The sequence below is a fragment of the Sulfurospirillum cavolei genome, assembly GCF_001548055.1.
Classification (GTDB): Bacteria; Campylobacterota; Campylobacteria; order Campylobacterales; family Sulfurospirillaceae; genus Sulfurospirillum.
Map to the genome: position 1 here is coordinate 1,955,318 of NZ_AP014724.1, position 461,373 is coordinate 2,416,690.

Here is a 461,373-nt window from a genome sequence, read left to right on the forward strand (position 1 = left end):
GATCGTCATAATTGTGGTTGGCGTCTGCATTTTTAACCATTTGAGAGGTTAAACTCGCATGACACGAAATACAATTCTCCTGAACTCTCTTCGCACCGTCGTCACTAATCTTGATCGCATTTTTGTACGTATTGAACGTAAACGCTACGCTATGGTTATACCCGTCACGTGCTTTGGCGATATACTTATTCACGATGTTGTCGTGCGGTAAGTGACAATCGATACATCCGGCCCTCCCAGCATGTGAACTGTGTTGCCATGTCGCGTATTGCGTGTTCATGACGTGACAGTTGATACAGGCTTTGGGATCGCTGGAGAGATACGACAACGCTTTAGACGCATGTACCATATAGGCAAAAAAGCCGATGGCGACGACGAAAGCTAAAAGTGCCGCGTACTTTAGGAAATTACTCTTTTTCACATTTCCTCCTTTGATATTCTATGTCGCTTCGTATCGAAACATCAGCGACAACGCCTTATTCGACCCAAATACAAGATATAACGCTTTCTTGTATCCAAAGACTTACAACCTCCTATTATTAATTTATTATTAAACAAACAATATAGTAAAAGTTATAGGGTTATTGTATAAAGAAAGCCGATAAAAAACCTTGGCCTATGTCAATAAAATGCTAAGGGAGTATTGAAAAAAGTTATAGCATTTCTTGAAGTCTGTCCCTATTTACGATGCGAATATGATGCTCGTCGCCGACTTCGATCAATCCCGAAGCTTTGAATTTAGAAAGCGTACGTGAGAGGGTTTCGGGAGTGAGGTTGAGAATAGAAGCCACTTGGGTATTTTTAAGCGTTTTAAACAGTTCTTCGTTTTCCAAAAGAAATTTGGCGACCTTCGCCTCGGCGGTCAAAATAACCTCTTTTTGGATCACGTCGATCAAGATTTTATGCTTGGCGATCAGCGATTTGATGATTTCAAAGGAGATGTCGGGATTTTTGAAAAAATCTTTTTCCAATGCTTTGTAGTCGATGCGAAGCACTTCGCTATCGCTCATAAACTCCGCGGTCGCGGGATAAGGAATAGTTTCAAAATGCGCCAATTCCGCCACCAAGCCTCCGGGATAAAACTGATGCAAAAAGATCTGCTGACCTTTATGGTTGGTTTTATACACTTTAAGCGTACCTTGAAGCAATACGTGAAGGTATACGGGCTCGTCGCCCTCGTAAAAAAGAATCTCTTTGGCACGATACTTTTTAACCGAAGAGATTTTTTTCAGTTTTTCAAGTTGGGTATCGCTCAGATGCGAAAAAATAGCAATATCTCGAAGTCTATCCATTAGTGCGTCCTTCGGTTAAGATTGAACCTATCGTAACCAAATAAGAATTAGAAATTCTTGATAGTATCCAAAATGACTTTGAAATGACTTTGAAACGTTATAATTATTCTAAGAGAATACGAGGATCAAACGTGAAGAAAAAAATCTTTGAATTGCAGATTCTTTATGTTGAAGATGATCTGATTGTTAGAGATAATACCGCCGATACCTTAAGTTATTTTTTCAAAAATATCACACTTGCCCAAAACGGGAAAGAAGCACTAGAGCACTTGCAGCGTTTTCAACCCGATGTGTTAATTACCGATTATGTGATGCCTTATATGAATGGGTATACGCTTATTGTTGAAGCGCGCAAGCTTTACCCGAAATTGATCGCTTTTATTACCAGCAGTTACACCGATCAAGATAAACTACTCAAATGCATTCCTTTAGGAATTAGCGACTATGTTATCAAGCCTCTTGATTATCATAAACTTTCCAAAGTGGTTCAAATGATCTGGCTACACTAAATGATACACAGAGATGATAGAATTTCTGTAAATCATAAAGAGGATAAACGTATGTCAGGGAGAGTACAAAGATATACCCAAGAATTTAAAGATTCAGCGATACAGTTGGCATTAAACAGTGAGAAATCTGCGATGGTAATTGCCAAAGAGTTGGGGATGAGTGAGAAGACTTTATATGCATGGTTACGTCAATATCGTCAGAAGCATCATTTGGAATCTCCAATGATTGTACGTTCTTCAATCAACCATCATGCCAAAGAGAGCGTGGAAGAAGAGAACAAGCGCTTGCGTAAAGAGAATGCCCGTTTAAAGATGGAAAGAGATATCTTAAAAAAGGCAGCGGCGTTCTTCGCAAACGAAGCTCATTGAAGTACGCCTGGATCAAAGAGCATTGCAACGAATTCAATGTTGCATCAATGTGTCATATATTAGAGGTATCAAGGAACTGTTATTATCGATGGCTTCGTATTGAAAAACAAGAAGATACTTTTTTAAATACGATGATCAAGGATATTTTTCTTGGAACCTATCAAACCTATGGCACGCGTCGTCTAAAAAAAAGACTTGAGCAACTCTATGGCTTGATCGTTTCTCGTAGACGAATTGCAAGGATTATGAAAAAATTAGGACTCAGTTGTCGCAATAAACGTCGTTTTAGAGTGCTTACCACCAATTCCAATCATACGTATGCCATTGCCCCTAATCGAATACAACAAGACTTTTATACATCAACGCCCGATCAAATGTATGTGGGCGATATCACCTATATTCCGACACAAGAAGGGTGGCTGTATTTAGCGGTTGTAATTGATTTATATTCGAGAAGAGTCATCGGGTGGTCTATGGATACACATATGAGTTCCATGCTTGTCAATGATGCTTTATTTATGGCACTTAAAAAGCGTAATCCTCCTCATGGTGTTATCTGGCATACCGATCGCGGCAGTCAATATGCTTCTGATGCTCACAAAGCCTTACTTAAGGAATATGGCATCGTTCAGAGTATGAGTGCTAAGGGAAACTGTTACGATAATGCTGTTGCTGAGAGTTTTTTTCACTCGCTAAAAACCGAACTGACACATCACATGAAATTTGAAACAAGGAGCCAAGCCAATCAAGCAATATTTGAATATATTGAAGTGTTTTACAATAGACAGAGGTTACACTCAAGTAATGGCTATTTATCTCCGGTAGATTTTGAAAATAGATACTTGTTACAAAACAACATCAGTGCTTAGACATTTTCTTTTCTGTGTATCATAAACTGTTGACAGATCAGTTTTAGCGGGCGGAACAAAATCCTACGACTTTAGGCTTGATTTAAGAGTCGTTTGGCAGGCTATTTGTAAAAACCATCCGCGTGCCGATGAAGTTCAATATCCGCTTTGGCAAGGTCTTGCAACCAAAGATGCCAAAATGAGTAAAGAAGACCTAACACAAAGAGTCAATGAGTGTTTAGGGCTTAACAAACCGGAAGCTGAGCGTTCCGACAAACAAAAAGAAAATCTTAAAACCATTGTTAACGTCATAAAAATCCCTGAAAAAAGTATTCAAGGGCATCTCGCTTGGGCGACACAACATTTTCAAGATATTGTTTTCAATCGATTAGACGGACGTAACCCGTTCGGAAATGAACATGTCAAGTATGTCGGTTCATCCAACGATGAAGAACTCAATAAAAAAGTACTTCGTTATAAGGCTGACCCAACCGCTGTTGCCGATTTTGGTCGAGATACGAATCCAACCGGAGATATTGCACTTCCTATCATTACGATGCGTGGGATCAACGATCCTATAGCCTTTGTCGAACTTGCCGATACGTGGGAAGAAACGGTTACAAAAGCAGGACATTCTAGCACGATGGTACAACTCTATACGAACGACAAAGAGCACAGTTATCTTAGTGATGCACAATATATTGCGGCAATGAATGCTCTTGTGGCATGGGTTGAAACGGGTAAAAAACCGTCACCCCTTGAAATATCACAAAAATGCGGTATGCTTGATTCCAAATGGCATCCGAAAACAGATTGCCGCATGATGCCCGAATATAAACCGTTGCCTCTTTCAAGTCGCGTACCGACACGCTAAAGATTTTTCTCAGAAGAGCATGATAGGTGCTCTTCTGAATTCTCGTCGAGAAATGGCATGAATATGAATACTTTCCTTTGGTTGATAGTTTTTGTAAATATCGTACTAATATCGTGGTCAGCGTTGATTATAAATTTTATCGATAAACATCGTCGATAAACGGTTTCGGCTATCATCCTTTTCCTTAATTACAGATACTTTAATCCCACATAAGATAAAATAACCTATTCCTTAAATCTTGTTCATTCATCTAGCGCTAACGCTTGATAAAATAAAGATTTGCAAGAGTCATCAATCAAAAAGGTTTGAAGAACATGAGCGAGAGCAAAGATTTTTTACGCGTCAAAGTTGAAGAGGATTTAAAATCCGGTAAGTATCAAGAAGTGACGACACGGTTTCCTCCCGAGCCCAACGGATTTCCACACATCGGACACGCGAAGTCTATTGGTATCAATTTTGGCATTGCGCGCGATTATCACGGAAAGTGTAACCTTCGTATGGACGACACCAACCCAACCACTGAGGACATGCGCTACGTCGAAGCGCTCAAAGATGCGGTCACATGGCTTGGGTTTTCATGGGCAGGTGAAGTGCGTTTTGCCTCAGACTATTTTCCCAAAATCTACGACTATGCCGTGCAACTGGTGAAAATGGGCAAAGCCTACGTCGATAGCCTAGATGAAGAAGCGATCCGCGAATACCGTGGAAGTGTTACCGAAGCTGGTCGCCGAAGCGTGTATGCAAATCGTAGCATCGAAGAAAACCTAGACCTATTGGAGCGCATGAAAAAAGGCGAATTTAAAGATGGCGAGCATGTTTTGCGTGCGAAGATCGACATGAGTGCCGCCAATATGAAAATGCGCGACCCACTTTTATACCGTATCCGCCACGCGCACCATTTTAGAACAGGCGATGAGTGGTGCATCTACCCGATGTACGACTTTGCGCACTGTTTATCAGACTACATCGAGGGTGTGACGCACTCCATCTGTACGCTCGAATTTGAGAACAACCGCGACATTTACGACTGGGTTTTAGACGCGCTCGATCTCACCCCGCCTCGTCCGTACCAACACGAATTTGCTCGCCTTGGCATGAACTACACGGTCATGAGCAAACGTAAACTCTTAGAACTGGTCAATGGAAATTACGTCAACGGCTGGGACGACCCACGTTTGCCTACTATCGCCGGCTACAAGCGAAGAGGCTATACGCCAGAAGCCATCAACAATTTTTGTGAGCAAATCGGTATCGCCAAAGCCAATTCTACCGTCGATGTGGCACAGCTAGAATTTTGCATCAGGGATGACCTCAACCCCAAAGTACCGCGCGTCATGTGTGTGCTAGACCCGCTTAAAGTCGTCATCGAAAACTACGAGGGCGAAGAAGAGATCGATGCATCGTATTACCCGCACGATGTACCAAAAGTTGGCTCGCGCACACTTCCTTTTTCACGCGAAATTTACATCGAAAGGGACGATTTTTCAGAAAATCCGATTGAGGGCTATTACCGCTTAACGCCCCATCAACCCGTGCGCCTAAAGCATGCCTACATTCTTACATGTAAAGAGGTCATCAAAGATAAAAACGGAAAGATCGTTGAGATCAAAGCCGTGTACCACCCCGACTCCAAAAGCGGCACCGATATGAGTGGTATTAAAACCAAAAGCGCGATTCATTGGGTGAGTGCCAAACATGCTAAAAAAGCCGAAGTGCGACTGTATGAGCGTCTGTACAAAGTCGATGCACCGGAGGGATTGGACGATCTTAATCCTGATTCTTTACATGTCATCAAAAATGCCCTTATCGAACCTGCGGTCATCACCGAAAAACCGGACGTGCGTTTTCAGTTTGAACGCCAAGGCTATTTTTACGCCGACCCGATCGATTATACCGACGAAAAACCTGTCTTCAATAAGATCGTAGGGCTCAAAGACTCGTGGGCAAAAAAGAGTGAAACCGCAAAATCTGCCCCCAAAACAGAGAGCAAAAAAGCACATGTTGAAGGCGATGTCGCCCCGATGAGTGACGAGGAAAAAGCACGTTTTGAAGCGTACATGAAAAGCGGGCTTAACAATGAGATCGCTAAAACCTTGGCGCGCGATGCTGAACTGTCACATTTTTACGAAGCAACGCTTTTACATGTAAAGAGTCCAACCAGCATCGCCAACATCGTAGCCAACGATGTTGCACGCGAACTTAAACGCGAGGTTGAGCTGAAATTTGGTGCCAAAGAAGTCGCCGAATTGGTTTCGATGATGGACGAAGGGGTGATCTCCAGTAAGATCGCAAAACAGATCTTTGAAACGATGGCACAAACAGGCGAAAATCCGACTCACATCGTCGAAACACAAGGGCTTAAACAGATCAGTGACCCTGCTCTTTTAAAACCGTTGATCGACGAGGTGATCGCTAAAAACCCCGATAATGTCACCAAATACAAAGCGGGCAATACCAACCTTTTTGGCTTTTTTGTAGGGCAGGTACTTAAAAACAGTGGCGGAAAAGCCAACCCAAGCGTAGTGAATACCCTCGTGGGCGAGGCATTGAAATAATGTACCGATGGTCATTTTCTCCGATGCGTGACCTAAGCCTTAACGATCTTCGTATGGCACTGTTAAATTTTATCGCCGCCAAGCAAGCCAACGAGCCTTTTATCGTGCGCGTTGACGATGCCGATAAAGGACATGGCGTTGAAGATAAAGAGCACGATACTTTGGATATGTTGGCACTCTTTGGTATTTCGTACGCACAGTTGTACTACCAAAGCCGCAATTTCAAATACCACCTCCAGTTTGCCTCCACACTGTTGGATCAACACAAAGCCTTTATCTGTTTTTGTCCCGAAAACAAAACCCCTTACGACGGTACATGTGAAAACTTAAGCTCCGAAGAGGTTTTAAATAACCCCAATCCGTTTGTCCTTCGCATGAAAAAACGGACAAAAGACGAAGATAGCTTCGTCATCATGAAAACAGACAAATACCCCACGCCACTTTTTGCCCGTGCGTGCGACGATATGCTCCAAGGCGTTACGACGATTATCGACGAAGAAGCCCACCGAAGCAACGCGCCTCAAGAGGAGTGGATTCGCAAAAGCTTAGGGTACGATCAAGCGATGCACTACGCGTACGTTCCGGCGTTTCAAGACGCAAAGCAGAGCGTGCAAGGACTTTTAGACGAAGGTTTCATACCCGAAGCGATCGCCAATTACCTGCTGATGCCAAACCGTATCCTTACGTTGGAAGCCATGATCGCGACATTTGATCCGCAAAGTGATCTTCTTACTTCGTTCGAAATGGAGACGCTGCGTGCGATCAACCGTGAACATATTCAAAAACTAGACGATTCTCAACATGTTAAAAAATATCCGAAGGAGATTCTCAAATGATCGTATTATCTACTCTCGTTGAAGCGTTAGCCTCCTTATTGCATACCGTCATCAACATCTATATTTGGATCGTGATTATCGCGGCATTGCTTTCGTTTGTCAGACCCGATCCGTACAATCCGATCGTTCAAGTCTTGTACCGCTTGACGAACCCCGTTTACGCATTGATTCGCCGTTACGTTCCGACCTTGATCGGAGGTATCGATTTAGCACCGCTTATCGTCATTTTAGCGTTACAATTCATCGACTTATTTGCCGTAAAACTCTTATTCGCGCTTGCCAATGCTTTATAGATTCGTACTAAGCCTTTGCTTTTGCTTGCCGCTTTTGGCAAGCGATCCCGTGACGTTGGCCTTTTTTCAAGATAAGCCTCGAAGTCTCGCGAAAGATTTTTACATCTACGAATACCTGCAACGTCCCGAAACAACGCCGCAAGAAGCCAAAGCGTTGTTTGGCGCGGTGCATACGATGAATATGCGTTTTTTTCATCTTTTTGCCAAAAAGATGGACAATCCGACCTACAAGAAAATCTCTAAATGCGTCGATTTGGACGTCAACGCCCTTTTAAAAGAGGATAACGAATGCTTTAACATCGGCATTACGCTCAACAAAATCAGTGCTTTAGCGAAAACGCAATTGCCGATTATTCTTTCCAAACTCTCGGCAAAAAGCACGTTGATTCCCATTGTTAAACTGATGCAAAGCGACGACGTTTACGCCGAGGCACTCAAAAATCCCGACGCTTTTTTAACGCTTTTCAACGGCAGCATCTCCGCGTATAAAGACGGTATTTTCGACCAAACGTCGTTGGATTCGGCTTACCTTAGTGCCCTTTCAAACAATCCGAAATTTAACGCTTTTGCGATGAGCATCGTGCAAAACGACAAACTCGATACGCTCCGAGAGTCGCTTCTTCACTTCAAGCCTTCCTTACATGTCAAGTCCAAAACGCTCTTTTATTTAGGTCTCAACGCACTCCGATACGCGCAAATCGATCAAGCGATGCTCTTTTTTGAACAAAGTATCGAGAGTGCTTCCAAACAAGAAGAGAAAGATAAAGCGCTTTTTTGGCAATACCTTGCGTCCAAAAACGCCAACACCTTGCAACGCCTCGCCCAAAGTCGCGACGTCAATATCTACTCGCTTTATGCGCGCGAAACGTTGGAACTTCCCTTCCCTGAAATCGTTTCGCCCGTTTTTGAAGGCTCACATCCGAGCTTTGACGTGAGCGATCCTTTTGCATGGCCGCGTGTCATGAACCGCGTTTATACGATGAAAAGCGAAGAGGTACAAAACCTAGCCCAGAGCTTTCGTTACGCCGATACGTTGCCGCATTACGTTTATTTGATGGAGCGCGTCACGCATTACGCTAAAAACTACTATCCGATTCCCTACCCTGAAGAGATCTCCGGCTATTCGACGCACCGCCAAGCCTTGATGTTGGCGATCGCCAGACAAGAGAGCCGTTTTATCCCCTCGGTGGTTTCGACCTCTTACGCGCTGGGTATGATGCAGTTTATGCCTTTTGTCGCACGCGACATTGCCGCAAAAGAGAAGATAGAAGATTTTGATATTAAAGCGATGTTTCATCCGCATATCGCCTATTTGTTCGGCAATATTCACCTCAATTTCTTGGAAAAGAGTCTTTACCATCCGCTCTTCGTCGCATATGCCTACAACGGCGGTATCGGCTTTACGAAGCGTCATTTACTAGGAGGAGCGTTTAAGGAAGGAGCGTATGAACCTTTTTGGAGTTTGGAGACGATGCAAAACGAAGAGAGCCGCGAATACGGCAAAAAAGTGCTCGCGAACTACGTTGTTTATCGCGAGCTTTTGGGAGAGAGCGTTTCGATTAAAAATCTTTTTGAAACGTTGCTGATACCCTCTGTGACCGATCGTTTTCGAAACTAATTTCCATTTTGATCGTTTCGGTTTTCGGAGCCTCGACCAACACGTACTTCGTCCACCCATTGGACGACGGTACGAGTTTTAACAAAAGATCGCCTTGTTCTAAGGGCGTCACGGAAAGTGCCTTTTGCCCGTTAATTTTAAAATTTTGCAACATAATCGGCAGAGTCGGTCCATCGCCGGTCGCCAAATAGGTTCCGACGATAAATTTTTCGCTCTCTTGGCTCACGTCTTCGTGCGTTAAAGGATTTAAATACGTGACCGTCACGAATGTTTTAGAGGTTGCGGAGTTGACGATTTCCAACTTTTTCGAGTTGGTCATACTGTAATCGAGAACTTTTTCATTTTCGGCATCCACGAGTTTGGATGCACAGCCGAACATCGAGAAACTTATTAAGGCGATTCCCATAAAACGATAAACTCTGTGCTGCATCAATTTAGACTCAATTTTTATTTGATATAATAAAACGTTTTTTTAAAAAGTCATCATAACATAAAAAGCAGGAAAAAATGAAGTCTTTAGCCGTGGCATTCACCGGACCCTCCGATAGTGGGAAAACAACGCTCATTTTAAAAGTGGCGGCACTTTTAAAACGCGATTATACGCTCGCCATCGTCAAAAACGATCCAAGCGACAAAGCACACTTCGACGTCGAGGGAAAGGACAGTTGGAAATTTTCGCAAACGGGAGCGGAGGTCGTCGTCACATCTCCGACGCGCACGACGCTTTTTTCAAAACGCCACAAAACGTTAGACGACATTATCGCAATGCTCGGCAATTTCGATTTTTTACTCGTCGAAGGGCTTAAAACGTTGCCGCTACCGCGCATCGCCGTTTTTCGAGGAAAACTCAATGAAAGTTACTTTGACTGTTCCGACGCCATCGCCGTCGATGAAACCGTCAACCTCAACGATTATACGCTCCCCTCGACGATTACGATACTGGATTTAAACAACCCCGAGCAAGTCGTTGCTTGGATTATGCAAAACGCTAAAAAGGTACGATAACATGACAGAAATTTACGAAGCGATTAAACGCTCCGCCGCACGCATCAAAGAAGCCATCGCATTTGACGATACGGGATACTCCGAAAATATCAATTCAACGGGCGATACGCAGTTGAAACTGGACATCAAAAGCGATCTGATCATTGAAGAGGAGTTTGCAAAAGTCGCTTGCATCAAAGAGATCGTCAGCGAAGAAAAAGAGGGAAAAACCCCTTTACATGGAGACGGAATTTACAGCATCGGATACGATCCGTTAGATGGTTCGAGCCTTATCGACGTCAATTTAAGCGTAGGCTCCATTTTCGGTATTTACGAAGGCGGTTTTGCGGGTAAAAACCTCAAAGCGGCAGTTTACGTCGTCTACGGACCGCGCGTCGAATTGGTCATTGCGCACGAAAACGTTACGCTTTACCGCTTGAACCAAAAAGGCGAATTCGTTTTGATCAAAGAGATCAAACTGGGAGCTAAAGGCAAACTCAACGCACCGGGTGCGACGCAAATGGGATGGGAGCCGCGCCATAAAGCCCTTATCGACGCGATTTTCGCAGACGGCTATCGCTTGCGTTACTCCGGCGGTATGGTTCCGGACTTGCACCAAATCTTGCTTAAAGGCGGCGGATTGTTCTCGTATCCCGCCACCAGCGACGTACCCAAAGGCAAGCTTCGTATGATTTTCGAAGTGTTTCCGTTTGCTTTCGTTTACGAGAAAGCCGGCGGTGCCGCGATCGACGGGAAAATGCGTCTGTTAGACCTCACGCCTTCACATCCGCACGATACGACGCCATGCTTTTTCGGCTCTCAAACGGAAATAGAACGCGTTAAGCAGTGCTATGCAAAGTGACGTAAGCGATATTTTTGAACAGACGCTTCAAGAGAAAAAAAGCGAACTTCAAGCATGTCAAAATGCCCAAAACGTTTTGACATGTAGCGACTGCGACAAAATGTTCGAATGCGAAATCCGCAAAGCCTACGTCAAAGCGGTTTACGAGAGTATGTCCAAAGGTCAAGGCGGCGGATTTGAGTTTTGAGTTTATAGTGTTGACACGTTTTGAAAGCAAAGCTTTAAAAACTACGTTAACATCGGGCAATTCTTAGCGAAATGCCCGCGCACCTTCGGTGCTCTAAGTCTTTGCAAAATATTTTTTGTAAAATGCTAATCAATTTTTAACTAGGAAAAACGATGTCCCAAAAAGCTTATATTACCACCCCTATTTATTACGTCAACGACGTACCGCATATCGGACATGCATACACGACGATTATCGCCGACACGATGGCGCGCTATTATCGTTTGAAGGGCTATGAAACGTTCTTTTTAACCGGAACCGACGAACACGGTCAAAAAATCGAAGAAGCCGCCAAAGCGCGCAACAAAACGCCTCAGGCCTATGCCGACGAAATCAGCGGAAAATTCCGCGCTTTATGGGATAGCTTTGAAATTAGCTACGATAAATTTATCCGCACTACCGATGCCGAGCACAAAGCGGGCGTTCAAAAAGCGTTTGAAGTGATGTTCGCAAACGGCGACATCTACAAAGGCGAGTATGAGGGTCACTACTGTGTCAGTTGTGAGACGTTCTTTACCGACACGCAACTGGTCGATGAAGACAAATGCCCTGACTGCGGCAAGCTCACACGCTTGGTCAAAGAGGAGAGCTACTTTTTTAAACTCTCCAAATACCAAGAAGACCTCATCCAATGGTACAACAACGACGAAAAATGCGTCCTTCCCAAAGGCAAAAAAAACGAAGTCATCAGCTTCGTAAAACAAGGTTTGCGCGATCTTTCCATTACGCGTACGAGTTTTGACTGGGGCATCAAACTTCCCTCCTCCATGAACGATAGCAAACACGTGATGTACGTTTGGCTGGATGCGCTCTTAAACTACGTCACCGCCTTAGGATACGGTAACGACGAAAAGAATATGCACTTTTGGCCCGCAACCGTTCAATTGGTCGGAAAAGATATTTTGCGCTTCCATGCGATCTATTGGCCGGCATTTTTAATGAGCTTAGGGCTTGCTTTACCCAAACATGTCGCCGCACACGGTTGGTGGACGCGCAACGGCGAGAAGATGAGCAAAAGTAAAGGTAACGTCGTCAATCCCAAAGAGGTCGCCGACGCATACGGATTGGAAAATTTCCGCTATTTTATGCTTCGCGAAGTGCCCTTCGGACAAGACGGCGATTTTAGCCAAAAAGCCTTAATGGATCGTATCAACTCCGACCTCGGAAACGAACTGGGCAATCTTTTAAACCGTATCATCGGTATGAGCGGCAAATACAGCGAAGGCATCGTTACGTCCAAAGACGTCGAAACCTTTCATACGGCAGAACTTAAAGCGGTTGACGAGATTTTAAACAACGTCGAAGTCTATTTGCAAGAGATGCAAACCAACCGCTATTTGGAAGAGCTTTGGAAAACCCTCAGTATCGCGAACCAAGCTATTACGATCCACGAACCGTGGGTTAAAATCAAAGAAGGCAAAATCGACCAAGCTTTAGCACTCGTCGCGCTGGTATCCAATATTTTGGCACGCGTGAGCATTTTATTGCATCCGATTATGCCTAAAACGACAATGACGATCGCCCGTGCGCTCGGTTTTGAAATTACGACGGCCGCATACGACCGTTTTGTGCTTCGCAAAGACTTTTTAGACACGTTTACCATCGAAAAAGTACCGCCTTTATTCCCGCGCATTGAAGAAGAGTTGATGGCGCAACCCACGCCACCTGCCCTCGAAGCGACGCCGACACCGGTAAAAAATGCCAAAAAAGAACATAAAGCCGAGTCGATCATTACGATTGATCAATTTTTTGAGACTTCGCTCAAAATCGGAACAATCTTGGAAGCTAGTGTTGTAGAAGGTAGCGATCGACTCTTAAAACTTACCGTCGACGTCGGAGAAAATGAACCGCGCCAAATCGTTGCGGGCATTCGAGAATACTATACGCCAGAATCGCTTATCAACACCCAAGTGTGCGTCGTCGCCAATCTCAAACCGGCAACGATCAAAGGCTTGCTCAGCCAAGGAATGCTTTTAGCGGCTAAAGACAAAGAGGGACTCTGCCTGATTCGCCCTGAAAAACCGCGCGCAAACGGCGCATCCGTTGGATGAAAATAAAAAATTTCGTCCGCATCGTCGACGGTAGGCTTCGAACCGAACCGCCCGTCGATGCTTTTGCTTCGATTCAATTTGAGCTTTCACGCCTGATGTCGGGCGATCTTTTTATCGATACCCAAGCTTCCAGACAAACGCTGCATGCCGCTATCGACAAAGGTGCTTATGCCGTGCTAAGCACGCTTTCTTACGTCGATGAAGACACCGAATGCGCATGGATCGAAGTCGATAGTATCGAAACGACGCTGGTACGATTGTTGCGTTACCTCATCAACGAAAAGCATCTGCGTCTTTTTTTGTTTTCGCCGATCCAAGCCTCTTTGTTCGAGTATCTGCATACGCCTAAACAGTTAAAACGGCTCAAAGGCGATCTTCTCTTCATCGCACGAACGATCTTACAAGCTAAAGAGGAGGACGCTTTTTATATGAGCGACGATGGCCTCGCCTTTAAAATCGCACCCGATATTCTACATGTCCAAACCGCACTATCGCCTTTCGTACCGGTGAACGCTAAAGGTATTTTTTTAAGCTCGTTTCACTATCGCGAACGTTACCTACACGAACAAAAATTGCCGGCGCATTACGTCGAAGAGTGCTTATCGCTTCTGTCTTTTTGCGACGAACACTCTTTGGCGTACGCCGTGGAACAACTCACGTTTTGCGAGCATTTTTACCCGCAGTTTGTGACACCTTCGCTTGCAAAAAAAGAGTTCGGAATGAGCGATCGTGCTTTGATTTTCGAGCCTGATGTCTCTTTGGTGCCCAAGCATCTTGCCTACCTTGCCCATTGCGTCGATCCTTCGACGACCGTGCTCTGCCTTCCGGAAATAAGCGATTTTACGCTTCCGACCGACATGTTTAGGACGCTCCGTTTTAAAACGTATGCAAAACTAAAAGAGACACTGGCATGCATGCGTTTTTCGTACGCTTTGATTTCAGGCGACAAAGAGTCTTTTGAACCGTTTTACACAACGGCGATGACACGACAACCGACCCTCTTTTAAAGGAGTTTTTTATGGTGTTAAGTATCGATAACGACGAAGCTATAACGCTTCCGGAAGCCCTATTGGAACGTATTTGCGCGGAGCACACCGACAAAGAGGTCGAGTTGGTTATCGTCGATGCAAAAAGCATGCATGCGCTCAATCTCGAACACCGAAACGTCGATAAAACCACCGATGTGCTAAGCTTCCCCATCGATGATTTTCCCCATGCGCCACTGGGTTCTATCGTGATTAACTACGAACTTGCTTTTCAAAAAGCTGCCGAACTCGGGCATGAAAAAGAAGAAGAAATCGCGCTTTTATTCATTCACGGCTTATTACATCTCTTGGGATTTGACCATGAAACCGATCACGGAGAGATGCGCAAAAAAGAAGAGGAGTGGATTTTTCATTATGCGCTTCCCAAAAGTTTGATCGTCCGTACGGAAGAAGCTTAAATGCTTCACATCGGTATCGTTATTTTTCCTGAGGTCGAGGAACTTGATTTTGTTGCACCGTTTGAAGTGTTAAGCTATATCAACAAGATTCAACAAAACAGCACGCGCGTTTTACTCATTGCTCCGAGCTTAGAGCCGATAGAAGCTTTTAACGGTCTTAAAATTATCCCGCACGAAAGCTACGAAACGGCACCGTCGCTTGATATTTTAATTTTTCCCGGAGGGAAAGGTCGCATACGTTGGATGAAAGATGCGCCGACACTTGCCTTTTTACATCGACAGTACTCCTCTCTTTCCTACCTTGCTTCCGTATGCACGGGCGCTTTTTTTCTTGCCGAAGCGGGTCTGCTACGAGGGAAAAAAGCGACAACCCATGCTAAGGCTTTTAACGAACTGGCCGATTACGGCGTTCAGGTCGTCTCTTCCAAAATCGTTCGTGAAGGAAAAATCATCAGTGCCGGAGGCGTTAGTTCGGGATTGGAACTTGGATTTTATCTTTTAAAAGAGCTTTTCGGTACACAAGCGGCACGAGAGGTTGCGGAAAATATCGAATATTCCGTCGATATCGACGCTTTGTAAACGATCGAATTATTTTTTAGACTCTTTGGGTTTTTCCGGTAGCGTGATATAACCCATTTCATAAAGTTTATCGTATATCTTAGAAGCAATCGGCCCGCCCTCGCTTCCGCCGTGCCCTCCGTGTTCGACCAAAACGGTTACGACGTATTGTGGATTTTCGTAAGGACCGTACGTTGTGAGCCATGCATGTGAACGTTGGTAATACTCCATGTCCTCTTCGCGCATTCGCTTTTTCTCGGTTTGAGAGATCCCTACGACTTGCGCCGTACCCGTTTTAGCGGCGATTTTAAACGGAGCCGTCAAGCGTAAGTGGTTTAATCCCGTTCCGCCTTGAACGTTAGCGACTTCGTACATACCTTCGCGCGTTACTTTTAAAAAGCGTTTTTCGTTTTCGCTAACAATCGTAGGATCGACCGGAAAATCAATGGTCGTATCGTTGACTTTGCGTAAAAAATGCGGCGTAACGCCGTTACCCGTCGCTAAAAATGCGGTATATTTGGCAATTTGAACCGGCGTCACCAAAAAGTATCCCTGCCCAATCGACGTAATCAGCGTCTCTCCTTGAGACCAACCTCTCCCGTAACGCTCTTTTTTCCATTCGCGACTCGGTACCGTACCCGTAAACTCACGAGGAAGATCGATGCCCGTTTTAGCGGCAAAGCCGATTTTGGATAAAAACGGTGCAATATTATCGATACCGACTTTAAGGCTTGTTTTATAAAAGTAGTCGTCGCAACTTTGTCGGATCGCTTTTACGTAAGAGATCATGCCGTGCCCCTCTTTTTTCCAATCACGGAAAATACGACCGCCAAGTTCCATCGCTCCGGTCGACTCGATCATTGTCGAGGGGGTAATAATCCCCGTATTAAGCATCGCCATTCCTACACCCATTTTAACGATAGAACCGGGAGGATAAAGCCCGTTCACAAGCTTATTGGTAAAAGGATGATTCAAATCGTTTGCTAGTAACGACCACTCTTCTTGCGAAATACCGTTGACGAATTTATTGAGATCGTATTCGGGAAAACTCGCTGCGGCTAAAATAGCACCGTTTTGGACGTTCATAACAACCACGGCACCGCTATCGTCTCCAAAAAGCGTCGTAATATATTGTTGTAATTCCAAATCAAGACTGAGTACCAAATCGTTGCTGGTCGGCAAGGTTTTGCTCACGACTTCAATCTCTTGATTAAAGGCCGTTACTTTGGTTCTTTTCTCGCCTTTAACCCCTTGCAATACGGCATTGTAATACTTTTCGATGCCCGTTTTTCCGGAAAATCCTACTAGCTTTGCGGTAGCGTCTTCCGCCACGTCTTGGGTATTGGCGCGACCGACGTAACCGATGACATGTGAGGCTAAATTGCCGTAAGGATAATGACGTTTGGAAGCAATTTGAATCCTGAGATTTTCATGTTGGGCAATGCGTGCGAAATGCGGGATTAGCTTGTCGTACGGAATAAAAGGAATCACGTCGACGTAATCGTGGTTATACGCCGAGTCGGTTCGCAAATACTCTTTCGTCATCTCTTTAACGCTAGAATCGGTCAATAAAGAAGCCAAAAACGCTATCTCTTCATCTAAGACGTTACGTTGCGACTTTAAACTCAACCGCGGTTTAATACCGATCGAAAAACCTAAACGATTGACGGAGAGAGGTTTGAGATTGCGATCTAAAATAACACCTCTAAGCGGAGCCAATTCATCGACTTTAACGGCATTTTGTTTTGCGATCTCTTCGTAATAAGCATTTGATTTGATGCTGATGTAATAAACGCGTACCAATAAAGCTGTCCAAACAATGAAAAAGAGGCCTAAAACTATTTTGATTCTCACCGTGACACCCTAAAAAGCATAAACGAAAGTAACGAATCCAGCGCAATAGAGTAAAAATAGTAATTGGAAAAATAAGGGAACGTCTCGTTATCCAAATACGCTAAAAAACAATTCAGCAAATAGTGCCCGAGATACGCAACGATCACGTAGCTTGCCAAAATACAATTATCACATGTAATCAAAGTTTGAATTTTTAACAATGCAAAGCGGTACACTAAAATAAATAAAACGACATACGAGAAGAGGTAAAAACCCTTGCTCGCATCGTAAAAACAAAGATATACGAAGCCCAACGCAATGTTGGCGGCTTTGACTTCACGGTGTTCAAATTCCAAGATCAAATATGCAAAAACGACGCCGACGAACGTCGGTATCCACGGATACAGCGAAGACATAATTTGGCATAAAACCAAAATGCCCGTAAGTCCGATAAAGGTTAAATATGTTTGATGAGTGCGATTTCGTCGCATATCGGAAAATGCTTGCATTTAATACAATCCGCCCATATTTTATGAGAGGGAAGTGCTTCTTTGGGGATTTCACTAAATCCGAGCGTTTCAAAGAATCCCTTTTGATAGGTTAGCGTAAAGACTTTTTTCACTCCTAAAAATTCGCCTTCTGTTAATAAATTTTCAATAATACCCCGACCGATACCTTTTCCCCGATACCCTTCTTTAACGATAAGACTGCGAATTTCCGCTAGATCGGGCGCATGAAAATGAAGTGCCCCGAAACCGATGATTTCATCGTCTTCTTTGGCTAAAATGTACGAACGTATATTGGTCGACATCTCATCCGCACTGCGAAAGAGGATAATGCCTTTTTCGACTTCTAAGCGCACGACCTCTTGCATCAAAGCAATATCGCTGAGCTTTGCTTTTGTGTAACGTATCATAATTGTGCTCCGAAAACCACGTTAAAAATCTGTGCCAAGAGTTGTTCAATCCCTTTCTTTCGACTGCTAGAGACCAATAAAGCATCCGGATAGTGTTTTTTGATCACGCTGATTTCGCTTTGCGTAAGCTTATCGGCTTTCGTAAAAATGCGTAAAATCGTTTGATCGGGACGAACGACGTCGTGCAAATAGTCGTGTACGGCTTTGTCGTTTTCCAAAAAAGGGTGTCTTGCATCTACGAGATGAAGAAACAATCGAATCGAAACGCGTTTTTTTAAGTATTCCGTCAGATTTTTTTGCCACTCGTCTTTCATGCTGTGCGATACCCTCGCATAACCGAAACCGGGTAAATCGACCCATTGAAGCGTAAAAGCCGTTTCGTCCTGCGTCAACGTGACGTGAAAAAAGTTAATCAGCCTTGTTTTTCCGGGGGTGGAAGAACTTTTGGCCAAATCTTTTCGATTGCTAAGCGCATTAATTAAAGAGCTTTTACCGACATTACTACGTCCGATAAACGCCACTTCGCTAATGCCCTCGGGCGTGCTTTCATCCAGTTTGGAAGCCGACTTTACAAAGCGGGCTTCTTTGACGTGGATCACTGTTTTTTATCCTCGACCTTAAAGATAAACTTCACAGGAGCACTTCCTTTTCCGTCCACTTCGTAATGACCGCTGATCTGATCGACGCGAATCAATTCGCCGTAGACTTTTTTATCGGTATCGATTTCATGTAAGAACGCCTTTTTTTCTAATGTGTAAAGGCTTTTATTAGGATCGTACGTCATCTTGTCGGCTTCACCGTAATAGTGCTTTTCTTTCATCATCATATTGCCCTTCGCGTCGCCCGTAGCAACATAAAGGATCGGCTGCTTTTTCTCGTCGAAATGGATCGTAATCTTTTTCGCCGTGAGCTTATCGCCCTCTTTAATGACGGTTACGTTTCCTTCAAAAATACTGATTCGTTTGGCTTCGTCCGCAAAAAATTTATCGGCGGTCACCTGTACTTCTGCGGCAACAAGCATCGAACAAACACATGTTGCGAGGATGATCAAAAATTTCATTTGCCTTTTCTCTCCACTTGTTGAATCACGGAATGAATACTGTTTGCAGCAATTGTGCCCTCTTTCATCTGATAAACAAATGAAAGACCGTTCGTACGGCTTCGTTCTTGAGAAAAAATAAAGGGTTTTTCACTGCGTAAAACTTCCGTATTTAGATCGTAAAAAATATCTTCACCTTCTAGTGCAACGCCGTCGCTACGAACGTAATGCGAATTGCTCATACAGTGAATCACTTTATCGCGAACCAAAGCTTTATCGGTCGTTAAAACGCCTCTAAGTCCTTTGTCGGTTCGATGTTCGGCCGTGACGGTTTGAAGCTCGTCAAAATCTTTAAAACGCATAACGCGCGTCGAATTCACGATACTTTCGATACCGTTATCCTTAATCTGATAATTTTGAGCATGAATCAGTTCGATTTCGGGAATCTGATTGCCGTTGAGATCAACGATGCGTAAGGTGTAAGGCTCTTTGATAATTAAAAAAACGCTCATGCCTAAAAAGAGGAGTGCTCCGTAGACGAATAATCTTACAACCAAGGGTTTACGAATGCCTCGCTCAAATTTTCCGATGCTACGACATAATCGATCATCTCACGTACCGCACCGTGACCTCCGTTGCGAGATAAAACGACGCTGACCTCTTGTTTGACCGAAGGAAGCGCATCGTTGGGCGCAAACGAAAGAGCCACCGAACGCAAGAGTGCTAAGTCGTTAAGATCGTCGCCGATAGCGGCAACATTTTCAAAAGAGAGATTTTCGGCACGAAGAATCTCTTCTAAAACCGCTTTTTTGTTTTTCACGTTCTGATACAAATAACTGATGCCGAGCTCTTTTGCACGGCGTTCCACGACACGTGAACCGCGTCCGGTAATAATCGCGCTCTTTTTCCCGAGTTTCATCCATGCGACAATTCCAAATCCGTCTTTGACGTTAAAAACTTTAAATTCTTCCTGATCGCCGTTACCGTACATAATTCCGCCGTCCGTCAAACAACCGTCGACGTCAAACACTAAAAGTTCAATCACAAAACGCCCTTTGTACTTGGAATACCCGCACGTTCGTTTTTAACCAAAGCGCGTCTCAGAGCGACCGCAAATGCTTTAAACGCCGCTTCCAAAAGATGGTGCTTGTTTCTGCCGCGTCGTGCGATAATGTGCGCACTCAAAGCGGCATTTTGCACAACGGCTCTAAAAAATTCTTCGGCTAGTTCGACGTCGAAATCACCGACTTTTCCTTCCGCTTCTATTTCGTAAACCAAATAAGCGCGATTGCTCAAGTCCAAATCGCATTCAACCGCCGCTTCGTCCATAACGACGACGGCATTGCCGTACCGTTCAACTTTTTCAATCGGATAGATCGCGGCTTTAAGTGCTTGCCCTAAAACGATTCCCGTATCCTCGACGCTATGATGAAAATCGATATGCGTATCGCCTTGACATGTAAGGGTTAAATCGATTTGAGCATGCTTCGAAAATGCTTCCAACATATGGTCGAAAAAGCCGATACCCGTTGAGATAGAAGATTGTCCGCTTCCTTCTAAATTGAGCTCGACGCGAATCTTCGTCTCTTTCGTAATGCGTTCTACGGTTTTTATCATGTTATTCCCTTACGATAAATGAGCCTTTAAATTGCCCTTTTGCAATAAAATCGGAGGCTTCCGCTTCACTCCCGAAACCTTTCAACCAGACGCGATAAATCGGCTGATTTTCAAACGTTCCTTCTTTCACGACCGCATTGTAGCGATTATTAACATTCATATTGCTTTGAGCAAACCGTGCGGCACCCTCTTTGCTTCTAAACGCGCCGATTTGAATCAAATAATCGCTCTCTACGACACTTTCTTTAGGTGCACCCGCCGGTGCAACGACGCCGGCGAAGCCGATGACTTCCAATCCAACAGGCCCCGTACCGTTGGCAACGAGTTCCAACCTCGAAGCCGCCGTATAGGAAAGATCGATGATACGCGTTCCCACAAAAGGCCCTCGATCGTTGACGCGCACGACAATACTTTTATTGTTTTTAAGGTTGGTCACTTTGAGCATCGTGTTCATCGGAAGGGTTTTATGCGCGGCGGTTAAATCGTACATGTTATACACTTCGCCGTTTGAGGTTTTTTTGCCGTGAAAATCTTTGCCGTACCAGCTTGCCACGCCGCTGAAATAATCCCCGACGCTGACCATCGTCGGATAGTAGGTTTTCCCGTCGATCGTATAAGGTCGCATCGTGGCACGGTGCATTGCGGGGGAGTTGTTAATGGAAGCCGCTTCTTCGCTAGAACCGCTTGCTCCTCGGGGCGTATGTACATACGAACTCCGGGAAGAGCATCCCGTGAAACACGAAATGCACGCAAGAATAAGAAGGCTAAAGGCACTAACGTTTCGGAATAACAATACTCTCTCCCGCTTTTACCCAAGCTTCTTTTTTATGATTCGCTTTTAAAAGCGTATCGAGGGAAATATCGTATTTTTTAGAAATACTCTCCATAGAGTCACCCGCTTTCGCGATGTAAACCGCTTCTTGCATCAAAGACGTAGACGCTTTCGGAGCTCCTAAAGGAACGATGAGTTCGGTTTTCGGTTTGAGTGCGGCACTTTTTAAGCCGTTGAGTTCGATCAGTTTTTGCGATGCGGTACCGTATTTTTGTGCGATTTTATCTAACGAATCGCCCTTTTGGGCAACGTAAAGAGCATACTTTTGAGGTTCTTTCGTCGTATCGAAATTTTGCGTAAAGGCAACTTGACGATCTTGCGGAATGTAAACGTAACTTTCGGTATTCACGGGCGGCGTAAAAGCGTGCTTCAGATGCGGATTGTAAGCTTTAAGCTCGTTCATCGAGATGCTCATACTTTCCGCAATATCTTTAAGCGACGTACCGCCTTTAACGCTCACTTTAACAAACGTAGCGTTGTTGGCGCGATTGAGAAGATACTCCGAACCGTTATCGAGCATCACGTCGGTACTGTTAGAGATATAGCTCATCATCAAAATTTTACGAATATAAAGTCGGCTCTCTTTGGGTAAATATTTCTTATGCTCGTCCAATAAAACGTTAATATCGTCCGTTCCCGCTTTTTCAATGGCTTTGGAAACCGTTCCCTCACCGCAATTGTACGCTAATGCGGCCAGATACCATTTGCCGAACATGGCATGTAAGTTTTTCAAATAAGCAATAGCGGCTTCGGTCGATTTAACCGGATCGCGCCTGTAATCGACAAAACTATCGTTGGTTAAACGGTAAAGTTTGGCCGTTGCAGGAATAAATTGCCAGATACCCGAAGCTCTTGCTGAGGAAGAAGAGTAAGGATTGAAACTCGATTCCGTCATTGCAAGGTATAAAAATTCGGAAGGAACGCTCGCTTCTTGCATCATTTTTTGCAAAATCGGAATAAATTTATCGCCGTTTTCAAGCGTTTTGAGAAAGTGTTTGGTTTTATACGTCTCGGCATCTTCTTTCATGGAGATAAAAATAGAATCTTTTAAAAAAGTGTTGGGAAGATCGAAATTTTTAAGAGCGGTTAGTTGTTGTTGGTAGTCGGTGTTATCGGTGCTTAAGAAAGCATGCAGGCTCTGAAAGATTAAAAAAAGGGCTACGATAACCTTGTACATGCCTCTCCTTTTCGTGTCGTTTTTGCTTGATGTTATCTTTAGATTGTATCAAACTTTATCTTTTCTAAAGCTTTAAAGAGAAAAAGAGCATTTTTTGTGGTTAAATCGTGTATATCCGTAACACTCATCTCTAAAACCTCCGCCATCTTCTCGGCAACGAATCGCGTGTAAAAAGGCTCGTTTCTCTGCCCTCGAAAAGGCACCGGCGTTAGGTAAGGAGCGTCGGTTTCGATCAAAAGCTTATCTTTTGGAATTAACGGTAAAACTTCAACAAGGCTCTTGGCATTTTTAAACGTTAAGACGCCGCCGATACCGAAATAAAACCCGTGATCGGCTAAATCGAGCAAATGTTTGGAGGCATTGTAGCAATGCAAAATACCGCCGATAACACCCGCATCTTCTTCCAATAAAATACGTTTGCTATCGTCGTTTGCGTCGCGTATGTGTACGATGAGGGGTTTTTGGAGCTCTTTTGCCAAACGCACGTGACATCGAAAAATCTCTTTTTGTCGCTCTTTTTCCTGTACCATCGCTTCCGCTTCTTCGGGTAAGCGAAAATAGTCCAATCCGCACTCGCCTATCGCAATGCATTTTTCATCTTCTAAAAAGCGGCGCAAAACGGTTTCGTCGTATTGATCATGATGGTATGGATGCACGCCCGCCGCAAAAAAAATATGTTCGTAGCGATGTGCCAGAGTTTGGGCGCGCTCAAGATCATGGAGATCCGCTCCCGGAATAACGATGCCTTTCACGCCACCTTTGCTGGCCCGTAAAACGACTTCATCCAAATCGTCCGCAAATTGCGTATCGTCCAAATGGCAATGGGTATCGATGATCATTAAGCGACTTCCACGCGATTGCGCCCGTTTTGTTTGGCTTTATAAAGCGCTTGATCGGCTAAATGCACGATCTCTTCGAGGGAACCGACGTCGTTAAACGTCACGCCGATCGAAACGCTGACATGTAAAGATTTTGTTTCCGGTACGCTGATCGCTAAATGCGATACGACATCGGTAAATTTAACAAAATAGGCTAACGCTTTTTTGGGGTCGCACTGTTTGAGCACGACGCAAAACTCATCGCCGCCGAAGCGCGAAATAAAAGCATTATCGCAAAAATGGTTTTTCAGCTGTTCGGACAAGGCAACAATCACGGCGTCGCCGATGCGGTGCCCTAAAGTATCATTGATTTGTTTGAACTGATCGATGTCGATCAATCCCAGAGCAAAAGGTTCGCTGTGCTCTTTCGCCTCTTTAAAATAGTGTTGCATCTGCTCAAAGAAAAAACGCCTGTTTGCCAAACCGCTCAGAAAATCGCTTTGCGCCATAGCTTTAATCGTAGCGATATATTCCAGTGCGTCCAGCGAATTGTCGATACGACATGTAATCTCTTCTTGACTAAAAGGCTTATTGATAAAATCGTTCGCGCCGATTTTTAAAAAATGCGCCGAAATCAATTCCGCGTTGCTAGCGGTCATCGCAATAATGGACAGTTCGTTTTTCGAATAACGTTTGCGTACCTCTTTCGTTAATTCCACGCCGTCGATAACGGGCATTAAATAGTCCGTCAAAATCAGTTTAATATCCGGATTGTCTTCTAAAAACGCCAAAGCTTCTTCGCCGTGTGCCGCCACAAGCACTTTAAACATATGCCGTTGTAAAAAATCTTTAATTTGTGCACGAGCAACAATCGAATCGTCGACGACAAGCACTTTAACATCGCGATTTTTATGCAGGCGTTCGATCAACGAAAAAATATAATTCACGTCGTCGATATTGCCTTTATGAACGTAATCGATAACCTCTTTTTTTAAGATTTTTTCGCGCGTCTCGTGATCCATTGAACCGGTCAGGACGATGGAAGGAATCTTATGGCTTAAAATCATATCGACCACTTCACCCTCCGGTGCATCGGGCAGATTCAAATCCAAAAGAGCCACGAAGTAGTCTTTTTCTTTTTCAACCAATGCTAACGCTTCTTCGTAGCTATACGCGGCATCGATGTCAAAATCAAGGCTGGATTGCATTTTTTTAACGATCAGTTTTGAGAGTGCTTTATTGTCTTCGACGATGAGTATTTTTTCACGCGACATTCAAAATCCTAATTGAGGGCATTAACGTTCGTTGGATTTTTGATTGTAACATAAAAGCATTGGGAGTTTTCTAAAAGAAGGCGACGGCGGAAGATTCCGCCGTCTCAAAAGGCTAATTTACGGAACCATCCATGTTAAAATATACGCTTGCGCCATCGTCATAATACCCATGACCACGACTAGCACCAAGCTGTGCTTAACCGTAAATCGGAAGAGATCGGACTCTTTTCCGACAATACCGGCAGACGCACATGCGATGGAAATCGATTGCGGAGAAATCATCTTGCCGCAGACGCCGCCCGTGGTATTCGCCGCAACCATTAAGGTCTCGTTTAAGCCCAATTGGTGTGCGGTAGATTGTTGCAAGCCGCAGAAAAGCGCATTGGAAGAGGTGTCCGACCCGGTAAGGAAAACACCCAACCATCCCAAAATCGGAGAAAAGAACGGGAATAAGAAGCCCGTATTCGCCAATACCAACGCCATCGTCGTCGACATACCCGAATAGTTCATCACAAACGCAAACCCTAAAACCATACCGATCGACAAGATAGCCCATTTCAACTCAAAAAGGGTTTCGCCCATCGTTTTTACCGCCGTTTTCATATCGACGCGCAAAATAAACATCGAGATAATTGCGGCAAAGAAAATGGCCGTTCCGGTTGCCGAAATCGGGTTAAACGTATAAATTACGGGGAATGCCGTCGGTTTAGCGACAATCGGTGCCATTTTAAAGATCGCGTTGCTGATAGAACTAAATTCAAAGTTGAAAATCGTCCCCGCCATAATCGCACCTTTGGCAAAATAGGCTTTAAACGCGTTGGTCGTCCAAATCGTAACCATAATCGAAAGAATGATAAACGGAGACCATGCTTTTAAAACTTCCCCACCCGTATGTGCTTTTTGCGTCTCACGTTCCAATTCGGCGGATACGTGACCTTTTAAGATATTTTTAGGTTTCCAAAATTTGAGGAAAACGGTCGTAGCAATGATAGAAATGATCGCCGATGTAACGTCCGGTAACTCAGGTCCGATAAAGTTTGACGTCGCGTATTGCGAAAACGCAAAACTTCCGCCGGCAACAAGTGCCGCAGGCCACACTTCTTTTACGCCCTTAAAACCGTCCATCATCGCTACGATCCATAACGGAATAATGATCGAAAGAAACGGCAATTGACGTCCAGCCATCGCGCCGACCAAAAACGGATCGATACCGGTGACTTTACCCGCAACTAAGATGGGAATACCCAAGGCACCAAACGCGACAGGAGCGGTATTGGCGATCAAACAAAGACCGGCGGCGTAAAGCGGAGCAAATCCGAGACCGACCAAAATTGCCGCCGTAATCGCGACCGGAGCGCCAAAACCGGCGGCACCTTCCAAAAAGGCTCCGAAAGAAAAACCGATCAAAATAACTTGAATACGCTGATCTTCCGTAATGGAAATGATAGAGTTACGTATAATGCCGAATTGCCCGCTTTTAACCGTTAATTTGTACAAGAAAACGGAAGCGACGATAATCCAAGCAATCGGCCACAATCCGAACAAAAACCCGTATGCGGCGGATGAAACCACCATACCCGTAGGCATTCCGAAAGCAACAACGGCAACGATCATCGACAATGCCAACGTAATCGTCGCAGCCAAATGCCCTTTCATTCGAAAAACGGCCAACGCCATAAAGAAAAACACAATCGGAATTAACGCCACGAGTGCCGATAACCCTAAACTTCCACCGATAGGTGCATAAACTTGTTGCCAAGTTTGCATACGTACCTCCTTTTGAATGTAAACTCTACACGCAGAGTAAAAGAACGGTATGATATTCGTATGATTTTAGAAGAATAAAAAAAGAAGCACTGAAAAAGTTGTTACGATTTTGCACTTTCAAGAAGGGTTTTAGCAAACTGTTTTGCCTCATCGGTAACATGTTCGCCGCTGACCATGCGGGCAAGTTCTTCCATTCGCTCTTCGCCTTGCAGTTCTCTTACCGAGCTGGTCGATCCTTGCTTCGCAACCAAGAAGTGTTGATCGGCACGTGAAGAGAGTTGCGGCTGATGCGAAATCGCAAAAATTTGGTACCGCGTACACAGTTGCTTTAAGACGTTGGCAACGCTCATAGACTCCTTTCCGCTCAAATTGGCGTCGATCTCGTCCAAGATTAAAACACCTCCGCCGGAGAGTAGAAACGTGTTTTGCACCGCTAAAAACGCCAACCGCAAACGGTTGTATTCACCCGAACTGATTTTCTTCAAATCCACTTTGCCCAAAGCGATTTGAACGACGTCGCAACCGTATTCGCTTAAAGTTCCCTCTTGCATGTTTACGCTTAAAGGCGGCATGTAAAGTTGGGATAAATAGGCGTTCAAATGTTCTTGCAACGCGCTTACATGTAAGCGTCTTTTGTGAGATAAAACCTGCGCCGAAGCCGTGACATCGCTTTCGTATTTGGCAAGAGCTTTTTCCAAGCGGCTTTTTTCAAACGCTATATTTTCGTAACGCGCCAACTCTTCTTGGCGTTTTGTGCGGTGTTCTAACGCGCCTTCGATCGAACCGTAGCGTTTTTTCAATTGGGAAATTTTTTCGATGCGATCGAGTAAATTTTCGACGTCGATCTCTTCCAAGGCTTCTAGAGTGTCGCTTTGTTTTTCAAAAATCAAACGCAATTCGTTAATACACGCATCGAAAAACGCGGCGTCCGCTTCCATAAGATGCAGTGCTTCGTAAACGCTTGATTCTAAAGCAAAGATTTCAGAGGCTTTTTGCATCGCCTGTTCGATTTTTTCTTTTTTAGAAAGCGACTTCTTAAACGAAAGCAATTCTTCGTCTTCACCGATTTTAGGCGACACTTCATCGATTTTAGTAATTTCGAAACGAGCAAATTCTTTTAGATCTTCAATTTTTTTCTCTTCGGCTTCCACGCTTTCAAGCTCGTTTTTTAAGGTAATGTACTCTTGAAAAAGCGTTTGAAAATGCGCCACGTTTTGAAGGTGCGTTGCTTCATGCGAAGCGCAAACGCCGTCTAAAAGTTCGATTAAGCGTTTCGTGTCGAATTCGCTACTGTCTTTAACGCCCAAAGAACTTAAAAACGTACGCGAAATGTCTGAAAGAGCTTTTTTGGAAACGCTTTGTGCATTGATGAAATAGCGCGCACTTTTGGCTTTCAAAAATTTAAACACGTTGGGACTTTCTTCTTCAAAACCGAACGCTTCCAAACCGAGCTTTTGAGTAATCGTCGCTTCGATAACGTCGGCTTGTGCTTCGCCATAACCGAATACGCTCAGCATCCCTTGCATTAAAACCGATTTACCCGCGCCGCTAGGCCCCGTAAAAACGATCAAGCCGTTTTGAAACTCGAGCTCGCACGCCTCAAACGAAAGATGGTTTTTTAACAACAATCGCTCTATCACATGTGCCCCCAACGTAACTTCTTTTTCAACACGTCAAAATAGTCATGCTCCAAACGGTGAATCAACCGTGCACCCTTTTTGGCGATCTTAACGCTGATGCGATCAAAATCGTTCATACTATACGTCTCCTGCCCGTCGATAACGACGACCGTATCGTCTTCGCTCTCTAACGAAATTTCAAAATCAACCGGCAAAACCAAAGGACGTTGCGTAAGCGAATGCGGGCAAATCGGCGTTAAAATCAAAGCTTCGGTCAACGGATAGAGCAACGGACCTCCGGCGGAAAGGTTGTATGCGGTCGAACCGGTCGGCGTCGAGACGATAACGCCGTCGCCGTAATAGGTGTTAAATAAATGCCCGTCGACGTAAGCGCGTACGGTACTCATGTGAGAGATTTTGGAACGCGACACGACAACGTCGTTAAACGCAACCGCTTTTTGGATATGCCCTTTGGCGTGTAGGGAGACTTCCAACATCATACGCGTATCGATACGGTAATTTCCGGTAAAAAGTCCTTCGATAAAAGGGCTAATCTCTTCGGTTTGAATATCCGTCAAAAAGCCCAGTTGTCCGGCGTAAATGCCTAACACGGGCTTGTGATACGCAAAGCTACGACGACACAACGAAATTAGCGTACCGTCTCCACCGAGCGAAATGAGAAAATCGCTTCGAGCGCACATCGTATCAAAAGGCGTTCCTTCCAATCCGAGCGTTTGCGCGCTCACTTCGTCGATCAGTAACGAAACACCTCGTCGGTGCAATGCCCCGCGAATTTCGTCGACGAAAATACGAAGCGACGCGTCATTAGGTTTGCTTGTCAGTCCGACGCACGTAATAGCCGATAAAAGTTGATTGTGTTGTGTTATCTTCATGGAAACTCATTCTACCTTGTATTTTATTAATCATCGATTATGTTATAATTCGCGCCAAATATCACTAGGAGAAAACATGAAAACCTTACTGTTTTTTATGGGTATGATGCTCTTGCTTTTGAGCGGTTGTACGTATAAAAATGAAGCTTTGAACCTCGAATCGTATAAAGCCGAGTACAAAGGCCCTGTTAGCAAAGAGAAAAAAACGGTCTATGTCAGACTCGTTAAAGACCTTCGAGCCGATAAAAAAGTCATCGGTTACGTCGAACAAAAAGGCGACACTTTAACCCAATTTTACAGCAACGTCAACTTTGAAGATCGCTATAAAGAAGGTCTTGGCTACGCGTTGAACCTTGCGGGTTTCAACACCGACGCTTCCGCACAAGCGGCATCTTTGGTCGCGGAAATTTATCTTAAAAATATCCAACTCGTTTATAACGACAAAAATTTCGATGCGAATTTATACGGCGAAATTGAAATCGAAGTTATCGTAAGACGCGGTGACGAAGTGATCACGCAAAACTTTAAACAAAAAGGGAGCAAATGGATCGCGCCTTCGTACAACTCTAAAGACTTGGAGCCCTTTTTATACGGTCTCTTTTCCGATAGTATCGATCAAATCGTAACGCGCTTAACACGGATGTAACGGTAGGAAATTTTCCTACCAACTGCTGATAGAGACGCGATTTCGTCCGTATTTTTTTGCTAAATAAAGGGCTTGATCGGTCTCTTCAAGTAGTGCTTCTTTATCTAAAATCACATGACTCAAGGCGCAAACACCTAAACTAATCGTCGCTTGTACAACCTCTTGTGTCGTCTCGACGGTTGCCATCACGGTTTTTTCAACTTTCTCGCGTAATCTCTCCGCCAAAAGCGACGCCTCTTTTTTATCGGTATTGGGCGTAATAATGACGATTTCCTCACCGCCGTAGCGAGCTACAACGTCGCTATCGCGTACGGTTTCCATGATAATATTCGACAGGTTTTTCAATACTTCGTCTCCGACCGTGTGCCCGTAAACGTCGTTGATTTTTTTAAAATAATCCACATCGACGAGAATCAGGCTCAAAGGAAGTTTATAACGCTTGGAAAGAGCGACTTCTTCGGAGAGACGTTGATCGAAGTAGCGTCTATTTTTAAGCCTTGTTAAACCGTCGGTAATGCTTTCTTGCTGCAAAAGAGCCAAATGTTTCATATCGTTCGCGGTATAAAGTGCCAACTGTCCGACTAAAAAGGCAAACGTACCACCTAAGAAAAGCACCAAAGCGATCATAACCGAGATAAACGAAGAGGTGTCTTTGTGTACCCAAAGATCGTATCCTAAAACCAGATAGCCGATTAAAAAAGAGAGAATCAAAACACTCAAAGTTTTCCACTGACGAATCAGCTTTTGATCCGTCAAATCTAAAATTAACTGATTAATAGGTCGAAGAGATCGTATTAAAAAGAAAGCTCCTACGGCTAAAAGCGTTAGCTCTAGGCAAATCATTACATTGTTCATGCTACCCCGAATCCTCACAAATTAAAAACCATATGCTCAAGGATTGTACCACAAAAAAGAGTAATCGCCTCTAAAATAAACTAAAGACAAGTTACTTTTAGCTATACTAAGAGCTTTAAAAAACGACCTATGTTAGGAAGAAAAATTGAGAAGTCATTATTGTACGGATTTAGATGTCGCCAATATCGGCGAAATCGTAGAAGTTTGCGGATGGGCCAACAGTAATAGAGATCACGGAGGCGTTATATTTATCGACCTTCGCGATAAATCGGGATTGGTACAATTGGTGTGCGACCCTGCCGACAGCGTTCGCGCTCACGACATTGCCGCACGCGTCAGAGACGAGTTTGTGCTCAAAGCAAAAGGTAAAGTACGCGCCAGAGGCGAAGGGCTTGAAAATCCACGCCTTAAAACGGGCAAAATCGAAATCGTCGTCGATGAATTAATCATCGAAAATGTGAGCGAAACCGTTCCGTTTGTTATCGGCGACAACAACGTCGGAGAAGACGTACGTCTGAAATACCGCTACCTCGACTTGCGCAATCCTAAAGCGTATGAGATTTTCAAACTCCGAAGCAAGGCAACCGTTGCGGTACGTAATTCGTTAGATGCTCAAGGCTTTTTGGAAGTCGAAACACCGATTTTGACCAAATCGACGCCGGAGGGTGCGCGCGATTATCTTGTACCCAGTCGCGTTCACAACGGTGAATTTTACGCACTCCCGCAATCTCCCCAACTTTTTAAACAATTATTGATGTGTGCGGGATTTGATCGTTATTTTCAAGTCGCCAAATGTTTCCGCGACGAAGATTTACGCGCAGATCGCCAACCCGAATTTACCCAAATCGACATCGAAATGAGCTTTTGTACGCAAGAAGACGTTATGCGCGTGACGGAGAACCTTCTCAAAGACGTCTTTCATGCTTGCGGATACGAGATTTCCATTCCGTTTAACCGCATTCGCTACAAAGAAGCGATGGAGCGATACGGTTCCGACAAGCCCGATCTTCGTTACGATCTCTCCATGATCGACGTCATCGATATTTTTGCACGATGCAAAAACGAAATTTTCAGTTCTATCGCTAAAGACACGAAGAAGAACCGTATCAAAGCACTTAAAGTTCCAAACGGCGATACCATCTTTTCCAAACGACAAATGCAAGGATTTGAAGAGTACGTGAAAAAATTCGGCGCGCAAGGCTTGGGTTATTTTCAGATGAAAGAAGACGGACTCAAAGGACCTTTAACGAAGTTTTTCGATGAAGCGGATCTTCAAGCGATTGTCGACGCGGCAGACTTACATGTAGGGGATGCGATCTTCTTCGGTGCCGGCGATAAAAAAGTCGTACTCGATTATATGGGTCGATTCCGTATTTTTCTTGCCGAACAAATGGGCATTATTCCTAAAGATACGTTTGAATTCGTTTGGGTCGTCGATTTTGAGATGTTCGAAGTTGAAAACGGTCAAGCCAAAGCCTTACACCACCCTTTTACGATGCCAAAAGACATCGATAATACGCCGATCGACGAAATGGAATCCATCGCATACGACGTTGTTCTAAACGGCGTGGAACTCGGAGGCGGAAGTATTAGGATTCATAAAAAAGAGATTCAACAAAAAGTCTTTAATCTTTTGGGTATCAGCGACGAAGAGGCGCACGAGAAGTTTGAATTTTTACTCGACGCGCTCAAATTTGGAGCACCGCCTCACGGCGGCTTAGCGATCGGTCTTGATCGTATGATGATGTTGATTACGCGAAGCGAGAGTATTCGCGACGTTATCGCATTCCCGAAAACACAAAAAGCCCAATGCCTTCTAACGCGTGCTCCAAGTGCGGTTGAAAACGATCAATTGCGCGACTTGGGTATTCGCCTTCGTGAAAAAATCAAATAAAGGAGATGTGCCAGTGAAGAGACTGTTTTTAATTATCGGAGCTCCCGGAAGCGGCAAAACGACCGATGCAAGCCTTATCGCCGAAAAGAATAGCGAGAGTATTGCGCATTATTCCACGGGAGAACTTCTCCGCGACGAAGTGGCAAAAGGAAGCGAGCTTGGAAAAACCATCGACGCTTTTGTCAGTGCGGGCAATCTTGTTCCGCTCGATATCGTCATTAACACTATCGTCGGCGCGATTAAAAATAGCCCGAAAGACGTTATCTTAATCGACGGTTTCCCGCGTTCGGACGAACAAATGAAAGCACTTGACGCTATTTTGGCAAAAGAGACGACGGTGAAACTTGTCAATGTTATCGAAGTTGAAGTCAGCGAACAAGTCGCATGCGATCGCGTTTTAGGGCGTGCACGCGGTGCAGACGACAACGTGCAAGTCTTTCAAAACCGAATGAAAGTATATACCGAGCCTTTAGCCGGTATTCAAGCTTTTTACGGTGCTAAAAATCTGTTACATACGATTAACGGCGAACGTACGATCGAAGAGATCGTCAACGAAATGGAAAACTTCGTTAAAAGCCGTATCTAAAATGCTTCGTTTCTACTCTGTGATCATCGGTACCGAGTTACTGAATGCTCGCAGAGTAGACAAACACTTCACCTTTATCAATCAAGAATTACGTAACCGAGGACTTCTTCACTATGCTAGCTTCGTCATTCGTGACGAAGAATCATTGATTCGCAATTGTTTCGAGACTGTTTTACGCGATACCAAGAGCGTTCTTTTTTGTTTTGGTGGTATCGGTGCGACGCCTGATGATTTAACGCGTTCTATTGCCGCAGAAGTCTTTACGCAAGAGCCATTATGCTTACATGTCAAAGCAAAAGAATGTATCGAAAAGCAGTTCAAAGAAGAGGCGTATCCGCATCGTATCGCTATGGCGATGCTTCCAAAAGGGGCTGAACTTCTACACAACGTCGTCAATAACGTACCGGGTTTTTCACTCTCTCACCGCTTCTTTTTCACTCCTGGATTTCCATCAATGGCATGGCCGATGGTGCAAGAAGCTCTCAATACCCATTTCCCGCATCAGCCGCAACCTTATAGCGAAACGTTTATCGTCGAAGCCGCCGAAAATGATTTAATCGACATAATGCAAGCCCTACCGCCGGAGTTAGATTTCTCTTCGCTACCGCGATTTGTCGGTGAAAAACGTATCGTAGAAATCTATCTTGCACACGCAAATCAAGCCCTTGTTCAACAGTGGTCGGACTATTTTCAACGCGAAGCTGTACAAAGAGGTAAAGTCGTCACGGATTGTTCGCATAATAGCGATCAATACCGTTGCTAATACCTTCCACTAAGTGCTTTTGGTACTGAGGATTGAACATGTTATCGCATTCGTCAGGATTGCTGATATAGCCTAATTCTATCAACACGGAAGGCATCGTCGCTCCGACCAAAACCCAAAACGGTGCTTCTCTGACGCCGCCGTCTTCGACACTGTATTTTTTTCGAACGCTTTTTAACATTCCCGATTGCACATCGATCGCAACTTTATTGGATAAAATGATCTTTTCGCGATTGAGAACGTTCAAAAACGTCTCTTTCGAATAAAAGTCCATCTCTTCCATATCCGATTGGTTCTCCAAAGCGGCAACGTTTTTAGATCGCTCGGAACGATCGGGGGAGAGGAAAAACGTTTCTAACCCTTTCATCGAGAGTTTTTTTGCCTCGTTCGGCGCGGCATTGGCATGCAGCGAAATAAACAAATCGGCATTTTTATCGTTCGCGACTTTCGTACGATCTCGAAGGTTGATAAACTCGTCGCTTTGACGTGTAAAATAGATTTTATATCCGCGGGATTTGAGCTCTTGGCCTAATTGCAGTGCCATATCTAAAACCAGATGTTTTTCCATACGTTGCTTATAGCCGATAGCACCCGCATCTTTACCGCCGTGCCCCGCATCAATGACAATTGTTTTATTGCGTTTGTTGGTTTTAGCCGTTGTTTTACTCGCTAAAGGCTCCGTCGTCGTTACCGTCGGTGCTTTTTGAGGCGTTTCTTTTTCCTTCACGTTTGCGCTAGGGTTTTTTTGCGAAGGTAAAGGCGTCGCTTCGGCACTTTTGCTTGTCGGTGGAGGCGTTATCTTTTTTTGCGTCAAAATCGGTTGTTTTCCAAGCGAAAAAATCAACTGATTGGAAAGCACGCTCACGTAAGTTTCAAGCGATTGATCGACGTCTAAAACAATACGAATCGTATCGTCGCTAAACTGGCTAATTTTTAATCCTTGTAGCGTTGAAGGCGTTTTGATCGCAATTGGAGCATTGAGGACGACTCCCGGAACATCGATGATTTTTTTATAGGTAGGCGATGTTTTAAGTACAAAGACCTTGATGCTCTTTTCCGCTACTTCCTCCCCGAATTCGAGTACGATTTCATCGTTATCGCTGTTGACATGTTGTAAAACGTTTTTACCGCGATAGGTTTTGGGTAACGAAGAGACATGCGTCGTTGATGCAAAAGAGGGTTTACTCTCCGGCTCGCTTTTAAAAGAGCTTGCCGATTTCGGCGAGGCAGTTTCTACTTTAGGCGATTCGCCGACCAAACTCTCTTCTGCCGCCGGAGGAGGAGGCGTCGGTTTGGAAGATTTTGACGTCGTCGTAGCGGAAGAAGTGTTTTTCGTCTCTTTTCCCATCGTCGCAAGTTCGGACTCGTACTTTGAAGCGTCGAGTTTGAGAATCTTGGCCGTTTTGATCAAACGCTCCAATGTCTCTTTTTTCAATGCATTATCCCCTGAGATAATCGCTTGAATGTAAACAGCCTTGAGTCCGTGAAAAACCCTTAAAAGTTCGTCGTTTCCGGTTTGCTGATTGATCTTTGAGTCATAACTTTCCAACTGTTGCATGTAATTGGGTGCTGCGTAAAGCGTTACACACGTCAACAGAAAAAAGAAAAAAGTTTTAATGTGTTTCCCCATACACCAACTTTGCCATAAGCTCTTTGACGCTGATAATTTCATGCAGTTTGTAACCGTTTGCTCCGGTAAAGAAAAGTCCCGTCTCTTTTTTACCCGCGTATGCATCGAACAAACGATCGGCAATACAATACCCGACCGCCTTGGCTTCTTGACCGCGATGGCACGGGCTCACGCAATTGCTAACGCAACGAATCGCAGGTCCTTCTCTTTTCTCTACCATTTGAATCAAATTACTTCGAATACCGCGCGCAGGATACCCGACGGGAGATTTAAAGAGTTGAATATCTTCTTGGCGTGCATCTACCAGCATCTCTTTAAAAACCAAATCGGCATCACACTCATGCGTACCGATAAAGCGTGTTCCCATCTGAACGCCGCTTGCTCCCAAATCCATCATTTTTTGAATATCGTCGTGATCCCAAATACCGCCTGCGGCAATCAACGGAAAATCGCCCCATGCTTTAATCTCTTCTAGAATCGGAGCAATTAAATTTTCCAATTGGTACTCTTCCATAGCGCATTGCTCATAGGTAAAGCCTTGATGTCCTCCGCTAAGCGGCCCTTCGACGATGATAGCGTCGGGAAGGCGATTGTAACGTTGCGTCCAACGTTTACAGATAATTTTAAGTGCTTTAGCCGAAGAGACGATAGGAATTAAAGCGACATCGGGATAATCTGCAGTAAATTCCGGTAAATTGGTCGGAAGCCCTGCCCCCGTAATAATCATATTTGCTCCGGCTTCACAGGCGTCTTTTACCACGCGATCATAATCGTTAATCGCATACAAAATATTGACCGCCAACGCTTTCTCGCCGCAAATTTTACGGGCATTGCGAATAATGGCACTCAAGCCCTCTTTGGAATAAAAATTTTCGGTATCAAACGGACGCGCATTGATCGTTTTCTTAGTGTACGCCGTATTTTCGTAATACCCCGTACCGATGGAGCTAATCACACCCAAGCCCCCTTCGGCGCTCACGCTTCCGGCTAACTTATCCCAGCTGATTCCCAACCCCATACCGCCTTGAACGATAGGATATTGTAAGGTATATTTGCCGATTGTAAGAGGTTGAAATGCCATCACTGCACCTTTAATTTTACAAATTTACGCTTTCCTACCTGTACGACGTATTCACCGCTGGCGAGTTGAAGTTGCTCGTCTTCGACACGGGCTTGATCGAGTTTGATTGCCCCTTGCTTAATGTCGCGTCTGGCTTGTGACGTCGAAGTTTCGAGTCCGCAGTCGACAAGGGCTTTCGCAATCCATATCGGCGATTCGTTACATGTAAACGTTTCGATATCCTCCGGAATCTCGTGTTGTGCGTGAACGCGGTTAAACGACTCCAAAGCCGCTTGCGCCGCATCGCACCCGTGATAACGCGTGACAATCTCTTGCGCTAAAGCCTCTTTAGCATGTTTGGGATGAACCGAACCATCTAAAACTCCCGCTTTTAATTGCGCGATTTCTTCAAGCGTTTTCGTACTCAAAAGCTCATAATAACGCCACATTAACGTATCGCTAATGCTAAGCATTTTTCCGAACATATCCGAAGGCTCGTCCGTAACGCCGATGTAATTCCCTAAAGATTTACTCATTTTATTGACACCGTCCAAGCCCTCTAAAAGAGGCATCATAATTACGGCTTGCTCTTTTCCGATGTTGTAAGCGCGTTGCAAATGGCGTCCCATCAAAAGATTGAACTTTTGATCGGTTCCGCCCATTTCGATGTCGCATTTCATCGCAACGCTGTCGTAACCTTGCAATAAAGGGTATAAAAATTCGCTAATCGAAATCGGTGCTTGCGATTTGTAACGTTTTTCAAAATCTTCGCGCTCTAGCATACGTGCTACGTTAAACGTCGTCGTCAATTCCACAAGTCCTGCCGAACCTAACGCTTCGATCCATTTCGAGTTAAACATAACGTTGGTTTTTTCGGGATCTAAAATCTTAAAAACTTGTTCTTTATACGTTTGAGCATTCGCAAGAACGACTTCACGCGTCAATTTTTTACGTGTTTCGTTTTTACCGGTCGGATCACCGATCATGCCCGTAAAATCGCCGATTAGAAATTGAATCGTCGCGCCGAATTTTTGAAGTAGTGCCATTTTCTGTAAAAGGACGGTATGCCCTAAATGCAAATCCGGAGCTGTCGGATCAAAGCCGACTTTAACCAAGAATCGTTCGCCTTTTTCAAAATAATTTTTAACTAAGCTAACCACGCGCTCTTCATCAATAATCTCGCTGATTCCTCGTTTAATCTCGTTGAGCGCATTTTCTACGTGATGATTCATACTTTTCCTTCTTCGTTATTTATAAGCGTCGTTGACCGAAACAAACTCGATAACGCGATACTTTCCTCTTAAATTATCGCGTACGGTACCGACGTTTTTATCGGGCAGCTCTAAGATCATTTCAAAATAATCCGCATGCCCTTCGTCTTCGCTTTTTCCAAGCTCGATGGTGACTAAGTTAATCTGCATTTTAGCCAAATAAGCTAAAAAGGCGGCTAAAGAGCCTTTTTTGTTTTCGAGGCTGACGATCAGTTTATAGCGATCGGGGGCTTCGCGCGTCCATTTCACAAAAACCATCGGCTCGTTGTCTTCCATCAAGCCGGCGGCACGTTCGCACAATTTATGGTGTACGAAAACATCGTTTCCGCGTTTAAAGCCTAAAATATCGTCTCCGCGTTTAGGATGGCAACAGTAATCAAAATAGACGTTTGAAATATGATGATTGGAATAAATCACGATATTTTCAAACTTCTGTTTACGGATATGGTAGCGATCTTTTTTCAAAAGCGGAAACAACAGCGTATCTTGTAACGCATACAGTTTCAACGTATTGGCAACGTCTTGGAGAAAAATCGAATCGGTCGCAATCTTAAAAATTTTCTTCGTTGCATGCTCTTGTTCGACCCATGCTTCGACCTTGTTTTCCGTAACCCCGAAGACGTTGGAGAGAATTTTAATCGCCGCTTTATGGTTAATTTCTTTGATTTTTTGTCGACAATTGGCTTGTATCGTGCTTTTGGCTTTGCCCGTTTTAACGCTATTGATCCAACTGCAACGAAATTTCGGTTCACTCGAAGTCACGATACGAACGATATCCCCGTTTTTTAGTTCGGTTAAAAGAGGAACCTTTTGTTTATTGACGTACGCTTCATCGGCGTACGTACCGACTTCCGTGTGAACTTCATACGCAAAATCCAAGACCGTAGCACCCCTCGGTAAGGTAAAGATATCGCCCTTGGGCGAAAAAACGGCAATATCTTCGCTGTAAAGGTTATCTTTTGCGATGGCATAAAAGTCCTCGATATTGTCGATCTCTTCGTTTTGATTGTTCAGTTCGTTTAGCCAGTCGAGTTTTGGGTTAAGCCCGCCCGATTTATATTTCCAATGTGCCGCAACGCCGTATTCGGCCGTTTTGTTCATATCGTACGTTCTAATTTGCGATTCAACGATCGATTTGTCGTCGAAAACGGTCGTATGAATCGTTTGGTAACCGTTCTCTTTGGGAATAGCGATATAATCTTTAAATCGTGAAATCAACGGTTTAAAATGTTGATGAACGATGCCTAAGGCACGGTAACAATCGATTGGCGTTCGCACGATAATACGAATTGCCAAAAGATCGAGCACTTCTTCGATCGTTACGCCTTTTCGTTGCATTTTCAAGTAAATAGAGTAATAATGCTTAACGCGTTTTTGAATCGTAAAGTCGCTTTCGATAAAGCCCTCTTGAAGCATATGATTTTTAATTTTAGAAATAAAATGGTTCAAGCGGAGTTGGAGTTGCTGTCCGTGCTCTTTAATGTAACCGTCGATTTTAGCGTATTCGTTAGGCATCACGTAATAAAAGCTCAGATCTTCCAAAAGGTTTTTAATCGACGAAATACCCAAACGATGCGCAATCGGCGCATAAACGACCAAAGTCTCTTCGGCGATACGTCGTTGTTTTAACGGATCAAGTGCGCCGAGCGTTAACATGTTATGCAAACGATCGCACAATTTAACGACCAAAACCCGCACGTCCCGAATCGAAGCAATCAACATTTTGCGAAACGTTAGAGCCGATGCAATCATTTTTTCATTGGAAGACGAAGGGATCAACTCCACGTCACGAATTTCGACGATTTTCGTCAAGCCGTCGACGAGATGGCGAACTTCTTCGCCAAACATCGCTTTGACGTCCTCGGTCGAACATGAGGTGTCTTCTACGACATCGTGTAAAAGCCCTGCGACGATCATCGATTCGTCACCGCCGAGATAGGCAACGAATACACATACTAAAATAGGATGAATCACATATTCTTCGCCGCTTTTACGGTATTGACCTTTGTGCTTTTCTATCGTAAACGCAACGGCTTTTTCGATATCGGGCGTCGGCTTGATGTACTTGTACAACAGCTCTATCGCGGGATCGGCGGCCTTACACTCTTTAACGATTTCAATTAACTCTTCCAAAAGAGATTTACCTCACTTACGATTAGTCGATAATCGCATCTAATTTAACTTTCCCCTCGGCAATTTCCATAAGGGCGATGTCCGTAAATTTTTGCTTATTTTTATCCGCTTTGATTAAAGGTTCGGCACCGTTAGCCAATTGATCGGCTCTTTTTGCCGTTAATAAAACCAGCTTATAGCGATCTTGTCCTACGAACTGTAAGGCTTTTGCCGTAATCTCTTCCATTCTTTGCATTCGTTTTCCTTGGTATTAATTTATTTTTGATTGTTTCGCACGATAGAGCAATTGTCTAAATTGCCTTCGATAATTTTAAGCAAATTGCCTTTCTCAAACATATTGCACACCACGATCGGTAAGTGGTTATCTTTAGCAAGCGCGATCGACGTATCGTCCATGACTTTAATGCTATCGTCCATAGCGCGGTCATAGGTTAATTCGTGTAGTTTTTGGGCATCGAGAAATTTTTTAGGATCCTTATCGTATACGCCGTCGACTTTGGTCGCTTTAATAATCATATCTGCCCCGATTTCGATAGCACGCAACGTTGCCGCCGTATCGGTCGTAAAAAACGGATTGCCCGTACCCGCCGCAAAAATGACAATACGTTCTTTTTCGAAATGGCGCTGAGCACGTCTGACGATAAACGTTTCACAAATCGCTTCCATTTTAATCGCGCTTTGAACGCGTACTTCCATGCCGACATGTTCTAACGCCTCTTGCATCGCAACGCTGTTGATGACGGTTGCAAGCATCCCCATATAATCGCCGCTCGTGCGTTTAATGATGCCGTCTTTTGCGGCACTCACGCCGCGAATGATATTTCCCCCGCCGATTACGATACCGACTTCAATATTGTGCGTGACCAGTGATTTGATTTCGTCGGCAATAAATTTTAAAATAGACGTATCGATCCCAAACCCGTTATCTCCGGAAAGTGCTTCTCCGGAAAACTTAACTAAAACCCTTTTTCTCTTCTGCATCGTGTGTAAACCTTTCTTTTCTAAGCATAGAAAATTTGTTCATTTTAGCAAAAAAGAGCTAGAAGCCTTCTTAAACGTTATTTGGCACCGATGAGTTCCAATGGATCGATGTGGAAATTTTTCTGCGTAACTTCGAACGTTAAGTCGTTATCAACCCGACCGATAATATAGCCTTTTTTGATTTTTTGTCCGACTTCGATCGTCGGAGCGATTTTCGATAAATGGGCATAAATGGTATGAATATCGTCGCCGTTTTCAATGATAACGACTTTTTCCATCGAAGCGGTATCTTTTGCGAAAATCACCTTACCGTTTAAAACACTTTTGACCGTCGCATCGGGCGTATTGGAGCTTAACACGACCGATTCGTTAAAAATTTTAATCTTATAAATCGGATCGACGTAATCGCCGAAGCGTCGTTTGACACTAAAACTATCTAAAGGCGCAATGGTCTTTTCTCCGACGTATTTCTTAACGTTACTGTTTTGATACGACGATCCGATTTGCTTAATGCCCGTATCGCCGACGGCAGCGGTTTGCGGTGCCTTATCGCGTTTGGCGGCGGCATTTTTCTCGGCTAATCGTTGATTCTCTTCTTGAACTTGAATAATTTTGAGTTTTTCCAGGGTCGCACGCAATTCGTCACGCTCTTTTTGAATATCGTCTAGCTGTTTTTTATAGTCTTCTTTCTTTGCGTTCAAAGCGACGATAGAACTTTCACGTTTTTTTTCCAAAGCGACCAATTCGTCTTTTTTACTTTTTGCGCTTTGAATTTCACCGTGAATCGTTTTAATCTCTTGGCTTTGCGAATAAATTTGATCGTTGATGAGTTTGTAATCGCTCGCAAGTTTACTAAACTCTTTACGCATAATCGTATCCATTTTCTGCAAAACTTCATCCACCAATATACCGTCTTCGTTATCAAGATAATCGCTATCGGAAACTAAATAAAACGAAAAATCTTCGGCAATGATTTTAATAATTTTCTGTTCCAAATCTTTCTTTAAAGAGGAGAGCTGTTGCGTATCTTTAGTCAGCTTATCAAGGTATTCGTACTTGCGCTGAACCGCTTCTTGCGACTCGCTGATATTTTGGCTTAAATCGGCGATTTTGTCCTTAATCTTCTCGATATTTTTTTCTTCGTTCATAATATCGTTAGCAATGTCTTGAAGCTTTCCGTGAAGCTGCTTTTCCGTTTGCATCTTTTCTTCAAGCGTTTTCGATTTCTCGGTAATCTTTTGCGTCGTGTTCGGTGCGCCGATGCATGCTAAAGGAAGAACGAGAGCAAGAACGATGGAACAAAGTCTCATACACGTCCTATCTTGCGCGCGACGATACTGACCGCAATCAGAGCAAATACGAACGACGCTCCCACCAAAACCGACCCTTCGTACAGCCAGTTAAATGACGGTAAAACAACGTCGAGTTCCGCGGCATAGGCTTGGGCAAGCGGAAGTCTGGGAACGATGTCGTAAAACGCACAAACGCAAAGTGCACTTAAAAGCGTATCGACAAGCGTCATACGATACAACATGGCACTTTTCATAAAAAAAGACGCTCCAAAAAGCGCCATAATCGCCATACGCCGTTGATGTTCGTAAATCCAAATACGGATCTGCTTTAAGATCAATAAAACGGCGATACATGCAACAAAAAAGGTAAAAATATAGACCATCGCCTGAAGCAATAAAAACATCTTAAACATTTTTTCATGCGTTTTTGCAAAAGTCTCTACACGCGAAATAGTCGTAATAGACGAGAGCTTTTGCTTAATCGTTTCGATGCGTTTTTTATCGGGTAAGCTCCCGAGTTTTAACGAGTAAAATTTGGGGAGAGCTACTTGAAGTAAGGCAAGATTTTTGGATGACATCTCATTTTTCAATCGGTCTAAAATCTTTTTACTGCTAATTTCCGAAATCGACTCAATCTCCGGAATCTGTTTTTGCAACTCTTCTTCTTTCAATTCGGAGGACGAAACGACGACAATAGCATAATCGTTGACGATTTTAGAAGCATAATCGTTGACGATACTTTTAATAACGTTCGTAAATTGAAACGAAAAAAGCAGAACAAAGCTTGAGATAAAAATGGAAAAATGGCTGCTAATTGACTTCATGTAAAACGCCGCCTTCTAAAAAGTAGTGTTTATAGTCAATCCCCAAAGTTGAAGGAATATTGTGCGTTACCACGACAACCGTCGTACCTAAATGCTCTTTGGCACCTTTTAATAAATTCCAAATGACTTCACTGGAGTAGCTATCCAGATTTCCGGTCGGCTCATCCGCCAAAATTAAAATCGGATTGTGCGCTAAGGCGCGCGCCATTGCAACGCGTTGTTGCTCCCCGCCGCTCAACTCGTAGGGATATTTATTAATTTTATGCAGCAATTTGACATGTTTGAGCAATTTATGTGCTTGTTTAATGCAAACGCTTTTGGAAAATCCTCCGATAATCAAAGGAAGCATCACGTTTTGTTCCACCGTCCATTCGTCGATCAGTTTATAATCTTGAAAAACGACACCTAAATACCGTCTTAAAAGATTGAGCTTCGAACTGCCGATATTTCTAAAATCGACGCCGCACACGTTCAACTCGCCGTGATTGGGTAAAAGTTCGCCGTAAAGCGATTTGATAATCGTCGATTTTCCGCTACCGCTTTTACCGGTAATAAAAACAAATTCTTGCGCTTTAATCGCCATATTGGCATCGGTAATAACGGGCTCGTCGCGTTCATAACCGATGTTTAACCCGCTTGCTTTAATGACGTATTCCATGGAACCACTCTTCAATTAAGGTATGTGCGGCACGATTGCTTTTCGTATCCAACACCCGCTCGGGTAAATAACGCATTGTAGCGTGATCGATAAAAATATAGCACTTTTCGTTCCGCTCGTTCGCACCGAACGAAAGACGTATCAATCCGCTGTGCTCGTCGATTGTAAATAGTTCTTCGAAATGAACAAAAAAGCCTTCGCCTCTTCGTAAAATTTCTTCGAATGCCTCACGCACTTTGGCAAAATCGACATGAAAATCAAATGCCAATCTACCGATGCGCTCTTTGTCGGGAGAAGCTTGTTCGTTACGCAAAATCACGTCGTAAATGTCTTTATCCATTTTGCGCCAACGATCTTCGTACTTGCTCGTAATTTCCAAAGCCGCATTTTTTTTAACGTGAACATCCGCACGCGAAAGGTGCATCATCTGTTCAAACACAAAAGAAAAATAAGCGTCGCTGTCCGTTCGAAGCTCCAACGTAGCATTGACATGTAAGACGCGAAGTGCCTCTTCGATAAAGGCTGCGGAAAAAACACGCCGATGCGGTTTTTTATCCCAAGGGACGGGAAAATGCACGAAAATACGCCCGACACTGTTCGAAGACAAAAACTCCATAAACTGTCTCGCATCATAATCAATGACGAAAATATTATCTATCGATTGCAATTCGCATTGCTTCAAAACCTGCTCGATAGAGGGCTTGTGAATCTCCAATCCGATAAACTGTACGTGCGGATTTTTTTTGGCTTGATGCAGTAAATGCCTTCCGCTTCCAAATCCGATCTCAACCCAAATCTCTTTTTGCGTATCGAAAGCATCGGCAAAAAAATCGATCTCTTTGAGATACGCCGAACATCTCACGTCTAAAAACTTTTTCGGTTCGATGTTGGAATGACTAACATGTGCATCGCTCGCATCTCGAAAATCGATCAACGCTTTTTGTAAAAAAGAGGCTTGCGTCGGACGGGTAACTTTATCGCCTTTCACTAAAAAACCACTTGCTTCTTTAGGCAAAACGCGGAGCATGAACGTTTCACCGCGGCATGTCGCTAGCACCAAAACGTTGCCCTTTTGGGACCTCGCTTGCCAATGAAACGTCGTATCGTGATAGGTACACGGGTAGTGCAAAGGCTTTAACGATCGGGTATGAAAATTCGGCATATCCTCGTTTAATCCTTCGGTATCGTAACGACGACGGCATCGGACGGATTAGAAGCGATACCGTATTTGTCGATGGCGATAATATGGTAAACGTATTCAACGCCGGTAGAGACTTCCATATCTTGATAATTAGGTTCAAAGATACCCGTAAAGTTTTGTTTTCGCGTCTCTCCGTTTAATTTATACTCTTTAATAATCGTATATTTGACCGTATTTCGATCCCCTACCCATGAAAGGCGAACGCTTCTTCCGTCATATTTGACCGCATTAGCAACCGGTGCGGCAAGAGAAGGCATCGTCATGCCCGCAATCGGGCTCTCTTGTTGCTTAGATTCTAACCCGTCTTTATCGACGGCAACGACTTTATAGTAATAAATTTTGCCGTTTTCGTTAACGTAGTCTTCAAACTCCGTGTTGGTCGTTTTACCGTAGTAGCTGTACAACAACGACGTTGTAGGGGAACGGTAAATTTTATAATGGGTAAAGTCGCTCGTCGTCGAAGGGTTCCATGTTAAAATAACTTTTTTAGGAAGATCGCTCGTTGCGCGTAGTCCCGTAATCATATCGGGAAGAGCTTTGGTTTGCGCCTCTACGACTTCGCTGGGTCTAGAAACAACGTCGTCAAACGTCTTGACTCTCACACGGTAACGATAGACGTAATTATCGCGTAAGCCTTTATCCATGTATTCGGCGTTCAAGCGGCCTTTCACTTTACCGACCTCTTCCCAATCTGTTGATTTGAACTCGTTACGCTCGATAATATAAGACTCGACGTTTTCGGAGGCATGCGGTCTCCAAATAAGCTTCACGCGGCTTGGAAGCGCACCGATAGCTTTAACGTAAGAAACCGGCTCGATTCCGCCTATAGTCGGCGTTTTCGCAACGGCGGCCGTCGTCGTTACCACGGCAATTGCACTCAGTTCCGATTCGTGTTTGTCGGAGGAATAAGTACTGATACGATAAGCGTACGTCGTATTGGGTGCTAATTTCGTATCGACGTAATGGGAAACGTATTTGTCTTTAATCGTTGCGATTTTTTTCAACGAATTCCCTTCGACGCGATACAAATAGTATCCTTCTACTTGATCGTCGTAAAGGGGAGTCCATTCAAATCCGACTTCCGTAGAACCCGGAAGCGTTCGAAGAGCGTCAACGCGTGCCAAAGAGGCATCGACGACCGGCTCTTTAGGTGTTTCAAGCGTTTTTTCGCATCCAGTGATCATGAGAGCTAAAGCAACTAACGATGCCGTCCAAAGTGATTTTTTCATTAATCTCGTCCTTCATGAAATGATCTGTTAAATATGCGTTCATATCGTCCCATAACGGTGCTTGAATCGACACGGGTTGTCCGCTACGAGGGTGTATGAGATAGACACAATACGCATGGAGCATAATTCTAGGGATTGTACCATTTTGGCTCTTAAAGCCGTATAAACTATCCCCTAAAATATGGCGCGAAAGCGCGCTTAAATGCACGCGAATTTGGTGTGTTCGTCCCGTAAAAAGCTTGGCGGCGATCAATTCGCACTTAGCATTTTTGGAAAGAGCAAGCTTGGCAAACGCACTTTTAGCATAACGTCCTTCTTTCAGCACACCCATTTTTAGGCGATGGTTTAAATGACGTCCGATCGGAAGTTCGACAATCGTGTTTTCTTTGAGCGGAACATCGATTAAAGCGATATAGTAGCGTCCCATGCTTTTATCTTCCAACTGCGACGCCAATGCGACGTGCGCTTCGTTATTTTTGGCGACGACCAAAGCACCGCTGGTCTCCTTATCAATGCGATGCACGATACCGTGACGCTCTTCGCCGCTAATGCTGGAGAGTGAGATACCTTTATGTTTTAACCAATCGACCAACGTGGCTTCTTTGACGCTCGGTGCTCCGTGAACCGTTAAAAACGGCGGTTTATTGACGACCAAAATATCGTCGTCTTCGTATAAAATCGGTACTTCAAAATCAACGGGATACTCAGGTGCGCTAGGCGTCGCTTCGATAAAATCGTACTCGATCGTATCGCCTACATGTACTTTTAAACCGCTCTTAAAAACGCGCACCCCGTTCAGAGTAACGCCGACGGTTTTAATAAGCTTTTCCACTTGATTCCGAGGGAGATTCAATACTTCGCTCATGACGGCATCTAAACGTCCCGCATTTTGACATGTTTGTTTCATGATCGGCTACTTTCAACTATTTTTGCTATACTTTTAAAAACGTTCCAAAGGGATTGTGTGTTTCAAATCGATAGGCGCATCTTAACACATTTTGATTTTTTAATTCCTATTTTGGTTTTACCCATTATCGTTCTTTCATACTATCTGGTCTCCGAAGCCAACGACATGTTAGCTACGAAACAGATCGTCTACTACGGTGTCGGGTTCGCGACTTTTTTGGTTTTTTTTATCATTCCGATTAAAAAAATCGAGTGGGTCATCCCTTTTTTTTACTGGATTACGATTTTTCTCCTCTTAAGCGTCGATTTCTTCGGCGTCGCCAAATTGGGGGCCAGACGATGGCTTGAAATTCCCTTTGTCCACTTTACGATTCAACCGTCCGAAATTTTTAAACCCGCCTTTATCTTAATGCTTGCCTATCTTATCAAAAACAATCCGCCCGACGAAAAAGGCTACGGTTGGAAATCTTTTTTTAAACTCAGCTTCTATATCATCCTTCCGTTTCTTTTGATCGCCAAAGAACCCGACTTGGGTACGGCGATGATTTTACTTTTGCTCGGATACGGAACACTCTTCGTCATCGGCGTTCACAGAAAAATCTGGATCACGCTAGCCATCGTCGTGGGACTTAGCAGTCCCGTTTTGTACAACCATCTCCACGATTATCAGAAACAACGTATTTCGGATTTTCTTTCCGAACAACCAAGCTATCACGTCAAACAATCCATTATTGCCATCGGTTCGGGAGGATTGACGGGCAAAGAGCGTAGCGAAGCGACGCAAACGCATTACAAGTTTTTACCGATTGCAACAAGTGATTTTATTTTCGCGTATACGGTTGAGAGGCTTGGATTTTGGGGTGCTTTCGGACTCATTTCATGTTACGCGCTTTTGGTATTTCATTTGACGACGCTCAATTTTATGCTCAAAGAAGACCACTTCGCACAAGTGATTACGAGCGGTATCGCTTTGCTCATTTTCTTTTACATGAGCATTAATATCGCAATGACGATCGGCTTAGCACCGGTGGTCGGCGTTCCGCTTCCGTTTTACAGTTATGGAGGCAGTAGTTTTATTACGTTTTTTGCGCTTTTCGGTATTTTAGAAAACCTTTTGGCGTTTCGTTTCGATCCAACGTACCGATCCATTCGATACTCGCTCTAGTCCCCTATTTTAGGGTTATACCGAAGAGTTTTTAGCTTTATTTAACAATAAAAAGAGTAGAATCTCAACTCTTTAAATTCGGGTCCTTAGCTCAGTTGGTTAGAGCATCCCGCTCATAACGGGATGGTCGAGTGTTCGAGCCACTCAGGACCCACCATATCCGATCGAACATCCGGTTTTCAACCGAACCATAAAGGGCACATGATGAAAAAAATCGTATTAACGTTGGCACTTCTCTCCCAAGTAGCACTTTTTGCGGGCTTTTTGGACGATCTCATCGGCAAAGATAAAGCTTTTTTGGAAGCAAACGGCTTTAAATGTACCGAATTTTCATGCGTAACAAAAGATCAAAACTACTTCAACATCAAGCTTCTCGACAACGCCGTAGAGTATGTCGAGGTTTACAGTAACGAAAAAGACGAAGTCTACAAAGTCGCATTTTACCTTTACCAAAACGATAAGCTTAAAAATAAAGAGCTTGACGATGCTTTTTTCAAAGCTTTACAAAAAATCAACGAAAAATCAAAGTGGACGTATGAGTTAAACAAAATCAGCGATAAATTCGGCAACGAGGCCTTGATTACAATGACGGATACCAAACGAGCCAATGCTTTTGTCGCCGCAATGCGCGATACGTACATGGAAAGCATGAAACAATTTAGCGATAAAAAGTAGCCTTCTCGCTTGCAGAAGACTCCTTTTTCCGAGCTTTTCTCTTCTTGTTTTTTCCGTCAATGCAATGACTCGTGTTTTTTACAAGAATGTGATACAATACATTTCTAACGACAAATTATTGAGAGAATAGAAACGTATATGCAAGTAATCATCGCGGGAGCCGGAAGAGTCGGCTACAACATTGCTAAACACCTGATGCACAATAACAGCGTAACCGTTATCGATCAAAACGAATACGCCATTCACAATATCCAAGAAAATCTAGACGTTTTAGGTATTTGCGGAAATATCGAAAATCCGCATACGTATCTTGGAATCAATCCTCAAGTCGATCTTTTTATCGCCGTAACCGATTCGGACGAAGTGAACCTCCTTTCCTCGTTAATTATCGATAATATCGCGACGGTTAAACGTAAAATTATCCGTTTAAAAAATACGTTTTTCGCCAGCGACCAAGTCAAAGCTAAACTCAATATTAACGAAACGATCGTACCCTCTTTCGAAGCGGCACAACCGTTTAAATATTTAGTCGATTTTTCACATGCGCACAACGCCAAAGCGTTTAAAGAGACGAAAGCATTGTTAATTTCGATACGCTTGAAAGAAGATTTCACGCCGCGCATGATCTCAACGTTTATCGGTGAAATCAGCGGTGAAGTCGCCGTGGCAGGAATCGAGCGGCAAAAAAATTTCTTTGTTCCCAAACCCGTCGAAACGCTTCTTCCGAACGACTTAGTCTATTTTTTTGCCTTCCCCAACGCCATTCTTTCAATTCGAACGACCGTATGCGACTATAACGAAAATGCGACGCCGATCAAAAATTGCGTGATATTCGGAGCCGATGCTTTGGGTGTGGAAATTGCCAAAGTATTGCTCAAAAAAGGTATCGACGTTCAAATTATGGATAAAAATATCGAACTTTGCCGCAAAGCCAATATCGAACTCAAAAACAAAGCCACTGTTTTGAAGACGACTTACGATGCCGATCATATTAACACGACGCGTTTTGATACCGACATGTTTATCGCAGCAACCAAAAACGACGAATACAATATCACGAAATGCATCGAAGCAAAACAACGAGGCATTAAAAAAATCATCGGTATCAATAACGATATTGCCTACTCATCACTCATGAGAAATCTGAATATCGAAGTCGTACGCGGTGAAAAAATCAACGCGTATTACTCTATTTTGGAACGTATTCAAGCCAACGACGTATTCAATCAAAAAAAATTCTGCGGCGGAGAGGGTGCGGTGTTGCTACGTAAAATTGAAGCAACCTCTTCGTTAATTTCCGAGAAAGTGCCGCTTCCCGATCGCGTGGACGATAAAGGGCATTTTATTATTTTGAGAGATAACGATATTTTTGAGTATCGCCTTGCCGGAGCTTTCCAAAAAGAGGATATCGTCGTCGCATTTACCAAAGAGTGTGATTTTGAAGTCGTAGCCAAATGGTTCCAACAAAACCTCGCGTATTGAGTGTTCGATGAGCATAACAAGCGTTTTAAAATTTGTCTCCGCCGTCGGCTTGGTCGTCTTTTTCCTGTTTCTCATTCCGCCTTTGATCGGTTTTTTCTATCGTGAAGACGTCTTTATTTATGCTCTTTCGATGTTTTCGCTCTTTATCATCAATCTTTCCGTTTTTTTAATCCTCAAAAATAACCCGATGCATTTGGGCATTAAAGAGAGTATCGTTTCGGTTAATTTTATCTGGATTTTACTCGGTATCGGCGGTGCTATTCCTTTAGTTTTGTACAGCAAAATCGATCCGGCAGGTGCTTTTTTCGAAGCGATCAGCGGTTTTACGACAACGGGTGCTAGCGTTTATACCGACGTGGAAATTCTTCCAAAATCAATCCTATTTCATCGAAGCCTGATGCATTGGATCGGAGGTATCGGAATTATCGTGATGGGTGTGGGGCTTTTACCGCTCATTAATCCCAGCGGATCGCTCTCCTTATTTAAAGCCGAATCCACAGGAATTTCAATCGATAAAATCACGCCGAAGATTAAAGATACGGCTAAACGCATTTGGGGTGTTTATATTCTTTTTACCGCTCTCAATTTTGCCTTATTGATGCTCTTCGGTATGAACTGGTTTGATGCAATCAATCATGCGTTTGCGACGATTTCAACGGGTGGTTTTTCGACAAAAAATAGTTCCATAGGAGCTTTTAGCGACGGTGTTATTTGGACGACGACTTTTTTTATGATCATTTCGGGTATTAACTTTTTGGCGCATATACGATTTTTCAGCGGTGAAAAATTTGCATTTAACACGGAAGAAATTAAGTGGTATATTGCACTCATACTTTTTTTGTCGATTGTGATGGCCGTTGAACATAATCACAACTCCCAAGACTCACTTTATTATTCGCTAATGCATGCAAGCTTTACCGTCTCAACGCTTGCTTCTACGACGGGATTTGCTTCTTTAGACTATGAAAAATGGGGGCAATTTGCGATGATGATCGCCATCGTTTCCATGCTGATGAGTGCCAATGCCGGATCGACTGCCGGCGGTATCAAAATCATACGCTATATCCTCTTTTTTAAAAATATCGGATTGGAGATCAAACGTTCGATTCAACCCGATGTCATTACCTCGATTTTTGTTGACGGTAAACAGATTAAAAGCTCTATCATTAACTCGATTTTCGGCTTCTTTGCCCTTTTTATTTTAACGGCATTTTTAACAACGATGTATTTGTTTGCGCGAGGATTTGACTTTTTAACGGCATTTAGCACCTCTATCGCTATGCTCGGCAATATTGGACCTGGGCTCAATCTTACGGGTCCATCGCAAAATTACGCCTTTTTTTCATGGTACGATAAAATCGTTTTATCGTTCGTGATGATTATCGGAAGACTTGAGTGCTACACCGTTTTTATGATGCTAGGGCGTACTTTCTGGAAGAAATTTTAAGCACTTTATCTTTGGGTTAATGCAAATCGGAGTATAATTCGTCAAATTTTATTTTGGTTATTCGATGCATTCTTGTCTTTTCTCGTGTGAATTTTTTTTAGTGCGTTTCTCCCAACGAATTCGATTGAGTCACGCTATCAACGCTTTTAGGTAAAAAGTCTCTCATCATGCTTTCTTATACGTTTAAAAAAACTTCGATTCTTATCAAACGGACTTTCCATAAAAGTCGTATTTTACAAATAGCCCTCATCACGGTTTTATGGTTTATTGCGCAAGAAATATCGCTTTTAACCCGTATGCCGATTCCCGGAGGCGTTATCGGATTGGTCTTGGTACTTGCATTGTTGTATTTCGATCTTTTAAGCATTCGCTCTTTAGCACTCGGAGCGGAATGGTTTTTAGCCGAAATGCTGCTTTTTTTTATTCCTGCGGTTCCTGCCGTTCTCAACCACCAAGAGTTCTTCGGCTGGACGGGATTAAAAATACTCGCGATTATTATTGTCGGAACGATGATCGTCATTATCGGAACGGCGATCGTCGTCGATTTTAGTTTTTATAAACTGGAAAAACAACCTCAACCCGAGAACAAACAATGAATTTTGAACTTTTTTTACATTATCGCCCTTGGTTAATGGCGGCAGAAGTCACGCTCATATGGTCGTTTGTCACCATCGGGCTTTATTGGCTTTCCAAACGTTTCCATCGTCGTTATAAAAAGTGGTGGACGACGCCGATCATTATTACGCCGATTTTGCTCATCGTCATTACGCTTTTATCGCATACCAATTATAACGTCTATATTCGAGGCACCCACTGGCTGATGGCTCTTTTAGGTCCGGCAACGGTTGCGTTTGCGATACCGATCTATCGAAGAAGAAATATCATCGTTTTATATTGGAAAACGCTTAGTATCGGCGTCGTTTTCGGCTCAATCCTCTCAATCGCTTCGGCATGGTTTTTAGCATCGGCGGTAGGAATTGACGACACGATACGCCTAAGCTTGCTTCCACGCTCTATCAGTACGCCTTTTGCGATGGTGATTTCAGGAGAGATCGGCGGCGTTCCGGAACTAACGGCTCTTTTTGTTATTTTAACGGGAATTTTCGGTGCGTCGTTTGGACAATTGGCACTTTATTGGCTACCGCTCAAATCCAAACTCTCCATGGGAGCTTCGTTTGGCTTAGCCGCACATGTTGCGGGTTCAAGTAAGGCTTACGAACTGGATAACGAAGTCGGAACCATCGCCGCATTGGTCATGGTTTTAACCGGTATTTTTAATGTCTTGATCGCGCCCCTACTCGAAGCCGTTTTAAGCTAACTTATGGGCGTAACGCTTTAAGCGTTTTTTGAATCGCCGCTAACAGGAAATCGATCTCTTTTTTTGTATGCGTAAAATGAATGGAGATACGTAACCAACCCGGTTTTTCTTCAAAGCTTTGACCGTCGCTCAAGTGGAGCAAATCGTGTCCGTAAGGTCCGGCACAAGAGCATCCGGCTCGGGTTTGAATCCCAAAATGCTCGGAGAGATATTGGGAAATCGCATAGGGATTAATGCCTTCAAAATTCAGTGAAAAAATCGGTAATTTCTCTTGCGAATACTTACAATAAAGTTTGACTCCCTCAATTGCTCTTAAACGTGAACCGAAATAAAACTTTAACTCCTCTTCGATCGCGTGAATCTTGGCAAGTCCAATTTCATTGCGCAGATTGTATGCTAGCGAAGCTTTAATCAATTGTAAAATCGCCGGTGTTCCCGCATCTTCGATCACTTCGATATCGCTTAGAAAATCATGCGAAACGCGTGAAACGTACGCGACCGTTCCGCCTCCGGCAAAAGTCGGCACGGTTTCGGTACAGAGCTCCTTTTTCATGACCAAAAGGCCGCAAGAGCCCACGCCACCTAAAAGTTTATGCGGCGAGAGAAACAAGGCGTCGTAGTAGTCGCAATCGATATTAACGTACGGTGAAGCCGCCGCCGCATCCAAGCAAACGATGCCTTTATAGCGTTTGACGAGCGTATATATCGTGCGATAATCGCTCATAATACCCGTCACGTTGGAAGCCACCGAAAACGAAGCGATAATCTCGCGTTTTTTGTGGCGTTCCAACTGTGCTTCGAGGTATTCGATATCGATCTTTTCGTCTGCATCGAGGGGAATGCGTATGACTTCGCACACGCCTTCGCGGAAGCTAAGTTCATTGGAGTGATGTTCGTACGGGCCGACAAACACGACGGGAAGATTTTTCGGCTTTGTTCCGTATCGTTTTAAGGTACGCGGAGGTATATAAAGTCCCATCAGCTCTTGAAATTTTTTGATTGCTCCGGTCGCACCCGTTCCGCATGGAAAGAGGTAAAATCGTTCATCGATTGCCAACGCTTTTTTCAAATCGCTTCTGGCTTTGGCATAATACTCGGCGGTTTTAAGAGCACTTGAAGAGACTTCCGAGTGGGTATTGGCATAGGTTTTAAGGATTTCTTGCATCTTTTGTTCAATCGGTTTATACGCTTGCCCCGATGCGGTGTAATCAAAATAGAGAATATGTTTATCGCAAATAATATTTTTACGTATCGCTTGCACGGCTTTTTCCAAAACTTTTTTGGGTATTATAGCGTTTAAAATCTCTATGCATCTTAATGGATCGGACGAAATGATAGACGAAACCCTACTCAATAGCCTAAGTGCGAAAGAAAAAGAGCTTTTTAAACAAGGCTTGGAAGACCTCATCAACCAAACGTACGTTATCGAAGAGGAGTATAAAAAGCTCGGCGATTCCTACAATGCGTTACAAGAGATGATTTTACAAATTATCGAAGTACAACCCAACGCTTTATGGGTTTTCGATCAAAACGGTACGCTCTTTTTGCAAAACAGCGAAGCTAAAAACGTGGAACATCTGTTGGAGAAATTTAGCGATCTACATGTCAGCGAGGAGATCGAATCTGAGGGGAAAAACTACCTGATCAAAAGCGTGCGTCAAGGCGATAAAAAAATTATCACGGCAACGGATATTACGGAAGGAAAACGTCAAGAGCGTTTGGTTTCCATGGGGCAAGTCGCCGCCCACCTCTCCCATGAGATCCGAAATCCGATAGGTTCTGTCTCCTTGCTTGCCTCGACCTTGCTTAAAAAAGTCGATCCGAGCGTAAAACCGCTGGTTAGTGAAATCAAAAAAGCGATTTGGCGCGTCGAGCGCATTATCAAAGCGACACTTTTGTTTACCAAAGGGGTGCAAATCAACCCCAGCGCTTTTTACCTCGATCGTCTCGTTAAAGAGTGCGAACAAGCCATTTCCCACTATTCGTATACGAAAGAAGTCGTGTTTCACTACGCCTTGGAACATATCGAGGTAAAAGCCGATTTCGAGCTTTTGAACTTGGTCGTACAGAACTTTATTTTCAATGCGATCGATGCAATCGAAGAGAACGATCAAGAAAACGGTAACGTCGTTCTTTCGTTTATGCAAGAAGAAGCGTTTAACGTTCTTGTTGTTCAAGACGACGGCAAAGCCGTTGAAAATAAAAATATTCTTTTCGAGCCTTTTAAAACAACGAAAACGAAAGGTAACGGCTTGGGGCTTGCTCTTTCATTGCAAATCGTGCAAGCCCACGGCGGTAAGATCGAGCTCCTTGAAGAACCCAAACGATTTTTAATTAAACTCCCGAAATAAGTCTTAGCCGATGATGCGAACGTGCGGCATCGAGGCAATTTTTTCATCCAAACTATCATCTACGCCGAACGTCGTTTCGATGTAGACGTCTTGCAGTTTTGAGGTAATCACCAGATGCAACGCTCTTCTTCCTCCGCTTTCACGCACCGCTCGGTAGAGATGTTCAAGAACGTCTTCGTCATCGCACAAATCGACGGCGACGACTTTGGGCTCTAAAGGGATTTCGATGACTTTTGTTTCGACTTTCTCTTTTTTAGCCTCATTCAAATCCATAATCTTTAAAACGCGGGTCTTGACGCCTTGCTCGTCGTTGGAGATTTCGACCTTAAAACACAACGGCGCGTCTAAATCCATTTTATTCAAAATCTCGAGTTGTTTTTCAAAAACGGTCAATTCCATACTTCCGTGAAAATCCATCAACGAAACGATGCCGAATTTGTTGCCTTTTTTGCTGATTTTTTCGGTAATACCCTCTACTTTACCGATCAAAAGGGCTTTACTTGCATTTTCGATCTGATCGATATGGCTCGAAAGCGTATAGTTCATTTCGTCGATCTGCGCACGAAACGCATCGAGCGGGTGTCCCGAAATGTAAAAACCGATGGTCTCTTTTTCCAAATCCAACAACACTTTTGAATCAAATTCCGCGGAATTTTCAATGTTTACCTGTACCGAAACCATCTCTTCGGCATCTCCGAACAAGGAGTATTCCGCCATTTTTTTCGCACGATTGCACTCCGCGCTCGCATCGATAATAGCGTCGATATTTTCCAAAAGAGCACGCCTTGAATAGCCAAAGCTATCAAAACTTCCCGATTTGATAAACGACTCTAAGACTTTTTTATTGACTTTGGAACTGTCGATGCGTGAGATAAAATCGCTCATATCCGCAAACAACGATTGTTCTCTGGCTTCTAAAATTTTGCCGATGGCGGCATTGCCTACCCCTTTAATCGCTCCCAAGCCGAATAAAATCGCCTCTTTCCCATCAGTGTCGGTAATCGCGCTAAATTCAACCAAAGAGTGTTGAATGGAGGGTGGCAGAAGTTTGAGTCCCAAGCGTTTAACCTCATCGATGTACTTGACGATCTTATCGGTGTTGTCCTGCTCCGAAGTTAAAAGTGCCGCCATAAACTCTTGCGGATAGTAGTATTTTAAATACGCCGTTTGGAATGTAACGAGAGCATACGCTGCCGAGTGGGATTTGTTAAAACCGTATCCCGCAAACTTTTCGATCAATCCGAAAAGCTCGATCGCATGGTCGCGTCCTAAGCCTTGCTTGACCGCACCGTCGGCAAACTCTTCGGCTTTTTGTTTCATATAGTCGATCTTTTTCTTACCCATCGCACGACGAATCAAATCCGCTTCGCCGAGGCTAAAACCCCCTATCGCTTGAACGATCTGCATAACCTGTTCTTGATAGACGATAACGCCGTAAGTGGGTTCCAAAATCGGTTGTAAGGGTTTGGTAAACTCGTCAAAAAAGTACGTGACCTCTTTACGCCCGTGTTTACGATCGATAAAGTCGTCCAACATACCCGATTCCATCGGCCCTGGACGATAGAGTGCCAACACCGCGATCAAATCTTCAAACGTACTCGGTTTAAGACGGGCATTGAGAGATTGCATACCGTCCGATTCGATCTGAAAAAGTCCTACCGTTTCACCGCTTTGAATCAAATCGTACACGTTAGGATCGTTCAGGTCGATCGCGTTAAAGTTGATCTCTTGATTGTAACGCGCTTTGATGAGTTTGAGCGCATTGTCGATGACGGTCAGGGTCTTCAGACCCAAAAAGTCGAACTTGATCAGATCGACGTCTTCAAGGTAGTTGAGCGAATATTGCGTGACCAGATGGTCTTCGCCGGAGGGTTGATACAAAGGGGTTTTATGCCACAACTCTTCGTCGCTGATGACCACACCCGCCGCGTGCATGCCCGAATTTCTATTTAAACCCTCCAGTGCCAGCGCAAACTTCCATACCCGCTTCATTCGCGGATCTCTTTCGATCAGTTCACGAAGTTTAGGCTCTTTTTGGTATGCGCCCGCTTTATAGCCCTCTTCGCCCTCCACGCCTTTGCCGTTTAAGGTAATGCCTAATTCATCGGGGATCAATTTTGCCATCGCATCCGCTTCGGCGTAGGGAATCGCAAGAACGCGCGCAACGTCGCGAATAACGCCTTTGGCTAACAGTTTACCGAACGTAATGACTTGCGCGACGTTATAGCGTCCGTATTTTTCGACGACGTAATCGATAATTTCGCCGCGCCTGCTTTGGCAAAAGTCGACGTCGATATCCGGCATGCTGATACGTTCCGGATTCAAAAATCGCTCGAAAAGCAAGTTGTAAGGCATGGGGTCAAGATCGGTAATAAAAAGACTAAACGCAACCAAACTTCCTGCCGCCGAGCCCCGTCCGGGTCCCACCGGAACGCCTCTGCTTTTGGCCTCGCGGATAAAATCCCAAACGATAAGCATATAGCCCGGGAATTTCATACTGCAAATAACGCCGATTTCGCGCTCCAAGCGCGCGCGATACGCTTCATGTTTGCTCTCATCGACGTAGACGAGTCTTTTTTCAAGTCCTTCACGGCATTTGTAGGCAAAGAACTCATCGTCGGTTTCAAAATTCAATCCTTCGCGCGCCGCGTACTCTTTGGTAAATTTAAATTTCGGAGGCGTCGGATTGCCCAGCTTGATCTCTAGATTGCACTTTTCGACGATCTCTTGCGTGTTGGAGATCGCTTCGGGAATATCGGCAAACAGATCGCTCATTTGTGCGGGAGATTTGACGTAAAACTCATGCACGGAATGGCGAAGACGGTTGGGATCGTCAAACTCTTTGTTCATCGCGATACACATAAACGCTTCGTGCGCTTCGGCGTCGTCTGACTCTAAATAGTGCGTATCGTTGGTAGCGATCAGCTTAATACCCGTCTCTTTAGCGATACGTAAAATCGCATCGTCGATAAAGAGCTGATCGGTAATACCGTGGCGCATGATCTCAAGGTAAAAATCCTCGCCAAAAATGTCTTTGTATTCCAAAGCGATCTCTTTGGCTTTTTCATAGCCTTTCGCACCGAATTGCACGTTGCGTTTATTGTTTAGGTTGAGATGCCAGTTGACTTCACCTTGTAAACACGCACCCGAGCAGATCAACCCTTCGGAGTGTTCGCGTAAGAGTTGTTTATTGATGCGCGGATAGTAGTAAAAGCCTTTGATGTAGCTCATCGAAGAGAGGTACATCAAGTTTTTGTAACCGACTTCGTTTTTGGCGTACAAGCAGAGGTGAAAACGCTGTTTGGTGGATTTGTCGCCGATGTCGTCTTGGTTGTGAATATATGCTTCCATACCGATGATAGGCTTGATGCCCTCTTTGCGCATGGTTTGGTAAAAATCAATGGCACCGAACATATTGCCGTGATCGGTAATCGCCGCCGAAGTTACGCCTTGGGATTTGAGTTTTTTGGCAAGTTTGCCTATTTTATTGGCACCGTCTAGCAAAGAATATTCGGTGTGTAAATGGAGATGGGTATACGCTATTTCGCTCATGTCGTCTTCTGTTCATAGGTTTTCTTTGATTGTAACAAAAACGGACTTAAGAGGGTGTAAGAAGTACCTTTAACGCTTTACATGTAAGCTTACATGTAAAGCGTTACCCCAAGCCAAAAAGGAGTTAGGCAGATGTTTTCGCAGCTTGTGCTTCCAATGCAACCAGTTGCGCTTGATACGAGACGAGCATTGCTTGCTTAGTCTGTACTTCTTGAGCATTTTGAGCATCGTCGCTCGACTTTTTCTCGGCTGCGGCGATCTCTTTTTCCAAGGCGGCAATCTTTTCTTTTAACGCTTCAATTTGGTTTTGAATGCTATCGCTGCTACTCGTTCCGGAAGCGGCACTTGAGCCCCCGCTTTGGGTGCTACCACTAGAACTCGTATCGTCAGACGAACTAGACTCCGAATCGGTATTGGACGTACTATTGCTTTGGCTTGTTGCCGCCAAAGCTTTCGCTTCATCCGAAATTTCGACGGTATCGACCGGCGTGCTAGACGTCGTATCGGTCGTATCGCTACTTGCCGTACTACTACTTTTCGTAGTAGATGAACTCGTTTGGCTTTGTGTCGCCGCGAGTTGGGATGCATACGATGTGTCGATGGTACTCATGTTCCATCTCCTTGCAAAAATTTACCCCTTGAACCATATCGGAACAATCTTCGAAAAATTAACTCAATTGCCCCATAATTTTTAAAATATCGCCTGTTTTTTCTTCGATTTCTTCGACGTCGTGCGTTAAAGAACTCATTTCATCGGCATTCGTGCCCATTTTGGCAGAACTATCGACGATACCGCCGACAATGACGTTGATCGTGGCTTGAATTTGAGAGAGCGAACGGTTGGTTTTATCGGCAAGTTCACGAATATTGTCGGCAACGACCGCGAAACCGCGCCCGTGTTCACCCGCACGTGCCGCTTCGATAGCGGCATTGAGTGCCAATAAATTGGTTTGGTCGGCAATATCTCCGATCAGATTTAAAATATCGCTCGCCTCCTTAGCATTGTGCGTCAAGGTTGTGAGCGTTTCCGCCAAATGCTGTTGGATACTTCCCATTTGCTGCATCGACGCCGTCGTTTTTTGAACGATGCGGTTCAAATCGCTAAGCGGTTCGTTTTTAATCGTCGCAACCGAGTCGGAAAGCTTTTGAGCATTGGCTTGAATTTTGCCGCTTTGCTCTTCGTTTTCACGAATCATCTGCGATAACGCATTTCCAAGGGCATTGACACCCTCAACCAACTCTTTAAGATCTCCGTCCGTTGCGATGGAAATCGGTCGGCTAAAATCGCCGTTTTGGAAATTTTTTAACGACGCCAACGTCGCGTTCATCACTTCGTTAACTTTAGCGATCATCGCATCGATCTCGTAAGAGAGACGATTGGTTAGAAAGTTCGATGAAACGTACGACGTTTTATTTTCCATAAAACCGTTAGACATCTTGGAACAAATAATCAACACCTCGCCTACAACGCGTATATCGTCCAATCGTAATTTTTCAAACTCTTTAAACGTCGTATCGATGACTTTGACCGTGGAGCCGATTTCATCATCCGTATCCTCGTCCAAACGATAGTCGATCATATTTTTCTTATTCGTCACGTAGAGGGCAAAATCCTCAACGTAATGTTTAAGATTTCGCATACGCTTTCCGATCAGCTTTTCGCTCAAAAAGCGCGTTAAAAACGAAAAAAGTACGACGATTGCAATGAGAATAAGGCTATTTTGTAAAACCATCGCTCTTAGCGCTTCGTCTAAGACCTTTTTTTCTTTCGTAACGAGTAGATCAATGTCGTCGGCATATACGCCGGTTCCGATAATCCACTGCCACGGTGCAAATAACTCGACGAAAGAAATCTTAGCTTGAGGTTTGTTAAAGCCCGGTTTTTCCCACATGTAATGAACAACGCCTTTGCCCTCTTTTTTTGCGGCTTCGACCATTTCGTTAAATAAAAATTTGCCCGTAGGGTCTTTGGATTGGCTCAAATCGCTCCCGTCTAATGCCGGCTTAATCGGATGCATCACCATTTTAGGCGTAAAATCGTTAATCCAAAAATAACCGTCTTCCCCGAAACGCAACTGCTTAATCGCTTCTTTTGCTTTGGCTTGATACGCTGCAATGACGCTTGGATCGTCTTTGTTCGCTTCCTTTTGAAGTTCTTGATAGACGATGTTGATCACCTGATAGGCAATCTTGGTTTTGTCGCTAAGGGCTTCGACTTTGTCACGCGTCATAATCGAACGGGTACTTTCAAGGCGCGCCCCCTCTTCTTTGTACATCAAAAAAGCACTCACACAGGTTGAAACGACGGCGGTAACGAGTAAAGCGGCAATGACCAGAAGCGTTACTTTAAACTGAATACTAAACTTTTTCATGCTCTTTGCTCCTGCTCTCGCATCTTTCGATACACCGCTTCGTATTTTTCGATCTCCTCGGGAAAGGCTTTTTTACGTACGGAAAGATAATGCTCTTTCTCAAACGGAAAGATTGTCGCATACACCCAATAATGTTGTCCGCTTTTAGAACTGTTTTTCACAAATCCTTGCCATACTTTTCCCTGTTTGATCGTCTCCCAAAGCTCTTTAAATGCGGCTTTTGGCATATCGGGGTGGCGAATGATGTTGTGCGGTTGTCCGATCAGTTCTTCCAAAGAGTAACCCGAAACGTGCACAAACGCTTTGTCGGCAAATACGATATGTCCCTTTGCGTCCGTTTCGGAGACCAACAAGGTCGTATCGTCCAATACGATTTCATTTCCTTTCGTCTGCATCGTGAAAAATCCTTTCAATCCACATAATTCTAAATGAGCATTGTAACATTTTCTTTTGCGAAGCAGGTAACGTTTTTTTAATTGTCGTCTTCGTCCACGCTTTTTAGCTGAATTTACGCTTCATTAACCGTCTCTACGCTACAATAATAGAACATGTCACATCTTTTAAAACGCACTAAGGATTCTTCATGACGTTTTTCGATTTCCGTCGACGACTTTTTTTCGTTCTGTTTTACCTCGTCGCCCCGCTGATCGCCCAAGAAGCAAAAATACCCGATGCCAATGCCGCATCGCCTTTGGTAGACGTTTATCGCATTTTTAAACCCCAAGAAGAAGTAATTACGTTGATCTATCCCGCCAAAACGATCAGTGCTCAAAGCGTGACGCTCAAAGCCAGAGCCAACGGACTTTTACTCAAAAAGTTTTTTAACGAAGGCGATTTTGTCAAAGAAGGCGACGTTCTTTACAAAATCGAATCGGATACCTACGAAGCCGCTTTAAATCAAGCCAAAGCCAACGTCGCAAACGCAAACGTGCAAGAGCATAAAACGCGCAAAGATTGGGAGCGCATTCAAACGCTTTTTGAAACGGGTGCTTCGAGCGAACAAGAAAAAGACGCCGCTTATTTTGCTTTTGAAAGTGCCAAAGCCGCGCTTAAAAGTGCCGAGGCTAGTCTTCAAAACGCGATGATTGCCCTTGATCGTACGACGATCAAAGCTCCTATCGGCGGCATGACGGGACTTAAATTGATCGACGTAGGCTCTTTGGTAACGGAGGGAACGCCTTTAGTCGACATCACGCAAATAGCTCCCTTACATGTCGAATTTTCCATTCCCGATAGCGACGTTATGCGTCAAAAATATGCTATTAAAAACGGCTCGTGGGCAAAACCCGCCGACGGAAAGATCAAAGCTTCGCTGATGGTAGGCGAACACCCGTTAAAAGAGATCGGCACGGTCGATTTTTTCGACAGCTCGCTCAATGCCAAAACCGGTTCGCTCAAAGCCAGAGCCACCTTTAAAAACGAGCATAAAGAGTTGCTTCCCAATCAGTTTGTAAAAATTTCGCTGATCGGTTTGGTGCGCACAAACGTCATTAAAGTACCGCAAAAAGCCGTTCTTCAAACGCCTCTGGGCGCAAGCGTTTTTGTCGTTCAAAACGGCAAAGCGTCCACACGCGCTATTACCGTTGCGGAAAACAGCGGCAACGACGCTATCGTCGAAAGCGGTCTTCAAGAAGGCGACCTCGTCGTCGTCAACAATTTTTTCCGCATCAAAAACGATATGCCCGTTAAAATCGAGCGCGTTATCAACGAGGCGGCACGCTAATGCGTTTCGTTCCCTTAAGTTTCACGCTCCTCGTGATACTATTCGACGGTTGTTCGTTGGCTCCCGAACTCAACGTTCCTGCGATTGAAGAGCCTCAAAACATACGCGAAGAAAACGTACATGTCGATAAAACCTGGTGGAAAGCGTTCAACGATGATGCGTTAAACGCCTTGATCGAGCAAGCTTTAACACAAAGCGACGACCTCAAACTCTCTGCCCTTAAAGTCCTCAAAGCACGTCAAACCTTGGGCTTAAGCGAAGCAAACGAAATGCCGAGCGTCAATGCTAACGCAAGCGTTTCGCGCCAAAAAACGAGCGACGAAACCTATCAGCACAACCGCGCGCGTTACGACGAAAAAGCTTTCAATGCCACCCTCTCTTACGAAATCGACCTATGGGGCAAACTTTCTTCTCAAAACGAGGCAAATTGGTCGAGTTATTTGGCAAGCAAGGCCGCACGCGAAACCATACGCAATACGCTGATTCACGACGTTTTTAGCGCATACGTCACGCTTGTTTCGCTTCGCATACGTTTAGATATTTTAGAGCAAACCGTGCAATCCTACCAAGCGGCATACGATCTTCGCGCCAAACAATCCCGCGCAGGTACGATCAGCGACGTACTCGCCCATCAAACTTTAGCGCAATGGCATAATACCCAAGCCGCATACGAAGCACTCAAACAAAGTTACGCTTTACAGCAAAACGCGCTTGGTATCTTAATCGGTGCTTCGCCAAAAGCGATGCAAGAGCCCTATGCCTTATCATCCGCACTTCCCAAAGCCCTCACGATTCCACAAGGGGTTCCCTCTTCGCTTTTAGAACACCGTCCCGATATTACAGAAGCGCTGCAAACGCTTCACGGTAAAAATGCGCTGATCGGCGTTGAAAAAAGTGCTTATTTCCCGAGTTTTAGCTTAACCGGAAGCCTCGGGCAACAAAGCGAAAGCCTCGATGCGATCGTGCACTCTTCCGCCAATAAATGGAGCCTTGCCCCAGGACTTAGCGTTCCTATTTTTGATTTCGGGCGTATCGAACAACGCGTTGCGATCTCGAAAACCGATCTTCAAACCGCACTCGTCGGATACGAACAAACCGTCAAAAAAGCCTATAAAGAGGTCTACGACGCTTTGGCAAAAACGCAAACGCTTCGCCGCCAATATACCCTTCAAGAAGAAGAATTAAACGCCTATCGCAACGTTTTATCCCTCACGCAAAAACGCTTTGATCGCGGCGTGGCAAACCCGCTCGAAGTCATTGATGCGCGCAAAAACGTTTTAAGCGGATCGCTTGCATTGGTCGTTACCGAGCAAGCCCTTCTCATCGCCCAATCCGAACTCTTTAAGGCGTTGGGCGGCGGTTGGAACGCCAAAGAGCTTATCTTATCCAAGGAGTCGTTATGAGCCGATTATTGAGTGCGTATCGTTTAGGTGCGCTTACGCTTAAAAACCGCGTCGTTATGCCGCCGATGTGCATGTACAAAGCCGACATCGACGCCTGCGTGAACGATTTTCATCTCGCCCATTACGCCGCACGCGCCATCGGAGGCGTCGGTCTGATCATCGTCGAAGCGACCGCGGTGGAATCCAGAGGTCGTATTAGCATGCACGATTTGGGATTGTGGGACGACGCACATATCGCAGGGCATGTGGCATTGGTCAAACAGTGCCATGCATACGGTGCAAAAGCGGCGGTGCAACTTGCCCACGCCGGACGTAAAAGTACGTGCGCCGTTTCGATTCCCGTCGCGCCCTCCGCGCTTGCGTTTAGCCCCAACGCTCCCTTTCAACGTCCGCACGCCCTCAGCCTCGATGAAATCGCAGAGATACAAGCCCGTTTCGTGCAAGCCGCCCTTCGCGCCGAAAAAGCCGGATACGATATGGTAGAACTCCACGCCGCTCACGGGTATTTGCTCTTTGAATTTCTCTCGCCGCTGAGCAATACGCGAAGCGACGCTTACGGCGGAAGTTTCGAGAAACGATGCACGATGGTTTGCGAAATTGCGCAAGCGATTCTTCAAGCGACGCACATAGGGCTGATCGTACGCCTCTCCGCCGAAGAGTGGGTTCAGGGAGGTTGGACGATTCGCGATAGCGAAGCATTGGCACAAAAACTCGCCTCCATCGGCGTCTCGATGATCCACGTCTCCGCCGGAGGCAATCACGAAATCCAACCTTTAATGCCCAATCTCATGCCTTTGTATCAAGCCGCTTATGCGAAAGAGATTCGCACGAAAGCCTCGATTCCGACGATTGCGGTCGGATTGATTACGCGTGCCGAAGAGGGCGAAATGCTTTTGGAAGAAGGGTTTTGCGATTTGGTCGCTTACGGCAGAGAACTCTTGCGCAATCCCAACTTTCTCTTTTACGCCGCAAAAGCGCAAGGCGAAACGTCGCTGATCGAACCGTCGTATTTACGAGCCTTTTAACCCCATTTTACTAAGGAGTCGAAGATGATACGTATCTACTGCATTGCGTGCATGCTGTTTGCAAGCCTTTGGGCAGGTATTTTACACGATCGTACGGATTTGGAGGGAGAAGATGAAAGAGGCGCGCGCATCTCTTCACATGTCACGTTGGTTTCCAACGTCGCTTACGGCAAACACCCCAAAGAGCGTTTCGACGTCTATGCCCCGCAACATACGACGCCCTTAGCTTCTTTACCCGTGATTTTTATGGTACACGGCGGCGCGTGGATGATCGGAGATAAAACCTACCAAAACGTAATCGAAAATAAAGTCGCTTATTGGGTCGAGCAAAAAGGCTACCTCTTTGTTTCGATTAACTATCCGATGCTTCCGACGACGCCCGTGAGCGATCAGCTCAAATCCGTCGCCAAAGCCTTAGGCTATTTTCAAGCCAATGCCGAAAAATACGGCGGCGATAAAAACAAAGTCGTCCTCATGGGGCACTCCGCCGGAGCCCATCTCATCGCCATGCTCGCCTCTAGCGACGCACTGTATAAAACCTATGCGATTACGCCGCCTAAAGCTGCCGTTTCGCTCGATAGTGCCGTGCTCGATACGCCTAGTTTAATGAGCGCGAAACACTTGCGCCTCTACGATCGTGCGTTCGGCGATAATCCCGCCTATTGGCAAACGCTCTCTCCTTACCATCAACTCTCAACGAAACGGATGCCCTTTGCGGCGGTTTGCTCAACCAAACGCGACGACTCTTGCCCGCAAGCTAAAGCCTTTTTGGAAAAAGCCGCTTCTTTAGGAACCGTCGTCGCACTCGTGGAAGAACCGATGAGTCACAAAGACATTAACGCGCTTTTGGGAAAAGAGTTGATTTACACTAAACGCGTCGACGATTTTATCGCGACTTCGCTCGCACGCTAAAAAGTAACGTCCGATGCAAAACAAAGAGATTCGATACGAATTGCGCTACGGTCGCGTCCATCCGTTGACGCAACTCCCCGATCGCAGGCGTTTCATCAATACGCTTGCCAACTCGACCGCCAATAAACTCGCCCTTTTAAACGTCAACGGATTTTGGAACTTCAACCACTCGTTCGGCTATACCGTGGGCGACCAAATCCTCAAAACGATCTCGCAAAGAATCCAAAAACGCTTCGCACATGCCGGCGTTTTTCATCTCGGCGGCGACGAATTTGCGATTTTAGCGGGAAAAGAGATCGAAAAAGAGCAGTTTATCCAAACGATCGAATCGTGTTTGTGGTATTTTGGCTATTCGCCCATCAACGTCGAGAACGAAAAAATTTACGCACCGCTTCGCATCGGCGTTGCTATCGGCTATGACGATCTCTTTTTGCATGCCGAATTTGCCATCAAGCAAGCTAAACGCATCGGAAAAGATTTGATGGTGTACGACGCCGCCTCTCCCACGCTTTGCAACCCGCAATCCACGGCTCGAAGCGAAATAGCATGGGAAAAAACGATCCGCGACGCCTTAAAGAAAGATCGCTTCGAAGTCTTTACCCAAAGTATCGTCGGCGGTAAAATACCCAAAGTCGAGTGCTTGGTACGCCTTAAGCTTCCCAATGCGGAAATTGTTTCGCCGTTTTTGTTTTTGCACCATGCCAAACGTGCCAACCTTTACGAGGCCATCACGAAAATCGTCATCCAAAAGGCGTTTGCTTTTTTTGCCGATAAACCGACGGAATTTTCGATCAACCTCACGCTTGACGATATTTTAGATCAAAGCAGGGTCGATTTTTTACTGGAAAAGATGTACGAATTCGGTGTCGCCGAACGTTTGATCGTCGAAATTACCGAAGGCGAAGGCATCGAAAACCACTCCGAAGTCCTTTCGTTTTTAAGCCTTCTCAAAAGCCAAGGCGTCAAAATCGCCATCGATGACTTCGGAACGGGCTATTCCAATTTCGAATACCTCGTCAAACTCAAAGCCGACTTCGTCAAAATCGACGGTTCGCTGATTAAGAATATTCACAAAGACGCCACGCACAAAGCCGTCGTCGAAGCCATGATCGCTTTCGCACAAAAAGTCGGCATGAAAACCGTCGCCGAATTCGTTGCAAACGAACCGATTTACCTTACATGTAAAGAGTTGGGCATCGACTACTTTCAAGGCTACTTTTTCGACGAACCCTTGCCGATTGAAGCAAAAAAAAGTTCATTTTGACCGTGTAGCTCTTAAAAGTGCAATGTTTTTTCGAGATATTTCGAGACTAACGTCACGCAGTACGTCATCATAAAATAACAGACTCCGAGCGTTAAATAAATTTCAAACGGTTCGTAAGTTCGTACGTAAATCAGCTGTCCCGCACGCGTCAGTTCGGTAATAGAAAGGACGGAGACCAAAGAGCTGTCTTTCAAAATCGCAGCATACGTATTGGTTAAAGGCGGAAGCATAATGCGAAGTGCTTGAGGATATAAAATATAAAATAACATCGTATAGGTCGTCATACCGAGCGATTTTGCCGCTTCGTGTTGCCCTTGATCGATCGCACTCATACCGGAACGAACTATTTCCGAAATATATGCTCCAAAATTTAACGATAAACCCAAAATAGCGGCTTGATGGCTCGAAAATGCAATACCGACTTGCGGTAATCCATAATAAATAAAAAACAGTTGGATCAGTAACGGCGTTCCTCGAAAAATTTCAACATAAACGACAAAAAGCTTATCTAAAACAAACGGAATACGAAAACTCCGTAGCGTACCGACAATAATACCTATCGCCAAAGCAACTGCGAATGAGATAAACGAAAGGTAAATCGTAAGCCAAGAGGCTTCCAAAAGGAAGCCGGTATTACTAATGACGGCACTGAAATTCACGTTAATTGACTGCTAGCCATTTTTTAACGAGAGCATCGTATACTCCGTTTTGTTTAAGTGTCGCTAAGGCTTGATTGACGCTCAAGCTTAAATCATCACGCCCTTTTTTCATAACGACAACCAGCTCGGAAGGTGCAATTTCATCGACGATTTTGTACTCGGATTTAAACTCTTTTTGATTGGCGGCATACGCATAGCCTACGACAACGGCATCAATACGTCCGTGTTTCAGATCTAAAAATGCTTCGGGGTTATAGTTGTAACGCGCAATTTTACCGAGCCCTTTTAACGCATCCACAACTTGTTCGCTACCGCTACCTAATTGAACACCGACGGTTTTTCCTTGAAGTTCTTTCGCACTCGTAATGGTTGTATTTGCTTTTTTAACGACAATCACGTCATTGAGTAAATAATACGTATCGGAAAGATTTACATTTTCCGCACCTGCCTCCTGACGACTCATAGCACTTAAAATCATATCGTATTGTCCGCTTTTCAGTCCACCCAAAAGCGCTTGCCATTCGGCATCTTTAATTTCAATTTGTTTTCCGAGTAATTTTCCGATTTCCATTGCCAAATCCACGTCGAAGCCGACAATCTTACCGCTTTTTTCATCGCGAGATTCAAAAGGCGGATAAGCCGCGCAAAGCCCGATGATTAAACGATCTTGTGCGGCATACGCCCCAAGAGCATATACCCATAATAAAAGTGCAGCAAAAAGTTTCTTCATCATTTATAACTCCTTTAAAATATGTTGTACCGAAGCGGTAGGGTTAGATTCATCAATTGCGTAAAATGATAAATCAACGCCGTTTTTTTCCAAAAGTGCCTCGAAAATTTGCATAAAAACGCCTTGCCCATCACTCGATTCGACTGAATCTATCGTCGCTTGCAAATCAAAATTGCCGCTTAATTCTCCACCCCATTTTCCTTGACATGTCTTTACGATACCGCAACTTGGGCTTCCGTCCACACCGATACATCCTATAATTTCATATCCATGTGTTCGGTAGTCGATGATTTGATCGAGAATCGGCATTAAAAGAGCCTCGCAATGACGTCTAAAAAAAGGAGTGTCGTACTGCTCTTTCACTTGCCCCCAACGTGCCATACCTCCATAGAGCATTTCGGGACACGGAAGTTGCAAAAAGCCGTAACCGCGTTCGATTAAGGGAACAATTAAAGCAGAAAGCGCACCTTGATATAAGGCGATCCGCTCGACTTTTGCATTAGCGTTTAAGAGACAATGGCTGAGAAGGAGAATTTTTTTACTTCGTTGCACAAAAAACCTTTAACGGGATTTTTCCACAAGCAGCATAACATTAGTGCACTAAGAGCCGTTTTGTCGTCCCTTTCCAAGGGAATATGCTTTAAGAGAAGGAATTTATTATAAGTATTCTTGTCTAAATATTTGCTTCAAAAGACACCTTAATCACACCGATGTTACGACATCGTAACACCCTTTGAGTTCAATCTTGTTTTTAAGGAACGCAATATGCAAAAGTGCGCTAAAAAGGCGAAAAAATGACCGAAGAAGTTCGCGATCGGTATGTCAGTTTTCACAACATCGACTGTTACGAAAACGCGGTGTTTGTTTTAGATGCGATGTATGAGCTTTTTGCTTTGCATCCTGAAGCTAAAAATGAGTTATGGGTGCGTTTTGAAACGTTGATCCCTAAAGACTATAAAGCCGTGTTTGCTAAAAAAGACTCTAAAGATATTTTGTACCATATTTGCTCCCACGTCTTTTATCTTTCGGCGTTGTTTGAAGAGTACGATTTTGAAAAAGGAATCGTTTTGATGGAGCAAGCCGAGCTGGAGTGCTGTTAAAAATCCCTGAAAAGCCTTCGTTTCTTGTTATAATGTCCTTATGTTTTTTAAGGAGCATTCGCATGGAATATTACAGTTGGATTTTAACGTTTCACGTTATGTCGTTTATGTCGTGGATGGCGATGTTGTTTTACCTACCGCGCCTTTTTGTCTACCACGTCGAGCATTTTCATAAAAAAGAGTTCGTCGAAGTCGTCAAAATTCAAGAGTATAAAGTCTACAAGTACATCGGTCTTCCGGCATTTTGGGCAACGATTTTCAGCGGAGCGGCGATGCTGATCGTTAATCCCGTTTTATTTGAATCGGGAGCATGGATTTACGCCAAAATCGTGGTCGCGCTTATTTTAAGTGCCTATTCGTTTTCGCTTGAGTACTACCGCGTCGCGCTCGAAAAAGAGACATGTCAACGAAGCGGTAAGTTTTTCCGCGCCTACAACGAAGTGCCTACGCTACTCTCGATCCTCATCGTCGCTTACGTCGTCGTTAAAACGTTTTCATGGCTCTTTACGCTCATCACGATTGCGTTGTTTGCATTTATTATCTACATGATTATGAAGCAACCCGAACATAAGGATTGATTGTTTGTAACATGCCCCTTTGTCGTAATGAAACGGTAATACTCTTTTTTTAGGATTATCGGTAAAAATCATTCGATCACGCAAAGGGGCACTTTTATGATTCGTTACAGTCACTACGCTTTACTCTCACTTACGCTTTCCGTCAATCTGGTCGCAGCGGTTGTTGCTAGCAGTTTTTCTATCGACGACTCTAACGTCACTTCGGCTAAAACACTCACCGACGCTCAAACGGGAACGTTGACGTCCACGGGTATTTTAAGGGTTTCAGGTTCTAGCGTTGCCGTGACGATTATAGGCGATGCAACGATTAGCAATAACGGCTTAATCGCGCAAACGGGAACGGGAAGAGCCATTTACGATAATACCTCCGGTGCGATTTTAACGCTTAACAACTACGGAACGATCACTTCGGTTGGCGATGACGTGATTAAAGTCGGCAAAGGAACGGCCGGCATTATCCTCAACAATCAAGGCACGATTTGGCAAACGGGGACGAGTGCGGGTAGTGGGCAAGCCTTGGATTTAACTTCTATTACCGCAAGCGGTAGTAGCATTATCAACGGCTCTGCGACCAACATATCAGCTCTTATTCGAGCTGACGGAGACGATGCGCTTCGCCCCGGAGATAACATGAGCATTACCAACTACGGAACGATTATCTCAACGGGAACCGTCAACACCAAATGTACCGGTACCTGCACCAATGACGCCAAAGCCCAAGACGGTATCGACGTGCAAGACAGTACGGGTGTTTCGGTTTACAACTACGGACTGATTAGCGGTCCAAGACACGGCATTACCGCCGATACGGAAGTCAGCGTTACCAACTATGAAGGCGGCACGATTATCGGCAATAACGGCTCAGGCATAGGCAGTGACGGTACGGGCAGCGTCATCAACTACGGTACGATTACGGGAGCTTATGCGGGAGCGGGTAACGCTTATGATCACTCGGCAAGTAACGGCGGAACCTCAACGGCCGATAACGGCGACGGTGACGGTGTCGACATTGACGGTATCGCTACGATCGTGAACTACGGAACGATTCAAGGATTGGGTGCGGGCGGCGTGGACTCGAGCGGAAATCCTAACGGCGCGGAGGGAATCGCGGCAGGCGGCGGAACGATCGTTAATCACGAAGGCGCTCTGATTTACGGAGAATCGGTCGGTATTCTCATCGACGACGGTGCTAACGGCACGGTGATGAGTTCGGGCAGAGGAACGTCAACCGCAACGGGCGGAGTAGCTACCATTACCAATAGCGGTACGATTCAAGGAGCAACCAAAGCGGCGATCGGGTTGGTTGGAGATTACGATGACGTCATTGTGAACAACGCTACGGGTGTGATTATCGGCGGAAGCAGCGCCGTTTTAGTCGACGAGCTCTCAAGTACAACAGCAGGTGCGGCGATTCAGATGGGTGCCGGTAACGATACCCTTACCAACTACGGCACGATTACGGGACAAAACGGACTGGCGATCGATATGGGAAGCGGCGACGATACGCTTTCGCTTTTAGGCGGAACGATTAACGGCACTATCGTAGGCGGAACGGGAAACGATACGGTGGTCTTAGGCAGTGCCCAAACCCTAAGTGCGCGTACGACTATCAGCGGATTTGAAAATCTCACCACGCAAAGCGGCGCGATTCTTGAAACCCGATTAAGCGGAACGAGTGCCGAGATGCTCAGCTTTTTGGGTACGGTTACGTTAGCGGACAGTACTATCATCAAGCCTGTCATCGTAGGTAGCGTCGCCAACGGCTTACAATCGACGATTCTAACGGCAGGTACCCTGAGTACGGATGTTTCGAAGCTTAGTATACTCGACACTTCGGCTCTTGTTAATTTTTCGCTGAGTCAAACAGAAAACGATCTCATCTTAACCTCACGTTACGACTCCTCGCTCGTCGGTACGATGAGTACAAACGACAAAGCGTTGCTTAACGCTCTCGACACGCAAAATTCTTCATCTCTTCTCACAAGCCTTTATGCGCTCTCTTCGTCCGAAGCGATTGAAGGAGCCATCAAACAACTGAGCCCCGCAACCAATAATAGCCTTTTACAAACGGTTAACGTTGCGCAAAATACCCTTTTCGGAGCATTTACGCACCGTATGAACGGGATCTCCTCACCGACGCAAAGCGGACTCTCCGCGGGAGATGAAACGGAAGGAACTTATTGGATGGAGCTTTTAGGCAATACCGCCAAACAAAAAAGCTATAAAGGTTCCGACGGATACCGCATCGATGCGGCGGGTGTTGCCATCGGGTATGAACGTGAGCTCTCTACCAACGAACTTTTGGGATTTTCGGGAGGGTATACGGGAGCGAAAAGCTACGGAAAAGACGATAGCCAAGGCGACAATACGACGATCAACTCGTTTCATGTAGGCGTCTATTACAATCAAAACCAAAAGGCCTACACGTTAAACAGCGCATTAATCGGAACGTTTAACCATTATAACGCAAAACGTGTCGTCTCGTACTCCGGATTTGACGAAAGCGAAAAAAGCTCCTACGACGGCTATGCTTTAGGCACGTTGGTGGAAGTCGGATTTCCCTTACAAGGGGGGTTTAAGCCTCTGATCGGAGCGCAATATACCTACAATCAAACGCAAAGCTATGATGAAAAAGGAGGTTCGGGAGCCTTACATGTAGCTTCCGGCGATGCCTCATCGCTTAAAAGTATCGTCGGTACCGAATACGCATACCGCGATGCTCAAAATGCCAACTACCTTGTCGGACTGCGTTACTTGCATGAATTTGCCGACGAAGCAACCACGACGGCAGGATTTCTCAATAGCGCGTCAACGTTTAGCCTGACAAATGCACAAGCCCCCAAAGACGCTCTCCAACTCGATCTTGCATACGAGTTTTTACGCGATACGCAAAACACGATGCGCATCGGTTACACGCTTGAAGTTAAAGAGGATTACCTCGCGCATCAATTGAGTTTAAAAATGACGTTCTAATTGCCGCAAGATCCAAAGGCAGACGCATCGTATGGTCTGCCTCCACTTCGATGATACGCACGAAAGAAGAATTGTCGTACGACGCCGCAAAATCGCGAATTAAAAAAGGCGGTACGACCGTATCGTTTTTTCCCATAATATAGATTTGAGGTATGAAAGAGAGTTTGGCTTGTTCGTTTTTAGGATTAAGCGATTGCGTCAGCGGCGAAACGCGATGGTAGGAGCTCCACGCATGAATATCCAAAGGCGATGCGATGCCGATCAGCATGCTAACGTCGCTTCGTCTTGCGGCGATCAATGCCGCCATCGTCCCGCCGCCTGAATACCCTGCAAGAATGATTTCACGATCACCGCCGCGCATTTTAAACGAATCGATCGCATCGTTCATCGTCTCGACCCATTTTGGAGCAAATCTTCCCTCCGTCCAATCGCCGAGCCGACAGACCTTGCGCTCTTCATCGTCTAAATACTGACACGGACGTGCTAAGTACAGAACGTTTTGTGCACGGATTTGCGTTGCGATTTTCCAGCCGATAGGATCGTGCGGCGTAGGATTGATCGAAGGGGTCAACGCATTTTTCCAAGCATGCCCGTCGCCTTCTATGACCACCCAAAGAGGCTCGCTAGCACTCAAGTCGTCATGACGATAGAGTGCTTTCAGCGGTACGTGCTTTGAAACAAAGGTCTCGGGTCTGAAGGAAGGAGTTTGAAGCGAACTTATCAACGTCGGGGTTGTCGCGCAACCTCCCAAAACGATGATTCCAGAAGCGATGAAAAAATCTTTTAGACGCATAATACGCTCCTTTTGATGCCGATACTTTCTTATTGCGGCGTCAATCGACACTCGATTTTTTTTTCATTTGGTACATTTTCGTATCCGCCTCGACCATCATCGCATCCAGCGTACTTGCTTTATCGCCGAGTGCCATACCGATCGAAACGCCCAAAATTTTGGCATTTCCTTTGAAAACAAAAGGCGTTTTTAACGCTTCGATGCATTGAGTCGCAACAAAATTGGCGGCATTGCTCGCCGATGCGACGTCGCTATCGAGATCACAGAGTAAAATCACAAACTCGTCGCCGCCGATTCGCGCTAACGTGTCGCTTTTGCGTATCAATGCGGAAAAACGTTTTGCGACTTCCACCAAGGCCTGATCGCCCGCATCGTGTCCCAACGTATCGTTAATCTCTTTGAAGCCGTCCAAATCCATAAAAAGTAACGCTAATCGCGTATCGTTTCGCGCACATCGCAAAAGGGCTCTTTCCAGTCGATCGAGCATTAAAAGACGATTGGGAAGTTTGGTAAGATAGTCGTAATGAGCAATCTCTTTGAGCTCCTTTTGGCTGGCTAAAAGCATCGACATCAAGCGATTGAACGCCGCCGTCAAATACCCGACTTCGTCCATTCGAGCGATCGGTAAAGGCGTGAGAGGCACTTCGCCCAAAGACATTTTATCGGCGAGCGAAGCAGATGTCCGTAAAGGCTTGAAAAAGAAAAACAAAAAGGCAAACAGTATCGCGGGCACAACGACAAGGCTGATCGACTGAGCCCAAATCAAGGTCTTTTGAATGTTCGATTCCATCGCAAAGGCCTCTTGGGTTTGAATACGAGAGACGACAAACCAGTCCGTATTCGGAATCGAAACGACGGCGGACAACTCTTCCACGCCGTTCGTATTGACCGTGATGCCGCTTCCTCTAAACCCTTCTATTGCCCGATCGTGCAAACTATTTTTACCTTTTGAAGGCGTGGGTTTGAGAATTAACGCTTTTTGCGTCGCCGCGATAAACACATGACGTTTTGCATCAATCAGCAAAAAATCACCCGTTTGCCCGATATGCCCGTTCAAAACGCGATCGAACACATCAGAACCCTCATAGTACGTGAGTCCCGTCATAAAAGCACGTATTTTCCCCGTCTCGTCTTTGATCGGTAACGACATAGGAAAGATCACCTTTTTGGAAAGCGGACTTATAAAAGGCATTTCTATCAGCTTCCCGTCTTCAAGAACGCTTTTAAAAAAAGCCTCTTGGGCATAAGCGCGCTCGCCCGTTTGATATTCCGTACCGCTTTTTGCTATCAGTGTTCCCGAGGGATCGATAATGACCAAAGCGGCCGAAAAAAGGGGGTTAAACGTATGCATATCGTGAAGCCGCTTTTCCAGATTTGTGGGATCTTCAAGCAAGGCTAAGGGAATAGAAGCAACCGCTTTTTCGAGAAACTGCTTTCGAACGTCCAAATCATGCACGATCTCTTTTGCGGCTTCCTTGGCAAGTGCTTCTTGGTGAATCGAAACGATATTAAACAGATGCGAATGGATGAGATGATAGGAAAAATAGTAGCGTATGCATCCCCCGATAACGATCATGACGCAAATAAAAAGAACCACTCGGGTCAAGATACTGTTTTTGATTTTACGGAAACGATTGTCGTCGTGTATCACTAAGAGGCCTCTTTTTATACCGTCGATGAACGCTCAATAGAGTGCTTTTACGGCTGTTATTGTACTTACCGGAGCTTAAGGTAAAAAGAAAAAAAGAAGCTACTTTAAGCAAAAGGCTTTCACTTTTTTTCTCAAAATGTTCCATGCCAATACGCTTAGAGACTCTGCCCTACAAGATACCCCGAAGCCCACGCAAAGTGAAGGTTAAAACCTCCGCAATCGCCGTCGATGTCCAACACTTCGCCGCAAAAATAGAGATTGGCTATTGTTTTTGACATCAGATTTTTTGCCTCTAGTTCGCGTACGTCCACGCCGCCAGCGCACACTTCCGCACTTTCAAATCCCTTGGTCGCCTTTACATGTAAACGCAAAGCCTTCAACGCAAAGACGATCTTTTTGATCTCTTTGGCTCCGAGTGTCGAGGCTTCTTTGATGTGCGTTAGGCGCGTGTTTTCGATGATAAAATGGGCTAATTTTTTAGGAATCATCCCCTCCAACCACAACGAAAGCGATTTGTCTTTGGCGACACTCAGCCTTTTTTGAAGCAAAGAGGTCAGTGCTTCACGCGAAAGTGTCGGCAAAAGATCGAGCACGACATACACGGGTTCATCGTGAACCAACGCATGCGACGCTTTGCGACTCAAATCTAAAATCGCCGAACCGGAAAGCCCGTACGCGGTAAAAAGCAGATCGCCCTGCACGCTTTGGCATTTTTGATTGTCGATGTAAAGCTCGACAATGGCGTCCATCTTCACGCCGCCGACCTCTTTAAGATGCGGCTCGTCGCACACAAACTGCACCAACGAAGGGTACGGCTCAATGACGCTATGCCCCAAGGTTTTCGCAAACGCATAGCCGCTTCCGGAACTTCCAAGGGTTGGCATTGCAACACTTCCCGTGGCAATCACGCAGGCATCAAAAGTATGCGTTTGCGCGTTGACATGTAAAATAAATTCCACACCTTTTTGCTCGATTTTGGTCACTTCCGATTCCAGCAAAACGTTGACATGTAAAGCTCTGACTTCATGCAACAGCATATCGACCACACTGGAGGCTTGATGGCTCATCGGGTAAAGACGGCCTTCTTCGCCTTCGCGCATTTCCAACCCCAAAGAGCGAAAAAACGCTTTACATGTAAGCGTATCAAAACGTCGTAACGCCTCTTTGGCAAAGCTGGGAGATGCGCCATGGTAACGCTCAAGGCTGATTTTTTCATTGGAGATATTGCATTTACCGTTCCCCGTAGCTAAGATTTTGCGCCCGACTTTACCGTTTTTTTCAAAGAGCGTGACATGTAAGCCTTTTCGCGCCGCTTCGATCGCGCAGACAAGCCCCGACGCTCCTGCTCCAATGATGGCAACACGACTCATAAAAGCTTCATGCCTTCGTCGTTGACTTCAAGTTTTTTCGCCTCAATCAGTTTGGTGAGGGCGCGTTTATACGCCTTACGGCTTAAGCCGAAACGTTGTGAAATCTCCTCGGGCGTACTTTTATAATTCATTTCGCATGCTCCGCCGCTTGCACCTAAAATCTCTACGATCTTCGCCGCGGCAACCTCGTCGCTTTTATCGCCGATGGGACGCAATACGATGTCGAGTTTACCGTCTTTGCGAAGGGTTTTGACGTAACCTTTTTTTTCATCGCCCACCTCAACGGTCTCAAAAATTTCATTGTGAAAGATGAGCCCGTCGTAAAGATTGTTGACGATCACTTTAAAACCAAGGGGGGTTCGCTCACGTACCAAAAGGCTGACTTCTTGTTTGAGCTTCAAGGCACTCAAATCCTTTTTGAAAAAGTCATGGTACTTTTGCGTTCCGATGATGCGTCCCGTCTCATCGTCCAAGCTAACCTGAACGATCACCTTCATGCCCACATAAAACGGAAATTTTTGCAACGCTTTGGGAACCAAAAGATCTTTGGGCAAACCCCAGTCCAAAAAAGCACCAAAGGGCGTTACGTCGACCACTTCAAAACAGCCAAATTGATCCAACATCGCCTTGGGAAACGTGGTACTTGCCACGATGCGATCTTCCGAGTCAAAATAGACAAACACATCGATCTCATCGCCCTCTTTCATCGCGTAACTCACGTATTGGTTGGGCATGAGGACTTCGTCTTTGTCTTCACAGATCAGGTAAACGCCGTTGTCGGTATAACGGTTGATTTTGAGACGATTCTTTTCGCCTACAAGCAAGTATCGGTTCATTTGTCCTCGATTATTTTACAGCGATCGTGCATATCGCTGAGTTCCATATTTAAAGCGCGCGTCGAGATCATCACTTCCCAAAGGGAGATAAACAGCGAAATGCACATCGCAATCAAACTGAGTCCAAAAATTTTTTTCCCTAACTCTAAAATGCCCAAGAAAAGGTCAAACATCGAGAAAGTACAGAGCAAAATGGAAAGTACGCCGAAAAATTGCATCCATTTAGTCAGTTCCAAACGGTGTTTGAGGCTTTGGATTTGTTTGTACTCTTCACAATTTTCGCGCTCGCTGGATTGTCGATGCAACATCCGTACAAGTTGCGCAACGGCTAAGAAACGGTTGGTGTACGCCAATAAAAGAAGCGAAACGGCGGGGAATAAAAGTGCGGGGGTTGAAATTTCAATCTCCATGGTTATCCTTTACAAAATGTCCTTTTATTGTACCTTAAAACGGCTTGCGGCAAACCAAACTTTATGCTTTCCTGCGCTATAATCTAGTCATTCTAAAGAGACGGAAACGATACGAATGCTTGAAAATATTGCACAAATGCTTTGCTCCAAAGAGAAGTTATTGACCGAAATTTATTTTGATCTTCAGCTCTTTTTTGAGGAAAAATACGGCAAAAATACGATTGTCTTTATGGAAATCGGCTCTTTTTTCGAAACCTACGAAGTCAACAACGAAACCCACCAAATCGGCAAAGCCAAAGAGGTAAGCGAGCTTCTCAACATCCAACTCACGCGTAAAAACAAATCCATTTTAGAAAACTCCGTGCAAAATCCTCTGCTTGCGGGCATCCCCGCCGTTTCGCTCGATCGCTATTTGAGTCGTTTGGTACAGGCGAAAAAATACACGATCGTCTTAGTGCGTCAAAAAGGCGAACCGCCTCACGTCAAACGCTACATCTCCAATATCATTAGCCCCGGAACCAATTTCGATTACGTCATCGAATCGAGCGAAAACTATCTCGTCTCCTTACTGATCGACTGTAACCATCACATTTATTCCGTCGGCTACAGTGCCATCGACGTCAGTACGGGCAAAACCGTTATTAACGAAGTTCACGGCACAAGGGAAGATAAAACCTACGCGCTCGATGAAATTTTCAACCTTTTACAAACCTACAAAACGAGTGAGATCGTGCTCACGTTTAACACCGAAAGCATCGATAAAGAGTGGGTGCAAAACTACCTTGAAATCACGCCGAGCGTCTCGCACAGCTTCAACACAGAACGCCTTAAAGTCGCCTACCAAAACGAACTGTTCGGACGCATTTACGCCATTCGCTCTTTGCTCTCTCCCATCGAATACCTCGACATCGAACGCTATCCTTACGCCAGCGAATCGTTGGCGATTTTGTGCGATTTCATCATCGAGCACGATGCCGGCATTATCGAAAAGATGAGCCGACCGATCCTTCTTGGAAACAGCCGTTACCTCTACATCGGCAATAACGCGCTCGAACAACTGGGGATCATTTCGCGTAATCCTTCCGAAATGACCCTACTGAACCTCATCGACCAAACCTCCACCGCTATCGGCAAACGGCTTTTAAAAGAACGCCTTTTAAACCCTATTTGCGACCTTAAAACGCTTCAAGAGCGTTTCGATCTAAGCGCGCAACTGATGAATGATTATAAAAAATTTGAAATTGCGCTCAAACAAGTGTATGATTTGGAGCGCATTTTAAGACGCATCGCACTCAAAAAACTGCACCCTTTGGAGCTCGATTACCTCGCTACGTCGCTCGAATCGCTTTTGAGCATTTTGCGCGAAGCGGAACTGAAACAAATGGCGATTCCGAAAAATCTTTTTGACGAAAGCGAAGCCCTGCTTTGCATGCTTCAAAAAACGTTCGTGTTGGACGTGTGCGCGAAATTTCGTAAAGACCAGATCAACGAAAACCTTTTTCAAAGCGGCATCTTTCCGCAAATCGATAAAATCGAACACGCTAAAAGCGAGCGTATGAAGGCACTCGAACGCATTGCCGAACATATCGAAAGCTTTTTCGACGAGAGCCAACGCACGACGCTCAGCATCGAATGGTTAGAAAGCGAGGGGCATTATATTTCGATCAGCAAAAACCGTTTTGCCCTCATCGAAGACAAACTGATGCAAAGTTTTATCACGATAGGCGAGCAACACTATTTTTTCAAAGATTTTACGTTTCGACGACTGAAAAACAGCGTCAAGATCTCCGCCTCTTTGATCGAAGAAATCTCCCACGAAATCACGCTAAACAACGTTCACATGATCGCCTTGGTTAAACAACGCTATGATGAAATACTCGAAAAGATCGAGACCCATTACGCCTTAAGTTTGGAGCATCTCATCTCTTTTGTCGGAACCCTCGACGTCGCGCTCAGTAATGCCAAATGTGCCGTTTTATACAACTACGTGCGTCCCGAAGTATTGCCGATGCAAGAGAAAAACCGCTTTATCGAAGTCGTGGGGCTTCGCCATCCGTTGATCGAATCGCGCGAAGAAAACGGCATCTACATTCCCAACGATCTTTTTTTAGGCTCGATCACCCCTTCGATCACGCACGATCACGTCACGATCGAAGCATGTTCGGGCGATACGGTTCAGGGCATTTTACTCTACGGCATTAATTCTAGCGGTAAATCATCCTTGATGAAAAGCCTTGGCATTGCGGTCATTATGGCGCAATCGGGTTTTTTCGTTCCCTGCGCTTCGATGCGTTTTAATGTTTTTGATAAGATTTTTACGCGCATTATGAGCCACGACAACCTCTATAAAGGGCTTTCGACGTTTACGGTGGAAATGTTGGAACTCAAAAATATTTTCAATCGCGCCACGCCCTACTCGCTTGTTTTGGGTGATGAAATCAGTCACGGAACCGAAACCGAATCGGCCCTCGCCATCGTGGCAAGCAGTATTCAAAAAATGCACGTGCTCGGTCCTGCGTTCGTATTTGCCACGCATTTGCATCAACTCACTCGACTAACAATCATCGGTGCACTTCAAAACGTGATTGCCCTGCATTTAGGCGTGAGTTACGACGAAGAACACGATACGCTTCTGTACAACCGTAAGTTAGAAATCGGCAGCGGTAGCTCGCTCTACGGCTTGGAATTTGCCAAATCGCTTCATATGGATGCCGAGTTTATTAAAACCGCTTACGAAATTCGCAACCGATTGGCAAACGAATTGGGCGAAGTCGAACTGTTAAAACAGAAAAAACGTAGCAAATACAACAAAAACCTCTATCTGTCAAAATGCGCGCTCTGTGACGAATATGTTGAAGAGGTACACCACATCAAAGCCCAAGAGAGTGCCGATGAACATGGCAACATCGAGCATTTTCACCAAAATCACCGCTATAACCTCATCCCGCTTTGCGCCAAACATCATAAAATGGTGCATGAGGGCAAAATCGTTATCGAAGGTTTCGTGATGAGCAGCGAGGGATTAAAACTCCACTACAAAGAGAAGACGTAAGAAGCGGCAAGCACTTCTTACATGTAAAAACTTACGCGGTTTTAAACTCGGCAAGCGTCGCGCTGAGATTCTCGGATAAACGCGCCAAATGTTCTGCTGCCGAAGCGATTTCCTCGACGCTTCTGGCATTGGAGCTTGAAAGAGCGTTAATGGTTTCGATTTTTTGAATAATCACGCTTTGAATACGCTCGACGTTTTGTTTGGACTTCACGACCACGCGATCGGTCGCTTCCACGCTTTGCCCCAAAAGCGATACCGCATCTACCGTTTGCGTGCTCACGTTGTTGGAGTAGGTACTGAGCGTTCCGATGCGCTCGGCATTATGGTTCATCTGACCGCTAATGTCGCCGATCGCTTGAACGATAACGTTAATCGTTGCATTGGTCTCGATCAAGCTTTTTTGCGTACGTTCGGCCAGTTTTCGAACCTCATCGGCTACGACGGCAAAACCGCGTCCGTGCTCACCCGCACGTGCGGCTTCAATTGCGGCATTGAGGGCTAGAAGGTTGGTTTGATCGGCAATATCGCCGATGACGTCTAAGACGCTTTTGACTTGTCCGGCGTCTTGAGAGAGTTGATTGAGTCGATCGTTGATCTGCATTTCGGCTTGAACCGTTTGCTCTAAATGCCCTAACGTTTCTTGCAATACGGACTGTACTTTCAAAAGACTGTTTTGTGCCGTCGTCGTTACGTTTTTCACGGTCTGAACGTCGTCGTTGGTTTCAACGATTTCCCTTGCCACTTTTTGCGCTTCAAAAACCGCCTCTTTAAGAGCACTCGCCTCTTCTTCCGCACGTTTACCGATCTGCAAACTCGTGCTGGAGAGCTCCTCGGCAACCGAAGCGTTTTCAAGAGCGTTCGTTTTCGCGTTGTTAATCGCGGCGTTAATGTCTGAAAGGAGTTCGTTTTGCATCTGCGCAATATCGTTCATCTCGTCTTGATTGCCGCTATCGATGCGCGAAACGAGCGATTTGTTCGTACGAATGAACCCGATACCCTCTTTGGTTTTTTCGATCGATTGATTGATCGAGCGGATAATAAAAAAACAAAGTCCTAACGCAAAGAGCGAAACGGCAACCAACGTGACTTCCGAGAAAATTTTCGTACTGTCCAAACGTTCAAAATTGGCTTGAAGAACCCCTTCTTCCAGACTGTTCGCATCTTTACTAATACCTTCAAATAAAACGGCAGACTCTTTGGTTAAGCGCGTTAGCATCGTATACTCTTCCGCGTGTTCTTGGCTAAAATGCGGATCGTTGACTTGCGTGCCGTATTTTTTAAGGATTCCCAAACGCGGAGCATTTAAAGCATACCATTTTTGAATATCCGCTTCGAGTTTAATCAATGCTTCTTTATTATGAACCGATAGCAAAATCGTTTTAAGGTACGAAAGGCTCTCTAAAAGCTCTTTATAATTGCTCTCCAAACTCTTCAATTGTTCTTCTTTCCCCAAGAGTTGAAAACCGCGTAATTCCATCATACAGGTTACAAGCGACGTTTCGGCGTTAGCGAGTGTCGAAAGGCGAATTGCCGTCATTTTTCCGTCGTTGTTAGACTTAATAATTTGATAACCTAAAATAATAAATCCTACGGTCAGAACAACCAGCAAGATCACCAATTTGCTTCGAATCGTCGCAAACATCTTTTCTCCTTAGCCCGATAAAATGAGCAATCTTATAATCCTAATACTTAAAATCTGCTTGTTAAAGGCTCTATACGATGGGGTTTTTACTAATTTGATACGTTATATTTTGAAAGAAATAATCAACAACGAGATACGCAAAAAATGTAATCTCGTTGCCTTGAAAGATATACTATGCGAGCAATAACGCTTCGCGAAGTTCGTCTACGACTCTTTTTGAACGGAGTTTTTCTACCAGCGTAAGTGCAAAGTCCATAGCGGTAGAGGGACCTTGAGAAGTCGTAACGTTCATACTCTGAACAACTTTTTCCGTCGCATCGTACCCTTTTTGAGGAATGTGGGAGTGAAAATCGGGATAACATGTAAAGCGTTCTTTTAAAACGCCGGCGGTATACAGTGCATACGGAGCGGCGCATATGGCGGCAATCTCTTTACCTTGCGCGTCAAACGTTTGAAGCCAATGCTGAACGGTTGCGTCGGCGGCTAAATTGGTAGCTCCCGGAAGGCCGCCTGGTAAAACGATCATATCGAAATATTCGGGATTTTGTTCGCTTAAAAAAGCATCCGCAACCACGCTAATTGCGTGCGCACCTTTGACATGTAAGCTTGTATGCAATGAGACCGTTACGACGTTAACGTCGGCTCTACGTAAAATATCGACGAGGGTAACGGCTTCTATTTCTTCGAAACCTTCGGCTAAGGGAATTAAAACATTTTTGCGCATCTTTTTCTCCTAATGGGTCTTGGGAAAAATTATAGCACGAAAAGAGGAGGCATAACGCCGATGACGCTATGCCGATGGAGAAGTTATTTGACTTTTTCTAAGTATTCGCCGCGTACGGTGTCAACTTTGATGACGTCACCCTCAACGACGTGGAAAGGTACTTGAACGACCGCGCCGCTCTCAAGCGTTGCCGGTTTTTTACCGCCTTGCGTATCGCCTTTAAAGTTCGGCGGCGTCTCTACGATTTTAAGTTCAACAAATTGCGGAGCTTCCACGCTGATGGGTTTGCCGTTGTGATACAACATATCCACGTTCATTCCGTCGATAATCCAATCTGCCGCATCGCCGACTTGGTCGTGCGTTAACGCGATTTGCTCGTAACTGACGCTGTCCATAAACTGTAAAAACTCGCCGTCGTCGTATAAAAACTGCATAATTTTATCTTCCAAGTGAGGCGTTTCGCATTTATCGCCCGCATGAAACGTTTTTTCAATCACTTTGCCGTCTAAAAACGATTTAATTTTGCAACGAACGAACGCCGCGCCTTTGCCCGGCTTGACGTGTTGGTACTCCACAATTTTGTAAGGAACACCGTTAATTTCGATCTTCAATCCTTTTTTTAAGTCGCCCATAGAGATAGAGGCCATACATTCTCCTAATTTTTAGTTTTTGCCATTATAGCGAAAAAAAGCACGACTACAAAATCGTTAATTTTTATACATTATATTGTATATAAATTTCTTTTTTATGTATTTTTTATTTGTTTTAAAGAATTAAATATCTATTATTTTGATTAAATAATAAATTAAATAGTATGTTTTATATATTTTAATGAATATTTAATACGTTAATTTGTATTATAATAAGATGAAAACAAGCGATATCATCAATCTTTTGCACAATGCCGTCGAAGCCGAAAATATGGGGAAGAAAATTTCTCAGAAAAAAATGGCGGAAACATGCGGCATTTCCATGCGCACCTATCAGGAGTGGAGACTCGGAAGTAGCGCGCCCCTTGGGATTCCCGTCGTATTTAATATGCTCGGGATGCTAAAGGATGAAGATATTATTAGACTGGTTCGGAAAATTAACGACGGGCAAAAAGGAACGGTATGACAAACTTGACGGTCAGCGAGAAAGTGGCTCTTGAAGAAGTATTTGAATGTTTACGCGATACGCGTTGCCGTAAAATCGGACTCATGAATAAACGACTGTTCGTCTATCGCCTTTTGCGCCTGATTGCCTCGACACGAAAAAGAGTCTTACATGTAAAACGCTAAAATCCCGTTTTACATGTAAGCATTAAAGAGAATTCGTATTATCCAATAAAACCGGAACGACGATCAACGAAGCGACGACAGCCGCAATCGTTCCGAAAATCAACGCAACGCCCAATCCACCGAAAATCGGATCCGCCGCCAGCAACGTACTCGCCAAAATAATCGCCGCCGCTGTGAGCATGATCGGTTTGGCACGCGTAGCACTTGCATGGGCGATCGCCTCTTTTTTTGCCATACCGTGTGCGATCATCGCTTGCGAAAAATCGATCAGCAACAATGCGTTACGCGAACTAATCCCCATCAACGAAATAAAACCTATTAACGACGTCGCCGTTAAGAAGAACGTCCCGTGCGAAAAGAGATCCATAATCCAATGCCCGACGATCACGCCGATAATGGAAAGAAAACTCCCTAAAAGTACGATTCCCGAAAGCGCAAAGCTTTTATAATACACGACCATCAGCAAAAAGATTAAAACCAATGCCGCGATAAACGCACCGCCTAAATCGCGAAACGTATCCATCGTCACTTTCATTTCCCCGTCCCACACCAGATCGTAAATCTCGCCGCTTTGCTTATCCTTAAGCCGTAAATCGAACAGGTGTGTACCGCTAATGTCGTAACGCGCTTGAAAATGTTCTTTGATCGCACTTCGCGCTTGTAAAAGCGGATAGACTTGCGACACCAAATCCGCTTCCGCGACGATACTGACCATTTTTTGAAGATTTTTCGACAAAATCGTCGGCGTAGAGAGCACTTCTTCAACGCGAACGACTTCACTCAAAGGCACGCTCAAGCCCTCATCGTTCATCAGCACTAAAGATGCGAGTTTCGCACTTAACGCCTCTTTGCTCATCTTCTCTAAGCTTTTGGACGCATCGCTAAAAACAAGAAAAAGCGGGATTTGCGTCGGAGAATCGGAACGATTTTTATACGTCACGTTCATACCTTCAAAGCCCAAATAAAGCAAACGGTGAATCCGCTCGATGCTCAGTTTCGCACGTGCAGCTTTGTCATGGTCGATTCGAAGCGAGAGTTTAGGGTAAATATCGTCATGCATAATATCCACGTCTTTGAGATCGCTCGTCTTCGCCAAAATCGTCTTAATCTCTTCGGCAAGCGCGCTTAAACGCTCGGTATTTTCGCCGTAAAGCTCAACGACGATCGCCGCTTGCGTCGGAGGCCCTGCGGGTTGTTCGACCATCTTAATCGACGTTTGCGCTACCAAAGGCTCACAGGTACGTTGAATCGCTCCGCGTAAACGATGCACCATCATGTAAGACTTTTCCTCTCTTTGGTGCGTATCGGTCAAATTGACCACAATCTCGCTGACATGTTCGCCGTTTTTAAAGCTCGATCCTTTGACAAGACCGGCATAATCCAACGGCGAGCCCATGCCGTTAAAAACTTCGATATCCGTAATCTCTTTTTCCTTTTGCAAAATCGAAACGATGCATTGATTGACGTTTTGCGTCTGCACGTACGAACTCCCGTTGGGCAAATCGACGTAGATCGAAAAAGTATTGGTACTTTTCCCCGGTAGCATTTTTGCCAAAACGATTTTACTCGGAAACATCAACACCGAGAGGATAAATGCCAATAACGTCAACACCAGCACCAAACGTTTTTTTCGAGGCACTAGCAAGATACCGTAAACAAACTGCTCAAAGCGTCGCATCATGATTTGCCCCTTCTATCACCTCTTTTTTCTTCAAAAATCTACGCGCTAAAAAAGGTGTAAAGATATAAGCGATTAAGAGCGAAGCACTCATGGCAACGGGCACGTTCAGCGGTATGGGCTTCATAAACTCTCCCATCATCTGCCCGACAAACGCCATCGGAACCATCGTCAAAATAATCGCAATCGTCGCTAAATTGGTCGGTGCTCCGATCTCGTCGGTCGCTTCCACCAACAGATCGTCCATCGGTTTGTCTTTCGCGAATTTATCGTGCAAATGGCGATGGATGTTTTCGATGACGACGATCACGTCGTCAACCAAAAGTCCAAGACTCAGTAAAAAGGCAAAAAGCGTAATCCGATTGATGGTTTGACCGCTGACGTATGCGATAAAAATCGTAATCGACAAAATTGCCGGAACCGTCAAAATGACGATAAGCCCTTCCCTCCAGCCCAAAATAAAAATGAGCAAAAAAGCGATGATCACGATAGAGATAAACAAGTGAAACACCAACTCGTTAACCGCGTCGTTGGCACGTTCTCCGTAATTTCGAGTTAACGTATAACCGATGCCCTCTTTGTCCAACATAGGTTTTTGCGCTTCAAGACGCGCTAAAACGTCTTTGGCAATCAACACGGCGTTGGAACCTTTGAGTTTGGAAACGCTTAGCGTCACTTGTTCTTGCAGCGGGCTTAACGTCCCGTCACTTTGCCTAACGCTAATCAAGGCACTTTTTTTATTTTGAACGTCATATCCTAAGCCAACCGTTGCCACGTCTTTGAGGTAAATCGCCGAAGCCCCGTAGTGTGCAACGATCAGGTTTTGAATATCTTCGACATTTTCTAAGACGTTTTTAACGCCGAAAACGACGAGCTTGCTATCTGTCGTATGGTTTGTCACTTCCGGTAAACGCATGCTAAGCCCGTTAAGTGCGCCGACGATTTGCTCCATGCTCAAGCGATAACCCGCCAATTTACGCAAATCGACTTCAATGTTAAATTGCTCTTTATGTTCGCCTTTAATCTCGGTTTTAGCGACGTTAGGGACGTCGCCCAAACCGTTGCGGATCGCTTCGACTTTTTGATACAAACGTACAGGATCGATTTTGTGTCCCGCTTTGGCATAAAACGCAACCGATAAAATCGGAATATCGATGTCGATGTCTAAGGGTCTCACCAACGGAGAAGAAGCACCGCTTGGAAGCTGATCAAGGTTTTGCATCACTTTATCGTAGAGTTTGAGATTGGAAGCTTCACGGTTTTCTCCGATATAGTACATTACGTTGACGATACCCACGTTGTCGCTGGCGATACCGTATATATGCTCGACGCCTTTGATCTCTTTAATGCGTCGCTCCAAAGGGCGAACGACGACTTGCTCGACTTCCGCGGCACTTGCACCCGGAAGCGTTACGATCACGACGCCGCCGCTAATCGATATTTGAGGGTCTTCTTCTCTGGGCATCATCAAAAGAGCGATAATGCCTAAAACGATCAGCGTAATGCCCAAAATCATCGTCAGCGGATTGTGTAAAAAAAGGCGCGCCAAAAAACCGGCAAGGTATTTTTCTTTGTACGTACGCATTAGCGCTCACCGACGACAACCGTCGCATACATTCCCGGATACGCGCGCGCTTCATGACATGTAAACGATGTTTTGAGTTTAAACGCGTGCGTCATAGGATTGGAACTCGGTACGATGGCTTCGATTTTTCCTTCGCTTTTGCATCCGATAGAAGGAATATCCACGCGAACGTTTTGTCCGATTTGAATCGTACCTAAATAACTCTCGGCGATCTCCGCGACGATTTTTAAATGCGTTATATCCGAAAGCACCAAAGCCGGAACACCCGCTAACGCCATTTCTCCCGCTTCGATATGTTTTGCGATCACGACGCCGTCGTTGGGAGCTTTAATATCAAGATAGCGGTACTGATTGGAAACCTCTTGGCGTTTTTGTTTGGCTTGCGCGATCTGCTTTTGGGCGATCTCGCTCATTGCTTTGAGATTGGAAGCGGAAAGCTCCAAGTTTTCCACGTCCGCTTTGGAAACCATATCTTTGGCAAAAAGGCGTTGATGCCGCTCAACGTTGAGCTTGGCGTTGGCATATTGACTTTGATACATCTGATACGACAATTCCGCTTGTGCGATCGCCAAATCGCTTTGCGCCAATGCCGTATCGATCTCTTTGGAATCGATACTGTAAAGTAAATCGCCTTTTTTGACCACATCGCCCTCTTTCACGCGCACCTCTTTAACGTAGCCCATGTAGCGGCTGGTGATACTTTTTTCGTTATCCGATACCACGCTGGCACTCAACGTTAAATCCGCACTCGACGCACTTATCGAAAACGCTAAAAAAGGCAATACCCAATATCCTAAACGTATGGTTTTCACTGAAGTTCCTTTGCGGCAATTTTTTCCAATTCGAAGATGACGTCGTTACGTGCGTTTTGTGCTTCTTGAAGCTTCATAACCGCACGCAACGCATCGGATTGCTTCACAATCACCTCGCTCATCGAAGCGAGTTTTTGCTCATACCGACCGGTGTAATTTTCATAAACCGTTTGGGAGAGTTCAACCTCTTTTTTGAGACTTGCGATTTCGTATTCGTACATGTGCATTTGCGTCTGCAAGCGTCGAATATGCCACACTATCGTCTCTTTTGCCAAGCGCGCTTCGCTAGCCGCCTTCAAATTGCCCACACGCGCTTTTTCGAGTCCCGCTTTATCTGCACCGCCGTTAAAGAGATTCCATTTCATCTGTAAGCCTACGGTATACGCGTCGTGACTCGAAAAATCGTTCATCAAACGATCGTCGCTACTGCCGTATTGCACGAAAGCTCCGATTTGAGGCAAGAAATTGCTCTCTTGTAACGATACGTTCATTTTGGAAACCGCTTCACTTTGCTCTGCCTTCTTAATCGCACGATTTTCGTTGAGCATGGTCTCTAAAGGTATATCCAGATGCAACTCGGCTTCGTAATTTCCGACAATCGATTCGACGTTTTCGTTGAGAAGAAACGAAAGGTAATGGTACAAAAGGGTTTCGTTGGCTTTGGCTTGTTCGACGAGGCGCTCCACATCGGCACGCTTGGTTTGCACCTCCAAAATATCCACTTTTTTCGCATAGCCCTCCTCATGCATAGCGACTGCTCTTTGCTCGAGTTTTTCAATATTGTGAGCGATCAAGCCGAGGCGATAGAGGTGATTTTTCAACAAACTCAGCGCATAAAAACTTTTTTTGACCTCTGCAATCTTTTGAACCGTGAGCTCCTCGCGCGAAAGCGTACTTAATGCCTTCAAAGCTTGTGCCATTTTACGATACTGCTCGATTTTACCGCCCGTATACAGTGGAATCGTATACGTTACGTTGGTCGAAAAGAGATTGCGGTCTTTGGGATTGTTCAAATCATCGGAGCGTATATCCACGACATTGGGATCGCTTTGGTTTTTAATAAAATCTTTAAATCCGAAATCCGCAAACGAAGCTTCTCTGGATTGTAATTTATAGCCGAAAACATTCAAGGCATCGTTACTGCGAAGAGCGTATTGATTGAGATCCAAAGAGCCGTAAGCTGCCGAAGAAGCGATTTGGTATTCAAGCTCCTTGATCTGCTCGTCCATTTTCGCCGCATCGATTTCAAGGTTATTATGTTTTACTTTTTCGATAGCCGCATCAAGGCTTAAAGCAGCAGCACCGAAAGCATACGCTAGTAAGGCACACATGATCACGATAATTTTCATATAAGGTTTCTCCCTAAATCGATCTGTAAGACGATAGCGTGGATAGTATCACATTTTATTTGCCTCTTTATTGATCGAAAAAAATTAAGCAAACTATTTTAGAAACAAATAATAATCGAGCAGAAAGTTTCGTATAGCATGCCTTGATGCTATACGTTTAACGGGTGTTTTTTAAGAAAAAAACTTCTTTTTGAGTTTAAAAAAGTAGACGATCGTTTTCATTTGGACGAAAATAAAAGGCATCATCACGATAAAATAGGCGATGGAGTTTTGTTCGACGACATTATTGGCGACCAATCCCGTATGCAAAAAAAACATTCCGAATACCATAAACGCGACTCCGGGGCAAATCAGCGCAAAACTGCTCGGAGAGAGCGTATGGGATGCGATATAGGTTTCAAAATAACCGATGCTTTTCATCACTTTATAGCCGATCAACCCGAAAATGATTTGTAACGATACGACAAAGCTCGTAAACGTAAACATAGAAGCGTTGGCGATTTTTTGGTCGAAATGATGATCAAGCCCAAAACTAATACGTACAAACGTAATCCCCAATAGCGTCAAAATAGGAATCATAATCCACAAAGAAGGACTTGCTTCGGCTGAGATTCCTTTTTCAAACATCGTTTGAAAGCCGAAAATCATTTTAATTAAAAGCAGCAAAAGCGCAATCGCACTGAAAAAAATCGAACAAAAAATACCGATCGCGTTAATCGTCAAATGATGGCTCATTGCTCCGGGTGCCGCAAAACCGACGGCAACCATTGCAAACGCAAAAATAGAGATCATTTGAGACAGACTATTGTTTTGAGTAAAATCGAAGTCGCCTTTAATGATAAGACGCGTGAAGTAGTCGATAAAAAATTTTAAGGCAAAATAACCCGATATTGCAAAGCCTAAAAGGGCAAACGGAAAAAGATACTCTACGACGCTCCACAATCCAGGGACAAAAAGCGCACCCAAAACAAAACAGACGTTAATGGTCATCGTAAACGTTAAAGGGAGCGTCATCAACGTCACTTCCGCATTGGAACCGAGCAATGTTTGATACCGTTCACTTTGTTTAAAGAGGCGGTACTGTTTGATATTCCATACTAAAAGTTTAAAATGAAGCCCCGCAAAAAATACGATACCTAAAGCGGCGACTCCCGCTACAAACGAGAGCCAGTCGCCTTTGATTAACGCCGGATAAAAAAACTCAAAGGTCGTCATCGCAACGCCTTTGTGCGGGATCATGAACATTAAGTAAATAAAAAACGAAACGGAAAGTCCACCGGCACCTAAAGCGGATAAAAAGCAAATCGGCGTAAATTTCTCTCGTAATACCATTGTTCTATCCCCTTCGTGTTATAAAACCGCGTATTCAACCCACACGCATGTCGGCAGATTGTTCAGCTCGGCAATAATTTTTTTATCGATATCGGTATCGACCAAGATCGCCGCCATTGCAAACTGATTGGCACCGCGTCCGAGTCTAAAGTCGGCAATATTGATTTTTTCTTGCGCCAAAATAGCCGCAATTTCGGCAATAACACCCGGTACGTCGTGATTTTTAAATATAATCATTTTCCCTTTCGGTTTAAAATCAAATTTAAAGCCGTTAATACCGGTAATGCGTTGTTCATCGTCTCCGAAAACCGTTCCGTCGATACGAATCGAATCTTTTTCGGTCGTTAAAATCAATGATACTCTATTTTTGTAACCGCTCGTATTGCCGACCGCTTCGAAGGTACTCTCGATACCTTTTTCTTTTGCAACGAATTCGGCATTGACGTAATTGACCGTTGTTTCGTTCGTCTCTTTGAGTGCTCCGACGACGCCGAACGTTAAAAGCGACTTTCCGTACGTCGCAATATCGCCCTCGACTTCCAAACGAATCGTTTTAATCGCCGAACGATTGAGTTGTGCCGCAAAAAATCCCATTTTTTGAACCAGCTCTAAATACGGTTCTAACGCGGAAGGAATATCTTCGGCTTTAATCGGAAGATTTAAAGCGTTAGGATAACTGATCCCGCGTGCCGCACTGATAGCATTTTCAGCCGCTTGGATCGCGATTTTTTCTTGGGATTCAAGCGTATTGGCACCCAAGTGTGGCGTAACGCAGATGTGTTCCAAATCCAATAACGCATGATTGGTCGCCGGTTCTTTTGAAAAAACATCGATACCGGCAAAAGCGATCTTACCGCTTTTTAGATTATCGTAAAGGGCTTGTTCGTTATAAAGTCCGCCGCGCGCGCAATTGACCAAACGTACGCCGTCTTTCATTTTCGCGATCTCCTCATAGGAAATCATATTCACGGTTTCTTTATTTTTCGGCGTATGAATTGTGATAAAATCACATGCTAAAATATCGTCGAAATTGGTCGTATACGTCATGCCCAAATCGGTAACTTTAGCAGAAGAAATGTACGGATCGTAAGCAACAATGTTCATCCCAAACGCTTTGGCGCGAATCGCTACGCGGCTACCGATGTTACCGAAACCGATTACACCCAGTTTTTTTTCGCATAACTCTATGCCGTACCATTTTTCGCGATTCCATACGCGCTCGACTTTAAGGTGATTATTGGCATTGGTAAAACTGCGTGCACAACTTAAAAGATGTGCCATCGTCAATTCAACGGCGGCAATGGTATTGGCGGTCGGAACGTTCATCGCGATAATACCGCGTCTACTACACCCTTCTTGATCCACGTTATCCACACCTACACCCGCACGTACGACGGCTTTGAGTTGTGTTGCGGCATTTAAAAATTTTTCGTCGACGTCGGTAGAACTTCGCGTAATAGCAACGTCGCAATCGCCTAAAATTTTCAACAATTCATCTTTAGGTAACGCAACGGCATCGACGACATCGATATCTTTTTCGGCGTAGAGGATGTCGAAACCCTTTTGATGGATAGCATCGCATACAATAATTTTTTTCTTTTTCATAACCAAACCTCAACAATTTTTGATTTAATATCGTATTTTTCAAGCGCGTAAACAACGTTTTCCAACTGTTTTTCGCTCTTGTCTTCCAAATAAATAGTAGGGATTTTGCCCTCTTTGATCACCATATAAGGAAGGTGTAAAGAGTTCAATGTCTGAATAATACAAAAAAGCGAGTATCGATCCGCGCGATCGATGACCAATCGAAACGATTTTGCTTTTTTACCTTTAGCGTCTTTTAATCCGAATTGATCAATTTGCATAAAAAGTTCATTTACGGGATAAACAAACTCCCTAGCATCTTTTTGCGCCAACTCTTTAACCCAAACGCGTTCCGTAGATTCGGGCGTTACTACGGGTTTTTTGACGGATTCGTACGAAGCGGCATCCTCTTTCACGTCGATTTTAGGAGTGACGAGCGTATATAAGAACGCTCCCAATCCTAAAAAAAGAAGTAAAAAGATACCGCCGAGTACTCGTTTTTGCATCGCTTATTTCAATTGATCTTTTAAGATATCTCCAAGCGTCATTTTTTCTTCTTTATTGATCTCTTTCAACGCTTCTCTCTCTTTGAGCTTGGAAAGGCGTCTAACGGAGAGACGAATACGGTTTTTCTTATCGTCAATAAAGGTAATTGCCGCTTCAATTTCGTCGCCGACTTTCAAGTCTGCTTCGCTTACTTGTCCCAAATCTTCTTTACGAATCAACGCATCGACGTTTTCTTCAAGCTCGACGAAAATACCGAAATCTTTAATATCTCGGATTTTACCGTGAACGATATCGCCGTTTTCGTGCGATTTAGCGTAACGTTGGATCGGAGAATCTTCCAACTCTTTTTTGCTTAAAGAAACTTTTTCGTTTTCTTCATCGATTTTAACGATTTTAACCTCTACGACGTCGCCGACGCTTAGAAGTTCTTTGCATTTGTTGTTACGATCCCAAGAAGCGTCTTCATTATGTAAAAGACCTTCGATTCCACCGATTTTAACGAACGCACCGAAATTGGTAATCGTCGTAATCTCGCCTTTAACGACATCGCCGACTTTAAATTTTTTCATAAATTCGTTAAAAGGTTTCGGAAGGACGTTTTTCAAAGAAACGCGTAAACGTCTCTCTTTTGCATCGATCTCGATCACTTCGACGTCGACCACTTGTCCCTCTTCGATATAATCGCGGGGATGTTTGATGTTTTTATCCCATGAAATTTCGGAGATATGGAGGAAACCTTCAATATCGTTTCCAAGATCGACGAATGCACCGTAAGGTTCGATATTGCTGATGGTAACTTGGATCGAATCGCCGATTTCCAACTCGTCTTTGATCTCATCCCAAGGATCGGGCATTGCCGCTTTAACGGAAAGGGAAAGATGACGTTTATCTTTATCGTATTTGATCGCTTTAACGGGAATCACTTCGCCTTCTTTGTAAAGCGTTCCGGGATTAACGGGACCTTTATAGCTGATTTCGCTGTAGTGAACCAAACCGTCGATTCCGCCGACATCGACGAACATACCGTAAGTCGTGATTTTTTTAATCGTTCCGTCGACGACTTCGTCGCGATCGATTAATTCTTGAACGATCTCTTTACGTTTTTTACGTTCATCGTCTAAGAATTTTTTACGTGAAATAATAATCGATTCGGTTTCGTTGTCGATTTTGATGACTTTGACTTTAAGGCTTTTTCCGACAAGCGTATTGAGGTCTTTGACCGCCGCTTGAGAACGAGGGAGGAAAAACTCGATGCCTTCTTTATTTTCGGCAATAAATCCGCCTTTATTTTTTCCCGTGATTTTAACGTCCACGACGACATCGTCTTCTTCTTTGAAATCTGCGATAAACGACTTGATCTTATCTTTACGAAGGGCCTTTTTGTGCGAAACAACCGGTCTTTCGTTTCTGAATCCCGTAACGACGACGGGGATTACGTCACCTACTTTGCATGTTATGTTACCGTTTTCATCGGTTACTTCGGCTGCGTTAAGACGACCTTCGGACTTCTTACCCACATCCACTAAGATGACGTCTTCTTTAATCGCCACCACAACACCATTGATCAGTGCGTCTTTCTCAGAATCCTTAAAAGACTCTTCCAACATCGCCGCAAAATCCATCTCCTCATGCTCGTCTACGGCGTTAGTATGAACGGATTTGTTCGCCTCATTTACCATTTGCTACCCTTTTTTGGTTGATTTTTGACTCATATAGTTACATATCGACATGTAAAAGTTGCCTATTATACTTTAATTTCGCTGATTTTTCCAACTATTTTTTCGATAATCCAATCCGGTGTCGAAGCACCTGCGGTGACGCCGCAAAGTTGTTTTTGATTAAACCATGAAGGATCGAGGTCTTTTTCGCTTTCGACGAGAAAACTATCGTCACAATACTCTTTACAAATACTATGAAGTTGTTTCGTGTTGGAGGAATTTTTTCCGCCGATCACAATGACGACGTCCGCTTCTTTTGCCAATTCTCGCGCGGCGTCTTGATTTTCAAAGGTTGCGTTACAAATCGTATTGAAGACGCGAACCTCTTTATAACGCATTTGGAGGTATCCGGTAATGTCTAAAAATTCGCTGATTTTACGCGTCGTTTGAGAAACGACGGCGACTTTATAGCCTTTAAATTTGATTTTTTCCAATTCTGCGACGCTTTGCACCACGTAAGCTCCGTTGATCGCATAACTTTCTACGCCTCTGACTTCAGGGTGATCCGCATCGCCGAAAATGACGATTTCATACCCTTCTTGACTCATTTTTTCGCAAATTTCCTGCGGCTTGGTCACGTAAGGGCATGTCGCGTTAATGACTTCGACCTTGCTTTGTTTTAACGTTTCCAAGTCTTTTTTAGGAATGCCGTGCGTTCGAATAATTGCGCGTTCGATACCTTGCGCTTCGGAAATATCGTGTAAGGTTTTTACGTTAAAATTTTCGCGTAAACGGTTAATCTCTTCGTTATTGTGGATCAAAGGGCCGATCGTTGAGGCATTTTGCGTATTTTCTGCAATCTTAATCGCCCGTTTGACACCGAAACAAAACCCGTAACTTGCGGCAAGTTTTATTCGCATATTTTAACATGTCCTATGTTGGAAAGTAGTTCGACGAAGTTCGGGAAAGAGGTATTAATGCATTCGGTATCTTCGATTTCCATACCGACTTTAGTCCCCGCAATCGCAAAGCTCATAGCAATTCTATGATCGCCGAAACTGTTGATGGTCGCTTTGTGCATCTTACCGCCGATCACTTCGTAACCGTCTTCGAACTCTTCGACTTCGATACCGCATAAACGTAGATTTTTAACGACGCTTGCGATTCGATCGCTCTCTTTCACGCGAAGCTCTTGCGCATTTTTGACGGTACTTTTTCCTTTGGCATGAGCAAAAGCAATCGAAAGGGCAGGCAATTCGTCGATAAGCCACGAAATATTTTCGCTCACTTCGACCCCGTTCAAGGCTTTTCCGGTCACGATAATGTCGCCTACGCTTTCGTAAAGGCTCTCTTTCTCGATAAATTCGACGCTAGCGCCCATACGTTCTAAAATTTTGTAAGCTTCGATGCGCGTCGGATTGAGAAGCATGTTGCGTAACACAACGCGCGATCCCTCGCTAATCGCCGCCGCAACCGCAAAAAAGAAACCGCTGGAAGGATCGCAAGGCACCCGTAAATTAAGTGGCTTGAGGGGCTTCGTTTGAGGGTAAATCGTGACATGTAAGCCTTCGCTTTCGATGCGTGCACCCATGCCGCGAAGCATACGTTCGCTGTGGTCGCGACTGAGTTCCGGCTCACTCAAAACGCACACGTCCTCACTTTGAAGCGCCGCTAAAATCAGCGCACTTTTTACCTGAGCCGAAGCGATTTTACTTTCGTAACGAAAGGCTTTCAGCTTTTCGCCGCGAATCCCGAGCGGTGCATAATTTCCCTGGCTACGACCGTCGATTTTTGCGCCGATAGAACGAAGCGGATCCGCTACGCGACGCATCGGGCGTGAACACAGGTATTGATCACCGTAAAGAACGAAAAAGCCTTCTTGAGACGCCAAATAGCCCATCAAAAGGCGAATCGCCGTTCCGGAATTGCCGCAATCTAAAATTTGGGCAGGCTCATTGATACGAGCGGGCGGCGTAATCGTCAACGTTCCGTCTTCCGCCGTTTCGACATGTGCACCCAAAGCCTGCACGATGGCAAGCGTACACAAGGTATCTTCCGCCCGCAAATAGTTTCGCACGACGGAAGCTTGATCGCTTAATAAAGAAAAGATCGCGCAACGATGCGAAATGGACTTGTCGCTGGCGATCTGTTCGGTTGTAAACTCAAAAAGGCTTTTAGGGTTTACATGTAAGGTTTTCATCGAATCGTAATTCCGAACTCTTCGTTCAAACGTCGAAGCAAATCTTCGATCATTCCGGCAATTTCACTCTCTTCAAACGTTTTTTCCATCGACTGGAAGTAAAGGCTCAACGTTAAGCTGACTTTATCGCCTAAACTCTCGTGAACGTAACGATCAATCACGCTGAATTTGACTAAAGCCTGAGGCGCAACGGAGCGAATAAACGCTTCTAAGACGTGATAAGGCATCGATTGATCCACCAAAAGGCTTAAATCGCGCGTTGAACTTGGTAGCTTCGAATAGGCTTTGGCACATTTTCGCGTATACGGCAATGCCGCAAAATCAAGCTCGCACACGTAGGTACGCGCCAAGTCGAGCTCTTTTTCCACTTGCACGTTTGCACGTGCCATATAACCGACGACAACTCCGTCGATTACAACGTTTGCGGCTTCGTATGGACTGCACAAACCGTTGGGAGACGGAAGCGGTAAGAGGCTAAAATGTCCTAAAACGTTCTGTATTTTTGCGGCGAACGCAAAAAAGTCGATCTCGCTCGGTTTTCCGTGGTTCGAAATATCGGGAAGGCCGTTTTCTCCGCTAAAGACGAATGCGATTTTTTTACTCTCGTTGCGCTTAGTGTCGAAAACGCTACCGATTTCAAAAAGAGCAACACGTTTTTTACCGATTTTGACGTTGTTGGAAAGGGCATCAAGCATCGTCACCAAAAGCGACGAACGTAACGTATTTAATTCTCCGGTAATCGGATTGGCGATGTCTAAGGCATCTTCTACAACCGGCAAACCTAATTTTTGAAGTTTACTTTTATCGTCGAAGACAAAATGCAAGGTTTCGAAAAATCCCGCCGCTACGGCGCGATAACGAATTTCTTGACGCTTTTTAAAATTAAGGTAAGGCTGATTAATACGCGATTTTTCCGCCGTAACGTACGGTTTTGCCGTAATATTGTCAATACCTACGATTCGTACGATCTCTTCGCAAATATCTTGTACGTTTAAAACGTCCGGACGAAATTGGGGAACTTTAACGTTAATGACCTCTTGCTCAAACGCGAAATGCACTCCAAATCCCAATTTTTTGAGGATTTTGATAACGATATTTTTGGCAATCTCTTCGCCGATCATCGACGTTAAATCGTTTTGGTTAATATTGATGATCTTCTCTTCAAAATCGTGAACGATTTGCTGCGTATCCGCATAAGGCATAATTTTGGACTGCTTGGAGATCATTTTCATAAAATAATCCAAACCGAACAGCAATTGCGGCTCGCTTCCTCTGGAAGAACGGTAGAGGTGTTTATCCGCACCGAGTTTTTTATTAGCGCTGAGCGAAGCGATGATCTCAGGATGCGTGTAATTGGCTTCGACGATAATACGCTCGTCAAGGGCGTTGGCTTTGCACTTATCCGCTTGCGCAATGCCCGTTAAGGCAACGCGCTCGGCATTGTTTCCGAAAATCGCGTCCAAACCGTTCTCGTCTTTTGCGATCGTGATCTTGGCTTTGTTCTCATGGGTCGCGAAACACTGAGGATTATAGGCTCTCAAAAGCACGCCCGTAACGTACGTCGCGTACTCTAAAAATTTCATCAAAGCGCAGGTCTCTTCAATTTGGGCAAACCCTAAACGAAGCTCGATCAGAAGCGGAACGCGAATCTCTTGATTGTCGAACACTTTGTACATGTAAGAACCGTTCAACGCTTCGGTCGCGTGGATTTGAAGAACGCGTCCGACGCCCGGTTGGTTCTCTTCGTCTTCTTTGTGCGGCATTTTTGCCACTTCAAGGTCAAAATAGACGCTTAAATCGCGTGCAACACCGTAAACGCTTTGGCAATCCCCGCGATTAGGCGTCAGTCCGATTTCGATAATATCGTCGTTGAGTAACGCATATTCGCGTAGTTCTTTACCGAGATGAAGCTCGCCGATACTGGCATCAAGGACCATAATGCCGTCGTTGATTTTGGGAAGTCCTAATTCGGTAGACGAACAGATCATTCCGCACGATTCGACGTCTCGGAGTTTGGCTTTTTTGATTTTAATACCGTTTGGCAACTCCGCACCAATCAACGATACCGCAACAAATTGTCCCGCTTCGACGTTTTTTGCGCCGCAAACGATTTGTTGGACGCTCTCGCCGACGTCGACTTGGCAAACGTTCAGCTTATCGGCATTGGGATGCTTTTCGCGTGACACAACTTTTCCGACGACCACTTTTTCCGGAATGCGTATTTTGTGAATTCCCTCGACTTCCAAACCGATGGCGTTCAAAGCGAGTGAAATTTTATCGGCATCGACGTTGTGTAGGTCGATCCACTCGTTTAATCCTTCTCGTGTAACTATCATTTAAATTGCTCCAATAATCTCAAATCGCCCTCAAACAATGACCGAAGATCGGGAATGTCATGTAAAAGCATCGCAAAACGTTCAACGCCCAACCCGAAAGCATAACCGCTGACGTCTTTGTATCCTACGGCTTTAAAAACATTCGAATCGACGACGCCGCATCCCAAAACTTCAAGCCAACCGGTATGCGAACAAACGCGGCATCCTTTGCCGTGGCAGAACGTACAGCTAATGTCGACTTCGGCACTGGGTTCCGTGAACGGGAAGAAACTCGGACGGAAACGTACTTTCACATCGCCGAACATATGCTTTAAAAAGTCTTCCAAAATGAATTTCAAATTGGCAAACGAAACTTTGCCCGCCTTATCGACGACGAGCCCTTCGACTTGATGAAACATCGGCGTATGCGTGATGTCAAAATCTCTACGGAAAACGCCGCCCGGGCAAATCATGCGAATTGGCGGTTGCTGAGAGAGCATCGTACGAATCTGAACCGGCGAGGTATGCGTTCGAAGCAACATCGAATCTTTAAAATAAAACGTGTCTTGCATATCGCGTGCGGGATGGTATTTGGGTAAATTAAGGGCTTCAAAATTGTGAAAATCGTCTTCGACCAGCGGACCTTCTTCAATGGAAAAGTTCATACTTACAAAATATTCGATAATTTTATCCATCGTATCCATTACCGGATGCAAAGCACCCGCAAGGCTCTCTTGATTGAAGAGCGTTACGTCAACGCTGCTTTTTTTCATTTCGGATTCGATCATTAAGGCTTCAAGCTCTGTTTTTTTACGGCTCAAACACTCCAAAAAATGCTCTTTATTACGGTTTAATGTTTGGGCAAACTCTTTTTTGGCATCGCCCTCAAGTGTTTTCAGCTCTTCAAATTGCGCGGCAAAATACCCTTTTTTACCAAAAAGCGACACTCTTACTTTTTCCAGTTCGTTCAGCGATCCACAAGAATCGATCGCATTTTCCATCTCTTTCAAAGGACACCTTTCATCAAAGTCTATAAGAAAGCTTATTTTAGTGAAACTTTAATTATAAAAGGTTAAAATCCCCTAAAAAAGGAGCAAACACGATGAGTATCTTCAGCAAAATCGTTAGCGGAGAAATCCCTTGCAATAAAGTCTTGGAAAACAACGACTTCCTCGCGTTTCACGACATCAATCCCAAAGCACCGATTCATATTTTGATTATTCCGAAAAAAGAATATACGTGTTTTCAAGAAGTCGACCCCGAAATCATGGGCGAAATGACGAAATTTATTCAAAGCGTCGCCAAACTTTTAGGGCTAGACGAAAGAGGATACCGTTTGATCACCAACAACGGACAAGACGGAGGACAGGAAATTTTTCATCTGCATTTCCACCTTTTAGGCGGCGCAAAATTGCCGTGGAACCACTTAAGCGATAGCGAACCTCACAAATCGCTTTAAAAACCCTTCAAGCCATACGTGCTTAAAAGAGGAGATTCCCCCTCTTTTAAGCCTTGCGCGCATTAATCCATGCTTCAAAAATTTCAATTTGGCGTTGCGTCGACGCGACGGAAGTACCGCCTTGAGACGTTCGCGCATTCATCGAATGTTCGAGCGAAAGATACGCACAAACGTCCTCGCCGATGCGTGCATCGACGCTTTGAAGCTCGCGTACGCTCAAAACGCTTAAATCTTTGCCTAAACTCTCGGCATGTGCCACCGCACGTCCCGTAATAAAATGCGCTTCGCGGAACGGAATATTGCATTTTTGTACCAAGTAGTCCGCCAAATCGGTCGCGCTCAAATGCCCGACCTCACACGCTTTTCGCATACGATCCGTATTAATCGTCATCGTACGCAGGGCTTCTCTTAAGATATTGAGCGAAATCAATGCCGTCTCTACACTATCGAAAACGCCTTCTTTATCCTCTTGCATGTCTTTATTGTAGGCTAAAGGTAAGCCTTTTAGTACCGTTAAAAGTGCCATCAAATTACCGTTGACGCGACCCGTTTTACCGCGTAAGAGTTCCGGAACGTCGGGATTTTTCTTTTGCGGCATAATCGAACTTCCCGTAGAATAGGCATCGCTTAACGTGATAAATTTAAACTCGTAGCTCGACCACAAAATGAGTTCTTCGGCAAAACGCGAAACGTGCATCATCAGCGTCGCAACGTTAAATAAAATTTCCAATGCAAAATCGCGATCGCTGACCGTATCAAGGCAATTCACGCTGACGCTGTCGAAACCCAAAAGTTTGGCAACGTATTCGCGATCGATGGGGTGCGGCGTTCCCGCAAGTGCGGCGCAACCGAGCGGTAAGACGTTGTTGCGCGTATATGAGCTTTCCAAACGTTCAATATCGCGTTTGAACATCGATACATAAGCAAGTAAATGAAACGCAAGATTAATCGGCTGTGCGTGTTGCAAGTGCGTCATGCCCGGAAGCAACGTCGTCGTATGTTCTTTAGCGATTTGCATCAGCACGTCGATCACGCTCTCTAAAACGTGAACGATCACCAGTGTTTGTTTTTGAACGTATTGACGAAAATCGACCGCTACTTGGTCGTTTCGGCTACGTGCGGTATGCAACCGCTTTCCGGCTTCGCCGATCAGATCGATAAGGCGCGTTTCGACTGACATGTGAATGTCTTCGTGCGCGATGTTAAATTCGAACTTACCCTCGTCGATTTCTTGTTTAATTTGCATTAAACCCTTTGCGATTTGATCGGCTTCTTCCCCGCTTAAAATACCCTGTTTGGCTAACATCGTCGCATGCGCGATCGAACCTCTAATATCTTCTTCGTACAATTTTTTATCGAACGGTAACGAAGCGTTAAATTCATCTAAAAGTTGCGTACCGCTTTGGGCAAATCTGCCCGACCAGAGTTTTGACATAAAAACGTCTCCTTGAAAAAAACGCAAGGAGCTTGTGAAAGCTCCTTGACATGTAGTTGTGTGATGCGACGTGACGAAGGTCTGTTAGAGTTTTGGACCCGCACTTGAAAAATCGGAATCGGCGGTAATATATTTTTTAAAATTTTCGATGAACATTTGTGCCAATTCATCGCGCGTAGCGTCGTACAAGCTTTTATTTTCCCACGTGCTGCGAGGATTTAAAACTTCGGTCGGAACGCCTTCAAGCACTTTTGGCACTTGAACGTTAAAGACGGGAATCGTTTCAAATTCGCACTCGTTGATGCTACCGTCTAAGATCGCGTTGATGCATGCGCGCGTCGCTTTGATGCTCATACGCTTACCTACGCCGTAGCTTCCGCCGCTCCAACCGGTATTGACCAAGTAAACGTCGACGTTGTATTTTGCAATTTTTTCACCTAAAAGTTTCGCATAAACCGTCGGATGTAGCGGTAAAAACGCCTCGCCGAAACATGCGCTAAACGTTGCTACCGGCTCGGTTATACCGCGTTCGGTTCCGGCAACTTTTGCCGTATATCCGCTCAGAAAATAGTACATCGCTTGTTCTTTGGTAAGTTTTGATACCGGAGGTAAAACGCCGAAGGCATCGGCACTTAAGAAAATAATTTTTTTAGGATGACCCGCTTTTAAAGAGGCTTCATGGTTTTCGATATGATAGATGGGGTAGGAAACACGCGTATTTTCGGTTTTGGAGGCATCGGCGTAATCGACGACGCCCGCATCGTTGATAACGACGTTTTCCAAAAGAGCGTCTTGCTTGATCGCGCCGTAAATTTCAGGCTCGCTGTTCGGATCGAGATTGATGCATTTGGCATAGCATCCGCCTTCGAAATTGAAAACACCCTCATCGTCCCAGCCGTGTTCGTCGTCGCCGATAAGTTTGCGTTTCGGATCGGTCGAAAGCGTGGTCTTACCCGTACCCGAAAGTCCGAAGAAAAGTGCCGTATCGCCTTTTTCGCCGACGTTTGCCGAGCAGTGCATGGAGAGTTTTCCCTCAAGCGGCAACCAGTAATTCATCATCGAAAAAATACCTTTTTTAATCTCGCCGCCGTACCACGTTCCGCCGATAATCGCGATGTTTTTTTCAACGTTGAAAACAACGAATACATCCGAATGGAGTCCGTGTTTTTTATAATCCTCGTTGACGACTTTACATGCGTTGTAAAGCGTAAAATCGGGTTTAAACGTTGAGAGCTCTTCTTCGCTCGGGCGAATAAACATATTTTTAACAAAATGTGCCTGCCATGCGATCTCGGTAACCACGCGAATGCTTTTACGACTCGCCAAGCTACCGCCGCAATACGCGTCTTGAATATAGATGTCTTTACCGGAAAGTTGTTGTTTTACTTTGTCGAAGAGTTCGTTAAAAATCGCTTCGCTCACTTTATGGTTCATTTTGCCCCAAGAGATATACCGGTTGGAAGGCTCTTGGTCGACAAAGTATTTATCTTTAGGGCTACGTCCCGTAAAAATGCCCGTATCGACGCTAAACGTCCCGTTACATGTTAAGCGTCCTTCGTGGTTTCGCTTTTCATGCGCTAAGAGCTCTTCATACCCGAGGTTATAATAAATCTTACCGATATTATTTAACCCTAACTTCTCAACTTCGTTAATCTTTGACATCGTCTCTTTATCCTCAAACAATTGAATTAAACTAAAATGAATACGTTCGAACCGTACCGTTTTAAAGTACGACCAGCAGTTGACCGTTGACCACCGTATCGCCTTGTTTTACCTTAACCGCACTGACAACGCCCTCTTGCGGCGATGTAACCTCAATTTCCATTTTCATCGCTTCGATGACGATAACGGCTTGACCTTTTACAACCGTGTCGCCCTCTTTAACCAACACTTTAAAGATTGAACCGGGAAGTCCCGCTTTAATAGACGTACCGTTTACGCTAGTATCGTTACATGTTGACGAACCTTCACCGCCTTCTTGAATGTCGATATCGTAAATTTCGCCGTTTACCAAAAGCGTACCGCTACTAAGATCGGATTTAACTTGGTATTTTTGTCCGTTGACGGTTACGGTAAATTCGTTCGTAGCCGCAGGAACGACCTCTTCTTTTTTCGGAGATACTTTGCGGACGTTGACTTTGGCTTCGCCTTTAAGATACGCGATGCCTTTTTCTTTACATGCCGCCGCGATTAACACGTTTTCATCGGTAATTTCAAGATTTTCTTTTGTCAATATTTCTCTGACGTGCGCTAAGGATTTTGTTTCGTCGCAGTCGGCTATTTCCAACGCTTTGCGTGTCGTCGGAGGCAATTTGAGCTGTTCGCTTGCCAAGGAAACGACTTCTTGATCGGGAGTTGCAGGCGTTTTTCCAAAATAGCCTAAAACCATTTTGCCGTAACCATCAGCAATCTTTTTCCACGGACCAAACATCACGTTATTGAAAGCTTGTTGAAAATAAAATTGGGAAACCGGCGTAACACTCGTACCGTAACCGCCTTTTTCAACCACTTCGCGCATTGCTTTAATCACTTCGGGAAATTTATGGAGAATGTTGTTGTCACGGAGCATCTGCGTATTCGCAGTCAAAGCACCGCCCGGCATTGGAGAAAACGGAATCAGCGGAGAGACTTGCGTCGCTTCGGGAGGCATAAAATAGTCTTTAAGGCACGCTTGTAAGACCTCTTCGTATTTCAAGATTTTTTCGAGTTCCAAGCCGCCAAGATCGTACTCTTTTCCTTTTAGTGCATGCAACATCGTTAAAATATCGGGTTGGCTCGTACCGCCGCTTACCGGAGATGCCGCAAGGTCGATACCGTCGACACCCGCTTCCAAGGCGGCCAAATAACACGCAACGCTTACGCCTGCGGTTTCGTGTGTATGAAGCCTTAAATGCATTCCCTCAGGAACGAGTTTGCGCGCCATTTTGATCGTTTCGTACACTTTTTGCGGGCTTGAAGTACCGCTTGCGTCTTTAAAACAAATGCTATGGTAGGGGATTCCCGATTCTAAAATTTCACGTAGGGTTTTCTCGTAAAATGCTACGTCGTGTGCACCGACGCATCCGGGAGGCAAGTCCATCATCGTGACGACGATTTCGTGTTTTAAACCGTGGTGAACGATACGTTCGCCGCTGTATTTAAGGTTTTCGACGTCGTTAAGCGCGTCAAAGTTACGAATCGTCGTCGTCCCGTGTTTTTTAAACATTTTCGCATGTAAATCCAAAAGTTCGCTGCTACCGGTATCAAGCATAACGGTATTGACGCCGCGTGCCAAGGTTTGAAGGTTGGCATCGGGTCCTACGATTTCACGGAATTTATCCATCATTTGGAAGGCATCTTCGTTCAAATAAAAATAGAGGCTTTGAAAACGTGCTCCTCCGCCAAACTCAAAATGGCTGATACCTGCTTCACGCGCCGCCGCAACTGCCGGAAAAAAATCTTCCATCAGTACGCGCCCGCCGAAAACCGATTGAAAACCATCTCTAAACGTCGTATCCATCACATCGATGTACTTTTTAGCCATTGACCTTACCCTTTTTTAGTGTGTTTCTTGTGTCTAAAACGAAGCGGCACCGCCGCAATCAACGATACGTTATCGTTTTGTGATCATCCTTGGCTAAGATTTCTGCCGGACTCTTTTCGAGGAAAAACCCTCTTCATACGTTTGGCATGCCTATTCACTGACGAATGTACAAACACCAAAACTGTGAAAATCATGATGCTCCTTAGCATCAGACTTTACCTCGTAACCTCGACCTTTTTGTTTAATTTTAACTAAAAAATATAGCGCAAATTTTTGTATTTTATCATTTCTTTTATTAAATCAAACTCAGAAGCGAAGAAGAAAAAAGGGGGAAAAGAAGGGGAAACGTCGCTTTTTTCAAGAGACGTTTCCATAGCAAAAGCGTGTTGCGCCCAATTAGGCGATACAACGTTCAATCAGGTAAAAGACCGATCGATAATCCAAGCCGCTGTGTTCGCTTAGACCGATTTCGCAAGGTTTGCCGGTCGAAAAAGCAAGCGTGGTATCGCTCGGAATCGCGGCTTTTAAATGGCGTAATGCCGAGCGGTTCAGTTCGGGATAGGTAAATCCGCGATCGCCCGCAAAACCGCAACATGTCACTTCGCTCGGGATCGTTACTTTTTTACTGCACAAGTGCGCAATCTTTTCAAACTTCTCCGCCAATCCCATTTTACGTGTGCTACAAATCGTGTGAATGACGATAGGATCGTCAATTTGGCGAATCGTAAGGCGGCTTAACAGAAAATCGTGGATAAATTCGATCGGATCGTACACTTTAAGTCCGGTCGTAAAATATTCCATCATCGTTTTCGTACACGAACTCATATCGCATAAAATCGGATACGTTCCGTTCAAACTCGCTTGCGTCAAAGCCGCTTCCAACTCGCTTGATTTTTGTTTGCCTTCGCTTTTATAGCCTTTACTCGAAAAAGGCATACCGCAACATAATCCGTCGATGGCTTCGGGGAAGAGCACTTCGTAACCCGCTTTTTCAAGAATACCGATGATGACCGCATCCAGCGATCGCTCGCCGCTTTTTTCTTTCGGATTTGCCATCGTACGGTTGATGCACGAAGAGAAGTACACCACTTTATCTTTAGCACCGCTTCGTTTTACGCTCGGTTTAAAAGAAGCCCCCGAAGGCAAGCTAGCACTCCAAAGCGGAAGCGTATTGCCGCTTAGCGTACGCAACCCTTGGCTCATGCCGCGCATCACGCTATCGGAAATAACCGCATTCACGCCTTTAACGACGCTCAATGCAATCCTCCCCGTCTGTAAGACGCCCTCGTAATGATCGGCGATAAAACCGGCGACGCCGTGTCCGAGCGTGCCGATTTGATGCGCGCGAAGCTTTTTGGTCAAGGCACCCGTATCGATGCCTACGGGACAGGAGAGTGAACAAAGCGAACAGGTGGCACACGTTTCGATACCGTCGTATTGGTATTGTTTTTGAAACGCTTCCAACGCTTCAGTCTCATGGTTGAGTGCCAACGTCTGCATGCGTCGATTGGCAACGATGCGCTGCCTTGGCGTCAACGTCAAGAAATTCGACGGACAAACCGGCTCGCAAAAGCCGCACTCGATGCATTTATCGATCAAAGGATCGGTAATCGGCATTGCCTTAAAATTTTTAAGATGCGCTTTCGGATCGGCGTTGATAATAACGCCCGGATTGATCAAGCCTTTCGGATCGAAAATCGTTTTAATCTCTTTCATCAAAACATACGCGTCTTCGCCCCATTCCAGCTCGACAAACGGAGCCATATTGCGTCCCGTTCCGTGTTCGGCTTTTAAACTACCTTGGTATTTGGTGGCGACTTGCTCGGCGACTTCTTGCATAAACGACTCGTAACGCGTGATCTCTTTTGGATCGTCAAAGGCTTGATTGAAAACAAAGTGCAAGTTACCGTCTAAGGCGTGACCGAAGATAATCGCTTCCGTGTAACCGTATTTCTCGAAAAGTGCTTGCAGCTCTAACGTACCGTCCGCCAACGAAGTGATCGGATACGCCACGTCTTCGATGATACAGGTCGTTCCGCTTTCGCGCGCCGCGCCTACCGCGGTAAAAAGTCCTTTGCGAATCTTCCAGTATTTGGTATATTCCGCGACGTCTTTGGTAAAATGAAGCGGCATTTCGGGTGTGATCGACGCCAATTTTTCAAGAATCGCGGCAATGTTTTCATTTAAAACGGTATCATTCGAAGCGCGCGTCTCGACCAAAACCGCCGTTGCGGTGGGGCTGAGCGTCTTTAAAAAAGAAGGCATTCCCTCTTTGTCTTCCACGCTTCGAAGAGCGGCTCTATCCATGATTTCCGCGGCATCGACTTGTGCGTTTGCCGTACGCGTACGGCATTGGGTTCGCAGTATCGTAATTGCGTCGCAAGCGTCTTTAACGTTTTTAAAAATCATCAATGCGCTGGCTTTGTCTTTGTATTCGGGAACCGTTTTATAGGTAATTTCTTTAATAAAACCGAGCGTTCCCTCGCTTCCGATCATCAAGTGTGCCAAAATGTCGATCGGGTCTTCAAAGTCGATCAAAGCGTTGAGCCCGTAACCGCATGTGTTTTTGATTTTAAATTTACGCTCTATTTTGTCGTGAAGAGCTTGATTTTCACGCACACGTTTTGCCAGGGCCTCGATACGCGCGATCATCTCGCCGTGCGTTTGACGAAAAGCGTTTTGACTTGCCGCGTCGGCGGTATCGAGTTCGCTTCCGTCGTGGAAAATAATTTTCATCGATTGAAGCGTTTTATAAGAGTTATCGGTCGTACCGCAACACATACCGCTGGCATTATTGGCGGCGATTCCGCCGATCATCGCCGAAGTGATACTCGCCGGATCGGGTCCTATTTTTTTGCCGTGAGGCAGTAAATAGGCATTCGCATCCGCGCCTACGACGGAAGGTTGAAGCGTAATCAAACTGACGTCATGATTGACGCTTATCTTTTTCCAATCGCGAGAGGTTACCAGTAAGATCGAATCGGTAATTGCCTGCCCAGAAAGGCTCGTTCCTGCGGCTCGAAAAACGACCGGAAGCGAAAACGTGTCGCTGAGTTTTAAAATCCGACTGACTTCATCGGCATTATCGACCCAGACGACGATTTTCGGGATCAATCGATAAAACGACGCGTCCGTTCCGTAAGCAATCGTATGCAAAGGATCGGTAAAGATACGGGACTTTGGGATAAAAGAGACGATTTCTTGATAAAAATCGTGATACTTTCCGCTTAATGTCATCGGCCATCCTTCATGGTTAGAATTTTAATCGAGTGTAACACGTCGGTATAAAATCGGTATGACATTTTGAGAGAATCGCGGTAAAAAAAACGAAAGCGGAAAAAAGGTTACATGTAATTGACATGTAACCTTTAGAGTCCTTATTTAAGCATGATGTCGATGCCGTAAAGTTCAGGCCAAAGCGTGAAAAGAATCATGACGCAAATTTGCAATACGATAAACGGTACGACGCCTTTGTAGATATCCATCGTCGTCACGCACGAAGGTGCTACGCCGCGCAAAAAGAAAAGGCTGAAACCAAAAGGCGGCGTTAAAAACGACGTCTGTAAATTTAAGGCGATCAACAAGGCATACCAAACGGGATTGAGTCCTATAGCAGCGGCAATCGGTGCTAAAATCGGAACGATAATATAGGATATTTCGACAAAATCGATAAAAAAGCCCAATGCCATAATCGCGAGCATCGAAACCACGATAAAACCCCATTTATCGCCCGGTAAGCTTCGCATCGCCGCTTCGACGATCTCGTCGCCTCCGGTATACGAAAAGACCATCGAAAAAGCCGTCGCTCCGATCAAAATGGCAAAAACCATCGCCGTAGCGCGTACCGTTTCCAAAGAGGCTTCTTGAACCATTTTAAACGAAAACGATCGGTATACCCATGCTAAAACCATCGCACCGATACATCCTACCGCCGACGATTCGGTGGGTGTCGCGATTCCTTCGAAAATGGAGCCTAGCACCAAAACGATTAAAATTAAAGGCGGCAAAATTGCCTTAAACGCACTCACAATTTGACGACGTTTGCTCTCTTTAATTTCATGACGCGGAATCGCAGGAGCCGCTTCTTTATTAAAAAAAGCCGTTACTGCGATATACGCGACGTAAACGCCTACCAACGTCAAGCCAGGTCCCAACGCACCCTCAAAAAGATCGCCGACAGGTTGTTGAAAAACGTCCCCCAAAATAATCAATACCACCGAAGGCGGAATAATTTGTCCTAGCGTTCCCGAAGCGCAAATCGTGCCGCATGCCAACGATTTTGAATAGTTGTATTTGAGCATGACCGGTAACGAAATGACGCCCATCGCCACAACGCTTGCTCCGACGACGCCGGTTGAAGCGGCCAAAAGTGCACCGACCAAAACGGTACTGATTGCTATGCCGCCTCGAACTTCGCCGAATAAAAAGCCCATCGCTTCCAGCAACCGTTCGGCTAAACGCGATTTTTGCAGAATAATACCCATCAAAATAAACATCGGAACGGAGATCAAAATCGCATTTTCCATGATCGACCAAATACGATGCGGCATAAACGCGAACAGATGCGCACCGATTTGCAGCCCTTCCATGAGACCTCCACCGTCTCCCAACGACTCGACGATACCGGCAATCAAACCGAATACGACCGAAATCGCTCCGAACGTAAACGCTACGGGAAATCCTAAAAGAAGCATCGACATACCGACGAAAAACATAATAATCCCGATCATAACGTCTCCTTCGGCTGTGCGTTTGCGTGGCGAAGTCCCTTATAAACCGCGATATTTTTAACGATAAACCCGATTTCCATCAGCAGTAAAACGGCAAAAGAAAATGGAATAAATGCTTTTAAAATCCACCGCTGCGTTAACCCTCCCGGAGCACTGCTCACTTCATGCGAAACGTACGCTTCGCTCACGAAACCGAGTGAGCTAAACATCACTAAAAGAGCAATCGGCGTTATAAACAAAACGGCACCGATAATATTAACCGCGGCTTGACGACGTTCGCTCCATTTGGCATAAAGCACGTCGACGCGTACATGTGAGTCTTCCATCAGCGCGTAAGACATACCGAGCAGGAAAATGACCGAAAAAAGATGCCACTCCAATTCCTGTAGTGCAATCGAACCGCTTTTAAACGCATAGCGCATGCACACGTCGTAGAAAATATTGAGCATCATCACGATCATTAAAAAAGCGCACACATACCCGATCATGCGGCTCAACGCATCAAACCATTTCTCAATTCTTAAAAGCATCACCCTACCATCCTCTTTTCTTCTGTGGATTTTTTAATAGAGTTCTTACAGAACTCTTGACATGTCTTTAAAGCAAAGCTCTAAAGACTACGTTAAACACTGCGTTTTCTTCGGCGCAAAGCCCACGCACCTTGGGTGCTTTTTCTTCTTGCAAAATGCATTTTGCAAGAAGTCTAATTTCATCATTTGATGCGATCTTTGACGCAAAGCGATTCTATAACGGCTATTGATTGTCGCGAATATACGCGTACTCGCCGATCAAAGTCCACGCTCTTGCTTTTTGCATGTAAGCACGTTGCGACTCGACGATTTTTTTGAACTCCTGATTTTTGGAAGACTCTTCGGCAATCAATTCGGCATTGGCTTGACGCATCGCATCCATCACGGGTTTGGGAAACGTCTTAATTTTAATATTCGGATACTCCGTTTTCATTCGATCCCATGCCGCGGCGTTCATATCGGCATTTTGGATTAACATGTCATACGCCGCCAAGCGCATCGCCGCTTTTAAAATCGCCTTATTTTTCGGAGAAAGCGCATCGAATTTGGCTTTGTTGACGATAAATTGAAGTTCCGTTGCGGGTTCATGCCAGCCGGTATAATAATACGGAGCGATTTGATGAAATCCCATACTCATATCCATCGAAGGTCCCACCCATTCCAATGCATCAATCGTTCCGCGCTCCAAGGAAGTGTACAGTTCGCTCGGGGCAATGTTGGTCACCGCACAGCCCAATTTGGCGAAAATCTCTCCCGCAAAGCCGGGAATACGCATCTTAAGCCCTTTCAAATCTTCCAAACTGCGAATCTCTTTCCGAAACCAACCGCCCATCTGCATGCCCGTATTGCCGCCCGGAAAAGAGTAAACACCGTGCTTAGCGTAGGCTTTTTGCATCCATTCCATACCTTCACCGCGGTAAAACCATGCGTATTGCTCGAGGGCATTCATGCCAAAAGGCATCGTCGTAAAAAGCAGCAACACCGGATCACGCCCTTTCCAATAATACGACGCGGAATGCGCCATCTCGTACTGACCGAGCTTCACCGCATCCAAGACGCCAAATGCCGCTTTATGTTTGGACACGTCGTCAATTTTAATCTTGAACTCTCCGCCGCTCATCTGCTCGACCATCGTTACCATATTTTCAACGGTATCGGTAAAAGGAGGAAACACCTTGCTCCACGACGTTGCCAACTTCCACGTAACCGTGTCGCTAGACGCATGCGCGCCCAGTGCGAAAAGAAGGGAAAAAAGACTACATGTAAGAATCGATCGTATCGTTTGCGTGAACATTGTTTACCTTTTCAAGTCTAATAGCGTAAAATATACCCGACGTCTACCACGGTTTCGATGCATTCAAACGGGAGCTTTTTACGTACGCGGCGCATTAAAGAGCGAATCGAGTCTAAACTCGTAAAATTGCCCTCCCATACCATCGCTTGAATTTTATCGAACGTTACGACTTTGCCTTTTTCGCTAATCAACAAATTGAGCAGCAATTTTTCTTTACGCGATAAATGCTCTTCATGTTCGCCGATGCGAAGTAAACTCGACTTAAAATCAAAACAGCACGCTTCGCCTAAATTGACGATATCGTGGCGAATATTGCAAAATTTTTCGATTTTAATTTCCAGCTCGTCGATAAAAAACGGCTTTTTCAAAAAATCGTTGCATCCGAAATTGTATGCATCTTTAATCACTTCCAGTTCGATGCTGGAGCTGATGATAATGACCGGCGTTTCACGGTAAAAGTCACGAATTTTTTTCAAAAGCTCAATGCCGTCGAGGTTGGGAACGTTAATATCCAAAATAAAGCACATGTAACCGCTGTCTAAGGTCTCGTATGCTTTTTTACCGTCCAAAAATGCATCGACGCGATAGCCCTTGGCTTCTAAACGTTTGACGATCGTCGCGTTTAAGCGCGCATTGTCTTCCAGCAATAAAATTTTCACGTTTCCTCCTTTATGCAACGCTATTGGGAACGCTTAGCGTAAATTCGACGCCTTGGGTGCCGAGATTGTGAACACGAATACTTCCGCCCATTTTATCTTCGATAATCATCTTTGCCATATACAACCCCAGTCCCGTACCGTTTTTACTCGTCGTAAAATAAGGATCAAAAATAAAGCCGATAATTTTTTCGGGAATCGACCCGCCGTCATCGCCCACGATCAGTTTTGTCGAAGAAGCGTCTTGATCCAACGCGATTCTAATATGTTCACCTTTGCGTGTTTTCAACAGTTTATTTTTCGCATTGTTGATAATGTTTAAAAGCACTTGTTTAAATTCGTTTTCGTATCCGTAGACGGGATAACTTTTGGTATCTTTACGATACTCGACTTTGAGTTCGATATGTGCGTAAAAAATTTGGCGTCCGATAATCTCCAAAACTTCCAAAAGTGCCTTTTTGGCACAAAAGAGCGTTTTTTTAGTCGAAGGTTTTAAAAAGTTGCGAAAATCTTTCAATGTCTGCGACATGTACTGAATTTGAACGATCGAATCATGCACGAACGCTTTCATTTTACTCTGATCCATTTCGCCTTGATTAAAACAAAACTCCATATCCTGCATGATCGCCGAAAGCTCAACCAAAGGTTCGTTCCATTGATGCGCTACGCCCGCGATCATTTCTCCCATCTCGGTTAATTTGGATTGCTGAATCAAAAACTGCTGGTGCTGCGTCCGCTCGGTAATATCGTCCATCACGCATACGATACCGCCAACGCTTCCGTCGATATTGGAATAAACCGCCTTATTTAATACAAAAACTCTAGGCCGTTTTTTAGGGAAATGCAGCGTCAACTCAAACGTCTCGGCACCTTTATTTGCTAAAAGATCGAGATCGTTTTTACGACGCTCGGTTGCCCAATCGTGCGGGAAAAAATCGAAAACGGTTTTCCCTAAAATCTCCTCTTTGCTTTGATCGTATAAAGTAGCGAACGCCTGATTCGTACCGATATACTCGCCTTTGACGTTGGTATAATAAATAGGATTGGGGATCGTATCTAAAAGGACACGGATAAATTCGAGCTGATTTTTAAGGGCAAGTTCGCTTTGGCGACGCATACGAACGTTTTGCGTTAAAAAAAGCACGACCATGCTAATCGCGCTTAAGAGTGCCGCAAAGAGCCAAATATAGTGTTTATACTCCTCGTAAAACGAAAACGGCTTATTGATCATCTCATAATATTTGATTTCCGGAGTAATTTTTAAACGATGTTCCAACAACTCTTTATAGTCAAAAATATAGCGGTTCGGACTGGTCTCGATAATAGGAATTTGATTGGGATTTTTTCCCGCTAAAATTTGCTTCACAATTTTTGATGCGGCTTGGGCTTGTGCGGTCGCACTGGTCAAAAAGCCGCCGACGATCCCGTCGTCCAAATAAAAATCCCATAAGCCGTAAATCGGAATGTTCGTAATTTTTCGAATCTGTTGCAGGTTTTCTTTGTAGGTAAAAAACTTTCCCGTTTTATCTTTATAAAGTAAAACCCATAAAATAGCACTGTTGGGAGAGAGCTCACGTGTCTTTTGCTCAATCTCTTCCATATCCATGCTATCGATATATTCTATCGTCGTTTTACCTTCATACCGCGGTACGATAGCATCGATTTGATGCTTAATCGCTTCTCCGGTCGTCGTGCGCTCGTTAATAATTAAGATTTTATCCAAACGCGGTTGATTGGCTAGAATTAAATCGATATTTTTTTCGATATCGACGTTTTCAACGACGCCGCTGACCCAATCGATATTCTGAATCAAAGAAGGTTCAAAATTGTTAATTCCCAAAAAGACGACCGGAATAGCTTTAAAAAGCTCGTGATAATGTTCTCTGACAAAATCCAACGCAGCATTATCCGCAACGATCACGACATCAAATTTATAGTGTTTAAACCGTTCTTTATAATAAGCGTAGAACGTTTGAAGGTACGAAGACGTATCGTTTCGCTTCGTATCCATATAAACCGTCGAGAGAAAAATATTCTCTTTTTCCGAAAAATTTTGTTCGATAACGCTTGAAATCGCATCGCTCCACTTATACCCTTTATGGTACGACTGAATCAGTAAAATATCTTTAGGCGGCGAAGGATTAGCAAAAACAAACGTAGTGAATAAACAGAGAAAAAAAAGAATTTTTTTCATACGCACGAACGATCGTTACAGAATGAAAAAATTGTGAGGAGTCTTTAAAATGGCACTGTGCTCGGCAATAGCCTCTTCCGCCATATTGTAACGTTCATTAAAAATGGGGTGGTGAAATTGTACTTCATCATTCAGAATTTCAAAAACCATCGTCTCATAAACGACTTTTTGGGCATCTCCTTCGAAAAACGAATGCCTGACGTTCATACTGATCGTCGAAACCAAAAACTCCCTATTGTCAAGTTTCAAAATATTTTTTAACGCAACTTCTTGCATAGAATCATCCTTACATGCATTAAACGTATCGTTTGCAAAAGAGTAACATAACTAAACATTGGATTTACTAAAAAGAGAAAGTTAGATCAAAAGAAGATGGTGCGGACGGGGGGATTTGAACCCCCACACACGTAGTGCGCTACCACCTCAAGGTAGTGTGTCTACCGTTCCACCACGTCCGCAAAGAAGAAACGAAGAGAAATATTTCTCTTCGTTAAAAAGCACGGCTATTAACCGATAAAGTTTGTTTTTCCAAGAATAATAAAAGCGATAACAAGTGCATAAATAACTTGTGCTTCGATCATTGCAAGTGCAATAAACATTGTCGTAGAAAGTTTGCTTCCAAGACCTGGATTTCTTGCAGTACCTGAAATTGCCGCTGCTGCAGTATTTCCCATACCGATAGCACCACCGAGTGCTGCCAAACCGACCAAGAAGCCGACACCTAAAACCGCATAAGAAGCAACAACGTCGCTTAATGCTTTTGCATCATCCGCAGCAAATGCAAAAGAAGCAAATGCTACCATTAAAAAAAGAATCTTTTTCATAAGATTTCTCCTGATTGTATTTCAAAGTCGGTTCGGATATACCCCTACTTTCCACTTTGTGAGCGAGATTATAGCCGCCTAATTGTTAAAAACCCATTAAAAGCTATCGGATAAGCTCTAATTCTATTTTATTTCCCGTCTGTTTCAAAATCTTAACGCGTACTTTTTGCTCAAGCGCAAGATAATCGCTGACTTTTTCGACGCGATGATCGGCTATTTTTGAGACATGTAATAATCCGTCAATACCGCCCGGCAGTTCAACGAAAGCACCGAAGTCTACGATGCGTTTGACCGTACCGTCTACGATTTCGTCTTGTACGAATGTCGGAATCGGCTTTTCTTCTCTTGGAGCACCGTGACGATCGTTGCGATCTCGACCGTGCCCGCCGCCGCGTCCACCGAAGGAAGGTTTATTGGTAATTTTAATAATATGCTCTTTTGCGGCATCGACGTTTGTTTTATTTTCGCCCGCAATTTTAACTTCGCCTTTTTCGCGATCTAAATCGATTGAAACCTCAAATTTTTCGATAATTTCTTTAATAGTCTTACCTGCTTGCCCGATAATATCGACAATTTTCGAAGGGTCAACGCTAAAAAGTTCTAATTTCGGCAAGATTGCGTTATTGACGACGATTTCACGACTGGCTGCTTCCATAAGGCCTAAAATATGAGCTCGCCCCTCTTTAGCTTGAAATAACGCTTCTTTCAGAACATCACGAGAAATACCGCCTAATTTAATGTCCATTTGAAGTGCCGTAATACCGTCTCTCGTACCCGCCACTTTAAAATCCATATCGCCGTCATGATCTTCTAAGCCCATAATATCGCTTAAAACGGCATGTTTATCACCTTCAAACACGAGTCCCATCGCAATACCGGCGACTAATTTTTCAATTTCGACGCCGGCAGCTTTTAATGCCAATGCGCCACCGCAAACCGTCGCCATAGAAGAAGAACCGTTAGATTCTAGAATTTCGGAAACCAAACGAATCGTTTGTAAGCGATTGATGGAAACAACCGGTTCGAGTGCGCGACGTGCCAAATTACCGTGTCCTAATTCCCTCCGTCCCGGTGCACGAAGCGGTGAAGCTTCGCCGACGGAAAATCCCGGAAAATTATAATTGACCATAAACGTATCGCTCACACTGTTCTTTTCCGTTAAAAGGTCGTACATTTGAGCGTCTTTATCGTTACCGAGCGTTGCGATAACTAAGGCTTGCGTTTGTCCACGCGTAAAAAGGCATGAACCGTGTGCTAAAGGTAAAAGGTTTGTTTCAATACTAATCGGTCTAATTTCATTTAATTTTCTACCGTCCGCTCGCACGCGTTTTTCAACGATCATTTCACGTACGACGCGTTTTTTATAGGCCCCTAAAACGCTTTCGACCAATTCCTTACTCCAGTTCTCAAGTGCCGCCGTATCGTCTTTTAAGATTTTATCGACGATTTTACCGAGTTCACTGGCACGTTCGCTTTTTGCCATTTGTAAAATTGCATGGGAAACTTCTTCTTTATAAAATTCATCAATATAAGCAAAGATAGAATCGCTTTCCAAATCTGTTTTATAATCCAAAAGCGCATCTTCCTTCTTAAGCGGCGTAAAAACGTTTTCATAGATCGTCGTCGCTTCGGTAATAGCACTTTGTGCTTTATCGATCGCCGCTAAAATGGCTTCTTCGTCAAACTCGTTCACGGATTGTTTGGCAATAACACTTTGTGCAAGCGTAGGGTCTAACATCGGGTCGATTGCCATAACCGGAAGCGTCGTCGTTTCCATAGAAGCGATCGCACGCATTTCGATCATCAAAAGCTCTTCTTTGGTTCCGGCAACGTAAAGATCCAAACGACTGTTTTTTAATGCGGAATTCGCAGGATTCACGACATATTGTCCGTCAACGTAACCGATTCTCACGCCGGCAACCGCTTTATTAACGGGGATATCGGAAAGATACAATGCAGCACTTGCGGCATTAAGCGCGGCAACTTGTAAATCAACTTCGGGATCGCAACTCAGTACGAATACGACGATTTGCGTCGGATAAGCATACCCCTTCGGGAAAAGAGGACGTAAACTTCGATCGATAATACGAGATGTTAGCGTTTCAAAATCGCCGGGCTTGGTCTCTCTTTTAACGTAACCTCCGGGAATTTTACCGACGGCATATGTTTTTTCAACGTATTGAACGGTAAGAGGAACAAAATTTTCTGCAACTTGCGTATCGTCTCTTGCGACGGTTGCTAAAATAACCGTATTTTTGATACGCAACAACGCCGCACCTGCCGCTTGTTTTGCAACTTTACCGATGTCGTACGTCTCTTCTTGGTTGTTCACTTTAAATGTATATTCCACGCTTTTGCTCCTTAATTGTGTTCCTATTAATTTTTCATACTTACTGTTTCTGTTCCGATTCCGTTTTAAAATCATAACTAAAGCTTCCCATCGGATATAAGTTAAACATCAGCATCACGCCTCGTTTATTAACCGAGTCGATACCGTTGGTGCTCGTCGTCTGTTTTGGCGTATTGGAATCGCGATACACCAAAGAGTAATCCCAGCATTTTTTTACTTTTTTAAACCCTAAACTCCATGACTTGAACAAATCGTCTTCAACATCGTAGTTAATGGCACTAAAGAGCGTAAAATGCTCCCAATAAGATGTTTCTCCGTACAACGTAACGTAACTGTAATCTTTATCTTCCGTATTATGTTCATAGGTGCGATCGACGTAAGTATGACGTAAAGAGACTTGATAAATCGGCTCTTGATAGGTTACGGAAATTTGATTGCGCGATAATTGATCGTAATGATGCGAATAATGAACGGTATCTCCGACATACAAATGCCCGTTGATATAATACTTCACATCGTTTTCTAAATCCCCGTAGTGGTACTCTTTGTCGTAATAGTAGGCTTGTTTGATCGAATGGCTTAATTTCTTTTCACCGTCCATGTCGTAGAAAAATTGTTTAAATTGAAATGCCGTATTTTTTTCTTCCAAATCCAGAGGAATCATATCTTCACTGGTAACGGCGTTCATAAATGTTGCCTTATACTGCGTTCCTTCCGTTTTACTATAACTCGGGACCGTATGCTCCAATCCGAAATACATCGTATGGAAAAATGTATCGTAACTTTTTGAAAGGTCGGTAAAAAGATTAAAGCGATGATAATTACTGTAATGTTGAAGGTAACTACCGTCCGTCTCACCTGAATAAGTCACATAAGTCATATAAATATTTTCCGACGCGCTTACATGGAGATAATCTTCAAAAAAAGAGGTATAAAATGTTAAGGGTGTTCGTACTTCATTTTGGATAGCACCTACGGCTGAAGGCGTATTAGGTCCGCGTTCTTCACGTGTATAATTTTTTCCCTGATAGTCCACGGAATAAAGCAGATTATCCCAAAAAATCGGAGAAGTAAACCGGTGGTATTGGATAGTCGGAAGTTCTTGTAACGTATCTTTATTTGAACTTTTTGACGTATCGATATAATATTTCGTATAAAATCCAAAATAGTCTTGTTCTTGTTTAATATAATAGTTAAGACGCGATACGGCTAATTTATCATAGACGGTATCTTCGTTATCTTTCGTATTGTAGTAGTCGATATCGTTTAAATAATGAATATCTACCCACAAACCGTCTTCTTGAATCTGCGAGTATTGCGTACTTAAAAGAGCACTGCGGTCGTATTGGAGATGAAAGCCGTAATGGGCGTCGTTTTCATCGACGTAATGACTTTGCTCTTTAAAATAACCCGTTGTTATTTCGCCTTTTGAGTATGCCGTATCAACGAAGCGGTACGTTGCATGAAGCCCTTCTCCGCGATTCGTTCGAATTTGAGGTCTTAATTCCAAATCCCAATCGACGGCGGGTGCAAAATAAATCGGTTGCATATAATACAACCCTTCCGAACTACTCATGCCAAAATCCGGACGTAAAAGACCCGTACGGCGCGTACGATCGGTCGAAAAAGCAAAATAAGGCAAATAAAATACGGGTACGTCTCCGGCATAAAAGACGGGATTGTACAAGTGCATCCATTTGCTCTCTTTATTAAACTCTCCGGTCGTAAAAACAATTTTCCAATCGGGATCTTGCGTATTGCAACTGGATACAATCGATTTTTGTGTGATATACGTTTCCGCATCTAAGACGGCATTTTCGCATTTAAGCCATACGCTTGAACTTTCGTCAAAGAAAAAAAGCGGATCGGAAGTTCCTTTTTTAGTTTTCAAGTTCAATTTCGAATGTCCGCTGCGTGAGGCATAATTAACGCCTTCTAACATCGTAATATTGCCGAAGAGCTCCAAATCCCCCGTAACGTAATTGTAATAGGCTTCATCGGCGGTAATTAAATATTGCGGGCTGTAAACGACGACGTTACCGATCGCGTGTGCTACGTCTCCGTCCTTCGTGACGGTTTTTGCCAACATCTCGACGTCTTGCTCTTTGGGTTTGTCTGCCGCCTGTAATAGAGCGCAAGAAAGGGTTAGGAAAATAAAAAATTTAGCGAGCATCGACAACCAACGTCGTAGCGATTTTATCGTGCCAAGTTTCGCGTTTCGGATTTAAAAAAGCCCATACGAATCCTAAATAAAAAAGCGATTCGCTGACGATACGAAACGATGCGCGACTCAATGCCGTAAAAAACGTCGGATTTTCCAAATCCAACGTCGAAATGACGCGTATTTTCATAGCGATACGCCCCAAAGTCGCTCCGTACATCCATACAAAAAAGGTTTGATACAAAATTTTGATTAAAACGATATAACCGAAAAGTCCGTTAACGATGCCGATAAACTCTTCGGTCGTAACGGTTTCGGGAATCTGATCGAAGTAAATTAACGAAAACAATACGGAAATCAAAATCTCGTCGATAGCATAGGCCAAACCTCTTTTTTGCAAGGAGGCTAGCGTAATATTTTCACTTTCAAACTTTTCGATTAACTCTTCGTTGGTCATTGTCGTAATGCCTGATATGCAATATCGTTTCTAAATTGTTTTCCCGCAAAATGCACTTGCCCGCACAATAAATAGGCTCGATCGCGCGCTTCTTTGATACTTTCACCGACACCCACGCATAAAAGTACGCGTCCGCCGGTTGCATATAATTTCCCGTCTTCTTCACTGACGCCCGCATACGAAATGTGCGTGTGTTCAAGTTCGGAATGTGCATTTTGATCGATGAGAATTTCCGAAGGTTTTGAACTACTATAAGGATAGTTTTCGCTTGCCATAACGACGGCAACGGCAAAACGATCCAAAAATTCAATCGTCAGATTTTTAAGATCACCCGTAGCGGCTTTGTAAAAAAGCTCACTCGCCGGCGTTTTTAAAAGCGGCATAAGGATTTCACACTCCGGATCGCCGAAGCGGACATTATACTCTAAGACGATCGGCTCATTCTTAACGATCATCAAACCGATAAATAAAACCCCTTCAAACGGAGTATTTTCCTGTTGCATGCCGAGTAAGGTCGGCTTAACGACACGCTCTTCAACTTTTTTGTAAAGCGTCGCATCGATTAAAGGCGTCGGAGCGTAAGCACCCATTCCACCGGTATTTGGACCTTCGTCATTATCTAAAAGACGTTTATGATCTTGTGCCGCCGGTAAAATTTTATAATCTTTCCCGTCGCATACGACAAAAACGGAGAGCTCGTAACCGTCGAGGAACTCTTCGACGACAACACCCCGTCCGGCATCACCGAAGCTTTTTCCGCTTAACATGTCGCTAACGGCTTCTTTTGCTTCGGCATAGCTTTTAGCGATGATAACACCTTTACCCGCACACAAGCCGTCGGCTTTAACGACAATCGGCAATGCGAGCGTATCGATAAAATCGTTGGCTTGTTTGACGTCGCTCGTTTCAATATAACGTGCCGTAGGAATTGCATAGCGTGAGAGAAAATTTTTCATAAAGATTTTTGAACCCTCAAGACGTGCGGCCGCCTTTGATGCACCGAAAATTACCAAACCGTGAGCTCTAAAACAATCGACGATCCCCTCGACCAAAGCTGTCTCCGGTCCGACGACGGTGAGTTCTACACCGTTTTCTTTCGCATACGCGGCAAGTTCTTCGTAAGTGCGATACGAGACATTACGCCCCAGCTGTGAAGTCGCACCGTTACCCGGTGCAAAAAAAAGTTCCGTAACGTTAGGGTCTTTTTTCAGTGCTAAACCTATCGAATACTCTCTACCGCCGCTACCGACGACCATTACCTTCATTCATTTTCTCCACGACAGACATCAGACTTTTTTCACAATTTTTCCGATCAAAACGATTGTGAAAAAAGTCTGTTAAAACCCAAGTGAGCGTTCCGTGATTGAAGCGGCCCTAATAAGCCAACTTCTGGGAATTGACCTTTTTTTTAGGCTGCAATTTCTCGCTTTTTCAAGCTCGGACGATACCGCAGACACACCAAAAACGTACAGATTCCGCTTTTACTAATTGTTGGACCCTCATGAAAACGGTTGTCGCTTCACCCAGGCACTAAAACATTGTCTCATTATAAAAGAAGTTTGCTTCTAAATAGCTTTTGCTAAGTCTATGCACGTGGCAATCGAGGGCTTTTGTGCGATATAGACGCGAAACGACGGAGGAAACGCGGCAGCGGTCTTCTTTCCGATCGCAACGGCTTTATAACTTTCGTCCCACTCGAAATTTTTGAAAAAACAGCGCACGGTGGAAGGCGACGTAAAAATCAGACGTGCATTTTTCGGCGGAGCACAATGCACTTCATACGAACGACAAAATGTTTCGTAAACGATACGTTCGTCAATCCAAACCCCGTGTTCACGTAAAATAGTAGAGAGTGACGAAGAGACCTCTTTGGCGCGCGGAAATAAAACGGTTTTCCCTGCCAAGTCGGACGCAATTTTTTCGGCAAAGCGATCGCCGTAAGAATCTTCACATGTAAAGTAAAGCGTCCCGCCTAAACGCTCGATCCATGCCGCCGTTCCCTCGCCGATAGCGTAAGATGCTTTTTGCTTCCACGAAGGATCAATGCAATCGAGAGCTTTCACGGCATTTTTAGAAGTAAAAACCAGCGCATCGTAGGGCGCAAGATCGATCGGCGTCGTATCAAAACGAATTTCAAAAAGCGGTAGATGCTCTACCCCCTCATGCGCTTGATCGCTTAAGAGGTAGATCATCGTTTTATTCCCACTCGATCGTGGCGGGCGGTTTAGAAGAAATATCGTACACGACGCGATTAATTCCGTTAACTTCATTAATAATACGTCGACTGATATTTTCCAAAATCGTATGCGGAATATGCGCAAACGTCGCCGTCATGCCGTCGGTAGCATCCACGATTCGCACGCATACGGTATTGTCATAAGTACGGTTATCGCCCATTACGCCGACGCTTTTGACGTTTAAAAGAACCGTAAACGCTTGCCACGTTTTATCGTAATAACCCGTTGCACGAAGCTCTTCTAGCATAATCACGTCGGCGGCGCGTAAAAGCGTTAAATCTTCTTTCGTTACTGACCCCATAATGCGAATCGCCAGACCGGGACCGGGGAAAGGATGACGCGAGAGCATCTCTTTAGGCAACCCTAATTCCGCACCTAAAGCACGTACTTCGTCTTTAAAAATTTCACGAAGCGGCTCAATGAGTTCGAAACGCATCCAATCGGGAAGTCCCCCGACGTTATGATGCGATTTGATCGTTTTAGAAGGTCCCTTGACCGAAACGGATTCGATTACGTCCGTATAAAGCGTACCTTGGGCTAAAAACTCGATTCCGTCGTGTTTTTTCGCCTCTTCGTCAAAGACCTCGATAAACGTTTCGCCGATAATCTTACGTTTTTTCTCCGGATCGCTGACGCCGGCAAGCCGACTCAAGAACTTTTCGCCGGCATCCACCGTAATCAACGGTACGCCCCTACTTTTAAACATCGTTTCGACTTGTTCGCGCTCTTTGGCACGTAACAACCCGTTATCGACAAAAACGGAGACCAATTGATCATCGATCGCTTCGGCCAAGAGCGTCGCCACAACCGAACTGTCTACTCCGCCGCTGACGCCGCAAAGCACTTTTTTATTGCCTACCTTTTCACGAATTTTAGCGATTTGCTCTTTCGCAAACGAGCCCATATTCCACGTACTCTCGCATCCGCAAATATATTTGGCAAAATTTTTGAGCAGTTTCGTGCCTTGCTCGGAATGATAGACTTCCGGATGAAACTGAAATGCGTACATGTTGCGTTTTTCGTCGGCAATCGCCGCATAAGGAGAGTTTGCGCTAAAGCCTATTTTTTCAAACCCTTCCGGTAAAGTTTCGACGCGATCGCCATGGCTCATCCAGACGATTTGTCCGCACGTCGTATCTTTAAAAATTTTATGATCGCTTTCAAAACGAAGCTCCGCTTTACCGTATTCTTGATGTGTTGCGGGAATTACGCTTCCTCCGAAATACTGCGTTAAAAGCTGCATGCCGTAACAAATACCTAAAATCGGTAAACCTAAGGTATACACTTTTTCATCGGGGTGATAAGAGTCCTTCGCGTAAACCGAAGCGGGACCGCCGCTTAAAATAATACCCTTAGGGTTCCGTGCTTTAATATCTTCGATTTTCTCGTTATACGGAACGATTTCACAATAAACACCGCTTTCACGAAGTTTACGAGCAATCAGTTGCGTATACTGCGAACCGAAATCTAAGACTAATAGAGGGACTTCTTTCATCTGTTTCCTTTTTTTAATATAAACCCATGACTTCAAATTGAACATACCAAATCACTAACGATACGATATATCCGACTAAAACGGTCCAAGCGTATTTCATGTGGGATCCGAAAGTATAAATTCCCCTCAGTTTTCCCATAACTCCCACACCTGCGGCAGAGCCGAAACTAATCAAACTTCCTCCGATTCCTGCCGTCATCGTAACCAACAACCATTGATCGTCGCTCATTGCGGGATTGGCCTTCAATACGGCACTCATAACCGGAACGTTATCGATAATCGCCGACAAAAATCCAACGCCGATATTGACCGTCGTTGCACCGGCATAATCATACAATTTTGCGGCTAAATCTAAGAAGCCTAAAAAATGAAGCCCTCCAACCGCCGCTAAAATACCGAAGAAAAAGAGCAAAGTGTCAAATTCGATTTTTCCGATGGATTTAAAAATACTGATCGTTTCGTTACTACGACGCTTGAGTTGATACGTGTAGAGCTTTAAAAGCGAAAGTCCGAAGACCATGCCCCACATCGGCGGCATATGAAAGAGTTGCTGGCATAAAACCGCCGAAACGATCGTTAAAAGACCTAATGCCATCACGACTTTACCGCCCTTTAAAATCACGACTCTTTTTTCCACGCTCGCATCAAAGTGCGGTTTGGAAGAAGGAACGGATAAGGAAAGTAACCATGCCGTTAAAAACCATCCTATAAATGCGGCGGGGAAAAGCCCGAAAAATTCCACGAATGTCGCTTTTTCCGCCATCCACGTCATTAACGTCGTAATATCGCCAAACGGACTCCAAGCACCGCCGGCATTCGCACCGACGACAATATTAATCGCACCGGGTACTAAAAAAGTTTTGTCTTCTTTCTCAATCGTAATCAAAACCGTCGACAAAATGAGTGCCGTCGTCAAATTATCGGCAACGGGGCTGATAAAAAAAGCTAACGTTCCGGTTAACCAAAAAAGTTTTTTGTACGAATAGCCTTTTGAAACTAGCTTATACTTTAACGTATCGAAAACACGTCGCTCGATCATGACCTCGATAAACGTCATCGCGACCATTAAAAAGAAAAAGATTTCCGCTATTTCCAAAATCAACGCATCGACTTCATGCGTCAAAGGAGTCGTATCCATACCGTTCAGTGCGAAATAGATACCGATAAGAATAAAAATAAACGTTCCCATAAAAAGTGCAGGTTTGGCTTTATTGATGTGGTAATTCTCTTCCGCCGCAACGAAATAGTAACCGACCACAAAAATAATCAACGAAACGATGCCGACCCACGAGCTACTTAAATTCTGACCGCCAGAAGCCCATGTGCAACTCAAAAGCGTCACTAATAATCCGATAATTCGCATATGTGTTAGTTCCTTACGACCATAGTATGTGCACCGAGCGAGGTTTTACGTCGACGAGCACTTAAAATAATTTCTCTGGATACCGCCAATCTCAATCTTAAAAACTTACCTATCGGCAACGCCAACATCTCCTCGACACGCTCTTGTGCTTTGGCCAACCCTTCTTCATCGCGTAAAATACCGGCATAACGCCACATGAGACGACGCAATTCGTTTTTTAGCTCTTTATCTCCCGTTTGGGATAAGCAGGCTTCCGCTTCGCTAAAATAATGCTCTTTTCGAGACGTAAAATCGCTTTGCGCAATCTCTTGAGCAACGCGGCGCGCAAAAACGAGTCCTTCCAAAAGCGAGTTGCTGGCGAGTCGATTGGCTCCGTGTACCCCCGTGTTAGCGCATTCGCCGACCGCAAAAAGATCCTTAACGTTTGCAATACGTCCTCTTAAATCGGTGTGAATACCGCCCATAGCGTAGTGAAACGCGGGAGAAATCGGTATCTTTTGTTCGGGGACGTTATAACCGATCGTTCGCATGTTGTAGTAAATACTCGGGAAACGTTTCTTAAAATGTTCATGCGAAAATGCACTCAAATCCAAGTAAACTTCGCGCCCCGTTTTTTGTTTATGTAAAAAAATGGCCCGACTCACGACGTCTCGCGGAGCCAATTCTCCACGAGGATCGTACGCGAACGTAAAGCGTTCCGCATGATCGTCGACGATCATCGCACCCTCTCCGCGAAGCGATTCGCTCAAAAGCTGTTTGCGTACCGCATGCCCCAAAACAAACGCGGTAGGATGGAACTGCATCATTTCCATATCTGCTAAAGCGATTCCGTGATCCAAGCAAATTCCTTGCATATCGGCACTGATCGTTCTGGCATTGGTATGATATTCGTACAAAGAACCCACGCCGCCGCTTGCGATAACGATTTTCTTAGCGTAGAGGTTAAAAATCTTATCGACATGAAAAACGCGTACGCCATAACATGTACCCTCGTCAATAAGTAAATCCGTAACGTGCGTATTGTATAAAACCGGAAAAGGCAATTGTTCCATTAAAAAAAGATGTAAATAACGTCCGGTAGCATCGCCGCCAGCGTGCAAAATGCGTTGCGTACTGTGTGCAGCTTCCTTGGTATACAATAACTGTCCCGATGCGTCATGATCAAACGAAAATCCCCGTTCAATCAATTCACGAATAGCGGCAGGTCCTTCGGAGCATAAAACATCGACCGCCGCTTCGTTGCAATGTCCCGCACCCGCTTCAAGCGTATCGCGACGATGCACCGCGACGTCTTGCGCATCTTTGGCAACCGCAACGCCGCCTTGCGCGTAAAACGTATTGCATTCCCATGCATAATCTTTTGAGATTAACAAAACATCGAGATTTTTAGGGAGCCCGAGTGCCGTATTTAAACCGGCGATTCCCGTACCGACGATGAGAACGTCGTAAGATGTTTTCATAAAAAGTGCGTTTTCTTCGCAGGAGTCGTCGTATTGGCGTCTTTGTAGACGGGATCGCCCTTATAGCCGCACCCCAACAGGCTCAAGCCTAAACATGCTATAATGAGCACATGAAAGATTCTAAAAGTATAATTTCCCATCTCGTCCGACAACCTTCTATGAAAAAATACGCTCAGATGCGTTGTTACGAAAACTGGCTTGCGCTCTTGCCTCAAAGCTTTACCTCAATGGTGCGCTTTGTGTATACGAAGAACGACACGCTCTTTTTCGTGCTCAATCATCCTTGCGCGAAAATGGAATTCAATTATAAACGCAATTTAATAAAGAGTCTATTAAAAGAGTTTAACGCTCGTTACCCCGAATGCACCTGTTTATGCGTCAAAGAGGTGCAAGCTTTTGTCACGAACCAACCCGTAGAAGAGGAAAAAAAACCGACACCTTCGGCAATTTTTTACGCCGAACAGGCGAAGGGTACTTTCGAAACACAGTGTGACGATCCCACGTTAAAAACCCTTTTCGAAGCTATCAAACAAACGATTCTTACACGTACATGTTAAGCCAAAAACTTAAAAATGCTCCGGAATTTGCGGGCATCTATCAATTTTTCAACGCATCCGGCATGCTCCTTTACGTAGGCAAAGCTAAAAATATTAAAAATCGCGTCAAAAGCTACTTTCGCTTTTCAGGCACGTTAGCTCCTTCTCCTACGCTGTCGTTGCGTATTACGAAAATGATTTTGGAAGTAAGCGACGTCGAATTTATCGTCGTGCAAAGCGAACACGACGCTTTAATCTTGGAAAATTCGCTCATCAAACAACTCAAACCTAAATACAACATCTTGTTAAGAGACGATAAAACCTACCCCTATATTGCCATCAACCTTGCTGAACGGTTTGCGCGTTTTGAGATAACGCGTAAAATCGTCGATACGAAACACACGCGCTACTTCGGTCCGCTTTCGGGTTCGGCCAAAGCTCTTTTAGAAGCCCTCTACTTGGTCTTCCCTCTTGTTCAAAAAAAAGGATGTCTCAAAGGCAAAAAAGCGTGTCTTTTTTTCCAAATCGGGCGTTGTTTAGCACCTTGCGAAGGACGTATTACCGAGCAAGCTTATCGGGAAATCGTGGAAAAAGCTTTGTCGACATTAAGCGATCAGCGAAAACTCCTTGCCCTTTTAGACGAACGCATGCAAGAAGCCTCCTTGAAACTTAATTTTGAAGAAGCCGCGCATTTAAGAGATACCAAAATTGCGATTCAAAATGCCTTACATGTCACGCATGTAGAACTTAAAAAACTCGAAGACTACGATGTCTTTGCGATTGAAGCAACCGAGAAAACCGCCGTCGTAATGCGCTTGTTTATCCGACACGGTAAAATCGTCTCGACGTCGCACTCGTTGCTCCATAATGTTTACGGTTTTGAAAAAGACGAGCTTTATCAGCGAGCTCTTTTCGAATTTTACTATCCGATGAACCAAAGCTTCGCCACGCGCGTACTCACGGCGGAAGCTTTTAGCGAACAAGCTGAAATGGAACGCTTTTTAAGCGAAAAATTTCAGCAAAAAATCGAGATTTTTGTTCCGCAAAAAGGCGAAAAATACGCCCTGACGACCATGGCGCGGCACAATGCGCAAGAAATTTTGCTGCAAAGCCTTTCTAAAAACCAATCTAGCTTTGCCGAACAATTGCAAAACCTTTTTGATCTTACCACACCTCCGCGACGCATCGAAATTTTCGACAATTCACACCACGGCGGTAGTGCTCCCGTAGGAGCGATGGTCGTTTGGGAAGACGGATTTGCAAAAAACGCTTATCGCCGATACGCTTTATGTCATAGCGACGAGTATGCCCAAATGCACGAAATGCTAACGCGCCGTATCGAAGATTTTGCCCATGAACCGGCACCGGATTTATGGGTACTCGACGGAGGCGAAACCTTGCTGAAACTGGCACGATCGCTCTTGGAAAAACACCGAATGTCCATCGATCTTTTAGCCATAGCAAAAGAGAAAAGAGATGCAAAAGCCTATCGTGCCAAAGGAAATGCCCACGATACGGTTTACAATCTCAAACAAGCGTTCGTCTTACCCGCACACGACAAACGCTTGCAATTTATTCAACGTTTACGCGATGAAGCGCATCGCTTCGCTATTACGTATCATCGCAGTAAAAAACGGAAAAACGATCTAAGCTTAGAGCTTCAAAATATCGAAGGAATCGGTCAAGCGACGATTCAGAAGCTTTTGAATTATTTTGGATCTTTTGAAGCACTTTATGCCGCAACGCAAGAAGAACTCGAGGTCACGGTTGGTAAAAAAAACGCAACCAATATCATTAATTTCTTAAAAAAATAGCTTAATTTTAAGTATAAGTGAGCTAAAATGGACTTTCTAACGTTTACTAAAGGATCTACATTTGATACTTTACGATAAGAATGGTCTTTTTTTGGGAATGGGTAACCAAGAGTTGTACTTGCTAGGCTATGAAGACATCGAAGAGTTTCGTAATTATCACAATGACTTTGCGGATCTTTTTATAAACAAGCCCGGCTTTATCTTCAAATTTAAAAATTTTTCGTGGATTGATTATGCTCTGCACAGCGGCACACCCAATAAACGCGTCTTAATCAAAACTAAAAACGGAAAAGAGCTTGATACTTCGCTCAATATCAACGAAATTTTCCTTTCCAAAGAAATAAACGGCTGTTCGACTTTTTTTAGCGTCGAATTAACCAATGCACCGCTTTACAGCGAAGCACCCGCATCTTTTGCAAATCTCTCTTCCGTAGCGACATCCTCGCTAGATGCTACAGAATCGCCGAAAGACGTTCCTAACGAAACCTCGTTTACCTCGTCTTCGTTTCTCTACGATTATACGCCTACGCCGCCCGCTTCGGATACGCAAAGCCTTACGGTTCCTTTTTTATCGGAGCCCGTATTGGAAACGTCCGTTTCTCTCGACGCTTCTAGCGTTGAGCATTCGTATTCCCTCAAAGAAGAAGCGCAAGAGGCGTTCGATTTTAAACTCAAATTCGATCATACCGTTTTGGATACGCCGCCGGTCGCGGATGTTACTTCGCCAAAAGACCTCTCGGTTGAAGAATATCGTTCAATCGATCAGATTGCCCAAGACGATTTTCATTTTACCGAAACGCTACAACCTTCACCCGAAACTCCCGTATCACAAAACGTCGAAGAGACTTCGATTTTTAATCGCGTAGAAACCGTAGACGAAACGGCACTTGACGAGCCGATAGCCTTTGATCTTTGCGATTGTGCCGAGGAACTCGGTCTTGATATTAGCACTTTAGCACAAATCATTGAAGAATATATCGAAAATTTAGATACGGCTATGCCGATTTTATACCGAGCCGTCCACGATAATAACCGCATTTTGGCGAAAAATGAAAGTCTTAAACTCAAAAGCGTTGCACTTCATTTACATATCGTACCTCTTTACCATGCGTTGGAACATTTGGAAACCGGCTTGGATTTCGATACGAAAGAAGAGTTGCTCCAAACGCTTCAGACCTTGCAAGATACGATAGAAATTTTTAAGGAAACCGTTTTATGAAAAGGGTATTGTTCTGTTTTATACTGAGTTGTACGGCATTAACGGCCGATCATTTCCGAGACGGAATGATCGCTTACAAAGCGGGTGATTTCGTGCATGCCAAGGAGCTTTTTGAAGCTGCAATTAAAAAAGAAAACTCCGTACAAGGTTATTTTTATATCGGTAAAATTTATCTTTACGGCGAAGGCATTGAAGCCAACCCTTCGCTTGCTATTCCGTATTTAGAGCAAGCCGTTATGAAAGGAAACATCAAAGCTAAATGTTACCTAGCCGAAGCGTACCTTAAAAGTCGTATTAAGCATGAAGAAGCTACGGTACTATTGCAACAAGGTGCACAAGAGAGTCAAACATGCCTAGAAATTGCTACGGCATACAATATCGTCATAAAACGTTAGGAAAGGACGCGAATCATGAAATTAACCACACAACATACCTTAAAATTAATTAGTCAGTACCCGCTGATTATCCTTTTTATCTTTTCAAGTTACTTTCTTTACTTATCGTATACTCAATTCGATACAACGTTAACGCTTAAAAATAAAATCGAAAGCACCCGTGTTTTAAGTACGTTATCCATCGAACTCGCCAAAGAGAGGGGTTTGAGTGCGTCATACCTTTCAAGCCAAGGAAGTATTGCTGCGGAATCTTTGAAAGAACAACGCATCGTCGTTAACAAAGCGATGAAAGATTTTTACGACTATTATAATGCGCACCATAGCGAAATGTCACCGCACATTAAAGCCGTTATGGCGCATCTGACAAAAATTCTCGAAATGCACAAAGCCGTCGATACTTTTGCCGTCGACTTTAATAAAATGTTCTTTGATTATTACAGCCAAATTAATACTTTACTTTTAAAAGAACTCGAATCTATCGGAACCATTAATACCAACTCTAATATTTCCAACCTCACGGCGTCTTTAGTTTCCGTTTATAAAAATATCGAATATTTAGGGCAAGAACGCGGTTTCGTCTCAAAAATTTTAAGTCAATACGTTCCTTTCAGTCCTAAAGATTTGGAAACGTGGATTACGATTTTTAGCGTTTCGAATATTTTTGACCATACGACGATTAACGATGCATCGGCTCGAGGTCAGATCGAAAATCTTTATAAATTGCCTGAAAATCAAAAAATTGAAGCAGAAATTACGCAAGCCAAGAGTGAATTGATTACTGCGGCTCAAAGCGGTGAATACTTGATCGATCCGACGCTTTGGTTTGGTTTATTAACAAAAAAAATCGATCTACTCGACAAATCCGCTCAAATTATTAAAAGTTCATTGACTGCTGAAGAAAAAAGCTACGACAACCAAAATATCGGACAACTTATCGGTGCCGGATTGACATGGATTATCTCCATTGTCTTGATGTTCTTAGGCTTTGGACTTGCCAATCAATTTAGGAAAAACGTTCGCGGACTCGAAAACATTTTTAGCCGTGTCGAAGAACTTGCCGAAACCAAAGAAAAAGTCGACTTCAATACCACAGAAGGTATGAATACGGCATATGCCATTATCGATAAAGCTATCGAAAACATTGCAAAAGAGAAACAAAATGCCGAAGAAGCAAGTGCCGCAAAAAGTATCTTTCTTGCGAATATGTCACATGAAATTCGTACGCCGCTTAACGGTATTATCGGTTTTACCGAATTGCTTAAAAATTCCGATCTTGATGAAGAAAAACGTGAATTTGTCGACGTAATCGAGAAAAGCTCTGAAAACCTCTTAGCCATTATTAACAATATTTTGGATCTTTCCAAAGTCGAAAGCAATAAAATTGAAATCGACGAAGGTCTGTTCTCCCCGATCGACGAATTTGAAAATGCCGTCGAAGTTTACGGACCTAAAGCAGCCGAAAAGAATATTCAACTCTCTCTTTATATCGATCCTAGCCTTCATAATTACCTTAAAGGCGATGCCGTTAAAATCAAAGAGGTTCTTATCAACCTTATGAGTAATGCCGTTAAGTTTACGCCGAATAACGGACAAATTACCGTTGAAATCAAACGACTTAATGACGCTCCGCTTGATCGCGCCCGCGTTTTATTTAGCGTTCAAGATTCCGGTATCGGTATTCATAAAGATAAGATCGACGGAATTTTTGATGCTTTCAACCAAGCCGATTCTACCATTACGCGTAAATTCGGCGGTACGGGTCTTGGGTTAACCATTTCTTCAAAATACATTGCGCTTATGGGCGGACAACTTGAAGTCGAAAGTGAAGAAGGACAAGGTAGCCGCTTCTTTTTCGCATTGGATCTTATTGAAACGACATCAAGCGGTACGGATTACAGGAACCATTTCAGCGATTTTAATTGTGCGCTTTATTCTCCGCTTAACGGTGCCAAAGCACATACGGAGTTTATGTTCGATTATCTTAGCTATTTTGGCGCCCAAACCAAGTACTATACCGACTTTCCTTCGTTAAAAAATATGATTTTTAAATCCGGAAGCAACATTATTATTGCCGATTACAATAATCTTACGAAAGAAGAGCTTGAAGAGTATAAAAAAATTAAATTGCCGATCCTTTTAATTTTCAAACCTTCTCAGCAAGCACGCTTTAATGAATTTAACACCAAATACATTACGCCGATTTACGAGCCTATCAATGTTTCTAAACTGGTGAAAGCGTTGGAATCCAAACGCGAATTTTTGCCGGTTAAAGAGAATAAGCCCGAACAAGAAAAACCGATACAACGGACAACGTTAGGAACGAAATTCAAAGCCGACGTCTTAGTCGCTGAAGATAACGAAATCAACCAAAAGCTGATTCGACGTACGTTGGAAGATTTAGGGCTTACCATTACAATCGTTCCCAACGGTCTTCAGGCCTTAGAAAAACGTCGTACGGATACGTTCGATATGATTTTTATGGATATTGCAATGCCCGTTATGGACGGAATTGAAGCAACGCATAAAATTTTAGAATACGAAGAAAAAAATCATTTGGCACACATCCCGATTGTTGCGATTACTGCCAATGCGCTTAAAGGTGATCGTGAACGCTTTATGAAAGAAGGCTTGGATGAGTATATTACGAAACCGATTAAAAAAGACAGCATTATTACGATTTTAAATCTTTTTATCCCCAATAAAATCGACGATGCTTATGAGGCACCGTTAGTCTCATCCGCTTCCAATAAGCCTAAAGAAGCACTCAGCACCCAAGAAGAGACTGAAAAAGAGCTTGTTGCGATACCCGAGGTTGAAGAAGAAAAACCTATTGAGGTACCGGGTTTTTCTACCCTCGAAAAAAATAAAGAACCGCAGTTGGAAGCATCATCACGTTTAGCACCAGAAGAACCTTTATCTTTTCCATCACGAGACGTTATCGTTTTAAAGAAAAGCTCAATAGAAACAAAAATTTTTACAAGTGTGTTGAGCAAGATGTGTGAGAAAGTTGATCCGGCTTCTTCTTTTAGCGACTTGAAAAGTAAATTGGAACAAAATAGCTATAAAGTCGTTCTTTTTGATAAAGAGATGCTTTTAGACGATCCGAAAAGTTTCGTAGACTGGATCGGCGAAACGGCAAAGAGGCATCGTATCGCACATATTCATACCGTTATGTTTATTGACCCTAAAGAGAAAAATCTCGACAATGCCGATCTATTTGATAGCGTACTACCAAATCAAATTAGCAAAAAAGATCTTGAAACACTGATTCAAAAGTTTATTTAAAAGGCTAAATGATGGAAAAACAGTTAAAAATTCTAGCGGTCGACGATGATTTTATCAATCTAAAGCTTATAAGCTCTATGTTACGCAAAAATCCCAACGTCGGTATTATTATTGAAGCGACCAACGGACTTGATGCCATCAACCTTTTAAAAACGCAAGGAGATATCGATCTTGTCTTACTGAATATCAAAATGCCGGTTATGGACGGTATAGAGTTTTTAGCGAACGTGCAATCGATGGTAGAGTTTAAAAAATTACCTATTATCGTTCTTACGACGGACGAAACGCGTAAAAACGAAGCGTTTAATCACGGGGCATTTGATTTTCTGGTCAAACCGATTAGAGAGCATGACCTCAGCGGTAAAATCGCAAAAGTTGCCGATCTTTTTTAAAAGACCGGCTCCCTCCCTATTTCCCGTTAATGCTTGATTACGGCATTAATTTGATCGTACAGCGACGTAATTTCTCTTTTTTTAGCAATAAAACTATTCTTGTTAGCGATCAAATAGGCAGATGATTCCAAAATCGTTTCGACGACTTTAAGTCCGTTTTGTTTCATCGTACTTCCCGTTTCGACAATATCGACAATCACATCCGACAGACCGACAAGCGGCGCAAGTTCGATAGAGCCATATAATTTGATAATATCAACGGCCATCGCTTTTTTCGAAAAATATTTTTGAGCAATATGCGTCATTTTTGTTGCAACTTTTAACTCAGGTGCACTGTAATCGATCTCTTTTCCTTCTTGAATGCCTACACAAACTTTGCATCTACCGATACCAAGATCGAGTAAGCGAAGTAAATCTTCATCTTTTTCTTCCAAAACATCTAATCCTACAACGCCGATATCGGCTGCTTGATGCAGTACGTACGCAGGAACGTCTTGATTACGTACTAATAAAAAACGAAAGGTATCTACTTCTAAAATTAATTTTCTATCGTCAAAACGAAACGCTTTCCCAAAAATTTTTTCAAAAATATCAAGCGTTTCATCCGCAATTCTACCTTTAGGTAGTGCTACCGTTAACATGTCTGTCCTTTTATGCTAAATGTGCTTCTTTAATCGTCTTTAACATTCCTCGAAAAATCAAAGAGCGATCAAAAATAGCATTGGAAAAAAATTTGGAGAAAAATTTACCGTCTCCCCCTGTAAAATAAATCCTCTTATCCTTACATGTCACTTCCAACAATAAAATAATCGAACGAATAACGCCGTAAGATAATGCATCGCTCGTTTTTTGAGGTAAGGCATCTAAAGAGATGTTGGGATTTAAAGGCATTTCCAATCGAGGAGAAATGGAAGCAAAAGCACGCTCATACGCACTAATCCCCGGTAAAATAAAACCGCCTAAATGCATACCGCCGGACATAATATCAACGGTAACGGCACTGCCGGCATCGACAATCATACCATCCTTAACCGTCGAACATGCCGCGATACGATCAATGCCCAAACCTTGATAAATCGTGTCGAATTCAAAATAAGGTTCTAGATCGATATACCCTTCTTTCGCTTGTAAAAATTGCGTAAGTGCTTGATTGACGCTAATGTAAAAAATCTTTTCTTGCGTACGAAACTCTTTAAACTGTTTATGCGGCATATTCCACATTTTACCGTCTTGGTAAAAATCGACATTAGAATTACCGATATCACACAATATCATGATAAATTTTCCACCCTTCCGCATTCAATAATGCTTGGGCTTTAGAACACAAAGGAGCATGTAAAATAATATGTTTGTAAAAATACCGATGGTCTTTAGCGGCTTCAAGTGTTTGTTCTAAAGCAAATATTTCATAAGCATGCCGTACAAGAAATCGACTCTTTTGCTCGACACGAAATACGACATGGTAGTAAGATTTCAAATCGACACCGCTAAAAACAGTTACTTTTTTTCGTGTTTTTAGCGCTGCGGGGAGAATCGTTTCCAGAGATGAAAAAACGATTCGTTTGCCGCAAATACGTTCAATCATCTCTTTCATAATGCAAAAGCCTACGACACCTATGGTTTTCGATTTAATTTAAAAAAGCGATCTTTGTAATAGAACGTATCGCCGTTCGTATAAATATGGGTTTCGATTTGATCCGGCATTTGGTAAACGTTTGTCGAAACTAACTCTAAATCGCTTGCGATCATATAACCGCTTTTTTCAATCATGTAAATATAATCGCCGTAAATCGTACCCGAAAAAATCGCAAACGGGAATTTACGTTCTTTTAAAACTTTTAAATCGGCATCCGTCAACAGGACCTGTCCGTCTTTGGTGAAAACAAAAATGCGATTGGACAATACGATGACGTCTTTTACCTCTTTTTCCAAAAAGCTAATCGACTTTGGACTGATGGAAACGACTTTACTTTTTGTTGCCGCAACCAACCTATCGCCTAAAACTTGTAAGTAGATGATATTGCCGAAAAACTTATCGTTACTCACGACAATATCACGAATCGGTTTCTTGCTTTGTTCATCGACAATCACGAGTTTACCGTCAAGCGTCGGAAATACGATAAGATCGCCCAAGAAATACGGGGCCGCAATACGTGAATCTAATACGTACACGTTATCTTGCTTAATATGCATCGTCTCTTTACCGTCGTTAATATCGATCAAAACGAGTTCATTCGAACCTAAAACCAATGCGAGCGTATTGCCTTTAAGTGCTGCGGAAGCCACCGCGATTTGGCACTCTTTAGAATAGAGCTCTTTTTGATTAGCATCGATAATTTTTAAAGCTCCGCATTTTGACGTAGCAACGTAACGTCCTTGATTATCCGCTAAATACGAAAATCCTTGCGGTAGCTTTACGTTTAAAAGCCCTTCTTTGGTAATCACCTGTCCGTTTTCCAACGTCGCCCCGGCTCTTAAAGCATCATGAATAGGCGCTGGAAGTGAGCCGTCGTAACTGATTTTACCTGAAAGCACTTCAGGTTCAAAATATTGTCGTTTCGTTCCGCAACCGCTTATAAGCAACAATAAAGCCAAGAGTGTAAAAACAATTTTTGCCTGTCTCATCATTTTAAACCTTGATAATGTTCTAGATTTTTTGCAATCTGTTTTAAAGGCGAAGTAACATCTATTTGTGAAAGTTTTAAACGCGCTTCTTCGATTTTATTTTCATTAAGCAATCGATAACCTTCTTGCAATAAGGTCATATCTTTAAACAATTCACTTGAAGCGGGTTGCGTGTTTTCAAGTTGCGCGAGTTGGTAACGGGCAACATCCGCTAAAATAGCGTCTTCTTTAGACTCGGCAACGATTTTAAGTGCCTCTTTGTCTCCCGTTTGCAATGCTTTTTCAAAAAGAAACATTGTATAAAGCTTGGGGTTTTGTTGTTTCAGCGTCTCAAGGGCTTGCGCATTGGAGGCATCTTTTAAAAGCGTATGATACGCTACGTTGGAGCTGTGAAGTTTGCGCTCTTTCATCCAATCGTTTAACGCATACGCAGCCGCACCCAAAGCGACGCATACGACAAACGCGATAATGTATTTTTTATTACGATTAAAAAATCTTTCACCTTTAATCATACCTTCTAAAAACTGTTCTTCGGTACTGATCTCTTCTTGGACCGCCTTAATATTTTCCTTGAGTCCCAAATACGAATCCTTATTAAGCAATTTTTGAAAAATAGTGTCATAGTTTATCACAACAAATCTAAAAACCCACTAATACCGTTTCAGTATTACCACAAAGAGATTGTGTTATAATCAATTTTTAAAAAATGCGATCCAAGGATACCTTTTAGTATGAAAATCGACGATACTTTATTATCTAAACTCGAAAAACTCTCCTCTTTGCATATCAGCGAAGAAAAACGAGAAGGTGTCATCCAACAACTAAGCGAAATCGTTGCTTTTGTCGAAAATCTGAACGAATTAAACCTTGAAAATGAGGAAGCCTCGTTTACGACGCTTCAAGGCGGAACGCCGTTTCGAGAAGACGTTCCCCATACCGATCCTGCCGTCGTCAAAACCATTTTAGCCCATGCACCTCAAAGCGAGGACGGTTTGTTTGTCGTTCCAAAAATTATCGAATAACGCTTCGATAGCGTCTTTCAATACGAGCTTAACTCTGTAAGGATACCCCGTTATGAGCGCCCTCAACATTAAAGCTTTACTCAAAAACGTCGTTGCCTATAAAGCTTCCGATTTGCATTTAATCAGCCGTAGTGAACCTCAAATCCGTATCGACGGCAAGTTGGTACCGCTTGATATGGAAATGCTCAACGGAACCGCTATCGAAGAGATGTGCTATACGCTCATTACCGATAAACAGAAAAAGAAACTGGAAGAAGAAAAAGAACTCGATTTTGCCATTATGTTCCCCGACATCGGACGTTTTCGCGCCAATTATTACTATACAATCAACGGTGACCTTGCCGCGGCATTTAGAATTATTCCGATTAGTATCCCCTCTTTGGACGAGTTAAATACTCCAATCGTTTTTAAAGAACTCGTTAAACGCGAAAAAGGGCTCATTCTCGTCACCGGCCCTACCGGTAGCGGTAAGTCAACGACACTTGCGGCATTGTTGAACGAAATCAACGTGTACGAACATCGCCATATTATTACGATTGAAGACCCCGTCGAGTTCATTCACACCAATAAAAAAGCTCTTTTTTCCCACCGAAACGTCGGAGACGATACCAAAAGTTTCGCACGCGCTCTCAAATTTTCGCTCCGTCAAGATCCGGACATTATCCTCGTCGGCGAGATGAGAGATCAAGAAACCATTAGTACCGCTATTACCGCCGCGGAAACGGGGCACTTGGTTATGGGAACCTTGCACACCAACTCTGCCGTTCAAACAATTAACCGAATCGTCGATAGCTTTGAGGGTGCGGAACAGGTTCAAGTCCGTAACATGCTCGCAACATCGCTTTATGCGATTATTTCACAAAGCCTTTTGCCCAAAATCGGAGGCGGTCGGGTGGCTATTCATGAAATTATGATCAACAATTCCGCTATCGCCAATCTCATTCGTGAAAACAAGATTCATCAAATTTATTCTCAAATGCAATTAAACCAACAAAAAACGGGCATGTTAACGCAAACGCAGGCTATGATGAAAGCTTTACGCGCCAATTTGATTACGAAAGAAGATGCTATTCGCTACTCGACACAACCGCAAGAACTGTTGAATAATATGGGTCTTTAGCGATTAGCCATGGCATTTTACAAAGATTACAGCTTTTTCACGTTATACTCAACGCTAAAATCGGATAAAGGTATTTACAAGTATGAACAACGGTAATCATATCTCAGAGATCGTTCTTAGCATCGGCGATGCCACCTTTACAAAACTCAAACAACTCAATATCCCGCCCTATCCCAAATATTACCACGACACGTTTGTCGAACTGATGCAAAAAGAGAGTAACGAAGAGCTTTTAGAAATCAGCAAAAAACATTCGTACCTTTTTTCCAATGCGCAACAAGATGCGCAAGTCAGTGAAACATGCTTCGGATTGGTTAAAAAAGGGCTTGAAGAGTTTGTCAAAACCAGTGATAACCTTAGATTTATTTCCGATGAAACGGCGATTAATATCGATGCGATTAAAAAAGACTATTCCAGCATCGATACCAATCAAGTCATACAAGCGTTCGACCATTTTCAAACTAAAATTTTAGAAGAGCTCCATGTTGCCGACGATACGATCGCAAAACTCAAACTCGAAGTGGAACGCCTTGAAAGAGAATCCAATATCGATCCGCTAACCAAAGCCCATAATCGACGCGTTTTGATCAAAGACCTTGAAGAAGTGTTGCACTTCGGTAAAGAAAAAGATATCGACATGCACCTTGTTATGTTCGATGCCGACGATTTTAAAAAAATCAACGACTCTTTCGGGCATATCGCCGGAGATAAAACGTTGATCTTTTTGACCAAATTGATTCAAAACTCCTTGCGCAGAGGAACGCGTATTTACCGTTACGGCGGAGAAGAATTTGTCGTTATTTTAAACCGCATGTCGCACGAAGAAGCGCAAAAAGTCGTCGAACGCATTATCAAAGAGACATGTGAAAGCAAATTGCTTTACAAAAATCACGATATTCACCTAACCTTAAGCGCCGGACTTTGTTCACACCGCCGTAATATGAGCTCCGAAGAGCTCTTGGACAAAGCCGATAAAGCTCTCTATGAAGCTAAAAACAGCGGAAAAAATTGTTTTAGGAGTGCCCAATAATATGTCGCAAATCGTTTTGTTCGATATCATCAGCCTTGCGCTTGTACTTATTTTAGGAATCAAAGGCATTATTAACGGCTTTATTAAAGAATTTTTCGGTCTTTTAGGTATTATCGGCGGTGTTTACTTCGCATCGCGTTACGCACAAGAAGCGGGAGCGGCGATTAATACGCATATTTACACTTTCGGCAATCAAGCATCGCTTTACCTTTTCGGTTTTATTACCGTCTTAATCGTCTTTTGGACGGCATGTATTTTTTTAGGATACCTTATTGCACATGCTTTAAGCTTAAGCGGTTTGGGAATGCTGGATCGTTTAGCGGGATTTGCAATCGGTTGTGCGAAAATTTTTCTCGTTTTTTCTGTTTTGGCGATTACGCTCAACTCTATCGAGTTTATCAAAACAAAAATCGAACCTTACGTAGGCAACAGCACGATGTTCCCTCTTTTTTTAGAAACCGGACGGGCTATCGTTAAACTGGATACGAAAGAGATGTTAAATTCCATACCGTTAGACAAACAACCCAATCCTTAAAGAGGTCCGCCATGAATTGCACATGTGAAAATTTAGAATACTCTTCTTTACTTACTTCTTTTAAAGAACTACTGAAACAAAACGGGTTAAAATATACCAAACAACGTGAAGTCGTTTTAAAAACGCTTTACGAAAAAAATGAGCATTTTACGCCCGAAGATCTTTATATTTTTCTTAAAAACAGTTATCCGGAACTCAATATCGGCATCGCTACGGTTTATCGAACGCTCAATCTTCTTGAAGAATCTAATATGGTCACGTCTCTTTCGTTCGGCGTTGCCGGAAAGAAGTTTGAACTTGCCAATAAGCCCCACCACGATCATATGATCTGCAAACGTTGCGGACTCATTATCGAGTTTGAAAACGACAAAATAGAACAATTGCAACTTGAAATTGCACGAACGCATCATTTTAGGCTCACCAGCCATTTGATGCAATTGCAAGGCATTTGCGAAAAATGCGTTCAAGAGATGAAATAGAAAGAGGAAAAGATTTGATATTTCAAGACCAATACCAACAACAACGTATCGAAAAAGGTAAAACACTTTTCGCCTTAGGACACAACCCTTATCGCCACAACGTCGTCAAAGACACCGGAACCAAAGAATTTTTGGAATGCTACGAATACGTCATCGAGAGCGAACTCAAACGCGACGAACATAAAAACAATACCGTCGTAGGACGCATCAAATTTTTGCGCCATATGGGTAAAGCCGCATTTGCGAAGATTGAAGACGAAGACAGCGTTTTACAAATCTATTTTAGCCGCGAATCTATCGGAGAAGCATGGTTTGACGAAGCAAAAAAGCTGATTGAAGTCGGCGATATTATCAGCGTTACGGGCTTTCCGTTTGTAACCAAAACGGGTGAACTCTCCTTACATGTCAAACACTTAGAAATCGCAACGAAATCCATCGTGCCTTTACCCGAAAAATTTCACGGATTGCAAGACAAAGAGTTGCGTTACCGCAAACGTTACCTTGATATGATTATGAACGCAGACGTTCGAAAAACTTTTAAACTTCGCAGCCGTATCGTGAGTGAAATACGCCACTTTTTCGAAGAACGCGACTTTTTAGAAGTCGAAACGCCGATGATGCATCCGATTGCCGGCGGCGCGAATGCCAAACCGTTTATTACCTATCATAACGCCTTGAACGTCAATCGTTATTTGCGTATTGCGCCCGAACTTTACCTCAAACGCTTGGTCGTCGGCGGTTTTGAAGCGGTCTTTGAGATCAACCGTAACTTTAGAAACGAAGGTATGGATCAAACCCACAATCCCGAATTTACGATGATCGAGTTTTATTGGGCATACCATAATTACCATGATTTGATGCGTTTAACCGAAGAGATGTTCGACGTCTTGCTTAAAAAATTGAAACTACCGAAAAAATTGCCTTACGGAGATATCGAAATCGATTTTTCAAAACCGTTCCGTAAAATCGCTTTTAGAGAAGCCCTTGTCGAAATCGGCGGTGTTAGCGATGCGATTTTAGACGATAAAGCAGCCATTATCGCGTATATCGAAAGTCAAAACTTTAGTGTCGAAAAAAATCTCAGTTTAGGTAAACTATACGAAGAGTTGTTTGACCTGTTCGTTGAAGAAAAGCTGGTCGATCCAACGTTCATTATCGACTATCCGATTGAAATCAGTCCGCTTGCACGCCGTAGCGAAACCAATCGAAACATTGCGGAGCGTTTTGAACTCTTTATCGCAGGGCGAGAAATCGCCAACGGATTTAACGAACTCAACGATCCTTTGGATCAATACGAACGATTTGCCAAACAGTTACAAGCCAAAAATGCCGGAGACGACGAAGCACACGAAATGGACGAAGACTACGTCTACGCTTTAGGCTACGGCTTACCGCCGACTGCCGGTCAAGGAATGGGTATCGATCGTTTGACGATGCTTTTAACCAACGAACAGTCGATCAAAGACGTCATCTTATTTCCGGCGATGAAACCGCTTAGCGATACCGATGATACGATGACCACCGAAAAAAAAGAGGAAGAAAAATGAGTATTTTAAAAAGCGTCGATCCCGTTATTTACGATCTTAGCGTGAAAGAGTTACACCGTCAATGCGACCATCTCGAAATGATTGCCAGCGAAAACTTTACCTATCCCGCCGTTATGGAAGCGATGGGCAGCGTTTTTACGAACAAATACGCCGAGGGTTACCCGCATAAACGCTATTACGGCGGTTGCGAGTTTGCCGATGCGATCGAAGAAATTGCGATTGAGCGCGTCTGTAAACTTTTCGGTTGCGCGTATGCAAACGTTCAACCCAATTCCGGTAGCCAAGCCAACCAAGGCGTCTACCAAGCTCTTTTAAACCCGTTTGATAAAATTTTAGGTATGGACCTTAGCCACGGCGGTCACTTAACGCACGGCGCGAAAGTCAGCAGTTCGGGAAAAACCTATTCGAGCTTTTTCTACGGCGTTGAACTGGACGGCCGTATTAATTACGAAAAAGTACGCGAAATCGCCCACATCGTTAAACCGAAAATGATCGTTTGCGGTGCAAGTGCTTATCCGCGAGAACTTGATTTCGCAAAATTTAGAGAAATCGCCGATGAAGTAGGTGCTTATTTATTTGCAGACATCGCGCATATCGCAGGACTTGTTGCCGGCGGCGAGCATCCAAGCCCGTTCCCGCATTGCCACGTTGTGACGTCTACGACGCATAAAACACTTCGAGGACCTCGAGGCGGTATTATTTTAACCAACGACGAAGAGATCGCTAAAAAAATCAATAGTGCCATCTTCCCCGGCATCCAAGGCGGTCCGTTGGTACATGTCATTGCCGCAAAAGCGGTCGGTTTTGCTGAAAACTTGAAACCGGAGTGGACGGCATATGCCAAACAAGTCCGCGCCAATGCCAAAGTCTTGGCGGATGTGCTGATTCAACGAGGTTACGACATCGTTAGCGGCGGTACGGACAACCACTTGGTACTCGTTTCGTTCTTAAACAAAGAGTTTAGCGGTAAAGAGGCGGATTTGGCACTCGGTCGAGCCGGTATCACGGTCAATAAAAACACCGTTCCGGGCGAAACACGAAGTCCCTTTGTCACCAGCGGCGTTCGTATCGGTTCCCCCGCACTAACGGCACGCGGCATGAAAGAAAAAGAGTTTGAAATCATTGCCAATAAAATTGCGGACGTCCTTGATAATATCAACGACGAAGCCTTACATGTCAAAATTAAAGACGAGATGAAGGCATTGGCAAGCAACTTTATTATTTACGACAGACCAACGTATTAAGGAATCGCATGTACACGATAGACGTCTCCCTCATCAAAATGATTACCGATCATTATTGGATCAAACGCGATGCGATTGTCCAAAAGATCGATTTTGGGGGGAAGGTCTTTTTCGACAAATACGAACGTATCGATCAGCCTTTGAGCAACGCCGTCATTAAAGATCATCTTGACGGAAAGATGACGGTTGCCCATTCGCTGATCAATCGTTTCGATAAAGTCGAAAATATTGTTTTCGATTATAACGGTCGCAACACCGAACGTTTTTGGCATAGGGCACAACTTTTGCTTAGAGAAGAGGGATTTATCAATTTTACGGCCTACAAAAGTAAAACGGAAGGTCATTTACATCTCTACGTACACAAGGGACACACGACCTTGCAAGAGGGGTATCAGATCGCTAAAATGCTCTCGGCAAAGCTTTCGCAGAAACTTCCGCGAGAATGGAGAATGTTTCCGAACCAAGAGCTACCCAAAGAGTTCAATATTTTGGCGTTGCCTTACGATTTGTACCAAAAAGAGCGCGGAGCTTCTTGGTCAAAACATATGTAAAGAGGATCTACGAAGACCTCTTTCATAACCTTTATCGCTCATAAGCATTGAAAGTTTGTGAAAGAAGTCTATTATTCTAAGGAGAAACGATGGAAAATAGAAATGAACTGAGTGATATCGTCCTTGAAAAAGGCGATACGAAAACTCTTAAAATGAAACGTATTTTAATTTTAGTCGCTTTTTTGATCTTGGTTTTCTTGATAGCCCTTGCCAGTATGAAGCTGATGAATAAAGATCAAAGCAAAGATACGTCAAAGTTGATTTTACCTCCGGAACCGAGCCAAGAAAATCAAATTCCTAAAGACGATCAGCTTTTTAAACAAGTACCGATTATCGAAGAAAACACGGCTAAAAAAGAGAGTTTTGAAGATATGATCAAAACCCTTAAAGAAAAAGAAGCCCAAAAACAAGAAGAGTCTAAAGGTACCGATACTCAAAAAGAAGCAACGACCGTAACGCCGCCGAACGTCCAAGAGAGTAAATTACCGGCGACGGCAAATGCCAAAGCAGCCAAAGAAGAAGCGAAAAAAGAGGCACCAAAAGCTACAACCGCAAGCAAGCCCGCAACAACAACACCAAGCACGCCGGTTGCATCTTCAACGAGCGGCGGAGCAAACGCGCAAGCGGGCATTTACGTCCAAGTCGGAGCCGTTGCCACGGCACCGGAACAACGTGTTTTAAACGACATCAAATCCAAAGGCTTTGAGTATCGCGTCTATCCGACCGTCGTTAACGGAAATCACGTCACGAAAATTTTGATTGGACCGTACGCCAGCTCTGCCGATGCCGAAAATGCTTTGGTACTGATTCGTTCCAGCATCAATAAAAACGCATTTATTTACAGGGTAAAATAAGGTGCTAACGTCTCGAAAAATTTTATTCGATCAGCTTACGCCGATCACGATTTTTGCCAAATTACAACGCTATTTCGAAGGTGAACTCTGTTTCTTATTTGAAAGTGCCATTAACAATAACGACGGCAACTTTAGCTTTTTATTTATCGGTGCGAGGGAACGCGTCATCCATCAAAACGGACAGAGCATCCATATCGACGAAAACGCGGCGACGCATTCTTTGGGAAATGAGCCGTTTAGCTTTTTAAAACAACGCTATGCTAGTATCGATAAAGCACGCTATCAAACCTATAGCAAAGAGCTAGGCGTAGGATTTATTGACGGTTTTATCGGCTATATCGGCTATGACGCCGTTAAACTTTTCGAACCCAAACTCGCCGCTTCGATGGATATGCTTCGCGACGATTTACGGATCCCCGAAGTCGACTTGATGCGTCCGAAACTCGTCTGTACCTTTTCGCACAAGTCCAATACGCTCATTCTTACGACGTTTTTACCCGAAATTGCCGCACAATTAGGCGCGATTGAAGCAACGCTCAAAGAGCCGCACTATCATATCCCGATTCAAACGGTTCATGTCGATAAGCAAAAAGGGAGTTTTGCTTTTAGCAAAGAACATTTTTTTGAAATGGTCGAACAATCCAAAGAGATGATTCGTAGTGGAGACGTCTTTCAAATCTTGATGTCCAACCGTTTTACGCACTACGCGCATGTCGATCGACTCAGCTTCTACCGTATTTTGCGCCAAAAAAATCCTTCTCCTTACATGTTCTATCTTTCGTATCCTCAATTTGCGATTATCGGAAGTTCGCCCGAAGTGATGGTCGGGCTCAAAGACTCGCGCATTATGCTGCGTCCGATTGCGGGTACGCGAAAACGAGGAGCAAGCTACGAGAAAGATATGGCATACGAAAAAGAGATGCTAAGCGACGAAAAAGAGCGTGCGGAACACTTGATGCTGATTGATCTGGGACGTAACGATCTAGGACGCGTCGCTAAAGTCGGTAGCGTCAACGTTAAAGAGATGATGCGCGTAGAGCGTTATTCTCACGTCATGCATATGGTCAGCGACATCGAAGCGACTTTGGACGAAAAATACGACATGTTCGATCTCTTTGCCGCGACATTCACTGCCGGAACGATGACCGGAACGCCTAAAATTCGCGCGATGGAATTGATTAGCGCGTTTGAGGGAATCAAACGCAGCTTTTACAGCGGCGCGGCGGGATATTTCGGATATGACGGCAATATGGACAGCTGCATTATGATTCGTACTGCCTATTTGGACGACGAAAAAATTATTTTTCAAGCGGGTGCGGGCATCGTCGCCGACAGTAAACCCGAGCTTGAGTACCTTGAAGTAACGAATAAACTAGGCGCTATGACCAGCTCGCTCGACGAGCTCAAAGAGTAGTCATGCTTCTTTTTACGCTTTTGGGCAATCCCGTTGCCCATTCTATCTCTCCAAGGCTGCATAACAGTGTTTTTAAAGCCCTAAAGCTAGATGCTTGCTACGTCCGAAAAGCCGTTGAAAACTCCGAAACTTTACTGCAAACGTTTCGAGAGATGAACCTCTCAGGCGCAAACGTGACCGTTCCGCACAAAGAAGCGGCTTACGCGCAATGCGACGAAGTGCGCGGTTTAGCCAAACAGATCGGCGCGGTCAACACGCTGGTCAGAGAAGGCACGCGCGTCATCGGTTACAATACCGACGCGGAAGGTTTTTACATGTCGATCCAAGCGTTCGAACCGCTTCGCGACGTTTTAATTTTGGGAGCGGGCGGAACCGCCAAAGCCCTTGCCGCTATTTTGAAAGAGCGCGGAATCAACGTCACGATCCTCAATCGCTCGTATGCACGCTTGGAATTTTTTAAAACACAAGGCTTCAACGTCCAAACATGGGAGACGTTTTCGCCCCAAGCGTACGACCTCATCGTCAACACGACTTCTGCCGGATTGAAAGACGAAGCCCTTCCCTGCCCTTTAGCCTTCTTAGAAACGATCTTACCTCAAGCACGCTTTGCCTACGACGTTATTTACAACAAACCGACGCCGTTTCTCGCTTTAGCCGAGCAAAAAAACCTTACATGTAAAGACGGTAAAGAGATGTTGCTCTACCAAGCCGTTCTTGCTTTCGATCTCTTTTTTGCACAACGCTACGACCGTGAAAGCGTCGAAGCACTGATGCGTCCGGTGTTTGATCTCTAAAATAATTTTAGGAGAAACCCTTGCAACTGGAAACGACTTTGAACAACCCTTACGCCCATCATTATCAACTTTTAATTAAAAATATTCTCAATGCACCCATTTATTACAATCCTGAACAAGAGATCGTTTACCGCACGGATACGCGCCTAAGCTACGCTCAGTTTAAAGAACGCGTACACCGATTGGCTAACATGTTAAGTGATTTAGGAATCAAAGCCGGAGACACGGTTGCGGTCATGGACTACGATTCGCATCGTTATTTGGAGTGTTATTTTGCGATTCCGATGATCGGCGCGATTTTACATATGATCAATATTCGCCTCTCATCGGAGCAAATCCTCTACACGATCGACCATGCCGAAGACGTCATTATCTTAACGCATACCGATTTTTTGCCTGTTTTGGAGCAAATCAAAGGTAGAATCGACGTCAAAGGCTTTATCTTGTTATCCGACGAACCGGAGCTTCCCCAAACGTCGCTCAACGTGAAAGGCGAATACGAAACGCTCTTGGCAAACAGCGCGCCGCATTTTGATTTTCCCGATTTTGACGAAAACATGCGCGCGACGACGTTCTACACCACCGGAACGACCGGACTTCCCAAAGGCGTCTACTTTACGCACCGACAACTCGTCCTTCACACGCTCGGCGCACTCGCAACGCTTGGAAGTGCTCCAGAGCAAGGGAACTTTCGACAAAATGACGTCTATATGCCTATTACACCGATGTTTCACGTTCATGCGTGGGGGTTGCCTTACGTTGCGACGATGCTTGGACTGAAACAAGTTTACCCCGGACGCTACATTCCCGACCTGCTTTTAGAACTGATCGAGAAAGAACATGTCACGTTTTCGCATTGCGTTCCGACGATTATGCATATGCTCTTTAATTCGCCGAAAATCAAAACGATGAATTTAAAAGGCTGGAAAGTCATGATCGGAGGAGCAAGCCTTCCCAAAGCTATGTGCCAAGAAGCCCTACGTCTTGGAATCGATATGTTCACGGGATACGGTATGAGCGAAACCTGTCCTATTTTAACCGTTTCGCAACTGACCGCAGAGATGCTTGAGCAAGATATGGACGCACAAAGCGACATTCGCATCAAAACGGGACGCCCGATGGGGCTTGTAGAGGTCAATGTCGTCGACGAACAGATGCGCCCGCTTCCAAGAGACGGGCACAGCACCGGAGAGATCGTCGTACGCTCGCCGTGGCTGACGCAGGGTTATTTTAAAGATCAAAAAAATTCGGAATTGCTCTGGAGCGGCGGCTATTTACATACCGGCGATATGGCGCATATCGATCCTTGCGGCTACGTCAAAATTACCGATCGCGTCAAAGATATTATCAAAGTCGGCGGAGAATGGATCTCTTCTTTGGAACTTGAAGACATCATCCATCGCCATCCTAGCGTAAAAGAAGTCGCCGTAATCGGGATCGCCGATGAAAAATGGGGAGAACGCCCTTTAGCACTTGTCGTGGTTGATCCGAACAAAAGCATCGACGAAAAAGAGTTGCTTTTTCATGCCAAAGAGTTTATCAAAAAAGGGATCATGGCACGAGAAAGCATGCTTTTGAAGGTTAAATTCGTCGACAGTATCGATAAAACGAGCGTCGGAAAAATCAACAAACGCGAACTACGCAAAAAATACGCTCCGCCGGTTGAGCAACGCTAAATCTTCGTACGCGCTTCCAAGGCTTTGGATAAAGAGAGCATATCGACGTTTTCAAGATGCACGCCCGTGGGGACGCCTTGCGCGATTTTCGTAAAATGAAGCGCATACGCTTTGAGCTTATCTTCGATAAACAAAATCAACGCGTCGCTCGCCAAAGAGGGTGTCAGGGCGAAAATAACCTCTTTGACGCCCTCTTGGACGATCGATTCCAATTTAACAAGCGTCTCTTCTTCTAGATCGCCTAAGACGAAATAATGCCCGTCGAAGAGTTTATGTTCTTCTAAAACGAAAATATCTTTGGCACTTTCAACGATGCAAAGCGTTTGAATATCCCGACGTTCGTCCAAACAGATATCGCAAATTTCATGCTCGCTCAAAGCACCGCATCGCTCGCATTTGCGAATCGATTTGACCGCGCTTTCGATTGCGTTGGAAAGCTTCATGGCGGCAAAAGCGTCGTTTAAAACCAGATGGTACGCGAAACGAAGCGCGGATTTTTTTCCGACGGTCGGTAACGACTCGAACGCTTCGACGAGTTTGTTAAACTTTTCCAAACCTCGCATCATCCCCGCGCTCCTTTGGAAAAATCGATGCTAAACTGATGCAAGCCATCTTCATACGTATATGCCGCTTCAAGCCCGTGCTGGCGAAGAATATTTTGCACGATGTAAAGCCCCAATCCCAAACTGCTTCCGCACGCTTTTGAACCGGAAACAAAAGGTTGAAAATACTCGTTAATTCCCATTTTCAGGGCTTCTCCTTTATTAGCGACGATCAAAGTTTGCTCTTTGGAGCGCAAAAAAAGCGTATGATCCAAGCTATGTTTGAGCGCATTGTCCATCAAGTTTTTAATCGCCAACGCCATTAAATCAAAATCAACCGTCACGAGAAAATCGAACTCTCCTTCGATTTTAATCTGCTCTTCGCGTTTTTTAGCGTCCAACATCAATAAATCCAATGCCTGATCCACGACGTTGGAGAGTGCAACTTCTTGAAGATGAAGCTCACAACGCTCCGAGGCAATTTGTTCGATCTTCGAAAATTCCGCTATCAGCAAATCCAGCCGTTCAAACACGCCGACCAAACGTTTTTTGGCCGTTTCGTCTTCGAGCATCTCCGTAATAATCCGCCCTTTGCCGATCGGCGTTTTAAGTTCGTGCATAATCGTGCGTAAAAAAAGTTGTCGCGCGCCGATTAAGTCGCGGATTTTCTTTGCCGCGCGATCAAATTCGTTGGCGACTTCGCCGATTTCGTCATGCGAATTGCTTTTGCATTCGATTTGCAAATCACCGCTCGCAAATCGTCTGATTTGAGAACTTAAGGTTTTTAAAGGAGCGATACTTCGGAAAATCGAAACGTACATGTAGAGTAAGATCAGCAAAGCAATCGCAAAAACAAACCATAAACTTTCGTTGAAATTTTTATAGTCTTGACTTTCCAAAAGCACGCTCGATTCGAAATTGTCGATAAAAAGATAATAGCGGTCATTGTAGACGATGGACGAAAAACGGCTAATCGGGGAGAGTTTTTGAAAGATAACGACGCCGCGTTCCAAAACCGAGGTACGCAGGTGTTTGCTCGTCACTTTTTTGAGACCGAAGTTGTTAAAATACTCTTCAATATCGCCGGGTTGAACGTTATTGCGATACATCACCAACAGGTAATTGACCGATTGAATTTGGCGTTGTTTCATATTTTCGAGGTTGCGTTCGCTTTGATGGTCCAAAAGCACGCTAAAAAACATAACCAACAAAAAAAGCGAAAGAAAGAAGATCGTACTGATCTTCACTAAAATCGAATTTTTGATCATCCGACCAGCTTATAGCCGATGCCCCGCACCGAGTGAATGTGTTCGGGATTTTTAGAATCGTCGTTGATTTTTGTACGAAGTCGCCCGATAATCACGTCCAAACTCTTCGACCCTTTGTCTTTCAGGGATTTGCAGTTATACACCAGCTGTTCTCTGGAAATCGAAAAACCGTTTTGCTTAATCATATAAGAGAGGATCTCGTATTCTGCCGGCGTCAAACTCAAAACTTCGCCTTTAAACGAGATTTCGTGGCGTTTCTCGTCGACGGCAAAGACGCTACTGTTCGCCTGTTCTTCTTGCGTCGAGCTTTTTTTATAGCGGCGAATCAAACTTTGAATGCGCGCGTACATCTCTTTGGGATCGTAAGGCTTGGGAAGGTAATCGTCCGCACCGATTTGAAGACCGATCACTTTATCGCTAATGTCGCTGCGAGCCGAAGAGATAATAATCGGAATGTCGTATTTGGCAACGACCTCTTTACACACTTCAAGCCCGTCCATTCCCGGAAGCGTTAAATCCAAAATCAGCAGGTCGTACTTTTTAATTCCGGCACTCAGCCCCAAATACGGATCGGCATAATTGGTAATTTTAATATTGTACTTTGCCAAATACTCGCCGAGCAACTCCGCAAATTCTTCGTCGTCTTCAATCATTAAGACATTAATCATTCGTGTCCTTAAGTTCGCTTTTTAGAATTATACAGAATTTTTGAAGAAGAAGGCTTTTTACAAAGCCTTCCCAAGAGTGTGGATTGAGGTTTATTTTTGCGGAGCTTCCGGAGCTTTAGGCATCATCGGACGTTGCGGGCGTTCGCTCATAATTTTTTTAAGCTCGGCTCGTTGTTCTTTGGTCAAAATCGAAAACGCTTTTTCTAAAAAATCGGCTTCAAGCGTTACGCGTTTGTCGTTCATTTCGTTACGTACTTTGATAAATGCTTTTTTATCAAAGTTATCCGCACTCATCAACTCTTGCATCTTTTGCATGCTTTTTGGATCGTGTAGTTTTGCCATTTCCAACTTCATTTCGCTGCGCAAAACATTCAATTTATAGCGTTGATCGTCGCTTAGATCCAAACGATCAAACATCATTCCCGCCATCATGCCTCTCTCGCCGCCGTGCATCATCATGCCGCCGCCTTGTTGCATCATCGGGGACATCATTCCCCCTTGCATACCGCCTTGGCATTGGCTACTTCCAAATGCAAATGCACCTGTCGTTCCTAAAGCAACCAACGTTGCTAGGGCTAAAATCGTTCGTTTCATCGTGACTCCTTTAAAAGTTTGATAGTGAAATAGTAATACGCCGCTTTTAACCGTCCTTTAATCGTTTGTTAACCAACCTTAACAACCAAAATTTAATCTACTTTTTGGTAAACTTTTTCTCTTCTAAAAAACTTACATGTAAAGAGAATAGACGTGGAATTAGATTATTACGAAGTATTGGAAATTACCCGAAGTGCCGATTCGGGCGAAATTAAAAAAGCGTATCGCAAGCTAGCCCTTCAATACCATCCCGATCGCAATCAAGGCGACAAAGCGGCGGAAGAAAAATTTAAAGCCATCAATGAAGCCTATCAAGTTTTAAGCGACGAGCAAAAACGCGCAACCTACGATCGCTACGGTAAAGCGGGACTGGACAGTCAAGGCTTTAGTCACTTCTCCGATATGCGTTACGAAGATATTATGGGCGATTTGGGCTCTATTTTCGAATCGGTTTTCGGCGGAGGATTCGGCGGTGGCGGTTTTGGCGGCGGAAGCAACAAGCAAAGTCGAAAATACAACCTCGATTTGGAAGCCGAAGTGACATTGGCGTTTAACGAAGCAATCTTCGGTACGAAAAAAGAGGTCGTTTTCTCCTATAAAAAACCCTGCGACACCTGCGAAGGCACGGGAAGCAAAGACAAATCCAAAGCGACATGTAAAGAGTGTAAAGGTAAAGGTCAAGTCTTTTACCGCCAAGGTTTTATGACCTTTTCGCAAACCTGCCCCGCATGCAACGGCAAAGGAACGGTTGTTACCAACCCGTGCCCCGATTGTCGCGGCAAAGGATTTAGCCAAGTCGAGGACAAAGTCACCATCGACATTCCCGAAGGTATCGACAATAACAACCGCATTCGCGTCGCCGGACGCGGTAACGTGGACGAAAGAGGAACGCGAGGCGACTTGTATATTTTGGTTCGCGTCAAAGAGGACGAACACTTTGTGCGCCACAACGACGACATTTACATCGAAGTGCCCGTTTTCTTTACGCAAGTCGCACTCGGAGAGACGATCAAAATCCCGACGATTCGCGGCGAGACGGAACTGGAACTGCCTATAGGTGCGAAAGATAAACAACAGTTCATCTTTAAAAACGAAGGCGTTAAAAATGTCCATACCCGCCAATTCGGCAGTATGATCGCTCAAATTTCGATTCGTTATCCTAAAAAAATCACGAAAGAACAACGAGAACTGCTTGAGCAGCTGCAAACGGAATTCGGCATCGAGACCAAACAAAAAGATGAAAAATTTGAGAGCGTCTTTGACAAAATCAAAAGTTGGTTTGACTAAAACGATCGAGTACGAGGGTCACGTACTCTCGTACTCTTTGTTCGTTAATCGACGGCTTAAACATCTTTATATTACGATCGACCCTATCAAAGGGGTCATCGTCAAATCTCCTTTTAGTGCCATAGACACGATTGAAACGCTTCTCCTTCAAAAAGCCTCTTGGATTCTCTCTAAACTGCACGCGGCGCAAGAACGGATGCACATCGGCCGCTTGTTGGAAACCGAAGGAAAAATCCTCTATTTGGGTGAAGCAATCCTTTTAAGCTCTTTTCAAACGCCCGAACTCTTTTACAAAGAAAAGACTCCGCCGTTGGTGAACCGTCTGGTCGAAGAGTGGAGTTTTCTCATGGGCGTCAAACCGACGAAAGTCAGCTTCCGCCAAGCAAAAAAACGGTGGGGAAGCTGTAGCTATCGCAATGAGCTGAGTTTCAACCTCAGCCTTTCCCAACTGCCCTTGGAGTGCATCGCGTATATCGTCGTTCACGAACTCGCTCATATCACGCATAAGCACCATCAAAAAGCCTTTTGGGAGTGCGTCGCCTCTTTTATGCCGGAGTACAAAAACCACGAGATAACGCTCAAAAAATTTTCTCCCTCGCTGATTTAAAATTACAAAATAAAAACTTTTTAATTTAATATTATAATAATATTATTTGCTCTACAATTTTATTCACATTTTTATTTCAGGGGGCATTATGAAAAAATCTTTGGTTGCGGCATCATTACTCCTCGCGGCTTCTGCCGTTTTGGCAGACTCAAACGCATGGTTTGTCGGCGGTGAATTTGGGGGTATGAGTATTCACGGAAAAACTTCCGCATCGGCAAGCTCATCTTTTTCCGGCTATTCTTTTTTGGAAGGAAGTTCTTCGGAATCAATCGATGCAACGTACGAGGCATTGAAAGTCGGTAAATATTTTGAGTACGGCAGAGTCTACGGAAACTTTGCGTATCAAAACAAAAAAGAAGATATTAGCTCATTCACGTACGGACTTGCCTACGACTATCTGTTCAGAAATGCTTCCGCGATCACGCCGTTTTTGGGTCTTACCGCTTCCTACAGTACGTCAAAAAGCGACGATGATCGTGCGCAACTACTCTCAATCGATAAACCTAAAGGGTTTAACTACGGTGCCGAAGCCGGTTTTATCTATGCACTCGGCGCGCATACGGAGCTCGAAATCGGCGCACGCTATCTTGTAAGCGATGTGGACGATACGTTTAACTACGATGACGGCACGACAAACATTCACGTCAAAAGCGAAAATGAGCACTTCATTCAATACTATTTGGGATTAAACTACAAATTCTAACGAAGCAAGAGAGATCGGAAACGAACGATCTCTCTTAGGCTATTACGATACGTATGCCGATTGCCACTAAAACGACGCCTCCTAAGAGTTCTGCTTTACTCTCAAGCCAGTTTCCCGTGAGTTTTCCCACAAAAACGCCTAAAAAGCTCATACCAAAGGTCACGAGACCGATCAAGCCGCATGCCAAGAACGGATTCATATCCAAAAGCATTAAGCTAAATCCCGCCGCCATAGCATCGATGCTTGTGGCAATTGCAAGCGTTAGCATCAATTTATTCGTAATTTTTTGAATTTCCTCTTCAAGGCTCTCTTGCATACTTTCATACACCATTTTGGCACCGATGAGCACTAAAAGAGCAAATGCGACGTATCGCGTATAGTGGTCGATAAATCCCAATAAGCCTTTCCCGCCGATATACCCGATCAGCGGCATTAATGCTTGAAAAATACCGAAGAAAAGCCCCGCTTTAAATGCCAATGCCCCGTGCCCCGTCGCTTGTTTGGTTCCCAGTCCGATGGAAACCGCAAAGGCGTCCATGCTCAATGCCAATGCCAACGCAATCACTTCCGTCATTTTAACACTCCCCAATTGGCGCCGATAGCGATCGAAACGTTTAAGGGTACGCGTAAAGCATAAACCTCTTCCATCACATGCCGTGCCTCTTTTGCAAACGTTTCCGCGCGCGCTTCGTTGACTTCAAAGATCAATTCGTCGTGAATTTGCAAGAGCAATTTCGCCTCATCATTGACTAACGTCGCCATAATACGATTCATCGCAAGCTTAATCAAGTCCGCGGCACTGCCTTGAAACACCGTATTGACCGCCTCGCGAAGGTATCCGGCATATTGCATCGCATTGGCATGTTCAAAATCAAAAAAGCGTTTTCGCCCCAAAAGCGTCTGAACAAAGCCCTCTTTTTTGGCTTGTTCTTCAATGGAAGAAAGGTACTGCTTAATCGTCGGAAAGGTCGCAAAATAGCCGTCGATGTAGCTTTTGGCTTCTTTGGTCGTAATACCGATCGTCTCGGAGAGGCGTTTAGGTCCCATACCGTACAGCAATCCGAAGTTGATACTTTTGGCGATGCCTCTTTTAGCATCCGCTTCCGCTTCGCCGAACAGTTTGAGCGCGGTCTCTTTGTGAATGTCTTTACCCTCTTGAAACGCCCTTACCATTGCTTCATCCCCGCTAAAATGTGCCAACAAGCGAAGTTCAATTTGCGAATAGTCGATACCGACAAGCACATACCCCTCTTTGGCGACGAAACCTCCGCGTACTTCACGCCCCAGAGCCGTCTTAACGGGAATGTTTTGTAAGTTTGGGTCTTTGGAACTTAGCCTTCCGGTAGACGTACCCGTTTGCATAAACGACGTATGTACCCGACTGCGCGAAGAGGCTTTAGAGAGCTTCAACAACGGTTCGATATAGGTCGAACGAAGCTTATACAACTCTCGATACTCTAAAATTTTGGCGATGCTCGGATGCTTGTCAAAAAGTTCGTTTAAAACGTTTTCGTCGGTACTGTAACCCGTTTTAGTCTTTTTGAGCGGCGGAAGTCCCAACTGTTCAAACAGTACCGCACCCAGTTGTTGCGTCGAATTGAGATTGAACGTCGCATTGCACAAGGCAAAAATTTCGACTTTCAATGCCTCTATCGCATGGTCGGTTCGTTTCAAAAGCGTCTCAAAATAAGCAGCGTCGACTTGAATCCCCTCTCTTTCCATATGCATCAGCGTTCGAATAAACGGGAATTCCACGTTTTTTGCAAGATCCAACAACGAAGGATCGAGCATCTCTTTAAGCTTCTCAAAAAGCTTGAGGGTCATCCACGCGTCTTCGCTTGCGTATTCGCAGGCTTTTTCCAAAGAGACGCCGCTAAAGTTTTCCCCTTTGGCAACGACGTCTTTAAATTTGATCATCTCATGATTGAAAAAACGTTTGGAAAGCGTATCGAGTCCTACGTTGCTTTCCGGATTTAAAAGCCATGCCAAAATCATCGTATCGGCGTATAGATTCACGTTTTGAAGACCGAAATTGTGCTCAATAACCGCAAGGTCAAACTTCAAGTTTTGTCCGACGATTTTGCGGGAAAGCAGATGCGTCAGTGCCTCTTTTGCCTCTTCATGCGAAATTTGGTTCCCCACGCCCAAATAATGGTGCGCAATCGGCACGTAATACGCTTCTTGCGTATTCACGCAAAACGAAAATCCGACGATGTTGGCGTTGTAAGCATCCAAGGCATCGGTTTCGGTATCAAACGCGACGATTTCGTCCTCTTCGATGCCTTCAACGACGCGCAAAAGCAATTTGGCGTCGTCCAATAAAATCGGTTTAAACCCTTGCGTCGGAGGCGTTTGCACGCTTACATGTAAGCTCTCTGCTCTTACGCGCGCAAGGATTTGGCGAAGTTCGTATTTTTCCAGTTCTTCCACGATGTACGAGAGCGGTTGGGCATCTGGATAGTGAAACGACTCGAACTTATCGGCAATACTCAGCGTATCGTCCAAACAGACCAAACGGCGGCTTAAATAAGCACTTTGCTTGCCCTCTTCCAACATCGTTTTGATGCGCGGATTGGCGACTTTGTCGAGATTGGCGTATACGCCCTCCATCGTCTTAAAATCGTCAAGTAGTTTTTTCGCCCCTTTGGGGCCAATGCCTTTAACGCCGGGAATATTATCGGCGGTATCGCCGACCAAAGAGAGGTACTCGCCGATTTGATGCGGGTAAACGCCGAATTTCTCAAAACATTTTTCGGTCGTAATTTCGCTCTTTTTCATCGGATCGTAGATCACGACGCGTCCGTCGTCGATCAATTGGTATAAATCTTTATCGTGCGTGACGATTCGCACTTTAATATTGTGATGCTTGGCAAATTTAACCGCCGAAGCAATAATGTCGTCGGCTTCAAATCCCTCTTCGCCGTAACTTTTAAATCCCATTTTTTCAATCCACGAAATAGCGACGGGAAGCTGTTTTTTAAAATCTTCCGGTGCTTCGGGACGATTGGCTTTATAGTTGGGATCGATGTCGTGGCGAAAATTTTTACCTTTGCTATCAAGCGCAAAAAGAACGTAATCGGTATCGTGCTCTTTTTTGAGAGCTGCGATAAAGTGGGCAAAGCCTGTTAAAAGTCCCGTCGGAAAACCTTGGGAATTACGCAATGCGGGAAGCGCATAATAGTTACGAAAAAAGAAGCCGAACGTATCGATAATAGTGAGTGTTTTCACGAAAGAGCCTTTGCGTATGGGCGTTTAAAATGAAGTTTTGATGGATTCGACCGCCTCCAAAAACGGTGCGGAATCTAAACCTTCTTTGTTAAGAAGCATAAGTGCTAGATTGATATTGCGTTCGCTCAAAGGCGCATTAATCGCAACGGCAGTCTTGACGATTTTTAAAGCGATGCTCTGTGCACGAATCGCCGCGGGTGCATCTTGCGTTCTTTCGGTAAACCGAATGGCTTCGATCATTCGTTTATCGAATTTCCAATGCTCGAAAATCAACGCCGAAACTTCGCTGCTCGTAACGCCGACGAACATTTTCTCGACGTCCGCGACGTTTAATGCGTTTTCAAGTTCAGACCTAAAGGCATACGTCTCGTCGTTTTTTGCGATTTCATCGGCAATAAGGATTTTACCGCTCTCTTGCAACAACGCGCATAAAAAGAGAAAATCAACGCTAGTCGCATCGACGTTTTTGTACCACTTGGAGAGCAACATGCTTTGCATGTGCGAAAGCTGCGCGAACTCTTCGGGCGAAATCGCATACGGTACGAGATCGACGTTTAAGAGTTTTTTGATCGACATGTCAAGCACCAACGAACGCGTCGTCGACATACCGAAAAGCCCGACCGCTTGTAAAACGCTTTTGATTTCACGGCGAAAACCGTACAAAGGGGAGTTGGCGACTTTGAGAAGGTTGGCGATAAGCATCGGGTCTTCTTCAATCAATTTTGCCAAATCGGCGATACTCGCCTGTTCGTCACGAAAAAGCGCATTGATCTGCGTAAACGTTTTGGGTAAAGGAGGTAACGCGCGAATTCGCTCCGCTATTTCTTTTAACATGCCGTCTCTTTCGAAGGATTTAAATAGATTATAGCGCGCTTTTCTTGAAATCCCGATGAGGCTAAGCCCCATCGAGACGAAAGAATCGTATCAACCCGGAATAGCGTCTTCTACGGATTCGGGGTGATCGAGCGAATAACGGAATTTTTCCATATCGATCTGTTTGTCCCATGCACCGACGACGACTGCGGCAACCGCGTTACCGCAAAGATTTCCCACCGCACGCATCTCGCTCATAAACTTATCCACACCCAAAAGTACCGCCACGGTTGCCACGGGAATCACGTCTCCCATCGCAGAAAGCGTACCGGCAAGCACGATAAAGCCCGAACCCGTCACGCCAACAGCCCCTTTGGACGCAACCATCAAAATAAAAATGATGCTGAGTTCATGCGAAAGCGTAAGCGGAATACCGAAAGCCTGTGCCAAGAAAATAATCGAAAGCGAAAGGTAAATGTTCGTACAATCCAAGTTAAATGAATAGCCCGTAGGAATCACTAAACCCGTCGTTCCGCGGCTCACGCCCGCGGCTTCCAAACGCCTCATTAACGGAGCCAACGCCGATTCGCTCGAAGAGGTTGCAAATACGATCAAGACTTCTTTAGCAATAAAACGCATAAATTTAAAGACGTTGATCTTATAAAACCATAAGATGATACCTAAAACACCGAATAAAAACGCCAATACGGAGATCAACATAACGCCAAGCAAACTTGCCATACCGATCAAAGAAGCAATACCGAATTTGCCGATCAAGAACGCCATCGCACTAAAGCTCGCAATCGGGCTGAGCCACATCAAAATCGTCAAGATTTTAAAGAAAACGTTTTGAACTTTCTCCAAAGGAGCGAGAATCGCCTCTTTGTATTTTTCTCCAAACGCGGCAATGCCGATTGCGATGACCAACGCCATGACTAACACCTGCAACGTATTGCCGTGAAGAAACGGTGTTATCGGATCGGTCGGAATCGCACTTTTTAAAATGCCCCAAACCGAGCCGGTTTGCGAAGAAGCGTTAGCGGTAAAGCTTGAAACCGCGGAGACGTCCAAAGACTCGACGTTTAGATGCATTCCGTGTCCCGGCTTCAAAAGATTACCGAATAAAATACCGATTGCAAGGGCAAAGGTGCTAACGACTTCAAAATAGATAAACGCTTTTAAACCGATGGAGCCGACCTCTTTAAGGCTCTCTAAACCGACGATACCCGAAATAATCGTTAAAAAGATAATCGGCCCGACCAACCATTTTAACACTTGTATAAACCAATCGATGCCGGGTTTGGCTTGAACCGCCAAGCTTGGATTGAGCATACCCAGCGTAATTCCGGCAACAATGCCGACCACAACCCAAAACGCTAAACTCTTAATCGTATAACGTTTCCAATCTTTAAACGATGTTTTTTCCAACACAAACCCTTTAATGATAAACTGATTTGATTATGGCATAGCAAAAGAGATTTAAATGAGATTTTTTAACTAAAAGAGCGTCAAAAGAGGTAAAAAAAGAGGTACCCGTGGGGCGAACGGTAACATTCCCTCACGAGCATTTTAAAGGCGTAAAAGCATCAACCCGGAATAGCGTCTTCCACGGATTCGGGGTGATCGAGCGCATAACGGAATTTTTCCATATCGATCTGTTTGTCCCATGCACCGACGACGACCGCGGCAACCGCGTTACCGCAAAGATTTCCCACCGCGCGCATCTCGCTCATAAACTTATCCACGCCCAAAAGTGCCGCTACGGTCACGACCGGAATCGCACCGCCCATCGCCGAAAGCGTACCGGCTAGAACGATAAACCCTGAACCCGTCACGCCCACGGCCCCTTTTGAGGTAACCATTAAGATCAAAATAATACTCAACTCTTCGCCAAGCGTTAAAGGAATACCGAATGCCTGCGACAAGAAGATAATCGAAAGCGAAAGGTAAATGTTCGTACAATCCAAGTTAAACGAATAACCCGTAGGAATCACCAAGCCCGTCGTTCCGCGGCTCACGCCCGCAGCTTCCAAACGTTTCATCAACGGAGCCAACGCCGATTCGCTTGAAGAGGTCGCAAATACGATCAAGACTTCTTTAGCAATAAAACGCATAAATTTAAAGACGTTGATTTTGAAGAACCATAAGATAATGCCTAAAATTCCGAAGATAAACGCTAAAACGGAGATCAACATAACACCAAGCAAACTTGCCATACCGATCAAAGAAGCGAGACCAAATTTGCCGATCAAAAATGCCATCGCACTAAAGCTCGCAACCGGACTTAACCACATTAAAATCGTCAAGATTTTAAAGAAAAATCCTTGCGCAACTTCTAAAGGTTTAAGGATAGCCGGTTTGTACTTGCCTCCGAACGCCGAAATTAAAATCGCCAAGACCAACGCCATGACCAAAACCTGTAAGGTATTGCCGTTTAAAAAAGGCGTTAGAGGATCGCTGGGAATCGCATTTTTCAAAATCGACCAAAACGAACCGACGTCTTGAGTCGAATGGGTGTATTTGTCAACGCTTTTGGCATCCAAGGAGTTGACGTCGAAATTCATTCCGTGTCCCGGACCAAAGAAATTGCCGAATAACACGCCGATCGCAAGAGCGAAGGTGCTGACGATTTCAAAATAGATAAACGCTTTTAAACCGATCGAGCCGACCTCTTTCAGGCTCTCCAAACCGATGATACCCGAAATAATCGTCAAAAAGATAATCGGTCCGACCAACCATTTCAACGCTTGGATAAACCAATCGATTCCCGGTTTGGCTTGAACCGCCAATTTAGGATCGACCGTCCCGAAGATAATACCCGCAATAATTGCAACGATAACCCAAAACGCTAAACTTTTAACGGTATAGCTTTTCCAATCTTTTTTCTTTGTCTCTTCCAAGGAGCCTATGCTACTCGCCATAGATGCTGTTGCTTCCAAGAAATGTCCTTTCATTAAGTTTCGATCAAAAGCGATTATAATGAACAGTTATGTCGATCTTATGTAGAGGACATTTCTTTGACTTTTAGAGCTTTTTATTTTTAAAATAATGTTTCAAAAAGAAACGTTTAAACATTTTCGTTTGAAAGACCCATCTCCATTCCTAAAAATTTTCCCGTATAGCTTCCCGATTTTTCAGCGTTATTTGCAACTTCAAACGGCGTTCCCATCGCTATTATACGCCCTCCGTAGCTTCCGCCTTCAGGCCCCATATCGATAAGATAATCGGCATTTTTGATGACGTCCATGTTGTGTTCGATGACTAAAACACTGTTACCCATATCTGTTAAATGATGTAACACTTTGACCAAACGGTCGACGTCGGCGAAGTGCAATCCGGTCGTCGGTTCGTCTAAAACGTACAACGTATTGCCCGTATCTTTTTTGCTAAGCTCTTTGGCAAGTTTAATGCGTTGCGCCTCGCCGCCGCTCAGCGTCACGGCGTTTTGTCCAAGCGTGATGTATCCCAAACCGACGTCGACCAATGTTTGAATCTTTTGGTTAATTTTCGGAATCGCTTTGAAAAAGTCATGGGCTTCGTCCACGCTCATGTCCAAAACGTCGGCAATGGATTTGCCTTTGTATTTGATCTCGAGCGTTTGGGCGTTGTAGCGTTGCCCTTTACAACTGTCGCACTTAACCATGATGTCGGGTAAAAAGTGCATTTCGATCTTGATTTCGCCGTCGCCTTGACACTTTTCGCACCTTCCGCCTTTGACGTTAAACGAAAAACGCCCGACGCTGTATCCGCGAATCTGTGCCTCTTTGGTTTTGGCGAATAAGGCACGGATTTCGTCCATCACGCCCGTATAGGTCGCAGGATTGGAGCGCGGCGTTCTGCCGATCGGACTTTGATCGAGGTAGATGACTTTATCGAGTTGATCGAGTCCTATGCATTCGACGCCGGCAACTTTATTGATCTTCTTAGCGCGATTAAGGTACTCTTTGGCGACCGGAAGCAAGGTTTGAAGAATCAATGAACTTTTACCGCTACCGCTCACGCCCGTAATCGCGACGAGGTTTCCTAAAGGAATTTTAACGTCTAAGTCGTGAATGTTATTAATACTGACGTGATTGAGCTCGATCCAACGCTCTTGTGCCCTGTTCTGGCGATAATCGATCGTTTTTGTTCCGTTGATGTACTGCGCGGTGAGACTATTACTGGTTAAAAGTGCTTCGTTCGTTCCCGCAAAAACAATTTCACCGCCGAATTTTCCGGCCCCCGGACCAATATCCACCACAAAATCCGCCGTTTTGATCGTCTCTTTGTCGTGTTCGACGACAATCACGGAGTTGCCTTTTTTCTGCAAATTGCGTAAGGTTCGGATGAGTTTAAGCGTATCGCGTTCGTGAAGTCCGATGCTCGGCTCGTCTAAAACGTACATGACGCCCGTCAAGCCGCTTCCGATTTGCGACGCGATGCGGATGCGTTGCGCTTCGCCGCCGCTAATGGTTCGTGCATCGCGCCCGAGACTGATGTAGCCCAACCCTACGTCAAATAAGAAAAAGAGTCGCTCTTTGATCTCTTTTAAAATCGGTGCAGCAATCATCGTTTGTTGTGCCGACATGTACGAAAAATTTTCATTGTTTTTAAAGAATTCCAAACATTGATCGATCGGAAGTTCCAAGATGTCGGAGATGCGTTTTCCGGCGACGCGTACCGCAAGGCTCTCTTTACGTAAACGATGCCCTCCGCACGTGTCGCACACCTTTTCGCTCATGTATTCGCCAAGCTCTTTTTCGTCTTTAAGCATCTCATAGGCAATTTTAATGACGCCTTCCCATTTTCGTACGAGCTTATGCTTTTTCCAGAAGAAAGTTGCTTCTTCGACACCGCCGTGCAAAATGGCACGCTTTTGGTGCTCTTCGAGCTCTTCGTAGGGAATGCGCGTATTAATACCCGCCGCTTGGCAATACGCCTCTAAAAATTTGGCGTAAAAGCTTTTGTTAAAGCCGTAAAAAATACGAATCGCCCCTTCGTCGATGCTCACGTTTTCATTAATAATTTTCTTCAAATCCAGCGTGTAGCGAATCCCTAATCCATCACATGTAGGGCATGCGCCTTTGGGAGAATTGAACGAAAACGAAAGCGGTTCTAGCGGCTCAAAACTGATTTTACAGTCAAAACACGCCAAATGTTCGCTGTAATGAATATGCGATGTTGCAAGCCCTACTTCTTCGGCATTGGCGATGTCAAGCTCGACTTCGCCGTAACTCTCTAGAAGTGCTTTTTCAATGTCGGTGGCGATACGATCACGATTTTCTTCGCGAATGACGACGCGGTCGATAATGACTTTAATCGTATGTTTTTTGGTTTTAAGAAGTTCGATCTCTTCATCGAGCCGCACCATCACGCCGTCGATCAAAGCACGCACGTAACCTTTATGGCGCAACGATTCGATCATATCGGCAAAACTGCCCTTTTTCTCGCGTACCAACGGCGCTAAGATCGAGAGCTTCGTCTCTGCGGGCAATTTTAAAACCTGTTCGATAATATCTGCTACCGACATTTGCGAGATTTCTTGACCGCAAATATGACAATGCTGCTTCCCGACGCGCGCGTAAAGCAACCGCAGATAGTCGTAAATCTCGGTAATCGTTCCCACGGTTGAGCGCGGATTTTTGCTCGTTGTTTTTTGATCGATCGCGATCGCGGGCGTCAAACCCTCGATCTTCTCGACGTCGGGTTTGCCCACGCGATCTAAAAACTGTCTTGCATATGAGGAGAGCGATTCGATATAACGACGTTGCCCTTCGGCATAGAGCGTATCGAACGCCAAGGTACTTTTACCGCTTCCGCTCAGTCCCGTAAAAACGACGAGCTTATTTTTGGGAATCTCTAAGTTGATATTTTTAAGATTGTTCTCTTTTGCACCGTATATTTTGATCATAAAACATTCATCTCGCTTAAAATTTTATTGAGCGTCAGCAAAAACATTACCGTATAGAGTATTAACAAGGCGAGTTTTTGCTCTTTTTTCGCCATTTTGTGGGAAAGCATGACGCCGAAATAGACGCCGACAATGGATCCGACACTGACCAATGCACCGACTTCGTAATCCACGTAACCGTGCATCGCCAAACTGAAAAACCCCGAAATTGAGCCGAAGATGACAAAAAAAAGCGTTGTCGCAACGGCTTTTTTAATATCCCAATGTAAAAATCCCGTAAGAACGGGCGTTAGAAAAATCGCACCGCTGGTACCCGTACTAATCGACACGGCACCCAAAACAACACCTAAAAAAGCCAGGAGAAGATAGGACTCGCAAGGAGGTTTGGAGCTTTCCAATGCCGTCGTAAACATCTTGTACATCGAAAGTGCTAAAACCGCCTCAAATAAGAAAAGCAACGCCGTATGCGATAAAGTATCGACGATAAGTCCGCTAAAAGAAGCTCCCACCAATGCGCCGCATCCTAAGATCAGACCGCTTTTAAGCGTTAACATTCCGGCTTTATAGTTTTGATACGAACCCAGCATCGAACTAAAGATCATCTGCATCACCGAAATACCGATGGCGGTTTTGATGTCATAGCCCATATAAAGAAAAATAGGCACTAAAAGCGTTCCGCCACCGATACCGAAAAAACCGGAAGCAAAACCCACAAAAACGCCTAAAAGTCCAAATCCTATTTCCATCGATCCCGCTTTTTAAGAAGTGATCTATTTTACTCGAACCCCTCTTAATAAACGATTTAAAAACAAACGTGATCCTTTTCAAAAAGAAACGTACGGGAAAAAGACGAGACCTAAGTTCTCATCTTACGCGCCGTTTAAGTTCCCTTGCGTATAATCTTTTTCTTTAACCATACCGTTGTCTGTGGGGGTGCTAGATAAAACAGTGTTTTATCGGCTGAGATAATACCCCAAGAAACCGTTAATGCGGTTTCACGAACCTGATCTGGGTAATGCCAGCGTAGGGATAATGCCAAATCCAACCCACTAAGCGCAGTGCGCACAACGATAAGCAAGCAGTTTGAGGCGACGAGACGAAGGCATAGCCAAAGCTATGTCAAGGAGCGTCAACGAAAAAATGCGACGTTTATCGTTGTGCCCTTCGGGAGAAAAGAAGAGCACGCATCTACTTCGTTAAAGTCTTTCGCTTTGCGATAAGCAAAGCTTCACGTCTTTGCCTCGTAGCTACATGCTCCTCTTTTCTCGCTCTTCGCTTAGTGGGTTGGATTTGGCATCAAGGAGATAAACTTATGAGTAAAGTACTCGACAATCTTGAGAAGATAGACTCTTCTTACATTCAAAATTTCCCAAGTTCTCGTAAAATTTACATTCAAGGCTCACGTCCTGACATTCAAGTCCCAATGCGTGAAATAACCCTTAGTGCCACTGCTTTTGGTGATGGTAAAGTGGAGGAAAATCCACCTTTACATGTATACGATACTTCAGGCGTTTACACCGACCCAAACGTCAAAATAGACCTCCACAAAGGCTTAGAGCCACTACGTGCAAAATGGATAGAGGAACGAGCTGACACGGAGCAACTAGCCGATTTTAGCTCCGTCTATTTTCACAAACGCCACGATGATGCCGAGCTCAACGCCCTTCGCTTCCCCAACCTCAAAAAACCGCGCCGTGCAATGAGTGGCAAAAATATCACCCAAATGCACTACGCCAAAGCGGGCATCATCACGCCTGAGATGGAGTACGTCGCCATTCGTGAAAACTGTAACCTTGAAGTCGCACGCCAAAACAAACTTTTAGGAGCACAACACACGGGTGAGCATTTTGGCGCAAACCTGCCTGAAGTTTACACGCCTGAATTTGTCCGCCAAGAGATCGCCGCAGGGCGAGCGGTACTGCCTCTCAATGTCAATCACCCCGAAGCCGAGCCGATGATTATAGGTCGTAACTTCATGGTCAAGATCAACGCCAACATCGGCAACTCCGCAACAACCTCATCCATCGAAGAAGAAGTCGAAAAGATGCTTTGGTCAACGCGTTGGGGCGGCGACACCGTTATGGATTTATCGACAGGTAAAAACATCCACGAGACGAGAGAGTGGATACTCCGCAACTCTGCCGTGCCCATCGGAACGGTGCCCATTTACCAAGCTTTAGAGAAAGTCAACGGCATCGCTGAAGATCTGACATGGGAAGTCTTCCGTGACACGCTCATCGAACAAGCCGAGCAAGGCGTGGACTACTTCACCATTCATGCAGGTGTGCGTTTGGCGTATGTGCCGATGACGGCTAAACGCCTTACCGGCATCGTCTCACGCGGTGGTAGCATTATGGCAAAATGGTGTCTACACCACCACAAAGAAAACTTCCTTTACACCCATTTTGAGGAAATCTGTGACATCATGAAAGCCTATGACGTCGCGTTTTCGTTGGGTGATGGCTTACGTCCGGGTTCCCTCTACGATGCCAACGATGAAGCGCAATTTGCCGAACTAGAAACCTTGGGAGAACTCACAAAAATCGCTTGGAAACACGACGTGCAAGTGATGATCGAAGGACCGGGACACGTTCCGATGCAAAAGATCAAAGAGAATATGACCAAAGAGTTAGAGGACTGTTTTGAAGCGCCGTTTTACACGCTTGGACCGCTCGTGACCGACGTAGCTCCGGGGTATGACCACATCACCTCCGCCATCGGCGCAGCGCAAATCGGTTGGTACGGCACAGCGATGCTCTGCTACGTCACACCCAAAGAGCACTTAGGCTTACCAAACCGTGAAGATGTCAAAGAGGGCATCATCGCCTACAAAATCGCCGCCCATGCCGCTGACCTCGCCAAAGGCTTCCCAGGAGCACAAATCCGTGATAATGCCATGAGCAAAGCCCGTTTTGAGTTTCGCTGGTACGACCAATTTAACATCGGCTTTGACCCAGACCGTGCGCGTGAATACCACGACAAAACCTTACCCGTCGAGAGTGCCAAAGTCGCTCACTTCTGCTCCATGTGCGGCCCAAAATTTTGCTCGATGAAAATATCTCAAGATGTGAGAGATTACGCCGCCAAAATCGGTGCAGAAGATGTCAATATTGCGCTAGAAAAAGGGTTGGAAGAGCAAGCAGAACACTTTAAAGAGAGTGGCGGACAGATTTACATGTAAAGAGTTCGTCCTTGTTTTAACAAGGACGAAAACTCCTTAGGCCCTTACTAAAATAAAATACATTGAATGCTTTCTCCCCCGATATTTCTTAATCTGATTTTTTCCAACCGCACTTGACGCTTTTTTAGATCTAAATCGCTATAATAGGGCACGTCATCGCCTTTTTGATCTTTAACAATACATTGTTAATTTTAATTGGAAAAAATGACATAAAAGGCAATTTTATGGAATTCTAGTTTTTAAGAAGCTCTATAATTTAGCACTCAAACCGACACAAATTGTTGTATTTAAAGAATGTATGCAGGGATTCAAGATCATGGCGGCGTTGCCTCAAACCGACACAAATTGTTGTATTTAAAGCTAACGGGGATGTATTTCAACTTACTACATCGACGACTCAAACCGACACAAATTGTTGTATTTAAAGACGTGTTCATTGCAGAGTGTGAACAAGAGTACAACACTCAAACCGACACAAATTGTTGTATTTAAAGAGTAAAGAGTTATTGAGTGAAGTATTTGCAGTAAATCTCAAACCGACACAAATTGTTGTATTTAAAGATGGAAGAGGTTAGTTCCCCTTTTGGATATAAATTTCTCAAACCGACACAAATTGTTGTATTTAAAGTTAAATCAAAAAGCGATAAATCAATCAAAGAAGAGACTCAAACCGACACAAATTGTTGTATTTAAAGGCGTAAACGGTTTTTTTTGTAACTCCGCCGATGACTCTCTAACCGACACAAATTGTTGTATTTAAAGCGCATTGAAACGAAAACGGTATCGGCTTTAACGCCTCAAACCGACACAAATTGTTGTATTTAAAGACAACAACAAGTGCAAAATGGAGAAAGATTCTAACTCAAACCGACACAAATTGTTGTATTTAAAGAAATATTCCATAAATGCCCGTGCTTTCGATCTTTCTCAAACCGACACAAATTGTTGTATTTAAAGTTTGTTTATCAATTCAGCTAATTATGAAGCGTTAGCTCAAACCGACACAAATTGTTGTATTTAAAGAGTACCACATGACAAAAGATTTAAACCTATCTATCTCCTCAAACCGACACAAATTGTTGTATTTAAAGCACATGAAAAACTACGAACTTTTACAATACTATCCTCAAACCGACACAAATTGTTGTATTTAAAGAATTTAAAGCATAATGAAAACGTGAAAATCTATCACTCAAACCGACACAAATTGTTGTATTTAAAGATCATTCTTACCTATTTTAGATAGAGCAAATGCAAAAAGGGGTCAGGGCTAAACTTTTAACTTTTGACCATTAATCTTCTATTTAATACGTTAATTCTAGCTAAATTTTGCATAGAAAGCTTTACATATAAGCTTTTCACTTCCCTTCACGATGCGGGTTGTTTTCGCCTCTAGGTATGAGTTCATCCATATTTTTCCCACCGATAAAATACGCCTTTCCAAACCCAAACGTTGCTTCGCCGTACGTCACTTTGAATTCGTAGAGATTAAAGTCGGTCATCTTTTTAAGCGTATTTACCATTTTGGCATCAAACTTTTTGGCGAACAAATCCAACACTTCTTCAAAACGCTCGCTTCCTCGTGTTATTTTTACACTATCGCACTGCAATGAGACGCGTTTTCTCGCAAAGAGATTTTCCGTTTTACTTTCGTCTTCTATGAAAAAGAGCGAAGCTTTGGGGTTTCTTTGAAGATTTTTAGCATGCGTGGCAATGTCGGAGAGGTAGACGTAAAAACGGTTTTGATCGTACATGTAAGGTGCGTAAGAGCTAAAAGGAGCTCCTTTCGCGTCCAGCGTTCCGATAATGGCGGTTTGAATGCCGGCTATAAAATGTTTCATCCAGACCCTTTTTTTTCGTTTCATTGTAGCACGAAAGCGTCAATGATGATGCGAAATTGCGTTACAATACCTCTTTCACATCTTGACATGTAAAGCTGACTTATGAACATCGTGCTTTCCGTTTCGGCAATTTACGTTTTTATCGTGCTCGGGTACGTCGCCAAAAAAATTTTCAAAGACGAGCTCTCCGAGCGCGGTATGGTCATCCTCTCGGTCTATTTTTTGCATCCGATGTTCTCGTTTTGGGGGCTTTCGACCAAACCTATCAGTCTAGACTTGCTCAAAATTCCGGCGTACTATCTTGTGTTTTCGTTTCTAACGATTGCGCTCGGCTTTTTCATTGCTCGACTTTTTTTCAACGACAAAAAAGAGCGTTCGATTATGACGATTGCCGCGGCTTTGAACAATACGGGAAACCTCGGCATTCCTTTAGGTATCGCCCTTTTGGGAGAAGAATCCATCCTCTACACCAGCATGATCAGCGTCGCCAATACTCTCATGACCTACACGCTAGGCGTTTTTTTCTATTCGGCGGGGAGCTCAAGCCTGCGACAAGCATTCGTCAATATCTTTAAACTGCCGATTATTTGGGCGGCGATGCTGGCACTTGCGTTAAATTTTTCGGGGATTCGCATTCATCCCGTTTTGTTTCAGTCGCTGGAGATGGGGGCGTACAGCATGATCGTCATTCAGTTGATGATTTTCGGTATGTACCTTTATAACGTCAAACTCAAAGAACTCAACGTCAAACGCTTATGGCACGTGCATCTGCTCAAATTCGTTTTGATGCCCGTCTTGACGGTTTGGTTGCTCTTTTTCGTTTTACCGATCACGCCGTTTGTCGCTTCGGTGCTTTTCTTGGAACTCATCGTTCCGCTCGCCGTCGTCAACGTCAACCTTGCCGCGCTCTACGACTGTCGGGCGTTAGACGTGGCGAGTCTCATCTTTTTTACGTCGCTATGGTTTATCCCGTTTTTAATGCTCGCCGCCTTTATACTCTCCGCTTTTTCGCTGGGCAGTTTTGCTTAAACCTTGCGATCAAGATGCGTAATCTTCACGTAATCGTAAAAATCGCTTAAGAGCAAATAGCGCATCCCGATGTCCGCAAAGCGTTGACGTACTACCGCATCGCCTGCGTTGTAGAGATTTGCCGCTTCCAAAAACTCTTTAGGATAGCGTTTTTTTTCAAACGGGTACTCCGAAAAGCACTGCATAAAATTGGCAAAAAGGTTGTCGATGATCCGCTCTTTTTCAAGCGTCGGTCGATGCAAATAGTCTTTGACTTTTTCAAATTCCCGACAAATGTATTCTAAGCATTGTTGCATGCGTCACTGCTTAAACAGGCGTTGATATTTTCGGGTACGGGCATCGTGACATGTAAGAGTTCGTTCAGGCGCGCAATATCAAAACCGCAGAGCTTGACGTCGCCTATTTGAAGGAGCGGACGGCGAATCAAAATCGGTGTGCGTATCATCGCTTCGATCAGGCTCTCTTTCGTATACTCTGCAAGCTGAAACGTACCGTCTTTAAGCTGCGGCGCAAACGGATTGAGCATTTCATGCGGCGTAAGCCCTTCAAAAAAGGCTTCAAGCGTAGGCTTGTCCCACGGAGTTTCCAACAAACTACGTACCTCAATCTCTATCCCGTATTCACGTAAAAGTGCCTTTTGGCGGGCATTGCCGCTACAACCCGTTTTTTCGTAAAAGACGATTCGTCGGTGAGGCGTAAAGACCATCGTTCGCTCCTTTGCTTTGGAGGGACTTATGCAAATTGTATGCCGCTATAGGTCGTTTTAAAAGATCGCGTGTTAAGATACGCAACGTTTTTAGAAAGGATTTTTGATGAAACTTATCTCGTGGAACGTCAACGGCATTCGCGCCGTCGCCTCGAAAAATGCATTTTCGTGGGTCGACACCTACCAACCCGACATTTTATGCTTGCAAGAGATCAAAGCCGAATACGAACAAATCCCGACCGATCTTTTTACTCATCCGCTCACGCATCGTTACGTAAACTCCGCAAAGAAAAAAGGCTACTCAGGGACGATGAGCCTTTCGCGCATCCCTTTTTCGGATACCTCAACCGACCTACAGATCGATCATACCGAAGAAGGAAGAATATTGGAACACCGTTTCGGCGACACGGTCTTGTTTAACGTCTATTTTCCCAACGGACAACAAAGCGAAGAACGCCTCGCACACAAAATGCGCTTTTACGCCGACTTTTTGGAGCATATGCAAACGCTTCGCAAACAGGGTAAAAGTATCATCGTTTGCGGCGACGTCAATACCGCCCATCGCGAAATCGATCTCGCCCACCCTAAAGCCAACGAAAATACTTCGGGCTTTTTACCCGTTGAACGCGCATGGATCGACACGCTTTTACATGTAGGTTACGTCGATACGTTTCGTCACGTTCACGGCGATCAAAAAGATGCTTACTCGTGGTGGTCGTACCGCGCGGGAGCGAGAAGCAGAAACGTGGGCTGGAGAATCGACTACTTTTTCATCTCCGAAGAGCTTGCGCCAAGACTCAACGATGCGTTTATTTTGCCCGAAATTCAAGGTTCCGACCACTGCCCCGTCGGAATCGACATCGAACTTTAATCGATACTTTAAACAAAATCCATTATAATAAGAGCATTACCAAAGGTTTTGGAAGAGTTTTTGCTTTATTACGCTAACGAAGCTTCAAAGGAATAACATTGGACGCAGCCGATCAAGAGTACGTCGCACGCAAACTGCTCTCCGGATTTGAAAATCTTTTAGATATCAGTGTCAATTTCGTAGCGGAGCTTGGAACGACGCATATCACGATTCAAAGACTTTTAAAACTGGAAAAAGGCTCGGTCATCGACTTGGAAAAACCTGCGGGAGAGAGCGTCGAACTTTATATCAACGGAAAGATTTTCGGTAAAGGCGAAGTGATGGTTTACGAAAAAAACCTTGCCATTCGTATTAACGAGATTTTAGACTCCAAAACCGTTATCCAATACTTTAAAAAAGAGAGCCTATGAGACTTTTATACGTTCTGTTTGCTCTTTCCTCTTGGCTTTGCGCTTCCAACCTTTTAACCTACAACGTCTATGAAAGAAGCGATCGCGTCGATGTGATGCTCTCGTTTGACGCACCGCACGAAGGCAGTATCTCGCAAAAAAACGATGCGTCTTCCATTACGTTAACGATTAACGATTTAGGCTACGACAAGATGATCGAAAAGAGTATCAACTCGGCGATTATTCAAGAACTCGTGATTATTCCGGAAAAAAACAATGCCCTCAAAGTGGTGCTCAAAAGCGATAAACGCATCAGCGTCGTCGCCTCTAAAACCGTCGACGGCTTTGGTCTTCGCATTCGCGGAAGCATCATGCAAGCCAAAACGTCCGATACCGAAGCCGCCGCTCCGTCGCTTTCGCCTTCGTCTTCGAGCCCGACAAGCGATTTGATCGATACGCGCTATATCGTCGTTATTATCGTTTTAGTGCTTTTAATTGCGTTGATGTTCTGGATCAAACGTCGCATCGGCGTACGGACAATTCGTCCCGCAAAAAGCGGCGGAGCGGGAAAATCATGGCTTTTCAACCCTAAAACGGGTGTCGGTCAAGAGGTCAATTTACTGCATAAAAAACAGCTCGATACGCAAAACAGCGTCGTTTTATTTGAATACGGTAGCATTCGTTACCTCGTTATGACCGGAAATACCAACGTTCTTCTGGAAAAATTTCAAAACGGCGAAGTCAAAGACGACAACGATTTTGAAAAAGTCTTTGAGGAAAATCGTAGGCGTTTGGACGACTACTTGAAACTGCAAGATAATAAACTTAGCACTTACAAAAATAAAGCTTCAGCGGATTACCCTCCTTTTGAAGAGGCAGAGCATTAAGCCTCGATGACGATCGCTATCTCCATTCTGTCGATTTATGCCTTTATCCTTTTAGGGTTTATGTCCAAAAAAGTGCTTAAAGAAGAGATGAACGAAAAAGGCATGGTGTTGCTTTCCATCTACTTTTTGCAACCGATGCTCTCGTTTTGGGGACTCTCTTCCCGTCCAATCGACTTATCGTTGCTTCAAGTACCGTTTTGGTATGTGGCGATTTCGCTCTTTTGCGTTCTGGTGAGCTTTGTTATCGCACGTCTTTTCTTTACCGACATCAAAGAAAAATCGATCGTTACGATTTGCGTCATTATCGGCAATACCGGCAATTTAGGTATTCCTTTGGGTATTGCGCTTTTTGGCGACGCATCCATTATCTACACCAGCATGATCAATATTAGCAACGTTTTTATCGTCTATACGCTCGGCGTCTTTTTCTATTCACGCGGCAACTTTAGCATCAAAGAGTCGCTTTTCAATATCGTCAAACTTCCCGTCATCTGGTTTGCGTTTTTAGCGTTGATCCTCAATTTTTCCGGCGTACGTTTTCATCCGGCACTGATGCGTTCCATGGAGATGGGCGCATACTGTACGATGGTCATTCAGTTGATCGTCTTTGGCATGTACCTTTACAACATTCATCTCAAAAGCATGAACGTCACATTGGTCTTACATGTCGGCATGATCAAGTTTTTACTGACGCCGCTGATCGCCGGTGTTATTTTATTTTACGCTCTTGATTTGGAGCCGATGGTCGCGACTTTGATCTTTTTGGAGTTGATCGTTCCCTTAGCCGTTACCAACGTCAACTTGGCGGCACTGTACGAATGCAAGCCGCTAGACGTTACGATGCTCGTCTTTGTTACGTCCTTGGTGTTTATTCCGTTTTTTATTCTCGTTAGCCAGTTGTTACACTTTTTAAATATCGTGAATCTGCCATGAACGATAAAGAAGCCAGAGTAAAATACATTCGCGCGTTAGAGCGTTTCTTAAGCAGTTGCGTCAGCGCGCTGAAAAACGAACAGTTTGACTACGATCTGTTTGTTAAACGTGCACAAAAAAGTCTCAAAACCCTACACAAAGTTCAAGCCGTTCGGCTCGATTCAACCTACACGCATACGCTCGAAGCTTACGCCAATCTTGTCGTCTCGACGATAGAAACCCAAGATGCCGACAAAGATACCGCGCATAAACGTCTTTTAAAAGAGGCTAACTTGTTGGAAAAAGAAAAATACCGCGGTAGCTACAAAAAAGAGAAGCATAAAACACGCGGCTTTGACGACGGCTATTAGATTATCCTTGGACGATCACGCACGCTTTACCCGCATCTTTTGCCCGATACATCACGCTATCGGCTTCATCAAGAATCGTTTTTGCATCGTTTTGACCCTCATTAAAAAGCAAGACGCCGATGCTAGCGCTGAGCGTATACACGGTCGACGAAAGCGGGTACGGTTGTGCGATGAACGCGGCGATTTGGTGCGCTATGCGCGTAACCGTATGGGAAGCTTCCTCACGAGTAAAGCCTAATTGCGTTACTAAAATCACAAATTCGTCGCCGCCGAAACGTCCTACGGTATCCGTTGCGCGAACCGTTTCCCTTAAACGACGTGCCACTTCGATGAGCAGTTCATCGCCCGCTTGATGCCCGTACGTATCGTTCAAAGGTTTAAAATCGTCCAAATCGAGGAAAATAACACCTGCGAACGTATGCTCTTTTTTGCATGTTACAAGGCCACTTTCCAACTTATCCACGAAAAGTCTTCGGTTGGCAAGGTGCGTCAAAGGGTCGTAAAATGCTAGCTTTTTGATCTCCTCTTCCGCCGCCAAACGTTCGGTAATATCGCGTGTAATACCGATAAACTGCATGGAGCCGTCTTGTTGATTGACGACTAAGCGGGCGTTGACTTCCGTCCAAACCGTACTGCCGTCTTTGCACGGCTGTTCGACCAAAACAGTTTTAGCGTCAAGAAGCACACCGTTAGCCGCTTCTAGAATCGCCATTTCCATGAGATGCAAAACCGTTTGCCGCGATCCTTCGCAAATAACCTCTTCAAACGATTGCTCCATCACTTCTTCCGCGCTAAATCCGCGTAATCGTTTCACGGAAGGACTGACGTACACAAATTTGCCGTCCACGCCCATCACCCAAATAACGTCATGCGAATTTTCCGCCAACCAACGATACCTTTGAATCGTCGCACTTTGAGCTTCTTGCACCATATCGATCATGGCATTAACGTCGCGGCTCAGCGCCGAGAGTTCGTCGGTCTCTTTATCCAAGGGAGCTCTTTGCGTATAATCACCCGCACACACGGCTTTAACGACAGAGCTAAGATGGCGAATCGGGGTTAAAAGATACGACTGAGAAAGAACGTAAGCGATCCAAGCACTCAAACACCCCAAAACGATCAACACCGTAAATGCCATACGCATATCGTACAGCGTCAAAAGCGTGCTCACGTCGACCATCGAAAGTCCTATCCAATCCACGTAGGGCATATATGCCAACGCCACCGTATACTCTTTTCCGTCGTATCGCAATTTACATGTAAAAACATCCGATGCATGAGAAGGAAGGTCTTGCATGTAACGGCGAAGCTCTTTTTGGCTCTTCGTATCAAGATACGGCCAAATAGTCTTCCACGTATTTGACGCGCTCGTATGAACATTATGCGTGACTTTGCTAAAGTCGGGGTGTCCAAGGATCACACCTTGTTTATTTAAAATAATCGCTTGAAAGCCTTGAGTTTTTGTTAAAACATACGCATCGATAAATTGTGCAAGATCAATCCCAAAACCCGTAACGCCCAAAGCATTTTGTTCCGTGCGAACAAGGATATTCATCCATAACTTCGTCGCTTTAACCGCCTCGTCGTAGTCGATATTTAAATTGAAGGTATCTGCCGAGCGCATCGTATGGTAAAACCACCCGTCGTTCGTGTTGGAAGAGGAGAGCTTTTTCAGCGGTTGAAAGGCTTGATAACTGCGGTTAAGATCTTCGTAATAAAAATGTTCACTGCCGGCAAAGGCAACAAACCAACTATCGGCTTTTGCCATACGAAGCGAGTCGTTAAGAAGTTTTAAACTCTCTTCTTTCGCCGTTTCATCCGACTCGTTCGACAACCATCGATGCAAAGCATCCGAGGTCGTAGTATGTTCGGCTAGACGAATATTGAGAGCAAGCATATCGGCAATGCGTTGACTGTGTCGAAGAGCATGTTCGATCGCATATTTTTCACCGAACGTCAGTCTGAGATCCCGCGTTAACTGATAGGTAAAGGCAAGGCTGATACTGCCCAAGATAAGAAAAGCTACGATACTCAGTAAAATGCTACGTGCCCGTAATCCCTGTAACATAGCTCTTCCTCAAGAGTTTTTACGCTAACGAATCCTTATGATAGTGCATTTGTAAAGAAAAAGTCAATAGCTTCGCGCATCGCGTCGACGTCGTCGATTCGATTGACGCGGTCGCGAAATTCCGAAGCTTCTCGAAAACCTTTGGAATAGGTGTGCAAATGCTTGCGAAAAAGCGAAACGCCTTGTCGTCCGTAAACCTCGATCATCGCATCAAAATGTTCGGAGACAATTTCTAAAATTTTCGTTTTATCGACAAAGGGAAGTGCATGTTTGATTTGGTAAAAAATCCACGGATTTCCCACCGCCCCACGCCCGATCATCAGGCTGTTGCATCCCGTTACCGCTTTGACATGTAAGGCTTTTTCGTAGTCGGTAATGTCTCCGTTGGCAATAACGGGAATGCGAACCGATGCACGTGCCCGCGCAATTGCTTCATAATCCACTTCCGCTTTATATCCGCCCGAACGGGTTCTGCCGTGAATACTCATAAAATCGACCCCCGCCTCTTCGCAGGCTTTGGCAATCGTTTCAGGGATTTTCGTCGTAAATCCCAAGCGAACTTTAGCACTGGTATAGCGTTTGTTCGAATGCGTTTTGATCGTTTCGATAATTTTTTGCATATGCGGAAGATTGAGCAGCAACGACGAACCCGCGTCTTGAGAAACGACTTTTGGCACGGGACAACCGCAATTAAGATCGATCCCGTCGATGCCTTCGATGTCGTTTAACATCAAAACCGCTTCTTTAATGACCGCTAAATCCGAGCCGGCAATCTGTACGATATAGGGAGTTTCCAACGGCGATTTCGTTAGCATTTTAAACGTTTTTGCCGAATGGTGTTTTAACGCGTTGGCACTGATCATTTCGGAGAAGGTCACGTCCGCGCCGAATTTTTTGACGACGGAGCGAAACGGGAGATCGGTAAAACCGGCAAGCGGAGCAAGGGCTAAAATGCCCCGCTCAAAATCTATCTCATAACTCATACGCGAAGAAAGGCGTCAATATCAATGCTTTTAGCGTTATCCCTTAAAAAGAGGACGGTTTTAAATCGCACAAACTCGTCACGATCGGAATTGACTAAAATCTCGCGAATTTTATCGATCATTTGAAGATCGTATAAAACATACAGATACGCATCGGCCGCAACGCTTCCTTTGGTATTGTACAATTTTTCGAACAAGGCGATTAAAGCATCGGGAGAGAGTTTGGCTTTAATTTCGCGGGCAAGGTCCAAATAATCGATTCTATCCGCCGCGCATTGGTCGAGCATATCTTCGATGGATTTTAAATCCATATCAAAACTATCGTCCGCATCCAAATAACGCTCCATCATACGACGAAACGCTTTTTTATCGGTAGCAAAATCGTAGCGTTTGATTTCATTGAAACTGGCAAAATTTAAAAGTGCGTTATAGGCTTTTTGGCATAACTCGCTTTGGAGGTCTTTACAATTTTTCAAAACTTCCGTCGCAAATTTCGGCTCTATGCTCAAACGGTTGATCGTATTTTTAACGGCTAAAGGATTGGTTTTCGCTAAACGGTATTTTTTCATATCTTCGTAATTACCGTTTTCGATACTCACCGCCAACGCACACGCCTTTGCAACCTCTTCTTCGATAAAAGAGGTCGGCAAAGTCGGATCGAATCGCATACAGCTTAATACGCGTCCTGCAAATTTGAATCCGTCCGTTTTATAATTATGCGTTACTTCTTCGCCTAAAATACGATTTTTTGCCGCTTCTTGAAACAACTCAAAATCCTTTTTAAGTGCACGTTTGTAGAGGAAATCTTTAAAATTGTAGAAAACGAGATGAACGATCGATCCTAAAACGAGAACCAATACGGGAAGCGTAATCCATAATGCCACCGGTAAGTTTAAAGAGACTCCCAAAAGCGTCAGCGCATAGCTTTCAGCGCTAAAGCTATATACGTAAAGCCCAAGAGCCACCATATAAATCAGTGATAAAAGGATATAACGTTTAATGCCCATCTGTTCCTACTTTTAGAATAATTTTCTCGTTTATTTGTTTTTTGCCGACTTCTCTATAATTTCGCGGCATACGATACAATACCTTGCATGCGGCTTGACTTTAAGACGCTGAAATCCGATCTCTTCTTCGCACATTTCGCAAATACCGTACGTACCGTTACGAATTTTATTGAGTGCAAATTCGATTTCGTTCAACTCTTTCATTTGTTGCGTACTAATCGCTTGTTCGATCATACGATCGGTACTAACGGAGGCATGATCGGCTTCATCTCCGACTTCACTGTCTTTGAGATCATCGATCTCACGCATAGAATCTTCGATGTTTTTTTTGATTTGAACCTTTCTTTCTTTTAGAAGATCCTCGAAATGCTTTAACTCGTTCTCTCTCATCCTTTGTTTCCTTTAGAAAAGTTGCCCTGCATTATAATCGACTATTTATGATAGGGATGGTTGTTTTTTATGCACAATCCCCGATAAATCTGTTCAAATAAAACCACCTTCGCAATTTTGTGCGCATATGTTAATCTACTTAAACTTATAATCTTTTGAGTTTGCCCCAAAAAAGCCTCATCAAAACCGAATGCACCTCCGATAAAAAAATTAATATGGACGTCTTCATCAAAAAAAAGGCTAAACGTTTCGCTGTCTACGAGCGTTCCTTGTACGTCTAAAGCGATGTTATAGCCTTTTAAAAAAGGCTCGTACGCTTTCGTATAAGAAGCTCTCGCTTCTTTTTCGCCGATGGTTTGTGCTAAGGCTATCTGTTTCGTAAAGATCTTGATCTCTTGCGCTTTGGCAAAGCGTGAAATCATTTTGATATACTCCGACGCTAGCGCGTCAAGTGATTTGTCGCTGCTTTTTTCAATCGTGTAAACCGTGATGTTCATGCTTTGAGTCTTAGCTCAAAATCATCACTTTTACAATGTGCTCCCAAAAGCTTCATCAAATCCGCAACCGTCTTTTTCATCTCTTCGCGCGTAACGATCATATCGATCAAACCGTGTTCCAATAAAAATTCCGCTTTTTGAAAGCCTTCGGGCAAATCGGCACCGATCGTTTGTTTGATAACCCTTTGTCCCGCAAAACCGACCAATGCACCCGGTTCTGCCATAATAATATCGCCCAAAAATGCAAACGATGCACTCACCCCGCCCATCGTCGGATCGGTTAAGATCGAAATGTAAGGTAGTTTTGCTTCGGCAAGTTTTGCTAACGCTGCAGACGTTTTGGACATTTGAAGCAGAGAAAAAGTGCTCTCTTGCATACGAGCACCGCCGCTGGCACTGACGATCACAAGTCCTTCTTTGTCCGCAATCGCTCTATGAATCGCTCGAACGATTTTTTCGCCCTCGACCGACCCCAAACTGCCGCCCATGAACGCAAAATCAAATACGACAAGTTGAACTTTCACGCCTTCGATCGTACATGTGCCGCAAATCACGGAGGAATGTTTTCCCGTTTTTTCTTCCGCCTCTTCGATACGCTTTTTGTACGATTTTTTATCCACGAATTTTAAAGGATCGACGGGGATCAAATTGGCATCAAACTCGACGAAGCTTCCTTCATCGCTTAATTGCTCAATACGTTTTGTGGCAGAAATTCGCATATGAAATCCACACTTTGGGCAGACGTTAAAACGTTGTTCGACCTCTTTATAATACATTAATGATTGACACGCGCTACATTTCACCCAATGGCTTGGTGCTTCGCTCGGAGCGGATTGTGTCTTTCTTATTTTACTGAAGATTTCGGCAAATCCCATACGTATGCATCCTCTTTGAAAGCTAATTGCTTATAAATAAGTTAATTATTCTATCGAAAATTTCCTTATCTTTGCTTACGAGAAAAAGCTCCTGCGTTTCGTAAAGGTATAAATCTTCGCACATAAAGCGTCCCGCTTCCACGTCGTATGAGCGGATAGCTCCCTCATACAGCACGAACGAAACCTCCCTCGCATACGCCAAAGAGAGTGCAAATGCTCCGGGAGAACGGTATTTGAGTCCTGCTTTTTGCAATAAAGGATGCAGACGGGAAGATGCGTAAGCGCGCTCGAAAATACCCACTTTGCTAAACGGATTGCACAAAACGTCGCCGAAATTTTTTTCGTCGATGTGAGCGCGTTTGAGTCCGTTTTGATCTTTTATAAAACAATCGCCGTTGGCTAAATTCGCGATAACGGCTTTGGTGCATTTTCCTTCTTCGAAATAGGCAACCGACGTACCGTAATAGGGTAAATGCGATAAAAGGTTGTCGCTTCCGTCGATGGGATCAAGAACGATATACGATGACATGTAAGGATTTTCAATCGTTCCGCTCTCTTCGGAAATAATCGTTCCAAAAGGAAGCAAATGCTCGATAAAGATACGTTCGGCTTCTAAATCGATCGCCGCACTTCGATCGCCTCCCGCACCTTGTCCAAAGCAGAGGTGATCGTCCGCATGCAAGCCTTGCGTTCGTAAACGCCGATACAGTACTCTGTTGGCTTGCAGTGCGGCTTCGATCACGCCCATGCTTAACCTAACAACTTTTTGACGATCGCATTGGCGGCTTCTTTACCCTCTTTGGCGGCCGTGACGACCAAATCCGATCCGCGTTTACAATCGCCGCCGGCAAAGACGCCCGATTTGGTCGTTTGGTACTCACTATTCACAACGATACAGCCTGATTTATTGACTTCGATACCGTTTTCCGCTAAAAACGTCGGCACGGAAGGAATAAAGCCCAAAGCAAAAATAATAATATCGGCATCGACTCTAAAATCGCCGCCTTTTACGATTTCGACGACTTGCCTTGAAGAGGCGTCTTTTGAGCCTAAAATTGTTTTTTGCATATCGATACCGATCGCTTGACCTTCGGAGTTTACCAAAATCTCTTTGGGAGAGACGTTGTACATAAATTCCGCACCCTCTTCGATCGCATTTTTAAACTCTTTTTTAGAACCGGGCATATTGTATTTATCGCGACGGTATAAACATGTCACGCTTTTAGCCCCTTCGCGAATCGACGTTCTCAAACAATCCATTGCCGTATCGCCGCCGCCGACGACAACGACGTTTTTATTTTTAACTTCAAATTTTTTATCGTAACTCTCGTTAAATTGCTTCTTTTGAATATTGCGTAAAAAGTCGATTGCCGTAAAAACGCCGCTTGCGTTTTCATTGGCAATATTGGCTTTACGAGGGCTCTCCGCACCGATCGCCAAGAAAATAGCGTCGTGGCTATGCGCAATTTCGTCAAATCCGATCTCTTTCCCGACTTGCGTATTGGTATGCAACGTCAAACCGGCGTCTTGAAGCCATCTTACGCGCCTTGCGACCACCTCTTTGTCCAGCTTAAATCCCGGAATCCCGTACGTTAGAAGTCCACCGGCTCTGTTTTGTTTATCGTACATGCTAACGCCGATACCGGCACGAAGAAGATAGGTCGCACAGGCGATACCCGCAGGTCCAGCACCGATAATCGCTACTTTTTTCTTTGTCGTGATTCCCGGAAAGCTCGGTTTAAAGCCCTTTTTAAATCCCTCTTCGGAAATAAACGTCTCAATTGCACCGATCGTAATCGCTCCGTGACCGTCGTTTAGCGTACAATCTCCTTCGCACAAACGATCTTGAGGACAAATACGTCCGGTAATTTCGGGAAACGGATTGGTCTCATTGGAAAGATTAAAAGCAAGTTCCCGCTTCATTGCGCTCGTGGCTTTTAACCAAAACGGAATATAATTGTGTAACGGACATTTACTGTGACAAAACGGATCGCCGCACTGAATACAACGATCGGCTTGTGCGGAAGCGTCTTCTTTACTAAAAATTTCGTAAATTTCTTTAAAATCTTTAACGCGATCTCCGGTTGAGCGTTTTCTAGGCTCGTATCTCTCTTCATTCACAAAATTTTGCATCTTAGTCTCCTTGCTCCGGATTGAGTGGTACTTTGGTCATATCTTTAGGACGAACGATCCAAAAGTCCCTGACCGCATGGCGAAAATCTTCTAAAATTTGCGTGGCTCTAAAACTTGCCGTTTCATTGATGTGCGTACGAAGTAGACGCTTCAAGAAATGCCGTGCCTCGTCCATATCATCCGTATCGATACGCTCGGCAATCACAAGTTCTTGATTGAGTTTATCGATAAAGTCGCGCGTTTCGTCATACACGAATGCCACACCGCCGGTCATACCCGCACCGAAGTTCACGCCGGTATTGCCCAAGATTGCAACGACGCCGCCGGTCATATATTCGCAAGCATGATCTCCCGTTCCTTCAACCACGGAAACGGCACCGGAATTTCGTACGCAAAAGCGTTCTCCCACGATTCCGGCAACGTAAAGTTTACCGCCCGTTGCACCGTACAAACAGGTGTTACCGGCACACGCGTATCCCCTGCCTTGAAATTTAGGCGCGATAACGATTTTACCGCCGTTCATACCTTTACCGACGTAATCGTTTGCCGTACCTTTGAGATTAATGCTCAACCCGTTGGCTAAAAAAGCACCCAAGGACTGTCCCGCAACCCCGTTAAGTCTGAAAACGATGCTATCGTCTTTGAGACCTTTGTTGCCGTAAAATTTCGCGATTTCACCGCTAATGAGTGTTCCAAAGCTTCGATTGGTATTGCAAATTTCGCGATGCAAAACGATTTTCTCGTCCGGATTTTCGATGACTTTATAAACTTCTTTCAAAATCTCTTTTTCAAACACGTTTTTATCGAAAGGATCGTTGGATTTGCCGCTATGGGTATCGGGACCTTCCAAGCGCATCAAAACGGACGAAAAGTCAAACTTTTTCGCGAACGTATCATCGATGACATGTAAAAGATCGCTTCGTCCGATGATCTCTTCTAAACGCGTATACCCTAAATGCGCCAAAATTTCGCGTACGTCTTCGGCCAAAAGCGTAAAAAAGTTGACCAGTTTGTCGACCGTTCCGACGAAATGCTCCCTTAACTTCTCGTCTTGCGTCGCAACGCCCACCGAACAACGGTTCAAATGGCAAACGCGCAAGACTTTACATCCGATAATCGTTAACGAAAGCGTACCGAACGCGTAACTTTCCGCACCCAAAAGTGCCGCTTTTACGACGTCGAGTCCCGTTTTGAGTCCACCGTCGGTTTGCAAATGAATGCTATCGCGTAAATGGTTGGCTTTTAAAGCATTGTGTGCTTCGCTTAGACCGATTTCCCATGGATTGCCGGCAAATTTAATCGACGTCAACGGTGCGGCACCCGTTCCGCCGTCGCCGCCCGAGATAATAATTTTATCGGCATACGCCTTAGCGACACCCGCGGCAATCGTTCCTACACCCGCAGTAGAGACGAGTTTGACCGTCACGATGGCATCTGGATTAATTTGCTTCATATCGAAAATCAGCTGCGCTAAATCTTCAATCGAATAAATATCATGGTGCGGCGGCGGAGAAATCAACGTAACACCCGGAATTGTATAGCGAAGGCTGGCGATTAACGAAGTCACTTTATGACCGGGTAATTGTCCGCCTTCTCCCGGTTTTGCGCCTTGCGCGACTTTGATTTGAATTTCGGTTGCCGAACGTAAATACTCCGGAGTAACGCCGAAACGTCCGGACGCGATTTGTTTAATTTTAGAGTTTTTATTGGTTTTAAGGCGCTCAGGTGCTTCGCCGCCTTCTCCGGAGTTACTCATACCGCCGATGCGATTCATCGCTTCACCGAGGGCTTCATGCGCTTCGGGAGAGATGGATCCTAAACTCATCGCCGCGGTCGCAAAACGTTTAAAAATAGCCTCTTTGGATTCGACTTTTTCGACGGCAATAGGCTCACGATCGGATTTAAGTTCGAAAAAGTCGCGTATCATTTTAAATCCGCGATTGTTAATCAGCTTCGTGAACTCTTGAAAATCTTTTTTTTCTCCCGTAACGGTCGCTTTGTGAATCGCATGAATCGCCTGCGGATGATAATCGTGGTACTCTTGCCCGTCGATGTATTTGTAAAAACCGCCAATTTCCAACGGAAAAAGTTTTTTACTGAGATTGAGTTCATACGCTTTATGATGGTTGCGTGCCAAACGCTCTTCGATGTCTTCGTAACAGAGCCCCGGAATCAATGAAATCGCTCCGTTGAAACACTCCTGTACCACTTCGCTTCCCAAGCCTAAAACGTCGAATAACGCCGAGTTACGATACGATGCAATCGTTGCGATACCCATCTTTGACATCACTTTGAGTAAGCCTTGCCCGATGGCATGATTGACGTTTTTCAGTTTGGTTTTGATTTCGTACGATCCCATATCGCTCTTTTTGCATTCGTCTAAAACGGTTGCGTAGAGCAAATAAGGATAGATTGCACTGGCTCCAAAACCGATCATACATGCACACGAATGCGTGTCTATCGCTTCGGCGGAGATGGCAACGATGGAAGCTAAAGAACGAACGCCTTCATCCAATAAAACTTGATTGACGCGTCCGATGACCATAATCATCGGCATCGGTTTGAGCTTGCTCGTCATACCTCGATCGTCAAGGAAAATAATACGCACGCCTTCGTTTTTAACCGCCTGCGCAATATCGTATGCCAAATCTTCCAAACTTCCTTTGAGGTTATCTTCAAAAAGTGTCGAGAAATAGCGATTTTTGTATTCATCTTTATAGCGCGGTTTGCTCTTATCGCCGAAAGAGTCTAAAATATCGAATTTCTCTTGCATCATAATCGGCGAAATCGATTTGATACGAACGGCGTGTTCTTGGCTCTCCTCAAGAATATTGCGTATCTCTCCGAAACTCGTATTAAGGCTCATCACCACTTTTTCACGGATAGGATCGATCGGTGGATTGGTCACTTGGGCGAATTTTTGTTTAAAATAGTCGCTAAAATTACGCTGAACATGGCTAAAAGCCGCCATCGGCGTATCGTCGCCCATTGAACCGACACCTTCTTTGCCGTCTTTCATCATCGGCTCGATGACCATATTTTTTACTTCTTGCGTAATGTTGAAATAGCGTTGCTCCAATTCCAAATTTTCACGCACGTAGTCGGTTGTTTTTGAAAAAGGAATATCGACGAACTCTTGAAGGTACACAAGACCTTTGTTCAGCCACTCGGTATAGGTATTAGAGCTGGCAAGATAATCGTTGATATCGTCATTTTTCATAATTTTGCCGAATTTGAGGTCGAGCCCGATCATTTGACCGCTTTGTAAACGGCCTCTTTCAATAATGTTGTCTTCCTCAATATCTAAAACGCCGTACTCGCTTGAGATAATGATACGATCGTCTTTGGTAATAATATATTTTGCCGGACGCAATCCGTTGCGATCTAAAACACAGGCAATATGACGACCGTCGGTTAAAGAGATCGCGGCAGGTCCATCCCACGGCTCGAAATTAATGCTTGAAAATTCGTAAAACGCTCGAAGACCCGAATCCATATGCGGCGCATTTTGCCAAGGAGCAGGAATGAGCGAACGTACGGCTTTAAAAAAGTCAAATCCGTTGAGGAGCATAAACTCGAACATGTTATCCAAGCTGGCGCTATCGCTCACGTCGTTAGTCGTTAAAGGATACAATTTTTGTAACTCTTCGTCCGAGAAAACGCCGCTTTTCATACATTCTGTTTTCACTTGCGTGTTAAAGCGATTGGCGGAAATCGAATTGATCTCGCCGTTGTGCGCCAAAGTGCGAAAAGGTTGTGCCAATTTCCACTTCGGTAGCGTATTGGTTGAAAAACGTTGATGAAACAGTGCAAACGTCGCTTTAAAATCGACATCGCTTAAATCGGGGAAAAACGTCTTAATATAGGTCGGCATCACCAACCCTTTATACGAGATCACTTTGCTGGAAAAAGAGGCAATGTAAAATTCACTCTCATGCGCCAATTTTTTTTCAACCGTTTTGCGCGTTAAATACAAAAGGGCTTCAAAACGTTTTGTCGCGACCAAAGAAGCGGACGTAACAAACGCTTGAACGATTTGAGGGAGCGAGTCGAGTGCTAATTTTCCCAATGCTTTGGTTTTAACGGGTACGTCTCGATAAAGAAGGACTTTGAGATCGTTTTGCTCACAGGCCTCTTCAAAAATGCGTTTTTGCTCTTGCGTATGCAGGAAAATCATTGCAACGGCAAATTGTTTGGGTAAATCCACTCCCAATTTGTGTGCTTCTTTTTTCATGAAGTCGACCGGCATCGAAAAAAGTAGACCGCTTCCGTCTCCGCTTTTTCCGTCCGCGGCAATTGCCCCTCGATGCATCATGCGCTCTAACGCCGTAATTGCATCTTCAACATTTTCATGGGTAGGAGTATTTTTAATATTTGCGATTAAACCGAAACCGCAATTGTCTTTAAATCCTCTTATTAGATCCATCTCACAAGCCTTTTGTGGAATTTTCATCAAGTTTTTTGACAAATTTTAAGTTAAAAGCGACGGATATTACTCTAAAAATTATTAAATTTCAATTAACGACTATTTTATGGTGTTTTCAGAGTTTACATACCATAAATAATATAATTTTTCAATAAATTTAATATCTAAAATAAAATAATTAATTTTTTTATTTAATAAAATTCAATTTTTGAGATGCTAAAATTGCTTATGCAAGGTTATATCATCAACATTACGCGGGTTAAAGACGAAGATCTTATCGTCGTCGTTTTAACGCACGATAGTATTAAGACCCTTTATCGTTTTTACGGCGCTCGCCATTCGACGATTCATTTGGGCTATAAAATCGATTTTGAATCTCTCGCATCGCTCAAGTCGACGATACCGCAACTACGTTCGGTACTCCATTTAGGAACGCCTTGGAACATTCACCGTGAGCGAATGCTCGCATGGCAGGCATTCATTCGCCTTTTTTACCTGCACCTTAAAGATGTCGCTCTTATCGATGCTTTTTATTTTGACCTTTTAGAATCATGCGCCGATATTTGGCATAAGCAAAATCCTAAACGCATCGCCATTGAAGCGTATAGCAAACTTTTACGATTTGAGGGACGATTGCACGATGATTTGATTTGCTTTAATTGTGAAGAACCGATCAAAGAGGATTTGACGCTGATTCGCGCTTTTTTACCTGCGCACAAGCATTGTGCATGGAATCAAACATTCGAACGCTTACATGTCAAAACCTTGTTTGAAGAACATAGCACGATAGCGTTTGACGACGAGGAAGTCGAAAGCCTTTGGAAAATTATGCTTGAAGGGTTTTAACGATCCAAATAACGTTCATCGCAAAAGCTTGAAACCTGTAAGCTCTCAAACGCTTTTTTGAGGGAAACGAACAATTCCGGATTTTCTTTTTCCATCGCCGCTAACATCTCTTTCGTTTTGGCACGCATCACGGGCATTTTGACGTCAAAGCGCATGGCAGGACATGCTTCATCGCCGATAACGGGCATACCGTGTTCTTTGGCGCATTCTCGCAATTGTCGCTCTCGCACGTGGATCAACGGACGAATCACGACCAGTCCGTTTTGCGCTTTATAAATCGGAGGCATGGAACGCAGTGCTCCGTTATAGGAAAAATTCATAAAAAAGCTCTCCGCCGCATCGTCCAAATGGTGAGCTAACGCTAATTTCGCGTAACCGTGATTCAATGCGTACGTATACAAAGCTCCGCGTCGCATACGGGAAAAAAAGCTACAAAACGAAGAATTGGAACGAATCTTCTCCTGTGCTAGCTCAAAAATCGACGTATCGACGATTTCGTGATCGATTTCATGCTCTAAACAATGCGCATGTAAGGTCTGAAGGTCTTCGCCCATACCGTAAGCGATCGTCACGGCTTTAAACTCGAAATGAAAAGGTGCAACGCGTTGCATATGTTTTAAAATATGCGCCAACGTAAGGGAATCTTTCCCCCCGCTGAGCCCTAGAAGCAGTTTATCGTTTTCTTGAATTAAGCCGTAATGCGCATTCGTACGCCCTACGACGCGTAAAAGACGTTTACTGAGCTCTATCATCGTTTTAATTCGTCCAACATCGCCAAAATCAATTTTGCACTCTCTTGCGCGGAACTGACCAAGAATTCGTCAAAACTAAAACCTGCATCCATATCGGCGGCATCGCTAATCGCTCTAAAGACACAAAAAGGTACATGAAGCGCATCGCAGACAACCGCGACGGATGCCCCTTCCATTTCGGTAGCATCGGCTTGAAACGTAGAGCGTATCCACTCTTTTTTCGTAGAATCGCAAATAAACTGATCGCCGGTCGCAATAATGCCTTCTACAAGCTTTAACCCTTGCGCTTTTGCAACTTTATGCGCGATGTGAACCAACGTTTCATCCGTTTGTACGTAAACGCACCCCTCCGGAATATATCCGAAAGGATGTCCGAAAGCCGATATATCGACATCGTGTTGTGCTAATCGGGTCGCGACAACCAAATCGCCGACTTTTAACGTAGGATTGAGTGCGCCTGCAACACCTGAAAAGAGCAATTTTTCGGCACCGAATTTCTCGATTAACGTTGAAGCCGTCAGACTGGCGTTGACTTTACCGATTTTACTGTACGCGATAATGAGTTCTAGCCCTTGATAAGATGCTTTATAATAACGATTGTTTGCATATTCGATCGTTTCGTAAGTTTTAAAAAACTCCAAAAGAGGTGTTATTTCTTCGTACATTGCACCCATAATCGCTATTTTCATGCATGTTCCTTTGTCAGCAAAGTATACACTTCGTCTAAACTGCTTCTATCGACGATACTGTGCGTCGGTTTTTGCGAAATACGTTTATTAAGCCCTTTGAGTACCGTACCGCCGAATTCGATAAAACAATCCGCATCGTTTTCTACATGTAAGATTGATTGTTTGTATTTGACGGGTGAGACAAGTTGCTCACACAACAATTGCTCCGCCCTTGCTTTCGTGCTGTACGCTTGTGCCGTAACGTTAGAAATAATCGGCGCATAAAACGTTTCATGCAACCATTGGCCTAAATACTGCTTCAACATCGGTTGTGCGGATGAGAGCATCGGGCAATGGCTCGCTACGGACATCGCAAGGACGACGGCTTTTTTAGCACCGGCTTCTTTAAAAAGAGGCTCTATAGAGATTAAATCCGCTTTATTACCGGCAATAACGATTTGTCCGTCTCCGTTATAATTTGCTGTCCAAACCTTTTTACCGTCCAATTGCATTTGACGGGTTAAAGATTCAACCGTGGCATCGTCAAGTCCCAAAAGTGCCATCATACCGGCATTTTGATCTTTACATGCCTCTTTCATTAATAATCCTCGTTGATGAACAAGCTCGATCGCATCTAAATAATCCATCGCACCGGCGGCACTTAAAGCGCTAAATTCACCTAAAGAATGCCCTAAAAATGAAACGGGCGTTTGAGAAAAACGTTCTGCAAATAGACGATACGCCATCAAACTGACCAGTAAAATTGCGGGCTGCGTAAATTCTGTTTGCTCCAATCGATCGTTTTCTTCAAACAACAACTGTGCCATATTAAAACCTAAACGTTCGCTTGAAGCTTCAACCATCTCTTTCGCTAGCGTAGAATGATCGTAAAAATCTTTGCCCATACCGGCTTTTTGGCTTCCTTGACCGGGAAATATTCCTATATACTTCATCATATACCTTTTACATGTAAGGATGAAACATCCTGTACACTCTCATTTTTTAATCTATTTTTAATTGGTCTTTGTAGTCGTTTATTTTTTTTCGTAGCGTATTGCGATTGAGTCCAAACTTTTCGCTAATCGCCAATTGCGATCCAAACTTAGCATAGCCGCTTTTAATCATCGGGACGTCAAATAAATAGAGTAAGTCGCGATAATCGTTTCGACCGCCGATGCGTTGCATCAAAAAACGTTCCATCATCGTCAAGATTTCCGCTTCGCCGAAAGAGTTCATCAAATAGGCATTGTAAACGGAACGTTTGAGAGAGTAACAGTTTTTACTTAAATCCGGAACGATCTCTTCTAAGATAGGCATTTCGCTTGCTTCGCCGTCAAAAGTCGCCTGCGCTTCAAGCGCAAATTTTTCAATCAGGGCAGTCACGTCTTCAAGACGTTCTCTTAAAGGCGGTAAAACGATTTTGAGGCTAAAAAATTCGTCCATGAGCGTCTCGCTGAGCATCACGTTCGATGTACCGATAATACGTGTTTTATGGACGTCTAGTGCCACTTTTAATTTTTTATAATTGGTTATTTTATGAAAGTTTTTTACAATAAGGCTCGAATGCGTTTCGATTAAAGCTAACAACTCGTTAAAAGAGGTCGCATCGACAACGGGAGCCGCAATGATATGTTGCGCTAGTGTCTGTTTTCCTACACCCTTTTCACCGAGAATAAGGGCGTTAATGGTGACGCTTTTGAGTAAATTTGCAGATTTAAGAGCCTCCATAGAGGCTCTAGATTTTGCTATAAAGTTAGTGCGATCCACAACAACCGCCACCGTGAGAGTGACTTTCACCGCCGCAGCATCCGCCTTCACCGTGTTCATGACCGTGGCCGCCGCAACATTCATCGTCATCGTGGTCATGAGAACCGCATCCGCCTGATCCGCATCCGCAGCTGTGCGCTTGACCGACGTAACCGTTTGCTAATTCATCGGCAGTTGCCTCTCTGACTTCTGCTACGGTAATTGCAAATAAAAGGTCTTGTCCCGCTAAAGGGTGATTAAAATCAATTTCTACGGTTTCGTCGTTAAAACTTTTCACAATCACTTGTACCGTTTCGCCGTGTTCACCTTGTCCATAAAGCGTCATACCGACGTTTAGTTCAAGTCCTGCGAATTGCTCTTTTGGGAGCGTTTGAACGGCATTTTCATCGTAAACACCGTATGCATCGGCTGCAGCAACTTCTATGTTAGCACTCTCGCCGGCTTTTAAACCTTTAATTTTTTCTTCTAACCCTGGAATAATTTGACCTTTTCCAACGATAAAAGAAAGGGGGGCACCTTGTAAGTTGCTATCCAAAATCTCGCCATTATCAACACTTTTTAGTTCATAATGAATTGAGACTACTTGATTATCTTGAATACTCATAATTTCTCCCTTAATTCTAATAACGGCTGATTGTAGCATAAATTAGTTTTATATGCCCTTAGAAGAGTAGACGAATAGGTTATTTTTTAAACAATGAATTGATTAAAAAAACGTTATTTGACGCTTTTTGCTTCAGGAGAGGTAGGATAGTTTTCTTTCAGTGCTTTATAAAAACTTTGCGCTTCTTTACCTTTGCCGAGTTTATCGAAAGAAGAACCCGTGTGATACAATAAAGTCGGTATATAAGCGGCTTTGTCATGCAAGGCAATGCTTGCTTTGTAGTATTCGATCGCACCGGAATAGGCTTTTTGAGTATATGCAATTTCGCCTAGCGTAAAATTGACTTTTGCCGGCTTATAATTCCTATTGAGCAATTCTTTGTAATAAGTTTGTGCATCATTATAAGATTTTTTTGCATACAAATCGTCGGCTTCCTTGAGCAACGTCGCGCTATCTTTGCCCGCTAATGCTTTCGCAGAAACAGCAGCTGCTGCATCGTTTGAAGTCTCTTTTTTAGAAGACTCATTGGCTGCAGGCGTCACCTTTGAAGAGGATTTATTACCGTGTACTTCATTGGCTAACTGATCAAATTTTTCTTTCGGAACGTAATTTTTATTAATAGAATCAATTAAAGAGCCCAATTCGCTGACGACGGTTTTAATTTTTTCCTGATTTTCATTTTGAATTCTTCGACTCTCTTCCACATACTCTTTAATGCCTTGAAGCTTTTGATTTTCTTCTTCAAGCTTGCGTATACGCTCATCTTGTTTAGCAATTTTCGTTTCATAGCTATCCATGACAGAGCGCAAAATTTCGTATTGTTCCGCATTATTAGCATTATTATTGCCGCTAAAGACGGCAGTAGACTTTGATGAAGAAGGTGTCGGAGCTGTCTTTTCCGTTTTTTGCGTATTAGAAGGAGTTACGACATCGGAAGACGTAATACTATACGTTGAGTTGTTAACCGAAGAACTAGAAGTAGAACTTGGGCTAGAAGATGAGTCATAACTTCCGAAAGCGGAGGGTTCACTCGCTAGCACTACTACGGGTAGTAGTGCTAGTGAATATAAAAGAATCTGTTTTTTCATTCAAGCAGAAATTATGGAAGTACTTTGAATTCTGCTCTTCTGTTTTGTGCCCAACAATCTTTGTTGTGCTCGCTGCACGCAGGATTGCTCTCACCGTAACTAACAACGGTAATTCTGTCTGCAACCATACCTTTAGCAACTAAACCGTCTTTAACGCTTTTTGCTCTTTTAAGACCAAGTGCGTAGTTGTATTCGTCTGTACCGAATTCGTCGCAGTTACCTTCGACTTTGATTGAAAAGCTTTTAGCTTCAGCTGAATTGAACAATGCAGCATTTGCATCGATGTTTGCTTGTTGATCTTTTCTGATATTGTATTTGTCAAAATCAAAATAGATTTTTTTAGAGTTAGCCTCTAAAGAAGCAATCAATTTTTGAAGAGCACTCATACCGTCATTAACTGCTGCACCTTTTGTGTCGCCAGAGTTTTTAGTCATATCGACTTCTGGACTTTTTTGGCTACAACCTGTTAAAACCAAAACCGCTACCGCTAAGCTTGTTAAAGCTAATTTACCCATTATTAGATCCTTTGTAAAAGTTCAATTTTAAAAACTTCGGAATTATAGCATATTTTTTTTAAAAAATCACCAGTCTAACGACTGTAATTTACCAGTTTTCAATGCAAACTGATACGTTTTGTTAGCACTAAGGCGAATTATCCCCAATGCACTCTGATTTCCAAACTGTTTTATAAACATAATTGTATCAGGATCTTTCGCAAAACGCGGATATAAATTTTCACCTGTTGCCGTTAATTGGCGTAAATAGTCTGTTTTCGTTGAAATCAAGTAAAGATTAAAGGTATTTCGACCGAATTCGCTGTCTGCTTCCCTACTGGAATACACAATATAATTATCGTATGTTGAAATCGAATTTTTATTTTTTCCGTGATAAACAAGTTTTTCAAAACTTTTATCGTTAAGACCTTGTGCAAAAATGTCAGGGTTACCTAAACGGTCGGAAACGAAGGCAATACGTGTATCATTGTCGATAAAATTGCCGTTAACGTCTATACCCGAATACTCTGTTATTTTTTGGATTTTCTTGGTTCTCAAATCGTAGAGATAAATATCCGGTTGATCTTTAGGTGCCATCGTCAGTAAAAGCTTATTGCCGTCTTGGGAGACATCAGAACATACGATCATACCGGGGCTTGAAATGATGTTGGATCGGCTGCCCGATCGTAAATCAAATTTATAGACGGTCGGTTCAGCACCGCTATAGGAAGTATAGAAAAAAGCACTTTGCTCTTTATTTGCCCATTTAGGGAAAACATTTAAGCCGCCCGATACCATAACTTTTTGATAATTAAGCGTGTAATCGGATATAACGATTTCACTTTTTTTTGCATCCGTATATTTTGCAAAAATAACCGATTGTTCCATCCATGCAATCGACGGTGAACCGGTTTGATCGTTCACATCGATAACGACTCGATGTGCTAAAAACGGATAGCGTTTTTTATCGCTGAGATTATACGCTTTTTCAAATGTCGTGCTTCCCGTCCTCGCATTAATCAACTTAACGTTAACGGCCAAGTTAGCGGTATCTTGAACAATATTAAAACGAACGATCATATCTACTTTTTTATCCGATAAAAAATTCTCAAGAGGACCGCCCTCGTAACTGCTTTGCAAATATTCGTCTAAAACATTAAAATGGCTACTGACGCGTAAGTCATTGGCTATTAGTTTATAAAAACTTCTTCTCAATTCACTATCGATTGTTTTTGCACTAGCATCTTGCACGGCAACTTTGGGTAAAACATCGATTTTTTTGACAACCTCGACTGTCGCATCGGCTGCAAAAACGAATAAGGCCGTACATAGCCATACTATCATTTTTTTTAACATGTGATTACTCCAACATATCTTTAAATTCTACTTGCATCTCAAACAAAGGTCCCTTTTCGTATTTTGGGAAAACCGTACTTTCCATAGCCTTAAGGAACTCTTTGAGCTTCGTATTGAACTCGTTATTATAAGCTAACGAAACTATTTTATAACTAAAAGTACCGGTATTGCTAATTTTGACAATAACTTTAGCGACATTGCCGTTTTCCGTATCAACCGTCTTTTGCCAATTCTCTTCCAATATTTCTTGTACTTTGCCGATAAAAGGATCGTATTCGCCCCCTTTATTCATATCGGTAAGATGCTTTTGTTCTGCGAAGTTCAGAGAATTTGCAATTTTAGAAGCAACATTTTCGCTTTTTTCTTTTGTTTCTTCTACTTTATTCGGTTTGATACGCGTCGGTTGTTTTTGGTCTTTCTTTTGTTCTTTGGCATCCGGCGGCAATTTTGAGGTGTTAATATCTTCAAATAGTCCTCGAAGCGATTGACTTTTGACGGTTTCTTTTGGAGACGAAGCGACGACTTTTTTCTCTTCAACCGGTTTTTCCTGCGGTTTTTCAACCGGTTTTTCCACTTCTTCTTTTTTTCGCTCTTCTTTCGGCTTTTCAGAATCGTTTTTTTTACGTTCGACTAAAGCAATATTGATAGGATTTTTGTTCGAAGTATAATTTTTGATGGTCGTATGCTGAGTCGCCAGAATATAACCGAGCACCAGAAGTAAAAAAACATAGAGGAGGATGGACATTATCCACCCTACGGAGGCATATTTGTTCACGCTAGACACAGAACTATCCGTTCGTTTCTAATGAAACATTCGTAAATCCGGCTTGTTTAATCGTCTTAAGAACAAACATAACATCTTTATAAGAGAGCCCCTCATCGGCTTTTATATAGACAATGCTTTTAAGAGGATATTTACTTTTTTGCATCATAAAGCTATCCGCAAATTCTGCAAGCATAAAGCTTTCGCTTTTAATAAACACTTTCTTATCTTTGGTGACACGAATCTCAAGCTCCGGCATTTTGCTGACAACGGACGATTTGCTACCGTCTGGAAGTTTAATCATCTCTTCATAAACCAATGCCGGTGTCGTTACCATCAAAATAGCAAGAAGTACCAACATAATATCAACGAGAGGCGTGATATTAAGCTCAGGTACTTCGTCAAGTTGGCTCATCATTAGCTATCTCGTTTCGTTTCATGTGCCGAGAGTAATATATCGACTTCTCGTTGCACGTAAACAATCACTTCGTATGCTTTACGACGTAAAAAGAGGTTTGCGCTGTATGCCGGAATTGCTACGAAAATACCTGTAGCGGTTGCGACAAGTGCCTCGCTAATTGCGGGTGCTATAACACCTAAAGATGCACTTCCCGATTGTCCCAATCCGCTAAACGTTTGCAAAATAGAGACAACCGTACCGAAAAGTCCGATAAAAGGTGCTGTAGAGGCTATAATAGACAGCATCCATAAGCCGCTTGTGGCATTCTTTTCCGCAACATTTTTGCAAACGTTTAAAAGTTTCTCCGAAGCGCCGGATGCATTCGAACATTTTCGCAAGATAGAGTCGTCGCGAACGTTCTTTGCACCCATCAGCATAGATTCAAGCGAACTCTTTTCAATCGATAGCCAATATCCTAAATAAAGATAGCGACTGAATAAGATTCCAAACGTTATAATAAAATAAATCGATAACCAAATCATAATCACCCATGTGAAAAAGCCGCTTCTCGCGGCAAAGTTCACAAACAATTCAAAAGCTGACATTCGTCTTAAAATTTCCTCGTTTTAGCAAAAGATTCCATTTTTGCCGTCGCAATAGCAATAGCAACGTCAGAATCACTGATACTTTTAAGAAGGGCTTTTGCCGCTTCCAAAGATTTGGCAACTTCGCTTTCCGTGCTTCCACCGATAGAAACAGCACCGTCGGCTAAAACCGTTACCGAATTTTCATCGACTTTACTGTGTCCCCAGTTAATAGCTACGATGTCGTGATTGCCGTCTTTAAGCTCAATATCAATCACGCCCGCTTGCAAAAGCGTTACTAAAGAAGCGTGGTTTGGAAGAACTCCAAACTCACCCTCTTTTCCCGGAAGCGTAACACTTTTTACATCGTTAGAAAAAATTTGACCTTCTGGAGTCACAATTTCTAATTTTAATGTGTTCATAATTTAACCTTGCTTCTTAGCTTTTTAATTTTGCAGCTTTCTCTATGACTTCTTCGATACCGCCGACCATATAAAAAGCGGCTTCCGGTAAATCGTCGTATTTGCCTTCTAAGATACCTTTAAATCCAGCAATAGACTCTTCAAGCGTAACGTATTTTCCGGGGCTTCCCGTAAAAACTTCGGCAACGAAGAAAGGTTGCGATAAAAATCTCTCGATCTTACGAGCACGTGCAACCGTTACTTTGTCTTCTTCGCTAAGTTCGTCCATACCGAGAATTGCGATAATATCTTGAAGGTCTTTGTATTTTTGAAGTACCGCTTGAACACCGCGAGAAACCGCATAATGCTCTTCACCTAGGATCTCAGGGCTTAACATACGAGAACTAGAATCCAAAGGATCTACCGCAGGATAAATACCTTTTTCTGCAATAGAACGGTTCAAAACGGTTTTAGCGTCTAAGTGGGCAAAAACCGTTGCGGGAGCCGGATCGGTCAAGTCGTCCGCCGGTACGTAAACCGCTTGTACGGAGGTAATTGAACCTTTTTTCGTCGATGTAATTCTCTCTTGGAATTTACCCATTTCGCTTGCTAGGGTCGGTTGGTAACCAACGGCTGAAGGGATACGTCCAAGAAGCGCAGACATCTCTGCACCTGATTGGGAAAAACGGAAGATATTATCGATGAACATCAATACGTCAAGACCCATTTCGTCACGGAAATATTCAGCCATCGTAAGACCCGTAAGTGCAATACGATTACGTGCTCCCGGTGGTTCACTCATTTGACCGTAGCAAAGCGCAACTTTATCCAAAACGTTAGATTCTTTCATTTCATGATAAAGATCGTTTCCTTCACGGGTTCTTTCACCAACACCTGCAAATACTGAATAGCCGCTGTGTTTAAATGCAACGTTGTGGATAAGCTCCATAATAATGACGGTTTTACCGACACCGGCACCACCGAATAAGCCTACTTTACCGCCTTTTGCATATGGAGCAAGGAGGTCAACAACTTTAATACCCGTTTCAAAAATTTCTGATTTGGTACTTTGTTCTTCAAATTTTGGCGGTTCTCTGTGGATTGACCATTTCGTTTTACATGTAACGTCAGGTCCTTGATCGATAATATCACCGACAACGTTAAAAATACGTCCTAAAACTTCCTCACCTACCGGGACTTGGATAGGGTTGCCGAGTGCTTTGACTTCAAGTCCTCGTGTTAAACCCTCACTCATATCCATTGCAATTGTTCGAACTCTGTTGTCGCCTAAATGTGCCGCTACTTCAAGAATTAATTTTTGTTTCTTGCCTTCAACATCAAAATTTACTTCAATCGCTTCATTGATTTTTGGAAGGTAGCCATTAAAATCGACGTCAACAACTGGACCCATAACCTGGCTAATTAATCCATTCATTGAATATTCTCCTTATATTTTTTCACAAAACAATTTATTTCATAGACTCTACACCACTGATAATTTCAATCAATTCAGTGGTAATAGACTCTTGTCGTGCTTTATTGTACGCTAACGTCAAAACGTTAACACGCTCTTTGGCATTATTGGTTGCATTTTCCATTGCTTGCATTCTAGCACTATGTTCTGCCGCTAATGAATCGATCAATGCATAGTACATGTTATACTCAAAGTATTTTTGTAACAACGAATCTAAAATTTCTTCGCCGCTCTCATCAGGTTCTAATTCCATGAGAGAGTTTGTTTCAAGAACTTCAAGCGGTGAATCGACCGGAACGACGTCAACCACTTTGAGCTCTTGCGAGATCATATTTTTATATCCGTTATGCACTAAAATCACTTTATCCGTTTTTTTATCGATAAAATCTTGAATTGCTTTTTGAACAATTTCTTGCGCTTTTTCATAACTTGGAGACGAGCTTACTCCGGCATACGAAGTGTGTAATTCAATCCCTTGGAAATTAAAAAAAGCGATACCTTTACGGCCTACGGCATGCAAACGAACCGTTATCTTCTGGTCTGCATACTCACTCAAAAGTTTACGAACCGCTTTAATCGTTTGAATATTAAAGCCGCCGCACAAACCTTTATCCGCCGTTACAAAAATCACGTCAACGATTTTAGGTGTCTCATCTTTATCAAAAAAACGACTTTCAACCGCACCGTTTTTATATTGATTAATTTTATACGCTATCTCAGAGAGGACTTCGTTAATTTTAATCGCATAAACACGAGATTGTTTAGCGGCCATTTCCGCTCGCTTCAACTTTGCCGTTGAAACGAGCTTCATAGCACGCGTTGTCTTTTGAGTATTTTGAACACTCTTGATTTTTCGTTTTATTTCTTTAAGGTTTGCCATAGCTTATCCTTACTTGACTGCAAACGTCGCTTTGAACTCGCCTAGTGCCTTATGTAATAGTTCTTCTAACTCTTTGTCGATGGCTTTTTTCGCTTTGAGTTGTTCAAAAATTTCAGGGTATTTTGCTTCGACGTAAGAATTGAGTTCCGTTTCGAAACGACCGACAGATTTAAGATCGATGCTATCAAGGTAACCTTTTGCACCGGCAAAAATAATCAAAATTTGTTTTTCAACGGCAATCGGTGCATACGGAGGTTGTTTTAACACTTCCACCATTCTTTGACCGCGTTCCAATTGTTTACGGCTTGATTCGTCAAGATCGCTTGCAAATTGTGCAAACGCTTGGAGCTCGCGGTATTGCGCAAGATCAAGTCTTAAAGTACCGGCAACTTGTTTCGTTGCTTTAATCTGAGCCGCACCGCCGACGCGTGATACGGAAAGACCAACGTTGATTGCGGGACGAATACCGGAGTTAAAAAGATCCGATTCCAAGAAAATTTGACCATCCGTAATCGAAATAACGTTCGTAGGAATGTATGCCGATACGTCGCCCGCTTGTGTCTCAATAATCGGAAGTGCCGTTAATGAACCCGCACCGAGTTCATCATTGACTTTTGCCGCTCGTTCCAACAAACGAGAGTGGAGATAGAAAACATCGCCGGGATACGCTTCACGACCCGGAGGACGGCGTAAAATCAAAGACATTTCACGGTAAGCAACCGCATGTTTTGAGAGATCATCGTAAATAATCAATGCATGGCGTGCGCTGTCTCTAAAATATTCACCCATTGAAACACCTGCATACGGTGCCAAGAATTGCATTGCCGCAGATTCGGAAGCACTTGCGTTAACAACGATCGTGTACGCCATAGCACCGTGTTCTTCTAATTTTTTAACGACTTGTGCTACGGTAGATTGTTTTTGTCCAATCGCAACGTAAATACAAATAACGTCTTGACCTTTTTGGTTAATAATCGTATCAACGGCAATCGTCGTTTTACCGGTTTGTCTATCGCCGATAATTAACTCTCTTTGTCCTCGTCCGATCGGAACAAGAGCATCAATCGCTTTAATACCCGTTTGAAGCGGTTCATGAACTGATTTACGTGCCATAATACCGTGTGCTTTTTCTTCGACGAATCGAGTTTCCGTCGTTGCAATCGGTCCTTTGGCATCGATAGGATCGCCTAATGCGTTGACAACGCGTCCGACGAGTGCTTCACCGACGGGAACGCGTAAAAGTTTCCCTAAACGTTTAACGGAAGAGCCCTCTTTAATTTCGCTACCGCTACCGAGAATAACGATACCGACGCTTGATTCTTCAAGGTTAAGAGCCATACCTCTTTCGCCGCTCTCAAACTCGACCATTTCACCGGCCATAACATTTTTTAAACCGTAAACGTTGGCAACACCGTCGGCAACGGAAATAACTTTTCCCGTCTCTTCGATGTCGACATTGAGTTCAAAGTTTTCGATACGTTCTTTAATGATAGAACTGATTTCGTCAGCTTTCATTTTTGCTCCCACAAACTACTCCTTCACTTTCTTTTATCTATATTCTTAATTTTGAATTTAAATTGCTTTTAAAATATGCTCTGTCATTTGAGCTTTCAAACGCTCTAACGAAAAGCTTACTTCAACGCCAAGATCGTCCAACTCTATTTTAATGCCCGGATATTGTTCTTGTTGTGCCGCTAATTTGATTGTTGCATTAAATTTTTTACTGAAATTTGATTCCAACTCTCCTACTTGAGAAGGGCTAACCGCAAAGTTCGTTAAGATTTTGCCTTCATAAGTATTGTTTTTTAAAGAGAGTTGATATTTAAGTTCTTTCGCCATTAAGGGTATAAGGCTTAAACGGTCGTTACGGCTGACGATCTTCATGAAGTTTTTCAATTTATCGCTACCGTTCTCAACCAAAGAGAGTACCAACGACTCTTTTGCTTGCGCATTGACATCCGGAGAGAGAATAATATGATTAAATTTTTCTAAATCAAACGCCGCTTCTAGCTGAACCAAAGAAGCCGTGATTTCGATCAATTCTGCATCGTTACAACTGCCGATTAAAGCGTTAACGTATTTTTTTGCTATTGCTCCGCTCATTAGGCAACCTTTTTACTAACGATTTTGACGATTTCGTTATTATCCAGAGAAATAGAGCCCTCTTGGAACACTTCGTCTAAAATTTCACTGACGATAACGCGTTGCATTTTGCGTCGTTCAATCGTCGTGCGATCTTGAAACGCTTTTTCAAGATTTGTGATCTCTTGATCAGCTTCGAGAGATACTTTTTCACTTAAGAGAACCGCTTCTTTTTTTGCCGTTTCAACCAATGCTCTGGCATTAACTTTCGCTTCTTCGACTTTTGCCAAAGCCGTCTCTTTTTTACTATGAGACTCTTTAAGTTTGACTTGAATTGAGTCTAATTTGTCCGCTATCTCGTTTTTGCGTCCTAAATACCACTGCTTTGCAGGTTCGGCAATATAGTAGTATAAAATAGCGGCAAAAATCAAAAAGTTAATCGCTCTAGGGATAATATCGGTCGAGCCGCTATGCGCGCCTCCACTTGCCAAAAGCGCTATCGGAGCAACACACATTAAAAGATATTTGAACATCTTTTCTCCTTAGATATGACTCAATTTAGCGGCAATCGTCTCTTTGAAAAGAGCTTTTTGTGCTAATAAGCCTGCTTTGAATTCTTCTTTTTCCGTTTCAAGCGTTTTCAAAAACGTTGCGTTTTCGACGTCAAGATCGCTCTTTTTTTGCTCGATACGTTTGAGGGCTTTTTCTTTTGCTTCGCTCAACGCGGCTTCTCTTATCTTGGCCGCCTCGATTTTGGCTTCGGATAAAATGCTTTCGATTTCTTGGTAATATGCGACAACGTCACTGGCATTTTTCCCTGCATTCTCTAAATCACGATTAATAGAATTATTACGATTGTCGATAAATTCTAAAAGGGGTTTGTAGAGAGTTTTGTTCAAAATCACCAACAAAACTAAAAATACAGTTCCGGTCGTCAGTAATAGCGCCGGGATAATATCCAACATATTTCTTGCTCCTTTAAGTTCGAGATCAGTCTCATTTTTGTAGATTTTTTGCTATCTATCAAGCGGCCACGGTAAAATCTGCGCGAATTTTATCACAGCCAAGGAAAATAGTTTATTAAATTAAGGCCAAAAACTAATTCAATTATTTTAAAAATTCAAAAAAGGTATCAATTGCTTTGCCGTTATTAAAATGAATCGTAATGCTATTATTTTTTGCGACGGCCTTAAACCCTAATTCGTCCAATCGTTTTTGAAGCGTTTGTAGTTCTTCGGGGGCACTACGAACACTTTTTGCCGGCACAACCGTCTCTTCGCCGTTTTTCAATTTTTTAATTAACGCTTCGGCTTCGCGAACGCTTAGTTTTTGTCCCAAGATCGTATTGACGATCGTCGCTTCGTCTTTGCTATCGAGTCCGACCAAGACTTTAGCATGCCCTTGCGACAAAATGCCCTCCGAGAGGTATTTTTTGGTTTGTTCGCTCAAACTGAGCAGACGAATCGTGTTGGTAATTTGAGTACGACTTTTATGAATAATTTCCGAAAGACCCTCTTGCGTAATTTTATACTCTTCGATCAGCTCTTTATACGCAATGGCTAACTCGACAGGATTTAAATCTTCTCTTTGGATATTTTCGATCAATGCCAATTCGCGGAGGTTTTTAGACTCGATATCGGCAACGATCGCCTTAATTTTCGTCAAGCCCGCTAATTTGCTGGCGCGTAAACGACGTTCTCCTGCGAGTAACATGTAAGCGTCGTCTTTTGCCACGACGATAATCGGTTGCAATAAACCGTGGCGTTTGATCGATTCGCTGAGCTCTTTAAGAGCGACCTCGTTAAAATGGGTTCTCGGTTGATACGGATTGGGCGTAATGCGTTCAATATCGATTTCGCGGACTAAATCTTTTGCCTGTTCGATATCTTGCTTATACGCCTCTTCAACGTCTTCAATAATAGCACTCAGCCCTCGACCTAAAACTTTCTTCGCACTGCTCATATTAACTCACTAAAATCGAATTGGCGAGCGTTTGATACGCTTTGGAGCCGGGAGATTCGACGTCGTATAAGATAATCGGTTTACCGAAACTCGGAGATTCCGCCAACTTAATATTACGCGGAATAACGACGTATGAAGCGTTTTCTTTGTCGACGAACAGTTTACTTTTAAAGTGTTCTTTCAAGTCGGCAAAAACCTGCTTCGAAAGATTATTTTGCGTACTGTACATCGTCGGTAAAAACCCTTTGATTTCAAGCGTAGGGTTAATGGTTTTTTTAATTAATTTCACGGTATTGAGCAATTGCGCTAAACCTTCTAATGCGAAAAATTCGCATTGAATCGGAATAATAACGGAATTGGCGGCACTTAAAGCATTGATCGTAATGCTTCCTAATGCCGGCGGCGAATCGATGATGATATAATCGTACTGATCGCTGATCTCTTCGATTTTATTTTTCAAAATAAGCTCTCTACCTTTAGTGTTGTTATCGTAAAACTCTTTTTCGACACCCACGAGCCCGATGTTAGAAGGTGCTACATGTAACGTCGAAAGCGAAGTTTCCAGTATGACTTGCGAGAGTCGCTTTCGGCCGATTAAAACATGATATATATTGTACTCGTAGTCACTTCTGTGAAAACCGAGCCCCGTCGTAGCATTGGCTTGAGGGTCAATATCGATCAACAACACGCGCTTTTCGGCAACGGCTAAAGAGGCAGCCAAATTAATAGCGGTCGTCGTTTTACCCACGCCGCCTTTTTGATTTGCTATCGCTATAATCTCACTCATCGTAAACTATACACCTTTTTATTTTCTAGCTCGATAGAGCCATCATCACACAATACCGCATCGTTCAAAGAGACCAATTTGCCGTCTAAATGGAAAGAAAACTTTCGATTTTTGTCAAATTCTATCTTATATTTACTAAAAACTTTCTTCCACGATATTTTTTTCTCAACCTCTTGCATCAAACGTTCAGCCAGAATTTGAGGTGCGATATCGATGTCTAAAACATCAAAATTTTCGGGTGCATAGCTGATATTCAGGCCTATTGAGCCGACGATCGTACCGGCGATTTTCGTCGTAATCAATCCGCCGATTTTTTTCTCGCTTCGGTAAAAATCATTCGGCCATTTTAACCATACGTGCGAGCCTTGTTCCTCTAAAATATGCTTCACTAAAGAAGAAAAATAGATGGAAACGGAAGCAAGCGGTAAATCTTCGGGTAACTGTTTCTCTTCTACACAAAAGGAGAAAAAAAAGTTTCCTTTTCCGCCTTGCCACGCATTGCCTCGACTCCCGATACCGTCTGTTTGCTCAACGGCACCGATCGCATAAGGTGCAAGAAGTGTACCTTCGCGAAGTTTAGAGATCAAATAACGGTGCGTCGAATCGATACGCTCAAACCATTGAATCACCACATGTCAGCCTTTTTCCGCGAATATAATCCAAAACAGGCATTGCGTTTTTGGAAGAGGGTTGTACTTTTGAAATCAAAAGCGAACCTTGGGCACACCCTACGACAACGCCTTCGTTCGTAATGCGTTCAATGCACCCGATGCGGGAGTTTTTGCCTGCCGCGTCGATTAACGAAAGCTCCGTCAGTTTCAATCCCGATGCCAGATAAATGCCCGGCCAAGGCGTAAACGCACGGTATTTGCACATCAGCGTTTGCGCTTTTTCGTGCCATGAAACCAAACCGTTTTCTTTTTTGATTTTGCGACAATGCGTCATCTCGGCATCAACTTGCTTCCACGGCTGGAGTTGCTCAAAATGAGCTAACGTCTTTAGCGTTAAAGACGCCGCCGCATCCGATAACGCTTCAAACAGATGTTCGGACGTGTCCTTAGGTTTAACATGTAAGTATGAAAATCCAAGCATCGCTCCCGTATCAAGCCCCTCTTCCATCAGCATCGACGTCACGCCAGCATAAGTTTCGTCGGCTAACAAAGTAGATTGAATCGGGCTTGCGCCTCGGTATTTGGGAAGAAGCGATGCGTGCAGGTTAATACACGGAGCCAACGCTAAAATCGATGCAGGTAAAATTTGTCCGTACGCCGCGACGATGATAAAATCCGCACGACAAGCGGCAATTTTAGAGACCGCTTCGTCGTTTCGTAGGTGTTTGGGTTGATAAATTTCAAGATTTGGAAAATGCTCTTGTGCCCATGCTTTCGTATCCGGAGGCGTCAAAATTTGTTTACGTCCCACGGGTTTGTCTTCTTGTGTCACCAATAAAACAATGTCATACTCGATAGCTTGCATCAATGCTTCTAAAATTCGTGTCGCATACGCAGGCGTTCCCATAAAAACAATTCGCATTGTATTCCTTCGCATAGGTTCATTCTTCACATACATGCTTCGGTTCCCAACCTATCAAAGTGAAAAAATTCACTTTGATTTAACGGTTTTCACATGTAAAGAGTGTTCCGCCTTTATGGGCACCATCAAGCATAAAGCTTTTCACGTCGCTCAAATCAAAACCGCTAGCGATAAACATCGATTTTCGATGTTCCAATAAAAAGTGGGCGGCTTTCAGTTTGGTGGCGATGCCGCCGGTAGCAAAAGCGTAATGTGCCGCTTTTTCAACTTCTAGCTCGGAAGGTTCAATCGCGTGTACGACTTTTCGCATTTTGGCGTCTTCGTATTGATGCGGATCTTTATCGTAATAGCCGTCGATGTCGGAAAGTAATACTAACATGTCGGCTCCGAAATAGTATGCAACGCGCGAAGAGAGTTGATCGTTATCGCCGAAGACCAACTCTTCGGTTGCCGTAGCGTCGTTTTCATTAATGATGGGTAAAATGCCGTTTTGAAGGAGCGTATCGATCGTACACTTGGCGTGATAGCAGCGTTTTCTTGAGTCAAAATCATCCGCCGTGAGCAAAAGCTGAGCACCGTTTTTGCCGAATTTTTCCAATTTTTTGTTGTACGTCGCCATCAATTGCGGCTGCCCGACCGCGGCGATGGCTTGGCGATTGTGCAAAAGGTTTTTATCCAATTTTAAAAGAGAATGCCCTGCCGCAACGGCTCCCGAAGAGACCAAAATGACTTCATATTTTTGCATTAAAGCGACTAAAAACTCGACTAAATTTAAAATGCGCTCCTTACACAAGCGATTGTTTTCGCTTAGTACGTGCGTACCGACCTTAACGACGACTCTTTTCATCACGAACCTTTGTTATAACATCTGATAATGCGTATTTCACCGCATCGATATTTATTTTTGAAACGGAAGAGATCGGCATCACGAAAAACGGCAATGCGGCGTCTCTTTCATAAACGTCTTGAGCATACGCATGTAAATCTTCACGTACTTTGTATTTATCCGCACCCCTGTTGGGCTCTAAGCGCAATAAACTCAAAAAAGAATCGACTTTTTCGTTGACTTCTTCCACGCTCATCGTATCGCAACGCGTCAATGCAATCGCAAAATTTCGGGAAGAGAGTTCTTCGGAAAATTTTTCCAGCTCTTCTTTGAGGGTAAAATATTGCTCTTTTAAATCACGGTAATTGGCCAAATCGATCATAAACAGTAAAAACTGCGTACGTTCGATATGACGCAAAAAATCGATTCCAAGACCTTTGCCTTCGCTTGCTCCTTCGATAATCCCCGGAATATCCGCCATCACGTACGAACGGTAATCTTCGGTTACGACGACGCCTAGTTTTGGCGTCAAGGTCGTAAATTCGTAATTGGCAATTTCGGGCTGGGCGTTGGAAAGTACCGAAATCAGGGTTGATTTTCCAACATTCGGAAATCCGACCAATCCCACGTCGGCGATCAATTTCAATTCCAAACGAACGTTACGGGTAACGCCGGGGCGTCCTTGTTGTGCAAATTCGGGACGTTGGTTGGTCGAGCTTTTAAAGTGGGTATTTCCCAATCCGCCTAGCCCGCCTTCTAGAAACAGTTGTTTTTCGTCTTGATCTAACATGTCAAGTAAAATCTCGCCTGTTTCGGCATCGATAATTTGCGTTCCGGGAGGTACGCTTAAGACTAAATGCTCGCCGGATTTTCCGTACATTTTGCGCCCCATGCCTTGTTCGCCGTTTTTGGCTTTAAGATGTTGATTGGTGCGAAAATGCGAAAGCGTGTGCGTGTTGCGATCGATTTGAAAATAGACGTTTCCTCCACGTCCACCGTCACCGCCGTCAGGTCCGCCTTGGATCACGTGTTTTTCCCTGCGGAACGAGATACAACCCGGTCCGCCCTTTCCGGAGCTTAAAGTCAGTAGTACATTATCGATAAACATCGTCAAACCTTTTGTATAGTAAGTTCGTCAGTATACCTCTGATCATTACATGTAAGCGTAAACGATGATAATCACAAGAGGTAACGTCATTCATTTTTATGAAAGAAGAAAAGCGGTGAAGCGTTTAGCTTCACCGGATGAATTATAAGCTAGCGGGGATAACGGAAACTTTATTGCGTGTTTTGTCTTTACGTTGAAATTGAACATAACCGTCGATTAACGCATAAATCGTATGATCCGTGCCGATACCGACGTTGTTTCCTACATGTACTTTGGTTCCGCGTTGGCGAATAATGATATTTCCCGCACGGACAAACTCGCCGCCGAATTTTTTAACGCCGAGTCTTCGACCTGCTGAATCTCTGTTATTTTGGGTACTACCTTGACCTTTCTTGTGAGCCATTGATTACTCCTAATCTTTATTGCGTCGTGTGTAAGTTAAGCTTTAATGCTTACAACTTTGACTCTGCTATACTGTCTTCTAAAACCGCGTTTTACTTTAGAGTCTTTTCTTCTACGTTTTTTGAACGTAATGACTTTTTTGTCTTTACCTTCAGTTACAACGACCAATTCTACTTCCGCACCGCTGACGAATGGATTTCCCACTTTCAGTTCACCGTTATTGACGGCAAGAACTTCCGTCACAACTACTTTCTCTTGTGGCTGAGCGTCAAGTTTGTCGACATTTAAATAGTCGCCTTCTTGAACTTTATACTGCTTCCCGCCATTTTTAATGATTGCATACATGCGTATGTCCTTCTTGGGAGAGATTTATTTTAAGGCTTGGATTTTATCTAAAAAACCTTTAAGCCAATATAAAACTCTCTTAAGCTTATAAAACCATATCGGTGTAGTACTCAATCTGCTCGCGTTTTAAAATACGAATAAAGTTCGTGCTACCCTCGACGCCCGCCGGATAACCTGCGGTAACGATATAGGTTTTGTCTTTGTTGATTAAACCTCTTTCGATTCCTTTTTGAAGCGTTTTTCCGAGCATCATATTTAAGTTGCTCGCTTCAATGTTCATAATGGGCTTAATACCCCATGCAATCGTCAAAGAACGCGCCGTTCTCTCATCGTGCGTTACGGCATAAATATCGGCACGAATGCGATAACGCGCCAATTTTTTGGCCGATTTACCCGAACTCGTCAGCGAAATCATCGCTTCTACGCCCAAGCGATCGGCAAGGCGTGCCGTAGATGAAGAGATAATATCGGTTTCATCCAAGAACGGATACATTTCAAATTTGCTGTAGGGATAAATCGCTTCCGTTTCACGAATCGTATTGGCCATAACCTCAACGACGTGAATCGGATTTTTACCGATAGCACTCTCTTCGGAAAGCATCACGGCGTCGGTTCCGTCTAAAACGGCATTGGCAACGTCGCTGATTTCCGCACGCGTCGCCATCTCTTTTTCCGCCATAGAAAGCAACATTTGCGTTGCGGTAATGACGGGTTTTGACGCCGCATTGGCTTTTGCGATCAATCTCTTTTGGATACTCGGTACTTTGTAATACGGAACTTCGATTCCCAAATCGCCGCGTGCGACCATAATACCGTCGCTGACCTCTAAAATCTCGTCGATTTTTTCCACCGCGTCGAATTTTTCGATTTTTGCGAAAAGGTGCGCGCGTGATTTATGCTCTTTTAAAATCCTGCGAGCATGTAAAATATCTTTAGCACTTTGTACGAAAGAAACGGCTACAAAATCCACACCGTTTTGCGCACCCCATGCAAGGTCGGCTTCGTCTTTGGGCGTAATGACTTCGATGTTAATGACCGTATTGGGAAAATTGACCCCTTTATTAGACGAGAGCTTGCCGTTGTTTTCGATTTCCGTGACGATATGCTCGCCGATTTCGATGACTTTAGCGCGAATATTGCCGTCATAGAGGTAAATATACTCGTCCACTTGAAGCATGTCTAAAATTTGCGGTTGATTAATGCATAACGTATAACCGTGTTCGGCAGTTTTCTTGCCGACGATTTGCTCTTTCGTAAAATAAAGCTTGTCGCCCGGTTCCAAATAAAAATCGTCTTCGAGCTTTCCGACGCGGATTTTTGGGCCGCAAATATCTTGCAAGACACCGATCTTTTTGCCGACGTTAGCCTCGGCTTCTCGTATTTTGGCTAAGGTTCCCGCATGGTATTCATGGCTTCCGTGGCTAAAATTAAGACGAAAGACGTTCACTCCGGCTTTAATCATACCTTCTAAAATTTCTACGCTGTCACTGGCCGGTCCCACGGTTGCGAGGATTTTTGTCTTTTTATCCATCTTTTTCCCTTCGTTAAAATAAGTTCTATTGTACTTTGAGATTGTTACAAAATTATATCACGAGAAGGGTTCATCCTACCTAAAAAACATGCTGAAGATTTGAACATACCTTCTCGTCAAACAAAAGTCGATAAATCGCTTCGGTACGGGTTTGGAGGTATTCTAAAGAATGGGCTCTTTGGCATAAATCTTTAAAATGGCGTATCACCGACTCGTTGATTTGAATTTGCGCCTGCAGCAATAATTTTAACATGTAAGCATAGCGTTCGCTCGGTATCGCGACGTCTAGGCCGTAACGTGTTATTAGTTTGTGCACGTCCGCTCGCCAAACGTGTTCGCCGTATCCCGCTTGGCGCCGTGCCATTTTTTTGAGTTTGTGTGTTGCTTTTTGAAAAACGTCAAAGTTGACCGTATAGCTTGAGAAAAAGATCAAGTCTTCTAACTCTTGGGTAATTTCATGCGCGATTTCATCTTCGACATAGCGTCTTATTGCGGCATCGATGTCTTCAAACGACGTATTCATGACACTCGATGCCTCCTTGTTATTTTGTGTAATTTTAATTATAGCGTCAGATTGTTTCAATAAAATTAAAAGCTTTCTATGGTACTATCTTTGCGTTTTAAATTCATCTCATTTCTTTAATGCGAACACAACATCATGACACATACGATTCAACATGCTATTTTTATCGTCGACTATAACGAGGCGGTCTTGGAGAGCCGAAATACGGTTTTGTTCAATACGATCGTCAGCCAAAATGCCCTCTTAAAAGAAAAAGGGATTAAGGGCATCTATATCTCCCTAAAAAATGCACCCTCTACGCAAAATGCATCTTTTGGACACCTGATTAAAGTGTTGGAAAAACTTTCGCAAGCCTTAAACATCCCGACGGCTTTAGGCGATTATAAAAAAGAGTCTTTTGAACATCTCAAACAAATGAGTGCCGATACGGCGGTTCAGCTTTTTCAAAACGTTAACGTCGCTATTTTATTTTTCAATCCTTCATCGTTTAAAAAAGAGCTCTGCGTTCTCCTCTTCGATACCGATAAAGACAACGCCGATAAAATTTCTTCCGAACTGTCCAAATTAGGCTACAGCGTCGTGCATGCCTACGATGCCGAAGACTTTAAACTCAAAGCGATGGCAAAAAAATACGATATGACCATTACGCATACGGTGGTTAAAAAAACAAGTTCCGCTCCCTCATCCCCTAACTTGTCGCTTTCAAAGCAATTGATTGTCAACTTACCCGTTTTTATCGACACCGCCGTCAATACCTTGGTCACGATTACCGGATTGGAAGCACAAAAAATCAAGCACGAAATTCGTCCTTTTAACGAGAAGATTCCGGCTCAAGTCATTATCGCGGCAATGAAATTTAAAGGTGACGTTAGCGGTACGTTCTTTTTAGTTTTTCCAAGAGAACTTGCTGTTGCGGCTTTGGAGGCTATGCTAGGAGAACATGTCAACAGCGACGATACTGCCGCAATCACTGACGGCGTCGCCGAATTTTGCAATATTATCACGGGTTCGGCAAAAACGATTTTCTCGACCAAACAGATCAAAGTTTTGTTTGAGCTGCCTAAAACCTATCTATCGCCTAACGTCGCGCTCAACGCCTCAACCGGTTCCAACGGCGTTTGGATCGATATGCAGCTTAGCAACAAACCGTTTTACATGTTTATTACCAAATAAGCTTCAAATCACCACTCATCCAAAATACCGCATTGAGCGATTTTCGTTATTTTTGATGCAAAATACTTAAGGCTTGGTCTAAGACGTTATCTTCCGAAGCGTCGTTGCTCGGTTTGACTTCGATATTCGGAACGACGCCGCTTGGCCAAACGCTTTTTCCCTTAGGCGTACTCCAACGGGCCGTCGCAAATTTCACTGCCGAGACACGACTACTCAAAGGGAAAAGCGTCGCAAACGTATCTTTTCCGTATGTCGGCGTTCCGATGACTTTTGCTCGTTGATACTCTTGTAAAACCGATGCAACGATTTCAGCGCCGCCTGCGGAGTCGCGATTGACCAATACGATCAGCGGTACCGTCTTTAGAAACGAGAGTTTTTCGATTTTACTCGCATAATCGCTCATTTCATACTCTTCTAAACGGTTTTTATAGTAGCGTTTGTCGTCTTTGTTGCGACTTTTAACGTTTAAAATAAGTTTGTCGTTCTCCAAAAACAGTCCCGTAACCGCTAAACCGATATTGAGATTGCCGCCCGGATTATCCCGTAAATCCAATACCATCCCTTTAATCCGCTGTTCTTGTGTATCGTAGAGGTAACGTATATCTTCAAGCATTTCGCCGAAGCCTTCTTGCATAAACGAACTGACTTTGACGTATGCGATATCTCCTTCGTACATTAACGACGTAACCACGTTGATATTGACCTCTTTACGCGTGAGCGTTACTTCCACGGGCTTGGTCGTATTGGGCTTTAAAAACGTTATTTTCACTTTGCTGTTGGGAGCACCCCTTAGCTCGGCAATCACCTCTTCAAAATTGAGATCACGTACCAAATAGGAGCCAACCTGAATAATTTCATCGCCTTTTTGCAAAGCGGCCTTATACGCCGGAGAGTGTTCGACGACGGACTTAACAAAAATATGATGTCGTTTTTGCGCCAAAAAAAGCCCGACGCCTGCTACGGGCGTATTGCTTAAATAGAGCGTTTCATACTCTTCTTCGTTAAAATAGCGTCCGTTTTTATCAACGCTATTAACCATACCCTCCAAACAACTGTCCATCAATCTTTTTTCGTCAATCGGTTGAACAAATTCGTCTTTTAGTTTTTTAACGACTTCTTGATACGCAAGCATAGCTTCCTCCGGCGTAACCGTTTTGGAAGATTGTGCCCATACCAACGATACCGTTACGAGCATACCGTACACAAACCTTTTCACGTCAATCCTTTATTTTTTCCGAATACTATAGTAGCGTTTTTGCCTTTTTTTAACAAGAAACGTCACTTAAGAGCAATCGAAACGGTTGCATCGACGAGGCTTGAAAGCCGCATTTCTCATAAAAACGATGCGCCGGTATATTATCCCCGTCCGTTAAAAGCGTTATCCGGCGACATCCGACGCTTTGTGCGTACGCAATCGCTTCATGAATTAAAACAGATCCGATACCTTTTGAACGAAACGCGTTATCGACGACCATATCTTCGAGCCACGCGACCCTAGTGCCTAACGCCGTGCTGATACTCCATAAAAGACTGACCATCGCAACGATGCTTTTTTCGTTTTCGGCTACGAGAATAACGCCGACCGAACCATCGCGTAATATGCTTTCAAGCCCTTTAACATGTAAAGATCGATTTGGGATGAACTCGGTCTCTTGCTCGAAAAGTTGTAAAAGTAACGTTACGAGTTTATCGCAATCTTCAATCGTCGCTTTACGGATTTTTAACATCATCGTTCCTTGTGAAATTAGTAAACGTATTGTAACATAGGAATCATTTTTGCTTGTACTCGTTACCTCACGATAAGGAGTAAACGATGATGATTGACGACCAAACGAAAAAAACGTATCAGTCACTTCTTGATTCGACGACGACGCGCGTCAAAAGCGGTTTGGAAGATGCAAACTCGTTTGCGCAAACACTCGCCGACGAGATTAAAGCCAAATTTTCAACCGATAATGAAACCTCTACGGTCAAAGATTCAGAAACGACGCAGAGGGATCCTGCGGTTGAAACGTTTCTGGAAGATCTAAAAACAAAAGGTGCTCTTGCATTCTACCAAGACTACAATTTTGAAAAAATTGAGAAATTAATCGAAGAAAAGAAAGCGGAACTTACTGAAAAATTAGGTCTAGGAGAATCCACGCAACCGCCGCTTACGGGCAAAGCCCGCGAAGATGCGTTGACGAGCCTTGACGATATGCTCGACGCCTACCGAAAACAACTTCAAGAAAAAATGCAAGCGGAAGATAAGCTCGATCAGCAAAATACGATGCTCGGTACGTTTTTACAAGATTTAGCTTAACGTTTCCGATACACTAGCAAGGTTTTATCGGGGGAATCGCCAAAAAGCCTCAGGGCTTCGGTTGTCTCCAATCGAAACCCTTCTTGTTTCTTGAGCTCTCCGAGCGTGTGAAAATATTGTCGGATTTGACCGCTGTGTTTACGGTAAAGCTCGCCCTCTTTTTCAAAAAATGCGATATGCGTTAAGAGTTCTTTGTCGGCATAATTAGCTTCGATGCATAAAAACTGCGTTTCGTTTTCAAAGCGCATCACACCCTCCGCAACGGCTTCAAATCCGTACAGGGTATTGACATCGCATACAAAATAACCTTTGGGTTTTAACACGCGATTAATCGTGTGAAAAAAACCCGCCAACTCTTTGGGCGGTATGTAATTGAGCACGTCCGCGACCGCCGTAACGCAGTCAAAACGTTCCGCTTCAAAATCCTCCAACTCTTTACACGATGCTCGAACGCCGATCTCGTTGGCACGCTGAACCATAGAATCACTCCGATCGATCCCTTCCGCGTCGATATGTCGCTCTAAAAGATGCTTTAAAAACTTTCCGTTCCCGCATCCCACATCTAAAACCGAGCCGATAGAATAAGAGCTTAAATACCGAAGGTACGTTTTATAGAGGATTTCATATTGGTCGTAAAAACCGATGAAAGGTTCAATTTTGGCGTAAAGATCAAGTGGATTCATGAGCAGCTTTCCGAGGGCGTTACGCCCTCGAAGATTTTTAGTCTAATAACTCTTGTCGAAATAAGGCTTCGTTAAACGTACGACCGAGATGTTCGCATACTAGTTTAACGTCCCGACGGGCATTACCTAAACAGCTCGTTGCTCCTGGGCTTGGCGTCATATTGAAAATAATGCCGATACCGGGATTAATGCTCGCTTCGCCTAACATTAACTTTTGTTCTTTTTTGTTGATCACCTGCGGTCGTACGCCGCCGAAATTCTTCGCGTATTCAATTTCGTCTAATTGCAACGAAGGAACGATTTTTCGCGCATCTTTTAAGAAAAGCCCTTTATTGAAGTAAGGCACTTCAAATAAAAAGTTACGGAAGATATAATTTCTAATATCGCTATCTTTGAGCAAATCGTAGAATACTTTCGCGACTTTTCCGTCAAATTGCAACGTTTGCCAAAAATCAAGGTACGTACCGCCCGTGTAACGCTCCAACTTCGGCAAAACCAGCGCCGTCGGGCCAAAACGCGTACAGCCGCCGGCTAAAACGTCAGGGTCGCCGTGTAACGCGGCAAACGGAAGCTTTGGATTTTGAACCATATAGACTTTGCCGTTGAGCATCTTTTGTTTCGTCAAATAAAAACTTCCCGCAACCGGCAAGCACGCAAAATCCAACCCGAATCCCATTTGATGCGCTAAATAAAGCGAATGCGCTCCGGCATTCACTACCACAAAATCCGCCGTAAAAGTATGGTCTTTGGTCATCACGACAAACATATCGCCGAGTTTCGTGATATTCGTCACTTGCGCATTTAAGTATACGTCCGCAACTTTTCCTTCGATTTTTTGTGCCTCTTCGACCAAACTTTCCGTCATTGCGCCAAAATCGACCGTACTGTACTCGCCGCCTTCGACGCCTACGCCTATAATGCTTTCCGGTCGTTCTTTACCGTTTTCGTCGAAGATCAATTTCGGCTCGATTTTCGCCAATTTTTCCTTATCGAAAACTTCCAAATACGGATACAACTCTTTAAACTCTTCGTAACGTTTTTGCATGTACGCCACTTCGGTATCGCCTACGCCGATTGCCATTTTTTGGTGTGCAAATAAAAACTTTCCTTCATGACCGTATTGAAGGCAATATTTTGCGACCATACTCGCCGTTTCTTTGACTTTTTTCGCTTTTTCTAGAGTATAGTTTGTCTCGATGTCACCGCAGTGAATCGTTTGAGAGTTTGACGTTCCGGCAGAATTAAGCTTTGCCAATTTTTCATATTTTTCAACCAGCGCGATACGCTTAATATCCGTGTATCTTGCAAGCTCGTAAAACAGAGCCGCACCTGAAATTCCGCCACCGACGACTAAAACGTCATAGTGATTTTTTGTCATATTGAACAACTTCCTACTCTAAGATTTAGGGTTTATTATTGTAATACACTCTTGCCTATAAAACTTTTAAAAGTTTTAAATTTCACGATTATTTTGTTGCGATAACTTCGACTTCAACACGGGCGTTTTTAGGTAACGCTTTGACGCACACCGTACTGCGAGCCGGTTTGTGATCTTCAAAAAATGAGCCGTAGACCGCATTTACCGCGGCAAAATCGTCCATATCGGTTAGAAAAATCGTCGTTTTGACGACGTTTTGCAAACGGCTTCCCGCCGCTTCCAAAACAGCACTGACGTTGTGCATCACCTGCGTCGTTTGCGCTTCAATATCGCCGTCGTTAAAGCTTCCGTCCGGACGTAAAGCGATTTGACCCGACGCATAAATTATCCCGTTGCTTTCAATCGCTTGAGAATAAGGTCCGATCGCTTGCGGAGCCTTGAGGGTTGCAATACTTTTCATTTTAAATCCTTTGAAAAATTTTCTATCGTATGCGAAAACACGCGGTACAGGGCTTCGACCTCATCGAGGCAACACCGCTCGTTGGGAGCATGGATCGTATCGTTAACAACGCCGCACTCCACCGTAGCGATACCGTAACTTCCGAAAAATCGCGCGTCGCTTGTACCGCCTGCGGTGGAAAGTTTAGGTGCAAAACCGTTACATGCACTCAGTGCTTCTTGCAGTTTTGCGACAATTTTAGAATCTTTACATGTTAAAAAAGGGCGGGCACTTTCGTGAAGACGCAATCGATAATCCAGTCCGTTTAAGACCCCTTCTGCGTACGAGCGAACGCTCTTTGGATTTGTCTGAGTCGAGTTTCGGACGTTGAACATGATTTTTAACGAGTTGGGGGTGACGTTGGTAACCTCCATACCGCCTCGTATATCGGTAACGACGATCTGAGAGGGGGCAAAGAAATCATCGCCTCGGTCTAAAAAATGTCCCGCAAAAAGAGAAAGCAACGGTGCCATTTGATGAACGGGATTGATGCTTTTTTCAGGGTACGCCGCGTGGCCTTGTTTGCCCAAAATTTCGATAACGCCGTTAATCGAACCGCGTCTGCCTATTTTGATTGCATCGCCGAAGAGTTTCTCGGACGTCGGTTCGGCAACAACGGCATAATCGGGCAAAAGAGCGCGTCGCTCGAGTTCACGAAGCATTTCGATCGTCCCGTACGTGGCATCGCCCTCTTCGTCGCTGGTCAGCAGTAACGAAAGCGTTCCCTTAAAATCGCGCGTCGTTTTAAGAGCCTGAATACTTGCCGCTACGCCGCTTTTCATATCTTGAGCACCTCTGGCGTAAACGTTTTTCCCTTCGATCAAGGGTTCAAACGGATCGCTCTTCCACCCTTCTCCGGGAGGAACGACGTCGACATGTCCCGCAAAACAGAGGTGTTCACCCTCGCCGAATTTTTTGAAAAGGAAGAGATTTTTCGTCGATTCGATTGAAACTTCAATCGCTTCAAAATCGTCCAAATAGCCTCGAATAAACGCAAACGAGCCTGCTTCGTCGGGCGTGATCGAAGGAAAACGCAATAAAGTTAAAAAAAGTTCTTTCGTACTTAACATCATGCCTCAATTATAAAAAAGTCTGTTTTAAAGTTTGCACTTTTTTGAAATTATCGTCTTGCGACAAGCCGCTTTAAAGTTTAATCAACGTCGCTCCGAAACCGCCTAAGTTTTGCGGTGCGTCGGCGTACGAAACCAAGGAAGGGTACGTACTTAAAAATGTGCGTACCGCATAAGCCAATTTCCCCGTTCCGATACCGTGGTAGACCAAAACCTCGTCAAATCCGTTGATCAGCGCGTCGCTCAAAAACTTATCGAGCCGCTCGATCGCTTCATCGCTACGAAGCCCGTGCAAATCCAAAATCATCGAACCGCCCGTCGTCTCTTTGGCGATCACGACGCTTGGTTTGTGCGAGTGCGGTTGCGGGCCGCTTCGTTTGAGCGATGCCAGCGGTACGCGCATGCTAATGCCGTCGCATTCGATCAAGGCTTCTTCTTTTTTGATACTTTTGATCACACCTTTGGAACTGCCGTATTTGATCTTTTCTCCAACGCTTAAAGGCTCGCCCGCGCGCGCTTCCGGAACGTTTCGTTTGCTTTCTTGTCGGTAAAGATTGGCTTTGTTCAACAAACGGTGCGCCTCTTTAACGTCTTGGGTTTTAATGGCTTTTTTCGCCTCCGATACGGCGTCTCTAAACTCTTTCGAGAGTTTCCCGTAAGCGGTTTCAAATTCGCCTCTCACGCGTTCTTTTTCGTCGTTGAGCGAAATTTTCAGCTTTTCAACCTCTTGCAAGCGCGCATCTAACTCCTCTTTCGTCTTGCGCATTTGCAATTCTAAATCAATATTTTTTTGAATCAGTTCGCCCAATTTCTCTTTGTCTTCGCCGTATAAGATTTTCGCTTCTTTCACGAGCGAAGGCGGAACTCCGTAACGAAGCGCGGTTTCAAACGCGTAACTGCGCCCGATGGTTCCTTTTAAAAATCCATACGTCGGGCGTTCGTTTTTTTCGTCGTAAATCGCCGCTAAAAGCTCAACTTCCGGATGCGTCGCCAACATCGAAGCCAAGCGTTTATGGTGCGTCGTAATGACGATCTTCATCTCTTTCTCGATCAGTTTTTCGATCATCACTTTAAACAGATTTGCCGCCTCGTCCGCGTCCGTACCCAATTCGATCTCGTCGACGCCGACTAAAGCATTTTTTTTGCCGAACAAGTGACTAAACTCGCTCATTCGTCCCGCAAACGTCGAAATGTCGTTTTTAACGCTTTGAGGATCGTCTAAAACGGCGTAGAGCTCTTTAAACGAGCCGATCGTCGAATGCGCGGCGTCGATTTTCATGGGAAGGAGGTATTTGCTCAGGAGTGCCGCGGAGAGAATCGATTTTAACAACATCGTTTTTCCACCCGCATTAACGCCCGTAATCATCAAAACGCGTTTGGAAAAATCGACGCAAATAGGCTTAGGATGGGCCAATGCTGGATGCGAAAAGTTTTCGAGTACGATGGCGGACGATTTGGAAGAAGAGAGTACGAATTCCATCTCTTTTTCGCGCGCAAATGCGACGCGTGCGTAGTACGCATCGAAACGATCAAACTCTTTATTGATAAAGCTCAGAAATTTGAGCTGTTTGGCAAATACGGAGGAGATTTGCTTCGCGTATTTATAGATCAACTCCTCTTTTTTGTCGATCAATTCACTCTCTTTGGCGACCAATTTTGCCAAAGCTTCGGGAACGACGTAGAAAAACCCGCTGCTACTGCGTGCAACGACGTTGCCTTTTAAGACATGGTTAAATCCGCCGCGCAACAAGAGGGCTTCTTGATTATTGATATAATGGATCTGTTTGTCGGCAAGGTATAACGCGATTTTTTCGGTTGCTATCAAGCGGCGAAGGGTCGTATTCATCTCGTCTTTGATGCTTTTGAGGTTTTTGTTGATGTGTTCAAACTGTTCGTCGACGCTCGATTTTAATTCGCCTTTTTCGTCGAAATAGTCGCAAATGCGCGTGATTTCAACCGGAATAACGATACGTGCGATCCATTCCCCCAACGCTTGATCGAGCAGAACGCTTTGAAGATAGGTCGTATAAGTAACGATTTTGACGAACGCGAAAATCTCCGAAAGATGCAAAACGCCCATTTTACTTAAATGCGCGATTGCCGTATCAAGATTGGGTACTTCCGGAAGCGGCTTTAGGCGGTCTTTTGCGAGCAGCTCGTGAATCAATTTAAAATGCAAATGCGCGTCGCCTTCCATAAACAAAGGCTTTTCTCGCGCCAAAAAGTGTTTAAAACTCTCTTGATAATCGCTCAAATCGAGTTTGGCAAATAGCTTTTCCATTAAGGAAGAATCCTACATGTACTCACTTCGATTACCGTACCTTTATCGTTTTCGTTGATTTCGTTCGGGATGAAACTTTGCGTTCCGCTCACGTAAATAAACCGTTTAAGATCAACCGTCACACCGCCTTGACATGTCAGCGTTTTCCCCTGTTTAAAAGCATTGACGATCAAGCGGCGTTGTTCGCTTTGGGACGCTTGATAGCTCTCGTAACCGATTGCCGAAGCGAGCAGTACGACCATCGAGCCGATCAAGGTCTTTTTCATGCGTGAAGAGAGCGTCTCTTTTTTGGTGTACAATACCGCGGCTAGCAGAAGGATTAACACTAAAAAGAGCAAAAATTGCATTAGACGACTCCTCGAAGCTGATACGTAATGTCGCCCGCGCCGAAACTAATCACCACGCCTTCGTCAAAGCGCTCGTAACCTTCTTCGTTCGGGAAAATTTCGATCGCAGCGTCTTTGCGATGAACTCTGGGTGCAAATACGGGTGCGTACCGCGCAAACGCTTTTTCAAAATCGATAAACACCTCTTTTTCGCCGGCTTTCCATACCGGTAAAATAACCAGCTTGTCTACCCCTTCAAAACATTGGACGAAACTTTCGAGATTGTCGATCGTACGTGAATATTTGTGCGGTTGCCAAATCGCCGTGATCGTTTTAAGACCCGTCAAATTTGCATAGGTTTTTGCCGAAGCAAGCGTTGCTTTAATCTCGGTCGGATGGTGCCCGTAATCGTCGATAAGGGCGAAATTATCCTCTTTGGCAATAATATCGAATCGTTTTTTAATTCCTTTATAACGTTTCAGTTTTTCGCGTACGATTTCCACGTCTTCTTCCACAAGGCTCGCCAAAATCGCCAAAGAAGCGTCCAACGCCATATGCGCTCCGATGCCCCAAACCTCGAAACGTCCTAAATCTTTGAGCACGAAAGAGGTATAAGGCTCGCCCTCATGCATCGTCGTTTCGATCGCTTGAATATCTTTGCTCGGATACAGACGAATCGCGTCCATCTCTTCAAGCGTCGCCAGAAAAGGATCTTCGGCATTGATGACGCGAATCGTAGCACTTTGCAAAAAGCGACGATACGCGCCGTAAAAGCGTTCCAAATCGTAGTTGTAATGCTCCATATGTTCCGGTTCGGCATTGGTCACGACCGCAACGTAAGGGTTGGAGTTTAAAAAACTCTCATCGCTTTCGTCCGCCTCGAAAATAACGTTATTGCCCTCTTTATAGTACATGTTAGTGCCGTATTGTTTGCTTTCGGCTCCGATGACGACCGAACCTTCGATCAAAGACGCCAGCATCGCACTGGTGGTACTCTTACCGTGTGCACCGCACACCGAAAAAACCCGTCTGTTTTTTAAAATGAACACTAAAGCTTGCGAACGCGACATAATCGCGATTCCCTTTTCGCGTGCCCGTACCAACTCGACGTTATCGGGTTTAATAACCGCCGAATACACCACCAACTCTTGATCGTTAATGCATGAGGGATCGTGCGGAATGACCACCGAAATGCCCTCTTCTTCCAAACGTGCCGTAATTTTCGTTGCTTTAATGTCCGAACCCGTAATCTCATATCCTTCTTGTTTGAGATAACGTGCCAATGCCGAAAGCCCGATGCCTCCGATACCTACAAAATGTACTTTTTTCAATTCAACCCTTTACAAAAATCTTTTACTTTTGACACACTTACTTTGAAGTCGCCATAAAATCTCGTATCTCTTTTAAAATCGTTTCCGTTTTCGTGCTGTTTTCGACCAAGGCGATACGCACAAATCCATCGCCCATACCGCCGCGTCCTAAAAATCTTCCGGGTAAAACTTTGATATTTTTCTCTTGATAAAGCTTACATGTAAAGCCTAAATCGTCTCCGACTTCCAACCAAACGTAAAAGGTCGAAGCAATCGCATCGATGCCTAAAATCGCTTCGGCCAAACGGAGGTTTTTCGCATACTCTTGGCGCGTGATCTCCACATGTGCCATATCGCTCCATGCAGCCGCAGAGGCTTTTTGCAACGGCAAAGGAATACCCGCACCGATGTACGTTCGATACTTCATATAGCCGCTCAAAATCTTCTCATCGCCTGCGATGAAGCCTGAACGAAGTCCCGGAGCGGAGCTTCGTTTGGAGATGGAGTTGATGACCAAGACGTTTTTGAAACTCTCGTTTCCTACATGTAAGGAAGCTTCCAGAAGCGAAACGGGTTTTTCATCGACGTAAATCTCGCTGTAACATTCGTCATTTAACAGCACGATGTCGTATTTGAGTGCAAATTTGACCCACTCGCCCAACTCGTCCAACGAAAGAGTCGATGTGGTCGGATTGTTGGGAAAATTGAGAATGATCAAATCGGCTTCTTTAAGCTGGGGAAGCGTAATGTCGGGTTTAAACGCATTCTCTTTTGTCAGGTTTAAATGCACGACTTTAGCGCGACTGGCAATCGCCGCACCTTCGTAGATCTGATAAAACGGATTGGTATACGCCATCACAGGATTTGGTTTATCGTGCAAAAGGTATTGCGGGAAGTTGAACAACACTTCTCTCGTACCGAATGTGCAGAGCAGTTCGCTCTCTTTGAGCGCAACGCCGAAACGCTTTTGAACAAAAGCGCGCTGTGCTTCCGTGACGTAGGCTTCACCGGATGATTTTGGGTATTTATTTAAAAGTGCGCTGTTTTCTTTGAGTGCATTTTGGATAAACATCGGGGTTTCAAACTGCGGCTCGCCGATGGTCAGATTGACCGTTTCGTACTGCGGATTGGGCGTTACGTCGTTCAATAACGCACTTAATTTTTCAAACGGATAGGGTTCAAAATGCAATGAATTTCCTTTAGTCAAAACTAAAATATTTTTATTCGATCGGTATGTTTTTAGATGTGCAATAATTCAAGATATCTTCATCTTTTTCATAATACATGTCACATTCTTTCTCTAATTCCAACAAAGACGAATTGACATATTTGTCATCCGCACTTAATATTTTTTCAATTTGTTCTATAAATTGGCGATATTTCTCGTTAATATGGCACAGCTTGTCAATCGTTTGATAGTCTAAGTTTTTATAAGAAGATTGAAAAAGAATTTGGCTTTCAAACGGATTTGCATGAAGTTTAATTACCCCAATTCCAAAAGACTTATTTAATCGCTCCATCTCTTCTTTCAAATTATCATTAATTTCAAAGGCCACCAAATAACCTAAATTTGCCCATGTCGAATTTGAAACGGCTTGAAAGTAATATTTTTTTAATTCATAATCTGAATTGATCTCTTTTTTAATCTCATAGGAAATGATTTCACAAGAGTCTTTTCTTTCAAGTGTTTTCAATAACTTACTGCTCGTTGCACTTTTAAATTTCGCAAACTTCACGCCGATAATATCGGGATGCGCCCATTTTTGCGTGTCGTCTTTACTATTTTTCGACTCTTCGTGTAAAATCGTTTTGGCATAAATACCTCGACTTTTAAGATAGCTTACAAACAAAACATGCAAATCTCTCTCAGAGAAGCAAGCCTTCGTACCTTTTTTAGAGCCATTTTCGTCTTGCAAAAGCACATTCGCTTCTTCAACTGCCAAAAGATCGTTTTTCGTCAGATAGTAAAAATAAGCACCGTTTTGTTTAACTCTAGCAACTCTCGTATCGCCCTTGCGAATAAAATCACCCAATAAAGCAGATACCGTTGCGTGAGGTGTTTGTCCTTCAAACGCATATAACTTATTGTCTAAAATGTATTTTGTGATTTCTTGATAAGAAACAGGCTTACTGAAATTTTCAAGTGCTTTTAATATGCTATCTTTAATGGTCATCCAATGTTCCTCTCAATTAACGCTAGATTGCATCTTAGGCATCGCAAATTTTTGCGTGATCAGCTCGCCTTCGTCGTTGAAGTAGAGATAATAGAGCCAATCTTTTTTCACGCTCAAACCTGCCAAATAACGAAGTGCTAGATTTGCCTGCAACGAAGCGATGTGCATCACGATGGGTGCGGCAATTCCGGAAGGCGTTTTATTGCTGATGACAAAGGCTTTAAAACTACTCTGCTCGAAAAAACAGACTTGCCCGTTGAACGCCTCGACCGAACCGTAAAGCCACGGCGTATTCACGCTTTTAGCATACGCATCGATGGCGGCGCGTGAGGGCAAATTGTCGGTAGCGTCGATGATGAGATCGACCGCAATATTCTTACATGTAAAGTCTTCCAAGCGACCGATATGCGCCGTAACTTTTACAAAAGGACAACGCTCTTCGATGCTTTTTTTCACCACGTCGGCTTTGAATTTTCCCTCATCGCCCACTTTAAAGGCAATTTGGCGGTGAATATTATGCACACTTACCTCATCAAAATCCACCAAATGGATTTCGCCGATCCCCGAACTTCCCAGTGCATACGCTAAAGAGCTTCCCAAACCGCCGCAACCGATGATGACGATTTTTTTACTTTGAAGTCTCTCTTGCGTCACTTCGCCCCAAAGCTGAATCTGTCGGTGAAAATAGTGCGTCATACGTTTTCTCGCTTACTCACCTGCTTTTTCCATCCCCAGAGTTTTCGCGCTTCGGCTAAGACGTCTTTGTCGATGGTCGCGACGATCATCTCTTCTTTATCCCCGAGGCTCACTTCGACTTCGCCGTAAGGAGAGATCAAAGCACTTTGACCGTAAAACTGCCACGTCTCTTCCTCTTTGTAACTGCCGACGCGATTGGCGCGCAAAATATAAACATTGTTTAGCATCGCACGCATTTTTAAAAGCTCTTCCCAGCGTTTTGCCGAATCAAACGTCGAAGAAGTCGCACTTAAGACCACGTCGACGTTTTTACGCATGACTTCTTGCCATACCAGATCAAAGTGAAGCTCGTATCCGCTGACGATCCCAAAGCGCAAACCGCCGTGCAAAAAGAGCGGCAACGTGTATTTGGCGATCGCGTTGGCAAAGAACTTCTCTTCGTTCCAATGCTTATAGTTAATCAAAAATTGCTGATCGAAAAAATGCACCGATTTGGGCGAAAAATGCGCGTTGCTCTTGTAACAAAAATCCCCTTTGACGTTGACGATCGGCGCGATGACGTGAAGGTTGTATTCGGCGCAAAGCTTTTTGAGCGTTTCGATTTTGTGGTTGGATTGCTCTTTGATCATTGAGATCGGCATCGTCTCCAACTCTTTAAAAAAGCTGTTGAGCGCATATTCGCTCAATAAGACGACTTCCACCTCTTTTTGCTGGCAAATACGAAAATAGTAATCCAATTTCGCTTCGCTCATCGGAAGCGTACTTAACTGTAAAGCGGCTATTTTCATGCCTTCTCTTCCTTCTCTTGTAATTTGGCATACGTCAATTTGGCTTCTTCAATCATCGCGCTCGCCTCTTTCAGAACCAAAATTCCCTCTTGATACCGCTTCATTCCCTCTTCCAAGGAGAGTTCAGGATTGGAGAGTTGCTCCAAGATCACTTTGGCACGCTCTAACTTTACTTCAAAACTCTCGTTTTTTGCTTCCATATTTAGACCTTTGCCTCTAAGGCTTTTCGAATATAAAAATCAAACGTATCGTATTCGACTAAAAAGGCATCGTGCCCGTAACGACTGTCGATACAATAATAATCCACCCGTTCGCTTCGTCCCATATTGTCCATCGTCGCTTTGATGAACTCCATCTCTTCGGGCATAAACAAAAAATCGCCTTTAAACGAAATCAACGTCAGTTTGGCTTTGATGTGTTTGAGCGAATCTTCCAGCGAATCGTAATTACGCGTTGCATCAAAAATATTCATCGCTTTGATAATGTACAAATAGCTTAAAGGATCGAAACGTTTGGCGAAGCTATAGCCGTTGTATTCCATATAGCGTTCAACTTGAAAACGCCCGAAAAGCTCGTACAAACCGTCCGTCTCGACATAATTACGACCGAATTTTTTGTTCATCGAATAGGGACTTAAAAAACTGATGTGCCCCGCCATACGCCCGATGGCAAAACTCTGCAAGCCCTCTTCCGTAAAATCGTCCTTATCGTAGTTACCGCCTTTAAAGCGTTCGTCCTTGACGATACCTTCCATCGCGATTTTGTTCCACGCAATTGCCCAAGGACCCGTTGCATACGTCGTCGCAAGCAAAATCACCCGTTTCGCGAAATGCGGATACTCGATCGACATGCAAAGCCCTTGCATTCCGCCGAGCGACCCGCCGATAATCGCATACGCCTCTTGAATGCCTAAACGTGCGAAGAGATTCATTTGCGCTCTGACCATATCGCTAATCGTTAATACCGGAAATTTAAGACGTAAAGGCTCTTGATTTTTTCCCTGAGGACTCATAGGACCGCTCGAACCGAAACAACTGCCCAAAATATTGACGCAAATAACGTAATATCGGGTCGTATCGATGATTTTTCGATCGCCGATCATCGGATCCCACCATCCGGCTTTGGTCTCATTTTCATAACGACCTGCGGCATGGTGGCTTCCGGTAAGCGCGTGAAAAACGACGATGACGTTGCTTTTATCGTCGTTCATCTCTCCGTACGTTTCGTAGGCAAGTTGATACGACTCTAAAATACGGCCGCTTTCTAGGTAAAGCGGCTCGTCGAAACGTTCGATAGAGGTTTGTATTTTCACCGTTATCCTTACATGTAAGCGCGTTGCTAAAAACGCGCGTTTAATTCACACGGTAATTGGGTGCTTCGTGCGTAATGATAACGTCGTGTACGTGACTCTCTTTAAGTCCTGCACTCGTAATCTCCACGAATTCCGCTTTTTCTTGATAATCGACGATATCGCGAGCACCGACATAGCCCATAGAGGAGCGAAGTCCACCGACGAGCTGAAAAATAACGTCGCGAATCGATCCCGCATGCGGTACGCGCCCTTCAATGCCTTCAGGTACGAGCTTATCCGCCGCCGTTCCTTCTTGGAAATAACGATCGCTGCTGCCTTTGGTCATCGCACCGATGCTTCCCATGCCGCGATAGGTTTTATATTGACGTCCTTGATACGTAATAAGTTCGCCCGGACTTTCATCCGTTCCCGCCAATAAACTTCCGATCATCACGCTTTGAGCACCTGCGGCTAAGGCTTTGGCAAAATCGCCCGAATACTTAATGCCGCCGTCGGCGATCACCGGAACACCGTGTTTTTTACCTACCGCCGAGCACTCTTCGATGGCTGAAATTTGCGGTACGCCCACACCCGAGACGATACGCGTGGTACAAATACTTCCAGGTCCGATACCCACTTTAATGCCGTCAACGCCGGCTTCGACTAAAGCTTCCGCCGCTTCGGACGTTGCGATATTTCCGGCGATAATATCGACGTTTAGCGTTTTTTTGATCAATTTCACCGTATCGATAATACCTTTAGAATGGCCGTGCGCCGAATCGAGAACCAAGACGTCCGCACCCGCGGCAACGAGTGCCGTCGCGCGCTCCAATTGTCCCACGCCGATCGCCGCGCCGACTCTGAGCCTGCCAAACGCGTCTTTGTTGGCGTTAGGATACTCTTGACGTTTTTTCAAGTCTTTGATCGTAATAAGACCGGCTAGTTTATTATGCTCGTCGACGACGGGAAGTTTTTCGACTTTATTCGTTCTAAAAATCGCTTCGGCATCGTCCAAAGTCGTGCCTTTTTTGACGGTAATCAAAGGCATTTTCGTCATTAACTGTTCAACTTTTTTACTGAAATCGTTTTCGAAGCGAAGGTCGCGGTTGGTCAAAATACCGATCAAGGTATTGGTGTCATCCACGACGGGAACGCCTGAAATTCGGTATTCAGACATAATTCCTAAAGCCTCTTTTAACGTCGCGCTGGCTTTAATGGAAACCGGATCGATGATAATGCCGCTTTCGCTTTTTTTAACGCGTCTGATCTCGCGTACTTGCGATTCGACGTCCATATTTTTATGCACGATGCCTAAGCCTCCGAGCCGTGCCATCATAATCGCCGCACGGTGTTCGGTCACCGTATCCATCGCCGCGGAAATTAACGGAATGTTCAACGTGATATTCTTCGTTAATTTGGTTTTAATATCCACTTCTTTGGGTAAAATCTCCGAATATTTCGGTACCAATAAAACATCTTCAAACGTCAACGCTCTTTTTCTAATTTTCATGTGTGCTTCTCCTATAACCCTAATGCTCGCTCTAAGCTTAGCGCACCGTCGAGTAACGCTTGCTCACCGTAGGCTTGTCCTATCAATTGTCCGCCGATGGGTAGCCCTTCTTGATTTTTACCCAAAGGAACCGAAATACCGGGTAATCCGGCAAGATTCAGTGAAATCGTATAAATATCGCTTAAGTACATTTCCAAAGGATCCGCTTTAGAGCCGAACTCAAACGCCGCGGTAGGCGTCACCGGCATAAAAATCAGATCCGCTTCTTGAAAAATCGCTTCGTATTGCGCTTTGATAAAGTGACGTGCACGTTGCGCTTTAATATAATACGCGTCGTAGTAACCGCTACTCAAGACAAACGTTCCGAGTAAAATTCTTCGTTTGACCTCTTCGCCGAAACCCAAACTTCGGCTTTGAATGAACATCTCTTTTAACGAATCGCTGTTGTGTCGATTGCCGTAACGTACACCGTCATAACGGCTTAAGTTCGCGCTCGCTTCCGCGGTTGCAATCACGTAATAGGTTGCGATGTCGTATTTGGAGTTGATAAAATTGCGATACACGATCGTATGTCCGGCACTTTGCAGTGCTTTAATCCCCTCTAACATCTTCTCGCGTACTTCGGAACTTGCTTCATTGAGGTAATTTTCGATGACGGCAATCGTCATTTTACGATCGGGATTGAGTTTATCGGCAACGCTCTCATGCGCCATAGCGGCACTCGTAGAATCTTTAGGTTCGTGTCCCGCGATAATATCGTACAAAATTGCGGCGTCTTCGACGTTTTGCGTAATCGGTCCGATTTGATCTAAAGAGCTCGAATAGGCGCCCAAACCGTAACGGCTCACTTTTCCGTAAGTGGGTTTGAGTCCGACGCAACCGCAAAAAGCCGCGGGCTGACGGATACTTCCGCCCGTATCGCTACCAAGAGCCGCAATAGCAATGCCCGCCGCAACGGCCGCCGCGCTTCCGCCGCTACTGCCGCCCGGAACGCACATGGGATTATGCGGATTCAAGGTTTTGCCGTAAAAAGACGATTCGGTGGAGCTTCCCATCGCAAATTCGTCCATATTCGTGCGTCCGAAAGGAGCAAGTCCGCGGCGTAACATGTTATCGACGACGGTTGCGTTGTAAGGAGCGACGTAGCCTTGCAAAATGTTCGAACCGCTGGTGACTTCCCAGCCTTTGACTTGAATATTGTCTTTCAACGCGATAGGAATTCCCTCGCCGTACTCGCCGATCGGTTGATTTGTGAGTTGTTCAACGTATGCACCCAGCTCTTTTTTGGCTGCAATCTCTTTTTTTAAGTCGTCTCGAATCTCTTTCAAAGCTTCGGCAGGAAGGGTTAATGCTTCTTTTAGCGTAATCAATGATGTTCCTTTAACTGTTTCGTTCGTCGATTGACGAGGTAAACGCACACGCCGATGACGATAAAAATAGCGCCGACGGTTTCGAAAATAAAGCTAAGCTGTACGGGAGCGCTCAAATCAACCATTGAGAGCCTCGGCGCATCGGTGGCATAGCTCTTCTTCGCTTTTTGATCGGTATTTCCAACAACGTGGACATTTGCATTTAGGAGCTTTTAAAATTTTAAAACGATCTTTTTCGACTTCAAAAACGCCGATTTCGCCGCTTTCTTCATGCTCGATCACGCGGCTGACCGTAAACCAATCTTCCGCATCGACCTTATCGAGTGCGATGATTTTTGCGGACGCCGTTTGTATGACCAATTCCAACGTCGATTTAATCACTTTTTCTTTCTTCAAACTATCGACGATTTCAAAAAATTTCTCTCGTGCTTCGATCATGTAAGCTTCGTCAAACGAAGACGTATGATCCGGTAGCGGTTGATAGACCAGATCAAAAACACCGGTACCGCCTTGTTTCACGATGTTCGGCGCATACTCCATCATTTCGTCGATCGTATACGTAAGCGTCGGCGCAAATAAAGCCATCATACGCTCGGTAATCAGTGCCATCGCGCTTTGTGCGGAGAGGCGGATCGTGTCGTTTTTGGCGTTACAATAGAGCCTGTCTTTGGAAATATCGAGGTAAATACCGCTGAGTTCCACCGCAATAAAATGGTTCAAAAGCGCAAAGCCTTTGGAAAATTCGTACTCCCTAAAATAGCCTTCCGCCTCATCGAAAACGGCTTTGGCATGGGATAATATCCAACGATCCAACGCCCCCATCTGCTCGTAGGGCAAAAGCGTTTCCAAGTCGTTGATATTGGCAAGTAAAAAACGAAACGTATTACGGATTTTTCGATACTGCTCGCTGACTTGTTTTAAGATATTATCACTGATTTTTTGGTCGCTCATGTATTCACTGGTAACAGCCCAGAGGCGTAAAATCTCGACACCATGGCTTTTGGCAATATCAATCGGGGAGATAACATTTCCCTTCGATTTGCTCATTTTCTCGCCCTTTTCATCCATGGTAAATCCATGAGTCAAGACTTTCTGGTATGGCGCGATGCCATTATTGGCGGTGCTAACAAGCAGTGAGCTTTGGAACCAACCACGGTGTTGATCGCTTCCTTCAAAATACATGGTCGCAGGATAACTTCCCGCATCATAATCGGACGATTCAAGTACCGCTTTCCATGTACTACCGCTATCAAACCAGACGTCTAGAATATCCATCACTTTTTCAAGGTTTTCTGCTTTATAGCCACTGTTTTCAACCAAAAGGTCTTTGATCTCCAAATCCCACCACGCATCCGCACCTTTTTCTTCAAAGATGGCGGCAATGTGTGTTACGACCTTGGTATCAAAAATAGGTTTACCCGTTGTTTTGTCTCTAAAAAAGGCTATTGGCACACCCCAATCGCGCTGACGGGAGATACACCAATCCGGGCGATTTTCGATCATCGAACCCAAACGGTTGATACCTGATTTTGGGTAAAAACGCACTTTTTCAAGTTCATCCATCGCCATTTTGCGAAGGCTTTCACGTCCACCAACGGCTTCATCCATTGCGACAAACCACTGCTTGGTTGCACGGTAGATGACCGGTTGATGCGTTCTCCAACAAAACGGATAGGAGTGAGTGAATTTGGAACATTTAAGCAATCGATCACCCAAAAGTTCTAAAATGCGCTCATTGCATTTAAAGATATGCTCGCCTACAAAACTCTGCGCATCGGGAAGTAGCCCTAAATGAACCACTGTCTCATCGTAACAACCACGCTCATCGACGGGCATAATCACTTCAAGACCATAGCGAAGCCCGACTTTGTAGTCATCATCACCATGCCCTGGTGCGGTATGAACACAGCCGCTACCACCATCCATTGTGACGTGATCGCCTAAAATCAGTTGTGATTTTCGACCGTTAAGAGGATTGATGGCAAAACTGTTCTCCAACACGCTGGCTTTAAAGGTTTTAACAACGTCACCTTGTACCACACCTTGCTCTAACAGTTTTACATGTAAAGGCTCAGCGACGATGTAGCCATCCGATGTCAACACATAATTTTCATTTGGACTAAACGAAATACCCACGTTGGCAGGCAATGTCCATGGCGTTGTTGTCCAGATGATTACTGAAGCATCCGAGCTGATTTCCAGTTTTGCTTTGGCTTCAGAGCTGAGTGCAAAGGCAACAAAGATAGAGTAATCTTCTTTGTCTTCATACTCCACTTCGGCTTCGGCTAACGCACTGCGTGCCGCCCATGACCAGTAAACGGGTTTGCTTCGCTCAACCAAAAGACCGCGCTCAGCCACACCGCACAAGGCACGGTAAATATCGGCTTCAAATTTAAACTTCATCGTCATATAGGGATTGTCCCAATCGCCAATGACGCCTAACGATTTGAACTCTTCTCTTTGAATATCGATAAATTTGCGGGCATGTTCACGACACAACTCTCTGATTTTACTTTTAGGAAGTGCGTCTTTTTTCTCTTTACCTAGATTTTTTTCAACCTGTTGCTCAATGGGCAAACCATGGCAATCCCAACCAGGAACGTAACGAACTTTCTCGCCAAAAAAATAGTGGGTTTTAACAATGACATCTTTGAGAATTTTGTTCAGCGCGTGTCCAATGTGAATGTGTCCATTTGCGTAAGGAGGCCCGTCGTGCAAAATAAACGTCTTGGAACTGTTTTCGCGATTCTTGATCATGCGTGCGTAAGCGCTTTCCTCTTTTGAAAACCACTTAGCGTAACGAGCGGGTTCGTTTTGGGGTAGATTGCCTCTCATCGGGAACGCCGTTTGAGGAAGAAGCAAGGTCTCTTTATAGTCCATTTAGTCTCTCTCCTTGGAAGCTAAGACTCTTACATGTAAGCATCTTAAAATGAGGCAAGTTTACCTAAAAACGATTTAAGAAGCACTTACGCATCGCAAGATGCTATAATACAAACTAAAAAAGGTTGTGCATGAAAAGCTCTTTGATCGTCGTAGGAAAAGCCTTGCGATACAATCTGCCGTTTTTAAATTATATCCATTCCACGATCACGAAACATTTGAATCTTCCCGATCAAACCGTCTATATCGATAAAAACGACAAAGACCTCTTTTTTGTGTTAGAAGAATCGATTTCGCATGCCGACGAAATCGTTATCGTCACCTCCAACGACAGTTTTAATCTAGTCAACAAAGTTATCGCGACGCTCGGTGAAGAGACGTTGGAACTCAAAGGCGGTATGTTGATCCCCTCTAAGGCCGTTCGTTATGAAACCGACAGCTACCTTTTAGCGCGGGAGGGCAAATATATCAACGTCATAAAAGCGACGGAAAATAAAAAACTTCCGCCTATTTTTATCGATAACACCAACGAATCGTCCCTTTTTTCCATCATCAATATCGATGAAGATTCCTTGAAAATTCTCGTCGAACCCTTAGCACAAAATTACGAAATCCGCATCACTCCGACGACAATCATCGACGGATGGATAAGCGTCGAAGCCGTTTCAAACAAATACGGCAATTTAGAGAGTTTTTTCAAAGCCGTTAAATCGCTCTTACCTCAAAAAGTCATTCAGCATCCCGATGTTATCGAGCATATTTGTACCTGTTTAGAAACGCACGGTAAGACCTTAAGCGTTGCGGAAAGTTGCACCGGAGGATTGATCGCTTCGATGTTAACCGAACATTCGGGAGTCTCCGCCGTTTTTAAAGGCGGCATCGTTTCCTACGCCAATGAAATCAAAGCATCATGGCTCGGCGTCAATGAAGAGACCCTCGAACGTCACGGTGCGGTGAGCGAATTGTGCGTTAGGGAGATGTTGGAAGGCGTTTTAAACGCCAGCTTGGCCGACTATGCGATTGCCACAAGCGGTATCGCGGGACCGACCGGCGGAAGCATCGAAAAACCCGTCGGGACGGTTTTTGTGGGTGCCCGCGATAAAGAAGGAAACGTCCTGATCGAAAGGCTCCTTTTAGAAGGCGATCGACACTATATCCAACGTCAAAGCGCGTATCACGCCTTTAAACTTCTTTTGCATGTCGGAGAAACACTTTTTTTAAAATAGTGCAAATTTCTCTTGACAAATGAAATTTTTTTCTCTATAATTTCAGCCTCATTACGAGAAGAACGGTGAATGACTCGTTAGCTCAGCCGGTAGAGCATCTCCCTTTTAAGGAGGTGGTCGATGGTTCGAATCCATCACGGGTCACCACTTTTTTATTTGTGCGACCCCATCGTCTAGTGGTCCAGGATCCCGCCCTTTCACGGCGGTTACAGGGGTTCAAATCCCCTTGGGGTCGCCATTTAATTCTTTTTAACGTAGTGTCCCTTTGGTCGCTTAGCTCAGTTGGTAGAGCGCCACCCTTACAAGGTGGATGTCATAAGTTCGAGTCTTATAGCGACCACCATTTCGTGTGCGGCGGTAGTTCAGTTGGTTAGAATATCGGCCTGTCACGCCGGGGGTCGCGGGTTCGAGCCCCGTCCGCCGCGCCACGATTTATTTCCCTCAGCTCTTTCTTATCGTTACGATGAAACCGTCTGAGCATGACTCGTTAGCTCAGCAGGTAGAGCATCTCCCTTTTAAGGAGGTGGTCGATGGTTCGAATCCATCACGGGTCACCATTGTCCTAAGCAAAATCACGTGTGCGACCCCATCGTCTAGTGGTTAGGACACCGCCCTCTCAAGGCGGGAACGGGGGTTCAAGTCCCCCTGGGGTCGCCATTTTCTTTCATATGTTAAATTCTTTTCCCTCGTTGATTGATTCCCTCATTTTCATAAATATCGATTTCTTGCTTGTATTCGGGATTGGCTTTTTTCAACTCTTCATCCATAAAAGCGATCAACTTCGCGTCCGCATTACGATGACTCGCAACCAACAATACGAAATTGAGATACACTTTGGCAATTTTTGGAGCCATCCCTTTTTGTTTTTCGGGAAACGGGCAGGCTTTGGCAACTTGTAAAATAGCATTGGTCAGATCGTTACGCGTCGAATTGCGTTTAGCTGCAATTTCCACCATCGCTTCGATAGCGATTTTACGAGCTTTTTCTTGTTCGACTTGGCTCGGAGCCACTTCGATCACAACGGTTTTTTGAAGATTCGCGACAACAATAAATAAAGAGATAATGACAATTGCGATAACCGCAACAATGGCAAGAATCAGATAATTCTCTTGCATGCCTATAGCCTTCCTGATTTTTGGGGCTATTATAGCACAACTTGAAAAAGGCCATAGGCCTCTTTCAAGCGGAAGGTTTTGTATCTTGACGTAAGGTTCGTTTGGGATATGCGAGTGCAATCGTCAATGCAACGATCGCGACCGTATAGTAAACAAAGCTCGGTACGGGTATCGGATCGCCTGCCGCATACGAGTGCATACCGGAGAGATAAAAGTTAACCCCGAAATAGGTCATAATAATCGAAGCAAACGAAACGGTAGACGCTACGGCAAATACAAACGGCGTATTGAGCTTCGGCACAAAGCGAAAATGCACGACGGCCGCGTATACTAAGATGGATACCAAGGCCCACGTCTCTTTTGGATCCCAACCCCAGTACCTCCCCCACGACTCGTTCGCCCATACGCCTCCCAAAAAGTTACCGACCGTTAAAAGGCTGAGCCCTAAAATCATTGCCATTTCATTGATACGCGTCGCTTCGATAATATTGCGATCCAACTCTTGATTTCGGTTATGTTTGGCTTGACTACCGCTACGTAAGATAAATAAAACGAGCGTAAAAAAGCCCAAAAGCGCGCACAAACCGAAAAAGCCGTAACTTGCCGTAATAACGGAGACATGGATATTGAGCCAATACGATTTTAAAACGGGAACCAGATTGGTAATTTGCGGATCCATCCAACTTAAATGTGCGACAAAAAGCGTAATACCGGCTAAGATCGACGTCAACGATAAAGAAACAACCGACTGGCGTGCAAAGAAAATACCCGCTAACGCAATAGCCCATGCGATGTAGATCATGGATTCGTATCCGTCGCTCCACGGTGCATGCTGTGCGATGTACCAGCGAAGGCCGAGTCCGGCACTGTGAACCAAAAAGCCGATGACCGTCAGCGTTAATACTGCTTGGGCTATCCATTGGATAGAGAGTTTTGGTTTAACCATTTTGGCAAAAATAAAGCATAAAAGTATCAACCCGCTTAAGAGATAAAGCGGCGTCAAACGATCGAAAATTTTTGCATGGTTAAAAAAGATTTCCGCTTTAATGCGGCTTGATGCGGGAATAATGTCGGCTCCGTATTGTTCTTGGTAAGACTGAAGTTTATCCAGTGCTTTGTCGGCATTGTCCCAGTTGCTTTTTTCCAAGCCTTCTCCGATTGCCTCAAAATAACCGCCCAACAATGCCCGCACTTCATCGCCCTCTTGTTTTGAAAAATTCATTACGGCTTCTTGAGGTGCAAACCATCGTTTCGAGAGGTCGTTTTGTTTCGGGATCATTTTAAAAATTTCTCCGGTATAGACCATATAACAGATGTTAACGCGTTCGTCGACTTTTAAGACGTCTTTATCAAACTGGTTGCGTAATGCGGGTTTTTTTCGGTTGGCTTCTTCGGAAAACTTCGCCAGTTTAAAGCCGTGATCACCCTCTTTTTCAAAAAAGTCGTTAAAGGACGCGTATTTTTGATTATCGGGAATCCCGATCATCTTTTTGAGTTCGGGATGAAACACTTTGATAATCGGAAGCGATTGCCATTCCGCCGGAGAACTCATCATGCTCAAAACGACTTGATTGGCATTCATACCTTGATACGTCGAACCACCGTATACTTTGTTAAGCACTTCGAATGCAACGGTATCGATCGGTTTGATACGCCCGTCCACGCTTTGCACCAACACTTTACCGAAACGATCGGCATGTTTGACGTCGTACTGTTTCAAAAAGCTTAAATACTCTTCTGTAGTATACGCATGTAAAGGCTGTGTCCACGTTAAAAGCATCGCGCTTACGAGTACAAGCACCGATTTCATCTTAACCGTGTCGCGCTGAATCATAAACGCTAATTTGCGAAAACGGCTTTGGGGATTGAGCAGGTTTAAAAAAAGTCCTAAACTTAACAAAAAGTATCCTAAATAAGTCGGAATTTTTCCCGGATCGTTATTGACCGATAAAATCGTACCCTTTTCGTCTTTATCGTACGATGATTGGAAAAAACGGAATCCTCGGTAGTCCAAGACGTGATTCATATAGATACGAAACGGCAAACGTACGTTTTGATCTTTATCGACGACTTCAACTTCGCTGGCATATGACATTGGCGACATGGAACCTGGGTATCGATCTAATTGAAATTCGTTCAACTGAATGGAAAAAGGCAACGTAAACGTCTTCGAACCCCATTCAAATACAAACGGAATGCCTGCAATTATTATCTTCGTCGGCTCGCCTTTAGCACCTTTGCCTTGTCCGAACATCGCAACATCGTGTCGTTCACCTTTAAATTCGACCGTCACGACCAACGCGGACTCAACACCTGCTTGAATCATCGGATTTTTATCTTCAACGACTTTCTCTTTTCCTTTTAAGCCGATATAACGCGGTGCAAAATTCATAGTACCGACGGTATAAAGCTGTCCCGTCGTGAACGCTTCTTTACGGTTTGCCTCAAACGTTCCGCGAGTATTTTCCGCCATTTTAAACCACGATACGTTTTCGTCTGAGAGCATGTAAAAGCTTTTGTTTTCCCTAAAAAAGCGTACTATCGGCTTACTCGGTTTATCAAGCTTCGCATTGAAACTAAAAATATAATCGGGTGTTTCGTAAAATTCGCCTTCTTTGAGTGCAATACTTAAACTCTCCCCGTAAGCACTGAGTATCATGGAAATCATCGCAACTCCGTTAGGGTCGTCGACGACTTTTTTAGTCGCCCGCGGAAAATACTCTTTAAAACTTACATGTGCTTTTTCGCCGCCGACGTCCAAGCCAAAATTAAAATGATTCCCGCCCATTTGGGAAAGCAACAGAGGATGCGCATAACTATAGCTTTTCCCCTCTTTGAGTGCGGAAGCTTGTACAAACGCTTCCGAAGAGAGTACGCGGTTTTCTTCCATACCGTTTCGAATGTGCAAAGAGCCTTCAAAACCGAAATAACGCGTCATCCCCGAACCGATAAGAATCAAAAGAAAACTAAAATGAAACATCAAAGAAGGAAGTTTATCGCGTGTGTAGATTTTATAATGGATTATATTGTAAATGAGTACGATACCAAGAGCTATTTGCAGAAGTTCAAACCACCATGACGTATAAATCAGCGCCCAACTCGTCTCGGCACCGAAATCGTTCTCCACAAAAGTCGCAACGGCACTAAAAAGGCCAAAAAGTAAGAGCAAAACAATCGCAACTTTCATCGATAAAAGTTGCTTCAATACACCGTTCATTCCAAATTTCCTTCGTAACAAAATAGGGGTATGTTACCTTTTTAGAGTAAATAATTTATAAATCGTTAAAGAAGCGGTAGCCTCATCGTTTCAGAGGCTACATGTAAGCAGTTTTAATCTTATCCGCCGAGGTATTTTTTGCGGATTGTGTCGTCTCCGATCATCTCGGAAGCTTTACCGCTCATCACGATTTTGCCGTTTTCTAAAACGTAGGCTTTATCGGAAATTTTCAATGCGGCAAAAGCGTTTTGTTCTACGAGGAGAATGGTAATGCCCTCGTCTCTCAGGCGAAGAATCGTTTCAAAAACCTCTCCGACGATTTTAGGTGCAAGACCGAGGCTCGGTTCATCCAACATCAAAAGTTTCGGTTCTCCCATCAAAGCTCGCGAAATCGCCAACATTTGTTGCTCGCCCCCGCTCATCGTTCCCGCAAGTTGATAGCGTTTGTCTTTGATACGAGGGAAAAGCCCGTACATCGCATCGCGCAGATGTTCGTAATTTTCGTCGTTATTAAACGCGCCCATACGTAAATTTTCTTCAACCGTTAGGTTGATAAAGATTTTACGACCTTCCGGAACCAGCGAAAGTCCGTGTTGAACGAGCGTATGCGTTTTATGGTGTTTGGTATCGAACCCTAAAAAATTAATATCTCCCGTTTTTTTGACGCTGTTGAGCAGTGCTTTCAAGGTCGAACTTTTACCCGCACCGTTGCTACCGATCAACGAGACGATTTCCCCCTCTTTCACGTCAAAATCGATCCCTTTGACCGCTTCGATCAGTCCGTAATAGACATGTAGGTTTTTAACGTTAATCATGATGAAAATCTCCTAAATACGCCGAAATCACTTCAGAATCTTGAATCGCGTCGCTGGGCTTTCCTTCGAAAATGGTTTTACCGTAATCAAGCACCAACACTTTGTCGCACAATTGATTGACGAATTTCATATCGTGTTCGATCAAAAGTACCGTTAAGTCGAAATCTTCACGCGCTTTTTTGATGATGTTTCCTAACTCTTCCGTCTCGGAAGGATTCATACCCGCCGCAGGTTCGTCAAGCAGTAGCAATTCCGGATTGGTCGCCAATGCACGTGCAATCTCGACTTTACGTTGCTGACCGTAACTCAAATCGACCGCTTTGTCATGGGCAAACGCACTCATTCCAAAATAGTCCAAAATCTCGAATGCGCGCTTTTTGATGCGTTTTTCTTCGCCGATAAAACGCGGAAAACGCGAAATAGCTTCAAAGAAACTGTAGCGTGCTTGGAAATCAAATCCGATCAAAACGTTATCCAAAACGCTCATACTCGAAAACAGACGAATGTTTTGAAACGTTCGGGCGATACCGCGGCGAACGATTAAATGCGGTTTCAATCCGTGAATCATCTCGTTTCGGAAAATGACTTCTCCTGAACTTGGTTCGTAATTTCCCGTGATGATGTTAAACATTGTCGTTTTACCCGCACCGTTAGGCCCGATCAGTCCGAAAATCTCTTTTCGATCGACGCTAAAACTCGTCTCTTTAATCGCCGTTACGCCGCCGAAATTTTTAGTGACGTTATTGACATGTAAGATCATTTCGCACTCCTTTTACGGCCTTTGAAAAGATCTTTAAGTTCTTTCTTGCCCATAATGCCTTCTCGAGCAAAGAGCATAATAAAAATTAAGATTAACGAAAAGACGACCATACGCAATCCGGGCATTGCCGGCGTCGTATAACCGAAAAATTTCATCGGTTCGTCCAAAAAGCGCATCCATTCGCTTCCGCCCATTACTAAAATCGTTCCGACAATCGCACCCGTCGTACTGCCGAGTCCTCCGAGCACGATAATAATCAACAATTGAAACGTAAAGAAAAAGTCAAAAAGATCAGGCGAAATGCTTGTCAGCAATGCCGCCAAAAGCCCGCCGCCGACGCCTTCAAAAAAAGCACTCGTGCAAAAGGCAAAGGTTTTGGCTTTAAAAGTATTGACACCCATTGCAATCGCCGCATCTTCATCGTCGCGTACCGCTTTCATAGCACGTCCGAATTTAGAATTGACGATGTTCAAAACCGTTATAACTGCGATAATCGCAATACCGCCCGTCCAATACAGATTAGAAAATTCGGGAATATCGTTTAGCCCTAAAGAACCGTTGGTTACTTCGGGATAATTGATCGCAAATATTTTGATGATAAATCCAAAACCAAGCGTTACGATCGCCAAATAGTCTCCTCGAACCCTAAAAACCGGGAAAGAGAGTACCAACGCCAAACATGTCGCAAAAAATCCCGACAACACTAAAGCAACCACGAAATTGGCATGCAAGCTTAACACGAAAGGATACGGATCGACGATCGCGTATTGATACTGTTTGGCTTCGGGAGAAACCAATAAAAGCGCGGTGACGTAAGCGCCGATAGCGACAAAACCGTTCGGCTCGAGCGAAAACTGCCCCGTAACGCCGTTAATCAGATTGTAACTGACCGCCAAAATCGTAAAAATAGCGATATTGTTTAAAATACGAATCGTATATTCGTCAAAAAAACTATTGGCGATACCGATAAATCCGATAACACCGAACACGAATGAAAGGTTAATCCATTGATCTTTTTTTACCGTCATCTTAAAACCTACTCTTTTCAAAATCAATTCCTAAAATACCGGTCGGTTTGAACAATAAAATTAAGATCAGAAAGATAAACGCAAATGCATCTTTGTATCCGCCCAACTCCGGGAAAAAAGCAATCACGACCACTTCGGTAAAGCCGATAATCAACCCTCCTAAAACGGCCCCGCCGACGCTTCCGATGCCACCGACTACCGCTGCCGCAAACGCTTTAAGCCCGACTAAAACACCCATCATCGGATCGACGGAAGGATAATTCACGACCCAAAAAATACCGCCGACCGCCGCAAGTGCCGAGCCCATCCCAAAAACAATGGTAATGATACGATTGGCGTCAATCCCCATAAGATTGACCGTATCGACGTCGAACGCAAGGGCGCGAATCGCCATGCCGTACTTGGTTTTAAACAAAACCCACAAGATAATCGCTAATAACATAGCCGTCAAAATCGGTACGATCAAGGCCGATACGGGAATCGTAAGTCCGCCGAATTCTAAGATATCTTCCAAAACGCTCGGAACGGGGAAAGCTCTTGGAACGCCGCCGAAAAAAACGTTAAATGCGTTTTCTAAAAAAAAGCTGACGCCGATCGCCGTAATCAACAAAGAAATTTTGGGGGCGCTTCGAAGCGGTCGATAGGCGATTCTATCGCTTGCCATACCTAAGAGTGCTGAACCGACGATCGCCAATAAAACGGCGGCAAGGAACGGGAGTTCCAAAACGGCTACACCGAAAAATCCTAAAAATCCGCCGACCATCATAATATCGCCGTGCGCGAAATTGATCAAGCGAAGTACGCCGTACACCATCGTATACCCGATCGCGATCAGCGCATACATACTACCAAGGCTAAAGCCGTTGATCATCTGTTGCATAAACATTGTAAAATCCAAATAGATGCTCCTAAAAAATTTTAAAAAACTTACCACACTCTGACATATATGGCAACTTGTCTAAAATTCTCTCCCCGAAATGAGGAGAGAAAAACGTCGTTCTTTTAAGGATTGACGGTTGCTTTGTAAACGGCTTTTGCGTTTTGAACGACTTTGATAACCGCTGAACGCGTAGAGTTACCGAGTTCGTCCATAGAGATCACGCCCGAAACACCCTCAAAACCTTTGGTTTTTTTGATTTCGTTATTGACGCAAATATTGTCTTCGGGATTAGCACAACGGTTCATTGCGTCTACCATTAAGTTGTAGGCATCTGCACCAAGGGCGACAAACGAGTTGACTTCTTGTTTACCGGTTTTGGCAGCATACGCTTTGATGAATTCTTTTGAACGTTCTGTCGGAGGAGCACCGTAATCAAAGAAATCCGTAAACATGTAGCCTTCAACCGCATCGCCGCCTAAGTCGATAAAGGTTTGATTGGCAACGCCGTCTCCCGAGAACATCGGTTTATTAAGCCCGATTTGTTTTGCTTGACGTGCAATCATAGAAACTTCGGGGTGATACATCGGCAAGAACATAAAATCAGGATTTGCCGCTTTGATTTGAGAAACGACGGCTTTAAAGTCTTTATCGCCGGAGCTCACTTTGATCTCTTTAACGATTTTACCGCCGGCGGCGCTAAATGCGTCTTTAAACGCTTTGGCAAGGCCCAAAGAGTACACTTGCGCTTGATCGACTACGACGACCGCCGTTTTAAGTTTCAAGTCTTTTGCCGCATAGTTGGCAACAACTGCACCTTGGAACGAATCGGTAAAACAAACGCGGTTAGCAAATTTTTTACCTTCGGTCAATTTGTCGTTCGTTGCAACAGGAGCAATGACCGGAATCTCTTTTTTATCGGCAATAGCAATGACTTGCGCGGTATTCGTGCTCGTCAATTCGCCGATGATACCGACGACTTTATCGGAACTAATCAAACGCGTCGTTGCGTTGGCAGACTCGACTTTATCGCCTTTCGTGTCGATCAATACCAATTTAACGGTATCTCCGTTTTTAAGTTTCGGCTGTAACGAATGTGCAAATTCGATACCTTCGTTGCACGTTTGTCCGTATGCGGCAAGCGGGCCGCTCATCGACATAACGACACCGACGTTAATCTCTTTCGCAAAAGAAGAGCTTGCTAAAAGAAGAGCGGAAGCGGCTAGAACAGATAGTTTTCTCATGTATACTCCTTGTAGTAGTAATCAAACAATATTACAGAAAAGTTACTTAAGCAAGAATCTAAAAGAAGTGAAGTTGTGTATAAAAAATAGACAGTTAAGAAAAGGAGTAAAAAAGAAACTCCGCCTCATAGCGAGGCGAAGTTATCAAGGCATGATTAGAATTTGTAGTTAGCTTTTACCCAAACGTCATTGCCGTCGCCGTCTTGACCTTGTTTCTCATATTGAGCGCCAAGGCTGAAACCTTTAAGAGCCGCATCAAATTTGTAAGTACCGTATACTGCTGTTGAAGATACATCTTTATCAATACCTGTACCCATTTCAGCTAAAACATAGCGAGCACCGATATTTGCAGCAGCTGTAATGTCATAGTTTAAGTCGATAAGGTAAGATTTTGTATCTCTATTATAACCGTTCATAGCAATAACAGGGTCGGTATAAAGAAGATCTGCACCGTTACCTAAACCGGAAGCAATAGCATTACCAACAACTGCATCGTCACTTACTTGAGAGAAAGCAACCGTTCCGTTGATGCCTTTAAAGCTTAAACCTGCTTTAACTGCGTATAGATTGATTGTATCGTCTGGTGTACCGGCATTGTCAAATGCATTGTAGTAATCTTGAACACCTAACGTATAGCCAATCTCGCCTGCTTTTCCTTCATAAAGAGCTTCAACATATGCAATATTTACGTCAATAGTATCGAAAGCCTCAGCATAAGCATAAGCACCGGTTAACGTTAAACCCGGAATTGATTTATTAATAGCGGCAAATGTATATGCACCGTCATTGATATCTACGTTAACTGAAGAGTTAGTTGTAACGCTTTTTCGTGTAAACTTACCAACATTACCGTCACGGTCTGTACGAGATTGGAATTTTTGGACGTATCCGGCAATCAATGTCGTATTTGGAAGATCCGTATTGATAATAGCAGCACCTTCAAATGCTTCTTTGATAATTCTTGAACCGCTTCCGCTTACAAGAGGCGTATCTAAGAACATACGACCGACCATTGCCGTTGTTTTACCGGCAGAATACGCAAGATAAGACTCAGACAATACAGCACCTGAACCGTACATATCGCCATTATAATAAGCTTTGCCATCAGAATCGGCAAATGGAGAAGCACTTCCTTGAGCTGTTAAACCTAAGCTAAAACCGTAAAATGAAGCCGTTTTATAACCAAGCATGATACCCGTACTAAAAATATCCGCTCTATCCATGCTATCGTCATCGTGTGAAAAATAGTAAGCTTTTAACTCACCGTTTACAGAACCTTGTTTAAATGCGTCAGCCAATGTGTCTGCCGCGAAAGAGCTGGATGCAAGACCAGCAACTACCATAGCCGCCAAGCTAAGTTTAGCTAATTTCATATTTTCTCCTTGAAAATTTAGATTACTAAATGATTACAAAACGAAGTATACAAAAAAAAAATAGAAAGTCAACTAAAAAAAGTGATGAAAAAGTAAGCTTTTTAAGAAAAATGCAGATTTAAGAAGAGAAACAGCGGTAAAAATACCGCTGTTCGACGATTAGGCAACGTATAAATTAGAATTTATAGTTTGCTTTGAACCAGAAATCGTGTCCGTCAACATCTTTTGACCAGTCTTGGTAAGAAACGTCTGTTGAAAAACCTTTAAGTGCGCCTGAAAATGCATATTGCATATAAACATCGGTATAACCTCTGTCTTTTACGGCTGAAGAATCAACTGTAACATCCGTATATCTAGCACCTGCTAACAAACCGATAGCTTTGAAGTTGTAGTTTGCGTCAACTGAGTATGCTTTTGAATCTTTATCATACGTTCCCGTTTTGCTTGAGTATGCTTTTGCAAACGCTGTTTGTGCGCCGCCGCCGAAACCGGCACCGCCGTCAAAACCGCTTACATCTGCATCATCGGTAATTTTCGTGTAGGCTACGTATGTTTTCAAGTCGCCAAAGCCTAAATCAAGTTTTGCACCGTACATTTTACCGTCTTTACCTGCATCAGGAGATTTTAACTCATAGTTTGCTGCCAAACCGTAAGAGATTTCGCCTGCTTTACCAGCATATGCCGCTTCGAAGTAGTAGAAGTCTGCAAAATTATCAAGTCCAGCCCATTGTGCCGTTAAAGTCGTACCGGGGATTGATTTATTGATAGCAAGTAATGTATAAGCATATGCATCAACAAGACTATCTAGGTTCTCAAAACGAGGAGCATCACCTGCTGGATGTGCAAATGGAGGGAATGCATTTAATGTTGAACTTGTTCTTGCTTGGTATTTCGTTACAACACCCGTTGCCAAGGTTGTTTGTGGAAGATCGGTATTGAGGATTACGGCACCTTCAAACGCTTGTTTGATCATACGTGAACCAGAACCGTTAACCAATGGCGTAGAGATAAATTGGCGACCGACTTTTGCTGTCGTGTTGCCGATAGAGTATTGTACATACGCTTCAGAAAGAACGGCACCTGAACCGTATTCATCGCTAGCAAAATCTGCTTTTGCATCGCTGTCGGCATACGGAGCGTAGTTAGATTGGATGGTTGCACCCAATTTAAAACCGTAGAAAGAATCCGTTACGTAACCAAGAATAACGCCTACGTTGAAGATGTCGGCATTAATAGCTTTTGAAGCCGTTGAACCTTCAGCAGCGGTTGCTGAACCTTCTCTGTCAAAATACCATGCTCTTAATTCGCCTGATACTTTACCGTTTTTAAATGCGTCAGCCAATGTGTCTGCCGCAAAAGAGCTGGATGCAAGACCAGCAACTACCATAGCCGCCAAGCTAAGTTTAGCTAATTTCATATTTTCTCCTTTGAATTTTTTGAAGGCGAGATAAGTCTATCACAAAAACGAGAAAATTACAATAAATTAGGGGGAAAATGTCACGCAAAATCCGATTTTCGGGTCACGCGATCCAAAGAATCCGAAGGAAGAGGTGTTTGGGCTCTAAAAGAGCGTCGGGAAGGCATTGTGGCATTCCCGACAAACGTTACATGTAAAGATTTTACATTCCGTACATCAGCTGCGGTAACCACAACGAAATTGCAGGAATATAGGTAATAAGAAGCAATCCGATAAACAAGACGCCGACCCACGGAAGTGAAGCGACGACAACCTCTTTGAGACTCAGTCCCGTCATACCCGCGGCGACAAAAAGATTGAGACCCACGGGCGGGGTTATCATACCGATTTCCATATTGACGACTAAGACGACGCCGAAATGAATCGGATCGATGCCGAGTGCCACGATGAGGGGTAAAAGCAAAGGAACAGTAATCATAACAATAGAACTCGGTTCCATAAACTGCCCCATCAAGAGCAACAAAATGTTAACGATGACCATAAACATAATCGGTCCGACGTTCGCGTCCATAATCAGCTTCGTGATTTGTTGCGGAATCGTCTCGTCGGTTAAAAAGTGCGCGAAAATCATCGCATTTGCAATGACGAAAAATATCATCGAACTTGTCAACGCCGACTCTAAGACGATCTTATAGACGTCTTTCATTTTAAGGTCTTTGTAAACAAAAACTGAAACAACAAAAGCGTAGACGGCACTTGCCGCACCCGCTTCGGTCGGTGTAAAAAAACCGCCATAAATACCGCCGATAACGATGACGATGAGCATCAACGCCCAAAACGCCTCTTTAAATTTGACCAGTCGTTCTTTAAAACTTGCCGGCGTGCCTTTTTTAAAGCCTAAACGCACCGCGCCGACATAGGTCAAGCTCATCAACATAAAACCGATCAAAAGCCCCGGAACGACGCCCGCCATAAACAGCTTTCCGATGGAAAGATCCGCCGTAACGCCGTATACGATAAACACGATGGATGGAGGAATCAAAATGCCCAAGCTCCCCGAAGTTGCGATCGTTCCGATGGCATAGCCTTTGGGATAGCCCGCTTCTTGAATCGCTCCGAACATGACCGAGCCGATAGCCGCAACGGTTGCCGGAGAGCTTCCGCTGACCGCCGCAAAAATCATCGCCGCAAAAATCGCCGAGATCGGAAGACCTCCGGGTAAATGCCCGACGATAGACTTTGCAAACTCGATAATACGATGTGCCGCACCGCCTTTGGAGAGAAACGATCCCGCTAAGATAAACATCGGAATCGCCATCAGCGAATATTTATTGAGCCCGTCGAAGACGTGCGACGTGATGCCCATCAAATCCATATCGGTAAAAAAATACGCCGTTATCAAGGTACTCGACCCTAAGGCTACCGAAACGGGAACGCCCAAAAACATTAAAAGGAAGAGTAAACCGAAAAGACTAAGCATCAACATGTGAGTTTACTCCTCTCATTTCCAAAGAATCGTGAAGCGTTTCGAGCTCGCTGTTGACGATGACTTTATCGGCATCGGTCGCGGCGACTTCAAACACTTTTTCTCCGGCACGAAACGCCGCGCCGATAAAGGCAAACGGTAAAACCAAATGCGGTATCCACATCGGTACGCGCAAATCGATGCTCATTTCGCCGAAATCAATCAACATTAGCACCAATTCGTATCCCAAGTACGCCATTAATGCCAGATACAAACAACTAAACAGGTGTGCCGCCATTAAGATGATTTTTGCCAACATCACGGGCAGTTTTTCCAAAAGCATCGTAACGGAAATATGCACCCCTTTTTTAAAACCGTATGCCGCCCCGAAAAGTGCCGACCACATAAAAAGATAGTTGGTCAGCTCTCCCGCCCACGTAATGCTCATATCGAAAAAATAACGTAGCACGACGTTGGCGAAGGCAAGAAGAACGCCCAGCGATATGCCGAACACGGCGATATTTTTATTAATCGCCATGACGCCGAGGTCTAAAATCGTAAAGTACTTTTTCATTGCCTTGCTTTCTATTTAGCGGCTTGCGCTTTTTTAATCAAATCTTCGCCGATCACGCTATAAAACTTGGGATAAATCGCTTCCATCGCTTTTTGCCATGCCGCTTTTTGCTCCGCGTTTAACGTATGAATTTTGAGATTGCCGGACGTTTTAGCATACTCTTTGAGTTTTGCCAAGATCGCCTCATCGTCTTCGGACGCAAGTTTGCGCTCATATTCCGTTGCCTCTTTCATTGCTTGAAGCACCATCGGTTTAAGATCGTTCGGGAATTTTTTCCAGAAACTCTCGCTCATAATGACCAAATACCCTAAATAACCGTGATCGGAGAGGGTTAAATCGCTTTGAACTTCGTTGAATTTTTTAGTATAAAAATTGGAAAGCGGATTTTCCGCACCGTCGACGACGCCTTGTTGCAATGCGGAATAGACTTCCGAGAACGGCAATACTTGCGGATTAGCACCTACAGCTTTAAACTGTGCTTCGAGTACATGTGAACTCATAATACGAAATTTAAGTCCGGAAGCGTCTTCGGGTTTCAAAAGCGGCTTATTGGCGGAAAGGTGTTTAAATCCGGCATCCCAATAATCCAGTGCGACGAAGCCTTTTGCCGTCACTTTGTCTTTCAAGATTTTACCCACTTCGCCGTCGAGAACTTTGTAAAGATGGTCTTTGTCTCTAAACAAAAACGGTAAGTCGAAAAGTTGCATCTCCGGAACGATACTCGTAAATTTTGAAAAGCTCGGCATCGCGATGTGTGCGTTTCCTAGCTTCAACGCTTTCATCTCTTCGCCGTCGCCGTAAAGTTGTGAGTTAGGGAAAACGACGACTTCAACTTTACCGCCTGTGAGTTCGCCGACGCGTTTTGCAAAGAAGTCGGCACCCATACCTTTGGGCGTATTCGGGCTTACGACGTGCGTGAGCTTAATCGTATACTCTGCGGCAATCGCAGATGAAACTAAGAGCGTAGCAGCCGCTACGATTTTGAATAATTTTGTCATGTCAACTCCTTTAGCGATGTATTTCTGCGTCGATTATAGGTGAAAGTTATGTCAAAATTATGTAATAAAAGCGTTGGGATTCGTTCCGAGTCGGATTTTAGGCGTAAAAGTTTCTTTTAGTAACTTTTACGCACTACAAAGGCTTTTAATAGTTTCATGAAGTTACAATTTGTAACCTATACCTTGAATATTTTTTAAAGTTCCCTCAGGAAGTTTCTTTCTTAAGTTTTTAATCATCAAACGAAGCGCGTTCAAGCTCATATACTCGTTTTCCCACAAATAGGTCTCAATCTCTTCGTACGTGATGATGGAATCTTTTTCCAATAAAAGTTCGATGAGCTTGGCTTCTTTTTTGGTTAACTCATACGCTTCCGTGCCGTCCGTGATGCTCTTTTGCGAAGCATCGTAATACCATCCCGAGGCGATTTCTTGCAGATGGCTTTTTTCTTTGGACTGTAAAAATTTTTCCAATGCGTCAAACAATTTCGGCTCGGTAATGGGTTTGACGATGTAGCGTAGTAAAGAGAGTTCGATAGCTTCTAACATGTAATCGACTTCGGTATACGCCGTGATAATAATCACATGGGCTTTTTCGTCGTGCTCGCGAATCTTCTTCACCAAGTCGATGCCGCCGAGATGGGGCATTTTAATATCGGTAATCACCAAATCGGGTGCATATTTCACGAAAAGTGTATACGCCTCTTCGCCGTCGCTTGCCAAATAGACTTCTTGAAAAAGCAAGCATAAAAGCTCGTAAACGTTTTTGCGCACGCCCACATCGTCTTCGGCATACAAAACGCGGTAATTTGAAAGCTTTTTCATCATTTTTTCATCCATAACCGAACCTTTACGTTTCTTAAAAGAAGAGATACGCTACTCTCTTTCTAAAATTTCTTACTTTTATATTATAGCAGTTGCAACGGGAGTTTTTTGTGAAAATTATTAAAGAGAGCAATATCTCGAAAATCATTACGTTAAGTACCGTTTTTATCATTACCTCTTTAATGCTTTTTAACGGTTATTTTTTTATTACCAAGCAATACGAACTGCTAGACGCCCAAATCGAAGATACGCGAAAAACGTTTGAGACGAATAAACGCGCTTTGCTTCAGCGCGAAGTCGATTCGATTATCAGCTTTATCGAATTTAAACTGCATCGCGCCGCCTCCGATACGCCAAACGACCTTGCCGCGCTCAAGCAGGAGGCTTTTGAGTGGATTCGACATATTCGCTACGGCGGACAAGAACATAATTATATTTTCGTTTACGAGATCAACCATATTAGCGGCGGCGATCGCTTTGCCAAAATGTTGATTAACCCCAATCGTCCCGATCTGGAAGGCGAATATATTTCCGATGCGTATACCGACGAAAACGGTAAGGCATTTCGCAAAATCTTTTTGCACGACATCCTCGATCACGGTTATTCGTTTGTAGAATACCTCTACAAAAAGCCCGGAACAAAGCTCGCTCGCCCCAAGGTTTCGTACTTTAAATTGTATCAACCGTGGAATATTATCATCGCCGCGGGTGTTTATCTAGACGACATCGACCAAGAGATCGAAGCGGCAAAAACACAATTTCAAGAAAAAGTGAAGATGGAAGCAACCTCCGCGATCATTATCTTTTTGCTCTTCGCCCTCGTCGCCAATGCGTTTGCGCTGATGCTCGGAAAACGCATCGAGCGTTTTTTAAAAAGCTACCACGCGCAAGTGCAACAAAAAGCCCAAGAACTCGAAACGCTCAACCATACGCTCGAAAGCCGCGTGCAAGAAGAGATTCAAAAAAATAGGGAGCAAGAACAACTCCTCATTCAAAAATCCAAATTTATCGCTTTAGGAGAGATGATCAGCAATATCGCGCATCAGTGGCGACAACCGCTCTCCCAACTCTCCGCGCTTTTAATGACCCTCAAACTCAAATACAATCGAGATATGCTCGATAAAAGCTCGATGGAGATTAAATGCGTCGAAGCGGAAAACATCGTCGAGTACATGTCGCATACGATTGACGATTTTCGTAATTTTTTTATGCCCAATAAGGACAAAAAACGTTTTTCGATCCAAAATTCCGTCGACGAGGTGTTGCGCATCATTCAAGAGGCGATTATTCATCATAACATCGTCGTGGACGTACGCATCGAATCCGATGAAAGTATCGTCGGCTACAAAAGCGAATACGAACAAGTCGTTTTAAACCTTCTCTCCAACGCCAAAGACGCCATTCTCGCATCGGGAAGAGCCGAGGGGTATATTCGCATTACGTTGGAAAGCGACGAAAAAAGCATTTACCTAAGGGTAGAAGATAACGGCGGAGGCATTAAAATAGAGCCGATCGAGCGCATTTTCGAGCCTTACGTCAGTACGAAAGAGCAAAACGAAGGAACGGGCATCGGACTTTACATGTCAAAGTTGATTATCGAAAAAAGTATGCGCGGAAAGCTAAGTGCTCGGAACGAAAAAGAAGGGGCTATTTTTACGATTGAAATAGAAAAAGAGTTCAAAGAGGCGCTTGGCGGAACACCTCTTTGAGAAGATACTTTCGGAAGAAAATATGAAATTTGCTACTGAAAGTATAGGAATTCAAAGTAAACGATCGGTTAACAATAGTAAACCTTTTAACACTAGAAACGAATCGTCTCTTCTTGCGGAACGCTAATGACCTGATGTGCTTTATTGCGTACGCCCGGTTCGTCCGGTTCAGACGTTTTAGCGTTAGTGTTTTTCTTTCTGCTTGCACTTGTTATCGGCTTTGACGCAGGAGCCGTTTGCGAAATCTTACCGTTTTTAAAATAACCGGCTTTGATGACGAAAAGCTCTTCTAAACGCATCCCGTTAAACGACGCATAGACCAAATCGCCTTCGTTGGCAAGCACCGTTTTATGGTTAAAGTTCACGTACGGCAATTTTCCGTTGGTCGTTTCAATGCCGTCGATTTCGTAGTTCCATAAAAGCGTGTTAGGATCATACGTCAAATGCAATACAACGCCTTTAATATAGTTTTTGCCGACCAAACGCGAAAGTTTAGGATTGGTATCTTGTGCCGATTGTGCGGAGACGTTTTGCGTATTGGCTTGCGGTTTTTGCGGTTGTTGGTTAAACGCACATCCTTGTATCCAAAAGACGAAAAATGCTACGCAAAGATACGAAATAATTCTTTTCAAAATAGTTTCCTTCAATACTTTTTGCGAATTATAGCAAAATATGCTAAACTTACGCTCCTACTATCTATGGGGCTGACATGGCTTCGACAGGAGTAGTTTTAGTTTATGGCTGCATGTCGCGAGTGAGGGTCTTGCGTTAGACAACCCTCAAACAATAACTGCTAACAACAGTAACTATCGTCCTGCTTACGCTCTAGCTGCGTAAGTTTAATAAATAACGGACTGCTCTCCCCTTCGATGCTATCTTAGGAGGTCTCGGAGAGTATCATAGCTTCGATAGCTATACTACATGAACGCCTTTACATGTAGCGAAGTTAAAGGCTCGTTTTGCGTAGTTTTCTGATTGTTGTACGAAGCAAAATTAAACACTATCAACAATATCTAAGCATGTAGACGTCATAGGCGGCTATTTTTGGACTGGGGTTCAATCCCCCACAGCTCCACCATAATTTGTAGGTGTTTTCAGTATAATACCCCATCCTCTTCGCAAAGGAGTTTTGATGGTATGGTATCTTTGGGCGATCTTAGGCGTTTTTGCTATCGTTTTCGAGATCGCGAGTCCCTCGTTTTTTGCTCTTTTTATCGGTCTTGGGTTTTTCGGTTCTTCTTTGTTGGCATATTTCATGGAAAACTCTCTTATTCTTCAAATTCTCGTAGCCCTTTTAGGTATGTTCGTCGGCGCAATCGTTTTTAAACGCCAAAGAGTCGCCAATGCACCCGCTTCAAAAATCGGACAATCCGATGAATTTATCGGCACGAAAGGTAAAGTCCTCAACGAAATTCTGCCCGATGCACAAGGGCGCGTAAAATTACAAACCCCTGTTTTGGGTAGCAGCGAATGGAACGCGCAAAGTGAAACCGACGCAACGATCGCGATCGGCACGAACATCGAAATCGTCTCTATCCACGGTCATTTTTTAATCGTCAAACCTATTTCAAACTAAAGGAGTTTGCGTGCATACCTCTATCGACCTTAGCCTTTCGTTTTTTATTATTTTGCTCTTAGCGGGCGGTTACCTTCTCTACCAAATGGTGCGCATCGTACCGCAAGGCGAAGAGTGGGTCGTCGAGCGACTCGGGAAGTTTCACTCCATTTTAAAACCGGGACTCAATTTTCTCATTCCCGTACTCGATCAAGTTCAGGTAAAACTCAATACCAAAGAGTTGATTCAGCAAATGAAAGCGCAAGAAGTCATCACAAAAGACAATGCCGTCGTGATTATCAGTGCGGTGGTCTTTTATAAAATCAGCGATCCTGCAAAAGCGGTTTATTCGATCGACGATTTTGAGCTTGCCGTCGCCAATATGGCGGCAACGACGCTTCGCTCCGTCATCGGCAATATGGAACTCGACGCTTCGCTTTCCGGTCGAGAAGCCATCAAAGCCTCCGTTTCGGAAAAGATCAGCGACCATTTGGAACAATGGGGATTATCGTTGACCGCGGTCGAAGTCCAAGATATTCGCCCAAGCGACAGTTTACAAGAAGCGATGGAAAAACAAGCCGCCGCCGAACGTGAGAAAAAAGCACTCATTATGAAAGCCGAAGGTGAGAAACAAGCCGCCATCGCAAAAGCAGAGGGTTTTAAACAGTCTATGATTTTAGAAGCAGAAGGAAAACTCGAAGCTGCTCGTAGAGAAGCTGAAGCCAAAGTCGCACTTGCAAATGGCGACCAAGCTGCGATGGAAGCGATAGCATCACAAATTAAAAACGGCGATGCGCCGAGTTACCTTTTAGCGCAACGCTACATCGACAGCGTTCAAGCGTTGGCAAACTCCGCCAACAGCAAAGTCGTCTTTGTTCCGTCCGATCTCAAACACTCGTTAGAAGGCGTCGCGGGCAATCTTAGCACACTTTTTTCCGCGGTCAAATAAGTGCGATTTCACGCCAAAAAGAGACTTTAAACGGTCTTTTTGGCGTGCTACCTCGACGCTAAAGTTTTTGCCAAAGCCCGTTGAATCCGCTCGTACTGCTTATCCATCGGATGACCTTTCGCCTCAAATGCCGCTAAAACCTCTTGGTTTTCGGCATATTTCTTTTCCCAAATATCAATATCTTTTTGTTTATTGGCGATTCTTAGTTCAATCTCGTCAATGGCTTTTTGGCACTTCGTCCTCTCGCTTAGCAACTTGTCTTCTTTCTTAAATAGACGCGTAATCAAGACCTTTCGAGGGAAAACTTTTTCTTCGCCGTCTTCGTTGAAATGCACCTCTTCGTCTTCGGACTCTTGGATTTTGCGCAGTGTTTTATGAATCCCGTTTATCACGGCTTCGGTGTTGGACCATTGCTCGTTAATCTTGGCTTTTTGCAAGGCGTACTCTTGTTGGTCTAGTTTAAAGCCTTCCAATTTCGTTTTGATGCTAATGAGGGCATTTTTTTTATCGTAAACGGCTTGTTTGGCTTTTTTGTGCTGAAGCAAAGTCGAGCGAATCGTCGTAATGTTCCACGCATGATTGCTTTCATCCAAAATCGGATTGGCTTTGTAACGATTGCCGTGGGCGTCGATGCTTTCGTTGACGCTAAAAAAGCTTAAAAATTCGATGGCTTTGCGATCGGCGTTGGAAAAGTGAAATAAAATATCCGACGCGATGAAAAGCATCAAACGATCGAACACTTCACGCAACAGATACAAGCTCAAGCCGCGCACGACTTTAGGATCGCTGATATCCGTGTATGCCAAAACGATCATATCCATCAGGTTGATAAACGACGTGATAAACAGTTTTTTGAATTTAACCGGCGTGATTTTGCGAAAATTTAAAACCTCTTCAACCAGATAGGGCAAAAGCTCTAACGTTTTTTCGACATGTAACTCGTTGGGAAAAAATTTTTGCTTATAGGCTTCCAGTCCGGCAGGATCGAGTCCGCATGCGCGTCTTTCGGCACCTTCGCCCAAAGCTTCGACGGCAAAAAAGCGTTTGGCGTAAACGATGCCGTCGGTACACAAAATCAAGTCTTGCGTGCTAAAACCGAGCTTTTCGATCAGCTTTTCCCGCAAAACGTCTTTGTAGGAGAGAAAATGTTTGGGCAACTTGCAATTACGCAAGGACGCGACGATTTCACCGAAAACGTTCTCTTCAAAATAATATAAACTAGGGTGGACTTTGTAGGGCTCGGGATCAAACGTCTTTAAAAATTCGGCTAATCGCACTTCCACATCGCTAAATCTAAGGCTACCGTCATTGGGGTTCTCGAGAAAATTATTCATTTTATCCGTCAATAAAAAAGGTTCGTTGTGCCTATTTTACCAAAATATTCTACGATCGTACTTAGGGCTGACGATAAAAAGTTACCAAATGTTTTCAAAGCCCGCTTTTGCGCTTCACGCGTTTATTATGTTACAATGCCCAATTCTCCAAAGGACATCCTCATTCATGAATCCGCTCTCCAAAAATGCACCCTTAAGCACTTCCATCGCAAAAATGCAAACGATTTTAGACGATCTGGGCTGTGCCGTTACCTTTGCAAGCGAAAAAAATCCGCTAAGAAACTGCTACTCCGTCAATCTTGCTTCCATTGAGGCACCCAATCATATTTATTCTAACGGTAAAGGCACTCTTTCGCTCTCTTCCAAAGCGAGTGCGCTTGGCGAATACATCGAACGACTTCAAACCAATAACTGTTTCATCGACTTTCATCTTCCTAATCGCGCATACTACCCAGACCAAAAAGTGTTTGAGTTTGGCGGTGAATATCTGAGTCCTTCTTTACATGTCATTTACAATCCGTCCAATGAAATGAGCCGTGAAGACTGGGTGGATTTCAACAGCGATTACCATGACAAAATCGTAGCGCTTCCGTTTGAAAGTGTTTTTGGCAAAGAAAAGGTTTATATTCCCCTCAATATTTTAAGCAATCTTTACGTGAGTAATGGACTTGCCAGCGGAAATACGCCTGATGAAGCCAAAGTGCAAGCACTCAGCGAAATCTTCGAGCGTCACGCTAAAATGGAGATCATCAAAAACGCTTACGCGCTCCCTAAATACCCAGAGGACATCATCGCATCATTCCCTAAACTTCATGCAGACGTGTGCGAGCTTCAAAAAGCGGGTTTCATCGTTGAAGTGCTTGATGCTTCACTCGGTGGAAAGTTTCCCGTCACGGCTATCTCGCTCATCAACCCGCGTAACGGCACACTCTTTGTCTCCTTTGGCGCACACCCCATTTTAGAAGTCAGTCTCGAGCGTACCATGAGCGAGCTGATGCAAGGAAGGGGCATTGACAATCTTGACGCATTTGAAATGCCAACCTTTGACATGGCTTTAGTGGGAGATAGCTTCAACCTTGAGGCGCATTTCATCGACTCGAACGGCAAAATGGGCTTTGGTTTTCTAAGTGCCGCCAAAAGTTTTGAGTATGCACCGTGGCAGTATAAGGGCGAAGGAAGTAGCGACGAATACGCCTTCTTATGCGACATCGTGCAGTCTATGGGCAAAGAAATTTATTTGCGTGAATACACCTACTTAAATTTTTATTCGTGTCAGATGATCATTCCTAGTGTCTCAGAAGTCTATCCTATCGAAGATATGGTCTATCAAAACCGCAACAGCGGCAAATTCATTCGCTCCTTCGTACTCAATTTCAAAGAAGAAAACCATGAGGCACTGTTAGAAATTATCGAACCGCTCGAAGATTCACTCAATATGGAAAAATACATCGGTGTCATTTTCGAGCAAAACTTTCAGATGATCGACCTTAAGGCGCAAATGCATCTGCTTTTGGAAAATTATGAAGAGGCTCAAATGCTACTTGCCTTGAGTGAAAAACCTATCAGTAAACTTTTATGTGAAATCCTCTCCCTCAAAGCTCAAGAACATCTTTGGAGTGACTACGAAAGTGCCTTTGGGGACATTTTTGGTAAAGCGAACGTTGAACACGCCCTCAAGATTTTAGACGGCAAAGCTTACTTTATAGACGTAAGCTTACACCAACACTATGTCAATATCCTTGATCTGTACGACAGATTGGACGTTAAAAAAGCGGCAATGGTGGCTTAAACACTTTGACATGTAAAGAGTTAAGAAGCAGGTTGTGAGGCCGCCTGCTCTCTTAACTTATCTTTTTTACTTTTGCGTTTGCCTTTGATGGGCGCACTGCCTTTTTCTTTTTGAGGCGCAACGCCTGTGAGTTCAAACCCTTTGATCTGCTCTTTGTGAAGTGTGATGCGACACCGTTTTTCGATGAGCGCGAAATGCGCTTTGTCTTCATGGTCGATAAATGAGATCGCCAAGCCCTCTTTGCCCGCGCGCCCCGTTCGCCCGATACGGTGAATGTAATCTTCGGTAGAGCGAGGAAGGTCAAAGTTGATTACGCAACTTACATCTTCGATGTCAAGTCCCCGCGCGGCGATGTCCGTGGCAAATAACACGCGGATCTTGCGCTCTTTAAAGGATTTCAATGTCCACGCTCTGTCTTCTTGAATGAGATCACCATGAAAGGATTCGCTCAAAAAGCCGTGTTTGCGAAACTTCACAGCGATGTTATCGGCGGCGCGTTTGTTTGCCATAAAAACCAAGACCAACTCCCAGTTGTTTTCACGCAATAACTGGCGTAAAAGCGGTGCTCTATTTTCTTTATTGACTTCGATAGCACGTTGTGTGATACGCTCCACCGTCGGCGCTTCTGCTTCGATGTTCGCTTCCTCAGCACTTTGGGTGATTTTCGAGGCGATCGTCTGTACTTTTTCAGGGTACGTCGCTGAGAAAAGAAGATTTTGGCGTTTTTGGGGCAGTGCTTCGAGGATGGCGTTTAGTTCGTGCTCAAACCCAAGATCAAGCATTTTGTCCGCTTCATCGAGCACAAAAAACTCCACTCGCGAAAGGTCGATCTGTTTTTTACGCATGATGTCCAAAAGGCGCCCCGAAGTCGCCACCACGATGTCGCACCCTTGTTGGATGTCATAGAGTTGCTCGCCGATCTTCTCGCCACCGATGATACTCACCACTTTTGGTTTTACATGTAACCATTTTCCAAAGGTTGTAAATGCCTCCGCAACCTGTACCGTAAGCTCTCTCGTAGGCGTTAAAACCAATGCCTTGATCTTCGCTTTTCCTTCATTTTTGCTCGCACTCCACAACTCCAAAATGGGCAGTACAAACGAAGCACTCTTGCCACTTCCCGTTTGCGCTCGTGCCATGATGTCTTTTCGCTCCAACACAAGGGGAATCACCTTTTCTTGAATCGGCGTCGCTGTGCTAAAGCGTGCTTCCACAAGCGCTTGTTGAAGGGGTAAAGAGAGTTTTGAAAATGGCATGAGCATCCTTTAAGTCTTTATGCCATTGTAAGATAATCTCACTTTAGATTTACATGTAAATGTATTTAACCATGATACCACTCGGTTAATGTGATCAGAGGCAGAGCGATCAGGGCAAATCCTACAAACGTCATGACGGTTGCTTTGCGCGATTTGAGAAAACGACTCAACACGATAAAGCCAAGAACCCAATAGCCTTGCGCCGTATAAAATCCTGGAAAATACTCCCAATGCAAAAGACTCCACCATGTATGGGTTATCGCATTGCCGATCATGCCGTAAACGATATAAAATAACATTGGTAGCACTAAAAATTTTAATTTTTGCGTAAATACCGCAATGCACCCTAAAGCAAAGACACAATAGCTGATCATATTGATCGTCACAAATCGCTCTACGGAGTAAGGATGGCTGCCGAATAAAAGCGGAAATTCCCGATAAAATCCCGTTACAAATTCTTCATTGAAATGAATGAACTGCCACGCAAACGAAGCAAAAAACAATGGAACAAACGACTTAGCAGAAGGAAGTTCAAGCTGCTTTACATACATAAAATAGATTAGCGTAAGAGTGATGACAAGCCCCGGTATAAACGTAACAGCAAGAGGCAACCTTCCGATATAGATAAAAAATGTCCCCATCGCCAATGCCATTATAGTCGCAATTTTTACGTCGCTTTTTTCAAGTGTTCCAATTTTTTCTTTGAGTTCAAGCATCTTTTTCTCCTGTGGGTCTTTCAGAAACTTCTTCAATACAGCCGTGCATAAACTTCTCAACGTTTAGCGCAAGCAACTCGTACACATCTTCTTGCAAAATAATTCGCCCAAACGCATGGTGCATAATCAGATAACCTAAAAGATTGCATAAAAAAGTGGTCGCTAAAAAATGAGCATTCATTTTTGGATTGATGACAATCATTTTTGAAGCTTCCATCTGCTCGAAATACGTTTGCAACATTGAAATCGCAGTAGATGGAATCTGGATGAAACTTGTTTTGAAATCATCGTTGTTTTCATTTAAGAGCGATAAAATCAAACCGATATTGGCACGAAATGCTTGATAATAGATGATGCCAACCGCTGTCAAATCTTTTTCGATGCTGTGGTGTGACGATGAAAACAATACCTCTTTAAACGGTTCAATCAATTCTATTTTCGACAATGCCAACGACTTTAAAATGCCCGCTTTCGTGTCAAAATTTCTAAAAATCGTGATTTCATTTACGCCTGAAACTTCGGCTATCATTTTCGTCGTCGTTTTTGCGTAACCGACTTCTTGAAATAGTTTTTCAGCCGCCACAAGAATTTTTTCCTTTGCCGGGCGTTTTCTTTTGAATGCTGGTTCCATGAATGCTCCCTTAACAAAATGTAAGTAACACTTGCATTTTATACAAAAACGTGCTATATTGTCAAGTAAATTATTTCACAAAGGATGGTACATGTCCACTATTGCCAACACACCCAAACCGCCCTATTACGCCGTTATTTTTACTTCTTTGCGAACTAAAAGCGACCAAGGATATGACAAAATGGCACACAAGATGGTAGAACTTGCAACCAAACAACCCGGTTTTTTAGGAATGGAATCAGCACGAGACGAAGTCGGGATTACGGTTTCGTATTGGTCCGATATGGAATCTATTCAACGATGGAAAGCAGACATGCAACACCAAGAAGCTCAAAAACTTGGACGCGAAAAGTGGTATGCTTCTTTTAAAACACGCATTGCAAGAGTGGAAAAAGAGTACGGATTTGATCATGCGCTTTAGAACCATGAGATGTAAAAAGAGATTAGCCACAAGGAAATAAAAATGACATTTGAACTAGACGAAGAATACATCGAGTTGTTTAAACTGCTTAAAGTCATGGGCGTAGCAGACAGTGGCGCACACGCGAAGATGCTCATCGAAGAAGGCAATGTGAAACGAAACGGCGAAGTGGAGACACGAAAACGCGCTAAAATCGTTGCAGGAGAGAAGATCGAAGTGGGTGGTGAAAGCATCACGGTTGAAACCATTTCACACTAAAATAGGACACATCTACTTTAAAAAGCATTGATTTCTCTAATGTAATGTGGAGTATAGTACCTCCTTCATTTTAAATACTCCTATGCACCCTCAAAATGTTTTTTGTCGCCACTGCATTCATGAAGGATGACTCAACGATGCTCAGTTTAAACAAAACAAAGCGAATTGTCGTTTTTATCTTAGGACAATTCATTATGGCGTTAGGTGTCTCACTCTCGGTTAAAGCCAACCTCGGGGTTTCGCCAATCTCTTGTGTACCGTATGTGTACAGCTTAACGATGTCACTCAGTTTAGGCGAATTGACCATTTTGCTCAACCTTGTTTTTATTGTCTCGCAAATGGCGGTTTTACGCAAAAACTACCAATGGGCACAACTGGTTCAACTCCCTTCCGTCATCGTTTTTGGGTACTGCATTGACTTTACGATGCATCTGCTCTCCGCGCTCTCTCCCACATCGTATGTCGCGCAAGTTTTTTGGTGTTTAGTCGCATGTTGTGTGTTGGCATTTGGTATCTTTTTGCTTTTAAAAACACGTTTGACCTATTTACCGCTCGATGGTTTGGCGGTTGCGATTTCGCACACGTATCATAAAGAGTTTGGTAAAGTCAAAATCAGCTTGGATAGCACCATGGTCATCATCGGTGTCATCAGCTCTTTTGCTTTTTTAAATCGCTTGGAGGGCATACGCGAAGGCAGTGTGGTTGCGGCGTTACTCGTTGGAGCATTGATTAAATTTTACAGTACCAAATTGGTCTTTGTCGAACAATGGCTTGGAACATACACTACGCCTCAACCACAAAGCACGCAAGAGACGGCTCTTAATTCGCTGGTCATTACCATCTCAAGAGAGTACGGTAGCGGCGGACATGAGATAGGAGAGATGATCGCCAAAGAGCTTGGCATTCCTTTTTACGATAAAGAGCTTATTAAACTCACCGCCGAAGAGACGGGCTACACGGCAGAATACATTCAAGCCAACGAGCAACATTTAGCCAGTGAACTACTCTATGAACTCTACGAGCAAAACTATGCCTATGTGGATGACCAGCTTCCGCCTGAGGATGTTTTGTTTATGGTGCAAAGTAAGATTATTCGCGATATTTGTGCTAAAGGGGCATGCGTCATCGTCGGGCGCTGTGCCAATTTTATCTTAAAAGATGACCCCAATTGTTTCAATGTTTTCATTCATGCCAACATGGCGTACCGCAAAACCAAAGTCAATGAAAAGTATGGAGCCACACCGCCATGTACCGACAAAGACTTAGAAATGTCCGATAAAAATCGCGCCAACTACTGCCTTCACTACACCAAACACGACTGGAAAGATGCGACCAATTATCATGTCACCCTTGATGCTTCTTTGTACGGTTCCGAAAAAGCGGCTCAAAAGATCATCGAACTGTTGAAAGATTTTGCACATTAACGTCTTTACATGTAAACGTAAATCGTACGAAAGATGGAGGGGTTAACCGCTTACTCACGCATCACATTTGATATAATTGGCTCTTAACAATTATTTGAGGAATTGACCATGAACGATTTAGAGCTGATAAAACGCTACATCGAAGCATACAACACCTTTGACATCGAAACGATGATAAGTACGCTTCACCCTGACATCGCATTTCAAAACATCTCCAACGGCGAAATCAACGCCGAAACACACGGTATAGAAGCTTTCCGAACCCTCGCAGAACAGTCCAAAGGACTTTTTACATCTCGCAAACAGACCATCACCAATGTCGAAACCCACGAGTCTCAAACACGCATCGACGTCACATTTGAAGCCGTCCTCGCCATCGACCTCCCCAACGGACTTAAAGCAGGCGAGTTCCTCCAACTCCAAGGAAACTCAGAGTTTACCTTTCGCGATGGAAAGATCGTAAGCATTGTGGATAGAGCTTGATGGGTTTTACATGTAAAGGGGTTGGCTGGGAAAAGTTTTAAAATCTAGTATTGCCTCCTATTTACTATGTTACACTCTTTTATATTTAGGTGTATTATTATAAGATGACTAAGAAAATCATAGCATGGATATCAATGAATCTAAATATTAAAACTCCCATCATATCAATTATCAAAGCTTTTCCATACGCATTACTCATTTCTATAATTATGAACATTGGCTCAACAATCCAACCGATATTTATTAAATTATTTACTAGTGAAGAAGTAAAACTTTATGATACTCTGCATGAAGGTAAAATTGCGATTTATCAAACAAATTTTATACAATATTTTATAGAATATCCCTGGTCTTGGTTTCTAATCCCATCTTTGGCAATTATTTATTTTGCATTTAAGGCAACCTCATTAAAAAAAATTCTCATTTATCTAACAATATTTATCTTTGCAACGTTAATGATTACAGACTATTTATTTGTATTTATTCATGCTAAAAATTTGGATAATCATTTATCAAATTTAATATCTAATATTATTGGTAGCCCAATTATCGCGATTATTGTTATTTTATCTTTAGATACAGGATATGCAATAAACCAATATTTTGAAATAAATCATGAAATTTATCGTGAATTATTAAATGGATTAATTGCAATCATATATGGATTTATCATTGCATTTATCGTGTATATCATCTATATTAACGTTTATACTGTTACAAAATCGAAAATTGATTTGTCTATCAAAGCTCCAATAAAAGGGGCTTATACTATAGACAATGAAGCAAATAAAACATCAGAAAAAAACTATGGCTTTTTATCTTCTACATCTACAAACATAGAAAAAATATATTGGCATGGATTTAGCGATAATTTTACACTTAACTGGGAAAAAAAGATTAATAAAAATCCTCTTGTTTATAATGCAGAAATTAGAATACTCGATTCATGTTTTAAAGATAAAGATAAAATTGCTAAAGCTATATCAGCTTCGCCAACTTATGTAATCAAAAATATTAATAAGTTTAAACTGACCGCTAATAATGGACCGCTAGAAATGTATACCTTGCCAAATTTGTCCAATTCAAGTGAAAAATTTTTAATTTCATCCAAAGATGATAAGAAGAAAGTGATATTTTGGATAAGTGAATCAAAAACAAAAGGATATGATTTGACTCGTTTTATAGATAATTCTGATCAAATAAAATATTCTTTATATGATAATAAAATATCATATGTTCTGACTCTTGTAACTTTTAATGACCATTTACAAAACTCACAAGAAATAGTCAAACCAAGAGAGCTTTCTTTGCAAACAAATAATGAAGATTTTTCAATTTCCTTAATTCCTCCTACACAACTTAATTCAAAAAATAATTCACAAAAAAATTGCCAGATTTTTCATAAATCTGAAAATAACGCTTACAACCTTCAAAGTATAACTAGTAAGATCATTCTTACAATACAAGAAGCTCAAGATATTCAAAAACCACTATCATTAAATTCCATATTAGCTAATCACAATATTCAAGAAGAAGTTAGTATTGAAGGATTTAATGGTTGGATCAAGGCACAAGAAGTAGAAAAAAATAAACTTTCATCATATATCAATGATCTTCCATTAAATTCCATTTCTGTAACTGCCCCTATTCAAACATTATATATTGATGGAAAGGAATTTAAACAAACTTTATCTTCCAATAACATACAAATAAGCAATGCTTCATTAATAGGTAATGCAACATCTGATGGGTTCTTGAAATTTACAGGAAATACACAAGCCGTATATATAAATGAAGAAAGAGCAAATTTAAGTCGTTGGGAGAAATTAGATTCGGAATATAAGTACATTGCGTTTTTTAGCTTACTTGGTAGTATTATATTAATTATATTTAAAAGATTAAAATACATCTTAAATGCCAATAAACAATATACATTATAGGCATACTAGAAAAGCCTCTCTCAAGGCTTCCCCATCTTTACATGTAAACCTTACGCAGGTTTTTTAATCAACAATTTTTCAGTGTCAGATGCCGCTTCATCGGTCAAATGTAAGTTAAGAGAAAAAGAGGGCAAGCGACTTTTTTATCTTCTTTATTTCATATCTCCAAAATAGCACTCACATCATCGTCTAAAAATTCGACGATGCTCTCATAATTCTCTCGCAATATCGTAGCGATAGCGTCTACTTTACAATTTCCAAGTTTAATCCAGATAATTTTCGGAGGAATTCCTCGGTATATCGCCAAGTCGTTAAAATCAGAATCCTTAGTGACGATGGCAAAACCGTGGATTTTTGCATATCGCCACACTTCTAAGTCGGTTGATTCATCAAGGTTTTTAAGCATTACATGTAAAGAGTTTGGGAAGATGTCCGCTAGTTTTGGCAAGACACGATGGGAGATGTTATTGTCAAAAAGGAGTTTATGCACTGAGTTTTGCGCTAAGCGTTTTATGCTCTCTATCGGCGGCATAGGCAAGGGCGGCTAAAATATCTTCTTTCGTTAGTTTGGGGAAGTCTTCTAAAATCTCATCGTAACTCATGCCCTCTGCAAGCATAGCAAGAATGTCGTAAACCGTAATGCGTAGATTTCTAATGCAAGGTTTACCGCTTCTTTTTGATGATTTGATGGTAACGGTTGTACTCATCATTTGCCTCCTCTCAATCTTTATATAAAGCTTATTTTAGCATATTTTTTCAAAGCTTTTTCTTCTTTACATGTAAAGAAATTAAGAGGCAAAACATTTGAGAAAGCCTTTTTCAAGGCTTCCCCATCTTTACATGTAAACCTTACGCAGGTTTTTTAATCAACAATTTTTCAGTATCAGATGCCGCGTCATCGGTCAAATGCAAGTTAAAGTTCTCTTGCAAGAAGGCGAAGATGTCGTCGTTGACGAATTGTGGTGGTTTTGGTCCGAGGTAGATGTTTTTGATGCCAAGGCTAAAGAGTCCTAAAAGAATGAGAACCGCTTTTTGCTCCATCCAACTCAAAACGATCGAAACAGGAAGATCATGAACGGTTACACCAAGTGCGCCAGCAAGTGCTAGAGCGATGTGTACAGCGCCGTTACTGTCGTTGCATTGACCAAGGTCTAGGTAGCGAGGAATGCCTGTGTCTGCCACCGTTCCAAAGTCGATATCGTTAAATCTAAATTTACCGCAACTAGACGTCAAGATGACGCAGTCATTGGGGAGACTCTCTGCCATTTTTCGGTAGTATTCCCCGCCTGAGCCAGGAGCGTCACATCCTGCGATGACGAAGAATTGACTGATTTTGCCTGCTTTTACTGCTTCTAAGATTTGAGGAGCAAGACCGAGAATCGTTTTATAGTGGTGACCCGTTACAAGTGTCTCGTCACTGTCAAAACCTGTAACATCAGGAAGGGCAAGTGTTTGAGCGATGACTTCGCTAAAGTCATTGTTTTGGATTTTTTTGCCCTCTTTGATGCCGACGATGTCGTACGTATAGAGTCTATCGACATAGGTTGAAGTTGATTTTGGAGGAACGATACAGTTGGTGTTTACGATGATGGTTCCGCCCCATTGCTCGAAGAGTTTGGTTTGGTCAAACCATGATTTACCGATGTTACCTTTGAGGTGTGCGTATTTTCTAAGTTCTGGGTAACCGTGCGCTGGGATCATCTCAGAGTGGGTGTAGATGTTGATGCCTTTGCCCTCGGTTTGTTTGAGAAGTTCAAGTAACATGTCAAGGTTATGACCGCTCACTAAGATCGCTTTGCCCTCAGCCTTGTTTTGAGAGATGCGAACAGGCGTTGGAATGCCAAGGTGAGACGTGTGTGCTTCGCTTAAGATGTCCATCATTTTAACACCCGCTGAACCGATTTTCATGAGTTGAGCGATGTGGTCATCGAAGTTGAAATTGACGTTGGTAAGGGTGAAGTAAAGGGTTTGAGCGATGACGTCATCGACTTCTTTGGTGTCTGCACCAAATTCATTCGCGTGTGTTCTATACGCACTAAGACCCTTAAGACCATAGATCATGATGTCTTGAAGTTTCGCCAAGTTGGCATCTTTGCCGCACGTTCCAGCCTCTTGACCTTTAGAACCACAGCCACCGATGGCACTCATAGAGCATTGATCACATAACATGTTTAAAGACATATTTTATCCTCTTTCAAAAATTTTCAGCATCTTAGCAAGAGGTTATGTTTATGTCATTGATTGATCTCAATCAAGACTTTTGAGGAATTATTGTTCGATGACGCCGCCGAAACGCCTTTCGGTATGTTGGTATTCCGAAACGACGGTTTCGAGCTCTCCGACCGAAAAGTCCGGCCAGAGCGTTTTACTGAAAAAAAGTTCCGCGTACGCCGCTTGCCACAATAAAAAATTTGAAAGCCTGCAATCGCCGCCCGTGCGAATGAGCAGATCCACAGGTGGCATACCTGCCGTATCCAAGCATGCTTCAAGGCTCTCTTTGCTCACGTCGCTTCTTACATGTAAGAGTTTGGAAACGGCTCGAACGATCTCGTCTTGCGCACCGTAATTAATCGCCAAAACTTGCGTCAAGCCCGTACAATGCGCGGTTTTCTCTTTAGCGTAGGCAATCTCTTTTTGTAACGTCGCAGAAAATCGGCTCATATCGCCGATGACGTCGAAACGGATATTGTGTTCTAAAAGCGTGGGGATTTCACTGTGTAAATACTTGGAGAGTAGCTTCATCAAAATACCGACTTCCGCCTTGGGGCGATTCCAGTTTTCGGTGCTAAATGCGTAGAGGGTAAGGTATTTGATGCCCATTTTTGCGGCATATTTGGTAATTTCGCGAACCTTTTTAGCCCCTTCTTTATGGCCAAACGAACGCTCTTTTCCCTGACGCTTTGCCCATCTTCCGTTACCGTCCATGATAATCGCTAAATGCACTAAATCATTCATTTTTTTACTTCTTTTTACCCAAAATGATAAGCGCCATTCTATCTTTTTTCTCTTTAGCCCACCTTGACAAATCTTGCCACTTTGACTAAAATTACGCCATCGCTACTTTTTAGATTTCTCGCAAAGTAGTCTCATAAAAATCGACTCAAGCAACTCTATTTTTGGGCATCTACCCTACCAGAGACTCTAGCTTCATGAACGATCAAACTAACAACAAAGAAGGCACAATGAGCGGAACGACTCCCTCCCAAGCGACGACGCAACCCCAACCTTGCGCAAATCAGGCGCCAACCAACGGACAAGCAAAACCGACGTACTATAACAAATCACGCACCCACGTTCCCGTTGACGGTTATAAAATCGAAAGCTTACGCACCACGCCTTTAGAAAAACTTCTTGAAATTGCCACCGAACTGGGCATCGAAAATCCCAATGAACTTAAACGCCAAGATTTAATGTTCGAGATTTTAAAATCTCAAGTCAACCAAGGCGGATTTATTCTTTTTACGGGTATCTTAGAGATCGCAGGCGAGGGATACGGTTTTTTACGTGCGATGGATGCCAACTTTTCCGATAGCGCAAACGACGCTTACGTCAGCAGTACGCAAGTTAAAAAATTTGCCCTCCGAACGGGCGACATCGTTACCGGACAAGTCAGACCGCCCAAAGATCAAGAGCGTTACTACGCGCTTTTAAAAATCGAAGCGATCAACTATCTCCCGATGACGGAGAGCAAAAAACGTCCTCTTTTTGAAAACCTCACACCGCTTTACCCCACCGAAAAAATCAAACTCGAATACGATCCGATGAAAATTACCGGACGCGTACTCGATCTTTTTACGCCGATCGGTAAAGGTCAGCGCGGCCTGATCGTCGCACCTCCTAGAAGCGGTAAAACCGAATTGATGAAAGAGCTCGCACACGGTATCGCACGCAATCATCCCGAGTCCGAACTCATCGTTTTACTCGTCGACGAGCGTCCCGAAGAGGTCACCGATATGCAACGTTGCGTTCAAGGCGAAGTCTATAGCTCAACCTTTGATATGCCCGCTTCCAATCACGTACGCGTCGCCAACCTCGTTATCGAAAAAGCCAAACGTCGCGTTGAGATGGGCAAAGACGTTATCATCTTGCTGGACTCGATCACCAGACTTGCTCGTGCGTACAACACCGTCACGCCTTCCAGCGGTAAAGTTTTGAGCGGCGGCGTTGACGCCAATGCCCTTCACAAACCCAAACGCTTTTTCGGCGCGGCAAGAAACATCGAAGACGGCGGTAGTTTGACCATTATCTCCACCGCGCTGATCGAAACGGGAAGCCGCATGGACGAAGTTATCTTTGAAGAATTCAAAGGTACGGGTAACAGTGAGATCGTCTTAGATCGCAACATCTCCGATCGTCGTATCTATCCGGCGATTAACATTATGAAATCGGGAACGCGTAAAGAAGAGCTTCTTTTAAGCCCCGACACGCTTCAAAAAGTATGGGCGCTTCGCAGTGCGATCAACCAAATGGACGACGTGGAAGCCCTCAAATTCCTTTACGCCAAGATGCTCAAAACCAAAGACAACGAAGAGCTTTTATCGATCATGAATGAATAATTTTTTACAAAGGTAGCGTCGTGTCACAAGTACTTGCCCTCAAATATCGCCCCTCTTCGTTTGACAAGTTGATCGGCCAAGAAGCGATCGCACAGACGCTCTCTTTAGCCCTCAATCAAGACAGGCTTTCGCACGCCTACCTTTTTTCGGGACTTCGCGGAAGCGGTAAAACCTCGACCGCGCGCATTTTTGCCAAAGCCTTGGTGTGCGAAAACGGTCCGACTTCGACGCCGTGCGAAACTTGCGAACACTGCCTCAGCGCAAACGAAAACCGTCATATCGATATTATTGAAATGGACGCGGCTTCCAACCGCGGTATCGACGACATACGCGAGCTCATCGAAAGCACCAAGTATAAACCCTCAAGCGCACGTTTCAAGATTTTTATCATTGATGAAGTTCACATGTTAACCACGCAAGCGTTTAATGCGCTCTTAAAAACCTTGGAAGAGCCCCCAAGTTACGTCAAATTTATCTTAGCGACGACCGATCCGTTAAAACTTCCGGCAACGATCTTATCGCGTGTGCAACACTTTCGTTTTAAGCAAATCAAACAAAGCGACGTCGTCAACCACCTCTGCCATATTCTCAACCTTGAAAACATTGAGTACGAAAAAGAGGCTCTCGAGATGATTTCACGTGCCGGAAACGGTTCGCTGCGCGACACGTTGACCCTGCTCGATCAAGCGATTATCTTTTCAAAAGGCTACATTACACCCGAAAACGTCGCTTCGATGCTCGGACTTTTAGATCCCAAGCAACTCGACATCTTGTTTACGGCGATTTTAAACCGTAACAAACTCGAACTCTTGGCAATGATTAAAGAGTTGGAGAGCTATGAGTGCGAAGTGGTTCTCGACGAATTGATCGCCTATTTGAAAAACGCTTTTTTCGAACAAGATCGACGCTTTTCGACCCTTTTGTACGAACGTTTTTTCAAAATTCTTAGCGAAGCCAAAAGCCTTCTTTACATCAATGCCGACAACGGCTTTGTGCTTTCGTTGGTTTTATTTAAAATGGTCGAAGCCACTAACATTAAGACCATCGAAGAGATGATCGATTCGTTGGAAAAGGAGAAGTTTCGCTTACCCGCCGCTACGACGGAGTCATCGGAACAACATGAAGAAGCACCTCTTAAAGAGACTCAAAAAGAGACAGAGCATACCGGCGTTCAAGATCACGGCGTTACCGACGCGCAATTGTATGCGCGTTTATGCGAAAAACTGCTCGATCGCAACGTCGAACTCGGCGAATGTTTTCAAAACCATATTCGCTTTGAACGTTTTCAAGATCACGTCTTAACGCTCAATTCCAGTGCAAAAGACGAATCCGCCAAAATTTTAAAACACAACTCGGCAATCATCCGACATTTCGTCCAAGACGTTTTCGGCTTTGAAAGCCAAATCAAAATCGTTAAAACCGATGCTCCCGCAACGCAAAGTGCCGTGCCCGCACCTTTGGCGCATGAATCCTCGGCGATGCTCGAAGATTTGCCTTTGGAAGACGACAGCAACTATTCGATGATCGAAAACACGACGTTTGAAGGTGCGCCGCAAAGCGAAAGTTGTGCGACGGGAGCGATGATGAGCATGCAAAAAGAGTTGGATGCTACGGAAATTTTAAATACGCCGTTCGTACAAAAAGCGACCGATCTTTTTGTGGCACAAAAAATTCAAATTCGTCAAAAAGTTTAACCATGGAAAAAATTCTTATCATCAACACGGGCGGAACGTTTAACAAACGCTACAATCCGCTCAAAGGCGAGCTCGAAGTTCCCAAAGACGGTATCGCACCCGAAGCGATTTTACGCTACTGCTACAATACCGCTTACGAACTCGTCAACATCATTCATAAAGACAGCCTCGAGATGAACGATGAGGATCGAGCTTTACTGCTTCAAACCGTTCAAGCCTCTTCCCATCGTAAAGTCATTATCCTTCACGGTACCGACACGATGGACGTCAGCGCGGCTTTTCTTGCCTTACATGTCAAAGATAAAATCGTCACTTTAACCGGAGCAATGGTTCCTTTTCACATCGAGACCGTTGAAGCAACCGCTAATTTTGCGATGGTTTTAGGCGATATTATGCGCAATAATCAAGCGGGAATTTACATCGGTATGCACGGTTGCGTCGCACCCTATAACCTGCTTTATAAAAATCGACAAAAAGGTATTTTCGAGCCCGTTCGTTAAAGGGCTCTGATCTCTTGGGTTTTTTGAAATAGAAAATGGCTCATCACGATCACGTAGTAAGGATAAATTAACACGCCAAATACCGGAATCAACGTTAAAGCGAAGCATACCAAAGAGATTCCGCGCATCGAAGCGGCATAACGACCTTTCAAGCGTAAATACTCCTCTTTTGAATTCAGTAACGACGATACGTCGAGAACCAAAAGTTTATGAAACATGTAAAAAACGGGAACGAGTAGGATAAAATTAAAAACGGGGATCAACGCCAAAGGCAACAAAAGGATCAACAAGACTCCCGTAATCAAAAGCGTTTTGGCGACAAATCCCAAATACGACAATAACGCCATAGCTCTCATGTGAACGTTCGGGTAGTAAGTCTTTCCGATCTCTTGGATAAAGTATCCCGCGAACAATCCGACGATGATAGAATAAACCATCAAAAAAAGATAGTACACCACTAACATCGATGTGATAAAAAAAAGAATACCGACGACGGTTTTCGCGATAACAAAAAGCGAAATAAGGCTAAAAAGCCACGTCTGTTCGAAATTGCCCTCAAAGCCTTGAAGCCACTCGCCGAGCCAAACGCTTAACGCGCCGATGCCCCCAAAACTCAGCCAAATCATCGCGATGAAAAAAAGAAGGGTTAAGACAAACGAGAGAAGCGACACAAGAAGAACCCTTGGAGAAAGCGTATCTCCAAGAGCCAAAGTAAAACTGTTTAAGAGCGAACGTTGCGGTTGCATCGTTTTATTGGATCGCCTGATCGTTAACGCTTAAAACGCCTTTTTTAAAGGCAATGTCGTACACGAAAAAATCACCCTCGGCTTTACCTAGCGCAAAATCCGAAGGCGCGGTTAGGTTCAGAGCTTCCAACGTCGTGCGATCGTCTTTATGCAACTTAAACTTAGCACTCACGTCCAAAAGCGTCATGGCGGAGAGAGGGTTGTTATTGGCGTCAAAGTCGTTTTGAGGAATTTGCAACGTCGAAGTGAGCGTCACGTCTTTAAGGGCAAGAACGCCGCGCATATTTTTAAGTCCGACGTTAAAGTCCAATTTGAGTCCGTGACGGATCAATTCGCTCACGTCGCCGACTAAAGCCTGCTCACCGCCGCCTTGAGGTGCTAGCATCAGCCGATTGTAATCGCCTTGAAGCTTTTTAATCGTCGCGGCATCGACGCCTTTTAAGGCAAGCGTCGCATTGAGCGTTTCCAGTGAAACCGACTCTGCGTTGGAAGCAGCGTTCAGCCCGTTTAAGGCGTATTCGGCTTTGGCGTTCCATTGCTTGTTGTTTTCTTCCGCACTGCTCATAATTTTCATCCCGCCAAGCGACATGTTAAACGTGCTGTAAGGTTCTTTGACCGATAGAAGGTAACTGCCCAACGAGAAGTCGCCTTTGTTGTTAAGATCGTCTTTATAATCAAACGTATAGCGAAGGTTTTCTAAACGGCTTTGCAGGGTCAAATCGGATGCATTCACGCCGAATAGTTGCTTTTGAATACCCAAAACGCCTTGCATGACGCCGGCACGCTCATGAAGCGTCAGCGCATTGCCGGAGGTTTCGATTTGTACCGTTCCCTCTTTCATCGCCAACTCTTCTTTGATGTCTTTCATCGCAAACGATTTGAGACGTTCGTCGCTTCCAAAAATCATCGTAAACGCCAACACACCTTTATCGACGATCGGATTGAGCACTTTAGCAACGTCCGGATTTTGAGACAAAGCCTCTTGAACCGAACGAGGCAATTTGGCTAAAGCCAAAGAGACGGTTACGTCGCTTGGCAAAAGATGCGAACAAACGACTTCGCCTTTAAAACTCAAACCGCCTAGCACCTCGCGAATATCCGCATCGTCTTCTTGCGTCAAACCTTGCGCCAAAATAGCGTATTGCGGATTTTTTGCAACCAACGTATCGAGTATAAAATCACGCACTTTAGCGGCATCGTCGATTTCAAGAGTGAATGTACGCGTACCGTTTACGTAACCGCTTTTTGAGAGCATCTCCTGTTTAAAACCGTGTCCTTCGAGAAAGCGTTTTGTCTCATCGAGCTTTGCGTCCACGCGCGAAGAGATGTAAAGAGGCGTCAGCGCGAGTGCCGCAATGACGACACCTCCGCCGATAAGGTATTTTGTACTCGACATAGAGTGCCTTTGTTTAAGATTTATAACCTATCACGTAATAGGTATTTTTGTTAGGAACTTTTTCCACCGTAATTTTGTACTTGGCCGACCATTTCAAGATCATATCGTTGACTTCTTCGATCATTTCGCTGCTGGGTGCTTCGTTTTTAATTTTAAAATAATCTTTGTTGCTGGAAAGTGCTACAAAACCGTGGTATGCTTTGAGTGCGTCGTGCAGAGCAATGAGGTGTTTTTCGACGTTTTCAAATCCTACGGTATGAGCAATGACGCGATCCAATTGCGCTTCGGTACTTGGGGTTAACCCGTATCCAAGTTGCGTTAAAATAGCCTGTTTATGCATCGTTTCTCCTTATAAATTGGGTTGTTTTTTATCTTTGACACGCTTTTAGAGCTAAGCTCTAAAAGCTACGCTAACGCTGAGTTCTCTTCGGCAGAGTGCCCAGCGCACTTTTGGTGCTTTTTTATCTTTAACACGCCTTTAGAGCTAAGCTCTAAACGCTACGTTAACACTGAGTTTTGCCAGACGCAATGCCCAGCGCACCTTCGGTGCTTTTACTTCTTGCAAAATTGATTGCGCAACACGTCATTGGCGTTTTTGTGCGATTAGCACGTCTTCGATTACTTTGGAAATATCGCCGTCGAGAATGTTGTTGACTTGCGAATAAGCGATATTGCTTCGATTGTCTTTAACTTGCTGGTAAGGTGCTAAAACGTAACTGCGAATCTGATGTCCCCAACCGATTTCGCTCTTTTCGATACCGTCTTTTTCGGCTTGTTGCTTTTCAAGTTCCAATTCGTATAAACGCGATTTGAGCATCTTCATCGCCGATGCGCGGTTTTTATGCTGTGAACGATCGTTTTGACACTGTACGACGATACCAGTGGGAAGGTGGGTAATACGAATCGCACTGTCGGTTTTGTTGACATGTTGACCTCCCGCACCGCCGGAGCGATAGGTATCGACTTTCAAATCTTTTTCGTCGATGACAATGTCGATATCGTCGTCTACTTCGGGGGAAACCATCACCGAACTAAACGACGTGTGACGTTTGGCGTTCGCGTCAAAAGGGCTAATACGCACCAAACGATGAATGCCGTTTTCGACTTTGAGATAGCCGTAAGCGTTTTCCCCGCGGATAATAAAACTCACGTCCTTAATACCCGCTTCTTCGCCCTCTTGGTAGTCTAAGACTTCAACTTTAAAGCCGCATCGCTCCGCCCAGCGCAAGTACATGCGGTACAAAATACTCGCCCAGTCTTGGCTTTCCGTTCCGCCCGCACCCGGGTGAATCGAAATAATGGCGTCGTTACCGTCGTTCTCGCCGCTTAACATCATGGCGATTTCAAGATCGGTAATGTGCGTTTCCAAATGCTCCGCATCTTTAAAAAGCTCCTCGATCGTCGCCTCATCGTTTTCCGCGTTCGCCATTTCGTACAAATCGCCCGCGTCGTCTACGACGGTTTTGGCTTTCGTATAACGCTCCAACAAGGAGTTTAACGCGCGTTTTTCTTTTTGAATTTCACCCGCTTTTTTGGCGTCGTTCCAAAATTCGGGATCGTGTTCAATTGCATCTATTTCGTCGAGGCGTGTTTGAATTTCGTTTGGTTTAATGATCTGCGCGATATTATCGACTTTCGTGGTCAATTTTTTGAGCAGTTCCGTATACTCGTAATTATCCAAATACCTTCCTTTTGCTATAATACGCTCTTTCAAAGAGACTTCTCAAACCTCTAACGTCCCATCAACGTCTTGGATCGTTAAAGAAGTCTATTATTTTACTCAAAAGTGCCTAAAATGAAAATAGTACATACCTTAAGCGAGCTCATTGCCGCGCGTGCCGAACTTCAAGGTTCGGTTGGACTGGTTCCGACGATGGGAGCGCTGCACAACGGACATCTCTCTCTCCTTCAACAATCCACGGCGCAAAACGACCGTACGATCGTTTCGATTTTTGTCAATCCGACGCAATTTTTACCCGGAGAAGACCTCGACAAATACCCTAGAAAACCCGAAGCCGATATTAAAATTTGCGAATTGGCGGGTGTCGACGTGCTTTTTATGCCCCGACCCGAGGAGATGTACGCGACGATCGAACCGACGATTCACGCCCCTAGCTCTAAAGCTTACATTTTGGAAGGATTGGCGCGTCCGGGACACTTTGACGGCGTTTTGCGCGTCGTTTTAAAATTGTTCAATCTGACCAAGCCGACGCGGGCGTATTTCGGGAAAAAAGATGCTCAACAACTCTATCTCATTCAAAATATGATCACATGCCTCTTTTTGGACATCACGATCGTTCCGTGCGAAATTATCCGCGAAGACGACGGATTGGCACTTTCGAGCCGTAACACTTATTTAAATCCCGAAGAACGCCGTGAAGCTTTAAAACTGTGCGAGTCGCTCAAATGCGCAACCTATTTGGTTATGAAGGGAGAACGCGATATTTCCGTGATTCAAGCGGCGATGCTTCAAGCCTTAAAGCCTTTACATGTCGAATATGCGGTTATTTTAAACCGCGATTTTGATACAATACCTACATTACATGTCGGTCATTCGATTATTTTAGTCTGCGCCAAAGTCGGTACGACGCGTTTGATCGATAATTTATGGATTTAAGGACACCCGTGAAAAAACTCCATCTCGTCTCACTCGGATGCAACAAAAACCTCGTCGACAGCGAAGTCATGCTCGGTAAACTCAAACAGTACGAGCTTTGCGACGATCCCGCGAAAGCCGACGTGCTCATCGTCAACACGTGCGGATTTATCGGTCCTGCGAAACAAGAGAGTCTCAATACGATTTTTTCACTTCACGAAGCGCGTAAAAAAAATTCTTTACTCGTAATGGCAGGGTGTTTGAGCGAGCGTTACAAAGAAGAGCTGACCCATGAGCTCAAAGAGGTCGATCTCTTTACGGGTGTCGGCGATTACGACAAAATCGACGAGATTATCGCGCTTCGTCAAAATCGCTTTTCTCCCTCAACGTATCTTTTAAACGAAGAAGAACGCGTCATTACGGGTTCCAATGCCCATGCTTACGTCAAACTTTCCGAGGGCTGCAATCAAGCCTGTAGTTTTTGCGCGATTCCAAATTTTAAAGGAAAGCTCTTTTCGCGCACGCTCGAATCGATCGAAAAAGAGGTACGCTTCCTTGTTGCCAAAGGCTTTTTCGATTTTAGTTTTATCTCCCAAGACAGTAGCTCCTTTTTAAGAGACCGCGGCGAAAAAGAGGGGCTAATTCGTCTCATTGAAACGATTGAATCTATCGAAGGCGTCAAGAGTGCGCGTATTTTATACCTCTATCCGACAACGACGTCCAACGCGCTAATTGAACGCATTATCGCTTCGCCTTTGTTTCACAACTATTTTGATATGCCGATTCAACACATCAGCGATGCAATGCTGAAACGTATGAAACGAGGTGCCGGAAAAGAGCGCATTATCGAACAATTAACCCTGATGCGCCAAGCACCGAACAGTTTTATTCGTACCAGCTTTATCGTCGGACATCCGCAAGAGAGCGATGCGGAATTTGAAGAACTCCTTTCCTTTATGAAAACGTTTCGCTTCGATCGCGTCAATATCTTTGCATATTCGGACGAAGAAGATACTTCTGCGCATGCGATGGAAGGCAAAATCGATACCAAAACGATCAACGCACGCATTAAAAAGCTCGATAAACTCGTTGCCGCGCAAACCATGCAAAGCCTCAAAAACGAAATCGGTAAAAGCGTAACGATCCTAATCGAAGGAGAGAGCAGCGAACACGCGCTTTTTATGGGAGCGCGCGAACTGCTTTGGGCACCGAGCATCGACGGCGAAATTCTCGTCAACGACTCGGACGTTGAAAACGTTCGCATCGGAGCGTGCTACCAAGCGCGCATCAACGAACTTGCCGGAGATAAGCTCATTGCCGCCATCACCGCTCTTGCATGAAGAAACCCTTGCTTTTCTTCGTAACCGCAAAAATCTTTTAGCCTTTTCGGGAGGCGGCGATTCGACCGCCCTCTTCTTTTTACTCGAACAAGCGAACATTCCTTTCGATATTGTCTTCGTCAATTATCAAACCCGAGCGCAAAGCGACGCCGAAGAGTGCTATGCCAAAACGCTTGCGACACGTTACCGTAAACGCTATTTTGTCTTTACATGTAAGCTTTCTTCGTCTAATTTTGAGCATCGGGCTCGTTATGAGCGTTACGGCTGTTGTGAAACCTTGATACACTACTACGGGTACGACACGTTGGTGACGGCACACCATTTGGGCGATCGTTTGGAGTGGTTTTTGATGCAACTCTCCAAAGGTGCGGGTTTGGTCGAGATGCTCGGTATGCATACCTACGAGAAGCGAAAGACTTACATGTTGGTTCGTCCGCTTCTGCATCTTACTAAAGCGGCATTGGAACACTTTTTAGACGAACGAGGCGTGGAGTATTTTCACGACGCAAGTAACGACGATACCTCCGTGTTACGCAACCGTATCCGCCATACGTTTGCAACGCCTTTTCTTGGCTTAAACGAAGCAGGGATCACTCAAAGCTTTGCTTACCTCGAAGCAGATGCTAAACGCCTTTTACCCGAAGGTTCCAAGCGGCTCGGCGATCTTTTTATCTGTGCTAGAAACGCCGATGATTTGATCAATATTCGCCGTGTCGACAAAGCGTTAAAATGTTTAGGGAAAGTCCTCTCTAAAGCCGAGCGCGATGAAGTGTTACGTACCAAAGACTGCGTTGTCGGCGGAAGATTTGCGGTGGTGTTTGACGAGTCTACAATTTACGTCGCGCCTTTTCTTAAAACCGTCATGCCCAAATCCTTTAAAGAAATCTGCCGCAAGGCACGCATTCCCCTCAAGATTCGTGCATACCTCTTTACTTCCGAGCTGAATCCTTCGTCGTTGCATTGAGGTCGTAAACTTTAATTTTAAACGTTGAAGAGATCGTTTGCGCGTTAGATTCTAAATGAATCGGAAAATCGGCTTGCACGATATTGTTGTAGCGGTTAAGCCCTTCGAGGAAATTGTAAAAATTCGTTGGGGTTTTGAGTGTCGAAGTCACGTTGAGCTCATACTCGACAAACTCTTTTTTATAATCGGATTTTGAAACTTCGACCAAGGAGACGTTGGTAAAAAACTTTCCGGCATAACGTATAAATTCGGCGGGTGCAAAAGTATGTTTAAACGCCTGAATCGCATGAACGTTCTCCGCTTTAAGCTTCGAAAGTTCGGCTTCGCGCTCCAAAAAAAGATTTTCGACGCGCGTTTTATGCACTAAAACCCTCTTGTATTCGGCTTGCAATACGCGGTACTCTTTGACGTTGGGAATAATCAAAATAAAAATAAACCCAAACGTAATCACGAGAAACACCATCAAGAAAAGCAAGAGTTTCATCAAATCTATTTTCTCAAGACTACGATCAAAACTAGTCACCGATGCTCTCCTCTGCGATGATTTTATTAACACTGACGAAGTTATACCAGCCCTCTTTCGTTAAATAAAAATTCGTATTGCTAGTATGAAAAATTGATTTTAAAGGCGCCGCCAAGAGAAAATTGAACGTATCTTGCGTCGGCGTTACCCCGTATAAAATCAACGAGTTGCGCTCCATTTCGACTTTTTTCAGCGTAATTTGATCCGGAACCAAATCAAACAAGTTTTTCATACTCTCTTTTAAAAGCGTGTTGTTGGAAAAAATCTCTTCCGCAAGTGCTTTTTGACGCAAGATCAACCCGATAATCTCATCGTCTTCGTCAATGCGTTTTTCAAGTGTTTCACGCTCGTTCGTTAAATCGACCATACCGGTTTTAAACGAGCGAATTTCATACGCAAGATAGCCGTCGAAAAGCAGCATAAAACCCGACATCGACAGAATAAAAATGACCCACATTTTGCTAAAAAGCGATAAAAAGGGCTTTGGTCTTGGCGTTATAAAGCTGTATTTCATTGAAACACCTCGCGAACCGCCAAATCGCAGACTTTTTCGCCGATATCGACTTTGTGAAGTTCGACGTCCATCATAAGTTCGTCTTCGATTTGATGGATCAAGTCCGAGCTGACTTCATAACCGTCGAAAATAATGATCTCTTCGATAAATTCGCTCGGATAGAGGGGATTGTGGTAGTACTCTTCCAGCGACGATTTTAAGTATTTGTAAACCGTTAAATCCCGACCGTAAAGCTCTAAGCTCACGTCTTCTTCTTTAATTTCGTTGAGCCCTTTAAAAAACCCGAGCGTTTTATCGTCTACGTCGGAGAACGTATCCGCTGAACGTAATTCGTCGATCGTGTCTAAATCGCTAAGCTCCCCTAGTTCGTCCAACTCTTCTGGTTCAGGCTCGTCATGCGCCAACTCCGGAAGCTCCCCCGCACCGACGATTTCTTCTTCTTTTTGCTCGTTTTCCCAATCGTTGAGATCGTTGCTACGCGTAAAAGAGGATTCGTTTTGCGTTTTAAAAAAAGCACCGAAATGAAGGCGCATTTCGTTAAACACCGCCATAATAAAAAAATTATGACCGTTTAAAAGATAACATGTAGGTTTGTTTTTCGGTTTTTGACTGCTGACAAAATCGCTTAAAACGATAAAAGGAGAGACGACAAAGTCAACGCCTACTTCCGAAAAAAGATTTTTGACGCTCTTGATTTCCATCGAAGCGGCATATGCCGTCCATTGATTACGAACCGGTAGACAATAAGTAGTCTCCGTATCGATATTGTGTCTTTGCAGGCTTTTTTTATCGACGCCTTCGACTGCGCCTTGTCCCAAAGCATCTAATAAATAAGCGATATAAACGAAGCGGTATTCGTCTTGTAAATGCATTAAATAATTTTCGAGTGCTTGATCCAACGCCTCGAGCGGAAGTGTGAGGGCAAACGTTTTCGTAAACGTTTTGAGAACCGCTCCTTTTTTGAGAACCTTGCAGCGCAAAACGCATTCGGCATCGTTTACCACGATAGAGACAAAAAGATTTTCAAATTTTTTTTGCAGAACCGTTTTAATGCTCATACGTCGTCTCTTTTATTCACTTGCTTGCTCACGGAGGTTAATTTTAGCTTATATATTAGACTAATCTTGCTTAAGCTTTCTAAAAGTGCAAGCAAAAGACGTACCGATTGAATACCGTTAAACATTTGCCGCATGCACAAGGAGTTCGCGTTGAATCAAAGCTTTTGCCTCTTCAAGCGAAAGTCCGTCCACGTAAAAAGGATTGCTGTAATAAAAATGAAGCGTACTAAAAGGTTTGGGGATACAAAACGCATCCCAACTGTTCATCGTCCAAAAAGAGCTTGGACGGCAGTTAACCGCGATAATCGGAGCACGGCGCATCTGCGCTAAAATGACGACGCCGTCAGCGACGGAATAACGAGGCCCTCTTGGTCCATCGGGCGTGATAGCCACGTCGCGTCCGTTTTTCAAGCTCCGCAAAGCCGCTCGTAAAACGGTGCTACCGCCTTTGGACGAACTACCGCGAATCGTCTGCGCACCGGCAAGTTCCACCACCCTCGCAATCATTTCACCGTCACTATGACGACTAATAATCGCATCCACTTTGATCTGTTTTGCATAATACATGTAACCGAAAATTAGCGCTAAAATATCGCCGTGCCATGCCGCATAAATACTCGGCGTATCGGCACCGTTGATCTCTTCGTGTAGCACTTTTTTACATGTCGCAAAAAGAATTTTCGTTAAAAGATAAACGACGGGCGGCGCAACCCGCACAAGCAATGCGCGCCGACTTTTTTTAGAGAACCAATTCGCCATAGAGCGAAAGCCGTTTAGGGTTGGTAATTTTAATATTGACGGTACGACCGAGCAGGCTCTCGTCGCCCTTAATCTGAACCAGTGCATTATTGTCGCTTCTTCCGGCAAGGTAACCGCTATTGCGAAGTTCGTCGATATACACGGGATAGATCTTATCAAGGTGCGATAAAGCGATCTCGTCTAAAATGTCGTCTTGTAAAAGTTGCAGTCGCTCCAACCGCGCCGAGCCAATTTCCGAATCGATTTGATCGGTAAACTCTGCCGCTTTGGTTAAAGGACGTGCGGAATACTTAAACGCAAATACCTGCTCAAATTTGACCTGTCGCATCACGTCGAGCGTCTCTTCGAAATCTTCGTCGCTCTCACCCGGAAATGCCACGATAATATCAGTGCTAATCGAAACATCGGGAATCATTTCGCGCAATTTCAACGCCCGATTTAAAAACCACTCTTTACTATAACCGCGTTTCATCCGCTCCAAAATGCGTGTTGAACCGCTTTGTAGGGGCATATGCATCGACTTACACACTTTGGAATTTGAAGCAAACGTCTCTAAAAATTTATCGTCCATATGCAAAGGATGCGGAGACGTAAATCGAATGCGCTCAACTTCGGGAATTTCGGCAATGCGATTTAAAAGATCCGAAAAGTCCATATCTAAATGTACGTTGCCGCTAAAACGCTTTCCGTAATTGTTGACGTTTTGACCCAATAAGAAAATCTCTTTTGCCCCGTTTTTAGCCGCTTTACGGGCTTCATTTAAAATGAGATCGGCGGGAATAGATATCTCTTCGCCTCTGGTATGCGGGACGATGCAGTAGGTGCATTTTTTATCGCAGCCGATAGAGATATTGACGTACGCCTTATAAAGACTGTTACGATACTCTCCAAACGCGTAAGCACTTTCATCGTAATCGGTATCGACGCTTAAAAATTTTTCGTTATTAACCGCGGTTGAAATTTTGGAGACGTTACGCGCACCGATCACAAAACTGACGTAAGGGGCACGTTTAAAGATTTCTTTGCCTAAGTGGCTTGCGGTGCATCCGCATACGCCGATTTTAGCACCCGCTTTTTTTTGAAGGTTGTATTTTCCGATTTCTGAAAAAAGTTTACTGACGGGTTTTTCGCGCACGCTACAGGTGTTAATCACGATTAAATCCGCTTCTTGTATATTTTGCGTTAGAACATAATTTTCAAGACTTCCGAGTTCTGCGATGATATGTTCGGAATCCCGAACGTTCATCGCACACCCTAGAGTCTCAATAAAAAGCTTTTTCTCTTCTTTTATACCCAAAACACGACCTTATAAAATATGAACTTCGTACATGTAATCGCCTTCGCCTAAACCGTAACGAATATCGCGTAAATAAACGCTCAACCCTTTTGCCTCAAAATGCTCGACGAGCGCGACAAGATCTTTATGAGAGTTTTCCTTGTCGAAATAAAAAATTTTTTGTCCCTCTTTTTCAATAATTTCGGCTACTTTTTCTAAGGTAATCGTTTTGGGTTTTCCGTTGATTTCGTTTCTTGCCAATTTAATTTCCATTTGCCAACCTCTTTTCTATCGCAAAAATTATCGTATGTGTTCACTATGCACAAAGATATATCGCGAAGTATACTTTATTTACGATAAATTCCTCATTAAAAGCATACTACTTTACTCTTATAAAGAAAAATAAAAGAAGAGTTTGGCTATAATCATTTTTCCTCAGCTCGCTATCGTTTAAATTTCCATGATTTAATTTTGAGTTTTCATCATTGCGATACCTATCGAAAGCGTAAAATACGTTAATTTTTTAAGGATACCTATGGAAAGAATTGTTGATATTATAGAATCCATTGCTCACGAAAAAGGGTTAGATATTAATGAAGTGAAGAACACCGTTACGGTGGCACTCGTTAAAACCGCCAAGAAAATTTACGGCTCGCAATACGAGTACGATGCCGAAATCGATCCTGCGACCAAAGCCCTTAAATTGTATCAAAAAGTGCTCGTCGTCACGCCCGAAGATGAACGTTTACAAGAAGGCAATGAAAATTTTATCGCAATTAAAGACGCTAAAGAGGTCGATCCCGAAATTGAAATCGGTGATGAGCTGACCTATGAATTACCTTTAGACAATTTAGGACGAACCGCTGCTGCCACCCTTCAAAAAGAGCTCGAATACCATATTCAACGCCTTTTGGAAAACAATATTTTCGAAAAATATCAAAAACTGGTCGGTAAAACCGTTTTCGGAACCGTCGTACGCGTCGATAACGATGAGAACACCTATATCGAAATCGACGAAATTCGCGCGGTACTTCCTCGAAAAAATCGTATCAAGGGCGAAAAATTTAAAGTCGGCAACGTCGTCAAAAGCGTTATTCGCAAAGTACTTATCGACAAATCGCAAGGTATGTACGTCGAACTCTCCCGTACCAGTCCAAAATTTTTAGAATCGCTTTTAGAGCTTGAAGTCCCCGAAATTAAAGACGGTATGATCAAAATCGTGGGTAGCGCGAGAATCCCCGGAGAGCGTGCAAAAATTGCTTTAATGTCGTTGCATCCGAACATCGATGCCGTCGGTGCGACGGTCGGAACAAAAGGGGTGCGTATCAATGCGGTAAGTAAAGAATTGCATAATGAAAATATCGACTGTATCGAATTTTCAAACGTTCCGGAAATTTTCATCGCCCGTACGTTGGCACCGGCGATTATTTCCAACGTTAAACTGCAAAACGGTAAAGCGATCGTCACGCTTCCGAGCGATCAAAAATCAAAAGCAATCGGTAAAAACGGCATCAACATCCGCTTAACGTCTATGCTGTGCGGCGTCGAAGTCGAACTGCACGAATCTTCAAGCACGGCAGCATCTGCGCTTCCATCAGGTGAAAGTGCACCTGAACAAGCCGAGCGCAATCCAGACGCCTTGAAAAAACTCTTCGGCGGACTTTAATTTTCGTTACATGTAAAGCTTTTTCGCTTTACATGTAAGACTTTATTCCGTTTTCTCTTTGACGTAGGTCGCTCCGTCGTTTACCTTCTCTTTCGTCCATTCATAGCCGTCTTTCGCATCTTTTTTAATGCCGCCCCAAGTAGCGCAACCGCTCAAAAGCGCAATACAAAAAAGGGGGAATAAATATTTCATATGTTTCTCCTTTTAAAATGTGGATTGAGTTTTACTAAGATCAAATCGGCAATCATATTGCCTAAAAGCGTCAAGAACGAAGCGATAATGAGTATACCCATAATCACGGGATAATCACGGCTTAAAGCACTTTGGTAAAAAAGTAAGCCCATGCCGTTGATGGCAAAAATCGATTCTAAGATCACGCTCCCTCCGATCAGTCCCGGTAGCGACAAGCCTAAAATCGTAACGATCGGAGGAGCAAGATTGGGAAGGATAAAATGCCTTAAAAGAACTTTGCCTTCAATACCCCTGCTTTTGGCAAAAAAGACGTAGTCGCTTTTTAAAACTGCCAAACTCAAACTGCGAACGTACAAAATCAAACTTCCCACGCCTCCGAAAACCATCACGAAAATGGGCAAACTGACATGCCAAGCAACATCGGCATACGCGATCCAGCCTTCTTGAGGAAGACCTTGCGAATGCAGTCCCGAAATCGGAAAAAGTTTATAACGTACCGCAAACACGATGATCGTTAAAAGTGCTAAATAAAACGAAGGCATGGCATAACTGATCAAGGCAAACTGTTTCACGCTTTTGTCGTAAAAGCCTTGTTTCATCGCCGCTTTGATACCCAAATAAAGCGAAATAACCAATACCAAAACTAAACTGACGCCGTTGAGAACTAACGTAATCGCAAGCCGATCTAAAATCTCGTCGCGTACCGGCTTTCCGCTTGCAAACGAGATGCCAAAGTCTAAATGCAAGATCGCTCTTAGCCACGAAAAAAATTGCATGAAAAGGGATTGATCGAGTCCGTAAACCCGTTTGAGTTGTTCTAAAGATTCTTGCGTAATATTAGGATTGAGCTCGCCGCTCGCAAAAAAAGAGTTGGGAGCTAAATGAATAGCTCCAAAAGAGATTAAAGAAATAAGACCTAGCATCAGTACCACGTAGGAAATTTTTTGCAGTACCGTTTTCATCCGATGCAATCCTTACTTTTGCAAATCCCACGCAAGCACGGTATGTCCTTCTTCATCGGTTTCATCCCGACCCATACCCATGATATTGTAGCCCGCATCCACGTAATGAATCTCTCCCGTAACGCCGCTGGAAAGATCGCTGAGAAGATACATACCGCTGTTGCCGACTTCATCGGTCGTCACGTTTTTACGAAGAGGCGCATTGGTTTCGTTCCAACGAAGAATCATTCTAAAATCGCCGATTCCGCTTGCCGCCAACGTTTTAATCGGTCCGGCACTAATAGCATTAACGCGAATACCACGACTTCCCAAATCTACCGCAAGGTAGCGTACGCTTGCTTCGAGTGCCGCTTTGGCAACACCCATCACGTTGTAATGCGGTACGTAGCGCGGTCCACCTAAATACGAGAGCGTTAAAATAGAGCCGTTGTCGTTCAAGACGGGTAAACATGCCCGAGAAAGCGAAACCAACGAATATGCGGATGTTCCAAGTGCAATGTCAAACGCTTCTTTAGTCGTATCGATAAAATGACCGCTCAGTGCTTCTTTAGGAGCATACGCAACGGAGTGAACGACAAAATCGATCTTTCCGAAATCTTTTTCCAACGAAACGCTAAGGGCTTCCAAATGTGTCGGATTGTTAATGTCGAGCTCGTACACTTTATCGCTTCCGAACTCTTCGGCGATAGGACGTACGCGTTTTTCCAACGATTCGTTTAAGTACGTAAACGCTAATTCCGCACCTTGTTCTTTGCATGCTTTCGCAATCCCGTACGCGATGGACTTGTTATTGGCGATTCCTACGATAAGACCTTTTTTACCCTTCATAACCATATGCTTGACTCCTCTTATTTGTTCACGTGATCTGCAATGCGAATCATTTCGCAAAAAGCATTTTCATTCCAACTTGCCGTTCCGACCAAAACACCTTCGCATGCTTTGACATGTAAGATAGATTCGATATTGTCCACTTTAACGCTTCCTCCGTATAAAAGAGGTTTTGAAAGCTTTGCGCGCAAACGACTCAAAACGTCGTCGATATCGTCTAAGCTAGCACTTAGACCCGTACCGATCGCCCAAACCGGCTCATAAGCGATGACCAAACGATCGTAATGCACGTCGATACCTTCAAATTGCTCCCAAAGGTAACTCATTACCGCATCGATACCTTGAACGCGAATTTCGGCGGGCTCACCGATACAATAGACGATTTCGACTTCTCTTGCTTTGGCAAAATCGTATTTTTGTGCGATAAAAGCTTGAGACTCCTTTAAAAGATGCCGACGTTCGCTGTGTCCGATCAATACGCTTTCGATCCGGAACTCTTCTAACTGTTGAAAGCCGATTTCCCCGGTATACGAGCCGCTTTGCACCGGATAAAAGTTTTGCGCTCCTACTTTAAGATTGTCATGTTCGCCAAAACGATCCAATGCCGTAAAAGGCGCAAAAATACGTACTTGCTGTCGGCTTTTTGCTTGTGCGATATAAGCTTGAATCGCTTGAACAAATGCCTTAGTGCCGGCTCTTGTATAATTGGTTTTAAAGTTGGACGCGATAATCATCGTTATTCGCTTTCGCTTTGGCTTAAAACTTTAACGCCGGGAAGCTCTTTTCCCTCGATCAATTCCAAGCTTGCACCGCCGCCCGTGGAGATGAACGTCATTTCGTCGGCATCTCCCGCACGCGCCACCACGTCGGCCGTATCGCCGCCGCCTACGACGGTCGTTGCATGTGCTTGAGCAATGTCGTGCGACATTTTGAAACTTCCTTTGGAAAATTTTTCAAGCTCGAAAACACCCATCGGACCGTTCCATAAAATCGTCTGAGCATCCGCAAGTGCTTCTCTAAAAAGGCGCGACGTCGCAGGTCCTATGTCAAGCCCCATCCAGCCTTTGGGAATTTCTTGAACCGTTACAAATTTAATCGTTGCGTCTTGTGAGCATGTTTGCGCGGCAACGACGTCGACCGGAAGGTAAATTTTGACGCCCAAACGCTTGGCTTCTTCCATGACGCGATTGGCTTCATCGATCAATTCGTCCTCTACGATCGAATTCCCGATATCAAGCCCTTGCGCTTTTAAGAACGTAAACGCCATACCGCCGCCGATAACGAGTTTATCGACGCGAGGCAATAAGTTGACCAAGGCCTGAAGTTTGCCGCTGACTTTGCTACCGCCCACGACGGCAACAAACGGACGGGTCGGACGGCGTAATAAATTGCGTGAAAATTCGATCTCTTTTTGAAGCAAAAATCCCGCCGCCGAAGATTTTTCATTGAAATAATGCGTAATCGCCTCAACCGAGGCATGCGCACGGTGGCATACGCCGAAGGCATCGTTAATATAAACTTCCGCCATATCGGCAAGCGCTTTGGCAAACTCTTCGTCGTTTGCCGTTTCGCCTTTGCAAAAACGGAGGTTTTCTAACAGTAAGATTTCTCCCGCTTGCAACGCCGCCGCTTTTTCCGTCGCATCTTTTCCGATCACGTCCGAACTCAAAACCACTTCTTTGGACAACAGACGTTTAAGCCTCATCTGAACGGGGGCAAGCGAATATTTTTCGTCCACGGCGCCTTTAGGTCTGCCTAAATGACTCGCGAGAATAATCGAACATCCGTGATCCAAACAATAACGAATCGTCGGAATTGCCGAACGAACCCTGCGATCGTCGGTAATATTGGCAAACTCGTCTAAAGGCACATTGAAATCACACCGAATAAAAACTTTTTTACCTGCAATATCGAGATCTCTAATGGAACGAATCATATGTTTTCCTTACTTTATTTGCTAACGTAAACGGCCATATCGACTAAACGCGTCGAATAACCCCACTCGTTGTCGTACCATGCCATAACTTTGACCATATCGCCGCAAATGACTTGCGTTAGATCAAGTGCCACGACGGAACTCCATGAACTGGTCACAAAATCTTGAGAGACTCGTTGCTCCGTATCGACTTCTAAAATGCCTTTGAGTTTTCCTTTGGCGTGTTCGCTAAAAAGCGCATTGACCTCTTCTTTGCTCGTCTCTTTTTTCAATAAAACGTTCAAATCGACCATCGAAACGTTCGGCGTCGGTACACGCACGCTTTGTCCGTGTAAGCGACCTTTAAGGTGAGGAAGAACCAAACCGATCGCTTTTGCCGCACCCGTACTGCTCGGAATGAGATTGACCGCCGCCGCACGCGCTCGACGTAAATCGTTTTTACGGTGTTTCACGTCTAAAATATTTTGATCGTTGGTGTAAGAGTGAACGGTCGTCATAAGCCCTTTGTCGATACCGAAAGCATCGTCTAATATTTTAGCGACGGGGCCCAAACAATTGGTCGTACAACTGGCATTGGAAATAATCGTTTGACCGGCATATGCTTCTTCGTTGACACCCAGCACGAAGGTCGGCGTGTCATCTTTTGCCGGAGCAGAGAGCACGACTTTTTTAATGCCGTTATCGATAAAAACCTGCATATCTTTTTGTGTTAAAAGAGCACCCGTACACTCAAGAACGACGTCTACGCCGTAATCGGCAAAGTTCAGCTCTTTCGCATCGCGGGTAGAAAACATTTTGACTTTGGATTTTCCCATTTGCATATAATCATCTTCAAGTTCAAGCAATTCGACATGTCCTAAAAATCCGCCGTGCACGCTATCGTATTTGAGTAGTTGTTTTGTGGTAGCACGATCTGCGGTGTCGTTCACGCAGACAAGTTCAACGTCATCGCGAGAATCGATAATTCTGGCGACACATCTTCCGATGCGACCGAATCCGTTTATAGCAATTTTGAGTGCCATAGGTTTTCCTTTTGATATAATAGTCGTTTTAATCTACAATTTGCTTTGATAAAAGCGAACTATTTTATCTAAAATGTAGTATAAAAAAGTTTAAAGTAAGGAAGACACACCGTTGCATATCGCTCTTTTTGGCGGCTCGTTCGATCCGCCGCACACGGCTCACGAAAAAATCGTACTTGAAGCACTGCGCCGTCTCAATCTTTCCAAACTCTTCATCGTTCCAACCTACCTAAGCCCTTTTAAGGAGAGCTTTTGCGCACCGGCACCGATGCGACTCGAATGGCTAAAACGTATGTTTTGCCACCTTCCCGACGTCGAGGTTCTTTCGTACGAAGTAGATCAACAAAGGCAAGTACCGACGATCGAAACGATCTTACATGTCAAAAGCCGTTATCCGAATGCACATTGCTACCTCATCGTCGGAAGCGATTCGTATGCGAATCTTCCGCGATGGAATCGATACGAAGAAATCGTACGAAACGTTGAAATCGTTGTCGCCCAACGCGGAAGCTTTATCCCGCCCGAAGACTTGAAAATTTTACCGATTAATGTTAATATCAGCTCTTCAAAGCTGCGCTCGTTTTTGGACCCGAGATTTATCCCCAAAGCCATCGAAAATGAAGTGATAGCGTTTTATACAAGGAATCCAATGGACAATAGAATCGAAAGAATTATCACCGCGTTAAGTGATAAAAAAGCGGAAGATATACAAGTGTTTGATATGAGCGGGAAAGACTATTTCGTCAACACCGTTATTATCGCAAGTACGATGGGAGAACGACACGGACTCTCTTTGCTCGATCATCTTAAAACCGAGCTCAAAAGCGCGGGAGAAAACTTTTTAAACGTTGATGCCGACGATAATTGGACGGTCATCGATATGGGCGATCTTTTAATTCATCTGATGACGCCTGAATACCGTAAAAAATACAATATCGAAGTTTTTCTCAAAGAGAGAGAAGAAGAGATGAAAAAAATCAGAGGCGTAGAGTAATCTACACCTCCTTACATGTCAGCTTTCGAGTTTAGAGTTTTGCATCGGGCTTCGGTGTTTTTTCACTGCTTTCCGGAAGTTCGGGATACGTAATAACAGGCTTTCTTCCCTTTAATGCTTTTAAGAACGTCTCGATTTTAGCACTGTCCGCATCGCTGATCGTAATTCCAAGTTGCGTACTTCCCATCTCTTTAATCGCATCTTTCAAGGTCCAAATCGCGCCGTTGTGAAAATACGGAGCCGTTTCGGTAATATTTCTCAAGGTCGGCGTTTTGACCATACCGTTTGCATCGCCTTTAAAATCTCCGACTTGCGCGAACTTATATTTTCCCGCTACCTGAAACGCTTGCATCGTACCGCCTAAAGCAATACCGTTATGGCACGCCGCACACCCTTTGTCGATAAACACTTCCAATCCTTCTTTCTCGGCTTTGGAAAGCGCGTTATCGTTTCCGTTCATAAAATCATCGAAACGTGAAGGCGTAACCAACGTTTTTTCAAAAATAGCAATCGTCGACGTAATCTTCTCAAACGAAATTTTAACGTTATCGCCGTAAACAAATTTAAACTCATCGACGTAAGCCGGAATTGAATTAATGCGCTCTTCGACTAATTTAGGTGGGGCAGCCATTTCAGGACCTGCTTGAACGGGACCTTGCGCTTGATCGGCTAGGTGCGGGCTTCTACCGTCCCAAAATTGTGCTTTAAAAAAAGCGGAGTTGTAAACCGTCGGAGAGTTGAGATGATGCGGATTGGCCGTCCATCCGTGACCGATTGCCGCACTAATCCCGTCCGTACCTCCGGTAGCTAGATTGTGACAGGTATTGCAACTAATCAAAGAGCTGCGCGACATTCTCGGATCAAAATAGAGTTTCTTCCCAAGCTCCACTTTCGCCGAAGTAATTGGATCTTTAGGATCATCAATTAATTTTAAAACCTCAAGCTGGCTTACGGGAATCGCCTCAATTCCGTTTTGCTTAACTTTTTCTACCAAGCTGTTTGCACCGAAAACTACGGTAGCACTCAACGCACAAAGGCTTAGAACCTTAGAAATTTGCATTTCATCTCCTTTTTAAGAATATGGAAGCATTATAAAGATATCTATCTTAAATAGTAATTAATCTTATTTAGAATTTATTCCTATAATTAATTATTCTTAAATAGGATAGTTAATATCTTATTAAGCTCTCCTGCTATAAAATTACGACATTTACGGTATTTTTAACATTATTATAAAGGATCAGTGCGTTTTATGGAAAGATTTAAAGATGTGCTCAAAGCAAGCAACCTCAAATCGACGCATCAACGTTTAGCAATACTCGATTCCATCGATCAGTTCGGACATATCGACATCGATACGCTTTTTGACGTTATTATCCGTAAATATCCGACGATGTCGAAAGCTACTCTCTATCGTAACATTAATGATCTGATTAATTTTCATATTTTAGAAGAAGTGAAACTCCCGCATCAAAAACAACAATACGAAATCAAAAAAGTACCGCATATTCATCTTTTATGTTCCAAATGCGGTAGCGTCGAAGATATTTTTATCGATACGAAACCTCTTTTAGAAGCAATTTCCCACCAAAGCGGCTTTATCATCAATAGTAGCTTTATGGTAATGAACGGTATTTGCCAACACTGCCGCTCTTAAACTTAGGCATCTTATTATTATTTTTGATTACCGATACGTAACCGTTTTATAAAAATTATAAGATCTTAAGTTCTCTTTTTTTATACTGTAACCTATTGTATACGCCTACGTAATCGTAGCAAAGCATTAAAGGGTATCGTTATTTTGATCAAAAGTGTTCTATGTTTAGTTTTATCCGTCTCATTTGTATTCAGCGAAACCATAGATTATTTATTAAGCGAATATGAGCGCGCCTCCGATAATTCATTGCAAACCGTCGATGAAAAAATAGGGCATGTCATTAACTACTCCCAACAAGAGATTCGGTTGATGCAATACCGAACCCTCAACGACATTCTTCGAGAATTACCCGTTTTTAACGTAAATTCCAACCGTTTTGGTCTTTCTACCCCTTCTTTGGTCGGCACGAAAACGACGACAAGCGGCTTCTTTCGCTTTTTTATTAACGATCATGAACTGAGCTCCGGATACGACCAATCGACTTTGCTCTCATGGGGCGATCTTCCTCTGGATTTTATCGATCACGTCGAAATCTATTACGGAGAAAGTTCTTTTTCCTTCGGTAATGAAACGGGAATGTATTATATTCGTATCTATACGAAAGAGCCTGAAAAAGAAAATGCCTCGGCAATTAATCTAGGAATCAACTCCCAAAAAGCGTATTCGCAAAGTTTTACGCAGTCGCAAACCTTTGAAAACGGTTGGAAATACCTTATGTTTGTCAATCAATCCCGAATGTTTAAAGAGTCGGATTATAAAAACCAGACCCTTAATGCTAACGGAATACGAAGGTATCTCTTTGCCGATGCCAGTAACGAAACCTCTCGCATCAGCGCGGCGTATACCGATTTTTCAAGCAACAATTACGCGGGACTTTCCATCGATGCTATCCCCGATAGCGGACGTATGCGCTCCAAGGATTTTTTCGTTGACGTAACGCACTTTTTTTTAGACGACCGCTCCATCAAGGCAAACCTCTCCTTTGATGCGAATAACCGAGAGTATTACGAAGAGAACGCCCAAGGATTATGGCTCGTTCCCGTCCTCGATTTTACGCAATTGGGATTAACGATTCCCATCGCGTTCGATGAAGAATTAGAAGTTTTCAAAACCAACGCATTTCTTTCAAAAACCTTCACAAGTGAAGAAAACACGTTTCTCACGGCATTCAACGTTCAACATAAAAGTTACGACGTTAACACTAGAAAAACAATCAATATGCTGCATCAAACAACCGATGTAGGAGCATACAACGACTTCGATACCGAGACGATCGGCTCTTTGATCGTACAAGACAGTTACCGCTTAAACGACGAGATCATTCTCGTCGCCAACGCAAAATCGGATCGACACCGACGTGACGGATTTATGGAAGACTCGACCGATTCGCTTTATCGTATCGGGGCAATTTATACGCCGACAGATTATCTCGGTCTCAAAAGCTTTTACACGAAAACTGCTATTGCACCCACATTTTATACGATCGATTATGCTGCCTTTTTCGACAAAGAACTCCAATCGCAAGCTTACCGTTTTTATACCTTGGAAGCGGCATTAACGTTTGGTGACTCTAAAGTAAACGTTACGTACGATCATGTCGCTATCAACGATTTTATCTACTACGAACCTACGGTCGGATTTTTAAACGTCGATCATACGATTCATACCGAAGGACTTATCTTTGATTACGAATACGCCTTATCGCGTAACGACAAACTGCACCTCAACTATTACACGTCTACACTTAGCGAAACGATCAATAATTCAACTAAGGGCGGCTATATCAAATATATGGGCAGTTACCAAAAGTGGGACTACTTTACCTCTTTGATTTATAAAAATGCCTAGCGTTACGAGACTATCCATGTCCCGGCAAGCTACAACGTAAGCCTCGGTGCAACCTACCATTTAACGAAAGATCTGAGCTATAGCGTCAAAATCAATAATATTCTCGACAAATCGACGCGTTCTCTCTACCAAGAAAACGTCAACGGCTCTTTCACGCTCGAAGACGATAGCGATAGAAACATCTTTTTTTCGCTGCAATGGATTTTTTGATGAAGCATGTCATAATCATTAGCTTACTTGCGATTTTCACGTATGCGGATAATTATACGTTTTTGGTTAAGCCTTATCAAAAAGAGATAGAGTTGGAAGCAAAAATTATTGCCGAAATTGCCGCTTCCTCTTTGAACGAACCCCTTAGACTCTTTATTCCGGAAATGTCAAAACTTGAAAAAAGTGTCTACGCGCAGTATGCAACGCTTAGTGCAACATGTGAAGATGCAAACTTTATTTTTATCAATAAAAACATCGATGCAAATAGTATCTGCCACGCTAAAAACACGCTTTACTTTACCAACAATTATCGGAAGCTTCTTTCCGACGAACGTTATTTCGGTGCTTTTTTTTGGAATAAAAGCCGACCGAATATCGTTTTTATCCAACGACGACTCCAAGCACACCGCATCCATTTACCGAGCTCTTTTGAACAGTTTATCGAGTCGATCGAATGACACTGCGCTCGTTATGGCATAAAAGTCCGTTTTATTTTTTTATCCCGACGCTTTTGATTGCTTTTGTTCTGCTTTTACTTCTTAGCTATACGATTAAACTTGAAGAGCAAATCGGTCGCAAACTCTTTACGATTTCCACTTCCGATCTTTTCAGCATCACCCAAAATTGTGCTTCACAAGTCGAAAATTTGCTTCATTCCCAACAAGATTACGTCGAAGCGTTGAAAAACGACGTCACGTTACAACGCCGCGTCGAATCGTATCTCAAAACACTCTTAACGCCCAATATCAAATACGCATATTTGGTTTACAAAGACGACCGCGGCATCTTTCGCTTTTTAAGCGATGCATCCAACAAAGAAGACAAAGCGATGATCAATCAAAAACTAGATATCGAAAGTCCCGAATGGTTTCGTATCTATGAAGAAAAACGTCCCGTTATTATTCATCATACGCTCTTGCATCAACTATCGCTTACCTACCTCCTGCCCATTCAATACGACCATCAGGTGCAACTCGTCTTGGCTATTGATTTTTCGGTTCAAAAAATCGAAGAAGTGAACTATGTTTTGACGATTTTAAAACGTGGAATTATCGGCATAATGGTGATTATCGGCGTTATTTTATTCTTTTTGATCCTGCAGGCGATTCGTTTGAAAGATATACGCAAAAATAGCTTTATCGATAAACTGACCGGCGTTTATAACCGTAACTACCTGCAACATTACCAAGATTTGATTCCGCTCGACGATTATATTATTGCGGCGTTAGACATCGACTATTTTAAAAAAATCAACGATACCTACGGACACGATAGCGGCGATCAGGTGCTAACGCAAATCGCTCAAACGCTTTTAACTTCAACGCGAGAAAAAGAAGATATCGTCATTCGATACGGAGGAGAAGAGTTTTTAATCTTAGCGCGTATGCAAAAAAATGATCCGAGCACACCGCTTAATATCATTGAAAAACTCTTCAGCACGATTCAAAATACCCGTTTTGTATTGCCCTCCAATGAATCGATTCAGCTTAGCGTTTCGATCGGCGTTAATCTCGTTCCTCAAAAATCACGTACGTTTCAAGAAGCTTTTAAACTTGCCGACGTCGCACTTTACAATGCCAAATCGAAAGGGCGCAATACCATTGAGATTTACGACGAATCCGGACACAAAGATCAACGCGGTCATTTATCCTTAGCCGAAATTAAAGCGGCAATCGAAGAAGATCGCCTTACATGTTACTATCAAAAAATTATCGATGTCGAAACCGCTCAGATTTCACATTACGAAGCTCTTTTGCGCCTTTTCGACCATGAAAACTGCATCGTAACGCCCGATAAAATCCTTCCGAGCATTCAAGGTACGTTTTTATTGCGGAACATTACGCAAAAAGTTCTCGGTGTCTGCTATCAACAACTTCGTCTTCATCCCAAGCTTTGCATCAACGTGAATCTCAATCCTCAAGATATTATCGACGAGACAATCTTATCGCTTCTAAAAACCTACGCACAAGACCCTTTGATCGCAAAACGCTTAGGTTTAGAGCTGGTTGAGACGGAAGATTTGGTACGTAAAGAAAAAGCAAAAGAGAATTTGTCGATGCTGAAGCGCTTAGGGTATCAAATCTTTATCGACGATTTTGGGAGCGGATATTCCAACTTTATTTACCTTGCCGAATTAAAACCCGATTTTATTAAAATTGACGGGAGTATTATTCAAAAAATTCTAACCGATACGATTTCATTTTTATTGGTCAAAAATATCGTGACGTTTGCCAAAGAAGCCGGTATCCAAGTCATCGCCGAATACGTAAGCGATGAAGGCATCTGTGAACAAATTCGCGATTTAGGCATTCGCTACGCCCAAGGCTTCTTTTTCTCTCGCCCCGAACCGGCTTCCTCACTTTGCGATTAAAACCACTGCTCTCCTTGCGAGGCTTCTATTTTTTCTTCCAGAGCCTCGTCTAAGTCGCATAAAAAATCAAACCCGCTACGACGTTCGATTTCATCGATACTAACCGCATAACGTTCGAAAGAATCGTTTGGCTTGGCGTTTTGAGGAATAATCACGCCGAACGTATGAAGCTGATCGGTTGCATCGATACCGACGTAAAATTTATAAAATGCCGAGGGAACTTGAATCCATGCCGAACTTTTTAACGTTTGAGAACGTCCTTCAAACAAGGGCCCGGTATACACCCACAATACTTTGTATTTTGGAGCGAACGTCTCGATTTCCGCCTCTTCTAGACGTTGCCAAATTTTTTGATTTAAAGAGGGTTTTTGCGGCGTAATATTGGTCATCAAAAAGGTCTCGTATTGAGCGGTTTTACCGTAGAGACGGGCTATCGCGAAATTGGGTGCCATATGCCCTCGATCATACCCGCTATTGGTATAATCGTCTTGTGCGATTAAGCCGAGATTTCGCCAATCGCGACTAAAACTTTCAGGGCGTTTGAGTGAACCTGTCTCGCTAGAAGAAGGTGTAAGTTTATAAACCACCCAAAGTGGATTGGCTTTTATATCCGAATATCCTACCATATACGCACGATTGCGAAAAACACGCGTCCAATGTTCGCTACGTGCATCGAGTGCTTGCGGAACACCTTTAAAACACATCGTATCGCGCGCGATAAAAACTTCGTACATGTAAGAAAGCCCTCCTAAAAGAAGGGCTACGATTAAGAGTTTTGGATAGCGTATCGCTAAACGCAGAAGCGTCGTGAAAAGGCGTTCGCGTCGCATGAAGAAAGACTACATTCTCTCTTTAGCATGAATGCCGATCATGCGAAGCCCTACGCGTAAAGAGAGTGCAACGACGGCAAATAGTTTAAGTAGCTTGGCTTCGTCGTCACTTCCGACGACACGATTTTCGTTGTAAAATTTATGCAGTGCCGCCGCAAGGGATTTTAAATATTCGGTTACTTTTTGTACTTGTCGGGAATGAAATGCATCATCTAAAACTTCGGGAAGTAAGAGAGCACTAAAAAGAAGATTTTGAGCCTCTTCGCTTAAGTTTTCTAATGTGACATGTACGATATCTTGAAGCGATTTTTCAGCTTTTGCAAAAATCTGATTGACCCTTGCATGAGCGTAATTCACGTAAAAAATGGGATTGTTATTGTCTTCTTGCTTAAACACGTCGATGTCAAACTCAAGGTGCGTATCCGATTTTTTGCTGAGAAAAACGAAACGTAATGCGTCACTGCCTATCTCGGCAACGACGTCGCTCATCAAAATAAAATTTCCGGCACGTTTACTCATTTTATACGGCTCTTTGCCTTTGAGCAAAGAGACCATTTGCGCCAATAATACTTCCAGTTTGGATTCGTCGTAGCCTAAGAAATTAATCGCCGCTTTCACGCGTGCAATATAACCGTGGTGGTCTGCGCCCCAAATGTTAATATAGTGATCGTAACCGCGCTGAAACTTATTGTCGTGGTAGATAATATCTCCCGCCAAATAGGTCGGTCTTCCGTCTTCTCTCACGACGACGCGATCTTTTTCGTCGCCCAAGTCAGTCGAACGGATCCACACTTTGCCGCCTTCTTCATACGTTTTAGCATTGTTGCGCAATCGCGTAAAGCTGGCGTCCCATTGATCATAAAGGGATTTTTCGCTGACAAACTGCTCAAAATGGATTCCTACGTCCGCAAGATTGGATCGAATGAGCTCTAGCATCTTGTCTTTGCCCCAGACGGACAAACGTTTGATATTTTCTTCGTTATGGAAAATCGCTTCCCCGAGCTCGTCTTTGGCGACAAACGCCAAATCGACGATGTACTCACCGCGATAGAACTCTTCGGGCCATTGCACGTCAACGTTCAGTATATGCTCACGTCCGGCAAGGTAAATCGAAAGTCCTAGCAAATCGACTTGATTCCCCGCATCGTTGACGTAATATTCGGTCGTAATTTTATACCCTAGATGCGTTCCGATACGATAGAGAGCATCGCCCATGACCGCGCCTCTGGCATGTCCAATATGCAAAGGTCCTGTAGGATTTGCACTGACGTATTCCAATAAAATGGATTCGTCATGCGTATCGCTGCCAAATTCGGCTTCATGTTCCAACGCCCATGTCGCATAGTGATCAAGAAACGACTCGCTCAATTTAAAATTGATGTACCCTTTGATCGGCGTAACGGCTTGAAAAATACCGTCGGTATCGAACTTGGAACAAAGTTCTTCGGCAATCGCAATAGGAGATTTTTTCAACTCTTTTGCTAACGAAAATGCGATCGGCGTTGCATAATGCCCAAAAAAAAGATTGGTCGGTTTTTCTAAAACAAACTCTCTTTGCAGTGTCTTTTGAATGACTTCGGTAACTCTTTTTTTCAACACCGAACCTTATACGGATTTTTTTTCGTCGACGTGAGGCACTGTCGTCGACGCCGTAACGTCTACTTTAGACTCTACTTTTTCGCTTGGTGCTACGGCTGTAGCTTCCTCGTCTTCTTTAATTGCTTTTTTAAAATCTTTAATTCCCTGTCCAAAGCCCTTGGCCAATTCAGGAATTTTTTTTGCACCGAAAAGCAAAACAACCACGGCTAAAATAACTAACCAATGTCCCATACTAAACGTACCCATTTTTTCTCCTTACGTAATTGATCTCAACGCTTAATTTGATTTTTTTTCTTCATGCGGCGGCGTTGTCGTCGCAGTCGTATCGTTTTTTGTTTCCATATTTTCTATCGTCGGCGTCTCTTCTTCTTTTATCGCTTTTTTAAAGTTTTTGATTCCTTGACCGACCCCTTTAGCAAGATCGGGGATTTTTTTCGCACCGAAAAGCAAAACGATAATCAGCAAAATGACGAGCCAGTGTGAAATACTAAACGTTCCCATTGTGTTCCTTATACTCTAAAAGTAACTTATTATAGCATTTTTTCCTAAACGAAAAATGAGGCGGACTTGCTACTCGATATTCGCCCAAGAGCTGATGAATTCGCCCAAATCCGTTAAAGCCGTTTTCGTACGTGAAGCTAAAGCGATCGCAATAAGCGTATGTGCGGTTTCTTCCAAATCGTCGTTAATCAGTAAATAATCGTATTCTTTGATACATGTCATCTCTGAAACGGCATTCGCCAATCGCTTGTCGATGACGTCATTCGAATCCGTACCTCGAAAACACAGTCGTTCCCGTAAGCTTTTTTGGTCCGGAGTCGTAATAAAAACCGAAGTAATCACGTCGCCGAATTTTTCGCGAGCGATTTTATGCCCTTGAACATCGATGTCGCATACAACCAAACGCCCCTCGTGCAACGCTTTTAAAATAGGCTTTAAAGAAGTTCCGTAATAGTTGTCGTGCACCTTTGCCCATTCTAAAAAGTATCCCGCTTCCATGTCCTGCTCAAAAGCCTCTTTGGAAATAAAATGATAACTGACACCCTCTTTTTCGCCTTCACGTATCGCGCGTGTCGTACTCGAGATAGAAAAATAAGCATCGGGAATTGCCTGAAGTACATGCTTCATCAAAGAACTTTTTCCCGATCCGCTAGGACCTGAAAGCACTAAAAGATTGCCTTTCATCCTTTATTTCTCGTCAAAGGTAATGGAAATATTAATACGCATTCCTTTTAAGGCTTCCCGTAAAATATCGCTTTGAGCAAGTCCCGAAATACTTCTGGAAATGCTATTTTCGATTTCACCGCGTATAACGTCTATTTTTTCTTCTTCTTGCACGTCTTCTGAGTCATCTGGCGTTAAAGACTCAGGAGCATCTTCCTCTATGGTTTCTCCGAACGCCGATTTGAGAAGATTTTCGTTCAAATCGTCCAACGATGCGATGCTAATATCTTGGGTGCGAGAGGCAGCAACGTCGATAGTGGCAACGGGGTCTAATAAAGCGTCTTCGTGTTCAAGCTCTTCCACGGCATCGTCGACATGTGGAATCATAAGCGCGTCATCTTCTGGAAAATCCGCTTCGTCTTCATCTTCGGATACTTCCTCCGTCGCTTCGACCAACGTTTCTTCAAAAGAGTCGATGATCTCTTCTTGCGGAAGGATTTCTTCTTCACTTTCTTCTTCACTTTCTTCTTCATCTGCTTCGTCAATCTGCGCTATCGTCATTTCATCTGCATCGGACGCTTCCTCCAACGCCAAATCTTCGTCTTCAAGCGACTCTAAAGAGAGTACGTCCGTCTGATCTTGCATTTTTGTGTCTTCTTCAAATGCAAAATCGTCTTCTTCCTCTTTTTTCTCGTCTTCGTCTTCATCGTCGAGGAAAGCTAAAGTATCGTCGATTTCATGCAAAGCTTCGTTTTCTTCTTCTTGGTCGCTGTCGTCTAAAAGCTGTTTAACTTCATTAATATCATCTTTGTCTAAAATACACGGCGTTGCTTCATCTTTTCCCTCTTCAAGGAGTTCTTCGTCGTCTTCTTGCGCCGGCACCGCACCTAAGCTTTTGTCTTCTTGAAGCAATAACGACGCGTCATCCAATTCATCTAAAGCCAACTCTTCTTCATTTTTGGATGGCATATCTTGAGTATGCGCGTCGAGTAATGTTTCATCTTCAAACGACATTTCACCGAGCTCCACTTCCCCTAATTCTAACGATGTATCTTCATCATCGGAAGGGATCGGAAGCGTTAACGGCTCGTCTTCGTCTAAGGTATCGATATTGTCGATATCGAAGGCTTTTTCTTCGTCGTTTTGCTCCGGCAATACGATCGGATCTTCAACTCTAACGCTCAAAAGCGTATTTTTCGCTTTTTCCAGTAACGTTAGAAAATCGGTCGGTAAAAAGGGTTTTTCCAAAAGAACGTTTACGCCTTGGGGTTTTTGCGTACCTCGTTGCCCGATATAAACAACATAGTTACATTCACTCGTCTCTTTCACGCCTTCAAGGGCTTCTTCTTCATACACCTCGTTATCTACCAATATGACGTCGTATTGAACCAAGGGAACCAACCCGTAATCGTCAAATTCGTCCAACTCATACCCGACCTTATCGGTACTAAGTTTGATAAGCCTTGAAACGGCGGGGTTCGTGTTGAGTAGTAACAGGCGCATGCTCACTCCTGAATGAGAATTAGTATTTCCCATTGTAGTATAAAAAAATTTATGATTGCTTTAACGTAGAAAAAGAAGTGACAAATGGTTCATCGCTTCGATAAATTCCCGCTTGAAAATCAGCATCATCGATGCCAAAACGGCAATCAAAACGACAAACGAAACAGCAATACGAATCGGAAATCCGACGACTAACAGGTTGAATTGAGGCATGGTTTTCATGAGCATACCGAAAACAACGTCGAGTAGGAGCGAAAATGCCACAACGGGAAATGAAAGAACAAAACCGTAAACAAAAATCCCCGTCGTTGCTTTGATTAAGTAGGTCAAAACGTTCATGTGAGGGTAAAACGTCCCCAGCGGTAAAAGTGTCAAAGAATCGGCAATAAATAAAAGCATTTGATGATGTCCGTTAAACGCCAAAATGACCATTAAACCTATTAACGCTAAAATTTGAGAAATAACCGGTACCGACGAACTGGTTTGAGGATCCATAACACTTGCCATCGTAAAGCCCATGACAAAAGCGATTTGCATTCCCGCCATTTGTAAAATTGAAAGAACGATCGTTAACATTAATCCGCCGATTAAACCGATCAAAAGTTCGGAGAGAATTGCAAGCAATAAGTTAAGCAAAGTCGGCACAAACGGTAAAGGAGGCAATAAAGGATAAAGAAAAATAACCATAAAAAACGTTATCGACGTTTTAATGCTTAAAGGAATCGTCGCATGCGAAAAAAAAGGGAAAAAGGCAAATAAGCCGCTTAGTCGGGCAAAGAGAAGAAAAAAAAGAATCACATGTTCTTCGCCGAAGAGTCGAATAAGCGATTCCATCGTTTATACTTCCTCTTTCAATCCGTCGACGTGAAGATGTTTGACGTACGTGCATTGTCGTGCAAGTTGCCGATTGTGCGTCACGAGTAAAAGAGCGGCATTTTCGCGTTCGATGTATTCGAAAAGCACGTTCATGACCTCTTGAGCCGTTTTATCGTCCAAATTGCCCGTCGGTTCATCGGCAAAAATAATTTTAGGTTTTTTTGCAAGAACGCGTGCAATGGAAACACGCTGTTGCTGTCCGCCGGAAAGATCTCCGACTCGATAATGCATAAACTCCGCGATACCCAAACGCTCCAAAAGCATCGGATCAACCGTTTGATCGCTAATAAACGAGGCTAATTCAACGTTTTCGTCGGCAAAGAAACCTTTAAAAAGGTAATGGGATTGAAAAATAATCCCGACGTCGTAACGTCGTAATTTTAAACGCACATCATCGCTATCTTTGTAGATCTGGTGATCACATAAAACAACTTCACCTTTATTCGGAGCTAAAAGCGTCGAACAAATATGCAATAAAGTTGATTTACCGCTACCGCTCACGCCTAAAATCGCCATAGATTCTTTTGCAGCCAAGTCAAACGTAACATTGTCGAACAGCAGGTAGTCAAAAGAGTGTGAGAGTGCGTTTGCGTGTAGTAAAGACATCAATGTCCTTCCAAAAAAGAGGTGAAGAGTTGCCCCTTCACCGATCGTTTAAAATCGTTATTTCAGTTGTTCTGCAACTTCGGAAGCGAAGTCGCATGCTTTTTTCTCTAAGCCTTCGCCGAGTTCAAAACGAACATAACCTACCAGTTCGATTTTACCGCCGAATTCTTTGCTTTTTTCTTCAACCACTTGAGCGATAGTTTTTTTATCGTCCATAACGTAGAATTGACTTAAAAGCGTATATTGTTGGTCAAGTTGCGTATTGTCGGCGATAAAGCGTTCAATTTGTCCCGGAATAATTTTATCCCAAATTTTTTCGGGTTTTCCTTGTGCTTTTAACTCTGCTTCCATCTCTTTTTGCGCTTGCACTAAAACTTCGTCCGTCAATTGTACGCGAGAGACAAAAAGCGGTACACGTTTAAGAGGTTTTTTAAGGCGCGCCAACTCTTCGTTTTCTTTTTCGATATCGGCTTTAATACCGATCGTTTCTTGCTCTACGAATGCAGGATCGAGTTCGGTATAGCTTAAATACGTAGGCTTCATTGCCGCGGCATGCATACAAAGGTTACGAATAAATTCACCCGCTTTTTGCGCCGTCGCTTCACTGTCGCAACTTGCCGCAATTAAAACACCCACGCGTCCGTTGGAGTGAACATAACCGTTGACGACGCCGTTGGCACCTGCTTTAAGCGTTGCAAAGCGTCTTACGACCAAGTTTTCACCGATTGTTGCGACTTTCGTAGCAAAATACTCTTCAAACGGCGTACCGTTGATGGTCGTTTTCATAAGTTCTTCTGTCGTCTCGACGTTCGTTGCTTGAATATGTGCCGTCGTATCTTTCGTTAAAGCGATAAAACCTTCGTTTTTCGCGACAAAATCCGTTTCCGCATTGATCTCGCTCACGGTTGCCGTTTTAAGTGTCGGATCGACGTAAACGTTGACCAAACCTTCACTTGCCAACCTGTCCGCTTTTTTAGCCGCTTTTCCCAAACCTTTTTCTCTTAAAAGGTTCGTAGCCGCTTCAAAATCGCCGTCCGTATCGACGAGTGCTTTTTTACAATCCATCATACCGGCACCGGTGGACTCGCGTAACTCTTTTACTAAAGCAGCGGTAATTTCAGCCATTATTCGCCTTCCTCTACTACTGCTTCTTCTTCGCTCATCGCTTCATCGATCAAGTCGTTTTTCTCTTCTTCGCTTGCTTCAACCGCTTCTTCAGCCGCAGGGGCGTCTTTAGCGCGAATTTCCGCTCCTTCGCTCATTGCTTCACACATCTCTTTACAGAAAAGTTGAATCGAACGAATTGCATCGTCGTTGCCGGGGATCGGTAAATCAACCATATCGGGATCACAGTTCGTATCAAGCGGAGCAACGACCGTAATACCTAAACGTCTTGCCTCTTGAACGGCAATTTTTTCTTTCACGGTATCAATAACAAAGATCATATCGGGTAAGTTTTTCATATTGCGGATACCGCCGAGGTAATCCAAAAGTTTCTCTTTTTTTCTTCGAAGCATCAAGGCTTCTTTTTTAGTGAGAAGATCGATTTGTCCGTCTTCTTCCATTTTTTCGATAATGTCAAGTTTACGGATAGATTGTCTGATGGTTTGGTAATTCGTTAGCATACCGCCTAACCATCTGTGGTTAACGTATGGCATACCGCATTTTTCCGCGTATTCGCGAATAGCTTGGCTTGCTTGTTTTTTGGTTCCTACGAACAACATTGATTTACCCTCAGCTGCTGCATCTTTAACAACATTGTAGGTATATCTGAAATAACGTAGCGTTTTTTGAAGGTCTACGATATAAATATTTTTTCTCTCTCCGAAGATGAATTTTTTCATCTTTGGATTCCAGCGTCTTGTTTGGTGTCCGAAGTGTACACCGCACTCCAATAGGTCTTTCATGGTTACCATGAAGCTCTCCTTTGTTTAATTTTTGGTTTTGCCTCCACACCCGTCAACAGTTCAACACTGCAACCGTAAAGGATTGGTGTGTGTGAGATTAGGACGGAGATTATAGTCAAAACAAGATTAAAATTTGCTTGTTCTATGCTAAAGAAAGGCACCGTTCATAAACTTTAATCTAAAATAAATTAGAAAAGTTCTATAATTGCGACAATTTTACTATTTCGGAGTTGCCGGTGCGTCTATTATTTTTAGCATGTTTTTTCAGTTTATCGCTATTATGGGCGGCAAACCCTACGCCGCAACAAGCAAGCGAAGACGTTGAAACCGAATTTGCCGATAAAACAAGCGAAGCTCTTTTTGATCCGTTGGAAGGATACAACCGTTTTATGACGGACGTCAACGATCATTTTTACGAATACCTTCTTAGACCGACGGCGCAAGGATACGCTTATCTCGTGCCCGAGAGCGCACGTAAAGGTCTTTCCAATGCGTTTGAAAACCTTTTTTTCCCGATTCGTTTCGTCAATAATCTTTTGCAATTTAAATGGCTCAATGCTTTTGAAGAATCCGAGCGTTTCGTCTTGAATTCAACGATGGGTATCTTGGGTTTTCGCGACGTTGCCGCAGAAGAGTTGCACATTTACGCACACGATGAGGATTTCGGACAGACCTTGGGTGCTTACGGCGTCGGTAGCGGCTTTCACATCGTACTGCCGATTATAGGACCGTCCAATGCCCGCGATCTTGTCGGGCTTGCGGGTGATTATTGGTTGAATCCGCTTACGTATATCGAAGCGCGCGACGCAAATATGGTCGACAATACCGCCGAATCTCTCGGCGTAACGGCATTTTATATGATCAATCGAACGTCTTTACATGTCAACGAATACGACAGTCTCAAAAAAGATGCAATCGAACTTTATCCGTTTTTACGCGATATTTACGAATCGCGTCGAAACAAACTGATAAGCGAATAAAACCATGATGCAAAAATTACTTTCTAGCATTTGGGTTATGCTCATATGCGCACATTCGCTTCTAGCGCTCCCCGAAAGCGATATTACGCCTTTTATGCGCTCTAATATCGATCTTGCTACGTCTATTTTACGCAATACGCATCTCTCAAAACCAGAGCGTTCGGGTAAAATTTTTGCCATTTTCGATTCCGTGTTCGATTACACGTTAATGGCAAAACTATCGATAGGCGCAAAACAATGGGAAAGTTTATCTTCAGAGAAACAGCACGAATTTACGAAGTTGTTCGAGATGCGCTTGAAAAATTCCTACATGGAAAAACTCGATCTGTATACCGACGAAAAAATCGTGATTAAGAACTTAGAGAAAATCAAAGACACGCGGATTCACTTAACGACCCATCTCATGAAAAACGGCGAAGTGTACGAAATTATTTACAAATTTTATAAAACCGCCAATGCCGGAGAATGGATGATTTATGATGTCGATATTTTAGGCGTGAGTATTATCCAAACGTACCGTACGCAGTTTGCGGAAATTTTAGCGAAAGAACCGTTCGATCAATTGTTAGCAAGGCTCAAAGAACCCGAGCCTGCCGATACAAAAAAAGCTTCTCAATAAAACGCTTAAGCGTTAATTTTTTCTTTGATGATGCGTGCTTTTTCCGCAATTTTTTCGATTTTTTGAGTACCGCTTAGGCTCTCATCCAATAAGACTTCGACAAACGCACTTCCTACGATAACGCCTTCAACGCCTTTTGCCCGTTCCTTAGCCGTCTTTTCATTCACACCGAATCCTACGAACACCGGCGTTTGACTCTGTTCTTTAATCGCATGAATCGTTTTGCTCAAATCTTCGCCGGCATGTGCTCCCGTAATACCGGCATACGCGACGAGGTAAATAAACCCTTGTGCATGCTTGACGATATGTGCGATACGCTCTTTAGTATCGGTCGGTGCGACGAAGCTAACCATTGAAAGGCGGCGTTGCTGCATCAAAGGCATGTAACACAATGCTTCTTCATGCGGCAAATCGGGGATAATAAAACCTTTAACGCCCAAATCGAGTGCTTTTTGCGTGATAGCATCTAAACCTTTATGGTAAAAAGGATTAAAATATCCCATCCAATACGTCTCAAGTTCCGTCGCAACGACGGAAGATATTTCAAAAAGCGTTTCAAGTTTAAAACCGTTTTGTAAGGCTTTAAGGTTTGCCGATTCGATGATCGGACCATCCGCCACGGGATCGGAAAAAGGAATACCTAACTCTAATTTATCGACGCCCGATTGTTTTAAGGACGATACCAAATCCAATGTAAATGCTTTATCGGGGAAACCCGCCGTTACGTACGCGACTAATTGCTTCACTCTTTCTCCAACTGATGGGGTACTTTTATAATCAAGGGATTTAACACGGTAAAAAAGGGCGCGTCGTCTTCAACGTCCTTGCGGTATTTTTCAAACTGATCGCTGACCAAAAGCAACCAATCGATAAACGCTTCACTTGCGGGTCCTTTTAACACGCGCGCTTCTTCGGCAATGTCTTCGGCTAAAACCGCTAATTTGATAATCGGGTCTAATTTTAAAAAACCGGCGGCGGATTTCATATTGTGGAAAATACGAAAAAGATCTCCGATGTTATCGCTGTAGCGATCCGCTTTACTCATTCCGATAATTAAAGGTTCCATGTTTTCACACATGATCGCAAAATGGGAAACAAAATCTTCAACAATTTCCATATCAAAATCGACTTCCAATTGTGCCAGAATACCCATGGTGCATACCTCCGAAGTGACTCATTGTACCATTTTTAATCTAAAATTTTCTTATCCCAAATTAGGGTATAATCCTCTTTATGAAAACAATTACATCCATTCAAAAACATAAAGGAACGACTCCTTTAACCGTCATTACCGCGTATGATGCGCTTTTTGCTTCCCTCTTCGATCAAAAAGTCGATATCATTCTTGTGGGCGATAGTCTCAATATGAGCTTTAACGCCAAACCCGATACGCTCTCGGCATCCATGGACGTTATGCTCTACCACACGAAAGCGGTTTGTGCGGGAGCAAAAGAGACTTTTATCGTTTGCGATATGCCTTTTGGTACTTATACCGACGAAAAAACGGCGATTTACAACGCCTCACGCGTTTATGCCGAAACCGATGCACATGCCGTGAAGATTGAAGGCGGCATAGCCCGTGCGCCGATTATCAAAGCCTTGACGCAAAATTCCATTGCGGTGATGGGACATATCGGTTTAATGCCGCAATTCGTACGGAGTGAAGGCGGATACAAAGTACGCGGTCGCACCGAAGAAGATATTGTAACCCTCATCGAAGACGCCAGAGCCGTCGAAAAAGCCGGCGCATTTAGCGTCGTAATCGAGGGTGTTGTCGAAGAAGCCGCCAAACGTATTTCCGAAGCGATTTCTATTCCTACGATCGGCATCGGCGCAGGGAAATATACCGATGGGCAAGTCTTGGTTTGGAGTGACATGTTAGGCTTTTTCCAAGCTTTTCAACCTAAATTCGTCAAGCGTTACCTTGAGGGTGCCACCTTGGTCCAAACAGCACTTGACGCTTATATCAAAGAGGTTCAAGAGCGTTCTTTCCCGCAAACCGAATACACCTATCAAAAGTAAGAGAATGGAACGCATCGTCGAAATCGAAAAAGTCTCTTTTGAGAGCGAATACGAAAAAAGTTTAAGACCGACCTCTTTTGAAGAGTACATCGGACAAGAAAAGATCAAAAAGAATCTCCATGTCTTTATTCAAGCCGCCCTTAAACGCTCCGAATGCTTAGACCATATTCTTTTTTTCGGTCCTCCCGGTCTTGGTAAAACCACTTTGGCGCATATTATTTCCAACGAAATGCGCGCTAATATTAAAATTACCGCTGCACCGATGATCGAAAAGAGCGGTGATTTGGCGGCAATTTTGACCAACCTTCAAGAGGGCGACATTTTGTTTATCGACGAAATCCACAGGCTCTCGCCTGCCATTGAAGAGATTTTGTATCCGGCAATGGAAGATTACCGACTGGATATTATCATCGGCTCTGGACCTGCGGCACAAACGATCAAAATCGACCTGCCCCGCTTTACCCTTATCGGGGCGACCACGCGTGCGGGTATGATCAGTTCACCTTTACGCGATCGTTTCGGAATGCATTTTCGTTTGCAGTTTTACACCAAAGAGGAGTTGGCGCAGATTATTACCAAAGCCTCCGGCAAACTTGAAAAACTCTGTTTGCAAGACGCCGCTTTGGAGATGGCGCGCCGTTCGAGGGGAACGCCGCGTATCGCATTGCGTCTTTTAAAACGTATTCGCGATTATGCCGACGTGAGCGATGAAACCTCTATCACGAAAGAGCGTGCACGTTACGGCTTGAATGAACTAGGCGTTAACGACTTGGGCTTTGATGAACTCGATTTAAAGTATTTGGAGTTACTGATTCAAGCCAAAGGTCGCCCTTTAGGACTGAGCACGATTGCCGCGGCGCTTAGTGAAGACGAAGGCACGATCGAAGATGTAATCGAGCCTTATTTGCTGGCTAACGGCTATATCGAGCGCACCGCGCGCGGACGGGTTGCGACGCCTAAAACGTATGAGCTTTTCAGGCTTACGCCGCCTTTGATGCAAAACGGATTATTTGAGGACCATGTATGAACGAACATCGCTTTTTTTTAACGGCTATTTTTCTGGCGGTCATTTACTCGATCATCAAACTTTACGAGCCTTTTTTGATGATTATTACGATTGCTTCTTTACTGGCGATGGCAACGTACAATATCAATTTTAAGCTCTACACGATCTTTCGCAACAAACATGTTTCAGCATTGTTGTCGACGCTTTTGCTCTTGGTATTGCTGTTCGGACCTATCGTCTATACGATCACTTCCGTCGGCGGTATCGTTAACAACTTCGATCTTTCGATGATCGAAAAAGTACAAACCTATTTGCGAAACCTCGACTATAGACTACCCGACGCACTAGCCTTTTTACAACCTAATTTGGACGATTTTATCAATAACCTCAATATCGCTCAAATTTCGACGACGGCACTCTCGTATTTAGGAGCTATCGGTAAAAACAGTGCCGGCTTTTTAAAAGACATGCTTCTGATCGTCGTTTTCTTCTTTTTCGCGCTTTTAAACGGCAAAGATTTGATCGACTATTTTAAAAGCGTGATGCCGATGGACGCAAAAGAGGTCAATTTCGTTTTTGTCGAAGTGACCAACGTCATGAGCGTCGTTTTTTACTCTATTTTACTGAGTGCCATTTTTCAGGGTGCGCTTTTTTCGATCATCGGTATGGTTTTTGGATACGACGGCTTATTGCTTGGGATTTTCTACGGTTTTGCTTCGCTGATTCCTATTATCGGGGGAGCTTTGATGTGGGTGCCTTTATGTGCTCTGGAGTTGGCACACGGTAACGTTACTGCCGCCGTCGTGATCGCGCTTTATTCGATTATCGTGATTTCTATTATCGCAGATACGTTCGTCAAGCCGCTTTTTATCAAGTACATCAATAACAAATTGGTCAAAACGCCGACCGCCGTTAACGAGCTTTTAATCTTTTTCGCCATCTTCGCGGGTTTGACGACGTTCGGTTTTTGGGGAATGATTTTAGGACCTGCGATTACGACACTTTTTATTTCACTTTTAAAACTCTACAAACTGCTCAAAGAAAAACGTTACATGTAAGATTTTTACCTGTCGTTTCAACGCCGGTTTTTCGTGACATGTTACGAAAAATCGACGTTACGCTATCTCGTTTACCAAAAGAGTAATCTGCTCTATAAACTTCAAATGCCGTGCTTTTTTCTCTTCGATAAAGGCTACTTTCGCGTCTTTAATCTCTTGAAAATGCACAATCAAACGATCGTAATCTTTGCTCAAAAACGTATGGCGCGTATTCATCATATTTTCAAGTTCGTAGAGGTGAAAAGCGGTGCGAAGCCGTTCTTTGATCTCGTCGATTTTAGGCTGATATAACGAAAACTTCGTCGGATTCTCTTCATAAAGTTTGAGCGATTTTTCGATCTTATTTTCCAAAAACGCCACGCAAACTTCGGTAGCGTTTTGATAATTAAAGCTCACGGCACTGCTAAGGTGGTTAAATTCCGAACTGATCTTGGCGTAAGAGTCCGCAATTTCATCGTTAAAAGGCTTTAAAATCGTCTCATAGACTTTGGAAGCGAAACGGCGAAGGTTAGCAAATTCGATATCCGAATGCAACGCTTCGCTTTTTCGGATAATCTCATAAGGTGCTTGCCATTTTAAAATGCCGTGTTCCAAAGAGCGATAAACCAAGCGGTTTTTATCGTTGACTTCGTTTTGAATCGCACCCAAGCTTCGTACGTACTGTTTGAACATTTTTCCGATGACGTTATCGTCGTAGAAAAGGTTTTTATAGATCAAATCGGAATTGATTTTGGGGGCCAAATACTCAAACGGCACATAAGCGATTCGTTTGGAAAAAAGTCCTTCTTTTTGAGCTTCGTAGCGCACTTTTTTTTCGCGCGTCACTTGGTTGTAAATCGCATCGGCAATGGTGTCGATAATCTGTTCGATACGCATAAAAGCACTTTTTAGATCGTGTGAAAATTTTCCCTTAAGATCCGTAAACAGTGCCGTCGCCTCAGACTCAAAACGTAAAATTTCATTCAAAAGTTGATCGTAAATCGCGATAAAAAGTTCGTGTTGCGCGATGAGTTTACCCGTAATCTCTTCAATCTCTTTTTTGATGGCAAACTCTTTGGATTGGGTCGCTTTGGGTTGTATTTCGTTGCGAATGAAGTCTAAGACTTTATCGATATTGGACGCTTTTAAAAGTTCGAGATTGGCTCCCAAATCGCTTTGTAAAATAATGTCCAACGAGGCTTCATACGCTTTAAAATCTTGCTCAATTTGTGCAAAGTCAAGCTTATCGCCGCTTTTTTCAAGCTTGACATGTAAGCTTTGCATAAAAGCGTCAAGCCGTTCTTGCATCATCACTTTTTTATCGTGGCTTCGTGACTCCAACGCCTGACGTGCCGAAATGGGAATGACGTCGCTAAAAAACTCTTTGAAGGCGGTTTTAACGTATTCCTCGGTTTGAGAGACTTGCGCTTCGGTAAACTTGTCTTTTTGATTGAGAACGCATAAAGATTTATTTTGGTATTTTCCGAGGTACGCTTCTAGCACATGCAGTTCGCTCATTTTCCCCGCATTGTCGATCAAGGTCAACCAGATAATGCCGTCTACCTCGCGTAAGACTTTTTCCGTCGTTTGCGTGTCGCTTGCCGCTTGAGAATTGAGCCCCGGCGTATCGACGAAGACAATGTCTTTGAGAATATTGAGCGGTGCGTACAAAACCAAATACGCAATATCTTCGACGTTTTCCCGTTGATCGGTAAAGCGCGCGATCGTAGCAATATCGTGGTATTCGTCGCGACCGTCCTTATAATGGACACGAATCTTAAAAGCGTCGCCGTAGCGAATGTAATTGACCTTCGACGTGACCGGCGTAATGCCCGTCGGCAAGATATTTTTTGCCAAAAGCGCATTTAAGAACGTAGACTTACCGCTGGAAAACTGCCCCGTAATGGCCACTTTCATCGGTTCTTCGGAACGTATTTGCAACTGTTCGAGTGCATACGTCAGTTGTGCGGAAGGTAAATGCGATTCGTCCAGCAGAACATACTGAAGTTTTTTGAGAAATCCTAAAAGCGTCGCGTCAAACGTCGGCGTTTGCTTTAAAAAACGTTCGTGATAACACGCGATAAAAGTCTCTAAAATACGGCTCATTGTGCCTCCATTATCGTTCGCAACTCGTCTCGTACGCATAGCAATACGCGCTCTTTTTCGCCAATTTCGTCCAAACGAACTTCACGTCTAAACCCTTGATCTTGAATGCGATGCATCGCTTTTTCCAAGAGTTCGCCCTCTTGAATAAAACGCATCTCAAGGGTGTGTGCAGGAGCTTCACAGTGTGCGATGAAGGCTTGTAAAAGCGCGGCGTTCATCGGGACGAGCTTGGCTTCGATCATCTCTTTGATTTGCGCAAACTCTTCATCCAAAACAAGATCGCACTCTTGCGAGAACCGGCTTAAATCGCTTTTTGCGTGACGATGCATCGCGCTTTCAATGCCTTGCATCAGTGCCGCATTATTTTTAAAGACCGATAATGCGCTTAAATGTTCTTCACAAAAACTGCGCGCATCAAGCATTACGGCACTGCTTTCGTGCTGAAACTCTCCGTATTTGGCGTTCATGTATTCAAACATACCGTGCGTTTTTTTCTCGAATTCGTAACGATAATCCCGAATCAAATCGACCATTCCGTCTTTCATTGCCGTTTCGATCATCGAAGCAATACGCTCTTCTTTGGGTAAACGTTTGTTTTTCGTCGTTTCGTAACTCACGTCATCGTAAATGCGGCGTTTCAAAACACCTTGCAAAGTTTCAAGTCTTTGCAGCGCAAACTTCTGAAGCGTCGTAAAGTAGAGTTGCATGTCGTTTCGACTCTCGTTTAGCGTTTGTTTTATCTGCTCTAAAAATGAAGCGATGCGCCCTTTTTGTGCTTGATGTTCTTCGTATGCCGCCGCCACCTCTTCTTTGGAAACGTCTAGCAAACGCTTCTCGTGCGCAAAGGCACTCAAGGCACTTTCAACGATGCTTTCGAGTTCTTTGCGGTTAGAGGAGACGATGAGTCGCGCTTTATGGCTTTTTTCTCCGAACAAGACCTCTTCCAAATACGCTTCCAAAGCTAAAATACCCGTTTTTTGCTGGTCGTATCCGAGGGCTAACGCCTCTTCCCCTCGTCCGAGCTTGTGCAGCAACGCCAATTTTCCTGCCATCGGAAGAAAAACGATCCGTGCGATCACGTCGTCTAAGCGTGAAGCTTTGTTTTGTTCTCTCAAACGCGCTTCAATGCTTTGTTTGGTATACGTGATGACCTCTTCGAGTTCGTCTTCCCGCACGGCGTCGATGCGCGTAATGACGACCAATAGCTGAGCAACGTTGCGGTAGAGTAAAGCATCGATGATAAAATCGACGTCTTTTTGCGTCGCCGCTTGTGCCGCATTCATCAAGTGAATCATTAAATCGCATTCGCTAAGGTACGATACGGTTATCTCTTCGCGTTGGACGACGGGATCGTCTAAGCCCGGAGTATCGACGATGACGACGCCTTCTTTAAGAAAGTTTAAATCGGTGTAAAGCTCAACGCTTTTGACGAGATTGCATTTTTTATCGGAATGTTTTGCGGAAGTAAACTGCGCTAATTGATCGGTACGAATAGTTTGGCTGAGTCCTTGAGGCGTAATAAAGCTTTCAAATTGCGTACCGAAATGCGTCTTTGACTCGTGTACGAATGCCTCGAGACTTTTAAGCCTCGTTGCGCCCTCTTCGATACGTTGCCACTCTTTTCGATTCCAAAAATGAACAATCGCATAAGGCTGTTGCGCATAACGAATCAGCGTTAAATTGGCCGTTTCGGGAACCACGGACGTTCCGAGTACCTCTTCACCGAGTAAGGCGTTGAGCATGGTCGATTTACCGGCATTCATGACTCCCGTTACGCCGATAGAAAAGTCTCCTTTCGTCAAACGCTCGTGCGTTTGATTTAGTCGCTCGCGAAACGTATCGTTTTCAACGACGTTATGCAGGTTGGAAATCGCCGTTTGCAAAAGATTCAATGCATTTTGATAGTAATTTTTTCCGCCGAGCGCACTTTTGATTTCAAAAGGAAGCGTTTCGACTTTTTTCTCTTCGATTAAGGCAAGAACGCTGCTTAAACTACGCAAAGCGTCGTAAGAGATAATGCCTTCTTTTCGTAAACGCTCTAAACGCTCCTCGATTGAAACGACCAACGAAAGATTGCCTAAGCGAACCAAACACTCTAAGGCATGTTTTTGGGCATACATGCATGTTTTTTGCGTCGGAAGGTTTGAAAAAAGTGTCGTAAAGACGGTTTGAGTCGGTTCAAGCGATGCGACGCTTGAGAGGTTTTGCGGCGTTAGCATCAAAACAATCGTCAGATGATCGCAAAAAGCGTCTTGATCGCGCGCGGCAAACCGCATCAGCGCATCCATAAGCGTTTCGTCGAAAACAGCGGGTTGTTGTAGCCGTTCGTTCCAAATCAGCAGAAAAAAATCGTGAATCACATGCATACGAATCTATCTTTAAATGTTTTTTTGATTATATCAGCTTTTATTATAATAAAAACCAAAATACGGAGTTAACGGAAAAGATTAAACAAAGGACGAAGCAAGTGCTTCGTCCTTTTTGAAAGTCGACTATTTATCGCGAAGTGCGACGAGTTTTCGTCTCATATACGCAATTTTAGATTGAAGCGGTAAGTGTTTAGGGCAGTTGTCTTCACATGCGACCAAACTCATACATCCAAAAATTCCGTCATCGTCGCCGATAAGCTCGTAATAATCCTCATCGGTTCTTTCATCGTGAGGGTCCATGGCAAAACGGGCCACTCTGTTGATACCGACCGCACCGATAAAGTTAGGGCGCATCAATTTCGTACCGCACGCCGCGACGCAGATACCGCACTCGATACAACGATCCAGCTCAAACGTCTCGTCGGCAAGTTTCGGATCCATCGGTGCTTCGAGTTTTGCGATGTCGGGTTTATGGTTGGTGTGAATCCAACTCTCGACGCGTTTACTCATACCGTTCATCCAGTTACCCGTATCGACGGAAAGGTCTTTAATCAACTTAAACGCCGGCATCGGCATTAATTGAATTACACCTTCAGGAAAGTTTTTCGTCAACGTACGGCATGCAAGTGCGGGTTTACCGTTAACCATCATACCGCAGCTACCGCAAATACCGGCACGGCATACGAAGTCAAACGATAAGTCGGCATCCAACGTTTCGCGAATCTTTGTTAAGGCGATAAACAAAGTCATACCATCGGTTTCTTCCAGCTTGTACTCTGCAAAATGCGCCTTTGAAAGTTTTGATTGCGGGTTATATTTCATAGCCCTGATGGTAATAGTTCTACTCATTTTGCATCTCCAAATCTCTCATTTTTAGCTTTATAGTAAGGTTGAAGTTCAAATGGCATCAACGCGTCTTGAATTTCGTGTCGATCTTTGCCTGCGGCTTCCATCTCTTCTCGGATTTTATCCACTTCTTCTTGGCGTTTAAGGCTGAGTTCGTTTTCGATAATCATACCTTTTGCGCCGTATCCGCGGAACGCCGGCGGGATTTCCATTTTCATAATGTCTAAATCTTCATAGCTTACGGTTGGAAGAGTCGCGCCCTCTTTCCATGACGTAAGGGTACGTTTCAACCAGTTGGCATCATCACGTTTCAAGAAGTCTTCTCGGTAATGCGCACCACGGCTTTCCGTTCTCTCGCGAGCACCCATAGCCACACAAAGAGCCAGTTTGAGCATCATCGGTACGCGATACGCTTCTTCAAGCTCCGGATTGGCAGAGGTTGTTTTGGATTTAACGGTAACGTCGTGTGATTTTTTGAGTAGCTCTTCAAGCTCGTTTACGGCTTCGGCAAGACCTTTACCGTCACGGAAAATCGCTACTTTTTCCCACATAATGTCGCGCATTCTGTTTTTGATTTCAAAAATGTTGTATTTACCTTTGTTGGTTAACAAGTGGTTGATGAAATCGGATTGTTTTTTCAACGTTTTTTCGATAGTCGCCGTGTTGACGTCTACTTCGTTGGACAAACAAAAATCTGCAAAATAATCACCCACGATCATACCCGCAACAACGGTTTCGCTGACGGAGTTACCGCCCAAACGGTTAAATCCGTGCATATCCCAACATGCCGCTTCACCCGCACTAAAAAGTCCTTTTAACGTCGGAGACTCGCCGGTCGGTTTGGTTCTGATACCGCCCATAGAGTAGTGTTGCATCGGAAGAACCGGTGCCCAACCTTTTGGACCTTCATCCGCAGGATCGATGCCGTTAAAGATTTGGCAAATTTCTTGTACGTCTCTTAGGTTACGCTCGATGTGCGCACGACCGAGAATCGAAATATCAAGCCATAAGTGCTCGCCGTACGGAGATTTGACACCTTTGCCTTTACGAATGTGTTCCATCATACGACGGCTTACGACGTCGCGGCTGGCGAGTTCTTTTTTCTCAGGTTCGTAGTCCGGCATAAAACGGTGACCGTCAACGTCGCGTAAAATACCGCCGTCTCCTCGGCAACCTTCCGTTAAAAGAATGCCTGACGGAACGATCGGAGTCGGGTGAAATTGTACCGCTTCCATATTGCCGAGCTGTGCAACGCCCGTTTCAAGTGCAATCGCCGCGCCGATACCGTCGCAGATAACCGCATTGGTCGTTTGTTTGTAAAGTCTTCCGTAACCGCCTGTTGCGATGAGTGTTCCTTTAGCAACGTAAGCCCAAAGCTCACCGGTTACAAGGTCTCTTACGATCGCACCGTAACAACGGTTGTTTTCATGAATCAACGCAATCGCTTCTTTTCGATCTTCGATATTGACGTTATGTTTCAACGCTTCATTCGCAACGCCGAAAAGCATGGTATGTCCCGTAGCATCCGCCGTATAACAGGTTCTCCATTTTTTCGTACCGCCGAAGTCGCGAGAGTGAATGTAACCGTGGACTTCGTCGTCTTCAACGATCGTCGTTCTCTCCGCGTTGATGATCGCTTCTCTTGGGCCTTTGGCAATTCGCGTCCAAGGCACGCCCCAGCCAGCAAGCTCACGGATCGCTTTAGGCGCAACCGTTACGAACATACGTGCAACTTCTTGGTCACAACCCCAGTCGCTACCTTTAACGGTATCGGCAAAGTGAACGTCTTCGTTGTCGCCGCGACTCATTTTTGAGTTACCAAGACTTGCTTGCATACCGCCTTGTGCCGCCGCAGAATGCGAACGTTTTACCGGACATAAACTTAAAACCGTTGTACTCAAACCTTTGGATTGCGTCGCAATCGCCGCTCTTAAACCTGCTAAACCGCCACCGATGACCAGTGCATCACAATATTTTACGTTCATTTTTACGCCCTAACCTTCTCATCAAATCTTACTTCAACTTGTGCCGTAGGTTTATATTTATCGACCAAACCGTGGCTATATTCGTACCCGTATTTGACGTATGCGGCCAATGTTAAGAGTCCTAACGCCAAGAAGAACGCCGTAACGGCCCATTTTGCTTTTTTGAGGTTCTTGCGAGACTCTTTTGCGTTAGCACCTTCGAACCAACCCCATTTAACACAGAGGCGATACAAACCGATGCCGCCGTGGAACTCTACGGCTAAAAGAAGAAGAAGGTAAAACGGCCACATAAAATCGCCGTACATACGCTCTGACGATCCGAACGGTCCGATTTTATCGGATTGTGCCGCCATCATCAAAAGGTGCGCCGATCCCATAAAAAACATCGCAAAACCGGTAAATGCTTGTGTAAACCACATCGTCGTATCATCGTGTTTCATCATGCCCATATGGGTTTTATAGGCTTGGTATTGTCGAAACGTAATAGGTAATTTTCGCATTCCGAGCATCGCGTGAACGATAAATACGGCGAAAACGAACAATACGATTCCTGAAACGATCCAAGGTTTCGGCTCGCTTAAGAACATACTGCCTTCGAACATTTTGGTTATGGTGTACATAAAGTCTTTGCTAATTAAAATCGTTGAAACAAAGAACATATGTCCCCACATAAACAAACCTAAGAAGAGGCCGGTCGCACTTTGAATATAATCAAGTTTTGCCGGAACTCTACTCTTTTTCCCTTCTACGCTGGTACCTAGAAAACCTTCAAGTAGGTCACTCACATCTCATCCTTTTTGTGAAGTTTAATAAACACATCAGAAGGCGCATCGTTTGCGCCTTCTGATGTGTTTAATCGCGTCGTTTTCAACGCTTTCAGCCCAACAGCCTCGGCTACTTTGTACTTTTTTTCGTCAATTCAAAACTCGGTTTACGAAATTATAATATAGCCGAGGGGATTTAAAAGGGATTTTTTACCCCCTCTTCATCCGCCTTTTAATTACCCCGTATAAGACAAGCGACGCAACCGCCATCACGAGCGAAAGGGCTTGACCTTTACTCATCCAGCCTCCGTACACAAAGCCGATTTGAAAATCAGGCTCGCGCCAAAACTCCGCCGTAAAGCGCGCCAAAGAGTAGAAAAGACCGTACAGCGCAATCAATTCGCCGTCGAATTTTTTAGACGAACGGTACAGGTAAAGCAAGAGAAAAACCGCCAATCCTTCCAATAACGCTTCGTACAATTGAGAAGGATGACGCAAAACACCGTCCACGTAAATGCCCCACGGTACGTCGGTTACGCGGCCGAAAAGCTCTTGATTTAAAAAGTTCCCGATACGCCCGAAAATATACCCCACGGGTACGCTTAAAGCGACAAGGTCCAAAAGTCGCCAGATATTTACTTTGTATTTGAGGTAGAAAAACCACGTTCCCAGTAAAAATCCTACAATCGCGCCGTGATAGCTCATACCGCGAATACCGACGAACGTTCCGTCCATAAAAGGGTTAAACATCTGCCACGGATGTGCCAAATAATAGTCCAAATGTGGATCGTAAAACAAAATATACCCGATGCGTGCGCCTAAAACGATCCCGATTTCGATCCAAATAAAATAACTTTCCAAAATTTGATTCGAAAAACCGAGCGCATCTTTTTTGACAAAAAACTTTGCGGCATAGAGTGCCCCTAAAAGGGCTAACATGTACATCAATCCGTACCAATGTACGGCGACCGGACCTAATTTAAAAGCGACCGGATCAAAATGAGCGTAAATATGGTTCCAAAACGGCATTATTTTCCTTATAATCAATCTTGACATGTAGACTTTTTACCGTAGCCTACGGCATGCTAAAGTTTGCCGACACCGTCGGTCAAATGAAAAGAAAAGTTTACCTTTTCTTGGTTAAGAAAGTGTTTAGAACGAGATATCTTGCGTATAAACTTCGCATTCGACACGATTACGTCCGTGCGCTTTTGCACGGTACAACGCTTCGTCCGCTCGCGCGACCATACTTTGTTCATCATCGCCGATATGAAACGTCGCCACGCCGAAACTAACCGTTTTGCTTCCGACGCGGCTCAACGCGTGGCTTTCGACCAAAGCGCGTAACTTTTCTGCCAAAGCATACGCCGCCGCAAGATCACATTGGGGCAGCAAAATCAAAAATTCTTCGCCGCCCCATCGTCCGAGCGCGTCTTCTTTACGAATACGGCTTTTCAACACCGAAGAGAGCTCTTGCAACACGATGTCGCCGACTTGATGACCGTAAGTATCGTTGATTGACTTAAATTTATCGATGTCTAAAAGTGCAATCGAAAACGCCGAGCGGTGCCGTTTTGCCAAGCTCAAATACAACGCGAACAGTTCATCGAGTTTCAAACGATTGTACAATCCCGTCAATTGATCGGTTACCGAAAGTTCCTCGATACGCTTTTTATCGGTAATGTCGTTACGAATCGCCATATAGCCGATCAAGCGGTCCGCATCGTCGTAGCGTGGCGTAATGATCGTATCGACCCAATACGTCGAGCCGTCTTTACGCCGATTTTTAATCTCTCCGTGCCATGAAGTACCCGTTTGTAGCGTTTTCCACATCGCTTCGTAAAACGAAAGCGGAACGTCCGGGTGCCTCAAGAGACGGTGCGTTTGAGCTATCAATTCCTCTTTGGTATAACCCGAAATTTTACAAAACGCGTCGCTTGCCTCGGTAATCACTCCTTGCGTATCGGTGCTAGAGATCATGACGCAGGTATCGATAATATGTAAATAGCGTTCGATTTCCCTTCTTGATTTTCGGTATTCGCTCATATCGCTACAGGTTACGACCACCTTTTCGATCGTTTCAAAATCGGCTTTGAAAATCGGTTGCGCGTTAATCAAAAACCATAACACTTCGCCCTCTTCCCGTCGATGCCCCATCATCACGTTGTAACACGCTTGCTTGGTCGCCAAAACTCTGTAAACGGGGCGTTCTTCTTTCAAAAACGCGCTTCCGTCTTCATGACAGGCATTGAGCGTTGAAGGCGACACATTGAGCATATCGCCCAAAGAGAGGTTAAACATCTCTTGCGACGCAAGATTGCACTCAATCAAATTACCTTGTGCGTCAAATACCATCACGCCTTCGCTCATTGCTTGAAAAATCGAGCGGATTTCCGCTTCAGACTCCAACAGTCGATGCGTTTTTTCCTCGGCAATACGATACGCTTTTTCGCGTGTGTGCTGCAATGCATAAATCCATGCGCTTAAAAGGGCAAACAAAAGCACGCCTAAACTCATCTGAACCGCGGGAAGGTAGCGTCCTAAACCGATATCGAGCACTTGATCGGATTTAAAATAAAGCGTCCATTTTTTACCGTAAAATTCCAATACGATGTAACGTTCGAATTTTGGCATCGTTAAAGCGGGTTTTGAGTCGTAAAGCCTCTTTTGAAGCACCGGCGTATCGCCGTCGTAGATTTCAAAATCGACCATAATATAGTTGGCTTCCAAAAGCGTTTGAAAGAGCGTTTGTGCTTTAACCGCCACAAAAATAATTCCCTTAGTTTGCGCCAAACGCTGTGCATCGGATAACGGAAGTGCCGTATGAGTGTAGACCGGATGCAAAATAATAAAACCGGGTTTTTGGTCGTCGGTCTTTTCTTGAACCAGATCGATTTTAGACGAAAGCGTCGTTTCCGCACGTGAAATCGCATGAAAAATCGCCTCTTTACGTACTTTCTCGCTCATCAAGTCGTATCCGAGTCCTTTTTGGTTGTGTTCGGTAAAAGGCTCCAAATACATAATCGGAAAAGCAATTTCGCCGGCTTCTTCTTGCGGAAAAATCGTATAATAAGGAAACCCTTCATTCCACAATTCGCGTTCGTGTTCGGGACGATCGTGTGCTCTGACAAGCGGCGCGAAACCTAAAGCGTGAAGCCCCGGAAAGTTTTGCTCGACATGGTGTTGATCGGCAAAACGTTTCCATTCCAGACGCGTTACGTTCGAAGATGCGTTCATAAACGCAACCGCGCTTTGAAGCAATTGCACGTTCGAATCGAGTGCTTTTTCGATCAGTAAAATGACTTGGTTTGATGCGTTGGTAAAACGGGTTTGTTCCGTTTGCTCGATCCACTCTTCGCTCTTCCATGCAACGACGGCAGAGACGAAAACGCCGATCAGAAAGATCAGTAAGGGCCATAAAATTTTTTGAAAAAGACGTTTCACCGCTTCCAATCCTCATGGTAAAATCCACACGAAGATTGTAGCAAAAAAGAGAGAAAAGTAAGGAATCAAGGGGAAGAAGGCAAGGAAAACCCTTGCCTTGAAGAAGATTCAGAGGCTTATTTGACTTCGATTTTTTTGACTTCGGCTTTCTCGATCTTGAGTTTAGGAAGCACCACTTCCAGTACGCCGTTTTCGCTACTTGCCTCAATATTTTCGACATCGACGTTATCGGGAAGCGCGAAACTTCTTTGGAATTTACCGTAGGAACTTTCGACTTTATAGTAGTCTTTTTCTTTGCGCTCCTCTTTGAAGCTTCTCTCTCCTGAAATAATCAACTGATTTTCTTTCAAGTCGATGTGAATATCTTCTTTTTTAACACCGGGAAGATCAACCTCGACGTGATACGCAAATTCGCCCTCTCGGGTGCTCACACTCGGCTTAAACGCGGAGATACCGTTCTCGTCCGACTGATCAGGATAGTAGCCGAACAACTTGTTCTCAAGCTCTTTAAGTTCTCTAAACGGATTGAATCGTGTCACTAACATGGCTAACTCCTTGTATTGTTTTTTGATGAGAGAAGTTTAGCCCAATCCTATCAAGGATGTCTGCCACTTAAGTAGCACAAAAACCCTTTTTTCATCACGGCTTTTAGGCAAAGCCCAAAAGCCTACGCTAAGCCGCTGTAGCACTAAATGACTTGCCTCTTGAGAGGGTAGCACGTGGTTTGTATGACGTTTATTTCTCGGGAAGGTGTTCGAGCAGGTTTTGGGAGTCTTTGATGAAAATTTCTTTGCGCTTCACGTCAATCAATCCTTGTTTTTTGAGCGATTGAAGGTTTCGGTTGAGCACTTTGCGCACCGTGCCGATCAAACTCGCAAGCTCTTCGTGCGAAAGGTTGTTGATGAGTTTGAGCGTCTGTTTTCCCTCGTGCTCTTCGATGTTCCGCGCGATCAGCTTCATCAAGCGCGTCGTCGTATCGTAGAGGGAGAGTTCGCTTGCCAAATTTTCGACGTCGCGCAACTGCTTGGCGACATAAGGGAGAAACAGTTTGTTGAACGAAGGTTTCGTTTCGATCCATTCGCGAAACAGTTCGATGGGGAAAACAAGCACTTTAACTTCGTCCAATGCCATAGCGACGTTTTCGTGAAGCTTGCCGTCCAACAAACTGACAACGTCGTACATGTCGCCTTTGCTCAGCAAGTACAAAATCTGTTCTTTGCCGTTTTCAAAGTTAATTTGAGAGACTTTCACGCGCCCTTCCAAAATAACGAAAAAGTGCTCCAAACACTCTTCCGGACGCATCAACACCTCGCCTTTTTTGACAAAACTCATTCGTCCGAAGCGTGAAATATCCTCGTGAAGCTCTTTTTGAATCACGTCTAATGCATACATGTTAAGGGGACTCTCTCTTTGAAACGATTTATGGTTTAGCATTATTCTTGACGTAAATTATAGTATGATTTTGTAAATTTCTCGGGAGTTTCACAGTGAATCGTACCATTTTGCGTTCTTTCATCTTACGCGCATCTTTCGCAACCCTGATTTTACTCGTTTTTGGCGTATGGGGCGCGGTGTACTTTATGCAACGCGATTTTGAAAAAACGCTCGGTCGACACCTCGAAGAACAATTAGGTAGTTTAAAAGAAGAGTATTCCTACTCTCTCAAACAACATTATCAAGAAAAAAGCGAGTTAATGCGGCATAATGCACAAACGCTTATGAATAAAATGGAGTTTATCCATCTTGAAATTTATGATGAAAACCATGAAGAGCTTTTTGACCTTTCGCCTCAAACGCAAAAGGCAAAAATCTTAGATGACGTGATTCAACAAAATCATGATCGTGTTTTGCTGCATACGTTTCCCAAAGACGCCCGTCCCGTCTATAATTTTTTTAGCCTTCAAGAACAGTTGTTTGTACAAGTTTTTTTTCCTTTAGTCGTCAATACGCATAAGATCGGTTACATCGAAGGTGTTTTACTTATCAATCCTTTGAGCGTCAAACAGTTTAAGAACAGCCTCGTGATGACGGTAGCCGCCATTTGCATTAGTACTTTGTTGTTATCTCTCATCATTTTTCCGCTGATTGTTTTAGCGTATCGGCAGTTGAGTCAAAAGCACTCGGCGCTCATCAACAGCAATATTCAAATCATTCGCTCTTTAGGTAATGCGATTGCCCAGCGCGACAGTGATACGGACGAACACAACTATCGCGTGACACTTTACAGTATCGCATTGGCCGAACGTATCCGCCTGCCGCGTGAAGCGATCCAAAAGCTTATCAAAGGTGCTTTTTTGCACGACATCGGAAAAATCGGTATCGCCGATGCAATTTTGCTCAAACCGGGCAAATTGACCGATGAAGAGTTCTCGTACATGCAAGAACATGTCAGTAAAGGCATTGAAATCGTTCAAAGTATCGAATGGCTAGATGAAGCCAAAGAGATTATTTTATACCATCATGAAAAATTTGACGGAAGCGGCTATGCCCACGGTCTCAAAGGAGAAGATATTCCTTTAGCGGCACGTATTTTTGCCGTCGTAGACGTTTTTGACGCATTAACCTCTAAGCGCCCTTATAAAGAGCCTTTCCCTTTGGAAAAAGCCGTTGCGATTTTACAAGAAGGAAGCGGAAAGCATTTTGATCCGAAGATTGTCGAAGAATTTTTACAACTGATCGCACTCTCGTATGAAACGATGCTTCTCATGGATTCTGCTCATTTTAAAACCAAGCTCTATGAAAAAATCGCTTTTTATTTCGATGAGGACTAATCCACTTCTCCGTCTAAATACATCCACGCTTTGCCGTAACGTTTGAAGCGTGAATGTTCGACATGTAAACCCTCTTTGCCCTCATGAACGTACGTTGCGCGAAACGAAACTTTGCCGACTTTGTCGTTGACGCCGCCTTGCCATACGCTTAGAACCTCTACGTTCACCCATGCGATACGCTTACATGTAGCGATAATCTCTTCTTTGAGATGTTTGTCGCGCGAATGCGGATGCGTCGTTTGCACCAAATAATCCGCCAAACCGAAGACAAACGCACTAAAACGCGAACGCATTAATGCTTCACATGTCGGCGCGTTAATTGCTTGATGGTAAGGTTCACAACACGTTTCGTACGGTTTTTGGCTACCGCAAGGACACAAATCGGCTTTTTTCATGAGACGTCTTTTTGGGTGAAATTCAACGCTTATTATAGCAAACCTTCTTTCAACTTCTTTTGTACGTGTTTTGGTTACACTTCGCGTTATGAAAGTTTCATCGCTCCCGTTTTACACCTCGCTTCGTCCGTGGTTTCCCGTTTTTTGTTTAACGATTTGCGCGTTTATTTTCAACACCACCGAATTTGCGCCCATCAGTCTTTTATCCGACATCGCCCGCGATTTTCGTATGAGCGAAGCGCAAGCGGGGCTGATGATGAGCGTTTACGCGTGGATCGTCGCGACCGTGTCGTTGCCCTTAATGCTCTTAACCCAGTCGGTCGAACGCAAAAAACTTCTGTTGATACTTTTGGTATTTTTTATCGGCGCACATCTGCTCTCAAGCGTTGCGTGGAGCTATACGACCTTGATGGTCTCACGCGTCGCCATCGCGTTTGCCCATGCGATTTTTTGGTCGATTACCGCTTCGTTGACCTATCGCTTAGCCCCCAAAGGTCAAACCACGCGCGCACTCAGCATCTTGGCAACGGGAAGTGCTTTGGCGGTGGTGTTGGGATTGCCGATCGGGCGTATTATCGGGCAAGCGTTGGGATGGCGTTTTACGTTCGGATGTATCGCCGCATTATCGACTCTCATGCTTTTCTTTCTCGTCAAACTTCTGCCTTTGCTTCCAAGCGTCAACGCCGGATCGCTTAAAAGTCTGCCGTTGTTATGGAAACGTCCGGCATTGCTGGGCATTTACTTGCTCACGATTGTCACGATTACCGCGCACTTTACCGCCTATACCTACATCGAGCCTTTTGTGCAACAAGTCTCGCTCTTGGGAGAGACGTTTGCCACGACCGCACTTTTTATCTTCGGAACGTCCGGACTTTTAGGAAGCGTGATCTTTGCCAAGTTCAAACAACGCCATCCGTTTCGCCTGATCGTCTTTGCTTTAAGCATGCTGATCGGCGTACTTTTGCTGCTCTTACCGCTTGGATTCTACCCTCTTAGTTTGAGTCTCTTGTGTGTCCTATGGGGCATTGCGGTTTGTTTGGTCAATCTTATTTTACAAATCAGCGTCTTGGAACTTTCTCCCGACGCGACCGACGTGGCGATGTCGATGTACTCGGGCATTTACAACATCGGTATCGGTGGAGGTGCGTTTGTAGGCAGTCTGGTCATTTCGCACAGTTCTATGGCATACGTCGGCTTCGTCGGCGCACTGTTTGGGAGCTTTGCGCTGGCGTTGGCGGTTTGGCTTTGGAAGCGGTATCTTGTAGAGCGACGCTAAACCTTACATGTCAAACGCAACGACGCGGTTTCGCCCTTGCGCTTTGGCTTCGTAGAGTGCTTTATCGGCTTTGTCGAAGACTTTGACGATACTATCGTATTTTTCAAATTGCGCTACCCCGAAACTCGCCGTAATTGAAACCACTTCGGGAAACCTGTACGCGGCAATGCTTTCGCGCAATTTTTCCGCCAAAGTTTTAGCCCCGTTTTTGTCCGTGTTGCGGCAAATGAGCAAGAACTCTTCGCCGCCCCAACGTCCGAACACGTCGCTTTCGCGTTTCGCACGCATCACGATTGCGGCGATGCTTTTGAGTACCTCATCGCCTCGTTTATGCCCGTAATTGTCGTTCACGTTTTTAAAATAATCCAAGTCGAATAAAACAATTGAAAGCGGCGATTGATAGCGATCGAACAACTTTTTTTCCTGCTCTAAAATATCATCCAGCTTCAAACGATTATGAATACCCGTAAGCTTGTCGGTGTTGGAGAGGATTTCCAGTTTTACGTTGTATTGATGGAGTTGATACTGCCTGATCAAGACGATAAAAACAATAAAACCGATGAACGCCGAAATAATATAAACATACGTATAGTCCATATGCCCCTCGACGTTGACCGAAATCCATTTGTTTAAAACGGTTTGTTTTTGAGTCGCATCGATCAAATCGATCGCTTTTTCAAATAACGAGAGCAAAAGCGGTTCATCGTTTCGCGTCGCGATGCTCAGGTCTATTCTTTCATCCAGTTTGCTAATGATTTTTAACGAACCGAAATAGTCTTTTTGAATCTGATACGCCATCGTCGGTAACGTCCCGATAAACCCGAAAAGCTTCTTTTGCGCGACTTGTTTAAGTCCCTCTTCGTCGCTTGGGGTATCGATAAATTGAAGATTCGGATAATGAACCCTCAAAATATCGCCGTACGCATACCCTTTGGTTATCCCGATGGATTTGCCCGCAAGCGCGTTGATGTCTGCGTAAAACACTTTGTCTTCCCCCGAAACCAACACAAGCGGTATTTGCATGTACGGATGGGTAAAATTGAGATACGCCTTGCGTTCGGGCGTCGCGATGGAAAGCGATAAAATGTCGCACTGACGCTCTTTGGCTTTGAGAAGCGATTCCGCCCACGTGCGCGTCGGTATCAAATCGATCGGAACGCCTAAAAACGTCTCCATAAGAGCGATATAATCGGCAATGATGCCCACGTGCTTCCCGTTTTGGTTCATCTCCAAAGGCATTTGATCGGGATTGATACACATACGAATACGGTTTTTTTGCGCAAGGTATATCTGCTCGTCTAAGGAAAGAGCCAATCTCGACTCTTTGGACATAATGCTTTTCGACCACTTGGATTTCAGCGCGTCTAGTTCATCGGGCGTGACGCTGTGCAAGGCTTTGTTAATAATCCCTTGCAAGACTTCGTCTTCCGGTTGCATCACGATGTAAAGGTTGCTATCTTCCAAATTTTTGAGCGCGACTTTAAAAGCAACATGTAAGTTGGTGAGCATCTCTTTTTCGATGACATAATGCGCCGTAAACGCATCGTCGACTCCGGCATCGATCAATCCGTATGCGATCGCTTCGAGCATCTCTTTGGCGGTTTCATACTCCACAACGTTGAGCTCGGGATACTCCTCTTTAAGGTATTGCGTTGTCGGCCACCCTTTGCCCGCACCGACGGTTTTACCTTTGAGCGTTTCCATCGTGCTGATGTCGTGACGCTTGGTTTGGGTGATGAGGGCTAAGTCCATCGTGATAAATTTATCGCTGAAACGAAAATGGTGACGTCGCTCCGCGGAGGGAATGAGCGGTTGCGCCATCTGAATCTCTTTGTTTTGAAACTTTTCAAACACGACAGGCCATGTACCGCTGATAAAATTGAAATGTATGCCTACTTTTTTGCCTAAAAGTTTCAAATAATCCACCGAAAAACCTTTTGCCTCGCCCTCTTCGTTAAAATCGTACGGATACCAGCCAAGCTCGTTGGTCACGCTAATGATGGGATGTGTCGCGATATACATTTTTTCATGTTCATTTAGCTCGATACTTTGCGTGGCGGCAAGCGAATTTTTTTCCTGAACCAGTGGAAGGTATTTGCGTTTGATCTTGACATGTACGTCTTGCGGCATGACCTCCAACATCTTATTAAAAAGCGAGATAAACTCAGGCCAATCCTTCGCCACAGCAACAGACTGCTCTTCGGTAGCGTAGCGCGTGAGATTGGAAATCTTGACGTTATCGAGACGATAGTTTTTAACAAACATGCTCATAATCGCAATATCGCCGATAAAACCGTCGACTTTATGCTCGTTGACCGCCCTCATCGCTTCAAGAGAATTGGCATAAGTGACGTAGGTAAAATGCGGAAAATCGTGTTTAAGCTTCTCGTTAATCACGTAATGAGGAACCACGGCAATTTTACGCATACTTCCGTTAAAGAAGATTTCGGAAGGAAAGGTTTTGGACGTTAAAAGCGAGAAAGGAAAAGCACAGTAGGATTTGCTAAAGAGCATCGTTTGGTGAAGTTGAGAATTAGGCGTCAACCGTAAAATGACGTCAATACCCTCGTGCGTTTTCACACGCTCCAACGCTTCCGCCCAACTGCCGCGGGCGTCGTATTCGATTTTGAGATTGAACATGGAAGCAAAAAATTTGATGTACTCAACGCTGATGCCGACGTACTCGCCCTCTTGCATAAATTGGTACGGCGGAAGGTCTTTGGTGATGCGAACGTGAAGGGTTTTGGTTTTATCCAACCATGCTTGCTCTTGTGGGCTTATCTCAACCGTTGCGGCATGCAACCATCCAAGAAAGTACGCCGTTATAAAAAAAAGGGAGACGATCACTTTCATGGCATGCCCTCTCAAGACAAGAGTGTTTCGGGACTTCGGGACTTAGTATACTAAAAATTTTCTACAAATGCGTTATGCCGAAACGTTTAGCCTTACATGTAACGTTTTTAATGCTCATCAAGCAACAGTTTCAGCCCTAAAAAGAGGAAGAGAGCTCCGACGGTTTTATGAAACCATCGAATTGCGAAATGATCTGACGTTAGTTTTTGCAGTGCAAGCGTTGCACTCCATGCGATCAAAATATTCCATAACGTTCCGTTCACGTTAAAGACGACACCTAAAAAGAGCATGCTTAAGGAGTGGTATTGCGCTTGTTGATCCACAAACTGAGGTAAAAATGCTAAGAAAAAAAGTGCGACTTTGGGGTTGAGCGCATTGGTTAAACACCCTTGCCAAAAAATCGTTTGAAACGAGACAAATCGCGCACGTTGCGACGAAACGAGAGAGGCACTTTGAAAGATCATCTTAAAGCCTAAATACAAAAGGTACAACGCACCGATGACCTTCACGACCGTAAACGCCGTTGCGGAAGCAACGAGAAGGGCCGATAATCCGACGCTTGCCGCCACGATATGAACCATACATCCCGTCGAAATTCCCAAAGCCGCCGCCAAACCGCCTTTAAAGCCTCGTGACGAAGCGTGTGAAAGAATATAAAGCGTATCGGCTCCGGGCGTCATATTGAGCAGTAAACCGGAGACGACAAAAAGCCAAAGATCGTGTGTTCCGAACATCGTTCTCCTTGCGTTGTTTCAAGGTGCTCTGTTTTAAAGAGTTTATCGCTTACTATTATAGTGCGAACTTCCCCAAAATCCAAGCAATCCCACCGGTAAAAGCAATATCCATTGCGGTAATTTAAACCACCAACCGCTTGATGTTTGCATTGCTATCACGGCTAAAAAGATACCGCCGAAAGAGCACCACAAAAAAGCAATGCACTTCACGGTTACAAGCAGCTCTTTCGTACAGGCATAAGAACTTCGCATGAAAATCAATGCCGACAACCCTAGCGTTACCGAAACCATATGCCATAGGGCATACAAAACGAGCTTCGCTTCTTCATCCATAGGCGTCGCGAGCAATACCGAAGCGACATCCGCCCCGCCTGCAATGACGTGAATCAGCGTCGTTACCAGTGCCAAAAGCCCTGCTAGCAAAAGTTTTATATTCATCGTATCGACCTTAATTTTTTACCGTATTGTAGGGTGAAACGACGCTTTTGTCTTGTAAAAAACCGACATAATCTCATGCGTGGGAAAAAACTGTGAGAATTTTTTGAACTCTTTATTGAAGTGAGATTGGTCACAATAGCCAAAGTCATACGCAATCGCGGAAAAATTGGAAATATCGTTTTTGATCACCTCTTTAAACACCGTAAAAAAGCGCAAAATAGTGCAAAATTTTTTCGGCGTATACCCTATGAAATGTTTGAAAAGTCGTTCAATCTGCCTGCTACTAAGCTTGGCGTAATTTTCTAAATCGCGCATCGTTCGAACACCTTGATGCAACGTGATATGATCAACGAGGTCGAGTATCGGTTGATGAAATGCCGTCGCTTTGCATAAAGATTCAAAAAGCGCGTCAAGGAGAATGACTTTTTGAGCCTCATCCGATCCGTAACGATCAAGCTGATAGTGCAACGATGGAGACACTTCCGCTAAAGGGACGATACGATCGGTCAAAATATGGGCTTCGATGTGTAACAGTTGAGGTAAAACGGAAGGACGAAAACGAATTCCAAACGCATCATCGCCCGCTTCAATCGGCATAATCTTACTCTCACTCATCGCTCCGACAAGCATCCATTGCCGCTTTTGATAGACAAGATCCATGCATCCATCCGGCACGATGGGTATTAAAATGCTTTTGGACGAACTGTTTTGAAGGCTCCAATACGTATCGATGAAAGTTTGAAGAGCAAAAGAAGGGTGGTATTTTTGAGTCTTCAAAAACTGCAAATCAATGACCTTTTGTGTTTACATGTAACAAGATTCTCTACTTGCCCCCATAAAAAGAGCCTATTATTTGCCAGATTTCATCTATCTCTTCCTCACTCCACTCTTTACGTTTTGGTATCGGCGTATCTTTTTGTTTTTGCGTAAGCTCTATGTAAGAATAACGCTTGGGATTATTTTGTATTTGCTCAAGAACATGGTAATAGTTGTCGTCACGGTACCTATCACTTAAAATGCATTTTTTGTGGACTCTATCCCACATAATGCCTTGGTCTGCTTTTTTACCGTCTCTTATCCTTAGCCTCTCATCAACCCAAAGAAAAGCATCGTAAAAACTACCGATAAAGCTATGACCTGTTATCATTTTACTTTCATTTCGATTGTCTTTCAAAACTTCAGTAAATCTACCTATCTCTCGTAAAGAACGATGGGTTAATGACATGACAATGATTTCATAAAATCCTAAACTATAATCATATAAAGAATAAATCTCTCCATGTTTTACAAAATATACACCGCATACCATACTGACGTCATCACAATGTTCGAAAAAACTATGCGCATTTAATTTTCGAAAATCATTTGACCATATATAATATCCAGTAGTATCGCATTCGATGTAGAAATCTCTTATCATGTTTTGCTTGCCAAGATGCAAGTCTCGTGTTGGAAGTAAATGAGCAGTATTATACACTATTTAGATCTCTATAAGATTGCTTTTATTTCCAACATAAGCATCAACAAAATTTAAAATATCTCGAACCCTTGAAATAGAATGTTCTTGCAATCTAAAACGCATATCAGAACAAGAGACACAATAGTATTTAGCAATATCATACTCTCGTTTCCAAAATGAAGGATATGTATCGTTATCATGAATAAAAAATCCTAAACATTCTTTTATCGCTAATAAATCCGCATCTCTTAGGGTATTTCTACGCACATGGCTGTAAAGCCTTTTAGTATCGCCTATCTCCACAATTTCATCAAAAAGAGTAGCTATTTTATTTGGTAAGTCTATATCACAGACGGTATCGTTAAAGCAGGCATTAATATATTGTGTCGATATGGTCAAAATTCTTAATTTTTGTTCTTTAGAGACATTTGTTCCCGCACAAAGACTCTCACCGCTTTTAAAACGACTTAAAATTTTATTGGCAATAAATCTAGCAAAACCGTAAAAGACCTCATAATCAAAAATCATGTCCAAGTAATTAAGACGATTGAGACTTTTCATCTTAGTCACTTGTACATTCTTACCATTTTGTATCAAGTTTATCATTTCTAAAAGCTTTTTGCTAATATGATATTTATCGGGCTTTTTTTTAGGTTGTTTGATTGTTAAAGTTCGTCTGAAGTGTTTTTTTGTGTGATATTTCCAAGCCAACGAACCTTCCTTTATCGTTTTGGCACTAAAGTATTTCAAAAAACTTCCAAACGTCATCATTTTTTTATCTAACATCTGTAGCTGTTGATGTCGTTTAGCATACTCAGGATACACGCCACGCATCCAAGCATTAAACGAACCTCTCCCAAAAATAAACTTTAAAAATGGCTTTTCTCCGATAGTATATACGGCGAGATTCTTTTTTTAATTTTCCTTTTTCCTGCCATAACCGAAATAGACTTCCTGAAATATGAACATAATCTCGGTCATGCTTATAATAAAAAATGCCCTCTTTTTTTCTATTTTTTTTAGTCCTTTCGGGGTAAAAAAGAGCCTTATTATTTTTAAAAAGCCACTTATCGGGAAATAAAATATAAAACCCTCCGGTATAGACGATAACCGTGTAATGTTCTGAGAATGTGACCTGCATATGTAGCATTATTTATATTGTATATTATTTACCATTTCTATATATTACACTAAGTAAAAGCTTTTATATTGAAATGAAAATTTTTCTTTAAAACCAACATTTTAACCTCTTGTTTGATATTCTTTAAAATTTACATGGTAATTTTATAAAAGTTCACTTCGCATTCCTAGTATTCTAACCCAGTTTTGTGTGAAGCCTAAACCTTCCAAAACAACCTTCGGAGAGAGTTGTTCTGGCTGTTTAATAATAATGGCTAATCTGTCATCTGGAACATGCTCAATGATAGTAAATTGTGCCCCATGCGGTTGCCATGTAAACTTATGCTCTCCATCTTCGTTAAAACCTTCAATATTATGATTTTTATTCCACTTCCATGTAAATGAGTCTTGATTATAAAGAACCGTGTCGTGTTCAAATAAAGCTAATTCTAATAGATCTTCACTTTTGATCAAAACTGTTGTTCTCAAATGATGATATTTACTTCTGATAGCAGCGACACGTTCATTCCATATGGAAAGAACCATAGCACCGATCATATTTGGATTTTGCGAAAAAACGGCATCCTGCCCAAATGAAAACGATGGAGAATTACGTCCTGAGATTAAGCGTACTTTTTTCGCTTTTGATGGAGAAATTGCTTTTACCGTTTTAGCACTCCAAGCGGTTTGTTCTAAAACGATATCATCCAAACCAACATTGGACGGCTTCCAACGTCCTTGGATTATTCGTGAAAATATCTGCTCCCAATCTGAACCTTCAAGAGAAGGTGTCATACGTGTTGCTAAGAGGTATACAATCTCTTTCGCTAAGTCACATGCAACATTGTTCGGAAAATGATTCAGTGGGTAGGGCGGTATATATTTTTCGACTGTTTTTAATTTTGGGCGTAACACCGTCTAACTCCTCTTGCGAAAGTAATAAAGATTTAATAACAACCTCAGCTACATTCACAGGCAAAGAATTTCCTGCTTGTTTACGCAACTGACTCTCACTTACCGTTATTTTAAAGCTTTCAGGAAATCCTTGTAAACGTAGCATTTCTCTAGAACTCAAACGACGTTCTCCATTAACAAGAAGATAATTATAAGATGCTCCTGCGCGCAATGCACATGAATACGGATGCGCACTAACACTACCGCTCTTATTTTCATGCCAAATCGTCGTTTCTCTAGGTATCGTTTTTATTTTTTCTTTACGATTTGCCTGAATTTTTGATGAGGCATATAACGATTCAGGAACTTCTTTTTCGAGAATATCATCAAGCGATTTTGACATAATTTTTTTAGTCGGTAGAGAAAAATTATCTAAACCATGAAGAGAGCCGATAATCCAGATGCGCTCACGTTTTTGAGGTAATCCAAAATCTAATGCATTGAGCAATAAATATTCAACGGCATATCCCATATCTTTTAATACATTTACTATCGTTTTAAGCGTTTCACCTTGATTATGACCCATCAGTTGCTTGACATTTTCCAAGACAAACATTTTAGGTCGTTTAACAGAAAGAATCCGTGCGATATCAAAAAAAAGCGTTCCTCTCGTATCTTCAAAACCCTTACGATTTCCAATAATGCTAAAAGATTGGCAGGGAAACCCTCCTAAAAGTACTTCAAAATCTGGAATCGTATATGCATCTATTTTTGTAATATCTCCATAGGGTAATTCATGAAAATTTTCGGCATACGACATACGGCATGCAGGATCTATATCTGAGCTAAATACACATTGATGCTTGATCCCAAGTGAACGACATGCTCCCTCCATACCATAGCGGAACCCGCCTATGCCGCAAAAAAGATCTATAAATCGAATCATCATCATATCCTTAATTATTAGTGATCGTATTATAATTTTTTTTGCTTACATACCTGTAAAATATTGCATAATGACATATTTAATACGTTGAACTTTTCGGCTTAAGCAATATCTATGCCTAGATTATTTGGGTAAGGTCGAAAATTTCGACCTTACATTATCCCTCTCTTAGCGCTTTAGCGATCAATTCTATCGGGTTTTTAAACACAACATCGACTTTTTGCCCGTGCATCGCGTCACTCAGTTGCATACGACACGCACTGCATTCGGCACTGACAAACTGCGCTCCCGTTTCTTGAATCATCGCCGCTTTAGGTACGCCTGCGGCTTTAGCGAAACGGTAATTTCCCGTTTGCATCGTCACGCCGCCGAAACCGCAACAACGGTTCGGGTCGCTCATCTCTTTGATGACGTAGTTTTGGGAGATGAGATTGCGAGGTTCCTTCCAAACACCTTGCATTTTGCGTGCGTGGCAAGGGTCATGGTAGGTGACGGCATCACTTTGTTTGGCTTTGGTTGCCAAGATTTGCGCTAAGTTGGTTTTCTTTTCCAAGTATTCCGTTGCCATAAAGATGTGTGGAGCGATGGCTTTTGCACGTGATTGCCATTCAGGTTGGTCGTGGAAGAAATGCGCGTAGTCTTCTTTGATCATCGCGCTACAGGTCGCTTCGGGAATAATGATGGCGTCTAACTCATCTTTAAAGCCCTCGATGTACTCGATGTTAAACTTTGCAAGCGCATCAACGCTCTCAAAATCGCCCGTGAAGTATTGAGGTGCGCCGCAGCATTTTTGCTGTTTGATAAGATACGCATCGATTTCCAAGACTTTGAGAATCTCTAATAGTGCCTTACCGATGTCGGTGTACATGTAGTTTGCCAAACACCCGATAAAAATGCCCACTTTGCCTTTGCCGCCGTTATAAATCACGTCGGGGTGGGAATTCAAAAACGTTTTCTTTTTCAAGCTCGGGAACAATCTGTCCATTTTAATGATCGGAAAGTTTCGCATATACATAGAGCTTTGTTTGTCCACCAGTTTAAAGCCGCATGTTTGAAACATATAACCCAAACGGGCTAAGACGTCCATAATATTACGGTTGCGTAGCAAAAAGAACGCAAGTTTTTTATACCATGCAAGCCCGAATTTTTTACGAATATCGTTACGCGCTTGCTCGATGAGCCCGTCGACCGGCAAAGAGTTGGGGCAGACACTCACGCAATTGGTACACAAAAAGCAGCTTTCAAAAATCTTTTTAGCGTTTTTATCGAGTTCCAGTTCACCGCGTTGGTACGCACCCAAAAGGTCTAAAAATCCTCTAGGAGAGGTAACTTCATCACGGTTGACTTCGTGAATCGTACACACGGGGATACATTTTCCACACTTCACACACGCATCGCTCGTTACATTAAATTTAAACATCATCTACACCGTTTTGCTAAAGCGTCGTAACGCTTCGGGAATTTTTTTAAGATACGCATCAAAGGGCATCACGATATTGCGAATGAGCAGTGTGCCTGTGGTATTGACGAGAATTTTTTTCTCCACTTTATCGATCATCACCAAATCTTCTTCGACAAACGGTGCAAGCGCCTCAATCGCGTCGGCAAAGTAGTCAAAAAAGTCGATGCCAAACTGCGCTTCGATGCCTGCGATGTTGAGCTTGAAGTTGCTCATCATCTCCATAATAACGGCTTTTCGAAGCACATCATCGTCGTTTAAGATGAGCCCACGATGCACGGGTAGTTTTCCCTCATCGATCGCTTTTTCATACGCGTCCATCTCTTTGAAGTTTTGCACATAGTGGCGCACGCCCTCACCGATGCTGGTTAAACCAATACCGATCAAATCCGCCCCGCCTTTAGTGGTATAGCCTTGGAAATTACGGTGCAATTCGCCCTTTTCGATGGCAAGAAACAGCTCATCATCAGGTTTTGCAAAGTGATCCATACCGATCATTTTATAGCCATTGGACTCTAAATAATCAATCGTGTAGCGCATAATGGCAAGCTTGACACTAGGGTGCGGAAGCGTAGTCTCATCGATCTTGCGCATCGACTTTTTCATCCACGGCACGTGCGCGTAGTTAAAGACCGCCAGACGGCTTGGATCAAGTGTCACGGCAAGACGAAGCGTCTCTTGAAAGCTCTCAAAGGTTTGGTAGGGAAGTCCGTAGATCAAGTCCATATTGATCGACTTAATGCCCGAGCTTTTTGCCATCTTTACAACATTTTCCGTCACATCGTAAGGTTGAATGCGGTGGATCGCTTTTTGAACCTCATCGTTAAAGTCTTGCACACCATAACTCACGCGGTTAAACCCGTTACATGTAAGCACCTCTAACTGCTCTTTGGTGAGGTAACGAGGGTCGATCTCACAGCTGATCTCGGCATCTTTGGCGAAGTTTTTAAAATGCTTCTTGATAGCACCTATAATGCGCTCTAACTGTGCGGTGCTAAAAAATGTCGGCGTACCGCCACCAAAGTGCATCTGAATCACTTCGCGCGACGTGTCGAGGTGTTTGGAGAGTAACTCTAATTCACGCTCCAAATAGTCGATATAACGCTCTTTTTTATCTTCTTTACTCGTGTAAACGACATTGCATCCGCAAAAATAACAGGCACTTCGGCAAAAAGGAAGATGAAAATAAAGAGAGAGTTTTCGGTTTTTATCTTGGGTTGCCAAGACGTCTTCATAACTTTTACATGTAAAGCTCTCATGAAACTCAGGAGCCGTAGGATAGCTGGTGTATCTAGGTCCTGCTTTGGAGTATTTGGCAAATTTATCAAAATCAATCATACTTCATCCTAACGCGTCGTCGCGCTGATAATACTAGCACCTTCAGGCAAATAGAGGTCTTTGAGGTCTAAAAAGAGATTGGGGTGATCTTTTTTGATCTTTTTGATCAATTTATCAAAGTCTATCTCTTTCTTTTTGCTCTTGTTGATCTCTTCCATCGCCACCGTCCAAACATCTTGAAAGTCCAGTGGTAACTGCTGAAGAATGCTTTTTTCCAGTTTGAGAAAAAGGGTCTCTTGCTCGGCTTGTTTAAAATGTTCGATCATTTTACTCAGCGTCTCAATAGAGAGAAGCGCGTGCAATTGTTGCTTTTCATCATACACCAGCCACGGCTCTTTGGTGTTGTCCCATGAACCGTTTTTAAGGCGCAAAAGTTTCGTTTCGTCTGTATCATTTGGAAGAATTTCCAAAACCGTCTGTTCTTTTTGTTTGGTTGGGCTTAAATTTTTAGAAATTTTTTCTATCATCTTAAACTCTTTTCGTTTTTTAAATTCCATTAGTTATTTCTGTGCTTATCCAGCCATACCATCACGGCTTTTTGGGCATGAAGTCTGTTTTCTGCCTCATCAAAAATCTCATCGGCATGCGCTTCAAAGACACTCTCGCTCACTTCATAATCGCGGTACGCTGGCAAGCAGTGTAAAAACATTGCATCATCTTGTGCCAAGCTCATCATCGCATCATCGACCATAAACCCTTGAAAATCAGCGATGCGCTTCGCTTTTTCTGCCTCTTGTCCCATCGAAACCCAAGTGTCCGTGGTAACAACGGTAGCACCTGTGATCGCCTCTTTGGGGTCATTGCCGATTTTGATGACCGCACCACTCTCTTTGGCAAAAGAGAGCGCATCTTCTAAGATTTGAGCATCCACTTCATACCCTTTAGGTGTGGCGATGCGAAGTTCAAAACCCAGTTTAGAAGCGAGCATCAACCATGAATGGGTCATGTTGTTGCCATCGCCCACGTAGGCTACGATGGGGTTTTGATCTTTTTTGTATTCGACCATTGTAAGATAATCCGCCATCAACTGCACAGGATGGTACGAATCGCTCAAACCGCTGATAACAGGAACACGTGAATACGCCGCAAACTCTTCGAGCGTACTTTGCGCAAAAGTTCGGATCATCACCATGTCGACCATGCGACTAATGACACGCGCCGTATCTTTCATCGGTTCACCGCGTCCAAGTTGTAAGTCATTTGAAGAGAGGAACAACCCTTTTCCGCCAAGCTGATGAATCCCCACTTCGAAGCTGACACGTGTTCGTGTACTGCTTTTTTCAAAAATCATGCCTAAGGTTTGATTTTCAAGGTAGGGTTTAAATTTGCCTTTTTTCGCCTGTTTTTTGATCTTGATCGCCAAATCGATGATCTCTAAAATCTCTTTTTTTGAAAAATCTTTCAGTGTGAGAAAGTGTCTCATATTCAATGTCTCCTTTTATTTGGGCAAAGCCCACATAAAATTCCCCGCACTAAAGCTTACGCTTTGCGTAGAATTTACTTTTTTCTTAAAATCTCAGCTACTTCTTTCGCGTGGTAACTGATGATGATGTCAGCCCCCGCGCGTTTAAACGCGATCATCGTCTCCATCATCACACGCTCATAATCGATCACACCTGCTTTTGCGGCCGCTTTTAAGAGCGCATATTCGCCACTCACGTTGTAAACACACAGCGGTGTCGACGTTGCTTCACGCACATCACGCACGATGTCGAGGTATGCAAGAGCGGGTTTCACCATCAAAATGTCAGCCCCTTGCGCTTCATCTTCGATCGATTCAGCAATGGCTTCTCTGCGATTGGCTGGGTCCATCTGGTAGGTTTTACGATCGCCAAAAGAAGGAGCAGACTCTGCCACATCGCGAAATGGTCCATAATAAGCACTGGCAAATTTGGTCGAATAACTCATGATCGGAAGGTTGATGAAACCCTCACGATCCAAAGCCTCACGTAACGCTTCGATCATCCCGTCCATCATGCCAGAAGGGGCGATCATATCAGCACCCGCATGCGCGTGAACCAATGCTTGTTTGGCTAAAATCTCCAGCGTTGCGTCGTTATCAACGCTTTCGTGCTCCATATCTAAAATGCCGCAATGTCCGTGATCGGTAAATTCACAAAAGCAAAGATCGGTGACGACAAACATGTTCGGATACGCTTTTTTCACCGCTTTGATCGTACTTGCGATAATGCCATGTTCACACAGCGCGTCACTGCCTACGCTGTCTTTGACTTCGGGAATACCAAATAAAATAATAGAGTTGATACCAAGTTCGTGCAAACTTCCGCACTCTTTGACAATTTCGTCAATGCTCATTTGGTAAACGCCCGGCATCGAGCCAATCTCTTTTTTAATCCCCTCGCCACTTCGTGCAAATAACGGATAGATAAAATCGTCCATACTAAGAGTGGTTTCGCGCACAAGGGAGCGAAGCGTTGCGTTCATTCTGAGTCTTCTAAATCTTTTAAACATTCTTTTGCCTTATCTTCGTTAGAATTATCGTCGCTTATAAAAAATAATGATTTTACCATAACTGGATTTAAAAAATATGAAAATCGAAATTTCCGAAGTTGCAAACCTTCCCTCTCGGTTTGGAAGCTTCAAAATTCAATCGTTTAAAGAGGGTATTAAAGAGCATTTAGTGATCTTCAAAGAGCCTTTAGGTACGATTCCTTTAGTTCGAATTCACAGCGAATGCCTTACGGGCGACACTATCGGAAGCCTGAAATGCGACTGTCGCGACCAACTCGAATATGCCTTGAAGCTCATCGAAAAAGAAGGCGGTATGGTCATTTATTTACGCCAAGAAGGGCGTAATATCGGGCTTCTCAACAAAGTCAACGCCTATGCTTTGCAGGATAAAGGTTTTGATACCATCGAAGCCAACCACCAGCTCGGTTTTAAAGCCGACGAACGTACCTACGAGATCGTCGAGTTTATCTTAAACCGTTTTAACATCTCGAAAATCCGACTCTTAACCAACAATCCCAAAAAGCTCGAAAGCCTCAAAGGGATTGAAATTACAGAACGCGTGCCCGTGATTATCGAACCGAACGTTTTCAACGAGAAGTATTTAAAAACGAAAAAAGAGCAAATGGGACACCTTTTTTAGGAGAAACCGTGATACGTGAAGCCAACGTTCAAGATGCCGACGTTTTAGCGATTCTTCTCGAACAATTGGGCTATGAGAACACGTCCTCTTTTCTTCCCGCGCGCATTCAAACGCTTTTAGAACATCCCGACGCGTCTTTAGCGGTGTACGAAACCGAGGGTCGCGTCGTCGCTTTGCTTTGTTTACATGTCATTCCTCAAATCGCCCTACTCGGTCCGTTTTTACGGATTAGCTACTTTGTCGTCGATGAAACGATGCGTTCGGCTCACATCGGTGCTACCTTAGAAGCTTATGCTTTAGACGTCGCTCGAGAGAAAGGCTGCGATCGCATCGAAGTGCATTGCCATGAAAGGCGCAAAGACGCACACCGTTTTTACGCGCGACACGGTTACGTCGAATCGCCGAAATATTTTGTCAAAAACCTACATGTAAGGAGTGAAGATGCTTAAAGAATTTCGCGATTTTCTCGTCAAAGGAAACGTCGTCGATATGGCGGTCGGTTTTATTTTCGGAGCGGCGTTTGCGACGATCGTCAAATCGCTGGTCAGCAACGTCATCATGCCGCCGATCGGCTTGTTGCTCGGGAACGTCGATTTTTCGTCGCTCTTTATTGCGCTGGACGGCAAAAGCTACGCCTCTTTGAGCGAGCTTGAAAAAGCGGGTGCTCCGGCGATCAAACTCGGTGTTTTTTTCAACGACCTGACCTCCTTTGTTATTTTGGGATTTGTCATGTTTATGATGATCAAAGCGTATACGAAGATGGTACCCAAAAAAGCACCCGAAGCTACGACGAAAGCGTGCCCCGAGTGCGCGATGAACATTCCCCTCGCCGCGAAAAAATGTCCGCATTGTTTAAGCGATCAAGCCTAACATCGACGCACAAAAATCCTTACATGTAAGATGACATGTAAGGATTTTCAATCGACCTTACGCTAGCAAATTGGCTTCGGCAAACTCCCAATTCACGAGATGTTTTAAGAAAATATCGAGATAATCTACGCGCCTGTTTTGATAATCCAAATAGTAGGCATGTTCCCACACGTCGACGGTTAACAAAGCTTTTTGAGCATGCACCATCGGCGTATCGGCATTGGACGTTTTCGTCACTTTGAGCACACCGTTTTCCAGCACGAGCCACGCCCAACCGCTTCCAAATTGCGTCGCACCCGCACTTTTAAATGCTTCAACAAACGCTTCGTAGCTTCCGAAAGCTTCGTCGATTTTTGCCGCGATCGCACCGCTTGGTGCACCGCCGCCGCCTTTTTTCATCGAATGCCAATAAAACGTGTGGTTCCACACCTGTGCCGCATTGTTGAAAATAGCCGTTTTTTCGGGCTTGTTCGCCGAGAGTTTGATGATCTCTTCCAGCGGCACGTCCGCAAGGTCGCTTCCTTGAATGAGATTGTTTAGGTTCGTAACATACGTTTGATGATGTTTTCCGTGATGAAATCCAAGAGTATCGGCACTGATATACGGTGCAAGCGCGTGAGCTTCGTAAGGAAGCGGAGGTAAAGTAATCGCCATCGTAAACTCCTTGTTGTAAAATAATCGTCTCTTTCATTCTATCGCTTCTTGCTAAATGAATGTTAAATCTACGAATTTAGTCTCTTAGTTACATTTTTTTATCAATTGACTTTTGAAACTTTTTAGCTATAATTTTTTCGTATTTTTCATCTTAAAGGAGTTGCGTATGAAACGAAGAGATGCTCTAAAAATAGGTGCTCTTGCCGCATTGGCGACGACGGTTGCAAGTGCTTACGACGAAAAATTAATCGTCAATAAACAAGCCATGAGCATTAAAGATCCGGCAAATCCTACCGAGGCGGAACTTAAACACTCTCCCGAAATCACGATCGGTACGGCGGATAAAAACGGCTTTGCGCTGGTGGAAGTCAATATCGGACAAAAAGGCGTTCTTCATCCAAGCGTCGAGAACCATTGGATTTACGAAATCACGCTTTTTGCGGACGGGCACAAAGCGGCAACGGTTTCGCTTGAGCCTAAAACGTCTCGCGGCTATTTGGCGGCACGCATCGATACGAAAAGCGTCAAAACGCTTTCCGCCGTCGCACGCTGTAATCTCCACGGCGACTATACCTCTTCTATCGCCGTTGTTTAAGCTTTTTTGATATAGCGTATTTGGGACGCACATCACGTGCGTCCCACGTATCGATTTTGAGCCTTTAATATTCGTTTGACGTACGTCAATGCATTTGGATTTCCGACATCAGTATAATCAACGTTATGAAATAAAACGACTTTTATACGAGGAGATAGAGTATGCGCCGCACCGTTAAGCTTCAACTAGCCTTTGTCTCGATCGTCGTCGGTCTCGTCGCCTTACTTATGGGTGTTAGAATGGCTATGACGACGCATGAAAAACTCTCCAATATTCAAAACCTTCAACGTATCGTCTCTCTTTCGACGAGCATTAGCTTACTCGTTCACGAAAGCCAAAAAGAAAGAGGTACGAGTGCGGGATATTTGGGCTCGTCGGGGAAGAAATTTGCCGATAAGCTTCCCTCGCAACGTCAATTGACGGATCAGGAAAGAACACGCTACCGCCAAGCGCTTCAAACGATCGATTTGAGCCGCTTCCCCGCTTCTTTGAGCGAACAGATTCGAACGATCGATACCATGCTTTCCAATCTGGAGAGCATTCGAAAACGCGTCGATACCTTTGCGATTAGTGCGGCGGAGCAAGTTGATTTTTACACGCTTTTAAACAAACACCTTTTAGACATCGTTACCTCCTCGTCCATGCTCTCGAATAATCCCGAAACCATCAAACAGCTCAATGCCTACGCCAATTTTCTCAAAGCCAAAGAACGCACGGGCATCGAACGGGCCGTCTTGTCCAATACCTTTGCCGCCGATGCGTTTGCGCCGAACATGTTCGTTAAACTGATTACCCTCGTCTCCGAACAAGCTTCGTATTTGGATGCTTTTTTAGGCACGGCTTCGCCTGCTTCGATAGCGTTTTACCAAAAAACGATGCAATCGCCCGTCGTGGGAGAAGTCGAGAAGATGCGCTCAAGTGCGATCACCAAAGCCAACGAAGGACATTTTGGCGTGGATGCAACCGTATGGTTTAACACGATTACCGATAAAATCAACCTGCTCAAAAGCGTCGACGATCATCTCTCCGCAGAAATCGAACAAACCCTTAACGCCTTGGAAGCCTCAACGTACCGTCATGTTTGGATTGAAGGCAGTGTGCTTGTCTTAACCGCCTTGATTATCATCGTCTTACTGTATGCTACGTTTAAAGACGTTTTACAGGCCATTACCGTTTCGGGAAAAAAATTGGAAAGTATCGCTTCCAACCTCGATCTTACCGAATCGCTCACGTTGAAAAACGATAACGAAATCTCCGATACGATGAAACAGGTACAAACCTTGATTTTAAATTTTAAAGCCTCCATCTCCAAAGCGTTAGAGACTTCCGACCAAAGCGTCGAAGCAAGCCATTCGTTAAACAGCGTTTCCGCCGACCTCTCCTGCAATATCGAAAAACAAAACCGCTTTATGCATACCGTCCAATCCGATATGCAACGCTTAAAAGCGAAAGAGTTGGAGATGAAACACACGTCGTTTCAAACTTGTCAAGACCTCCAACAAACGCAAGAGATCCTCAATACGTTTGTCACCAATATGCGCAGCGTCGTCGATCGTACGCGTCAAAGCGCACAAGAACAACACGCTCTAAGTTCTCAAGTTGAATCGCTTTCGCAACAAGCGACGCAGATCAAAGAAGTCCTTAGCATTATCGACGACATCGCCGATCAAACCAATCTTTTAGCCCTAAACGCCGCTATCGAAGCCGCACGCGCAGGCGAACACGGGCGCGGATTTGCCGTCGTCGCCGATGAAGTGCGCAAATTGGCCGAACGTACGCAAGCCTCACTGCTTGATATTAGCGCGACGACCAACGTTATCGTACAAACGATCGACCTTGTGACCGATAAAACGGAAAAAATTTCACAATCGTTTTTCAGCCTTTCGCAAGACACGAATCAACTCATCGGCGACTCCGAACGCACCTCCGCAACATTAAGCCGTACCATCGAAATCTCCGAGCAACAAAGTAACGAACATACGCTCGTCGCGCAAACGGCGGAAACGTTTATGCAACAAATCGACGATATGACGTCGCTCTCCGAACATAACAACGCCTTGGGCGAACGCGTTAAAGAGATTTCCGGTCAGTTGTTGACAAAAGCACAAAACGCCAATATCGAGCTACGCCGCTTTCGCATCCGTTAAACGCTTTCTTTGGTTACATGTGGATCGTACGAAAAATGCTTACCGTACGACTCACATGTAAACCTTCCTTAATCGCCCTTTAGATACGATATACTTTTAATATCTTTTTTTCAAAGGGCACGCAATGCTTCCGGAATATTTTGACTCACATGCCCAAACGTACGCATCGCTTTTATTGCACTATAATCGTACGCACAATATTTCCGGAGCCAAAACGCACGAAGCGGTCATGAAAAATATCGAAGATAGCGTCTATCCTTTACAGTTTTTGGAAAGCTCTTCGTTTCGAACGGCAATCGATATCGGCACGGGAGCGGGTTTTCCGGGAATGGTCTTGGCGTTTGCGCTACCGAACGTGCATTTTACGCTTTTCGAACCGATTGCAAAAAAAAGTGCTTTTTTACATCTGGTCAAAACAACGCTCGATCTTAAAAACGTTGACATTGCAACCGATCGCGTCGAAAAAGTAGCGCCTTTCGAGGTCGATTTGATTAGTTCGCGCGCCGTGACCCAAACAAAAACACTGGTACGATTGTGCCGTAATTTTATTCGACCTACGACAACCTTACTGTTTTACAAAGGCGAATTCGTTGAAGAAGAGATCAAAGGATTGTCGAACTGTCGCGTGTACCAAAGAGAAAAACGTTATTATCTTGTGATGAAGGATGTCGATGTTGCTTAAAATCGCGCTATTTTGCGCCGTTATCGTATTGATTTATCTCTTTTTTTTCAAAAATGCTCGAAAAGAAACGATTCAAAAAAACCGCGACGCGAAGAAATTAGAAGGCGAAACGATGGTGGAATGCCATGCGTGTTCAACGTTTATTAGCCATAAAGACGCCATCATTAAAGACGGTGTTTTTTATTGCTCCAAAGAGTGTGCAAGGTTGACGTCATGATCATTTTAGGACATTCGCTCATTCCCTATACGCCTTTTTATCGTATCGCCGCTCAAGAAGCATTGTCTCGCACGCCCTCAAACGCGATCGTGCTTTTTGAGTTTGACGCGCCTTTGGCAAGCTATTGCTTCGCGCAAAATGTTCCGTTTGCCATAAGCGTCAAAAACATTCAAGAGCTGATGTTGGGTCATGCGCTTCATGCTTCGTATTTCGTCGTCGGTAAAGCCTTGGTGTTACAAGCGCAAAAAATTGCCGACGACTATCTCTTCGACGCCAAAATACTGTTGACTTCAAGCGACGATAACGACATTGAGTTTGCCGCCTTGCACGGTATCGACGGTATTTTGTTTGCTGACGGAATCCGCGAGTAAGCCCATGCGCCGCGACCTTAACCTCTACGTTGTAGCTCTCATCGGTGCTCTTGCTTATTGGGTATTGGACGCTTTTTCCAACGTCGTACTTTACGGAAGTGCGTTTGGGGATGAACTTTTATTGCGTTCAAACCATAGCGTCGCATGGATTAAAATAGCAATTTTTGCGCTGATTTTTGCAGCGATTTTCTTTTCGAAACGTTTTTCTTTTCCTCTTCAAGACGAAAAAAACACCGAACCTTTAGACGAGATCGCACAGCTCCAACAACTCTCCGATGTCCTACTCTCTTCGCTTTCGACCAAACTCAATACCGTCAAAGCATTGGAGATTCTTGAAAAAAACTTGTCCTTAGAAGCAACGCTTTTGTTTCTCTACGATAAAGAGAGTATGACACTTTACAATGAAAACACTTTTATAAAAGCGCACTTTCGCTCCAAAGAGATTCATCCTCTGCACACCAACCCGTACCAAAGCGAAATCGAAAAAATCGCGATTCAAATCTACACCAAGAAATCCGCGTTTTCCAAAGAACATGTTACGATCGATAAAAAGACTTTAACGCTTTTTGCTTTTGAGATTAAAGAAGAGCGTCATGAAAAGATTTTGGGAAACTTAATGCTGGCAAGCTTCGCGCCTGAAATCGTTGAAGCCCACATGTCGATCATTCGCCGTTTTCTTCAAATGCTAAGCTTTGCACTTTCCTTTTCGGCAAAAAAAGAACTCTTGCAAAGTATGAATACGAGTTACGCCGGTGAAACGACGCAATACGATAAAACGCTTGACGTTTTTACCTATTTAAAACTCCAAGACGAAGTGCAACAAGAGTTTAAACGTCACAAACGCTACCACACGAATCTCACGCTCGTTCTCATCGAAATCAACGCCTTTAAAAATATCAGCAATATCTTTCCCGCTGCGGTTATCACGGGATTTAAAAGAGAATTTATTCAATTGGTGAAAAAAAATACGCGCGACATCGACGTCTTTGCAAAATGGACCGACGATCGTTTTGCGCTTTTGCTACCCGAAGTCGATTTTAGAGCGGGATTGGGCGTCGCTAAAAAATTTCAAGCCTTATTGGCTCAAACGAAGTTTTCCCATATCGGAACGATTAGTTGCAGTTTCGGCATTACCTCTTTGGCTCCCAAAGATACCTTATCGACGTTTAAACTTCGAGCGGAGAGCGCCTTGAGCGTCGCTAGCACGCGAGAAGCAAGCGGCGCAATCGAAATCAAGTTGTTCGCGAGCTAAATCACGATACGTTTTAACGAAGCGGAAAGTTTGGTCGTAATTTCGTAGCTAATGGTATGAAATTGTTTTGCAAGCGGTTCTGCGTCATCAAACATACAGACTTTCGCGGCATCGCCGCCCACGCAAAAACTATCCATCGACATACGTCCTTTGGTTGCTTTGCCATCTGCCATCAACACGGGTTCAAACCCGTCGAAGCGGAAAAAACCGTCCCCGTAACCGATGTCGTACGTCGAGATCACTTCGTCCTCTTTCGCTTCGTAAATACCGCCGTATCCGACGCGTTCTCCTTTTTTAAGGATGCGCGTGCTCAATTTTTCCGCCCATAACGCCATAACGGGTTTTAAGTCGTACGTGCCGATACGCGGATCGACCGGACTGTAGCCGTACATCGCAATCCCCGGACGTGCGAAGTCGTCGTCGCCTAAGGAGTTCGAGCGCAAAAGCCCCGCTGAGTTACAACAGTGAAAATGAATCTTCGGAAATGCGTACATGTTAGCAAAAGAGCGGATTTTTGCTTTTGCGCGTTCAAAATTGGAACGTTGCCAAAAAAACTCGCTCGTCAATTCGTCGGCACTGCGAAAGTGCGTAAAAACACCTTTGAGAAGCAACCCTTTTTGCGCAATCAATGCCAGTGCCGCTTCGATCATCTCTTCTTTAATGCCGTTTCGATGCATGCCCGTATCGATGCTCAAATGAATCGCCGCTCCAGGAGGAAGCGCATGCAATGCCTCTAGCGAATGCGTTGCAAACGAAATGCTCGGATGCAAGCTTTTATGCGTCGGATGATCGACTAAAGCCAAAACTTCGTCAAACATCGGAGCGATGATTTTAGCCTCGTCTATCGTCTTAACGGCGGCGCGGACGATGCCGTACTCTTGGCATAAACGCGCCATTAAGGCGACGTCGTGCCCGTAGGCGTTGTCTTTTAAAACCGCCATCAGCTTTTTTTTGCCGCCGGCTTTATCACTCAAAAGCGTGAGGTTGTGGAAAAAATGCGCTTTGTTAATCGTAATATATGCCATCTCTAATGCCTTAATTCGAACGCTTTAACGACAAAACTCCTAATTTTGCGCGCTTGGTAATCAAGTTTGTAAAAGTGTTCGTAAACCGTTTTGGCATCTAACGTTGGATGGTTCGAAAAGTCAAAACCGATACCCTTTTCGTCTTTGGGAATCGTCTCGTCCATATACGCCAAAAAAGCTTCACGCGCTGCGATCAGTTTGGCTAATTCTTCTTCAATCTCTTCGTGTTCTTGCATCTTTCTTTCCTATTTTTCCGCCAATATCTGCATTTTATCACCGACCATCTCTATATACAGCTCTTTATCGCCTTTTGAAGCAAAAGAGGGACTTTTGTACGTTTGGTAAAACGAAACTTTGAACAGTTTTCGATCGTCTACGGTCGGATACGGCGAAATACTGATATTTTCAAACAGAATCGTTTTGTTCTCTTTGCGTGAGAAAATTTGTTGTTTCATCGCCGAAAATTTTGCTTTTCCGGAGCCGTCCGATTTTTTGAAATCGTTGGAATAGAGATTGAGATAGGTCGTGATGTCGTTGACCTTCCAAGCCCGTTGCCATTTATAAACTTCGCTTAAAATCGTTGCAACTTGTTCGCGCGTCATTTTAGGGACTTTCGATTCGCCGATAATGACGACCGCACTTTGTGCGTTAATCTCCGTATCAAGGGTTAAGATGGCGTTGTTTTCCATGACCACGCACCCTTTACTCAAATCGTCTCTGTCTTTTCCGTCAATCGGCATACCGTGAATCCAAATGCCGTCGCCCGTTTTATTGCGTAAGACGTCGAAAAGATTGGGATACGAGAGTGAAAACGCCAACGGGCCGTAAAATTGATTGGTCGGCTTGAAACGTTTAATGATCTCATACACGCCCACCGGCGTCTTAAGATCGCCGCGTTTGACTTTATCGCCGCCTTTGCCCATAATAACGTCGTCGTGAACGCGAACAAGTTTCAATCCGTCTTCTTCGACATGGAAAACGTCACAGCGTTTTTTCTCTTTTTCACACACGATCAATGACTCGACGTCTTCGTAGTAGCCGTAACTCACATCGATTCCCTTAAGTTGCTTCAACCAATGATCGCGCGAAACCGACTCTTTTTCGCTCGGCGTTTTGAATTTAACGAAACGTTTTTGACCCAATTTAACCGCCGGCTCTTTAGGCTCTTCTTTTTTCGCCTCTTTTACTTCTTTAAAGGGTTCTTTGACCTCTTTGATTTCTTTCACTTCTTTGACTTCGTACTCTCGTTTTAAAAGCTCCTCGACGGCTTTAATACCTTTTGTTTTGTAAACGTAGTAAATATCGTCTGCCGTAATCGCGGCATACAAACCTAAAGAGAAAAGAGACAAAAAAACCAAATAGCGCATACACAATCCTCTAACTTTAATAACAATTTTGGGTGCTATTGTATAAAAAAATCTCTTAAGCATCGCTCTTTTTTAGCGATAAAATTGATTTTCTTTTTTTACGTCTCTTTTACATTTCTTTGGTTATGATGATTTCAGACCTTAGAGGAGATACGATTAATGTCTGAAAACCTTTTTTTAGCGTCGTGTATCGTCGCTTTTTTAACGCTTTTTCTTCCTCTGCTTTTTTTAGCTTCGGCTCGTTTAGGTCCTCGAAGCGAAACGAAAAACAAACATATGCTCTACGAAAGCGGCATCAGTTCTCCGATCGGTACGAGCGAGGGGCGCATGAGTGCCAAATTTTACCTGATCGCTATTTTATTCGTTTTATTCGACGTCGAAATTATTTTTATGTTCCCGTGGGCACTCAACTTAAGAGAACTCGGTTTTCTCGGTCTTTTTGAGATGCTGACGTTTATCCTGCTTTTAGCGGCGGGATTATGGTACGTGTATCGTATCAAGGCACTCTCATGGCAGTAGGAGCCGAGGCGATTTTCGGCGATAGCGTCATTACGTCGACGCTTGAGAGCGCACTTTCATGGGCAAGAGAATCGTCGATGTGGCCGTATGTTTTCGGAACGGCGTGTTGTGCCATCGAGTTTATGAGCGTGGCAAGCAGCAAATACGACATCTCGCGTTTCGGCGCCGAAGTGGTGCGTTTTTCGCCGCGCCAAGCCGATTTACTGATCGTCGCAGGAACGATTAGCTACAAACAAGCACCGATTTTAAAAAAAATCTACGATCAAATGTGCGAACCCAAATGGGTCATTAGTGCCGGAGCCTGTGCTTGTAGCGGAGGTTTTTACGACAATTACACTACCCTTCAAGGCATCGATGCGATTATTCCCGTCGACGTCTACGTCGCCGGATGTCCGCCGCGCCCCGAAGCTTTTTTAGACGCACTTTTGGCAATTCAAAAGATTCAAGCCGACGAACGTTTACTCGATGATCGCGCCAAACGCGTTTTCAAAGGACGCCTTGATGCCTAAAGCCTTTCTTGAACGCTTCGAAAAAGAGGTTTCGATCGACGCGTACGGTGCGTACAAACTCGATGCTTCTTTAATACTACAAGCCTTACATGTACTGTATCAAAACGACGGTTACACGTTTTTAGTCGATATGACGGCCATCGATTATTTACATCAGCCTTCGGCGTTACGACGCTTTGCGATCGTCTATCTTTTGCGTGATCGACTTTTTTCCAACGTGATAACGCTTAAAATCGACGTGGACGAAACTTTAGCGATCGATAGCATCGCTTCTTTATTTAAAAGTGCCAATTGGGCGGAGCGCGAAATCTGGGATCAATACGGCATTCATTTTAAAAACCATCCCAACCTCAAGCGCATTTTAAATCATAAAGAGTTTATCGGACATCCGTTGCGTAAAGACTATCCCATCACGCAAGGACAGCTCTGTCATAAAAGCGACGATTTGATGGACGAGATGACGCCTCGACTCAAACGCAAAGGCATTGAATCGCACGATGCGTTGATGTTTCTCAATTTAGGACCCGCACATCCGGCAAGCCACGGGACGATTCGCACGTTTGTGGCATTAGAGTCCGAAACGATCCGATGCGCCATCAGCGAAATCGGCTACTTGCACCGCGGTTTTGAAAAATCGTGCGAAAACCATACTTACAACCAAATCATTCCTTATACCGACAGGCTCAATTACTGTTCGGCAATTTTGAACAATATCGCTTTCGCGCATGCGGTGGAGGGTATTTTGGGCATTGAATTGCCCGATCGCGCCCAGTTTATCCGCGTCATTATCGGCGAACTTTCGCGTATGATCGACCATTTGGTCTGTTTGGCGGCGATCTTGGTCGATATGGGCGCGCTGACGAATTATTGGTATTTGTACAACCCCAGAGAGAGCGTTTACGATCTTCTTTCCAAGCTCACGGGAGCGAGGCTGACCAACTCTTATATGCGCATCGGCGGTATGAGCCACGATCTCTACGAAGGGTTCGAACACGACTTACATGTCTGTTTGAAAGCCATCGATACGGGAGTCGGCGATACGCTCACATTGATAGAGCATAACCGAATCTTTCACGATCGAACGCAAAACGTGGGCATTATTTCCCAAGAAGAGGCAATCAACCGAAGCCTCAGCGGCCCCAACCTCAGAGCCTGCGGCGTGGCATACGACCTGCGCGTCAATGCGCCTTATTATCACTACGAGAGTTTCGATTTCGATATGGCGTTAGGCAGCGTGGGCGACGTGTACGATCGCATTATGGTACGTTTTGAGGAGATCAGGCAAAGCAAACGCATCATCGAACAAGCGATGAAACGCCTTCCCCAAGGTGCGGTGTGCGTTGCGGATCGCTCAATTTCGCTACCGCCCAAGCATGAAGTTTACGGCAATATCGAGGGCTTGATGAATCAGTTTAAGCTCGTTTTCGAGGGCGTCAAAGTGCCTCCGAGCGAATCTTACCGAGCCATCGAAGGGGCCAACGGAGAGCTCGGCTTTTTTATCGTCAGCGACGGAAGCCCCAAACCGTATAAAGTCAAAGTCAGACCGCCGTGTTTTTATGCGATGGCGGCGTATCCGAGCATCATTGAAGGCGGTATGATCGCCGATGCGATACTTAGTTTAGGAAGTTTGAATATTATTGCAGGAGAGTTGGATCGATGAGTCGTTTTGGGTTTAATTGGGAGAACGAAGAAAAATTTGACGCGTTGCTAGAGCGTTATCCCGACAAACAATCGTTAATGTTACCCGCCTTGTGGATGGTTCAGTACCAAGAGGGATGGATTAGCCTAGATGCGATACGTTTTATCGCCAAAAAATTAGAACGTACGCCTATGGAGGTCTATTCGGTCGCTTCGTTTTACACGATGTTTCAACTCCAACCCGTCGGCAAATACCACATTCAGCTCTGCCGAACACTCTCGTGCATGCTCTGCGGCTCGAAAAACATTCAAGAGTACCTTCAATATAAACTCGGCATCAAAGTAGGCGAAACAACGCCCGATCGACAATTTACGCTTTCACTCGTCGAATGCCTCGGCTCATGCGGTACGGCACCTTGTATGCGGCTCAACGATACGTATATTGAGAACCTAACCCCTGAAAAAATCGACGAAATTTTAGACGGACTTTGCCATGATCGCTAAAGTGGTCAGCAAAAATTTCGATATTCCAAATGCCCACACCCTCGAAATTGCGCGTGCCAACGGCCGTTATGCCTCCTTGGAAAAACTCTTTTGTCTCAGCCCCGATGAAACGATTTGCGAAATCGAACGAAGCGGACTTCGAGGCAAAGGCGGCGGCGGTGCCTTGACGGGAGAGAAATGGCGACTCATTCCGCCCCAAAGCTCCAAGCCCGTTTACTTGGTCGTCAATGCCGACGAAGGCGAACCGGGGACGTTTAAAGACCGCCAAATTTTGGAGTTTGACCCGCATTTGCTGATCGAAGGCATCATCTGCGCAAGTTACGCCATCAATGCACACCACGCTTACGTATACATTCGCGGCGAATACGTCTTTTGGATGAACCGCCTGCAACAAGCGATCGACGAGGCTTATGCGGCGGGACTTTTGGGAAATAGCGTCTTCGGTCGCGATTTTTCTTTACATGTCACGATTCACAAAGGTGCGGGAGCGTATATTTGCGGCGAAAAAACGGCACTTTTGGAATCGTTAGAAGGCAAGCGCGGACACCCGAGACTCAAACCCAAAGGCAAAGAACCCGAATGGTTTTTCGGCAATCCCACCGTCGTCAATAACGTCGAAACCATCGCCAGCGTGCCGTTTATTATTCGCGAAGGTTATGCGTCGTACCGTGCTTACGGTACGGAACAAAGCCCCGGAACGATGCTGTTTGGCATCAGCGGACATGTCAAAAAACCGGGCGTGTACGAACTGCCTTACGGAACGAGCATGAAACGCGTCATTTACGAGTTGTGCGGCGGCATCAAAGGGGATAAAAATCTCAAAGCGATCATCCCGGGAGGCTCTTCGGTGCAAATCCTCAGGGCCGATGAGATCGACGATATAACGCTCGATTACGAATGTCTCAAAGCACACGGCTCGGCTTTGGGCACGGGCGGTATGATCGTACTGAACGAGAGCGTGAGCATTCCCGAAGCAATGAAAAATTTGTTTGCGTTTTACCATCACGAATCCTGCGGTCAATGCACGCCGTGTCGCGAAGGTACGGGTTGGGTCGATCGCATCTTAGCCAAAATCTTAGCGGGCAAAGGAAGCAAAGAAGACTACCAAACCATCCTCGATGCGGTCGATACGATGAACGGTAAAACCATCTGCGTGTTTGCCCCATCGGTCGCTTTTATCGCGCAAAGCTACCTTAAAAAATTTCGGGAAGAGTTTGAAGCGTTGATAAAATAATTTTTACATGTAAAGCTATTGTACGCTCTTTTAAAATGCTCTAATCTTCTTGTTTAAAATCAAAACTATTGTTATTAACGACCAATTTTAAACACAGCCACCACACATATACAGCTGGGTATGAGTTCATTTCTCCAACTTCGGATAACCCATGCGCTAAGTTATTTCTAAAATTGTAACCAAGTGATTTTGTTAGTAACACTTGCATTTCAAAAAGTAGATTTTCACTCAAAATAAGATGTATTTCCTCTTTGTCTAACAGCGTAGATAAACCTTGTTCTATTTCAATTCCTTCTTTATCAATCGTTGTTGTTTTAGCCCCTCTAACTTTTAATTGCAATCGAACAAAATGTTCAATTTGAGGAACTAAAAGTTGAATAGAAACTAAAAAATTAAGTTCAAAACCATACCACAAGCCTTCAACCCATACAACGATTCTTTCTTTAGGAATCAATGTGGAGTTTTCACAAATATGATATAAATCTTCTTTGGTAATGCGATGTTCAAGAAGTAGCCGAAAAAGTGCAGGAATGACATATGCCTGAGCAGTAAGTTCAATGTAATTTTTATAGTTTTGTACCATTGTAGGAAAGAGTGTATCAAAATCAGCTGTCATACTCTCTTTTAAATCAATGGGAGGTGTTTTGGCGATGGTTCTTCCATCATGATTTATATGCACACCCCCGAATAGATGTTGAATAGGAAATTGTTGGATATGCTCTTGCGCTTGCTTTTGAAAATATTCTTTTGTTTCTATATTAATCAAGTTTGCAAAAATAAATAGCGTTTTAAATTTAGGTTTATTTGATACCGCTTTTTCACTGTATTCGACCATTTCTTTAGTGTCTATTTGAGTTTCAACTCTTTGCATATATTCTAAAGCGATTTGATTTGATTCAGGTATTTTTTTCTCAATCTCAACGATAAGAGCATGAATATTATTGGTATCACGGTGTTTCTGTGGAATTTGTCTGAGTGCTTGCAACGCATTTTCGTAATGTGATGTACTTTGAAATTCATACGGTTGGGCAAGTGCATTTTGATAAAAAGAAAAACCTATTTCATAGAGCAACTTATAACATAGTTCTTTATTTTGTAGTTTTCTAGTCCATTTTAGAGCACATTGGTAATATTGTGTACTTTGATAATAGAGTTTTTGTTCTTTAAACTGCTATGCAACTGTTTCAAGTTGAGCCACAATAACTTCTATTTCTTCTTTTGTTAATTTGGCAATATCCAAAATTTCAACAAGACGCATTAAATAAAAATTGTCTTGACTTGAAGTATTTTTTATGTGTTCCAAAATAGGGTTAGTAATGTTCTCCGTAGGTTGATTAATGGTTAAAGCTAATAATATTGCTCGTTGCCATACTTTTCTTGCATAATGAATTGTATCGTGTGAGAGTGGATATTTTTGATAGTTTTCAATAGCAATTTTTACAAAATCAATAGCTTTGCCTCGTTTTAATGTCCATAAGACATCAGCTATGCGAGCTTTGATTTGGTATGTTTTACATTCGGGGAGTATGAGTTCAAAAAATTCTAATTCCTCTGAAGAAAAATCATCAAGTATTGCTGAACGACGACCATCTGCGAGAATAATGTATGGAGAGAATGGTTCATTTTTGCTTTGTGGATGTAACATCATTGAGCATAAATCACCCATTAAAAAAGAAATTCTTGCAACGGCTACTTTCGTACTATTTTTGGCTAATTCATAAAAGTTTGATGAAAATCGAGTGCAATTTAGGTGGCACTCGATTTGATTTTGAATGATTATAAAATTTTGAAGTAATAAGGGAGCATTTTTGCATTTTTTTCTGGTCATTTATTCTCTCTCTAATATAATAATCTATTTGATAAACAACGACATGTAAGAAAGTCGTGCGGTGTCGATGAGAAAATCCACGCCCGGAAAGTAGGCAATAAAGGTATTGCCGATGCCACCCCAGATGATCGCTAGGGCGATCAAACCGATCGTTAAGGGCGTAATACCCTTCAGGCTCGGTACGTCTTTCCAATCCGAATCGCATGCGGGGTAAAAATACATAAGCGCGATCAGTTTAAAGTAATAATACACCGATACAAACGTCGCCACCACGCCGCATACGGCAAGAAAGGTATACCCCGCCTCGATCGCTCCGGTAAAAATATAAAATTTACCCACAAAACCTATGGTGCTCGGAATTCCCGCCAAAGAAAGCATAAAGACGCTCAGCATCGCCGCCATGTAAGGATGCACATGGGCAAAGCCCCTAAAATCTTCGTACGTTACCCTGACATGTTCGTCCGCCGCAATATACGAAATCAGCCCGAACGCGCCCATTGCCGAGAGAAAATAGGCGACGAGGTAATAGATGATCGACGAAGCGGCACTTTCACCCGCGTAACCGATCGAGACGAAAGCGATCAGCAAATAACCCGTATGTACGATGCTCGAAGCCGCCAGCATTCGCTTCAAGCTCTTTTGGATAATCGCCAAAAAACTGCCGTACAGAAGCGTCGCGATAATAACGACGATGAAAAGCGTATCCCACGTATCGCGGATCGGATCGAAATCCACCAACATCAAACGAAGAATAAACCCGAAAATCGCCACTTTAAAGGTCGCCGCCATAAACGCGCTCACCGGAAGCGAAGAGCCGTCATACACGTCGATCGTCCAGTTTTGAAACGGAAACGCGGAGATTTTGAACAAAAACGTTACCAAAATCAAAGTCGCACCGATGATCACGAGTGAAACGTCTTTACCCATCAGCGTATCCAAGCGGTTTCCCATTTCTCCCAAGATCGTCGTACCCAGACCCGCATACACAAACGCACTGCCTAAAAGAAAGAAGATGCCCGCCAAAGAACCTAACACAAGGTATTGAAAACTCGCTTCCACGCGTTTGTCGTGGACTTTTTGAAAGCCGATCATCACGTAGAGGCTTAGCGACGCGATCTCCAATGCGATAAAAGCACTGAGCAATTCGCTTGCATGCACCAAAAGCATCATCCCGAAAACCGAAAACAAGAAAAGCGAAAAAAACTCTTTTTTAAAGTGTCTCTTTGTCTGAAAATAGTGCGTGCCGATCAGTGAAGTTACCAATGCGCCGCTTAAAATAATCGCATCGAAATAGACCGAATAACTATCGACGATGAGCATTTTGTGAAAAAATTTCGGCAAAGGGAAAAAGGTGAACAACTCTCCGAACGACGTGAGCGTAAGGATCAAGCCGATCAGAAGCGTCACGAAAGCAAACAACGAACAGTGTTCCATACGAACTTTGGGCATCGCCGACAAAAGCATCAAAAGCACCGCGCCCAAGGCAATGCATCCAAGCGCGATCATGCATTCGCTCCTACATGTAAGATCGTATCGAGGTAATAGTGTAAGGTCGGCGTGATTTTTGCCAAGAAAAAATCAGGGTAAACACCCATCGCGACGATCAAAAACGCCAAAGGAAACAGACCGACGATTTCGTGAAGGCTCAAGTCGCGCATGTGCGAAACGTCGTTGCCGCTTTGCACCAAAATCGCTTTTTGAAAAACCCAGAACATATAACTCGCCGCCACCAAAACGGTCAATGCCGCTAAAACGCCCAAATAGGGATTGTAATGAAAAATACCCAAAACGATCAACAGTTCCGCCACAAAGCCGTTCGTTCCGGGAATGCCGACCGTACAAAAGAGCATGATCGCAAAGTAGACGCTAAACCACGGAGCGCGCTTGGCAATGCCGCCCAAGGCACTTAGCGGGCGAATCCCCAAATGGCGTTGCATCACGCCGACCAATAAAAAGAGCCCTCCCGTGGCAATCGCGTGGGCAACGATGAGAAAGGCACTGCCCGTTAAGCCTTGCATGTTGAGCGAAAAAACGCCCGCAGTGATCAGCCCCAAGTGCGACGCCGAAGAGTACGCGAGCATCTTTTTGATGTTATCCTGCACAATCGCCGCAATGCCGAAATAGATCAAACCGAAAATTCCCAAGCCGATAAAAAAGCGCGCGTAGGCGACAAAAAGATCGGGAAAAAGCGGCATCGTAAAGCGCACCAAAGCATACACGCCCAATTTTGCCATGATCGAAGAGAGTAAAAAAACGCCTCCGGTAGGCGAAGTCGAGTAGGTTTCCAAGAGCCACGAATGAAAGGGAAAAAGCGGGATTTTGATCGCAAAGGCGATCATAAAACCGGCAAACAAAAACATCTCTTGAACCTGCGTCAAACTCGAAATCCGCACCAAATCCGAAAGCGCGAAACTCCATATCCCGAATTCATAGTAGTGCGACACGCCCAAATACAAAATACTTACAAACATAAAAAGCGACCCCATAATCGTGTAAACGGTGATCTTCAAGGTCGAAAAAACACGATTGCCCGAGCCGAAAAGCCCGATAATCATAAAAACGGGGAGTAGCATCGCTTCCCAAAAAAAGTAAAACAAAAACAGATCGAGCGAAAAAAGCGTACCGCTAATGCCCGATTGAATGAAAAGCATACTGATCCAATAACTTTTCGAACGTTCGTTGTGCCACAACAAAAGATACGCGCTCGGAAGCAACGTGGCGATGAGCATCAACACGATCAGCGAAAAACCGTCGACGCCGACGCGATACGTGATACCGTAGCTTTTGATCCAATCGTACTGCTCGTAAAACTGCATCTGCGCGCTTGGCACAAAATGTTCATGCACGTAAAACGCCAACGCAAAAATGACCAAAGAGACGCCAAACGCTCCGTTACGCGTTGCTTTTGCGCCCACGGGAAGAACCAAAAGCACGCACGCAACCGCCATCGGTAAAAAAATAATCCAAGAGAGGATACCCATACGCTACCTCAATACCGCAAGTAAATAACACGAAGCCGCTCCGATACCCGCAATCATAATAAACGCATACAACCGAACGGAGGCATTTTGAACCCAAGCGATTCGAGTTCCCGCCGCGACAAATCCTCGACTCATTCCCATTACGACGCGATCGACAAGCTTTTTGTCCATTGTCTCGGCGATAAAACGGCTCAAGCGTTGAATCGACTGCACGAACAGTACGTCGTAGAGCTCGTCCACGTAAAATTTGCGGTATACGATTCCTTCGGGTTTGTATGCGACGCGTCTATCGTAAAAACGAAATTTTCGATAGGCAATTGCTATGCCTAAAAGAGCGGCAACGACGTTCAGTGCGATTAGTATTTCCTCGACAACGTGCGAAAGATGAAATGCCTCGCGCCTCCATGAGGCTAACCATTCGCCGATGAGATGCTTGCCGCCGAAGAGTTCGGGCAATCCTAAAAATCCCGCAAACGTCGCCCCCACCGCTAAAACGATTAAGGGTGCTTTCATTACCCAATCGACGTCATGTACCTCAGAATGCGACGCGTGCGTTCCTTCAAAAACGACGAAGAAGAGTCGAAACATATAATACGAACTCAATACCGCCGTCACCGTACCGATCAACCACAGTTCGTAGTGACCGCTTCCAAACGCAACCGACAAAATTTCGTCTTTGCTGAAAAATCCCGCAAACGGCGGAATACCGCTAATCGCCAAGGTCGCTATCAGCATCGTTGCGTAGGTAACGGGCATGACGCGGCGCATTTCGCCCATTTTGAAGATGTCTTGTTCGTGATGCAACGCGACGATCACCGCTCCGGCTCCCATAAACAAAAGTGCTTTAAAAAAAGCATGCGTAAAGACGTGAAAAAGCGCGCTATCGTATGCTCCAAGTCCAACGGAGACGAACATGTAGCCTAACTGCGACATCGTCGAATACGCCAAAATCTTCTTAATATCGCTTTGTTTCGTGGCGATTAGTGCGGCAAAAAACGCGCTTAACGCACCGATATACGCGATAAAAATACCCACATGCGGCACCAAATCGTAGAGAAAATGAAACCGTGCAACCATATAAACGCCTGCGGTAACCATCGTTGCGGCATGAATCAACGCCGAAACGGGCGTGGGTCCCGCCATAGCATCCGGAAGCCAGACGTACAAAGGAATTTGCGCCGATTTTCCCATCGCACCGACAAAAAGAGCCACGGCAATTCCCGTTAAAATCTCAGACGGCACCGCACCGATATGCAAGGCAAGCGTTTCGTAGCTAAAATCATGAGACTGCCCGTAAAAAAAGAGCATCGCCAAACCGATTAAAAAGCCTAAATCACCGACGCGATTGACGATAAACGCTTTATTGCCGGCAACGACGTTGGCATTGTTTTGATAATAAAAGCCAATCAAGAGGTACGAACAAAGCCCCACCCCTTCCCAGCCGATAAAGAGCATCAAAGGGCCATCGGCCAAAACCAACAAAAGCATACACGCCGTAAAGAGATGAAAATAGGCGAAAAATTTGCCGTAACCCTCGTCTTTGTTCATATATGACGTTGCGTAAAGATGAATCAAGCCGCTCACGAGCGTGATAAAAAAGACCATAAACAACGACAATTTATCGCCTAAAAATCCCATATCGATGCGATAATCCCCTACATGTAACCAAACGTAGGCACGATAATGCAACGCGTGTCCGCGGAGCATCAGCTCACGCAGTGCCGCTAAACCCAAAACAAACACGACCGCAGGAGAAAACAGTGCGACGAAGGTAAAGTAGCGTTGCTCAATACGCCTTTGCGTGATCGAAAAAAGGTACATCGCTCCTAGCAGTACAAACGAACACAGCGGAAGCAAGACGATCCAAGCCAACACGATGCTCATGCCGCCTCCTTTTGAGACAACGCACGAAACGCGTCGGCATCTAAAGATTGCTTTCGCCTAAACAGAACAACGATCAACGCCAAAAAAACCGCTGCTTCCGCCGCCGCCGTCGCAATAATCAAGACGGCAAAAATTTGACCGTCGTAAGAATGGCGGTATTGAGCCAAAGCGACGAAAAGAAGGTTGATCGCGTTGAACATCAATTCAATCGACATGTAGATTACGAAAATATTTTTGCGCGCGATCACGCCCAAAAGCCCGATTGAAAACAGCAGCATCGCCACCAGCACGTACGAAAAAAGCGACGAGACGATCATACCTCATCCTTTCGCGCAAAAACGACCGCACCGATAAGGGCGACCAAAAGCAACAATGAAATCAGCTCAAAAGGCAACAGCCATTTCGTAAACAACTCCGCACCCAAAGGTTTGATCTCGCCGAAATCTTCCGCCAAAGGCTCTCTTAAAAGCGGCATCGCATAAAATGCGCGCAAGACGAGAAGATTGAGCGGGATCAAAACGATACCGCCGAGAAAGAGGTAAAGCGTTTTATTGGGTTCTTTGGGCAAATTGGACTCTTTAACGTTTAAAAACATGATAATAAAAATAAAAAGCGTCAAAATCGCTCCGGCATAAACGATAATTTGCACCGCAAACAAAAACGAAGCGTTCAAAAGCGCAAAAAGTCCCGCAAGTGCCAAAAGCGTCACGATCAAGCTCAATGCGCTGTGGACGGGCTGATGCAATACGATCATCCCGAAAGCACCGAGCAGGGCAAAAAAAGAGAGAAATATAAACAAAAAGTCGTTCATGCGTTTTCCTTGGCTTCACGGGCTAAGAGTTGCTCTTTCGTCTGGATAAAATCTTCGCGTTTTTTCCCGATAAAACTAAAAATACCGCTGTCCATGCGAATCGCGTCGCACGGGCACGCTTCAACGCACGCTCCACAAAAGACGCACTCTAAAAGATCGATGTCGAAGCGTTTGGGCATCTTTTCATCCACGCCGTCTTCGCGCTCTTGCGCTTCGATAAAAATACACTCCGCCGGACATGCCGTTGCACACATAAAGCAAGCAACGCATCGCACGCTACCGTCTTCACGCTTGGTTAAACGATGCACGCCTCGGTAACGCTCACCGATGTCGTGAGGTTGTTCTTCGGGATAACTAAAAGTTTTAATCTGCGGCGTATCGCCTAAATTGACGGTAAAATGGCGCAAGGTCGTTTTCATACCGCCGAAAATGGCGGGAAGGTAAAGTTTTTCCCGTAGCGTTTTCCCGTGACGCGGAACGATTTTAACACCCATTTACGCCCCCCTCAACACGATGACGCTCGCGGTCACGATAATATTGGCAAGGGCTAAGGGCATCAACACTTTCCAGCCTAACATTTGCAGTTGATCGTAACGAAAACGCGGCAACGTCCAACGCACCCATACGAAAACGAAATTCATCGCCAAGAGTTTAAGCGCAAAGGTCACGACTTGCAACAATGCCGTTAACATCTGCGTCGAGAAAGACGACAATCCGACGATCCAAACATAACCGATACCCGCCGCTAAAACGCCGTTCAATCCGATAATAATGTTGCTAAGCCATGCACTTTCGCGGTTTCGGCAGTCGTTTGGCAGTGCCCAACGGTTATGTTTGCGTATCCAACGAATACCATAAAAACTTCCCAAAGGTACGACGATCACTATCGCGCCTAAGATGAGAGGCATCGTGACATGTAAGGTTTGGGTATTGAGATAAGGCAGTTGAAATCCGCCGAAAAAAAGCGTGACGATCAACGCACTCGATGCGCTCATCGCAACGTATTCGCCGACGAAAAAGAGTCCAAAACGCATCGCACCGTACTCGGTATGAAACCCGCCGACGATTTCGCTTTCGCCCTCGACTAAGTCAAAAGGCGTTCGGTTGGCTTCGGCAAAAGCGGTCACGATAAAAATCAATGCCGCCAAAGGCTGGAGAAAAATGCCCCAAGCGGGCAAAATGCCGCCCAAAAGCTCGCCTTGCGCACGGACGATATCGCCTAGCTGAACCGAAGGATAACACAAAAGCACCGAAATCAACGAAAGTCCCATCGCTGCTTCGTAGCTGATGACCTGAGCACCCGAGCGCATCGCGCCTAAAAGCGCGTATTTGTTACGGCTTGCCCATCCGCCGATCATAATACCGTACACGCTCAAACCCGCCAATGCTAAAAACCACAAAATGCCCGTATCGATCGGCAAGCCTTGCATGATAAAACGCTCGCCCTCAACATACACGTCGTCCGCAAAAGGCATAACCATAAAGCTCAAAAACGCCGAAACGAAGACGATCACGGGAGCTAAAGAGAAGAGGAATTTTTCGCGAATCGCGTTGGCTCTAAAATCTTCTTTAAAAAAAAGCTTGAGCATATCCGCCAACGACTGCACCAAACCGCCCAAACGAATCCCCGCGATATGGCAACGATTAGGCCCTAAGCGGTCTTGAATCAATCCGGCGACCCGACGCTCGATCCAAACCAAAATCGGTGCGGCTCCAAGCGAAAAGAGCAAAGCCAATACCACGTTCAAAACGACGATACCGATCGCAAGCCCGCTCATAAGACAATCCTCGGCGTCGAGGGAAGCAGAGCAAACGAGAGATCTTTAAACGGCTCCAAACAGACGATCTCTTCTTCCCAAACCTCTTGCGCGCGCGTAATGCCGTCTCCTAGCACCGTGCCTAAAAGTTCCAAAAGCGTTTTACGCCCTTTGTCGTTTGCGATCATACACGCGCTGTACTGCACGTAGCCGTCGATGTTGACGTACGTTCCCTCTTTTTGCGTGTGCGACGCGACGGGCAACATCAGCTCTACGGCTTCACATGTCATGCCTCCGGCGTCCAACACGACCACGCTTTTACGGCAAGGCGCATCAAACGTCAAAGCCACGTCGTGACGGCCGATTAAGACGATTAGTTCGGCATCTTGTAAAGCGTTTTGGAATCCCTCTTTCGTGTCGTCGATCCCCAACAAAGGCAACGCCCGTGCGTTAGCGGAGCGATCCGAACATTTTAAAAACGTGTCTCCAAAACATTCATCAAAGCGGTCAGGCTCATACGCGCTTAGTTTAATAGTGTAAAGCTTGGCAAGTTTTTGAAGGCGTACGAGCTCTTCCAAGCAAAGCGATGAGGAGAGAACAAAGAGGGTTTTGCCTAAATAGCGTTTTACCAAACGAAGCCATTTTCCCTCGGCGTAGTCGTATTCGCTGACTTTCCCCCGAATCATCGCCTGTGCATCGAAAAGAGCGTTCTCTTGAGCATAACTCAATCGTCCCGCATCGCAGATGAAATAACCGTTGATCGCATCGTTAAAACGCGGTCGATAACGGTAAATTTTTTCGCTTCGGTACTTTTCTTTATGGTGATCGACGAAAATCGAACACCCTCGCGCGCAAGCGTTGCAGATCGCTTTTTCGCTTTGCAAAAACCACACGCGTTTGGCAAAACGAAAATCTTTGCTGGTAAGTGCTCCCACCGGACACAAATCGACCACGTTCATCGCATAAGGATTGCTCAGCTTTTCGCCCGGAAACGTGTCGATGACCGACGTATCGCCGCGAGAAAGAACGCCTAGTTCGTGCGTTTTCGTAATCTTCTCGGTAAAGCGTACGCACCTCGTACACAACACGCATCGCTCTTGGTCGAGTACGACGTTCGAACCCAAATCGACATGCTTTTTCCCGCGCACTTTGGGGGTGCTAAGACGGCTCTCGTAAAGTCCGACGTCCATGTAGTAATTTTGCAAAGAGCACTCTCCGGCTTGGTCGCAAATCGGGCAGTCGATCGGATGGTTGATGAGCTCCATCTCCAAAATCGAGCGTTTAACGCGATCGATCTTTTCGCCTTTCGTGCGAACGACCATACCCTCTTTGACCAAAGTATCGCAGGCGATTTGCGGACGCTTTTGCCCTTCGATCTCGACCATACACATACGGCAATTACCGTCTTTTCCTAATGCGGGATGATAACAAAAATGGGGAATAGAAATCCCCTGAGAAAGTAACGCTTCGATGAGTAACGTGTTTTCGCGGACTTCGATCCGTTTTCCGTCTACGCTAAGTGACACCATGGACGTCTGAACCCTCATAATGAGCTTATTTCTCCATTCTATCGACACCAAACTTTAAAGTAGCTGTCACTTCACATTTACTCAATTTTAACAAAGTCGTGTTATATTAACACGTCAAAAAAAGGCTTTTCATGAATAGTTCAAAAATCATTAAATATTTTTTAGTCGAATGTATCGTCGTTGTCTTGATTGCGGCGTACTTTTTAATCGATTCGAGCGACCTATACCGTTGGTGGGTCGGCGATACGCAGTTTGCGACGCTTTCGCTTCCGTGCGATTTGCATCAAAAACGCTGTGAATTGAACCTTAAAGACGATACGCCGCTTTCGTTTGAGATCGATCCCAAATCCATTCCGCTCATGCAACCGCTTCATTTTAAGGTCACGACGCCGCATGAACTCTCTTCGATCGAACTGAAAATTTTCGCCACCAATATGAACATGGGATTTCATACGTTCGTCTTAAAACCGACGGCTAAGGGCGTATACGAAGGCAGCGGTCTTTTACCCACATGTGCGGTCGGGAATATGATATGGCAAGCCAACGTCATTTTAAACAAAAGCGATCGAAGTTTAGGGGCGATTTTCACGTTTCAAACCGATAAATAAGCTTTTTCTAACGTCGTCTCGAGCGTTTTATTTTCAAGGCGTTTCAAAAGCTTGACGCGGGCTTTCGTAAACGATTTGGACGGTATGTTCTCGTACGGATTGGATATTGCATTATCCATCGTGTAAAACGTATAAAATGTCACACATTCGACTAAAATATACTATTTTTTTGTTATACTAAGCACTTTAGGATAAAGACAACGAAGTTACTATAAGGAGATATTCCGTGGCTATTACGCAAAAGGGGAACGAGCTCTTCTTCGGCGAAGATCAGTTTGTCGTTTCCAAGACCGACCTTAAAGGTAAAATTACGTACGTTAACGATCTTTGCATCGAAATGTGCGGCTACACCGAAAAAGAGATGATCGGTGCACCCCACAATATTTTACGCCATCCCGATATGCCTCGTGCCATCTTTAAACTTCTATGGGACAAAGTCCAAGCCGGCGACGAAATCTTTGCGTACGTCAAAAACCGTACCAAATCGGGGCAATTTTATTGGGTTCACGCCTACATTACGCCGATCGTCGATACGAGAAGTGCCAAAATTATCGGCTACCACTCCGTCAGACGATGTCCAAATCCTAAAGGCCTTAGCGTAATCGAACCGCTTTACCGTCAAATGCTCGAAGCGGAAAAAAGCGGCGGTATGCAAAGCTCTTTAGCACTTCTTGACAATACTCTTGCGAAATTAAAGGTTTCTTATGCAGAATTTATCCTCTCCTACGAATAGATCGTCTTCACTGGCGCGTGTCCAGAATGCCAACGTTATTTCGTTGGCTATTTTTTTTATCGCGTTTTGTTTGGAGGTCTATTTTAACGGTTTTCACTGGATTCAAATCCTAAACCTCAGCAATTTTGCTTTAGGTTGGTTTATGTTCGTCAATATCCATAAAGTCCGCAATACGATTCACTCTTTAGCCGGCATTATTCACGACAGTGCGTGCGGAGAACTTCACGGTCGTATCGTCAACGTCGACGATGGCGGAGAGCTTAAGCAACTCTGTTCCAATATGAACACGCTTTTGGATAACTTCGAATTGGTCACTAAAGAGATCAAAGCGACGATTTTAGCGGCTTCTAAAGAGGACTTCAGCCGTAAAATCCTCCAAAAAGGCATGCACGGCGAATTCAAAGATCAAGTACAAATGATCAACCAAGCCGTTCACGCGATGCAACAGACCCACGAATTTATCGCTCGCAACACGTTGAATGCGGAATTGGCGCAGATTAGCAGCGGTTCCAACGACTTCTCTACCGTCCAAGCTAACCTCACGACCATCGTCGAACGCCTCAAAGAGATCGCCAAAGACGGTGAAATCTACGCCGACGAGACCAAAGGAAGCTACCAAAACTTACGCGATACGATCGAAAAGATTACCGCTTTGATCGAATTTGTCAACCAAAACGAGCAAAGTATCGGTATTTTAGCGCAACGAACGCGCGACATCAGCAACGTCGTCGATATGATTAACGACATCGCCGATAAAACCAATCTTTTAGCCCTCAATGCCGCCATCGAAGCCGCGCGTGCGGGCGAACACGGACGAGGGTTTGCGGTTGTCGCCGATGAAGTACGAAAATTGGCCGAAACGACGCAAAAGGCAACCGCGGAAATTTCCGTTTCGATTAAAATGCTCCAACAAGAAACGGCGGGACTCGAGAGCAACGCCGAATCGATGAAAGAAAATGCCGACGCTTCCACCAAAACGCTCGATCAACTCAGTCTCACGTTTAACAGTCTGATCGAACACTCCAATACGACGTCGACCAATATCAATACGATTCAACAAACGATCTTCATCACGCTTGCAAAAATGAACCATGCGATTTTCAAAGCCAATGCCTACAGTGCCGTTTACGTCAACGACGCAAACGCTTCGTTTCAAAACCACGAGACGTGCAGTTTGGGCGAATGGTATCATCAAGACGGCGAGAAGATTTTCGGAGATACGCCAAGCTTTAAAGCTCTCTACGCACCGCATCAAAGCTTCCATCAACACGTTCTTGCCATTAGCGGCCTGATTCGTTCGACGCAATCGAATTTGTTAGATGAGAAAAAGCAAATCATCGACTTTTTTAAAGAGGTCGAGAAAGAGAGTAAAACGCTCTTTACGACGCTAGATACGATGATCGAAGAGAAAAACGCACGCCCCTAAAAAATCCTTACATGTAAGAAACCTTCTTACATGTAAGCCGCTACTTCCGCTTCGGGAACGCTGGGTAATTTGATCGTGAACAGGGCTCCCGATTCGGTGTTTTTGACCGTAATAATGCCGCCCATATTATTTTCGATGATCATCTTGGTCATATAAAGTCCGATGCCCGTTCCCTGTTTTGCATACTTGGTCGTGAAATAAGGCTCGAAAATACGCTCCATATGCTCCTTAGCGATACCGCCGCCGTTATCTTCGATGACGATCAAAATATATTTATACCCTTTTTTGAGGTAAAGGCGAATAAACGGATTGCTAATCTCTCGCTCGCTTAAGACGTCTTTGGCGTTGGAGAGAATGTTTAAAAGCGCTTGCGCAAATTCGTTGGGATAACCGAGAACCTCCATCTTTTCGGAAATATCGAACGAAAATTCGATCCCGTGATAACGTAAAGATGCTTGCAAAATAGCGATGGCGCGTTCGCACGCTTCGCTGATTTCAAACACCTCTTTTTCCTTCGAAGGTTTAAAGAAATTTTGAAAATCGCTGATCGTGCCCGACATAAACGCATTGATTTTCATACACCGCTGAATGCTCTCAAGCAAATACCCCTCATCCAAATCGTGAAACTCGTGTTTGACTTGAAGGTTGATCAAAAGCGCGCTGAGCTCACCCAAAGGTTGTCGCCATTGATGTGCGATATTGCCGATCATCTCGCCCATACTTGCAAGTTTGCTTTGTTGAATCAGAAGTTTCTCCTGTTCCGTACGTTTGAGAATCTCTTCGTTAATTTTCGACTCTAAATTGTCGATCATCGCGTTGATCACATCTTTAAGCAGGCGCAACTCTTGCGCTTGTGCCGTCGAATGAAGGCGCGAAGAGAGTTTGCCGAGCTTAAGATCGTTGACCACGCTAATCGCGTCTTCGATAAAGAGTGTATCTTGGGTAATCGTTGCCGAAGCTTTGGAGATGCTTTGATTGAGCAGTTTTGCCATATCTTCAAGTTCGTCGCGACTGTGAAGCTCAATGGGTTTGGGTTGCGTCGTTTTGGTTTGCAAATAACCGAAAAACTCTTTGAGTCCCTCTTGCAATTTCAAAATCGAAGAGACGATATGGCTGGAGAGTAAATAGCCCGCTACGAACACCAATGCCGAGAGCAGAAGCACTAAAACGACCAATTCGTACTTCAGCGCACGCGCGCCGGTTTGAATATCCGAAAAATTGTGTTTGGTTTGCATAATCGCATCGTGCTGAAGAGACTTAAGGCGATTTAAAAGCGCCGTATAGTTTTCCCGCTCGATGGAAGTGACATGGACAAATGCCGCCTCCTCAAAACGCGCTTCCAGATAACCGCACGTCTTTTGAACGCTGTTTGAATACGCTTTCCATGCGCTGTAGGTTTGGGGATCTAACTTTGCGAAATTCTCTTCCAAGCGCGCACGCCGGTCGATAATGTCCGCCTCGATATTTTTTCGGTAATCCTCATTGGGCGACATCACCAACGAGAGGCTCATTTCGCGCAAAGCGTTGGTCGGCTCGATGTAGTTTTCCTGCAAATGCAACGTGCTTTGAGAATTCTCGAAAATCGTCGTCGCATTACGGATATTCTCTTTCGAGAGGCTAAACGTTCGTTCCGCCAAAATCAGCATACCGATAAACGAGAAACTAAAGAGCAGTAAAAGTTTGTATTTGATAGGGATTTTTTTCATGGGAACCGCTTGGGAATCACAGGTTTTTGAAGTTCTTCCGGATACGCTTTATCGCCTCTTACCGACCAATGCCGATCGGTAATTTTCGCTTTCCAAAACGGCTGCATTCCGATGCCGAGCGGCTCAAATACCAGTTCTTTGTTCATAGCAAAAACGGCATTGGGAATCGGGACAAACAACATATACGCCTCCTCTCGCGCGCGATCTTGAATCTTTTGAACTAACGTGTGAAACAACGCATCGTCTTGTTCCAGTCCGAAAAACGTTTCGATAGAACTTTTCATCAAAGCGTCGTGTCGTACGAAACTCCACGGATTGTTCTCTTGATAGCGAATAAACACCGGCCACGGATATCTGCCGTACCAATCTTGGGTATTTTGAATCAAAATATCCCACTCTTGCGTCTCATGATGATTTTTTTGCGCCAAATCGTAAATCTCTTTTTCGCTCGTCGTAATGCGGTAACGGAGTTTCACGCCGTACGTTGAGAGCTGATATTCGATGCCTTTCCATAAAAAAAGCAACGAGTCTTGCGTGGCGACGTTTAGCTCCAGCCCTTTGAGCGTACGTTCTATCATTGCCTCGTCCAAAGGACATGCTCCGTCTTTGAACGCGGCGGGGTTGAGCCTACCCTCTTTTTTATAGGTAAAGTCGAGTAAACTTTGCTGATTGAGCGCGCAATTGAGTGCTTGGCGCACCTCTTTACGCGCTACGGGCGAAGCGGTTTTGGCTAAATTAAAATAGATCGTAAAATTATGCGTTGAGGGCATGGAAACCAATTTGGCATAGGGAGAGAGCATCGTTTCGATCTTTTTATTGAAAGGAATTTGCATAAAATCAAGCCCGCCGTCTTCATATAAAGCTAAACGCAACGCTTCGGCGGTTGAGAGTTCCGTATAAAACGTAATGGTTTCGATGCAAGGATACTGTTTTTCCCAATAATAAGGATTGGCTTTGAGAGTCGCTTTGGGCGTTTGTTTGCGCCCCGTAATCATTCCCTCGGTTAAAATGTACGGTCCCAAACCGTAAGGCCCCGATGCTTTGATATTCGCACCCGTTTCCGCACCTTTCCAACCGAACGTCTTTAAGTACGCTTCGGAATAGATGTAAATCCGTGCAAGATCGCGGTAAAGCATACCGTAAGGTTGAGACAGATGCAAACGAATCGTATAGTCGGAAATTTTTTCGATGCTTTTAAGAGAACGATGAATGTTGGTGTAGTTAAACGGTTGTTTCAGAAAGTAGTGAAAATTGTGCATGACCGAGTCGGCGTTAAAAGGCGTACCGTCTTGAAAACGAACACCCCTGCGCAGTTCAAATTCGTACAAAAGCGGCGATAGTTTGGTGCTCTTGGTCGCTAAAGCGTACTCCCATCCTTGATCGTTTTCCGCCAAGCGCACCAAGCCCTCGTTCACCAAACGCGAAACGTAGTTATACGGCATCGAGGGTAAAAAGACCTTGATATGCGAACGCGGATCTCTTACATGTAAGGCGTGACGCTCGCTCGTATCTTCAACGTAAGGCTCTTCTTGTGCCGCAAAAATGCCGCAATGAAGGGTAAAAAGAAGTAGCCAAGCAAACTTATACCTCAAAGCTGTACCCCGTTTGCGAATGGTTTTTAATCGAACTGTTCGGAAGTTTTTTTCGCAAAGACTTGACCAACGTCCGAAGGGCGGCGATACTCATAAACTCCTCTTTCCAGACGTTGAGTTCGATCTCTTCGTAACTGACGATCATCCCCTTTTTACGCAATAAAAGCTCCAAAAAATCGGACTCCTTGTGCGTCAGTTCGGTCTCTTTGCCTCCTTCGTGTAAAATCCGTCTGTTTTTAAAATCGAATTTACAGTTTTTGCATTCGAGAAACAACGAACGTCCCGATTCGATCTCGCTGACGCAAAGTCTCAAACCGCTTAAAAGTTCGTTGAGCGCGATGGGTTTAATCAGGTATTTCTCAATCTTCAGCTCGATTGCGCTGAGTAGATACTCTTTATCGGTATGCGCGGTAATCATTAAAATGGGGGTTTTCTTGTCGTTTTTACGTATCTCTTTGACCATATCGAGCCCGTCTTTTCGGGGCATTCGAAGATCGGTTAAAATAATGTCGGGGCGTTGCTCGTAGTAGATGTCGAGTGCCTCTTCGCCATCACGCGCCTCAAGAACCTCTTTGAGGTAATACGCCAAGGTATTGGCCATGGGCTTTCGAATCCCCTCTTCGTCTTCGACATACAAAAGCTTCAAAGATTTGAGTTTTTCCAACCAAAGTTCCATCAGTGATCTTTTGAAATGAGCTTACATGTAATGATTCTAGCCAAGTTTATCTTTGGATGCTATGAGCCTCCTCCGCCCCGAAGAGCGAAGGAAGTGCGTGTTACTTATAGTTTTGCAGGTACTTCATAATCGAATATTTTTCGTCTTTGGAAAGCGCGGCTTGTTCGCCCATCGCATCTAAAATACTCGGCCACACGTTAGCATCAAACTCGCTTTCGGCATGCAAAGCGTGACATGTACCGCATTTGGCACCGAAAAGCTCTTTTCCCGCTTGCAAAATGCTCCCTTTGTCTTTGCCCAAAGCACTGCTAGCGACAAAACCTTTCATCGAGACGTTGAGCCAAACCGTACCGTACTCGTCCGTTTTTTCGCCGATAACTTTGAGCGCACCGGCGTTGGCGACCTCTAAGCCCACAATCAGCACTCCCGCTTTTTCATACACGACGGCACTGTCTTTAGGCTGATAGCCGATAAATTCGACTTCGGTGTACTCGCCGCTTTTGGAAAGCTCTTTGACTTCGGAAGAGACGATCAACTCGCCCAACGCCTCTTTGGCGTCGCTAGAAGCAAAGAGCGGACTGTTTTGGCGTAAAAACGACCCGCCCGCCCCGAAAAGAAACGAGGCGAGGCATAGGGTCAACGTTATCGTTTTGACGAACATTTTCTACGCTCCTTTAATGCTCGGGGCTTTAAAGATGCCGATGGCAGGTAACTCCCCTTTAAATTTTTCAATCTCCACAAGTGCCGTGGCTTGATTGCCTTGGGCAAGTTCGGAGGTCGGAATATCGGCGATCAACACGTTGACGTCGCCGTGTACGCATAAAGAGCCGATTTTGCCGGGCTCTTTAGGATCGTACCAGCCGCCCTCTTGCATTCTCACAACGCCTTCCATGACCGCTTCGGTTACCACTGCGCCCCCAAGCACTTGTCCACGTTTGTTAAAAATGCGTACGACGTCGCCGTTTTGAATGCCTCGTTTAGCGGCATCTTTAGGGTGCATCCAGATAGGCTCTCTGCCTTGAACCTCTTCAAGATCACGAAGCCATGTGTTATTGAGCTGTGAGTGAAGACGGTATTTGGGGTGCGGAGAGACCAGATTGAGCGGGAACTCTTTTGCCGTAGAACTGCCGAGCCACTCCATCGGCTCAAACCACGTCGGATGTCCTTTGCACTCTTGATACCCGAATCCCGCAATTTTTTTCGAGAAAATCTCGATTTTACCTGATGGCGTTCCCAAACGATGGGTTACGGGATTGTCCCTAAAAGTTTTGTACTTGATGAAATTTTTAGCCGCTTCGGGTGTTTCAAACTTCACAAATCCTTTTTCCCAAAATGCTTCAAACGTAGGCATCGCGACACCCGATTTTTTCGCTTTGTTGAAGGACTCTTCGTAGAAGGATTTGATCCACTCCATCTTACTTTTACCCTCGGTAAACGCCAACACCTCAGCGGCACTAAAACGTCTGAGAATGTTCACGAAAATATCAAAATCGTCCATCGCTTCGCCCGCGGGTTCAACCGCTTTTTTCATGGCAAAAATGTAGCTGTTAGTGTGTGATTTGGTGATGTCGTTACGCTCTTGCTCCGTGGTTGCGGGAAGCACGATGTCTGCCATACGCGCCGTTGCCGTCCAGAAGCACTCGTTGACGACAAAGGTCTCAAATTTTTGCCACGCTTTGATCATACGGTTACGGTCTTGGTGGTGATGGAACGGATTGCCGCCCGCCCAATACGCCATTTTCAAATCGGGATAGGTCAGTTTTTTACCGTCAAACAAGATCTCACGGCCGGGATTTTCCAGACATTCCACAATGCGTGAAACAGGAATCACGGGAATTTTACGTTGTTTCCAAGGACCGTCCACTTTGGAGTTGACGCTAATGCCCGTAAGTCCGGGAGATGCGGCAGGCGCATCGGCACTTGCCGCAGTGCCTTGGCTACCGTTGCCCATTTTGACATCGCTTAAAGGATTGCCCGTCGCCGCCGCAGGAGCCGGAACACCGCCGTCTGAGTAGTGATACGCACATCCGAATCCTCCGCCGGGAAGTCCGATCTGACCGATCATACTCGCAAGCGTAATCAGCATCCAGTGCGGTTGCTCCCCATGGTGCGCTCTTTGGAATCCCCATCCGCCCATGAGCATCGTACGTTTAGAGGCAAACTCTTTGGCTAGCATTTTAAGCACGCTGGCTTCCACACCACAAATTTTAGCCGCCCATTCAGGTGTTTTAGGAGTTTTATCCTCACCTTCACCCAAAAGATAAGCTTTAAACTCCGCAAAACCGCTGGTGTATTTTTCCACAAACTCTTTGGCATAAAGGTTTTCACTGTACAGATAATGCGCCATACCGAGCATCATCGCAACGTCGGTCGTTGGGCGCACTTTAATGTGCTCTGCTCCAAAATAGACCGCGGTGTTGTTATAAACCGGATCGATGCAGTAGAACTTGATACCGCGCTTTTTCGCTTCGGCTTTGAGTTGTTTCATATAGTCGTAGGATTGATGATCGGGCACACCCCACGCGATTTGATTGGTATTGATCGGATCACTGCTCCAAAAGACGATGCATTCGGAGTTGGCAATCAGATTTGGATACGCGGTTTGTTGATTGCTCGACTCGTCACCGCCCGTAACGTAAGGGGTAATCGCACGAATCGCATGGGTCGAGTAGGTCAAGGTACGAGACGTGTAACCGCCGGCAACACCGAGCATTCTGCCTAAAAGCGCTTGAGGATTGTTGAGACTTCCGACGCAAAACCAACCGTAACTTCCGCCGTACACCGCATCCGGTCCGTAACTTTTATAGACGCGTTTGAGCTCGTCGGCGATCAAATCAAAGGCTTTTTCCCATGAAACACGGACATATTTGTCTGAACCGCGTTTGCTTTTATCGCTTTTGTAACCGTTTTTCAAATACCCTTCGCGAACGCACGGATATAAAATTCGATCTTGTGCATAGGTACGTGCCGGAAGTCCTTGAATTAAGCTCGTCGGATAACGATCTTCCGCAAACGCTTCCACACTTTCAAAGCGACCGTTGCGCACTTTGGTCGTTACCGCACCAAAGTGTGAAGCACTCACACCATCAACGCCGTCTTGCAAAATCGAATCGCCGACTAAGGGAATCGCTTCGGCGTTCACCGTAGCGACCATCGCGCCTGCCGCCGCACCGCTTGCTTTTAAAAACGATCTTCTGTCCATCTTCTTTGTCATTGTCTGCTCCTTGAATTGAACGATTTGAGCCATACGAAAACGTATGAATCTTAAGTAAAAGTTACGTTTAGAATGTAATTTTTACTTTTATAGATGAAGCTTAACGAAAAAAAATGAGGAATTAATGAGTGTTGAGAAGCGTTCAAAAGAGCGAAAATCTATCGCAAAAAACCTTACATGTCAGCTCTAATATCCTATACTCAATGCATAGAGAATCATGCCTTCGCATTGTAAAAAAGCCTTGACTTCGTCGTCGTAATAAGCACCGATACCGCTGCACCCGAACCCTAAATACGTAGCGATCAGGTACAACCGATGTCCGATGATACCCGCTTTTTGCATCATTGCTTGGTAGTTTTGCGCATCTCCTCCTACGATAAAAAACGTCACGCCGCTCTCTTCGCCGAGGGCTTGCTCCAAGCACAAATAGCCCGCATACTTTGAAAAATCGCCTTTTTGCACGTATTTTCCTTCCCGCCAAATACCCTGCTCCATGCCGTTCACGCGGTTAATAACCGCATAAAGATCGACCCTCACGTCACAATCGCTGGGAATCGGCTCCGTTACAAAACGTATCGTTTCGAAAAATTGCTCTTTCGAAAGAGGCTTTTGCGTAAAGTCGCGAATGGAGCGACGCTTCCAAATCGCTTGTTCCCAACGTTTGTGATCGAACGCAAACGCGGGCATAGCACGTTGTTCTTCTTCCGCTTGAAGCGTACATGTCCTCCGGTACGCCTCTTCGATACGAGGATCGCATTCAAACCGTCCCGTTTCGTCTGCCGAACTCAAAGGCACGGTTAACGTTTGAGAGTTCCGCGTTTCGTCCTCTTCCCCGACAATCGCACCTGAGAGAAAAAACTCTTCGTTTTCAAAAGCAAAAAGCGTGTTTAAACCGACTCTATCCAAGGTATAGCAGACGCGATAATCGCGCTTGAAAAGCAAACACGAAGCTTCCGTCGTGCCTATTATATGCCCCGTATCGAGTAAGCAGTAGCGAAACGCACGCGTTTGATACTTCCAAGAAGAGCGATAGTAAAGTGCCGAAAACAAGAAGACGAAGCCTCTCACTTTTTTAACATGTAAGAACGTCTCGATGCCTTCGTTCTCGTTTAAATCGCCTAAACGTACCAACGCATTTTCCAAAGCACTCAGATGGTAGATTCCGTCTTCCAATCCCTCGACCGTGCGAATTTGTACGTACGTTTCCGTCGGATACAAAGCTCCGGCACTCGGGTTGGTACGCAAAGCATACGTGACGCCCGGATAGCTTTTTTGCGCCGTAATGCCGCCGATAAGCATCAAAAAACGATGCGAAGACACTTTCGCATCCAGCGCAATACGAGGGAAACTCTCAGGGTAGCTTTTAAACGGTTTTGGCGGATTGTCCCAGTCGATACGATGCGACTTCATGCGCACCGAGCGGTACGTGTGGGCCGTTTGATCATGGTAGCTTGACATGTTTGCTCCTTTAGCGTATGCTATCTTTTCATCGCTACTAAAAGCTTTACATGTCAGGATTAATCACGTCTTGAAAGTATCGTTGTCAAAAAGAGGCGTACGTAAGACAAAGAGGCGGTTTGAAACCGCCTCTTCTCAAACCGTCGGATTAAAATTTATACGCGGCTTTAAATCGAAATTCGTTGGTATCTTTAGCACCGCTATCGGCACTAAGATCTTCATACTGCGCTTCTAACACGAAGCCTTTGAGTGCACCCTCGAAAGCATAACTGGCGTAAAAATCTAAAGTGTTATAATCTTTACTTTTAGCACCCGCTGCTTGAGGAAGGTCGACCCTAACGTAACGCGCACCGATTTTAGCTTGTGCATTAATCGCGTAATTACTATCGATCGCATACGCTTTAGCATCCGCACTGTAATTACCGCTACCGATCACGTTAGCGGTATAGATGATATCCGATCCGCTTCCCACACCCGCATTGCCGCTGGTTGCGATCGTATCGGCATTACCGTCTTTATCGACTTTCGTATACGCCACATAGGTATTAAGACCGCTAAAGCCGATGCTGGCTTTTAAACCGTAAAATCCTGAATCTTCCCTGCTCATCGCGTTGTCGAAGTTGATCACGTCATACTGTCCTGAAAATCCGTACGCAAAATCGCCTGCTTTTCCCGCATACGCAAGTTCGGCATAATAGACGTCTTCTTCATCCGTAACTTCTGCCCATTGTCCCGTAACCGTTAAACCGGGGATCGATTTGTTGATCGCCAATAACGTGTATGCACCATCACCCTTTTGTCCGACTTGCGCAAATTCAGGCACGCCCGTCTCAGATGAGCTGGTTTGCGTTAAGGTACGGTTTTGGTATTTGTCGACGTATCCGGCAGCCAAGGTGGTTTGAGGAAGATCGGTATTGACGATCGTCGCACCTTCAAACGATTGTTTGATCATACGAGAACCGCTTCCGGCAACCAACGGTGTAGAGATAAATTGACGACCGATTTTTGCGGTTGTTTTACCGATCGTGTATTGTAAATAAGCTTCGGAAAGAACGGCACCTGAACCGTATTCGTCACCTTTAAATAAGTTTTTAGCGTCCTTGTCGGCAAACGGAGCAAAGTTGGATTGCATCGTCGCTCCGAATTTAAATCCGTACAAAGAGTCACTCACGTAACCAAGAACGACGCCCGTATTGAAAATGGAAGCGTTTCCTTTTTTAGCCGTACCCGTATTGGCATCGCCCGTATCTCTATCGAAGTAGTACGCGCGAAGTTCGCCGCTCACTTTACCGTTTTTAAAAGCGTCGGCTAAGGTATCCGCCGCAAATGAGCCGGACGCAAGTCCTGCAACTACGATTGCCGCCAAGCTAAGTTTAGCTAATTTCATCTATTTTCTCCTGCTGAATTTTATGAAAAGGCACGATGAGTTTAGCAAAAGCAAAATAGCATCACAACCGTATTTTTAAGCGTTTTTTCAGATTATGACCGTTTGGTAATCAAACCGTAACGAAGCTGTAACCATTGGTTAAAAAGAGGAAATGGAGACGTTTTTATTACCGATCGGTAATACGTTAAAAGGCGATACGAGAAGTTTTTTTCAAACCTTCGTATCGCAAAAGAGGCTAAAAACTATTTTTTAGCGCACGGTTTTTTCGTACCGCAGGTTTTAGAAGAAGCCGGTTTCTCAACTTTTGTCTCTTCGCTCGCAGATTTAGCCGCAGGTTTTTTGCATGCCATTGTTGTCTCCTTAAAAGATTGGATAGTGAAAGTATACTCCCATCGTGAAACAAAAATCGCTAAAAATAAACTAAAACCGTTGTCAATGCTTCTTGGATTTTCGTTTGGCTTTTGCCAAGGTGATGAGAATAACCGCACCGATAATCAGCGTTGTCGCAAGAAGTGAGCGTAAAGAGAGCACTTCATCTGCAAAGAAGTAGCCCAAAAACAGGGCAACCATCGGATTGACGAAAGCATACGTGGAGGCAAGATAAGGCGAGACGTTTTTTAAGAGCCAGACATAGGCGCTGTAGCCCACCAACGAGCCGATAAAAACCAAATATGCAAAAGCCCATAACGAACGTAAAGAGAGTGTTTCGGCATGAAACTGCTGCCATTCGCCAAAGAGTGTGCCGACGATGATGAGCACGAGCCCGCCTGAGATCATCTGCATGGCGGTCGAGAGCATCACGGAAGTCGGTAAGATCGCTTTTTGAGAATAGATCGAACCTAATGACCACAAAATCGCCGCCAAAAGTGTCAACACGAGTCCAAACGTATCAAAGTGAAGGTCGGCTTGCTCTGAGGGTAACATCAACATCACCACTCCGATAAAGCCGATGAATGTTCCAATCAGCGTGCTTCTGTTGGGTCTGGTTTGAATCTTTAAGCACCAAGCAATCGCAATCATCCACAATGGAACCGTTGCGATCACAATAGCGGCAATCGAAGAGGGAATCGTTTTTTCAGCCATTACCACAAGCCCATTTCCACCTAAAAGCAGTAGCGTGCCGATGATCGTGGTGTCTCTCCACTCGATCAGTCGTGGACGCTTTTTCTCTTTGTATGCAACAAATCCATACAACAGCACTCCCGCGATCACAAAGCGAATACCCGCCATCAAAAACGGCGGAAAGGTTTCAATGGCAATTTTAATCCCCAAATAAGTACTGCCCCATACGATATACACCGCCAACAACGCCACGACAATACTCAGGCTTTTGCGGTGTCTGGTTAAAAAATTTTCGTTTACATGTAAAGTGTTCATGCCCTTTTCCTTGGTGTGTTTGGCGATGTATCCGTGTTCTAGTTTGGCTCGAAAGGGTTTCAACGAGTCGTTTGAAGAGATCAAGAATCAAAAGGTGGTGTCCCCAGCGCGATTCGAACGCACGGCCTTCAAATTAGGAATTTGATGCTCTATCCTGCTGAGCTATGGGGACAAAAATGAAGTTTGATGTGGCGGGATTATAGCAAAAAGATACTTAGGAAATCTGAAAGAAGAAGCCTCAAAGTGCCGATGTTAAGACACTTTGAGACGAAGGATTAAAACGCAGGAACGATAGCGCCTTTGTATTTTTCAACGATAAACTTTTTCACTTCATCCGATTGAAGCGCTTTGAGTAACGCTTTGGTTTTGTCGCTGTTCTCATTGCCCGCTTTGACAACCAAGATATTCGCATACGGAGAGTTAGAAGACTCTAACGCTAAAGCGTCCGTACTTGGATTAAGTCCTGCTGGAAGCGCGTAGTTGGTGTTGATAACCGCAATGGTAAAATCTTCGATTACACGCGGTAATTGTGCCGCTTCAAGTTCCGTAAATTTAAGATTTTTTGGATTTTCAACGATGTCCAGTTTAGTTTTATGATCAGCATCTTTGAGTTTGATCAACCCCGCATTGGCTAAAACATCGAGTGCTCGTCCTGCGTTGCTTGGATCATTAGGAATCGCTACGCTATCACCCTCTTTAAGCTCTGAGAGTGCTTTAATTTTTTTAGAATAAACACCGATCGGCTCGATGTGAATATTGCCCACACTGACCAATTTCGTGCCTTGACTTTTGTTAAACTCGTTCAAATAGGGCGTATGTTGAAAAAAGTTTGCATCGATCTCGCCGCTGTCTGTGACTTTGTTGGGAATCACATAGTCATTAAAGACTTTAATTTCAAGCGTATATCCCTCTTTTGCCAAAAGTGGTTTGACCACTTCAAGAATTTCAGAGTGAGGAACTGGTGTTGCTCCAACGATGATCGTTTTTGCACTTTTATCTTCTTTTGCCGCTACTTTGTTCTCAGCTTTTTTATCGCCACTGCATCCGACGAATGCTAAAGCTGCGCTGACTAAAATAACCCCTAAACCCTTAAACATGTGTGTGCTCCTTTAAATAACTAATTGTTTAGTAAATCACTTTATTTACTAAACAATTTTGAAATCGTAACGTCATTCGTATTAAAAAGGACTGAATTGCTCTTTTAATGTTTGATGATTTTATAGAGAAAATCCCCGATACTCTGAAAAATCTGCACCAAAACGATCAAGATAAAGACGGTCCAAAAGATGTAAATACCATCAAAACGGTAATAACCATAATTCATCGCAACCGCCCCAAGACCCCCACCTCCAACGGTTCCTGCCATCGCTGAAAAGCCAACAATGATGATGAGAGAAAGGGTGATCGCTGAAATGATGCTGGGATACGCTTCGGGCAAAAGCACACGAAAAATGATTTGAAACTTGCTCGTTCCAAACGACTTCGCCGCTTCCACGACACTGGAGTCAACCTCTTTAAAAGCTCCCTCGATCATACGTGCGATAAACGGCGCCGTTCCGATCGTCAAAGGAACGATCATCGCGAAGGTTCCCGTGTGTTTCCCGACCAAAAATTTGGTCACAGGAAAAAGCACTATGATGAGGATGATAAACGGGAAAGAGCGCAACATATTGATCGTGACGTCTAAAAACTTATAGGTGTATGCATTCGGTGCGATGCCATTTTTATCGGTGGTGATCAAAATAATGGCAAGTACAAAGCCGATCAATGTCGCCAAAAAAGTCGAAACCAAACTCATCGTCAATGTCTCTAAAAGCGCATCCATAAGAACACTTTTCATGGCTAAAGATTTTTCAAAAAAAGTTACAAGTGCTTCCATTTAGAGAATCTCCCAAATCACTTCAGTTTTTGTTTGCAAATAATGCGTTACCACATTTGCCGTTTGTTCATCGACGTTGATGACCAGCGAGCCAACCACATGGTTGTTCAGCTTTTCAAGCTTTCCCCAAACGATGTTAAAATTCAGATCAAGTTCCCTTGCCATTTGTGTCACAATGGGCTGATACGAAACATTGCTAGGGAAAAACAGTCGAATATTTGCCCCTTCGCTTGGAAGCTCTTCATCTTCGCCTAAAAATTTCATCATCTTTTCATCGGGTTTTAAAAACAGCTCTTCGATGCGTCCAAGACCGATCACTTTGCCATCTTCCAGCAACAATGCGCGTGAAGCAACTTTCTTAACGACATCCATTTCGTGCGTCACGATGATGATCGTAACGCCCAGTTTGGCATTGATCTCTTGTAAAAGCTCCAAAATCGATTTGGTGGTATTGGGATCAAGTGCCGATGTGGCTTCATCGCTGAGGAGTATTTTAGGGTTTAGGGTGAGCGCTCTTGCAATCGCTACACGCTGTTTTTGACCGCCGCTTAGCTCTTTGGGATAGGCAAATTTTTTATGTTCAAGCCCGATGAGGCTTAAGAGCTCATCAACCCTTTTTTGAATGGCATCTTTGTCGTATCCCCAGACGCTCATCGGAAGGGCGATGTTATCATAGACATTTTTTTGATTGAGCAGTGAAAAGTTTTGAAAAATCATACCGATGTGGCTTCGCAAACTATTCAGTTCACTTGCACTCAAAGTTTTAACTTCTTTGTCCAAAACGCTTAAATTGCCCTCGCTGTAGCTTTCCAATCCGTTGATGCAACGAAGCAAGGTTGATTTGCCTGCGCCACTGTGTCCGACAATAGCAAAAATCTCGCCAGCGTTTACATGTAAACTGATGTCGTCTAAAACTTTTTGGTTGTTAAAATATTTACTAAGGTGTTTGATATCTATCACGTGTGACCTTTATAAAGAGGTAAAATCCAAAACGCATGATTATAACCGATTATGAATCAAAAAAACTGCTTGAAAAGAAATGGGTTTGAATAGATTGAATCAATGTTTGCAGAAAAAGAGGTGTAAAGAGCCCGAAGACTCTTTACATGTAAAAGGATTAACCGTTACGTTTTTTGATAATTTCGTCGGCAACGTTTCTTGGAACTTCATCGTAGTGATCAAATTCCATAGAGTAAGACGCACGACCTTGAGTTTGAGAGCGAAGGTCAGTTGAGTAACCGAACATCTCAGCCAATGGGCAGAATGCGTTAACGATTTTGTTACCGCTTCTATCATCCATTGAGTTGATTTGTCCACGACGTCTATTAAGATCGCCGATAACATCACCCATAAAGTCCTCAGGTGTTTCAACTTCCACTTTCATGATTGGCTCAAGAATAACCGGTTTTGCTTTTCTCGCACCCTCTTTAAAGCCCATGGAAGCGGCCAATTTAAACGCCATTTCTGATGAGTCGACTTCGTGGTAACTTCCATCATAAAGGGTAACTTTAACGTCTTCCACTTTATAACCCGCAAGAACACCGCTTTGAAGTGCTTCTTTAATACCTTTATCAACCGCAGGAATATACTCTTTCGGTACGGAACCGCCCTTGATATCGTTAACGAACTCATAACCGGCACCTGCTTCTTGAGGCTCGATTTTGAGGTAAACGTGACCGTATTGACCGCGACCGCCGGATTGTTTGGCGTATTTGTACTCTTGGTTAACCGCTTGACGAATCGTTTCACGGTAAGCAACTTGCGGTTGTCCGACTTCTGCACTGACTTTAAATTCACGTAACATACGATCAACAAGAATCTCTAAGTGAAGCTCACCCATACCGGAGATGATCGTTTGACCGCTTTCTTCGTCAGTCTCAACTCTAAAGCTTGGATCTTCTTGCGCCAATTTTTGAAGCGCAATACCCATTTTCTCTTGATCCGCTTTTGTTTTTGGCTCAACCGCAACCGAGATAACCGGATCTGGGAATACCATTCTCTCTAAGATTACAGGATCTTTTTCGCTCGCAAGCGTATCGCCGGTGAGTGTGTCTTTAAGACCGACAACCGCACCGATTTCACCGGCGTGAAGCACTTTAATCTCTTCACGTTTGTTTGCGTGCATTTTAAGAAGACGTCCGATTCTCTCTTTTTTATCTTTCGTTGTATTGTACGCATAGCTTCCGCTCTCAAGCGTACCGCGGTAAACACGAACGAAAGTTAATTGTCCGACAAATGGATCGGTCATAATTTTAAACGCAAGAGCAGCAAATTCGCCTTCATCCGTTGAATCAACGACACACTCACGACCGTCTTCGTACTCGCCTTTGATCGCATGAACTTCCGTAGGAGCCGGCATATAGTCAACAACCGCATCTAGCATCGGTTGAACACCTTTGTTTTTAAACGATGTTCCACAGATCATAGGAATGAATGTCATTGCAAGACATCCTGCTTTAATACCCGCTTTAATCTCTTCTTTGCTTAACTCTTCGCCGCCGAGGTATTTTTCCATCAACTCGTCGCTGGTTTCGGAAACCGCTTCCACCATTTTCTCGCGGTACTCTTTTGCTTTATCCATCAACTCCGCAGGAATATCAACGACTTGGTAGTTTGAACCCATCGCCGCATCGTCATCCCAAATCAAAGCTTTCATTTCGACAAGATCAACAACGCCTTTAAACGTATCTTCTGCACCGATAGGAATTTGAATCGGCACCGGATTGGCTTTCAAACGGTTTTTAATTTGTGCTTCGACGTTGTAAAAGTTCGCACCGATACGGTCCATTTTGTTTACATAAACCATTCGTGGCACTTGGTAACGGTTTGCTTGTCTCCAAACGGTCTCTGATTGGGGTTGAACACCGCCTACCGCACAAAATACCGCAACGGCACCGTCCAAAACACGCATAGAACGTTCAACTTCGATCGTAAAGTCGACGTGGCCCGGAGTGTCGATAATGTTAATTTGATGATCTTTCCAAAAACATGTGGTTGCAGCAGAAGTAATCGTAATACCTCTTTCTTTCTCTTGTTCCATCCAGTCCATGGTTGCCGCACCGTCGTGTACCTCACCGATTTTATGGGAGATGCCGGTGTAAAATAGAATTCTTTCGGTTGTCGTGGTCTTACCCGCATCAATATGCGCAGCAATACCGATATTACGAACCATGCTTATAGGGGTATTTCTTGCCATTGTCGTTTCCTTAAATGTAATAGGAGTAAAAATTGAGAAATGAGAAAGCGTGTCGCATTTGTTTGGACACGCTCATCGTCATTCTACCAGCGATAGTGAGCAAACGCTTTGTTTGCTTCTGCCATTTTATAAGTGTCTTCTTTTTTCTTAAAGGTTGCGCCTCTACTGTTAGCCGCATCTAAAAGTTCATTTGCCAACCTCTCGATCATGGTTCTTTCACTTCTCTTGCGAGCATATGAAACCAACCATCTAAGAGCCAATGCTTGTTGACGTGCAGGTCTTACTTCTACCGGAACTTGGTACGTTGCACCGCCGACGCGTCTGCTTTTTACTTCCATAACGGGTTTAACATTATCCATAGCCGTGTTAAAAATTTCAATACCTTTTAGGCTTCCGCTTCGTTTTTCGGCTAATTCTAATGCACCGTAAAATACTTGGGTTGCGACGCTTTTTTTACCGTCGTACATTAAAGCATTGATGAACTTCGTAATGACTTTATTGTTGTAGATTGGATCGGGTAATACTTCTCTTACGGGAGCTTTTCTTCTTCTCATATTATTTCCTTCAAATTTTTAAAAATTTTACTCAAATGATGTCAAAACAAAAGGACATCACCTGTGGTTAAATTTATTTAGCTTTTGGTCTTTTTGTACCGTATTTACTTCTAGACACCGTTCTTTTTGCAACACCTGAGGTATCAAGCGCACCACGTACGATATGGTATTTAACACCCGGTAAGTCTTTTACCCTACCGCCGCGTACCAATACGATGGAGTGTTCTTGAAGGTTGTGTCCCTCGCCACCGATGTAGCTAATGACTTCAAAACCGCTGGTCAATTTGACTTTGGCAACTTTTCTTAAAGCTGAGTTTGGTTTTTTAGGAGTCGTCGTATACACTCTGGTGCAAACGCCTCTTCTTTGAGGACATTTCGCCATTGCCGGAGATTTCGACTTCTTAATTACCTTTTTTCTCTCATTTCTGACGAGTTGGTTAATGGTTGGCACATTAATTCCTTTGTTTTGTAAAAAATAGGTGCTAATTTTATTTAAAAATAGCTTAAAAAAAGGTTAAGTTAAGGAAAACCCTTAACTTAACCTCTACTTGGATTCAATTCGATATTGAATTTTTTGTTTTGATACAAGCCGGTACCGACTGGAATCATACGACCTAAAATAACGTTTTCTTTCAAGTCTTCCAAAAGATCCATTTTGCCCGCGATACTCGCTTCGGTAAGAACTTTCGTCGTTTCTTGGAACGATGCCGCCGAAATAACGCTATCACTACCGATGGCAGCACGCGTAACGCCTAAGAGTGTCGGTTCGGCAATCGCCGGTTCTCCGCCCATTTTCATCACCGCTTCGTTTTCTTCTCTAAAACGTCTTCGGCTCACTAAATCACCGATAATAAACTTCGTATTGCCGCTATCGACGATACGAACTTGTCGCAACATTTGCGAAACGATAATCTCGATGTGTTTATCGTTAATCGCAACGCCTTGACCGCGATAGACTTGTTGAATTTCGCTGATCAAATAGTAATGCAACGCTTTTTCGCCCATAATACGTAAAATATCATGGCTAGAAATTACGCCGTCGGTCAAACGCTCACCCGCATGGACGAACTCGCCCGCTTGGACGTGGATTTGGGTATTTTTATCGACTAAATACTCAACGCTTGTTCCGTCTTTAGCTTCGATAATAATACGCTCTTTTGAACGAAGCGGTTTACCGAAACGAATCGTTCCGTCGATTTCCGCAATGACCGTTGCATTTTTCGGACGACGTGCTTCAAAAAGCTCACTAATACGCGGAAGACCGCCGGTAATATCTTTCGATTTGGCGATCGCTTTCGGCGTTCGTCCGATTAAGTCGGCAAGACCTACGCTTGTGCCGTTTTGAACGAAAATAGCCGTTTTAGGCTCTAATTGATACTTGATCACTTCGCCGTTTTTATTGACGATAATAATTGTCGGCTTCATACCGCTCGGTAAGTATTCATTAATCACAAGTCTGCTTTGACCCGTCATATCGTCGAATTGCTCGGTTGCGCTAATGCCCGGTTCGATATCTTCAAACGTAATCGTACCCGCGTCTTCGGCAATAATCGGCGTTGAATACGGATCCCATTCGGCAATCGTAATTTGTTCGCTCGTAGACGGATACCCGATTAACGTTTTTGCTTCTACGACGCTATTGTCCGCTATATCGATAATCGTATCGCGCGGAATATAGTGACGAACCGCTTCTCGGTCGTCTTTATCCGCGACAACGGCAAAAATACCTTTTTCTTTAACGATATGCCCTTTGACGATTTCATGAATACGCTCTAAATAATCGCCTCTAAGCTTATAATATTTTACGATTCCTTTAGCGTCGGCATGAATTTTTTGAATAATCGGCTCGCCGTTTTTCACTTTCAACTCGCTCGCATACGGAATACGACTCGGTACGTTCCATCCTTCGCGAATGACTTCAACGATACTTTCGTTTTCTTCAACAATATCGCCGCTGTTATACGGAATAAAAAACTTACCTTCAATTTTTCCGCTCACGCCGGCAAGCTCGTTTGGTTTCGCAAAGTCGCTTTTACGAAGCGTGTATCGAGCGTTAGCATCGTTAGCACCGATGATAGAAATAACCGTCTCTTCGTGCGCGGTATCAATTTCAATGCGTCCTTTGAACAAAGCTTTGATTTTTGGTTCAACCAATAAAACTGCCGCATTTCTTCGATTAGCAACGATATTTTTATTCTCTTTCGTCGTATAGGTTTTCACGTTGTAATAGCGGATAAAACCCTCTTTTTGTGCGATAACCTGACGATCTTGCGATTCGGTCGACGCCGTACCACCGATGTGGAATGTACGAAGTGTTAGCTGCGTACCTGGCTCACCGATGGATTGTGCTGAGATAATACCTACTGCTTCGCCCGGGCGAACCAAGGTTCCCTCTGCCAAGTTGGTACCATAACATTTAGCACACACACCTTTTTTAGCTTTACATGTAATCGGCGTACGAATGACAACCGACTTGATGCTGGCTTCTTTTAGGGCTTGCGCTTTTTTCTCATCGATAATCGTTCCTTCGGTAAAAAGAACCTCGTTGGTAATCGTATCGATCACGTCTTCGGCTAAAACACGTCCCAAAGCTCTTTCGTAAAGCGATTCGACCAACTCGCCGCTTTCGCTAATATCGGTAATCTCGACGCCTTCGTGCGTACCGCAATCGTCCATGGTCACTTTTACGTTTTGAGCAACGTCGATCAGTTTACGTGTCAAGTAACCTGCATTCGCCGTTTTAAGCGCGGTATCCGCTAAACCTTTACGCGCACCGTGCGTTGAAATAAAGTACTCTAATACGTTTAGACCTTCGCGGAAGTTTGAAATAATCGGCGTTTCGATAATCGAACCGTCCGGTTTTGCCATCAAACCCCTCATACCTGCTAGCTGACGAATCTGTGCCGCAGAACCGCGTGCACCTGAATCTGCCATCATGTAAATCGAGTTAAACCCGCCTTTGTCGCTCTCGGTAAGCTTCATCATCTCCGACGCTACTTCGTTGTTCGTATCAGTCCAAATATCGATAATTTTATTGTAACGCTCTTGCTCGGTCAATAAACCCGAACTGAACTGCTTTTGGATTTCACGAACGCGTTTTTTCGCCTCTTTAATCTTCTTAATTTTGGCTTCCGGCACGCGAATATCGTCGATAGATACTGAAATACCCGCTTGCGTTGCGTATTTAAAACCGAGATTTTTTAAATTATCCAAAAAGCTTGCCGTAATACCGATACCGCCCTCTTTAAAGATATAATCGACCAATCCGCCGATATTTTTCTTTTTCAAAACACGATTCCATAGCTCTTCGGGGACAAAATCCGGTAGAATCGATTTTAAGATTAATCGACCGGCGGTCGTAAATAAAACACGTTCGTTAATACGCGTTTTAATTTTGGCGTGAATATCCAAAAATCCAGCGTCGATTGCAATATGAACTTCATTAATGTTTGCAAAAATTTTGTTACTTCCCATAGCATGCGGTTTTTCCAACGTTAGATAATAAAGTCCCAAAACCATATCTTGTGTTGGAACCGTTACCGCTTTACCGGAAGCCGGAAGCAAGATGTTCATAGAACTTAGCATCAAAATCTTACACTCAGCAATCGCCTCTTGTGACAATGGAACGTGAACCGCCATCTGGTCGCCGTCAAAGTCTGCGTTGAACGCAGAACAAACAAGCGGGTGTAAGCGAATTGCTTTACCGTCAATCAAAACAGGGTGAAACGCCTGAATGGAAAGTTTGTGAAGCGTTGGCGCACGGTTAAGCATAATCGGATGACCTTTAACCACTTCGGCAAGGCATTCCCACACTTCATTGGTTTTCATATCGATCATTTTTTTGGCTTGTTTGACCGTTGTCGCATACCCTTTTTCTTCAAGGCGTGCTAACAAATGCGGCTTAAACAACTCAAGTGCCATCTGTTTTGGAAGACCGCACTGATCCATTTTCAAGTTGGGTCCTACAACGATAACCGAACGACCTGAAAAGTCAACCCTTTTACCGAGTAGGTTTTGACGGAAACGTCCTTGTTTACCTTTGATAATTTCAGAAAGCGATTTAAGAGGACGTTTGTTCGCACCTTTGACGGCATTTGCACGACGACCGTTATCAAAAAGCGCATCGACCGCTTCTTGTAACATACGTTTTTCGTTGCGAATAATAATTTCAGGCGCATCCAGCTCCATCAAACGCTTCAAACGCGCATTTCGATTGATAACACGACGGTAAAGATCATTGACGTCACTGACCGCAAATTTACCACCATCTAGTGCAACCAACGGTCTTAAATCCGGAGGTAAAACCGGTAACATCGTAATCATCATCCATTCAGGTCTGTTGCCGCTATTTAAGAATGCTTCAACGACTTTCAAACGTTTGACGATGGTTTTTTTCTTCGCTTCGGAACTGGTTTGATTGATTTCATCTTTGAGTTGTCCCAAAAGTTCGACTAAATCAAGATTGGCCAGCATATCACGAATAACTTCACCGCCCATTTTTGCGACAAAACCGCTATCGCCGAATTTTTGCTGTAAAGCTTGGTATTGCTCTTCGTTTAAAACATCGTATGCCGCCACTTTATTTTTGTTTTCGGCATCGTAAAACGCATCGCCGGATTGCTCAACGATGTAGGCTTCATAGTAAAGTACGCGCTCTAGATCTTTCATTTTAACGCCAAGGAGTGTTCCTACACGGCTTGGAAGAGAATTTACATACCAAATATGGGCTACGGGCGTTACAAGCTCAATGTGACCCATACGAGAACGTCGCACTTTCGTACTCGTGACTTCAACACCGCATTTTTCACATTTAATGCCTTTGTAACGCATCTTTTTGTATTTTCCGCACAGACATTCATAATCTCTGACGGGTCCAAAGATTTTGGCACAAAAAAGACCGTCACGCTCCGGTTTTAAGGTACGATAGTTGATCGTTTCGGGTTTTTTAACCTCACCGTAACTCCATGAGCGAATCTTTTCGGGACTTGCAAGTCTTAATTGAAATGCTTTAAAATCCCTCGGACGACTCTCTTCGTGAATCTCAATTGGTTCTAATCGTTTCATCTTCTTCCACCTCGTCATAAATCTCAACATCTAAAGCCAAAGACTTCAACTCATTCGTTAAAACATAAAATGTTTCAGGAATTCCCGTTTGAGGGACATTTTCGCCTCTTGTGAGTGATTTATACGCCAAAATACGTCCTTCGACGTCATCTGATTTGACCGTTAACATCTCTCGTAGGGTATGTGCCGCACCGTAAGCTTCAAGTGCCCATACCTCCATTTCTCCGAATCTTTGACCGCCGAAGAGTGCTTTACCACCTACTGGTTGTTGCGTAACAAGCGAGTATGGTCCGGTACTTCGTGCATGCACTTTTTCGTCAACCAAGTGGTGGAGTTTTAACATGTACATGTAACCCACGTTAACTCTTTCATGCATTTTTTGACCCGTCATACCGTCGTATAAATCGGTTTTGCCGTCCGTATCGATTTTTGCCATCTCAAAGAGTTTACTAAATTCTTCAACGTTAACACCCTCAAAAATAGGCGTCGCAAATTTAACACCTTTGCTCCAATCACGGGCATAATCGATTAATTTTTCGTCGCTCAAGGTTTCAATAAAACTAGCCGCATTCATCAACTTAGCGACATTAGCGATGTCGATCATTTTTTCGCGGAGTGCTTTAACCCAACCCTCTTGTTTCTCTTTGAACATCTCTTCAATTTGAGTACCGAGTCGTTTACCTGCTAAACCTAAATGCACTTCCAAAATTTGTCCGATATTCATACGACTTGGAACACCCAGCGGATTTAAAACGATATCGACGATTTCGCCGTTTTTAAGGTACGGCATATCAACTTCACGGACGATATTAGAAACAATACCTTTATTTCCATGTCGTCCCGCCATTTTATCGCCGACTTTAAGCTTACGTTTCGTAGCCACATAGACTTTGACAAGCTTCACGACACCGCTTGGTAAAATGTCGTCTTTTTCGATGATATTGAGTTTCTCGTCATGCTCTTCTTTAAGCTTTTTCTTCTCATTTTGGAAATAAGCTTTCAAATCTTTATAAGCATCTTGAACCTCGTCCGAAAATGCTTTAACGATCGAGTTAATCGAAAATCGATTGACGTTGTGAAGGTCTTCGGCTTTAATCATATCGCCTTTTTTATAAGCGCGTTTATTAATCTCTTGATCTTCGTGCAACGGGTTTTTCAAAAGCAACGCATTGATACGAAGCATCTCTTCACGATCCAGCATTAAAAGCTTATCGTGATGTTCACGATCTAAAATTTCTTTTTCTTCTTCATACGCTTGAACCGCACGCGGATCTTTGTCGTAGCCTTTTTTCGTAAAAATTTTCACGTCGACGACGATACCTTCCAAAGAAGGCGTTGCATAAAGCGATTTATTCACGACATGTCCCGCTTTTTCGCCGAAAATTGCACGTAAAAGTCGCTCTTCTGGAGTGGGTTTTACTTCGCCTTTGGGTGAAACTTTACCGACCAAGATCATACCCGGAGTTACGTACGTACCGATTTTAACGATACCGCTATCGTCAAGGTGCGCTAGCTCTTCTTCTTTGACGTTGGGAATATCTTTGGTAATCTCTTCCACGCCGTCTTTAAGTTCACGCGCTTCAATCTCTTTTTCATAAATATGAACGCTCGTAAACGCGTCTTCACGAATCATACGCTCAGAGATAACGATCGCATCTTCGTAGTTATAACCGTTCCACGGCATAAAGGCAACCATCGCGTTTTTACCGATAGCTAGCTCGCCTTGATCCATACTTGGACCGTCTGCAATTACGCCGCCTTTTTCGATAAAATCGCCTTTTTTCACGATCACTTTTTGCGTAAACGTCGTATTTTGGTTGGTACGAAGATTTTTTTGAAGTGCGTAATGATCGATAAATGCACCTCCTTCGTCTTCGCCTAAAATGTAAACGTTTTTATTATCGACTTTTTCAACGATTCCCGCACGTTTGGCTTTAATCGCTTCCCACGAGTCGCGTGCCGCGATTTTTTCAACACCCGTACCGACGATCGGAGCATCCGATTTTACCAAAGGAACGGCTTGGCGTTGCATGTTTGAGCCCATCAATGCACGGTTGGCGTCGTCGTGTTCCAAGAACGGAATCAACGAAGCAGCAACACCGGCGATCATCATCGAAGAAAGGTCAATTAAATCAACTTTCTCTTTCTCGATCAAGACGGTTTCGCCGTCAACCCTAACCTCGATCAAATCTTCAACGATTTCGTTGTTTTCATTGATTTTCGTACTGGCAGGTGCAATAACGAGTCCCTCTTCTTGGGTTGCCGTAATGTAGATAATCTCGTCCGTAATACGTGCGTTTTCGACCTTGCGATACGGTGCTTCCACAAAACCCAAATCATTGACTTTCGCATACATTGAAAGCGTATTGATCAAACCGATGTTTTGACCCTCTGGGGTTTCAACCGGACAGATACGACCGTAATGCGTCGGATGAACGTCGCGCACTTCAAAGCCTGCACGTTCTTTTACCAAACCGCCCTCTCCGAGTGCCGATAAACGACGCTTATGCGTAATTTCGCTGAGTGGATTTGTTTGATCCATAAACTGCGATAACTGACCGCTAGCAAAGAATTCCGCAATCGCAGACGTAATCATTTTAGAGTTAATCAAATCATGCGGCATTAACTCTTCGACGCTTCCGCTAAGTGCCGTAAACTTATCGCGAATCGCTTTTTGCATTTTGATCAAGCCCGAATGCAATTCATTCGCCAAAAGCTCGCCGATAGCTCTAATTCTTCTGTTACCCAAGTGGTCGCGGTCGTCGATATGACCTTGTCCGTTTTTGACTTTAATTAAATATTTTGCGGTTTTAATAATATCTTCGCTGGTCATAATCGTCACATACTCAGGAACCGTAAGTCCTAGTTTGTGATTCATCTTCATACGACCAACTTTGGTTAAATCGTAACGCTCGGAATTGAAGAATAAGTCTTTTACGAAGAGCTTCGCAGCTTCTTTCGTTACCGGCTCGCCGGGGCGCATTACTTTGTAAATACGAATTGCCGCAAGATCGTTTTCGTCTTCGATACTTTCGGTTTGACGTAAAAGTTTCAACGTTTCGTTATCGGCGATAAACGAGTTGATAATCGCATCGTCCACACCGCTGGCAAGATCGTTCGCAATTTCAATCGTCGTACATTTTTGCTCGATAATTTTGGTCAATTTACCCTCATCGAGCTGCGTCAGCGTGTCGTATAAAATCTCGCCGCTTTCTTGATCGATAATCGGGGAAGAGAGGAAACGATTGACCAAAATTTCAACCGGATATTCAATATATTTGACACCGTCTTCAATCAATTTTTCCGCTTTTTTTCGTGCCAAACGTTTACCGGCCGCTAAAAGAAGCGTACCGTTTTCATCTTTTAGGTCAAAATCGACACGACCTAAAAAATTATCTGCCGAAAATTCAATCAAAAATTTGTTATCACGAATTAAAATATTCAATACGGGGTAGAAAAGTTTTAAAATATCTTGTTTGCTGTATCCTAATGCCCTAAAAAGGATCGTAATCGGTACTTTTCTACGTTTATTGATTCTGACGAACAACGTATCTTTTGCATCGTATTCAAAGTATAACCACGATCCGCGATCGGGAATAATTTGAGCGTTGTAGATGAGTTTATTGGCAACCGTCGGACTCTCTTCTTCTTTAAAGATAACACCGGGGCTTCTGTGAAGCTGGTTGACGACGACTCTCTCGACGCCGTTAATAATAAACGACGTTCGATCCGTCATTAAAGGAATTTCACGAATAAAAATGGCTTGTTCTTTAATATCTTTCACGCCGGTTTTTTCACCGGTTTTTTCATCTTTATCCCACAGGATAAGGCGAATGTTCATTTTGATGCTAACCGAATACGTCAGTCCTCGCTCCATACACTCTCTAACCGTGTATCTGGGTTTGCCGATTTCTGATCCTGCGTATTCTAAAGTAAGTCTATTTTGGGGATCGTGGATGGGGAAAATGGATTTAAAAACCTTCTCTACACCGCTTTCATCTTGAAGGTTTTCGACATTTAAAAATTGTTCATAACTCTTTTGCTGAAGTTGTAATAGGTTGGGTACATCAATTTTTTTCGGAACTTTAGAAAAATCGACTCGTAAGCGATTTCCTGATTTTAAGCTATTTAACATGAGTCTACCTCGTGTAGTTGTTTGAAAAGGGCAGTAGGTTCATCTATCGCTGGATAGAATGTATAACGACTAAAAATATCCTAGGAAAGTTAATGAGAGAAACCGAAGTTTCTCTCGAAAATCAGATTACTTGATTTCAGCGACAGCGCCGGCTTCTTCAAGTTTCTTTTTAATTTCTTCTGCAAGTTGTTTAGATACGCCTTCTTTAATCGTTGTAGGTGCGCCCTCAACTGCGTCTTTAGCCTCTTTAAGACCAAGACCAGTGATTTCTCTTACGACTTTAATAGCGTTGATTTTTTTCTCGCCACCGTCTTTAAGGATAACGTCAAACTCAGTTTTCTCTTCAACCGCTTCAGCCGCAACCGCAGCACCAGCGCCCGCTACCATAACCGGAGCGGCAGATACACCGAATTTCTCTTCGAAATCTTTAACCAATTGGCTTAATTCAAGTACGCTAAGACCTGAAATATACTCTAATACGTCTTCTTTTGAAATTGCCATTTCAAATCTCCTGATGTTTTTATAGTTATAAATGATTCTACAAGAGTCTGGCTCTTGCATTCTACATGTAAGGCTTATACCTTAACAAACTCTTTATTCTGACTCTTGTTTTTTAGCACGAAGTGCATCAAGACCGATTGTAAAGTTGGTAATCGGTGCCATCCAAGTTGATAGAAGCATTCCAATAAGCTCGTTACGAGACGGCATTTTAGAAAGTGCTTCAACTTTAGCAGCATCAACAACTTCGCCGCCTGCATAACCGAATTTCACAACAAAATTTGGATTCGTTTTGGCAAAGTTTGCGACAACTTTAGTTACGGCTAGTTGATCTTCGCCCCAAACAAAAATGTTGGAGTCTTTGAGTTCCAAACCATCTAAGCCCGCATCTTTCATAGCAATCGATGCCAAAGTATTTTTGATAACTTTTACTTTTACGGATTCCGGCCTTGAGTTGTTTCGTAATGCTTCAAGGGATTTCGTATTAAGACCTTTGTAGTCACATACAATTAAACCGTCGGAAGCTTTAAACTCTGAAGCTAGCGTACTGATAAATTCCGCTTTCTCTGTTCTTGTCAATTTTTCTCCTTTCCAACTGGCGATTTCAAGTAGAGGCGGAGGCACTCCGCATTAAGTCTAGCGACCTCTACTATCTCCAATCAAAGATTAACGTACGATATTTAAGGAAGAGTTATCGAAGGTCGATTAACTCTTGGTTTTCAAGATTCATTGACGGGCTCATCGTTAATGAAAGAGCCGCACTCTTAATATACTTACCTTTCGCGGCAGCCGGTTTATGTTTGTTAATCGCTCTTACGAATGCTTCGAAGTTTTCACGAATTTGTGCATCGCTAAAGCTTATTTTACCGATACCGGCATGAATATTTCCTTGTTTGTCGACACGGAAATTGACTTGACCGCCTTTGTTGTTTTCAACGGCTTTGGCAACATCCATCGTAACGGTACCGGTTTTTGGATTCGGCATAATACCTTTTGGTCCAAGAATTCGGCCTACTTTACCGACCAAACCCATCATGTTAGGCGTAGCAATCAAAACGTCGAAATTAATACGACCTGCTTGAATCTCTTCGATCAAATCGTCGCTTCCTACGATATCCGCACCTGCAGCCTTTGCTTCATCGGCTTTGTCGTCTTTTGCAATAACCGCAACACGAACGGTTTTACCCGTACCCGCAGGTAAAACAACCGAACCTCTTACCATTTGGTCGGCGTGTCTTGGATCGACGTTTAGTTTAAGTGCGATTTCGATGGTTTCGTCGAATTTTGCGGAAGCGAGGTTTTTAATGTTTGCCAATGCTTCGTCGACGGAATATTTTTTTTCTTTATCTACTTTTTTCAATAATTCTTGAAAACGTTTATTTACTCTTTTTGCCATACTTATCTCCGCATAATTTTGCTTCCGCTTATTATATCCCTAGCGGTAGAGGGGTATTTTTAATCGACGACGTTAATACCGATACTTCTAGCAGATCCGGCAATAATTTTAGCCGCTTGCTCGCGATCTTTCGTATTAAGATCGGCAATTTTTTTCTCGACGATCTCAAGAACTTGTGCTTTTGTCAAAGTAGCGACTTTGTTTTTAAGCGGGTTACTTGAACCGCTTTTAATACCGGCCGCTTTTTTGATAAGATCAGTAGCAGGCGGTTGTTTGGTGATAAAGGTAAAACTTTTATCAGCATAAACCGTAATCACGACAGGGATTCTAAATCCAGCTAAATCTTTCGTTCTTTCATTGAACGCTTTACAAAATTCCATAATATTCACGCCTCTTTGACCAAGAGCCGGACCGACCGGTGGTGATGGATTTGCTTTAGCGGCTTCAATTTGTAATTTAATTTCGCCAATGACTTTTTTTGCCATTTCTTTTCCTTTACGCTTAAACTATTTTTTCAACTTGAGAATAAAGAATCTCAACGGGTGTACTTCGACCAAAAATTGAAACATTGAGTGTGAGTTTGCCGTGAACCATATCGTATTCTTCGACTGAGCCGGTAAAGTTTGCAAAAGGACCTTCTGTGATCCTAACGCTCTCACCTGTCTCAAAGAAAATTTTCGGTTTAGGCGCACCTTTTTTCTCGGCTTTTTCCAAAATCAATGCGATGTCTTTTTCACTTAAAGGCGTAGGCTTTTTAGCCTCTCCGATAAATCGTCCGACTTTCGGCAAAGATTGGATTAAATGCCAAAGTGCCGTATCTAAATCGAGTTTTGCAAACGCATAACCCGGATACAAACTTCGCTCACTAATCTTCTTTTTACCATTCTTAACTTCAATGACATCTTCTGTCGGAACAAGAATTTGCTCTAACTTATCGGCAATACCATGATCATTAACAAGAGTGATAATTCCTTTTTTAACTGCTTGCTCACTTCCTGCATACGTTTGAATTGCATACCATCGATGTGCCATTTTCTCTCCTTAAATTAAAGAGGACAAAGAAAAAGACATAACAGCGTCAATCAATGCTAAAAAAAGTGATATAACGGTTACGACGACAAAGACAGAAATAAAGGCATTTCGAATCTGCTCTTTAATCGGGAAAATAACCTTTGACAACTCAGCTTTAGAATATTGATAATAAGCTCTTAATTTTTCCATTGCATTACCTCGACTAGTGGCAGGGTAGGAGGGACTCGAACCCCCAACCTGCGGTTTTGGAGACCGACGCTCTACCGTTGGAGCTACTACCCTACATGTAAAGTTAAGTCAAAAAATTCGACTTAACTTTTTAATTTCACTTCTTTGTGAACGGTGTGTTTTTTCAAACGTGGACAATATTTACTGAGTTCGACTTTTTCAGTTACTGTCTTGCTGTTTTTTGTTGTAGTGTAATTGATGTCACCACATTCAGAACATTTAAGTCCGATTTTAACGGTCATACTATTTCCTTGACTAAATTACATGTAAGGGTTTCCCCTTACATGTTAAAATTACTTGATGATTTTGGCAACAACACCCGCACCAACTGTTCTACCACCCTCACGGATCGCAAAACGAGTACCCTCTTCAAGAGCGATAGGTGCAATAAGTGCAACTTTGATTTTAACGTTATCACCAGGCATAACCATCTCAGTACCTTCCGGTAATGTGATAGAACCTGTTACGTCTGTTGTACGTACATAGAATTGTGGTCTATAGTTGTTGAAGAATGGAGTATGACGTCCGCCCTCTTCTTTGCTTAGTACGTATACTTCAGCTTCGAAGTCAGTGTGTGGAGTGATTGATTTTGGTTTACAAAGAACCATACCACGCTCAACTTCTTCTTTTTTGATACCACGTAGTAAAATACCGCAGTTATCGCCTGCTTCACCGCGTTCCATCTCTTTACGGAACATTTCAACACCGGTTACGGTTGTTGTTTTCGTATCTTTAATACCGACGATTTCGATAGTCTCACCGATTTTTACGGCACCTCTTTCGATTTTACCCGTAACAACGGTACCGCGACCTGAAATTGAGAATACGTCTTCGATAGGCATCAAGAAATCTTTATCGATTTCACGTTCTGGAGTTGGGATATAAGCATCAACGGCAGCCATCAAATCAAGGATTTTTTGACCCCATGCATCAACTTTACCCGCTTTAGCTTCTTCAAGAGCTTTAAGCGCAGAACCTGCTACGATTGGTGTATCGTCGCCTGGAAAATCGTATGAGCTAAGAAGTTCTCTAATTTCCATTTCAACGAGTTCAAGAAGTTCTTCATCGTCAACCATGTCCGCTTTGTTCATGAAAACAACGATATAAGGAACACCTACTTGACGTGAAAGAAGGATGTGCTCACGAGTTTGTGGCATTGGGCCGTCTGCTGCAGAAACAACGAGGATCGCGCCGTCCATTTGAGCAGCACCGGTGATCATGTTTTTAACATAGTCGGCGTGGCCTGGGCAGTCTACGTGAGCGTAGTGGCGATTTTCTGTTTCGTATTCAATGTGTGAGGTTGCGATCGTAATACCGCGCTCTCTCTCTTCAGGAGCGTTATCAATACCATCATAATCTTTAAAATCAGCAAGACCTTTGGTTGCAAGAACTGCTGAAATTGCTGCCGTGAGCGTAGTTTTACCATGGTCAACGTGACCGATAGTTCCGATGTTAACGTGTGGCTTGGTTCTAGAGAACTTTTCTTTTGCCATTTTTTCCTCCGTAATGAGTTTTTGTTTTTAATGCATGTTCAATTTGCAAAGTTTTTCAAACTTTATAGTGAATGGAGCTCATAGAGGGACTTGAACCCTCGACCTCTTCCTTACCAAGGAAGTGCTCTACCCCTGAGCCATATGAGCCGACGACATAAAAGGGAACCGACATGATATCTAAAAACTGTAACAATCTGATTTCATAAAACGTAAGAAAGGTAAGCCTACTGAACTTGTTCTGTAGTGCATTAATGCAGAAGAAATTCAACAGCTCCCAGTTTATGTTACAAAATCGTTGGAGCGGGAGACGGGACTCGAACCCGCGACCCCCAGCTTGGAAGGCTAATGCTCTAGCCGACTGAGCTACTCCCGCAAATGGTGGTGAGAGAAGGATTCGAACCTTCGAAGACATAGTCAGCAGATTTACAGTCTGCCCTCGTTGGCCACTTGAGTATCTCACCGTATCTATACCATTTTACTTCTGGTCAAACACTGTCTTTCACAAAAAAGTGGAGCTGGTGAACGGAGTCGAACCGCCGACCTACTGCTTACAAGGCAGTTGCTCTACCGACTGAGCTACACCAGCACCCGTGATTGTGAGGTGAAAGTATATCTTAATTGACAAGCAAAGTCAATACTATTCTACGCTAAAATAATCGGTATCTTTATCTGAGGAGATTTATCGCATGAAAATTCTTTTTTCACCGAGCGAAACAAAAACACTTTTTCGCAAAACACCCCCTTTGAATCCCGATAGTTTTATCTTTCCCGATCTTTATAAACGGCGTCTGGAAGTTTTAGAACGCTATCACGTGCTTCTCCAAACCGCAAACGATGCAAGCCTTCGCTCGATTTTCGGACTCAAAGATATTTCGCTTTGCAAAGAGTGGATGCAAACGCCTTTATTCGACGCTCCGACATGTAAAGCAATCGAACGTTATAGCGGCGTTGCTTACGATTATTTGGATTATGCTTCTTTAAATCCTTCGTCCCAAACGTTTCTCGACCAAAACGTGATGATTTTTTCCAATCTTTTCGGACCGATTTTGGCGCAAGACGAAATTCCCAACTACCGAGTTCATCAAGGCGCATCGCTTGAGGGCTTCAAACCTGAAACGTTTTATCATACTTTTTTTTCACAAGCCATTGATGATTGGATTGCGAACGAGACGCTTTTAGATTTACGCGCCGGCTTTTACGAAAAGTTTTACATGCCGCAAAAACCTTATATCACGATGAAGTTTCTCAAAGGAGGAAAGGTTGTCAGCCATTTTGCCAAAGCATACCGCGGCAAGGTCTTACGACAGATTGCTTACGAACAACCCGTCGATGATGCGGCACTGCAAACAATTGCTTTTGAACATCTTCGTATCGTCGAAATACACCGTAAAAAACTCAAACACGAATATGTTTACGAGATTATTGATTGATTTAGAATAAAAAAGGTACAATTAGCCGCAAATCTATTATTTAGGTAAGGAGACGCTATGGATATTTTACAATGGATCGTCATCGGTGTATTGGTTTATACGATCTACTATCTTATTAACAAATACGAACAACGCGTCAATGAACTGACTCGTCTTATCGAGCTGAACCGCGAAGAGATTAACCGCAATAAAGAGAATATTGCAAAAAATGCCGACGGTGTCGCAAAAAATAAAGAAAAGCTTGAACTCAACCAAGCGATTATCGAAAAACTCAAATAATCCGATCGAATAGTCTAAGAATCAAAGAGCAATACCGCTCTTGATTCTTGGATAGACGACATGCCAAACAATCCGAGAATTCCTTCTCTTCTTTAAAAAGATTCGGCAAATATTCGAAACTCTTCTTGCGGCATCGGTTTAGCGAAATGAAATCCTTGAACCTCATCGCATCCGTGTCCGCCTAATGCTATCAACGTTTCACCCTCTTCGACGCCTTCGGCGATCGTTTTGAGATTTAGGCTCTTTGCCATTTGTATAACGGCTTTGACGATAGCGGCGTCTTCTTGATCGTGCAATAAATTCTTAATAAACGATTGGTCGATTTTCAGTTTATCTACGGCAAATTTTTTCAGATACGACAAAGACGAATATCCCGTTCCAAAATCGTCGATGGAAAGTTTAACCCCGATCGCTTTAAGATTTTGGATCGTCGTTCGTATTTTTTCCGTATCGTACATCATTGCGGATTCCGTGAGTTCAATTTCAAAGAACGCAGGCGAAAGCCCCGAGCTTGCAAGTGCTTTTTTGACAATTTCTTCTAAATTTCCTCGTTTAAACTGTACGGTCGAAATATTAACCGCAACGACGATTTGAATCCCCTGTCGATGCCAAAGCACCGCTTGTTTGCACGCCTCGTTGATGACCCATTCGCCGATTTTAATAATTAAACCGCTGTTTTCGGCAATCGGTATAAACTTAGAGGGCGCAATCAGCCCTTGCGTCGGGTGAATCCATCGAAGGAGAGCCTCGGCACCCGTAATCGTTTGACTTTGAATATCGATTTGCGGCTGGTAATGCAAAATAAACTCTCGATTGGCGATCGCGTTTTTCATATCGTGTAAGATTCGAAAATATTCTATCGTCTCTTCGTTCATGGAAGCATCGAAAAAATAAAACATATTTTTACCGAGTTCTTTGGCTTTGTGCATCGCGATGTCGGCTTTTCGTACCAGTGCGTCAAAGTCGTCTCCTTCGATCGGATAGACCGCAACGCCGATCGAAACGGAAGACGTAAGGTGATGCGCATCAACGCTTAAAGGGGTTTGAAAACTTTCCACGATGCGTTCGCATACCGACGTAATATCTTCGTTAGAACGGATATTGTTTAAAATAATTAAAAACTCGTCTCCGCTATGCCTTGCTAAAATATCGTTATCCCGAAGATTGTCCTGAAGCCTTTGCGCCACGCTTTTTAAGAGCATATCTCCGATGGCATGCCCAAAAGAGTCGTTGACGGTTTGAAAGTCGTCCACGTCGATAAATAAAACAGCCATTTGGTGGCTATGTTCCGTTTTAGGTTTATGCAAAAGGACTTGCTCTACTTCCAATTTTGCGCGTATGCGATTGGGCAGTTCCGTTAGGTAGTCGTGGTAGGCTAAAAATTCAACCTTTTTTTCCGCCTTTTTTTGCATGCTTACATCACGCCCTATCGCGATGATGCCGACGACGTTTCCTAATTTATCGAGCTCGGGAACCATCTGCATATGATGAACATACTCTTCGTCTTTAAATCGAAACGTTTGGTCGTATTCCATCCCTTTGCCCGTTTGAATAACGGAGTGTAGCTTTTCGATATACTCGGCGTACGTTTCTCCAAAAGTATCTACGCTTACCTCTTTTCCGATTAAAGTTTCGATCGGAACGTCAAAATATTTTTGGATTTGGTAGTTCAAATAAACAACCCTGCACTGTGAATCGTACCATGCGATATTGTTCGGAGAGTTATCGACGACGTCTTTAAACTTAAAACAGCTCTCTTTACCGAGCATCTGTTCCACAAAGCTTTTTTGATCGGCAATTTCTCGACAGACCGCTAACTGGTACGACTTGCCTTCAAAATCAAAACGGCTGATGCTCATGTCTATCAGGATCGTATGCCCTTTTTTCGTTTTATGGCGCGTCGTAAAACGAATCGTTTTTTCCTCTTTCATCTTTACAAAAAACTTTTTAGCTATATCGGGTGACCAACTCGGATCGATGTCGAAAAGGCTCATGCCGTTTGTCAACTCATCCCGCGAATACCCTAACATTTTTGCCGCCGTTTCGTTCACGTATAAAAAATGAGGACTCTCTTGATAGGTTAAGAAAATCGCTTCACCCAGATGATCTAACACAACGGGAAGCGCACATTTGGGAGAGGCTTTGGACGCGTAACATTTCATAAACGGAAAATCGGGGATTTTTTGAAGAATCGTATCAAACAGAAGGTGGCGTTGGTCTTGAGATAGCATGGACATAGTTGTATGATAGCCTTTGGGAAAATAATGCACCGACGATTTTCATCATTTCGTCACATCTTAGTCACATCATTTTACAAACCTATCCTAAAATTTTATTGAAATGCCGACGATCAAACGCCGTGACGATACGTACATGTAGCAAATCGGCATACCTCGTTTCAAACCTTTCGCCGTTTCTGAAATAACACGGTTCAAAAGATTCTTGCATACCGACGCTTTTTGTCGCTACATGTCACGCAAAGGGGCGGTTTCGCCCCTAAGGTATTTTCACGCTTTAATGCCGCGTGCACCGAGATTTCCGTAACGGTGATAACTGTGAGAAATGCTTTGTTCCATAAAATAATGCAACAACTCCAAGCGTCCTTCCATCAACGGTTTTTCCCGAACGATAAACGTGGCACTTTTTGCCGCTTCTTCAAATACGAACGGCGAAATACGTGCCGCATCGGCGTAGAAAATCTTTTGTACCGAAGCGAAGCATTGCGCAAACTCGGCTTCGTGTTCGCGTATGAGCGTATCGTGCGCACTAAGCCAACGCTCTTTGGTTTCATACATAAATGAAACCACACTGTTTTCCGCCTCCGAAGCGATACTGACATGTAAAGGGACTTGGGCAATTTTCGCCGCTACGATACGACTTAAAACGTCGAATAAGCTATCTTCTTGGCAGACGCGTAGGGCGACTTTACGTAAAGGTAAATATTTAAAGATATTGTCTTCACCTCGTACCTTGGCAAAATCAACCTCTTTGGCGAAAACCTCTTCATAATTTTCAAGATAACTTGCCGTAGCGAAAGAGAGTTTTTCAAACGTCTCTTTAAAAGCACCGTGCGTTCCGTGTTCGGCTTGGCGAGCCCATTCGCCGACCAAATCGCTCCATGCGTGTTTGAGGGAGCCTTTGATCTTCGGTGTACCGACCTCTTCGATGTCCATAAAAAGCGTCACGTAGTTATATGCACCCGCTTTGCGTCCCGCACCTACCGCGGATTTTCCCATGCCGCCGAAAGGTTGGCGAAGCACGATTGCACCCGTCGTTCCGCGATTGACGTAAAGATTGCCTGCTTGAAGATGCGCTTTCCAATACGCCACTTCCCTTTCATCCAAAGATTCGATCCCCGAAGTCAAACCGTATCCCGTCGCATTGACGATATCGACCGCGTGTTTAAGGTCTTTGGCACACATCACGGACAGTACCGGTCCAAAAAGTTCGTTCATATGGCAAAAACTGCCCTCTTTGACGCCCCATTTAATCGCTGGTTTTAACATGTAAGGATTACCCTCGACGTATTCGGGTGCTAAAGCCCAGCTCTCGCCGGCTTCCAAACTTTCCAATGCACGTTTGAGTGCGCCGCTTGGTTGGTTGGCAAGCGTTCCTAAACGATTTTTAAAATCCCAAACGGAACCTACATGTAAGCTTTTCGCGGCGTCGATTAACCCTTTTTTAAAATGCGGATCATGGTAGACTTCTTCTTCCAAAACCAAAAGCGAGGTTGCGGAACACTTTTGACCGCTGTTGGAAAACGCCGAATGAATCACGTTTTTAATCGCCTGATCGCGATCCGCCATCGCCGTAACGATCGTCGCGTCTTTCCCGCCCGTTTCCGCGCTTAAGAAAAGATTCGGTCTGTCTTTAAGCATGGCATACGCCGTCTCTTCGCCGCCCGTTAAAATCACGAAATCGACTTTTGAGTTTTTGACGAGGTGTTCACCCGCCAATGCGCCCGAGCACGGAACGAATTGAAGCGTATTTTGGCTGATTCCCGCATCCCAAAAACATCGGCACAACTCATACGCGCACAAAGTCGCCGCGCTGGCGGGTTTGACGATAACGCAATTGCCCGCCGCCAAAGCCGCAACGATACCGCCTGTGGGAATAGCGATCGGGAAGTTCCACGGAGGCGTGATAACGCCTACGCCTTTTCCGTTAAGAGAGAGGTTTTCGTACGCTTCAAAAAAGCGTACCGCGTGAGGGTAAAACTCTAAAAAGTCGATTGCTTCGCTGACTTCAACGTCGGTTTCGCTAAACACCTTCCCCACTTCCGCCGCCGCGACACCGATCAAATCGCCGCGTCTGGTACGTACGTTATTGGCGACTTTGCATAAAATTTCATGGCGAGCCGCATGGCTAAGCGTTCGCCAGCCGTCCGCATCTTGCACGGCAACCTCAACCGCGCGTTTTAAATCTTCGGGCGTCGCCGTAGCGTATCTTCCGCAAAGCACGCCCTCTTTGAGTTGCGATTTATCGATAACGTCGTTAAGAGGACGTTCGCGCAACGCTTCGCCGCCGACGACGACAGGTGTCGTCTCTAGCGTCTGGGCTGCTCGTTTCATCCAACGCGTTCGAATCTGTTTTGCCCACTCTTTGTTGGGGCTTAGGATAAAGTCCGTATCGCTCTCTCCGTGAAACATTCCGGTGTAAAAACTACCGCCTTTAAAATCGTTCCATTCCTCTTCCAAACGATTTTGGCGACGTTTTGAGCCGATGAACACCTGTTTGGCATTTTCAAACGAAGCGATAAAACGCTCTTTTTGCGCTTCCCATTCGGGAGTGCCGACTTTCAATCCGAACGAGTAACGAATAAAGTTTTCCGTGCCCGTATTTTCATCCAAACGGCGCACCAAATAGCCGATGGCGTTGGTAAACTGCTCTTTTTTTGCCGTCGGCGCGTACAAAATAATCTCTTGACTGATTTGTTTAATCGCCAAACGTGCCGACTCGCTCATACCCTCCAACATCTCCATCGTAAAGTATTCTCCGGTACCGTATTGTTTCGCCAATTCGTATCCGTAGGCATGCTCAAAGAGGTTGTGTGAGGCGATTCCGATATTGACAAACGGTGCATTTTCGGGGCGCAAAGCAAACTCCGCCATGATTTTGTAGTTGCTGTCGGTGTCGATTTTTTTCGTATGCGTGACCATTTCCCAATGGCGAAGTGCCGCCTCGGTCTCTTCCATTTCCATATTTGCGCCCTTTACCAAACGCATCTTCACGGGTTTTCCGCCCGCTTGAACCCGCTTACGTGCCCATTCGACCAATTTTTGTTGCCACAAATGCGAATCGGGTAAATACGCCTGAAGGACGATACCCGCATAAAAATCTTGAAATTCAGGCTGTTCGAGCGTTTTGGTAAAGGCATAGAACGTTAACGCCAAATCGCGATACTCTTCCATATCGAGGTTGATAAATTTATTTTCTTTTTCGCCTTTGGCATTGGTAAAGCTGTATTTTTTTGCTTGCGCATAAATGAGGCTCAAACGTTTCACCAGTTCGTCGATCGTGTCTTCGAACGAAAGCGCGTTGATTTGCGAAAAAATCGTCGAGATTTTGATGGAAATATAATCGACGTTGGGATTTTCAAGCACTTTGAGGTATTTTTCAATGCGCTCCTGCGCTTCGTCTTCGCCCAAAACAATTTCGCCGATCAAGTTGATATTCACGCGCGTTCCTTCGGCACGTCGTTTTTCAAGGTGCGCGTTCAAGGCCTCTTCCTCGCCTTTTAAGACGACCGTTTTGGTATCTTCGCGAACGTTTTTCACAAAAAGCGGTACGGAAATTTGCGGCAGATAAATCCCTGCATGTAAAAATAAAAAGACCAAAAATCGCTCGCTCGTCGTAAAAAACGACGCCATACCGTATTTGTCGAACAGGTATTCGATCTGATTGGCCACACGTGCGGGATTCGCGCTACGAAAGCTCTGATCCATCAGTTCGATTAAAAAAACTTTGTCTTTAGGATGGCTGAGCATCGTGTTCATTTTGATAGCAAAATTGCGATCAAAATCACTGACAAGCTCGCTTGCTCGGTTTTGCCATATCTCGGCCAAGGCAATAGCCCGTTGAATCACTTCGGTATCTGGTTGCATGTTCGCTCCTTTAGCGGTTTATAATTAATGTCAATGTTTCTAAAACTTTTTATATCAAATCTATTTTTAGTATTCCTATTTGTACTACTTTTTTTATCATAGGAAAATCGGCCAAAAAAAACCGCCTGCCAAACGGCAGACGGTCACGATACCTTACTTTTTCTTACCCAAATACGCTTCTTGAATGACTTCAGAGTTGAGCAGCTCTTCACTGCTTCCCGTATGGGTAATCTTTCCTAATTCCAAAACATACCCTCGATCGGCGAGTTTAAGCGCGGCTTTGGCATTTTGCTCGACGAGCAAGACCGTCACGCCGCTTTTAGCAATCGCTTTAATCGCCTTGAAAATCACTTTGACCAAAACGGGAGCCAACCCTAAACTCGGCTCGTCCAAGATTAAAAGTTTGGGCTTGCTCATGATCGCCCGACCGATGGCAAGCATCTGTTGCTCGCCGCCGCTTAGCGTTCCGGCAAGCTGTTTGCGTCGCTCTTTCAAACGCGGCAAAATCTCGTAAATCCAATCTAAAGTCGCTTGATCGTACTTTTTCAACGTATAAGCGCCCATCATCAAATTTTCTTCGACGCTGAGCGTGCTAAAAACGCGTCTGCCCTCGGGAGAATGGCTCATACCCAACGCAACGATTTCGTGCGCTTGGAGTTTACTCAATTCTCTTCCTTCAAAAACGATGCTTCCCGAAGCGGCTTTAAGCAAGCCGCTGATCGTTCGGAGAGTGGTCGTTTTTCCGGCACCGTTCGCGCCTAAAATCGTTACGACTTCGCCTCGTGCGACGTTAAGATCGATACCTTTAATCGCGGCAATCGCACCGTAATTGACATGTAAGTCTTTCACTTCAAGAAGCATATTATGCATCTTCGTCCTCCTCGTCGCTTCCGATGTACGCTTCGACGACTTTCGGATCGGCTTGTACAAAAGAGGGGACGCCTTCGCTGATTTTCGCACCGAAGTTGATCACCGTGATGTATTCGCTAAGACTCATCACCATCTCCATATCGTGTTCGATCATCATGATCGTCACGCCCATCGCTTGAATTTTACGTATCATTTCGGTCAACTCAATCGTCTCGTTCTCGTTGAGTCCGGCGGCGGGTTCGTCCAAAATTAGAAGTTCAGGCTCAGCCGCCAAAGCGCGCGCCATCTCGATACGTCGTTGAATGCCGTACGACAAATCGCCCGCGGGCGTGGTCGCATAGAGCGATAGATTGAAAAACTCCATCAACTCGCCGACTTTCGTCCATTGGTATTTTTCGTCTTTAAAATAGGCGGGTGTGGGAATGATGCCGTTATACCAGCGTTGTTTGGATTTGATGTGGCGTCCGGACATAATATTCTCCGCAACGCTCATTTCGGAAAAGAGTCGAATCGTCTGAAACGTACGTAAAATGCCCAGTCCCGCAATTTTATACGGGCTGATGCCCTTAATATCTTTGCCTTTCCATAAAATCTGTCCGATTTCGGGCGTATAAATACCCGTAATACAGTTAAACAACGTGGTTTTACCTGCTCCGTTGGGTCCGATAATGCCGTAAATCTGCCCTTTTTTGACTTTCATCGAAAGGTTGTCGATTGCTACGAGACCGGAAAAAAGTTTGCTGACGTTTTGAATTTCTAAAAGATACTCGCTCATTTCGCCCCCTTTTTGAGGAAGCTCGGAATATTGCCGAATTTCACCGGCCAAATACCTCGAGGTCTTAAAATCATCGTTAAAATCATCGCGACGCCGAACACCAAATAGCGTGCCGTTTCAAACTCCCTGAACACCTCGGGCAAAACAAACATCACAAACGTTCCAATTAAAACGCCGGGCAACGATGCCGAGCCTCCAACCAATACGATCGTAAAAAACATAATCGACTGCGTTACGTTAAAGGCTTCGGGGCTAACCGCGGAATACTGCACGGAAAACATACTCCCGGCAGCCCCCGCAATGCCCGCACCCAAGATAAATGCATACAATTTATAATAGCGCAAACTGATTCCCATGCTTTGCGCCGCAATATCGTCTTTGTGAATGTAAAACATCGCGCGTCCGAACTTACTGCGATCCAGACTCCGCATAATAAACAACGTGATACCGAGTAAAATAAATGCCATATAGTACATATGAATTTGACTTGAAAAGTCGTAACCGAAAACGTGCACGACGTCGATTCCGAACAGTCCGTTTGGACCTCCGGTCAAGCCGAAAACGTCGTTTTCCAATATTTGAATAAAAATGATATTAAATCCGATCGTAGCGACCAAAAGATAATCGCCTCTCAGATGAATAATCGGCGCGACCAAGGCAAACGCACATGCCATCGGAATCACAACCGAAGGAATCCACGTCGCTAAAATCGCCCATCCGAACTGCACGTTCAAAATCGCGGTCGTATACGCACCCAAACCGAAAAACATGGCGTGTCCCATGTGAAAAACGCCCGCCCGTCCTAAGATAATATCTTGCGAAAACGCGACGCAGGCGAACACCAAAAAGGTCGTTCCGACGGCTAACCACGCCGAATCGACAAAGAGCGGATACAAACCCGCGAACCCTAAAAGTAAAAGAGCGATTAAACCGGTTTTATTCATCATACTTTCTCCGCTACTTTTTCGCCGAGAATTCCGGTCGGTCTAAAAACCAAAATAACGATCAACAAAACAAAGGTAAACGTCTCTGCCCACTGCGTCGAGATGTAACCGGTAATCATGGCATTGAAAAGTCCTAGCAAAAGACCTCCGAGCATAGCTCCGGGAATATTGCCGATACCGCCCATAATGGCGGCTACAAACGCATTGAGTCCGTACATCCATCCCATATCGAAGGTAATGCCGCGGTAATACGCTCCGATAAAAAGTCCCGCAACCGCACCGAGTGCCGAGCCGATGATGAAAATAATCATAACGATACGATTGACGTTAATTCCCATCAATTTAGCCGCATCCTGATCGATAGCAACCGCGCGAATCGCCGTTCCGATTTTGGTTTGATTGATAAAGAAGTACAGTCCGACCATTAAAACCGAGGAGAGGCTCAAAATCATCACTTGCGTAAATGTAATGACGATTCCGCCTACGCTCCAAAGCGTCGAGGGGAAAAAATCGGTCGGGAAAATCTTCATATTGGGTCCCCAAATTAACATCACGGAATTTTGGATCACTAAACCCGCGCCGAGAGCCGAAACAACGGCACTTAGCCTCGGAGCCGTTCGCAAAGGCCGATACGCCAAGCGTTCGAGTAAAACGCCCACGAACGCGACGACCAACGCACTTAAAAGAAATACCGACACCACCGCTAAAAGCGACGTCGTTCCTTCCGAAAAGAGCGAACCGTAAACACTCAAACCGACAAAAGCCGAAAAGGCGACGAGGTCTCCGTGAGCGAAGTTGATGAGACGCATCACCCCGTACACCATCGTATATCCTAAAGCGACTAAAGCGTATAAGCTTCCGATCGTTAAACCGTTGACCATTTGTTGAAGAAAAATATCCATGGACGTTACTCTATCCTTTTCACAGTATAAAAGTGCCGAAAATGCAAGGTTTAATCGAAAAAACCTTGCATCGGCGTGCTTGAAAAGCGTGACGCGACAAGCCTATTTTTACATGTTACCTTTTTATTGGTAAACGATTTTATAGCTTTTGTCCGCTTGAACTTCATAGGTCATATAACCGCCGCCGATACGCTCGCCGTCTTCTCTAAACGTCACAGGACCCGTGATGCCGGGGAAATCTTTGAGTTTATGCATCGCTTCGGCAACCACTTTGGTATCTTCGGATTTGGTTTGTTCCATCGCATGTAAAATCGCGCGCAAGCCGTCCACGTTCATCAAAGACCAAATCGAAGCGGGCATCGCGTTATACTTGGCTTTGTAATCGACTAAAAACGTTTTAGCGATGTCGTAAGGTAAAATGTCCGGAGTCGGCACGTTAATCATAAACGTTCCTTTCGCACTCTCTCCCGCTAGTTTCATAAAATCAGGGTTGTCGTTCGAGTCGCCGCCGACGAAATCGGCTTTAATACCGAGTTGTTGTTGTTGCGCCCTTAGCAATCCGCCGTCGGTATAGTAACCGCTAAAGTAGATGACGTCCGGTTCCATCGCTTTGATTTTGGTCAACGTGGCGGTGAAATTTTGCGTGCCGGATTTGATTTTTCCTTCGTAAACGATGTTGGCGTTTTTCGCTTTTAACGCTTTAATCGTCGCATCGCCTAAGTCGGTCGAATAGCTTGAATAATCGGAGAGAACGACGATTTTTTTGTACTGTTTACCGTCGACGAAATATTTTGCCGTAAAATCGGCTTCCGCACTGTTGGGGAAGGAGTTTCTAAAAAACGTCCAATATTTATGCGCGATCAACGAGTCGCTCGTACCGTCGCTGGTTTGAAGAACACCGGCTCTAAAATAGGTCGTTTGCGCCGCTTCAGTCGCTCCCGAAGTGTAAGAACCGATGACCGCTTTCACGCCTTCGTTGACCAATTTTTTAGCACAAATCGCCGCTTGTTGCGCCGTACCTTGATCGTCACATGTTACGACTTCGATTTTTTTACCGAGTATGCCGCCTTTGGCATTGTATTGCTCAACGATCAATTTAACGCCGTTATCGATACTTTGTCCCTCGCTGGCGTACGATCCCGTAATCGGTGCTTGAACCCCGATTTTAATAACGTCTGCGGCAACGCTCGCACCGGCTAAAATAGAACAAACCGCTAGCGAAGCGGCAATTTTTGGTAACATTTTCTTCATCCCTTCTCCTTTTAAAAATTTTGAAACGACTTTTAAAGGCTTACATGTAAGCGTTCAAAACTCGTTTCTACTTTGGAAAAATGACGTAACAGCCCGCCGCCCACTCTCCGAGTTCTTCCACCTGCGTAATCGGCGTAGCGTAAAAACGTGACGAAAGCGAAGGAAAACGGTTGACGACTTCATCGAAACTGTGCACGATTTCGGGAATACGCTTGGCAAGTTTTTTACGCGCTTGCGTCGAAATATCCGCATAAAACGCAAAAATACCGTAATCAAGCAACGATTCATTCCTACTTTTGCGCTGAAGCATCTTGCACAAACGCTCGATTTCGAAAGTATACTCGGCTTTTGCGTTACACACGCCGTTTTTAAGCGTCATAATCACACGTGAAATCGAATCGTTGTGGTTGTGGTGAACGAAACGTTCATCGAGCGTAATGCTAAACGCCCCTTGGGAAAGCGCGTTTTTTTCCATAAACGTTTTAAACGCTTTACGATTGGGAAGCGAACAGCGTAAAATATCCGAAACACTCGCATCGATAAAGACTTCGGGGGCGTTTTCGATTAAGCCGAGTGCTTGTGCGACGTGAATACAGAGGATTTTTTGAGGACCGCTGGAGAGGCTCAAACGGTTATTTGTCCAAAATAAAAAATTTTTCTCCGCTTGCGTAATACCTTCTAAGACGGCTTGAACGACGCGCTCTTGGCTTGGAAAGTTACTCATAATAATTCTCCTCGACCTCTTGCACGATGCCGCTTTCGGTTAGAATATCTTCGATCAGGCGATTTTTGGAGATGTTGAGCGCATTGGCAAGTTTTCCCAAAGCATTGTCCAAATTGGCATCGATCTTAATCGTCAGTTGCGCAATTTCACGTTTTTTGGTTTGATGCTTTTCGATCACGCTTTGAATGACGTCTCGTCCGAGCTTCTGTTTTGCCACGTGCGTCCTTTAGTAAAATTTTGGAATACTAAAAGTAGTACCTTTTAACCGACACGAAAATCTTAATATATTTTTGGAATATTGCGTCAATTTCGGATGATGAAATTTTATACATTACGTATGATTTGGTTGAATTTTAACGCTCAAAACGGCTATTTTAAGGCTATATTTAGAATAAACAGGACACGGAACGGTTTTTTTAAAGAGTTACCAAAGGTATCATTATGGCTTGAAAGATTATAATACGCTTATCTTTTTTGTGAAAGGACGTACATGTCAAAAGTCGTTTTAATTACGGGAGCAACTTCGGGGTTCGGCGAAGCAACCGCCGAAAAATTTGCCGTTTCGGGCTATAAAGTGATTATTACGGGACGTAGGCGTGAACGGTTAGATGCTTTCAAAGCCAAATTTCCCACATGCGATATTTTACCGATCTGCTTTGACGTCCGCGATAAACAAGCAGTTTTCGACGCCATCGCTTCTTTACCCGAAGCGTATAAAAACATCGATATTCTCGTCAATAACGCCGGACTTGCCTTAGGACTCGGGCACGCGAACGAAGTCGATATCGAAGATTGGGAGACGATGGTCGATACGAATATCAAAGGGTTACTTTACGTGACACGTGCTGTTTTGCCGATCATGGTCGAGCGCAAAAGCGGTTACATCTTCAATCTCGGCTCCATCGCCGGAAACTGGCCGTATGAAGGCGGAAACGTTTACGGAGCGACCAAAGCGTTCGTAAAACAATTTTCACTCAACCTACGCACCGATCTTCGCGGCACCAACGTACGCGTGACCAATATCGAGCCGGGATTTTCCGAAACGGAATTTTCCGATGTGCGTTTCAAAGGCGACACAACCAAAGCCAAAAAAGTCTACGAGGGCACGAAAGCACTCGATAAAGAAGACATCGCCGATACGATCTTTACCTTGGCACACTTGCCGCCGCACGTCAACGTCAACCGCATCGAAATTATGCCGACGATGCAAAGCTGCGGCGGACTTTTCGTCGAACGACGCTAATGGATATCGTGACATGTAAGCCTTAAAACCTTACATGTCATTCTTTGAGGAACCCATGAATCAACACCCGAACAACCCTTTACACGGCATCACCCTAGAAGCAATGCTTAAAGAGCTCCAATCGCACTACGGCTGGGAAAAACTGGATGAGATGATGCGCGTCAACTGTTTTCACGACAATCCAAGCATTGCCTCAAGCCTTAAATTTTTCCGTAAAACGCCGTGGGCAAGAGCAAAACTTGAAAAGCTCTACCTCGATTTTCGCAAAGCTTCCCGATAACACGATGTCGTATACGAAAGCATTTTGGATTACCTCTTTAGGTATGTTTTTGATGAGCTTTGAATCGCCGCTGATCAAAATGACGCACGTGAGCGCACAAAATTTCACGTTTTATTTCGGTCTTTGTATGTTTCTAAGCCTCAATACCGTTTTACTTTTTCAGTACAAAACGGCGATTTTTGCTCTGTATCGCCGACATGTCGTTTCGATTCTGGCGTGCGCGTTTTGCATCGCACTCAGCAATTTTTTGTTTATCCTCGCCATCAAACATACCAGCGTCGCAAGTGCGGTTTTTATTTTGAGTACCGGTCCGTTGATCAGCGCACTCTTTTCGTTTCTCTTGTTTCGCACCAAAACGCCGCTTCGTACGTTTGTTGCAATCTTTTTTGTCTTTGTCGGTCTTTTTATTATTCTGTTTAACGACTTGGGATTAGGCAATATGGAGGGAAATCTTTACGCTTTCGGATGCGTTTTTGCGTTTATTTCGATGCTGTTTATTTTGGAAAGAGATAAAGAAGTCAACCGCTTGGCGTGTTTTGGGACAGGCACGCTCATGGCATCGCTTTTAGCACTCTTAAGCACGCCTATCGTTCTGCCCGATACCTATTCGTTGAGTATTATCGTCTTTATGGGAGGCGTGCTAACACCTTTGTCCCGCGCGTTTATCGGTACGGGGACGAAAGTGCTTCCATCCGTGGAAGTAGCACTTTTAACGATTATCGAGCCGGTCTTGGCCCCCGTTTGGGTGTGGTGTTTCATCGACGAAAAACCGCATCCCAATACGTTGATCGGAGGCGTGATTATTTTAATCACCCTCGTACTGCACTCGCTCAAAGCGCATCAAGACGCTATGCGTTTGCGTTCGAATTAGCGATGTTAATTTGTCCGTAGAGTGCGTTTAAGTCGCCCAAAACCCAGGCATCGACGATCTTTTCGTTTTCAAATTTAAAAAAGCACGCGCCCGAATACCGAATACGATTGCCCGTGGGTTCAAACCCGAAAAGCTTACCCGAGTGCGTGCCCGTATACACGAGCCTCACTGCGGCTTTATCGCCCTCAACGACGATGTCTTCGATGACATGGTACAAATTGGGAAATGCGCTAAAAAGCATTTTCGCATAATCGCAAAAACCGTTGATGCTATCCACACGCATCCCTAAAGAACCTCTAAAATTAAACGAAGGGTCGAAAAAGCGGTGTGCTTGATCGAGTTTTTTCTCGTTCCAGAGCACGTCGTAATACTCTTCAACCAACTGTCGTATCTGCTTTGCCATCTATTTTTTGTCCTTTTCAAGCCCTTGTTTCGCAGGTGCTTTATGGGAAGCGGCAGAATTTTGGTCATACCAACTTTCGCTTGCATCGTACTCAAATTCGAAGACTTTATCCAAGCCTCGCTTTTCAAGTTCTTGGTCTATATTTTGCGGGGTAATCCCCTTTTTCTTGCATGCATCAAGAATCGCCTCAATATCTTCTTCGGGAATTCCGTTGTAACGCATTTCTAAAACTGCTTCGTTAGCCGTCATACTCTATTCTCGTCAAAACATTGAACTTATCGCTTAAGTTTCCAATTTGGTCTGAAAGCTCAAACACCGCCGTGTCATACAGGTACGAAATTATAATCATTTTTTTTCAAAAAATAGCTAAAATTCTTTTGAAAGGATTCGAACATGCTCAAAACGATTTTTCTTGTACTGTGCGCGGGACTTCATCTCTTCGCGCTGGAGAACTACACGCTTGATGCGCGGCAATTTTGGAAAGACAAAACCCTTTTTTTGGTTATTCGTCGTTTCGAGCAAAACGATCGCATACGTTACCTCACGCTCAATACCCAAACCCTTCAAACACAGCTTATGAACTTGGACGAAAGCATGCTAGAGCCGATTGCTCCTCGCGCTTTAGCCCAAACGCCTTTTGCACAAACCCTGAACGCCGCCACGGCACTTTGGCAAAAAGGCGGTATCGATCATGCGTCGAGGAGGCTCGACGCGACGCTGTTTTTGACGATGGATTTATGCCCTTCGTCCAAAAAAGGCTATGAAAGCGAGTTTCTTCGTACGCTAACGCGGCAAAACGGCAAAACACCGATCGCCGTAGCGATCAGTTCGGCGTGGTTGGAGCATCACGAAGCAGAGTTTGAGGCACTGCGAAACGACCCAAATCTTAGCATCACGTGGGTCAATCACACGCATACGCATTTTTACGATCGAGCTTTACCGGATCGAAAAAACTTTATGTTGCATCAAGGTACCGACGTTCAAGCCGAGATTTTAAACGTCGAACAACGCTTGATCGAAAAAGGGGTAACGCCTTCGGTTTTTTTCCGTTTTCCCGGTCTCATTGCCGATGAACGCTTGATGCGGGCATTGCGTGAGCACTACTTTTTGATTCCGCTCTCCGCCGATGCGTGGATTGCAAAAAACCAACGTCCCGAAAACGGAAGTTTGATCTTGATTCACGGCAATAAAAACGAACCTTTGGGAATCGACATGTTAGAACACATGCTTCCCGATCTGCTGAAACGTTATCGCTTTCAAGCGATCGAAGAAGCGTTTGTGCCTTAATTATTCGTAGTATTCGCTGTCTTTGCGGTCGGTCACGAACATATGACCCGGCGCGTGCGTAATCGCAAACGGCAGTTTCATCTTCGTAATCACGTTTTGGGGCGTCACGCCGCAAGGCCAAAAAAGCGGAACTTCGCCCTCTTTAATCTCGATAGGATCGCCGTAATCGGGACGGGTAATATCGCCGATGCCGATGACTTCCGGTGATCCCGAGTGAATGGGCGCACCGTGCATTTGCGGAAAGTGCCCCGTCACTTCATACGCGTCGGCGACCTTTTCACGCTTGATCGGGCGCATGCTCACGACCATTTCTCCCTCAAACCCCTCAACCGGCGTCAGCCGAACGTTGGTGTTGTACATAGCAACGTTTTTTTGCATGTCGACGTGACGAAGCGGCATACCGTTTTCGATGAGTGCCGTCTCGAACGAAAAGCTGCATCCGATCAGGAAAAAAACCAGATCGGGCGTATAATAAGGCGTAATGTCTCTTACCGTTTCGACCAAAACGCCCTCACGTAAAATATTGTACTTGGGAATCTCGGTTAAAAGATCGGCACGGTCGGCTAAAATCTTGGTATGATGCCCTTCTTTGACGATCTCTAAAACGGGAATCGCTTTTGAGTTTGCTTTGGCAAACGCTTCAAAGCCTTCAGCGTATTGCCTCGGTAACGCCACCATATTCATCTGAATGTATCCCGGACATTCACCCGCCGTAGGTCTTGAAAATTCGCCTTTTGCGATTTTGGCACGTAATTCTTTAGGAGTCATCGCTTTCCTTCTTTCCGACAAATTTGCCCTCAAACGCTCAATAGGTCAAAGGCTTTGCATCAAAATCTTGCATCAAACTGCTCGTCAAACTCGTTTTTCACGAAGAAAAAGCACTCAAGGTGCATGGGCATCGCGCCAAGGACGACTCGATGGTAGGGGAGGCTTTGACGTTTTAGGGTAAAGTTCTGCAAGAACGCTCTTGATTAATCGCATTGTACCCAATTTTTAGGTACAATTTTTCACGATAAGATTTTGAAAATAAAAAGGTTTTTATGAACGCATTTTCTTCGATTGAGGCGATTACGCTTCAACACTCCACTCGCCATATGGATAAGATTCAAGCGCAATTTCCCCAAGCACACACGCAAAAAGCCGTTGAAGCTTTTGTGAAACTCGATAAAGGGGTCGTTTTTATTTACACGGGATTTTACGTTGCGGGCTTCGCCGAAACGGACGGGCCCATAGGTGCTTATTTTCTTGCAAAAACGTTTCAAACCTTAGGCTTCACGCCCGTCATCATTACCGACCACTTTTGCGAAGACTACTTTTTCGAATTTAAAACGCTCTACATTCCTCTTGAGGGACTTTTTAAAGAGCAATACGAACTCTTGCTTCATACCTACAAACCCGTATGCCATTTTGCGATCGAACGTTGCGGACAAAACAAAGAGGGCAAATACCTCAATGCGCGCGGCGTCGATATTAAGGAGTTTACCGCACCCGTAGACGAACTCTTCAAACTGGGCTCTAAAACCGCTCCGAGTTTCGGTATCGGCGACGGCGGTAACGAAATAGGTATGGGAAGCTTCGCCGAAGTGCTCAAAAACAAAGAATTTTTTTACGACTATTGCGTCATTGCTTGCGACTACCCGATGATCGCTTCGGTCTCCAACTGGGGTGGATACGGCTTTATCGCCGAGCTTGAAAAAGTCTTACATGTAAACGTTTTACCTAGCTTTGAAGAGGTTGAAAATTACCTTGCATTTATCGTTTCAAAAGGCTCGGTGGACGGCATCAAGCGCGAATCCACCATGTCCGTGGACGGTAAAGAATGGTCGATAGAACCCCAAATACTTCAAGCACTCAAAGAGTACGCTACGAAAGGATAAACGATGAAAGTCATCTGTCCCAACTGCTTGGCAACCAACAACGTTCCCAAACTCGAAGTCTATAAAAAAGCCAATTGCGGCAAATGCAAAGAGAGTTTGCTCGACCCTCATCCCATCGCCCTCTCAAGCGATACGATCGATGCGATTTTGGAAAGTACCGACGTACCCGTCATCGTCGACTTTTGGGCGCCGTGGTGCGGACCGTGCAAAGCCTTCGCCCCCACCTTCCAACAAGCCGCCCGCGCCTACCCGCTTCGTGTTTTGTTCGCTAAAGTCGACACCGAAGCCGAACAGTTTTTAGCTTCTCGCTTCAAAATCCGCTCGATTCCGACATTGATCGTTTTTAAAGACGGCGTTGAAGTTGAGCGCGTGAGCGGAGCCATGAGCGATGAAGATTTGGACGCTTTTGTGGAGAGGTTTTTGTAATTCTTACATGTAAGAATTACGGACAGACAAAAAGGCTATTCAAAATGTTGTGTTTAAAGGCTCTGCCAATTTTTTCTTGATCTCTGCAAGTTCTATTTTATATCCTAAACTTCAAAATTCGTTAAGAATCTCAAAACCTGCTCGTTCTTCACATTCTCTACTTTAGCGTGTGCGATGGCGTTTTCAAGCATAATCTTTTCTGTCGTAACAAGAAAAATTAACTCTTTTTGATATTCAGGCAATTTGTGCGTTATTACTTCCCAAACGATCTCTTCATCAATGCCAAAATAGCCATGATTGATTTGGTTACGAAAATCGACGATGCGACGGTATTCACTTTTTAGAAGTCCACTGTTTAACAGTGCTTTGGTAGCTTCGCCGATGAGCTCAAGTTCTCTGATGCACGCATCCCATGCCATTTCATGAGAGAGCAGTTCAGTGCCGTTTTGAATCTTACATGTAAAGCGGGAAATTTTATCAATAGCAATGAAAATATCGACGATGTAGAGGCTTATATCGCGGTTAGACATAAAGCACTTCGTGGGCGATTTTCTCTTTGATGAGATTGCGAATGGACTTTTCAAGCCCCAAATCGACTTTCGCTCCCAACTCTTTTTCGAGAAGTTCTTTAAGCGCATAGTAGTTGTCAAAACTAGAGGGCATATCGACGATGATGTCGATGTCGCTTTGTGGGGTTTGTTGCTCTTTGGCGTAACTTCCAAAAAGCCCTATTTTTTTGACATTAAACTGCTCTTGTAAGAAAGGTTTGTGCGTTTTGAGATAGTCTAAAATCAACTCTTTGGTCATATGCCGCTTCCTCTTTTTAGTGCTTCTATTGTAGCAAAAAAAGAGTTTTTTGTGCATTATCTTTCATTCTGAAATATTTTCAACCCCTCTTTTCTCACTTTGCTACCATAACCTCATAAATCAAAACTGAGGTGTGTGATGGTTCTTGGCAAATGTCCGTATTGCGGTGGTTCGGTCATCTCGCAAAAGCTGACCATTCAAGGTCAAAAGGTCAACCTTTATGCGTGTGAGCATGCGAAAAAAGAGCGGGACATCAACGATGATTATGTGTTTAGCAGTGAGGCAACGTGTCGGTTTCGGGTTTACTCGAACACCTTTTTGCGCTGGAATAAACGAAGTTTGAGTGAGTATGAGATGAAACAGCTTTTAAAAGAAGGGCAGATCGCGGTGCGGTTGCATGGGCGAAAAGGCACGGGAGAGTATTTTAAATACGTTATCCCCGATCCCGAATACGGTGTGAGTATTGTGTGGGATAGCGAGGTTGCTTAGGGCTTACATGTCACGATTTTACGGGTTGATTTGAGGGGACGGCATATCGATGAAATAGCCTTGCGAATAGTCGATGCCGAGCTGTTTAACGGTGGAGAGAACCGTGCTAGAGTGCACAAACTCCGCGACCGTTTTAATGCCCATTTTTTTGGAAAACGCGACGATGGTTTCGACGACGATTTGGGCATTTTTGTCTTTGTCGATGTCTTTGATGAGGCTTCCGTCGATCTTGATAAAATCGGGATTGAGTTTGATGATGTACGAAAAGTTGGAAAACCCGCTTCCAAAATCGTCGATGGCGACTTTGGCACCGTAGCGTTTGATCTCGTTGAAAAAATGGACGACTTTATTATAATCGTTCACTCTTTCCGATTCTAAAAGTTCGAAGGTCAAACGCTCTCCCATACGAGAATCGTGAAGTTTTTGAATAATAAAATCGTAAATGTCTTGATTGACGATGTCTTCAAACGAGAGGTTGATGCTAAAGTCATAACTATTGTGCTCGAAAATCTCAAATGTTTTTTCGATGATCGTCGTCGTAATTTTGTCGTAAACTTTGATCATTTTGGCAACGGGAATGAAGTTGTGCGGCGTGTGAATAATGCCCTCTTCATCAATCATACGCGAAAGCGACTCGAACTTAACTACAATGCCCGTTTCGTTGTCGATAATCGGCTGAAAATAAGGAACAATGCCCGAGCAATCAACGATGGCTTTGCGCACTTTGGTCGCGTATTTGAGGTTATTTTCGTACTCTTGCGCAAACGGCATCGAGTCTTCGAAAATCCAGTATTTGAGTTGCTTTTTTTTGGCAAACTTTTGCGCCATGCTGACTTTGGAAAAAATATCGTCGTTGCTCTCGCTTGCGCTGGAAGATAAAGTCGAATCGACGTAAATTTCCGTTTGTGCGTACGCATACTTGATGTGCGTCAGTTTTTTACACAATTGGCTAACGTAGGCTTTCAGCGTGTAAAAATTCATTTTTTCCGAAAGCAAGATCGCAAATTCGTCTCCGGCGATGCGGTAAACGCGCGTATCGCCTAGCTCGCTTTTCAGTGTTTTTGCAAACGACTCCAAGATAAAATCGCCCACGACAAAACCGTAAAAATCGTTTAAAAGCTTGAAATTATCAATATTTGCGATGATTAACGTAAAGCGCGTCGCCTCTTCAAGATCATGGCGCAATTGGTACAGATTGGGAAGACGCGTCAAAGGGTCGATGTAAAATTGCTCGATAAGGCTTTGCTGCACGACGTGAAGCTCGCGACTGAGAAGTTTGACTTTGTCTTGCAACACCGTTGCGCTCGATACATCCCTATTCATCACATGACCTTATGGCATTTTTTGAGATTCGCTTATAATTGTACCGAAAAAGAGAGAAATTTAAAGCGTGCCGTTTTGCTATCGTATTTTACGAAAGGTTTTGCTAGAATCATTGCTAAAAACATCAAGGAAAAACTATGAAACGTTTATGTCTAATGATGACTATTTTCTTTCTTCTCAACGCCTATGCCGCGCCTAAGACGAAAGAAGTCGAGGTGCCTAGAACGGCGTATCAAGATATTTATAAATATTACGTCCTTGAAGAAAGCAAGAAAGCTACTAATTTTCAAGTGATTTATAAACGCGTGGGTGCAAGCTCGTTTGACTACGGTATCGTCGAAATCAATTGCGCGGGAAAAGTGATTCGCTTGCTCGGGAAAAGTGTCAAATCCGTACGCGACATCAATACCGACAATCCTTCTCCTTGGATCGCGCCTCCGCTTAGAACGATCGAATCGGATATGATCGCTTACGTTTGCCGTTAAGAGAGCAGTTGTTGTAAAAGCGGTTTCATTTGAGCGTAATCGTCACGTTTGCTAAACGCTTCCATCAGTTGCATTTTTGCCGCATACACCTGTGAATCAAAATAGGTCATAGACGTACCAAAATCAAGTCCGCTTATGCCCAATGCATGCATGGCTTCCCAAACTTCAGGAGTACTGAAAGCCTGCGTCGTTTTTTCGACCGCAAGACGGCTTAGCCACGCGTTATCGCCTTTGTTCGCACCCGTCGAATCGTAGTGCAATAAAAAGTCTTCAAAGCTTGCATCTTCGCCTTTGACGGAAGTGTAAAGTGCATAACTTGCACCCGCGTACGGGTCAATCTCGAAAAGTCGGCTGTCCATGATGTGCTCCTTGTTCTTCGTTAAAAGCAAGCAAAAAACATACCTTTTCAAGCCTCAGGGAAACGACTCCCCGAGGCTTCGGATCTTATTCAAACGCCGGGAACGGTCCTACGACGCCGACCCACGACTCAATGTCTTGCGGCGAGCTTTTTTTGTCTTTATCGCTCTCGCCGTAAGGATGTTGCACGACCGCAGTCAAATAAGCGTTCCCACCGATGTTAGGGTACCAAAACGGAGAGGTCGTTTCAGAACCGTAAGGGGTTGTAAAAATACGCGTTAGCTTCTTCGTTTCGACGTTATACGCCCACATGTAATCGATTTGGCGTAGATTCGTATCTTCTCCGATAATGAGAAGGTTGGAGTTTTTGATAAACGTCAGATTGTCCGGCTCGGCAATCGCGTCGACGGAGCATTTATTGCCCTCGTAATCGCTCCCTTTAGGATAGGTCTTCATTTCGCCCATCACTTCGCCGACAAAAGTCGTCGCGACCATCGCACTCGCAAGCGGCGCACCGTTTGCGTCTTTTTGTCCGGAGGCAATATCTAAACGGTAAACCCCGCCGCAGTCGTTACGCGGAAGTTTGATGTGATTTCCGCCGCCTTGGTCGTACTTATCGCTTGCTTCACCGCTTTTTTTGTAGTCTTCCATCCCGTAAAGTACGCGGCTAATCGCGATATAGAGCTGATTGGTTTTTGGATTGAACGTAATGCCCTCTTTTTTATTGAACTCCGTCGTCACACCGAGGTATGCCGCGTAACGTCGCGCTTCGAGGCGTGAAGCGGCTATTTCCATACCTTCTTTGAGTTTCAAACATTCAAAACCCCATGAAGTATTGACGGAACGAAAATCCGCCGGACATTTGCCGTTCATGTCTTTGGCGACTTCAAACATAGCGTCGATGGAGAGCTTTTTATCGACGTAACTTCTGATTTGGGCGTCGCTTGCATGTCCAAGATTGATCCACGTAAGGTTAAAAGCACCTCCGTTGCGATCGCTTTTTTGTTCCAACTTTGCCGAATAAAGCGTTCCGGCACTAAGATCTTTGGGCTGATCGGCAATAAACATAAACAATGCGCCGTTCACGCCGTCATCGGTTAGGTAGACGGTTTTTTCATCGGGCATAACGTAACCTAACTCATGCGCAAAGCGTCCCATCGCATAGTGCTTGACGTATTTCGTGTCGCCTTTGTCGCTGGTGATGGTCACTTCGGGCATCCAACCCCAGTAGTAAGGATTGAGTGCTTTTTCGCCTTCTTTAAAGTAGAGCGTGAAGTTAAAGTAGTATTCGTCTTTAGCTAAAGCTCTCGCGTTAGGTTCATACTCTTCGCTACCGAGATGGCTTCCCCACGGCGTTTTCATACCTGCACAGTGAACCCAACCGCCGTAATAATCTGCTTGGGAAATCAGGCTGGTTGCAACGGCTTTTAACCCGCCCTCAGCCGTTTTTTCGAGTCTGGAAATGTACATCGCGCCCGGTCCGCATTCAAATTGGGTAATCGCGTACAATTGTCCGTTGCGTTCATGCAAGGTCGTATGATCGGGGCCTGAACCGTCTTTACTCGTTTTACAGACGAAAGGGCTTCCGTCTTTGTGGTTGATCGGCACACCCGCTTCATTTTTGATTTGACCGAAAATCTCGGTTGTTTTGCCGTCTAAACTCGGTAAAACTTGACCTGTTCGAGCAATCGTATGCCAACCGATTTTATAACTTTTGCCGTTAATCGTCACCTCTTCGGAGGTTAGGATTTGCCTTTTTTGCGCATCGCTAATCGGTGCGTCGACGGATTTGAACGCAACATCGTTCAAGGATTGCGACGAGACGGAGGGTTGAGTCGTGCTACAGGCCGTGAAAACCAAGCCGAGCAACGCCGCACCGGTAACGCTTTTTAAAACGGTGTAAGCCATAGTTTTTTCCTTTCAATCGTAATTAAAGTCTACTGCGTAATCTTAAAATCAATTCATTACGGCTCTATTACAAACGTGTGACATTTTACAGTCTCAAAGACGTAATCAAATCGAAACCCTTGCACTTTATAATGAAGCCATCCCAATACAAGAGCGACACGATGCTAAAACCATCTCTTTTTTTAAGCACTTTTTGCGCACTTCTACTGACTGCCGACGAGGTCGATCTAAAAAACACGCACCTTGTCAACGAAACGGCGTATATTACAAGCCAGTGTTACACAAAAACCGAGGACGAACACCACAAAAATATCCTGCACAACCCCTGTTTTAGTTGCCATATTAAAAATAAAATTCCCAATTACACGCTTTACGACGACGATTTACAACTTGCTTACGACTTTCCTTCTTCCGCACTGAAAAACCCGTGGACCAATCTCTTTTTAGACCGAAGCGAAGCGGTGCGTAACATCACCGATGAAGAAATCTTGCGCTACGTCAGGGAAGACAACTACCGAAGAAACGGTCAAATCATTTTGAAAGAAAAGCTCACGCATCTCCCTTCGGCTTGGGACGCCGACGATAACGGCGTTTGGGACGGGTATATTCCCGATTGTTATTTTACGTTCGATCACGAAGGTTTTGATAAAGACCCAAGCGGTGCGTACACGGGTTGGAGGGCGTTTGCTTATTACCCTTTTTTAGGAACGTTTTGGCCGACAAACGGTAGTACCGACGACGTGATGATTCGCCTCGATTCGCCTTTTAGGCAAGACGAAAACGGAAGGTTTAATAAAGAAGTTTACACGCTCAATCTTTTGATCGTCGAAGCGTTAATCAAACAAAAAAGCCTTGCGATCGACCCCGTAGACGAAAGACGTTACGGCGTCGATTTGAACCAAAACGGCATTCTCGATACCGCACGTGAAATCGTCTTTCGCTGGGAACAACCGACGTACGACGCTACCGCGATGAAACTTTCCAACTTTAGCATGAGTTACGTCGGCAAAGCCAAAGCCTTATTGGAGTCCAACGACTACCTCATCGCGCCGGGGCTTTACCCGAAAAATACGGAATTTCTCCACTCCGTTCGCTACATCGACGTCAATCCCAAAGGCGAAATCGTCTTAGCTCCCCGCATGAAAGAGCTGCGCTACGCCAAAAAGCTCTTTTGGTATCCTTACTTTCAGCTCTCAAATGCCGGAATGGAAGAGGTCAAGGAGAAAGAAAGCTCTCCCGATAACGTCGACAAGTACGTCGGGAACATCGAAACGGGTCTGAACAACAAACTCGGTTGGTACTATCAAGGGTTCATCGAAGATGCCCGAGGTGAACTACGCCCACAAAGTTATGAAGAGACGCTTTTTTGCATGGGATGTCATAGCAATATCGGAGCGATTGCCGATAGTACCTTTGTGTTTCAACGAAAATTCGAAAAAGGAACGTATCAAAACGGGTGGTACCATTGGAGTCAAAAAGGGTTTAAAAATATTCGCGATCGTATGCTACCTAACGGCGAAAGCGAGTACGTCCGCTACCTCAAAAACAACAACGCCGGCGACGAATTTAGAGACAATCGCGAGATTATGGAGAAGTTTTTCGTCAAAGGATGGGAAAAAGACGAAGCGAACGTTCAAAAAGAGTTGCTCGCCAAGCTCGAAAACCAAGACGTGCGCCTAGACGCATTTTGGAAGCTCAAAAAAGAGGCGATCAAACGCTTGCAAAACGATATATCGTACCTACTTTTACCCTCTCTCCCCCGTGCGCTAACGCTCGATAAAGCTTACAAGATCATTGTCGAAGAACAAAGTTTTCGCTACGGTCGAGACGCACATGTCACACCCGTAACCAACGTGCATCGGGAAGTAAAATCCAAACAAATGACGCACCTTGAAAAAATAGAGCAATGAAGGTTATTTTGGATTAAACGGCAAATAAAATCTTTTCATTGATAAAAATTGGTTATAATCTAATCACTATCACTTTAAAGGAGACATCATGGCAAAGAAGATTTTGTTTATCGTCGGAGATTTCGTAGAGGACTACGAGATTATGGTGCCTTTCCAAGCATTAGCGGCCGTAGGTCATCACGTTACCGCCGTTTGCCCTCACAAGAAAGCGGGCGAATTCGTGCGTACCGCCGTGCATGATTTTGAGGGAGACCAAACCTACAGCGAAAAACCCGGTCACAACTTTACCCTTAACGGTACGTTTGATGCGATCCATGCCGCCGATTTTGACGCTTTGGTCATTCCAGGAGGCAGAGCACCCGAATACCTACGGCTCGATGCAAACGTCTTGGAACTCGTGCGTCATTTTGCCGCATCCAATAAACCCATCGCCGCGATCTGCCACGGTGCGCAACTCTTAGCCGCCGCCGATGTTTTGGGCGGAAAAAGTTGCTCGGCGTATCCCGCGTGCGCTCCTGAAGTTACCAAAGCGGGAGGCACGTACGCGTCCATCGAAGTAACCGAAGCCGCAGTCGACGGCAATCTCGTCACAGCACCCGCTTGGCCCGCCCATCCGCAATGGATCGCCAAATTTTTAGAGGTTTTAGGTACGAAAATCACCTTGTAATCTTTACATGTAAGAAAAGAGAAGGCGTCTCTTTTCTTACACAACGACGTTGAAGCATCTCGCAAGTAACAATAAAAGGAGAAAACCGGTATGTTACGTATAGGCATTTATATCTTCGATCAGGTCGAAGTGCTCGATTTTGCCGGACCGTTTGAGGTTTTTACGACGGCGACGCGCGTGTTTTTAAAGCATGAAAAAGGCACAAACGCTCCTTTTGAAGTCGTCACGATCGCACGTACGAAAGCGGCGATTCGCGCACGCGCGGGATTGGTTATTGCTCCCGATTTTACGATCGAGAACCACCCGAAACTCGATGCGCTCTTGATTCCCGGCGGCGTCGTGGACGAAGAACTCAAAAGCCAAGCGTTGCGCGAGTGGATTCAAACCGTCGTACCGACGACGAAACTCAGTGCTTCCGTTTGCACGGGTGCTTTTTTATTAGCCCATGCGGGATTGCTTGAAGGGAAAAAAGCGACCACGCATTGGGAAGACATCGATGATTTAAAAGCGATGTTTCCCAACACGAACGTCGTCGAAAATGTCCGATGGGTCGATGAAGGGCATATCGTCACATCTGCGGGTATCTCTGCGGGCATCGATATGAGCTTGCATTTGGTGCGTCGCCTTGTCGATAACGATTTAGCCGAAAAAACGGCACGCCAGTTGGAATTCGACTGGACGCAAAACGGATAACAGCACTAAAGCACACCATTTATGGTATGATTATGCCGTCTAATCATACCAATTTGGAAGAACTACCATGAAACGATGGATCTGGCAATACGAAAACTATCCACACTTTACCTATCAATTTGAAAAGCTAGAATATTTACTTCAAAAAATTGCCATGGAGCAAGGCTATCTACTAGCACTTTCGCAAACACTCAGCCAAGATACTATTCTTCAACGGCAATGTGATGCCTTGCTCAATGAAACATTGAGTACTGCTGCCATTGAAGGAGAGATACTCAATAGAGATAGCGTTAAAGCATCCATCGCTAAAAAATTTGGATTGAGAGAGATTGACGATAAAAAGATTATTGATTCAACAGATAATCTTGTTTCAATCCTTATTGATGCCAATACCAACTATGATAAAGCCTTAACCTTAGAGAGACTCTTTGGATGGCACAATGCACTCTTTCCTAAAGGGTACAGTGGCTTACGTAAAATCAATACGGCTTCTTTGAGAGGTGAAGAGACGATGCAAATCGTTGGTGGCTCAATGGGCAAAGAAATTGTCTATTATGAAGCACCGCCTCGTGATAGACTAGAACAAGAGATGCAACGTTTCTTAGAGTGGTTTAATAGTGAAAAACCAAGCCTTATTAAAGCTTGTATTGCTCATCTATGGTTTGTTATTATTCACCCTTTTGACGATGGTAATGGAAGGATCACACGAGCTATTACCGATTTAGTGCTCTCCAATATTGAAAATTCTAAAATATCACGGCTTTACTCGATGTCAAGTACAATTAATGAGCATAGAAAAGCTTACTATACAGCCCTTGAAAATACAACGGGGTATATTCAAAAAAAAGATAATCACCTTGACATTACACTGTGGTGCGAGTGGTTTTTAACTACCCTCTATCAAGCCCTATTGGATGCCAAGAGCAAACTCAATCATATTGTGTTTAAAACACAGTTTTGGGATAAGCATAGAGAGCAACCATTGAATGCTAGACAGATCAAAGTATTGAACTTCATTTTAGATATAGGGATAGAAAATTTCAAAGGGAATTTGAGTAAGAAAAAATACATGAGCATTGCCGATACTGCTTCAACCACAGCATCAAGGGATATTGCAGAATTATTGGAGTTTGGGTGTATTGAGCAGATTGAAGGGACGGCGGGTAGGAATGTGAGTTATAAAATTGTGATGTAATTATCTGTAAAAAAAGACTAAAAAGAGATACCAGTATGTTGAAAAAAGCACATGATAAGATTGCTGCGAGATTAGCACAAATTATTTCTAAACTTAACAATGGCGAGCGTTTTACACAGCAAGAGTTGATTGAAGAATTTAACGTAGATATTAGGACTATACAACGTGATCTACATGAGAGATTAATATCTCTACCGATAGAAAAGAATAATGGCTATTATTCTCTTGCAAGCTATGCACTTGGTAAATTAACGATGCGAGATATACAAAATTTTGCAATTCTTAGTGGCATTCAATCGTTATATCCTGCCTTGGATCAAAAGTTTATGAGTGATTTGCTATCGATCAAATTAAATACCTCTTATTTGGTTAAACACCAAGGATTTGAAGATATTTCTAATAAGCGAGATATCTTTGAGCAAATCAGTGGAGCAATAGTTCGTCACAGCCCCATTGTTTTTCAATACAAAGAAAAACAACGAAAAGTTAACCCCTATAAGTTAGTTAATAACAATGGAATATGGTATCTTCTAGCAGATGAAAATGATCAACTTAAAAACTATACATTCTCAAAAATTAAACAGATGGAGTGGGATTTTCAAGAAGAGTTTACTCCTAACAAAGCGTTTTTAGAACTCATCGCTAAAAATGATACCAATTGGTTCTCAAACCAAACGATAGAAGTCATTTTGGAGATTAAACAAGAAGCAATGGAATATTTTTTACGCAAAGAAACATTGCCTAATAAGAAAATTTTAGAACAAACACCTTCTAACCTCATCCTTTCTACGAATGTCTCCTACGATGATGAGATACTACGTATTGTCAAATACTGGATACCCTACATCAAAATACAATCCCCAAGTTATTTACAAGAAAAATTATCAATCATTCTACAAGAGTATTTAAAAACGACATAACCTGTCATATGCTTGAGGCATTCTTCTATAAATAAAATTGTTTATAGGAGGATGTTATGTTACCTTTACTTATTGGAGGTGTTGCTCTTGCTGCAACAGGTTATGGCATTAAAAAATACTTTGAGAGCGATGAGAACTGTGAAAAAGCCCAAGAAGCAATTTTTAAAGGGTGTGAATTACTAGATGACTTGAGTGAAAAGTCTGAGCGATTTTTCGATGGCATCAATCAATGTGTTGAAGAGTATTTTGAAGAAAAAGAAGATGAAAAAGCGTTAGAAGAAGATGACATTGAAGGCACAGATTCAGAGGTGCATCATGAATAGAAACATTCTATTTCAACTTTGTGTGTAAAAACATAAAGATTTTAATTTTTCTTAACACCATTTATGTTCTAATACTTTCATCGTATAGACTATACAAGTTTTTTAAAGGCATAGTATGCATAGCAAAAATATAACTCGCATTCAAAATGAAACATTGAAAATTTTAGAAGAAACTCAAACCATTCTTCCAAAAACCCAAGAACTCGAAGCATTGTATAAAGAAGTTTTGAACAATGAAAAACTAAAACTCAATCATTTAGAATATGTTATTGCCGTTGTAGGAACTGTCAAAGCGGGCAAATCAACAACAATCAACGCTATTGTAGGGAAAGAAGTCCTACCCCATCGAACAGAAGCTATGACAACATTGCCAACCCTTATTACGCATGCGTTGGGACAGATTGAACCTATTTTGAAACTCCCTAAAATAGAACCATTGAAAATGTTACTGACTGCTATAAAACAAAAGCTACATGAAGATATAAAAAGCAATTTTTTAAAGACGGATGAAGGTAAAGAATTTATACAAAATACTATAAAGTCAGATTTTGCATTTTTAGCAACTTACCAAGGAGAAAAACGTATTTTTGAGTTTTTAAAGACTCTAAACGATATGATGAGAGCCGCAAAAGAATTAGACCTACAACCCCCTTTTAAAGAGTTTGAAAATGTTGATCAACTCCCTCGTATTGAAGTAGAATTTAAGTACCTAAAAGATCAAGAAGCCATTTCTCATGCGAAATTATCTCTTTTAGATACACCTGGAACCAATGAGTATCAACACTCAGAATATCTCAACGAAATTCTAACAGCACAATTAAAAAAAGCATCATCTGTTGTTTTAGTCATCAACTACCCACAAATAAGCAGTCAGGAAAGCGGAGAGCTTCGAGAACGCTTTAGTCAAACGGTTGATTTTGTGGGTAAAGAAAATATGTTTGTTTTTGGCAATCAACTTGATAATGTAAAAAAAGACGAAGCAGATCCAGAAAAAATAAAGCATAATATTGCTGAAAATAAGTTAGATGGCAATATTAGCAAAGATCATGTCTTCCCAATATCTGCGAAAAGAGCTTTTTTCGCACAATTAGGACTGATTGAACTTGAAAAAAATAAAACGTTAGATTTATTATTACCATGGATTGAAGATTTTGGAGAAACCGTTATCGGACCAAGATGGAAAAAATATATCGATGATAGAGAAGAAGTCAAAGAAGCATGTCATGAAGTATGGAAAGATTCTTTGTTTGAAACACCGCTAAAAGCGGTTATCGCTAACGCACATGTCAAAGCTTCGCTTCATTCGATTAAAGGTACGTTAAATAAACTGGCACAAATTACCAACGAACTCCAAAATAGTTTTAAAGTACAAGAAAATGCCCTTAGCGAGACTATTGAAAAGCTAAAACACGATATCGAGACCTTGAAAAATGATATTGAAAAGATGAAAGAAATCTCTCAACATCTTACACACGAAGTCGATACCCACTTAAAAGAGATCAAAAGTGAACTCAATGCATTGCTAGAACATGAACTTAACAATGCCTCACACACAATTATGGCTATTTTTGATCAACAAGAAGACAAGCTCCTTTTAGAAAATAAAGAGAAGGATAAAAAAGTAAATCTTTACAACAACAACTTTTTTGCGAGTCTATTGCGACAAAAGTCCGAAACTTTTCCTGAACGTATAAAAGAGCTAAAAGAGAGCGGAACCCTAAAGTTTTATTCTAAAGAAGATGCTCATGAATTTAAAAGTAGCATTGTAGAAATTTCACAACAACATACACTCAACATTATCGAAGCTATAGAGCAAAAATTTGCTGAGAAGTCAGGTGTGTTGATTGAAAATATTAATCATTTGATTAACTCCAACCTTGGTGATTTACTTAATGCTATAAAAACCAATTTAGGAACCAACATCAACCTAGAATTTCCACATATTGTATTCAAAACCAATGATCTTAATGTTAAAAGAGGTTTTGATGGGATTATTCATACAGAATCCGAACAAAGAAGTAGGAAAGTTGAAGCAGATTATTTTGGATCGTCAATCACACGAGCAATTGATTTTTTTGATTACGAATGGGGCTACGAAAGGGAAGACTATACAGAGGAAAATATAAGTATTCGTAAAAATGACTTAGAAAAAGCGCTTCACGCACTTTTTGAAAAGATTTCAAAGAGTGTTCAAGAGAATAGCCACACAATTTATACCAATACCATTAGTGTAGAAGCAAAAAAATTATTGGATAATCTGATCTTTGAAATAGAAAACTATCGAGCAGAAAAGCTTACTATTGCAGAAAAGCGTAAAGCTGATGCAATTGACACCCAAAAAGAGATTATGTTGGCACGGCTTTTACAAGCTATTACTGTAAGACTCCAAAAAAGAGTGGAGACAGTGCAAAGCATTTTAAAAGAAACGAGTCGTGCATGAGTAAAAAGTATAAAATAGTACAAGCGTTTAACCTACCCGTTGAATATGAAACATTAGAACAGATAGAAGAAACACATAACTATATTAGCGATAAACTGATTCTTGATGCTGTCAATGGTGTCAATGTCGTTGCTAGGGATTTACATGAAGTCAGTAAATTAAGACAATCTTGGTTGCAAAGAACTACAGATACACTATTTGGAAATTCCAAAAAGAGACAAGACTTAATTAATGAAAATCTCATTGAAGGACTTAATGCTTGTAGCCAATGGCTACAAGATCATGATCAGCATATTTCACGCATTGACCATAAAATCAGTATCGTTGCTAGTGAACTTAGTAGAACACAAGATGAAATTCTCAAATTTTATGCACAACATCAAACATTGAAAAGTAGAGTTACTGAGTTAAAGGAAGTCTTTTTTGAATTTGAAACAAGCACCAAGCAGCAAATTTCTTACTTAAGAGATTATATTAGAAATATTGATATTAGAACCCAAGCTATGGATGCATTAGATTTAGAAATTTCAAGGCTTACTGCAAATAAATATGATACTCTAGCACTTCCTTTACAAATATATACGGCACTCGATAATATCAAAAGTGGCTATGGTGGAATGTATTATGATTCTCTTACCAATGAAAAAGAAAAAAAGGAATTTCAAGAACGCATAGCGAATGAATTTATCACTCATTTTAAATCAAAATGTGATTTAGACAGTTATATGGATTATGAACAATTAGCAGAAAAAATCAGCACATTGCAACCTATTCAGAAAGACTCTTTAGCGTTTATTAGTACGCAACATTACAACACTATGATCACAAATAATGGGTACCCAGAAGCAACTGATTTAGTAAGCATTATGACTTCATATGAAAAAAATGTTGCACTACAAGAAGTTGATAAAAAATCAAATATAGCAAATTTTATCACTTATAATGATTATCTTACAGTGACACTTCAAGAACATTTGAAAGCATAAAGCCATGGAAATGAAAAAAACAAAATTGGGCATCGTTCTTTCAGGTGGTGGCGCAAAAGGTGCTTATGAAGCAGGCTTCCTCAAAGCGCTGTCTGAACTCAATATACAACCAGATGCACTCGCAGGAACAAGTATAGGAGCATTGAATGGCTCGGTGTATGCGGCACAAAAAGATACCAAAAATGTTGCCAAAATGCTTGAAGATATTTGGCACGATATGGCTTCATCAGAAGCATTGAAATTTGACAAGAAAAAAGCCTTTTTAAATATCGTAGAAGTCATAGCATTTTTTTCTCCTTTGGCTCCTGTTCATAGGGTTGTCAAAACAACTACTACTATCTTGAGAGGATGTCGAAGTCAAGAAGGTGTACTAACAACAGAGCCAGCAGAAAATATTTTAGAGAAATATGCACCTGTAGAGAAACTGCTAAAAGGATTACCTTTTTATGTAGGTGTTACTGAATCATCAGGAAACATGATCGATACGCTAAGATTTCTAGGCTTATCTCATTCGGGTATAACCGATTATATTAAAGTGCAATCTTTAAATACAGAAGATATGTACAAAATTATTTTGGCATCTGCGGCACTTCCACTACTGTTTGATGCCGTTACAGTCAATGGTAAAAATTATAGAGATGGTTGTTTAAGTTCTTTAGATAATGCAGGGGGAAACACACCAATAAAACCGTTGGTAGAGAATGAACAATGTACGCACATAATCATATGTCATTTGGATCATGGAAGCTACTTTAATCGTCATGAATGGAAAAATGTCAACATCATTGAGATTCGCCCTACATTTGGGACGTTTTCGTCAGATTTAGATCCGCTACGTTTTAGCATCGATAAAATAGATCTTTGGATTGAACAGGGGTATAAAGATGCAGTAAAAATTCTTAAAGACACATTTGCTGCTTTAAATGGTAAATATGAAAGAATTACTTCTGAATATCGTTCCGATCAAGCCATCCAAAGCTTAATCAATAAAAAATTTTCAATACCCGATGATTATTAAGTTTTACACAATAGCATGTATCTTGATTTTTTTCTGAAAGCTATTATTCTTTTGGTTGGGGTCTATTGGTTAACGAAGAGTTTCTCCTATCAAATGAGTTTCCTAGGGATACCAAAAAAGCTATGGAGTTTCATAATAATGGTGGGATTTTTCTTTATCCCACCACCCCTTCAAGCAATCATAATCATTATAGTAAGTGCTACTTTTTTGATTAAAATGATTAATGAAAAATTTTTCACGAAACCTTAATTTATTTTTTGACTCAATTCTTTTGTTCTTATTTTTACAATTTCTAAGATCATGCTCTCGCAACAAACTCCAATAACTTTTTCTCTTAATGTTCTAACTTCTTCAAAAGAAGGTGCTCTGCCATGAACTGTTTCATTTCGTATATCTTGAATCACATTGATATAATAAGGCACGCTTTTTGAGATATAAAATTTTAGCTGTTTTGAACAATACCTCTCTAAACAGTCTTGAATCAGTTCATGTCTTAGAAGAAATTTATATGCACCTAAGTTAGATTTATTGTTGAATAAATCTTTGGTAAGATATTCATGTCCTTGGACGTTATAAGTAATTTTAAAAATTTTATTTTCATATTGTGATAAATACTGAAATAAATATTTGGTAAATATGTAAATTTCTTGTTCCATTGTTTTAGAGTATTTAACAATTACACTACTAAAATCATAAAGCGGGTTGGTACAATTTTTTTGGTATTCTATTTCAGCCGAGATGATATTATTCATTGTATCAGGATGCATAAAATTCACATATTGTGAGCCAAAACTGTATTTTACTAAATTGTCTTTAATCTCTAAAAACTCTTTAGATTTGTAAACATTTGGATAGTATCTATCATTTTTATCTTGATTGGCAAAATAATCCGTTTCATGTTTCATATCCACAATGAGCGGATAGACATAGCTGTTGCCATAGATCGCATAGGTATGATTTCGGAAATTTGGTGTAGTGAAATTCGCTAAATAGTTATCTCTTACGGACTCAAAATCATTTCTAACTAACTCTCTTATGTCCTTAATGACAAACCATTGTTCTACCTCAAGTTCCTTATCTTTATAGTAACTAGGGGCAAGATGAGACATGTCTGCGCTTGTTACTTCAGTCACTTTTGCAACAAAAAGACTTGAATAGTCCGTTAAAAAAAGCTGTAAATATTTAGAATCATTTGTAAAAGCATAGATCTCATTGAGTTCGTCTAAAAATTCATTTTCTACTACTTTTATCTTCGATTTTATCTTTCCAAAAGCTACCGTCTCTTTATCGATAAGTACTTTTAAATGTTGTTCTATAACATCACTTTGATAGTATGGATTATAAAGGATGACTAAATTATTCATTTGAAAATACTTATAAAGAGATCAAAGGCATTGATCTCTTTATGTTCCATTTTTGTTTGGCATTTTGGACAAATGTTCATCATATCAAGTAGACTTAATGCGTCACTTTTTGGCTTTACCACTTTTGAATATCCACATTGTGGACATACAAATTTAAAAGGTCTAGGTTGTATCATGGGCTATTCCTCTCTTTGGATTTATTGACATTATAGAATCAGTATTTTATAGTAATTATAAATTTATTTTGAATTGCTTCATATCCTTGAAAAAATAGAATAATCTATTAATATTCAAATGAATTATTCAGCAAGAATAATTATTGAAAGGTATAAGCAAAATTCCCTAAATTTGTTTTGATAGCAGCATCTAATAATGTGCTACATGTTGGAGAAGATACTAAAGGTATGGTTTTTTCCTCACCATAAACCATCTGTTTTTTTAGTTTATCGAGTCCATATGAAGTCACTTTGCAATTACCTTTATTGACGATGAGCTCTTGTATTGAAATAGGCTTTTCGCTTAATGAGACTAAATGAACTACTGGTACAGTTATAGGAACATTCCCTATACTTGTTTTTTCATAATGTACACTGACTTTGAATAACGACTTTGTTGCTTGCTGCGGTGCATTTTGTTGTGATATTGGGTTATTCTCGATCTCATCATAAGCAGTACATGTTTGCGCTATGTCTGATAGCTTTTCAGAGTTATTTGGCTCAAATTTTTTGTTGTTGATTGTGATGGATTTGGATTTAGGAAGAGAATAAATAAAATTTCCCCATGCTGTTTTATCGCCATTTGTACTTGTGGCATCAATACTGGTTGGAACCGTCATTTTAGTGGTATTAACACCAATGGAAACTGCTTGACCAAGTTTGATTTCATTTCGTTTTTCATCTCTTAAGTATAAAAATCCCCCTTGATCATTACACTCTATGAGCAACTGATTGTTCTCTTTATCGTTGATGGCATATGTGGATGTTCCACCCATTGCCCAGCCGGTTTCCCAAGGCGTAGCAGCCAAACAGTTAAACCCTACAATAGATAAAACTACCATTTTTTTCATTAGCATCAGATGCTCCTTATCGTTAGATTTTTGTACTTTACTTGTCTATGTTTTGTTTGTTATCTAAAGCTTGTTTAATTGCCTCGTAACTTAATGAATCATCGTTTTGATTATTTTCAGAAGAGGAATTTATTTCTGATTCAATCGTCGATATGTCTTTTTTGAATTTTTTCAGAATATATCCAGCAATCAGGATAAAAATACTTCCTATAATGATTGAAATCATCGAGGCTCGACCTTCTTCCAAATGTTATGGAAGAAGTGTATCGAGAGTGTCTGACAGGTTGTGTCGCGGTAGTAAGAAATTTATTCAATGTATCACTAAAGATTTAGAACTTCAACCCTAAATCCCTACATGTAAGAAACCAAAATCCTTTTCTTTTCAACCACCTCAACCGTTAAACGGTACACTCATACATGTAAGCCCCGCTTCGGCTTTGACAAATTCAGTGATGTCGCAGGAGTCGACGTTGTAGCCGAGTGATTTTACAAGGGCGATGCTTTTGGGGAAGGCTTCGTTCATACAAAGGACGTCGCCTATTTTAAGGACGTTTGCGCCGAAAGGTTCATCCTCTGGCACGGCGATTTGCGTAAAACCTTCAAAGGCATTAGCGTCCACCCACGCGGCGTTGATCAGTACGGTTTTGTCATCGAGCGCGGTGCATCCGGTTTTGAGGTGCAAACACCCCGTGACGTTGACAGGAATGACGCTGTAGCCGTAAGGTTTGATGATGGACTCCAAGGCTTGGATGCCTTCCTTATTCGTGCGAGGCGAAAGTCCTACGAAAATTTTCTTGCCGACTTTAAGCACGTCGCCGCCTTCGATTTTGGCGGGAAGTTCGATGCGTCTAACCGTGCGATACTTCGCAAAAACTCGTGCCATCGCTTCGCTCTCTTTTCTTCGCGACGCCACGCCCATGGAGGTCAAAACGGCGATCTCGTCAAAGACGATAACAGGGTCTTCTACAAAGACGCTGTCGGGACAATCTTGATTTTCGTCCAAAACGACGACGGTTGCGCCGCATCGCTCCAACATCGCGCAATACGCCGCGTGCTGGGCGGTCGCTTTTAGCATATCGATCGATTCGCTTTGTAAAAACGTGAGTTCACAGTTTTGCAGTTTTGGGGAGGGTAGGTGCGTTATGGCGTAAAGCATTAAAAAAACTCCAATTCTTCTTCATCGTTCGAAGGCGTGAGCAGCATCTCAAATTGAATAATGCTCGAAAAAAGCGATGCGTCGAGATAGTGAATATCCACGGCGGTTTTTTCTTTCAACACCGCGTCCGTCCACGCGATTAAATCCTCGACGATCGCGTTTAATATCACCAAAATTTTCTTGTGATCGCCGTGCGTTTCCAACAAAGGCATATGCGCTGACAATAACGTAGAAAGCTTCGAGAGGGTAAATCCCAAGTCGCGAAATTCCATATTTTTTTCCAAAACGGCGGCATAGGATTGAAATCGTTCGTTGACATGTAAGAAATACGCCTCATCATGCGCAATCGTTTCGTCTTGTACGCTTTGAGCAAGATCGTCGCAACTTTCCAAGATATCTTCAATATCCAACTCGTCGATGCTACCCTCGGCACAAAAATCAACGGCGCTTATTTTCACCGCGTCTTCGTAGTGCATCTTTTGCATATCCGAAGAGAGCACTTCCGAATCGTAGATGAAAAACTCCTCTTTGCTTTCGTTTTCTTTGGCAAACGATTCGTAAACGAACTGCTCGATGCTCTCTATATTTTTTCCGAAGCGGTCTTCGTTTTCGAAATGCTTTTGGTTCCACTCTTTGCACAACGTAAAATAGAGCGAATAAAACTCTCTTAGGTTTTCAACCGGAATAAACTTCTCTTTATGCCTGAGCGCACCCTCTTGGATGTAAGCCCGCGCTCTTTTGAGATTCGCGTAAATATAAACGGTCAACTTCGACACGGCAAGATTATGAACTTTGGCGACTTCGGGGTCTAAAAGATACTCCGAAAGCCTCGGATCTTCGATAATAAATTTTTCAAAAGGTAAAACGACGTCGTCTACCAATGCCTCAAGATTTTTCCTGCTAATTCCCATGCCAACCCTTTCCGTTTAAATCAAAAAAAGCATTGTAGCATAGCTTTAAAGCCTCACGCTCTTTTTCTTTTAAGCCGAATCGAAGTAGCATACAGACGCGTGAACATAAAGGAGATACGATGAACGAGTACGAGCTTTCCTTATCCGAAGTTGAAGCTATCGACGCGTATTGGCGTGCGGCAAATTACCTTTCTGTGGGACAAATTTACCTTTTGGACAACCCGCTTTTAAAAGAGCCTTTAGCGTCAAAGCATATCAAACCGCGCCTTTTGGGGCATTGGGGGACGACGCCGGGGCTCAATTTTATCTACGCACATATGAACCGGCTGATCCTCAAATACGACCTTAACGTCCTGTTTATCGCAGGTCCAGGACACGGAGGCCCCGCCCTCGTCGCCAATACCTATTTGGAAGGCACGTACAGTGAATTTTATCCCGATATTACCCGTGACGAAAAGGGACTTCAAAAGCTCTTTAAACAGTTTTCCTTTCCCGGAGGCATTCCCAGCCACGCCTCACCCGAAACGCCCGGTTCCATTCACGAAGGGGGCGAATTGGGTTATGCGCTTTCGCATGCCTACGGAGCGGTTTTCGACAATCCCGATCTGATCGCGTGTTGCGTGGTCGGCGACGGCGAAGCGGAGACGGGAGCCTTAGCGACCGCATGGCACTCGAACAAATTTTTAAACCCCAAACGCGACGGTGCCGTTCTTCCGATCTTACATCTCAACGGCTACAAAATCGCCAATCCGACCATTTTGGCGCGCATCTCGCACGATGAACTTGAAAAGCTTTTTATCGGCTACGGGTACGAGCCTTTTTTCGTTGAAGGCGACGAGCCTATGAGCATGCATCAAAAAATGGCGCACATCCTCGAAACCGTTACGCTAAAAATTAAAACGATTCAGCATGAAGCACGAAACGAAGGCAAAACGGCGCGTCCTATGTGGCCTATGATCGTGCTCAAAACGCCCAAAGGCTGGAGCGGTCCCAAAGAAGTGGACGGACTTCCAACCGAAGGGTCGTGGCGTTCGCATCAAGTCCCGCTTGCCAATCTCGATCACAATCCCGAACACATCGCTCTTCTTGAACGCTGGCTCAAAAGCTATCGCCCCGAAGAGCTTTTCGACGAAAACGGCACGCTCGTAGCAAAACTTGCCGCCTTAGCCCCCAAAGCCAAGCGACGCATGGGAGCCAATCCGCACGCCAACGGCGGCTTACTTTTAAAACCTTTAGCCCTGCCTCCTTTTAAAGATTACGGCGTTTCCATCGACGCGCACGGTACGACGACCGCCGAATCTACCCGCGTTTTAGGCAACTTTTTACGTGACGTTATGCAAGGCAATTCCGACACGTTTCGCGTTTTCGGCCCCGATGAGACGGCATCGAACCGTCTCAGTGCCCTCTTTGAAGTTACCGAACGCACATGGATGGCGGAACGCCTCGACACCGACGATCATTTAGCACCGCACGGACGGGTGATGGAGATACTCTCCGAACATACATGTCAAGGGTGGCTTGAGGGCTATTTGCTCACGGGAAGGCACGGTTTTTTCTCATGTTACGAAGCGTTTATTCACATTATCGACTCAATGTTCAACCAACACGCCAAATGGCTAAAAGTCACGAGCCGCGAAATTGCGTGGCGCAAACCCGTCGCATCGCTGAACTACCTTTTGAGCTCACACGTCTGGCGACAAGACCACAACGGCTTTTCGCACCAAGACCCCGGATTTATCGACGTCGTCGTCAATAAAAAAGCGTACATCGTCAACGTTTACTTTCCGCCCGACGCCAACACGCTCTTACATGTCGCCGCGCGTTGCTTAAGCAGTTACGATGCCATCAACGTCATCGTCGCCGGAAAACAACCCGAATTGCAATGGCTGGGCATCGAAGAAGCGGTGCTTCATTGCGAAAAAGGAATGGACGTTTGGGCGTGGGCTAGCAACGACGCCAACCAAACGCCCGACGTCGTGATGGCGTGTTGCGGAGACGTTCCTACCTTAGAGACGCTTGCCGCCGTGACGCTTTTACGCACGCTTGTACCGGAATTGATCGTACGCGTGGTCAATATCGTCGATTTGATGTGCCTGCAAAAAGAGCATCCTCACGGTTTTAGCGACGAGGCGTTCGATGCGCTTTTCCTCAAAGACGTACCGTGCATCTTCGCGTATCACGGCTATCCGTGGTTGATTCACCGCCTAACGTACAAAAGAGCGTTTCACGACCACTTACATGTCAGAGGCTACAAAGAAGAGGGAACGACCACAACGCCTTTTGATATGGTCGTTTTAAACGATATGGATCGGTTTCATTTGGTCATGGACGTCATGGAACGCGTCGATAAAATGCACCCTTACGCCGAAACAATCAAAGCGTCGATGCACGAAAAGCTGACATGTCATAAAGAGTACATCCAAACCTACGGTCAAGATATGCCCGAAATCCGAGAATGGCAATGGAAACCTTACCTTTAATAGATAAAGCACCGAAGGTGCGTGGGCACTCTGCCGAAGAGAACCCAGTGTTAACGTAGTCTTTGGAGCTTAGCTCTAAAGGCGTGTCAAAAGTTTTTGCGTTTTTGCAAGAACTTTAATGTTATATGCTACGATACGTTCTTCAAAACACGTCAAGGATACACGATGAGATCTATGTTTATACTGCTTTTTGCCTTTTTAACGCTCTTTGCCGCCGACAAAAGTTACGAATACGGCGATTTGGAAGAGCGACACGACGGCCTTTTAATCGAGGTTAAAACCCACAACCTTGCCAACGGCATAGGGAAATTTTACTACGCTTCGGGAAAACTCCGCGGTGAAACGCCCTTTAAAGACGGTAAACGCGAAGGAATGGGAAAAACGTATTACGAAAGCGGCGAATTACAAGGCGAAGCACCTTTTAAAAACGACGTGATCGAAGGTGTTAAAAAGAGCTATTTTACCTCCGGACGCCTCCAAAGCGAAACGCCGTTTCAAAACGACCAAGCCGAAGGAATCGCCACCTTGTACTACGAGTCGGGAAAAATCCAAAGCCAAACGCCTTTTCATGCCAATAAAGCCGAGGGCGTCGCCAAGCTTTTTGACGAAAACGGTAAGCTGTCTTACGAAGTTACGTTTGAGCACAGCGTCGCGATCAAAGGTTTTGCTTACGATGCCAAAGGCTCCAAAACCCCGATGAGCGAAAACGAACTCAAAACCGTCGGTCTATAAAACCGTGCGCGCCAACGCTTGCATAGTTTTTGCGCTGACATGTAAGGCTTCAAGCTCTTCGGGGAGGAGCTTGTAGTTTAATATTTTCGTAGCACCCTTTCGCGTCATGACGACCGGCACGTTGAGTACGACGTCGGTCAAACCGTACTCTCCTTGCAAATAAACCCCCAAAGGAAGCACCGAATGTTCGTCGTTGGCAATCGCGCGAATAATGCGAAACACGCTTGCGGCAGTACTGTGGTTGGTGTTGCCTTTATGTTTGAAAACCTCAAATCCAGCGTTAATCACGTCTTGATAAATCTGCGCGCGATCGAGTAAGGCTAAACCGTTGAGTTCGCAAAACGTATCGACGTCTAGCCCGCAAATATTGCAAATACTCCACGGAAGCGTGCTTCCTTTGCCGTGTTCGCCCAAAATATAGCCGTTGATATTTTTAGGATCGATACCTACTTTTTTGCTCACGATTTTCATAAAACGTGCCGTATCGACCAACGTTCCGGCACTGATCAACCGCTCTTTAGGATACAATCCCTCTTTATAAGCGATGTGCGTTAAGACGTCGACGGGATTCGTGACCATAATGACGATCGCTTGCGGCGCATACATGTAGAGTTCGCGAATGATTTTTTGAATCAGCGCGGCGTTTTCACCCAAAAGCTCGTCCCTGCTTTGTCCCTCTTTGAGCGTAATGCCCGCCGTAACGACGATAACGTCGCAATGCGCGCAATCGACGTAATCGCCGCTATGCAAATGCGTATTGCGGGCATAGGTAAACGACTCGACGAACGAAAAATCCGCTACTTCGCCTTGTGCTTTTTCTTGGTTACGATTGACCAAAACGATCTCGCTCGTACTGCCTAACGTTAAGAGGTAATTAACCAATTCGACGCCCACGCCGCCCGCTCCGATAATTCCAACACGCATCTTTTGTTCCTTGATGAAAATGGAAAAGTATAGCACGCTTGCGCTCAAAAAAGATCGTAAAAATTAAGCAGTCTCAAAGTGCCGCCGAAGGAACGGGGCGACTCAAAAAATAGCCTTGAAAAAAACGACACCCCATGTCGCATAAGAGGGCGTATTGCTCGTACGTTTCCACGCCCTCGGCAACGACGTCGAGGTGAAATTGCCGAGCGATACCCAAAATCGTCCGCACCAAAATAACGTCGGCAGAATCAAACGTCAAATCACGAATAAAGGTTTTATCAATTTTGAGCTCATGAATCGGCAAACGTTTCAAATAGGCTAAGGAAGAATACCCCGTTCCAAAATCGTCGATCGAGAACGAAATACCGAGTTTGCTTAGCGTATGAATTTTACGCAACGAGCTTTTTAAATCTTGAATCAAAAGGCTCTCGGTCAACTCAAAACGCACTTTGGTCGGGTCGCATTGCACATGTGAAAGCAACGCTTGGACAGTGGGAATAAAATCTTCTTGCTCGAATTGTTTGACGCTGATATTGATCGAAAGTTGCCAACGGCGTTTCACAGGATCTTTTTCCCAACGCTTTAGCTCGCGAAACGCTTCGCTTAAGATCCATTTCCCAAGCGGTACGATCAATCCGCTCTCCTCGGAGAGCGCGATAAAACGATCGGGCGCGACCTCTCCTTCGCCCTCTTTGTACCAACGCACCAAAGCCTCTGCGCCTATCACGCTCGCCGGTGCGTCTTTTGCGTCGCTCGTCCACTGTTTTTGGTACACCAAACGCATATGACCCAAAGCAATCGCATCGCGCAATTGCGCCAATAAATCGACCCTTTCTTCCAATTTGCGTTGAATCGAGGGATCAAAAAAAGCGATCGTATTGCGTCCCGCTTTTTTTGCTTCGTATAACGCGTTATCGGCATATTGGATGATGTGATCGACCGTGTATTCGTCTTGGTTGAAAACGACGATACCGATGCTAGACGTTAAGAGAAACGTATGCCCTTGCACGTCCAAAGGTTCGGCAAGCACTTTGAGAAACGAAGCGGCGTGCCGACGCATTTGAGCTACCGTATCGTCAAAAGTACCGAATTGCGAGTGCAAGACGATGGCAAACTCGTCGCCGTTTAGATGCTCCAACTCCGAAAATTTCACCAGCGACGCCAAGCGTTTCGTGATTAACGATAACACTTCATCGCCGATTGCATACCCGTGTACGTGATTGATCGTTTTGAAATGGTCGATATCGAGTAGACATAATGCACTTAAGCTTTGATGCAACGCGTTATAGCGCATGGCTTCTTGCAGCATCGCATGTAAAAATAAAAAACGGTTAGGAAACTGCGCTAAAAAATAACGCTTCAAAGGAAAACGCGTCTGCGTCTTTTTTTGCAACACCAAAAGCATTAAAGTAGACCCGCTTGGATGCAACAGTCTTTGGTAAACGACGACGGGGACACATTCGCCCCGTAGGTTCAATAAGGTCGAGTATTGCGGGTGATCTTTTTGAAAGACCAAGTGATCGTCCGCAAAAAACGTGAGAACGCTTGGATACGGATGTGTCTTCTCAAAAGAAGCCAAAGCGTCTTGAAGCGACCGGCTGAGTGCCAGCACGCGGTACGCTTCGTCGCAAGCAAAAACACCCTCACAAAAGAGCTCGGGCATCGCATCGCAAGAAGCGACGATCTCTTCCGCCGTTTCTTCAAGCGACGCTGTTTGCCGTGCTTTTTCCGTCGTATAGGGCGTCGTCATGACCTCACGCTCACGCCGTTTTAAACTCTGAAAGCGTCACGCTGAGCCCCTCGGACAACTTCGCCAAATGTTCGGCGGCGGAAGCGACCTCCTCGACGCTACGAGCATTGGTGTTAGAGAGTTGGCTGATGTTTTGAATGCGTGCAATCACTTCGGACGTTTTGATGCGACCCGTTTTGGTATCTTCTACCGTCTGATGCGCCATCGCTTTTGCTTCGTCCATATTGTTGACCGTTTGAAGCATCATGGTTTGCGCACTTTGTGCCTTCTCGCCCAAAGCTTTGATCTGTGTCGCGCCCGTTTTCATCATCTCCGCCGTCGTGTTAACAGACTGAACGATAATCGCCACTGTGGCGTTGCTTTCTATCAAACTTTTTTGCGTTCGCTCGGCTAATTTACGAACCTCGTCGGCAACCACCGCAAACCCGCGTCCGTGGTCTCCCGCACGCGCGGCTTCGATCGCGGCATTCAGTGCTAATAGATTTGTCTGTTCGGCAATATCCGCGATGACCGATAAAATTTGCTTGACTTGTTCGACATCGCGATCCAACTGTTCCAAGCGCGTCGACAAGTCCATTTGCGTGACCACGACCTCTTGCAAATCGGTTGAAACGGTTAAAACTTCCTGAGCCGAGCTTTGCAGTTCGGTAGCGACTTTGGTAATCAGCAATCCCGAATGATTGGAACTCTCTTCGCTTTTAAGCAAAATTTCCGCGACGGCCTTGGTCGCTTGCGTCGTCTCCTCGACGTCTTTAGCGGTCTCTTCGCTTCGAACGCCTATTTGCATCGACGTACTCGAAAGCTCTTCGGAAACCGCCGCATTTTCGACCGCCGTTTTTTTGGCGTCGTCTAAGGCTTTTGCCAACTGCTTCAAAAGGTGGTTGAGCACAGAGGTAATGTTCGAAATTTCATCTTTATTCCCCGTGTCGATGACATAGTGCAAATCTTTATGCTCCTCGATATAACGGCATCCTTCGATCGCTTTTTCGATGGCACGGCGAATCGCTCGATTAATCACGAAAAAAATGAAAGAGGCAACGATAAAAACCGCCAACGCAAAGGCAAGTCCCGTGGTTTTCGATTGATCCAACTCGTCAAACGAACGTTTTTCGATTTGTTCTACCAAATTTTTTACCTGTTCTAAGGTTTTATAATAATACGTATTGGCGTCTTGATTGATTTGTTCCAACTTCTTTCCGTCCGCCGAAGCGCGAAATTCCGCCGTTTTAATTGCGTCTTTATACTGTCCGACCAGTGCGAAACGTGCAAGGTTGACTTTGTGGTACGCCTCAAGCGTTTGATACGTGTCTTGAAGCATTTTTTGCGTCTCTTCGCTTTTCAATAAAGGAAGCAAAGCTTCGGCTTGTTGCAAAACCGCTCGGTACGTTTTGGTGTAATTATCGAGCATTCGCTCTTCGTAAAAAATTTGATAACCCCTCGTATGCACCGCAAGTTGGGAACTAAGCATCTGCATCTCTCCGGCGCGTTTAATCTTATCCGCCGCAACTTTGGCTCCGTCGGTGTTGTGCGAAAGCAAATACCCTAAACTCACGATAGCCACTAAAAAAACCAAGAACAAAAAAATCAATTTAGCACGAATTGTCTGAAGCATAGAAGTCCTTCGATGAGAGTTTTGAACGGTCGTTTTTTCATGCATTGCGACGCTAAAACGTGTTTTGAGGCTTACATGTGAAAACGCTATCCTTTGAAAAGCACTGGAAAAATCATACATGTACTTTCGTCCCAAAAGCGTCATTGATTTTTCTTTGCATTATGACTTTAATATGACTTTCGTATGCTAGAATTTAAGAGCATCCATCTATAATGGTTATCCGAATTTGGAATCAAGGACGTATCGTGCAAAGCAATCTTCTCATGATGAAACATAAATCGATTTTATTCGTCGAAGATGATCTCATCGTAAGCACGCATATCGCAAGCACGCTACAAATGCTCTTTCGCAACGTTTATTGCGCGCAAAACGGCGAAGAGGGATTTAACATGTACGAAGATTCCCGTCCCGACATCGTCTTGACGGATATTCAGATGCCGCGTCAAGACGGTATGAAGCTGATAACGCAGATTCGCCGTATCGATTATGCGACGCCGATCGTGATTTTAACCGGCTACGACGATAAACACCTTGTTTTAAAAGCCGCCAATCTTGCCGTCGACGGCTATTTGATCAAGCCGGTCGAATTTTCGTCGCTTGTGAAGACGCTTTCGCAGGCGATCAAACGCATGCACAACACGCCCAACCTGATCACGCTCAACGAGCATCTTTTTTTCAACCGCGACACCAAAGAATTTTATTATAATAATGCGATTTATCGTCTGAGTACCAAAGAGTTAGAACTGGTCGAACTCTTAATCGACAATCACCACCGTATTCTCTCCAAACAAGACATTGAACTCTCGTTATGGAACCGTGATGTCCCGTGCGAATCGGCCGTAAAAAACTTGGTTTTGCGTATTCGAAAAAAGCTCGGAGATACGCTTATTTTTTCACAAAGAGGCCTTGGATATCGCATCAACATCAACGACGCACGGTATTTCGGCGATATGGGGTGACGGGCATTTCCCTGCCGAAAACTTCACACGCAAAGCGACCGTTTTTATGAAATCTTGGGTCTTCCTTTTTTGCTTCTTCGCATCTTTCGTATACGGTATTGAAACTCCGCAACCGTCCCGCCCACGTCTTGAAAACGTCTCTTTTTTACGCGACACCGCCGCTTTATCGCACGAAGACGCACGGATGCTCCTTCGCTACGGTACGTATCGAGCTTTACCGAACGAAGCGATCAGCTTCGGTGCCGACGATGCAACGTACTGGGTCGCGTTTAACCTCCCGCCCAACCCTTCGCAACGTTTTTATCTGGAATTTCTTTACGACCAACTCAGCCGCGTCGAAAGCTTCGTTTACGACGACGATCGACTCGTGCATACGTCGATCAACGGTAATAGCGTCCCTATCGAACAACGAGAAGTACACCATCCCTCAACCCGTTTTATGCTTTTTAGCTCGGAAAAAACGCTGACGTATCTCTTTAAAATCAACTCCCGTCGTCCCTTAATCCTTGCGCTTTACGTCGGGACGCAAGCCGAATTGGACTATCAAACGTATCAAAACGTCTTGCCGATTATCTTTTTTTTAGGCGGAGTCGTTTTGGTTTTTTTCGTCAATTTAATGCTTTTTTACGAGTTTAAGATGAAAGCTTACGGCTATTATGCGCTCTATCTGATGAGCGTGTGCTTCTTTGTCTTGTGCGTGAACAACTTTATCGTTTATGCCATGCACTCGTCGGAGAGTTTAGATCAATGGTTCAAAATGCTCAGTATTACCGGAGTGTACGTTTCCATGCTACTCTTTACGATTCACGTACTGGATTTACGACGTTTTTCTTTGTTTTGGTTAAAATCGACTTATCTGTTTTGTTGTGTCATTGCGCTTTTATTTCCGCTTTTCTTCGTACACCGTATGCTCTTTGCGATTTTTGCGACAGTGCGTTCATCCTGCCGCTTTATACCCTTTTGATCGCTTTTTTTGCCGTTTTAAAGCGTATCCGATTTGCCGTTTTATATACGATCGGACTTTGCGGTTTTCACGCGGGCATGCTCGTGTATTGGTTAACGCAAATGGGGTTTATACCGCTTTTCCCGTTGGCAAAAACGGGCATTATCGTCGGCAGTTTTTGGGAAATGATTTTTTTTATTTGGATATTGGTTTTACAAAGCAAACAGACGCAAAGGCAGTACCATAGCGCTTTGATGCGCATCCGTGAAAAAGAGCAAGAACAACTCAATAATGCCAAATTTATCTCGATCGGTCGTACGATCGGCAACGTCACCCACCAATGGAGGCAACCGCTCAATGCTTTAGGTGCCGTTTTAACACACGTCAAAGCTTCGCTTCTTTTACAAAATACGGTGCGAAAACAACCGCTTCTCGACTCGCTCGACACGAGTTTCGAAATACTCCAACACCTTTCCGAAACGATCGATACTTTTTACCGATTTTTATTGAAAGCCAAAAGTAACGATCAAACGTTTTGCGTCTCCAAGCAAATGGAAATTCTGCTCAATATGCTCGCATTTTCCTTTAAAAATCTCGGCATCGAGATACAACTGCGTATCCAAAGCGACGCGATATTGTTAGGAAACGCCAATGAATTTATGCAAGCGATTTTAAATATCCTGCAAAATGCGAAAGATCAATTTGAGATCGTTCGCGTACCGCATCCGATGATTCGTATCGTCGTCAAACAACGGTGCCGCCGATGCCGTATCGTCATTATCGATAACGCCGGAGGGATTCGTATTCATCCGATTGAGAGAATTTTTCTTCCGCACGTCTGTGCCAAAGCCGATAATTCGGGCATTGGTTTATTTTTGGTCAAAGAGATTATCGAAAAACGTTTTCACGGTACGATTAGCGTTCGAAACTATCCTAAAGGCGCGCTTTTTATCATGCGACTTCCGACGGTTGAATGAAAAAATAGAAGAAACGCTCGGATCGGGCAATCCGAGCGTTTAAAAACAAGTAGGTAATCACAAAAAGGAGGTTTGTGTCTTGACATTGAAAGTATAATCGTTTAGCTTAAACAAGACGTGAATCCTTTTTAAACAAACGGTAAATCACAGCGAAATGAATAACGGTTTTCAACCAAAAGGCAATATTCTAACCATTGATAATGGTATATGAAATGATGACAATGTGAGGTATTTAGAGAGTTTGTAGATGTTGATTGTATGAATTAAAGAAAGTGGCTCCGGATGCTGGGTTCGAACCAGCGACCAAGTGATTAACAGTCACCTACTCTACCGCTGAGCTAATCCGGAACAATCTGAATGAGGTCGAAATTATAGTCAAAAAATAGTGTATTGTCAAGACATATAAGAGCTTCTTCTAAAAAAATACTAAAAAGCACAAAATGTCACCGGTTTATTCAAGATAAGGTAAGACGAAACATTGTAGGATTAAACGATTTAATTCTTAACGACTAAGGAGTCTCCATGCAAAAGAAACTGATCGGCTTGGCATTGGCGGGAACACTCAGCGTTCCTATGTTTGCGGCGGAATTCATTACGATCGGCACGGGCGGCGTTACGGGAACGTACTATCCCACAGGCGGCGCGATTTGCCAAATGGTTAATAAAAACAAGAAAGAGACCAATATTCGTTGTTCCGTAGAATCAACCGGCGGATCGGTCTATAACGTCAACACGATCAAAGCGGGCGAGCTGGATTTCGGTATCTCTCAAAGCGACACGGCGTACCAAGCCTATAAAGGCGAAGGCAAATTTGAAGGCGCGGCATCCGTACCCGAGCTTCGCAGTGCGATTGCGATTTATCCGGAACTTTTGGCACTGGTCGTCAGCCAAAAATCGGGTATTAAAACCATGGCGGATTTAAAAGGTAAAAAGATCAATTTAGACTCTCCAGGATCGGGCACCAATATGACGGTCGACGTCGTGTTTGAAGCTTTGGGTATCAAACGTTCCGACTTGGCGCTCGCCAACGAACTTAAATCGACCGAAGGTCCGACGATGCTTCAAGACAACCACATCGACGGTTATTTCTTCGTAGCGGGTCACCCGACGGCCAACATTAAAGACGCCGCCAATTCCGTAGATATTAACATCGTTCCTATTGAAGGTCCCGCCATCGACGCATTGGTCAAAAAATACCCTTATTACGCTAAGGGCATTATCTCGGGTACCTACTACAAAGGTGTTCCGAACGATGTTCCGAGCATCGGTGTTAAAGCGGTTCTTGTGACCAGCAGCAAAGTCAAAGACGAAGTGGTGTATCAAGTCGTTAAAACCATCTTGGACAACTTCGACAAATTTAAAGAGCTTCATCCCTCCTATAAAACGATTACCAAAGAGAGTTTGTTGGAAGGCTTAAGCGTACCTCAACATCCCGGTGCTATTAAAGCATTTAAAGAAGCGGGATTGCTAAAATAACTCTAGAAAAGTTACATGTAAGGCTGCACGTTAAAAGCCTTACATGTACGACAGAAAGGTTTACGCGTGAAAACACTTGAAGAACGACTTGATGACGCAAAGCTCATCAGCGAATTCGAAGGTCATAGAGATTTTGAAAGCACGACGTGGCACTATTGGTTTGTCGCTGCTATCGCTTTTTGCTGGTCTTTATACCAACTCTACATTGTCGTCGATCCGGGGAACAGTGCGCATGTAAGGGCAATTCACTTGGCATTCGGACTGATCCTCGCATTTTCGATGCATGCTATTCGCAAAAGTGCCAAACTTCGATCGACGATTACATGGTACGATTTTCTTTTTATGATCATCGGCGCGGCCGCCGTTTTATACCAATGGTACGCCTATAAAGAGCTTGCGATGCGTGCAGGGGCATGGACGCAAACCGACATTATCGTGGGTATCGCAACGATTTTAATCGTCCTTGAAGCTTCACGAAGGGTCATGGGACTTCCTTTAATGCTTGCCGCGGTTTTGTTTTTACTTTACGACTATTTTGGTCCGTATCTTCCCGATATGATCGCTCACAAAGGTGCTAGCATTACTAAAATTATGGGACAAATGGTGTTAACGACGGAAGGGATTTTCGGCGTCCCGCTCGGCGTAAGTGCTAGCTTTGTCTTTTTATTCGTCCTTTTCGGCGCATTGCTCGATCGCGCCGGAGCGGGTGAATATTTTATCAAAGTCTCCTACACCATTTTAGGTAAATACGACGGCGGTCCGGCGAAGGCTGCCATTGCGGCTTCGGGAATGTTCGGTATGATTTCCGGTTCGTCCATCGCAAACACCGTCACGGTCGGTACGTTTACGATTCCGCTCATGAAACGCCTCGGTTTTAGTTCCCATAAAGCCGCCGCCGTCGAGACGGCCGCTTCGGTCAACGGGCAATTAATGCCTCCGATTATGGGTGCGGCGGCGTTTATTATGGCGGAATTTCTCGGTTTGGATTATACCGACATCGTTTTTGCGGCGTTTATTCCGGCGTTTACCTGTTATGCGGCACTCTTTTATATCGTCCATATCGAAGCTAAAAAACAAGGGCTTAAAGGTGAAGACGCAAGCGTTTTAGGGCGAACGTGGCCTATTTTTATTCGAGGCATTCACTATCTCATCCCGATCTTCTTTTTGATCTATACGCTCATCGTTTTAAGGCAATCCGCGCAAAGTGCCGCTTTTAGCGCCATTATGTTTTTAATGCTCATCATGGTCGTGCAAAAACCCTTTAAAGCGTACCTCAATAAAGAAAAAATTACGCGCTACGTTGTCCTTGAAGGCTTTGCCGACATCGGATACGGCATGGTCGCCGGAGCAAAAAACATGGTTTCTATCGCCGTAGCTACGGCGGTTGCCGGCATTATCGTCGGTTCGGTGACGCTTACGGGTATCGGCTTGGTTTTAGCCGAAGTCATCGACAACCTTTCCGGCGGTTACATTGTTGCGGTGTTATTTATGACGGCCTTCGTATCGTTAATTTTGGGTATGGGGCTTCCGACAACGGCAAATTACATCGTTATGGCGGCACTGACCGCACCGATTATTATGGAACTGGCGGGCAATAACGGTTATTTGATTCCGACGATTGCAGCGCACATGTTCGTCTTTTATTTCGGTATCTTAGCCGACGACACACCTCCTGTGGGAATGGCGGCATACGCTTCGGCGGCAATTGCGAAGAGCGATCCGATCATTACGGGTATTCAGTCGTTTATCTACGACATACGAACGGGCATTTTACCGTTTATGTTCTTCTTCAACAACGAACTTTTACTGATCGGCGGCGTTGACCCGAACGATCCAAACGACGCCTCAAAATGGCAATGGATTACCAATCCGTTTGAAATTGCACTCATTTTCGGTGGAGCCATACTCGGTATGTTTGCCTTTACTTCGGTAACACAAGGGTTTATTTTAAAGAAAATCACGGTAATCGAGCGTATCGGATTGATCGTTGTTATTCCGTTTTTGATGCTTCCCAAACTCGTAGCCGCTAAACTCGGATTACCGAGCCATTACGTCGCTTATGCGATCGGTCTTGGTATTTACGGCTTTATCTACCTCAATCAACGCCTTTGGTATAAAAAAAACCAAGGTATTCTTGCCTAAATACGTAGCGGACAGCCTTGTCCGCTACACGACTTTGTAAAAATCGACCCCTGCAATATTTTTCACATGTAAGCGTTTTTCGGCAAGCAAACGATTAAGGCAAACAAGGCTTTGCTCATCAAAACAAAAGGCGACGTCTTCCGTACTTTGAGGCCTTCGCTTGAGAAGTTCTAAAATTTCCTCTTCGCTAAAACGACGTTTGGGTGCATCGTAACTTTTCCGATACGCAATATTGACATGTAAGCCCTCCAACGCGCTTGTAAGCTCGACCAAACGCTCGATGCTCACGCCCCTGACCGCGTATGCCGGAGGACGATCGATCGTTCCTACGTCGATGCGGTCGGGTCGTATCTTTCGTAAAGCCGCACTTAACGCTTCAAATTCCGCTTGCGTATCGTTAAGCCCTTCAACGACCAATATCTCGATCACCAATTCGCCTTGATAGTGTTTTCGAAACGTTTGCATTCCTTCCATAATGCTTTCGATGTCAATGCCTTTGCGGGCACGGTCCAATTTCTTAAAGCACTGAGGCGTTGCGCAATCAAGCGAAAGTTTGACGATATCCAAAGGATAAAGTGCTTCTTGAACCAACAAATCGCCGATCGTCGAACCGTTCGAGAGTATCAACAACTTTGGACGATTCACAAGCGCATGCATCGCTTCGATCAAAGGTTTCAAGTCGGGATAAAGCGTGGGTTCCCCGTTGGCGGTGAGCGTAACGACGTCGAGATTACGATGTATTTGTAAAGCTTTTTGCAAGGCATCTAAGACGCTTTGAACGCTCGGTGCATCGTGGATGGTATCGACCGTTTTAGCACCTTTGAGCTCACAATACAAGCAGTCGAAGTTACATTGTTTGGTCGAAGGACTTAAATCGATGCCGAGGGATTGTCCGAAACGTCTGGAGGTAACGGGACCGAAAATAATCTGACTGATGGAAAATCCTTTACATGTGAAGAAGTTTGCCCTCTTTTAGAGGGCAAATCATTAGATTTTCGTGCGGGTTTGAACCTGTTCGATAAAATACTTGGCATGTTCAACCGGAATGTCCGGCAAAATACCGTGTCCGAGATTAAAAATATGCCTTTCGTTTTTCATCACGTCGACAATGTGCGCAATGCCTTCGTCTATGGCGTCTTTAGTGTAAAGACGGGTCGGTTCCATATTGCCTTGAAGAACGTATTTGTGTCCGAGTTTTGCTTTGGCAAGCTCGATCGGCGTCGACCAATCCACGCCGAACACGTCAAATTCGCCGTCAATTTTGTCCAGATAACCGCTAATGCCCTTCGGAAATAAAATGACCGGTACATGCGGAAATTGTGCTTTTAAATAGGCACTAATCTCTTTCATATACGACCAACTAAATTCAAAATAAGCACTCTGCTCAAGTGCCGCCGCCCATGAATCAAAGATCATCACGACGTTCGCACCGTTTTCGATCTGTCTTTGCATATAGCCTTTAAGCACTTCGGTCACTTTTTTCAAAAAGGCATGCATAAATTGAGGATTCGAATAGATCATTTTCTTTACAAGAGCGTAGGTTTTCGTTCCTTGCCCTTCGATCATATACGTCGCGAGCGTCCACGGCGCACCGCAAAAACCGATCAAAGCTTTGTCTGCGGCTAACTTGCCTCGAATCAGACGAATCGTCTCGTAAACGTATTCTAAGTTCTCGATCGCTTTTTGAACATCAAGTTTGTCAAGATCGGCTTGGTCTTTAATAGGGCGTGAAAATACCGGTCCTTCGCCTTTTAAAAACTGAAGTTCCATACCCATTTCCAAAGGCACGACCAAAATATCGCTAAACAAAATCGCCGCATCCACACCCAAAATATCCACGGGTTGAAGCGTCACTTCACACGCTTTTTGCGGGTCTTTGCACAATGAGAGAAAATCTCCGGCTTGTGCTCTAACTTTCATATATTCGGGCAAATAGCGTCCGGCTTGGCGCATCATCCATACGGGCGTATACGCCGTTTTTTTTCCGAAACACGCATCGACAAAAATCATCAGTGCTTTCCTCCGTTTTTATGAAGAAAATAGAGTCCCAAAGAGAGTGCTAAAATCGAAAACGAAAGGTAAAGCATCTCTAGGGCGCCTTTATACTCGGCATGAAGGACGCGCTGAAAAAAACTAACGATCAAAACCATAACGATAACTTTTGCAATTTTATCTTTTAGTTCGTCCAAAGAGCTAACGTATAAAATCTTATCGCCGCCCGTACCTTTGGCTACGTCGATTTCGGAAACAAACAACTCATAAATACCGAAACCGAAAATCAGCAACACGACGGCAATCAGATAAAGATCGATTGCACCGATAATATCCGCGACGATGTCGGCGTGAAAGTTTTCGGGATGAAATCCCGCAAAGAAATACTGATACGTCTGTATCAAAACGTGGTACAAATCGGCACTGGCTAAAAAGAAAAGCGCAAATGCCGCAAAAATACTAAAAATGACCGCTAAAAGGGTCATAAGTCTTGTCGACCACAACCCTTTCTCAAATAGTTTTTCAAACATTAAGCCTCTTCTCTTTGAATCCATTTTTGAGCGATTCGAACCGCATTGGTTGCGGCACCCACACGAATTTGATCGGCGACGCACCATAAATGAAGCACGTTATCGCGGTTAATGTCTTTACGAATTCTTCCGACATACGTTTCGTTGGTATCGGTCGAAATAATCGGCATCGGATACTCTTTTTTCGCCGGATTGTCGATCACGACGACGTTTTCGGCGTTTTGAAGTGCTTCAACCGCTTTTTCGACGTTCACGTCTTTTTCAAAATGAATCGTAATCGCTTCCGAATGGCTTCTCATAACGGGAACCCTAACGCACGTTGCGCTGATTTCCATCGTTTTACCCAAGATTTTTTGGGTTTCGTTAACCATTTTCATCTCTTCTTTGGTATAGTCGTTCTCCACGAAAACGTCGATATGAGGGATAACGTTTAACGCAATTTGATGAGCAAACGTTTTGGGTTCGCATTGATCCAATTTAAACGCAAAAAAGTCTTGCATTTGATTGACCAACTCTTCCATACCGCCCTTACCCGCACCGCTAACGGCTTGATAAGTCGCAACGTCCACGCGCGTAATATTAAAAAGTTCGTCCAAAGGTTTTAAAACCTGTACCATTTGAATCGTAGAACAGTTCGGATTGGCGATAATGCCCCGATTTTGCCATTGATCGATTGCTTCGGGATTGCATTCTGGAACAACCAACGGAACGTCCGGATCCATTCTAAAGTGGCTCGTATTGTCGATTACGACCGCTCCCGCTTCCGCCGCATAGGGTGCGTAATGCGCTGAAATATCGCCACCGGCACTAAAAAATGCTATCTCGACATCGTTCTCTTCAAACGATTTTTCCGTTAATTCTAAAACTTTATAGGTTTTATCTTTAAATTCGATTTCAATGCCCACGCTTTTGCTACTTGCCAAGGGGACTAAATTATTTACGGGAAAATCCACTTCTTCAAGAACCCTAAAAAGTTCTTCGCCAACCGCACCCGTCGCTCCGACGACGGCTACATTGTACTTTTTCATCCATTTACCTTTTTATGATGTGAGACTTTTTTAATAACCCAATAACGCTATTAAGTTATCAAAAAAGTCTAAAGTATCTTGCCTTTTTAGGCACTAAACCAACTGCGACTCTCTAAAAAGAGATCTTCCTTACTGATCGCTTCGCTATCGCTTAAAATAACGGCGCGTTCAACGACCGAAATAAGCTCACGAATATTTCCCGGCCAACGATAGCTCATCAACGACTCAATCGCTTCCTCGGAAAAATAACGTTTTGCAAGACCGTATTTTTGGATGACGCGTGCCAAAACCGTCTCGCCGATCGGTAAAATTTCCTCTTTTCGTTGACGAAGCGGAGGAATTTCCACGGGAATCGTATTAAGCCTGTAGTAAAGATCTTCTCGAAAACGTCCCTCTTTAATACTCTTTTTAATATCGGCATTGGTTGCGGAGACGATGCGTACGTCGATGGGAATTTCTTTGGTACCTCCCACGCGTACCATCACGCGCTCTTGAATGACGCGAAGCAGTTTTGCCTGAAGCATAATCGGCATTTCGCCGATTTCGTCCAAAAAGAGCGTACCGCCGTTGGCAACCTCAAAATAGCCTTTTTTTTCGCTCGTCGCATCGGTAAATGCGCCTTTTTCATAGCCGAACAATTCGCTTTCTAAAAGATTTTCCGGAATCGCCGCCATATTGATCGCCACAAACGCGTTTTTTGCCCTCGGCGAATTCTTATGCACGTAATTGGCGAAAAGCTCTTTCCCCACGCCGCTTTCACCCAATAGTAAGATGCTTACGTCCGTTTTTGCGGCTTTTTTGGCGATATTCAACGCTTTATCCAACTCCGGAGAGGTGGCGACGAAATCACCGTCGTTTTCGTTCGTATTTTCTGTTTTTTCAGGATTTTCTTTAACTTTCGTACGGATTTTATCATGGCGTTTAATCGCCTCGACTAAAGTCTCGATTTCAAAAGGTTTCGTTAAAAAATCTTTGACACCCAAACGTACCGATTCGATGGCACGGCTGAGCGTCGCGTTACCCGTAATAACGATAATATCGTATTGTCCGTCAAGTTTTTTGATAAACTCGATTCCGTCCATACCGGGCATATTGATGTCCGTTACGATCAAATCGACGTTTTGGTCAATTTTTTTAAGAGCATCGATCGCACTTTTGTACGTTGAAATTTTAAATTCTTCATACTCCCCAAGTGCTATTTCGAGGGATTTTCTCATATTAATATCGTCTTCTACAATCACAACGTGCATATGCGGTATGTCCTAAAAAAGTTTTACCTAACCGCATTTATGGTAGCAAATTCATCTTTAAAGTCTACTGTAAAGCGCACCGGCTCGATGATTAATTCGATTCTGTCTTGCTGATGCTTGAGGTTACGTTCGTTTAAAGAGAGCATGTGCGTCGAGAGCCGATAAAAACAGGGCAAAATCGTATCAAAATGTTTTCTAAGAAAAGCTTCTTTCGACAAGGTTGTATCGAACGGCAGGGGAAGCGTACATAAAAGAGTCGATTGCCCGTCATACGGAACCATGACGGGCGCAATATTTTTTTCTTCGTAAACGACAAGACCGTTTAAAGTGGCGATTTTATAAGAAAACCAAAAAAGATCGCCGCTAAACAGTGCTTGCGTACAGAGCACTATTAGTATGCAAAAAGTTCTTGCCACCTGCGTCCGCTCATGGAAACTTCCATTCTCACGCTATACAGCCCGTCTTTAAACGTCGCATCCGTTACAACCGCATCTTTGATTAATGCGTTGACTTGCGCCGTAACGCGAGAGTCGCGTAACATCGCGTCTCTGACGGTTTCGGTAGAGTTAATTTTTACGCCGTACAACTTCTCGCCGAGTTGACGATACCCGTCGGTAATCGCGGCACGTTTTGCCAAAGCAATCGCTTGTGCGGGAGAAACCGTATTTTGCGGTGCAATGCCCTCACCGTAAACGACAATCGATTTATCGCTATTAAAATCGTACAATGCCGCTTTGGGGTCTTTGACGGGTTCTTCTTTTTTCGCCGCACATCCCACGATCAGAAGCAATACACATAAGCTTGCCGTACATGTCACAAGTCTTTTCAACATAGCTACGCCTTTTTAGAATTTTTTAATGAAAAGCAACTACTATTCCACCTCATCGGTCGCTCCGGTCTCCTCCGAGAGTAAAGAAGCTTCGTTATTCTCTCCGCCTTCTTCGTCGAGCAATTCCGTCTCTTCGTCTTCTTCTTTCGGACAACGTGCAATACTGGCTACAACGTCGTTTCCTTCGATCGAAACCACTTTGACGCCGCTTGTGTTACGTCCCGCTTTGCGAATCGTTTCCATATCGACGCGAATCATTTTACCGCTACTGCTTAATGCCATCAAATCTTTGTCTTCATCCACGATAACGACACCGACTAAATCGGCCGTTTTCGCTGTAAGTTTCATAGCGATGACGCCTTTTCCGCCGCGATTTTGTAAACGATACTCTTCAGCGGTCGTTCGCTTGCCGATACCTTTTTCCGTGACGGTCAATAACTCTTCTTGATCGTTATAAATGACTGCCGCACCGACGACGCAATCGTTTTCTTCTTTAAAACGAATTCCCGTAACGCCTCTTGCGGTTCTGCCGATCTCTCGTGCGTCACTAACTTCAAAACGGATACACATCCCTTTTTTCGTAACGATAAAGAGGAATTGCGCCTCTTGCGTGACGATTTTTGCGGTTACTAAATTATCGTCGTCGTCTAAAGTAATCGCACGTACGCCTACGGAACGAATGTTTTTAAATTCGCTTAAATTCGTACGTTTGATAATACCGTTTTTCGTAAAGAAGGCTAGCGATTTGGTTTCGTCAAAATCGGTCGTCGGAATAATCGCCATAATTTTTTCTTCGGCTTGAAGCTGAATAAGATTAACGACCGCCTTACCTTTTGCCGTACGGCTACCTTCTGGAATTTTATAGACTTTAAGCCAATAAAGCTGCCCTTTGTCCGTTACGAACATCAGCGTATCGTGCGTATCGGAGACGAAGAAACTTTCGATAAAGTCGTCGTCGTACGTCGTAACGGCAATTTTGCCTTTTCCGCCGCGTTTTTGTTTTTCGTATTGTTTGAGCGGAACGCGTTTAATGTAGCCGCGGTGCGTAATAGTCACGACCATCGGCTCGTTCGCGATCAAATCTTCGACGTCGATGTCGTCGTAGTCGTCTACGATTTCGGTAATTCGTTTGGATTTGAATTTGTCTTTAAGCTCGATCAACTCTTCTTTAATCAAATCGTTCAATAACGCTTCGCTGCGTAAAATATCGCTTAAACGTTGAATCTCTTTGAGCAATTCGGCCAATTCGTTTTCAATTTTATCGCGCTCCAAGCCTGTTAAGCGTTGTAAGCGCATATCTAAAATCGCACCCGCTTGGACTTCGCTTAAGTGAAAACGCTCGATTAAGCCCTCTTTCGCACTTTTCGTATCGGCACTGCCTTTAATTAGCGCGATGATTTCGTCGATGTTGTCAAGCGCGATTTTCAGACCTTCTAAAATGTGCGCTTTGGCTTTGGCTTTTTCAAGATCGAAAATCGTACGTCGGATAATGACCGTCTTTCTGTGACGTAAAAAGAGTTGTAGCAACTCGATAAGCGTAAAAATTTTTGGCTCTTTATTGTAAATCGCCAACAAAATAACGCCAAACGTTACTTCCATATTCGTCGATTTGTAGAGGTTGTTCAAAACGATGTCGCTCATCGCTTCGCGTTTAAGTTCGATTACCAAACGAATACCGTCGCGATCGCTTTCGTCTCGGATCTCGCTGATGCCTTCGATCATCTTCTCTTTCACGAGGGCTACGATTTGCTCGATCAAACGGACTTTATTGACTTGATAGGGTAGTTCGTCTAGGACGATAATGTCTTTGTTGCCTTTTTTTTCGATATGCGTCTTAGCACGAATTCTCACGCGACCTCGTCCGGTGCGATACGCTTCGATGATACCTTTTTTACCGAAAATGATACCGCTGGTCGGGAAATCGGGACCTTTGATAAATTCCATGATCTCTTCAAGCGTGGCTTCGGGATTGTCGATGAGCAACAAAAGACCGTCTAAGAGTTCGTCCAAACAGTGCGGAGGGATATTGGTCGCCATACCGACGGCAATACCGCTAGAGCCGTTTAACAGCAAGTTAGGAACGCGACTGGGCAAAACGTCCGGTTCGACCATACTGTCATCGTAGTTCGGTACGAAATCGACCGTATCTTTATCAAGGTCGCGTAAAAGCTCTTCCGCAAGCGGTGTCATACGCGCTTCGGTATAACGCATCGCCGCCGCGTTGTCACCGTCGATGGAACCGAAGTTTCCTTGCCCGTCGACCAT

At 44.0% G+C, this 461,373-nt stretch carries 440 protein-coding genes, 15 tRNA genes, 1 other RNA gene and 1 CRISPR repeat array (2 of these 457 only partly in view); of the genes, 148 read left to right on the top strand and 308 right to left on the bottom strand.

Annotated features, from left to right (window positions below; translation table 11 throughout):
- Together nrfH and UCH003_RS09835 are read right to left on the bottom strand one after the other, a co-directional pair.
- Positions 1–421 carry the 5' portion of a cytochrome c nitrite reductase small subunit gene (nrfH, locus tag UCH003_RS09830; RefSeq protein WP_060826388.1) on the bottom strand. The gene continues 113 nt to the left of window position 1, outside the view, so 421 of the gene's 534 nt are visible here — the first part of the coding sequence; it begins with the start codon at positions 419–421; its stop codon lies off the left edge, out of view.
- Between the two features lie 232 nt (positions 422–653).
- The gene (locus UCH003_RS09835) at positions 654–1,292 is read right to left on the bottom strand and encodes a Crp/Fnr family transcriptional regulator (RefSeq protein ID WP_060826389.1); all 639 of its coding nucleotides are present in this window, start codon (positions 1,290–1,292) and stop codon (positions 654–656) included.
- A gap of 131 nt (positions 1,293–1,423) precedes the next feature.
- On the opposite strand from UCH003_RS09835, the gene UCH003_RS09840 reads away from it, so the two are divergent.
- The 7 genes from UCH003_RS09840 (at position 1,424) to UCH003_RS09880 (ending at position 9,194) form a co-directional block, all read left to right on the top strand.
- The gene (locus UCH003_RS09840) at positions 1,424–1,801 is read left to right on the top strand and encodes a response regulator (RefSeq protein ID WP_060826390.1); all 378 of its coding nucleotides are present in this window, start codon (positions 1,424–1,426) and stop codon (positions 1,799–1,801) included.
- Positions 1,802–1,852: 51 nt separating this feature from the next.
- Positions 1,853–3,039, top strand: a protein-coding gene (locus UCH003_RS09850; RefSeq protein WP_144440965.1) for an IS3 family transposase whose coding sequence is annotated in 2 segments (ribosomal slippage) — positions 1,853–2,144 and positions 2,144–3,039 — 1,188 coding nt in all. Because the reading frame shifts where the segments join, the coding sequence is not laid out codon by codon here.
- A 178-nt stretch (positions 3,040–3,217) separates the two neighbouring features.
- On the top strand, positions 3,218–3,892 hold the full coding sequence (locus UCH003_RS09855; protein WP_060826391.1) for a hypothetical protein: 675 nt from the start codon (positions 3,218–3,220) through the stop codon (positions 3,890–3,892).
- Positions 3,893–4,206: 314 nt separating this feature from the next.
- A complete protein-coding gene (locus UCH003_RS09865; protein ID WP_060826393.1) occupies positions 4,207–6,447 on the top strand; it encodes a glutamine--tRNA ligase/YqeY domain fusion protein in 2,241 nt (746 codons plus the stop codon).
- Positions 6,447–7,283: a glutamate--tRNA ligase family protein gene (locus tag UCH003_RS09870; protein ID WP_082709187.1), complete on the top strand. Its 837-nt coding sequence runs from the start codon at positions 6,447–6,449 to the stop codon at positions 7,281–7,283. The genes UCH003_RS09865 and UCH003_RS09870 overlap by 1 nt, the downstream gene beginning before the upstream one ends.
- Positions 7,280–7,576, top strand: a complete 297-nt coding sequence (locus tag UCH003_RS09875; RefSeq protein WP_082006823.1) for a YggT family protein — start codon at positions 7,280–7,282, stop codon at positions 7,574–7,576. The genes UCH003_RS09870 and UCH003_RS09875 overlap by 4 nt, the downstream gene beginning before the upstream one ends.
- A gap of 25 nt (positions 7,577–7,601) precedes the next feature.
- On the top strand, positions 7,602–9,194 hold the full coding sequence (locus UCH003_RS09880; RefSeq protein ID WP_231964769.1) for a lytic transglycosylase domain-containing protein: 1,593 nt from the start codon (positions 7,602–7,604) through the stop codon (positions 9,192–9,194).
- On the opposite strand, the gene UCH003_RS09885 is transcribed toward UCH003_RS09880, so the two are convergent.
- The gene (locus UCH003_RS09885) at positions 9,136–9,624 is read right to left on the bottom strand and encodes a hypothetical protein (protein WP_039675926.1); all 489 of its coding nucleotides are present in this window, start codon (positions 9,622–9,624) and stop codon (positions 9,136–9,138) included. The two genes, UCH003_RS09880 and UCH003_RS09885, sit on opposite strands and share 59 nt — an antisense overlap.
- Positions 9,625–9,701: 77 nt before the next feature.
- Here UCH003_RS09885 and mobB point away from each other — a divergent pair, with 77 nt between their 5' ends.
- The 7 genes from mobB (at position 9,702) to UCH003_RS09920 (ending at position 15,340) form a co-directional block, all read left to right on the top strand.
- Positions 9,702–10,199, top strand: a complete 498-nt coding sequence (mobB, locus tag UCH003_RS09890) for a molybdopterin-guanine dinucleotide biosynthesis protein B (RefSeq protein WP_060826396.1) — start codon at positions 9,702–9,704, stop codon at positions 10,197–10,199.
- A gap of 1 nt (position 10,200) precedes the next feature.
- Positions 10,201–11,040 (top strand): class 1 fructose-bisphosphatase, encoded by an 840-nt coding sequence (locus tag UCH003_RS09895; RefSeq protein ID WP_060826397.1) that lies wholly within the window; start codon positions 10,201–10,203, stop codon positions 11,038–11,040.
- Positions 11,030–11,227, top strand: a complete 198-nt coding sequence (locus UCH003_RS09900) for a hypothetical protein (RefSeq protein ID WP_060826398.1) — start codon at positions 11,030–11,032, stop codon at positions 11,225–11,227. Before UCH003_RS09895 ends, UCH003_RS09900 begins: the two co-directional genes overlap by 11 nt.
- A 152-nt stretch (positions 11,228–11,379) precedes the next feature.
- A complete protein-coding gene (metG, locus tag UCH003_RS09905) occupies positions 11,380–13,317 on the top strand; it encodes a methionine--tRNA ligase (protein ID WP_060826399.1) in 1,938 nt (645 codons plus the stop codon).
- Positions 13,314–14,324 (top strand): hypothetical protein, encoded by a 1,011-nt coding sequence (locus UCH003_RS09910; RefSeq protein WP_060826400.1) that lies wholly within the window; start codon positions 13,314–13,316, stop codon positions 14,322–14,324. The genes metG and UCH003_RS09910 overlap by 4 nt, the downstream gene beginning before the upstream one ends.
- Positions 14,325–14,335: 11 nt before the next feature.
- Positions 14,336–14,761, top strand: coding sequence for an rRNA maturation RNase YbeY (gene ybeY / locus UCH003_RS09915; RefSeq protein ID WP_060826401.1), 426 nt, complete (start codon positions 14,336–14,338; stop codon positions 14,759–14,761).
- A complete protein-coding gene (locus tag UCH003_RS09920) occupies positions 14,762–15,340 on the top strand; it encodes a DJ-1/PfpI family protein (RefSeq protein ID WP_060826402.1) in 579 nt (192 codons plus the stop codon).
- A 9-nt stretch (positions 15,341–15,349) separates the two neighbouring features.
- On the opposite strand, the gene mrdA is transcribed toward UCH003_RS09920, so the two are convergent.
- The 15 genes from mrdA to UCH003_RS09995 all read right to left on the bottom strand — a co-directional run bounded on the left by mrdA (position 15,350) and on the right by UCH003_RS09995 (position 29,104).
- Entirely contained in the window at positions 15,350–17,173 is a 1,824-nt protein-coding gene (gene mrdA, locus UCH003_RS09925) for a penicillin-binding protein 2 (RefSeq protein WP_060826403.1), read from the bottom strand.
- The gene (locus tag UCH003_RS09930; RefSeq protein WP_060826973.1) at positions 17,170–17,643 is read right to left on the bottom strand and encodes a hypothetical protein; all 474 of its coding nucleotides are present in this window, start codon (positions 17,641–17,643) and stop codon (positions 17,170–17,172) included. The genes mrdA and UCH003_RS09930 overlap by 4 nt, the downstream gene beginning before the upstream one ends.
- Complete coding sequence (locus UCH003_RS09935) at positions 17,610–18,068, bottom strand: N-acetyltransferase (protein ID WP_039675908.1); 459 nt, start codon at positions 18,066–18,068, stop codon at positions 17,610–17,612. Before UCH003_RS09935 ends, UCH003_RS09930 begins: the two co-directional genes overlap by 34 nt.
- Positions 18,065–18,667 carry a ribosome biogenesis GTP-binding protein YihA/YsxC gene (gene yihA, locus UCH003_RS09940; protein ID WP_060826404.1) on the bottom strand — a complete coding sequence of 201 codons (603 nt, stop codon included), beginning with the start codon at positions 18,665–18,667 and terminating at the stop codon, positions 18,065–18,067. The genes UCH003_RS09935 and yihA overlap by 4 nt, the downstream gene beginning before the upstream one ends.
- A complete protein-coding gene (lptA, locus tag UCH003_RS09945; RefSeq protein ID WP_039675905.1) occupies positions 18,664–19,128 on the bottom strand; it encodes a lipopolysaccharide transport periplasmic protein LptA in 465 nt (154 codons plus the stop codon). The genes yihA and lptA overlap by 4 nt, the downstream gene beginning before the upstream one ends.
- Entirely contained in the window at positions 19,125–19,664 is a 540-nt protein-coding gene (locus tag UCH003_RS09950) for an LPS export ABC transporter periplasmic protein LptC (protein WP_039675903.1), read from the bottom strand. The genes lptA and UCH003_RS09950 overlap by 4 nt, the downstream gene beginning before the upstream one ends.
- Positions 19,655–20,152, bottom strand: a complete 498-nt coding sequence (locus tag UCH003_RS09955; protein ID WP_039675934.1) for a KdsC family phosphatase — start codon at positions 20,150–20,152, stop codon at positions 19,655–19,657. The genes UCH003_RS09950 and UCH003_RS09955 overlap by 10 nt, the downstream gene beginning before the upstream one ends.
- Positions 20,149–20,724 (bottom strand): imidazoleglycerol-phosphate dehydratase HisB, encoded by a 576-nt coding sequence (gene hisB, locus UCH003_RS09960; RefSeq protein WP_060826405.1) that lies wholly within the window; start codon positions 20,722–20,724, stop codon positions 20,149–20,151. Before hisB ends, UCH003_RS09955 begins: the two co-directional genes overlap by 4 nt.
- Before the next feature lies 1 nt (position 20,725).
- Complete coding sequence (locus UCH003_RS09965; RefSeq protein WP_082709188.1) at positions 20,726–21,517, bottom strand: septal ring lytic transglycosylase RlpA family protein; 792 nt, start codon at positions 21,515–21,517, stop codon at positions 20,726–20,728.
- Positions 21,498–22,733 carry a lytic transglycosylase domain-containing protein gene (locus UCH003_RS09970; protein ID WP_060826406.1) on the bottom strand — a complete coding sequence of 412 codons (1,236 nt, stop codon included), beginning with the start codon at positions 22,731–22,733 and terminating at the stop codon, positions 21,498–21,500. Before UCH003_RS09970 ends, UCH003_RS09965 begins: the two co-directional genes overlap by 20 nt.
- A 38-nt stretch (positions 22,734–22,771) precedes the next feature.
- Positions 22,772–23,572 carry a TatD family hydrolase gene (locus UCH003_RS09975; RefSeq protein ID WP_060826407.1) on the bottom strand — a complete coding sequence of 267 codons (801 nt, stop codon included), beginning with the start codon at positions 23,570–23,572 and terminating at the stop codon, positions 22,772–22,774.
- On the bottom strand, positions 23,572–24,825 hold the full coding sequence (locus tag UCH003_RS09980) for a response regulator (RefSeq protein WP_060826408.1): 1,254 nt from the start codon (positions 24,823–24,825) through the stop codon (positions 23,572–23,574). The genes UCH003_RS09975 and UCH003_RS09980 overlap by 1 nt, the downstream gene beginning before the upstream one ends.
- Before the next feature lie 117 nt (positions 24,826–24,942).
- Positions 24,943–26,592, bottom strand: coding sequence for a lactate permease LctP family transporter (locus UCH003_RS09985; protein WP_060826409.1), 1,650 nt, complete (start codon positions 26,590–26,592; stop codon positions 24,943–24,945).
- Between the two features lie 101 nt (positions 26,593–26,693).
- On the bottom strand, positions 26,694–28,232 hold the full coding sequence (locus UCH003_RS09990; RefSeq protein ID WP_060826975.1) for an AAA family ATPase: 1,539 nt from the start codon (positions 28,230–28,232) through the stop codon (positions 26,694–26,696).
- Entirely contained in the window at positions 28,229–29,104 is an 876-nt protein-coding gene (locus tag UCH003_RS09995; protein ID WP_060826410.1) for an NAD(+)/NADH kinase, read from the bottom strand. Before UCH003_RS09995 ends, UCH003_RS09990 begins: the two co-directional genes overlap by 4 nt.
- 76 nt (positions 29,105–29,180) lie before the next feature.
- Here UCH003_RS09995 and UCH003_RS10000 point away from each other — a divergent pair, with 76 nt between their 5' ends.
- Positions 29,181–29,750 carry a YajG family lipoprotein gene (locus tag UCH003_RS10000; protein WP_060826411.1) on the top strand — a complete coding sequence of 190 codons (570 nt, stop codon included), beginning with the start codon at positions 29,181–29,183 and terminating at the stop codon, positions 29,748–29,750.
- 15 nt (positions 29,751–29,765) lie between these two features.
- Here the strand turns inward: UCH003_RS10000 and UCH003_RS10005 are convergent, their stop codons facing one another.
- Positions 29,766–30,605, bottom strand: a complete 840-nt coding sequence (locus UCH003_RS10005; protein WP_060826412.1) for a GGDEF domain-containing protein — start codon at positions 30,603–30,605, stop codon at positions 29,766–29,768.
- Between the two features lie 145 nt (positions 30,606–30,750).
- On the opposite strand from UCH003_RS10005, the gene aspS reads away from it, so the two are divergent.
- The 3 genes from aspS to UCH003_RS10020 are packed head-to-tail and all read left to right on the top strand — an operon-like array spanning position 30,751 to position 33,848.
- Positions 30,751–32,499: an aspartate--tRNA ligase gene (gene aspS, locus UCH003_RS10010; protein WP_060826413.1), complete on the top strand. Its 1,749-nt coding sequence runs from the start codon at positions 30,751–30,753 to the stop codon at positions 32,497–32,499.
- A gap of 13 nt (positions 32,500–32,512) precedes the next feature.
- Entirely contained in the window at positions 32,513–33,085 is a 573-nt protein-coding gene (locus UCH003_RS10015) for an adenylate kinase (RefSeq protein ID WP_060826414.1), read from the top strand.
- Position 33,086: 1 nt separating this feature from the next.
- Complete coding sequence (locus UCH003_RS10020) at positions 33,087–33,848, top strand: competence/damage-inducible protein A (protein ID WP_060826415.1); 762 nt, start codon at positions 33,087–33,089, stop codon at positions 33,846–33,848.
- On the opposite strand, the gene UCH003_RS10025 is transcribed toward UCH003_RS10020, so the two are convergent.
- The 12 genes from UCH003_RS10025 to UCH003_RS10080 form a co-directional block, all read right to left on the bottom strand.
- The gene (locus tag UCH003_RS10025) at positions 33,808–35,478 is read right to left on the bottom strand and encodes an N-acetylmuramoyl-L-alanine amidase (protein ID WP_060826416.1); all 1,671 of its coding nucleotides are present in this window, start codon (positions 35,476–35,478) and stop codon (positions 33,808–33,810) included. The genes UCH003_RS10020 and UCH003_RS10025 overlap by 41 nt on opposite strands.
- On the bottom strand, positions 35,462–36,559 hold the full coding sequence (locus UCH003_RS10030; RefSeq protein ID WP_060826417.1) for a nitronate monooxygenase: 1,098 nt from the start codon (positions 36,557–36,559) through the stop codon (positions 35,462–35,464). Before UCH003_RS10030 ends, UCH003_RS10025 begins: the two co-directional genes overlap by 17 nt.
- Positions 36,559–37,770 (bottom strand): tyrosine--tRNA ligase, encoded by a 1,212-nt coding sequence (gene tyrS / locus UCH003_RS10035; protein WP_060826418.1) that lies wholly within the window; start codon positions 37,768–37,770, stop codon positions 36,559–36,561. The genes UCH003_RS10030 and tyrS overlap by 1 nt, the downstream gene beginning before the upstream one ends.
- 15 nt (positions 37,771–37,785) lie before the next feature.
- Positions 37,786–39,942, bottom strand: coding sequence for a RelA/SpoT family protein (locus UCH003_RS10040; protein WP_060826419.1), 2,157 nt, complete (start codon positions 39,940–39,942; stop codon positions 37,786–37,788).
- 22 nt (positions 39,943–39,964) lie between these two features.
- Complete coding sequence (locus tag UCH003_RS10045; RefSeq protein ID WP_039672408.1) at positions 39,965–40,177, bottom strand: DNA-directed RNA polymerase subunit omega; 213 nt, start codon at positions 40,175–40,177, stop codon at positions 39,965–39,967.
- A gap of 20 nt (positions 40,178–40,197) precedes the next feature.
- On the bottom strand, positions 40,198–40,923 hold the full coding sequence (gene pyrH, locus UCH003_RS10050) for a UMP kinase (RefSeq protein ID WP_039672407.1): 726 nt from the start codon (positions 40,921–40,923) through the stop codon (positions 40,198–40,200).
- A gap of 77 nt (positions 40,924–41,000) precedes the next feature.
- Positions 41,001–42,233, bottom strand: coding sequence for a murein hydrolase activator EnvC family protein (locus UCH003_RS10055; RefSeq protein WP_041962003.1), 1,233 nt, complete (start codon positions 42,231–42,233; stop codon positions 41,001–41,003).
- Positions 42,230–43,039 carry an FtsX-like permease family protein gene (locus UCH003_RS10060; protein WP_060826420.1) on the bottom strand — a complete coding sequence of 270 codons (810 nt, stop codon included), beginning with the start codon at positions 43,037–43,039 and terminating at the stop codon, positions 42,230–42,232. Before UCH003_RS10060 ends, UCH003_RS10055 begins: the two co-directional genes overlap by 4 nt.
- Positions 43,026–43,697: a cell division ATP-binding protein FtsE gene (locus UCH003_RS10065; protein WP_039672404.1), complete on the bottom strand. Its 672-nt coding sequence runs from the start codon at positions 43,695–43,697 to the stop codon at positions 43,026–43,028. The genes UCH003_RS10060 and UCH003_RS10065 overlap by 14 nt, the downstream gene beginning before the upstream one ends.
- The gene (gene trmB / locus UCH003_RS10070; RefSeq protein ID WP_060826421.1) at positions 43,681–44,859 is read right to left on the bottom strand and encodes a tRNA (guanosine(46)-N7)-methyltransferase TrmB; all 1,179 of its coding nucleotides are present in this window, start codon (positions 44,857–44,859) and stop codon (positions 43,681–43,683) included. The genes UCH003_RS10065 and trmB overlap by 17 nt, the downstream gene beginning before the upstream one ends.
- Positions 44,860–44,867: 8 nt before the next feature.
- On the bottom strand, positions 44,868–46,127 hold the full coding sequence (locus UCH003_RS10075) for a fibronectin type III domain-containing protein (RefSeq protein WP_231964770.1): 1,260 nt from the start codon (positions 46,125–46,127) through the stop codon (positions 44,868–44,870).
- Positions 46,054–47,034, bottom strand: coding sequence for an RluA family pseudouridine synthase (locus tag UCH003_RS10080; RefSeq protein ID WP_060826422.1), 981 nt, complete (start codon positions 47,032–47,034; stop codon positions 46,054–46,056). The genes UCH003_RS10075 and UCH003_RS10080 overlap by 74 nt, the downstream gene beginning before the upstream one ends.
- A 57-nt stretch (positions 47,035–47,091) precedes the next feature.
- On the opposite strand from UCH003_RS10080, the gene UCH003_RS10085 reads away from it, so the two are divergent.
- The 7 genes from UCH003_RS10085 to UCH003_RS10115 all read left to right on the top strand — a co-directional run bounded on the left by UCH003_RS10085 (position 47,092) and on the right by UCH003_RS10115 (position 53,120).
- Positions 47,092–48,198, top strand: coding sequence for an FtsW/RodA/SpoVE family cell cycle protein (locus UCH003_RS10085; protein WP_060826423.1), 1,107 nt, complete (start codon positions 47,092–47,094; stop codon positions 48,196–48,198).
- An 80-nt stretch (positions 48,199–48,278) separates the two neighbouring features.
- Positions 48,279–48,355 (top strand) — tRNA-Ile (locus UCH003_RS10090).
- Positions 48,356–48,402: 47 nt separating this feature from the next.
- Positions 48,403–48,873, top strand: a complete 471-nt coding sequence (locus UCH003_RS10095) for a hypothetical protein (RefSeq protein ID WP_060826424.1) — start codon at positions 48,403–48,405, stop codon at positions 48,871–48,873.
- A 138-nt stretch (positions 48,874–49,011) separates the two neighbouring features.
- A complete protein-coding gene (locus UCH003_RS10100) occupies positions 49,012–50,355 on the top strand; it encodes an NAD-binding protein (protein WP_039672398.1) in 1,344 nt (447 codons plus the stop codon).
- A 7-nt stretch (positions 50,356–50,362) separates the two neighbouring features.
- Positions 50,363–51,802 (top strand): TrkH family potassium uptake protein, encoded by a 1,440-nt coding sequence (locus UCH003_RS10105; protein ID WP_060826425.1) that lies wholly within the window; start codon positions 50,363–50,365, stop codon positions 51,800–51,802.
- Between the two features lie 167 nt (positions 51,803–51,969).
- Positions 51,970–52,398: a CidA/LrgA family protein gene (locus tag UCH003_RS10110; RefSeq protein ID WP_060826426.1), complete on the top strand. Its 429-nt coding sequence runs from the start codon at positions 51,970–51,972 to the stop codon at positions 52,396–52,398.
- Positions 52,395–53,120, top strand: a complete 726-nt coding sequence (locus UCH003_RS10115; protein WP_197653512.1) for an LrgB family protein — start codon at positions 52,395–52,397, stop codon at positions 53,118–53,120. The genes UCH003_RS10110 and UCH003_RS10115 overlap by 4 nt, the downstream gene beginning before the upstream one ends.
- A 1-nt stretch (position 53,121) precedes the next feature.
- On the opposite strand, the gene UCH003_RS10120 is transcribed toward UCH003_RS10115, so the two are convergent.
- On the bottom strand, positions 53,122–54,381 hold the full coding sequence (locus UCH003_RS10120; protein WP_060826977.1) for an aminotransferase class V-fold PLP-dependent enzyme: 1,260 nt from the start codon (positions 54,379–54,381) through the stop codon (positions 53,122–53,124).
- Between the two features lie 70 nt (positions 54,382–54,451).
- On the opposite strand from UCH003_RS10120, the gene UCH003_RS10125 reads away from it, so the two are divergent.
- Positions 54,452–55,471, top strand: a complete 1,020-nt coding sequence (locus UCH003_RS10125) for a sensor histidine kinase (RefSeq protein WP_060826427.1) — start codon at positions 54,452–54,454, stop codon at positions 55,469–55,471.
- Between the two features lie 3 nt (positions 55,472–55,474).
- On the opposite strand, the gene dnaE is transcribed toward UCH003_RS10125, so the two are convergent.
- The 4 genes from dnaE to UCH003_RS10145 form a co-directional block, all read right to left on the bottom strand.
- The gene (gene dnaE / locus UCH003_RS10130; protein WP_060826428.1) at positions 55,475–59,023 is read right to left on the bottom strand and encodes a DNA polymerase III subunit alpha; all 3,549 of its coding nucleotides are present in this window, start codon (positions 59,021–59,023) and stop codon (positions 55,475–55,477) included.
- A gap of 124 nt (positions 59,024–59,147) precedes the next feature.
- Positions 59,148–59,633, bottom strand: coding sequence for a hypothetical protein (locus tag UCH003_RS10135; protein WP_060826429.1), 486 nt, complete (start codon positions 59,631–59,633; stop codon positions 59,148–59,150).
- A gap of 58 nt (positions 59,634–59,691) precedes the next feature.
- Positions 59,692–61,395: a cache domain-containing protein gene (locus tag UCH003_RS10140; RefSeq protein WP_060826430.1), complete on the bottom strand. Its 1,704-nt coding sequence runs from the start codon at positions 61,393–61,395 to the stop codon at positions 59,692–59,694.
- Complete coding sequence (locus tag UCH003_RS10145; protein WP_060826431.1) at positions 61,392–61,790, bottom strand: PAS domain-containing protein; 399 nt, start codon at positions 61,788–61,790, stop codon at positions 61,392–61,394. Before UCH003_RS10145 ends, UCH003_RS10140 begins: the two co-directional genes overlap by 4 nt.
- A gap of 188 nt (positions 61,791–61,978) precedes the next feature.
- On the opposite strand from UCH003_RS10145, the gene UCH003_RS10150 reads away from it, so the two are divergent.
- From UCH003_RS10150 to UCH003_RS10170, 5 genes are read left to right on the top strand one after another with little or no spacing between them, the layout of a single operon-like run.
- Entirely contained in the window at positions 61,979–63,118 is a 1,140-nt protein-coding gene (locus tag UCH003_RS10150; RefSeq protein WP_060826432.1) for an efflux RND transporter periplasmic adaptor subunit, read from the top strand.
- On the top strand, positions 63,118–64,521 hold the full coding sequence (locus UCH003_RS10155; protein ID WP_060826433.1) for an efflux transporter outer membrane subunit: 1,404 nt from the start codon (positions 63,118–63,120) through the stop codon (positions 64,519–64,521). Before UCH003_RS10150 ends, UCH003_RS10155 begins: the two co-directional genes overlap by 1 nt.
- Positions 64,518–65,546, top strand: a complete 1,029-nt coding sequence (locus UCH003_RS10160; RefSeq protein ID WP_060826434.1) for an NADH:flavin oxidoreductase — start codon at positions 64,518–64,520, stop codon at positions 65,544–65,546. The genes UCH003_RS10155 and UCH003_RS10160 overlap by 4 nt, the downstream gene beginning before the upstream one ends.
- Positions 65,547–65,570: 24 nt before the next feature.
- Positions 65,571–66,458 carry an alpha/beta hydrolase gene (locus UCH003_RS10165; RefSeq protein WP_060826435.1) on the top strand — a complete coding sequence of 296 codons (888 nt, stop codon included), beginning with the start codon at positions 65,571–65,573 and terminating at the stop codon, positions 66,456–66,458.
- Between the two features lie 13 nt (positions 66,459–66,471).
- A complete protein-coding gene (locus tag UCH003_RS10170) occupies positions 66,472–67,722 on the top strand; it encodes an EAL domain-containing protein (RefSeq protein ID WP_060826436.1) in 1,251 nt (416 codons plus the stop codon).
- 11 nt (positions 67,723–67,733) lie between these two features.
- Here UCH003_RS10170 and UCH003_RS10175 read toward each other — a convergent pair whose 3' ends face one another.
- From UCH003_RS10175 to UCH003_RS10185, 3 genes are read right to left on the bottom strand one after another with little or no spacing between them, the layout of a single operon-like run.
- Positions 67,734–68,381, bottom strand: coding sequence for an amino acid ABC transporter permease (locus UCH003_RS10175; protein WP_144441008.1), 648 nt, complete (start codon positions 68,379–68,381; stop codon positions 67,734–67,736).
- 1 nt (position 68,382) lies between these two features.
- The gene (locus UCH003_RS10180; protein ID WP_060826438.1) at positions 68,383–69,114 is read right to left on the bottom strand and encodes a transporter substrate-binding domain-containing protein; all 732 of its coding nucleotides are present in this window, start codon (positions 69,112–69,114) and stop codon (positions 68,383–68,385) included.
- Positions 69,115–69,663 (bottom strand): CD3072 family TudS-related putative desulfidase, encoded by a 549-nt coding sequence (locus UCH003_RS10185; protein ID WP_060826439.1) that lies wholly within the window; start codon positions 69,661–69,663, stop codon positions 69,115–69,117.
- A 242-nt stretch (positions 69,664–69,905) separates the two neighbouring features.
- On the opposite strand from UCH003_RS10185, the gene cowN reads away from it, so the two are divergent.
- The 3 genes from cowN (at position 69,906) to UCH003_RS10200 (ending at position 73,762) form a co-directional block, all read left to right on the top strand.
- The gene (gene cowN / locus UCH003_RS10190; protein ID WP_039672386.1) at positions 69,906–70,211 is read left to right on the top strand and encodes a N(2)-fixation sustaining protein CowN; all 306 of its coding nucleotides are present in this window, start codon (positions 69,906–69,908) and stop codon (positions 70,209–70,211) included.
- Positions 70,212–70,273: 62 nt separating this feature from the next.
- Complete coding sequence (locus tag UCH003_RS10195) at positions 70,274–70,789, top strand: CopD family protein (RefSeq protein ID WP_041962020.1); 516 nt, start codon at positions 70,274–70,276, stop codon at positions 70,787–70,789.
- Positions 70,790–70,885: 96 nt separating this feature from the next.
- Positions 70,886–73,762, top strand: coding sequence for an autotransporter outer membrane beta-barrel domain-containing protein (locus UCH003_RS10200; protein WP_060826440.1), 2,877 nt, complete (start codon positions 70,886–70,888; stop codon positions 73,760–73,762).
- On the opposite strand, the gene UCH003_RS10205 is transcribed toward UCH003_RS10200, so the two are convergent.
- The 5 genes from UCH003_RS10205 to UCH003_RS10225 all read right to left on the bottom strand — a co-directional run bounded on the left by UCH003_RS10205 (position 73,713) and on the right by UCH003_RS10225 (position 78,822).
- Positions 73,713–74,555: an alpha/beta hydrolase gene (locus UCH003_RS10205; RefSeq protein WP_060826441.1), complete on the bottom strand. Its 843-nt coding sequence runs from the start codon at positions 74,553–74,555 to the stop codon at positions 73,713–73,715. The two genes, UCH003_RS10200 and UCH003_RS10205, sit on opposite strands and share 50 nt — an antisense overlap.
- 40 nt (positions 74,556–74,595) lie before the next feature.
- Positions 74,596–76,206, bottom strand: coding sequence for a sensor domain-containing diguanylate cyclase (locus UCH003_RS10210; protein ID WP_060826442.1), 1,611 nt, complete (start codon positions 76,204–76,206; stop codon positions 74,596–74,598).
- A gap of 155 nt (positions 76,207–76,361) precedes the next feature.
- A complete protein-coding gene (locus UCH003_RS10215) occupies positions 76,362–77,576 on the bottom strand; it encodes an NAD(P)/FAD-dependent oxidoreductase (RefSeq protein WP_060826443.1) in 1,215 nt (404 codons plus the stop codon).
- The gene (locus UCH003_RS10220) at positions 77,573–78,412 is read right to left on the bottom strand and encodes a CvfB family protein (protein WP_060826444.1); all 840 of its coding nucleotides are present in this window, start codon (positions 78,410–78,412) and stop codon (positions 77,573–77,575) included. The genes UCH003_RS10215 and UCH003_RS10220 overlap by 4 nt, the downstream gene beginning before the upstream one ends.
- Positions 78,409–78,822, bottom strand: a complete 414-nt coding sequence (locus tag UCH003_RS10225; protein WP_025343985.1) for a DUF2721 domain-containing protein — start codon at positions 78,820–78,822, stop codon at positions 78,409–78,411. The genes UCH003_RS10220 and UCH003_RS10225 overlap by 4 nt, the downstream gene beginning before the upstream one ends.
- Positions 78,823–78,937: 115 nt before the next feature.
- Here UCH003_RS10225 and UCH003_RS10230 point away from each other — a divergent pair, with 115 nt between their 5' ends.
- A complete protein-coding gene (locus UCH003_RS10230; RefSeq protein WP_060826445.1) occupies positions 78,938–81,874 on the top strand; it encodes a MutS-related protein in 2,937 nt (978 codons plus the stop codon).
- 31 nt (positions 81,875–81,905) lie between these two features.
- On the opposite strand, the gene UCH003_RS10235 is transcribed toward UCH003_RS10230, so the two are convergent.
- The 3 genes from UCH003_RS10235 to efp form a co-directional block, all read right to left on the bottom strand.
- Positions 81,906–83,516: a methyl-accepting chemotaxis protein gene (locus tag UCH003_RS10235; protein ID WP_060826446.1), complete on the bottom strand. Its 1,611-nt coding sequence runs from the start codon at positions 83,514–83,516 to the stop codon at positions 81,906–81,908.
- A 172-nt stretch (positions 83,517–83,688) separates the two neighbouring features.
- Positions 83,689–84,240: a DJ-1 family glyoxalase III gene (locus UCH003_RS10240; protein WP_060826447.1), complete on the bottom strand. Its 552-nt coding sequence runs from the start codon at positions 84,238–84,240 to the stop codon at positions 83,689–83,691.
- Positions 84,241–84,323: 83 nt separating this feature from the next.
- A complete protein-coding gene (gene efp / locus UCH003_RS10245) occupies positions 84,324–84,887 on the bottom strand; it encodes an elongation factor P (protein WP_060826448.1) in 564 nt (187 codons plus the stop codon).
- Positions 84,888–85,107: 220 nt separating this feature from the next.
- Between efp and UCH003_RS10250 the strand changes: the two genes are divergently transcribed.
- Together UCH003_RS10250 and UCH003_RS13690 are read left to right on the top strand one after the other, a co-directional pair.
- Positions 85,108–85,356 carry a hypothetical protein gene (locus tag UCH003_RS10250; RefSeq protein ID WP_039672375.1) on the top strand — a complete coding sequence of 83 codons (249 nt, stop codon included), beginning with the start codon at positions 85,108–85,110 and terminating at the stop codon, positions 85,354–85,356.
- Positions 85,353–85,520, top strand: coding sequence for a hypothetical protein (locus UCH003_RS13690; protein WP_156143364.1), 168 nt, complete (start codon positions 85,353–85,355; stop codon positions 85,518–85,520). The genes UCH003_RS10250 and UCH003_RS13690 overlap by 4 nt, the downstream gene beginning before the upstream one ends.
- Positions 85,521–85,542: 22 nt before the next feature.
- On the opposite strand, the gene UCH003_RS13945 is transcribed toward UCH003_RS13690, so the two are convergent.
- The 12 genes from UCH003_RS13945 to pheS all read right to left on the bottom strand — a co-directional run bounded on the left by UCH003_RS13945 (position 85,543) and on the right by pheS (position 101,541).
- On the bottom strand, positions 85,543–87,201 hold the full coding sequence (locus UCH003_RS13945) for an efflux RND transporter permease subunit (RefSeq protein ID WP_060826449.1): 1,659 nt from the start codon (positions 87,199–87,201) through the stop codon (positions 85,543–85,545).
- Positions 87,185–88,783, bottom strand: coding sequence for an efflux RND transporter permease subunit (locus UCH003_RS13950; RefSeq protein WP_060826450.1), 1,599 nt, complete (start codon positions 88,781–88,783; stop codon positions 87,185–87,187). Before UCH003_RS13950 ends, UCH003_RS13945 begins: the two co-directional genes overlap by 17 nt.
- Positions 88,783–89,586, bottom strand: a complete 804-nt coding sequence (locus UCH003_RS10265; RefSeq protein ID WP_060826979.1) for an efflux RND transporter periplasmic adaptor subunit — start codon at positions 89,584–89,586, stop codon at positions 88,783–88,785. The genes UCH003_RS13950 and UCH003_RS10265 overlap by 1 nt, the downstream gene beginning before the upstream one ends.
- A 5-nt stretch (positions 89,587–89,591) precedes the next feature.
- Positions 89,592–90,944, bottom strand: coding sequence for a TolC family protein (locus UCH003_RS10270; RefSeq protein ID WP_060826451.1), 1,353 nt, complete (start codon positions 90,942–90,944; stop codon positions 89,592–89,594).
- Positions 90,945–91,115: 171 nt separating this feature from the next.
- Positions 91,116–92,276: a TsoY family (seleno)protein gene (locus UCH003_RS10275; protein WP_060826452.1), complete on the bottom strand. Its 1,161-nt coding sequence runs from the start codon at positions 92,274–92,276 to the stop codon at positions 91,116–91,118.
- An 18-nt stretch (positions 92,277–92,294) separates the two neighbouring features.
- Positions 92,295–93,881, bottom strand: a complete 1,587-nt coding sequence (gene serA / locus UCH003_RS10280; RefSeq protein WP_041962030.1) for a phosphoglycerate dehydrogenase — start codon at positions 93,879–93,881, stop codon at positions 92,295–92,297.
- Positions 93,878–94,366: a hypothetical protein gene (locus UCH003_RS10285; protein ID WP_060826453.1), complete on the bottom strand. Its 489-nt coding sequence runs from the start codon at positions 94,364–94,366 to the stop codon at positions 93,878–93,880. The genes serA and UCH003_RS10285 overlap by 4 nt, the downstream gene beginning before the upstream one ends.
- A 3-nt stretch (positions 94,367–94,369) precedes the next feature.
- Entirely contained in the window at positions 94,370–96,046 is a 1,677-nt protein-coding gene (locus tag UCH003_RS10290; RefSeq protein WP_060826454.1) for a 30S ribosomal protein S1, read from the bottom strand.
- 65 nt (positions 96,047–96,111) lie between these two features.
- Positions 96,112–96,945: a 4-hydroxy-3-methylbut-2-enyl diphosphate reductase gene (locus UCH003_RS10295; protein WP_060826455.1), complete on the bottom strand. Its 834-nt coding sequence runs from the start codon at positions 96,943–96,945 to the stop codon at positions 96,112–96,114.
- Positions 96,936–98,225 (bottom strand): 3-phosphoshikimate 1-carboxyvinyltransferase, encoded by a 1,290-nt coding sequence (aroA, locus tag UCH003_RS10300; protein ID WP_060826456.1) that lies wholly within the window; start codon positions 98,223–98,225, stop codon positions 96,936–96,938. Before aroA ends, UCH003_RS10295 begins: the two co-directional genes overlap by 10 nt.
- Positions 98,222–100,561: a phenylalanine--tRNA ligase subunit beta gene (pheT, locus tag UCH003_RS10305; RefSeq protein ID WP_060826457.1), complete on the bottom strand. Its 2,340-nt coding sequence runs from the start codon at positions 100,559–100,561 to the stop codon at positions 98,222–98,224. The genes aroA and pheT overlap by 4 nt, the downstream gene beginning before the upstream one ends.
- Complete coding sequence (gene pheS / locus UCH003_RS10310) at positions 100,558–101,541, bottom strand: phenylalanine--tRNA ligase subunit alpha (RefSeq protein WP_144441035.1); 984 nt, start codon at positions 101,539–101,541, stop codon at positions 100,558–100,560. Before pheS ends, pheT begins: the two co-directional genes overlap by 4 nt.
- A 101-nt stretch (positions 101,542–101,642) precedes the next feature.
- Between pheS and UCH003_RS10315 the strand changes: the two genes are divergently transcribed.
- The gene (locus UCH003_RS10315; RefSeq protein ID WP_039672363.1) at positions 101,643–101,999 is read left to right on the top strand and encodes a histidine triad nucleotide-binding protein; all 357 of its coding nucleotides are present in this window, start codon (positions 101,643–101,645) and stop codon (positions 101,997–101,999) included.
- Positions 102,000–102,045: 46 nt separating this feature from the next.
- Here UCH003_RS10315 and argH read toward each other — a convergent pair whose 3' ends face one another.
- From argH to nadB, 20 genes are all read right to left on the bottom strand, one after another.
- Positions 102,046–103,434 carry an argininosuccinate lyase gene (gene argH / locus UCH003_RS10320; protein ID WP_060826980.1) on the bottom strand — a complete coding sequence of 463 codons (1,389 nt, stop codon included), beginning with the start codon at positions 103,432–103,434 and terminating at the stop codon, positions 102,046–102,048.
- 84 nt (positions 103,435–103,518) lie between these two features.
- Positions 103,519–105,096, bottom strand: a complete 1,578-nt coding sequence (gene pckA, locus UCH003_RS10325; protein ID WP_060826458.1) for a phosphoenolpyruvate carboxykinase (ATP) — start codon at positions 105,094–105,096, stop codon at positions 103,519–103,521.
- A gap of 61 nt (positions 105,097–105,157) precedes the next feature.
- Entirely contained in the window at positions 105,158–106,957 is a 1,800-nt protein-coding gene (locus UCH003_RS10330) for a biotin/lipoyl-containing protein (protein WP_039672361.1), read from the bottom strand.
- Between the two features lie 396 nt (positions 106,958–107,353).
- Entirely contained in the window at positions 107,354–110,194 is a 2,841-nt protein-coding gene (locus tag UCH003_RS10335) for an FAD-binding and (Fe-S)-binding domain-containing protein (protein WP_060826459.1), read from the bottom strand.
- 140 nt (positions 110,195–110,334) lie between these two features.
- Entirely contained in the window at positions 110,335–111,687 is a 1,353-nt protein-coding gene (locus UCH003_RS10340; RefSeq protein ID WP_060826460.1) for a TRAP transporter large permease, read from the bottom strand.
- A complete protein-coding gene (locus UCH003_RS10345) occupies positions 111,684–112,217 on the bottom strand; it encodes a TRAP transporter small permease subunit (protein ID WP_039672507.1) in 534 nt (177 codons plus the stop codon). The genes UCH003_RS10340 and UCH003_RS10345 overlap by 4 nt, the downstream gene beginning before the upstream one ends.
- A 223-nt stretch (positions 112,218–112,440) precedes the next feature.
- Positions 112,441–113,511 carry a TRAP transporter substrate-binding protein gene (locus UCH003_RS10350; RefSeq protein ID WP_060826461.1) on the bottom strand — a complete coding sequence of 357 codons (1,071 nt, stop codon included), beginning with the start codon at positions 113,509–113,511 and terminating at the stop codon, positions 112,441–112,443.
- A gap of 17 nt (positions 113,512–113,528) precedes the next feature.
- On the bottom strand, positions 113,529–114,170 hold the full coding sequence (locus tag UCH003_RS10355; RefSeq protein ID WP_060826462.1) for a response regulator transcription factor: 642 nt from the start codon (positions 114,168–114,170) through the stop codon (positions 113,529–113,531).
- A gap of 10 nt (positions 114,171–114,180) precedes the next feature.
- Positions 114,181–116,361, bottom strand: coding sequence for a sensor histidine kinase (locus UCH003_RS10360; RefSeq protein ID WP_060826981.1), 2,181 nt, complete (start codon positions 116,359–116,361; stop codon positions 114,181–114,183).
- A 15-nt stretch (positions 116,362–116,376) separates the two neighbouring features.
- The gene (locus UCH003_RS10365; protein ID WP_039672356.1) at positions 116,377–116,637 is read right to left on the bottom strand and encodes a hypothetical protein; all 261 of its coding nucleotides are present in this window, start codon (positions 116,635–116,637) and stop codon (positions 116,377–116,379) included.
- Between the two features lie 97 nt (positions 116,638–116,734).
- Positions 116,735–116,819 (bottom strand) — tRNA-Leu (locus tag UCH003_RS10370).
- 48 nt (positions 116,820–116,867) lie between these two features.
- Positions 116,868–117,185, bottom strand: a complete 318-nt coding sequence (locus tag UCH003_RS10375) for a F0F1 ATP synthase subunit C (protein WP_039672355.1) — start codon at positions 117,183–117,185, stop codon at positions 116,868–116,870.
- Positions 117,186–117,288: 103 nt separating this feature from the next.
- Positions 117,289–119,535 carry a polyribonucleotide nucleotidyltransferase gene (locus tag UCH003_RS10380; protein ID WP_060826463.1) on the bottom strand — a complete coding sequence of 749 codons (2,247 nt, stop codon included), beginning with the start codon at positions 119,533–119,535 and terminating at the stop codon, positions 117,289–117,291.
- Between the two features lie 40 nt (positions 119,536–119,575).
- Positions 119,576–121,708, bottom strand: a complete 2,133-nt coding sequence (locus tag UCH003_RS10385; protein WP_060826464.1) for an LPS-assembly protein LptD — start codon at positions 121,706–121,708, stop codon at positions 119,576–119,578.
- Positions 121,698–122,153: an RDD family protein gene (locus UCH003_RS10390; RefSeq protein ID WP_039672352.1), complete on the bottom strand. Its 456-nt coding sequence runs from the start codon at positions 122,151–122,153 to the stop codon at positions 121,698–121,700. The genes UCH003_RS10385 and UCH003_RS10390 overlap by 11 nt, the downstream gene beginning before the upstream one ends.
- Entirely contained in the window at positions 122,150–123,418 is a 1,269-nt protein-coding gene (gene purD / locus UCH003_RS10395; protein ID WP_060826465.1) for a phosphoribosylamine--glycine ligase, read from the bottom strand. Before purD ends, UCH003_RS10390 begins: the two co-directional genes overlap by 4 nt.
- A 300-nt stretch (positions 123,419–123,718) precedes the next feature.
- Entirely contained in the window at positions 123,719–124,345 is a 627-nt protein-coding gene (locus tag UCH003_RS10400) for a uroporphyrinogen-III synthase (protein ID WP_060826466.1), read from the bottom strand.
- 4 nt (positions 124,346–124,349) lie between these two features.
- Positions 124,350–125,885: a glutamine-hydrolyzing GMP synthase gene (guaA, locus tag UCH003_RS10405; RefSeq protein ID WP_060826467.1), complete on the bottom strand. Its 1,536-nt coding sequence runs from the start codon at positions 125,883–125,885 to the stop codon at positions 124,350–124,352.
- Between the two features lie 13 nt (positions 125,886–125,898).
- Complete coding sequence (gene nhaD / locus UCH003_RS10410) at positions 125,899–127,248, bottom strand: sodium:proton antiporter NhaD (RefSeq protein ID WP_060826468.1); 1,350 nt, start codon at positions 127,246–127,248, stop codon at positions 125,899–125,901.
- A 5-nt stretch (positions 127,249–127,253) separates the two neighbouring features.
- A complete protein-coding gene (nadB, locus tag UCH003_RS10415) occupies positions 127,254–128,708 on the bottom strand; it encodes an L-aspartate oxidase (protein ID WP_060826469.1) in 1,455 nt (484 codons plus the stop codon).
- Positions 128,709–128,818: 110 nt separating this feature from the next.
- On the opposite strand from nadB, the gene UCH003_RS10420 reads away from it, so the two are divergent.
- The 6 genes from UCH003_RS10420 to UCH003_RS10445 all read left to right on the top strand — a co-directional run bounded on the left by UCH003_RS10420 (position 128,819) and on the right by UCH003_RS10445 (position 136,349).
- Complete coding sequence (locus tag UCH003_RS10420; RefSeq protein ID WP_060826470.1) at positions 128,819–129,265, top strand: hypothetical protein; 447 nt, start codon at positions 128,819–128,821, stop codon at positions 129,263–129,265.
- On the top strand, positions 129,259–131,058 hold the full coding sequence (gene uvrC, locus UCH003_RS10425) for an excinuclease ABC subunit UvrC (protein ID WP_060826471.1): 1,800 nt from the start codon (positions 129,259–129,261) through the stop codon (positions 131,056–131,058). Before UCH003_RS10420 ends, uvrC begins: the two co-directional genes overlap by 7 nt.
- 61 nt (positions 131,059–131,119) lie before the next feature.
- Positions 131,120–132,277, top strand: a complete 1,158-nt coding sequence (locus UCH003_RS10430) for an Hpt domain-containing protein (RefSeq protein WP_060826472.1) — start codon at positions 131,120–131,122, stop codon at positions 132,275–132,277.
- Positions 132,274–132,672, top strand: coding sequence for a sel1 repeat family protein (locus tag UCH003_RS10435; RefSeq protein ID WP_039672343.1), 399 nt, complete (start codon positions 132,274–132,276; stop codon positions 132,670–132,672). Before UCH003_RS10430 ends, UCH003_RS10435 begins: the two co-directional genes overlap by 4 nt.
- A 15-nt stretch (positions 132,673–132,687) precedes the next feature.
- On the top strand, positions 132,688–135,957 hold the full coding sequence (locus UCH003_RS10440) for an ATP-binding protein (protein WP_060826473.1): 3,270 nt from the start codon (positions 132,688–132,690) through the stop codon (positions 135,955–135,957).
- Between the two features lie 11 nt (positions 135,958–135,968).
- Complete coding sequence (locus UCH003_RS10445; protein ID WP_173636963.1) at positions 135,969–136,349, top strand: response regulator; 381 nt, start codon at positions 135,969–135,971, stop codon at positions 136,347–136,349.
- 26 nt (positions 136,350–136,375) lie between these two features.
- Here UCH003_RS10445 and hisG read toward each other — a convergent pair whose 3' ends face one another.
- From hisG to UCH003_RS10470, 5 genes are read right to left on the bottom strand one after another with little or no spacing between them, the layout of a single operon-like run.
- Entirely contained in the window at positions 136,376–136,990 is a 615-nt protein-coding gene (gene hisG / locus UCH003_RS10450) for an ATP phosphoribosyltransferase (protein ID WP_039672341.1), read from the bottom strand.
- 10 nt (positions 136,991–137,000) lie between these two features.
- Positions 137,001–137,624 carry a type III pantothenate kinase gene (locus UCH003_RS10455; RefSeq protein ID WP_060826475.1) on the bottom strand — a complete coding sequence of 208 codons (624 nt, stop codon included), beginning with the start codon at positions 137,622–137,624 and terminating at the stop codon, positions 137,001–137,003.
- Entirely contained in the window at positions 137,611–137,943 is a 333-nt protein-coding gene (locus UCH003_RS10460) for a hypothetical protein (protein WP_039672339.1), read from the bottom strand. Before UCH003_RS10460 ends, UCH003_RS10455 begins: the two co-directional genes overlap by 14 nt.
- 20 nt (positions 137,944–137,963) lie before the next feature.
- Positions 137,964–138,974, bottom strand: coding sequence for a PQQ-binding-like beta-propeller repeat protein (locus UCH003_RS10465; RefSeq protein WP_039672502.1), 1,011 nt, complete (start codon positions 138,972–138,974; stop codon positions 137,964–137,966).
- A complete protein-coding gene (locus UCH003_RS10470; RefSeq protein WP_060826476.1) occupies positions 138,974–139,555 on the bottom strand; it encodes a tetratricopeptide repeat protein in 582 nt (193 codons plus the stop codon). The genes UCH003_RS10465 and UCH003_RS10470 overlap by 1 nt, the downstream gene beginning before the upstream one ends.
- A gap of 150 nt (positions 139,556–139,705) precedes the next feature.
- On the opposite strand from UCH003_RS10470, the gene gatC reads away from it, so the two are divergent.
- The 12 genes from gatC (at position 139,706) to UCH003_RS10530 (ending at position 151,240) form a co-directional block, all read left to right on the top strand.
- Positions 139,706–139,996, top strand: a complete 291-nt coding sequence (gene gatC / locus UCH003_RS10475) for an Asp-tRNA(Asn)/Glu-tRNA(Gln) amidotransferase subunit GatC (RefSeq protein ID WP_060826477.1) — start codon at positions 139,706–139,708, stop codon at positions 139,994–139,996.
- A gap of 52 nt (positions 139,997–140,048) precedes the next feature.
- Positions 140,049–141,116 carry a type IV pilus twitching motility protein PilT gene (locus UCH003_RS10480; RefSeq protein ID WP_060826478.1) on the top strand — a complete coding sequence of 356 codons (1,068 nt, stop codon included), beginning with the start codon at positions 140,049–140,051 and terminating at the stop codon, positions 141,114–141,116.
- A gap of 82 nt (positions 141,117–141,198) precedes the next feature.
- Complete coding sequence (locus UCH003_RS10485; protein WP_041962053.1) at positions 141,199–142,146, top strand: GGDEF domain-containing protein; 948 nt, start codon at positions 141,199–141,201, stop codon at positions 142,144–142,146.
- A gap of 1 nt (position 142,147) precedes the next feature.
- Positions 142,148–142,681 carry a CvpA family protein gene (locus UCH003_RS10490; RefSeq protein ID WP_039672334.1) on the top strand — a complete coding sequence of 178 codons (534 nt, stop codon included), beginning with the start codon at positions 142,148–142,150 and terminating at the stop codon, positions 142,679–142,681.
- An 11-nt stretch (positions 142,682–142,692) separates the two neighbouring features.
- The gene (locus UCH003_RS10495; protein ID WP_039672333.1) at positions 142,693–143,160 is read left to right on the top strand and encodes a Fur family transcriptional regulator; all 468 of its coding nucleotides are present in this window, start codon (positions 142,693–142,695) and stop codon (positions 143,158–143,160) included.
- Positions 143,161–143,177: 17 nt separating this feature from the next.
- Positions 143,178–144,707, top strand: coding sequence for a lysine--tRNA ligase (gene lysS, locus UCH003_RS10500; protein ID WP_231964839.1), 1,530 nt, complete (start codon positions 143,178–143,180; stop codon positions 144,705–144,707).
- On the top strand, positions 144,704–145,951 hold the full coding sequence (locus UCH003_RS10505; protein ID WP_041962056.1) for a serine hydroxymethyltransferase: 1,248 nt from the start codon (positions 144,704–144,706) through the stop codon (positions 145,949–145,951). Before lysS ends, UCH003_RS10505 begins: the two co-directional genes overlap by 4 nt.
- 8 nt (positions 145,952–145,959) lie before the next feature.
- Positions 145,960–146,502 (top strand): DUF1882 domain-containing protein, encoded by a 543-nt coding sequence (locus UCH003_RS10510; RefSeq protein WP_060826479.1) that lies wholly within the window; start codon positions 145,960–145,962, stop codon positions 146,500–146,502.
- A gap of 89 nt (positions 146,503–146,591) precedes the next feature.
- Positions 146,592–147,356 carry an SPOR domain-containing protein gene (locus tag UCH003_RS10515; RefSeq protein ID WP_060826480.1) on the top strand — a complete coding sequence of 255 codons (765 nt, stop codon included), beginning with the start codon at positions 146,592–146,594 and terminating at the stop codon, positions 147,354–147,356.
- A 1-nt stretch (position 147,357) separates the two neighbouring features.
- Positions 147,358–148,770: an anthranilate synthase component I family protein gene (locus UCH003_RS10520; RefSeq protein ID WP_060826481.1), complete on the top strand. Its 1,413-nt coding sequence runs from the start codon at positions 147,358–147,360 to the stop codon at positions 148,768–148,770.
- A 2-nt stretch (positions 148,771–148,772) separates the two neighbouring features.
- Entirely contained in the window at positions 148,773–149,564 is a 792-nt protein-coding gene (locus UCH003_RS10525; RefSeq protein WP_060826482.1) for a shikimate dehydrogenase, read from the top strand.
- A gap of 20 nt (positions 149,565–149,584) precedes the next feature.
- Entirely contained in the window at positions 149,585–151,240 is a 1,656-nt protein-coding gene (locus UCH003_RS10530; protein ID WP_082709192.1) for a fatty acid--CoA ligase, read from the top strand.
- Here the strand turns inward: UCH003_RS10530 and recR are convergent.
- The 4 genes from recR to UCH003_RS10550 form a co-directional block, all read right to left on the bottom strand.
- Entirely contained in the window at positions 151,237–151,806 is a 570-nt protein-coding gene (gene recR, locus UCH003_RS10535) for a recombination mediator RecR (RefSeq protein ID WP_039672327.1), read from the bottom strand. The two genes, UCH003_RS10530 and recR, sit on opposite strands and share 4 nt — an antisense overlap.
- On the bottom strand, positions 151,803–153,050 hold the full coding sequence (locus UCH003_RS10540; RefSeq protein WP_082709193.1) for an ArsS family sensor histidine kinase: 1,248 nt from the start codon (positions 153,048–153,050) through the stop codon (positions 151,803–151,805). Before UCH003_RS10540 ends, recR begins: the two co-directional genes overlap by 4 nt.
- Positions 153,047–153,718, bottom strand: a complete 672-nt coding sequence (locus UCH003_RS10545) for a response regulator transcription factor (RefSeq protein WP_060826483.1) — start codon at positions 153,716–153,718, stop codon at positions 153,047–153,049. The genes UCH003_RS10540 and UCH003_RS10545 overlap by 4 nt, the downstream gene beginning before the upstream one ends.
- 90 nt (positions 153,719–153,808) lie before the next feature.
- The gene (locus UCH003_RS10550) at positions 153,809–154,312 is read right to left on the bottom strand and encodes a Spy/CpxP family protein refolding chaperone (protein ID WP_060826484.1); all 504 of its coding nucleotides are present in this window, start codon (positions 154,310–154,312) and stop codon (positions 153,809–153,811) included.
- 153 nt (positions 154,313–154,465) lie between these two features.
- Here UCH003_RS10550 and dnaJ point away from each other — a divergent pair, with 153 nt between their 5' ends.
- From dnaJ to UCH003_RS10565, 3 genes are all read left to right on the top strand, one after another.
- Positions 154,466–155,599, top strand: coding sequence for a molecular chaperone DnaJ (dnaJ, locus tag UCH003_RS10555; protein WP_039672324.1), 1,134 nt, complete (start codon positions 154,466–154,468; stop codon positions 155,597–155,599).
- Positions 155,592–156,206: a M48 family metallopeptidase gene (locus tag UCH003_RS10560; RefSeq protein WP_231964771.1), complete on the top strand. Its 615-nt coding sequence runs from the start codon at positions 155,592–155,594 to the stop codon at positions 156,204–156,206. The genes dnaJ and UCH003_RS10560 overlap by 8 nt, the downstream gene beginning before the upstream one ends.
- Positions 156,207–156,294: 88 nt before the next feature.
- Positions 156,295–156,909 carry an outer membrane beta-barrel protein gene (locus UCH003_RS10565; protein ID WP_060826485.1) on the top strand — a complete coding sequence of 205 codons (615 nt, stop codon included), beginning with the start codon at positions 156,295–156,297 and terminating at the stop codon, positions 156,907–156,909.
- A 34-nt stretch (positions 156,910–156,943) separates the two neighbouring features.
- On the opposite strand, the gene UCH003_RS10570 is transcribed toward UCH003_RS10565, so the two are convergent.
- The 7 genes from UCH003_RS10570 to UCH003_RS10600 all read right to left on the bottom strand — a co-directional run bounded on the left by UCH003_RS10570 (position 156,944) and on the right by UCH003_RS10600 (position 167,586).
- Positions 156,944–157,483 carry a manganese efflux pump MntP gene (locus UCH003_RS10570; RefSeq protein ID WP_060826486.1) on the bottom strand — a complete coding sequence of 180 codons (540 nt, stop codon included), beginning with the start codon at positions 157,481–157,483 and terminating at the stop codon, positions 156,944–156,946.
- Entirely contained in the window at positions 157,480–160,137 is a 2,658-nt protein-coding gene (gene polA, locus UCH003_RS10575; RefSeq protein ID WP_060826487.1) for a DNA polymerase I, read from the bottom strand. The genes UCH003_RS10570 and polA overlap by 4 nt, the downstream gene beginning before the upstream one ends.
- Before the next feature lie 24 nt (positions 160,138–160,161).
- The gene (locus UCH003_RS10580) at positions 160,162–160,971 is read right to left on the bottom strand and encodes an HDOD domain-containing protein (RefSeq protein ID WP_060826488.1); all 810 of its coding nucleotides are present in this window, start codon (positions 160,969–160,971) and stop codon (positions 160,162–160,164) included.
- 90 nt (positions 160,972–161,061) lie between these two features.
- Positions 161,062–162,378, bottom strand: coding sequence for a cation:dicarboxylate symporter family transporter (locus UCH003_RS10585; RefSeq protein ID WP_231964772.1), 1,317 nt, complete (start codon positions 162,376–162,378; stop codon positions 161,062–161,064).
- Between the two features lie 158 nt (positions 162,379–162,536).
- Complete coding sequence (locus UCH003_RS10590; RefSeq protein WP_060826490.1) at positions 162,537–163,871, bottom strand: cation:dicarboxylate symporter family transporter; 1,335 nt, start codon at positions 163,869–163,871, stop codon at positions 162,537–162,539.
- A gap of 146 nt (positions 163,872–164,017) precedes the next feature.
- A complete protein-coding gene (gene uvrA, locus UCH003_RS10595) occupies positions 164,018–166,840 on the bottom strand; it encodes an excinuclease ABC subunit UvrA (RefSeq protein ID WP_060826491.1) in 2,823 nt (940 codons plus the stop codon).
- Positions 166,837–167,586 (bottom strand): sulfite exporter TauE/SafE family protein, encoded by a 750-nt coding sequence (locus tag UCH003_RS10600; RefSeq protein WP_060826492.1) that lies wholly within the window; start codon positions 167,584–167,586, stop codon positions 166,837–166,839. The genes uvrA and UCH003_RS10600 overlap by 4 nt, the downstream gene beginning before the upstream one ends.
- A 566-nt stretch (positions 167,587–168,152) precedes the next feature.
- Between UCH003_RS10600 and thiC the strand changes: the two genes are divergently transcribed.
- The gene (gene thiC, locus UCH003_RS10605; protein WP_060826493.1) at positions 168,153–170,021 is read left to right on the top strand and encodes a phosphomethylpyrimidine synthase ThiC; all 1,869 of its coding nucleotides are present in this window, start codon (positions 168,153–168,155) and stop codon (positions 170,019–170,021) included.
- 262 nt (positions 170,022–170,283) lie between these two features.
- Positions 170,284–171,243: direct repeats of the CRISPR family, unit length 31 nt; unit sequence CTCAAACCGACACAAATTGTTGTATTTAAAG.
- Positions 171,244–171,379: 136 nt separating this feature from the next.
- Here the strand turns inward: thiC and UCH003_RS10610 are convergent.
- Entirely contained in the window at positions 171,380–171,862 is a 483-nt protein-coding gene (locus tag UCH003_RS10610) for a HugZ family protein (protein ID WP_060826494.1), read from the bottom strand.
- 102 nt (positions 171,863–171,964) lie between these two features.
- Here UCH003_RS10610 and UCH003_RS10615 point away from each other — a divergent pair, with 102 nt between their 5' ends.
- On the top strand, positions 171,965–172,891 hold the full coding sequence (locus UCH003_RS10615; RefSeq protein WP_060826495.1) for an AEC family transporter: 927 nt from the start codon (positions 171,965–171,967) through the stop codon (positions 172,889–172,891).
- On the opposite strand, the gene UCH003_RS10620 is transcribed toward UCH003_RS10615, so the two are convergent.
- Positions 172,888–173,187 carry a hypothetical protein gene (locus UCH003_RS10620; protein ID WP_060826496.1) on the bottom strand — a complete coding sequence of 100 codons (300 nt, stop codon included), beginning with the start codon at positions 173,185–173,187 and terminating at the stop codon, positions 172,888–172,890. The two genes, UCH003_RS10615 and UCH003_RS10620, sit on opposite strands and share 4 nt — an antisense overlap.
- Positions 173,172–173,597 (bottom strand): ArsC/Spx/MgsR family protein, encoded by a 426-nt coding sequence (locus UCH003_RS10625; protein WP_060826497.1) that lies wholly within the window; start codon positions 173,595–173,597, stop codon positions 173,172–173,174. Before UCH003_RS10625 ends, UCH003_RS10620 begins: the two co-directional genes overlap by 16 nt.
- A 106-nt stretch (positions 173,598–173,703) precedes the next feature.
- On the opposite strand from UCH003_RS10625, the gene UCH003_RS10630 reads away from it, so the two are divergent.
- From UCH003_RS10630 to UCH003_RS10650, 5 genes are all read left to right on the top strand, one after another.
- Positions 173,704–174,468 carry an exodeoxyribonuclease III gene (locus UCH003_RS10630; RefSeq protein ID WP_060826498.1) on the top strand — a complete coding sequence of 255 codons (765 nt, stop codon included), beginning with the start codon at positions 173,704–173,706 and terminating at the stop codon, positions 174,466–174,468.
- Between the two features lie 98 nt (positions 174,469–174,566).
- The gene (gene fliN / locus UCH003_RS10635; protein ID WP_060826499.1) at positions 174,567–174,878 is read left to right on the top strand and encodes a flagellar motor switch protein FliN; all 312 of its coding nucleotides are present in this window, start codon (positions 174,567–174,569) and stop codon (positions 174,876–174,878) included.
- Positions 174,875–175,744: a hypothetical protein gene (locus tag UCH003_RS10640; protein WP_060826500.1), complete on the top strand. Its 870-nt coding sequence runs from the start codon at positions 174,875–174,877 to the stop codon at positions 175,742–175,744. Before fliN ends, UCH003_RS10640 begins: the two co-directional genes overlap by 4 nt.
- A gap of 6 nt (positions 175,745–175,750) precedes the next feature.
- Complete coding sequence (locus tag UCH003_RS10645) at positions 175,751–176,677, top strand: AEC family transporter (RefSeq protein WP_060826501.1); 927 nt, start codon at positions 175,751–175,753, stop codon at positions 176,675–176,677.
- A complete protein-coding gene (locus tag UCH003_RS10650) occupies positions 176,674–177,027 on the top strand; it encodes a hypothetical protein (RefSeq protein WP_060826502.1) in 354 nt (117 codons plus the stop codon). Before UCH003_RS10645 ends, UCH003_RS10650 begins: the two co-directional genes overlap by 4 nt.
- A gap of 1 nt (position 177,028) precedes the next feature.
- Here the strand turns inward: UCH003_RS10650 and UCH003_RS13955 are convergent, their stop codons facing one another.
- Genes UCH003_RS13955 through gltB form a run of 9 tightly spaced genes read right to left on the bottom strand, consistent with a single transcriptional unit; the run spans position 177,029 to position 189,406 of the window.
- A complete protein-coding gene (locus UCH003_RS13955) occupies positions 177,029–179,095 on the bottom strand; it encodes a diguanylate cyclase domain-containing protein (protein ID WP_060826503.1) in 2,067 nt (688 codons plus the stop codon).
- A 35-nt stretch (positions 179,096–179,130) separates the two neighbouring features.
- Positions 179,131–180,078, bottom strand: coding sequence for a tRNA dihydrouridine synthase (locus UCH003_RS10660; protein ID WP_060826504.1), 948 nt, complete (start codon positions 180,076–180,078; stop codon positions 179,131–179,133).
- A complete protein-coding gene (locus tag UCH003_RS10665) occupies positions 180,075–181,085 on the bottom strand; it encodes a hypothetical protein (protein WP_060826505.1) in 1,011 nt (336 codons plus the stop codon). Before UCH003_RS10665 ends, UCH003_RS10660 begins: the two co-directional genes overlap by 4 nt.
- 30 nt (positions 181,086–181,115) lie before the next feature.
- The gene (dksA, locus tag UCH003_RS10670; RefSeq protein ID WP_039672304.1) at positions 181,116–181,475 is read right to left on the bottom strand and encodes an RNA polymerase-binding protein DksA; all 360 of its coding nucleotides are present in this window, start codon (positions 181,473–181,475) and stop codon (positions 181,116–181,118) included.
- 41 nt (positions 181,476–181,516) lie between these two features.
- Complete coding sequence (locus UCH003_RS10675; protein WP_060826506.1) at positions 181,517–181,972, bottom strand: 23S rRNA (pseudouridine(1915)-N(3))-methyltransferase RlmH; 456 nt, start codon at positions 181,970–181,972, stop codon at positions 181,517–181,519.
- Positions 181,969–182,847, bottom strand: a complete 879-nt coding sequence (gene accD / locus UCH003_RS10680; protein WP_060826507.1) for an acetyl-CoA carboxylase, carboxyltransferase subunit beta — start codon at positions 182,845–182,847, stop codon at positions 181,969–181,971. Before accD ends, UCH003_RS10675 begins: the two co-directional genes overlap by 4 nt.
- Before the next feature lie 22 nt (positions 182,848–182,869).
- On the bottom strand, positions 182,870–183,595 hold the full coding sequence (locus tag UCH003_RS10685) for an inositol monophosphatase family protein (RefSeq protein WP_060826508.1): 726 nt from the start codon (positions 183,593–183,595) through the stop codon (positions 182,870–182,872).
- A gap of 2 nt (positions 183,596–183,597) precedes the next feature.
- Complete coding sequence (locus tag UCH003_RS10690) at positions 183,598–184,980, bottom strand: glutamate synthase subunit beta (RefSeq protein ID WP_060826509.1); 1,383 nt, start codon at positions 184,978–184,980, stop codon at positions 183,598–183,600.
- Between the two features lies 1 nt (position 184,981).
- Positions 184,982–189,406: a glutamate synthase large subunit gene (gltB, locus tag UCH003_RS10695; protein WP_060826510.1), complete on the bottom strand. Its 4,425-nt coding sequence runs from the start codon at positions 189,404–189,406 to the stop codon at positions 184,982–184,984.
- A gap of 228 nt (positions 189,407–189,634) precedes the next feature.
- Between gltB and recO the strand changes: the two genes are divergently transcribed.
- Complete coding sequence (gene recO / locus UCH003_RS10700; protein WP_041962080.1) at positions 189,635–190,252, top strand: recombination protein RecO; 618 nt, start codon at positions 189,635–189,637, stop codon at positions 190,250–190,252.
- Here the strand turns inward: recO and UCH003_RS10705 are convergent.
- From UCH003_RS10705 to UCH003_RS10840, 28 genes are all read right to left on the bottom strand, one after another.
- A complete protein-coding gene (locus tag UCH003_RS10705) occupies positions 190,249–191,004 on the bottom strand; it encodes an ATP-binding protein (RefSeq protein ID WP_041962081.1) in 756 nt (251 codons plus the stop codon). The genes recO and UCH003_RS10705 overlap by 4 nt on opposite strands.
- Entirely contained in the window at positions 191,001–191,693 is a 693-nt protein-coding gene (locus tag UCH003_RS10710) for a 5'-methylthioadenosine/adenosylhomocysteine nucleosidase (protein ID WP_041962082.1), read from the bottom strand. The genes UCH003_RS10705 and UCH003_RS10710 overlap by 4 nt, the downstream gene beginning before the upstream one ends.
- A complete protein-coding gene (fabD, locus tag UCH003_RS10715) occupies positions 191,690–192,628 on the bottom strand; it encodes an ACP S-malonyltransferase (protein ID WP_060826511.1) in 939 nt (312 codons plus the stop codon). Before fabD ends, UCH003_RS10710 begins: the two co-directional genes overlap by 4 nt.
- Positions 192,629–192,674: 46 nt before the next feature.
- Complete coding sequence (locus tag UCH003_RS10720; protein WP_231964773.1) at positions 192,675–193,538, bottom strand: Fis family transcriptional regulator; 864 nt, start codon at positions 193,536–193,538, stop codon at positions 192,675–192,677.
- Positions 193,426–194,043 carry an FKBP-type peptidyl-prolyl cis-trans isomerase gene (locus tag UCH003_RS10725; RefSeq protein ID WP_039672293.1) on the bottom strand — a complete coding sequence of 206 codons (618 nt, stop codon included), beginning with the start codon at positions 194,041–194,043 and terminating at the stop codon, positions 193,426–193,428. Before UCH003_RS10725 ends, UCH003_RS10720 begins: the two co-directional genes overlap by 113 nt.
- 113 nt (positions 194,044–194,156) lie before the next feature.
- Positions 194,157–195,131: a tetratricopeptide repeat protein gene (locus UCH003_RS10730; protein WP_060826513.1), complete on the bottom strand. Its 975-nt coding sequence runs from the start codon at positions 195,129–195,131 to the stop codon at positions 194,157–194,159.
- An 11-nt stretch (positions 195,132–195,142) separates the two neighbouring features.
- Complete coding sequence (locus UCH003_RS10735) at positions 195,143–195,646, bottom strand: OmpA family protein (RefSeq protein ID WP_060826514.1); 504 nt, start codon at positions 195,644–195,646, stop codon at positions 195,143–195,145.
- Between the two features lie 66 nt (positions 195,647–195,712).
- A complete protein-coding gene (gene tolB / locus UCH003_RS10740) occupies positions 195,713–196,981 on the bottom strand; it encodes a Tol-Pal system protein TolB (protein ID WP_060826515.1) in 1,269 nt (422 codons plus the stop codon).
- 4 nt (positions 196,982–196,985) lie between these two features.
- Positions 196,986–197,726 (bottom strand): TonB C-terminal domain-containing protein, encoded by a 741-nt coding sequence (locus tag UCH003_RS10745; RefSeq protein ID WP_060826516.1) that lies wholly within the window; start codon positions 197,724–197,726, stop codon positions 196,986–196,988.
- A gap of 43 nt (positions 197,727–197,769) precedes the next feature.
- Entirely contained in the window at positions 197,770–198,159 is a 390-nt protein-coding gene (locus tag UCH003_RS10750; RefSeq protein WP_370695876.1) for an ExbD/TolR family protein, read from the bottom strand.
- Positions 198,160–198,161: 2 nt separating this feature from the next.
- Entirely contained in the window at positions 198,162–198,749 is a 588-nt protein-coding gene (locus UCH003_RS10755) for a MotA/TolQ/ExbB proton channel family protein (protein WP_039672287.1), read from the bottom strand.
- 5 nt (positions 198,750–198,754) lie between these two features.
- Entirely contained in the window at positions 198,755–199,150 is a 396-nt protein-coding gene (gene atpC / locus UCH003_RS10760) for an ATP synthase F1 subunit epsilon (RefSeq protein WP_039672286.1), read from the bottom strand.
- A 16-nt stretch (positions 199,151–199,166) separates the two neighbouring features.
- Complete coding sequence (atpD, locus tag UCH003_RS10765) at positions 199,167–200,564, bottom strand: F0F1 ATP synthase subunit beta (RefSeq protein WP_060826517.1); 1,398 nt, start codon at positions 200,562–200,564, stop codon at positions 199,167–199,169.
- Between the two features lie 34 nt (positions 200,565–200,598).
- Positions 200,599–201,483 (bottom strand): ATP synthase F1 subunit gamma, encoded by an 885-nt coding sequence (gene atpG, locus UCH003_RS10770; RefSeq protein WP_060826518.1) that lies wholly within the window; start codon positions 201,481–201,483, stop codon positions 200,599–200,601.
- Positions 201,484–201,492: 9 nt separating this feature from the next.
- On the bottom strand, positions 201,493–202,998 hold the full coding sequence (gene atpA, locus UCH003_RS10775) for a F0F1 ATP synthase subunit alpha (RefSeq protein WP_060826986.1): 1,506 nt from the start codon (positions 202,996–202,998) through the stop codon (positions 201,493–201,495).
- A 57-nt stretch (positions 202,999–203,055) separates the two neighbouring features.
- Positions 203,056–203,586, bottom strand: a complete 531-nt coding sequence (locus tag UCH003_RS10780; protein WP_060826519.1) for a F0F1 ATP synthase subunit delta — start codon at positions 203,584–203,586, stop codon at positions 203,056–203,058.
- Positions 203,586–204,098 carry a F0F1 ATP synthase subunit B gene (locus UCH003_RS10785; RefSeq protein WP_060826520.1) on the bottom strand — a complete coding sequence of 171 codons (513 nt, stop codon included), beginning with the start codon at positions 204,096–204,098 and terminating at the stop codon, positions 203,586–203,588. The genes UCH003_RS10780 and UCH003_RS10785 overlap by 1 nt, the downstream gene beginning before the upstream one ends.
- A 9-nt stretch (positions 204,099–204,107) precedes the next feature.
- Complete coding sequence (locus UCH003_RS10790; RefSeq protein ID WP_039672281.1) at positions 204,108–204,530, bottom strand: ATPase; 423 nt, start codon at positions 204,528–204,530, stop codon at positions 204,108–204,110.
- Between the two features lie 142 nt (positions 204,531–204,672).
- On the bottom strand, positions 204,673–205,527 hold the full coding sequence (locus tag UCH003_RS10795; protein ID WP_041962088.1) for a ParB/RepB/Spo0J family partition protein: 855 nt from the start codon (positions 205,525–205,527) through the stop codon (positions 204,673–204,675).
- A gap of 1 nt (position 205,528) precedes the next feature.
- Entirely contained in the window at positions 205,529–206,314 is a 786-nt protein-coding gene (locus UCH003_RS10800) for a ParA family protein (protein WP_039672279.1), read from the bottom strand.
- The gene (locus UCH003_RS10805; protein WP_039672483.1) at positions 206,311–206,946 is read right to left on the bottom strand and encodes a biotin--[acetyl-CoA-carboxylase] ligase; all 636 of its coding nucleotides are present in this window, start codon (positions 206,944–206,946) and stop codon (positions 206,311–206,313) included. The genes UCH003_RS10800 and UCH003_RS10805 overlap by 4 nt, the downstream gene beginning before the upstream one ends.
- Positions 206,927–207,847 (bottom strand): methionyl-tRNA formyltransferase, encoded by a 921-nt coding sequence (fmt, locus tag UCH003_RS10810; RefSeq protein ID WP_060826521.1) that lies wholly within the window; start codon positions 207,845–207,847, stop codon positions 206,927–206,929. The genes UCH003_RS10805 and fmt overlap by 20 nt, the downstream gene beginning before the upstream one ends.
- Before the next feature lie 79 nt (positions 207,848–207,926).
- Positions 207,927–208,694, bottom strand: coding sequence for a glutamate 5-kinase (proB, locus tag UCH003_RS10815; protein ID WP_060826522.1), 768 nt, complete (start codon positions 208,692–208,694; stop codon positions 207,927–207,929).
- A complete protein-coding gene (obgE, locus tag UCH003_RS10820; RefSeq protein WP_039672276.1) occupies positions 208,675–209,781 on the bottom strand; it encodes a GTPase ObgE in 1,107 nt (368 codons plus the stop codon). The genes proB and obgE overlap by 20 nt, the downstream gene beginning before the upstream one ends.
- 142 nt (positions 209,782–209,923) lie before the next feature.
- A complete protein-coding gene (gene rpmA / locus UCH003_RS10825) occupies positions 209,924–210,184 on the bottom strand; it encodes a 50S ribosomal protein L27 (protein WP_039672275.1) in 261 nt (86 codons plus the stop codon).
- A 35-nt stretch (positions 210,185–210,219) separates the two neighbouring features.
- Entirely contained in the window at positions 210,220–210,528 is a 309-nt protein-coding gene (gene rplU / locus UCH003_RS10830; RefSeq protein WP_039672274.1) for a 50S ribosomal protein L21, read from the bottom strand.
- An 85-nt stretch (positions 210,529–210,613) separates the two neighbouring features.
- Positions 210,614–212,059, bottom strand: coding sequence for a pyruvate kinase (pyk, locus tag UCH003_RS10835; RefSeq protein ID WP_060826523.1), 1,446 nt, complete (start codon positions 212,057–212,059; stop codon positions 210,614–210,616).
- A 79-nt stretch (positions 212,060–212,138) separates the two neighbouring features.
- Positions 212,139–212,582, bottom strand: a complete 444-nt coding sequence (locus UCH003_RS10840; RefSeq protein WP_060826524.1) for a hypothetical protein — start codon at positions 212,580–212,582, stop codon at positions 212,139–212,141.
- A gap of 135 nt (positions 212,583–212,717) precedes the next feature.
- On the opposite strand from UCH003_RS10840, the gene UCH003_RS10845 reads away from it, so the two are divergent.
- Positions 212,718–213,755, top strand: coding sequence for a chemotaxis protein CheX (locus tag UCH003_RS10845; protein WP_060826525.1), 1,038 nt, complete (start codon positions 212,718–212,720; stop codon positions 213,753–213,755).
- Positions 213,756–213,801: 46 nt separating this feature from the next.
- Here the strand turns inward: UCH003_RS10845 and UCH003_RS10850 are convergent, their stop codons facing one another.
- Both UCH003_RS10850 and UCH003_RS10855 read right to left on the bottom strand, forming a co-directional pair.
- Positions 213,802–214,971 (bottom strand): S41 family peptidase, encoded by a 1,170-nt coding sequence (locus UCH003_RS10850; protein ID WP_060826526.1) that lies wholly within the window; start codon positions 214,969–214,971, stop codon positions 213,802–213,804.
- A gap of 49 nt (positions 214,972–215,020) precedes the next feature.
- Positions 215,021–215,482: a GNAT family N-acetyltransferase gene (locus UCH003_RS10855; protein ID WP_060826527.1), complete on the bottom strand. Its 462-nt coding sequence runs from the start codon at positions 215,480–215,482 to the stop codon at positions 215,021–215,023.
- 86 nt (positions 215,483–215,568) lie between these two features.
- Between UCH003_RS10855 and UCH003_RS10860 the strand changes: the two genes are divergently transcribed.
- Positions 215,569–216,057, top strand: coding sequence for a hypothetical protein (locus UCH003_RS10860; protein ID WP_060826528.1), 489 nt, complete (start codon positions 215,569–215,571; stop codon positions 216,055–216,057).
- On the opposite strand, the gene UCH003_RS10865 is transcribed toward UCH003_RS10860, so the two are convergent.
- The 17 genes from UCH003_RS10865 to ileS all read right to left on the bottom strand — a co-directional run bounded on the left by UCH003_RS10865 (position 216,054) and on the right by ileS (position 234,313).
- The gene (locus tag UCH003_RS10865; RefSeq protein ID WP_041962098.1) at positions 216,054–216,740 is read right to left on the bottom strand and encodes a class I SAM-dependent DNA methyltransferase; all 687 of its coding nucleotides are present in this window, start codon (positions 216,738–216,740) and stop codon (positions 216,054–216,056) included. The genes UCH003_RS10860 and UCH003_RS10865 overlap by 4 nt on opposite strands.
- Positions 216,741–216,777: 37 nt before the next feature.
- Positions 216,778–218,118 (bottom strand): FAD-dependent oxidoreductase, encoded by a 1,341-nt coding sequence (locus UCH003_RS10870; protein WP_039672266.1) that lies wholly within the window; start codon positions 218,116–218,118, stop codon positions 216,778–216,780.
- A gap of 88 nt (positions 218,119–218,206) precedes the next feature.
- Entirely contained in the window at positions 218,207–218,578 is a 372-nt protein-coding gene (locus UCH003_RS10875; RefSeq protein ID WP_060826529.1) for a RidA family protein, read from the bottom strand.
- The gene (gene dapE, locus UCH003_RS10880; RefSeq protein ID WP_060826987.1) at positions 218,575–219,687 is read right to left on the bottom strand and encodes a succinyl-diaminopimelate desuccinylase; all 1,113 of its coding nucleotides are present in this window, start codon (positions 219,685–219,687) and stop codon (positions 218,575–218,577) included. Before dapE ends, UCH003_RS10875 begins: the two co-directional genes overlap by 4 nt.
- A gap of 73 nt (positions 219,688–219,760) precedes the next feature.
- A complete protein-coding gene (locus tag UCH003_RS10885) occupies positions 219,761–221,968 on the bottom strand; it encodes an endonuclease MutS2 (RefSeq protein ID WP_060826530.1) in 2,208 nt (735 codons plus the stop codon).
- Complete coding sequence (locus tag UCH003_RS10890) at positions 221,968–222,315, bottom strand: hypothetical protein (protein ID WP_060826531.1); 348 nt, start codon at positions 222,313–222,315, stop codon at positions 221,968–221,970. The genes UCH003_RS10885 and UCH003_RS10890 overlap by 1 nt, the downstream gene beginning before the upstream one ends.
- A complete protein-coding gene (murC, locus tag UCH003_RS10895; RefSeq protein ID WP_060826532.1) occupies positions 222,315–223,625 on the bottom strand; it encodes a UDP-N-acetylmuramate--L-alanine ligase in 1,311 nt (436 codons plus the stop codon). The genes UCH003_RS10890 and murC overlap by 1 nt, the downstream gene beginning before the upstream one ends.
- A 37-nt stretch (positions 223,626–223,662) precedes the next feature.
- The gene (locus tag UCH003_RS10900) at positions 223,663–224,793 is read right to left on the bottom strand and encodes a succinyldiaminopimelate transaminase (protein WP_060826533.1); all 1,131 of its coding nucleotides are present in this window, start codon (positions 224,791–224,793) and stop codon (positions 223,663–223,665) included.
- A 31-nt stretch (positions 224,794–224,824) separates the two neighbouring features.
- Positions 224,825–225,778 carry an HTH domain-containing protein gene (locus UCH003_RS10905; RefSeq protein ID WP_060826534.1) on the bottom strand — a complete coding sequence of 318 codons (954 nt, stop codon included), beginning with the start codon at positions 225,776–225,778 and terminating at the stop codon, positions 224,825–224,827.
- Positions 225,779–225,790: 12 nt separating this feature from the next.
- Complete coding sequence (locus tag UCH003_RS10910; RefSeq protein ID WP_060826535.1) at positions 225,791–226,474, bottom strand: HesA/MoeB/ThiF family protein; 684 nt, start codon at positions 226,472–226,474, stop codon at positions 225,791–225,793.
- Complete coding sequence (locus UCH003_RS10915) at positions 226,471–227,262, bottom strand: carbon-nitrogen hydrolase family protein (protein WP_039672258.1); 792 nt, start codon at positions 227,260–227,262, stop codon at positions 226,471–226,473. Before UCH003_RS10915 ends, UCH003_RS10910 begins: the two co-directional genes overlap by 4 nt.
- Positions 227,259–227,462, bottom strand: a complete 204-nt coding sequence (gene xseB / locus UCH003_RS10920; RefSeq protein WP_041962105.1) for an exodeoxyribonuclease VII small subunit — start codon at positions 227,460–227,462, stop codon at positions 227,259–227,261. The genes UCH003_RS10915 and xseB overlap by 4 nt, the downstream gene beginning before the upstream one ends.
- Before the next feature lie 2 nt (positions 227,463–227,464).
- Entirely contained in the window at positions 227,465–228,574 is a 1,110-nt protein-coding gene (metX, locus tag UCH003_RS10925; RefSeq protein ID WP_039672256.1) for a homoserine O-acetyltransferase MetX, read from the bottom strand.
- Positions 228,575–228,614: 40 nt separating this feature from the next.
- Entirely contained in the window at positions 228,615–230,063 is a 1,449-nt protein-coding gene (gene guaB, locus UCH003_RS10930; protein ID WP_060826536.1) for an IMP dehydrogenase, read from the bottom strand.
- Positions 230,064–230,074: 11 nt separating this feature from the next.
- Entirely contained in the window at positions 230,075–231,433 is a 1,359-nt protein-coding gene (gene gatA / locus UCH003_RS10935) for an Asp-tRNA(Asn)/Glu-tRNA(Gln) amidotransferase subunit GatA (RefSeq protein ID WP_039672254.1), read from the bottom strand.
- Positions 231,430–231,558 (bottom strand): hypothetical protein, encoded by a 129-nt coding sequence (locus UCH003_RS13960; protein WP_256497245.1) that lies wholly within the window; start codon positions 231,556–231,558, stop codon positions 231,430–231,432. The genes gatA and UCH003_RS13960 overlap by 4 nt, the downstream gene beginning before the upstream one ends.
- Positions 231,551–234,313, bottom strand: coding sequence for an isoleucine--tRNA ligase (ileS, locus tag UCH003_RS10940; RefSeq protein ID WP_060826537.1), 2,763 nt, complete (start codon positions 234,311–234,313; stop codon positions 231,551–231,553). Before ileS ends, UCH003_RS13960 begins: the two co-directional genes overlap by 8 nt.
- Positions 234,314–234,444: 131 nt before the next feature.
- On the opposite strand from ileS, the gene UCH003_RS10945 reads away from it, so the two are divergent.
- The 7 genes from UCH003_RS10945 to UCH003_RS10975 all read left to right on the top strand — a co-directional run bounded on the left by UCH003_RS10945 (position 234,445) and on the right by UCH003_RS10975 (position 236,196).
- Positions 234,445–235,539: a CinA family protein gene (locus UCH003_RS10945; RefSeq protein ID WP_041962109.1), complete on the top strand. Its 1,095-nt coding sequence runs from the start codon at positions 234,445–234,447 to the stop codon at positions 235,537–235,539.
- A gap of 71 nt (positions 235,540–235,610) precedes the next feature.
- Positions 235,611–235,686: transfer RNA gene (locus tag UCH003_RS10950), tRNA-Lys, on the top strand.
- Positions 235,687–235,701: 15 nt separating this feature from the next.
- Positions 235,702–235,777, top strand: a tRNA-Glu gene (locus tag UCH003_RS10955).
- Positions 235,778–235,806: 29 nt separating this feature from the next.
- Positions 235,807–235,882: transfer RNA gene (locus UCH003_RS10960), tRNA-Val, on the top strand.
- A gap of 8 nt (positions 235,883–235,890) precedes the next feature.
- Positions 235,891–235,967 (top strand) — tRNA-Asp (locus UCH003_RS10965).
- Between the two features lie 53 nt (positions 235,968–236,020).
- Positions 236,021–236,096 (top strand) — tRNA-Lys (locus UCH003_RS10970).
- 25 nt (positions 236,097–236,121) lie between these two features.
- Positions 236,122–236,196: transfer RNA gene (locus tag UCH003_RS10975), tRNA-Glu, on the top strand.
- A 14-nt stretch (positions 236,197–236,210) separates the two neighbouring features.
- Here the strand turns inward: UCH003_RS10975 and UCH003_RS10980 are convergent.
- The 13 genes from UCH003_RS10980 to UCH003_RS11040 all read right to left on the bottom strand — a co-directional run bounded on the left by UCH003_RS10980 (position 236,211) and on the right by UCH003_RS11040 (position 251,259).
- Positions 236,211–236,654: a hypothetical protein gene (locus UCH003_RS10980; protein WP_039672251.1), complete on the bottom strand. Its 444-nt coding sequence runs from the start codon at positions 236,652–236,654 to the stop codon at positions 236,211–236,213.
- A gap of 64 nt (positions 236,655–236,718) precedes the next feature.
- Positions 236,719–239,871 (bottom strand): cytochrome c biogenesis protein CcsA, encoded by a 3,153-nt coding sequence (ccsA, locus tag UCH003_RS10985; protein WP_060826538.1) that lies wholly within the window; start codon positions 239,869–239,871, stop codon positions 236,719–236,721.
- 119 nt (positions 239,872–239,990) lie between these two features.
- The gene (locus tag UCH003_RS10990) at positions 239,991–240,686 is read right to left on the bottom strand and encodes an ABC transporter ATP-binding protein (RefSeq protein ID WP_060826539.1); all 696 of its coding nucleotides are present in this window, start codon (positions 240,684–240,686) and stop codon (positions 239,991–239,993) included.
- On the bottom strand, positions 240,679–241,446 hold the full coding sequence (locus UCH003_RS10995; protein WP_060826540.1) for an ABC transporter ATP-binding protein: 768 nt from the start codon (positions 241,444–241,446) through the stop codon (positions 240,679–240,681). Before UCH003_RS10995 ends, UCH003_RS10990 begins: the two co-directional genes overlap by 8 nt.
- Positions 241,443–242,474: a branched-chain amino acid ABC transporter permease gene (locus UCH003_RS11000; RefSeq protein ID WP_060826541.1), complete on the bottom strand. Its 1,032-nt coding sequence runs from the start codon at positions 242,472–242,474 to the stop codon at positions 241,443–241,445. Before UCH003_RS11000 ends, UCH003_RS10995 begins: the two co-directional genes overlap by 4 nt.
- Position 242,475: 1 nt before the next feature.
- The gene (locus UCH003_RS11005) at positions 242,476–243,372 is read right to left on the bottom strand and encodes a branched-chain amino acid ABC transporter permease (RefSeq protein ID WP_231563851.1); all 897 of its coding nucleotides are present in this window, start codon (positions 243,370–243,372) and stop codon (positions 242,476–242,478) included.
- A 104-nt stretch (positions 243,373–243,476) separates the two neighbouring features.
- Positions 243,477–244,595 carry an ABC transporter substrate-binding protein gene (locus UCH003_RS11010; protein ID WP_060826542.1) on the bottom strand — a complete coding sequence of 373 codons (1,119 nt, stop codon included), beginning with the start codon at positions 244,593–244,595 and terminating at the stop codon, positions 243,477–243,479.
- Positions 244,596–244,750: 155 nt separating this feature from the next.
- On the bottom strand, positions 244,751–245,968 hold the full coding sequence (locus UCH003_RS11015; protein ID WP_060826543.1) for an OprD family outer membrane porin: 1,218 nt from the start codon (positions 245,966–245,968) through the stop codon (positions 244,751–244,753).
- Between the two features lie 175 nt (positions 245,969–246,143).
- Complete coding sequence (locus UCH003_RS11020; protein ID WP_060826544.1) at positions 246,144–247,385, bottom strand: OprD family outer membrane porin; 1,242 nt, start codon at positions 247,383–247,385, stop codon at positions 246,144–246,146.
- 202 nt (positions 247,386–247,587) lie between these two features.
- On the bottom strand, positions 247,588–248,871 hold the full coding sequence (locus tag UCH003_RS11025) for a TRAP transporter large permease (protein ID WP_060826545.1): 1,284 nt from the start codon (positions 248,869–248,871) through the stop codon (positions 247,588–247,590).
- Positions 248,858–249,424, bottom strand: a complete 567-nt coding sequence (locus UCH003_RS11030; RefSeq protein WP_039672242.1) for a TRAP transporter small permease — start codon at positions 249,422–249,424, stop codon at positions 248,858–248,860. Before UCH003_RS11030 ends, UCH003_RS11025 begins: the two co-directional genes overlap by 14 nt.
- An 11-nt stretch (positions 249,425–249,435) precedes the next feature.
- A complete protein-coding gene (locus UCH003_RS11035; RefSeq protein WP_060826546.1) occupies positions 249,436–250,422 on the bottom strand; it encodes a TRAP transporter substrate-binding protein in 987 nt (328 codons plus the stop codon).
- Between the two features lie 162 nt (positions 250,423–250,584).
- A complete protein-coding gene (locus UCH003_RS11040; RefSeq protein WP_082709195.1) occupies positions 250,585–251,259 on the bottom strand; it encodes a response regulator transcription factor in 675 nt (224 codons plus the stop codon).
- A gap of 95 nt (positions 251,260–251,354) precedes the next feature.
- On the opposite strand from UCH003_RS11040, the gene UCH003_RS11045 reads away from it, so the two are divergent.
- The gene (locus UCH003_RS11045) at positions 251,355–252,953 is read left to right on the top strand and encodes a sensor histidine kinase (RefSeq protein WP_231964774.1); all 1,599 of its coding nucleotides are present in this window, start codon (positions 251,355–251,357) and stop codon (positions 252,951–252,953) included.
- Positions 252,954–253,045: 92 nt separating this feature from the next.
- Here UCH003_RS11045 and UCH003_RS11050 read toward each other — a convergent pair whose 3' ends face one another.
- Positions 253,046–253,585, bottom strand: coding sequence for a hypothetical protein (locus UCH003_RS11050; RefSeq protein ID WP_060826547.1), 540 nt, complete (start codon positions 253,583–253,585; stop codon positions 253,046–253,048).
- A gap of 68 nt (positions 253,586–253,653) precedes the next feature.
- On the opposite strand from UCH003_RS11050, the gene ssrA reads away from it, so the two are divergent.
- The 3 genes from ssrA (at position 253,654) to UCH003_RS11065 (ending at position 255,457) form a co-directional block, all read left to right on the top strand.
- Positions 253,654–254,031, top strand: a transfer-messenger RNA (tmRNA) gene (gene ssrA / locus UCH003_RS11055).
- Positions 254,032–254,085: 54 nt separating this feature from the next.
- Positions 254,086–254,529 carry an NfeD family protein gene (locus tag UCH003_RS11060; RefSeq protein WP_060826548.1) on the top strand — a complete coding sequence of 148 codons (444 nt, stop codon included), beginning with the start codon at positions 254,086–254,088 and terminating at the stop codon, positions 254,527–254,529.
- Positions 254,530–254,539: 10 nt separating this feature from the next.
- Positions 254,540–255,457, top strand: a complete 918-nt coding sequence (locus tag UCH003_RS11065) for an SPFH domain-containing protein (RefSeq protein WP_039672237.1) — start codon at positions 254,540–254,542, stop codon at positions 255,455–255,457.
- A 47-nt stretch (positions 255,458–255,504) separates the two neighbouring features.
- Here the strand turns inward: UCH003_RS11065 and UCH003_RS11070 are convergent, their stop codons facing one another.
- Complete coding sequence (locus UCH003_RS11070; protein ID WP_060826549.1) at positions 255,505–256,791, bottom strand: hypothetical protein; 1,287 nt, start codon at positions 256,789–256,791, stop codon at positions 255,505–255,507.
- Between the two features lie 166 nt (positions 256,792–256,957).
- On the opposite strand from UCH003_RS11070, the gene UCH003_RS11075 reads away from it, so the two are divergent.
- The gene (locus UCH003_RS11075; protein WP_060826550.1) at positions 256,958–258,580 is read left to right on the top strand and encodes a YcaO-like family protein; all 1,623 of its coding nucleotides are present in this window, start codon (positions 256,958–256,960) and stop codon (positions 258,578–258,580) included.
- 20 nt (positions 258,581–258,600) lie between these two features.
- Here the strand turns inward: UCH003_RS11075 and UCH003_RS11080 are convergent, their stop codons facing one another.
- The 3 genes from UCH003_RS11080 to UCH003_RS11090 all read right to left on the bottom strand — a co-directional run bounded on the left by UCH003_RS11080 (position 258,601) and on the right by UCH003_RS11090 (position 261,183).
- A complete protein-coding gene (locus UCH003_RS11080; RefSeq protein ID WP_060826551.1) occupies positions 258,601–259,836 on the bottom strand; it encodes a DEAD/DEAH box helicase in 1,236 nt (411 codons plus the stop codon).
- A gap of 65 nt (positions 259,837–259,901) precedes the next feature.
- A complete protein-coding gene (locus tag UCH003_RS11085) occupies positions 259,902–260,552 on the bottom strand; it encodes a hypothetical protein (RefSeq protein ID WP_060826552.1) in 651 nt (216 codons plus the stop codon).
- A complete protein-coding gene (locus tag UCH003_RS11090) occupies positions 260,545–261,183 on the bottom strand; it encodes a TetR/AcrR family transcriptional regulator (RefSeq protein WP_060826553.1) in 639 nt (212 codons plus the stop codon). The genes UCH003_RS11085 and UCH003_RS11090 overlap by 8 nt, the downstream gene beginning before the upstream one ends.
- 91 nt (positions 261,184–261,274) lie before the next feature.
- Between UCH003_RS11090 and UCH003_RS11095 the strand changes: the two genes are divergently transcribed.
- From UCH003_RS11095 to UCH003_RS11115, 5 genes are all read left to right on the top strand, one after another.
- Positions 261,275–261,604: an antibiotic biosynthesis monooxygenase family protein gene (locus tag UCH003_RS11095; RefSeq protein ID WP_060826554.1), complete on the top strand. Its 330-nt coding sequence runs from the start codon at positions 261,275–261,277 to the stop codon at positions 261,602–261,604.
- A gap of 42 nt (positions 261,605–261,646) precedes the next feature.
- Complete coding sequence (locus tag UCH003_RS11100; protein ID WP_060826555.1) at positions 261,647–261,862, top strand: RNA-binding S4 domain-containing protein; 216 nt, start codon at positions 261,647–261,649, stop codon at positions 261,860–261,862.
- A 137-nt stretch (positions 261,863–261,999) separates the two neighbouring features.
- Positions 262,000–263,286, top strand: coding sequence for a cytidylate kinase family protein (locus UCH003_RS11105; RefSeq protein WP_060826556.1), 1,287 nt, complete (start codon positions 262,000–262,002; stop codon positions 263,284–263,286).
- Positions 263,287–263,394: 108 nt separating this feature from the next.
- Complete coding sequence (locus tag UCH003_RS11110; protein WP_060826557.1) at positions 263,395–263,769, top strand: nuclear transport factor 2 family protein; 375 nt, start codon at positions 263,395–263,397, stop codon at positions 263,767–263,769.
- A 134-nt stretch (positions 263,770–263,903) separates the two neighbouring features.
- Positions 263,904–265,709 (top strand): hypothetical protein, encoded by a 1,806-nt coding sequence (locus tag UCH003_RS11115; RefSeq protein WP_060826558.1) that lies wholly within the window; start codon positions 263,904–263,906, stop codon positions 265,707–265,709.
- A 157-nt stretch (positions 265,710–265,866) separates the two neighbouring features.
- Here UCH003_RS11115 and UCH003_RS11120 read toward each other — a convergent pair whose 3' ends face one another.
- The 4 genes from UCH003_RS11120 to UCH003_RS11135 form a co-directional block, all read right to left on the bottom strand.
- Positions 265,867–266,199 (bottom strand): DUF5615 family PIN-like protein, encoded by a 333-nt coding sequence (locus tag UCH003_RS11120; protein WP_197653515.1) that lies wholly within the window; start codon positions 266,197–266,199, stop codon positions 265,867–265,869.
- A complete protein-coding gene (locus tag UCH003_RS11125; RefSeq protein WP_082709228.1) occupies positions 266,192–266,416 on the bottom strand; it encodes a DUF433 domain-containing protein in 225 nt (74 codons plus the stop codon). The genes UCH003_RS11120 and UCH003_RS11125 overlap by 8 nt, the downstream gene beginning before the upstream one ends.
- A gap of 142 nt (positions 266,417–266,558) precedes the next feature.
- A complete protein-coding gene (gene hcp / locus UCH003_RS11130; RefSeq protein ID WP_060826561.1) occupies positions 266,559–267,890 on the bottom strand; it encodes a hydroxylamine reductase in 1,332 nt (443 codons plus the stop codon).
- A gap of 87 nt (positions 267,891–267,977) precedes the next feature.
- A complete protein-coding gene (locus UCH003_RS11135; RefSeq protein WP_039672228.1) occupies positions 267,978–268,664 on the bottom strand; it encodes a di-trans,poly-cis-decaprenylcistransferase in 687 nt (228 codons plus the stop codon).
- Positions 268,665–268,891: 227 nt separating this feature from the next.
- On the opposite strand from UCH003_RS11135, the gene rho reads away from it, so the two are divergent.
- The 3 genes from rho to UCH003_RS11150 are packed head-to-tail and all read left to right on the top strand — an operon-like array spanning position 268,892 to position 272,459.
- Complete coding sequence (gene rho / locus UCH003_RS11140; RefSeq protein WP_039672227.1) at positions 268,892–270,265, top strand: transcription termination factor Rho; 1,374 nt, start codon at positions 268,892–268,894, stop codon at positions 270,263–270,265.
- Between the two features lie 20 nt (positions 270,266–270,285).
- Positions 270,286–271,959, top strand: coding sequence for a DNA polymerase III subunit gamma/tau (locus tag UCH003_RS11145; RefSeq protein ID WP_144441010.1), 1,674 nt, complete (start codon positions 270,286–270,288; stop codon positions 271,957–271,959).
- Between the two features lie 2 nt (positions 271,960–271,961).
- Positions 271,962–272,459, top strand: a complete 498-nt coding sequence (locus UCH003_RS11150; protein ID WP_060826563.1) for an asparaginase domain-containing protein — start codon at positions 271,962–271,964, stop codon at positions 272,457–272,459.
- Here the strand turns inward: UCH003_RS11150 and UCH003_RS11155 are convergent.
- The 4 genes from UCH003_RS11155 to prfB all read right to left on the bottom strand — a co-directional run bounded on the left by UCH003_RS11155 (position 272,456) and on the right by prfB (position 276,282).
- Positions 272,456–273,205, bottom strand: coding sequence for an EI24 domain-containing protein (locus UCH003_RS11155; protein WP_060826564.1), 750 nt, complete (start codon positions 273,203–273,205; stop codon positions 272,456–272,458). The two genes, UCH003_RS11150 and UCH003_RS11155, sit on opposite strands and share 4 nt — an antisense overlap.
- 4 nt (positions 273,206–273,209) lie before the next feature.
- Positions 273,210–274,601, bottom strand: a complete 1,392-nt coding sequence (locus tag UCH003_RS11160; RefSeq protein ID WP_060826565.1) for a DUF945 family protein — start codon at positions 274,599–274,601, stop codon at positions 273,210–273,212.
- Positions 274,602–274,614: 13 nt separating this feature from the next.
- On the bottom strand, positions 274,615–274,941 hold the full coding sequence (locus UCH003_RS11165; RefSeq protein ID WP_039672222.1) for a hypothetical protein: 327 nt from the start codon (positions 274,939–274,941) through the stop codon (positions 274,615–274,617).
- A gap of 243 nt (positions 274,942–275,184) precedes the next feature.
- On the bottom strand, positions 275,185–276,282 hold the full coding sequence (gene prfB, locus UCH003_RS11170; protein ID WP_060826566.1) for a peptide chain release factor 2: 1,098 nt from the start codon (positions 276,280–276,282) through the stop codon (positions 275,185–275,187).
- 114 nt (positions 276,283–276,396) lie between these two features.
- Between prfB and panC the strand changes: the two genes are divergently transcribed.
- Genes panC through tilS form a run of 3 tightly spaced genes read left to right on the top strand, consistent with a single transcriptional unit; the run spans position 276,397 to position 279,501 of the window.
- Positions 276,397–277,218, top strand: coding sequence for a pantoate--beta-alanine ligase (gene panC / locus UCH003_RS11175; protein WP_060826567.1), 822 nt, complete (start codon positions 276,397–276,399; stop codon positions 277,216–277,218).
- Between the two features lie 8 nt (positions 277,219–277,226).
- A complete protein-coding gene (gene rimO, locus UCH003_RS11180) occupies positions 277,227–278,537 on the top strand; it encodes a 30S ribosomal protein S12 methylthiotransferase RimO (RefSeq protein WP_060826568.1) in 1,311 nt (436 codons plus the stop codon).
- Positions 278,512–279,501 carry a tRNA lysidine(34) synthetase TilS gene (gene tilS / locus UCH003_RS11185; protein WP_060826569.1) on the top strand — a complete coding sequence of 330 codons (990 nt, stop codon included), beginning with the start codon at positions 278,512–278,514 and terminating at the stop codon, positions 279,499–279,501. Before rimO ends, tilS begins: the two co-directional genes overlap by 26 nt.
- Here tilS and UCH003_RS11190 read toward each other — a convergent pair.
- The 6 genes from UCH003_RS11190 to UCH003_RS11215 all read right to left on the bottom strand — a co-directional run bounded on the left by UCH003_RS11190 (position 279,467) and on the right by UCH003_RS11215 (position 283,904).
- Complete coding sequence (locus UCH003_RS11190; RefSeq protein WP_039672217.1) at positions 279,467–280,024, bottom strand: hypothetical protein; 558 nt, start codon at positions 280,022–280,024, stop codon at positions 279,467–279,469. The two genes, tilS and UCH003_RS11190, sit on opposite strands and share 35 nt — an antisense overlap.
- The gene (locus UCH003_RS11195) at positions 280,017–280,538 is read right to left on the bottom strand and encodes a hypothetical protein (RefSeq protein ID WP_039672216.1); all 522 of its coding nucleotides are present in this window, start codon (positions 280,536–280,538) and stop codon (positions 280,017–280,019) included. Before UCH003_RS11195 ends, UCH003_RS11190 begins: the two co-directional genes overlap by 8 nt.
- Entirely contained in the window at positions 280,535–281,596 is a 1,062-nt protein-coding gene (locus tag UCH003_RS11200) for a hypothetical protein (protein WP_060826570.1), read from the bottom strand. The genes UCH003_RS11195 and UCH003_RS11200 overlap by 4 nt, the downstream gene beginning before the upstream one ends.
- Positions 281,597–281,713: 117 nt before the next feature.
- Positions 281,714–282,355, bottom strand: a complete 642-nt coding sequence (locus UCH003_RS11205) for a lysophospholipid acyltransferase family protein (RefSeq protein ID WP_060826571.1) — start codon at positions 282,353–282,355, stop codon at positions 281,714–281,716.
- Complete coding sequence (gene miaB, locus UCH003_RS11210) at positions 282,336–283,652, bottom strand: tRNA (N6-isopentenyl adenosine(37)-C2)-methylthiotransferase MiaB (protein ID WP_082709196.1); 1,317 nt, start codon at positions 283,650–283,652, stop codon at positions 282,336–282,338. Before miaB ends, UCH003_RS11205 begins: the two co-directional genes overlap by 20 nt.
- Before the next feature lie 9 nt (positions 283,653–283,661).
- A complete protein-coding gene (locus UCH003_RS11215) occupies positions 283,662–283,904 on the bottom strand; it encodes an HP0268 family nuclease (protein WP_039672213.1) in 243 nt (80 codons plus the stop codon).
- Between the two features lie 262 nt (positions 283,905–284,166).
- Between UCH003_RS11215 and nusA the strand changes: the two genes are divergently transcribed.
- Positions 284,167–285,297, top strand: a complete 1,131-nt coding sequence (gene nusA, locus UCH003_RS11220) for a transcription termination factor NusA (RefSeq protein WP_060826572.1) — start codon at positions 284,167–284,169, stop codon at positions 285,295–285,297.
- 42 nt (positions 285,298–285,339) lie between these two features.
- On the opposite strand, the gene UCH003_RS13730 is transcribed toward nusA, so the two are convergent.
- From UCH003_RS13730 to gap, 6 genes are read right to left on the bottom strand one after another with little or no spacing between them, the layout of a single operon-like run.
- A complete protein-coding gene (locus UCH003_RS13730; RefSeq protein ID WP_173636964.1) occupies positions 285,340–285,489 on the bottom strand; it encodes a hypothetical protein in 150 nt (49 codons plus the stop codon).
- Positions 285,486–286,451, bottom strand: a complete 966-nt coding sequence (locus tag UCH003_RS11225) for an ABC transporter permease (RefSeq protein ID WP_060826573.1) — start codon at positions 286,449–286,451, stop codon at positions 285,486–285,488. The genes UCH003_RS13730 and UCH003_RS11225 overlap by 4 nt, the downstream gene beginning before the upstream one ends.
- A gap of 12 nt (positions 286,452–286,463) precedes the next feature.
- Complete coding sequence (fabI, locus tag UCH003_RS11230; protein WP_060826574.1) at positions 286,464–287,285, bottom strand: enoyl-ACP reductase FabI; 822 nt, start codon at positions 287,283–287,285, stop codon at positions 286,464–286,466.
- 14 nt (positions 287,286–287,299) lie between these two features.
- On the bottom strand, positions 287,300–288,013 hold the full coding sequence (locus UCH003_RS11235; RefSeq protein ID WP_060826575.1) for a triose-phosphate isomerase: 714 nt from the start codon (positions 288,011–288,013) through the stop codon (positions 287,300–287,302).
- Between the two features lie 2 nt (positions 288,014–288,015).
- Positions 288,016–289,215, bottom strand: a complete 1,200-nt coding sequence (locus UCH003_RS11240; RefSeq protein WP_060826576.1) for a phosphoglycerate kinase — start codon at positions 289,213–289,215, stop codon at positions 288,016–288,018.
- A 14-nt stretch (positions 289,216–289,229) separates the two neighbouring features.
- Positions 289,230–290,237, bottom strand: a complete 1,008-nt coding sequence (gap, locus tag UCH003_RS11245; RefSeq protein ID WP_060826577.1) for a type I glyceraldehyde-3-phosphate dehydrogenase — start codon at positions 290,235–290,237, stop codon at positions 289,230–289,232.
- 112 nt (positions 290,238–290,349) lie between these two features.
- On the opposite strand from gap, the gene nadD reads away from it, so the two are divergent.
- On the top strand, positions 290,350–291,231 hold the full coding sequence (gene nadD / locus UCH003_RS11250) for a nicotinate (nicotinamide) nucleotide adenylyltransferase (RefSeq protein ID WP_039672206.1): 882 nt from the start codon (positions 290,350–290,352) through the stop codon (positions 291,229–291,231).
- Between the two features lie 31 nt (positions 291,232–291,262).
- Here nadD and UCH003_RS11255 read toward each other — a convergent pair whose 3' ends face one another.
- Complete coding sequence (locus UCH003_RS11255; RefSeq protein WP_060826578.1) at positions 291,263–292,291, bottom strand: cytochrome-c peroxidase; 1,029 nt, start codon at positions 292,289–292,291, stop codon at positions 291,263–291,265.
- A gap of 192 nt (positions 292,292–292,483) precedes the next feature.
- Here UCH003_RS11255 and UCH003_RS11260 point away from each other — a divergent pair, with 192 nt between their 5' ends.
- From UCH003_RS11260 to UCH003_RS13695, 4 genes are all read left to right on the top strand, one after another.
- Complete coding sequence (locus UCH003_RS11260) at positions 292,484–292,888, top strand: Fur family transcriptional regulator (RefSeq protein ID WP_060826579.1); 405 nt, start codon at positions 292,484–292,486, stop codon at positions 292,886–292,888.
- Between the two features lie 144 nt (positions 292,889–293,032).
- Positions 293,033–294,736: a TonB-dependent receptor plug domain-containing protein gene (locus UCH003_RS11265; RefSeq protein ID WP_231964776.1), complete on the top strand. Its 1,704-nt coding sequence runs from the start codon at positions 293,033–293,035 to the stop codon at positions 294,734–294,736.
- A gap of 209 nt (positions 294,737–294,945) precedes the next feature.
- On the top strand, positions 294,946–295,404 hold the full coding sequence (locus UCH003_RS11270) for a hypothetical protein (protein WP_060826580.1): 459 nt from the start codon (positions 294,946–294,948) through the stop codon (positions 295,402–295,404).
- Positions 295,401–297,317 (top strand): putative bifunctional diguanylate cyclase/phosphodiesterase, encoded by a 1,917-nt coding sequence (locus tag UCH003_RS13695; protein ID WP_158509039.1) that lies wholly within the window; start codon positions 295,401–295,403, stop codon positions 297,315–297,317. The genes UCH003_RS11270 and UCH003_RS13695 overlap by 4 nt, the downstream gene beginning before the upstream one ends.
- Here UCH003_RS13695 and UCH003_RS11280 read toward each other — a convergent pair.
- The 10 genes from UCH003_RS11280 to rpsB form a co-directional block, all read right to left on the bottom strand.
- Positions 297,314–298,147, bottom strand: a complete 834-nt coding sequence (locus UCH003_RS11280; protein WP_060826581.1) for a DNA/RNA non-specific endonuclease — start codon at positions 298,145–298,147, stop codon at positions 297,314–297,316. The two genes, UCH003_RS13695 and UCH003_RS11280, sit on opposite strands and share 4 nt — an antisense overlap.
- Before the next feature lie 9 nt (positions 298,148–298,156).
- The gene (gene argS, locus UCH003_RS11285; protein WP_060826582.1) at positions 298,157–299,743 is read right to left on the bottom strand and encodes an arginine--tRNA ligase; all 1,587 of its coding nucleotides are present in this window, start codon (positions 299,741–299,743) and stop codon (positions 298,157–298,159) included.
- A 9-nt stretch (positions 299,744–299,752) separates the two neighbouring features.
- Entirely contained in the window at positions 299,753–299,992 is a 240-nt protein-coding gene (tatA, locus tag UCH003_RS11290; RefSeq protein WP_039672200.1) for a twin-arginine translocase TatA/TatE family subunit, read from the bottom strand.
- A 30-nt stretch (positions 299,993–300,022) separates the two neighbouring features.
- Complete coding sequence (gene tatA, locus UCH003_RS14045; protein ID WP_039672199.1) at positions 300,023–300,247, bottom strand: twin-arginine translocase TatA/TatE family subunit; 225 nt, start codon at positions 300,245–300,247, stop codon at positions 300,023–300,025.
- A gap of 69 nt (positions 300,248–300,316) precedes the next feature.
- Complete coding sequence (gene gmk, locus UCH003_RS11300; RefSeq protein WP_060826583.1) at positions 300,317–300,931, bottom strand: guanylate kinase; 615 nt, start codon at positions 300,929–300,931, stop codon at positions 300,317–300,319.
- Positions 300,932–300,934: 3 nt separating this feature from the next.
- On the bottom strand, positions 300,935–302,413 hold the full coding sequence (locus tag UCH003_RS11305; protein WP_060826584.1) for a hypothetical protein: 1,479 nt from the start codon (positions 302,411–302,413) through the stop codon (positions 300,935–300,937).
- A gap of 60 nt (positions 302,414–302,473) precedes the next feature.
- Positions 302,474–303,247 carry a flagellar biosynthetic protein FliR gene (gene fliR, locus UCH003_RS11310; RefSeq protein ID WP_041962859.1) on the bottom strand — a complete coding sequence of 258 codons (774 nt, stop codon included), beginning with the start codon at positions 303,245–303,247 and terminating at the stop codon, positions 302,474–302,476.
- A 3-nt stretch (positions 303,248–303,250) separates the two neighbouring features.
- Positions 303,251–303,895, bottom strand: coding sequence for an ABC transporter ATP-binding protein (locus tag UCH003_RS11315; protein WP_039672195.1), 645 nt, complete (start codon positions 303,893–303,895; stop codon positions 303,251–303,253).
- A gap of 57 nt (positions 303,896–303,952) precedes the next feature.
- Positions 303,953–305,020 (bottom strand): translation elongation factor Ts, encoded by a 1,068-nt coding sequence (gene tsf, locus UCH003_RS11320; protein WP_060826585.1) that lies wholly within the window; start codon positions 305,018–305,020, stop codon positions 303,953–303,955.
- Positions 305,020–305,811, bottom strand: coding sequence for a 30S ribosomal protein S2 (rpsB, locus tag UCH003_RS11325; RefSeq protein WP_039672193.1), 792 nt, complete (start codon positions 305,809–305,811; stop codon positions 305,020–305,022). Before rpsB ends, tsf begins: the two co-directional genes overlap by 1 nt.
- Before the next feature lie 227 nt (positions 305,812–306,038).
- Between rpsB and UCH003_RS11330 the strand changes: the two genes are divergently transcribed.
- Positions 306,039–306,782, top strand: a complete 744-nt coding sequence (locus UCH003_RS11330) for an MlaA family lipoprotein (protein WP_060826586.1) — start codon at positions 306,039–306,041, stop codon at positions 306,780–306,782.
- Between the two features lie 4 nt (positions 306,783–306,786).
- Positions 306,787–307,401, top strand: a complete 615-nt coding sequence (locus tag UCH003_RS11335) for an ABC transporter substrate-binding protein (protein WP_144441011.1) — start codon at positions 306,787–306,789, stop codon at positions 307,399–307,401.
- Between the two features lie 5 nt (positions 307,402–307,406).
- Here the strand turns inward: UCH003_RS11335 and trpA are convergent, their stop codons facing one another.
- Together trpA and UCH003_RS11345 are read right to left on the bottom strand one after the other, a co-directional pair.
- Entirely contained in the window at positions 307,407–308,147 is a 741-nt protein-coding gene (trpA, locus tag UCH003_RS11340; RefSeq protein WP_039672190.1) for a tryptophan synthase subunit alpha, read from the bottom strand.
- Entirely contained in the window at positions 308,144–308,554 is a 411-nt protein-coding gene (locus tag UCH003_RS11345) for an Hpt domain-containing protein (protein WP_041962864.1), read from the bottom strand. Before UCH003_RS11345 ends, trpA begins: the two co-directional genes overlap by 4 nt.
- Before the next feature lie 80 nt (positions 308,555–308,634).
- Between UCH003_RS11345 and panB the strand changes: the two genes are divergently transcribed.
- Genes panB through UCH003_RS11360 form a run of 3 tightly spaced genes read left to right on the top strand, consistent with a single transcriptional unit; the run spans position 308,635 to position 311,487 of the window.
- Entirely contained in the window at positions 308,635–309,423 is a 789-nt protein-coding gene (panB, locus tag UCH003_RS11350) for a 3-methyl-2-oxobutanoate hydroxymethyltransferase (protein ID WP_060826587.1), read from the top strand.
- 4 nt (positions 309,424–309,427) lie between these two features.
- Positions 309,428–310,450 carry a Holliday junction branch migration DNA helicase RuvB gene (gene ruvB / locus UCH003_RS11355; RefSeq protein WP_060826588.1) on the top strand — a complete coding sequence of 341 codons (1,023 nt, stop codon included), beginning with the start codon at positions 309,428–309,430 and terminating at the stop codon, positions 310,448–310,450.
- On the top strand, positions 310,447–311,487 hold the full coding sequence (locus tag UCH003_RS11360) for an AI-2E family transporter (protein ID WP_039672186.1): 1,041 nt from the start codon (positions 310,447–310,449) through the stop codon (positions 311,485–311,487). The genes ruvB and UCH003_RS11360 overlap by 4 nt, the downstream gene beginning before the upstream one ends.
- Before the next feature lie 57 nt (positions 311,488–311,544).
- On the opposite strand, the gene UCH003_RS11365 is transcribed toward UCH003_RS11360, so the two are convergent.
- The 9 genes from UCH003_RS11365 to UCH003_RS11405 all read right to left on the bottom strand — a co-directional run bounded on the left by UCH003_RS11365 (position 311,545) and on the right by UCH003_RS11405 (position 324,372).
- Entirely contained in the window at positions 311,545–313,572 is a 2,028-nt protein-coding gene (locus tag UCH003_RS11365) for a dynamin family protein (protein ID WP_060826589.1), read from the bottom strand.
- The gene (locus tag UCH003_RS11370) at positions 313,569–315,938 is read right to left on the bottom strand and encodes a dynamin family protein (protein WP_060826590.1); all 2,370 of its coding nucleotides are present in this window, start codon (positions 315,936–315,938) and stop codon (positions 313,569–313,571) included. The genes UCH003_RS11365 and UCH003_RS11370 overlap by 4 nt, the downstream gene beginning before the upstream one ends.
- A 126-nt stretch (positions 315,939–316,064) precedes the next feature.
- Positions 316,065–316,790, bottom strand: a complete 726-nt coding sequence (locus UCH003_RS11375; RefSeq protein WP_039672183.1) for a fumarate reductase iron-sulfur subunit — start codon at positions 316,788–316,790, stop codon at positions 316,065–316,067.
- Complete coding sequence (locus UCH003_RS11380; protein WP_060826591.1) at positions 316,787–318,772, bottom strand: fumarate reductase flavoprotein subunit; 1,986 nt, start codon at positions 318,770–318,772, stop codon at positions 316,787–316,789. Before UCH003_RS11380 ends, UCH003_RS11375 begins: the two co-directional genes overlap by 4 nt.
- Positions 318,773–318,774: 2 nt before the next feature.
- Positions 318,775–319,557 (bottom strand): fumarate reductase cytochrome b subunit, encoded by a 783-nt coding sequence (locus UCH003_RS11385; RefSeq protein ID WP_060826592.1) that lies wholly within the window; start codon positions 319,555–319,557, stop codon positions 318,775–318,777.
- 189 nt (positions 319,558–319,746) lie between these two features.
- Entirely contained in the window at positions 319,747–320,565 is an 819-nt protein-coding gene (gene lgt, locus UCH003_RS11390) for a prolipoprotein diacylglyceryl transferase (RefSeq protein ID WP_060826593.1), read from the bottom strand.
- Positions 320,566–320,688: 123 nt separating this feature from the next.
- Positions 320,689–322,980 (bottom strand): sensor domain-containing diguanylate cyclase, encoded by a 2,292-nt coding sequence (locus tag UCH003_RS11395; RefSeq protein WP_060826594.1) that lies wholly within the window; start codon positions 322,978–322,980, stop codon positions 320,689–320,691.
- Between the two features lie 116 nt (positions 322,981–323,096).
- Positions 323,097–323,525 (bottom strand): Hsp20/alpha crystallin family protein, encoded by a 429-nt coding sequence (locus UCH003_RS11400; RefSeq protein WP_060826595.1) that lies wholly within the window; start codon positions 323,523–323,525, stop codon positions 323,097–323,099.
- A gap of 190 nt (positions 323,526–323,715) precedes the next feature.
- Positions 323,716–324,372: a Crp/Fnr family transcriptional regulator gene (locus UCH003_RS11405; RefSeq protein ID WP_060826596.1), complete on the bottom strand. Its 657-nt coding sequence runs from the start codon at positions 324,370–324,372 to the stop codon at positions 323,716–323,718.
- Positions 324,373–324,467: 95 nt separating this feature from the next.
- On the opposite strand from UCH003_RS11405, the gene UCH003_RS11410 reads away from it, so the two are divergent.
- The gene (locus UCH003_RS11410) at positions 324,468–325,751 is read left to right on the top strand and encodes an HD-GYP domain-containing protein (RefSeq protein WP_060826597.1); all 1,284 of its coding nucleotides are present in this window, start codon (positions 324,468–324,470) and stop codon (positions 325,749–325,751) included.
- Here UCH003_RS11410 and UCH003_RS11415 read toward each other — a convergent pair.
- Positions 325,748–326,146 (bottom strand): YchJ family protein, encoded by a 399-nt coding sequence (locus UCH003_RS11415; protein WP_060826598.1) that lies wholly within the window; start codon positions 326,144–326,146, stop codon positions 325,748–325,750. The genes UCH003_RS11410 and UCH003_RS11415 overlap by 4 nt on opposite strands.
- Before the next feature lie 88 nt (positions 326,147–326,234).
- Between UCH003_RS11415 and UCH003_RS11420 the strand changes: the two genes are divergently transcribed.
- Entirely contained in the window at positions 326,235–327,422 is a 1,188-nt protein-coding gene (locus tag UCH003_RS11420) for a sugar transporter (protein WP_060826599.1), read from the top strand.
- A gap of 3 nt (positions 327,423–327,425) precedes the next feature.
- Here UCH003_RS11420 and UCH003_RS11425 read toward each other — a convergent pair whose 3' ends face one another.
- The 13 genes from UCH003_RS11425 to hemB form a co-directional block, all read right to left on the bottom strand.
- Entirely contained in the window at positions 327,426–330,275 is a 2,850-nt protein-coding gene (locus UCH003_RS11425; protein ID WP_060826600.1) for a transporter substrate-binding domain-containing diguanylate cyclase, read from the bottom strand.
- Between the two features lie 107 nt (positions 330,276–330,382).
- A complete protein-coding gene (locus UCH003_RS11430) occupies positions 330,383–331,009 on the bottom strand; it encodes a LysE family translocator (protein ID WP_060826601.1) in 627 nt (208 codons plus the stop codon).
- A 42-nt stretch (positions 331,010–331,051) separates the two neighbouring features.
- Positions 331,052–331,447: a hypothetical protein gene (locus tag UCH003_RS11435; RefSeq protein WP_060826602.1), complete on the bottom strand. Its 396-nt coding sequence runs from the start codon at positions 331,445–331,447 to the stop codon at positions 331,052–331,054.
- Between the two features lie 18 nt (positions 331,448–331,465).
- Positions 331,466–332,233 carry a helix-turn-helix domain-containing protein gene (locus UCH003_RS11440; protein WP_060826603.1) on the bottom strand — a complete coding sequence of 256 codons (768 nt, stop codon included), beginning with the start codon at positions 332,231–332,233 and terminating at the stop codon, positions 331,466–331,468.
- A gap of 37 nt (positions 332,234–332,270) precedes the next feature.
- On the bottom strand, positions 332,271–332,924 hold the full coding sequence (locus UCH003_RS11445; protein ID WP_060826604.1) for a hypothetical protein: 654 nt from the start codon (positions 332,922–332,924) through the stop codon (positions 332,271–332,273).
- 3 nt (positions 332,925–332,927) lie between these two features.
- Complete coding sequence (locus UCH003_RS11450) at positions 332,928–333,692, bottom strand: hypothetical protein (protein WP_144441012.1); 765 nt, start codon at positions 333,690–333,692, stop codon at positions 332,928–332,930.
- Between the two features lie 498 nt (positions 333,693–334,190).
- Entirely contained in the window at positions 334,191–334,940 is a 750-nt protein-coding gene (locus tag UCH003_RS11460) for a hypothetical protein (RefSeq protein ID WP_060826607.1), read from the bottom strand.
- On the bottom strand, positions 334,858–335,865 hold the full coding sequence (locus UCH003_RS11465; RefSeq protein WP_060826608.1) for a DNA cytosine methyltransferase: 1,008 nt from the start codon (positions 335,863–335,865) through the stop codon (positions 334,858–334,860). The genes UCH003_RS11460 and UCH003_RS11465 overlap by 83 nt, the downstream gene beginning before the upstream one ends.
- A 157-nt stretch (positions 335,866–336,022) precedes the next feature.
- Positions 336,023–337,285, bottom strand: a complete 1,263-nt coding sequence (locus UCH003_RS11470) for a (Fe-S)-binding protein (RefSeq protein WP_060826992.1) — start codon at positions 337,283–337,285, stop codon at positions 336,023–336,025.
- Positions 337,286–337,288: 3 nt separating this feature from the next.
- The gene (hemN, locus tag UCH003_RS11475) at positions 337,289–338,662 is read right to left on the bottom strand and encodes an oxygen-independent coproporphyrinogen III oxidase (RefSeq protein WP_060826609.1); all 1,374 of its coding nucleotides are present in this window, start codon (positions 338,660–338,662) and stop codon (positions 337,289–337,291) included.
- A gap of 8 nt (positions 338,663–338,670) precedes the next feature.
- Positions 338,671–339,129 (bottom strand): DUF2603 domain-containing protein, encoded by a 459-nt coding sequence (locus tag UCH003_RS11480; protein WP_231964777.1) that lies wholly within the window; start codon positions 339,127–339,129, stop codon positions 338,671–338,673.
- Between the two features lie 29 nt (positions 339,130–339,158).
- A complete protein-coding gene (argF, locus tag UCH003_RS11485) occupies positions 339,159–340,085 on the bottom strand; it encodes an ornithine carbamoyltransferase (protein WP_060826611.1) in 927 nt (308 codons plus the stop codon).
- Between the two features lie 74 nt (positions 340,086–340,159).
- Positions 340,160–341,134: a porphobilinogen synthase gene (gene hemB, locus UCH003_RS11490; RefSeq protein WP_060826612.1), complete on the bottom strand. Its 975-nt coding sequence runs from the start codon at positions 341,132–341,134 to the stop codon at positions 340,160–340,162.
- Between the two features lie 76 nt (positions 341,135–341,210).
- Between hemB and ribA the strand changes: the two genes are divergently transcribed.
- From ribA to mscL, 3 genes are read left to right on the top strand one after another with little or no spacing between them, the layout of a single operon-like run.
- Positions 341,211–341,774 (top strand): GTP cyclohydrolase II, encoded by a 564-nt coding sequence (gene ribA / locus UCH003_RS11495; protein ID WP_060826613.1) that lies wholly within the window; start codon positions 341,211–341,213, stop codon positions 341,772–341,774.
- Between the two features lie 8 nt (positions 341,775–341,782).
- Positions 341,783–342,223 (top strand): GNAT family N-acetyltransferase, encoded by a 441-nt coding sequence (locus tag UCH003_RS11500; protein ID WP_060826614.1) that lies wholly within the window; start codon positions 341,783–341,785, stop codon positions 342,221–342,223.
- The gene (gene mscL, locus UCH003_RS11505) at positions 342,216–342,644 is read left to right on the top strand and encodes a large conductance mechanosensitive channel protein MscL (protein ID WP_060826615.1); all 429 of its coding nucleotides are present in this window, start codon (positions 342,216–342,218) and stop codon (positions 342,642–342,644) included. Before UCH003_RS11500 ends, mscL begins: the two co-directional genes overlap by 8 nt.
- 57 nt (positions 342,645–342,701) lie before the next feature.
- Here the strand turns inward: mscL and UCH003_RS11510 are convergent, their stop codons facing one another.
- Complete coding sequence (locus tag UCH003_RS11510; protein WP_060826616.1) at positions 342,702–343,298, bottom strand: superoxide dismutase; 597 nt, start codon at positions 343,296–343,298, stop codon at positions 342,702–342,704.
- A gap of 166 nt (positions 343,299–343,464) precedes the next feature.
- Here UCH003_RS11510 and UCH003_RS11515 point away from each other — a divergent pair, with 166 nt between their 5' ends.
- From UCH003_RS11515 to UCH003_RS11540, 6 genes are all read left to right on the top strand, one after another.
- Positions 343,465–343,893 carry a desulfoferrodoxin family protein gene (locus UCH003_RS11515; RefSeq protein ID WP_060826617.1) on the top strand — a complete coding sequence of 143 codons (429 nt, stop codon included), beginning with the start codon at positions 343,465–343,467 and terminating at the stop codon, positions 343,891–343,893.
- 161 nt (positions 343,894–344,054) lie between these two features.
- The gene (locus tag UCH003_RS11520) at positions 344,055–346,040 is read left to right on the top strand and encodes a methyl-accepting chemotaxis protein (RefSeq protein ID WP_060826618.1); all 1,986 of its coding nucleotides are present in this window, start codon (positions 344,055–344,057) and stop codon (positions 346,038–346,040) included.
- A 124-nt stretch (positions 346,041–346,164) separates the two neighbouring features.
- Positions 346,165–346,722 carry a 16S rRNA (guanine(527)-N(7))-methyltransferase RsmG gene (gene rsmG, locus UCH003_RS11525; protein WP_041962890.1) on the top strand — a complete coding sequence of 186 codons (558 nt, stop codon included), beginning with the start codon at positions 346,165–346,167 and terminating at the stop codon, positions 346,720–346,722.
- Positions 346,712–346,939, top strand: coding sequence for a PP0621 family protein (locus tag UCH003_RS11530; protein ID WP_060826619.1), 228 nt, complete (start codon positions 346,712–346,714; stop codon positions 346,937–346,939). The genes rsmG and UCH003_RS11530 overlap by 11 nt, the downstream gene beginning before the upstream one ends.
- Positions 346,936–347,310, top strand: coding sequence for a hypothetical protein (locus UCH003_RS11535; RefSeq protein WP_060826620.1), 375 nt, complete (start codon positions 346,936–346,938; stop codon positions 347,308–347,310). Before UCH003_RS11530 ends, UCH003_RS11535 begins: the two co-directional genes overlap by 4 nt.
- Before the next feature lie 4 nt (positions 347,311–347,314).
- Positions 347,315–348,562 (top strand): GGDEF domain-containing protein, encoded by a 1,248-nt coding sequence (locus UCH003_RS11540; protein ID WP_060826621.1) that lies wholly within the window; start codon positions 347,315–347,317, stop codon positions 348,560–348,562.
- Here the strand turns inward: UCH003_RS11540 and UCH003_RS11545 are convergent.
- Genes UCH003_RS11545 through UCH003_RS11555 form a run of 3 tightly spaced genes read right to left on the bottom strand, consistent with a single transcriptional unit; the run spans position 348,559 to position 350,954 of the window.
- The gene (locus UCH003_RS11545; RefSeq protein WP_039672157.1) at positions 348,559–349,587 is read right to left on the bottom strand and encodes an alanine racemase; all 1,029 of its coding nucleotides are present in this window, start codon (positions 349,585–349,587) and stop codon (positions 348,559–348,561) included. The genes UCH003_RS11540 and UCH003_RS11545 overlap by 4 nt on opposite strands.
- Before the next feature lie 2 nt (positions 349,588–349,589).
- Positions 349,590–349,823, bottom strand: a complete 234-nt coding sequence (locus UCH003_RS11550; protein ID WP_039672156.1) for a hypothetical protein — start codon at positions 349,821–349,823, stop codon at positions 349,590–349,592.
- 9 nt (positions 349,824–349,832) lie between these two features.
- Complete coding sequence (locus tag UCH003_RS11555; protein WP_060826622.1) at positions 349,833–350,954, bottom strand: L,D-transpeptidase family protein; 1,122 nt, start codon at positions 350,952–350,954, stop codon at positions 349,833–349,835.
- A gap of 159 nt (positions 350,955–351,113) precedes the next feature.
- Between UCH003_RS11555 and UCH003_RS11560 the strand changes: the two genes are divergently transcribed.
- The 5 genes from UCH003_RS11560 to nuoF are packed head-to-tail and all read left to right on the top strand — an operon-like array spanning position 351,114 to position 355,358.
- A complete protein-coding gene (locus UCH003_RS11560; protein WP_060826623.1) occupies positions 351,114–351,473 on the top strand; it encodes an NADH-quinone oxidoreductase subunit A in 360 nt (119 codons plus the stop codon).
- On the top strand, positions 351,464–351,982 hold the full coding sequence (locus UCH003_RS11565; protein ID WP_060826624.1) for an NADH-quinone oxidoreductase subunit B: 519 nt from the start codon (positions 351,464–351,466) through the stop codon (positions 351,980–351,982). The genes UCH003_RS11560 and UCH003_RS11565 overlap by 10 nt, the downstream gene beginning before the upstream one ends.
- Complete coding sequence (locus UCH003_RS11570) at positions 351,975–353,642, top strand: NADH-quinone oxidoreductase subunit D (protein WP_060826625.1); 1,668 nt, start codon at positions 351,975–351,977, stop codon at positions 353,640–353,642. Before UCH003_RS11565 ends, UCH003_RS11570 begins: the two co-directional genes overlap by 8 nt.
- Entirely contained in the window at positions 353,639–354,124 is a 486-nt protein-coding gene (gene nuoE, locus UCH003_RS11575; protein WP_060826626.1) for an NADH-quinone oxidoreductase subunit NuoE, read from the top strand. The genes UCH003_RS11570 and nuoE overlap by 4 nt, the downstream gene beginning before the upstream one ends.
- Positions 354,114–355,358: an NADH-quinone oxidoreductase subunit NuoF gene (nuoF, locus tag UCH003_RS11580; RefSeq protein WP_060826627.1), complete on the top strand. Its 1,245-nt coding sequence runs from the start codon at positions 354,114–354,116 to the stop codon at positions 355,356–355,358. The genes nuoE and nuoF overlap by 11 nt, the downstream gene beginning before the upstream one ends.
- A gap of 40 nt (positions 355,359–355,398) precedes the next feature.
- On the opposite strand, the gene UCH003_RS11585 is transcribed toward nuoF, so the two are convergent.
- The 10 genes from UCH003_RS11585 to UCH003_RS11630 all read right to left on the bottom strand — a co-directional run bounded on the left by UCH003_RS11585 (position 355,399) and on the right by UCH003_RS11630 (position 366,148).
- Complete coding sequence (locus UCH003_RS11585; RefSeq protein WP_060826628.1) at positions 355,399–356,430, bottom strand: DUF4209 domain-containing protein; 1,032 nt, start codon at positions 356,428–356,430, stop codon at positions 355,399–355,401.
- 99 nt (positions 356,431–356,529) lie between these two features.
- Entirely contained in the window at positions 356,530–357,186 is a 657-nt protein-coding gene (locus tag UCH003_RS11590) for a DUF7380 domain-containing protein (RefSeq protein WP_060826629.1), read from the bottom strand.
- Positions 357,187–357,210: 24 nt separating this feature from the next.
- A complete protein-coding gene (locus UCH003_RS11595) occupies positions 357,211–358,692 on the bottom strand; it encodes an NADH-quinone oxidoreductase subunit N (protein WP_060826630.1) in 1,482 nt (493 codons plus the stop codon).
- The gene (locus UCH003_RS11600) at positions 358,689–360,167 is read right to left on the bottom strand and encodes a complex I subunit 4 family protein (protein ID WP_060826631.1); all 1,479 of its coding nucleotides are present in this window, start codon (positions 360,165–360,167) and stop codon (positions 358,689–358,691) included. Before UCH003_RS11600 ends, UCH003_RS11595 begins: the two co-directional genes overlap by 4 nt.
- Before the next feature lie 3 nt (positions 360,168–360,170).
- A complete protein-coding gene (gene nuoL / locus UCH003_RS11605; protein ID WP_060826632.1) occupies positions 360,171–362,051 on the bottom strand; it encodes an NADH-quinone oxidoreductase subunit L in 1,881 nt (626 codons plus the stop codon).
- Positions 362,048–362,368, bottom strand: coding sequence for an NADH-quinone oxidoreductase subunit NuoK (nuoK, locus tag UCH003_RS11610; RefSeq protein WP_039672146.1), 321 nt, complete (start codon positions 362,366–362,368; stop codon positions 362,048–362,050). Before nuoK ends, nuoL begins: the two co-directional genes overlap by 4 nt.
- Positions 362,365–362,862, bottom strand: a complete 498-nt coding sequence (locus UCH003_RS11615; protein WP_041962899.1) for an NADH-quinone oxidoreductase subunit J family protein — start codon at positions 362,860–362,862, stop codon at positions 362,365–362,367. Before UCH003_RS11615 ends, nuoK begins: the two co-directional genes overlap by 4 nt.
- On the bottom strand, positions 362,859–363,356 hold the full coding sequence (locus UCH003_RS11620; protein WP_039672144.1) for a NuoI/complex I 23 kDa subunit family protein: 498 nt from the start codon (positions 363,354–363,356) through the stop codon (positions 362,859–362,861). The genes UCH003_RS11615 and UCH003_RS11620 overlap by 4 nt, the downstream gene beginning before the upstream one ends.
- On the bottom strand, positions 363,357–364,640 hold the full coding sequence (locus UCH003_RS11625; RefSeq protein WP_060826633.1) for a complex I subunit 1/NuoH family protein: 1,284 nt from the start codon (positions 364,638–364,640) through the stop codon (positions 363,357–363,359).
- The gene (locus UCH003_RS11630) at positions 364,637–366,148 is read right to left on the bottom strand and encodes a 2Fe-2S iron-sulfur cluster-binding protein (RefSeq protein WP_060826634.1); all 1,512 of its coding nucleotides are present in this window, start codon (positions 366,146–366,148) and stop codon (positions 364,637–364,639) included. The genes UCH003_RS11625 and UCH003_RS11630 overlap by 4 nt, the downstream gene beginning before the upstream one ends.
- 131 nt (positions 366,149–366,279) lie before the next feature.
- Here UCH003_RS11630 and UCH003_RS11635 point away from each other — a divergent pair, with 131 nt between their 5' ends.
- Entirely contained in the window at positions 366,280–366,756 is a 477-nt protein-coding gene (locus UCH003_RS11635) for a hypothetical protein (RefSeq protein ID WP_060826635.1), read from the top strand.
- Here UCH003_RS11635 and UCH003_RS13965 read toward each other — a convergent pair.
- Positions 366,741–366,875 (bottom strand): hypothetical protein, encoded by a 135-nt coding sequence (locus UCH003_RS13965; protein WP_280936889.1) that lies wholly within the window; start codon positions 366,873–366,875, stop codon positions 366,741–366,743. The genes UCH003_RS11635 and UCH003_RS13965 overlap by 16 nt on opposite strands.
- Before the next feature lie 107 nt (positions 366,876–366,982).
- Here UCH003_RS13965 and UCH003_RS11640 point away from each other — a divergent pair, with 107 nt between their 5' ends.
- The gene (locus UCH003_RS11640; protein WP_060826636.1) at positions 366,983–367,489 is read left to right on the top strand and encodes a PAS domain-containing protein; all 507 of its coding nucleotides are present in this window, start codon (positions 366,983–366,985) and stop codon (positions 367,487–367,489) included.
- Positions 367,461–368,915, top strand: coding sequence for a methyl-accepting chemotaxis protein (locus tag UCH003_RS11645; protein WP_060826637.1), 1,455 nt, complete (start codon positions 367,461–367,463; stop codon positions 368,913–368,915). The genes UCH003_RS11640 and UCH003_RS11645 overlap by 29 nt, the downstream gene beginning before the upstream one ends.
- A gap of 26 nt (positions 368,916–368,941) precedes the next feature.
- Here the strand turns inward: UCH003_RS11645 and UCH003_RS11650 are convergent, their stop codons facing one another.
- The 30 genes from UCH003_RS11650 to UCH003_RS11790 form a co-directional block, all read right to left on the bottom strand.
- A complete protein-coding gene (locus tag UCH003_RS11650) occupies positions 368,942–370,621 on the bottom strand; it encodes a sensor histidine kinase (protein WP_060826638.1) in 1,680 nt (559 codons plus the stop codon).
- Positions 370,618–372,213: an ABC transporter substrate-binding protein gene (locus tag UCH003_RS11655; protein WP_060826639.1), complete on the bottom strand. Its 1,596-nt coding sequence runs from the start codon at positions 372,211–372,213 to the stop codon at positions 370,618–370,620. Before UCH003_RS11655 ends, UCH003_RS11650 begins: the two co-directional genes overlap by 4 nt.
- On the bottom strand, positions 372,203–372,889 hold the full coding sequence (locus tag UCH003_RS11660) for a response regulator transcription factor (RefSeq protein WP_060826640.1): 687 nt from the start codon (positions 372,887–372,889) through the stop codon (positions 372,203–372,205). The genes UCH003_RS11655 and UCH003_RS11660 overlap by 11 nt, the downstream gene beginning before the upstream one ends.
- 100 nt (positions 372,890–372,989) lie before the next feature.
- The gene (locus UCH003_RS11665; RefSeq protein WP_060826641.1) at positions 372,990–373,550 is read right to left on the bottom strand and encodes a hypothetical protein; all 561 of its coding nucleotides are present in this window, start codon (positions 373,548–373,550) and stop codon (positions 372,990–372,992) included.
- Between the two features lie 3 nt (positions 373,551–373,553).
- The gene (gene torA, locus UCH003_RS11670; RefSeq protein ID WP_082709198.1) at positions 373,554–376,103 is read right to left on the bottom strand and encodes a trimethylamine-N-oxide reductase TorA; all 2,550 of its coding nucleotides are present in this window, start codon (positions 376,101–376,103) and stop codon (positions 373,554–373,556) included.
- A 186-nt stretch (positions 376,104–376,289) separates the two neighbouring features.
- On the bottom strand, positions 376,290–377,561 hold the full coding sequence (locus UCH003_RS11675; RefSeq protein ID WP_060826642.1) for a nitroreductase family protein: 1,272 nt from the start codon (positions 377,559–377,561) through the stop codon (positions 376,290–376,292).
- Between the two features lie 148 nt (positions 377,562–377,709).
- The gene (locus UCH003_RS11680; protein ID WP_060826643.1) at positions 377,710–378,948 is read right to left on the bottom strand and encodes an OprD family outer membrane porin; all 1,239 of its coding nucleotides are present in this window, start codon (positions 378,946–378,948) and stop codon (positions 377,710–377,712) included.
- A gap of 432 nt (positions 378,949–379,380) precedes the next feature.
- A complete protein-coding gene (gene yedA, locus UCH003_RS11685; RefSeq protein ID WP_144441013.1) occupies positions 379,381–380,388 on the bottom strand; it encodes a drug/metabolite exporter YedA in 1,008 nt (335 codons plus the stop codon).
- A 32-nt stretch (positions 380,389–380,420) separates the two neighbouring features.
- Positions 380,421–380,497, bottom strand: a tRNA-Arg gene (locus tag UCH003_RS11690).
- A gap of 103 nt (positions 380,498–380,600) precedes the next feature.
- The gene (locus UCH003_RS11695; RefSeq protein WP_060826645.1) at positions 380,601–381,422 is read right to left on the bottom strand and encodes a MetQ/NlpA family ABC transporter substrate-binding protein; all 822 of its coding nucleotides are present in this window, start codon (positions 381,420–381,422) and stop codon (positions 380,601–380,603) included.
- A gap of 104 nt (positions 381,423–381,526) precedes the next feature.
- Positions 381,527–382,204 (bottom strand): methionine ABC transporter permease, encoded by a 678-nt coding sequence (locus UCH003_RS11700; protein WP_173636965.1) that lies wholly within the window; start codon positions 382,202–382,204, stop codon positions 381,527–381,529.
- Complete coding sequence (locus tag UCH003_RS11705) at positions 382,205–383,164, bottom strand: methionine ABC transporter ATP-binding protein (RefSeq protein ID WP_060826646.1); 960 nt, start codon at positions 383,162–383,164, stop codon at positions 382,205–382,207.
- 157 nt (positions 383,165–383,321) lie between these two features.
- The gene (gene fusA, locus UCH003_RS11710) at positions 383,322–385,400 is read right to left on the bottom strand and encodes an elongation factor G (RefSeq protein WP_039672130.1); all 2,079 of its coding nucleotides are present in this window, start codon (positions 385,398–385,400) and stop codon (positions 383,322–383,324) included.
- A gap of 83 nt (positions 385,401–385,483) precedes the next feature.
- A complete protein-coding gene (rpsG, locus tag UCH003_RS11715; RefSeq protein ID WP_060826647.1) occupies positions 385,484–385,954 on the bottom strand; it encodes a 30S ribosomal protein S7 in 471 nt (156 codons plus the stop codon).
- A gap of 73 nt (positions 385,955–386,027) precedes the next feature.
- Complete coding sequence (rpsL, locus tag UCH003_RS11720; RefSeq protein ID WP_039672128.1) at positions 386,028–386,405, bottom strand: 30S ribosomal protein S12; 378 nt, start codon at positions 386,403–386,405, stop codon at positions 386,028–386,030.
- A gap of 86 nt (positions 386,406–386,491) precedes the next feature.
- On the bottom strand, positions 386,492–391,018 hold the full coding sequence (gene rpoC / locus UCH003_RS11725; protein WP_060826648.1) for a DNA-directed RNA polymerase subunit beta': 4,527 nt from the start codon (positions 391,016–391,018) through the stop codon (positions 386,492–386,494).
- Complete coding sequence (rpoB, locus tag UCH003_RS11730) at positions 390,996–395,153, bottom strand: DNA-directed RNA polymerase subunit beta (RefSeq protein WP_060826649.1); 4,158 nt, start codon at positions 395,151–395,153, stop codon at positions 390,996–390,998. Before rpoB ends, rpoC begins: the two co-directional genes overlap by 23 nt.
- Positions 395,154–395,279: 126 nt before the next feature.
- Positions 395,280–395,654, bottom strand: coding sequence for a 50S ribosomal protein L7/L12 (rplL, locus tag UCH003_RS11735; protein ID WP_039672125.1), 375 nt, complete (start codon positions 395,652–395,654; stop codon positions 395,280–395,282).
- Positions 395,655–395,747: 93 nt separating this feature from the next.
- Positions 395,748–396,230 carry a 50S ribosomal protein L10 gene (gene rplJ, locus UCH003_RS11740; RefSeq protein ID WP_039672124.1) on the bottom strand — a complete coding sequence of 161 codons (483 nt, stop codon included), beginning with the start codon at positions 396,228–396,230 and terminating at the stop codon, positions 395,748–395,750.
- A gap of 112 nt (positions 396,231–396,342) precedes the next feature.
- Positions 396,343–397,047, bottom strand: a complete 705-nt coding sequence (gene rplA, locus UCH003_RS11745) for a 50S ribosomal protein L1 (protein ID WP_060826650.1) — start codon at positions 397,045–397,047, stop codon at positions 396,343–396,345.
- A 59-nt stretch (positions 397,048–397,106) separates the two neighbouring features.
- A complete protein-coding gene (gene rplK / locus UCH003_RS11750) occupies positions 397,107–397,532 on the bottom strand; it encodes a 50S ribosomal protein L11 (RefSeq protein ID WP_041962924.1) in 426 nt (141 codons plus the stop codon).
- Between the two features lie 16 nt (positions 397,533–397,548).
- On the bottom strand, positions 397,549–398,079 hold the full coding sequence (nusG, locus tag UCH003_RS11755; RefSeq protein WP_039672121.1) for a transcription termination/antitermination protein NusG: 531 nt from the start codon (positions 398,077–398,079) through the stop codon (positions 397,549–397,551).
- A gap of 9 nt (positions 398,080–398,088) precedes the next feature.
- Entirely contained in the window at positions 398,089–398,268 is a 180-nt protein-coding gene (secE, locus tag UCH003_RS13600; RefSeq protein ID WP_082006872.1) for a preprotein translocase subunit SecE, read from the bottom strand.
- 17 nt (positions 398,269–398,285) lie between these two features.
- Positions 398,286–398,361, bottom strand: a tRNA-Trp gene (locus tag UCH003_RS11760).
- A gap of 29 nt (positions 398,362–398,390) precedes the next feature.
- Positions 398,391–398,549 carry a 50S ribosomal protein L33 gene (gene rpmG / locus UCH003_RS11765; RefSeq protein WP_012856149.1) on the bottom strand — a complete coding sequence of 53 codons (159 nt, stop codon included), beginning with the start codon at positions 398,547–398,549 and terminating at the stop codon, positions 398,391–398,393.
- Positions 398,550–398,600: 51 nt separating this feature from the next.
- Positions 398,601–399,800: an elongation factor Tu gene (gene tuf, locus UCH003_RS11770; protein ID WP_039672119.1), complete on the bottom strand. Its 1,200-nt coding sequence runs from the start codon at positions 399,798–399,800 to the stop codon at positions 398,601–398,603.
- Positions 399,801–399,872: 72 nt separating this feature from the next.
- Positions 399,873–399,947, bottom strand: a tRNA-Thr gene (locus tag UCH003_RS11775).
- Between the two features lie 149 nt (positions 399,948–400,096).
- A tRNA-Gly gene (locus UCH003_RS11780) sits at positions 400,097–400,173 on the bottom strand.
- A gap of 3 nt (positions 400,174–400,176) precedes the next feature.
- A tRNA-Tyr gene (locus tag UCH003_RS11785) sits at positions 400,177–400,261 on the bottom strand.
- A gap of 49 nt (positions 400,262–400,310) precedes the next feature.
- Positions 400,311–400,386 (bottom strand) — tRNA-Thr (locus UCH003_RS11790).
- 100 nt (positions 400,387–400,486) lie between these two features.
- Here UCH003_RS11790 and UCH003_RS11795 point away from each other — a divergent pair.
- Together UCH003_RS11795 and UCH003_RS11800 are read left to right on the top strand one after the other, a co-directional pair.
- The gene (locus UCH003_RS11795) at positions 400,487–401,230 is read left to right on the top strand and encodes a YaaA family protein (RefSeq protein WP_060826651.1); all 744 of its coding nucleotides are present in this window, start codon (positions 400,487–400,489) and stop codon (positions 401,228–401,230) included.
- A 57-nt stretch (positions 401,231–401,287) separates the two neighbouring features.
- A complete protein-coding gene (locus UCH003_RS11800) occupies positions 401,288–401,509 on the top strand; it encodes a hypothetical protein (RefSeq protein ID WP_060826652.1) in 222 nt (73 codons plus the stop codon).
- A gap of 92 nt (positions 401,510–401,601) precedes the next feature.
- Here UCH003_RS11800 and UCH003_RS11805 read toward each other — a convergent pair whose 3' ends face one another.
- The 10 genes from UCH003_RS11805 to UCH003_RS11845 form a co-directional block, all read right to left on the bottom strand.
- Positions 401,602–403,746 (bottom strand): sensor domain-containing protein, encoded by a 2,145-nt coding sequence (locus UCH003_RS11805; RefSeq protein WP_060826653.1) that lies wholly within the window; start codon positions 403,744–403,746, stop codon positions 401,602–401,604.
- An 82-nt stretch (positions 403,747–403,828) separates the two neighbouring features.
- Positions 403,829–403,957 carry a hypothetical protein gene (locus UCH003_RS13970; protein ID WP_280936890.1) on the bottom strand — a complete coding sequence of 43 codons (129 nt, stop codon included), beginning with the start codon at positions 403,955–403,957 and terminating at the stop codon, positions 403,829–403,831.
- A gap of 59 nt (positions 403,958–404,016) precedes the next feature.
- Positions 404,017–407,613, bottom strand: coding sequence for a bifunctional proline dehydrogenase/L-glutamate gamma-semialdehyde dehydrogenase (locus tag UCH003_RS11810; protein WP_060826654.1), 3,597 nt, complete (start codon positions 407,611–407,613; stop codon positions 404,017–404,019).
- 153 nt (positions 407,614–407,766) lie between these two features.
- Positions 407,767–408,483 carry an ABC transporter ATP-binding protein gene (locus tag UCH003_RS11815; RefSeq protein WP_060826655.1) on the bottom strand — a complete coding sequence of 239 codons (717 nt, stop codon included), beginning with the start codon at positions 408,481–408,483 and terminating at the stop codon, positions 407,767–407,769.
- Positions 408,476–409,258, bottom strand: a complete 783-nt coding sequence (locus UCH003_RS11820; protein WP_041962928.1) for an ABC transporter ATP-binding protein — start codon at positions 409,256–409,258, stop codon at positions 408,476–408,478. Before UCH003_RS11820 ends, UCH003_RS11815 begins: the two co-directional genes overlap by 8 nt.
- Complete coding sequence (locus tag UCH003_RS11825; RefSeq protein ID WP_060826656.1) at positions 409,255–410,205, bottom strand: branched-chain amino acid ABC transporter permease; 951 nt, start codon at positions 410,203–410,205, stop codon at positions 409,255–409,257. The genes UCH003_RS11820 and UCH003_RS11825 overlap by 4 nt, the downstream gene beginning before the upstream one ends.
- Positions 410,202–411,104: a branched-chain amino acid ABC transporter permease gene (locus UCH003_RS11830; protein ID WP_041962930.1), complete on the bottom strand. Its 903-nt coding sequence runs from the start codon at positions 411,102–411,104 to the stop codon at positions 410,202–410,204. The genes UCH003_RS11825 and UCH003_RS11830 overlap by 4 nt, the downstream gene beginning before the upstream one ends.
- Positions 411,105–411,227: 123 nt before the next feature.
- Positions 411,228–412,355 (bottom strand): branched-chain amino acid ABC transporter substrate-binding protein, encoded by a 1,128-nt coding sequence (locus UCH003_RS11835; protein ID WP_039672112.1) that lies wholly within the window; start codon positions 412,353–412,355, stop codon positions 411,228–411,230.
- A gap of 67 nt (positions 412,356–412,422) precedes the next feature.
- Positions 412,423–413,079 carry a hypothetical protein gene (locus UCH003_RS11840; protein WP_060826657.1) on the bottom strand — a complete coding sequence of 219 codons (657 nt, stop codon included), beginning with the start codon at positions 413,077–413,079 and terminating at the stop codon, positions 412,423–412,425.
- Complete coding sequence (locus tag UCH003_RS11845; protein WP_039672110.1) at positions 413,072–413,296, bottom strand: hypothetical protein; 225 nt, start codon at positions 413,294–413,296, stop codon at positions 413,072–413,074. The genes UCH003_RS11840 and UCH003_RS11845 overlap by 8 nt, the downstream gene beginning before the upstream one ends.
- A 273-nt stretch (positions 413,297–413,569) precedes the next feature.
- Between UCH003_RS11845 and UCH003_RS11850 the strand changes: the two genes are divergently transcribed.
- The 3 genes from UCH003_RS11850 to UCH003_RS11860 are packed head-to-tail and all read left to right on the top strand — an operon-like array spanning position 413,570 to position 415,473.
- Positions 413,570–414,322 (top strand): SDR family oxidoreductase, encoded by a 753-nt coding sequence (locus tag UCH003_RS11850; RefSeq protein WP_039672109.1) that lies wholly within the window; start codon positions 413,570–413,572, stop codon positions 414,320–414,322.
- Positions 414,323–414,377: 55 nt separating this feature from the next.
- Entirely contained in the window at positions 414,378–414,602 is a 225-nt protein-coding gene (locus UCH003_RS11855) for a VF530 family DNA-binding protein (RefSeq protein ID WP_060826658.1), read from the top strand.
- Positions 414,562–415,473, top strand: a complete 912-nt coding sequence (locus UCH003_RS11860; protein WP_231964778.1) for a DMT family transporter — start codon at positions 414,562–414,564, stop codon at positions 415,471–415,473. The genes UCH003_RS11855 and UCH003_RS11860 overlap by 41 nt, the downstream gene beginning before the upstream one ends.
- Here the strand turns inward: UCH003_RS11860 and UCH003_RS11865 are convergent.
- Together UCH003_RS11865 and UCH003_RS11870 are read right to left on the bottom strand one after the other, a co-directional pair.
- The gene (locus UCH003_RS11865) at positions 415,451–415,876 is read right to left on the bottom strand and encodes an ester cyclase (protein ID WP_039672107.1); all 426 of its coding nucleotides are present in this window, start codon (positions 415,874–415,876) and stop codon (positions 415,451–415,453) included. The two genes, UCH003_RS11860 and UCH003_RS11865, sit on opposite strands and share 23 nt — an antisense overlap.
- Entirely contained in the window at positions 415,877–416,125 is a 249-nt protein-coding gene (locus tag UCH003_RS11870; protein WP_060826660.1) for a hypothetical protein, read from the bottom strand.
- A gap of 144 nt (positions 416,126–416,269) precedes the next feature.
- Between UCH003_RS11870 and UCH003_RS11875 the strand changes: the two genes are divergently transcribed.
- Entirely contained in the window at positions 416,270–417,163 is an 894-nt protein-coding gene (locus tag UCH003_RS11875) for a polysaccharide deacetylase family protein (RefSeq protein ID WP_060826661.1), read from the top strand.
- Here UCH003_RS11875 and UCH003_RS11880 read toward each other — a convergent pair whose 3' ends face one another.
- Complete coding sequence (locus UCH003_RS11880; RefSeq protein ID WP_348622990.1) at positions 417,164–417,964, bottom strand: putative hydro-lyase; 801 nt, start codon at positions 417,962–417,964, stop codon at positions 417,164–417,166.
- A gap of 239 nt (positions 417,965–418,203) precedes the next feature.
- On the opposite strand from UCH003_RS11880, the gene UCH003_RS11885 reads away from it, so the two are divergent.
- Both UCH003_RS11885 and trxC read left to right on the top strand, forming a co-directional pair.
- Positions 418,204–419,040: a DUF4392 domain-containing protein gene (locus UCH003_RS11885; protein WP_060826663.1), complete on the top strand. Its 837-nt coding sequence runs from the start codon at positions 418,204–418,206 to the stop codon at positions 419,038–419,040.
- A gap of 3 nt (positions 419,041–419,043) precedes the next feature.
- The gene (trxC, locus tag UCH003_RS11890) at positions 419,044–419,466 is read left to right on the top strand and encodes a thioredoxin TrxC (RefSeq protein WP_060826664.1); all 423 of its coding nucleotides are present in this window, start codon (positions 419,044–419,046) and stop codon (positions 419,464–419,466) included.
- Positions 419,467–419,570: 104 nt separating this feature from the next.
- On the opposite strand, the gene UCH003_RS11895 is transcribed toward trxC, so the two are convergent.
- Together UCH003_RS11895 and UCH003_RS11900 are read right to left on the bottom strand one after the other, a co-directional pair.
- The gene (locus UCH003_RS11895) at positions 419,571–419,996 is read right to left on the bottom strand and encodes a HepT-like ribonuclease domain-containing protein (protein ID WP_060826665.1); all 426 of its coding nucleotides are present in this window, start codon (positions 419,994–419,996) and stop codon (positions 419,571–419,573) included.
- A complete protein-coding gene (locus UCH003_RS11900; protein ID WP_039672102.1) occupies positions 419,989–420,273 on the bottom strand; it encodes a nucleotidyltransferase family protein in 285 nt (94 codons plus the stop codon). The genes UCH003_RS11895 and UCH003_RS11900 overlap by 8 nt, the downstream gene beginning before the upstream one ends.
- A gap of 138 nt (positions 420,274–420,411) precedes the next feature.
- Here UCH003_RS11900 and UCH003_RS11905 point away from each other — a divergent pair, with 138 nt between their 5' ends.
- Complete coding sequence (locus UCH003_RS11905) at positions 420,412–420,762, top strand: hypothetical protein (RefSeq protein WP_060826666.1); 351 nt, start codon at positions 420,412–420,414, stop codon at positions 420,760–420,762.
- A gap of 18 nt (positions 420,763–420,780) precedes the next feature.
- Here the strand turns inward: UCH003_RS11905 and UCH003_RS11910 are convergent, their stop codons facing one another.
- Positions 420,781–422,085 (bottom strand): EAL domain-containing protein, encoded by a 1,305-nt coding sequence (locus UCH003_RS11910; protein WP_060826667.1) that lies wholly within the window; start codon positions 422,083–422,085, stop codon positions 420,781–420,783.
- A gap of 137 nt (positions 422,086–422,222) precedes the next feature.
- Here UCH003_RS11910 and UCH003_RS11915 point away from each other — a divergent pair, with 137 nt between their 5' ends.
- On the top strand, positions 422,223–422,570 hold the full coding sequence (locus tag UCH003_RS11915; RefSeq protein WP_060826668.1) for a hypothetical protein: 348 nt from the start codon (positions 422,223–422,225) through the stop codon (positions 422,568–422,570).
- Here UCH003_RS11915 and UCH003_RS11920 read toward each other — a convergent pair.
- Positions 422,567–422,929, bottom strand: coding sequence for a hypothetical protein (locus UCH003_RS11920; RefSeq protein WP_060826669.1), 363 nt, complete (start codon positions 422,927–422,929; stop codon positions 422,567–422,569). The genes UCH003_RS11915 and UCH003_RS11920 overlap by 4 nt on opposite strands.
- 85 nt (positions 422,930–423,014) lie before the next feature.
- On the bottom strand, positions 423,015–424,835 hold the full coding sequence (locus tag UCH003_RS11925; RefSeq protein WP_060826670.1) for a PhoX family protein: 1,821 nt from the start codon (positions 424,833–424,835) through the stop codon (positions 423,015–423,017).
- Between the two features lie 161 nt (positions 424,836–424,996).
- Here UCH003_RS11925 and UCH003_RS11930 point away from each other — a divergent pair, with 161 nt between their 5' ends.
- From UCH003_RS11930 to UCH003_RS11970, 9 genes are all read left to right on the top strand, one after another.
- On the top strand, positions 424,997–426,745 hold the full coding sequence (locus UCH003_RS11930; RefSeq protein WP_060826671.1) for a hypothetical protein: 1,749 nt from the start codon (positions 424,997–424,999) through the stop codon (positions 426,743–426,745).
- An 88-nt stretch (positions 426,746–426,833) separates the two neighbouring features.
- A complete protein-coding gene (locus UCH003_RS11935) occupies positions 426,834–427,412 on the top strand; it encodes a DJ-1/PfpI family protein (protein WP_197653517.1) in 579 nt (192 codons plus the stop codon).
- A gap of 90 nt (positions 427,413–427,502) precedes the next feature.
- Entirely contained in the window at positions 427,503–428,105 is a 603-nt protein-coding gene (locus UCH003_RS11940) for a DJ-1/PfpI family protein (protein WP_060826673.1), read from the top strand.
- A 67-nt stretch (positions 428,106–428,172) separates the two neighbouring features.
- On the top strand, positions 428,173–429,300 hold the full coding sequence (locus UCH003_RS11945) for a Fic family protein (protein ID WP_060826674.1): 1,128 nt from the start codon (positions 428,173–428,175) through the stop codon (positions 429,298–429,300).
- Positions 429,301–429,335: 35 nt separating this feature from the next.
- Complete coding sequence (locus UCH003_RS11950; protein WP_060826675.1) at positions 429,336–430,220, top strand: helix-turn-helix transcriptional regulator; 885 nt, start codon at positions 429,336–429,338, stop codon at positions 430,218–430,220.
- 56 nt (positions 430,221–430,276) lie between these two features.
- The gene (locus UCH003_RS11955; RefSeq protein ID WP_060826676.1) at positions 430,277–430,543 is read left to right on the top strand and encodes a hypothetical protein; all 267 of its coding nucleotides are present in this window, start codon (positions 430,277–430,279) and stop codon (positions 430,541–430,543) included.
- Between the two features lie 115 nt (positions 430,544–430,658).
- Positions 430,659–432,983, top strand: a complete 2,325-nt coding sequence (locus UCH003_RS11960; protein WP_060826677.1) for a dynamin family protein — start codon at positions 430,659–430,661, stop codon at positions 432,981–432,983.
- Complete coding sequence (locus UCH003_RS11965; RefSeq protein ID WP_060826678.1) at positions 432,980–433,969, top strand: hypothetical protein; 990 nt, start codon at positions 432,980–432,982, stop codon at positions 433,967–433,969. The genes UCH003_RS11960 and UCH003_RS11965 overlap by 4 nt, the downstream gene beginning before the upstream one ends.
- Positions 433,970–433,973: 4 nt before the next feature.
- Positions 433,974–434,987 carry a patatin-like phospholipase family protein gene (locus UCH003_RS11970; protein WP_060826679.1) on the top strand — a complete coding sequence of 338 codons (1,014 nt, stop codon included), beginning with the start codon at positions 433,974–433,976 and terminating at the stop codon, positions 434,985–434,987.
- Between the two features lie 245 nt (positions 434,988–435,232).
- Here the strand turns inward: UCH003_RS11970 and UCH003_RS11980 are convergent, their stop codons facing one another.
- The 5 genes from UCH003_RS11980 to UCH003_RS12005 form a co-directional block, all read right to left on the bottom strand.
- Positions 435,233–436,351 (bottom strand): HP0729 family protein, encoded by a 1,119-nt coding sequence (locus UCH003_RS11980; RefSeq protein WP_060826681.1) that lies wholly within the window; start codon positions 436,349–436,351, stop codon positions 435,233–435,235.
- A 316-nt stretch (positions 436,352–436,667) separates the two neighbouring features.
- Entirely contained in the window at positions 436,668–437,417 is a 750-nt protein-coding gene (locus UCH003_RS11990) for a hypothetical protein (RefSeq protein ID WP_231964779.1), read from the bottom strand.
- Positions 437,418–437,454: 37 nt separating this feature from the next.
- Positions 437,455–437,643, bottom strand: a complete 189-nt coding sequence (locus UCH003_RS11995; RefSeq protein ID WP_060826684.1) for a hypothetical protein — start codon at positions 437,641–437,643, stop codon at positions 437,455–437,457.
- Between the two features lie 165 nt (positions 437,644–437,808).
- On the bottom strand, positions 437,809–438,573 hold the full coding sequence (locus tag UCH003_RS12000) for a dimethylarginine dimethylaminohydrolase family protein (protein WP_060826685.1): 765 nt from the start codon (positions 438,571–438,573) through the stop codon (positions 437,809–437,811).
- Positions 438,573–439,484: a hypothetical protein gene (locus UCH003_RS12005; protein WP_060826686.1), complete on the bottom strand. Its 912-nt coding sequence runs from the start codon at positions 439,482–439,484 to the stop codon at positions 438,573–438,575. Before UCH003_RS12005 ends, UCH003_RS12000 begins: the two co-directional genes overlap by 1 nt.
- 119 nt (positions 439,485–439,603) lie before the next feature.
- Here UCH003_RS12005 and UCH003_RS12010 point away from each other — a divergent pair, with 119 nt between their 5' ends.
- Together UCH003_RS12010 and UCH003_RS12015 are read left to right on the top strand one after the other, a co-directional pair.
- Positions 439,604–441,964 carry a phosphoketolase family protein gene (locus UCH003_RS12010; RefSeq protein ID WP_060826687.1) on the top strand — a complete coding sequence of 787 codons (2,361 nt, stop codon included), beginning with the start codon at positions 439,604–439,606 and terminating at the stop codon, positions 441,962–441,964.
- A 165-nt stretch (positions 441,965–442,129) separates the two neighbouring features.
- The gene (locus UCH003_RS12015) at positions 442,130–442,696 is read left to right on the top strand and encodes a toxin-antitoxin system YwqK family antitoxin (protein ID WP_060826688.1); all 567 of its coding nucleotides are present in this window, start codon (positions 442,130–442,132) and stop codon (positions 442,694–442,696) included.
- Here UCH003_RS12015 and UCH003_RS12020 read toward each other — a convergent pair.
- The 3 genes from UCH003_RS12020 to UCH003_RS12030 form a co-directional block, all read right to left on the bottom strand.
- The gene (locus tag UCH003_RS12020) at positions 442,691–443,620 is read right to left on the bottom strand and encodes a malate dehydrogenase (RefSeq protein WP_060826689.1); all 930 of its coding nucleotides are present in this window, start codon (positions 443,618–443,620) and stop codon (positions 442,691–442,693) included. The two genes, UCH003_RS12015 and UCH003_RS12020, sit on opposite strands and share 6 nt — an antisense overlap.
- Before the next feature lie 73 nt (positions 443,621–443,693).
- Positions 443,694–445,370 (bottom strand): putative bifunctional diguanylate cyclase/phosphodiesterase, encoded by a 1,677-nt coding sequence (locus UCH003_RS12025; protein WP_060826690.1) that lies wholly within the window; start codon positions 445,368–445,370, stop codon positions 443,694–443,696.
- Positions 445,371–445,380: 10 nt separating this feature from the next.
- A complete protein-coding gene (locus tag UCH003_RS12030) occupies positions 445,381–447,126 on the bottom strand; it encodes a methyl-accepting chemotaxis protein (RefSeq protein ID WP_060826691.1) in 1,746 nt (581 codons plus the stop codon).
- A 101-nt stretch (positions 447,127–447,227) separates the two neighbouring features.
- On the opposite strand from UCH003_RS12030, the gene UCH003_RS12035 reads away from it, so the two are divergent.
- Genes UCH003_RS12035 through UCH003_RS13865 form a run of 3 tightly spaced genes read left to right on the top strand, consistent with a single transcriptional unit; the run spans position 447,228 to position 449,861 of the window.
- Positions 447,228–447,941, top strand: coding sequence for a response regulator transcription factor (locus tag UCH003_RS12035; RefSeq protein WP_060826692.1), 714 nt, complete (start codon positions 447,228–447,230; stop codon positions 447,939–447,941).
- On the top strand, positions 447,889–448,905 hold the full coding sequence (locus UCH003_RS12040) for a 7TM-DISM domain-containing protein (RefSeq protein ID WP_060826693.1): 1,017 nt from the start codon (positions 447,889–447,891) through the stop codon (positions 448,903–448,905). Before UCH003_RS12035 ends, UCH003_RS12040 begins: the two co-directional genes overlap by 53 nt.
- Positions 448,788–449,861 (top strand): sensor histidine kinase, encoded by a 1,074-nt coding sequence (locus tag UCH003_RS13865; protein ID WP_231964843.1) that lies wholly within the window; start codon positions 448,788–448,790, stop codon positions 449,859–449,861. Before UCH003_RS12040 ends, UCH003_RS13865 begins: the two co-directional genes overlap by 118 nt.
- A gap of 273 nt (positions 449,862–450,134) precedes the next feature.
- On the opposite strand, the gene UCH003_RS12050 is transcribed toward UCH003_RS13865, so the two are convergent.
- Positions 450,135–450,209, bottom strand: a tRNA-Asn gene (locus UCH003_RS12050).
- 174 nt (positions 450,210–450,383) lie between these two features.
- On the opposite strand from UCH003_RS12050, the gene UCH003_RS12055 reads away from it, so the two are divergent.
- Both UCH003_RS12055 and UCH003_RS12060 read left to right on the top strand, forming a co-directional pair.
- The gene (locus tag UCH003_RS12055; protein WP_039672080.1) at positions 450,384–451,337 is read left to right on the top strand and encodes a TAXI family TRAP transporter solute-binding subunit; all 954 of its coding nucleotides are present in this window, start codon (positions 450,384–450,386) and stop codon (positions 451,335–451,337) included.
- A gap of 66 nt (positions 451,338–451,403) precedes the next feature.
- Positions 451,404–453,479, top strand: a complete 2,076-nt coding sequence (locus UCH003_RS12060) for a TRAP transporter permease (RefSeq protein ID WP_060826695.1) — start codon at positions 451,404–451,406, stop codon at positions 453,477–453,479.
- Between the two features lie 24 nt (positions 453,480–453,503).
- Here the strand turns inward: UCH003_RS12060 and UCH003_RS12065 are convergent, their stop codons facing one another.
- From UCH003_RS12065 to gyrA, 8 genes are all read right to left on the bottom strand, one after another.
- Positions 453,504–454,415: a radical SAM protein gene (locus UCH003_RS12065; protein WP_082709202.1), complete on the bottom strand. Its 912-nt coding sequence runs from the start codon at positions 454,413–454,415 to the stop codon at positions 453,504–453,506.
- A 51-nt stretch (positions 454,416–454,466) separates the two neighbouring features.
- On the bottom strand, positions 454,467–455,489 hold the full coding sequence (gene hemE / locus UCH003_RS12070; protein ID WP_060826697.1) for a uroporphyrinogen decarboxylase: 1,023 nt from the start codon (positions 455,487–455,489) through the stop codon (positions 454,467–454,469).
- Positions 455,489–456,001 (bottom strand): YqhA family protein, encoded by a 513-nt coding sequence (locus tag UCH003_RS12075; protein WP_039672076.1) that lies wholly within the window; start codon positions 455,999–456,001, stop codon positions 455,489–455,491. Before UCH003_RS12075 ends, hemE begins: the two co-directional genes overlap by 1 nt.
- Positions 456,001–457,029 (bottom strand): aspartate-semialdehyde dehydrogenase, encoded by a 1,029-nt coding sequence (locus tag UCH003_RS12080; protein ID WP_039672075.1) that lies wholly within the window; start codon positions 457,027–457,029, stop codon positions 456,001–456,003. Before UCH003_RS12080 ends, UCH003_RS12075 begins: the two co-directional genes overlap by 1 nt.
- An 86-nt stretch (positions 457,030–457,115) precedes the next feature.
- On the bottom strand, positions 457,116–458,279 hold the full coding sequence (locus UCH003_RS12085; protein WP_060826698.1) for a sigma-54-dependent transcriptional regulator: 1,164 nt from the start codon (positions 458,277–458,279) through the stop codon (positions 457,116–457,118).
- Between the two features lie 23 nt (positions 458,280–458,302).
- Entirely contained in the window at positions 458,303–458,695 is a 393-nt protein-coding gene (locus UCH003_RS12090) for a hypothetical protein (RefSeq protein ID WP_060826699.1), read from the bottom strand.
- On the bottom strand, positions 458,671–459,111 hold the full coding sequence (locus tag UCH003_RS12095) for an LPP20 family lipoprotein (RefSeq protein WP_039672072.1): 441 nt from the start codon (positions 459,109–459,111) through the stop codon (positions 458,671–458,673). Before UCH003_RS12095 ends, UCH003_RS12090 begins: the two co-directional genes overlap by 25 nt.
- A 39-nt stretch (positions 459,112–459,150) precedes the next feature.
- Positions 459,151–461,373 carry the 3' portion of a DNA gyrase subunit A gene (gyrA, locus tag UCH003_RS12100; RefSeq protein WP_060826700.1) on the bottom strand. 312 nt of this gene lie beyond the right edge of the window, so 2,223 of the gene's 2,535 nt are visible here — the last part of the coding sequence; the start codon falls outside the window, past its right edge — the gene reads right to left on this strand; the stop codon is at positions 459,151–459,153.

Bases quoted from the DNA above. Each gene is read 5' to 3' on its own strand.
- UCH003_RS09835 (WP_060826389.1), bottom strand. From the start codon at position 1,292: ATGGATAGACTTCGAGATATTGCTATTTTTTCGCATCTGAGCGATACC.
- UCH003_RS09855 (WP_060826391.1), top strand. From the start codon at position 3,218: ATGAGTAAAGAAGACCTAACACAAAGAGTCAATGAGTGTTTAGGGCTT.
- UCH003_RS09865 (WP_060826393.1), top strand. From the start codon at position 4,207: ATGAGCGAGAGCAAAGATTTTTTACGCGTCAAAGTTGAAGAGGATTTA.
- UCH003_RS09870 (WP_082709187.1), top strand. From the start codon at position 6,447: ATGTACCGATGGTCATTTTCTCCGATGCGTGACCTAAGCCTTAACGAT.
- UCH003_RS09875 (WP_082006823.1), top strand. From the start codon at position 7,280: ATGATCGTATTATCTACTCTCGTTGAAGCGTTAGCCTCCTTATTGCAT.
- UCH003_RS09885 (WP_039675926.1), bottom strand. From the start codon at position 9,624: ATGCAGCACAGAGTTTATCGTTTTATGGGAATCGCCTTAATAAGTTTC.
- mobB (WP_060826396.1), top strand. From the start codon at position 9,702: ATGAAGTCTTTAGCCGTGGCATTCACCGGACCCTCCGATAGTGGGAAA.
- UCH003_RS09895 (WP_060826397.1), top strand. From the start codon at position 10,201: ATGACAGAAATTTACGAAGCGATTAAACGCTCCGCCGCACGCATCAAA.
- UCH003_RS09900 (WP_060826398.1), top strand. From the start codon at position 11,030: ATGCAAAGTGACGTAAGCGATATTTTTGAACAGACGCTTCAAGAGAAA.
- metG (WP_060826399.1), top strand. From the start codon at position 11,380: ATGTCCCAAAAAGCTTATATTACCACCCCTATTTATTACGTCAACGAC.
- UCH003_RS09910 (WP_060826400.1), top strand. From the start codon at position 13,314: ATGAAAATAAAAAATTTCGTCCGCATCGTCGACGGTAGGCTTCGAACC.
- ybeY (WP_060826401.1), top strand. From the start codon at position 14,336: ATGGTGTTAAGTATCGATAACGACGAAGCTATAACGCTTCCGGAAGCC.
- UCH003_RS09920 (WP_060826402.1), top strand. From the start codon at position 14,762: ATGCTTCACATCGGTATCGTTATTTTTCCTGAGGTCGAGGAACTTGAT.
- UCH003_RS09930 (WP_060826973.1), bottom strand. From the start codon at position 17,643: ATGCGACGAAATCGCACTCATCAAACATATTTAACCTTTATCGGACTT.
- UCH003_RS09935 (WP_039675908.1), bottom strand. From the start codon at position 18,068: ATGATACGTTACACAAAAGCAAAGCTCAGCGATATTGCTTTGATGCAA.
- lptA (WP_039675905.1), bottom strand. From the start codon at position 19,128: ATGAAATTTTTGATCATCCTCGCAACATGTGTTTGTTCGATGCTTGTT.
- hisB (WP_060826405.1), bottom strand. From the start codon at position 20,724: ATGATAAAAACCGTAGAACGCATTACGAAAGAGACGAAGATTCGCGTC.
- UCH003_RS09970 (WP_060826406.1), bottom strand. From the start codon at position 22,733: ATGTACAAGGTTATCGTAGCCCTTTTTTTAATCTTTCAGAGCCTGCAT.
- UCH003_RS09975 (WP_060826407.1), bottom strand. From the start codon at position 23,572: ATGATCATCGATACCCATTGCCATTTGGACGATACGCAATTTGCGGAC.
- UCH003_RS09980 (WP_060826408.1), bottom strand. From the start codon at position 24,825: ATGTCGCGTGAAAAAATACTCATCGTCGAAGACAATAAAGCACTCTCA.
- UCH003_RS09985 (WP_060826409.1), bottom strand. From the start codon at position 26,592: ATGCAAACTTGGCAACAAGTTTATGCACCTATCGGTGGAAGTTTAGGG.
- UCH003_RS09995 (WP_060826410.1), bottom strand. From the start codon at position 29,104: ATGAAGATAACACAACACAATCAACTTTTATCGGCTATTACGTGCGTC.
- UCH003_RS10000 (WP_060826411.1), top strand. From the start codon at position 29,181: ATGAAAACCTTACTGTTTTTTATGGGTATGATGCTCTTGCTTTTGAGC.
- UCH003_RS10005 (WP_060826412.1), bottom strand. From the start codon at position 30,605: ATGAACAATGTAATGATTTGCCTAGAGCTAACGCTTTTAGCCGTAGGA.
- UCH003_RS10020 (WP_060826415.1), top strand. From the start codon at position 33,087: ATGCTTCGTTTCTACTCTGTGATCATCGGTACCGAGTTACTGAATGCT.
- UCH003_RS10025 (WP_060826416.1), bottom strand. From the start codon at position 35,478: ATGGGGAAACACATTAAAACTTTTTTCTTTTTTCTGTTGACGTGTGTA.
- UCH003_RS10030 (WP_060826417.1), bottom strand. From the start codon at position 36,559: ATGGCATTTCAACCTCTTACAATCGGCAAATATACCTTACAATATCCT.
- tyrS (WP_060826418.1), bottom strand. From the start codon at position 37,770: ATGAATCATCACGTAGAAAATGCGCTCAACGAGATTAAACGAGGAATC.
- UCH003_RS10045 (WP_039672408.1), bottom strand. From the start codon at position 40,177: ATGCAAAGAATGGAAGAGATTACGGCAAAAGCCTTACAGTTCGTAGGA.
- pyrH (WP_039672407.1), bottom strand. From the start codon at position 40,923: ATGCAGAAGAGAAAAAGGGTTTTAGTTAAGTTTTCCGGAGAAGCACTT.
- UCH003_RS10055 (WP_041962003.1), bottom strand. From the start codon at position 42,233: ATGAGACTTTGTTCCATCGTTCTTGCTCTCGTTCTTCCTTTAGCATGC.
- UCH003_RS10060 (WP_060826420.1), bottom strand. From the start codon at position 43,039: ATGAAGTCAATTAGCAGCCATTTTTCCATTTTTATCTCAAGCTTTGTT.
- UCH003_RS10065 (WP_039672404.1), bottom strand. From the start codon at position 43,697: ATGGAATACGTCATTAAAGCAAGCGGGTTAAACATCGGTTATGAACGC.
- trmB (WP_060826421.1), bottom strand. From the start codon at position 44,859: ATGCCGAATTTTCATACCCGATCGTTAAAGCCTTTGCACTACCCGTGT.
- UCH003_RS10075 (WP_231964770.1), bottom strand. From the start codon at position 46,127: ATGAAAAAATCACTTTGGACGGCATCGTTAGTTGCTTTAGCTCTCATG.
- UCH003_RS10080 (WP_060826422.1), bottom strand. From the start codon at position 47,034: ATGAAACAAACATGTCAAAATGCGGGACGTTTAGATGCCGTCATGAGC.
- UCH003_RS10095 (WP_060826424.1), top strand. From the start codon at position 48,403: ATGAAAAAAATCGTATTAACGTTGGCACTTCTCTCCCAAGTAGCACTT.
- UCH003_RS10100 (WP_039672398.1), top strand. From the start codon at position 49,012: ATGCAAGTAATCATCGCGGGAGCCGGAAGAGTCGGCTACAACATTGCT.
- UCH003_RS10105 (WP_060826425.1), top strand. From the start codon at position 50,363: ATGAGCATAACAAGCGTTTTAAAATTTGTCTCCGCCGTCGGCTTGGTC.
- UCH003_RS10110 (WP_060826426.1), top strand. From the start codon at position 51,970: ATGCTTTCTTATACGTTTAAAAAAACTTCGATTCTTATCAAACGGACT.
- UCH003_RS10115 (WP_197653512.1), top strand. From the start codon at position 52,395: ATGAATTTTGAACTTTTTTTACATTATCGCCCTTGGTTAATGGCGGCA.
- UCH003_RS10125 (WP_060826427.1), top strand. From the start codon at position 54,452: ATGATAGACGAAACCCTACTCAATAGCCTAAGTGCGAAAGAAAAAGAG.
- dnaE (WP_060826428.1), bottom strand. From the start codon at position 59,023: ATGAGCGAAATAGCGTATACCCATCTCCATTTACACACCGAATATTCT.
- UCH003_RS10135 (WP_060826429.1), bottom strand. From the start codon at position 59,633: ATGAGTACCATCGACACATCGTATGCATCCCAACTCGCGGCGACACAA.
- UCH003_RS10140 (WP_060826430.1), bottom strand. From the start codon at position 61,395: ATGAAAAAGTTTAGTATTCAGTTTAAAGTAACGCTTCTGGTCATTGCC.
- UCH003_RS10145 (WP_060826431.1), bottom strand. From the start codon at position 61,790: ATGCAGACGAAAGGAAATGAAATCGTATTGGACGATACGACCTTGTTG.
- UCH003_RS10150 (WP_060826432.1), top strand. From the start codon at position 61,979: ATGACGTTTTTCGATTTCCGTCGACGACTTTTTTTCGTTCTGTTTTAC.
- UCH003_RS10155 (WP_060826433.1), top strand. From the start codon at position 63,118: ATGCGTTTCGTTCCCTTAAGTTTCACGCTCCTCGTGATACTATTCGAC.
- UCH003_RS10160 (WP_060826434.1), top strand. From the start codon at position 64,518: ATGAGCCGATTATTGAGTGCGTATCGTTTAGGTGCGCTTACGCTTAAA.
- UCH003_RS10165 (WP_060826435.1), top strand. From the start codon at position 65,571: ATGATACGTATCTACTGCATTGCGTGCATGCTGTTTGCAAGCCTTTGG.
- UCH003_RS10170 (WP_060826436.1), top strand. From the start codon at position 66,472: ATGCAAAACAAAGAGATTCGATACGAATTGCGCTACGGTCGCGTCCAT.
- UCH003_RS10180 (WP_060826438.1), bottom strand. From the start codon at position 69,114: ATGATGAAGAAACTTTTTGCTGCACTTTTATTATGGGTATATGCTCTT.
- cowN (WP_039672386.1), top strand. From the start codon at position 69,906: ATGACCGAAGAAGTTCGCGATCGGTATGTCAGTTTTCACAACATCGAC.
- UCH003_RS10195 (WP_041962020.1), top strand. From the start codon at position 70,274: ATGGAATATTACAGTTGGATTTTAACGTTTCACGTTATGTCGTTTATG.
- UCH003_RS10200 (WP_060826440.1), top strand. From the start codon at position 70,886: ATGATTCGTTACAGTCACTACGCTTTACTCTCACTTACGCTTTCCGTC.
- UCH003_RS10205 (WP_060826441.1), bottom strand. From the start codon at position 74,555: ATGCGTCTAAAAGATTTTTTCATCGCTTCTGGAATCATCGTTTTGGGA.
- UCH003_RS10215 (WP_060826443.1), bottom strand. From the start codon at position 77,576: ATGAGTCGTGTTGCCATCATTGGAGCAGGAGCGTCGGGGCTTGTCTGC.
- UCH003_RS10220 (WP_060826444.1), bottom strand. From the start codon at position 78,412: ATGAACCGATACTTGCTTGTAGGCGAAAAGAATCGTCTCAAAATCAAC.
- UCH003_RS10225 (WP_025343985.1), bottom strand. From the start codon at position 78,822: ATGGAGATTGAAATTTCAACCCCCGCACTTTTATTCCCCGCCGTTTCG.
- UCH003_RS10230 (WP_060826445.1), top strand. From the start codon at position 78,938: ATGCTTGAAAATATTGCACAAATGCTTTGCTCCAAAGAGAAGTTATTG.
- UCH003_RS10235 (WP_060826446.1), bottom strand. From the start codon at position 83,516: ATGTTTGCGACGATTCGAAGCAAATTGGTGATCTTGCTGGTTGTTCTG.
- UCH003_RS10240 (WP_060826447.1), bottom strand. From the start codon at position 84,240: ATGCGCAAAAATGTTTTAATTCCCTTAGCCGAAGGTTTCGAAGAAATA.
- efp (WP_060826448.1), bottom strand. From the start codon at position 84,887: ATGGCCTCTATCTCTATGGGCGACTTAAAAAAAGGATTGAAGATCGAA.
- UCH003_RS10250 (WP_039672375.1), top strand. From the start codon at position 85,108: ATGAAAACAAGCGATATCATCAATCTTTTGCACAATGCCGTCGAAGCC.
- UCH003_RS13690 (WP_156143364.1), top strand. From the start codon at position 85,353: ATGACAAACTTGACGGTCAGCGAGAAAGTGGCTCTTGAAGAAGTATTT.
- UCH003_RS13945 (WP_060826449.1), bottom strand. From the start codon at position 87,201: ATGATGCGACGCTTTGAGCAGTTTGTTTACGGTATCTTGCTAGTGCCT.
- UCH003_RS13950 (WP_060826450.1), bottom strand. From the start codon at position 88,783: ATGCGTACGTACAAAGAAAAATACCTTGCCGGTTTTTTGGCGCGCCTT.
- UCH003_RS10270 (WP_060826451.1), bottom strand. From the start codon at position 90,944: ATGAAAATTATCGTGATCATGTGTGCCTTACTAGCGTATGCTTTCGGT.
- UCH003_RS10275 (WP_060826452.1), bottom strand. From the start codon at position 92,276: ATGGTATTACGAGAGAAATTTACGCCGATTTGCTTTTTATCCGCTTTA.
- serA (WP_041962030.1), bottom strand. From the start codon at position 93,881: ATGAAAAAGAAAAAAATTATTGTATGCGATGCTATCCATCAAAAGGGT.
- UCH003_RS10285 (WP_060826453.1), bottom strand. From the start codon at position 94,366: ATGCAAAAACGAGTACTCGGCGGTATCTTTTTACTTCTTTTTTTAGGA.
- UCH003_RS10290 (WP_060826454.1), bottom strand. From the start codon at position 96,046: ATGGTAAATGAGGCGAACAAATCCGTTCATACTAACGCCGTAGACGAG.
- UCH003_RS10295 (WP_060826455.1), bottom strand. From the start codon at position 96,945: ATGCGAATAAAACTTGCCGCAAGTTACGGGTTTTGTTTCGGTGTCAAA.
- aroA (WP_060826456.1), bottom strand. From the start codon at position 98,225: ATGAAAACCTTACATGTAAACCCTAAAAGCCTTTTTGAGTTTACAACC.
- pheT (WP_060826457.1), bottom strand. From the start codon at position 100,561: ATGATAGTTACACGAGAAGGATTAAACGAGTGGATCGACCTACACAAC.
- pheS (WP_144441035.1), bottom strand. From the start codon at position 101,541: ATGGAAAATGCGATCGATTCTTGTGGATCGCTGAACGAACTGGAAAAA.
- UCH003_RS10315 (WP_039672363.1), top strand. From the start codon at position 101,643: ATGAGTATCTTCAGCAAAATCGTTAGCGGAGAAATCCCTTGCAATAAA.
- argH (WP_060826980.1), bottom strand. From the start codon at position 103,434: ATGTCAAAACTCTGGTCGGGCAGATTTGCCCAAAGCGGTACGCAACTT.
- pckA (WP_060826458.1), bottom strand. From the start codon at position 105,096: ATGTCAAAGATTAACGAAGTTGAGAAGTTAGGGTTAAATAATATCGGT.
- UCH003_RS10330 (WP_039672361.1), bottom strand. From the start codon at position 106,957: ATGGCTAAAAAGTACATCGATGTGATGGATACGACGTTTAGAGATGGT.
- UCH003_RS10335 (WP_060826459.1), bottom strand. From the start codon at position 110,194: ATGACATTAAGCGGAAAGTATCACGATTTTTATCAAGAAATCGTCTCT.
- UCH003_RS10340 (WP_060826460.1), bottom strand. From the start codon at position 111,687: ATGATCGGGATTATTATGTTTTTCGTCGGTATGTCGATGCTTCTTTTA.
- UCH003_RS10345 (WP_039672507.1), bottom strand. From the start codon at position 112,217: ATGCTTTTAAGAATTGAGAAATGGTTTGATGCGTTGAGCCGCATGATC.
- UCH003_RS10350 (WP_060826461.1), bottom strand. From the start codon at position 113,511: ATGTTCACGCAAACGATACGATCGATTCTTACATGTAGTCTTTTTTCC.
- UCH003_RS10360 (WP_060826981.1), bottom strand. From the start codon at position 116,361: ATGAAAAAAATTCTTTTTTTTCTCTGTTTATTCACTACGTTTGTTTTT.
- UCH003_RS10365 (WP_039672356.1), bottom strand. From the start codon at position 116,637: ATGCAAGAAGTTGCGTTAAAAAATATTTTGAAACTTGACAATAGGGAG.
- UCH003_RS10375 (WP_039672355.1), bottom strand. From the start codon at position 117,185: ATGAAAAAGATTCTTTTTTTAATGGTAGCATTTGCTTCTTTTGCATTT.
- UCH003_RS10385 (WP_060826464.1), bottom strand. From the start codon at position 121,708: ATGCTCGCTAAATTTTTTATTTTCCTAACCCTTTCTTGCGCTCTATTA.
- UCH003_RS10390 (WP_039672352.1), bottom strand. From the start codon at position 122,153: ATGACCAACGAAGAGTTAATCGAAAAGTTTGAAAGTGAAAATATTACG.
- purD (WP_060826465.1), bottom strand. From the start codon at position 123,418: ATGAAGGTAATGGTCGTCGGTAGCGGCGGTAGAGAGTATTCGATAGGT.
- UCH003_RS10400 (WP_060826466.1), bottom strand. From the start codon at position 124,345: ATGATCTACCTCTTAAGCGATCAAGCGCATGAGGGGGTAGAGCATCTA.
- guaA (WP_060826467.1), bottom strand. From the start codon at position 125,885: ATGAAAGAAGTCCCTCTATTAGTCTTAGATTTCGGTTCGCAGTATACG.
- nhaD (WP_060826468.1), bottom strand. From the start codon at position 127,248: ATGCGAATTATCGGATTATTAGTGACGCTTTTGAGTTGCACATGGGCT.
- nadB (WP_060826469.1), bottom strand. From the start codon at position 128,708: ATGAAAACATCTTACGACGTTCTCATCGTCGGTACGGGAATCGCCGGT.
- UCH003_RS10420 (WP_060826470.1), top strand. From the start codon at position 128,819: ATGAAAGATTCTAAAAGTATAATTTCCCATCTCGTCCGACAACCTTCT.
- uvrC (WP_060826471.1), top strand. From the start codon at position 129,259: ATGTTAAGCCAAAAACTTAAAAATGCTCCGGAATTTGCGGGCATCTAT.
- UCH003_RS10435 (WP_039672343.1), top strand. From the start codon at position 132,274: ATGAAAAGGGTATTGTTCTGTTTTATACTGAGTTGTACGGCATTAACG.
- UCH003_RS10440 (WP_060826473.1), top strand. From the start codon at position 132,688: ATGAAATTAACCACACAACATACCTTAAAATTAATTAGTCAGTACCCG.
- UCH003_RS10445 (WP_173636963.1), top strand. From the start codon at position 135,969: ATGGAAAAACAGTTAAAAATTCTAGCGGTCGACGATGATTTTATCAAT.
- hisG (WP_039672341.1), bottom strand. From the start codon at position 136,990: ATGTTAACGGTAGCACTACCTAAAGGTAGAATTGCGGATGAAACGCTT.
- UCH003_RS10455 (WP_060826475.1), bottom strand. From the start codon at position 137,624: ATGATATTGTGTGATATCGGTAATTCTAATGTCGATTTTTACCAAGAC.
- UCH003_RS10460 (WP_039672339.1), bottom strand. From the start codon at position 137,943: ATGAAAGAGATGATTGAACGTATTTGCGGCAAACGAATCGTTTTTTCA.
- UCH003_RS10465 (WP_039672502.1), bottom strand. From the start codon at position 138,974: ATGAGACAGGCAAAAATTGTTTTTACACTCTTGGCTTTATTGTTGCTT.
- gatC (WP_060826477.1), top strand. From the start codon at position 139,706: ATGAAAATCGACGATACTTTATTATCTAAACTCGAAAAACTCTCCTCT.
- UCH003_RS10480 (WP_060826478.1), top strand. From the start codon at position 140,049: ATGAGCGCCCTCAACATTAAAGCTTTACTCAAAAACGTCGTTGCCTAT.
- UCH003_RS10485 (WP_041962053.1), top strand. From the start codon at position 141,199: ATGAACAACGGTAATCATATCTCAGAGATCGTTCTTAGCATCGGCGAT.
- UCH003_RS10490 (WP_039672334.1), top strand. From the start codon at position 142,148: ATGTCGCAAATCGTTTTGTTCGATATCATCAGCCTTGCGCTTGTACTT.
- UCH003_RS10495 (WP_039672333.1), top strand. From the start codon at position 142,693: ATGAATTGCACATGTGAAAATTTAGAATACTCTTCTTTACTTACTTCT.
- UCH003_RS10505 (WP_041962056.1), top strand. From the start codon at position 144,704: ATGAGTATTTTAAAAAGCGTCGATCCCGTTATTTACGATCTTAGCGTG.
- UCH003_RS10510 (WP_060826479.1), top strand. From the start codon at position 145,960: ATGTACACGATAGACGTCTCCCTCATCAAAATGATTACCGATCATTAT.
- UCH003_RS10515 (WP_060826480.1), top strand. From the start codon at position 146,592: ATGGAAAATAGAAATGAACTGAGTGATATCGTCCTTGAAAAAGGCGAT.
- UCH003_RS10525 (WP_060826482.1), top strand. From the start codon at position 148,773: ATGCTTCTTTTTACGCTTTTGGGCAATCCCGTTGCCCATTCTATCTCT.
- recR (WP_039672327.1), bottom strand. From the start codon at position 151,806: ATGATGCGAGGTTTGGAAAAGTTTAACAAACTCGTCGAAGCGTTCGAG.
- UCH003_RS10540 (WP_082709193.1), bottom strand. From the start codon at position 153,050: ATGATCAAAAATTCGATTTTAGTGAAGATCAGTACGATCTTCTTTCTT.
- UCH003_RS10545 (WP_060826483.1), bottom strand. From the start codon at position 153,718: ATGATTAATGTCTTAATGATTGAAGACGACGAAGAATTTGCGGAGTTG.
- UCH003_RS10550 (WP_060826484.1), bottom strand. From the start codon at position 154,312: ATGAAACGAACGATTTTAGCCCTAGCAACGTTGGTTGCTTTAGGAACG.
- UCH003_RS10565 (WP_060826485.1), top strand. From the start codon at position 156,295: ATGAAAAAATCTTTGGTTGCGGCATCATTACTCCTCGCGGCTTCTGCC.
- UCH003_RS10570 (WP_060826486.1), bottom strand. From the start codon at position 157,483: ATGACGGAAGTGATTGCGTTGGCATTGGCATTGAGCATGGACGCCTTT.
- UCH003_RS10580 (WP_060826488.1), bottom strand. From the start codon at position 160,971: ATGTTAAAAGAAATAGCGGAGCGAATTCGCGCGTTACCTCCTTTACCC.
- UCH003_RS10590 (WP_060826490.1), bottom strand. From the start codon at position 163,871: ATGGCGAGTAGCATAGGCTCCTTGGAAGAGACAAAGAAAAAAGATTGG.
- uvrA (WP_060826491.1), bottom strand. From the start codon at position 166,840: ATGATCAAAATATACGGTGCAAAAGAGAACAATCTTAAAAATATCAAC.
- UCH003_RS10600 (WP_060826492.1), bottom strand. From the start codon at position 167,586: ATGGAAATAGGATTTGGACTTTTAGGCGTTTTTGTGGGTTTTGCTTCC.
- thiC (WP_060826493.1), top strand. From the start codon at position 168,153: ATGAGTAAAGTACTCGACAATCTTGAGAAGATAGACTCTTCTTACATT.
- UCH003_RS10610 (WP_060826494.1), bottom strand. From the start codon at position 171,862: ATGAAACATTTTATAGCCGGCATTCAAACCGCCATTATCGGAACGCTG.
- UCH003_RS10615 (WP_060826495.1), top strand. From the start codon at position 171,965: ATGAACATCGTGCTTTCCGTTTCGGCAATTTACGTTTTTATCGTGCTC.
- UCH003_RS10620 (WP_060826496.1), bottom strand. From the start codon at position 173,187: ATGCAACAATGCTTAGAATACATTTGTCGGGAATTTGAAAAAGTCAAA.
- UCH003_RS10625 (WP_060826497.1), bottom strand. From the start codon at position 173,597: ATGGTCTTTACGCCTCACCGACGAATCGTCTTTTACGAAAAAACGGGT.
- UCH003_RS10630 (WP_060826498.1), top strand. From the start codon at position 173,704: ATGAAACTTATCTCGTGGAACGTCAACGGCATTCGCGCCGTCGCCTCG.
- UCH003_RS10640 (WP_060826500.1), top strand. From the start codon at position 174,875: ATGAGACTTTTATACGTTCTGTTTGCTCTTTCCTCTTGGCTTTGCGCT.
- UCH003_RS10645 (WP_060826501.1), top strand. From the start codon at position 175,751: ATGACGATCGCTATCTCCATTCTGTCGATTTATGCCTTTATCCTTTTA.
- UCH003_RS10650 (WP_060826502.1), top strand. From the start codon at position 176,674: ATGAACGATAAAGAAGCCAGAGTAAAATACATTCGCGCGTTAGAGCGT.
- UCH003_RS13955 (WP_060826503.1), bottom strand. From the start codon at position 179,095: ATGTTACAGGGATTACGGGCACGTAGCATTTTACTGAGTATCGTAGCT.
- UCH003_RS10660 (WP_060826504.1), bottom strand. From the start codon at position 180,078: ATGAGTTATGAGATAGATTTTGAGCGGGGCATTTTAGCCCTTGCTCCG.
- UCH003_RS10665 (WP_060826505.1), bottom strand. From the start codon at position 181,085: ATGGGCATTAAACGTTATATCCTTTTATCACTGATTTATATGGTGGCT.
- dksA (WP_039672304.1), bottom strand. From the start codon at position 181,475: ATGAGAGAGAACGAGTTAAAGCATTTCGAGGATCTTCTAAAAGAAAGA.
- UCH003_RS10675 (WP_060826506.1), bottom strand. From the start codon at position 181,972: ATGAACATCACGGTTTACACGATTGAAAAAAGCAGCGACAAATCACTT.
- accD (WP_060826507.1), bottom strand. From the start codon at position 182,847: ATGGGATTTGCCGAAATCTTCAGTAAAATAAGAAAGACACAATCCGCT.
- UCH003_RS10685 (WP_060826508.1), bottom strand. From the start codon at position 183,595: ATGGGCGTGATCGAAGCCGCACTGCAAGCCAACAGAGTACTGTATCGG.
- UCH003_RS10690 (WP_060826509.1), bottom strand. From the start codon at position 184,980: ATGCAAAATTTTGTGAATGAAGAGAGATACGAGCCTAGAAAACGCTCA.
- gltB (WP_060826510.1), bottom strand. From the start codon at position 189,406: ATGGATCTAATAAGAGGATTTAAAGACAATTGCGGTTTCGGTTTAATC.
- recO (WP_041962080.1), top strand. From the start codon at position 189,635: ATGCAAGGTTATATCATCAACATTACGCGGGTTAAAGACGAAGATCTT.
- UCH003_RS10705 (WP_041962081.1), bottom strand. From the start codon at position 191,004: ATGATAGAGCTCAGTAAACGTCTTTTACGCGTCGTAGGGCGTACGAAT.
- UCH003_RS10710 (WP_041962082.1), bottom strand. From the start codon at position 191,693: ATGAAAATAGCGATTATGGGTGCAATGTACGAAGAAATAACACCTCTT.
- fabD (WP_060826511.1), bottom strand. From the start codon at position 192,628: ATGATGAAGTATATAGGAATATTTCCCGGTCAAGGAAGCCAAAAAGCC.
- UCH003_RS10720 (WP_231964773.1), bottom strand. From the start codon at position 193,538: ATGACCACGATGACGATGAATGTTGCGGCGGCCACGGTCATGAACACG.
- UCH003_RS10725 (WP_039672293.1), bottom strand. From the start codon at position 194,043: ATGAGTATTCAAGATAATCAAGTAGTCTCAATTCATTATGAACTAAAA.
- UCH003_RS10730 (WP_060826513.1), bottom strand. From the start codon at position 195,131: ATGAAAAAACAGATTCTTTTATATTCACTAGCACTACTACCCGTAGTA.
- UCH003_RS10735 (WP_060826514.1), bottom strand. From the start codon at position 195,646: ATGGGTAAATTAGCTTTAACAAGCTTAGCGGTAGCGGTTTTGGTTTTA.
- tolB (WP_060826515.1), bottom strand. From the start codon at position 196,981: ATGTTAAAAAAAATGATAGTATGGCTATGTACGGCCTTATTCGTTTTT.
- UCH003_RS10745 (WP_060826516.1), bottom strand. From the start codon at position 197,726: ATGTCCATCCTCCTCTATGTTTTTTTACTTCTGGTGCTCGGTTATATT.
- UCH003_RS10750 (WP_370695876.1), bottom strand. From the start codon at position 198,159: ATGAGCCAACTTGACGAAGTACCTGAGCTTAATATCACGCCTCTCGTT.
- UCH003_RS10755 (WP_039672287.1), bottom strand. From the start codon at position 198,749: ATGTCAGCTTTTGAATTGTTTGTGAACTTTGCCGCGAGAAGCGGCTTT.
- atpC (WP_039672286.1), bottom strand. From the start codon at position 199,150: ATGAACACATTAAAATTAGAAATTGTGACTCCAGAAGGTCAAATTTTT.
- atpD (WP_060826517.1), bottom strand. From the start codon at position 200,564: ATGAATGGATTAATTAGCCAGGTTATGGGTCCAGTTGTTGACGTCGAT.
- atpG (WP_060826518.1), bottom strand. From the start codon at position 201,483: ATGGCAAACCTTAAAGAAATAAAACGAAAAATCAAGAGTGTTCAAAAT.
- atpA (WP_060826986.1), bottom strand. From the start codon at position 202,998: ATGAAAGCTGACGAAATCAGTTCTATCATTAAAGAACGTATCGAAAAC.
- UCH003_RS10780 (WP_060826519.1), bottom strand. From the start codon at position 203,586: ATGAGCGGAGCAATAGCAAAAAAATACGTTAACGCTTTAATCGGCAGT.
- UCH003_RS10785 (WP_060826520.1), bottom strand. From the start codon at position 204,098: ATGTTCAAATATCTTTTAATGTGTGTTGCTCCGATAGCGCTTTTGGCA.
- UCH003_RS10790 (WP_039672281.1), bottom strand. From the start codon at position 204,530: ATGTTGGATATTATCCCGGCGCTATTACTGACGACCGGAACTGTATTT.
- UCH003_RS10795 (WP_041962088.1), bottom strand. From the start codon at position 205,527: ATGAGCAGTGCGAAGAAAGTTTTAGGTCGAGGGCTGAGTGCTATTATT.
- UCH003_RS10800 (WP_039672279.1), bottom strand. From the start codon at position 206,314: ATGAGTGAGATTATAGCGATAGCAAATCAAAAAGGCGGCGTGGGTAAA.
- fmt (WP_060826521.1), bottom strand. From the start codon at position 207,847: ATGCGAATTGTTTTTATGGGAACGCCTGCGTATGCGACACGAATTTTA.
- proB (WP_060826522.1), bottom strand. From the start codon at position 208,694: ATGAAAAGAGTCGTCGTTAAGGTCGGTACGCACGTACTAAGCGAAAAC.
- obgE (WP_039672276.1), bottom strand. From the start codon at position 209,781: ATGTTTATCGATAATGTACTACTGACTTTAAGCTCCGGAAAGGGCGGA.
- rpmA (WP_039672275.1), bottom strand. From the start codon at position 210,184: ATGGCTCACAAGAAAGGTCAAGGTAGTACCCAAAATAACAGAGATTCA.
- rplU (WP_039672274.1), bottom strand. From the start codon at position 210,528: ATGTATGCAATCATTAAAAATGGCGGGAAGCAGTATAAAGTTCAAGAA.
- pyk (WP_060826523.1), bottom strand. From the start codon at position 212,059: ATGGATAAAAAGACAAAAATCCTCGCAACCGTGGGACCGGCCAGTGAC.
- UCH003_RS10840 (WP_060826524.1), bottom strand. From the start codon at position 212,582: ATGAATACGTCGTTTGAAGACATCGATGCCGCAATAAGACGCTATGTC.
- UCH003_RS10845 (WP_060826525.1), top strand. From the start codon at position 212,718: ATGACACATACGATTCAACATGCTATTTTTATCGTCGACTATAACGAG.
- UCH003_RS10855 (WP_060826527.1), bottom strand. From the start codon at position 215,482: ATGTTAAAAATCCGTAAAGCGACGATTGAAGATTGCGATAAACTCGTA.
- UCH003_RS10860 (WP_060826528.1), top strand. From the start codon at position 215,569: ATGATGATTGACGACCAAACGAAAAAAACGTATCAGTCACTTCTTGAT.
- UCH003_RS10865 (WP_041962098.1), bottom strand. From the start codon at position 216,740: ATGAATCCACTTGATCTTTACGCCAAAATTGAACCTTTCATCGGTTTT.
- UCH003_RS10870 (WP_039672266.1), bottom strand. From the start codon at position 218,118: ATGACAAAAAATCACTATGACGTTTTAGTCGTCGGTGGCGGAATTTCA.
- UCH003_RS10875 (WP_060826529.1), bottom strand. From the start codon at position 218,578: ATGAAAAGTATTGCAACCCTCAAGGCTCCGCAAGCGATCGGACCTTAT.
- dapE (WP_060826987.1), bottom strand. From the start codon at position 219,687: ATGTTAAGTACGAAAGAACTTTTTTTAACTTTATTGCGTTTTCCTTCG.
- UCH003_RS10885 (WP_060826530.1), bottom strand. From the start codon at position 221,968: ATGGAAAAGCTATTTGCCAAACTCGATTTGAGCGATTATCAAGAGAGT.
- UCH003_RS10890 (WP_060826531.1), bottom strand. From the start codon at position 222,315: ATGCAATTTTTGCTCTTTTTAGTGTTAATCCTTCTGCTAGCCGCGGTA.
- UCH003_RS10905 (WP_060826534.1), bottom strand. From the start codon at position 225,778: ATGACCATTAAAGATAGCATATTAAAAGCACTTGAAAATTTCAGTAAG.
- UCH003_RS10910 (WP_060826535.1), bottom strand. From the start codon at position 226,474: ATGACGCACTATTTTCACCGACAGATTCAGCTTTGGGGCGAAGTGACG.
- UCH003_RS10915 (WP_039672258.1), bottom strand. From the start codon at position 227,262: ATGAAAATAGCCGCTTTACAGTTAAGTACGCTTCCGATGAGCGAAGCG.
- xseB (WP_041962105.1), bottom strand. From the start codon at position 227,462: ATGGAAGCAAAAAACGAGAGTTTTGAAGTAAAGTTAGAGCGTGCCAAA.
- guaB (WP_060826536.1), bottom strand. From the start codon at position 230,063: ATGAAAATTAGAAAAAGAGCGTTGACGTTTGAAGATGTTTTATTGGTA.
- UCH003_RS13960 (WP_256497245.1), bottom strand. From the start codon at position 231,558: ATGGTTGATTTGAGCGCTCCCGTACAGCTTAGCTTTATTTTCGAAACC.
- ileS (WP_060826537.1), bottom strand. From the start codon at position 234,313: ATGGACTATAAAGAGACCTTGCTTCTTCCTCAAACGGCGTTCCCGATG.
- UCH003_RS10945 (WP_041962109.1), top strand. From the start codon at position 234,445: ATGAAAAGCTCTTTGATCGTCGTAGGAAAAGCCTTGCGATACAATCTG.
- UCH003_RS10980 (WP_039672251.1), bottom strand. From the start codon at position 236,654: ATGCAAGAGAATTATCTGATTCTTGCCATTGTTGCGGTTATCGCAATT.
- ccsA (WP_060826538.1), bottom strand. From the start codon at position 239,871: ATGAACGGTGTATTGAAGCAACTTTTATCGATGAAAGTTGCGATTGTT.
- UCH003_RS10990 (WP_060826539.1), bottom strand. From the start codon at position 240,686: ATGATTAACGTTAAAAACCTACATGTCTATTACGGACTGATCGAAGCG.
- UCH003_RS10995 (WP_060826540.1), bottom strand. From the start codon at position 241,446: ATGATCTTACATGTCAATAACGTCACTAAAAATTTCGGCGGCGTAACG.
- UCH003_RS11000 (WP_060826541.1), bottom strand. From the start codon at position 242,474: ATGACGGTAAAAAAAGATCAATGGATTAACCTTTCATTCGTGTTCGGT.
- UCH003_RS11010 (WP_060826542.1), bottom strand. From the start codon at position 244,595: ATGAGAAAACTATCTGTTCTAGCCGCTTCCGCTCTTCTTTTAGCAAGC.
- UCH003_RS11015 (WP_060826543.1), bottom strand. From the start codon at position 245,968: ATGAAATTAGCTAAACTTAGCTTGGCGGCTATGGTAGTTGCTGGTCTT.
- UCH003_RS11020 (WP_060826544.1), bottom strand. From the start codon at position 247,385: ATGAAATTAGCTAAACTTAGCTTGGCGGCTATGGTAGTTGCTGGTCTT.
- UCH003_RS11025 (WP_060826545.1), bottom strand. From the start codon at position 248,871: ATGTTGATGCTTAGTCTTTTCGGTTTACTCTTCCTTTTAATGTTTTTG.
- UCH003_RS11030 (WP_039672242.1), bottom strand. From the start codon at position 249,424: ATGAAAAAGTACTTTACGATTTTAGACCTCGGCGTCATGGCGATTAAT.
- UCH003_RS11035 (WP_060826546.1), bottom strand. From the start codon at position 250,422: ATGACAAAATTATTCAAAATCGTAGCGGCTGCTACGCTCTTAGTTTCA.
- UCH003_RS11040 (WP_082709195.1), bottom strand. From the start codon at position 251,259: ATGGATGAAAAAATGATGAAAAAGCTTTCAAATTACCGCGTTTTGTAT.
- UCH003_RS11060 (WP_060826548.1), top strand. From the start codon at position 254,086: ATGGTATGGTATCTTTGGGCGATCTTAGGCGTTTTTGCTATCGTTTTC.
- UCH003_RS11070 (WP_060826549.1), bottom strand. From the start codon at position 256,791: ATGAATAATTTTCTCGAGAACCCCAATGACGGTAGCCTTAGATTTAGC.
- UCH003_RS11075 (WP_060826550.1), top strand. From the start codon at position 256,958: ATGAATCCGCTCTCCAAAAATGCACCCTTAAGCACTTCCATCGCAAAA.
- UCH003_RS11080 (WP_060826551.1), bottom strand. From the start codon at position 259,836: ATGCCATTTTCAAAACTCTCTTTACCCCTTCAACAAGCGCTTGTGGAA.
- UCH003_RS11085 (WP_060826552.1), bottom strand. From the start codon at position 260,552: ATGCTTGAACTCAAAGAAAAAATTGGAACACTTGAAAAAAGCGACGTA.
- UCH003_RS11090 (WP_060826553.1), bottom strand. From the start codon at position 261,183: ATGGAACCAGCATTCAAAAGAAAACGCCCGGCAAAGGAAAAAATTCTT.
- UCH003_RS11095 (WP_060826554.1), top strand. From the start codon at position 261,275: ATGTCCACTATTGCCAACACACCCAAACCGCCCTATTACGCCGTTATT.
- UCH003_RS11100 (WP_060826555.1), top strand. From the start codon at position 261,647: ATGACATTTGAACTAGACGAAGAATACATCGAGTTGTTTAAACTGCTT.
- UCH003_RS11105 (WP_060826556.1), top strand. From the start codon at position 262,000: ATGCTCAGTTTAAACAAAACAAAGCGAATTGTCGTTTTTATCTTAGGA.
- UCH003_RS11110 (WP_060826557.1), top strand. From the start codon at position 263,395: ATGAACGATTTAGAGCTGATAAAACGCTACATCGAAGCATACAACACC.
- UCH003_RS11115 (WP_060826558.1), top strand. From the start codon at position 263,904: ATGAATCTAAATATTAAAACTCCCATCATATCAATTATCAAAGCTTTT.
- UCH003_RS11125 (WP_082709228.1), bottom strand. From the start codon at position 266,416: ATGAGTACAACCGTTACCATCAAATCATCAAAAAGAAGCGGTAAACCT.
- hcp (WP_060826561.1), bottom strand. From the start codon at position 267,890: ATGTCTTTAAACATGTTATGTGATCAATGCTCTATGAGTGCCATCGGT.
- UCH003_RS11135 (WP_039672228.1), bottom strand. From the start codon at position 268,664: ATGAATGATTTAGTGCATTTAGCGATTATCATGGACGGTAACGGAAGA.
- rho (WP_039672227.1), top strand. From the start codon at position 268,892: ATGAGCGGAACGACTCCCTCCCAAGCGACGACGCAACCCCAACCTTGC.
- UCH003_RS11150 (WP_060826563.1), top strand. From the start codon at position 271,962: ATGGAAAAAATTCTTATCATCAACACGGGCGGAACGTTTAACAAACGC.
- UCH003_RS11155 (WP_060826564.1), bottom strand. From the start codon at position 273,205: ATGCAACCGCAACGTTCGCTCTTAAACAGTTTTACTTTGGCTCTTGGA.
- UCH003_RS11160 (WP_060826565.1), bottom strand. From the start codon at position 274,601: ATGTCGAGTACAAAATACCTTATCGGCGGAGGTGTCGTCATTGCGGCA.
- UCH003_RS11165 (WP_039672222.1), bottom strand. From the start codon at position 274,941: ATGCATAAACAGGCTATTTTAACGCAACTTGGATACGGGTTAACCCCA.
- panC (WP_060826567.1), top strand. From the start codon at position 276,397: ATGAAAATAGTACATACCTTAAGCGAGCTCATTGCCGCGCGTGCCGAA.
- UCH003_RS11195 (WP_039672216.1), bottom strand. From the start codon at position 280,538: ATGAAATACAGCTTTATAACGCCAAGACCAAAGCCCTTTTTATCGCTT.
- UCH003_RS11200 (WP_060826570.1), bottom strand. From the start codon at position 281,596: ATGAGCATTAAAACGGTTCTGCAAAAAAAATTTGAAAATCTTTTTGTC.
- UCH003_RS11205 (WP_060826571.1), bottom strand. From the start codon at position 282,355: ATGGCGAATTGGTTCTCTAAAAAAAGTCGGCGCGCATTGCTTGTGCGG.
- UCH003_RS11215 (WP_039672213.1), bottom strand. From the start codon at position 283,904: ATGGAAATTAAATTGGCAAGAAACGAAATCAACGGAAAACCCAAAACG.
- nusA (WP_060826572.1), top strand. From the start codon at position 284,167: ATGGAAAGAATTGTTGATATTATAGAATCCATTGCTCACGAAAAAGGG.
- UCH003_RS13730 (WP_173636964.1), bottom strand. From the start codon at position 285,489: ATGAAATATTTATTCCCCCTTTTTTGTATTGCGCTTTTGAGCGGTTGC.
- UCH003_RS11225 (WP_060826573.1), bottom strand. From the start codon at position 286,451: ATGAAAACGGTACTGCAAAAAATTTCCTACGTGGTACTGATGCTAGGT.
- fabI (WP_060826574.1), bottom strand. From the start codon at position 287,285: ATGGTTATGAAGGGTAAAAAAGGTCTTATCGTAGGAATCGCCAATAAC.
- UCH003_RS11235 (WP_060826575.1), bottom strand. From the start codon at position 288,013: ATGATTATCGCGTCCAACTTTAAAACCAATTATACAAGAGCCGGCACT.
- UCH003_RS11240 (WP_060826576.1), bottom strand. From the start codon at position 289,215: ATGATTCGTTCCATTAGAGATCTCGATATTGCAGGTAAAAAAGTTTTT.
- gap (WP_060826577.1), bottom strand. From the start codon at position 290,237: ATGGCACTCAAAATTGCTATAAACGGATTCGGTCGCATCGGAAGATGT.
- UCH003_RS11255 (WP_060826578.1), bottom strand. From the start codon at position 292,291: ATGCAAATTTCTAAGGTTCTAAGCCTTTGTGCGTTGAGTGCTACCGTA.
- UCH003_RS11260 (WP_060826579.1), top strand. From the start codon at position 292,484: ATGGAAAGATTTAAAGATGTGCTCAAAGCAAGCAACCTCAAATCGACG.
- UCH003_RS11270 (WP_060826580.1), top strand. From the start codon at position 294,946: ATGAAGCATGTCATAATCATTAGCTTACTTGCGATTTTCACGTATGCG.
- UCH003_RS13695 (WP_158509039.1), top strand. From the start codon at position 295,401: ATGACACTGCGCTCGTTATGGCATAAAAGTCCGTTTTATTTTTTTATC.
- UCH003_RS11280 (WP_060826581.1), bottom strand. From the start codon at position 298,147: ATGCGACGCGAACGCCTTTTCACGACGCTTCTGCGTTTAGCGATACGC.
- tatA (WP_039672200.1), bottom strand. From the start codon at position 299,992: ATGGGTACGTTTAGTATGGGACATTGGTTAGTTATTTTAGCCGTGGTT.
- tatA (WP_039672199.1), bottom strand. From the start codon at position 300,247: ATGGGAACGTTTAGTATTTCACACTGGCTCGTCATTTTGCTGATTATC.
- gmk (WP_060826583.1), bottom strand. From the start codon at position 300,931: ATGAAAGGCAATCTTTTAGTGCTTTCAGGTCCTAGCGGATCGGGAAAA.
- UCH003_RS11305 (WP_060826584.1), bottom strand. From the start codon at position 302,413: ATGCGCCTGTTACTACTCAACACGAACCCCGCCGTTTCAAGGCTTATC.
- fliR (WP_041962859.1), bottom strand. From the start codon at position 303,247: ATGGAATCGCTTATTCGACTCTTCGGCGAAGAACATGTGATTCTTTTT.
- UCH003_RS11315 (WP_039672195.1), bottom strand. From the start codon at position 303,895: ATGTCTTTACTACACGCAAACGCACTCTCACACTCTTTTGACTACCTG.
- tsf (WP_060826585.1), bottom strand. From the start codon at position 305,020: ATGGCTGAAATTACCGCTGCTTTAGTAAAAGAGTTACGCGAGTCCACC.
- rpsB (WP_039672193.1), bottom strand. From the start codon at position 305,811: ATGGTAACCATGAAAGACCTATTGGAGTGCGGTGTACACTTCGGACAC.
- UCH003_RS11335 (WP_144441011.1), top strand. From the start codon at position 306,787: ATGATGCAAAAATTACTTTCTAGCATTTGGGTTATGCTCATATGCGCA.
- UCH003_RS11345 (WP_041962864.1), bottom strand. From the start codon at position 308,554: ATGGGTATTCTGGCACAATTGGAAGTCGATTTTGATATGGAAATTGTT.
- panB (WP_060826587.1), top strand. From the start codon at position 308,635: ATGAAAACAATTACATCCATTCAAAAACATAAAGGAACGACTCCTTTA.
- ruvB (WP_060826588.1), top strand. From the start codon at position 309,428: ATGGAACGCATCGTCGAAATCGAAAAAGTCTCTTTTGAGAGCGAATAC.
- UCH003_RS11360 (WP_039672186.1), top strand. From the start codon at position 310,447: ATGAACGAACATCGCTTTTTTTTAACGGCTATTTTTCTGGCGGTCATT.
- UCH003_RS11365 (WP_060826589.1), bottom strand. From the start codon at position 313,572: ATGAGCCGTATTTTAGAGACTTTTATCGCGTGTTATCACGAACGTTTT.
- UCH003_RS11370 (WP_060826590.1), bottom strand. From the start codon at position 315,938: ATGCATGTGATTCACGATTTTTTTCTGCTGATTTGGAACGAACGGCTA.
- UCH003_RS11375 (WP_039672183.1), bottom strand. From the start codon at position 316,790: ATGAGTAGAACTATTACCATCAGGGCTATGAAATATAACCCGCAATCA.
- UCH003_RS11380 (WP_060826591.1), bottom strand. From the start codon at position 318,772: ATGAACGTAAAATATTGTGATGCACTGGTCATCGGTGGCGGTTTAGCA.
- lgt (WP_060826593.1), bottom strand. From the start codon at position 320,565: ATGCCGTTTTGGAACCATATTTACGCTCATTTTGATCCGGTCGCTTTT.
- UCH003_RS11400 (WP_060826595.1), bottom strand. From the start codon at position 323,525: ATGTTAGTGACACGATTCAATCCGTTTAGAGAACTTAAAGAGCTTGAG.
- UCH003_RS11405 (WP_060826596.1), bottom strand. From the start codon at position 324,372: ATGTATGCATTAGACGTGATTCAAAAAGAGCTTCACGAGGATATTTCA.
- UCH003_RS11415 (WP_060826598.1), bottom strand. From the start codon at position 326,146: ATGAAAAAAGCCGATTTGTGTCCTTGCGGTAGCCAAAAACCGTACGAA.
- UCH003_RS11420 (WP_060826599.1), top strand. From the start codon at position 326,235: ATGAAAGTTTCATCGCTCCCGTTTTACACCTCGCTTCGTCCGTGGTTT.
- UCH003_RS11425 (WP_060826600.1), bottom strand. From the start codon at position 330,275: ATGAAAGTGATCGTCTCCCTTTTTTTTATAACGGCGTACTTTCTTGGA.
- UCH003_RS11430 (WP_060826601.1), bottom strand. From the start codon at position 331,009: ATGTTCGGAACACACGATCTTTGGCTTTTTGTCGTCTCCGGTTTACTG.
- UCH003_RS11435 (WP_060826602.1), bottom strand. From the start codon at position 331,447: ATGAATATAAAACTTTTGCTAGCAGGGCTTTTGGCACTGGTAACGACG.
- UCH003_RS11450 (WP_144441012.1), bottom strand. From the start codon at position 333,692: ATGTTAGATAAAAAAATGATGACGTTTGGAAGTTTTTTGAAATACTTT.
- UCH003_RS11465 (WP_060826608.1), bottom strand. From the start codon at position 335,865: ATGATTCGATTTATAGATCTTTTTTGCGGCATAGGCGGGTTCCGCTAT.
- UCH003_RS11470 (WP_060826992.1), bottom strand. From the start codon at position 337,285: ATGTTTAAATTTAATGTAACGAGCGATGCGTGTGTGAAGTGTGGAAAA.
- hemN (WP_060826609.1), bottom strand. From the start codon at position 338,662: ATGATTGATTTTGATAAATTTGCCAAATACTCCAAAGCAGGACCTAGA.
- UCH003_RS11480 (WP_231964777.1), bottom strand. From the start codon at position 339,129: ATGATAGAAAAAATTTCTAAAAATTTAAGCCCAACCAAACAAAAAGAA.
- argF (WP_060826611.1), bottom strand. From the start codon at position 340,085: ATGAGACACTTTCTCACACTGAAAGATTTTTCAAAAAAAGAGATTTTA.
- hemB (WP_060826612.1), bottom strand. From the start codon at position 341,134: ATGTTTAAAAGATTTAGAAGACTCAGAATGAACGCAACGCTTCGCTCC.
- ribA (WP_060826613.1), top strand. From the start codon at position 341,211: ATGAAAATCGAAATTTCCGAAGTTGCAAACCTTCCCTCTCGGTTTGGA.
- mscL (WP_060826615.1), top strand. From the start codon at position 342,216: ATGCTTAAAGAATTTCGCGATTTTCTCGTCAAAGGAAACGTCGTCGAT.
- UCH003_RS11510 (WP_060826616.1), bottom strand. From the start codon at position 343,298: ATGGCGATTACTTTACCTCCGCTTCCTTACGAAGCTCACGCGCTTGCA.
- UCH003_RS11515 (WP_060826617.1), top strand. From the start codon at position 343,465: ATGAAACGAAGAGATGCTCTAAAAATAGGTGCTCTTGCCGCATTGGCG.
- UCH003_RS11520 (WP_060826618.1), top strand. From the start codon at position 344,055: ATGCGCCGCACCGTTAAGCTTCAACTAGCCTTTGTCTCGATCGTCGTC.
- rsmG (WP_041962890.1), top strand. From the start codon at position 346,165: ATGCTTCCGGAATATTTTGACTCACATGCCCAAACGTACGCATCGCTT.
- UCH003_RS11530 (WP_060826619.1), top strand. From the start codon at position 346,712: ATGTTGCTTAAAATCGCGCTATTTTGCGCCGTTATCGTATTGATTTAT.
- UCH003_RS11535 (WP_060826620.1), top strand. From the start codon at position 346,936: ATGATCATTTTAGGACATTCGCTCATTCCCTATACGCCTTTTTATCGT.
- UCH003_RS11540 (WP_060826621.1), top strand. From the start codon at position 347,315: ATGCGCCGCGACCTTAACCTCTACGTTGTAGCTCTCATCGGTGCTCTT.
- UCH003_RS11545 (WP_039672157.1), bottom strand. From the start codon at position 349,587: ATGGCATATATTACGATTAACAAAGCGCATTTTTTCCACAACCTCACG.
- UCH003_RS11550 (WP_039672156.1), bottom strand. From the start codon at position 349,823: ATGCAAGAACACGAAGAGATTGAAGAAGAATTAGCCAAACTGATCGCA.
- UCH003_RS11555 (WP_060826622.1), bottom strand. From the start codon at position 350,954: ATGCGCTATTTGGTTTTTTTGTCTCTTTTCTCTTTAGGTTTGTATGCC.
- UCH003_RS11560 (WP_060826623.1), top strand. From the start codon at position 351,114: ATGTCTGAAAACCTTTTTTTAGCGTCGTGTATCGTCGCTTTTTTAACG.
- UCH003_RS11565 (WP_060826624.1), top strand. From the start codon at position 351,464: ATGGCAGTAGGAGCCGAGGCGATTTTCGGCGATAGCGTCATTACGTCG.
- UCH003_RS11570 (WP_060826625.1), top strand. From the start codon at position 351,975: ATGCCTAAAGCCTTTCTTGAACGCTTCGAAAAAGAGGTTTCGATCGAC.
- nuoE (WP_060826626.1), top strand. From the start codon at position 353,639: ATGAGTCGTTTTGGGTTTAATTGGGAGAACGAAGAAAAATTTGACGCG.
- nuoF (WP_060826627.1), top strand. From the start codon at position 354,114: ATGATCGCTAAAGTGGTCAGCAAAAATTTCGATATTCCAAATGCCCAC.
- UCH003_RS11590 (WP_060826629.1), bottom strand. From the start codon at position 357,186: ATGACCAGAAAAAAATGCAAAAATGCTCCCTTATTACTTCAAAATTTT.
- UCH003_RS11595 (WP_060826630.1), bottom strand. From the start codon at position 358,692: ATGATCGCGCTTGGATGCATTGCCTTGGGCGCGGTGCTTTTGATGCTT.
- UCH003_RS11600 (WP_060826631.1), bottom strand. From the start codon at position 360,167: ATGGGTATCCTCTCTTGGATTATTTTTTTACCGATGGCGGTTGCGTGC.
- nuoL (WP_060826632.1), bottom strand. From the start codon at position 362,051: ATGAGCATCGTGTTGGCTTGGATCGTCTTGCTTCCGCTGTGTTCGTTT.
- nuoK (WP_039672146.1), bottom strand. From the start codon at position 362,368: ATGATCGTCTCGTCGCTTTTTTCGTACGTGCTGGTGGCGATGCTGCTG.
- UCH003_RS11615 (WP_041962899.1), bottom strand. From the start codon at position 362,862: ATGAACGACTTTTTGTTTATATTTCTCTCTTTTTTTGCCCTGCTCGGT.
- UCH003_RS11620 (WP_039672144.1), bottom strand. From the start codon at position 363,356: ATGGGTGTTAAAATCGTTCCGCGTCACGGGAAAACGCTACGGGAAAAA.
- UCH003_RS11625 (WP_060826633.1), bottom strand. From the start codon at position 364,640: ATGAGCGGGCTTGCGATCGGTATCGTCGTTTTGAACGTGGTATTGGCT.
- UCH003_RS11630 (WP_060826634.1), bottom strand. From the start codon at position 366,148: ATGGTGTCACTTAGCGTAGACGGAAAACGGATCGAAGTCCGCGAAAAC.
- UCH003_RS11635 (WP_060826635.1), top strand. From the start codon at position 366,280: ATGAATAGTTCAAAAATCATTAAATATTTTTTAGTCGAATGTATCGTC.
- UCH003_RS13965 (WP_280936889.1), bottom strand. From the start codon at position 366,875: ATGGATAATGCAATATCCAATCCGTACGAGAACATACCGTCCAAATCG.
- UCH003_RS11645 (WP_060826637.1), top strand. From the start codon at position 367,461: ATGCAGAATTTATCCTCTCCTACGAATAGATCGTCTTCACTGGCGCGT.
- UCH003_RS11650 (WP_060826638.1), bottom strand. From the start codon at position 370,621: ATGAAAAAAATCCCTATCAAATACAAACTTTTACTGCTCTTTAGTTTC.
- UCH003_RS11660 (WP_060826640.1), bottom strand. From the start codon at position 372,889: ATGGAACTTTGGTTGGAAAAACTCAAATCTTTGAAGCTTTTGTATGTC.
- UCH003_RS11665 (WP_060826641.1), bottom strand. From the start codon at position 373,550: ATGTTCGTCAAAACGATAACGTTGACCCTATGCCTCGCCTCGTTTCTT.
- torA (WP_082709198.1), bottom strand. From the start codon at position 376,103: ATGACAAAGAAGATGGACAGAAGATCGTTTTTAAAAGCAAGCGGTGCG.
- UCH003_RS11675 (WP_060826642.1), bottom strand. From the start codon at position 377,561: ATGTCAAGCTACCATGATCAAACGGCCCACACGTACCGCTCGGTGCGC.
- UCH003_RS11680 (WP_060826643.1), bottom strand. From the start codon at position 378,948: ATGAAATTAGCTAAACTTAGCTTGGCGGCAATCGTAGTTGCAGGACTT.
- UCH003_RS11695 (WP_060826645.1), bottom strand. From the start codon at position 381,422: ATGTTTAAGGGTTTAGGGGTTATTTTAGTCAGCGCAGCTTTAGCATTC.
- UCH003_RS11700 (WP_173636965.1), bottom strand. From the start codon at position 382,204: ATGGAAGCACTTGTAACTTTTTTTGAAAAATCTTTAGCCATGAAAAGT.
- fusA (WP_039672130.1), bottom strand. From the start codon at position 385,400: ATGGCAAGAAATACCCCTATAAGCATGGTTCGTAATATCGGTATTGCT.
- rpsG (WP_060826647.1), bottom strand. From the start codon at position 385,954: ATGAGAAGAAGAAAAGCTCCCGTAAGAGAAGTATTACCCGATCCAATC.
- rpoC (WP_060826648.1), bottom strand. From the start codon at position 391,018: ATGAAACGATTAGAACCAATTGAGATTCACGAAGAGAGTCGTCCGAGG.
- rpoB (WP_060826649.1), bottom strand. From the start codon at position 395,153: ATGTTAAATAGCTTAAAATCAGGAAATCGCTTACGAGTCGATTTTTCT.
- rplL (WP_039672125.1), bottom strand. From the start codon at position 395,654: ATGGCAATTTCAAAAGAAGACGTATTAGAGTATATTTCAGGTCTTAGC.
- rplA (WP_060826650.1), bottom strand. From the start codon at position 397,047: ATGGCAAAAAGAGTAAATAAACGTTTTCAAGAATTATTGAAAAAAGTA.
- rplK (WP_041962924.1), bottom strand. From the start codon at position 397,532: ATGGCAAAAAAAGTCATTGGCGAAATTAAATTACAAATTGAAGCCGCT.
- nusG (WP_039672121.1), bottom strand. From the start codon at position 398,079: ATGGCACATCGATGGTATGCAATTCAAACGTATGCAGGAAGTGAGCAA.
- secE (WP_082006872.1), bottom strand. From the start codon at position 398,268: ATGGAAAAATTAAGAGCTTATTATCAATATTCTAAAGCTGAGTTGTCA.
- rpmG (WP_012856149.1), bottom strand. From the start codon at position 398,549: ATGACCGTTAAAATCGGACTTAAATGTTCTGAATGTGGTGACATCAAT.
- tuf (WP_039672119.1), bottom strand. From the start codon at position 399,800: ATGGCAAAAGAAAAGTTCTCTAGAACCAAGCCACACGTTAACATCGGA.
- UCH003_RS11795 (WP_060826651.1), top strand. From the start codon at position 400,487: ATGAAAATTCTTTTTTCACCGAGCGAAACAAAAACACTTTTTCGCAAA.
- UCH003_RS11800 (WP_060826652.1), top strand. From the start codon at position 401,288: ATGGATATTTTACAATGGATCGTCATCGGTGTATTGGTTTATACGATC.
- UCH003_RS11805 (WP_060826653.1), bottom strand. From the start codon at position 403,746: ATGTCCATGCTATCTCAAGACCAACGCCACCTTCTGTTTGATACGATT.
- UCH003_RS13970 (WP_280936890.1), bottom strand. From the start codon at position 403,957: ATGCAAGAATCTTTTGAACCGTGTTATTTCAGAAACGGCGAAAGGTTT.
- UCH003_RS11810 (WP_060826654.1), bottom strand. From the start codon at position 407,613: ATGCAACCAGATACCGAAGTGATTCAACGGGCTATTGCCTTGGCCGAG.
- UCH003_RS11815 (WP_060826655.1), bottom strand. From the start codon at position 408,483: ATGCATAATATGCTTCTTGAAGTGAAAGACTTACATGTCAATTACGGT.
- UCH003_RS11820 (WP_041962928.1), bottom strand. From the start codon at position 409,258: ATGAGCGAGTATCTTTTAGAAATTCAAAACGTCAGCAAACTTTTTTCC.
- UCH003_RS11825 (WP_060826656.1), bottom strand. From the start codon at position 410,205: ATGATGAATAAAACCGGTTTAATCGCTCTTTTACTTTTAGGGTTCGCG.
- UCH003_RS11830 (WP_041962930.1), bottom strand. From the start codon at position 411,104: ATGGATATTTTTCTTCAACAAATGGTCAACGGTTTAACGATCGGAAGC.
- UCH003_RS11835 (WP_039672112.1), bottom strand. From the start codon at position 412,355: ATGAAGAAAATGTTACCAAAAATTGCCGCTTCGCTAGCGGTTTGTTCT.
- UCH003_RS11840 (WP_060826657.1), bottom strand. From the start codon at position 413,079: ATGAGTAACTTTCCAAGCCAAGAGCGCGTCGTTCAAGCCGTCTTAGAA.
- UCH003_RS11850 (WP_039672109.1), top strand. From the start codon at position 413,570: ATGTCAAAAGTCGTTTTAATTACGGGAGCAACTTCGGGGTTCGGCGAA.
- UCH003_RS11855 (WP_060826658.1), top strand. From the start codon at position 414,378: ATGAATCAACACCCGAACAACCCTTTACACGGCATCACCCTAGAAGCA.
- UCH003_RS11865 (WP_039672107.1), bottom strand. From the start codon at position 415,876: ATGGCAAAGCAGATACGACAGTTGGTTGAAGAGTATTACGACGTGCTC.
- UCH003_RS11870 (WP_060826660.1), bottom strand. From the start codon at position 416,125: ATGACGGCTAACGAAGCAGTTTTAGAAATGCGTTACAACGGAATTCCC.
- UCH003_RS11875 (WP_060826661.1), top strand. From the start codon at position 416,270: ATGCTCAAAACGATTTTTCTTGTACTGTGCGCGGGACTTCATCTCTTC.
- UCH003_RS11885 (WP_060826663.1), top strand. From the start codon at position 418,204: ATGAACGCATTTTCTTCGATTGAGGCGATTACGCTTCAACACTCCACT.
- trxC (WP_060826664.1), top strand. From the start codon at position 419,044: ATGAAAGTCATCTGTCCCAACTGCTTGGCAACCAACAACGTTCCCAAA.
- UCH003_RS11895 (WP_060826665.1), bottom strand. From the start codon at position 419,996: ATGTCTAACCGCGATATAAGCCTCTACATCGTCGATATTTTCATTGCT.
- UCH003_RS11900 (WP_039672102.1), bottom strand. From the start codon at position 420,273: ATGACCAAAGAGTTGATTTTAGACTATCTCAAAACGCACAAACCTTTC.
- UCH003_RS11905 (WP_060826666.1), top strand. From the start codon at position 420,412: ATGGTTCTTGGCAAATGTCCGTATTGCGGTGGTTCGGTCATCTCGCAA.
- UCH003_RS11910 (WP_060826667.1), bottom strand. From the start codon at position 422,085: ATGAATAGGGATGTATCGAGCGCAACGGTGTTGCAAGACAAAGTCAAA.
- UCH003_RS11915 (WP_060826668.1), top strand. From the start codon at position 422,223: ATGAAACGTTTATGTCTAATGATGACTATTTTCTTTCTTCTCAACGCC.
- UCH003_RS11920 (WP_060826669.1), bottom strand. From the start codon at position 422,929: ATGGACAGCCGACTTTTCGAGATTGACCCGTACGCGGGTGCAAGTTAT.
- UCH003_RS11925 (WP_060826670.1), bottom strand. From the start codon at position 424,835: ATGGCTTACACCGTTTTAAAAAGCGTTACCGGTGCGGCGTTGCTCGGC.
- UCH003_RS11930 (WP_060826671.1), top strand. From the start codon at position 424,997: ATGCTAAAACCATCTCTTTTTTTAAGCACTTTTTGCGCACTTCTACTG.
- UCH003_RS11935 (WP_197653517.1), top strand. From the start codon at position 426,834: ATGGCAAAGAAGATTTTGTTTATCGTCGGAGATTTCGTAGAGGACTAC.
- UCH003_RS11940 (WP_060826673.1), top strand. From the start codon at position 427,503: ATGTTACGTATAGGCATTTATATCTTCGATCAGGTCGAAGTGCTCGAT.
- UCH003_RS11945 (WP_060826674.1), top strand. From the start codon at position 428,173: ATGAAACGATGGATCTGGCAATACGAAAACTATCCACACTTTACCTAT.
- UCH003_RS11950 (WP_060826675.1), top strand. From the start codon at position 429,336: ATGTTGAAAAAAGCACATGATAAGATTGCTGCGAGATTAGCACAAATT.
- UCH003_RS11955 (WP_060826676.1), top strand. From the start codon at position 430,277: ATGTTACCTTTACTTATTGGAGGTGTTGCTCTTGCTGCAACAGGTTAT.
- UCH003_RS11960 (WP_060826677.1), top strand. From the start codon at position 430,659: ATGCATAGCAAAAATATAACTCGCATTCAAAATGAAACATTGAAAATT.
- UCH003_RS11965 (WP_060826678.1), top strand. From the start codon at position 432,980: ATGAGTAAAAAGTATAAAATAGTACAAGCGTTTAACCTACCCGTTGAA.
- UCH003_RS11970 (WP_060826679.1), top strand. From the start codon at position 433,974: ATGGAAATGAAAAAAACAAAATTGGGCATCGTTCTTTCAGGTGGTGGC.
- UCH003_RS11980 (WP_060826681.1), bottom strand. From the start codon at position 436,351: ATGAATAATTTAGTCATCCTTTATAATCCATACTATCAAAGTGATGTT.
- UCH003_RS11990 (WP_231964779.1), bottom strand. From the start codon at position 437,417: ATGAAAAAAATGGTAGTTTTATCTATTGTAGGGTTTAACTGTTTGGCT.
- UCH003_RS11995 (WP_060826684.1), bottom strand. From the start codon at position 437,643: ATGATTTCAATCATTATAGGAAGTATTTTTATCCTGATTGCTGGATAT.
- UCH003_RS12000 (WP_060826685.1), bottom strand. From the start codon at position 438,573: ATGCTTTACGCCATAACGCACCTACCCTCCCCAAAACTGCAAAACTGT.
- UCH003_RS12005 (WP_060826686.1), bottom strand. From the start codon at position 439,484: ATGGGAATTAGCAGGAAAAATCTTGAGGCATTGGTAGACGACGTCGTT.
- UCH003_RS12010 (WP_060826687.1), top strand. From the start codon at position 439,604: ATGAACGAGTACGAGCTTTCCTTATCCGAAGTTGAAGCTATCGACGCG.
- UCH003_RS12015 (WP_060826688.1), top strand. From the start codon at position 442,130: ATGAGATCTATGTTTATACTGCTTTTTGCCTTTTTAACGCTCTTTGCC.
- UCH003_RS12020 (WP_060826689.1), bottom strand. From the start codon at position 443,620: ATGCGTGTTGGAATTATCGGAGCGGGCGGCGTGGGCGTCGAATTGGTT.
- UCH003_RS12025 (WP_060826690.1), bottom strand. From the start codon at position 445,370: ATGACGACGCCCTATACGACGGAAAAAGCACGGCAAACAGCGTCGCTT.
- UCH003_RS12030 (WP_060826691.1), bottom strand. From the start codon at position 447,126: ATGACGCTTTTGGGACGAAAGTACATGTATGATTTTTCCAGTGCTTTT.
- UCH003_RS12055 (WP_039672080.1), top strand. From the start codon at position 450,384: ATGCAAAAGAAACTGATCGGCTTGGCATTGGCGGGAACACTCAGCGTT.
- hemE (WP_060826697.1), bottom strand. From the start codon at position 455,489: ATGATTTTTGTCGATGCGTGTTTCGGAAAAAAAACGGCGTATACGCCC.
- UCH003_RS12075 (WP_039672076.1), bottom strand. From the start codon at position 456,001: ATGTTTGAAAAACTATTTGAGAAAGGGTTGTGGTCGACAAGACTTATG.
- UCH003_RS12080 (WP_039672075.1), bottom strand. From the start codon at position 457,029: ATGAAAAAGTACAATGTAGCCGTCGTCGGAGCGACGGGTGCGGTTGGC.
- UCH003_RS12085 (WP_060826698.1), bottom strand. From the start codon at position 458,279: ATGCACGTTGTGATTGTAGAAGACGATATTAATATGAGAAAATCCCTC.
- UCH003_RS12095 (WP_039672072.1), bottom strand. From the start codon at position 459,111: ATGTTGAAAAGACTTGTGACATGTACGGCAAGCTTATGTGTATTGCTT.